Annotated in this window: 410 protein-coding genes, 9 tRNA genes, 2 other RNA genes, 1 pseudogene and 1 riboswitch (2 of these 423 only partly in view); of the genes and pseudogenes, 205 read left to right on the plus strand and 217 right to left on the minus strand. The window is 64.4% G+C overall.

The features are described 5' to 3' along the window. The 9 genes from AWB72_RS02725 to AWB72_RS02765 all read left to right on the plus strand — a co-directional run. Positions 1–247 carry the end of a DUF502 domain-containing protein gene (locus tag AWB72_RS02725; RefSeq protein ID WP_040052999.1) on the plus strand. 419 nt of this gene lie to the left of the window's left edge, so the window shows 247 of its 666 coding nt (coding positions 420–666); the start codon falls outside the window, past its left edge; its stop codon occupies positions 245–247. A gap of 89 nt (positions 248–336) precedes the next feature. Continuing rightward, the gene (gene aspS / locus AWB72_RS02730) at positions 337–2,139 is read left to right on the plus strand and encodes an aspartate--tRNA ligase (protein WP_040052998.1); all 1,803 of its coding nucleotides are present in this window, start codon (positions 337–339) and stop codon (positions 2,137–2,139) included. 126 nt (positions 2,140–2,265) lie between these two features. Further along, complete coding sequence (gene nudB / locus AWB72_RS02735) at positions 2,266–2,742, plus strand: dihydroneopterin triphosphate diphosphatase (RefSeq protein ID WP_040052997.1); 477 nt, start codon at positions 2,266–2,268, stop codon at positions 2,740–2,742. Continuing rightward, positions 2,742–4,019 carry a phospholipase D-like domain-containing protein gene (locus AWB72_RS02740; RefSeq protein ID WP_374728854.1) on the plus strand — a complete coding sequence of 426 codons (1,278 nt, stop codon included), beginning with the start codon at positions 2,742–2,744 and terminating at the stop codon, positions 4,017–4,019. The genes nudB and AWB72_RS02740 overlap by 1 nt, the downstream gene beginning before the upstream one ends. A 258-nt stretch (positions 4,020–4,277) precedes the next feature. Continuing rightward, on the plus strand, positions 4,278–4,973 hold the full coding sequence (locus tag AWB72_RS02745) for a TetR/AcrR family transcriptional regulator (RefSeq protein WP_040052995.1): 696 nt from the start codon (positions 4,278–4,280) through the stop codon (positions 4,971–4,973). Between the two features lie 70 nt (positions 4,974–5,043). After that, entirely contained in the window at positions 5,044–6,831 is a 1,788-nt protein-coding gene (locus AWB72_RS02750) for an acyl-CoA dehydrogenase C-terminal domain-containing protein (RefSeq protein WP_040052994.1), read from the plus strand. 613 nt (positions 6,832–7,444) lie between these two features. Continuing rightward, positions 7,445–9,874 (plus strand): 3-hydroxyacyl-CoA dehydrogenase/enoyl-CoA hydratase family protein, encoded by a 2,430-nt coding sequence (locus AWB72_RS02755; protein ID WP_040052993.1) that lies wholly within the window; start codon positions 7,445–7,447, stop codon positions 9,872–9,874. Between the two features lie 14 nt (positions 9,875–9,888). Then, a complete protein-coding gene (locus AWB72_RS02760) occupies positions 9,889–11,088 on the plus strand; it encodes an acetyl-CoA C-acyltransferase (protein WP_040052992.1) in 1,200 nt (399 codons plus the stop codon). Between the two features lie 55 nt (positions 11,089–11,143). Then, entirely contained in the window at positions 11,144–11,908 is a 765-nt protein-coding gene (locus AWB72_RS02765) for an enoyl-CoA hydratase (RefSeq protein ID WP_040052991.1), read from the plus strand. Positions 11,909–11,914: 6 nt separating this feature from the next. Here the strand turns inward: AWB72_RS02765 and fdhD are convergent, their stop codons facing one another. Beyond that, a complete protein-coding gene (gene fdhD, locus AWB72_RS02770; RefSeq protein ID WP_040052990.1) occupies positions 11,915–12,742 on the minus strand; it encodes a formate dehydrogenase accessory sulfurtransferase FdhD in 828 nt (275 codons plus the stop codon). Between the two features lie 204 nt (positions 12,743–12,946). Between fdhD and AWB72_RS02775 the strand changes: the two genes are divergently transcribed. Both AWB72_RS02775 and AWB72_RS02780 read left to right on the plus strand, forming a co-directional pair. After that, positions 12,947–13,426 carry a nitrate reductase associated protein gene (locus tag AWB72_RS02775; protein ID WP_040052989.1) on the plus strand — a complete coding sequence of 160 codons (480 nt, stop codon included), beginning with the start codon at positions 12,947–12,949 and terminating at the stop codon, positions 13,424–13,426. 179 nt (positions 13,427–13,605) lie between these two features. Beyond that, on the plus strand, positions 13,606–16,743 hold the full coding sequence (locus AWB72_RS02780; protein ID WP_040052988.1) for a sensor domain-containing protein: 3,138 nt from the start codon (positions 13,606–13,608) through the stop codon (positions 16,741–16,743). 14 nt (positions 16,744–16,757) lie between these two features. Here AWB72_RS02780 and AWB72_RS02785 read toward each other — a convergent pair whose 3' ends face one another. Beyond that, positions 16,758–17,153 carry an acyl-CoA thioesterase gene (locus tag AWB72_RS02785; protein ID WP_040052987.1) on the minus strand — a complete coding sequence of 132 codons (396 nt, stop codon included), beginning with the start codon at positions 17,151–17,153 and terminating at the stop codon, positions 16,758–16,760. A gap of 238 nt (positions 17,154–17,391) precedes the next feature. On the opposite strand from AWB72_RS02785, the gene AWB72_RS02790 reads away from it, so the two are divergent. Continuing rightward, entirely contained in the window at positions 17,392–19,269 is a 1,878-nt protein-coding gene (locus tag AWB72_RS02790) for an ABCB family ABC transporter ATP-binding protein/permease (RefSeq protein ID WP_040052986.1), read from the plus strand. An 18-nt stretch (positions 19,270–19,287) separates the two neighbouring features. Here AWB72_RS02790 and AWB72_RS02795 read toward each other — a convergent pair whose 3' ends face one another. Then, complete coding sequence (locus tag AWB72_RS02795; RefSeq protein ID WP_040052985.1) at positions 19,288–20,676, minus strand: MFS transporter; 1,389 nt, start codon at positions 20,674–20,676, stop codon at positions 19,288–19,290. Between the two features lie 261 nt (positions 20,677–20,937). On the opposite strand from AWB72_RS02795, the gene AWB72_RS02800 reads away from it, so the two are divergent. The 6 genes from AWB72_RS02800 (at position 20,938) to AWB72_RS02825 (ending at position 26,687) form a co-directional block, all read left to right on the plus strand. Next, positions 20,938–21,909 (plus strand): LysR substrate-binding domain-containing protein, encoded by a 972-nt coding sequence (locus AWB72_RS02800; RefSeq protein WP_040052984.1) that lies wholly within the window; start codon positions 20,938–20,940, stop codon positions 21,907–21,909. Between the two features lie 108 nt (positions 21,910–22,017). Beyond that, positions 22,018–23,310 carry a Glu/Leu/Phe/Val family dehydrogenase gene (locus AWB72_RS02805; protein WP_040052983.1) on the plus strand — a complete coding sequence of 431 codons (1,293 nt, stop codon included), beginning with the start codon at positions 22,018–22,020 and terminating at the stop codon, positions 23,308–23,310. A 275-nt stretch (positions 23,311–23,585) separates the two neighbouring features. Beyond that, positions 23,586–24,479: a glutamate/aspartate ABC transporter substrate-binding protein gene (locus tag AWB72_RS02810; protein WP_040052982.1), complete on the plus strand. Its 894-nt coding sequence runs from the start codon at positions 23,586–23,588 to the stop codon at positions 24,477–24,479. Between the two features lie 68 nt (positions 24,480–24,547). Further along, positions 24,548–25,288 carry an amino acid ABC transporter permease gene (locus AWB72_RS02815; RefSeq protein WP_040052981.1) on the plus strand — a complete coding sequence of 247 codons (741 nt, stop codon included), beginning with the start codon at positions 24,548–24,550 and terminating at the stop codon, positions 25,286–25,288. Then, on the plus strand, positions 25,288–25,965 hold the full coding sequence (gltK, locus tag AWB72_RS02820; RefSeq protein ID WP_040052980.1) for a glutamate/aspartate ABC transporter permease GltK: 678 nt from the start codon (positions 25,288–25,290) through the stop codon (positions 25,963–25,965). Before AWB72_RS02815 ends, gltK begins: the two co-directional genes overlap by 1 nt. Continuing rightward, on the plus strand, positions 25,962–26,687 hold the full coding sequence (locus tag AWB72_RS02825; protein WP_040052979.1) for an amino acid ABC transporter ATP-binding protein: 726 nt from the start codon (positions 25,962–25,964) through the stop codon (positions 26,685–26,687). Before gltK ends, AWB72_RS02825 begins: the two co-directional genes overlap by 4 nt. Before the next feature lie 63 nt (positions 26,688–26,750). On the opposite strand, the gene AWB72_RS02830 is transcribed toward AWB72_RS02825, so the two are convergent. After that, positions 26,751–27,653 (minus strand): class II glutamine amidotransferase, encoded by a 903-nt coding sequence (locus AWB72_RS02830; RefSeq protein WP_084593118.1) that lies wholly within the window; start codon positions 27,651–27,653, stop codon positions 26,751–26,753. A gap of 227 nt (positions 27,654–27,880) precedes the next feature. On the opposite strand from AWB72_RS02830, the gene pyrC reads away from it, so the two are divergent. The 3 genes from pyrC (at position 27,881) to rnpB (ending at position 30,226) form a co-directional block, all read left to right on the plus strand. Further along, the gene (gene pyrC, locus AWB72_RS02835; RefSeq protein WP_040052977.1) at positions 27,881–28,951 is read left to right on the plus strand and encodes a dihydroorotase; all 1,071 of its coding nucleotides are present in this window, start codon (positions 27,881–27,883) and stop codon (positions 28,949–28,951) included. 10 nt (positions 28,952–28,961) lie between these two features. Continuing rightward, complete coding sequence (locus AWB72_RS02840; protein WP_040053253.1) at positions 28,962–29,801, plus strand: DUF3025 domain-containing protein; 840 nt, start codon at positions 28,962–28,964, stop codon at positions 29,799–29,801. Positions 29,802–29,813: 12 nt separating this feature from the next. Further along, an RNA gene (rnpB, locus tag AWB72_RS02845) (RNase P RNA component class A) lies at positions 29,814–30,226 on the plus strand. A 65-nt stretch (positions 30,227–30,291) separates the two neighbouring features. Here rnpB and AWB72_RS02850 read toward each other — a convergent pair. Continuing rightward, positions 30,292–30,714, minus strand: coding sequence for an OsmC family protein (locus tag AWB72_RS02850; RefSeq protein ID WP_040052976.1), 423 nt, complete (start codon positions 30,712–30,714; stop codon positions 30,292–30,294). Between the two features lie 621 nt (positions 30,715–31,335). On the opposite strand from AWB72_RS02850, the gene rplM reads away from it, so the two are divergent. From rplM to erpA, 3 genes are all read left to right on the plus strand, one after another. Next, positions 31,336–31,764, plus strand: a complete 429-nt coding sequence (gene rplM / locus AWB72_RS02855) for a 50S ribosomal protein L13 (RefSeq protein ID WP_040052975.1) — start codon at positions 31,336–31,338, stop codon at positions 31,762–31,764. 11 nt (positions 31,765–31,775) lie between these two features. Continuing rightward, positions 31,776–32,168 carry a 30S ribosomal protein S9 gene (gene rpsI, locus AWB72_RS02860; protein ID WP_008351569.1) on the plus strand — a complete coding sequence of 131 codons (393 nt, stop codon included), beginning with the start codon at positions 31,776–31,778 and terminating at the stop codon, positions 32,166–32,168. A gap of 212 nt (positions 32,169–32,380) precedes the next feature. Continuing rightward, complete coding sequence (gene erpA, locus AWB72_RS02865; protein ID WP_040052974.1) at positions 32,381–32,746, plus strand: iron-sulfur cluster insertion protein ErpA; 366 nt, start codon at positions 32,381–32,383, stop codon at positions 32,744–32,746. Positions 32,747–32,817: 71 nt separating this feature from the next. Here erpA and AWB72_RS02870 read toward each other — a convergent pair whose 3' ends face one another. Next, positions 32,818–33,948 carry an anhydro-N-acetylmuramic acid kinase gene (locus AWB72_RS02870; protein WP_040053252.1) on the minus strand — a complete coding sequence of 377 codons (1,131 nt, stop codon included), beginning with the start codon at positions 33,946–33,948 and terminating at the stop codon, positions 32,818–32,820. Between the two features lie 245 nt (positions 33,949–34,193). Here AWB72_RS02870 and tyrS point away from each other — a divergent pair, with 245 nt between their 5' ends. Genes tyrS through AWB72_RS02885 form a run of 3 tightly spaced genes read left to right on the plus strand, consistent with a single transcriptional unit; the run spans position 34,194 to position 36,534 of the window. Beyond that, on the plus strand, positions 34,194–35,450 hold the full coding sequence (tyrS, locus tag AWB72_RS02875) for a tyrosine--tRNA ligase (protein WP_040052973.1): 1,257 nt from the start codon (positions 34,194–34,196) through the stop codon (positions 35,448–35,450). Continuing rightward, positions 35,447–35,890 carry a D-aminoacyl-tRNA deacylase gene (gene dtd / locus AWB72_RS02880; protein WP_040052972.1) on the plus strand — a complete coding sequence of 148 codons (444 nt, stop codon included), beginning with the start codon at positions 35,447–35,449 and terminating at the stop codon, positions 35,888–35,890. The genes tyrS and dtd overlap by 4 nt, the downstream gene beginning before the upstream one ends. Then, positions 35,887–36,534 (plus strand): histidine phosphatase family protein, encoded by a 648-nt coding sequence (locus AWB72_RS02885; protein ID WP_040052971.1) that lies wholly within the window; start codon positions 35,887–35,889, stop codon positions 36,532–36,534. The genes dtd and AWB72_RS02885 overlap by 4 nt, the downstream gene beginning before the upstream one ends. A gap of 6 nt (positions 36,535–36,540) precedes the next feature. On the opposite strand, the gene AWB72_RS02890 is transcribed toward AWB72_RS02885, so the two are convergent. From AWB72_RS02890 to AWB72_RS02935, 10 genes are all read right to left on the minus strand, one after another. Then, complete coding sequence (locus AWB72_RS02890; protein ID WP_087127860.1) at positions 36,541–37,455, minus strand: oxygenase MpaB family protein; 915 nt, start codon at positions 37,453–37,455, stop codon at positions 36,541–36,543. Positions 37,456–37,458: 3 nt separating this feature from the next. Further along, positions 37,459–38,520 carry a Holliday junction branch migration DNA helicase RuvB gene (ruvB, locus tag AWB72_RS02895; protein ID WP_040052969.1) on the minus strand — a complete coding sequence of 354 codons (1,062 nt, stop codon included), beginning with the start codon at positions 38,518–38,520 and terminating at the stop codon, positions 37,459–37,461. Between the two features lie 55 nt (positions 38,521–38,575). Beyond that, entirely contained in the window at positions 38,576–39,157 is a 582-nt protein-coding gene (gene ruvA / locus AWB72_RS02900) for a Holliday junction branch migration protein RuvA (protein WP_040052968.1), read from the minus strand. A 24-nt stretch (positions 39,158–39,181) separates the two neighbouring features. Further along, on the minus strand, positions 39,182–39,724 hold the full coding sequence (gene ruvC / locus AWB72_RS02905; RefSeq protein WP_040053251.1) for a crossover junction endodeoxyribonuclease RuvC: 543 nt from the start codon (positions 39,722–39,724) through the stop codon (positions 39,182–39,184). A gap of 89 nt (positions 39,725–39,813) precedes the next feature. Next, positions 39,814–41,379, minus strand: coding sequence for a bifunctional phosphoribosylaminoimidazolecarboxamide formyltransferase/IMP cyclohydrolase (gene purH, locus AWB72_RS02910; RefSeq protein ID WP_040052967.1), 1,566 nt, complete (start codon positions 41,377–41,379; stop codon positions 39,814–39,816). A 64-nt stretch (positions 41,380–41,443) separates the two neighbouring features. Then, the gene (locus AWB72_RS02915) at positions 41,444–41,677 is read right to left on the minus strand and encodes a Fis family transcriptional regulator (protein ID WP_040052966.1); all 234 of its coding nucleotides are present in this window, start codon (positions 41,675–41,677) and stop codon (positions 41,444–41,446) included. Beyond that, entirely contained in the window at positions 41,674–42,765 is a 1,092-nt protein-coding gene (gene dusB, locus AWB72_RS02920) for a tRNA dihydrouridine synthase DusB (protein ID WP_040053250.1), read from the minus strand. The genes AWB72_RS02915 and dusB overlap by 4 nt, the downstream gene beginning before the upstream one ends. 257 nt (positions 42,766–43,022) lie before the next feature. Further along, complete coding sequence (locus AWB72_RS02925; protein ID WP_052450106.1) at positions 43,023–44,222, minus strand: UbiH/UbiF/VisC/COQ6 family ubiquinone biosynthesis hydroxylase; 1,200 nt, start codon at positions 44,220–44,222, stop codon at positions 43,023–43,025. Between the two features lie 10 nt (positions 44,223–44,232). After that, positions 44,233–45,630 carry an aminopeptidase P N-terminal domain-containing protein gene (locus AWB72_RS02930; protein WP_040052964.1) on the minus strand — a complete coding sequence of 466 codons (1,398 nt, stop codon included), beginning with the start codon at positions 45,628–45,630 and terminating at the stop codon, positions 44,233–44,235. Between the two features lie 101 nt (positions 45,631–45,731). Next, on the minus strand, positions 45,732–47,033 hold the full coding sequence (locus AWB72_RS02935; protein ID WP_040052963.1) for a THUMP domain-containing class I SAM-dependent RNA methyltransferase: 1,302 nt from the start codon (positions 47,031–47,033) through the stop codon (positions 45,732–45,734). Positions 47,034–47,214: 181 nt separating this feature from the next. Between AWB72_RS02935 and AWB72_RS02940 the strand changes: the two genes are divergently transcribed. Further along, positions 47,215–47,772 carry a hypothetical protein gene (locus tag AWB72_RS02940; RefSeq protein WP_208863102.1) on the plus strand — a complete coding sequence of 186 codons (558 nt, stop codon included), beginning with the start codon at positions 47,215–47,217 and terminating at the stop codon, positions 47,770–47,772. A gap of 64 nt (positions 47,773–47,836) precedes the next feature. Here the strand turns inward: AWB72_RS02940 and AWB72_RS02945 are convergent, their stop codons facing one another. The 3 genes from AWB72_RS02945 to AWB72_RS02955 are packed head-to-tail and all read right to left on the minus strand — an operon-like array spanning position 47,837 to position 50,763. Then, positions 47,837–49,279, minus strand: a complete 1,443-nt coding sequence (locus AWB72_RS02945) for an NAD(P)(+) transhydrogenase (Re/Si-specific) subunit beta (RefSeq protein WP_040052961.1) — start codon at positions 49,277–49,279, stop codon at positions 47,837–47,839. After that, a complete protein-coding gene (locus AWB72_RS02950; protein ID WP_040053249.1) occupies positions 49,280–49,600 on the minus strand; it encodes an NAD(P) transhydrogenase subunit alpha part 2 in 321 nt (106 codons plus the stop codon). Positions 49,601–49,614: 14 nt separating this feature from the next. Then, the gene (locus tag AWB72_RS02955) at positions 49,615–50,763 is read right to left on the minus strand and encodes a Re/Si-specific NAD(P)(+) transhydrogenase subunit alpha (protein ID WP_040052960.1); all 1,149 of its coding nucleotides are present in this window, start codon (positions 50,761–50,763) and stop codon (positions 49,615–49,617) included. Positions 50,764–50,968: 205 nt separating this feature from the next. Between AWB72_RS02955 and AWB72_RS02960 the strand changes: the two genes are divergently transcribed. The 4 genes from AWB72_RS02960 (at position 50,969) to AWB72_RS02975 (ending at position 54,545) form a co-directional block, all read left to right on the plus strand. Continuing rightward, positions 50,969–51,451, plus strand: coding sequence for an NUDIX hydrolase (locus tag AWB72_RS02960; protein WP_040053248.1), 483 nt, complete (start codon positions 50,969–50,971; stop codon positions 51,449–51,451). 7 nt (positions 51,452–51,458) lie between these two features. Further along, positions 51,459–52,595, plus strand: coding sequence for a tRNA 2-thiouridine(34) synthase MnmA (mnmA, locus tag AWB72_RS02965; protein ID WP_040052959.1), 1,137 nt, complete (start codon positions 51,459–51,461; stop codon positions 52,593–52,595). A 136-nt stretch (positions 52,596–52,731) separates the two neighbouring features. Then, entirely contained in the window at positions 52,732–53,289 is a 558-nt protein-coding gene (locus AWB72_RS02970; protein ID WP_040052958.1) for a TetR/AcrR family transcriptional regulator, read from the plus strand. 230 nt (positions 53,290–53,519) lie between these two features. Then, positions 53,520–54,545 carry an alpha/beta hydrolase gene (locus AWB72_RS02975; protein WP_040053247.1) on the plus strand — a complete coding sequence of 342 codons (1,026 nt, stop codon included), beginning with the start codon at positions 53,520–53,522 and terminating at the stop codon, positions 54,543–54,545. A 39-nt stretch (positions 54,546–54,584) separates the two neighbouring features. Here the strand turns inward: AWB72_RS02975 and AWB72_RS02980 are convergent, their stop codons facing one another. The 5 genes from AWB72_RS02980 to AWB72_RS03000 all read right to left on the minus strand — a co-directional run bounded on the left by AWB72_RS02980 (position 54,585) and on the right by AWB72_RS03000 (position 59,133). Further along, positions 54,585–55,196 (minus strand): glutathione S-transferase, encoded by a 612-nt coding sequence (locus AWB72_RS02980; protein ID WP_208863103.1) that lies wholly within the window; start codon positions 55,194–55,196, stop codon positions 54,585–54,587. A 215-nt stretch (positions 55,197–55,411) separates the two neighbouring features. Continuing rightward, positions 55,412–56,089, minus strand: a complete 678-nt coding sequence (locus AWB72_RS02985) for a PqiC family protein (protein WP_040052957.1) — start codon at positions 56,087–56,089, stop codon at positions 55,412–55,414. Beyond that, positions 56,086–57,792, minus strand: a complete 1,707-nt coding sequence (locus tag AWB72_RS02990; protein ID WP_040052956.1) for a PqiB family protein — start codon at positions 57,790–57,792, stop codon at positions 56,086–56,088. The genes AWB72_RS02985 and AWB72_RS02990 overlap by 4 nt, the downstream gene beginning before the upstream one ends. Further along, positions 57,785–58,474, minus strand: coding sequence for a paraquat-inducible protein A (locus tag AWB72_RS02995; protein WP_374728849.1), 690 nt, complete (start codon positions 58,472–58,474; stop codon positions 57,785–57,787). The genes AWB72_RS02990 and AWB72_RS02995 overlap by 8 nt, the downstream gene beginning before the upstream one ends. After that, positions 58,471–59,133, minus strand: coding sequence for a paraquat-inducible protein A (locus AWB72_RS03000; RefSeq protein ID WP_040052955.1), 663 nt, complete (start codon positions 59,131–59,133; stop codon positions 58,471–58,473). The genes AWB72_RS02995 and AWB72_RS03000 overlap by 4 nt, the downstream gene beginning before the upstream one ends. Before the next feature lie 415 nt (positions 59,134–59,548). On the opposite strand from AWB72_RS03000, the gene AWB72_RS03005 reads away from it, so the two are divergent. The 3 genes from AWB72_RS03005 (at position 59,549) to AWB72_RS03015 (ending at position 61,438) form a co-directional block, all read left to right on the plus strand. Then, a complete protein-coding gene (locus AWB72_RS03005) occupies positions 59,549–60,118 on the plus strand; it encodes a cytochrome b (protein WP_040053244.1) in 570 nt (189 codons plus the stop codon). A 121-nt stretch (positions 60,119–60,239) separates the two neighbouring features. After that, positions 60,240–60,803, plus strand: a complete 564-nt coding sequence (locus tag AWB72_RS03010) for a YceI family protein (protein WP_040053243.1) — start codon at positions 60,240–60,242, stop codon at positions 60,801–60,803. A 71-nt stretch (positions 60,804–60,874) separates the two neighbouring features. Further along, complete coding sequence (locus tag AWB72_RS03015) at positions 60,875–61,438, plus strand: YceI family protein (RefSeq protein WP_374728855.1); 564 nt, start codon at positions 60,875–60,877, stop codon at positions 61,436–61,438. 78 nt (positions 61,439–61,516) lie between these two features. On the opposite strand, the gene secF is transcribed toward AWB72_RS03015, so the two are convergent. From secF to queA, 5 genes are all read right to left on the minus strand, one after another. Next, positions 61,517–62,467: a protein translocase subunit SecF gene (gene secF, locus AWB72_RS03020; protein WP_040052954.1), complete on the minus strand. Its 951-nt coding sequence runs from the start codon at positions 62,465–62,467 to the stop codon at positions 61,517–61,519. 18 nt (positions 62,468–62,485) lie between these two features. Beyond that, positions 62,486–64,552: a protein translocase subunit SecD gene (secD, locus tag AWB72_RS03025; protein ID WP_040052953.1), complete on the minus strand. Its 2,067-nt coding sequence runs from the start codon at positions 64,550–64,552 to the stop codon at positions 62,486–62,488. Positions 64,553–64,682: 130 nt separating this feature from the next. Beyond that, on the minus strand, positions 64,683–65,012 hold the full coding sequence (gene yajC / locus AWB72_RS03030; protein WP_040052952.1) for a preprotein translocase subunit YajC: 330 nt from the start codon (positions 65,010–65,012) through the stop codon (positions 64,683–64,685). A gap of 203 nt (positions 65,013–65,215) precedes the next feature. After that, positions 65,216–66,376 carry a tRNA guanosine(34) transglycosylase Tgt gene (gene tgt, locus AWB72_RS03035; protein ID WP_040052951.1) on the minus strand — a complete coding sequence of 387 codons (1,161 nt, stop codon included), beginning with the start codon at positions 66,374–66,376 and terminating at the stop codon, positions 65,216–65,218. Positions 66,377–66,426: 50 nt separating this feature from the next. Beyond that, complete coding sequence (gene queA, locus AWB72_RS03040; protein WP_040052950.1) at positions 66,427–67,470, minus strand: tRNA preQ1(34) S-adenosylmethionine ribosyltransferase-isomerase QueA; 1,044 nt, start codon at positions 67,468–67,470, stop codon at positions 66,427–66,429. A gap of 90 nt (positions 67,471–67,560) precedes the next feature. Between queA and recG the strand changes: the two genes are divergently transcribed. The 7 genes from recG (at position 67,561) to ubiA (ending at position 75,160) form a co-directional block, all read left to right on the plus strand. Continuing rightward, positions 67,561–69,765 carry an ATP-dependent DNA helicase RecG gene (gene recG / locus AWB72_RS03045; protein ID WP_040052949.1) on the plus strand — a complete coding sequence of 735 codons (2,205 nt, stop codon included), beginning with the start codon at positions 67,561–67,563 and terminating at the stop codon, positions 69,763–69,765. Between the two features lie 160 nt (positions 69,766–69,925). Continuing rightward, entirely contained in the window at positions 69,926–70,885 is a 960-nt protein-coding gene (locus AWB72_RS03050; RefSeq protein ID WP_087127862.1) for a hydrogen peroxide-inducible genes activator, read from the plus strand. A gap of 212 nt (positions 70,886–71,097) precedes the next feature. Then, positions 71,098–71,469: a DUF805 domain-containing protein gene (locus AWB72_RS03055; protein ID WP_040052947.1), complete on the plus strand. Its 372-nt coding sequence runs from the start codon at positions 71,098–71,100 to the stop codon at positions 71,467–71,469. A 313-nt stretch (positions 71,470–71,782) separates the two neighbouring features. Continuing rightward, positions 71,783–73,270 carry a catalase gene (locus AWB72_RS03060; protein WP_040052946.1) on the plus strand — a complete coding sequence of 496 codons (1,488 nt, stop codon included), beginning with the start codon at positions 71,783–71,785 and terminating at the stop codon, positions 73,268–73,270. 50 nt (positions 73,271–73,320) lie between these two features. Next, positions 73,321–73,473 (plus strand): hypothetical protein, encoded by a 153-nt coding sequence (locus AWB72_RS28805; protein WP_159459336.1) that lies wholly within the window; start codon positions 73,321–73,323, stop codon positions 73,471–73,473. Between the two features lie 198 nt (positions 73,474–73,671). Next, complete coding sequence (locus AWB72_RS03065) at positions 73,672–74,160, plus strand: Dps family protein (RefSeq protein ID WP_040052945.1); 489 nt, start codon at positions 73,672–73,674, stop codon at positions 74,158–74,160. A 139-nt stretch (positions 74,161–74,299) separates the two neighbouring features. Then, positions 74,300–75,160, plus strand: a complete 861-nt coding sequence (ubiA, locus tag AWB72_RS03070; protein ID WP_040052944.1) for a 4-hydroxybenzoate octaprenyltransferase — start codon at positions 74,300–74,302, stop codon at positions 75,158–75,160. 53 nt (positions 75,161–75,213) lie between these two features. Here the strand turns inward: ubiA and proC are convergent, their stop codons facing one another. From proC to AWB72_RS03100, 6 genes are all read right to left on the minus strand, one after another. Continuing rightward, positions 75,214–76,026 (minus strand): pyrroline-5-carboxylate reductase, encoded by an 813-nt coding sequence (gene proC / locus AWB72_RS03075; protein WP_040052943.1) that lies wholly within the window; start codon positions 76,024–76,026, stop codon positions 75,214–75,216. Between the two features lie 22 nt (positions 76,027–76,048). Beyond that, positions 76,049–76,744: a YggS family pyridoxal phosphate-dependent enzyme gene (locus tag AWB72_RS03080; protein ID WP_040052942.1), complete on the minus strand. Its 696-nt coding sequence runs from the start codon at positions 76,742–76,744 to the stop codon at positions 76,049–76,051. A gap of 44 nt (positions 76,745–76,788) precedes the next feature. Next, entirely contained in the window at positions 76,789–78,015 is a 1,227-nt protein-coding gene (glcF, locus tag AWB72_RS03085) for a glycolate oxidase subunit GlcF (protein ID WP_040052941.1), read from the minus strand. An 8-nt stretch (positions 78,016–78,023) separates the two neighbouring features. Next, on the minus strand, positions 78,024–79,112 hold the full coding sequence (glcE, locus tag AWB72_RS03090; protein WP_040052940.1) for a glycolate oxidase subunit GlcE: 1,089 nt from the start codon (positions 79,110–79,112) through the stop codon (positions 78,024–78,026). 119 nt (positions 79,113–79,231) lie between these two features. Next, positions 79,232–80,785, minus strand: a complete 1,554-nt coding sequence (locus tag AWB72_RS03095) for an FAD-linked oxidase C-terminal domain-containing protein (protein ID WP_052450105.1) — start codon at positions 80,783–80,785, stop codon at positions 79,232–79,234. Between the two features lie 95 nt (positions 80,786–80,880). After that, a complete protein-coding gene (locus AWB72_RS03100) occupies positions 80,881–82,305 on the minus strand; it encodes an FAD-binding oxidoreductase (protein ID WP_040052939.1) in 1,425 nt (474 codons plus the stop codon). A 199-nt stretch (positions 82,306–82,504) separates the two neighbouring features. Between AWB72_RS03100 and AWB72_RS03105 the strand changes: the two genes are divergently transcribed. Next, positions 82,505–83,056: a cob(I)yrinic acid a,c-diamide adenosyltransferase gene (locus AWB72_RS03105; protein ID WP_040052938.1), complete on the plus strand. Its 552-nt coding sequence runs from the start codon at positions 82,505–82,507 to the stop codon at positions 83,054–83,056. A gap of 58 nt (positions 83,057–83,114) precedes the next feature. Next, positions 83,115–84,191 (plus strand): hypothetical protein, encoded by a 1,077-nt coding sequence (locus tag AWB72_RS03110; protein ID WP_143754570.1) that lies wholly within the window; start codon positions 83,115–83,117, stop codon positions 84,189–84,191. Between the two features lie 65 nt (positions 84,192–84,256). Here AWB72_RS03110 and aroG read toward each other — a convergent pair whose 3' ends face one another. From aroG to AWB72_RS03135, 4 genes are all read right to left on the minus strand, one after another. Further along, positions 84,257–85,330, minus strand: coding sequence for a 3-deoxy-7-phosphoheptulonate synthase AroG (gene aroG / locus AWB72_RS03115; protein ID WP_040052936.1), 1,074 nt, complete (start codon positions 85,328–85,330; stop codon positions 84,257–84,259). Between the two features lie 331 nt (positions 85,331–85,661). Next, positions 85,662–87,128, minus strand: coding sequence for a metalloprotease TldD (tldD, locus tag AWB72_RS03125; protein WP_040052935.1), 1,467 nt, complete (start codon positions 87,126–87,128; stop codon positions 85,662–85,664). A 180-nt stretch (positions 87,129–87,308) separates the two neighbouring features. Then, a complete protein-coding gene (locus AWB72_RS03130; RefSeq protein WP_040052934.1) occupies positions 87,309–88,142 on the minus strand; it encodes a carbon-nitrogen hydrolase family protein in 834 nt (277 codons plus the stop codon). Positions 88,143–88,209: 67 nt separating this feature from the next. Further along, positions 88,210–92,493, minus strand: a complete 4,284-nt coding sequence (locus AWB72_RS03135; protein WP_040052933.1) for a YhdP family phospholipid transporter — start codon at positions 92,491–92,493, stop codon at positions 88,210–88,212. A 214-nt stretch (positions 92,494–92,707) separates the two neighbouring features. Here AWB72_RS03135 and glnE point away from each other — a divergent pair, with 214 nt between their 5' ends. Continuing rightward, positions 92,708–95,500, plus strand: coding sequence for a bifunctional [glutamate--ammonia ligase]-adenylyl-L-tyrosine phosphorylase/[glutamate--ammonia-ligase] adenylyltransferase (gene glnE, locus AWB72_RS03140; RefSeq protein ID WP_040052932.1), 2,793 nt, complete (start codon positions 92,708–92,710; stop codon positions 95,498–95,500). Positions 95,501–95,531: 31 nt separating this feature from the next. On the opposite strand, the gene recN is transcribed toward glnE, so the two are convergent. After that, positions 95,532–97,184: a DNA repair protein RecN gene (gene recN, locus AWB72_RS03145; RefSeq protein WP_040052931.1), complete on the minus strand. Its 1,653-nt coding sequence runs from the start codon at positions 97,182–97,184 to the stop codon at positions 95,532–95,534. Positions 97,185–97,216: 32 nt separating this feature from the next. Further along, a complete protein-coding gene (locus tag AWB72_RS03150) occupies positions 97,217–98,110 on the minus strand; it encodes an NAD kinase (protein ID WP_040052930.1) in 894 nt (297 codons plus the stop codon). A gap of 198 nt (positions 98,111–98,308) precedes the next feature. Here AWB72_RS03150 and hrcA point away from each other — a divergent pair, with 198 nt between their 5' ends. The 3 genes from hrcA (at position 98,309) to AWB72_RS03165 (ending at position 100,967) form a co-directional block, all read left to right on the plus strand. Further along, on the plus strand, positions 98,309–99,325 hold the full coding sequence (gene hrcA / locus AWB72_RS03155; protein ID WP_040052929.1) for a heat-inducible transcriptional repressor HrcA: 1,017 nt from the start codon (positions 98,309–98,311) through the stop codon (positions 99,323–99,325). Between the two features lie 139 nt (positions 99,326–99,464). Next, a complete protein-coding gene (gene hemH, locus AWB72_RS03160) occupies positions 99,465–100,532 on the plus strand; it encodes a ferrochelatase (RefSeq protein WP_040052928.1) in 1,068 nt (355 codons plus the stop codon). A 27-nt stretch (positions 100,533–100,559) separates the two neighbouring features. Continuing rightward, complete coding sequence (locus tag AWB72_RS03165) at positions 100,560–100,967, plus strand: Hsp15 family ribosome-associated heat shock protein (RefSeq protein WP_040052927.1); 408 nt, start codon at positions 100,560–100,562, stop codon at positions 100,965–100,967. Here the strand turns inward: AWB72_RS03165 and AWB72_RS29065 are convergent. After that, a complete protein-coding gene (locus AWB72_RS29065) occupies positions 100,939–101,100 on the minus strand; it encodes a hypothetical protein (RefSeq protein ID WP_167550938.1) in 162 nt (53 codons plus the stop codon). The two genes, AWB72_RS03165 and AWB72_RS29065, sit on opposite strands and share 29 nt — an antisense overlap. A 350-nt stretch (positions 101,101–101,450) precedes the next feature. Here AWB72_RS29065 and grpE point away from each other — a divergent pair, with 350 nt between their 5' ends. The 5 genes from grpE (at position 101,451) to pabB (ending at position 107,803) form a co-directional block, all read left to right on the plus strand. Beyond that, entirely contained in the window at positions 101,451–102,053 is a 603-nt protein-coding gene (grpE, locus tag AWB72_RS03170; protein WP_040052926.1) for a nucleotide exchange factor GrpE, read from the plus strand. 7 nt (positions 102,054–102,060) lie between these two features. After that, the gene (locus tag AWB72_RS03175; protein WP_040052925.1) at positions 102,061–102,462 is read left to right on the plus strand and encodes a thioredoxin family protein; all 402 of its coding nucleotides are present in this window, start codon (positions 102,061–102,063) and stop codon (positions 102,460–102,462) included. A gap of 153 nt (positions 102,463–102,615) precedes the next feature. Continuing rightward, complete coding sequence (gene dnaK, locus AWB72_RS03180) at positions 102,616–104,568, plus strand: molecular chaperone DnaK (protein ID WP_040052924.1); 1,953 nt, start codon at positions 102,616–102,618, stop codon at positions 104,566–104,568. A gap of 263 nt (positions 104,569–104,831) precedes the next feature. Then, complete coding sequence (gene dnaJ, locus AWB72_RS03185; protein WP_040052923.1) at positions 104,832–105,968, plus strand: molecular chaperone DnaJ; 1,137 nt, start codon at positions 104,832–104,834, stop codon at positions 105,966–105,968. A 44-nt stretch (positions 105,969–106,012) separates the two neighbouring features. Next, a complete protein-coding gene (pabB, locus tag AWB72_RS03190) occupies positions 106,013–107,803 on the plus strand; it encodes an aminodeoxychorismate synthase component I (protein WP_040053240.1) in 1,791 nt (596 codons plus the stop codon). A gap of 10 nt (positions 107,804–107,813) precedes the next feature. On the opposite strand, the gene dgoD is transcribed toward pabB, so the two are convergent. Beyond that, complete coding sequence (dgoD, locus tag AWB72_RS03195; protein WP_040052922.1) at positions 107,814–108,962, minus strand: galactonate dehydratase; 1,149 nt, start codon at positions 108,960–108,962, stop codon at positions 107,814–107,816. A gap of 191 nt (positions 108,963–109,153) precedes the next feature. Between dgoD and AWB72_RS03200 the strand changes: the two genes are divergently transcribed. Then, a complete protein-coding gene (locus AWB72_RS03200) occupies positions 109,154–109,789 on the plus strand; it encodes a FadR/GntR family transcriptional regulator (protein WP_084593126.1) in 636 nt (211 codons plus the stop codon). Between the two features lie 69 nt (positions 109,790–109,858). On the opposite strand, the gene gloA is transcribed toward AWB72_RS03200, so the two are convergent. From gloA to glpK, 13 genes are all read right to left on the minus strand, one after another. Further along, positions 109,859–110,245, minus strand: a complete 387-nt coding sequence (gloA, locus tag AWB72_RS03205) for a lactoylglutathione lyase (RefSeq protein ID WP_040052920.1) — start codon at positions 110,243–110,245, stop codon at positions 109,859–109,861. A 120-nt stretch (positions 110,246–110,365) separates the two neighbouring features. Further along, complete coding sequence (locus AWB72_RS03210) at positions 110,366–111,256, minus strand: M48 family metallopeptidase (protein WP_040053239.1); 891 nt, start codon at positions 111,254–111,256, stop codon at positions 110,366–110,368. A gap of 93 nt (positions 111,257–111,349) precedes the next feature. Continuing rightward, positions 111,350–112,123 (minus strand): lysophospholipid acyltransferase family protein, encoded by a 774-nt coding sequence (locus AWB72_RS03215; protein ID WP_040052919.1) that lies wholly within the window; start codon positions 112,121–112,123, stop codon positions 111,350–111,352. Positions 112,124–112,155: 32 nt separating this feature from the next. After that, the gene (gene gmhB / locus AWB72_RS03220) at positions 112,156–112,707 is read right to left on the minus strand and encodes a D-glycero-beta-D-manno-heptose 1,7-bisphosphate 7-phosphatase (protein ID WP_040052918.1); all 552 of its coding nucleotides are present in this window, start codon (positions 112,705–112,707) and stop codon (positions 112,156–112,158) included. Between the two features lie 3 nt (positions 112,708–112,710). Further along, a complete protein-coding gene (gene glyS, locus AWB72_RS03225) occupies positions 112,711–114,810 on the minus strand; it encodes a glycine--tRNA ligase subunit beta (protein WP_040052917.1) in 2,100 nt (699 codons plus the stop codon). Between the two features lie 17 nt (positions 114,811–114,827). Further along, positions 114,828–115,844, minus strand: coding sequence for a glycine--tRNA ligase subunit alpha (glyQ, locus tag AWB72_RS03230; protein ID WP_084593115.1), 1,017 nt, complete (start codon positions 115,842–115,844; stop codon positions 114,828–114,830). Positions 115,845–116,016: 172 nt separating this feature from the next. Further along, a complete protein-coding gene (lnt, locus tag AWB72_RS03235) occupies positions 116,017–117,696 on the minus strand; it encodes an apolipoprotein N-acyltransferase (protein WP_084593114.1) in 1,680 nt (559 codons plus the stop codon). Between the two features lie 79 nt (positions 117,697–117,775). Continuing rightward, a complete protein-coding gene (locus tag AWB72_RS03240) occupies positions 117,776–118,678 on the minus strand; it encodes a CorC family transporter (protein ID WP_040052915.1) in 903 nt (300 codons plus the stop codon). A 189-nt stretch (positions 118,679–118,867) separates the two neighbouring features. Next, complete coding sequence (locus AWB72_RS03245; protein ID WP_040052914.1) at positions 118,868–119,566, minus strand: gamma-glutamylcyclotransferase; 699 nt, start codon at positions 119,564–119,566, stop codon at positions 118,868–118,870. Between the two features lie 47 nt (positions 119,567–119,613). Beyond that, entirely contained in the window at positions 119,614–120,078 is a 465-nt protein-coding gene (gene ybeY / locus AWB72_RS03250; protein ID WP_040052913.1) for an rRNA maturation RNase YbeY, read from the minus strand. Then, on the minus strand, positions 120,075–121,190 hold the full coding sequence (locus tag AWB72_RS03255) for a PhoH family protein (protein ID WP_040052912.1): 1,116 nt from the start codon (positions 121,188–121,190) through the stop codon (positions 120,075–120,077). The genes ybeY and AWB72_RS03255 overlap by 4 nt, the downstream gene beginning before the upstream one ends. A 33-nt stretch (positions 121,191–121,223) precedes the next feature. Then, the gene (gene miaB, locus AWB72_RS03260) at positions 121,224–122,600 is read right to left on the minus strand and encodes a tRNA (N6-isopentenyl adenosine(37)-C2)-methylthiotransferase MiaB (RefSeq protein ID WP_040052911.1); all 1,377 of its coding nucleotides are present in this window, start codon (positions 122,598–122,600) and stop codon (positions 121,224–121,226) included. A gap of 193 nt (positions 122,601–122,793) precedes the next feature. Further along, the gene (gene glpK / locus AWB72_RS03265) at positions 122,794–124,290 is read right to left on the minus strand and encodes a glycerol kinase GlpK (protein ID WP_040053237.1); all 1,497 of its coding nucleotides are present in this window, start codon (positions 124,288–124,290) and stop codon (positions 122,794–122,796) included. A 225-nt stretch (positions 124,291–124,515) separates the two neighbouring features. Here glpK and AWB72_RS03270 point away from each other — a divergent pair, with 225 nt between their 5' ends. Then, positions 124,516–124,905, plus strand: a complete 390-nt coding sequence (locus AWB72_RS03270) for a hypothetical protein (protein WP_040052910.1) — start codon at positions 124,516–124,518, stop codon at positions 124,903–124,905. 49 nt (positions 124,906–124,954) lie between these two features. On the opposite strand, the gene AWB72_RS03275 is transcribed toward AWB72_RS03270, so the two are convergent. Beyond that, a complete protein-coding gene (locus AWB72_RS03275; protein WP_040053236.1) occupies positions 124,955–125,152 on the minus strand; it encodes a hypothetical protein in 198 nt (65 codons plus the stop codon). Between the two features lie 284 nt (positions 125,153–125,436). Next, the gene (locus AWB72_RS28810; RefSeq protein ID WP_159459337.1) at positions 125,437–125,586 is read right to left on the minus strand and encodes a hypothetical protein; all 150 of its coding nucleotides are present in this window, start codon (positions 125,584–125,586) and stop codon (positions 125,437–125,439) included. A 2-nt stretch (positions 125,587–125,588) separates the two neighbouring features. Between AWB72_RS28810 and ggt the strand changes: the two genes are divergently transcribed. The 4 genes from ggt (at position 125,589) to AWB72_RS03295 (ending at position 130,429) form a co-directional block, all read left to right on the plus strand. Then, on the plus strand, positions 125,589–127,226 hold the full coding sequence (gene ggt, locus AWB72_RS03280) for a gamma-glutamyltransferase (RefSeq protein WP_040052909.1): 1,638 nt from the start codon (positions 125,589–125,591) through the stop codon (positions 127,224–127,226). 128 nt (positions 127,227–127,354) lie between these two features. Next, entirely contained in the window at positions 127,355–128,722 is a 1,368-nt protein-coding gene (locus tag AWB72_RS03285; protein ID WP_040053235.1) for an MFS transporter, read from the plus strand. A gap of 345 nt (positions 128,723–129,067) precedes the next feature. Next, positions 129,068–129,892 (plus strand): ferritin-like domain-containing protein, encoded by an 825-nt coding sequence (locus AWB72_RS03290; RefSeq protein ID WP_040052908.1) that lies wholly within the window; start codon positions 129,068–129,070, stop codon positions 129,890–129,892. A 42-nt stretch (positions 129,893–129,934) separates the two neighbouring features. Beyond that, on the plus strand, positions 129,935–130,429 hold the full coding sequence (locus AWB72_RS03295; RefSeq protein WP_040052907.1) for a hypothetical protein: 495 nt from the start codon (positions 129,935–129,937) through the stop codon (positions 130,427–130,429). Between the two features lie 92 nt (positions 130,430–130,521). Here the strand turns inward: AWB72_RS03295 and AWB72_RS03300 are convergent, their stop codons facing one another. The 4 genes from AWB72_RS03300 to AWB72_RS03315 all read right to left on the minus strand — a co-directional run bounded on the left by AWB72_RS03300 (position 130,522) and on the right by AWB72_RS03315 (position 135,069). Then, the gene (locus AWB72_RS03300) at positions 130,522–132,066 is read right to left on the minus strand and encodes a DEAD/DEAH box helicase (protein WP_040052906.1); all 1,545 of its coding nucleotides are present in this window, start codon (positions 132,064–132,066) and stop codon (positions 130,522–130,524) included. Between the two features lie 236 nt (positions 132,067–132,302). Then, complete coding sequence (gene trhA, locus AWB72_RS03305; protein ID WP_040052905.1) at positions 132,303–132,923, minus strand: PAQR family membrane homeostasis protein TrhA; 621 nt, start codon at positions 132,921–132,923, stop codon at positions 132,303–132,305. Positions 132,924–133,005: 82 nt separating this feature from the next. Beyond that, positions 133,006–134,304 (minus strand): c-type cytochrome, encoded by a 1,299-nt coding sequence (locus tag AWB72_RS03310; RefSeq protein ID WP_040052904.1) that lies wholly within the window; start codon positions 134,302–134,304, stop codon positions 133,006–133,008. 21 nt (positions 134,305–134,325) lie between these two features. Continuing rightward, complete coding sequence (locus AWB72_RS03315; RefSeq protein WP_040052903.1) at positions 134,326–135,069, minus strand: c-type cytochrome; 744 nt, start codon at positions 135,067–135,069, stop codon at positions 134,326–134,328. A 479-nt stretch (positions 135,070–135,548) separates the two neighbouring features. Between AWB72_RS03315 and AWB72_RS03320 the strand changes: the two genes are divergently transcribed. After that, on the plus strand, positions 135,549–136,484 hold the full coding sequence (locus tag AWB72_RS03320) for a CopD family protein (protein ID WP_040052902.1): 936 nt from the start codon (positions 135,549–135,551) through the stop codon (positions 136,482–136,484). 21 nt (positions 136,485–136,505) lie between these two features. On the opposite strand, the gene AWB72_RS03325 is transcribed toward AWB72_RS03320, so the two are convergent. The 7 genes from AWB72_RS03325 to hda all read right to left on the minus strand — a co-directional run bounded on the left by AWB72_RS03325 (position 136,506) and on the right by hda (position 142,216). Continuing rightward, complete coding sequence (locus AWB72_RS03325) at positions 136,506–136,805, minus strand: hypothetical protein (RefSeq protein ID WP_040052901.1); 300 nt, start codon at positions 136,803–136,805, stop codon at positions 136,506–136,508. A 110-nt stretch (positions 136,806–136,915) separates the two neighbouring features. Further along, the gene (gene panB, locus AWB72_RS03330) at positions 136,916–137,731 is read right to left on the minus strand and encodes a 3-methyl-2-oxobutanoate hydroxymethyltransferase (protein ID WP_040052900.1); all 816 of its coding nucleotides are present in this window, start codon (positions 137,729–137,731) and stop codon (positions 136,916–136,918) included. Between the two features lie 39 nt (positions 137,732–137,770). Then, positions 137,771–138,451 carry a deoxynucleoside kinase gene (locus AWB72_RS03335; protein ID WP_040052899.1) on the minus strand — a complete coding sequence of 227 codons (681 nt, stop codon included), beginning with the start codon at positions 138,449–138,451 and terminating at the stop codon, positions 137,771–137,773. Further along, positions 138,448–139,020 carry a 2-amino-4-hydroxy-6-hydroxymethyldihydropteridine diphosphokinase gene (gene folK, locus AWB72_RS03340; protein ID WP_040052898.1) on the minus strand — a complete coding sequence of 191 codons (573 nt, stop codon included), beginning with the start codon at positions 139,018–139,020 and terminating at the stop codon, positions 138,448–138,450. The genes AWB72_RS03335 and folK overlap by 4 nt, the downstream gene beginning before the upstream one ends. Positions 139,021–139,117: 97 nt before the next feature. Beyond that, on the minus strand, positions 139,118–140,710 hold the full coding sequence (pcnB, locus tag AWB72_RS03345; RefSeq protein WP_040052897.1) for a polynucleotide adenylyltransferase PcnB: 1,593 nt from the start codon (positions 140,708–140,710) through the stop codon (positions 139,118–139,120). Next, positions 140,703–141,389, minus strand: coding sequence for a histidinol-phosphatase (locus tag AWB72_RS03350; RefSeq protein WP_040052896.1), 687 nt, complete (start codon positions 141,387–141,389; stop codon positions 140,703–140,705). Before AWB72_RS03350 ends, pcnB begins: the two co-directional genes overlap by 8 nt. 11 nt (positions 141,390–141,400) lie before the next feature. Beyond that, entirely contained in the window at positions 141,401–142,216 is an 816-nt protein-coding gene (hda, locus tag AWB72_RS03355; RefSeq protein ID WP_040052895.1) for a DnaA regulatory inactivator Hda, read from the minus strand. Positions 142,217–142,462: 246 nt separating this feature from the next. Between hda and purM the strand changes: the two genes are divergently transcribed. Continuing rightward, positions 142,463–143,518, plus strand: coding sequence for a phosphoribosylformylglycinamidine cyclo-ligase (gene purM, locus AWB72_RS03360; RefSeq protein ID WP_087127864.1), 1,056 nt, complete (start codon positions 142,463–142,465; stop codon positions 143,516–143,518). Positions 143,519–144,169: 651 nt separating this feature from the next. On the opposite strand, the gene miaA is transcribed toward purM, so the two are convergent. Together miaA and mutL are read right to left on the minus strand one after the other, a co-directional pair. After that, complete coding sequence (gene miaA, locus AWB72_RS03365) at positions 144,170–145,126, minus strand: tRNA (adenosine(37)-N6)-dimethylallyltransferase MiaA (protein WP_040051641.1); 957 nt, start codon at positions 145,124–145,126, stop codon at positions 144,170–144,172. After that, positions 145,123–147,063, minus strand: coding sequence for a DNA mismatch repair endonuclease MutL (gene mutL, locus AWB72_RS03370; protein ID WP_040051642.1), 1,941 nt, complete (start codon positions 147,061–147,063; stop codon positions 145,123–145,125). The genes miaA and mutL overlap by 4 nt, the downstream gene beginning before the upstream one ends. Before the next feature lie 188 nt (positions 147,064–147,251). Between mutL and AWB72_RS03375 the strand changes: the two genes are divergently transcribed. Further along, on the plus strand, positions 147,252–147,911 hold the full coding sequence (locus AWB72_RS03375; protein ID WP_040051643.1) for a VTT domain-containing protein: 660 nt from the start codon (positions 147,252–147,254) through the stop codon (positions 147,909–147,911). A 57-nt stretch (positions 147,912–147,968) separates the two neighbouring features. Here AWB72_RS03375 and AWB72_RS03380 read toward each other — a convergent pair whose 3' ends face one another. Next, a complete protein-coding gene (locus AWB72_RS03380; RefSeq protein WP_040051929.1) occupies positions 147,969–148,220 on the minus strand; it encodes a GlsB/YeaQ/YmgE family stress response membrane protein in 252 nt (83 codons plus the stop codon). Between the two features lie 472 nt (positions 148,221–148,692). Between AWB72_RS03380 and AWB72_RS03385 the strand changes: the two genes are divergently transcribed. The 3 genes from AWB72_RS03385 to AWB72_RS03395 are packed head-to-tail and all read left to right on the plus strand — an operon-like array spanning position 148,693 to position 150,590. Beyond that, positions 148,693–149,604 (plus strand): peptidoglycan DD-metalloendopeptidase family protein, encoded by a 912-nt coding sequence (locus tag AWB72_RS03385; RefSeq protein ID WP_040051644.1) that lies wholly within the window; start codon positions 148,693–148,695, stop codon positions 149,602–149,604. An 18-nt stretch (positions 149,605–149,622) separates the two neighbouring features. After that, the gene (bamE, locus tag AWB72_RS03390; protein WP_052450000.1) at positions 149,623–150,174 is read left to right on the plus strand and encodes an outer membrane protein assembly factor BamE domain-containing protein; all 552 of its coding nucleotides are present in this window, start codon (positions 149,623–149,625) and stop codon (positions 150,172–150,174) included. A gap of 29 nt (positions 150,175–150,203) precedes the next feature. Beyond that, entirely contained in the window at positions 150,204–150,590 is a 387-nt protein-coding gene (locus AWB72_RS03395) for a hypothetical protein (protein WP_040051645.1), read from the plus strand. A 370-nt stretch (positions 150,591–150,960) separates the two neighbouring features. Here the strand turns inward: AWB72_RS03395 and AWB72_RS03400 are convergent. The 4 genes from AWB72_RS03400 to AWB72_RS03415 form a co-directional block, all read right to left on the minus strand. Further along, positions 150,961–151,037, minus strand: a tRNA-Met gene (locus AWB72_RS03400). Positions 151,038–151,133: 96 nt separating this feature from the next. Further along, positions 151,134–152,792: an MFS transporter gene (locus AWB72_RS03405; protein WP_040051646.1), complete on the minus strand. Its 1,659-nt coding sequence runs from the start codon at positions 152,790–152,792 to the stop codon at positions 151,134–151,136. 237 nt (positions 152,793–153,029) lie between these two features. Further along, the gene (locus AWB72_RS03410; RefSeq protein WP_052450001.1) at positions 153,030–154,634 is read right to left on the minus strand and encodes a sensor histidine kinase; all 1,605 of its coding nucleotides are present in this window, start codon (positions 154,632–154,634) and stop codon (positions 153,030–153,032) included. A 13-nt stretch (positions 154,635–154,647) separates the two neighbouring features. Then, positions 154,648–155,379: a response regulator transcription factor gene (locus tag AWB72_RS03415; RefSeq protein ID WP_040051647.1), complete on the minus strand. Its 732-nt coding sequence runs from the start codon at positions 155,377–155,379 to the stop codon at positions 154,648–154,650. 255 nt (positions 155,380–155,634) lie between these two features. Here AWB72_RS03415 and recA point away from each other — a divergent pair, with 255 nt between their 5' ends. After that, complete coding sequence (gene recA, locus AWB72_RS03420) at positions 155,635–156,705, plus strand: recombinase RecA (protein ID WP_040051648.1); 1,071 nt, start codon at positions 155,635–155,637, stop codon at positions 156,703–156,705. 242 nt (positions 156,706–156,947) lie between these two features. Here the strand turns inward: recA and AWB72_RS28405 are convergent, their stop codons facing one another. Continuing rightward, positions 156,948–157,298, minus strand: a complete 351-nt coding sequence (locus AWB72_RS28405) for a hypothetical protein (protein WP_143754571.1) — start codon at positions 157,296–157,298, stop codon at positions 156,948–156,950. On the opposite strand from AWB72_RS28405, the gene recX reads away from it, so the two are divergent. The 7 genes from recX (at position 157,251) to AWB72_RS03455 (ending at position 164,606) form a co-directional block, all read left to right on the plus strand. Next, positions 157,251–158,009, plus strand: coding sequence for a recombination regulator RecX (gene recX, locus AWB72_RS03425; protein ID WP_087127923.1), 759 nt, complete (start codon positions 157,251–157,253; stop codon positions 158,007–158,009). The two genes, AWB72_RS28405 and recX, sit on opposite strands and share 48 nt — an antisense overlap. Before the next feature lie 133 nt (positions 158,010–158,142). Continuing rightward, positions 158,143–158,799 (plus strand): DUF2889 domain-containing protein, encoded by a 657-nt coding sequence (locus AWB72_RS03430; RefSeq protein WP_040051650.1) that lies wholly within the window; start codon positions 158,143–158,145, stop codon positions 158,797–158,799. A 102-nt stretch (positions 158,800–158,901) separates the two neighbouring features. Continuing rightward, positions 158,902–160,083 (plus strand): ADP-forming succinate--CoA ligase subunit beta, encoded by a 1,182-nt coding sequence (sucC, locus tag AWB72_RS03435; RefSeq protein ID WP_342065418.1) that lies wholly within the window; start codon positions 158,902–158,904, stop codon positions 160,081–160,083. Between the two features lie 98 nt (positions 160,084–160,181). Then, on the plus strand, positions 160,182–161,063 hold the full coding sequence (sucD, locus tag AWB72_RS03440; protein WP_040051652.1) for a succinate--CoA ligase subunit alpha: 882 nt from the start codon (positions 160,182–160,184) through the stop codon (positions 161,061–161,063). 123 nt (positions 161,064–161,186) lie between these two features. Next, complete coding sequence (locus tag AWB72_RS03445; RefSeq protein WP_040051653.1) at positions 161,187–161,903, plus strand: TerC family protein; 717 nt, start codon at positions 161,187–161,189, stop codon at positions 161,901–161,903. A 134-nt stretch (positions 161,904–162,037) separates the two neighbouring features. Then, a complete protein-coding gene (locus AWB72_RS03450) occupies positions 162,038–162,607 on the plus strand; it encodes a pilin (protein ID WP_374728857.1) in 570 nt (189 codons plus the stop codon). 169 nt (positions 162,608–162,776) lie between these two features. After that, entirely contained in the window at positions 162,777–164,606 is a 1,830-nt protein-coding gene (locus AWB72_RS03455) for a PglL family O-oligosaccharyltransferase (RefSeq protein WP_040051654.1), read from the plus strand. A 19-nt stretch (positions 164,607–164,625) separates the two neighbouring features. Here the strand turns inward: AWB72_RS03455 and moaC are convergent, their stop codons facing one another. Beyond that, the gene (gene moaC, locus AWB72_RS03460) at positions 164,626–165,105 is read right to left on the minus strand and encodes a cyclic pyranopterin monophosphate synthase MoaC (protein ID WP_040051933.1); all 480 of its coding nucleotides are present in this window, start codon (positions 165,103–165,105) and stop codon (positions 164,626–164,628) included. A gap of 160 nt (positions 165,106–165,265) precedes the next feature. On the opposite strand from moaC, the gene AWB72_RS03465 reads away from it, so the two are divergent. After that, positions 165,266–167,491: a M48 family metalloprotease gene (locus AWB72_RS03465; RefSeq protein ID WP_040051655.1), complete on the plus strand. Its 2,226-nt coding sequence runs from the start codon at positions 165,266–165,268 to the stop codon at positions 167,489–167,491. Positions 167,492–167,495: 4 nt separating this feature from the next. On the opposite strand, the gene AWB72_RS03470 is transcribed toward AWB72_RS03465, so the two are convergent. From AWB72_RS03470 to AWB72_RS03495, 6 genes are all read right to left on the minus strand, one after another. Beyond that, positions 167,496–168,077 carry a DUF2946 family protein gene (locus tag AWB72_RS03470; protein ID WP_040051656.1) on the minus strand — a complete coding sequence of 194 codons (582 nt, stop codon included), beginning with the start codon at positions 168,075–168,077 and terminating at the stop codon, positions 167,496–167,498. 3 nt (positions 168,078–168,080) lie between these two features. After that, positions 168,081–169,154: a YheT family hydrolase gene (locus AWB72_RS03475; RefSeq protein WP_087127866.1), complete on the minus strand. Its 1,074-nt coding sequence runs from the start codon at positions 169,152–169,154 to the stop codon at positions 168,081–168,083. A gap of 39 nt (positions 169,155–169,193) precedes the next feature. Next, positions 169,194–169,637 (minus strand): nuclear transport factor 2 family protein, encoded by a 444-nt coding sequence (locus AWB72_RS03480; RefSeq protein ID WP_040051658.1) that lies wholly within the window; start codon positions 169,635–169,637, stop codon positions 169,194–169,196. Positions 169,638–169,792: 155 nt separating this feature from the next. Next, the gene (gene waaF / locus AWB72_RS03485) at positions 169,793–170,866 is read right to left on the minus strand and encodes a lipopolysaccharide heptosyltransferase II (protein WP_040051659.1); all 1,074 of its coding nucleotides are present in this window, start codon (positions 170,864–170,866) and stop codon (positions 169,793–169,795) included. A gap of 191 nt (positions 170,867–171,057) precedes the next feature. Continuing rightward, complete coding sequence (locus tag AWB72_RS03490) at positions 171,058–171,252, minus strand: zinc-finger domain-containing protein (protein ID WP_035961321.1); 195 nt, start codon at positions 171,250–171,252, stop codon at positions 171,058–171,060. 63 nt (positions 171,253–171,315) lie between these two features. Further along, positions 171,316–172,236: a branched-chain amino acid transaminase gene (locus tag AWB72_RS03495; protein WP_084592997.1), complete on the minus strand. Its 921-nt coding sequence runs from the start codon at positions 172,234–172,236 to the stop codon at positions 171,316–171,318. Positions 172,237–172,595: 359 nt separating this feature from the next. Between AWB72_RS03495 and AWB72_RS03500 the strand changes: the two genes are divergently transcribed. The 9 genes from AWB72_RS03500 to AWB72_RS03540 all read left to right on the plus strand — a co-directional run bounded on the left by AWB72_RS03500 (position 172,596) and on the right by AWB72_RS03540 (position 182,316). Next, positions 172,596–173,378 (plus strand): AzlC family ABC transporter permease, encoded by a 783-nt coding sequence (locus tag AWB72_RS03500; protein WP_052450002.1) that lies wholly within the window; start codon positions 172,596–172,598, stop codon positions 173,376–173,378. Further along, the gene (locus AWB72_RS03505; protein ID WP_040051661.1) at positions 173,375–173,698 is read left to right on the plus strand and encodes a branched-chain amino acid transport AzlD family protein; all 324 of its coding nucleotides are present in this window, start codon (positions 173,375–173,377) and stop codon (positions 173,696–173,698) included. The genes AWB72_RS03500 and AWB72_RS03505 overlap by 4 nt, the downstream gene beginning before the upstream one ends. Before the next feature lie 404 nt (positions 173,699–174,102). Next, entirely contained in the window at positions 174,103–175,299 is a 1,197-nt protein-coding gene (locus AWB72_RS03510; protein ID WP_040051662.1) for a phosphoglycerate kinase, read from the plus strand. Between the two features lie 385 nt (positions 175,300–175,684). Then, a complete protein-coding gene (gene pyk, locus AWB72_RS03515; protein WP_040051935.1) occupies positions 175,685–177,121 on the plus strand; it encodes a pyruvate kinase in 1,437 nt (478 codons plus the stop codon). Positions 177,122–177,339: 218 nt separating this feature from the next. Then, positions 177,340–178,404, plus strand: a complete 1,065-nt coding sequence (gene fba, locus AWB72_RS03520; RefSeq protein ID WP_040051663.1) for a class II fructose-bisphosphate aldolase — start codon at positions 177,340–177,342, stop codon at positions 178,402–178,404. A 149-nt stretch (positions 178,405–178,553) separates the two neighbouring features. Beyond that, positions 178,554–179,444, plus strand: a complete 891-nt coding sequence (locus AWB72_RS03525) for a phosphoribosylaminoimidazolesuccinocarboxamide synthase (protein WP_040051936.1) — start codon at positions 178,554–178,556, stop codon at positions 179,442–179,444. A gap of 71 nt (positions 179,445–179,515) precedes the next feature. Beyond that, the gene (purE, locus tag AWB72_RS03530; RefSeq protein ID WP_040051937.1) at positions 179,516–180,037 is read left to right on the plus strand and encodes a 5-(carboxyamino)imidazole ribonucleotide mutase; all 522 of its coding nucleotides are present in this window, start codon (positions 179,516–179,518) and stop codon (positions 180,035–180,037) included. Positions 180,038–180,067: 30 nt separating this feature from the next. Then, the gene (locus tag AWB72_RS03535) at positions 180,068–181,264 is read left to right on the plus strand and encodes a 5-(carboxyamino)imidazole ribonucleotide synthase (protein WP_040051664.1); all 1,197 of its coding nucleotides are present in this window, start codon (positions 180,068–180,070) and stop codon (positions 181,262–181,264) included. Between the two features lie 20 nt (positions 181,265–181,284). After that, positions 181,285–182,316: an L-threonylcarbamoyladenylate synthase gene (locus AWB72_RS03540; RefSeq protein ID WP_040051665.1), complete on the plus strand. Its 1,032-nt coding sequence runs from the start codon at positions 181,285–181,287 to the stop codon at positions 182,314–182,316. A gap of 94 nt (positions 182,317–182,410) precedes the next feature. On the opposite strand, the gene AWB72_RS03545 is transcribed toward AWB72_RS03540, so the two are convergent. Further along, positions 182,411–183,517, minus strand: a complete 1,107-nt coding sequence (locus tag AWB72_RS03545) for an SGNH/GDSL hydrolase family protein (RefSeq protein WP_040051666.1) — start codon at positions 183,515–183,517, stop codon at positions 182,411–182,413. A gap of 309 nt (positions 183,518–183,826) precedes the next feature. Continuing rightward, positions 183,827–185,425, minus strand: coding sequence for a D-alanyl-D-alanine carboxypeptidase/D-alanyl-D-alanine endopeptidase (dacB, locus tag AWB72_RS03555; RefSeq protein ID WP_040051668.1), 1,599 nt, complete (start codon positions 185,423–185,425; stop codon positions 183,827–183,829). 221 nt (positions 185,426–185,646) lie between these two features. Between dacB and AWB72_RS03560 the strand changes: the two genes are divergently transcribed. Continuing rightward, positions 185,647–186,309, plus strand: a complete 663-nt coding sequence (locus tag AWB72_RS03560) for a response regulator (RefSeq protein WP_040051669.1) — start codon at positions 185,647–185,649, stop codon at positions 186,307–186,309. Beyond that, positions 186,309–187,610 carry an ATP-binding protein gene (locus AWB72_RS03565; RefSeq protein ID WP_040051670.1) on the plus strand — a complete coding sequence of 434 codons (1,302 nt, stop codon included), beginning with the start codon at positions 186,309–186,311 and terminating at the stop codon, positions 187,608–187,610. The genes AWB72_RS03560 and AWB72_RS03565 overlap by 1 nt, the downstream gene beginning before the upstream one ends. A 280-nt stretch (positions 187,611–187,890) precedes the next feature. Here the strand turns inward: AWB72_RS03565 and AWB72_RS28815 are convergent, their stop codons facing one another. Next, entirely contained in the window at positions 187,891–188,112 is a 222-nt protein-coding gene (locus tag AWB72_RS28815) for a hypothetical protein (RefSeq protein ID WP_159459338.1), read from the minus strand. A gap of 49 nt (positions 188,113–188,161) precedes the next feature. Between AWB72_RS28815 and AWB72_RS03570 the strand changes: the two genes are divergently transcribed. The 6 genes from AWB72_RS03570 (at position 188,162) to AWB72_RS03595 (ending at position 193,923) form a co-directional block, all read left to right on the plus strand. Continuing rightward, a complete protein-coding gene (locus AWB72_RS03570) occupies positions 188,162–189,508 on the plus strand; it encodes a YadA family autotransporter adhesin (RefSeq protein ID WP_159459339.1) in 1,347 nt (448 codons plus the stop codon). A gap of 169 nt (positions 189,509–189,677) precedes the next feature. After that, positions 189,678–191,186 (plus strand): DegQ family serine endoprotease, encoded by a 1,509-nt coding sequence (locus AWB72_RS03575; protein WP_040051671.1) that lies wholly within the window; start codon positions 189,678–189,680, stop codon positions 191,184–191,186. Between the two features lie 138 nt (positions 191,187–191,324). Further along, the gene (locus tag AWB72_RS03580; RefSeq protein WP_084593016.1) at positions 191,325–191,831 is read left to right on the plus strand and encodes a hypothetical protein; all 507 of its coding nucleotides are present in this window, start codon (positions 191,325–191,327) and stop codon (positions 191,829–191,831) included. 158 nt (positions 191,832–191,989) lie between these two features. Then, a complete protein-coding gene (locus tag AWB72_RS03585; RefSeq protein ID WP_040051939.1) occupies positions 191,990–192,364 on the plus strand; it encodes a DUF427 domain-containing protein in 375 nt (124 codons plus the stop codon). 86 nt (positions 192,365–192,450) lie between these two features. Next, positions 192,451–193,254: an SRPBCC family protein gene (locus tag AWB72_RS03590; RefSeq protein ID WP_040051673.1), complete on the plus strand. Its 804-nt coding sequence runs from the start codon at positions 192,451–192,453 to the stop codon at positions 193,252–193,254. Positions 193,255–193,302: 48 nt separating this feature from the next. Further along, complete coding sequence (locus tag AWB72_RS03595) at positions 193,303–193,923, plus strand: cysteine hydrolase family protein (RefSeq protein ID WP_040051674.1); 621 nt, start codon at positions 193,303–193,305, stop codon at positions 193,921–193,923. Positions 193,924–193,948: 25 nt separating this feature from the next. Here the strand turns inward: AWB72_RS03595 and AWB72_RS03600 are convergent, their stop codons facing one another. Next, a complete protein-coding gene (locus AWB72_RS03600; RefSeq protein WP_087127867.1) occupies positions 193,949–194,590 on the minus strand; it encodes a TetR family transcriptional regulator in 642 nt (213 codons plus the stop codon). Positions 194,591–194,970: 380 nt separating this feature from the next. On the opposite strand from AWB72_RS03600, the gene AWB72_RS03605 reads away from it, so the two are divergent. The 6 genes from AWB72_RS03605 to AWB72_RS03630 all read left to right on the plus strand — a co-directional run bounded on the left by AWB72_RS03605 (position 194,971) and on the right by AWB72_RS03630 (position 207,189). After that, a complete protein-coding gene (locus AWB72_RS03605; protein ID WP_040051676.1) occupies positions 194,971–196,200 on the plus strand; it encodes an efflux RND transporter periplasmic adaptor subunit in 1,230 nt (409 codons plus the stop codon). Positions 196,201–196,217: 17 nt separating this feature from the next. Next, on the plus strand, positions 196,218–199,409 hold the full coding sequence (locus AWB72_RS03610) for an efflux RND transporter permease subunit (protein WP_040051677.1): 3,192 nt from the start codon (positions 196,218–196,220) through the stop codon (positions 199,407–199,409). A gap of 1 nt (position 199,410) precedes the next feature. Then, complete coding sequence (locus tag AWB72_RS03615) at positions 199,411–200,934, plus strand: efflux transporter outer membrane subunit (protein WP_040051940.1); 1,524 nt, start codon at positions 199,411–199,413, stop codon at positions 200,932–200,934. Positions 200,935–201,330: 396 nt separating this feature from the next. Beyond that, positions 201,331–202,533, plus strand: a complete 1,203-nt coding sequence (locus tag AWB72_RS03620; RefSeq protein WP_040051678.1) for an efflux RND transporter periplasmic adaptor subunit — start codon at positions 201,331–201,333, stop codon at positions 202,531–202,533. A 17-nt stretch (positions 202,534–202,550) separates the two neighbouring features. Continuing rightward, positions 202,551–205,739 (plus strand): efflux RND transporter permease subunit, encoded by a 3,189-nt coding sequence (locus AWB72_RS03625; protein WP_040051679.1) that lies wholly within the window; start codon positions 202,551–202,553, stop codon positions 205,737–205,739. A 1-nt stretch (position 205,740) separates the two neighbouring features. Further along, on the plus strand, positions 205,741–207,189 hold the full coding sequence (locus tag AWB72_RS03630; RefSeq protein WP_040051680.1) for an efflux transporter outer membrane subunit: 1,449 nt from the start codon (positions 205,741–205,743) through the stop codon (positions 207,187–207,189). Positions 207,190–207,255: 66 nt separating this feature from the next. Here AWB72_RS03630 and AWB72_RS03635 read toward each other — a convergent pair whose 3' ends face one another. Further along, the gene (locus AWB72_RS03635; RefSeq protein ID WP_040051681.1) at positions 207,256–208,659 is read right to left on the minus strand and encodes a nucleobase:cation symporter-2 family protein; all 1,404 of its coding nucleotides are present in this window, start codon (positions 208,657–208,659) and stop codon (positions 207,256–207,258) included. 345 nt (positions 208,660–209,004) lie between these two features. Between AWB72_RS03635 and AWB72_RS03640 the strand changes: the two genes are divergently transcribed. The 4 genes from AWB72_RS03640 to fghA all read left to right on the plus strand — a co-directional run bounded on the left by AWB72_RS03640 (position 209,005) and on the right by fghA (position 213,734). Continuing rightward, on the plus strand, positions 209,005–210,417 hold the full coding sequence (locus AWB72_RS03640; protein WP_040051682.1) for a xylulokinase: 1,413 nt from the start codon (positions 209,005–209,007) through the stop codon (positions 210,415–210,417). 103 nt (positions 210,418–210,520) lie between these two features. Next, positions 210,521–211,735, plus strand: a complete 1,215-nt coding sequence (locus tag AWB72_RS03645) for an AGE family epimerase/isomerase (RefSeq protein ID WP_040051683.1) — start codon at positions 210,521–210,523, stop codon at positions 211,733–211,735. A gap of 34 nt (positions 211,736–211,769) precedes the next feature. Next, positions 211,770–212,876, plus strand: a complete 1,107-nt coding sequence (locus AWB72_RS03650) for an S-(hydroxymethyl)glutathione dehydrogenase/class III alcohol dehydrogenase (RefSeq protein WP_035961252.1) — start codon at positions 211,770–211,772, stop codon at positions 212,874–212,876. Positions 212,877–212,891: 15 nt separating this feature from the next. Next, the gene (fghA, locus tag AWB72_RS03655; RefSeq protein WP_040051684.1) at positions 212,892–213,734 is read left to right on the plus strand and encodes an S-formylglutathione hydrolase; all 843 of its coding nucleotides are present in this window, start codon (positions 212,892–212,894) and stop codon (positions 213,732–213,734) included. Between the two features lie 49 nt (positions 213,735–213,783). Here the strand turns inward: fghA and AWB72_RS03660 are convergent, their stop codons facing one another. From AWB72_RS03660 to AWB72_RS03680, 5 genes are all read right to left on the minus strand, one after another. Continuing rightward, positions 213,784–214,572 carry a metal ABC transporter permease gene (locus AWB72_RS03660; RefSeq protein WP_040051685.1) on the minus strand — a complete coding sequence of 263 codons (789 nt, stop codon included), beginning with the start codon at positions 214,570–214,572 and terminating at the stop codon, positions 213,784–213,786. 8 nt (positions 214,573–214,580) lie between these two features. After that, entirely contained in the window at positions 214,581–215,468 is an 888-nt protein-coding gene (locus AWB72_RS03665; RefSeq protein WP_040051941.1) for a metal ABC transporter ATP-binding protein, read from the minus strand. Then, on the minus strand, positions 215,465–216,370 hold the full coding sequence (locus AWB72_RS03670; protein WP_040051686.1) for a metal ABC transporter solute-binding protein: 906 nt from the start codon (positions 216,368–216,370) through the stop codon (positions 215,465–215,467). Before AWB72_RS03670 ends, AWB72_RS03665 begins: the two co-directional genes overlap by 4 nt. 26 nt (positions 216,371–216,396) lie before the next feature. Next, entirely contained in the window at positions 216,397–216,861 is a 465-nt protein-coding gene (locus tag AWB72_RS03675; RefSeq protein ID WP_040051687.1) for a Fur family transcriptional regulator, read from the minus strand. 188 nt (positions 216,862–217,049) lie between these two features. Next, on the minus strand, positions 217,050–217,880 hold the full coding sequence (locus tag AWB72_RS03680) for a hypothetical protein (RefSeq protein ID WP_143754572.1): 831 nt from the start codon (positions 217,878–217,880) through the stop codon (positions 217,050–217,052). A 261-nt stretch (positions 217,881–218,141) separates the two neighbouring features. Between AWB72_RS03680 and AWB72_RS03685 the strand changes: the two genes are divergently transcribed. The 7 genes from AWB72_RS03685 (at position 218,142) to AWB72_RS03715 (ending at position 225,244) form a co-directional block, all read left to right on the plus strand. Further along, complete coding sequence (locus AWB72_RS03685; RefSeq protein ID WP_040051689.1) at positions 218,142–218,924, plus strand: L-iditol 2-dehydrogenase; 783 nt, start codon at positions 218,142–218,144, stop codon at positions 218,922–218,924. Between the two features lie 238 nt (positions 218,925–219,162). Next, positions 219,163–220,461: an ABC transporter substrate-binding protein gene (locus AWB72_RS03690; protein ID WP_040051942.1), complete on the plus strand. Its 1,299-nt coding sequence runs from the start codon at positions 219,163–219,165 to the stop codon at positions 220,459–220,461. Between the two features lie 104 nt (positions 220,462–220,565). Continuing rightward, positions 220,566–221,468, plus strand: a complete 903-nt coding sequence (locus AWB72_RS03695) for a carbohydrate ABC transporter permease (protein WP_244285534.1) — start codon at positions 220,566–220,568, stop codon at positions 221,466–221,468. Next, positions 221,465–222,316, plus strand: coding sequence for a carbohydrate ABC transporter permease (locus AWB72_RS03700; RefSeq protein ID WP_040051691.1), 852 nt, complete (start codon positions 221,465–221,467; stop codon positions 222,314–222,316). The genes AWB72_RS03695 and AWB72_RS03700 overlap by 4 nt, the downstream gene beginning before the upstream one ends. 55 nt (positions 222,317–222,371) lie before the next feature. Continuing rightward, complete coding sequence (locus tag AWB72_RS03705) at positions 222,372–223,040, plus strand: HAD family hydrolase (protein ID WP_052450004.1); 669 nt, start codon at positions 222,372–222,374, stop codon at positions 223,038–223,040. A gap of 46 nt (positions 223,041–223,086) precedes the next feature. Then, positions 223,087–224,238: an ABC transporter ATP-binding protein gene (locus AWB72_RS03710; RefSeq protein WP_040051693.1), complete on the plus strand. Its 1,152-nt coding sequence runs from the start codon at positions 223,087–223,089 to the stop codon at positions 224,236–224,238. Positions 224,239–224,380: 142 nt separating this feature from the next. Then, a complete protein-coding gene (locus AWB72_RS03715; RefSeq protein ID WP_040051694.1) occupies positions 224,381–225,244 on the plus strand; it encodes an MOSC domain-containing protein in 864 nt (287 codons plus the stop codon). A gap of 21 nt (positions 225,245–225,265) precedes the next feature. Here AWB72_RS03715 and AWB72_RS03720 read toward each other — a convergent pair whose 3' ends face one another. The 3 genes from AWB72_RS03720 to dalD form a co-directional block, all read right to left on the minus strand. Beyond that, entirely contained in the window at positions 225,266–226,213 is a 948-nt protein-coding gene (locus AWB72_RS03720) for a sugar-binding transcriptional regulator (protein WP_040051695.1), read from the minus strand. 707 nt (positions 226,214–226,920) lie between these two features. Continuing rightward, positions 226,921–228,402 (minus strand): xylulokinase, encoded by a 1,482-nt coding sequence (gene xylB / locus AWB72_RS03725; RefSeq protein WP_040051696.1) that lies wholly within the window; start codon positions 228,400–228,402, stop codon positions 226,921–226,923. A gap of 114 nt (positions 228,403–228,516) precedes the next feature. Then, entirely contained in the window at positions 228,517–229,917 is a 1,401-nt protein-coding gene (gene dalD, locus AWB72_RS03730) for a D-arabinitol 4-dehydrogenase (protein ID WP_040051697.1), read from the minus strand. Between the two features lie 344 nt (positions 229,918–230,261). Here dalD and AWB72_RS03735 point away from each other — a divergent pair, with 344 nt between their 5' ends. Next, positions 230,262–231,806 (plus strand): FGGY-family carbohydrate kinase, encoded by a 1,545-nt coding sequence (locus AWB72_RS03735; RefSeq protein ID WP_040051698.1) that lies wholly within the window; start codon positions 230,262–230,264, stop codon positions 231,804–231,806. 3 nt (positions 231,807–231,809) lie between these two features. On the opposite strand, the gene AWB72_RS03740 is transcribed toward AWB72_RS03735, so the two are convergent. After that, entirely contained in the window at positions 231,810–232,631 is an 822-nt protein-coding gene (locus AWB72_RS03740; protein ID WP_040051699.1) for an EAL domain-containing protein, read from the minus strand. A 191-nt stretch (positions 232,632–232,822) separates the two neighbouring features. Between AWB72_RS03740 and hmgA the strand changes: the two genes are divergently transcribed. Then, positions 232,823–234,160, plus strand: coding sequence for a homogentisate 1,2-dioxygenase (hmgA, locus tag AWB72_RS03745; protein WP_040051700.1), 1,338 nt, complete (start codon positions 232,823–232,825; stop codon positions 234,158–234,160). After that, positions 234,157–235,443: a fumarylacetoacetase gene (gene fahA, locus AWB72_RS03750; RefSeq protein ID WP_040051701.1), complete on the plus strand. Its 1,287-nt coding sequence runs from the start codon at positions 234,157–234,159 to the stop codon at positions 235,441–235,443. Before hmgA ends, fahA begins: the two co-directional genes overlap by 4 nt. A 16-nt stretch (positions 235,444–235,459) precedes the next feature. Here the strand turns inward: fahA and AWB72_RS03755 are convergent, their stop codons facing one another. Further along, complete coding sequence (locus AWB72_RS03755) at positions 235,460–236,644, minus strand: MFS transporter (RefSeq protein WP_040051702.1); 1,185 nt, start codon at positions 236,642–236,644, stop codon at positions 235,460–235,462. Between the two features lie 28 nt (positions 236,645–236,672). Beyond that, positions 236,673–237,842 (minus strand): MFS transporter, encoded by a 1,170-nt coding sequence (locus AWB72_RS03760; RefSeq protein ID WP_087127870.1) that lies wholly within the window; start codon positions 237,840–237,842, stop codon positions 236,673–236,675. A 277-nt stretch (positions 237,843–238,119) separates the two neighbouring features. On the opposite strand from AWB72_RS03760, the gene AWB72_RS03765 reads away from it, so the two are divergent. Beyond that, positions 238,120–238,569 carry a hypothetical protein gene (locus AWB72_RS03765; RefSeq protein ID WP_052450005.1) on the plus strand — a complete coding sequence of 150 codons (450 nt, stop codon included), beginning with the start codon at positions 238,120–238,122 and terminating at the stop codon, positions 238,567–238,569. A 15-nt stretch (positions 238,570–238,584) separates the two neighbouring features. On the opposite strand, the gene pdeM is transcribed toward AWB72_RS03765, so the two are convergent. From pdeM to AWB72_RS03790, 5 genes are all read right to left on the minus strand, one after another. Continuing rightward, the gene (pdeM, locus tag AWB72_RS03770) at positions 238,585–239,253 is read right to left on the minus strand and encodes a ligase-associated DNA damage response endonuclease PdeM (protein ID WP_040051704.1); all 669 of its coding nucleotides are present in this window, start codon (positions 239,251–239,253) and stop codon (positions 238,585–238,587) included. Between the two features lie 2 nt (positions 239,254–239,255). Then, entirely contained in the window at positions 239,256–239,855 is a 600-nt protein-coding gene (locus tag AWB72_RS03775; RefSeq protein WP_087127872.1) for a hypothetical protein, read from the minus strand. A 113-nt stretch (positions 239,856–239,968) separates the two neighbouring features. Beyond that, positions 239,969–242,647 (minus strand): ligase-associated DNA damage response DEXH box helicase, encoded by a 2,679-nt coding sequence (locus AWB72_RS03780; protein ID WP_040051706.1) that lies wholly within the window; start codon positions 242,645–242,647, stop codon positions 239,969–239,971. After that, entirely contained in the window at positions 242,644–244,299 is a 1,656-nt protein-coding gene (locus AWB72_RS03785; RefSeq protein ID WP_040051707.1) for an ATP-dependent DNA ligase, read from the minus strand. The genes AWB72_RS03780 and AWB72_RS03785 overlap by 4 nt, the downstream gene beginning before the upstream one ends. Next, on the minus strand, positions 244,296–245,360 hold the full coding sequence (locus tag AWB72_RS03790) for a ligase-associated DNA damage response exonuclease (RefSeq protein ID WP_040051708.1): 1,065 nt from the start codon (positions 245,358–245,360) through the stop codon (positions 244,296–244,298). The genes AWB72_RS03785 and AWB72_RS03790 overlap by 4 nt, the downstream gene beginning before the upstream one ends. 210 nt (positions 245,361–245,570) lie before the next feature. Here AWB72_RS03790 and AWB72_RS03795 point away from each other — a divergent pair, with 210 nt between their 5' ends. Beyond that, on the plus strand, positions 245,571–246,068 hold the full coding sequence (locus tag AWB72_RS03795; protein WP_040051709.1) for a plasmid fertility inhibition factor family protein: 498 nt from the start codon (positions 245,571–245,573) through the stop codon (positions 246,066–246,068). 60 nt (positions 246,069–246,128) lie between these two features. On the opposite strand, the gene AWB72_RS03800 is transcribed toward AWB72_RS03795, so the two are convergent. Beyond that, positions 246,129–247,136, minus strand: a complete 1,008-nt coding sequence (locus AWB72_RS03800; RefSeq protein WP_084593004.1) for a LysR family transcriptional regulator — start codon at positions 247,134–247,136, stop codon at positions 246,129–246,131. A gap of 495 nt (positions 247,137–247,631) precedes the next feature. Here AWB72_RS03800 and AWB72_RS03805 point away from each other — a divergent pair. Together AWB72_RS03805 and AWB72_RS03810 are read left to right on the plus strand one after the other, a co-directional pair. Continuing rightward, a pseudogene (locus AWB72_RS03805) lies at positions 247,632–247,874 on the plus strand (aspartate-alanine antiporter-like transporter); the annotation flags it as partial. 104 nt (positions 247,875–247,978) lie between these two features. After that, on the plus strand, positions 247,979–248,824 hold the full coding sequence (locus tag AWB72_RS03810; protein ID WP_040051711.1) for an aldo/keto reductase: 846 nt from the start codon (positions 247,979–247,981) through the stop codon (positions 248,822–248,824). Positions 248,825–248,837: 13 nt separating this feature from the next. Here AWB72_RS03810 and AWB72_RS03815 read toward each other — a convergent pair whose 3' ends face one another. The 10 genes from AWB72_RS03815 to AWB72_RS03860 all read right to left on the minus strand — a co-directional run bounded on the left by AWB72_RS03815 (position 248,838) and on the right by AWB72_RS03860 (position 259,880). Next, positions 248,838–249,263 carry a hypothetical protein gene (locus AWB72_RS03815; protein ID WP_040051712.1) on the minus strand — a complete coding sequence of 142 codons (426 nt, stop codon included), beginning with the start codon at positions 249,261–249,263 and terminating at the stop codon, positions 248,838–248,840. 79 nt (positions 249,264–249,342) lie between these two features. Next, positions 249,343–251,427, minus strand: a complete 2,085-nt coding sequence (locus AWB72_RS03820; RefSeq protein ID WP_040051713.1) for an ABC transporter ATP-binding protein — start codon at positions 251,425–251,427, stop codon at positions 249,343–249,345. After that, entirely contained in the window at positions 251,424–252,281 is an 858-nt protein-coding gene (locus AWB72_RS03825) for an ABC transporter permease (RefSeq protein WP_040051714.1), read from the minus strand. The genes AWB72_RS03820 and AWB72_RS03825 overlap by 4 nt, the downstream gene beginning before the upstream one ends. Beyond that, positions 252,278–253,285: an ABC transporter permease gene (locus tag AWB72_RS03830; RefSeq protein WP_040051715.1), complete on the minus strand. Its 1,008-nt coding sequence runs from the start codon at positions 253,283–253,285 to the stop codon at positions 252,278–252,280. The genes AWB72_RS03825 and AWB72_RS03830 overlap by 4 nt, the downstream gene beginning before the upstream one ends. A gap of 12 nt (positions 253,286–253,297) precedes the next feature. Continuing rightward, the gene (locus tag AWB72_RS03835) at positions 253,298–254,959 is read right to left on the minus strand and encodes an ABC transporter substrate-binding protein (protein WP_040051716.1); all 1,662 of its coding nucleotides are present in this window, start codon (positions 254,957–254,959) and stop codon (positions 253,298–253,300) included. A 113-nt stretch (positions 254,960–255,072) separates the two neighbouring features. After that, complete coding sequence (locus AWB72_RS03840) at positions 255,073–255,564, minus strand: cupin domain-containing protein (RefSeq protein WP_040051717.1); 492 nt, start codon at positions 255,562–255,564, stop codon at positions 255,073–255,075. A gap of 99 nt (positions 255,565–255,663) precedes the next feature. Continuing rightward, positions 255,664–257,769 (minus strand): elongation factor G, encoded by a 2,106-nt coding sequence (gene fusA / locus AWB72_RS03845; RefSeq protein ID WP_040051718.1) that lies wholly within the window; start codon positions 257,767–257,769, stop codon positions 255,664–255,666. Between the two features lie 250 nt (positions 257,770–258,019). Next, positions 258,020–258,460, minus strand: coding sequence for a DUF192 domain-containing protein (locus AWB72_RS03850; RefSeq protein WP_244285535.1), 441 nt, complete (start codon positions 258,458–258,460; stop codon positions 258,020–258,022). A 261-nt stretch (positions 258,461–258,721) separates the two neighbouring features. Then, entirely contained in the window at positions 258,722–258,937 is a 216-nt protein-coding gene (locus AWB72_RS03855) for a hypothetical protein (RefSeq protein WP_084593006.1), read from the minus strand. A gap of 367 nt (positions 258,938–259,304) precedes the next feature. After that, positions 259,305–259,880, minus strand: coding sequence for a pseudouridine synthase (locus tag AWB72_RS03860; RefSeq protein ID WP_040051719.1), 576 nt, complete (start codon positions 259,878–259,880; stop codon positions 259,305–259,307). Between the two features lie 219 nt (positions 259,881–260,099). Here AWB72_RS03860 and icd point away from each other — a divergent pair, with 219 nt between their 5' ends. After that, positions 260,100–261,356, plus strand: a complete 1,257-nt coding sequence (gene icd, locus AWB72_RS03865) for an NADP-dependent isocitrate dehydrogenase (RefSeq protein ID WP_040051720.1) — start codon at positions 260,100–260,102, stop codon at positions 261,354–261,356. A gap of 188 nt (positions 261,357–261,544) precedes the next feature. Here the strand turns inward: icd and cspD are convergent, their stop codons facing one another. Beyond that, complete coding sequence (gene cspD / locus AWB72_RS03870) at positions 261,545–261,751, minus strand: cold shock domain-containing protein CspD (RefSeq protein WP_008351201.1); 207 nt, start codon at positions 261,749–261,751, stop codon at positions 261,545–261,547. Between the two features lie 515 nt (positions 261,752–262,266). On the opposite strand from cspD, the gene clpS reads away from it, so the two are divergent. Next, the gene (gene clpS / locus AWB72_RS03875; protein ID WP_040051721.1) at positions 262,267–262,581 is read left to right on the plus strand and encodes an ATP-dependent Clp protease adapter ClpS; all 315 of its coding nucleotides are present in this window, start codon (positions 262,267–262,269) and stop codon (positions 262,579–262,581) included. Beyond that, positions 262,578–264,881 carry an ATP-dependent Clp protease ATP-binding subunit ClpA gene (gene clpA / locus AWB72_RS03880; RefSeq protein ID WP_040051722.1) on the plus strand — a complete coding sequence of 768 codons (2,304 nt, stop codon included), beginning with the start codon at positions 262,578–262,580 and terminating at the stop codon, positions 264,879–264,881. Before clpS ends, clpA begins: the two co-directional genes overlap by 4 nt. 69 nt (positions 264,882–264,950) lie before the next feature. Here clpA and dut read toward each other — a convergent pair whose 3' ends face one another. The 6 genes from dut to AWB72_RS03910 all read right to left on the minus strand — a co-directional run bounded on the left by dut (position 264,951) and on the right by AWB72_RS03910 (position 272,119). Further along, positions 264,951–265,397, minus strand: coding sequence for a dUTP diphosphatase (dut, locus tag AWB72_RS03885; RefSeq protein ID WP_040051723.1), 447 nt, complete (start codon positions 265,395–265,397; stop codon positions 264,951–264,953). 3 nt (positions 265,398–265,400) lie between these two features. Continuing rightward, the gene (locus tag AWB72_RS03890) at positions 265,401–266,408 is read right to left on the minus strand and encodes an LLM class flavin-dependent oxidoreductase (RefSeq protein WP_040051724.1); all 1,008 of its coding nucleotides are present in this window, start codon (positions 266,406–266,408) and stop codon (positions 265,401–265,403) included. A 4-nt stretch (positions 266,409–266,412) separates the two neighbouring features. Beyond that, the gene (gene coaBC / locus AWB72_RS03895) at positions 266,413–267,624 is read right to left on the minus strand and encodes a bifunctional phosphopantothenoylcysteine decarboxylase/phosphopantothenate--cysteine ligase CoaBC (RefSeq protein ID WP_040051725.1); all 1,212 of its coding nucleotides are present in this window, start codon (positions 267,622–267,624) and stop codon (positions 266,413–266,415) included. A gap of 55 nt (positions 267,625–267,679) precedes the next feature. Then, a complete protein-coding gene (gene lspA / locus AWB72_RS03900) occupies positions 267,680–268,174 on the minus strand; it encodes a signal peptidase II (RefSeq protein ID WP_374728850.1) in 495 nt (164 codons plus the stop codon). A gap of 14 nt (positions 268,175–268,188) precedes the next feature. Then, entirely contained in the window at positions 268,189–271,020 is a 2,832-nt protein-coding gene (ileS, locus tag AWB72_RS03905) for an isoleucine--tRNA ligase (RefSeq protein ID WP_040051727.1), read from the minus strand. A 103-nt stretch (positions 271,021–271,123) separates the two neighbouring features. Then, the gene (locus AWB72_RS03910) at positions 271,124–272,119 is read right to left on the minus strand and encodes a bifunctional riboflavin kinase/FAD synthetase (protein ID WP_040051728.1); all 996 of its coding nucleotides are present in this window, start codon (positions 272,117–272,119) and stop codon (positions 271,124–271,126) included. A gap of 177 nt (positions 272,120–272,296) precedes the next feature. Here AWB72_RS03910 and purN point away from each other — a divergent pair, with 177 nt between their 5' ends. The 6 genes from purN (at position 272,297) to nadC (ending at position 279,180) form a co-directional block, all read left to right on the plus strand. Continuing rightward, on the plus strand, positions 272,297–272,947 hold the full coding sequence (purN, locus tag AWB72_RS03915; protein ID WP_040051729.1) for a phosphoribosylglycinamide formyltransferase: 651 nt from the start codon (positions 272,297–272,299) through the stop codon (positions 272,945–272,947). Beyond that, positions 272,944–274,239 carry an RsmB/NOP family class I SAM-dependent RNA methyltransferase gene (locus AWB72_RS03920; RefSeq protein WP_040051730.1) on the plus strand — a complete coding sequence of 432 codons (1,296 nt, stop codon included), beginning with the start codon at positions 272,944–272,946 and terminating at the stop codon, positions 274,237–274,239. The genes purN and AWB72_RS03920 overlap by 4 nt, the downstream gene beginning before the upstream one ends. A gap of 12 nt (positions 274,240–274,251) precedes the next feature. Beyond that, positions 274,252–275,628, plus strand: coding sequence for a mechanosensitive ion channel family protein (locus AWB72_RS03925; protein WP_040051731.1), 1,377 nt, complete (start codon positions 274,252–274,254; stop codon positions 275,626–275,628). 250 nt (positions 275,629–275,878) lie between these two features. Then, positions 275,879–277,078: a DesA family fatty acid desaturase gene (locus tag AWB72_RS03930; RefSeq protein WP_040051732.1), complete on the plus strand. Its 1,200-nt coding sequence runs from the start codon at positions 275,879–275,881 to the stop codon at positions 277,076–277,078. A 111-nt stretch (positions 277,079–277,189) separates the two neighbouring features. Next, the gene (nadA, locus tag AWB72_RS03935) at positions 277,190–278,317 is read left to right on the plus strand and encodes a quinolinate synthase NadA (protein WP_040051733.1); all 1,128 of its coding nucleotides are present in this window, start codon (positions 277,190–277,192) and stop codon (positions 278,315–278,317) included. Beyond that, the gene (gene nadC / locus AWB72_RS03940) at positions 278,317–279,180 is read left to right on the plus strand and encodes a carboxylating nicotinate-nucleotide diphosphorylase (protein WP_040051734.1); all 864 of its coding nucleotides are present in this window, start codon (positions 278,317–278,319) and stop codon (positions 279,178–279,180) included. Before nadA ends, nadC begins: the two co-directional genes overlap by 1 nt. A gap of 9 nt (positions 279,181–279,189) precedes the next feature. Here the strand turns inward: nadC and nadB are convergent, their stop codons facing one another. The 4 genes from nadB to radC all read right to left on the minus strand — a co-directional run bounded on the left by nadB (position 279,190) and on the right by radC (position 282,404). Next, on the minus strand, positions 279,190–280,788 hold the full coding sequence (gene nadB, locus AWB72_RS03945) for an L-aspartate oxidase (protein ID WP_040051946.1): 1,599 nt from the start codon (positions 280,786–280,788) through the stop codon (positions 279,190–279,192). Positions 280,789–281,028: 240 nt separating this feature from the next. Continuing rightward, entirely contained in the window at positions 281,029–281,196 is a 168-nt protein-coding gene (gene rpmG / locus AWB72_RS03950; protein WP_007180630.1) for a 50S ribosomal protein L33, read from the minus strand. 11 nt (positions 281,197–281,207) lie between these two features. Continuing rightward, a complete protein-coding gene (gene rpmB / locus AWB72_RS03955) occupies positions 281,208–281,441 on the minus strand; it encodes a 50S ribosomal protein L28 (RefSeq protein ID WP_008351171.1) in 234 nt (77 codons plus the stop codon). Between the two features lie 234 nt (positions 281,442–281,675). After that, on the minus strand, positions 281,676–282,404 hold the full coding sequence (radC, locus tag AWB72_RS03960) for a RadC family protein (RefSeq protein ID WP_052450013.1): 729 nt from the start codon (positions 282,402–282,404) through the stop codon (positions 281,676–281,678). A gap of 204 nt (positions 282,405–282,608) precedes the next feature. On the opposite strand from radC, the gene AWB72_RS03965 reads away from it, so the two are divergent. The 7 genes from AWB72_RS03965 (at position 282,609) to AWB72_RS03995 (ending at position 289,494) form a co-directional block, all read left to right on the plus strand. Beyond that, positions 282,609–283,064: an FKBP-type peptidyl-prolyl cis-trans isomerase gene (locus AWB72_RS03965; RefSeq protein WP_040051736.1), complete on the plus strand. Its 456-nt coding sequence runs from the start codon at positions 282,609–282,611 to the stop codon at positions 283,062–283,064. Between the two features lie 2 nt (positions 283,065–283,066). Beyond that, positions 283,067–284,035: a 4-hydroxy-3-methylbut-2-enyl diphosphate reductase gene (gene ispH, locus AWB72_RS03970; RefSeq protein ID WP_040051737.1), complete on the plus strand. Its 969-nt coding sequence runs from the start codon at positions 283,067–283,069 to the stop codon at positions 284,033–284,035. 346 nt (positions 284,036–284,381) lie between these two features. Beyond that, entirely contained in the window at positions 284,382–285,611 is a 1,230-nt protein-coding gene (locus AWB72_RS03975) for a branched-chain amino acid ABC transporter substrate-binding protein (protein WP_040051738.1), read from the plus strand. Positions 285,612–285,833: 222 nt separating this feature from the next. Then, positions 285,834–286,784: a branched-chain amino acid ABC transporter permease gene (locus tag AWB72_RS03980; RefSeq protein WP_040051739.1), complete on the plus strand. Its 951-nt coding sequence runs from the start codon at positions 285,834–285,836 to the stop codon at positions 286,782–286,784. A 25-nt stretch (positions 286,785–286,809) separates the two neighbouring features. Further along, a complete protein-coding gene (locus AWB72_RS03985) occupies positions 286,810–287,979 on the plus strand; it encodes an ABC transporter permease subunit (RefSeq protein WP_040051740.1) in 1,170 nt (389 codons plus the stop codon). Positions 287,980–287,994: 15 nt separating this feature from the next. Then, positions 287,995–288,771, plus strand: coding sequence for an ABC transporter ATP-binding protein (locus AWB72_RS03990; protein ID WP_040051741.1), 777 nt, complete (start codon positions 287,995–287,997; stop codon positions 288,769–288,771). Beyond that, positions 288,772–289,494, plus strand: coding sequence for an ABC transporter ATP-binding protein (locus AWB72_RS03995; RefSeq protein WP_040051742.1), 723 nt, complete (start codon positions 288,772–288,774; stop codon positions 289,492–289,494). A 626-nt stretch (positions 289,495–290,120) separates the two neighbouring features. Here AWB72_RS03995 and AWB72_RS04000 read toward each other — a convergent pair. The 3 genes from AWB72_RS04000 to AWB72_RS04010 form a co-directional block, all read right to left on the minus strand. Beyond that, on the minus strand, positions 290,121–290,543 hold the full coding sequence (locus AWB72_RS04000) for a GNAT family acetyltransferase (protein ID WP_040051743.1): 423 nt from the start codon (positions 290,541–290,543) through the stop codon (positions 290,121–290,123). After that, positions 290,540–291,724 (minus strand): acetylornithine transaminase, encoded by a 1,185-nt coding sequence (locus tag AWB72_RS04005; protein ID WP_040051744.1) that lies wholly within the window; start codon positions 291,722–291,724, stop codon positions 290,540–290,542. The genes AWB72_RS04000 and AWB72_RS04005 overlap by 4 nt, the downstream gene beginning before the upstream one ends. Before the next feature lie 280 nt (positions 291,725–292,004). Beyond that, positions 292,005–293,036 (minus strand): CDP-6-deoxy-delta-3,4-glucoseen reductase, encoded by a 1,032-nt coding sequence (locus tag AWB72_RS04010; protein WP_040051745.1) that lies wholly within the window; start codon positions 293,034–293,036, stop codon positions 292,005–292,007. 92 nt (positions 293,037–293,128) lie between these two features. On the opposite strand from AWB72_RS04010, the gene AWB72_RS04015 reads away from it, so the two are divergent. Continuing rightward, positions 293,129–294,136 carry an NAD-dependent epimerase/dehydratase family protein gene (locus tag AWB72_RS04015; RefSeq protein WP_040051947.1) on the plus strand — a complete coding sequence of 336 codons (1,008 nt, stop codon included), beginning with the start codon at positions 293,129–293,131 and terminating at the stop codon, positions 294,134–294,136. Positions 294,137–294,145: 9 nt separating this feature from the next. Here AWB72_RS04015 and AWB72_RS29070 read toward each other — a convergent pair whose 3' ends face one another. From AWB72_RS29070 to AWB72_RS04025, 3 genes are all read right to left on the minus strand, one after another. After that, entirely contained in the window at positions 294,146–294,322 is a 177-nt protein-coding gene (locus AWB72_RS29070) for a hypothetical protein (RefSeq protein ID WP_040051746.1), read from the minus strand. 150 nt (positions 294,323–294,472) lie between these two features. Continuing rightward, on the minus strand, positions 294,473–295,195 hold the full coding sequence (locus AWB72_RS04020) for a pseudouridine synthase (protein WP_040051747.1): 723 nt from the start codon (positions 295,193–295,195) through the stop codon (positions 294,473–294,475). Between the two features lie 81 nt (positions 295,196–295,276). Further along, positions 295,277–297,166 (minus strand): hypothetical protein, encoded by a 1,890-nt coding sequence (locus tag AWB72_RS04025; RefSeq protein WP_040051748.1) that lies wholly within the window; start codon positions 297,164–297,166, stop codon positions 295,277–295,279. Positions 297,167–297,508: 342 nt separating this feature from the next. Between AWB72_RS04025 and AWB72_RS04030 the strand changes: the two genes are divergently transcribed. Beyond that, positions 297,509–297,904 carry a hypothetical protein gene (locus tag AWB72_RS04030; protein WP_244285511.1) on the plus strand — a complete coding sequence of 132 codons (396 nt, stop codon included), beginning with the start codon at positions 297,509–297,511 and terminating at the stop codon, positions 297,902–297,904. A gap of 223 nt (positions 297,905–298,127) precedes the next feature. Here the strand turns inward: AWB72_RS04030 and AWB72_RS04035 are convergent. The 3 genes from AWB72_RS04035 to AWB72_RS04045 form a co-directional block, all read right to left on the minus strand. Further along, positions 298,128–298,212, minus strand: a tRNA-Leu gene (locus AWB72_RS04035). A gap of 110 nt (positions 298,213–298,322) precedes the next feature. Next, positions 298,323–299,483: an ABC transporter substrate-binding protein gene (locus tag AWB72_RS04040; RefSeq protein WP_040051749.1), complete on the minus strand. Its 1,161-nt coding sequence runs from the start codon at positions 299,481–299,483 to the stop codon at positions 298,323–298,325. Positions 299,484–299,546: 63 nt separating this feature from the next. Then, positions 299,547–300,488, minus strand: coding sequence for a CysB family HTH-type transcriptional regulator (locus tag AWB72_RS04045; protein ID WP_040051750.1), 942 nt, complete (start codon positions 300,486–300,488; stop codon positions 299,547–299,549). A gap of 227 nt (positions 300,489–300,715) precedes the next feature. On the opposite strand from AWB72_RS04045, the gene AWB72_RS04050 reads away from it, so the two are divergent. The 7 genes from AWB72_RS04050 to AWB72_RS04080 all read left to right on the plus strand — a co-directional run bounded on the left by AWB72_RS04050 (position 300,716) and on the right by AWB72_RS04080 (position 307,715). Continuing rightward, the gene (locus AWB72_RS04050) at positions 300,716–302,392 is read left to right on the plus strand and encodes a nitrite/sulfite reductase (RefSeq protein ID WP_040051751.1); all 1,677 of its coding nucleotides are present in this window, start codon (positions 300,716–300,718) and stop codon (positions 302,390–302,392) included. Between the two features lie 10 nt (positions 302,393–302,402). Then, positions 302,403–302,942 carry a DUF934 domain-containing protein gene (locus AWB72_RS04055; protein WP_040051752.1) on the plus strand — a complete coding sequence of 180 codons (540 nt, stop codon included), beginning with the start codon at positions 302,403–302,405 and terminating at the stop codon, positions 302,940–302,942. Between the two features lie 4 nt (positions 302,943–302,946). Next, on the plus strand, positions 302,947–303,678 hold the full coding sequence (locus AWB72_RS04060; protein WP_040051753.1) for a phosphoadenylyl-sulfate reductase: 732 nt from the start codon (positions 302,947–302,949) through the stop codon (positions 303,676–303,678). Between the two features lie 86 nt (positions 303,679–303,764). Further along, positions 303,765–304,727 (plus strand): sulfate adenylyltransferase subunit CysD, encoded by a 963-nt coding sequence (gene cysD / locus AWB72_RS04065; protein WP_040051754.1) that lies wholly within the window; start codon positions 303,765–303,767, stop codon positions 304,725–304,727. Between the two features lie 25 nt (positions 304,728–304,752). Then, a complete protein-coding gene (locus AWB72_RS04070) occupies positions 304,753–306,066 on the plus strand; it encodes a sulfate adenylyltransferase subunit 1 (RefSeq protein WP_040051755.1) in 1,314 nt (437 codons plus the stop codon). Between the two features lie 25 nt (positions 306,067–306,091). After that, positions 306,092–306,850, plus strand: a complete 759-nt coding sequence (gene cobA, locus AWB72_RS04075) for a uroporphyrinogen-III C-methyltransferase (RefSeq protein ID WP_040051949.1) — start codon at positions 306,092–306,094, stop codon at positions 306,848–306,850. 154 nt (positions 306,851–307,004) lie between these two features. Continuing rightward, on the plus strand, positions 307,005–307,715 hold the full coding sequence (locus AWB72_RS04080; RefSeq protein WP_159459340.1) for a TIGR02117 family protein: 711 nt from the start codon (positions 307,005–307,007) through the stop codon (positions 307,713–307,715). A gap of 25 nt (positions 307,716–307,740) precedes the next feature. On the opposite strand, the gene AWB72_RS04085 is transcribed toward AWB72_RS04080, so the two are convergent. From AWB72_RS04085 to lptF, 5 genes are all read right to left on the minus strand, one after another. Then, on the minus strand, positions 307,741–308,169 hold the full coding sequence (locus AWB72_RS04085) for a type II toxin-antitoxin system VapC family toxin (RefSeq protein WP_040051756.1): 429 nt from the start codon (positions 308,167–308,169) through the stop codon (positions 307,741–307,743). Continuing rightward, positions 308,169–308,414, minus strand: a complete 246-nt coding sequence (locus tag AWB72_RS04090; RefSeq protein ID WP_040051757.1) for an AbrB/MazE/SpoVT family DNA-binding domain-containing protein — start codon at positions 308,412–308,414, stop codon at positions 308,169–308,171. Before AWB72_RS04090 ends, AWB72_RS04085 begins: the two co-directional genes overlap by 1 nt. A 90-nt stretch (positions 308,415–308,504) precedes the next feature. Further along, positions 308,505–308,870 (minus strand): sirohydrochlorin chelatase, encoded by a 366-nt coding sequence (locus tag AWB72_RS04095; protein WP_040051758.1) that lies wholly within the window; start codon positions 308,868–308,870, stop codon positions 308,505–308,507. An 18-nt stretch (positions 308,871–308,888) separates the two neighbouring features. Beyond that, complete coding sequence (lptG, locus tag AWB72_RS04100) at positions 308,889–310,037, minus strand: LPS export ABC transporter permease LptG (RefSeq protein ID WP_040051759.1); 1,149 nt, start codon at positions 310,035–310,037, stop codon at positions 308,889–308,891. A gap of 4 nt (positions 310,038–310,041) precedes the next feature. Then, on the minus strand, positions 310,042–311,139 hold the full coding sequence (gene lptF, locus AWB72_RS04105; protein WP_040051760.1) for an LPS export ABC transporter permease LptF: 1,098 nt from the start codon (positions 311,137–311,139) through the stop codon (positions 310,042–310,044). Positions 311,140–311,303: 164 nt separating this feature from the next. Here lptF and AWB72_RS04110 point away from each other — a divergent pair, with 164 nt between their 5' ends. Genes AWB72_RS04110 through AWB72_RS04120 form a run of 3 tightly spaced genes read left to right on the plus strand, consistent with a single transcriptional unit; the run spans position 311,304 to position 313,681 of the window. Next, complete coding sequence (locus AWB72_RS04110; RefSeq protein ID WP_040051761.1) at positions 311,304–312,851, plus strand: leucyl aminopeptidase; 1,548 nt, start codon at positions 311,304–311,306, stop codon at positions 312,849–312,851. 7 nt (positions 312,852–312,858) lie between these two features. Then, on the plus strand, positions 312,859–313,275 hold the full coding sequence (locus AWB72_RS04115; RefSeq protein WP_040051762.1) for a DNA polymerase III subunit chi: 417 nt from the start codon (positions 312,859–312,861) through the stop codon (positions 313,273–313,275). A 40-nt stretch (positions 313,276–313,315) separates the two neighbouring features. Next, positions 313,316–313,681: a DUF2486 family protein gene (locus tag AWB72_RS04120; protein WP_244285512.1), complete on the plus strand. Its 366-nt coding sequence runs from the start codon at positions 313,316–313,318 to the stop codon at positions 313,679–313,681. 108 nt (positions 313,682–313,789) lie between these two features. Here the strand turns inward: AWB72_RS04120 and ilvD are convergent, their stop codons facing one another. Next, positions 313,790–315,463 carry a dihydroxy-acid dehydratase gene (ilvD, locus tag AWB72_RS04125; RefSeq protein ID WP_040051763.1) on the minus strand — a complete coding sequence of 558 codons (1,674 nt, stop codon included), beginning with the start codon at positions 315,461–315,463 and terminating at the stop codon, positions 313,790–313,792. 106 nt (positions 315,464–315,569) lie between these two features. On the opposite strand from ilvD, the gene AWB72_RS04130 reads away from it, so the two are divergent. Together AWB72_RS04130 and lgt are read left to right on the plus strand one after the other, a co-directional pair. Beyond that, positions 315,570–316,526 carry a LysR family transcriptional regulator gene (locus AWB72_RS04130; protein WP_087127875.1) on the plus strand — a complete coding sequence of 319 codons (957 nt, stop codon included), beginning with the start codon at positions 315,570–315,572 and terminating at the stop codon, positions 316,524–316,526. A 34-nt stretch (positions 316,527–316,560) separates the two neighbouring features. Continuing rightward, entirely contained in the window at positions 316,561–317,457 is an 897-nt protein-coding gene (gene lgt, locus AWB72_RS04135) for a prolipoprotein diacylglyceryl transferase (RefSeq protein ID WP_040051765.1), read from the plus strand. An 18-nt stretch (positions 317,458–317,475) separates the two neighbouring features. On the opposite strand, the gene AWB72_RS04140 is transcribed toward lgt, so the two are convergent. The 5 genes from AWB72_RS04140 to AWB72_RS04160 form a co-directional block, all read right to left on the minus strand. Then, complete coding sequence (locus AWB72_RS04140; RefSeq protein ID WP_374728859.1) at positions 317,476–318,165, minus strand: SIMPL domain-containing protein; 690 nt, start codon at positions 318,163–318,165, stop codon at positions 317,476–317,478. A 111-nt stretch (positions 318,166–318,276) separates the two neighbouring features. Further along, positions 318,277–318,741, minus strand: coding sequence for an EVE domain-containing protein (locus AWB72_RS04145; protein ID WP_040051767.1), 465 nt, complete (start codon positions 318,739–318,741; stop codon positions 318,277–318,279). A 132-nt stretch (positions 318,742–318,873) separates the two neighbouring features. After that, positions 318,874–319,056, minus strand: a non-coding RNA gene (gene ssrS / locus AWB72_RS04150) — 6S RNA. A 142-nt stretch (positions 319,057–319,198) separates the two neighbouring features. Continuing rightward, positions 319,199–319,513: a cell division protein ZapA gene (locus AWB72_RS04155; RefSeq protein WP_040051768.1), complete on the minus strand. Its 315-nt coding sequence runs from the start codon at positions 319,511–319,513 to the stop codon at positions 319,199–319,201. Beyond that, a complete protein-coding gene (locus AWB72_RS04160; protein WP_040051769.1) occupies positions 319,510–319,899 on the minus strand; it encodes a hypothetical protein in 390 nt (129 codons plus the stop codon). Before AWB72_RS04160 ends, AWB72_RS04155 begins: the two co-directional genes overlap by 4 nt. Before the next feature lie 194 nt (positions 319,900–320,093). Next, a riboswitch (cobalamin riboswitch) is annotated at positions 320,094–320,392 on the plus strand. Between the two features lie 104 nt (positions 320,393–320,496). On the opposite strand from AWB72_RS04160, the gene AWB72_RS04165 reads away from it, so the two are divergent. From AWB72_RS04165 to AWB72_RS04190, 6 genes are read left to right on the plus strand one after another with little or no spacing between them, the layout of a single operon-like run. Then, positions 320,497–322,359: a TonB-dependent receptor domain-containing protein gene (locus AWB72_RS04165; protein ID WP_040051770.1), complete on the plus strand. Its 1,863-nt coding sequence runs from the start codon at positions 320,497–320,499 to the stop codon at positions 322,357–322,359. 32 nt (positions 322,360–322,391) lie between these two features. Then, entirely contained in the window at positions 322,392–323,390 is a 999-nt protein-coding gene (locus tag AWB72_RS04170) for a FecCD family ABC transporter permease (RefSeq protein ID WP_052450015.1), read from the plus strand. Further along, on the plus strand, positions 323,387–324,166 hold the full coding sequence (locus AWB72_RS04175) for an ABC transporter ATP-binding protein (protein WP_040051772.1): 780 nt from the start codon (positions 323,387–323,389) through the stop codon (positions 324,164–324,166). The genes AWB72_RS04170 and AWB72_RS04175 overlap by 4 nt, the downstream gene beginning before the upstream one ends. 13 nt (positions 324,167–324,179) lie before the next feature. Then, complete coding sequence (gene cobT, locus AWB72_RS04180) at positions 324,180–325,235, plus strand: nicotinate-nucleotide--dimethylbenzimidazole phosphoribosyltransferase (RefSeq protein ID WP_040051773.1); 1,056 nt, start codon at positions 324,180–324,182, stop codon at positions 325,233–325,235. Next, positions 325,232–325,993 carry an adenosylcobinamide-GDP ribazoletransferase gene (locus AWB72_RS04185; RefSeq protein WP_040051774.1) on the plus strand — a complete coding sequence of 254 codons (762 nt, stop codon included), beginning with the start codon at positions 325,232–325,234 and terminating at the stop codon, positions 325,991–325,993. The genes cobT and AWB72_RS04185 overlap by 4 nt, the downstream gene beginning before the upstream one ends. Beyond that, complete coding sequence (locus AWB72_RS04190) at positions 325,978–326,547, plus strand: histidine phosphatase family protein (RefSeq protein WP_040051775.1); 570 nt, start codon at positions 325,978–325,980, stop codon at positions 326,545–326,547. The genes AWB72_RS04185 and AWB72_RS04190 overlap by 16 nt, the downstream gene beginning before the upstream one ends. 17 nt (positions 326,548–326,564) lie before the next feature. On the opposite strand, the gene AWB72_RS04195 is transcribed toward AWB72_RS04190, so the two are convergent. The 4 genes from AWB72_RS04195 to cobU all read right to left on the minus strand — a co-directional run bounded on the left by AWB72_RS04195 (position 326,565) and on the right by cobU (position 330,018). Continuing rightward, positions 326,565–327,452: a cobalamin-binding protein gene (locus tag AWB72_RS04195; RefSeq protein ID WP_208863110.1), complete on the minus strand. Its 888-nt coding sequence runs from the start codon at positions 327,450–327,452 to the stop codon at positions 326,565–326,567. Positions 327,453–327,454: 2 nt separating this feature from the next. Next, positions 327,455–328,450, minus strand: coding sequence for a threonine-phosphate decarboxylase CobD (gene cobD, locus AWB72_RS04200; protein ID WP_040051776.1), 996 nt, complete (start codon positions 328,448–328,450; stop codon positions 327,455–327,457). Positions 328,451–328,517: 67 nt separating this feature from the next. Continuing rightward, complete coding sequence (gene cbiB, locus AWB72_RS04205) at positions 328,518–329,459, minus strand: adenosylcobinamide-phosphate synthase CbiB (RefSeq protein ID WP_040051777.1); 942 nt, start codon at positions 329,457–329,459, stop codon at positions 328,518–328,520. A 4-nt stretch (positions 329,460–329,463) separates the two neighbouring features. After that, on the minus strand, positions 329,464–330,018 hold the full coding sequence (gene cobU / locus AWB72_RS04210) for a bifunctional adenosylcobinamide kinase/adenosylcobinamide-phosphate guanylyltransferase (RefSeq protein WP_040051778.1): 555 nt from the start codon (positions 330,016–330,018) through the stop codon (positions 329,464–329,466). Positions 330,019–330,074: 56 nt separating this feature from the next. Here cobU and AWB72_RS04215 point away from each other — a divergent pair, with 56 nt between their 5' ends. Next, a complete protein-coding gene (locus tag AWB72_RS04215) occupies positions 330,075–331,547 on the plus strand; it encodes a cobyric acid synthase (protein WP_040051779.1) in 1,473 nt (490 codons plus the stop codon). A gap of 81 nt (positions 331,548–331,628) precedes the next feature. Here AWB72_RS04215 and AWB72_RS04220 read toward each other — a convergent pair whose 3' ends face one another. Both AWB72_RS04220 and AWB72_RS04225 read right to left on the minus strand, forming a co-directional pair. After that, positions 331,629–336,200 carry an NACHT domain-containing protein gene (locus AWB72_RS04220; RefSeq protein WP_087127877.1) on the minus strand — a complete coding sequence of 1,524 codons (4,572 nt, stop codon included), beginning with the start codon at positions 336,198–336,200 and terminating at the stop codon, positions 331,629–331,631. A 203-nt stretch (positions 336,201–336,403) separates the two neighbouring features. Further along, positions 336,404–336,820, minus strand: coding sequence for a PaaI family thioesterase (locus AWB72_RS04225; protein WP_040051781.1), 417 nt, complete (start codon positions 336,818–336,820; stop codon positions 336,404–336,406). 180 nt (positions 336,821–337,000) lie between these two features. Between AWB72_RS04225 and AWB72_RS04230 the strand changes: the two genes are divergently transcribed. Beyond that, positions 337,001–337,627 carry a ParA family protein gene (locus AWB72_RS04230; RefSeq protein ID WP_040051782.1) on the plus strand — a complete coding sequence of 209 codons (627 nt, stop codon included), beginning with the start codon at positions 337,001–337,003 and terminating at the stop codon, positions 337,625–337,627. A gap of 69 nt (positions 337,628–337,696) precedes the next feature. On the opposite strand, the gene panD is transcribed toward AWB72_RS04230, so the two are convergent. From panD to AWB72_RS04250, 4 genes are all read right to left on the minus strand, one after another. Next, complete coding sequence (panD, locus tag AWB72_RS04235; protein WP_040051783.1) at positions 337,697–338,083, minus strand: aspartate 1-decarboxylase; 387 nt, start codon at positions 338,081–338,083, stop codon at positions 337,697–337,699. 14 nt (positions 338,084–338,097) lie between these two features. Next, the gene (gene panC / locus AWB72_RS04240) at positions 338,098–338,931 is read right to left on the minus strand and encodes a pantoate--beta-alanine ligase (RefSeq protein ID WP_040051784.1); all 834 of its coding nucleotides are present in this window, start codon (positions 338,929–338,931) and stop codon (positions 338,098–338,100) included. A gap of 70 nt (positions 338,932–339,001) precedes the next feature. Further along, positions 339,002–339,787, minus strand: a complete 786-nt coding sequence (locus AWB72_RS04245; protein ID WP_052450016.1) for a segregation and condensation protein A — start codon at positions 339,785–339,787, stop codon at positions 339,002–339,004. Positions 339,788–339,900: 113 nt separating this feature from the next. Then, positions 339,901–340,089, minus strand: a complete 189-nt coding sequence (locus tag AWB72_RS04250) for a DUF3460 family protein (protein ID WP_208863111.1) — start codon at positions 340,087–340,089, stop codon at positions 339,901–339,903. Positions 340,090–340,477: 388 nt separating this feature from the next. Here AWB72_RS04250 and AWB72_RS04260 point away from each other — a divergent pair, with 388 nt between their 5' ends. Both AWB72_RS04260 and AWB72_RS04265 read left to right on the plus strand, forming a co-directional pair. After that, positions 340,478–342,316, plus strand: coding sequence for an autotransporter assembly complex protein TamA (locus tag AWB72_RS04260; RefSeq protein WP_040051788.1), 1,839 nt, complete (start codon positions 340,478–340,480; stop codon positions 342,314–342,316). Between the two features lie 32 nt (positions 342,317–342,348). Continuing rightward, a complete protein-coding gene (locus tag AWB72_RS04265; protein WP_040051789.1) occupies positions 342,349–346,482 on the plus strand; it encodes a translocation/assembly module TamB domain-containing protein in 4,134 nt (1,377 codons plus the stop codon). A gap of 67 nt (positions 346,483–346,549) precedes the next feature. Here the strand turns inward: AWB72_RS04265 and metG are convergent, their stop codons facing one another. Then, the gene (gene metG / locus AWB72_RS04270; RefSeq protein WP_040051790.1) at positions 346,550–348,676 is read right to left on the minus strand and encodes a methionine--tRNA ligase; all 2,127 of its coding nucleotides are present in this window, start codon (positions 348,674–348,676) and stop codon (positions 346,550–346,552) included. A gap of 215 nt (positions 348,677–348,891) precedes the next feature. On the opposite strand from metG, the gene AWB72_RS04275 reads away from it, so the two are divergent. Together AWB72_RS04275 and AWB72_RS04280 are read left to right on the plus strand one after the other, a co-directional pair. Continuing rightward, on the plus strand, positions 348,892–349,071 hold the full coding sequence (locus AWB72_RS04275; protein WP_040051953.1) for a type II toxin-antitoxin system HicA family toxin: 180 nt from the start codon (positions 348,892–348,894) through the stop codon (positions 349,069–349,071). Continuing rightward, positions 349,068–349,526 carry a type II toxin-antitoxin system HicB family antitoxin gene (locus AWB72_RS04280; protein WP_342065416.1) on the plus strand — a complete coding sequence of 153 codons (459 nt, stop codon included), beginning with the start codon at positions 349,068–349,070 and terminating at the stop codon, positions 349,524–349,526. The genes AWB72_RS04275 and AWB72_RS04280 overlap by 4 nt, the downstream gene beginning before the upstream one ends. Before the next feature lie 217 nt (positions 349,527–349,743). On the opposite strand, the gene AWB72_RS04285 is transcribed toward AWB72_RS04280, so the two are convergent. Continuing rightward, the gene (locus AWB72_RS04285) at positions 349,744–350,400 is read right to left on the minus strand and encodes a YiaD family glycine zipper/OmpA-like lipoprotein (protein ID WP_040051791.1); all 657 of its coding nucleotides are present in this window, start codon (positions 350,398–350,400) and stop codon (positions 349,744–349,746) included. A gap of 270 nt (positions 350,401–350,670) precedes the next feature. Between AWB72_RS04285 and apbC the strand changes: the two genes are divergently transcribed. From apbC to AWB72_RS04305, 4 genes are all read left to right on the plus strand, one after another. Further along, the gene (gene apbC / locus AWB72_RS04290; RefSeq protein ID WP_040051792.1) at positions 350,671–351,759 is read left to right on the plus strand and encodes an iron-sulfur cluster carrier protein ApbC; all 1,089 of its coding nucleotides are present in this window, start codon (positions 350,671–350,673) and stop codon (positions 351,757–351,759) included. 133 nt (positions 351,760–351,892) lie between these two features. After that, positions 351,893–352,426 carry a superoxide dismutase family protein gene (locus tag AWB72_RS04295; protein WP_040051955.1) on the plus strand — a complete coding sequence of 178 codons (534 nt, stop codon included), beginning with the start codon at positions 351,893–351,895 and terminating at the stop codon, positions 352,424–352,426. A gap of 158 nt (positions 352,427–352,584) precedes the next feature. Beyond that, a complete protein-coding gene (dcd, locus tag AWB72_RS04300; protein ID WP_008351052.1) occupies positions 352,585–353,154 on the plus strand; it encodes a dCTP deaminase in 570 nt (189 codons plus the stop codon). 98 nt (positions 353,155–353,252) lie between these two features. After that, positions 353,253–355,538, plus strand: a complete 2,286-nt coding sequence (locus AWB72_RS04305) for an arginine/lysine/ornithine decarboxylase (RefSeq protein ID WP_040051793.1) — start codon at positions 353,253–353,255, stop codon at positions 355,536–355,538. A gap of 81 nt (positions 355,539–355,619) precedes the next feature. Here AWB72_RS04305 and gstA read toward each other — a convergent pair whose 3' ends face one another. The 4 genes from gstA to AWB72_RS04325 all read right to left on the minus strand — a co-directional run bounded on the left by gstA (position 355,620) and on the right by AWB72_RS04325 (position 360,179). Further along, positions 355,620–356,225 (minus strand): glutathione transferase GstA, encoded by a 606-nt coding sequence (gene gstA / locus AWB72_RS04310; protein WP_087127880.1) that lies wholly within the window; start codon positions 356,223–356,225, stop codon positions 355,620–355,622. A gap of 142 nt (positions 356,226–356,367) precedes the next feature. Next, positions 356,368–357,297 (minus strand): bestrophin family protein, encoded by a 930-nt coding sequence (locus AWB72_RS04315; protein WP_040051795.1) that lies wholly within the window; start codon positions 357,295–357,297, stop codon positions 356,368–356,370. A 597-nt stretch (positions 357,298–357,894) separates the two neighbouring features. Continuing rightward, positions 357,895–359,301 (minus strand): argininosuccinate lyase, encoded by a 1,407-nt coding sequence (argH, locus tag AWB72_RS04320; RefSeq protein WP_040051796.1) that lies wholly within the window; start codon positions 359,299–359,301, stop codon positions 357,895–357,897. 68 nt (positions 359,302–359,369) lie between these two features. Beyond that, entirely contained in the window at positions 359,370–360,179 is an 810-nt protein-coding gene (locus AWB72_RS04325) for a helix-turn-helix transcriptional regulator (protein WP_040051797.1), read from the minus strand. 115 nt (positions 360,180–360,294) lie between these two features. On the opposite strand from AWB72_RS04325, the gene AWB72_RS04330 reads away from it, so the two are divergent. Further along, entirely contained in the window at positions 360,295–361,059 is a 765-nt protein-coding gene (locus AWB72_RS04330; protein WP_040051798.1) for a class I SAM-dependent methyltransferase, read from the plus strand. Between the two features lie 21 nt (positions 361,060–361,080). Here the strand turns inward: AWB72_RS04330 and ppc are convergent, their stop codons facing one another. Beyond that, a complete protein-coding gene (gene ppc / locus AWB72_RS04335; RefSeq protein ID WP_040051799.1) occupies positions 361,081–364,131 on the minus strand; it encodes a phosphoenolpyruvate carboxylase in 3,051 nt (1,016 codons plus the stop codon). A 275-nt stretch (positions 364,132–364,406) separates the two neighbouring features. Between ppc and hemC the strand changes: the two genes are divergently transcribed. From hemC to AWB72_RS04355, 4 genes are all read left to right on the plus strand, one after another. Beyond that, positions 364,407–365,441 carry a hydroxymethylbilane synthase gene (hemC, locus tag AWB72_RS04340; RefSeq protein ID WP_040051800.1) on the plus strand — a complete coding sequence of 345 codons (1,035 nt, stop codon included), beginning with the start codon at positions 364,407–364,409 and terminating at the stop codon, positions 365,439–365,441. Then, on the plus strand, positions 365,441–367,468 hold the full coding sequence (hemDX, locus tag AWB72_RS04345) for a fused uroporphyrinogen-III synthase HemD/membrane protein HemX (RefSeq protein WP_040051801.1): 2,028 nt from the start codon (positions 365,441–365,443) through the stop codon (positions 367,466–367,468). The genes hemC and hemDX overlap by 1 nt, the downstream gene beginning before the upstream one ends. Beyond that, positions 367,468–368,661: a heme biosynthesis protein HemY gene (locus AWB72_RS04350; protein WP_040051956.1), complete on the plus strand. Its 1,194-nt coding sequence runs from the start codon at positions 367,468–367,470 to the stop codon at positions 368,659–368,661. The genes hemDX and AWB72_RS04350 overlap by 1 nt, the downstream gene beginning before the upstream one ends. 158 nt (positions 368,662–368,819) lie before the next feature. Further along, positions 368,820–370,409 carry a GDSL-type esterase/lipase family protein gene (locus AWB72_RS04355; protein WP_244285514.1) on the plus strand — a complete coding sequence of 530 codons (1,590 nt, stop codon included), beginning with the start codon at positions 368,820–368,822 and terminating at the stop codon, positions 370,407–370,409. Here the strand turns inward: AWB72_RS04355 and AWB72_RS04360 are convergent. The 5 genes from AWB72_RS04360 to trxB all read right to left on the minus strand — a co-directional run bounded on the left by AWB72_RS04360 (position 370,399) and on the right by trxB (position 374,237). After that, positions 370,399–370,722 (minus strand): rhodanese-like domain-containing protein, encoded by a 324-nt coding sequence (locus AWB72_RS04360; protein ID WP_040051803.1) that lies wholly within the window; start codon positions 370,720–370,722, stop codon positions 370,399–370,401. The two genes, AWB72_RS04355 and AWB72_RS04360, sit on opposite strands and share 11 nt — an antisense overlap. 69 nt (positions 370,723–370,791) lie before the next feature. Further along, positions 370,792–371,445 (minus strand): protein-L-isoaspartate O-methyltransferase family protein, encoded by a 654-nt coding sequence (locus tag AWB72_RS04365; protein WP_040051804.1) that lies wholly within the window; start codon positions 371,443–371,445, stop codon positions 370,792–370,794. Between the two features lie 123 nt (positions 371,446–371,568). Beyond that, positions 371,569–372,189, minus strand: a complete 621-nt coding sequence (locus AWB72_RS04370) for a trimeric intracellular cation channel family protein (protein ID WP_040051805.1) — start codon at positions 372,187–372,189, stop codon at positions 371,569–371,571. A 14-nt stretch (positions 372,190–372,203) separates the two neighbouring features. Continuing rightward, a complete protein-coding gene (locus AWB72_RS04375) occupies positions 372,204–372,992 on the minus strand; it encodes a Smr/MutS family protein (RefSeq protein ID WP_040051806.1) in 789 nt (262 codons plus the stop codon). Between the two features lie 237 nt (positions 372,993–373,229). Further along, complete coding sequence (gene trxB / locus AWB72_RS04380) at positions 373,230–374,237, minus strand: thioredoxin-disulfide reductase (protein WP_040051807.1); 1,008 nt, start codon at positions 374,235–374,237, stop codon at positions 373,230–373,232. 359 nt (positions 374,238–374,596) lie between these two features. Between trxB and AWB72_RS04385 the strand changes: the two genes are divergently transcribed. Next, entirely contained in the window at positions 374,597–376,921 is a 2,325-nt protein-coding gene (locus AWB72_RS04385) for a DNA translocase FtsK (protein ID WP_040051808.1), read from the plus strand. A gap of 42 nt (positions 376,922–376,963) precedes the next feature. Beyond that, positions 376,964–377,632 (plus strand): outer membrane lipoprotein chaperone LolA, encoded by a 669-nt coding sequence (gene lolA / locus AWB72_RS04390; protein ID WP_084593018.1) that lies wholly within the window; start codon positions 376,964–376,966, stop codon positions 377,630–377,632. Positions 377,633–377,680: 48 nt separating this feature from the next. Here the strand turns inward: lolA and AWB72_RS04395 are convergent, their stop codons facing one another. Together AWB72_RS04395 and AWB72_RS04400 are read right to left on the minus strand one after the other, a co-directional pair. Beyond that, positions 377,681–378,139 carry a hypothetical protein gene (locus tag AWB72_RS04395; protein ID WP_052450009.1) on the minus strand — a complete coding sequence of 153 codons (459 nt, stop codon included), beginning with the start codon at positions 378,137–378,139 and terminating at the stop codon, positions 377,681–377,683. A 191-nt stretch (positions 378,140–378,330) separates the two neighbouring features. Continuing rightward, positions 378,331–379,272: a LysR family transcriptional regulator gene (locus AWB72_RS04400; RefSeq protein WP_040051810.1), complete on the minus strand. Its 942-nt coding sequence runs from the start codon at positions 379,270–379,272 to the stop codon at positions 378,331–378,333. Between the two features lie 125 nt (positions 379,273–379,397). On the opposite strand from AWB72_RS04400, the gene speB reads away from it, so the two are divergent. Further along, positions 379,398–380,408, plus strand: coding sequence for an agmatinase (gene speB, locus AWB72_RS04405; protein WP_040051811.1), 1,011 nt, complete (start codon positions 379,398–379,400; stop codon positions 380,406–380,408). A 4-nt stretch (positions 380,409–380,412) separates the two neighbouring features. On the opposite strand, the gene cytX is transcribed toward speB, so the two are convergent. Further along, positions 380,413–381,747, minus strand: coding sequence for a putative hydroxymethylpyrimidine transporter CytX (gene cytX / locus AWB72_RS04410; RefSeq protein WP_087127931.1), 1,335 nt, complete (start codon positions 381,745–381,747; stop codon positions 380,413–380,415). A gap of 202 nt (positions 381,748–381,949) precedes the next feature. Here cytX and AWB72_RS04415 point away from each other — a divergent pair, with 202 nt between their 5' ends. The 3 genes from AWB72_RS04415 to AWB72_RS04425 all read left to right on the plus strand — a co-directional run bounded on the left by AWB72_RS04415 (position 381,950) and on the right by AWB72_RS04425 (position 384,885). Continuing rightward, positions 381,950–383,266, plus strand: coding sequence for a replication-associated recombination protein A (locus AWB72_RS04415; RefSeq protein WP_040051812.1), 1,317 nt, complete (start codon positions 381,950–381,952; stop codon positions 383,264–383,266). A 120-nt stretch (positions 383,267–383,386) separates the two neighbouring features. Next, a complete protein-coding gene (gene serS / locus AWB72_RS04420) occupies positions 383,387–384,685 on the plus strand; it encodes a serine--tRNA ligase (protein ID WP_040051813.1) in 1,299 nt (432 codons plus the stop codon). A 109-nt stretch (positions 384,686–384,794) separates the two neighbouring features. Continuing rightward, positions 384,795–384,885: transfer RNA gene (locus AWB72_RS04425), tRNA-Ser, on the plus strand. A 104-nt stretch (positions 384,886–384,989) separates the two neighbouring features. On the opposite strand, the gene AWB72_RS04430 is transcribed toward AWB72_RS04425, so the two are convergent. After that, complete coding sequence (locus AWB72_RS04430) at positions 384,990–385,340, minus strand: hypothetical protein (RefSeq protein ID WP_040051814.1); 351 nt, start codon at positions 385,338–385,340, stop codon at positions 384,990–384,992. 236 nt (positions 385,341–385,576) lie between these two features. On the opposite strand from AWB72_RS04430, the gene map reads away from it, so the two are divergent. From map to minE, 5 genes are all read left to right on the plus strand, one after another. Next, positions 385,577–386,359 carry a type I methionyl aminopeptidase gene (gene map, locus AWB72_RS04435; RefSeq protein ID WP_040051815.1) on the plus strand — a complete coding sequence of 261 codons (783 nt, stop codon included), beginning with the start codon at positions 385,577–385,579 and terminating at the stop codon, positions 386,357–386,359. Positions 386,360–386,548: 189 nt separating this feature from the next. Further along, a complete protein-coding gene (locus AWB72_RS04440; protein WP_040051816.1) occupies positions 386,549–387,073 on the plus strand; it encodes a GNAT family N-acetyltransferase in 525 nt (174 codons plus the stop codon). A gap of 116 nt (positions 387,074–387,189) precedes the next feature. Beyond that, positions 387,190–387,969, plus strand: a complete 780-nt coding sequence (gene minC / locus AWB72_RS04445; RefSeq protein WP_040051817.1) for a septum site-determining protein MinC — start codon at positions 387,190–387,192, stop codon at positions 387,967–387,969. A gap of 78 nt (positions 387,970–388,047) precedes the next feature. Continuing rightward, positions 388,048–388,863, plus strand: coding sequence for a septum site-determining protein MinD (gene minD / locus AWB72_RS04450; RefSeq protein WP_040051818.1), 816 nt, complete (start codon positions 388,048–388,050; stop codon positions 388,861–388,863). Between the two features lie 9 nt (positions 388,864–388,872). After that, entirely contained in the window at positions 388,873–389,127 is a 255-nt protein-coding gene (minE, locus tag AWB72_RS04455; protein WP_008350955.1) for a cell division topological specificity factor MinE, read from the plus strand. A 134-nt stretch (positions 389,128–389,261) separates the two neighbouring features. Here the strand turns inward: minE and AWB72_RS04460 are convergent, their stop codons facing one another. Together AWB72_RS04460 and AWB72_RS04465 are read right to left on the minus strand one after the other, a co-directional pair. After that, positions 389,262–390,635 carry a chloride channel protein gene (locus AWB72_RS04460; protein ID WP_040051819.1) on the minus strand — a complete coding sequence of 458 codons (1,374 nt, stop codon included), beginning with the start codon at positions 390,633–390,635 and terminating at the stop codon, positions 389,262–389,264. Positions 390,636–390,904: 269 nt separating this feature from the next. Continuing rightward, entirely contained in the window at positions 390,905–391,084 is a 180-nt protein-coding gene (locus AWB72_RS04465) for a hypothetical protein (protein ID WP_040051820.1), read from the minus strand. Positions 391,085–391,308: 224 nt separating this feature from the next. On the opposite strand from AWB72_RS04465, the gene AWB72_RS04470 reads away from it, so the two are divergent. After that, positions 391,309–392,511: an OpgC domain-containing protein gene (locus AWB72_RS04470; protein WP_040051821.1), complete on the plus strand. Its 1,203-nt coding sequence runs from the start codon at positions 391,309–391,311 to the stop codon at positions 392,509–392,511. 24 nt (positions 392,512–392,535) lie between these two features. Here the strand turns inward: AWB72_RS04470 and AWB72_RS04475 are convergent, their stop codons facing one another. Together AWB72_RS04475 and AWB72_RS04480 are read right to left on the minus strand one after the other, a co-directional pair. Beyond that, positions 392,536–393,840 (minus strand): MFS transporter, encoded by a 1,305-nt coding sequence (locus AWB72_RS04475; protein WP_040051822.1) that lies wholly within the window; start codon positions 393,838–393,840, stop codon positions 392,536–392,538. 283 nt (positions 393,841–394,123) lie between these two features. Continuing rightward, positions 394,124–394,615, minus strand: a complete 492-nt coding sequence (locus AWB72_RS04480) for a TonB family protein (protein ID WP_040051823.1) — start codon at positions 394,613–394,615, stop codon at positions 394,124–394,126. Positions 394,616–394,735: 120 nt separating this feature from the next. On the opposite strand from AWB72_RS04480, the gene AWB72_RS29075 reads away from it, so the two are divergent. Together AWB72_RS29075 and AWB72_RS28820 are read left to right on the plus strand one after the other, a co-directional pair. Further along, a complete protein-coding gene (locus AWB72_RS29075; RefSeq protein ID WP_167550939.1) occupies positions 394,736–394,894 on the plus strand; it encodes a hypothetical protein in 159 nt (52 codons plus the stop codon). A 61-nt stretch (positions 394,895–394,955) separates the two neighbouring features. Continuing rightward, positions 394,956–395,099 carry a hypothetical protein gene (locus AWB72_RS28820; RefSeq protein WP_159459341.1) on the plus strand — a complete coding sequence of 48 codons (144 nt, stop codon included), beginning with the start codon at positions 394,956–394,958 and terminating at the stop codon, positions 395,097–395,099. Positions 395,100–395,117: 18 nt separating this feature from the next. Here AWB72_RS28820 and AWB72_RS04485 read toward each other — a convergent pair whose 3' ends face one another. The 6 genes from AWB72_RS04485 to rph all read right to left on the minus strand — a co-directional run bounded on the left by AWB72_RS04485 (position 395,118) and on the right by rph (position 399,581). Continuing rightward, entirely contained in the window at positions 395,118–395,441 is a 324-nt protein-coding gene (locus AWB72_RS04485) for a hypothetical protein (RefSeq protein WP_040051824.1), read from the minus strand. A 196-nt stretch (positions 395,442–395,637) separates the two neighbouring features. Next, positions 395,638–395,727: transfer RNA gene (locus AWB72_RS04490), tRNA-Ser, on the minus strand. A gap of 45 nt (positions 395,728–395,772) precedes the next feature. Next, positions 395,773–396,981 carry an MFS transporter gene (locus tag AWB72_RS04495; RefSeq protein ID WP_208863113.1) on the minus strand — a complete coding sequence of 403 codons (1,209 nt, stop codon included), beginning with the start codon at positions 396,979–396,981 and terminating at the stop codon, positions 395,773–395,775. Between the two features lie 11 nt (positions 396,982–396,992). After that, positions 396,993–398,216, minus strand: a complete 1,224-nt coding sequence (hemW, locus tag AWB72_RS04500; RefSeq protein ID WP_040051826.1) for a radical SAM family heme chaperone HemW — start codon at positions 398,214–398,216, stop codon at positions 396,993–396,995. Next, entirely contained in the window at positions 398,213–398,812 is a 600-nt protein-coding gene (rdgB, locus tag AWB72_RS04505; RefSeq protein WP_040051827.1) for an RdgB/HAM1 family non-canonical purine NTP pyrophosphatase, read from the minus strand. Before rdgB ends, hemW begins: the two co-directional genes overlap by 4 nt. Before the next feature lie 10 nt (positions 398,813–398,822). Beyond that, positions 398,823–399,581: a ribonuclease PH gene (gene rph, locus AWB72_RS04510; RefSeq protein WP_040051828.1), complete on the minus strand. Its 759-nt coding sequence runs from the start codon at positions 399,579–399,581 to the stop codon at positions 398,823–398,825. A gap of 269 nt (positions 399,582–399,850) precedes the next feature. Between rph and AWB72_RS04515 the strand changes: the two genes are divergently transcribed. The 5 genes from AWB72_RS04515 to AWB72_RS04535 all read left to right on the plus strand — a co-directional run bounded on the left by AWB72_RS04515 (position 399,851) and on the right by AWB72_RS04535 (position 404,782). Then, entirely contained in the window at positions 399,851–400,795 is a 945-nt protein-coding gene (locus AWB72_RS04515) for a YicC/YloC family endoribonuclease (RefSeq protein WP_040051829.1), read from the plus strand. Positions 400,796–400,804: 9 nt separating this feature from the next. Further along, entirely contained in the window at positions 400,805–401,479 is a 675-nt protein-coding gene (gene gmk, locus AWB72_RS04520; RefSeq protein WP_040051830.1) for a guanylate kinase, read from the plus strand. A gap of 69 nt (positions 401,480–401,548) precedes the next feature. Further along, positions 401,549–401,752: a DNA-directed RNA polymerase subunit omega gene (gene rpoZ / locus AWB72_RS04525; protein WP_006025620.1), complete on the plus strand. Its 204-nt coding sequence runs from the start codon at positions 401,549–401,551 to the stop codon at positions 401,750–401,752. A gap of 77 nt (positions 401,753–401,829) precedes the next feature. Next, positions 401,830–404,226, plus strand: coding sequence for a RelA/SpoT family protein (locus tag AWB72_RS04530; RefSeq protein ID WP_040051831.1), 2,397 nt, complete (start codon positions 401,830–401,832; stop codon positions 404,224–404,226). 64 nt (positions 404,227–404,290) lie between these two features. Next, positions 404,291–404,782, plus strand: coding sequence for a phage protein NinX family protein (locus tag AWB72_RS04535; protein WP_040051832.1), 492 nt, complete (start codon positions 404,291–404,293; stop codon positions 404,780–404,782). Between the two features lie 68 nt (positions 404,783–404,850). On the opposite strand, the gene AWB72_RS04540 is transcribed toward AWB72_RS04535, so the two are convergent. The 3 genes from AWB72_RS04540 to AWB72_RS04550 all read right to left on the minus strand — a co-directional run bounded on the left by AWB72_RS04540 (position 404,851) and on the right by AWB72_RS04550 (position 405,255). Then, positions 404,851–404,927: transfer RNA gene (locus AWB72_RS04540), tRNA-Arg, on the minus strand. An 87-nt stretch (positions 404,928–405,014) separates the two neighbouring features. After that, positions 405,015–405,091: transfer RNA gene (locus AWB72_RS04545), tRNA-Arg, on the minus strand. An 87-nt stretch (positions 405,092–405,178) separates the two neighbouring features. After that, a tRNA-Arg gene (locus AWB72_RS04550) sits at positions 405,179–405,255 on the minus strand. A 161-nt stretch (positions 405,256–405,416) separates the two neighbouring features. Between AWB72_RS04550 and greB the strand changes: the two genes are divergently transcribed. After that, a complete protein-coding gene (gene greB, locus AWB72_RS04555) occupies positions 405,417–405,968 on the plus strand; it encodes a transcription elongation factor GreB (protein ID WP_040051833.1) in 552 nt (183 codons plus the stop codon). Between the two features lie 75 nt (positions 405,969–406,043). Here the strand turns inward: greB and AWB72_RS04560 are convergent, their stop codons facing one another. Together AWB72_RS04560 and AWB72_RS04565 are read right to left on the minus strand one after the other, a co-directional pair. Continuing rightward, positions 406,044–407,195, minus strand: a complete 1,152-nt coding sequence (locus AWB72_RS04560; RefSeq protein WP_040051834.1) for a porin — start codon at positions 407,193–407,195, stop codon at positions 406,044–406,046. A gap of 527 nt (positions 407,196–407,722) precedes the next feature. Beyond that, positions 407,723–407,923 (minus strand): hypothetical protein, encoded by a 201-nt coding sequence (locus AWB72_RS04565; RefSeq protein ID WP_052450019.1) that lies wholly within the window; start codon positions 407,921–407,923, stop codon positions 407,723–407,725. A gap of 684 nt (positions 407,924–408,607) precedes the next feature. Here AWB72_RS04565 and AWB72_RS04570 point away from each other — a divergent pair. Continuing rightward, a complete protein-coding gene (locus AWB72_RS04570) occupies positions 408,608–409,762 on the plus strand; it encodes an exonuclease domain-containing protein (protein ID WP_040051835.1) in 1,155 nt (384 codons plus the stop codon). 10 nt (positions 409,763–409,772) lie between these two features. Here AWB72_RS04570 and AWB72_RS04575 read toward each other — a convergent pair whose 3' ends face one another. From AWB72_RS04575 to pepN, 5 genes are all read right to left on the minus strand, one after another. Further along, complete coding sequence (locus AWB72_RS04575; RefSeq protein WP_040051836.1) at positions 409,773–410,381, minus strand: chorismate mutase; 609 nt, start codon at positions 410,379–410,381, stop codon at positions 409,773–409,775. A 205-nt stretch (positions 410,382–410,586) separates the two neighbouring features. Further along, positions 410,587–410,736, minus strand: a complete 150-nt coding sequence (locus AWB72_RS29080; RefSeq protein WP_040051837.1) for a hypothetical protein — start codon at positions 410,734–410,736, stop codon at positions 410,587–410,589. Between the two features lie 616 nt (positions 410,737–411,352). Continuing rightward, positions 411,353–411,428 (minus strand) — tRNA-Thr (locus AWB72_RS04580). A gap of 53 nt (positions 411,429–411,481) precedes the next feature. Then, positions 411,482–412,501 carry a class 1 fructose-bisphosphatase gene (locus AWB72_RS04585; protein ID WP_040051838.1) on the minus strand — a complete coding sequence of 340 codons (1,020 nt, stop codon included), beginning with the start codon at positions 412,499–412,501 and terminating at the stop codon, positions 411,482–411,484. 165 nt (positions 412,502–412,666) lie between these two features. Continuing rightward, positions 412,667–415,390, minus strand: a complete 2,724-nt coding sequence (gene pepN / locus AWB72_RS04590; RefSeq protein WP_040051839.1) for an aminopeptidase N — start codon at positions 415,388–415,390, stop codon at positions 412,667–412,669. Between the two features lie 204 nt (positions 415,391–415,594). On the opposite strand from pepN, the gene AWB72_RS04595 reads away from it, so the two are divergent. The 8 genes from AWB72_RS04595 to AWB72_RS04630 all read left to right on the plus strand — a co-directional run bounded on the left by AWB72_RS04595 (position 415,595) and on the right by AWB72_RS04630 (position 423,736). After that, complete coding sequence (locus AWB72_RS04595) at positions 415,595–416,299, plus strand: DUF4136 domain-containing protein (protein WP_040051840.1); 705 nt, start codon at positions 415,595–415,597, stop codon at positions 416,297–416,299. A 146-nt stretch (positions 416,300–416,445) separates the two neighbouring features. Continuing rightward, positions 416,446–417,168: a CDP-alcohol phosphatidyltransferase family protein gene (locus AWB72_RS04600; RefSeq protein WP_040051960.1), complete on the plus strand. Its 723-nt coding sequence runs from the start codon at positions 416,446–416,448 to the stop codon at positions 417,166–417,168. Next, positions 417,165–417,977 (plus strand): HalD/BesD family halogenase, encoded by an 813-nt coding sequence (locus AWB72_RS04605; RefSeq protein ID WP_040051841.1) that lies wholly within the window; start codon positions 417,165–417,167, stop codon positions 417,975–417,977. Before AWB72_RS04600 ends, AWB72_RS04605 begins: the two co-directional genes overlap by 4 nt. Continuing rightward, complete coding sequence (locus AWB72_RS04610; protein WP_040051842.1) at positions 417,974–418,990, plus strand: flippase-like domain-containing protein; 1,017 nt, start codon at positions 417,974–417,976, stop codon at positions 418,988–418,990. Before AWB72_RS04605 ends, AWB72_RS04610 begins: the two co-directional genes overlap by 4 nt. 23 nt (positions 418,991–419,013) lie before the next feature. After that, entirely contained in the window at positions 419,014–419,802 is a 789-nt protein-coding gene (locus AWB72_RS04615) for a phosphocholine cytidylyltransferase family protein (RefSeq protein ID WP_040051843.1), read from the plus strand. Between the two features lie 22 nt (positions 419,803–419,824). Further along, a complete protein-coding gene (aepX, locus tag AWB72_RS04620; protein WP_040051844.1) occupies positions 419,825–421,522 on the plus strand; it encodes a phosphoenolpyruvate mutase in 1,698 nt (565 codons plus the stop codon). Beyond that, positions 421,515–422,672: a phosphonopyruvate decarboxylase gene (gene aepY / locus AWB72_RS04625; RefSeq protein ID WP_040051845.1), complete on the plus strand. Its 1,158-nt coding sequence runs from the start codon at positions 421,515–421,517 to the stop codon at positions 422,670–422,672. Before aepX ends, aepY begins: the two co-directional genes overlap by 8 nt. Further along, on the plus strand, positions 422,672–423,736 hold the full coding sequence (locus AWB72_RS04630; RefSeq protein ID WP_040051846.1) for a 2-aminoethylphosphonate aminotransferase: 1,065 nt from the start codon (positions 422,672–422,674) through the stop codon (positions 423,734–423,736). The genes aepY and AWB72_RS04630 overlap by 1 nt, the downstream gene beginning before the upstream one ends. Here the strand turns inward: AWB72_RS04630 and AWB72_RS04635 are convergent, their stop codons facing one another. From AWB72_RS04635 to hemN, 10 genes are all read right to left on the minus strand, one after another. Then, positions 423,737–424,180 carry a hypothetical protein gene (locus AWB72_RS04635; RefSeq protein WP_040051847.1) on the minus strand — a complete coding sequence of 148 codons (444 nt, stop codon included), beginning with the start codon at positions 424,178–424,180 and terminating at the stop codon, positions 423,737–423,739. It lies immediately after the preceding gene. A 93-nt stretch (positions 424,181–424,273) separates the two neighbouring features. Further along, on the minus strand, positions 424,274–425,602 hold the full coding sequence (gene guaD, locus AWB72_RS04640; RefSeq protein ID WP_040051848.1) for a guanine deaminase: 1,329 nt from the start codon (positions 425,600–425,602) through the stop codon (positions 424,274–424,276). Positions 425,603–425,631: 29 nt separating this feature from the next. After that, positions 425,632–427,002, minus strand: a complete 1,371-nt coding sequence (locus AWB72_RS04645; RefSeq protein ID WP_040051849.1) for an NCS2 family permease — start codon at positions 427,000–427,002, stop codon at positions 425,632–425,634. 57 nt (positions 427,003–427,059) lie between these two features. After that, complete coding sequence (locus tag AWB72_RS04650) at positions 427,060–428,082, minus strand: adenosine deaminase (RefSeq protein ID WP_040051850.1); 1,023 nt, start codon at positions 428,080–428,082, stop codon at positions 427,060–427,062. An 18-nt stretch (positions 428,083–428,100) separates the two neighbouring features. After that, a complete protein-coding gene (gene xdhC, locus AWB72_RS04655; RefSeq protein WP_040051851.1) occupies positions 428,101–429,114 on the minus strand; it encodes a xanthine dehydrogenase accessory protein XdhC in 1,014 nt (337 codons plus the stop codon). Between the two features lie 44 nt (positions 429,115–429,158). Next, positions 429,159–431,525 (minus strand): xanthine dehydrogenase molybdopterin binding subunit, encoded by a 2,367-nt coding sequence (gene xdhB, locus AWB72_RS04660; protein ID WP_040051852.1) that lies wholly within the window; start codon positions 431,523–431,525, stop codon positions 429,159–429,161. After that, the gene (xdhA, locus tag AWB72_RS04665) at positions 431,522–433,039 is read right to left on the minus strand and encodes a xanthine dehydrogenase small subunit (protein ID WP_040051853.1); all 1,518 of its coding nucleotides are present in this window, start codon (positions 433,037–433,039) and stop codon (positions 431,522–431,524) included. Before xdhA ends, xdhB begins: the two co-directional genes overlap by 4 nt. Positions 433,040–433,291: 252 nt before the next feature. Continuing rightward, entirely contained in the window at positions 433,292–433,810 is a 519-nt protein-coding gene (locus tag AWB72_RS04670; RefSeq protein WP_040051961.1) for a disulfide bond formation protein B, read from the minus strand. Between the two features lie 126 nt (positions 433,811–433,936). Continuing rightward, positions 433,937–435,316: an amidase gene (locus AWB72_RS04675; RefSeq protein ID WP_040051962.1), complete on the minus strand. Its 1,380-nt coding sequence runs from the start codon at positions 435,314–435,316 to the stop codon at positions 433,937–433,939. Between the two features lie 220 nt (positions 435,317–435,536). Beyond that, the gene (gene hemN / locus AWB72_RS04680) at positions 435,537–436,919 is read right to left on the minus strand and encodes an oxygen-independent coproporphyrinogen III oxidase (protein ID WP_040051963.1); all 1,383 of its coding nucleotides are present in this window, start codon (positions 436,917–436,919) and stop codon (positions 435,537–435,539) included. Positions 436,920–437,039: 120 nt separating this feature from the next. On the opposite strand from hemN, the gene AWB72_RS04685 reads away from it, so the two are divergent. The 3 genes from AWB72_RS04685 to AWB72_RS04695 are packed head-to-tail and all read left to right on the plus strand — an operon-like array spanning position 437,040 to position 438,843. After that, a complete protein-coding gene (locus AWB72_RS04685; protein ID WP_342065417.1) occupies positions 437,040–437,312 on the plus strand; it encodes a YkgJ family cysteine cluster protein in 273 nt (90 codons plus the stop codon). A gap of 49 nt (positions 437,313–437,361) precedes the next feature. Next, the gene (locus tag AWB72_RS04690; protein WP_040051855.1) at positions 437,362–437,949 is read left to right on the plus strand and encodes a DUF1439 domain-containing protein; all 588 of its coding nucleotides are present in this window, start codon (positions 437,362–437,364) and stop codon (positions 437,947–437,949) included. A gap of 60 nt (positions 437,950–438,009) precedes the next feature. Continuing rightward, positions 438,010–438,843: an undecaprenyl-diphosphate phosphatase gene (locus tag AWB72_RS04695; protein WP_040051856.1), complete on the plus strand. Its 834-nt coding sequence runs from the start codon at positions 438,010–438,012 to the stop codon at positions 438,841–438,843. 79 nt (positions 438,844–438,922) lie between these two features. On the opposite strand, the gene trmB is transcribed toward AWB72_RS04695, so the two are convergent. The 3 genes from trmB to AWB72_RS04710 all read right to left on the minus strand — a co-directional run bounded on the left by trmB (position 438,923) and on the right by AWB72_RS04710 (position 440,469). Next, positions 438,923–439,657 (minus strand): tRNA (guanosine(46)-N7)-methyltransferase TrmB, encoded by a 735-nt coding sequence (gene trmB / locus AWB72_RS04700; protein WP_087127934.1) that lies wholly within the window; start codon positions 439,655–439,657, stop codon positions 438,923–438,925. 106 nt (positions 439,658–439,763) lie between these two features. Next, positions 439,764–439,838, minus strand: a tRNA-Gly gene (locus AWB72_RS04705). A 70-nt stretch (positions 439,839–439,908) separates the two neighbouring features. After that, positions 439,909–440,469, minus strand: coding sequence for a YggT family protein (locus AWB72_RS04710; RefSeq protein ID WP_040051857.1), 561 nt, complete (start codon positions 440,467–440,469; stop codon positions 439,909–439,911). Positions 440,470–441,108: 639 nt separating this feature from the next. On the opposite strand from AWB72_RS04710, the gene AWB72_RS28425 reads away from it, so the two are divergent. From AWB72_RS28425 to AWB72_RS04720, 3 genes are all read left to right on the plus strand, one after another. Beyond that, positions 441,109–441,384 (plus strand): hypothetical protein, encoded by a 276-nt coding sequence (locus AWB72_RS28425; protein ID WP_143754576.1) that lies wholly within the window; start codon positions 441,109–441,111, stop codon positions 441,382–441,384. Between the two features lie 314 nt (positions 441,385–441,698). Further along, positions 441,699–442,028, plus strand: a complete 330-nt coding sequence (locus AWB72_RS04715; RefSeq protein ID WP_040051965.1) for a hypothetical protein — start codon at positions 441,699–441,701, stop codon at positions 442,026–442,028. A gap of 132 nt (positions 442,029–442,160) precedes the next feature. Next, a complete protein-coding gene (locus tag AWB72_RS04720; protein ID WP_040051858.1) occupies positions 442,161–443,126 on the plus strand; it encodes a threo-3-hydroxy-L-aspartate ammonia-lyase in 966 nt (321 codons plus the stop codon). A gap of 12 nt (positions 443,127–443,138) precedes the next feature. Here the strand turns inward: AWB72_RS04720 and AWB72_RS04725 are convergent, their stop codons facing one another. The 3 genes from AWB72_RS04725 to AWB72_RS04735 are packed head-to-tail and all read right to left on the minus strand — an operon-like array spanning position 443,139 to position 446,406. Next, on the minus strand, positions 443,139–443,807 hold the full coding sequence (locus AWB72_RS04725; RefSeq protein ID WP_040051859.1) for a LysE family translocator: 669 nt from the start codon (positions 443,805–443,807) through the stop codon (positions 443,139–443,141). Next, on the minus strand, positions 443,807–444,802 hold the full coding sequence (locus tag AWB72_RS04730; RefSeq protein ID WP_040051860.1) for an asparaginase: 996 nt from the start codon (positions 444,800–444,802) through the stop codon (positions 443,807–443,809). Before AWB72_RS04730 ends, AWB72_RS04725 begins: the two co-directional genes overlap by 1 nt. Next, a complete protein-coding gene (locus AWB72_RS04735; protein ID WP_040051861.1) occupies positions 444,799–446,406 on the minus strand; it encodes a UbiD family decarboxylase in 1,608 nt (535 codons plus the stop codon). Before AWB72_RS04735 ends, AWB72_RS04730 begins: the two co-directional genes overlap by 4 nt. 589 nt (positions 446,407–446,995) lie before the next feature. Here AWB72_RS04735 and AWB72_RS04740 point away from each other — a divergent pair. Beyond that, positions 446,996–448,150, plus strand: coding sequence for a lytic transglycosylase domain-containing protein (locus AWB72_RS04740; protein ID WP_040051862.1), 1,155 nt, complete (start codon positions 446,996–446,998; stop codon positions 448,148–448,150). Between the two features lie 80 nt (positions 448,151–448,230). Here the strand turns inward: AWB72_RS04740 and AWB72_RS04745 are convergent, their stop codons facing one another. From AWB72_RS04745 to ribBA, 4 genes are read right to left on the minus strand one after another with little or no spacing between them, the layout of a single operon-like run. Further along, complete coding sequence (locus tag AWB72_RS04745) at positions 448,231–449,424, minus strand: pyridoxal phosphate-dependent aminotransferase (protein WP_040051863.1); 1,194 nt, start codon at positions 449,422–449,424, stop codon at positions 448,231–448,233. Further along, entirely contained in the window at positions 449,421–449,849 is a 429-nt protein-coding gene (gene nusB, locus AWB72_RS04750) for a transcription antitermination factor NusB (protein WP_040051864.1), read from the minus strand. The genes AWB72_RS04745 and nusB overlap by 4 nt, the downstream gene beginning before the upstream one ends. After that, a complete protein-coding gene (ribH, locus tag AWB72_RS04755) occupies positions 449,846–450,352 on the minus strand; it encodes a 6,7-dimethyl-8-ribityllumazine synthase (RefSeq protein WP_040051865.1) in 507 nt (168 codons plus the stop codon). Before ribH ends, nusB begins: the two co-directional genes overlap by 4 nt. A gap of 46 nt (positions 450,353–450,398) precedes the next feature. Further along, positions 450,399–451,574 carry a bifunctional 3,4-dihydroxy-2-butanone-4-phosphate synthase/GTP cyclohydrolase II gene (gene ribBA, locus AWB72_RS04760; RefSeq protein ID WP_040051866.1) on the minus strand — a complete coding sequence of 392 codons (1,176 nt, stop codon included), beginning with the start codon at positions 451,572–451,574 and terminating at the stop codon, positions 450,399–450,401. Between the two features lie 217 nt (positions 451,575–451,791). Between ribBA and AWB72_RS04765 the strand changes: the two genes are divergently transcribed. Next, positions 451,792–452,139: a type II toxin-antitoxin system Phd/YefM family antitoxin gene (locus tag AWB72_RS04765; RefSeq protein ID WP_052450020.1), complete on the plus strand. Its 348-nt coding sequence runs from the start codon at positions 451,792–451,794 to the stop codon at positions 452,137–452,139. Next, the gene (locus AWB72_RS04770) at positions 452,129–452,533 is read left to right on the plus strand and encodes a type II toxin-antitoxin system RelE/ParE family toxin (RefSeq protein ID WP_040051867.1); all 405 of its coding nucleotides are present in this window, start codon (positions 452,129–452,131) and stop codon (positions 452,531–452,533) included. The genes AWB72_RS04765 and AWB72_RS04770 overlap by 11 nt, the downstream gene beginning before the upstream one ends. Positions 452,534–452,566: 33 nt before the next feature. On the opposite strand, the gene AWB72_RS04775 is transcribed toward AWB72_RS04770, so the two are convergent. The 4 genes from AWB72_RS04775 to AWB72_RS04790 all read right to left on the minus strand — a co-directional run bounded on the left by AWB72_RS04775 (position 452,567) and on the right by AWB72_RS04790 (position 456,276). Next, positions 452,567–453,181 carry a riboflavin synthase gene (locus tag AWB72_RS04775; protein ID WP_040051868.1) on the minus strand — a complete coding sequence of 205 codons (615 nt, stop codon included), beginning with the start codon at positions 453,179–453,181 and terminating at the stop codon, positions 452,567–452,569. Between the two features lie 21 nt (positions 453,182–453,202). Next, positions 453,203–454,324 carry a bifunctional diaminohydroxyphosphoribosylaminopyrimidine deaminase/5-amino-6-(5-phosphoribosylamino)uracil reductase RibD gene (gene ribD, locus AWB72_RS04780; RefSeq protein ID WP_040051869.1) on the minus strand — a complete coding sequence of 374 codons (1,122 nt, stop codon included), beginning with the start codon at positions 454,322–454,324 and terminating at the stop codon, positions 453,203–453,205. Between the two features lie 24 nt (positions 454,325–454,348). Next, positions 454,349–455,632: a glutamate-1-semialdehyde 2,1-aminomutase gene (gene hemL, locus AWB72_RS04785; RefSeq protein WP_040051870.1), complete on the minus strand. Its 1,284-nt coding sequence runs from the start codon at positions 455,630–455,632 to the stop codon at positions 454,349–454,351. Positions 455,633–455,811: 179 nt separating this feature from the next. After that, a complete protein-coding gene (locus AWB72_RS04790) occupies positions 455,812–456,276 on the minus strand; it encodes a hypothetical protein (protein ID WP_040051871.1) in 465 nt (154 codons plus the stop codon). A 133-nt stretch (positions 456,277–456,409) separates the two neighbouring features. Here AWB72_RS04790 and AWB72_RS04795 point away from each other — a divergent pair, with 133 nt between their 5' ends. After that, positions 456,410–457,283, plus strand: partial view of a Bcr/CflA family multidrug efflux MFS transporter gene (locus AWB72_RS04795; protein WP_040051872.1) — the 5' portion only. The gene runs 338 nt beyond the window's last position; the window shows 874 of its 1,212 coding nt (coding positions 1–874); the start codon lies at positions 456,410–456,412; its stop codon lies off the right edge, out of view.

Below are 457,283 nucleotides of genomic sequence, written 5' to 3' on the forward strand. Positions count from 1 at the left end.
CGGCATTCCCGGCGGCGACGTGCTCAACCATCTGAAGGAAGACCACGTGAGCGTCTATGTGCCGACGACGCCGAACCCCACGTCCGGCTTCTTTCTAATGATGCCGAAAAGCGAAGTCGTCGAACTGGATATGACCGTCGACGCCGCACTGAAGTACATCGTCTCGATGGGCGTGGTCGCCCCCGCCCCGAGCGCGCCGCTCACGCCGGTCGCGCCCGCCCGCCGCCCCACCGAGCCGCCGATGTAATGCCGGCGCGCGCGCCGCGAATCACGCCGACCAAGAGCACGATCCGCGCGCGAGCCGTTGATTAACGAACAACGAAAGACACACACATCATGTCGATGCGATCTGAATACTGCGGTCTGGTGACCGAAGCCCTCCTGGGCCAAACCGTCTCGCTGTGCGGCTGGGTGCATCGCCGCCGCGATCACGGGGGCGTTATCTTCATCGACTTGCGCGATCGCGAAGGGCTCGTTCAGGTCGTCTGCGATCCGGACCGCGCCGAGATGTTCGGCGTGGCCGAAGGCGTGCGCAACGAGTTCTGCGTCCAGGTGAAGGGCGTGGTGCGCAACCGTCCCGAAGGCACGGCCAACGCCAATCTCACGAGCGGCAAGATTGAAGTGCTGTGCCATGAGCTGACGGTGCTGAACGCATCGGTGACGCCGCCGTTCCAGCTCGACGACGACAACCTCTCCGAAACCACGCGCCTCACGCATCGCGTGCTGGACCTGCGCCGTCCGCAGATGCAGAAGAACCTGCGCCTGCGCTATCGCGTGGCGATGGAAGTGCGCAAGTATCTGGACGCGCAAGGTTTCATCGACATCGAAACGCCGATGCTGACCAAGAGCACGCCGGAAGGCGCGCGCGACTACCTCGTGCCGTCGCGCGTCAACGCGGGTCAGTTCTTCGCGCTGCCGCAATCGCCGCAATTGTTCAAGCAATTGCTGATGGTCGCGAACTTCGACCGTTACTATCAGATCACCAAGTGCTTCCGCGACGAAGACCTGCGCGCCGACCGTCAGCCGGAATTCACGCAGATCGACTGCGAAACCTCGTTCCTGAACGAGCAGGAAATCCGCGATCTGTTCGAAGAGATGATCCGCCACGTCTTCAAGGAGACGATGGACGTCGCGCTGCCGGAACAATTCCCGGTCATGCTGTACTCGGAAGCGATGCGCCGCTTCGGTTCGGACAAGCCCGACCTGCGCGTGAAGCTGGAATTCGCCGACCTGACCGACGCCGTGCGCGACGTCGACTTCAAGGTGTTCAGCATGCCGGCGAACTCGAAGGACGGCCGCGTCGCAGCGTTGCGCGTGCCGAAGGGCGGCGAGCTGTCGCGTGGCGACATCGACGGTTACACGGAATTCGTGCGCATCTACGGCGCGAAGGGCCTGGCGTGGATCAAGGTCAACGACAAGACGAAGGGCCGCGACGGTCTGCAAAGCCCGATCGTCAAGAATCTGCATGATGCCGCGCTCGCCGCGATCATGGAGCGCACGGCGGCGCAAGACGGCGACATCATCTTCTTCGCGGCGGATCGCGCGAAGGTCGTGAACGACAGCCTGGGCGCGCTGCGCCTGAAGATCGGTCATTCGGAATTCGGCAAGGCGAACGGCCTGCTCGAGACCGGCTGGAAGCCGCTGTGGGTCATCGACTTCCCGATGTTCGAGTTCGACGAGGAAGAGAACCGCTACGTGGCCGCGCATCACCCGTTCACGAGCCCGAAGGACGAGCACCTCGAATATCTCGAAACGGATCCGGGCCGCTGTCTCGCGAAGGCGTACGACATGGTGCTGAACGGCTGGGAAATCGGCGGCGGTTCCGTGCGTATCTTCCAGGAAGACGTGCAGAGCAAGGTGTTCCGCGCACTGAAGATCGGCGCGGAAGAAGCGCGCCTCAAATTCGGCTTCCTGCTCGACGCGCTGCAGTACGGCGCGCCGCCGCACGGCGGTATCGCGTTTGGTCTGGACCGCATCGTCACGCTGATGTCGGGCGCCGACTCGATCCGCGACACCATCGCGTTCCCGAAGACGCAGCGCGCGCAGGATCTGCTCACGCAAGCGCCGAGCGAAGTGGACGAGCGCCAGTTGCGCGAATTGCATATTCGTCTGCGTCAGCCGGAGCAGAAGGCGAGCTGAGCGTCGCAGTAAGCGTCGCAATGTTGCGATGAAAAAAGGCGCGGGCTGTCATGGCCCGCGCCTTTTTCGCTTTTTGCGTTACAGTCTCCGGGACCAAGACAGATAAAGAAGCGTGTTCCTTACGCCATGCAGAAGCCGCCCAAAATCCCCGAATCCGTACTGGTCGTCATTCATACGCCGGACCTCGATGTGCTCATCATCGAGCGCGCGGACCACAAAGGTTTCTGGCAGTCGGTGACAGGCTCGAAAGATCACATCGACGAGCCGTTCGCGGAAACCGCCGCGCGCGAAGTGCAGGAAGAGACGGGCATCGTCGTCGGCAGTCCGCTCGTGCCCGAGGCCGCGCTGCTCGACTGGCATCACAGCATTCAGTACGAGATCTATCCGCAGTGGCGGCATCGCTATGCCGAAGGCGTCACGCACAATACCGAACACCAGTTCAGCCTCTGTGTGCCGCACTGTCTGGAAGTGACACTCGCGCCGCGCGAACACACGTCGCATCTGTGGCTGCCGCTTCGCGAGGCCGCCGACCGCTGTTTCTCGTGGTCGAACCGCGAAGCGATCCTTCAATTGCCCGAGCGCCTGGCGGCGCATAACCGATGATCGGTGTGCGTCCGCGGCGCAATTTCAAGCGGTTGCGTCAGGCGCTGTTTTCCGGACGGCGTCCGCCGCGGCTTTGTTTCACCGTCGGCAATCACGTTCGCATCTTTCAGAGCGGCGTGGAGTTTTTCCCCGCGCTGATCGAGCGCATCGACAACGCGAAGACGTCGGTGTCGCTCGAAACCTACATTTTCGCCAACGACGACATCGGCCGCGCCGTGTCCGATGCGCTCGTGCGCGCGGCGGCGCGCGGCGTGGTGGTGCGTGTGATCACCGATGGCGTCGGCACGCAAAGCAATCTTCCGATGTTTGCGCAGTGGAAGGAAGGCGGCGTCGAGCATCGCGTCTACAACCCGCATCTGCTGTTCGGGCCGCTCGGTTTTTCGCGGACGCATCGCAAGCTCGCGCTGATCGACAACGTCCATGCGTTCTGCGGCGGCATCAATATCGTCGATGACTTCGACCAGAACGGCACGCGACTCGACGTGCCGCGCTGGGACTTCGCGATGGAAGCGCAAGGTCCCGTTGTCAAAGACGTGCGCGATGCGTTCGACCTCCAGTGGCAGCGCATTCGCCTGGGCGTGAAGCCGCGCGAGCCGCGTTCGCCGAACTGCGATCCCGAGCCGCCGCAAAGCCGATGGAGTTCGCGTCGCGCATTGCGCGCACGCCAGCGCGCGCGCTTGGGCGAGATTCACGCGGTGGACCGTCCGTGCGTGGCGTTCGTCGCGCGCGACAATCTGCTGAACCGACGCGCCATCGAGAAGGCCTATCTGCGCGCCATCGCCCATGCGGAGCGCGAAGTGCTGCTGGCCAATCCCTACTTCATGCCGGGCCGCAAGCTGCGGCGCGCGCTGGTGCACGCGGCGCAACGCGGCGTGCGCGTCTCGCTCGTGATCGGGCGTAAGGAGTTCGTCGCGCTCGACTACGCGACGCCTTTCCTCTATGGCAACTTGCTGAAGCACGGCGTGCGCATCGCCGAATATGAGAAAACGATGCTTCACGGCAAGGTCGCTGTCGTGGACGCCGACTGGGCGACGATCGGTTCATCGAACCTCGACGCACTCTCGCTCGTCCTGAACAACGAAGCCAACATGGTGCTCGTCAATCACCCGGAAATCGCCGGTTTGCACGACGCCATTCTTCAGGCTTTTGACGAAGCCAGTCCCATCGACGAAAAGCGTTACGCGTCGCGTCCGCTCTTTGAGCGCGTGCTCAGTTGGCTCGCCTACAACACCTATCGCGCGATGATGAAGATGATCACCATCGGCCAATACGATTGAAGCCAAAAACTGCGTCCCGACAGGCAGAATAGATGCCGAGTGGCAAACATCTCCCACAGAATGGGAACTCGGGCAGTCACTTACATGCAGTCCGTGCATAAAAAGGGACAATCAACGCGCCAAGTTAAGACTTATCGTATTGACGCTGGCAGCGTTTTAGAAACTGGTTTCTAAAAATTTGCTTGTTACACCGGCGTTCGGCCACAATAATAGAACGGCCGTTCGTTTCTAATCGGGACTGAGAGGACGGTAGGGATCATGCGAAAAGGCGAACAGACGCGGGCCGCGATTCTCGACGCAGCGTTGGATCTGGCAAGCAGGGACGGGCTTGAAGGGCTGACGATCGGCCTGCTGGCCGAACGGATGCAGATGAGCAAGAGCGGCGTCTTTGCACACTTTGGTTCACGCGAAGATTTGCAGGTGGAAGTGGTGCGCGAGTACCACCGCCGTTTCGAAGACGAAGTGTTCTTCCCGAGCCTGCGCGAGCCGCGCGGCTTGCCGCGATTGCGCGGGATGATGAGCCGATGGATGGAGCGGCGAATCGAGGAAGTGACGACGGGCTGCATCTACATCAGTGGCGCGGTCGAGTACGACGACCGGGCGGCGAGCGCGGTGCGCGAGCAACTCGTCAGCAGTGTGACGACCTGGCGGGAAGCGCTGTTGCGGGCGATTCGTCAGGCGAAGGAAGAGGGGCATCTGAAACCGGAGACGGACCCGAAGCTGATGCTCTTCGAGTTGTACAGCTTCACGCTCGGCCTGCATCACGACGCGCGCTTCCTGCATCTGCCCGAAGCCGTGCAACTGACGCGGGACGCGCTGGAAAAGACGTTCCTTTCGTATCAGACGTCGAACTTGTCCGCCGATGGCGGCGCGCGGCAGGCGGTCGAGCCGGGCGCACTCGGGGCTGCCAGTTCGCCGACGACATTTACAACGCATCAAACCGGCAGTCGTTAGCGGTGCCGATCGAATCGGCCTGAAGGGTTCGGCGGCGCGCGACGACAAGCACGAGAAACTGGAGAGACTCATGGGACAGTACGCCGCCCCCCTTCGCGACATGCAGTTCGTGCTGCACGAACTGCTGAACGTCGAAGCCGAACTGAAGCGCATGCCGAAGCACGCCGAGCTGGATGCGGACACCATCAATCAGGTGCTCGAGGAAGCCGGCAAGTTCTGCTCCGAGGTCGTGTTTCCGCTGAATCAGGTCGGCGACCGCGAGGGCTGCACGTATGAGGGCGATGGCGTCGTGAAGACGCCGGCTGGCTTCAGGGAGGCGTATCGACAGTACGTCGAGGCGGGCTGGCCCGCGCTCGGCTGCGATCCCGAATTCGGCGGCCAAGGGCTGCCTGCGTTCGTCAACAATGCGTTGTACGAAATGTTGAACTCCGCGAATCAGGCCTGGACGATGTACCCCGGCCTGTCGCACGGCGCTTACGAGTGCCTGCACGCGCATGGCACGCCGGAGCAGAAGTCGGTTTATCTGCCGAAGCTCGTCGAAGGCGTGTGGACCGGCACGATGTGCCTGACCGAACCGCATTGCGGCACGGACCTGGGCATTCTGCGCACGAAGGCCGAGCCGAACGGCGACGGTTCTTATGCCCTCACCGGCACGAAGATTTTCATTTCGAGCGGCGAGCACGACATGGCGGAGAACATCGTGCATCTGGTGCTCGCGCGTTTGCCGGGCGCGCCGATGGGCACGAAGGGCATTTCGCTGTTCATCGTGCCGAAGTTCGTGCCGGACGCGAATGGCGCGGTCGGTGCGCGCAACGGCGTCAAGTGCGGATCGATCGAGCACAAGATGGGCATCCACGGCAACGCGACGTGCGTGATGAATCTGGATGGCGCGAAGGGCTGGCTCGTCGGCGAGGCGAACAAGGGCTTGAACGCCATGTTCGTGATGATGAACGCGGCGCGCCTTGGCGTCGGCATGCAGGGTCTCGGCCTCACCGAAGTGGCCTATCAGAACTCGCTCGTGTATGCGAAGGAGCGTCTGCAGATGCGCGCGCTCACCGGGCCGAAAGCGCCGGAGAAGCCGGCTGATCCGATCATCGTGCATCCGGATGTGCGTCGCATGTTGCTGACGCAGCGGGCGTATGCCGAGGCGGGCCGCGCGTTCGCGTATTGGGCGGCGCTCAATATCGACAAGGAGTTGTCGCACGAGGACGAAGCGGCGCGCCGTGAAGCGGCTGATTTTGTCGCGCTGCTGACGCCCGTGATCAAGGCGTTTCTGACCGATAACGCGTTCGAAGGCACGAACCTCGCAATGCAGATTTACGGCGGGCACGGCTTCATTTCCGAATGGGGCATGGAGCAGTATGTTCGCGATGCACGCATCAACATGATTTACGAGGGCACGAATTCGATTCAGGCGCTCGATCTGCTCGGACGCAAGATTCTCGGCGACATGGGCGCGAAGATGAAGCGCTTTGGCAAGCTCGTGGCGGCGTTCATCGAGGAAGAGGGCGTGAAGCCCGAGATGCAGGAGTTCATCAATCCGCTGGCGGACATTGGCGAGAAGGTGCAGAAGCTCACGATGGAGATCGGCATGAAGGCCATGCAGAATCCCGATGAGGTGGGCGCTGCCGCCGTGCCGTATTTGCGGACTGTCGGGCACCTCGTGTTTTCTTATTTCTGGGCTCGGATGGCACGGGTGGCGCTCGATCGCGCTTCTTCCGGCGATGCTTTCTATGCTGCGAAGCTCGCTACCGCGCGGTTTTATTTCGCCAAGCTGCTGCCTGAGACCGCTTCTTCTATTCGCGCTGCGCGTTCGGGGTCCAAGTCGTTGATGGAATTCGATGAAGCGTGGTTTTGATTCGTTGTCGTTGAACTTGTAGGCGCGTCGGTCTGTTTGCGCGCCCCTCCCCGGGGCGGGGGTCACTTTCTTTGCTGCTGCAAAGAAAGTAACCAAAGAAAGCAGCTTTTCCGGCCCGATGCACCTAACCATGTGGACACTCCGTAGAAACACGGTGGCAATCGAATTAATTAGCAGCCTTGAATGACCTTCCACGCCCGCTGAGCACCACCCCATCCGAGCCCCCGGGCTCGTTAACACCATCGGGGCGCGGCGGCTTAAGTTTGACGCTGACTTCGTGTGCGACGGCGCGGAGAACGAGTGCGAAGCACTAGCAAACGTTCGGTGTTGTCGAGCCGTGGGGCTCGGAGGACGTGGCGCTCAGCGGGCGCGGAAGGTGATTCAAGGCTGTTTCAAGCTGAGTGCCACCGATGTTCTGCGGAGTGACCACTTGATGGTTGCTTCGAGCGGGTCGAAAAAAAGCTGCTTTCTTTGGTTACTTTCTTTGCAGCAGCAAAGAAAGTGACCCCTCCGCCGGGGAGGCGGCTACTGAATAGAACTGCAAGACAAGGCATCAACGAACCCCAAACACGCCGCACAAAGCACAAAACCCCAAACCGGAGGTAAAACCCAAGTGAGCACCTTGAACATTCGCAAAGTCGCCGTGCTCGGCGCCGGCGTGATGGGCGCGCAGATCGCTGCGCATCTGATCAACGCCCGCGTGCCCGTGCTGCTGTTCGACCTTCCCGCGAAGGAAGGCGCGAAGAACGCCATCGCGCTGAAGGCAATCGAGAACCTCAAGAAGCTCTCGCCCGCCCCGCTAGGGATAAAAGACGATGCGCAATACATCGAACCGGCCAACTACGACGACGACATTGCTAAGCTGAAAGACTGCGATCTCGTCATCGAAGCCATCGCCGAGCGCATGGACTGGAAGCACGACCTCTACAAAAAGGTCTCGCCGCACCTCGCGCCGCACGCCATCTTCGCGAGCAACACGTCGGGCCTCTCGATCACCGAACTGTCGAACGGCTTCAGCGACGACCTCAAGCAACGCTTCTGCGGCGTGCACTTCTTCAATCCGCCGCGATACATGCATCTGGTCGAACTGATCCCGACCGCATCGACGAATCCGGAAATCCTCGATCAACTCGAAACGTTCCTCACGAGCGTCATCGGCAAAGGCGTCGTGCGCGCGAAGGACACGCCGAACTTCATCGCGAACCGCGTCGGCGTGTTCTCGATCCTCGCCGTGATCGCCGAAGCCGAAAAGTTCGGCCTGCGCTTCGACGAAGTCGACGATCTCACCGGCTCGCGCCTCGGCCGCGCGAAATCCGCGACCTTCCGCACCGCCGATGTCGTCGGCCTCGACACGATGGCTCACGTCATCAAGACGATGCAGGACAACCTCGCCGACGATCCGTTCTTCTCCGTCTACACCACGCCGCCCGTGCTCGCCGAACTCGTGAAGAACGGCGCGCTCGGCCAGAAGACCGGCGCGGGCTTCTATCGCAAGGAAGGCAAGGCGATCAAGGTGCTCGACCCGAAGACCGCGCAATACGTCGATGGCGGCGCGAAAGCGGACGAAATCATCGGCCGCATTTTGAAGCGCCCGCCCGCCGAGCGCTTCAAGCTGCTGCGCGAAACCGACAACAAGCAGGCGCAATTCCTGTGGGCGATCTTCCGCGACGTGTTCCATTACATCGCGGTGCATCTCGAATCCATTGCCGATAACGCGCGCGATGTCGATCTCGCCATTCGCTGGGGCTTCGGCTGGAATCAGGGGCCGTTCGAAAGCTGGCAAGCGGCCGGCTGGCAGCAGATCGCGAAGTGGGTGCAGGAAGACATCGATGCCGGCAAGGCGCTCTCGAGCGCGCCGCTGCCCGCGTGGGTGCTCGACGGCCCCGTCGCGGAGAAGGGCGGCGTTCACGGCGACGAAGGATCGTGGTCGCCCGCCGCGCGAAAGTTCATGCCGCGTTCGACGCTGCCGGTCTACGGCAAGCAAGTATTCCGCGCGCCGCTCGTCGGTGAAAGCGGCGCCGATCCGAAGACCTTCGGCAAGACGCTCTTCGAAACCGAGAACGTGCGCGCCTGGCTCGACGACGATCAGGGCGATGTCGTCATCGTCTCGTTCAAGACGAAGCTGAATACCATCGGCGCGGGCGTGATCGACGGCCTCACGCAAGCCATCGAACTCGCGGAGAAGGAGTATCGCGGCGTCGTGATCTGGCAGCCGACGTCGCTGCAACTCGGCGCGCCGGGCGGTCCGTTCTCGGCGGGCGCCAATCTCGAAGAAGCCATGCCCGCGTTCATGATGGGCGGCGCGAAGGGCATCGAACCGTTCGTGAAGAAGTTCCAGCAAGGCATGCTGCGCGTGAAGTACGCGAACGTGCCGGTGGTCGCGGCGGTGTCGGGCATCGCGCTCGGCGGCGGCTGCGAATTGCTGCTGCATTCGGCGAAGCGCGTCGCGCACATCGAAAGCTATATCGGGCTCGTTGAAGTGGGCGTCGGTCTCGTGCCGGCGGGCGGCGGGCTGAAGGAAGCCGCGTTGCGCGCAGCCGAAGCCGCGAGCGCCGTCAACGCGACGAGCGACCTGCTCAAGTTCCTGCAGAAGCCGTTCGAGAACGCGGCGATGGCGAAGGTCTCGGCCTCCGCGCTCGAAGCCCGCGCGATGGGCTATCTGAAGCCGTCGGACACCATCGTGTTCAACGTACACGAGCTGCTCGACATCGCGAAGAAAGAAGCGCGCGCGTTGTCGGATGCCGGTTATCGCGCGCCGCTGCGCGTGAAGCAGGTGCCGGTCGCGGGCCGCTCGGCGATCTCGACGATCAAGGCGTCGCTCGTCAACATGCGCGACGGGCGCTTCATCAGCGCGCACGACTATCTGATCGCGAGCCGCATCGCGGAAGCGGTGTGCGGCGGCGACGTCGAAGCGGGCAGTCTGGTCGATGAAGAATGGCTGCTCGCGCTCGAGCGCCGCGCGTTCGTCGAACTGCTCGGCACGCAAAAGACGCAGGAACGGATCATGGGCATGTTGCAGACCGGCAAGCCGGTGCGCAACTAATCGCGGAGCAAGCAATGAGCAAACAACTTCAAGACGCATATATCGTCGCCGCGAGCCGCACGCCGATCGGCAAGGCGCCGCGCGGCGTGTTCAGAAACACGCGCCCGGACGAACTGCTCGTCCACGCGATCAAATCGGCCGTGGCCCAAGTGCCGGGACTCGATACCAGCGTGATCGAAGACGCGATCGTCGGCTGCGCGATTCCCGAAGCCGAGCAAGGGCTGAACGTCGCGCGCATGGGCGCACTGCTCGCCGGGCTGCCGCAGTCGGTCGGCGGCGTGACGGTGAACCGCTTCTGCGCATCCGGGCTGACGGCGCTCGCGATGGCGGCGGACCGCATCCGCGTCGGGGAAGCCGATGCGATGATCGCGGGCGGCTGCGAATCCATGAGCATGGTGCCGATGATGGGCAACAAGCCGTCGCTGTCGCCGCATATCTTCGATCGCAACGAAGATGTCGGCATCGCATACGGCATGGGGCTGACGGCGGAACAAGTGGCCGAACGCTGGAAGGTGAGCCGCGAGGCGCAGGACGCGTTCGCCGTGGAGTCGCATCGCCGTGCGCTGGCGGCGCAGCAATCGGGCGAATTCGCCGATGAAATCGCCGCCTACACGCTGAACGAGCGCTTCCCGGATATCGCGTCCGGCGAAGTGCGCGTGAATGCGCGCGAGATCGCGTTCGACGAAGGCCCGCGCGCCGACACGACGCTCGAAGGTCTCGCGAAGCTGCGCCCCGTTTTCGCGAACAAGGGCTCGGTGACGGCGGGCAATAGCTCGCAGACGTCGGATGGCGCGGGCGCGCTGATCGTCGTGTCGGAAAAGATCCTGAAGCAGTTCAACCTGACGCCGCTCGCGCGCTTCGTGAGCTTCGCGGTGCGCGGCGTGCCGCCGGAGATCATGGGCATCGGGCCGAAGGAAGCGATTCCAGCGGCGCTCAAGGCGGCGGGTTTGAAGCAGGACGACCTCGACTGGATCGAGCTGAACGAGGCGTTCGCGGCGCAATCGCTCGCGGTCATCAACGATCTCAGCCTCGATGCATCGAAGGTCAATCCGCTCGGCGGCGCGATCGCGCTCGGGCATCCGCTCGGCGCGACGGGCGCGATCCGCTCGGCGACGGTCGTGCACGGCCTGCGCCGCCGCAACCTGAAGTACGGCATGGTGACGATGTGCGTCGGCACCGGCATGGGCGCGGCGGGCATCATCGAACGCGTTTGATCTCGAATGGTCCGCGAGTGCGGTCGCTCGCGGGCCGACATGAAGGAGACAGCGGATGGACATTCAGATCGAACGCGCGGAAGGCGTGCTGAGCATCGTGCTCAATCGGCCGGACAAGAAGAACGCGATCACCGCGGCGATGTATCAGGAAATGGCCGACGGCCTTTACGAAGCGGAGAAGGACCCGGCGGTGCGCGCCGTGCTGCTGCGCGGCAACGGCGGCGCGTTCAGCGCGGGCAACGACCTCGAAGACTTTCTCAACGATCCGCCTAAGGACCAGGACGGGCCCGTGTTCCAGTTCCTGCGTCGTTTAAGCGCGATGCCGAAGCCCGTGGTCGCGGCGGTATCGGGCGTGGCGGTGGGTATCGGCACGACGATGCTTCTGCACTGCGACATCGTCTATGCCGCGAAGCACGCGAAGTTTTCGCTGCCGTTCGTGCAACTGGGGCTGTGTCCGGAGGCGGCGTCGAGCTTGCTGCTGCCGGGCATCGCGGGATATCAGCGCGCGGCGGAGAAGCTGCTTCTGGGCGAAGCGTTCGATGTCGATGAAGCGATCAGCATGGGCTTCGTCAACGGCGCGATGGAAGCCGCCGAGTTGGACGCCTATGCGTTCGAGCGTGCGAGACGGCTCGCGGCGCTGCCGGCCGGATCGCTGCGCACGACGAAGGCGCTGATGAAAGGCGCGCAGTCGATGGACGTGGCCGCGCGCATGGAAGAAGAGGCGGCGCATTTCGCGCGGATGCTCGTCGCGCCGGAAGCGCGCGAAGCGTTCGCGGCGTTCTTCGGGAAGCGGAAGGCGGATTTCAAGCAGTTCGAGTGAAGCCGCTCACTCCACGTCGTATTCGACGAAACTGCTTTCCCGCGCAAAGCTCACGAGCCGCAAGCCCGCCTGCTTCGCGATAGAGATGGCAAGCGACGTCGGCGCAGAAATGGTCACGACCATCGGCACGCCGACGCGCGCCGACTTGCGCACCAGCTCGTAACTCGCGCGGCTCGACAGGAAGACGAAGCCTTGCGTCGTATCCACGCGCTGCAGCACGAGCTGACCGATGAGCTTGTCTAGCGCGTTATGCCGGCCGACATCCTCGAACGCGAATCGCACGGCGCCGCTTTCGTCGCACCACGCGGCCGCGTGCAGGCCGCCGGTGAGCTTCGTCAATCGCTGATGCTCGGGCAATTCGCGCGCCGCGCGCTCGATCGCATCGGGCGCGAGCCTCGCGAGAAAGCCCGTGTCCGGCACGCGCTCCGGCTGAAGATCCAGCAAGTCGATGCTCTCGATCCCGCACACGCCGCAACCCGTGCGCCCCGCGAGCGCCCGCCGCTTGTCCTTCAGCGATGCGAACGCCTGCTGCACGACTTGCAGATGCACTTCGGCGTGCGGCAGCGCGTGACCGTCGTCGCGGTAATAGACCTCGATATCGTGGATATCGCTTCCGCGCTCGACGATGCCTTCGGTCAGCGAGAAGCCCACCGCGAACGCTTCGAGATCGCGCGGCGTGCACATCATCACCGCGTGCGAGATGCCGTTGTACACCAGCGCGACGGGCCATTCCTGACCGACGTTATCACTCGCCGCGGCGATCTCCCCGCGCCGGTTTCTTCGCACTTGCCGTTCGACGTAGCCCGGCTGATCTTCGGTTTCGATTTGATTCACTTGACTGCACTCCGTTGCCGCACGAACGATGACCGGACGACGTCCGGGTATGCGGCTTGCTAAAGGAACGTGCTGTTCGCGCTGGTTCACAGGCGCACGCAGCGGCACAGATTTGCACGGTTCCAGCTCAATACCAGGCCCTACAATAACTTAAGCGGGCGATGCGCGCCGGCGCGCGCCCCTCAAACCAATGAGGCTATCGCCATGGGACTTTACGACGCCGCCCGTCTCTTTCAGTTCGAGATCGAATCCTCGGACAACCTGCGCTTCATTCCGCTCGCGGTCCGCTTCAATCTCGACCGCTTCGGCATGCGCATCTCGCTCGATCAATGGCAGATGCTTCCTTATGACGATCGCGTGCTGCTCGCGCGCTTTCCGATAGAAGACGAAGCGGAACTGGAGAAGAACTTCGACCTCGCGCTCGAAGAGATGCTGAAAACGCACGCGAACGCCGCGCCGGAAAAGATTCCGCGCGATACCGAGCCGGTCTGGGCGCATACCGACGCCGTGCCCGAGACCGTCATCCGCCAGAGCAGTCTCGCGGGCGTGAGCGCGCCGAGCCTCTCGCGCTGGGCCCAACTCGACCGCTTCCAGCGCTATGCGCTCGCCAAGCTGTCGCGCAACACGGACAAGGCCAATCACGACTTCCTGCCCGCGATGCGCGAGTTCGGGCTGGCCGAGTAGGCCGCCGAATAGGGCGAGCGAAAGTTTTTTCCACGCGGCACTAAAGCCCGCGTGAACGCTGCCGTTATCCACGTTATCCATTAATCGCGGTGTGAATCTCGTGTTCGCACCGCGCTTTTGCGTGGGCGCGCGCGGCATGGGCGCATCCATCGCGGAACAACAGGATCGGCCCGTCGCTCATGACTCGTTTCCTCTCCAGGCGTTTGCTGGTCAACACCGCCGTGGTCCTCGCCGCGCTCGGCGCGAATGCGTTCGTCGCGTGCGAGCGGATCGCGGATCTGCGCGACAGCAACGCCCGCACGCTGCGCTCGATGAGTCTTCTCCGCGATATCTCGGCGTATCGCGGCGCGCTCGGCGAGGCGCTCACGCAACTGAGCCGTTTCGAGGCGACGGGCGTGGCCGAGTCGGCGGCGCGGCACGAAGCGCGCGAAGCGCATCTCGACGCGCTCGAAAGCGGCCTGCGCGCCCAGACCGCGATGGAGCCGGGACTCGGCGGCGCATTCGAAGCGCTCGCCGCGCGCGCCGCGATCATGCGCGACGACGCGAATCTCGCCGACGAACGCGCTCGCAACGCCCCCGCCGACGACTCGCGCGCCTGGGCCGACGCCGCGTTCGTCAAGCTCGGCGAAGATCAGCAGGCGGTCGATGAAGAACTCGCGGCCGTCCGTTCACGAATCGACATGGCGACGATCGCCGCGCTCGACCGCTCGGCGACCGGCTCCAGCGGCGCGATGCTGCTGCTCGCGTTCACCATGCTCGCGGGCAGCGGCGTGCTCATCTATCTCTTCGCGAGCCACGAGCGTTCGTCGCGCGAAAAGCTCGGCGTCGCGCGGGCGAAGCATCGCAGCAACGAGCGATTCCGCAGCATGTTCGAGGCGCATCCGGTGCCGATGTGGATCGTCGACCGGGAAACGATGCGCTTCATTGCCGTGAATCCGGCTGCTATCGAGCATTACGGCTATTCTGAAGCCGAGTTCATGGAGATGACGTTGCGCGATCTTCACGTCGCCGACGACTTCGACCGTTTCACGGCGCGGCTCGCGCGCGGCGGCGCGGAAAGCGGCGAGCGGGCAAACGAGCGTACCGGTGAACGCGCGACGCGCGGCCAGCGATCGAGCGGCGTGTGGCGCTATCGGCATCGCGATGGCTCGACGATCAGCGCGGACGTGTCGCATCACGCGCTCACGTATTCGAACCGGCCGGGGCTTTTCATGCTCGCGAACGACGTGACCGACCGCATCAACGCGGAAGCGGAAGCGCGCCGTTCGAACGAAATGCTCGAAGCGGTCATCGACAACATTCCGCAGCGCGTGTTCTGGAAGGACCGCGAATCGCGCTATCTCGGCTGCAACAACGCGTTCGCCCGCGATGCGGGGCTCGCGTACAACGAGCAGGTCATCGGCAAGACGGACTACGAGCTGCCGTGGTCCTCCGCCTCCGACGTGGTGCGCGCCGACGATCAGGAAGTCATCCAGACGACCGTGCCGAAGATGCATTTCGAGCGCGACGTGCTCGTCGGCGACACGCTGCACACGGTCGTCACGAGCTTGCTGCCGCTGCTCGACGGCGAGGGCAATTCCATCGGCGTGCTCGGTTCGTATCAGGACGTGACCGAGCGCAAGCGCGCCGAACTCGCGCTGCGTCTGCAAAGCCGCGCGCTCGACGCGAGCGTGAACGCCATTCTTATCACCGGCGTGGTGAACGGCGCGAACGTGATCGAGTATGCGAACCCGGCGTTCAAGCGCATCACGGGTTACGAGCCGAGCGAAGTCATCGGGCGCGACTGCCGGTTCCTGCACGGCAAGGACAGCGAACAGGACGGCCTCGCGTCGATCCGCCGCGCGCTCACCGCGAACGCCGAAACGAGCGTCGTGGTGCGGAACTATCGCAAGGACGGGGCGCTGTTCTGGAATCAGCTGTTCGTCGCGCCGGTGCCGAATGCGCAGGGCATGACGACGCATCACATCGGCATCATCAACGACGTGACCGACCTGATGGACTATCAGGAGCAACTCGAATATCAGGCGAATTACGACACGCTCACGCGCCTGCCGAACCGCAATCTGCTGCGCGATCGCTTGCAACAAGCGATCGAACATGCGCGGCGGCGCGAATCGAAGATCGCGGTCGTGTTCATGGACCTCGACGGTTTCAAGAACGTGAACGATAGCCTCGGCCACAGCGTCGGCGACAGGCTGCTCGCGGTGATCGGCGAGCGGCTCGCGCGTTCTGCACGCACGAGCGATACGGTCGCGCGCCACGGCGGCGACGAGTTCGTGATCGTGCTGACGGATGTAACCGACGAAGCCGATCTCATTGCATGGATGGAGCGCACGCGCGCGGCGATTTCTGAACCGGTATGGCTCGACGAAACGGAGCTTTACGTCGGCTGCAGCATGGGCGCGAGTCTTTTCCCGCAGGACGGCGACGACGCCGAGACCGTGCTCCAGAAAGCCGACTTGGCGATGTATCGCGCGAAGGATCTCGGGCGCAACACGTATCAGTTCTACGAGCCCGAGATGAACGCGAGCGCCGGCGCACGCATGAATCTGGAGCGGCGGCTGCGGCGCGCGCTGCGCGACGGCGAATTCCTGCTGCACTATCAGCCGCAGGTGGATATGGCGACGCGTGCGATCGTCGGCATCGAGGCGCTCGTGCGCTGGCACGATCCGGAGCAGGGGCTCGTGTCGCCGGCGGCGTTCATTCCGGTCGCGGAGGAAAGCGGGCTGATCGGGCCGCTGTCCGAATGGGTACTGCGCGAGGCGTGCCGGCAGAACAAGGCGTGGCAGGACGCCGGGCTGCCGCCCGCGCGCATGTCGGTGAATCTGTCGGCGCGGCATTTCCAGCAGCGCGATATCGCGGCACTCGTCACGTCCGTGCTCGAAGAAACCGGCCTCGAGCCGCGCTATCTCGAACTCGAACTGACCGAAAGCGCGATCATGCGCAACGCCGACAACGCTGCGGCCATGCTCTCAGAGCTATCGGCGCTCGGCATCGGCATTGCCATCGACGACTTCGGGACCGGCTATTCAAGCCTGTCGTATCTGAAGCGCTTCCCGGTGCATCGGCTGAAGATCGATCGCTCGTTCGTGGCGGACATCGGCTCGTCGGGCGACGACGAAACCATCACGTCCGCGATCATCGCGCTCGCGCATTCGCTGGAATTGCAGGTGATCGCGGAAGGCGTCGAAACGGACGCGCAGCACGAATTCCTGCGCAAGCGCGATTGCGACGAAATGCAGGGCTTCCTTTTCTCACGCCCGATGCCGCACGACGCCATTCCGGGCTTGTTGAAGCAGGGCGTGCTGTTGAACTGACGAAGACGCCGCCTTTAATCCAGCGGCGGAAGCGCGCGCGGGCGGCGGTCGTTGTCGGTGGCGACGTAGGTGAGCGTCGCTTCCGTCACCTTGACGACTTCCTCGGCGAGGCTTAGGCGCTGCGCATAGACTTCGACGTAGACGGTGATCGACGTATTGCCCGTCTTCACGATGTCGGTATAGAAGCTCAGCAGGTCGCCGACGAATACCGGATTCTTGAACAGGAACGAATTCACCGCGATGGTCGCGACGCGGCCGTTCGCGCGACGGCTCGCCGGGATGGAACCGGCAATGTCCACTTGCGCCATGATCCATCCGCCGAAGACGTCGCCGTGCATGTTGGAATCGGCGGGTTGCGGCACGACGCGCAGCGTGACGGGCTTCTGAGGCAGTTTCGATTCTTCAGGCATGAAAGGTAGTCCGGTCCGCATGCCGCTCGACTGAAGGCAGGCGCGAGCGTGGCCTTGAACCTTCTGCGACAATGCTCATGTATAGGGAAAGGCCGCGCGCCGAAGCGCCGCAGCCTCCGATAAATTGTACGGGATGCACGCACGGCGTGTCCCCGCTTTCCCGGTCAGGCGTCCCCACGCCGCGCGTCGCCAGGCAACGTCCGCCACGTGCTTTTGAAGCGCCTCACAACTCGAACTCATGCGCCGCTATTCGAACACCGAGCCGGGCCCGGTCGCGCAAGGTCCGCGCAACGACTGGCAGACCATCCGCTCGCTGCTGCCTTATCTGACCACGTATAAGTGGCGCGTCGCCTTCGCGCTGACGTGCCTCATCGGCGCGAAAGTCGCCAACCTCGGCGTGCCGATCGTGATGAAGCGCATCGTGGACGGCCTCGCGTCCGTGCAGCATCTGACCGCGCTCGGCCGCGCGAACGATGCGCCGGGCATCGTGCTGATCGGCGGCATCGGGCTGCTCGTGGTCGCGTATGCGGGCGTGCGGCTTTCGACGTCGCTATTCACGGAACTGCGCGAACTGCTCTTCGCGAAAGTGACGGAAAGCGCGGTGCGGCAACTCGCGCTCAAGGTGTTTCGTCATCTGCATTCGCTGTCGCTGCGGTTTCATCTCGAGCGGCAAACGGGCGGCATGTCGCGCGATATCGAGCGCGGCACGCGCGGCATTCAGCAACTCGTGTCGTATTCGCTGTACAGCATCTTGCCGACGCTCGTCGAAGTCGGGCTCGTGCTCACGTTCTTCGTGACGAAATACGAGGCGTATTACGCGATCGTCACGCTCATCGCGCTGTGCCTGTATATCGGCTTCACGGTGAAGGTGACGGAGTGGCGCACGCATTATCGGCGCACGATGAACGAGCTGGATTCGAAGGCGAACTCGCGCGCCATCGATTCATTGCTCAACTACGAGACCGTGAAATACTTCGGCAACGAAGAGTGGGAAACGCGCCGATACGACGAGAATCTGCAACGGTATCGCGCGGCCGCGATCAAGTCGCAGCGTTCGCTTTCGATGCTCAACTTCGGGCAGCAGACGATCATCGGACTGGGACTCGTGTTCATTCTCTGGCGCGCGACGCAGGGCGTGATGGCGGGGCGGCTCACGCTCGGCGATCTCGTGCTCATCAACACGTTCATGCTGCAGCTTTATATTCCGCTGAATTTTCTGGGCGTGGTGTATCGCGAACTGAAGCAGGCGCTCACCGACATGGACCGCATGTTCACGCTGCTCGGCGCGGGCCGCGAAGTGCCGGACGCGCCGAACGCAGCGCCGCTTCGGGTGGCGGGCGGCGAAGTGCGATTCGAGCGCATGAGCTTCGCGTATGAAGCGGCGCGGTCCATCCTGCACGATGTCGACTTCACCATCGCCGCGGGCACGACGACCGCCGTGGTCGGACATAGCGGCTCGGGCAAATCGACGCTCGGGCGGCTCCTGTTCCGCTTCTACGATCTGGATCGCGCGGCGGGCGGGCGCATCGTGATCGACGGGCAGGACATTCGCGACGTCACGCAGGATTCGCTGCGCGCGTCGATCGGCATCGTGCCGCAGGACACCGTGCTCTTCAACGATTCGATCTATTACAACATCGCGTACGGTCGGCCATCGGCGACGCGCGACGAAGTGATCGCGGCGGCGCGGGCGGCGCACATTCATGACTTCATCGAAGGGCTGCCGGCGGGTTATGAAACGACGGTCGGCGAGCGCGGGCTGAAGCTGTCGGGCGGCGAAAAGCAGCGCGTGGCGATCGCGCGGACGCTGCTCAAGAATCCGCCGATCCTGATCTTCGACGAAGCCACGTCCGCGCTCGATTCGAAGTCCGAACGCGCGATCCAGCGCGAACTCGATTCGATCGCGCGCGAGCGGACGACGCTGATCATCGCGCATCGGTTATCGACGGTCGTGCATGCGCAGCAGATCATCGTGATGGATCATGGGCGCGTGGTCGAGCGCGGCACGCACGCGGAGTTGCTGCGCGCTGGCGGGCTGTTCGCGCAGATGTGGGCGTTGCAGCAGCAGCGGGCGGCGGAGCCCGCCGTCGAGCAGGGGGATGCGGCGAGGGTTTGAGGCCCAAGGTACGGCGCATCACTCCATCGCGTGTGCGCCGTTGATCGCGACGGCATCGCGCTCGTGCGCCGACAGCGCCGACCACCGCAGCCACTGTCCGCGCAGCACGAACAACGCGCCGAACGCGCACGTCGCGAGCACGCCGAACGTGGCGAAGCCCATCTGATAGCTGCCGGTGCTTTCCTTTGCAATCCCCATGATCACCGGCAGATAGAATCCGCCGATACCGCCCGCCGCGCCGACGATCCCTGACAGCAATCCCGTCTTGCCCTTCCAGCGATGCGGCACGAGCTGAAACGTCGAGCCGTTGCCGAGCCCGAACGCAAGATACAGACACACGAGCAGCGCGAGGCCGCCGGTCACGGGCGGCATCCAGATCGCGAAGGCGAAGTCCGCGGCGGCGATCAGCGCGAGCAGCACGAGCAGCGCGCGCACGCCGGTCACGCGATCGGCGACATAGCCGCCGAACGGCCGGACGATCGCGCCGAGAAACGCGAGCAGCGACATGAAGAGGCCGGCTTCGAGCTTCGGCATCTGATAAAGCGACGTCAGCAGCAGCGTCACATACGACGACATGCCGACGAAGCCGCCGAACGTGATGCTGTAGATGAGCATGACGACCCACGTATCGCGCTCGGCCAGAACCGAACGATAGCGGCGCGGCAACACGGCGATCGCGATGAGCGCGCCGATCACCGGCAGCAGCAGCACGCCCGCGCGCCCCGCGCCGAAAACGCCGCTGTGCACCGCGAGCACGAGCACGATGAGGCTCGCGAGCGTCACGCCGAAGCTGGCGAGCGCGCGCATCGTGCTGCCGGTTTTCTCGCCGGCATCCGACGCCCACGCGTACAGCGCGGCCGCCGTGATCGCGAGCAGCGGCAGCGCGGCGGCGGTCGATACTTTCCAGCCGAAGGCATCCGCGAGATGGGGAAACAGGAAGCCGTCGAGCACCGCGCCGATGTTGCCCGCCGCCGCGAGCCCGAGCACGAGGCCCTGCACCTTCGGCGGATAGTTGCTGCCGGCCATCGGCAACGCAACGGCGAAGCTCGCGCCGCCCATGCCGAGGAAGACGCCCAGCACGAGCAGCAGCGCATGCGACGGCACGCCCGGCACGAGCGGCAGCACGATCGACGGAATCGACGAAAGCAGCACGCCCATCAGCGCGATACGGCGGCCATCGGTCGATTGATAGAGGTTGCCGAGCGTCACGCGCAGGATCGCGGCGGCGAGCACCGGCACCGCGACGAGAAAGCCTTGCTGCGCGGCGGACATCGTCACGTCGCGGCCGATGAACGGCGCAAGCGGGCCGTACAGCACCCAGACGGTGAAGCCCGTATCGAAATAAAGGAAGCAGGCGAGCAGTGAGCGCCAGTTGCCGCTCTTGAGCGATACGACGAGATTCGACATTGCATGTCCCGGTGGATGCGAAGCGTTCGAGCGACGGCTTCGCGGCGGCCCGGACTTTTGCAACCATCATGCCAATCGCATGCATGTTTTCGCGAAGCGCGGCGCACGCACGCCGGAGCGCGTTCTGAGCGATAACGGGGACGACACTTCGAATAGAGGACACCGCACCGCTTCCGTGCGACGCGTCCGCCGATGGTGCGCTGCGCCACGCGCGTGCCCCGCTAAAATGCCGCATCCCGCATATCAAGGCGCGAATCCAGCATGGAACTGAAATGGCTCGAAGACTTCGTCTCGCTCGCGGAGACGCGCAGCTTTAGCCGATCCGCCGAGCTTCGGCACATCACGCAGCCCGCGTTCTCGCGGCGCATCCAGGCGCTCGAAGCGTGGCTGGGAACCGAACTCATCGACCGTTCTGTCTATCCGACGCGCCTCACGCAAGCCGGCAACGTGTTCTACGAACAGGCGCTCGCGATGCTCTCGCAGTTCCACGAAGCGCGCACGCTATTGCGCGGGCAGGGCGGCGTGCCGGCGGCGACCATCGAGTTCGCGGTGCCGCATACGCTCTCGCTCACGTACTTCCCGCGCTGGCTGCAGCATATCGAGGCGCGGCTCGGGCGTATCCGCACGCGGCTGCGCGCGCTCAACGTGCACGACGCGGTGCTGTCGCTCGTCGAAGGCGGCTGCGATCTCGTGATGGGCTATCACCATCCGAGCCATCCGGTCGCGCTCGATCCCGCCCGCTACGACATGCTCACGCTCGGCGCCGAACCGATCAGCCCGTTCTCCGCCGCGAACAAGGCGGGCCGCGCGCGCTACACGCTGCCCGCCACCGCCGATGCGCCCGTGCCGTATCTGTCGTACACGCCTAATGCGTACCTCGGCCGCATGACGGAAGTGATCATCGCCACTGCGCCGACGCGCCTTCATCTCGACAAGGTCTATGAAACCGACATGGCCGAAGGTCTGAAGGCGATGGCGCTCGCCGGCCACGGCATCGCGTTCCTGCCGCACAGCGCGGTGGAAGACGCGATCGACGAAGGACGCCTCATCCGGCTCGATCGCGGAACGCGCGGCACGCCCGCCGGTCAGTTCACGTTGACGATGGAAATCCGCCTCTATCGCGACAAGCTCGCATCGCAAGGCGACGAACCGCGTCAAGCACTGATGCGCGCGTTATGGGATGCTGTCGGTGAAGAATTGTTGAAGGCATCGGCGGAAACGCCCGCCGCGTAAGGCTTTCGGACGTTATGCAAGAAACGCATGATGGGATAAGGAAACGGCATTGGATTTGGAATCGCCGTTTTTCGACAATGCATGCATTCCACAACCGCTGGAGCATCAATGTCCTCCCCGAAGCTTGACCATGCCATCCCCTCGTATCTTCATGCCGACGATCTCGGCCCCTGGGGCAACTATCTGCGGCAGGTCGATCGCGTCGCGCCGTATCTCGGCTCCCTTTCCCGCTGGCTCGAAACCCTCAAGCGTCCGAAGCGCATTCTGATCGTCGATTGCCCGATCGAACTCGATAACGGCACGGTCGCGCACTTCGAAGGCTATCGCGTGCAGCACAACACGTCGCGCGGTCCGGGCAAGGGCGGCGTGCGTTATCACCAGGACGTGACGCTTTCCGAAGTCATGGCGCTGTCCGCGTGGATGTCGGTGAAGAACGCAGCGGTGAACGTGCCGTACGGCGGCGCGAAAGGCGGTATCCGCGTCGATCCGCGCACGTTGTCGCGCGGCGAACTCGAACGCGTGACGCGTCGTTATACGAGCGAGATCGGCATCATCATCGGGCCGAACACGGACATTCCCGCGCCGGACGTGAACACGAACGAGCAGATCATGGCGTGGATGATGGACACGTACTCCATGAACCAAGGCCAGACGGCGACGGGCGTCGTGACCGGCAAGCCCATTTCGCTCGGCGGCTCGCTCGGCCGCAAGGAAGCGACGGGACGCGGCGTGTTCGTCGTCGGCACTGAAGCGGCTCGCCGCGTCGGGCTCGACATCGAAGGCGCGCGCATCGCGGTGCAAGGCTTCGGCAACGTCGGCGGCATCGCGGCGCGTCTGTTCCAGGAAGCGGGCGCACGCGTGATCGCGGTGCAGGATCACACGGGCACCGTGTTCAACTCGAAGGGCCTCGATACGGTCGCGCTCGCCGAGCACGTTGCAAAGAACGGCGGCGTCGGCGGCTTCGCGGGCGGCGATCCGGTTTCGCGCGACGAGTTCTGGACCATCGAAAGCGACATCCTGATTCCGGCCGCGCTCGAAGGGCAGATCACCGAAGAGAACGCGCCGAAGATCAAGACGAAGATCATCGTCGAAGGCGCGAACGGCCCGACGACCACCGCCGCGGACGACATCCTGCACGACAAGGGCGTGCTCGTGATTCCGGACGTGGTCGCGAACGCGGGCGGCGTGACCGTCTCGTACTTCGAATGGGTGCAGGACTTCTCCAGCTTCTTCTGGACGGAAGACGAGATCAACCTGCGTCTCGAGCGCGTGATGCGCGAAGCGTTCGCCGCCGTGTGGCAGGTTGCAAGCGAACAACAGGTTTCGGTGCGTACGGCGGCGTTTATCGTGGCGTGTACGCGCATTCTGATGGCGCGTGAAATGCGCGGCCTGTACCCCTGATCGGCGCTGATCGTGCACGACGCAGGCGTTCGTTGCAACCGGTCGATGACGCGGCGCGCAGGTCGCGTCAGCGTCGTCTCGAAACAGGCGGACGGCATTCATCTGAATGCCGTCCGCTTTTTCTTTTTTTTCGCGTAATATGCGCGCCTACGCAGAGTTGCACCGGGTTGCACCGACCGTCTCATAAATGTCACGGACCTGCGGTTAACAATCATTCTTTCAGAATAATTACCCTGCTAAACTTGGCCCGGTTTTTCGCCATAGGAGATCGAACGATGAAGGTTAAAAAGGCTGCGCTGCTCGTCGCTGCGCTCGGAATTTTTGCTACGGGCGCTTACGCGCAGGACGCCGGCACGCTCAAGAAAATCAAGGACACGGGCGTGATCTCGCTGGGGCATCGCGAGTCGTCCATCCCGTTCTCGTACTATGACGACAAGCAAAACGTCGTGGGCTATTCGCACGAATTCGCGCTGAAGGTCGTGGACGCGGTCAAGCAGAAGCTCAACATGCCGAACCTGAAGGTGAAGCTCACGCCGATCACCTCGCAGAACCGCATTCCGCTCGTGCAGAACGGCACCGTCGACCTCGAATGCGGCTCGACCACGAACAACGCCGAGCGTCAGCAGCAAGTCGCCTTCTCGAACACGATCTTCGTGATCGGCACGCGCCTCATGACCAAGAAGGATTCCGGCGTGAAGGACTGGGCGGACCTGAAGGGCAAGACGGTCGTGACGACCGCCGGCACCACGTCCGAGCGCCTGCTTCGCAAGATGAATCAGGACAAGAGCATGGGCATGAACATCATCAGCGCGAAGGATCACGGCGAGTCGTTCCTGACGCTCTCGACCGGCCGCGCGGTTGCGTTCATGATGGACGACGCACTGCTCGCAGGCGAGCGCGCGAAGTCGAACAATCCGGGCGACTTCGTGATCGTCGGCGCGCCGCAATCGCATGAAGCGTACGGCTGCATGCTGCGCAAGAACGATCCCGAATTCAAGAAGGTCGTCGACGACGCGATCGCCAAGGTCGAAACGTCGGGCGAAGCGGACAAGATCTACAAGAAGTGGTTCGAAAGCCCGATTCCGCCGAAGGGCCTCAACCTCAACTTCCCGGAAAGTGACGACATGAAGGCTCTCTTCAAGAGCCCGAATGACAAGGCAATCGACTAACCGGTTCGAGCATCGAACGAACGAAACGGAAGGAGCTTGCTTCTTCCGTTTCTTTTTGGAGTGAGTCCATGTCTTATCACTGGAACTGGGGCATCCTGCTGAGTCCGGTTTCCACCGGCGAACCCACCACGTATCTGGGCTGGCTGATATCCGGCTTCTGGGTGACGATCACCGTGTCGCTCGCGGCCTGGGTGATCGCGCTCGTGGTCGGCTCGTTGTTCGGCATCTTGCGCACGGTCCCGAATCGCACGCTGGCGGGCATCGGCACCGTCTATGTCGCGATCTTCCGCAACATTCCGCTGATCGTGCAGTTCTTCGTCTGGTATCTCGTGATACCGGAATTGCTGCCGCCTTCCATCGGCAACTGGTTCAAGCAACTGCCGCCTTCGGCGCAGTTCTTTTCGTCGTCGATCATCTGTCTCGGGCTTTTCACCGGCGCGCGCGTGTGCGAACAGGTGCGCTCGGGCATCAACGCGCTGCCGCGCGGACAGCGCAACGCGGGCCTCGCGATGGGCTTCACGCAATGGCAGACGTATCGCTACGTGCTGATGCCGGTGGCTTACCGCATCATCGTGCCGCCGCTCACGTCGGAATTCCTCAACGTGTTCAAGAACTCGGCGGTGGCGTCGACCATCGGTCTGCTCGATCTGTCCGCGCAGGCGCGTCAGCTCGTCGACTATACGGCACAGACGTATGAATCGTTCATCGCGGTGACGCTCGCTTACATGCTCATCAACCTCGTCGTCATGCTGTTGATGCGCTGGATCGAAGCGAAGACGCGGCTGCCTGGCTACATCGGAGGCAAGTAATGCATCAGTTCAACTGGAGTGGCGTCATCGGGGCGCTGCCTACGCTGTGGACGGGCGCGATCATCACGCTGCAGATCACGGTGCTCGCCATCGTCATCGGCATCATCTGGGGAACGGTGCTGGCGCTGTTCCGCCTTTCGGGCATCAAGCCGCTGCAATGGTTCGCGGGCGCGTATGTCACGCTGTTCCGCTCCATCCCGCTCGTGATGGTGTTGCTGTGGTTCTTCCTGATCGTGCCGCAATTGCTGCAGAACGTGCTCGGGCTGTCGGCGGATATCGACATTCGCCTGGCATCGGCGATGGTCGCGTTCTCGCTCTTCGAAGCCGCGTACTATTCGGAAATCATCCGCGCCGGCATTCAGGCAGTGCCGCGCGGTCAGGTGAATGCGGCGTTCGCGCTCGGCATGACCTACGGCCAGGCGATGAAGCTCGTCGTGCTGCCGCAGGCGTTTCGCGCGATGGTGCCGCTTTTGCTCACGCAGGCGATCGTGCTGTTCCAGGATACGTCGCTCGTCTACGTCATCAGTCTCGCGGACTTCTTCCGCACGGCGACGAATATCGGTGACCGCGACGGCACGACCGTCGAAATGGTCCTGTTCGCTGGGGCATGTTATTTCGTGATTTGCGTGGTGGCGTCGGCCCTCGTCAAAAGTCTTCAGAAAAAGGTCGCAAGATGATCTCTATCAAGAATGTTTCCAAGTGGTACGGGCAGTTTCAGGTGTTGACCGACTGCACGACCGAAGTGAAGAAGGGCGAGGTCGTCGTGGTGTGCGGCCCGTCGGGTTCGGGCAAGTCGACGTTGATCAAGACCGTGAACGGTCTCGAGCCGTTCCAGAAGGGCGAGATCACGATCAACGGTCAGTCGCTGACGGACAAGAAGACGAATCTGTCGAAGCTGCGTTCGAAGGTCGGCATGGTGTTCCAGCACTTCGAACTGTTCCCGCATCTGTCGATCGTGCAGAACCTGACGCTCGCGCAGATCAAGGTGCTCGGCCGTTCGAACGACGAAGCGACGCAGAAGGGCCTGAAGCTGCTCGATCGCGTGGGCCTGCGCGCGCACGCGGACAAATATCCGGGGCAATTGTCGGGCGGTCAGCAGCAGCGCGTGGCGATTGCGCGCGCATTGTCGATGGACCCGATCGCGATGCTGTTCGACGAGCCGACATCCGCGCTCGATCCGGAGATGATCAACGAAGTGCTCGACGTGATGGTCGAACTCGCGCAGGAAGGCATGACCATGATGTGCGTGACGCACGAAATGGGCTTCGCCAAGAAGGTCGCGCATCGCGTGATCTTCATGGACAAGGGCTTGATCGTGGAAGACGACCAGAAGGATGCGTTCTTCGCGAATCCGAAGTCGGATCGCGCGAAGGACTTTCTGGCGAAAATCCTGCACTGAGCGCTTTTGGGTTTTCCCAGGGCAGCAAGAGACGCGGCGCTTCGAGAGAAGCGCCGCGTTTTTTTATTCGATGCCCAGTTCCGATTCCACCGCCGCCGTCGTCCTTATCTCGTCGATCTTCAGCGCCGAGCCGACGCAAGCCTTCGCGAGCGGCTCCGCCGCTTTCTTCGCCACCGCCTCCGGCACCGGAATGTTCACCGTCCGCGCGAGCGCGCCTTGCTGGAACATCGCGAGATCGCCGGGCGCGAAGCGCGTCCAGATTTCGTTGTCCGTGAGCGGCGACGTGGCGATCACCGCGACGCGATCTTCCGGCGTCGTGTACTTCGCGAAGTCGATGGACATGTCCGCGTCGATCAGATGCGCCGTCGAGAACGGCCAGCTTCTAACCAGATAGTACAAATGCGTCGAGCAGTGGGAGAAGAGCGCCTGTCCGTTCGACATCAGGAAATTGAAGACGCCGTACTGCGTGATGTCGCGCGTGAGCGTGGCGAGGGCATCGAAGAGTTCGTCGAGCGGCGGCTGCGATTGCGGAAACGCGCTGCGCAAGCCTTGCAGCAGCGCGCAAAAGGCGAGTTCGCTGTCCGTCGTGCCGACCGGCTGATACACGCCCGTCAGTTCGGGCGCGTGGCCGTTCAGGTCGCCGTTATGCGCGAAAATCCAGTGCCGTCCCCACAATTCGCGCATGAACGGATGGCAATTCTCGAGCAGGATATGCCCCTGCGTCGCCTTGCGAATATGCGCGATGGTGTTCTTCGACTTGATCGGATAGCGCTTCACCATCTCCGCGAGCGGCGAACTGGCGGACGACTGATGATCGATGAAAAGCCTGCACGCCTTGTCCTCGAAGAACGCGATCCCCCAGCCGTCCGCGTGGTGATCCGTCATTCCGCCGCGCGCCGCGAAGCCGGTGAACGAGAAGGTCACGTCGGTCGGTTCGGCGCAATTCATTCCGAGAAGTTGGCACATTTGCTTCAGGCAGACGGGCTAAGGCCGTGGGGCCGGGTTGATACAATACGTCCGACAAGCATATCACCCGGGCCTCTTCGAAAAAATCGAACGACGCCCGCGCCAGCCGCGCGTTGTGCGATTTCCACGGCGATTTTTTCCGGTGCGCGCGGCCTTCGAAGCGCAGTTTCGGCGCATCCTGCTTGCGGTTTGCTTACCTCTTCCAACGTCTTCGCCGTCACCACGCCATGTCCGCCCATTCCGCTTCGAACTCGACCCTGACATTCGCCCGTCCCGACGACTGGCACCTTCACGTGCGCGACGGCGCGACGCTCGCCGCCGTCCTGCCGCACACCGCGCGCCAGTTCGGTCGCGCGATCATCATGCCGAACCTTAAGCCGCCCGTGACGACCACGGAGATGGCCGCGGCGTACCGCGAGCGCATTCTCGCGGCGCTGCCGAAGGACGGCGCGGCGGCGCGTTTCGAGCCGCTGATGACGCTCTATCTGACCGACAACACGCCGCCCGAAGAGATCCATCGCGCGCGTGAAAGCGGCTTCGTGCATGGCGTGAAGCTGTATCCGGCGGGCGCGACGACCAATTCCGACGCGGGCGTGACGGACCTCGCGAAGTGCGCGAAAACGCTCGAAGCGATGCAGGCAAGTGGCGTGCCGCTGCTCATCCACGGCGAAGTGACCGACGGCGATATCGACGTGTTCGACCGCGAAAAGGTGTTCATCGACCGCGTGATGACGCCGCTGCGCCGCGATTTTCCGGAACTGAAGGTCGTGTTCGAGCACATCACGACGAAGGACGCCGCCGAGTACGTGCGCGACGCGGAAGGTCCCATCGGCGCGACGATCACCGCGCATCACTTGCTGTTCAACCGTAACGCGATGCTCGTCGGTGGCATCCGCCCGCACTATTTCTGCCTGCCGGTGATCAAGCGCGAGACGCATCGCGTGGCGCTGGTCGAGGCGGCGACGTCGGGCAATCCGCGCTTTTTCCTCGGCACGGACAGCGCGCCGCATCCGAAGGGCCTGAAGGAGCACGCGTGCGGTTGCGCCGGATGCTACACGGCGCTGCACGCGCTCGAGCTTTACGCCGAAGCATTCGACAAGGCCGGCGCGATCGACAAGCTGGAAGGTTTCGCGAGCTTCCACGGCGCCGATTTCTACGGCCTGCCGCGCAGCACGGACACGGTGACGCTTGAGCGCGCATCGTGGACGCTGCCTGCGGAATTCGCAGCCGGCGACACGCAGATCGTTCCGCTGCGCGGCGGCGAATCGATCGGCTGGCGTTTCGTCGACGGGAATTGAGTTGTCGCAGGTGGCGGATGATCGGCACTCGGACGCGCTCGCGCCTTTCCGCGCAATCGACTGGACGCGTCCGTGGCTCGCGCCGCTCGAATCGCGCGGCAGGCGCTGGCAGGCCGCCGCGCTCGACGGCCACGCGCGCTACCTCGCGCAACTGAACGACGACGCGTCGAAGGCGGCGCTCGTCACCGGACGCGGCCAGCCGCTCGCCTTCATCGCGCAGGAAGATTTGCCGGCGGACGCATCGTACGAAGCTCATATCGCGCAAACGGGCTCTGTGCCGACGCGCCACAATCTCCACGATTTCTTCAACGCGCTGATGTGGTTCGAGTTTCCGCGCACGAAGGCGGCGCTGAACGCGCGTCAGGCCGATCAGATCGATGCGCTCGGCATCGGTCCGACACGCGGCGGCGTGCGCGACGCGCTCACGCTGTTCGACGAAAACGCGGTGCTCTTCGCCTGCGCCGAGGCCTCGCTCGCCGATGCGCTGCGCCGCTTCGACTGGCGTGCATTGTTCATCGACGGCCGCGCGTCGTGGGGCGCGCAATGCGAGGCGCGCATCTTCGGACATGCGCTGCTGGAAAAGCTCGTCGCGCCGTACAAGGCATGCACGGGGCACGCGTGGATCGTCGACGTTCCCGCCGATTATTTCCTCGCCGACGAACCCACGCGCCGCGCGATGCTCGACGAACGCGTGTCGCGCAGCCTCGACGCCGCGCCGATCCGAAGCCGCGCCTTCGCGCCGCTGCCGGTTCTGGGCGTGCCAGGCTGGTGGGCGGCGAACGCGTCGCCCGCGTTCTACGACGACACGAGCGTATTCCGTCCGGGCCGCCGCCTGCATCGTCAATGCTAGAATCGATGCTGCAAAGCAGGCCAGGCAGCCGCGGCCTTGGCGCTTACGGGCGTCGAGGGCGAGGAAAGTCCGGACTCCACAGGGCAGGGTGATGGCTAACGGCCATCCGTGGCAACACGCGGAACAGGGCAACAGAAAGCAAACCGCCGATGGCTTCGGGCGCAAGTCCGAAGATCAGGTAAGGGTGAAACGGTGCGGTAAGAGCGCACCGCGGACGTCGCGAGACGCTCCGGCACGGTAACCTCCACCCGGAGCAATTCCAAATAGGCAGGCGCGCATCTTCGGATGCAGGACGGGGCCCCCGTTTCGTCTGCGGGTAGGAAGCTTGAGCGCGTCAGCAATGGCGCGCCTAGAGGAATGGCTGCCACGCGCGTCGCTTTCGGGCGACGCGTGCACAGAATCCGGCTTATCGGCCCGCTTTGTCGTCATTCAAAAAGAAAGAGCCGGCGTCTTCCCGACGCCGGCTCTTTTTTCTTCCCGTGCGGTTTGCTCAGCGCTCGACGATATCGAACGAATGCGTCAGCTCCGCCGTTTTCGCGAGCATGATCGACGCCGAGCAGTATTTGTCGTGCGACAGGTTGATCGCGCGCTCGACCGTCGCCGGATTCAGATTCTTGCCGGTGACCGTGAAATGGAAGTGGATCTTGGTGAACACCTTCGGGTCTTCGCTCGCGCGTTCAGCCTTGAGTGTCACCGAGCAGCCCTCGATCTCCTGACGGCTCTTTTTCAGGATCATCACGACGTCGTAGGCGGTACAGCCGCCCGTGCCGAGCAAGACCATTTCCATCGGGCGGGGCGCGAGATTGCGTCCGCCGCCTTCCGGCGCGCCGTCCATCGCGACGAGGTGACCGCTTCCGGTTTCGGCGGCGAAAGCCATGCCGTCTTGTCCCATCCAGCTAACTTTACATTCCATGCTTGGACTCCAGCCGCTTGACACGTGTTTCAGAGGTTTCATTGTAGCGGGTCATGCGTCCGCCGACCGCGCGCGGGTGCGCGCATTCACCGGTTGACTGCTGCTATGGCGTGGCAGGCGCAGAGGAGCGGCGGGCTATTCCCATGATTCGAGAAAGGCTTCTAGTCGGCGATTAGCGGCACGGCGCATCGTAGGTTATTGTTTTTATTGCATTTATGAAGCAGAAGCGCATCTCGTAATGTGGGATAACATTTCACGATGCAAATCTCCTTGCCTCGGCGCACGAGCGTGCCTATACTCGGCTCATTGGTTGTCGCAGTCCGACAAATCTACCGTGTCTCCTCCACCTCCTCCTTTGGTGGATTAAACCCGAGCCTCAAGGCGCTCGGGTTTTTTTTCGTCTGCGCCGTCTGCAAGGGGCGAAGCTGCGAGAACAAGCATCGCAACCCTTTGACGCGCCGGGCAATTTCCCGCTATACTTCAAAGTTCTCTTTGCCACAAGCCCGCGAAGAGAAGCCTGTGAGAGCCTGCACGCGCCGTCGAGCGCAGCTCGTCGAGTGCACCTATAAGCAGGACCGAACACGGTAAAAGCAAAAGGGCGAATCAATTTTTGGATCGATCATGAAGACGTTTTCCGCAAAAGCCGAAGAGGTGACGCGCGAATGGTACGTGATTGACGCGACGGATAAGGTTCTCGGCCGTGTCGCCAGCGAAGTGGCACGCCGTCTTCGCGGCAAGCATAAGCCTGAGTTTACTCCGCACGTCGACACTGGTGATTACATCATCATCATCAACGCCGGCAAGCTGAAGGTCACGGGCAACAAGACCACGGACAAGAAGTACTATCGTCACTCGGGCTACCCGGGCGGCATTTATGAAACGACGTTCGGCAAGATGCAAGAGCGCTTCCCGGGCCGCGCGCTCGAGAAGGCAGTGAAGGGCATGCTGCCGAAGGGTCCGCTCGGCTACGCGATGATCAAGAAGCTGAAGGTCTACGCCGAAGCAACGCATCCGCATACGGCTCAACAGCCTAAAGCGCTCGAGATCTAAGGGGAGCCCACATGATCGGTAACTGGAACTACGGTACGGGCCGCCGCAAGAGCGCCGTCGCTCGTGTCTTCATCAAGTCGGGCAAGGGCGAGATCATCGTCAACGGCAAGCCCATCGCCGACTATTTCTCGCGTGAAACGTCGCTGATGATCGTGCGTCAGCCGCTGGAACTCACGAACCACGCCACCACGTTCGACATCAAAGTCAACGTGAACGGCGGCGGCGAAACGGGTCAGGCAGGCGCGGTTCGCCACGGCATCACCCGCGCGCTGATGGACTACGACGCAACGCTCAAGTCGCAACTGTCGAACGCAGGCTTCGTCACCCGCGACGCGCGTGAAGTGGAACGTAAGAAGGTCGGTTTCCACAAGGCACGCCGCAGGAAGCAATTCTCGAAGCGTTAAGCGCTTCGGCATCGCGTGGAGCCGGAAACTCCGGCTTCGAAGCGAAGCTGCCGCAAAAGCCGCCCGCACTGCACGTGCCGGCGGCTTTTGTTTTTGTGCCGGCGTTGGCGCGCTGTGTCGAAATTGCATATAGCCTCTTGATTACATGGGCATTCGGCACGATTTTGAGATCAGCCCTACAATGGTGGCTAGAAGCCAATTGGAGAATTCGCATGAGCGCTGTCAGCGACACCCCCACGACCGAAATGCCGATGCCCTTCGTCTTCACCGACGCGGCTGCGGAGAAGGTCAAGCAATTGATCGACGAAGAAGGCAATCCGGATCTGAAGCTGCGCGTGTTCGTGCAAGGCGGCGGATGCTCGGGTTTCCAGTACGGTTTCACGTTTGACGAAGCGGTCAACGAGGACGACACCGTGATGGACAAGAGCGGCGTGCAATTGCTCGTCGATTCGATGAGCTATCAGTACCTCGTCGGCGCGGAGATCGACTATAAGGACGACCTCAACGGCGCCCAGTTCGTGATCAAGAATCCGAACGCGACGACGACTTGCGGCTGCGGTTCGTCGTTTTCGGTCTGAGCGGGAACCGAAGCATCAAAGAAAAACGGAGCCTTCGGGCTCCGTTTTTCGTTTTCGGACGCAAAAACGCGTCAATGCGGATAGATGGCGCCGAGCACGCGCTCCCCAGCCGCACCCGTCACCGCCGCCAGGTTGCCCGGCTCGCGGGCGACGCAACGCATCGCCAGCCACGCGAACGCGAACGCTTCGACTTGCTGCGGCGGCACGCCGAGCGCTTCGGTCGTCATGACGGGCACGCCCGACACGCCGCTTTCGTTCAGCGCCTGCTCGAGCATCTTCAGCAGCACGGGATTGCGCGCGCCGCCGCCGCACACGTAGACCGCGCGCGCGTCGGAGGCGTGGCGCTCGATTTCCCGCGCGACCGTCGTGGCCGTGAGCGCGGTGAGCGTCGCCTGGACATCGGCGGGAGCGAGATTCGTGAACGCCGCGAGTTTCGCATCGAGCCACGCCGGGTTGAACAGGTCGCGCCCGGTGCTCTTCGGCGGCGCTTCTTCGAAAAACGGCTCGTCCAGCAGCGCATTCAATAGCGGACGATTCACCTCGCCACTCGCCGCGAACTTCCCGCCGTCGTCATAAGGCCGTTGCAAATGCCGATGCGCCCACTCGTCGAGCAGCGCGTTCGCCGGGCCGCAGTCGAAGCCGCGCACCGCGCCGCTCGCCGCGAGAATCGTGATATTGCTGATGCCGCCCAGATTGCAGACGACGCGCGTTTCATTCTTCGCACCGAAAATCGTCGCATGAAACGCCGGCACGAGCGGCGCGCCCTGACCGCCGGCGGCGACGTCGCGGCTGCGGAAATCCGCGATCACGTCGATGTTCGTCATTTCCGCGAGCAGCGCCGGATTGTTGATCTGCCGCGTGTAACCCTTCTCCGGCCGATGCCGCACCGTCTGCCCGTGCACGCCGATCGCGCGCACTTTCGACGCCGAATACCCGCTCATGCTCTGCAGTTCGTGGCAGCAGACGGCATAGCGCGTGGCGAGGGCGTTGGCGGCGAGCGCCTCGCGTTCAAGTTCGTTGTCGCCCGAGGCTTGCAGCGCGAAGAGGGCGTCGCGCAGGCCTTGGGAAAACGAAACGTGCGCCTCGCCGAGCACGACGGGCGGCTTGCCGGTGGCGAACTGCACCGCGACGCCGTCGACGCCGTCCATGCTCGTGCCGGACATCAGACCGAAGTAGACGCCGTCCGCCTTGCCGGTTTCGATTGCTTCGGCTTTCTTCCCCACGTTGCTCTCCTCGTCGATGCGCGTCCGTCAAGCCGCGATTATCCGCGCAACCGGGGCGCGCGTTAAGACACGTCTGCACGTTTCGCGGACGACTGCCGCGCTCGGGAACGGCACGGAAGGGCACGTCATCGCGTAAAATCCTGTGCCTGAACAAGCCTTTGCGCGCGATCCGTACATCCCGCGCCGCGAGGCATTGCATCCATTACACATCACAAGCCGCAAGCATGACCACAGACTCCAACGCTTCATCCGCGTCCGCCGAGAAGGCCTTTCCGATCACCGACGACGTGCGCGCCGCGCTCGCCATCGCCAAGCGCGGCTGCGACGAACTGCTGATCGAAGAGGAATTCGCGCAGAAGCTCGCGAGGAGCGCCGCGACGGGCAAGCCGCTGCGCATCAAGCTCGGCCTCGATCCGACCGCGCCGGACATCCACATCGGCCATACGGTCGTGCTGAACAAGATGCGCCAGTTGCAGGATCTCGGCCATCAGGTGATCTTTCTGATCGGCGATTTCACGTCCCTGATCGGCGATCCGTCCGGCCGCAACGCCACGCGCCCGCCGCTCACGCGCGAACAGATCGAAACGAACGCGAAGACGTATTTCGAGCAGGCCGCGCTCGTGCTCGACCGCGAAAAGACCGAAATCCGCTACAACAGCGAATGGTCGATGCCGCTCGGCGCCGACGGCATGATCAAGCTCGCATCGCGCTACACGGTCGCGCGCATTCTGGAACGCGAGGATTTCACCAAGCGCTTCCAGAGCGGCGTGCCCATTTCGATCCACGAATTCCTGTATCCGCTGATGCAGGGTTACGACTCGGTCGCGCTCAACGCCGATCTCGAACTCGGCGGCACGGACCAGAAGTTCAACTTGCTCGTCGGCCGCGAATTGCAGAAGCAATACGGCCAGGAACAGCAATGCATCTTGACGATGCCGCTGCTCGAAGGTCTCGATGGCGTCGAGAAGATGTCGAAGTCGAAGAACAACTACATCGGCATCAGCGAGAAACCGACGGACATGTTCGGCAAGCTCATGAGCATCTCCGACGTGCTGATGTGGCGTTACTTCGAACTGCTGTCGTTCCGCAGCATCGAGGAGATCGCGCGTTTCAGGCAGGAAGCGGAAGGCGGCCGCAATCCGCGCGACTTCAAGGTGATGCTCGCGCAGGAAATCGTCGCGCGCTTTCACTCTCAGGCGGACGCGGAACGCGCGCTCGAGGACTTCAACCATCGCGCGAAGGGCGGCGTGCCGGACGATATCGCGTCGGTCACGCTGGCGGGCGCGCCGCTCGCCATCGGCCAGTTGCTGAAGCAGGCGGGCCTCGTGCCGTCGACGAGCGAAGCGCTGCGCAACATCGAGCAGGGCGGCGTGAAGATCGACGGCGCGACCGTCTCCGACAAGAGCCTCAAGGTCGACGCGGGCGAGTTCGTCGTGCAGGTCGGCAAGCGCCGCTTCGCGCGCGTCACGCTGACCGCATGATCGCGCTCATTCAGCGCGTGCGGCGCGCGGACGTGCGCGTCGGCGACCGTGTGACCGGCGCGATCGATGCGGGCCTGCTCGCGCTGGTCTGCGCCGAACGCGGCGACAACGAAGCTGCCGCCGACAAGCTGCTCGCCAAAATGCTCGCGTATCGCGTGTTCAGCGACGCCGCGGGCAAGATGAATCTGTCGGTGCAGAACGTCGAAGGCGGCCTGCTGCTGGTGTCGCAATTCACGCTTGCCGCCGATACGTCGAGCGGCTTGCGCCCGAGCTTCACGCCCGCTGCGCCGCCCGACGAAGGCAAGCGGCTCTTCGATTACTTCGTGCGCGAGGCGCGGGCGAAGCATCCCATTGTCGAGACGGGAGAATTCGGCGCCGACATGCAGGTGTCGCTCGTCAACGACGGCCCCGTTACTTTCTGGCTTCAGGTACGTCCATGACGACTCAGGTGCTTTTTATCCGCCACGGCGAAACCGACTGGAACCGCATCAAGCGCATTCAGGGGCATATCGACATTCCGTTATCCGGGCACGGTTTCCTGCAAGCGGAACAGTTGGGCGCGCGGCTCGCGCGCGAGGGCGGGCTCGATGCGGTGTATTCGAGCGATCTGCTTCGCGCGCAGCAGACGGCGCGTCCTTTCGCCGATGCGCTCGGGCTCGATCTGCGGTTGTCGGAAGGCTTGCGCGAGCGTCAGTACGGCGCGTTCCAGGGCCACGACAGCGACGAGATCAACGTGAAGTTCCCGGCGGAATATGTCGAATGGCAGACGCGCGATCCGGGTTTCGCGCCGCCGGAAGGCGAATCGCAGCGCGTGTTTTATCACCGCGTGATTCATGCGATGGAGCCGATCGTCGCGGCGCATCCGGGCGGCCGAATTGCGTGCGTCGCGCATGGCGGCGTGCTGGATTGCATCTATCGGTTCGCGATGAAGCTGCCGCTCACGGACCCGCGCAATTGGCCGCTTCTGAACTGCAGCGTGAATATCGTCGATTACGATGAAGGCGGCGCGAAAGTCGTATCGTGGGGCGATGTCAGTCACCTCGCGACGGACACGGAAGACGACAACCTGCGCAAGCGCGCCTGATTGCACTTAATCGGGCTTGCTCGCCGCTCTCGCCCGCGCGCGCTTCGAGATTCCATTCACGAGCGCCCAGCGCATGACGGGCGCCATCGCGCGCACGCCGGGACGCGCGATCACCCGCCGCACCGGCGCGAGCGCGGACAGCCCGAGCATCTCCTGCGCCCAGTCCGGCAGCAAATCGACGCCCGCGCTGAACACGAGCTTGCTCGCCGGCTTCATCGCGATGCGCGGCGTCGGCGCATTCTTCAGCACGCGAATCACTTCCCGCGTGCGTTCGCTTGACTGCAATCGCGGACGCATGGCCGCGAGATACGCGTCGATCTGTGCGCGCGTGACCGGCACGTCGAGCGCGCCGAGCATCCGCGCGATGGTCGCGGTTTCATCGAAATAGCGGTCTTGATCGGCAATCGACAACGCGGGATCTACATAGCGCAGATAGCCGTTCAGAAAGCTCGACACTTCCGCGACATGCACCCACGTCAACAAGTCAGGGTCGCTCGCGCGATACGGCCGGCCATCGGTCGCAACGCCGGTCACGCCGAGATGGATGTTCTTCACGCGCTCGATGAGCGCGAGCGCGTCGCTGCGATTGCCGAACGTCGTGCCCGCGATGAAGGTTGCCGTGCGGCGCAGGCGGCCGAGAATGTCGGTGCGAAACGTGGAGTGATCCCACACGCCCGCGAGCGCCAGGGGATGCAGCGTCTGCAACAGGAGCGCGCTGATGCCGCCCGTCATCATCGACGTGAAATCGGCGTGGACTTTCCAGCAAACGGAATCGGGACCGAAGAGGCCGGGATCGCCGGGCGGCGACGAGTAATCGAGCCCCGGACCGCCGCCGCCGCTCGTCAGGCTGGTGATGCCGCGCGCGATCGATGAGCGCACGGATGACCGCACGCGCGTAACGAACGTCGCCTGATCCGACATGCGTTAGCTGTTGCCCGCGTCCCAGAGGTCGCGGATAGGGCCGGCGTCCGGCGCGGCGAGGCCGAAGTGCCGGTAGGTGAGCAGCGTGGCGACGCGTCCGCGCGGCGTGCGCTGCAAATAACCTTGCTGGATCAGATACGGCTCGAGCACGTCCTCGATGGTGTCGCGCTCTTCGCCGATCGCCGCCGCGAGATTGTCGACGCCGACCGGGCCGCCATCGAACTTGTGCAGGATGGCTTCGAGCAGCTTGCGGTCCATCAGGTCGAAGCCGACGGGATCGACATCGAGCATTTTCAGCGCGGCATCCGCAACGTCGCCGGTAATGCTGCCGTTCGCCTTCACTTCCGCGTAGTCGCGCACGCGGCGCAGCAGCCGGTTGGCGATACGCGGCGTGCCGCGCGAGCGCCGCGCGATCTCCAGCGCGCCTTCGGGCACGATGTCCGCCTTCAGCAGCGACGCCGAGCGCGACACGATGCGCGCCAGCTCGTTCGCGTTGTAGAACTCGAGCCGCGACACGATGCCGAAGCGATCGCGCAGCGGATTGGTCAGCATGCCCGCGCGCGTGGTCGCGCCGACGAGCGTGAACGGCTGAAGATCCAGCTTCACGCTGCGCGCGGCCGGTCCTTCGCCGATCATGATGTCGATCTGATAATCCTCGAGCGCCGGGTAAAGAATTTCCTCGACGACCGGCGAGAGGCGGTGAATCTCGTCGATGAACAGCACGTCGTTCGCTTCGAGATTGGTGAGCAGCGCGGCCAGGTCGCCTGCGCGCTCCAGCACCGGTCCCGACGTCTGCCGCAGATTCACGCCCATTTCGCGCGCGATGATATGCGCAAGCGTCGTCTTGCCGAGGCCCGGCGGACCGAAGAGCAGCACGTGATCGAGCGCTTCGGAGCGGCGCTTGGCGGCTTCGATGAAGATTTCGAGCTGGCCGCGGACCTTTTCCTGGCCGACGTATTCGTCGAGCTGACGCGGACGCAGCGCGCGTTCGAACGCTTCTTCGTTCGGCGAGACGGGCGTGGCCGAGATGATGCGTTCGGCGGCGAGTTTGTCGGTTTCGATCATGGGTCGATTGTACAGCGAGGTTTTAGGCGGCGAAGCTGGCCGAATGGCCCACTCCTCACCCCTTCGACAACGCCTTCAACGCCAGCTTGATGCCCTCCGACACGCCCGTTCCCGCCGGCACGTTCTTGATCGCCGCGAGCGCTTCCTTCTCCGAGTACCCGAGCGCGAGCAGCGCGTTGAGAATGTCCGACGCGTGATCCGACTGCGAAGCCGCACTCGCCATCGCGCCGAGATCCGCGCCGAGCTTGCCCTTCAGTTCGAGCAGCAGCCGCTCGGCCGTCTTCTTGCCGATGCCCGGCACGCGCGTCAAACGCGCCGTGTCCTGCGTCGTCACCGTCTGCGCGAGTTCATGCACGCTCATGCCGGAGAGCACGGCCAGCGCCATGCGCGCGCCGATGCCGCTGATCTTCAACAGCTCGCGAAACGTCGCGCGTTCCTGCGATGTCAGAAAGCCGTAAAGCAGGTGCGCGTCCTCGCGCACGATCATCTGCGTGAGCAGCACGACCTTTTCGCCGGCATGCGGCAGGTTGTAGAACGTGCTCATCGGCACGTCGACTTCATAGCCGACGCCGTTGCAATCGACGAGCAAGTGCGGCGGATTTTTTTCCAGCAGAACGCCGGCGATGCGACCGATCATGTTTTCTTGCTAAAGGTAAAAGTGTTAGCCGATAAGCCTGCCGCGCCGCACGCGCAGGCCCTTCTTCGCGAGCGACGGCGCAATGCCGCCCAGCGTCGCGAGCCCCGTGCCGCCGTGCGCGTGACAGATCGCCATGCCGAGCGCATCGGCGGCGTCGGTGCTCGGCACGCCGGACAGATTGAGCAGCCGCACGACCATCTGCTGCATCTGCTCCTTCGTCGCGCGGCCATAACCGACGACAGCCTGCTTCAGCTGCAGCGCCGTGTATTCGGCAACCGGCATGCCGCTCGCGACGAGTCCGCAGATCGCGGCGCCGCGCGCCTGGCCGAGCAGCAGCGTCGATTGCGGATTGACGTTCACGAAGACTTTTTCGATCGCGGCCTGATCCGGATTGTGCTGCCGAATGAGCGTGGAAATGCCGTTGAAGATGGTGTTCAGACGCGAAGGCAGGTCGGCGTCGGCGGTCTTGATGACGCCGCTCGTCACATAGGTGAGCGAATGCCCGGCCACGTCGATGATGCCGAAGCCCGTCACGCGCAGGCCGGGGTCGATGCCTAGAATTCTCATTCGTTCGCGATGCGGCTCGTTGAAATCAAAATGGCCTGCTTGCGCCATCAATAGCGCAAACAGGCCAATAGTAAATGAAGCGAGCCGGATTAATGGCGGAAGTGACGCGTGCCGGTGACGATCATCGCGACATTGTGCTCGTCGGCGGCGGCGATCACTTCGTCATCCCGCATGGAGCCGCCCGGCTGGATCACGCACGTCGCGCCCGCGTTCACCACGACATCGAGGCCGTCACGAAACGGGAAGAACGCATCCGATGCCACCGCCGAGCCGTTCAGCGACAGCCCCGCGTTCTGCGCCTTGATGCCCGCGATGCGCGCCGAATCCACGCGGCTCATCTGGCCCGCGCCGACGCCGAGCGTCATGCCGCCGCCGCAGAACACGATGGCGTTCGACTTCACGTACTTCGCCACGCGCCACGCGAACATCAGGTCGTCCATTTCCTTCGGCGTCGGATGGCGCTTCGTCACGACGCGCAGTTCGTGCGGCTGCACGTTCTTCGCATCGAGCGATTGCACGAGCAGGCCGCCGCCGACGCGCTTCAGATCGAACGTGTTGTGACCGTCGCCGAGCGCGATCTGCAACAGACGCACGTTCTGCTTCGCCGCGAACACGGCGCGCGCCGCCTCGCTGAACGAAGGCGCGATCAGGACTTCGACGAACTGCTTCGCCACCGCTTGCGCCGCCGCTTCGTCCACTTCGCGATTGAACGCGATGATGCCGCCGAACGCCGACGTCGGGTCCGTCTGGAACGCCTTCGAGTACGCCTCGTGCGCGTTCGCGCCGACCGCCACGCCGCACGGATTCGCGTGCTTGATGATGACGCACGCGGGCGCATCGAACGTCTTCACGCATTCCCACGCGGCGTCCGAATCCGCGATGTTGTTGTACGACAGTTCCTTGCCCTGCAACTGCTCGTAATTGGCGAGCGCGCCGGCGGGCACCGAAAGATCGCGATAGAACGCCGCGCTCTGATGGGGGTTTTCTCCATAACGCAGGTCCTGCACCTTCCCGAACGCCATGTTGAAGGTCGCCGGATACGTGTTGCGCTCGCTGTGCTGCAGTTCTTCGGTGAGACTCGTCAGATAGTTCGTGATCGCGCCGTCGTACTGCGCGGTGTGCGCGAACACCTTCGTCGCGAGACGGAAGTTCGTCTTGTAGCCGACGCTGTTGCCGTTCGCGCGCATTTCGTCGAGCACGGCGGCGTAGTCGGCCGGATCGACGACGACCGTCACGTCGCGATGATTCTTTGCCGCCGAGCGCAGCATGGTCGGCCCGCCGATGTCGATGTTCTCGATCGCGTCTTCGAGCGAGCACTCTTCCTTCGAGACCGTCTGCACGAACGGATACAGGTTCACGACGAGCAGGTCGATAGTCGGAATGTCGTGCTTTTCCAGCGCGGCCATGTGCTCGGGCAGGTCGCGGCGGGCGAGAATGCCGCCGTGCACCTTCGGATGCAGCGTCTTCACGCGCCCATCGAGCATTTCCGGAAAGCCGGTGTAGTCGGCGACCTCGGTCACGGGCAGGCCCGCGTCGGCGAGCAGTTTGGCCGTGCCGCCGGTCGAGAGAATCTTGACGCCGAGTTCCGACAGCGATTTCGCGAAATCGACGATACCGGACTTGTCGGAAACGGAGATGAGCGCTTGCTTGATCATGATGAACACTGAAACCGAAAAGGATAACCAGGCCGGACCAAGGCAAGCGCCTCAGTCCGATGAATCAAATCAATCCGTGCTGCTGCAGCTTCTTGCGTAGCGTGTTGCGGTTGATGCCGAGATATTCGGCCGCGAGCGACTGGTTGCCGCCCGCCTGCTCGAGCACCACTTCGAGCAGCGGCTTTTCAACACACGAAATCACCATGTCGTAGACGTCGTGCGGGTTGGAGCCGTCCAGATCCTGAAAGTAGTTGTCCAGGCTCTGGCGGACGCATTGTTCGATGTTATGTCTGCTCATGCGGCTATTAGTCGGTCGGTGTTGTCTTGCCCGCCGCACGATTCTTCCCCCGCCGCGTCTTCGGCGTCCTGCGCCTCGTCCACGTAGATGAGACGGTCCGACAGCGCCTTCTGCGCGTCGAAGAATTCGTTCACGGCGAGCAATTGTTCTTTGGTCGTGTCGAGCGTATTCATCCGGTGGCGGAAGGTGCCCGCGCCGGAAAGGCCGCGAGTGTACCAGCCGATGTGCTTGCGCGCAGTCCGAACGCCGGTGAATTCCCCATAGAAAGCATAGTGGTCTTCGAGGTGCTCGTTCATGACCTGCTGAATCTCGTCGATGCGAGGCGCCGGCATGCGCTCGCCCGTCTTCAGGAAGTGCTCGATCTCACGGAACAGCCACGGACGCCCCTGCGCCGCGCGGCCGATCATGATGGCGTCCGCGCCCGTCGCGGCGAGCACGTCGCGCGCTTTCTCGGGCGTGGCGATGTCGCCGTTCGCGACGACCGGAATCTTCACCGACGCCTTCACGGCCGCGATGGTTTCGTACTCGGCGTCGCCCTTGTAGAGATCGGCGCGCGTGCGGCCATGCACGGTCAGCATGGAGATGCCGGCCTCTTGCGCGATCCGCGCGATGGTCAGCGCGTTCTTGTTCTCGCGATTCCACCCCGTGCGAATCTTGAGCGTGACCGGCACCGCGTCCGGCCCCACGCCGACCGCCTGCACCACCGCCTCGACAATGCGCGCCACGAGCGGCTCGTTCTGCAGCAGCGCCGAACCCGCGGCGACGTTGCAGACCTTCTTGGCGGGACATCCCATATTGATGTCGATGATCTGCGCGCCGTTCGCGACGTTGTGGCGAGCGGCTTCGGCGAGCATCTGCGGGTCCGCGCCCGCGATCTGCACCGAGATCGGCTCGACCTCGCCGGCGTGATTCGCGCGGCGCATGGTCTTCTCGCTCTTCCACAACTGCGCGTTCGACGCGACCATCTCCGACACCGCGTAGCCCGCGCCCATGCGCTTGCAGAGCTGGCGGAACGGGCGATCGGTGACGCCTGCCATCGGAGCGACGAACAGGTTATTGCGCAGAACGTGTGAACCGATGGTGGGCATGAAGGCTTGGGCCTCCGCGCGGGCGTCGAGCGGCGAGCGTGCCGGTTTCGCGTCAGGCGGATGCAAGGATGCGGAAGGGAAACGCGTATTTTAACGCTAAGCGGCTGCTGAAATTAAGTGCAATCGCGTGCAAGTCTTTAAATCTTCGACGAAAGCGCGAGGCGCGGCAGAGGATAAGTGGGCGCGGCGCGTGATGCGGCCGACTGGCGCCGGCTTTCGCGGCGGCGTGAGCTAGAGCGGGCCTGCGCCCGATCCCTCTATCGCCGCTGTCCGAACATCATTTGTCGCGCCAGCGCCGTCTTCACCGGCGGCAAGAACTCCAACGCGGTGAGCGCGAGCCCGCGCATCGCGGCGAGCGGCGGGAAATCGACGGTGAAAATGCGTGCGAGCGTGTCCGTCGCGCCGATCGTCAGACGCCGGTCCAGCGCCCGCCGCTGTGCGAAATGCGCGAGCGCGAGCGGTCTAGGTCCGTCGGTGGACAGCGCATCGCAGAGCGCCTGGGCGTCGCGCAGGCCGAGATTCAGCCCTTGGCCCGCCACCGGGTGCAGCGTTTGCGCCGCATTGCCGATGGCCACCGCGCGCCGTTCGACGAGCGCGTGCAGCGCCGTCAGTCCGAGCGGAAACGCCGCGCGCCCGACGATGCGCGTGAACCGTCCCATGCGCGCGCCGAACGCGGCGCCGAGTTCCGCAAGGAACGCGTCGTCGTCGAGCTGCATGCGGCGCGCGGCTTCATCAGGCGAGCCGCACCAGACGAGCGAGTAGTCCGCGTGACGCTGCCCGCCGCACGGCAGGAGCGCAATCGGCCCTTCGTTCGTGAAACGCTCCCACGCGACATTCGCTTGCGGCTCCGACACGCTCACCGTGCCGACGATGGCCGTCTGCCCGTAATCGCGCGCGCGCCGGTCGTTGGCTACGGCAGTTTCGCGCGGCGCTTGCTGATACAGGCCGCCCTCGGCATTGACGAGCACCCGCACGCGGATCGTGCGTTCGCCGCTCGCGGACTGCAGCGGCACCGTGACGCTTTCGTCGTCTTGCAGCGGCGGCAGCGCGGAAGTATCGGTGACCCAGTCGACGTGCGTCTTGCGCACCGCGTCCGCGAGCGCCGCGACGAGCGAGCCGTAACGCACGACATAGCCTAGTTCCGGCAACTCGTGCTCGTCGTGCTCGATCAACGTGCGCCCGAAGTGGCCGCGCTGCGAGACGTGGATTCGGCGAATGGGCGTGGCGTCGGCGGGAAAGCCGAGCGGCTGCAGCATCACGCGGCTGCCGTGCGACAGCGCGAGCGAGCGCGGGTCGGTCGCGGCGGCTTCGGGCGTGCGCGCGTCGATCAGCGCGATGGACAGCCGCGATGTCGCGCTGCGCCGCGCGAGCCAGCCGGCGAGCGCGAGCCCGACCGGCCCCGCGCCGACGATGGCGATGTCGTAGTCGAAATGCGGTTCTGTGGTCGCGTCGCTCATGTTCTGCTCTTCAATTGCCGATGGATTCGCGCATCAGCGCTTCGATTTCGTCCGCCGCGACGGGCACTTCGCGCGTCAGCAGCTCGCAGCCGCCGGCCGTGACGAGCGCGTCGTCCTCGATGCGGATGCCCGTGTTCCAGTAACGCTCGGGCACGTTCTCGGCGGCGTGCACGTAGAGGCCCGGCTCGACCGTCAGCACGTTGCCCGCCGCGAGCGTGCGCCAGGGCCGCGCACCTTGCTCGTCGCGCGGGCCGTCGGCGTCGCGGTATTCGCCCGCGTCGTGCACGTCCATGCCGATCCAGTGCCCCGTGCGATGCATATAGAAAGGCAAGTACGCGCGCTCGGCGATGACGTCATCGGCGCTGCCGAACTTCGTCTTGTCCACGATGCCCGTGTCGAGCAGTCCTTGCGACAGCACTTTCAATGCCGCCTGATGCGGCGCGTCGAAGCTCACGCCGGCACGCGTTGCCTCGATCGCGGCGGCTTGCGCGGCGAGCACGATGTCGTACAGCTCGCGTTGCGCGGGCGTGAACCGGCCGTTCGCCGGGAAGGTGCGCGTGATGTCGGACGCGTAGCCTTCGAGTTCGCACGCGGCGTCGATGAGGATGAGGTCGCCGTCGCGCGCCGCCGCGTTGCCCGCCGGATAGTGCAGCACGCACGCGTTCGCGCCCGCCGCGACGATCGAGCCGTACGCGGGCGCCTGAGCGCCGTGGCGGCGGAACGTGTAGAGCAGTTCGGCTTCGATCTCGTACTCGCGCATGCCTGGACGGCACGTTTGCATCGCCCGGCGATGCGCTTGTGCCGAGATGGACCCGGCGCGGCGCATGATGCCGATTTCGTGCGCATCTTTCAAAAGCCGCATCTCATCGATGATCGGCAGCACGTGCTGCGCCTTCGCCGGCGCGCGCACGCCGCTGCGGCTCTGCGCGCGCACGGCGGCGAGCCAGCCGCGCACTTGCGCGTCGAGTTCAGCCGACGTGCCGAGCGCGTAGAAGAGCGCGGGCTTGTCGGCGATTAGCCGCGGCAGTTGTTCGTCCAGTGTGGCGATGGGAAATGCCGCGTCGAGACCGAACGCATCGCGGGCGGCTTCCGGCCCGTAGCGAAAGCCTTCCCATGTTTCGCGCTCGGCGTTCTTTTCGCGGCAAAAAAGAATGGACGCCGGCTCGCCGTTCTGAGCGCTCGCGTCCAGCACGAGCGTCGCCTCGGGTTCGGTGAAGCCCGTCAGGTAGTAGAAATAGCTGTCGTGACGGAAGGGAAAGTCCGTGTCCCGATTGCGCATGACTTCCGGCGCAGTCGACAGGATGGCGACACCGCCGCCCTGCGCGCGCAACGCCGCGAGCAGACGTTCGCGGCGGCCACGGTAGACATCCACGGCGATCGGATTGGCATGTTCGGTCTGTGAGTTCATGCGCCCGATTGTATCGCCGGGTCTGACGTGGCGCGACTAGGCCATTCGGCCTAGTGTTCGAGCGAATGTGCGCGTTGGATACTTGTCGCGAAGCGGTGAGGCTAGTCTTCCGCGCGATGACGCACGCTGCCCGCAACGAGGTCGAAGCGGAACAGCCGGCATTCCAGCGCGCCGTTGAAGAGCGGCGTTTTCGTCGATTCGCGCAGTCGCAACATGCCAGGCAGCTTGCGGTCGGACGTGAGCACGTATGCGCGCCAGCCGGGAAAGCGCTGCTTCAGCGCGTTGCCGAACGAGACGAAGAACTCCGTATCGGCGGGATCGGGTTGCGCGCGGGCGAAGGCGTCGTCGTCTTCGCGGCGCGAGCGGGCCGTGTCGCGGATCTCGCCGCGCGGGCCGCGTCCGCGCACTTCAATGCGCTCGCCATACGGCGGATTCGCGACGAGGATGCCGGGTGCGTCCGTCGGCGGCGTCATGTTGCGGGCGTCGAGTTGCTTGAGCGCCAGATCGGGAATGCCCGCGCGGCTCAGGTTCGCGCGCGCTTTCTCGAGCATGTCGCCGGAGATGTCGCTGCCGAAGATGTTCAGTTGCGATTGCGTCGCGCGCGTGGCGCGTCGCGCTTCCGTCGCGGCGGTCTTGAGCTTTTGCCACATGCCCGGATGAAACGGCTTGAGCTTCTCGAAGCCGAAGCGCCGCTCGCTGCCCGGCGCGATATTGAGGGCGGTCTGCGCGGCTTCGGCGAGGAAGGTTCCGCTGCCGCACATCGGATCGAAAAGGGGCGTGCCGGGCGTCCAGCCGGTGAGGCGAAGAATGCCTGCCGCGAGGTTTTCGCGCAGCGGCGCCGCGCCCTTGTCGAGCCGCCAGCCGCGCTTGAAGAGCGGTTCGCCGGAGGTGTCGAGATAGAGCGTGCATTCGTTCATCGTGAGGAACGCGAACACGCGGACGTCCGGCTGCGCGGTGTCGATGCTCGGGCGCGCGCCGCTGATGTCGCGCAGCCGGTCGCAGACGGCGTCTTTCACGCGCAGCGTCGTGAATTCGAGGCTCTTGAGCGGCGATTTGATCGCGGTGAGGTCCACGCGCATCGTCTGGCTCGGCGTGAACCACTGTTCCCAGCGCTGGCGATGCGTGAGGTCGTAGATGTCGTTTTCATTGCGATACGGGCCGTGCGCGATTTTCAGCAGCACACGGCTCCCGATGCGCGAATGCAGATTCGCCGCCATGCCCGCGACCCAGCTACCCCGGAAGTGCACGCCGCCGGGCACTTGCGCGCCGACGTTCAGCGGACCGCCGCCGGACAGCGGCGCGCTGTTGACGTGACGTTCCCCGATCTCCGCAAGCTCGGCGGCGAGCGGCGCTTCGAGACCGCGCGGGCAGGGGACAAACCAGTCGAAGAGGGGGGAGGACATGTGGGGAGAGTGCGGGGTTCAAAGGCGGTATTGTACGCGGCCGAACTTGTGCCGGCTGTGAGCTAGAATCTGCCGCACTGCTGGTTCGACTTGCCATCTCTGTTATTCCGTAGTTATCGATTCAATCGACTTAAGCATCCGGAGCTTTGGTCATTCGGTGGTTTGACGGAACCGGTCCGTAGTGAAACGCGAACAACGCATTTGCAACGAAGATTCAATGATGGTCAATTGGGCATACTTTCCGAGGTCAGACAAGGCCACTCCTCTCGCCACCGACGTTGTCCAGGCATTCAAAGACGTTCATTCCCTGATATCTTCGGATTTGCATGCGCTCCCAAGCAACGGCGTTTTGGCTCATGTCGCTGCGCACCTCCAAGAAATGGGATTCGCGGTGGAGGCCGGAAAGAAGCACATAGACAAGATTCGAGTCCCGGTGTTGTACGGAAACAATGGGCGCATTGCAAAGGCATTCGAAGCCGATGCATATCATGCAGAGCAGAAGTTCGTGGTCGAAGTGGAAGCTGGACGAGCCGTGGCTAACAACCAGTTCCTCAAGGACTTGTTTCAGGCGTGCATGATGGACGACGTCGACTATTTGGCGATCGCCGTTCGGAATGTCTACGTGGCTGCGGGTGTCACTAATCCGGACTTCGAACGTGTCGTTACCTTCTTTGACACGCTGTTCGCAAGCAATCGAATGCGACTTCCGCTCAAGGGCATTCTGATCGTGGGCTACTGACTAACGCGTTGACGCTCATTCAGCCCTTTACGGGGAATGAGCGCCTTGTTGCCGTAGATGGCCCTCACTCCACCGCCTTCATCATCTCCTCCACCACCTTCTTCGCATCCCCGAACACCATCATCGTCTTGTCCATATAGAACAGTTCGTTATCCAGCCCGGCATAACCCGCTGCCATCGACCGTTTATTCACGATGATCGTCCGCGCCTTGTAAGCCTCGAGAATCGGCATTCCCGCGATCGGCGATTTCGGGTCCGTCTTCGCCGCAGGATTCACCACATCGTTCGCGCCGAGCACGAGCACCACATCCGTCTGCCCGAACTCGCTGTTGATGTCCTCCATCTCCTGCACCATCTCGTACGGCACTTCCGCCTCGGCAAGCAGCACGTTCATGTGCCCCGGCATCCGCCCGGCGACGGGGTGAATCGCGTATCGCACGTCGATTCCCTTCTCCACGAGCTTGTCCGTCAGCTCCTTCAGCGCATGCTGCGCGCGCGCGACCGCGAGCCCGTATCCCGGCACGATCACCACGCTCTCCGCATTGCCGAGCATGAAGGCGGCGTCGTCGGCGGAACCGGATTTCACCGGGCGCTGTTCCTGCGCGCCGCCCGCCACCGCACCGCCCGCTTCGCCGCCGAAGCCGCCGAGAATCACGTTGAAGAACGAGCGGTTCATCGCGCGGCACATGATGTAGGACAGGATCGCGCCCGACGAGCCGACCAGCGATCCCGCGATGATCAGCATCGGATTGTTCAGCGAGAAGCCGATGCCCGCCGCCGCCCAGCCCGAGTACGAGTTGAGCATCGAGACGACCACCGGCATGTCCGCGCCGCCGATCGGAATGATGATGAGCACGCCCAGCGCGAACGCGATCAGCGTCATGATGACGAACGGCAGCCACGACTGCGTCAACATGAAGATGATGCCGAAGCCGACCATCGCGACCGCGAGCAGCAGGTTGATCAGATGCTGCCCCGAGTACACGACCGGCGCGCCCTGAAACAGCCGGAACTTGTACTTGCCCGAGAGCTTGCCGAACGCGATCACCGAGCCGGAAAACGTGATCGCGCCGACGAACGTGCCGATGAACAACTCGACGCGATTGCCGTACGGAATCGGATCGCCGGGCGCGGCGAGACCGAACGCCGAAGGCTCCGACACCACGCCGTACGCAATGCAGACCGCCGCGAGACCGATCAGCGAGTGCATCGCCGCGACGAGTTCGGGCATCTTCGTCATCTCGACTTTCGCCGCGATATACGCGCCCGCGCCGCCGCCGACGATCAACGCCACGAACAGCAGCGACAGCCCGAGCGCGAGATTCGCTTCGAGATAAGCGCCCTGTTTCACGATGAGCGCGAGCGTCGTGAGAATGGCGATCGCCATCCCGGCCATGCCGAACGTATTGCCGATGCGCGCGGTCTTCGGATTCGACAGGCCCTTCAGCGCCTGAATGAAGCACACCGACGCGACCAGATACAGGAGAGTGACGACGTTCATGCTCATTTACGCGCCCTCCTTGCTGGTCAGTTTTTTCGGCTCTTTCTTCTTGAACATCTCCAGCATTCGCCGCGTGACGAGAAAGCCGCCGAACACGTTCACCGCCGCGAGCAGCACCGCGAGCGTGCCGAAGAACTTGCCCGCGCCGCCGATCGTCAAGCCGACCGCGAGCATCGCGCCGACGATGACGATCGCCGAGATCGCGTTCGTCACCGCCATCAGCGGCGTATGCAGCGCGGGCGTGACGTTCCAGACCACGTGATAGCCGACGTAGATCGCCAGCACGAAGATGATCAGGTTGATCACCGTGTGATTGATGACATCCATGTTCGTCTCCGTGTTCAGGCGGTGGCGGCGCGCGCCGGCTGACCGTCGCGGCACTGGAGCGTGGCCGCGACGATGTCGTCCGCGAGGTCGATGTTGAGCGTGCCTTCCTTCGTGATGATCAGCTTGAGGAAGTCGAGCAGATTGCGCGCGTAGAGCGCGGACGCATCGGCGGCGACCATCGACGCCAGATTCGTATGGCCCACGATATGCACGTCATGCTTCGTCACGACCTGATCCACTTCGGTCAGCGGACAGTTGCCGCCTTTTCTGCCCTCGAACTCGGGGCCGCGTCCGGCGGCGAGATCGACGATGACCGAGCCCGGCTTCATGTGCTTCACCGTTTCCACCGAAAGCAGCGTCGGCGCGGGACGGCCGGGGATCAGCGCCGTCGAAATGACGATGTCCGCCGCCTTCGCGCGTTCGTGAACCTGCGCCGATTGCCGCGCGAGCCAGCTTGCCGGCATCGGCCGCGCGTAACCGCCGACGCCGACCGCCGCCTCGCGTTCCTCGTCGGTTTCGAACGGGACGTCGACGAACTTCGCGCCGAGCGACTCGATTTGCTCCTTCACTGCCGGCCGCACATCCGATGCTTCCACGACCGCGCCGAGGCGCTTCGCCGTGGCGATCGCCTGCAGGCCTGCGACGCCCGCGCCCAGCACCAGCACGCGCGCCGCCTTGACGGTGCCCGCGGCGGTCATCAGCATCGGCATGAAGCGCTGATAGTAGTGGCACGCGATCAACACGGCCTTGTACCCGGCGATGTTCGCCTGCGACGACAGCACGTCGAGGCTTTGCGCGCGCGTGGTGCGCGGCGCGGCTTCGAGCGCGAACGCGGTGACGCCCGCCGACGCGAGCCGTGCGGTGTTTTCGGTGTTGAAGGGATCGAGCATGCCGATGAGCACGGTGCCCGGCTTCTGCATCGCCAGTTCGCTTTCGCTCGGCGACTGAACCTTGAGAACGATTTCGGCGGAAAAGGCGGTGGCGGCATCGACGATATCCGCGCCTGCGGAGGCGAACGCGTCGTCGATATAGCTGGCTTTGATGCCCGCGCCGCTCTGCACCGAGACGCGATGCCCCTGTGCGACGAGCTTCTTCACTGTCTCCGGCGTGGCGGCGATGCGCGCCTCGTTCGCCCGCGTTTCAGCAGGCACTCCGATGTGCATTTTTGAATCCTCCGGTTTTATTTTTTCTTCCCGCGCCCTGGGGCCCGGCGGCGGGAAGAATCGAGGCTGGCTTTCGTTTCAAATGCTGGATCAACGGCTACTGCAACTTTAACCGAAGAATGCGCGTAAAAAATACGTTCCGGCACCGCGCTAACCCTTAGGGCATCGCGGGCGTGTTCGGGGCCGGGACGGTAAAATGTCGGCCATGAAATCAGATACTTGGGCACCACACGTTACGGTTGCAGCCGTCGTCGAGCGGGACGGGCGGTTCCTCGTCATCGAGGAACACACTTCCGCAGGGCTGCGAATCAACCAACCGGCCGGTCATCTCGAAGCCGGCGAAACGCTCGTCGAAGCGGTCGTTCGCGAGACGCTCGAGGAAACGGCGCATCGCTTCGAGCCCGAGGCGCTCGTCGGCGCGTATATGACGCACTTCGCGCGGCCGGGACGCGACGTCACTTATCTGCGCTTCACGTTCTGCGGCAAGTCCGCGGGCGAGGTCGCGGGAAGGGCGCTGGACAAGGGCATCGTCCGCGCGATGTGGCTCACGGCCGACGAACTGCGCGCGACGGCGGCGCAACATCGGACGCCGCTCGTCATGAAGTGCGTCGACGATTACTTGTCCGGGCGGCGCGTGCCGCTCGATTTCATCCATACGCATTCGGTCGCGCCGGTGGTGCGGGCGTGATATCCCTATGAGCAAGCAAAGAGTGGTGGTGGGCATGTCGGGCGGCGTGGATTCGTCGGTGACGGCATGGCTTTTGAAAGAGCAGGGCTACGACGTCGTCGGCCTCTTCATGAAGAACTGGGAAGACGACGACGACAGCGAATACTGCTCGACGCGTCAGGACTGGATCGACGTGGTGTCGGTGGCGGATCTGATCGGCATCGACGTGGAAGCCGTCAACTTCGCCGCCGAATACAAGGACCGCGTGTTCGCCGAATTCCTGCGCGAATACTCGGCTGGGCGCACGCCGAATCCGGACGTGCTCTGCAACGCCGAGATCAAGTTCAAGGCGTTTCTCGACCACGCGATGTCGCTCGGCGCGGAAACCATCGCGACCGGCCACTACGCGCGCGTGCGCGAACGCGATGGCCTTTTCCAGTTGATGAAGGCCGCCGATTCGACCAAGGATCAGTCGTACTTCCTGCATCGGCTGAACCAGCAGCAGCTATCGAAGACGCTCTTTCCGCTCGGCGAAATTCCGAAAACGAAGGTGCGCGAGATCGCGGCACAGATCGGCCTGCCGAACGCGAAGAAGAAGGATTCGACCGGCATCTGCTTCATCGGCGAACGGCCGTTCCGCGACTTTCTGAACCGCTATCTGCCGACCAAGCCCGGCCCGATGAAGACGGCGGAAGGGAAGATCGTCGGCGAGCATATCGGGCTGGCGTTCTATACGTTCGGGCAGCGCAAGGGCATCGGCATCGGGGGCGCGAAGGACGGCAGCGGCGAGCCGTGGTTTGTCGCGGGCAAGGACATGGCGAGCAACACGCTGTATGTCGTGCAGGGGCATGACCATCCGTGGCTGCTGTCGCATACGCTCCTTGCGGGCAACACGAGCTGGGTCGCGGGTTTCGCGCCGGACGACGGCGCGGCGTGCGCGGCCAAGACGCGGTATCGGCAGCAAGACGCGGCGTGCACATTCGCGCTCACCGGCAACGATGCGCACTTCGAGCTGCGTTTCGACGATGCGCAATGGGCGGTGACGCCGGGCCAGTCCGCCGTGCTGTATCAAGGCGATGTGTGTCTGGGCGGCGGGATCATCGAGCGCGCGGCGGCTGGCGTCGCTTCGGATACGGCGGCAGTCGCGGTTTCGAGCGCAAGTTGACGCGAAGCCCCGGCCGACGAGCCGGGGCTTTTTTACCATTACCTATCGCGCCGATAAAAAGTTATTCGATACAAGCGCTTGACTATCTACCTATCAGTAGATAAATTTCACCCATCGAACGCAGGGGAAAGAGGTCATGGACAAGAACACGGTACGCGAGTCTTTGCTGGACCACGCGCAGACCATCATGATGATGCGCGGGTACAACGGCTTCAGCTACCGCGACTTGTCCGAACTGGTCGGCGTGAAGACGTCGAGCATTCACTACTACTTTCCGACGAAGGAAGATCTCGCGCTCGAAGCGGTGAACGCGTATAGCGCGGACGTGATGTCGTCGATTTACGCAATCGACAGTTCCGCACCCGCCGAAAAGAAGCTCGATCGCTACACGCGGCTCTTCGGGCGGATCATCGGCGACGGCCGGCAGGTCTGCCTGTGCGGCATGCTCGCGGCCGATATCGAATCGTTGCCGGAGAAGGTGCGTCACGCGGTGCAGTCGTTCTTCAAGGCGAACGAGAACTGGCTCGCGAAAGTGCTCGCCGAAGGCGAAGCGCAAGACACGCTCGATGCCGGCGGCAAGCCGGACGCGGCCGCGCGTGCTCTCTACGCGGCGTTCCAGGGCAGCTTGCTGGCTTGCCGGCTCTTTCAAACCCGCGCCCGTCTGGACGAAGTCGCCGACACCGTGCGTCGGTAGATAAGCCTGTGGATAACTCTGTGAAAAAGCGGTTTCTTCACCTTGGATAATCTATCTGTTGATAGATAGATTTTGTTTCAATCGGCTTGTCCGGCATGAGTGCGACGGCGTGGCCGACTGGCTCGGCCGGAACCACGATGCAGCGTAAAAGGTTCGACTCAACCTGTTGTCTATCTAGCAGTAGATTCAAATTGAACTGTTATTTCCAAATCAACGAAATGGAGTCCGCCATGAAAAAGGTGAAAACCGCGCTCGTCGCCAGTGCAATTGCCACCGCCGTCTTTTCCCACGCCGCAGCGCATGCCGCGCCGGTGCTCGAACCCGCGACGCAACAGTTCATCGACGCCCTCGCCGCGAAGAACGGCCCGCCGATCTACACGCTGTCCCCCGCCGATGCACGCAACGTGCTGGCCGGCGCTCAATCGCAGCCGGTGAGCAAGCTGCCCGCGAAGATCGAAGACCGCGTGATCGAAGCCGGCCCGACCGGCAAGATTTCGCTGCGCATCGTGCGGCCCGAGCATGCGAAGGGCGCGCTGCCGGTCATCATGTATTTCCACGGCGGCGGCTGGGTGCTCGGCGACAAGAACACGCACGATCGCCTCGTGCGCGAGATCGCGAACGGCGCGCAGGCGGAAGTCGTGTTCGTCGACTATGACCGCTCGCCGGAAACGAAATATCCGGTTCCGATCGAACAGGCCTACGCGGCGACGCGCTACGTCGCGGAGCATGCCCGCGAGTTCAATGTCGACGCGTCGCGCATGGCGGTCGCGGGCGACAGCGTCGGCGGCAACATGGCGGCGGCCGTCACGCTGCTCGCGAAGGAACGCGGCGGCCCGGGGCTGCGCGCGCAAGTGCTGTTCTATCCGGTAACGGACGCGAATTTCGACGACGGTTCCTACAACGAATTCGCCAACGGTCCGTGGCTCACCCGCGAGGCGATGAAGTGGTTCTGGGACGCCTACGCGCCGAACGCGTCGGATCGCGCGAAGATCACGGCGTCGCCGCTGCGCGCGAGCATCGACGAATTGAAGGGATTGCCGGCGGCGCTCGTCATCACCGATGAAAACGACGTGCTGCGCGACGAAGGCGAGGCTTACGCGCGCAAGCTGAGCCAGGCGGGCGTGCCGGTAACATCGGCGCGATACAACGGCACGATCCACGACTTCGTGATGCTCAACGCCCTCGCGCAGACGCCGGCGACGCGCGCCGCCATCGCACAGGCCAACGCGTCGCTCAAGGCCGCGCTCACAAAGTAACGCACGGAAACGCTCCTGCCTCGCGCGGGAGCGTCGAGTTCAGACGGGCTGGGTATCGATGAACGATTGCCGCTGCGCGAGACGCGCGTAGAGCTTGTCGAGCGTCGGATGCGCTTCGCGCCAGTTCAGCTCGGGCATGCGGAAATCGAGATAGGCGAGCGCGCAGCCGCACGCGATATCGGCGAGCGTGAAGCGATTCGCCGAGCACCACTGATTCGAGCCGAGACCTTCGGCCATCGCGCGCAGGCCGTCCTCGATCTTGTGACGCTGCCGCGCGATCCACTTCTCGCTGCGATGCGCCTCTTCCCGCAGCACGCCTTCGAGGCGAATGAGCACGGCGGCGTCGAGCATGCCGTCCGCGAGCGCTTCCCAGCAGCGCACCGCGGTGCGTTCGCGGCGTTCCTGCGGCAGCAGCTTGCCGACGGGCGTGAGCGTGTCCACGTACTCGCAGATGACACGCGAATCGAACACCGCTTCGCCGTCGTCGAGAATGAGGCACGGCACCTTACCGAGCGGGTTGTAATCGTGGATTTTCGAATCGGATGCCCACACGTCTTCGAGCACGAGTTCGCAGTCGATCTTCTTTTCCGCCATCACGATCCGCACCTTGCGGACGAATGGACTGGTGTGCGAACCGATCAGTTTCATCATCTATTTTTCTCGTTTGTTTCAGAAGCAGCCGACCGACGATCTTAACCGGGGGCACGCGCGCCAACCGCAATTTCGAGATGGTGCGAAAGGCGATTGTCGTCTGCCGACAACATCGCGCGGATTCGCGAACAGGAAAAGCGTAGGAACCCGATGTTTCGGTGGCCAAAGGCAAGCAGTCCGGATCGGTCGATTGCTTCCGAGCACGCCCAGCGATATCACTGCGCGCTGGCCGTCGTTCCGACGCCCGGCGCCGGGCAAGGCAAAACCGGCGTCGGGACGTGCTTCGATGACGACGGCGATCCCGCCTTCACCGTCCCGAGACTGCGCACGCCCGCCGAAATCGCCGACGCGATTTCGTTCACCGCCTTGCGATGCCCGTCGACGAGCGCGTCGTAACCGTCGCCCACGCGCTCGTCGGCGACGGTGCGGCACGTCATCACCGCTTGCGACGCGCCGCCGCGCACGCTCCACACCGCATCGATCACGGCCTGCGATCCCGGCCACGATTCGAAGCGCTGCACCTTCACCTTCACGCGATACACCTGCGCCGATTCCGGGTACGGCGTGCCGTAGACATCAATCGCGTTCAACTGCTGCGCGAGATCGCCGGAGAGGGCGCGGCGCACTTCATCGGCGGGAAGCGAGGCCCAGCGTTCCTGCTCGAGCACGCTCACCTGCGCCGCACTCGACTGCACGACGAGCTGATTGCGCGATACCTGCTGCGGCATGTCGACGGGCGCAAGCTCGAAAAAGAACGACGCCGGCGCCGACGATACCGCCGTCTGTCCCTGTGCCGCCCCGCCCAGCGTGTAGAACCGGCTCGACGGCGACGATGCGCACGCGGCCAGCACGCCGGCCGCGCCCAGAGTCAATAACAACACGCCGAACCTCATGGTTTGTCTCCCGGTTTGCCTCGCAGCAGCGATTCCGGATGACGCTCCAGATAATCGGCGAGCGAATTGAGCGATTGAAGCGTCCGCGTGAGTTCCTGCATCGCCTGATGCACGTCGGACTGAAGCGGCGAATCCTGCTGAAGCGTCGATTGCGCCTCGCCGAAGGTTTTCTTCGCCTGCGTAAGCGTGTCGCGCACTTCCGGCATCACTTCCTTGCCGAGCTGATCGAAAAGCGCGTTCGCGTTCTTGAGCGAGCCGTTCAGATTCGTGCCGATCTCGTCGAACGGAATCTTGTCCAGCTTGCGCGCGATGTCGGCAATCTGAAGCTGCAGTTCGTCGAGCGTGTTCGGCACGGTCGGCAGTTCGAGCGGATCGTTGCTCGCGCTCACCTTCGCGGGCGGCGCCTTCGGGAAGAAGTCGAGCGCGACGTAAAGCTGGCTCGTCAGCAGGTTGCCGGTGCGCAACTGTCCGCGCAGCCCGCGCTTGACGAGCAGCTCCAGCATGTCGTGACTCGCGGCCGAGCCTTGTTCCGGCAACGCCGCCTTCGCGCGCCGGCCGAGGCGATCCGGATAGAGATCGATCGTCACCGGCATCATGAAGGCGTGCGTTTTCTGGTCGTATTGCACGCCGATGCCCGTCACCTGGCCCAGCACGATGCCGCGGAAATCGACCGGCGCGCCCACCGACAAGCCGCGCAACGACTGATTGAAGTTCATCACGACATGCACGGCGTCGCCGTCGGGGTCTCGCATCGCGTCGGCCTGATCGGAGGCGAGCCGGAACGTCGCGTTCTCCTTGGCCTGCGGGCCGGGCTGCTGATTCGGCGGCGTCTGGAACGCGATGCCGCCCAGCACGACCGTCGCGAGCGACTGCGTGTTCAGCGTGAAGCCGCTTGAATCGAGCCGCAGATCGACGCCGCTCGCGTGCCACCAGCGCGAATTGCTGCCGACGTACTGATCGTACGGCGCGTTGACGAACACCTGCATGGTCACGCCGGTGCCGTCCTTGTCGAGCGAGAACGCCGTCACCTGGCCGACCTGCACGCGGCGATAGTAGACCGGCGAGCCGATATCCAGCGATCCGAGCGATTCGCCGTGCAGCGTGAACGTGTGGCCGCGCTGATCGCCGGTGACGGCAGGCGGCGTTTCGAGGCCAACGAAGTATGTCTGGTCCTCCGTCGATCTGCCCGCATCCACGCCGATGTACGAGCCGGACAGGAGCGTCGACAGCCCGGTGACGCCGCTCGCGGCCACGCGCGGGCGCACGACCCAGAAGCGCGTGTCCTTCACGGCGAAATCGGTGGCTTCCTTCGTGAGCTGAACGTCGACGAGCACGCGCGAATGGTCCTTCGACAACGTGATGGTCTTCACCGTGCCGATGTCCACGTCCTTGTACTTGACCTTGGTCTTGCCCGGCTCCAGCCCTTCGGCGTTCACGAAGCTGATCGTGACGGTCGGGCCGCGGCTCGATACCGTCTTCACGACGAGAAACACGCCGATCAGCGCCGCGACGATCGGGATCACCCACACGAGCGACGGCAGCCAGCGGCTGCGCGGCTCGATCACCGGTTCGGGCAGATTCGGGGGCAGGCCGCCGCCGCTTCCCTGCCCGGACGCGGCGGGCGGCTTGGGTGAAGCGGGCGTGGTGTCCGGCGTGGAAGTGTCGCTGGTTTCCGGTCCTTCCGGACCTTGGCCACTAGTCATATTTCTTTCCTGACGGTTCTATGTTGTCCCAGATCAGACGCGGATCGAACTGCATGGACGCGAGCATCGTCAACACGACGACCGACGCGAACGCGAGCGCCGCCGGCCCCGCCGTGATGACCGCCACCGACTTGAAGCGCACCAGCGCGACGGTGAGCGTGACGACGAAGATATCGAGCATCGACCATCGGCCGATGCCTTCCACCACGCGATACAGCTTCGTGCGCTGCCGCGGACGCCACACGGAGCGTCGCTGCACGCTGACGAGCAGGAACGCGAGCGAAAGGAGCTTCAGCATCGGCACCAGAATGCTCGCGACGAAGATGACGACCGCGAGCGGATAGTCGCCGTCGTTCCAGAAGAGCGCGACGCCGCTCATGATCGTGTCGTCCTCGGCGCCGAGAATCGACGACGTATGCAGCATCGGAAAGACATTCGCGGGAATATAGAGGATCGCCGCGCTGATGAGCAGCGCCCACGTCCGCGCGATGCTGTCCGGATTGCGCCGATGCACGACCGCGTCGCACCGCGTGCAGCGCTGCTTTTCGATGGTGCGCGCAAGCGGCTGCACGAGCCCGCACGCGTGACACGACACGAGCTTCGAGCGCGATGCCGTGGTGAAGAGCGTGGGCGACGGTGCATCGGGTTCGTCGATGGCCGCGTCGAGCGGTTTGTCGTTCACGATTTCTGCCTCACGGATGTGGCGACCGGCCGGCGCGCGCGCCGCTTCGGCAGTTGGGCCGCGATATCCCATAGCGAGCGCGGATCGAAGCTCACGACGACAGCGACCATCAGCGTCAGCGCGCCGAAAGCGAAAAGCGCGGCTTCGGGAATCACGCGCGCGACGCTCAGCATCTTCACGAGCGTGACGAGCACGCCGAGCATGAACACTTCGATCATTCCCCACGGGCGCACGAACTGGATGGCGCGCAACGTGAGATGAAAGCCGGGCGGCACGTAGCCGGCGCGCACGGGCATCAGCACGTAGAGCAGCGCGACGAGTTCGCACAGCGGAAACAGGATGGTCGCGCAAAAGACCAGCACGGCGACAATCTCCATCTGCTCGCTCCACAACGCGACGATCGCGCCGATGAGCGTCGTTTGCGAGGTGATGCCGTTTGCATCGAGTTCGACGATGGGGAACGCCTGCGCGATCACGAAGGTGATGAGCGCGGCGAGCGTCGTCGCGCAGATGCGGTCGAGGTTGCGCGGGATGCTTCTGTAAAGCAGCGCGCCGCAACGCGGGCAATTCGCCGAGCTGTGCTCGGGAAGCGCGCGCTTCTTGAAGAGCGCGTCGCATTCGTGACACGCGATCAGTTCTTCCGATTCGTTCACGTTCATAGTCGGAGGGCGAGCCTTCTCATGCGTGTTCGTCTGGTGGCGGAGATGGGCCCGCAGCGTTGGCAGCAAATAGCGGGCCAGCGGCGATGGTAGCAGCATCGTAACAAAGTTCGCCAAGACGCCTGAGCGCTGGAATATAAGCGATGCCTGCATCGTTCTCTTCTGGTCGCGGCGCGGACTTGATCGACCGTTGCATGGGCAGAATAGTTCGTTGCATAAACGGCGCGCATTGCGGGGAAGCGGGCGGAAAGCCCCGCCCAGCATGGCTTTGGGCGCGTGCCGCAGGCTTTTGCACGCACGATGGCATTTCACGGACGTTGCGGTAGCATGGCGGCGCGTGCATCGGCGAGTCATTCGAGACAGCGCGAGACAGCGCCGCACGCGCGACATAACGATTACCCAGGACATGCGCATCATGGAAAGCAGTGTTGGCAGCACGCCGGCGACGTCCGGCGAACGATACGGCATCACGGCGATCAGCCTGCACTGGCTGATCGCGTTGCTGATCGTCGGCGGCTTTTATCTCGGCTGGATCATGACCGATATCCCCGGCTTCACGCCGACGAAGCTCAAGTACTTCTCGTGGCACAAGTGGATCGGCGTGACCGTGTTCGTGCTCGCGGCGCTGCGCCTTGTGTGGCGCGTCACGCATCGCGCGCCCGAGTTGCCTGTCGGCATGGCGCGCTGGCAGCAGAGCGCGGCGCACGTCACGCATATTCTGCTTTACGTGCTGATGCTCGTGATTCCCGCGTCGGGCTATCTGTACAGCTCGGCGGCAGGCTTGCAGGTCGTGTACCTCGGCGTGCTGCCGTTGCCGACGATCATCGGGCCGGACAAGGCGCTGAAGGCGACGCTGCGCATCGTGCATGTCGTGCTGAACTACGGGCTGCTCGTGCTCGTCGTCATGCACGTGCTCGCGGCGCTCAAGCATCATTTCGTCGATCGCGACGGCTTGCTCGGTCGCATGCTTCCCTTCGTCAAGTAAGCGGCGCCGATTGTCGATTGTTTCCTCGCAGTTGGCAGGGCGTTTCCGGCCGGCTGTTGGCACCCGCGTGCTTTTCAGATTCAATACCCGCTGTTTGTTCGAACCGTTCAAAAAGGCACACATGAAAGTGAAACTCAACCGTTGGATGCTGGCTGCGGCGGCCGCGACGTCGTTCGCGCTGGCAGCGGGCGCACAGGCGCAGGTGGATATGGCGAAGAGTTCGGTTGTCGCCACGTCGAAGCAGATGAACGTGCCCACGGACGGCAAGTTCAACAAGTTCAGCGCGCAGATCGCATTCGATCCGGCGAAGCCGCAGGCGGGCAGCGCGAACATCACCATCGATACGGGCAGCTACGACCTGGGCGACGACGACTACAACAAGCAGGTGTGCGGCGCGGAATGGTTCGACGCGGCGAAGTATCCGACCGCGACGTTCGTCTCGAGCGCGATCGCGCCGGCGGGCGGCAATCAGTACAAGGTGACGGGCAAGATCACGATCAAGGGCAAGTCGCAGACGGTGACGGTGCCCGTCACGGTCACGCAGCAGGGCGCGACCGAAACCTTCGACGGCTCCTTGCCGATCAAGCGCAGCCAGTTCGATATCGGCACCGGCGAATGGAAGGACACGTCCGTCGTCGCGGACGATGTCGTCATCAAGTTTCATATCGTCGCCGCAAAGAAGTGAGCGGCGGATCATTCACGCGAGTTCAACGCACAATCACATTCAGTCAGGAGAACAACTTGAATAAACTTTCGATGATCGCAGCGGGCATGCTGGCCGCTGGCCTGTCGTTCAGCGCGATGGCCGCTGACACGTATCAGCTCGACCCGAACCACACGTACCCGAGCTTCGAGGCGGATCACTTCGGCGGCGTTTCGACGTGGCGCGGCAAGTTCAACAAGAGCAGCGGCACCGTGGTGCTCGACCGCGCGGCGAAGACCGGCACGGTGGAAGTGAACATCGACATTGCGTCGGTGAACACGGGCAACGCGAAGCTCGACGAGCATCTGCAAAAGGCCGAGTTCTTCGATGTCGCCAAGTATCCGACCGCGGTCTACAAGGGCACGTCGATTCGCTTCGACGGCGACAAGCCCGCGGAAGTCATCGGCACGCTGACGATGCACGGCGTCACGAAGCCGCTCAACCTGAAGATCGAGAGCTTCAAGTGCTTCGTCAATCCGATGATGAAGAAGGAAGTCTGCGGCACGGAAGCGACGGCGACGTTCGATCGCGGCGACTTCGGCATGGATTACGGCAAGTCGTATGGCTTCAGCCTGAAGACGGTGCTGCATATCCAGGCGGAAGGCGTGAAGCAGTAAGCATCGCGCATCAAAGTAAAAAAGCGGCCGGTCTGTGAAAGACCGGCCGCTTTTTTCATGCTTGCGTCGCGCGTGGATTCAGACCTGCGCGCCCGCGTTCGGATCGTTCGGATCGAACTTGTCTTTCTTGTCCTTGATCAGATCCTCGCGCTTCACGCCGAACCACATGGCGAGCGCGGCGGCCACGAACACCGACGAATAGATACCGAACAGAATACCGACGGTGAGCGCGAGCGCGAAGTAATGCAGCGTCGGACCGCCGAAGAAGAACATCGACAGCACCATCATTTCCGTACAGCCGTGGGTGATGATGGTTCGCGACATCGTGCTCGTGATCGCGTGGTTGATGACTTCGATCACCGTCATCTTGCGCTGCTTGCGGAAGGTTTCGCGAATCCGGTCGAAGATAACCACCGACTCGTTCACCGAATAGCCGAGCACCGCGAGAATCGCCGCCAGCACCGAAAGCGAGAACTCCCACTGGAAGTAGGCGAAGAAGCCGAGAATGATCACCACGTCGTGCAGGTTGGCGATGATGCCCGCCACCGCGTACTTCCACTCGAAGCGAAACGACAGATAGATCACGATGCCGATCACCACGCACGCGAGCGCCGCGAGCCCGTTGGTGACCAGTTCCTTGCCCACCTGCGGACCGACGAACTCCACGCGCTGCAAGCTCACCTGCGGGTCGTTGGCCTTGAGCGCGCCCATGACCTGTTCGCTTTGCTGCGCGGACGTCAGCCCTTGCTTGAGCGGCAGGCGGATGAGCACGTCGCGCGAGGTGCCGAAGTTCTGCACTTGCGCGTCGGCGTAGCCTAAGCGGGCCATCGTGCCGCGCACGGGTTCGAGCGGCACGGCTTGCGGATACTGCACCTCGACGACCGTCCCGCCGGTGAACTCCACCGACAGATGCAGCCCGCGATGCACGAGGAAGAACACGGCCGCGAGAAACGTGATGAGCGAGATCGCGTTGAAAATCAACGCGCGCTCCATCAGCGGCAAGTCACGGCGAATGCGGAAGAATTCCATGTTTCGTTGCTCCGGGGCTCAGTGGGACGAACCCGGTTTCTGTTGATCGACGCCCGGACCCGAGCGGCGTCGCACCGTCGGCTTGCCGGCGCGCGCGGGCTTCTGGGCCGCCGCGCGCGGCGCGACCGGCGCGGTCTTCGTCTTGCCTTGCGCAGTGGTCACGATCTCGTCGACGGGGGAATCGTCGCCGCGCTGCGCCGCCAGATAAGCCGCTGCGGCCGCTTCGCCGCTCGCGCCTTCCGGACGCCACACCTGGCCGATCGCCAGCGACTTCAGCTTCTTCTTGCCGCCGTACCACAGGTTCACGAGGCCGCGCGAGAAGAACACGGCCGAGAACATCGACGTCAGAATGCCGATGCAGTGCACGACCGCGAAGCCGCGCACCGGACCGGAGCCGAACGCGAGCAGCGCGAGACCGGCGATCAGCGTGGTGACGTTCGAATCGAGAATGGTCGCCCACGCGTGCTTGAAGCCTTCCTGAATCGCGGTCTGCGGCGGCGCGCCGTTGCGCAGTTCTTCGCGGATGCGCTCGTTGATCAGCACGTTCGCGTCGATCGCCATACCGAGCGCGAGCGCGATAGCCGCGATGCCCGGCAGCGTCAGCGTGGCCTGCAGCATCGAGAGAATCGCGACGAGCAGCAGCAGGTTGACCGACAGCGAGAGCATCGAGATCAGGCCGAACAGCAGGTAGTACACGACCATGAAGACGGCGATCGCGGCGAAGCCGTACGTGACCGAATCGAAGCCCTTCTTGATGTTGTCGGCGCCGAGGCTCGGTCCGACCGTGCGTTCCTCGATGATGTCCATCGGCGCGGCGAGCGAACCGGCGCGCAGCAGCAGCGCGAGATCGGTTGCGGCTTGCGGCGTCGGCTGACCGGTGATCTGGAAGCGGTCGCCCAGTTCGGACTGGATGGTCGCCACCGTCAGCACTTCGCCCTTGCCCTTTTCGAAGAGCACCATCGCCATCGGCTTGCCGATGTTCTCGCGCGACACCGCCGCCACCGCGCGGCCGCCGGCCGAGTCGAGGCGGATGTTCACGGACGGGCGCTGATGATCGTCGAAGCCCGCCGACGCGTCGATGATGCGGTCGCCGGTGAAGATCACTTGCTTCCTCAGCAGCACGTTGCGGTCGCCCTGCTTGAACGCTTCGTCGCCGGGCGGCACGGGATCGTTCGCGCCGATGTACGTGTTGACCGGATCGGCCAGGCGCGCTTCGAGCGTCGCCGTGCGGCCGATGATGTCCTTCGCCTTCGCCGTGTCCTGCACGCCCGGCAGCTCGACCACGATGCGGTCCGCGCCCTGTTGCTGGATCACCGGCTCCGCGACGCCGAGTTCGTTCACGCGATTATGCAGCGTCGTGATGTTCTGCTTGAGCGCGCCGTCTTCGACGGTCCGCTGCGTCGCCGCCGAGAACGTGCCGACGACCTGATAGCCGTCGCCGCCCTGACGCGTCGTCCATTGCAGTTCGGAAACGCCGGTGGTCAGCAGCGTGCGCGCGTTGCCGGCCACGGCCTGATCCGAAAAATTCACGACGACCGATTGCCCGACGCGGCTCACGCCGCCATCGCGGACGTTGCGGTCGCGCAAGTAAGTGCGCGCGTCCGCTGCGTCGGAGTCGAGCTTCTTGTTCAGCGCGCCGGCCATGTCCACTTGCAAGAGGAAGTGGACGCCGCCGCGCAGGTCGAGGCCGAGGTACATCGGCAGCGCGTGCAGCGCCGTCAGCCAGCGCGGCGAGGCGCTTTGCAGATTCAGCGCGACGATGAATTGCGGATCGGTCGGGTCGCTGTTCAGCGTTTTCGTCAGCAGGTCCTTCACGCGCAACTGCGTGTCGGTGTCCTTCAGGCGCACGCGAATATTGGCGTTCGTCTGCGAGTTGTCGAACGTGACTTCGTCCGCGGCGATCTTGCTGGCAGCGAGCGCGCCTTCGACATTGGCGAGCGTCGACGAATCGAGCTTGACCGTTGCCTTGCCGCTCGACACCTGCACTGCGGGCGCTTCGCCGAAGAAGTTGGGGAGCGTGTACACGAGGCCGATGACGAGCGCCACCAGCATCACGACATACTTCCAGAGGGGATAACGATTCATGGGGATGGCCGAACGGAAAGTTGGCTTCGGAGGAGAGGGCGTCCGGCGTTATGCGCGACGAGCCGGCTGAACTGGCTCGGGGACTCGGAGGGCTCGGAGCGAGGCCGCGCCGGACGCGGAAATACGGGCCTTACAGCGATTTGATCGTGCCCTTCGGGAGAATGGTCGTGACGGCCGCCTTCTGCACGGTGATCTCCGTGCCCTCGGCGATTTCGACGCCCACATACGCTTCCGACACCTTCGTGACCTTGCCGACGATGCCGCCGTTCGTCACCACTTCATCGCCCTTGGCCATGGCCGCGAGCATGTTGCGATGTTCCTTCTGACGCTTCATCTGCGGACGGATCATGATGAAGTACAGCACCGCGAACATCAGGATCAGCGGCAGGAAGCTCATCAGGCTCGATTCCGCGCTGCCCGCGGTGGCGCCTTGTGCAAAGGCATTGGAAATGAACGACACGTTGGTCTCTCCGTTATACGTCGAAAATACGTTCAAAAACTAGGTCAGAAATTAGCCGGGTATTCTACCACCCGCCCATGCCGCAAAGCCTCCGGAATGCGCTTTGGCATCAAGCCGTTACCGCATGTCGAGGGCGTTCGCGAGCGACGGAAAGGCAATTGTAATCTGTCGCCGCATCGCGACGGCGGATTGTGGATGATTCGTTAATCGACGCCCCGCGCGCGGTTCTCCGCGAACGTCTTGCGAAACGCTTCGAACGTGTGATTTTCGATCGATTCGCGCACTTCGCCGATGAGCTGCAGGTAGTAATGCAGATTGTGGATGGTGTTGAGCTGCGCGCCGAGAATTTCGCCCACGCGATGCAAATGGTGCAGGTACGCGCGCGTGAAATTCCGGCACGTGTAACAGCCGCAGCTTTCGTCGAGCGGTTTCATCGAATTCTTGTGGCTCGCGTTCTTGATCTTCAGGTCGCCGAAGCGCGTGAAGAGCCAGCCGTTGCGCGCGTTACGCGTCGGCATCACGCAATCGAACATGTCGACGCCCGCCGCCACGCCATTGACGAGATCTTCCGGCGTGCCGACGCCCATCAGGTAATGCGGCTTGTCGGCAGGCAGTTTCGGGCCGATGTGATTCAGCACGCGCATCATGTCTTCCTTCGGCTCGCCGACGGACAGCCCGCCGATGGCGAACCCGTGGAAATCGATCTCCGACAGCCCCGCCAGCGACTCGTCGCGCAGGTCTTCGAACATGCCGCCCTGCACGATGCCGAAGAGCGCGTTCGGATTGCCGAGCCGCTCGAATTCGTCGATGGAGCGCTTCGCCCAGCGCATCGACATGCGCATGGAATCGGCGGCGTCCTTGTGCGACGTCGGCACGCCGTTGGTCGCGTAGGGCGTGCATTCGTCGAACTGCATGACGATGTCGGAGTTCAGCACCTTCTGAATCTGCATCGACACTTCGGGCGACAGGAACAGCCGGTCGCCGTTGATCGGCGACGCGAACGTGACGCCTTCTTCGGTGATCTTGCGCAGATCGCCGAGCGAAAATACCTGGAAGCCGCCGGAGTCGGTGAGAATCGGCTTGTTCCATCCCATGAAGCGATGCAGCCCGCCGTGCGCGCCGATGGCTTCGAGTCCAGGCCGCAGCCACAGGTGGAACGTGTTGCCGAGGATGATCTGCGCGCGGATTTCTTCGAGTTCGCGCGGCTGAATGGCCTTGACGGTGCCGTACGTGCCGACCGGCATGAAAATTGGCGTTTCGATGACGCCGTGATTGAGCGTGAGGCGGCCGCGGCGCGCCTGGCCGTCGGTCGTGAGCAGTTCGAACTTGAGGCCGTTGTCGGGCGGAGTGTGATTCTCGGTCATGTAGAGTCCTGTGCTACCGGAGAACAGTCCGGCGCGTCGGGTTGAAAGAACTATGCGCGCGTGAGGAGCATCGCGTCGCCGTAGCTGAAAAAGCGATAACGCTGTTCGATTGCGTGCCGGTACGCCTCGCGGATGGTGTCGATTCCGGCGAACGCGGAGACGAGCATCATCAGCGTCGATTTGGGCAGATGGAAGTTCGTCACGAGCCGGTCCACCACGCGGAATTCGTAGCCCGGTGTGATGAAGATGTCGGTCTCGGCACTCGTCGCGGAAAGCGGACGGCCGGCGGCGGCGGCGTCGCGGGCGGCGGCTTCGAGCGCGCGCATCGACGTGGTGCCGACCGCGATCACGCGATTGCCGCGCGCCTTCACCGCCGCGATGCGGTCCACGAGCGTCTGCGGCAGCGCGTACCACTCGCTGTGCATCTTGTGCTCCGCGATGTTTTCGACGCGCACCGGCTGGAACGTGCCCGCGCCGACGTGCAGCGTGAGCGTCGCGCGTTCGACGCCGCGCGCATCGAGCCGGGCGAAGAGGGCGTCGTCGAAATGCAGGCCCGCGGTCGGTGCGGCCACCGCGCCGGGATTCGCTGCGTAGACCGTCTGATAGCGCGTTTCGTCGTAGGCGTCGGCATCGTGCTCGATGTACGGCGGCAGCGGCAAGCGCCCGAATTGTTCGATGAGCGTCAGGCAATCGGCCGGAAAATGCAGCGTGTAGAACGGTTCGACGCGCTCGCCGACGGTCACGTCGAACGCATCGGCGAGGCGGATGGTGCTGCCCGGCGCCGGACTCTTGCTCGCGCGAATCTGCGCGAGCGCGGTCGTCGCGCCGGTCAGACGCTCCACCAGAATTTCGACGCGCCCGCCACTGGCCTTTTGGCCGAAGAACCGCGCCTTCAGGACTTTGGTATCGTTGAAGACCAAGAGATCGCCGGGTTCGACGAGATCGGGCAATTCGGAAAAGCGCCGGTCGACGAGCCTGGCCGGCATGCTGCGGGTGTCGACTTCGAGCAGACGGCTCGCGCTGCGCTCGGCGAGCGCGCTCTGCGCGATCAGCTCGGGCGGCAGATTAAAATCGAAATCAGAAAGCGTGAACATGGCTGGAAGTCGCACGAACGAAGGCGCAAACAGGCTAAAACAGCATGAAACGCGCCGACAAACCTCATATTGTACTTGCGAAGAGATTAGATGCCCTTGTCCGACCGCCGCGTGGCCGCCTCGACCGATCCGCTGACCGCCGAGCCGAGCGCCGCAAGCGACGCGCCGCGCGCCGCCGCCGCCGCCGCGCCCGCGCGCAAGAAGGCGAAAGCGGAGGAAAAGCCGAAGCCCGTCGTCAAGACGGCGGACAAGCTCGCGAGGCTCGGGCTCAAGTCGGACATCGACCTCGTGCTGCATTTGCCGATGCGCTACGAGGACGAAACCTCGCTCACGCCGATCGCCGAACTCATTCCCGGCGACAACGGGCAGACCGAAGGCATCGTTTTCGACAACGAGATTGCCTACCGTCCGCGCCGCCAGTTGCTCGTCAAGATTCACGACGACGCCGGCGACGAACTCACGCTGCGCTTTCTCAACTTCTACGGGTCGCAGGTCAAGCAAATGGCCATCGGCACGCGGCTGCGCGTGCGCGGCGACGTGCGCGGCGGATTTTTCGGACTGGAGATGGTGCATCCGGCCGTGCGTCCCGTCGATGAAGACACGCCGCTGCCGCAAGCGCTCACGCCCGTTTATCCGGCGACGGCGGGCATCTCGCAGGCGTATTTGCGCAAGGCGATCGACAACGCGCTCGCCCGCGTGTCGTTGCCGGAACTGCTTCCGGAGCCGATCGCGCGGGCGCATCTCGCGCCGCTCAACGTGCCGGGCCTCTTCGACGCCGTGAAGACGCTGCATCATCCGCGCGCGGATTCGGACGAGACCGCGCTCATCGACGGCACGCATCCCGCGTGGACGCGCATCAAGTTCGAGGAACTGCTCGCGCAGCAGTTGTCGCTCAAGCGCGCGCATGCCGAGCGACGCACGCGCGCCGCGCCCGCGATGCCGCGCCGTTCCGCCGACGACGCCGATTCGCTCGTCGTGCGCCTGCTGCGCGCGCTGCCGTTTCGGCTGACTGGCGCGCAGGAGCGCGTGTGCGCGGAAATCGCGGGCGAAATGACGCTCGCGCATCCGATGCAGCGTCTGTTGCAAGGCGATGTCGGCAGCGGCAAGACCATCGTCGCTGCGCTGGCGGCGGCGCAGGCCATCGACGCGGGTTATCAGGCCGCGCTCATGGCGCCGACCGAGATTCTCGCGGAGCAGCACGCGCGCAAGCTGCGCGGGTGGCTGGAGCCGCTCGGTGTTACCGTCGCGTGGCTCGCGGGCAGTCTGAAGGCGAAGGAAAAGCGCGCGGCCAACGAAGCGGCGGCGCTCGGCACCGCGCAACTCGTGATCGGCACGCACGCGATCATTCAGGACGCGGTGGAGTTCGCGCGCCTCGGGCTCGTGATCGTGGACGAGCAGCATCGCTTCGGCGTCGCGCAGCGGCTGGCGTTGCGCGCGAAGGCGCAGAACGCGGCGGACGGCCGGCACGACTTCCAGCCGCATCAACTGATGATGTCCGCCACGCCGATTCCCCGCACGCTCGCCATGACCTACTACGCCGATCTCGACGTATCGACCATCGACGAACTGCCGCCGGGCCGCACGCCGATTCTCACGAAGGTCGTGTCGGATGGCCGGCGCGACGAGATCATCGGCCGCGTGCGCGAGGCGGCGCTGACGGGGCGCCAGGTCTATTGGGTCTGTCCGCTCATCGAAGAGAGCGAAACGCTGCAACTTCAAACGGCCGTCGAGACTTACGAGACGCTCGTCGCGGCGCTGCCCGAGTTGCGCGTCGGGCTGGTTCATGGCCGGCTCGCGCCCGCCGAAAAAGCCGCGGTGATGGACGCCTTCGCGCGCAACGAAGTGCAATTGCTCGTCGCCACGACGGTGATCGAAGTCGGCGTCGATGTGCCGAACGCGTCGCTGATGGTGATCGAGCACGCGGAGCGCTTCGGGCTCGCGCAGTTGCATCAGCTGCGCGGGCGCGTGGGGCGGGGCAGCGCGGCTTCCGTGTGCGTGCTGATGTACTCGAATCCGCTTTCGCAGACGGCGCGCGCACGCCTCCAAACGATGCGCGAAACCACGGACGGCTTCGAAATCGCCCGGCGCGATCTCGAAATTCGCGGTCCCGGCGAGTTTCTCGGCGCGCGGCAATCGGGCGAAGCGATGCTGCGCTTCGCCAGTCTCGAAAACGACGGCTGGCTCATTGAACCCGCGCGTGAGGCGGCGGAGCAGATGCTGAACGCGTTTCCGGATGCGGTCACGCGGCATCTCGCGCGCTGGCTCGGCGCGCGCGAGCATTATCTGAAGGCTTAGGTGAAGAACTAGATTCGTTCTTGTCTGTCCCTATTGATTACCGCAACGTGCAGCGGGTACGACAAGACGCCGCGCGCGCCGCTACAACTCTGGTTGTCGAACCGGCGTGCACGGGTGTATAACTTCAACCTATTGAATCCAAGTCTTTCATTGGCCCCCAATGACGCTTACTGAATTGAAGTACATCGTCGCGGTTGCGCGCGAGCGGCACTTCGGCCGCGCCGCCGAGGCGTGCTTCGTCAGCCAGCCGACGCTGTCGGTGGCAATCAAGAAACTCGAAGACGAGCTCAACGTGCAGATCTTCGAGCGCGGCACGAGCGAAGTCAGCGTCACGCCGATCGGCGAGCAGATCGTCACGCAGGCGCAGCGCGTGCTCGAACAGACGCTCGCCATCAAGGAAATCGCGAAGCAGGGCAAGGACCCGCTGGTCGGCCCGCTGCGGCTGGGCGTCATCTACACGATCGGGCCGTATCTGCTGCCGACGCTCGTCAAGCAGATGATCAAATCGGTCCCGCAGATGCCGCTGATGCTTCAGGAAAACTACACGCTCAAGCTGATCGAGCTTCTGAAGCAAGGCGAAATCGATGTCGCGATCATGGCGCTGCCGTTCCCCGAAACCGGGCTGATGGTGCGCGCCCTGTACGACGAGCCGTTCGTCGTCGCGATGCCTTCGGGTCACGCCTGGGAAAACCGCAGCAAAATCGACGCGGACGATCTCAAGCAGGAAACCATGCTGCTGCTCGGCAGCGGCCATTGCTTCCGCGATCACGTTTTAGGCGTGTGTCCGGAATTGATGCGCTTTTCGCAGAATGCGGACGGCATTCAAAAGACGTTCGAAGGATCGTCGCTGGAAACGATCCGGCATATGGTGGCGAGCGGCGTCGGAATTACGGTGCTGCCGCGCATGTCGGTGATGGAAGTGAAGCCGAAAGCGGCGGGCATCGATGCCGGATTGCTCAGCTACGTTCCGTTCGACGATCCCGTGCCGGACCGGCGCGTGGTGCTCGCGTGGCGCAAGAGCTTCACGCGGATGCCCGCCATCGACGCAATCAGCGATGCCATCGCCGCTTGCGATTTGCCGGGCGTGAAGAAACTGGATATTCCGGTGGCGGTGAATTAGTCGAATTCTTGCTTTTTCGGACAAAAGCCGCGTTTCTGGACGCGGCTTTTTTTATTCTTCCGGTTTCTAATGAAGCACGGCGAGCGAATTTGTACTTTTTGGTGAACCAAGGCTTTTGTGTTCCCGCCGCCCGCGAACCCCATTTTAAAATCATTTCCCGCTGACGCGGCGCCCGGCCGCGCGGCATATATCAAAATAAAAGGAAAAGCCAAATGGGGTTTTTTGAGGCAATTCGCATATCCATGTTCCAGAAATACGCGACCTTTGAGGGACGGGCGCGTCGCGCCGAATACTGGTACTTCTACCTTTTCATGATCATCGCCTCGACGGCGCTAATAGTACTTGCCGGCATGGAACGAGATTCGCTGCTCGCGTTGTCGATTATCTTCATCGCATCTCTCGCTTTCATCCTGCCGAGCTTGGCGGTAACGGTTCGTCGGTTGCACGATACCGACCGCTCCGGCTGGGCGCTGCTCATCGGCTGCATTCCAGTAATCGGCGGAATTCTCATGCTGGTCTGGTCTTGCTCGCGCGGTACGCCCGGCGTGAATCGCTTTGGATCCGATCCGCTCAACGAAGTCTGACGCACGACCGCGCGCAGCAGCACAGGAACGGCCCGCCTTCGCGCGGGCCGTTTTCGTTGGTGCCGTACGAAACGCTGTGCTTGCCTATCAAATAGATAAAATTAATCAAATTAAAATGATCGATAGATTTCGATATGCTTCCTTCTCCAGTCAGCCAGGAGAGAAGCGATGACCCCGCACCCGTCACAACCGCGCGTCATGACCATGTGGTCCGAACTGCGCGGCGTCGCGCTTCACGTTCTGGCCGACTTCGCCCGCACCGCGTGAGCGACGCATCCCTCATCCCAAGCGAACACAAACCAGGAGTATCACGATGACGACCCAACGACTCACGACTGCTGCCGGCGCACCCGTCGGAGACAACCAGAACTCGCAGACCGCCGGTCCGCGCGGCCCCGTCACGCTGCAGGACTTCTGGCTCGTCGAGAAGCTCGCGCATTTCGACCGCGAAGTGATTCCCGAGCGCCGCGTCCACGCGAAAGGATCGGGCGCGTTCGGCACGTTTCGCGTGACGCACGACATCTCGCGCTACACGAAGGCGAAGCTCTTCTCGGCGATCGGAAAGGAGACGCCCATCTTCATGCGCTTTTCGACGGTCGCGGGCGAGCGCGGCGCCGCCGACGCCGAACGCGACGTGCGCGGCTTTTCCATCAAGTTCTACACGGAAGAGGGCAACTGGGATGTCGTCGGCAACAACACGCCGGTGTTCTTCATCCGCGATCCGCTGAAGTTTCCCGATTTCATCCACACGCAAAAGCGCGATCCGTACACGAACCTGCGCAGCAACGTCGCGGCGTGGGATTTCTGGTCGCGTCATCCGGAATCGCTGCATCAGGTGACCATTTTGATGAGCGATCGCGGCATTCCGAAGAATTATCGGCAGATGCATGGCTTCGGTTCGCACACGTTCTCGTTCATCAACGCGGACAACGAGCGCTCCTACGTGAAGTTCCATTTCAAGTCGCAGCAGCCGCTCGAAAATTACACGGATGCGCAAGCCGCCGCCGTCATCGCAAATGACCGCGAAAGCGCGCAGCGCGATCTCGTCGAGAATATCGATCGCGGCAACTTTCCGCGCTGGAATTTCCGCATCCAGGTGATGACGGAAACGCAAGCCGCGCAGTACCGCATCAATCCGTTCGACATCACGAAGGTGTGGCCGCATGGCGACTTTCCGCTGATCGATGTCGGCGTGATCGAACTGAACCGCAACGCGCAGAACTATTTCGCCGAAGTGGAGCAGGCGGCGTTCACGCCGGCGAACGTGGTGCCGGGCATCGGCTTCTCGCCGGACCGGCTGTTGCAGGGGCGCTTGTTCTCGTATGGCGACACGCAGCGTTATCGGCTCGGCATCAATCACCATCAGACGCCGGTGAACGCGTCGCGCGCGCCGATGGCGAATCCGTTTCATCGCGATGGCGCGATGCGCGTCGACGGCAATCTCGGCGGCACCGTGAACTACGAGCCGAACCGCTTCGGCCAATTCGCGCAGGACGCGAGCGTCAACGAGCCGCCGCTCGAGGCGGGCGCGGTGTATCGCTACGATCACCGCGAGGACGGCGACTACTACAGCCAGCCGGGCGCGCTCTTCCGCCTGTTCGACGATGCGCAGCGCGAGCGGCTCTACGGCAACATCGCGCGGCATATTCACGGCGTGCCCGATGAAATCGTCGCGCGTCAATTGCAGCACTTCCGTCGCGCCGATCCGGCGTATGCGCAAGGCGTCGCCGATGCGCTCGCCGCACTCGGGCAGCGCGTCGAGATCGACGAGATCGACGAGAACGATACGGCAGCCGTCTGACGCAAACCTCACCGCGAGGCGGCTGCGACGAATCAACGAAGGAGAAGATCATGGCTCAGGCATTGAACATCATCTGCGAGGCGGTGGATCACATCGAAACGACGAGCCGTCACGCATCGCGCGGCGCGCGCGTGGCGCTCGCGTTCGGCATCGTCGCGGCGGGCTATGGACTCGTCGTCGCGAGCGCGGGCGTCTTCGCATGAAATGACGGATGCGCGCGTGCGTGCGTTCGCGAGACGCGCGGAGCAACGCTTTCGCGCCTTGCCGGACAAAGAAGCACGCACGTTTCTAGGCTACACTGTCGGACGCTCGAAACGCCGCGCGACGGAACGATCGCAGCCTGCAATGGAAGTCCGGCGCGGCGCGCATCAGGTTCATATCACTCTTCTCACGGAGTCATCATGGCGAAAAAAGGCATCGCACCTGCCGTCAACATCGGCATCAACGACAAAGATCGCAAACGCATCGCCGAAGGCCTGTCGCGGCTGCTGGCGGACACGTACACGCTGTATCTTAAGACTCACAACTTCCACTGGAACGTCACCGGTCCGATGTTCAATACGCTGCATCTGATGTTCGAGACGCAGTACACCGAACTCGCGACGGCTGTCGACTCCATCGCGGAACGTATCCGCGCGTTGGGCGTGCACGCGCCGGGCAGCTACCGTGAATTCGCGAAGCTGTCGTCGATTCCCGAAGCGGAAGGCGTGCCGGACGCCGAAGACATGATCCGTCAACTGGTCGAAGGCCAGGAAGCGGTGGTGCGCACCGCGCGCGAAATCTTCCCGTCGACGGAAGCCGCGAACGACGAACCCACCGCCGACCTGCTCACGCAGCGCATGCAGACGCACGAAAAGACCGCGTGGATGCTGCGTTCGATGCTCGCGTAAAAGCAGCGTTCGCTTCGTTTCGACAAGAACCCGTGCCATTCACCGCACGGGTTTTTTGCTTTTGGGCGAAGCGCGACGCGCAAAGGCGTGCGTTCGCGAGGCTGGTCTAAAATAGCCCATCGCCTTTTCGCCGCCGTCCATGCTCGCCCGTCTTCCGCTCTATATGCGCCTCGTGCGCCTCGACAAGCCCATCGGCAGCCTGCTGCTTTTGTGGCCGACGCTCAACGCGCTGTGGATTGCCTCCGATGGCCGTCCGCCGATCATGCTGCTCGTGATCTTCGCGATCGGCACGATACTCATGCGCTCGGCGGGCTGCGCGATCAACGACTACGCCGACCGCGACTTCGACCGCTACGTGAAACGCACCGCCGAGCGGCCGATCACCTCGGGCAAGATCAAGGCGTGGGAAGCGGTCGCGCTCGCGGCGGCGCTCTCGCTCGTGGCGTTCCTGCTCATCCTGCCGCTCAACACGCTGACGAAGGAGCTTTCGGTGTTCGCGCTCTTCGTCGCGGGCACGTATCCGTTCACGAAGCGATTCTTCGCGATTCCGCAGGCATATCTCGGCATCGCGTTCGGCTTTGGCATTCCGATGGCATTCGCCGCCGTGCAGAACCATGTGCCGATGCTCGCGTGGATCATGCTCGCTGCGAACGTCTGCTGGTCTGTCGCCTACGACACCGAATACGCAATGGTGGATCGCGACGACGACATCAAGATCGGCATTCGCACATCGGCGCTCACCTTCGGCCGATACGACGTGCTGGCCGTCATGCTCTGCTACGCCGCGACGCTCGCGGTGTACGCGGGTATCGGCATCGCGCTTCGGTTCGGCTGGCCGTACTGGCTCGGCTGGCTCGCGGCGGCGGGCTGCGCGGCGTATCACTACGTGCTGATTCGCGGCCGCGAGCGCATGGCGTGTTTCGCCGCGTTCAAGCACAACAACTGGCTCGGCGGCGTGTTGTTCGCGGGAATCGCGCTGCACTACGCGCTCGCCGCGTAATCGCGGCGTGCGCGGACGCTAGCCGCCGCGCACGCAGCCGCGCATCAAACGCATCACGCGCCGCCCAGCTCGTCGCCCATTTCCTTCGCGCGCGCTTCGGCCGCGAGCGCGCCGCGCACGATCGCGTCCTTCACGCCGCTTGCTTCGAACGACGACAACGCCGCCGCCGTCGTGCCGCCCTTCGACGTCACGCGCTCGCGCAGCACGCTCGCCGGCTCGCCCGATTGCGCCGCGAGCTGCGCCGCGCCGGTGAACGTCGCCACGGCGAGCGCGCGTCCTTGTTCCTCGTCCATGCCGAGCGCGCGCGCCGCTTCCTGCATCGCTTCGATGAAATAGAACACGTACGCCGGGCCGCTGCCGGAAATGGCGGTGACGGCGTCGAGTTTCGCTTCGTCGTCGAACCAGACGGTCGTGCCGACCGCTTCCAACACTTGCGATGCCAGCGCCTTGGCGGCATCGCTCACGCCGGGCAGCGCGGCCAGTCCCGTCACGCCCATGCCGATGAGCGCGGGCGTGTTCGGCATCGTCCGCACGATCTGCGCGTAGCCGTTCAGCCAGCGCGACAGGTCCGTTGCGCGAATGCCCGCCGCGATGCTGATGATGGTCTGCCGCGACAGATGCGGCGCGAGCGCCTCGGCGACGCTCTTCAGCACTTGCGGCTTCACCGCGAGCACGATGGCGTCGAAGCTGGCGAGCGTCGCGTCGATGGCCGCGCCCGTCGCCACGCCGAATTCCTTCGCGGTGCGCGCGCGCGCTTCGTCGTTGATGTCGATGGCATGGATGTCTGCCGGCGCGACGCCGCGTTTGACGAGACCGCCGATGAGCGCCGCGGCCATGTTGCCGCCGCCGATGAATGCGATTTTCATGATTGAGCCAGAAGGTGAGTGTTCAGTTCGTGTAGTCGCGCGCGCCGAAGATGGCGGTGCCGATGCGCACCATCGTCGCGCCTTCGAGCACGGCGGCTTCGAGGTCGGCGGACATGCCCATCGAGAGCGTGTCGAGGTCGAGGCCGTCGGAGCGCAATGTGTTCATCAGGTCGCGCAGGCGGGCGTGCGGCACGCGCTGGGCGTCGAGGGTGGCGGCGGGTTCGGGAATCGCCATCAGGCCGCGCAGGCGCAAGCCCGGCAGCGCGGCGATGGCATGCGCGAGCGCGGCGGCATCGGCCGGTTCCACGCCGCTCTTCGATGCCTCGCCGCTCACGTTCACCTGCACGCAGACATTGAGCGCCGCCGCGCCTTCGGGACGCTGCGCCGACAGCCGCTCGGCGATCTTCAGCCGGTCGATGGAATGCACCCAGTCGAACTGCTCGGCGACGAGCTTCGTCTTGTTCGATTGCAGCGGCCCGATGAAATGCCATTCGATCTCGCCGCGCAAATCCGCGAGCGCCGCGATCTTCGCCACGCCTTCCTGCACGTAGTTCTCGCCGAACGCGCGCTGGCCGGCGTCGAAGGCGGCGCGGACATCGTCGGCGGGGAAGGTTTTGGACACGGCGAGCAGCCTGACCGACGCCGGATCGCGCGATGCGCTTTTCGCTGCCTCCGCGATACGTTGCCGGACTTCTTCGAGATGTTGAGCGATGGACATGCTTGAGGCTTAGGGCGGTCGAGCACTCATTATACGAAGCGGCGTCAACCGTACAGCAGATGCTCCAGCAGTTGAATCCAGTGCGTGACGGGCGTGGACGTGCCGCTTTGCAGATGCGCGATGCAGCCCACGTTCGCCGACACGATCATCTGCGGCTCGGTCTTCTCTAGCCGGTCGAGCTTCTGGTTGCGCAACGCGTAGGAGAGCTTCGGCTGGAGGACCGAATACGTTCCCGCCGATCCACAGCACAGATGGCTGTCCGCTGGCAGGCGCACTTCGATGCCGAGCGAGGTCAGCAAATGCTCGACGCGCCCGCGAATCTGCTGCCCGTGCTGAAGCGTGCACGGCGGATGAAACGCCACCGTATGCACGCCGCGCCGCCGCGCGATCGCGACCAGTTCTTCCTCGAAGACCGGCAGGATTTCAGCGAGATCGCGCGTCAGATCGACGATGCGCCGCGCTTTTTCCGCGTACATCGGATCGTCGCGCAACAGGTGCGCGTATTCCTTCACGGTCGCCCCGCAGCCGGACGCGTTCATCACGATCGCCTCGACGCCGCTCTCGACATACGGCCACCACGCGTCGATGTTGTTGCGCATGTCGTCGAGCGCGTCGTCGTTGTAGCCGAGATGCAGACGGATCGCGCCGCAGCAGCCTGCGTCCGGCGCGGTCACGATCTCGATGCCGAGCGCGTCGAACACACGCGCCGTCGCGATGTTCACGTTCGGCATCATCGCGGGCTGCACGCAGCCGGCGAGCATCAGCATCTTGCGCGCGTGCTTGCGCGTCGGCGGGGCGAGCGGCTTCTCGGCGACCGGAATCTTCGCGCGCAGCTTGCGCGGCAGGACGCCGCGAAACTGCTGCCCGAGTTTCATCGCGGGCGTGAAGAGCGTGCTGTTCGGCAGGAAGCTCGCGAGCAGGCGCCGTTGCAGGCGCTGGCGCATCGGGCGCTCGACTTTCTGTTCGACGTGCTTGCGCCCGATCTCGACGAGCTTGCCGTACTGCACGCCCGACGGACACGTGCTCTCGCAATTGCGGCACGTGAGGCAGCGATCCAGATGCGTTTGCGTGCTGCGCGTCACCGGCGCGCCTTCGAACATCTGCTTCATCAGATAGATGCGCCCGCGCGGTCCGTCGAGTTCGTCGCCGAGCAGTTGATACGTCGGGCACGTCGCCGTGCAGAAACCGCAGTGCACGCATTTGCGCAGGATGGCGTCGGCTTCGTCGCCATCGGCCGTGCCGCGGATGAAATCGGCGAGATTGGTTTGCATCGATGCGCCTAGAAGTCGGGATACAAACGTGCGCGATTGAACACGCGCGCCGGATCGAACACCGCCTTCAGCCCGCGATGAATCTTCATCAGCGGCGCCGGCAGCGGCGTGAACACGCCCGCGTTGCGATCGTAGGCGGAGCCCGCGCGGAAAATCGTCGCGTGGCCGCCCGCCTGTTTCGCGCTGATGCGAACGGTCTGCGGATCGGTGTCGGTGATCCACCAGCGTTGCGCGCCGCCCCATTCCATCAGTTGCGCGCCCGGCAGATGCAGCGGTTCCGCAATCGACGGCAGCGCGAGCCGCCACAGCGCCGAGCGCGGCTCGATGACCGCGAAGAACGGGTCCGTCTGCTCGCGCATGGCGATCCAGAAGCGATCGGCTTCGACGGCATCGACCACTTCGCCGCCGAGCGTGTTGCGCGCGGTCTTCACGGCGGCTTCCGCGCCCGCGAGACGCAGCGCGAGCGTGCCGTCGCGCCACGCGCTGCCGGTGATCGGCAACGGATGGCCGCCCCATTCGTTGAGCTTGCGCACGCCGTCGGTGGCGTGCATGTCGAACTTGAGCGTCGCTTCGGCGACCGGGCGCGGCAGCACCTTGATCGACAATTCGAGGATCAGGCCGAGCGTGCCGAGCGATCCCGCGAGCAGCCGCGATACGTCGTAGCCCGCGACGTTCTTCACCACTTGCCCGCCAAAGTGCAGCACCTGGCCGCGTCCGTTCATGATGACCGCGCCGAGCACGAAATCGCGCGGCGCGCCGGTCCACGCGCGGCGCGGTCCCGCGATGCCCGCCGCGATGCAGCCGCCGAGCGTCGCGTTGCGGCCGAAGTGCGGCGGCTCGAAGGGCAGCATCTGCCCGTGCGCACGCAATGCGGCTTCGATTTCGGCGAGCGGTGTCCCGCTTTTCGCGGTGATGACGAGTTCCGCCGGGTCGTACGCGACGATGCCGCGATGCACGCGCGTGTCGAGAATCTCACCCTGGAGCGTCTGGCCGTACCAGTCCTTCGTCCCGCCGCCGCGGATGCGCAGCGGCGTGCCGGCCTCGGTGGCCCGGGCGATCCGCTCCGACCAGCCGGCGACGATGTCGTCCTGTTCCATGGATGTCCCGCTCTTCGTTTCGACTGCTGTAGTGGCGGTGCCGCCTGTCCAGTCGATTGTACCGGCCGCTTAACGCATCCATACCCGGAGAAACGTGGATAGCGGAGCGCGCCGCGCCGTCAGAAACGCGGCAGTTCCGGATGCGGCAACAGCCCGCCGCGAATGTGCATCTTTCCGTACTCCGCACAGCGCGCGCGCGTCGGAATGCCCTTGTCCGGATTCAGCAGCCCGGGCGGATCGAACGCGCGCTTGACGGCGTGAAACGCATCGCGCTCTTCGGGCGAGAATTGCACGCACATCGAATTGATTTTTTCGATGCCGACGCCATGCTCGCCCGTCACCGTGCCGCCCAGCTCCACGCAGCATTCGAGAATGTCCGAGCCGAACGCTTCCGCGCGATGCCATTCGTCGAGATCGTTGCCGTTGAACAGGATCAGCGGATGCATGTTGCCGTCGCCCGCATGGAACACGTTGATGCAGCGCAGCGCGTACTTCTTCTCCATCTCTTCGATACGCGCGAGCAGCGGCCCGATGGCGCGTCGCGGCACGGTGCCGTCCATGCAGTAGTAGTCCGGCGAGATGCGGCCGGCGGCGGGGAACGCGTTCTTGCGCCCGGACCAGAACTTGAGGCGCTCCGTTTCCGAACGCGAAATCTGGATGCGCGTCGCGCCGTATTCGCGCAGCACGGCGGTCATGCGGACGATTTCCTCGGTGACTTCGTCGTAGGTGCCGTCGGATTCGCAGAGCAGGATGGCGGCGGCGTCCAGATCGTAGCCGGCGTTGACGAATTCTTCGACGGCGCGCGTCGCGGGCTTGTCCATCATTTCGAGACCGGCCGGGATGATGCCCGCCGCGATGATCGCCGCGACCGCGTTGCCGCCTTTCACCACGTCGTCGAAGCTCGCCATGATCACTTGCGCGGTCTGCGGCTTCGGGATCAGCTTGACCGTGACTTCGGTGACGATGGCGAACATGCCTTCGCTGCCGATGAGCACCGCGAGCAGATCGAGCCCCGGCGCGTCCGGTCCGAGCGAGCCGAATTCGACGATGTCGCCTTCCATCGTCACCGCGCGCACGCGCAGCACGTTGTGAACCGTGAGGCCGTACTTCAGACAGTGGACGCCGCCCGAATTCTCGGAGACGTTGCCGCCGATCGTGCATGCGATCTGCGACGACGGATCGGGCGCGTAGTAAAGGCCGTAGGGCGCGGCGGCTTCGGAGATGGCGAGATTGCGCACGCCGGGCTGCACGGTGGCCGTGCGCGCGTAGGGATCGACCTCGACGATTTTCCGGAAGCGCGCGAGCGACAGCACGATGCCGTGACGGATGGGCATGGCGCCGCCCGACAGCCCGGTGCCCGCGCCGCGCGGAACGATGGGCACCGCGAGCCGCGCGCAAATCTGCACCACGCGCTGAACCTGCGCCTCCGTTTCCGGCAGGGCGACCGCGAGCGGCAGACGTCGGTAAGCGGCGAGGCCGTCGCATTCGTAGACGGACGTGTCTTCGTCGCGGAACAAGAGGCAATGCGTGGGCAGCACGGCCATCAGCGCCTGAACGACTTCGCGCTGACGCTCGGCCAGTTGCTCCCCGGTCAGCGCGGGGGAAATCTCGTGCGGCAGATTCGGCGATACCGCCGGCGAGAGCGGCGGCTTGAGTTCGTCCGGTGCGTTCATGTCTCCTCCCGGCGCCTGTCCTGATGCTGGCGCTTGTTCAATGACGATGTTGCGCGCTCGTGGCTTCTGCGTCCATCCGGCGCGCTTCCGATGCGCTAGTGCGTGAAGCTGAAAATCTTGCCCGGATTCATCATGTTCTTCGGATCGAGCGCCTGTTTGATCGAGCGCATGACGCCGATGGCGTCCTCGCCGTGCTCGTCGATCATGAAGCCCATCTTGTGCAGCCCGACGCCGTGCTCGCCGGTGCAGGTGCCGCCGGCCTTCAGCGCGCGCTCGACGATGCGCCGGTTCAGACGCTCGGCTTCCTCCAGTTCCTCGGGTTTCGCGGGATCGAGCAGCATGGCGACGTGGAAGTTTCCGTCGCCGACATGACCGACGATCGGACACGGCAGCCACGAGCCGAGCAGATCCTTTTCCGTCTCGACGACACATTCCGCGAGCCGCGAGATCGGCACGCAGACGTCAGTGGTGACGGCGCGGCAGCCGGGCTTCAGTTGCAGCATCGCGAAATAGGCGTTGTGGCGCGCGTTCCAGAGGCGGCTGCGGTCTTCGGGGCGCGTCGCCCAGTCGAAGTCGGTGCCGCCGTTCTGCGCGGTGATGTCCTGCACGGTCTGCGCCTGTTCCTTGACGCCCGCTTCGGTGCCGTGGAATTCGAAGAACAGCATCGGCGATTCGCGCAGCGTGAGGTTCGAATGGCGATTGATCGCGCGCACGGCGAGCGTATCGACGAATTCGACGCGCGCGATCGGCACGCCCATCTGAATGGTTTCAATGACGGCGCGCACGGCGTCGCCCATCGACGGGAACGCGCAGACGGCCGCCGAAATGGCTTCGGGCTGCGGATAGAGCCGCACGGTCACTTCGGTGATCACGCCGAGCGTGCCTTCGGAGCCGACGAAGAGCCGCGTGAGGTCGTATCCCGCCGACGATTTGCGCGCGCGCGTGCCGGTCTTGATGACGCGGCCGTCGGCGAGCACGACGGTCAGCGCGAGCACGTTTTCGCGCATCGAGCCGTAGCGCACGGCGTTGGTGCCGGAGGCGCGCGTCGCGGACATGCCGCCGATGCTGGCGTCCGCGCCGGGATCGATCGGGAAGAAGAGGCCGGTGTCTTTCAGCGCTTCGTTCAGTTGCTTGCGCGAGATGCCGGGTTCGACGGTGGCGGTGAGGTCTTCGGCGTTGATCGAGATGACCTTGTTCATTTCCGACAGGTCGATCGAGACGCCGCCTTGCACCGCGAGCAGATGCCCTTCTAGCGACGATCCGTTGCCGTAGGGGATGATCGGCACGTCGTGCTGCGCGCACAGGCGCACGATGGCTTGGACGTCCTCGGTGCTGCGCGCGAAGACGACGGCGTCGGGCAGTTGCGGATCGAACGGCGATTCGTCGCGGCCGTGATGCTCGCGGACGGCTTGCGCGGTCGAAACGCGATCGCCGAATTGTTCTTTCAGCGATTCGAGAAGCGCGGCGGGAAACGGGCGGCGCGCTTGCTGGATGGCGGTGTGTTCGGCGGGATGGTTCACGGCATGTCTCCGGGCTTTTCTTGCGGCTTATTGTGTGGTTTCGGCCGATTTCGCGCGAGCGCTTGCGCGGATACTTTCGCGGATACCTGCGCGCGGCTGCGAAGGGTTGCCTCATTCTACGCGCTGGAAGAATCGGCCGGAGGGGCGTGCCTATAATGGAGCGGCTGATTTTGACGCTTAGATAAATCGAGGAGCAGTGATGGGACACCGCCTGAGCAAGATCGCCACGCGCACCGGCGACGATGGCACCACCGGTCTCGGCGATGGCCGCCGCGTTTTGAAAGACGATGCGCGCGTCGCGGCGATCGGGGATGTGGACGAATTAAATTCGTCGCTGGGCGTTTTATTGTGCGAGCCATTGGCGCCCGAAATTCGCGACGCGCTGACGCAAATTCAGAATGATTTATTCGATTTGGGCGGGGAATTGTCGATTCCGGGATATTCGATGATTTCGGATGCGCATCTGGAACGGCTGGATGGGTGGCTGGCGGAGTACAACGCTAATTTGCCGCCGCTGAAGGAGTTTATTTTGCCGGGCGGGTCGAGGGCGGCGGCTTTGGCGCATGTCTCGCGGACGGTCTGTCGGAGAGCGGAGCGGGCGATTGTGGCGTTAGGGCGTATCGAATCCGATGCGGTTAATGATGCGCCCAGGCGGTATGTGAATCGGTTGTCGGATTTGCTGTTTGTTGTGGCGAGGGTGGTTAATCGGGCGGACGGGGGGAGTGATGTGTTGTGGAAACGTATATCGTAATTCATAATGTTAGCTTCCAACAGTAACGGATACGTTTAGTTTTAGCGCATTATAAGCAATGAAAGAAAGAAACCGCTTAAGAGAGATACTCGAGAAAAAATCGCGCTCTTTGGGTAGGTACCTGCCAGGCAGAAGTGAATTGCAGGACCTCGACCGGATGCTGGAATGCCATGGCGATAGTTCGATTGTTAACTCACTGACAATGGTCGGGCTAGCGGGTTGCATCGAAGTTTCGGTGCGTAATGCGATTGAAAGATTAATCGACCACGGCGCCCCTTATGTTGATAGATTAGACCAGTTCAAAAAGTGCTTAGAGTTTGATCTTCAACTGACGAAGGCGCTAAGTGATGGTGAGATAACGTTTGGTAATCTAGTGGCGCATCTCTTGCCAGTTAGCAACCTGTCTCATATAGCGTCGCATCTTGAGAAACTGCTGAATGGCGATGGGCATTCGAAATCTCTGGCAAGGTGGCTGTCTGACATCCAGCCGTTCGTTGAACCCGATGACGATTACCTATCCAGCGAAGACCTCCAAGACGAGTGCGGTCGCCGTGGAATGAGCTTTGGGTCGTTTGCTATGCGCCCCGTGCGTTTTCCGATCTCGAACGTTCCGACGGTGCTCGCTGATATTGAGAAGATTTTTGTCGTCCGCCATATCGTTGCTCACGAGGCGGATTTCAGTAACGTAACGCTGCAGCAGATCGACGTGCTGCTTGGTAGCGCGACAGTGTTTGCAACTGCCCTTCACGAACTCGTCGAGCAGGTATTGCATCCGGGCGAGCCGCGATCGGTGGTCCGCACCACCGTTCGCGACGCACGCCAGATTCAACGATTCTACGCAACGATTCTCGACCGGGAGAACGAGGCGATGCGCGCGTTGGCTGCGCGCGGACAATCAGCGTTCTCGGCTATTGGTCATTTCCAGAAGGCTAGTCGAGCATTCTTAGATCACGTTGAGGCGGAAGTACGGTTCACGATGCAGGCCAACCCGATTCAGGACCGTTGCAACTGTCGCAGCCTCGAAACGAGTGTCAGAAAGAGCTTTTATGACCATCGCTACACTTATCTAGGCAGTGAAATCGACGCTTTGACGTCCATGAACGATTTTCTCTTTGATTGCTCCAAGTGGCGTTAAGTGAACGGTAAGCAGGCTTGGCTGGGGAACTCGATAAGTGGAATAGAAATTCCACCTATCGAGAATCAATTCCCCCCACCCCTCACAACGCGCCGCTGCTTCACCGCAGCCGCGAGTCCTTCGAGAACGCCGACGCTCTCATCCCATCCGATACAAGCATCCGTAACGCTTTGCCCGTAGGTAAGTTCGCCGCCTTCCTTCAAATCCTGCCGCCCCGCGACCAAATGCGACTCCACCATGACGCCGACGATCCGCTCATCGCCCGCCGCCAATTGCCGTCCGATATCCGCACAAACCGGAATCTGATTCTCATGCTTCTTCGAGCTATTAGCATGACTCGCATCGATCATTAAGCGCGCGGCCAACCCGGCCTTCCCAATATCGCTACAAGCTGCATCGACCGAAGCGGCATCGTAATTCGGCGCTTTGCCGCCGCGCAGAATGATATGGCAGTCCTCATTCCCCGCAGTAGAAACAATCGCCGAATGACCGCCCTTGGTCACGGACAAGAAGTGATGCGGCTGCGAAGCCGCTTTAATCGCATCGACGGCGATTTTGACATTCCCATCCGTGCCGTTCTTGAAGCCGACGGGACAGGAAAGACCTGACGCAAGCTCGCGATGAACCTGCGACTCAGTCGTCCGCGCGCCAATCGCGCCCCACGAAATCAGATCGGCGATATATTGCGGACTGATCATATCCAGGTACTCAGTCCCAGCGGGAAGACCAAGCTCATTGATATGCATGAGCAATTCCCGCGCGCCGCGCAATCCATCGTTGATCTTGAAGCTGTTATCCATATACGGATCGTTGATCAGCCCCTTCCAGCCCACCGTCGTGCGCGGCTTTTCGAAATAAACCCGCATCACGATTTCCAGTTCCCCCGCGAACCGCTTGCGCTGCTCGATCAACCGCCCGGCATATTCCATCGCCGCCTTGGGATCGTGAATCGAGCACGGCCCGATGATCACGATCAGCCGGTCATCCATGCCGTGCAGAATGCGATGCATCGACTGCCGCGCGTTGAAAATGAGATCGGACACCGGCTCCGTGCATGGGAATTCGCGAATCAGATGCGCGGGCGGCACGAGCTCTTTCAACTCACGGATACGAACGTCATCGGTATTGTGCGGGGGCATTTCGGTTCTCCAACAGCAGTGTTCTAAGCAAAGAATGAAGCGCGAAAAAAAACCGCCAGACTCGCTGGCGGTTTCTCGGGATTCGGTTTTTTCAACCTGCGTACGACTTACCCTCTCGATCCGCCAGCGGCCTGAGATGCCAAAAGAAATAAAAATAAAACTTGGCGGACATGATGAGTCGGATCGGACGTCGAAAAAAGTTGTGACTGACTTTATAACCTCAAACACGCGGCGCTGACAACCCGTCGCGCTGCAAACGCGGGCATTCCGCATCGACCGACGCGGCCAAGCCGCAAACAAACCCGTTCGATGCGGAAAAGCCGCATAAAAATCAAACCGTGCCGCCCACCGTCATCTTCTCGATGCGCAACGTCGGCTGACCGACGCCCACCGGCACGCTCTGGCCTTCCTTGCCGCACACGCCGACGCCGCTATCCAGCGACATATCGTTGCCGATCATCGTCACGTATTTGAGCGATTCCGGCCCGCTGCCGATCAGCGTCGCGCCCTTCACCGGATACGTGATCTTGCCGTTCTCGATCATGTACGCCTCGGACGCCGAGAACACGAACTTGCCGTTGGTGATGTCCACCTGTCCGCCGCCGAAATTCACCGCGTACAGCCCGTTTTTCACCGACGCGAGAATCTCCTGCGGGTCCTTGTCGCCGTTGAGCATGTACGTGTTCGTCATGCGCGGCATCGGCAGCGCGGCGTAGGATTCGCGGCGCGCGTTGCCCGTCACCGGCATCTTCATCAGGCGCGCGTTCAGGGAATCCTGAATGTAGCCCTTCAGAATGCCGTCCTCGATCAGCGTCGTGCACTGCGTCGGGTTGCCTTCATCGTCGATATTGAGCGAGCCGCGCCGATTCGGCAGCGTGCCGTCATCGACGACCGTGACGCCCTTCGCCGCCACCTGCTCGCCGATGCGTCCCGCGAACGCCGACGATCCCTTGCGGTTGAAATCGCCCTCAAGGCCGTGCCCGACCGCCTCGTGCAGCAGCACGCCCGGCCAGCCCGGCCCGAGCACGACGGTCATCGCGCCGGCCGGAGCAGGGCGCGCTTCGAGATTGACGAGCGCCGCGTGGACGGCGTCGTCGCAATACTTGTTCAGCACGTCGTCGGTGAAATAGCCATAGTCGAAGCGTCCGCCGCCGCCGCCCGTGCCGATCTCGCGCCGGCCGTTCTGCTCGGCGATCACCGTCACCGAGACGCGCACGAGCGGGCGCACGTCCGCGGCGAGCGCGCCGTCGCTGCGCGCGACGAGCACCACGTCGTATTCGCCCGCGAGGCCCGCCATCACCTGCACGATGCGCGGATCGCGGCTGCGCGCCATCTGTTCGACGCGCTCGAGCAGCTTCACCTTCGCGTTCGCATCGAGCGAATGCAGCGGATCGGCGGGCAGGTAGAGGTCGCGGCCCGACACGCCCGTGAGCGTGCTGGCCGGCTTGACCTTGTGCTTGCCGCCGCCCGCCTTGGCGATCGCGCGCGTGGCGAGCGCGGCCTGACGGATGGAGTCGGGCGAAAGATCGTCGGAATAGGCGAAAGCCGTGCGCTCGCCCGAGACGGCGCGCACGCCGACGCCCTGATCGATGCTGAAGCTGCCCGATTTGACGATGCCTTCTTCGAGACTCCACGCTTCGCTGCGCGTGGACTGGAAATAGAGATCGGCGTAATCGACGCGGTGCGTGAAGATTTCCGCGAGCGTACGCGTGATGAGCCCTTCGTCGAGGCCGTAGGGCGTCAGCAAGACGTCCTTCGCCGTGACGAGGTTGCGAATGCCGGGTTCGATGATGTTCATGCGGTGCCTATTGCGTGATTGGCGTGATTGCGCGTGTTCGTTAGGGAGTCCGCTTCGGACTCGGAGTGCTGTCGGACTATTCTACTGTCCGGCGTCAGTGAAGCCATGTGCAGGGGAAAACGCGCGTCTTCAAGTCGGTCGAAATGCTGATTATCGGGATGGCCGGCGCCGTGTCGGAATTCAGCCGATCACGCGATGCCGGTACGCCGGCAAGCTCTGCCGCACCTCGGCGATGCGCGCCGGATCGACCGTTCCCGCGACGACGCCCGCGCCTTCCTCGCGCACGGCGACGACTTCGCCCCACGGATCGATCAGCACGCTATGTCCCCACGTGCGCCGGCCGTTCTCGTGCTTTCCGCCCTGCGCGGCGGCGAGCACGTAGCACTGGTTTTCGATCGCGCGCGCCTTGAGCAGCGTTTCCCAATGCGCCTTGCCGGTCGTGTACGTGAACGCGGACGGCACGACGATCAGCGCGCAATCGCCCATCTTCCGATACAGCTCCGGAAAGCGCAGGTCGTAGCAGACGGACAGCCCGACGCGCCCGAACGGTGCATCGAACGTCCGCACTTCGCTGCCCGGGCAGATGGTGCGCGCTTCGTCGAACGATTCCTCGCCCTTTTCGTAATTGAACAGATGAATCTTGTCGTAGCGCGCCGCCTGGCTACCGGTAGGATCGAAAACGAGCGTCGTATTGAGCACGCGCGACGCTTCCGGCGACTTGAGCGGCAGCGTCCCGCCGATCACCCACACGCGATGCTCGCGCGCGGCATCGGAGAGAAATTGCTGGATCGGACCATCGCCGGGCGTTTCGCGGATGCCGAGCTTGTCCGTGTCCTTGAAGCCCATGAAGCAGAAATATTCGGGCAGCAGCACGAGTTGCGCGCCGCCTCGCGCGGCCTCGCCGATGAGCCGTCCGGCTTCGGCGAGATTGCGATCGCGATCGGGCGTGCTGACCATTTGCAGCGCGGCGACGTGAAACGGCTGCGCCGCGCTTTCGCTCGATTGTTCGTTCATGTTCGGGTGCCGGTTGGGAAGCGGAACAAGGCCGGAACGTTGAACTGCTCCGCAATGATTGAGCGGCTTACGGAGTCGCCACGGCCGCGGGTGATTCGATCTTACCCTGATCGCCATGCAGACGCTGGACGACGGGTTTCGTCCACGATCCGGTGATGGAATAGTCCATCGCGAACGCTTTCTGGATCGACTTCGACAGCGCGAGATCGGCGGCGAGCGCACCCAAGCCGAGCAGCGGATTGATTACCGCCGCGCCGATCGCCACCGCGCCCGCGCCGACGGTCGGGATCACTTTCACGCGCAGATCCTGCGTCTCCTTCGGCAGATCGACGCTGCCCTGCATCTGCACGCGCGCCGGCGATGTGACCATGACCAGATCGTCGGTCCGGCTGATGCCGCTGTCGATGCGCGCGTTGCCCGTGATCTTCTCGAACGGCAATCCCTTGCCGACGACATCCTCGAAATGCAGCGTCAGCAGATTGGCGAGACTGCGCAAGCTGAAAATGCCGAGCCACTTCGCCGCGCCGGGCGCGCGCAGAATCTGCCCGTGACGCAGATCGACGGCAACCTTGCCGTCGAGTGTCTTCACATCGACCGCGGCCGGGCTGCCGTTCCAGGCGGCGTGGCCGGAGATCGTGCCCGCGCCGCCGTTCACGGTGTGCGGCAGGCCGAAGCGGTCGAGGAACTGTCCGCCGTTGACGACATCGAGCGCGAAACCGAGCGACGTGCGGCGCGGCGCGCGGTCGTCGTCGGTGACGTTCGTGGCGGAGGGCAGCGTGCGCCACGTCGCGTTCGCGGTGAGCTTGGCGTCGGGATTGGCGAGTTCGAGCTTGTCGAGCGTCCAGATCGGCTCGTCGGCGATGACTTCGTTGTGCGCGTCGACTTCGAGCCTGCCCAGGCCGTGTCCGCGAAAGACCAGTTCGTTCACGATCAAGTCGATCGACGGCATGTTGCGCGGCGGCCGGCTCGCGATCTTTTCGGCGGGCGCGTTCGTCGCCTTGTCGGGAATCACGACCTTGTCGAGCCTCGCCTGCAACGCGCCGGGGGCGCCCTTCACCGCGCCGGGGGCGCCCTTCACCGCGCCGGGCGTGAACGCGACGCTGCCCGTCACCTGATCCGACGCGATGTTCGCCTGCCACTTGTTCGACGCCTGTGCCGCGTTCACGGCGATGTTGTCCCAGCGGCGATCGAGCAGCGTGAGCGTGCCGATGTGCACGTCGGCGCGCGTCGGGATGAACTGGCGGACGCTTTCGCTCATCGGCGGGCGGGCGACGTCGGCGGCCGGTTCGGGCGGCGCGGCGCTCGCGTTGAGTTCGGCGACGACCTTGCGCCACGCATCGGCGTCGAGCGTGGCGATATCCGCCGTGGCGGCGACGCCTTCGGCCGGCAGATCGGCGGGCTTGTTCAGCGCGATCGCGCCGCGCACGGCCCGCAGCTGCGCGCGCATGTTCATCGGCTCGGCGGCGTTCTGCGGATCGACCTTGACCTGCGCGCGCCCGATCTGCTGCAACACGTAATGCGCCGCGAGCGGGCCGAAGACGAGCTGCGCGTCGTGCAGATTCGACGCGCCGGGCGCGGGCTGGAAGCTGAGCGAGAAGGGCATCGGCGCGCCCTTCGCCTTGCCGAACGGCGCGGGCAGATCGATGCCGACGCCGCTCAAGTCCGCGCTTGCCTGCACGTTCGGCAGCGCGTTCTTCGCGCCGCGCACGCGCAGTTCGTAGGGCGCCGCGCCATCGATGCGCTTCAGGAGCGCCGCCACTTGGGGCGTGATGCGTCCGTCGAAACGCTGCGCCGCATCCGTGCCGATGCGCCCGTTCACATCGAACGCGTAGTTGCCGCCCGGCTGCACGCCGCCGGTCGCGCGCACGTCGCCGCCGAGCAGTTGCGCGGTGAGCGAATCGACCTTGACGGTATTCGCCGCGAAGCTCGCGCGGCCACGGACATGCGAGAGCGGCGGCAGATTCGCGTACGCGACTTCGTTGTCGAGGAAAGTCAGCGATCCCTTGTAGTCCGTGCGCAGCGGCAACTCGGGCGGCGGCGGGCGATAGCGCGGAATGCCGAGTGTGAGCGCGAGCGCCGCGTTGCCCTTGGCGTCGAGCTTGCGCGTGCCGTGCTTCGCCATCAGGCCGAGCGAACTGTTGTCGACGTAATCGAGCATGTCGGCGAGCGGCCCGCGCGCATCGCCGTCGATCCACAGTTTCGATTCGCGATTGCCCGTATCGTCGATCCGCCCCGTCACGCGCGATACCGCGACGCCCTTGTAATGCCCGCGATGAATATCGAAGCCGAGCTTGTTCTGCGCGAGCCTGAACGTGCCGTCGATGCCCTCGAACGCCGGCCAGAAATTCGGCAGGCCGTTGCGCATCGTGCGCGGCGGGAAGGGCGTCGGGTCGAACTTGCCGCCGGTGAACGGCGCCTCGATGCGGAAGATCCCCGCGTCGGGCGCTTTCGCGTACGGGAAGCGCGTGAGGTCGCCGTGAACCTCCAGCGTGCCGTTTCGCGCGATGCCCGCCTGCAGCGCGTGCCCGAGATACACGCGCACGCGCTCGTTGAGGCTCGTCGGCAGATAGCGCACGAGGCGCGTCGCCTTCAGATAATCGACCTTCGCCTTGAGATCGAGATTGCCGCGCCCGTGGCCCTGATTCCAGTACGCGGCGGTGACTTCGCCTTCGGCGTCGGCGTTCTTGACGCGCAGCGTATCGAGATGAATGGTGAACGCGCGGCGCAGTTCGCCCGGCGCGACCGCGTCCGCGACGGTCCACGTCGCGCGGCCTTGCAGCGAATCGAAGGTGAGGCGCGGGTCGTCGAATGCGCCGGGAATCGTCACGGCCGCGTTTTTCGTGTCGATGTCGATGCGGCCCTGCGCCTCGTTCGCATCCACGACGCCCCACAGGTTCTCGATGCCCGGCACGCCCGCGCGCGGATGGTTGTTGATCGTGAGCCCGGGCGGCGGCTCCTGCGCCTGCACGCTGATGCCCTGCAGCTCGGCCTTGAACACGTAATGCTCGATCTTCGCGTCGCCTTTCTCGCGCTGGCGCTTCACTTCTTCCTCGTTCTTCGGCGCGGCGCGTTCGGTGTAGATCGTGTAGTTCGCGATCTGCCCGCGCGGATTGAAGCGCACGAGTTCGTTCAGCACGCGCGACGGCAGCGGCAGCGTGCGCGCGAATTCGGCGAGGATGCCGAGGTCGACCTGATCGCCCGCGAGACGAAACAAGAGCCCCTTGTTCACCGAGGGCGGCCGATACGTGCCCGTCAGGGTCTGCGTGGTCAGGAGACGCGCGACCGGCGTGCCGTCGTCGAGCGCGGGCTGGCCCAGTTCGGCGCGCACGTCGGAAAGATTCAGCGTGTACGTGCTGTCCTTCTTGTCGACGGTCCACGCGAAGCGCGCCACCGGCAAGTCGAGACGCGGCTGCGTCGCACGCACGCGCAGCGCGATGTTGCCGCCCGTCAGATCGCCGTTCGCGGTCTGCAACTGGCCGCGCGCGAAGTTCAGCCAGATGCGGTTCTCGATGCGGCCATCGTAGGCGGCGAACGGCATCTTCACGTAGCGCGCGAGCATCGGCAGATCGACGGGACCGGTCGACAAGTACAGGCGGCCGGTCCAGTTCGCGGGCGCGCCCATCGTGGTGAACGGCTCATGACGAAAGTCCGCGCGAAGATCGAGCGGGCCGTGGAGCACGTCGCCATCGGCGGGGGCGTTCAGCGCGAGCCGGTGACGCACGCCGTCGTTGATGATGGCGAGCCGCAGCCGCTTGAACGCGATCTCCGGCGCGTCGCGTTCGGCGTCGCGCCAGCGCAGCGTGCCTCCGCGCAGCACGATGCGTTGCTGGCCGAGCAGCCACGTCGTGAACGCGTTCGATCCCGTGCGATGCGTCGGGATCGGCACGCCCGCGACCGTCACTTCGCCTTTCGCATTGCGCGCGACGATGACATCGGGCCCATCGACGGTGAGATCCGCGAGCTTCGGCTTCAACTCCAGCAGCGAGCGCCACGCAATGCTCGCGCTTGCATGCGGAACCGCGAGTCCCGGCGAGCCGTCGGCGGCGTCGATGCGCAAATTGTCGATGTCGATGGTCGGCTGCATGCCGGACCATCGCGCGGACAATCTGCCTATACGAAGCTGCGCGTGAATGCGCGACGAAACGGCCTGTTCAATCCTGGGCCTGAACGAATCGATCTGCGGGAGCACCGCATAGCGCAAGCCGAGATAGATGCCCGCGACCGCGAAATACAGCACCGCGGCAACCACGAGCATGACTTTGAGGACGCGCGACAGTACGCGCTCGGCGTTGCCGCTGGGCTTTGCTTGTCCAACTTCGGTCGGGTCGACGGATCGTCTGCTGTCGGACATGCTGCGGCTGATCGGCGATATGGTAGTTTTGCGTGTTTGACGCTGCAATGTAACACAGGGTATGTCGTGGACGGCTTCTCGCGCGCACTCGAAAAAGCCCGCAAAGCCGCGTCCGGCAAGCCTCGCGGACGGTGCGGCCCGGTGCGCCGGGAAGACGCATCGGCGCGGGCCAGGCCCGAAGCAACCCAAAAGCAACGAGCGAGCCTAAGCATTCATGACCGACGTGATCCTGCGCAGTTCCGGCTATTCCAACTATGCGTCGCGCGCGTACGCGGCGCGTCCCGAGCTTGCATCGAAGGTCGCGCAATGGGCACAAACGCCCGTCACGCGCGAATGGATCGAAGCGCGTCTCGACGAACTCTGCGCGAGTTGCGGCGAAAGCGGCGCGCTCGACGAAGCCGCGCTGAAAACCGCGCTGCGCCGCTTGCGAACGGAAGTGTTCTGCACGGTGATGGAGCGCGATCTGTCCGCCGCCGCCGATGTCGCCGAAGTCACCGGCGCGATGACCGATCTCGCCGAAGTCACCATTCAGCGCGCGCTCGCGGTGCTTTCGGCGGATCTGGAAACACTCTTCGGCGAGCCGCGCGGACCGGACGGCGAGCGGCTCACGCTCGGCGTCGTCGGCATGGGGAAGCTCGGCGGGCGCGAACTCAATGCGTCGTCGGATATCGATCTGATCTTCGTCTATGAAGAAGACGGCGAAACGGCGGGCGGCAAGCGCTCGCCGCTCACCACGCAGGAATTCTTCACACGGCTCGGGCGGCGGCTGATCGGCGCGCTCGCGGAAATGACGCAGGACGGCTACGTGTTTCGCGTCGACATGCGGCTGCGCCCGAACGGCGATTCCGGTCCGCTCGTGTGCAGCCTCGGCATGCTCGAAGAATATTTCTACGTGCAGGGCCGCGAGTGGGAGCGCTATGCGTGGATTAAGGCGCGGCTCGTGTCCGAGCGCGAGAGCGATTCCGCGCAACGGCTCGCGAAGCAGCTCGACGCCATCGCGACGCCGTTCATCTATCGCCGCTATCTCGATTACGGCGTGATCGCAGCCATTCGCTCGCTGCATCAGCAGATTCGGCAGGAAGCGCGGCGACGCGCGTCCATGCGCCCCGACAAGGCCGACGACATCAAGCTCGGGCGCGGCGGCATCCGCGAAATCGAATTCAGCGCGCAAGTGTTTCAGTTGATTCGCGGCGGACAGGCGGCGGATTTCCGCATTCGCCCGACGCTCGCCGTGCTGAAACGCGCGGCGGCGCACGGGCTCATTTCGGCGGCCGTGTGCGATGCGCTCACCGACGCGTATCGGTTTCTGCGGACGGTGGAGCATCGGCTGCAATATCGCAACGACGCGCAGACGCACGCGATGCCCGTCGCCGACGACGAGCGCGCGCTGCTCGCGTCGTCGCTCGGCTTCGCGGACTACGCGGCGCTGATGACGAAGCTGGACGCGCATCGCGAATTCGTCGAGCAGCAGTTCGACGCGATCTTCGCCGACAAGGTGAGCGGCGAAAAAGGCTGCGGCGTGGCCGACGATTCCGCCGCGTCGTGGATCTGGAGCAGCGCGCTCGCCGACGATTCCGCGCAGGACGAACTCGCCGCGCGCCTCACCGAACTCGGCTTCGCGGACCCGTCGCCGGTGCTCGCGCGGCTGACGGGCGTGTGGAACTCGTCGCGTTATGCGGGCTTGCCCGAACGAAGCCGCGAGCGTTTCGACATCGTCGCGCAACGGGCGCTCGAAGCCGTGCAGTCGATCGATGCCGCGCGCCGTGGCGACACTATCGCGCGCGTCTTCGATCTGCTCGAAGCCACGGCGAAGCGCGGCGCGTATCTCGCGCTGCTGACGGAGTATCCGGCGGCGCTCGACCGCGTGCTGTCGGTGCTGTCGGGCTCGCGCTGGGCGGCGGGCTATCTCATTCGCCATCCGCAATTGCTCGACGAATTGCTCGACGACGAAGCCATCGCGAGTCCGTTCGACTGGGCCGAATTCAAGCGTTCGCTGCTCGCGCGCCTCGTCGCCGCCGAGGATGCCGAGCATCAGATGGATTTGCTGCGGCACGCGCATCAGGCCGAAGTGTTCCGTATTCTGCTGATCGATCTGGCCGGGCGCCTGAGCGTCGAGCGCGTGAGCGATCTGTTGTCCGAGCTTGCGGACGCCGTGCTCGACGTCACCGTGCAGACCGTGTGGCAGCAGTTTCCGAAGCGGCATCGCGAGACGCCGCGCTTTTCGGTCATCGCGTACGGGAAGCTCGGCGGCAAGGAACTGGGCTACGCGTCGGACCTCGATCTGATCTTTCTCTACGAAGACCCCGATGACGCCGCCGCCGACATCTACGCGATGTTCGCGCGCCGTCTCATCACGTGGCTCACGGCGGCGACGGGCGCGGGCACGCTCTTCGACGTGGACTTGCGGCTGCGGCCGAACGGCGAGTCCGGCTTTCTCGTGACGAGCCTCGATTCGTTCCGCCGCTATCAGATGCGCGAGGGCGACGCGGCCAACACCGCGTGGGTCTGGGAACATCAGGCGTTGTCGCGGGCGCGTTACAGCGCGGGCGATGCCGAGATCGGCGCGCAGTTCGAAGCGATCCGCGCGGACGTGCTCGTGACCGAGCGCGATGCGGCGGCGCTCGCGCGCGAGATCGTCGCGATGCGGGAGCGCGTGCGGGCGGGGCATCCGAATCGCACGGAGCTGTTCGACCTGAAGCACGATCGCGGCGGCATGGTGGATATTGAATTCATCGTGCAGTACTGGGTGCTGCTGCACGCGCGGACGCATCGCGAGTTCCTGCGCAACGCGGGCAATATCACGCTGCTGAAGCTCGCCGCGAAGAGCGGGCTCATTTCCGACGATGACGCCGACGTGATCGGCGCGGCGTACCGGCATTACCGGAAGCTGCAGCACACGCTCAGGCTCGATGGAATGGAGAAGGCGCGTGTCGATCCGGATGTGGTTCGCGGCGAGCGCGAAGCGGTGACGGGGCTGTGGAGACGCGTGTTCGCGGACGGGGGTTGAGGGGCGGGAAGCGGCTACGCCAATCGCCGCCTCACGCCGCCAGCATTTCCTTCGCGTGCTTGCGCGTGGTCGCCGTGATCTCGATGCCGCCGAGCATCCGCGCGACTTCCTCGATGCGCCTTGCCTTGTCGAGCGGCGTGACCGTGCTGACGGTGCCGCCTGCATCGTCGGACGATTTCGCCACCTGAAAGTGCTGATCGCCGCGCGCGGCCACTTGCGGCAAGTGCGTGACGCACAACACCTGACGGTCGCGCCCGAGCTGATGCAAAAGCCGCCCGACGACTTCCGCCACGCCCCCGCCGATGCCCGTGTCCACTTCGTCGAAGATCAGCGTGGGCGTTGGGCTGGCCGTGCTCGCGATGACCGCGAGCGCCAGGCTGATACGCGCGAGTTCGCCGCCCGACGCGACCTTCGCGAGCGGCCGCAGCGCGATGCCCGCGTGACCGGCCACGCGGAATTCGATCTGCTCCAGCCCGTTCGCGCCGCCTTCCGCGAGCGGCACGAGCGCGACTTCGAAGCTGCCGCCCGCCATCGACAATTCCTGCATGCCTTCGGTGACCGCTTTCGACAGCGCCTTCGCGGCCTTCGCGCGCGCCTTCGAGAGCACTTTCGCTTCCGCGAGATACGCTTCCTTCGCGCGTTCGGCGGCGGCGTTGAGCGCGTCGAGATCGGCGGCGGCGTCGAGGTCCGCGAGCTGGCGGCGGCGCGTCTCGTGCTCTTCCGGCAGCGTTTCCGGCTGAAGGCGGAACTTGCGAGCGGTGGAATGCAACTGATCCATTCGCCGTTCGACTTGCGCGAGCCGGTCCGGATCGAGCTCCAAGCGCTGCGCGTAATGCGACAGCGAATACGCCGCTTCCTGCAACTGAATCTCGGCGGGTTCGAGCGATGCGAGCACGTCGTTCAGAGCGGGATCGATATCGGCGAGGCCGCGCAGCTTGGAAATGATTGCGCCGAGTTGCGAAATCATCGCTTCGTCGGATTCGGAAAGCGCACCGAGCGCGTTCTGCACGCCGTCGATCAGACTCGCCGAATGCGACAGCCGATGATGCTCCGCGCTCACTTCCTCCCATTCGCCCGGCTGCGGCGCGAGCTTGTCGAATTCGCTCAGTTGCCATGCAAGGCGCTCGCGTTCGAGTTGCAACTCGCGGTCGCGGCTCTGCGCGGCGTCGACGGCCTGCTGCGCCTCGCGATACGCGCGCCACGCACGATTCACGGCGCTGGCGGTATCGGTGAGGCCGGCGTGCGTGTCGAAGAGTTCGCGTTGCGCATCGGGTCGCATCAATAACTGATGCGCGTGCTGGCCGTGAATGTCGACGAGCATTTCGCCTACTTCGCGCAACTGCGCGAGCGTCGCCGGCGTGCCGTTGATGAACGCGCGCGAGCGTCCGCTCGAATCGATCACGCGGCGCAGCATGACCGTGTCGCCGTCCTGCGCGAGCGCATGTTCTTCGAGCCAGCGAAGCGCTTGTTCGTGCGTGCCGAATTCGGCGGTGATGTCCGCGCGCGCTTCGCCGGTTCGCACGACGCTCGCGTCGGCACGCGCGCCGAGCGTGAGCGCGAGGGCGTCGATGAGGATCGACTTGCCCGCGCCGGTTTCACCCGAAAAAACCGTGAAGCCCGAATCGAATTCAATGTCGAGCGCGGCAACGATAACGAAGTCTTGAATGGAGAGATGACGGAGCATGGATGCTTCGGGATGAGGTTCAGCGAGTTGCGTCAGAGGGACGAGTCCTGCGAGGGATGCTCGTTCCAGTGCAGTTTCTTGCGCAGCGTGGCGTAGCTGCTGTAGCCGACCGGATGAAGCACCGGCACGGTATGGCGCGAGCGCCGCACTTCGATGGCGTCGTTCAGTTCGACAGCGGTGAACGACTGCATGTCGAAATTCACGTTCACGTCGCGCCCGCCGATGATCTGGATGGTGACCTTCGAGTCGTCGGGCAGCACGATCGGCCGGTTCGACAGCGAATGCGGCGCGATCGGCACGAGGACGAAGCCTTGCAGTTGCGGATGCAGAATGGGCCCGGCGGACGACAGCGCATAAGCGGTCGAACCCGTCGGCGTGGCGACGATCAGCCCGTCCGAGCGCTGGTTGTACATGAAGTGCCCGTCCACGGAGACGCGCAATTCGGCCATGCCCGAGAAGCCGCTGCGATTCACCACCACGTCATTGAACGCGAGCGCGTGATAGATCGGCTTGTCGTTTCGCACGATGCGCGCTTCGAGCAGCGTGCGCTCCTCGCGTTCGAACTGGCCGGCGAGCATTTGCGGCACGCGCTCGCGCATCTCGCTGAGCGGGATGTCGGTGATGAAGCCGAGCCGCCCGTGATTCACGCCGATGAGCGGCGTCTTGTACGGCGCGAGCTGACGGCCCACGCCGAGCATGGTGCCGTCGCCGCCGAGCACGACCGCGACGTCCGCGCGCGCACCGATTGCCGCGATGGACAACGCCGGATACTGCGTCACGCCGACATCCTTCGCCGTCCCTTCTTCGAACACGACGTCGAAGCCCTGGTTCGCAATGTGCTCCGCGAGCGATGTCAGCGGCGCCTCGATGCCGGGCGTGTTGGTTCGCCCGACGAGGGCGACGGTCTTGAATTGGCCAATTTCCATGCCGGCATTACACCATAGGTGGAAGGCGAAAAGAACCGGGACGGCGCGCGGCGACAGGCGTCGTGTCGCGACGTCGGCGCCTCCTTCGTTTCTCGCTAGAATGGAGCAGACATTGAACAGCTCACGAGCGGTTCCGCCAGCGGTTTCACCACGGCGGCGCGGTCGCCGCGCCCCGATACGTTGCGCTAAAATTTGCCCATGCTAGACCCACGTGCACAAACCCTCCTCAAAACGTTGATCGAGCGCTACATCGCCGAAGGTCAGCCGGTCGGTTCGCGCACGTTATCACGGCATTCCGGCCTCGAACTCAGTCCGGCGACCATCCGCAACGTGATGTCGGACCTCGAGGACCTCGGCCTCGTCGTGAGTCCGCATACGTCGGCGGGCCGCATTCCCACGCCGCGCGGCTACCGGCTCTTCGTCGATACCATGCTGACGGTGGAAGCGCCGCAGGACGAAGCGATGACCACCGCGGTCAAGACGCGCCTTCAGGGCGAGGAGCCGCAGAAGATCGTCGCGGCGGCGGCGAGCGTGCTGTCCAGTCTGTCGTCGTTCGCGGGCGTGATCCTCACGCCGCGCCGCAGTCACATGTTCAAGCAGATCGAGTTCATGCGGCTGTCGGACAAGCGCATTCTGCTGATCATCGTGACGCCCGAGGGCGACGTGCAAAACCGCATGATGGCCACGCAGCGCGACTACTCGCCTTCGCAACTCACCGAGGCCTCCAATTACATTAATGCGCATTTTGCGGGCCTGTCGTTTGACGAAGTGCGCCGCCGTTTGCGCGAGGAAATCGACCAGTTGCGCGGCGACATGACCGCGCTGATGCAAGCGGCCGTCGTCGCGAGCACGGCCGAAGCCGACCCCGGCGAAACGGTGCTGATTTCCGGCGAGCGCAACCTGCTCGAAGTGGCGGACCTGTCCTCCGACATGGCGCGGCTGCGCAAACTCTTCGACTTGTTCGATCAAAAGACGAGCCTCCTGCAATTGCTGGATGTGTCGAGCCACGCACAGGGCGTGCAGATCTTCATCGGCGGCGAATCGAATCTCGTGCCGATAGAAGAGATGAGCGTGGTGACTGCGCCGTACGAAGTGAACGGCAAGATTGTCGGCACGCTCGGCGTGATCGGCCCGACGCGCATGGCGTACAACCGCGTGATTCCCATTGTGGATATCACGGCGCGGCTCTTGTCGATGTCGCTCAGCCACCAGTAACGCGGCTCTCTCAGGCATCTTGCCGCGCACCCGGGCGCGCCGCCACTAGGCCGTTCGGCCAATGATGCGCGCGCAAACGCGCCGCTATAATGGCCTTCACCTTTCGATACCTTTCGATGCCTTCTGGCCGTCCTGCCCTATGCGTTTCGACCTCGAGTTGCCTTCGCAGCCCAGCGCTTCACATCGCGTCGCGGTGCTGCTGATCAATCTCGGCACGCCGGACGCGCCCACGCCGCGAGCCGTGCGCAAGTATCTGGCGCAGTTTCTGTCGGACCCGCGCGTCGTCGAGATTCCGTCGTTCATCTGGCAGATCATTTTGCGCGGCGTCATCCTGCCGTTTCGCGGGCGGGCGTCGGCGAAAAAGTATGCGCAGGTCTGGCTGCCGGAAGGTTCGCCGCTGCGTGTCCATACGGAAAAGCAGGTCGAGGGATTGCGGCGGCTTTTCGCGGTAAACGACTATCAGGTGATCGTCGATTACGCGATGCGTTACGGCACGCCGGGCATCGGCGCAATGCTGAATAAACTGAAGCTCGAAGGCGCCGAACGCATTCTTCTGGTGCCGATGTATCCGCAGTATTCGTCGTCCACGACTGCAACCGCTTTCGACGACGCCTTCACCGCGCTCAAGCGCGTGCGCAACCAGCCGGAAATCCGCACGATTCGTCACTACGCGGATCATCCGGCGTATATCGCGGCGCTCGCCGAGCAGGTCCGCGAGTACTGGCGCGTGCACGGCCAGCCGGATTTCGCCGCCGGCGACAAACTCGTGCTCAGCTTCCACGGCGTGCCCAAGCGCACGATGGACCTGGGCGACCCGTATCACGATCAATGTCAGTTGACCGGCTCGCTGCTCGCGGCGGCGCTCGGGCTCACGCCGGTCGAATGCCGCGTGACGTTCCAGTCGCGCTTCGGCCGCGCCGAATGGCTGCAACCGTACACCGCGCCGACGCTTGCGGAACTGGGCGCGGGCGGCGTCGCGCGCGTGGACGTGTTTTGCCCCGGCTTCACGGCGGATTGCCTGGAGACGATCGAGGAAATCGGCATCGAAGTGCGCGACGAATTCCTGAAGGCGGGCGGCAAGCAGTTTCACCGTATTCCTTGCCTGAATGCATCGCCTGCGTGGATCAAGGCGCTCGGCGAAATCGCGGCACAACATCTGCAAGGGTGGCCCGTACAGGCCCCGCAACCCGCTACGGTTGCCGCCTGAACGCGGTCGAACGCAAGAGATTCACGCATGAACTACAAGATTTTGACGGAACCCGGCGCGCGTTTGCGCATCGATAAGTGGCTGTGGGCGGCGCGTTTCTTCAAAACGCGCTCGCTTGCCAGCGACGCGGTGGAGAAAGGCCGCGTGAAAATCGGCGGCGCGAACGTGAAGCCGTCGAAGGACGTGCGCGTGGGCGATATCGTCGAGATCGATATCGAGCGGCTCGTCTGGCAAGTGGAAGTGCTCGGCGTGTGCGACGTGCGCGGCCCCGCGCCGGTCGCGCAGACGCTTTACGCAGAGACGGAAGAAGGCCGCGCGAAGCGGCTCGCGGAAGCGGAGCGCCGCAAGACGTATCGGGAGCCGGCGGCCGGCATGCAGGGCAGGCCGACGAAGCGCGATCGCCGTGTCATCGATAAATTTTCAGGTTCGGATTGAAGAATTCTTCGACCGTCGCGTGGACGCCGCCGTACTCGGTGGTACGGGCGGTCAGCGCACCGGACATGCAGATGGTGGTCGTCCCCGCGACAAGTACCAGGGCGACCACCGCAATGGCAAAAGTCAGTTTCATGGTACCCCCGGCAAGCGGGCTGAGCGGTCGAACGACCGGACGAGGTCAGGAAACGGGCGAGGCGTAAGCGGTTTGAAGCATTCGTAGGATTAGGGTATACGTGCTTCCTGCGATGCCTGTTCGAAGTGTAGGCGACGCCGTTCATTCGCTCAAACTGTTTCTCATCGCCCTGCATTACGGCGTGTTTCGGCCGTGCGCGCTTTGATATCCGGCGCACAAAATTCGTCGGACAAAGGCTTGAAAATGTTGCCGGTGCCCCAAATTCAGCCGCTAATGCGACGAAGTGCGGACAGTCTTACGCCTGGCCGCGCTTCTCATCCGATTCACTCACAGCAATAACATTCAGCGACATGGAAAACACGCAAGAGAATTCAGCGAGCCAGAACCCGACGCCCGCCGACGAAACCGCGCGCCAGGCCGCCGACCCGACTCAGGCAACCACGCAAGCCGCGCCGGATGCGCAGGCAGTCGCGGACGCCGCACCGCAAGCCGCTTCGAACGAAACCGAAGCCGCGCTCGCCGAAGCGCAGGCCAAGGTGGTCGCGCTGCAGGAAGAGTTCCTGCGCGCGAAGGCGGAAACGGAAAACGTGCGCCGCCGCAGCCAGGAAGACGTGTCGAAAGCGCACAAGTTCGCCATCGAAAACTTCGCGGAAAACCTGCTGCCGGTGCTCGACAGCCTCGAAGCCGCGCTCGCCGACCAGTCGAGCGATATCGCCAAAGTGCGCGAGGGCGTCGAACTGACGCTGCGCCAGTTGACCGGCGCGCTGGAAAAGGGCCGCGTCACGGCGCTGAATCCGGTCGGCGAGAAGTTCGATCCGCATCGCCATCAGGCCATCTCGATGGTGCCGGCGGAGCAGGAGCCGAACACGGTCGTCGCCGTGCTGCAGAAGGGCTACATCATCGCCGACCGCGTGTTGCGCCCGGCGCTCGTCACCGTCGCCGCACCGAAGTAAGACGGCCATGGGCCAGATCCCGGTCGATTCCACCGCTTTTTCCGTCTTCGGAATGCAGGAACTCGACGCCGCCGGCTTCGACGCCGGCCTGGCTTCCGCCGGGGACGAACTGGCCGTGGTGTTCTTCTGGGGCCTCGACTGCTTCAACTGCGAAATCGCCAAGAAGGCGATGCTCGCGCAGCCCGACGCAATACGCGCGCTCGGGCTCAAGTGGTTCCACAGCAACGTGTACGAGCATCGCGAACTCGGCCGCCGTTTCATGCTGCACGGCGTGCCGACATGGTTCTTCTTTCACCGGGGCAAGCGGCTCGGACGCGCGACCGGGTGGCACGGCATCGCGCAGTTTGAGGCGGCGGTGAAGGCGGCGCGGGAGAAGATCGGCGAGTCGGGACAACCGAAAAAGTTATAGACCGCATCGCATTCAGGGTCTTGAAAACGAAATCGGCGCTCCTATCTTGCGTACAGGTATGAATTTTGGGCGTTCGGCCCGGTAAATCGGCCGCAAAAGCCGGCGTGTTCCGGCCGCAGCGCCAAAGCGATCAAAGCTAGGAGAGTATAAAAAATGGGCAAAATCATTGGCATCGACCTCGGCACCACGAATTCGTGCGTGGCGCTGATGGAAGGCAATCAGGTCAAGGTCATCGAGAACTCGGAAGGCGCGCGCACCACGCCGTCGATCATCGCGTATCTGGACGACAACGAAATTCTCGTCGGCGCGCCCGCGAAGCGTCAGTCGGTCACGAACCCGAAGAACACGCTGTACGCGGTGAAGCGCCTGATCGGCCGCCGTTTCGACGAAAAGGAAGTGCAGAAGGACATCAACCTGATGCCCTATAAGATCGTCCGCCACGACAACGGCGACGCCTGGGTCGAAGCGCATGGCAAGAACCTCGCGCCGTCGCAAGTGTCGGCCGAAGTCCTGCGCAAGATGAAGAAGACCGCTGAAGACTACCTCGGCGAGCCGGTGACGGAAGCCGTCATCACGGTTCCGGCGTACTTCAACGACAGCCAGCGTCAGGCAACCAAGGACGCGGGCCGCATCGCCGGTCTGGAAGTGAAGCGCATCATCAACGAGCCGACGGCAGCCGCGCTCGCGTTCGGTCTCGACAAGGCCGAAAAGGGCGACCGCAAGATCGCCGTGTTCGACCTGGGCGGCGGCACGTTCGACATCTCGATCATCGAAATCGCGGATGTGGACGGCGAAATGCAGTTCGAAGTGCTCTCGACGAACGGCGACACGTTCCTGGGCGGTGAAGACTTCGACCAGCGCATCATCGATTACATCATCGGCGAGTTCAAGAAGGAGCAGGGCGTCGATCTGTCGAAAGACGTGCTCGCGCTGCAACGCCTGAAGGAAGCCGCTGAAAAGGCGAAGATCGAACTGTCGTCCACGGCTCAGACCGACATCAACCTGCCGTACATCACGGCGGATGCGACCGGTCCGAAGCACTTGAACCTCAAGTTCACCCGCGCCAAGCTCGAAGCGCTCGTGGAAGAGCTGATCGAACGCACGATCGAACCGTGCCGCATCGCGATCAAGGACGCGGGCGTGAAGGTCGGCGAAATCGACGACGTGATTCTCGTCGGCGGCATGACGCGCATGCCGAAGGTGCAGGAAAAGGTGAAGGAGTTCTTCGGCAAGGAACCGCGCCGTGACGTGAACCCGGACGAAGCCGTGGCGGTTGGCGCTGCGATTCAGGGTCAGGTTCTGTCGGGCGACCGCAAGGACGTTCTGCTGCTCGACGTGACGCCTCTGTCGCTCGGCATCGAGACGCTCGGCGGCGTGATGACGAAGATGATCAACAAGAACACCACGATCCCGACGAAGCACTCGCAAGTGTATTCGACGGCGGACGACAACCAGGGCGCCGTGACGATCAAGGTGTTCCAGGGCGAGCGTGAAATGGCCGCGGGCAACAAGCTGCTCGGCGAATTCAACCTCGAAGGCATTCCGCCCGCACCGCGCGGCGTGCCGCAGATCGAAGTGACCTTCGACATCGACGCGAACGGCATTCTGCACGTCGGCGCGAAGGACAAGGCGACGGGCAAGGAAAACAAGATCACCATCAAGGCGAACTCGGGTCTGACGGACGCCGAAATCGACAAGATGGTGAAGGACGCCGAAGCCAACGCCGAGGAAGATCACAAGCTGCGCGAACTCGCGGATGCCCGCAACCAGGGCGACGCGCTGGTCCACAGCACGAAGAAGGCGGTCGCGGAGTACGGCGACAAGGTCGACGCTTCGGAAATGGAAAAGATCGAAGCCGCGCTGAAGGATCTCGAAGACGCGTTGAAGAACTCGTCGAGCGACAAGGCCACGATCGAAGCGAAGGTCGAGGCGCTGGCTCAGGCTTCGCAAAAGCTCGGCGAAAAGATGTACGCCGACATGCAGGCACAGCAAGGCGCGGCCGGTGCGGCAGCGGGTGCGGCCGGCGCGGAAGCGGCATCGGCTGGTGCGAGCCAGCAGCATGACGATGTCGTCGACGCCGACTTCAAGGAAGTGAAGAAGGACTAAGCCGCAGGGCGCGTGGATGGCAACGTTCACGCGCCCGCGGTCTTTCGCGCGGTACACGGCGCGAACAGGACCGGGACGCGTCGAGCGTCTAACGTGGAACGCGCCTGGCGAGCTTTTCGGCTCCCCGGGCACGTTGTTTTTTTGGGGCGTCTTGCTCTCAGCGGAAGTCGAGCCGGGCAGGGCGTCAGAGGTTACGCGCGGATCATTGATCCGAGGCATCTGACAGGAACCGTCGCGGCCAAGCGCGGCGGCATGGAACCGACATGGCGAAACGGGATTACTACGACGTTCTGGGCGTCGCAAAGAACGCGAGCGACGACGAGATCAAGAAGGCGTATCGCAAGCTCGCGATGAAGTATCACCCTGACCGCAATCCGGACAACAAGAAGGCGGAAGAGAATTTCAAGGAGGCCAAGGAAGCCTACGAAATGCTCTCCGACCAGCAGAAGCGCGCCGCGTACGACCAGTACGGTCACGCGGGCGTCGATCCGAACATGGCAGGGGCGGGCGCGCAAGGCTTCGGCGGATTCGCCGATGCTTTCGGCGACATCTTCGGCGACATCTTCGGACAGACGGCGGGCGCGGGTGCGCGCGGCGGACGCGGCGGCCCACAGGTGTATCGCGGCGCGGATCTTCGCTACAGCATGGAGATCACGCTCGAACAGGCCGCGCACGGCTACGACACGCAAATCCGCGTGCCGAGCTGGAGCAACTGCAATGTCTGTCACGGTTCGGGCGCGAAGCCGGGCACCAAGCCGGAAACCTGCCCGACGTGTCACGGCCAGGGCCAGGTGCGGATGTCGCAGGGCTTTTTCAGCATCCAGCAGACGTGTCCGAAGTGTCACGGCAGCGGCACGTATGTCCCCGAGCCCTGCACGAACTGCCACGGCGCGGGCAAGGTGAAGGAAACGAAGACGCTGGAAGTGAAGATTCCGGCGGGCATCGACGACGGCATGCGCATCCGCTCGGCCGGCAACGGCGAGCCGGGCATCAACGGCGGGCCGAACGGCGACTTGTATGTGGAGATCCACATCAAGCAGCACGCGGTGTTCGAGCGCGACGGCGACGACCTGCATTGCCAGATGCCGATTCCGTTCACGACGGCGGCGCTCGGCGGCGAGATCGAAGTGCCGACGCTCGCGGGCCGCGCGAGCTTCACGGTGCCAGAAGGCACGCAGTCGGGCAAGACGTTCCGTCTGCGCGGCAAGGGCATCAAGGGTTTGCGGTCGAGCATCGCGGGCGATCTCTACGTGCACGTGCAGGTGGAAACGCCGGTCAAGCTCACCGAGCAGCAGCGCGACTTGCTCAAGCAGTTCGAGAAGTCGCTGTCGGAAGGCGGCGCGCGGCATAGTCCGCAAAGCAAGAGCTGGTTCGATCGCGTGAAGAGTTTCTTCGACTGACGCGCCCTGTCGAACAGGCAGTGACGCATCATGCGAGCATGGCCATGAAGATCGAAGCACGCAGCGCGGTGTTCGCGCTGCTCGACGATTGCGACGCGACCGCCGAAAGGCGGTCGAGTCGTTTGTACGCGGACTTCTCGCACGAGCACGTCTGCGAGGACGGGCGCGCGCTCGATGCGGTGTGCGCCGCGATCGAACGCGATTTGCGCGACGGAATGCATGCGGTCGTCGTCGCGGATTACGAGTTCGGGCGCAATCTCCAGTTCGGCGAAATCGGGCGCGGCGGCGATCATGCGTTGCGCGTGCTGATGTTCCGCTCGTGCTCGGTGATGTCCCGCGACGAAGCGACCGCCTGGCTCGCGTCGTCGCCCGGTTCGGACGAGGTCGCGGGCGTGGCGGGCATCGAGCCGAGCATCACGCGCGACGAGTTCGACGCGGCCATCGCCGCCGTGCACGAAGCGCTGATCGAAGGCGAGTCGTATCAGATCAACTTCACGTACCGGCTCGCGTTCGATGTCTTCGGCACGCCGCTCGCGCTGTATCGGCGGTTGCGCGAGCGTCAGCCGGTGCGGTATGGCGCGTTGATCGCGTTGCCGGACGGGCGGGCGGTGGTCTCGTGCTCGCCGGAGCTTTTCATCGAAAAGCATGGCGACGTGTTGCGCGCCCGGCCGATGAAAGGCACCGCGCCGCGCGACACCGATCCCGCCGCGCTCCACGACGATCCCAAGAATCGCGCGGAAAACGTGATGATCGTCGACCTGCTGCGCAACGACATTTCGCGCGTCGCGGTCACGGGATCGGTGCACGTGCCGGCGCTCTTTTCCGTCGAGCCGTATGCGTCCGTGTGGCAGATGACATCGACGGTGGAGGCGCGCGTCGTGCCGGGCACGCCGTTCGCCGCGATCATGCGCGCGCTGTTTCCATGCGGGTCGATTACCGGCGCGCCGAAGTACCGCACGATGCAGCTCATCGACGAGATCGAAAGCACGCCGCGCGGACTCTATACCGGCGCGATCGGCTGGCTCGATGCAAGCGGCGACTTTTGCCTCTCGGTCGCGATTCGCACGCTGGTCATCGACGCGGCGGGCGAGCGCGGCGTGCTCGGCATTGGCGCGGGCATCGTGCTGGATAGCATCGCCGAAAGCGAGTACGAAGAGTGTCTGCTGAAAGCGCGCTTCCTGACCGGCGCGGATCCCGGCTTCGAACTGTTCGAGACAACCTACGCCACGCGCGACGAACACGTGCGCCACTACGCGCGGCATATCGCGCGGCTCGCGCAAAGCGCGGCGTATCTCGGTTTCGCGTTCGACGAGCGCGAACTCGATGCCGAAGTCGCGCGGCATTGCGCGGCCTTCGAGGCGGGGAAGGCGTATCGCTTGCGCATTGCGCTCGACAAGCGCGGACGCATCGCGATGACGAGCGCGCCACTGGCGCCGTTGTCATCGGATACGGTCGATGTGATGCTCGCGTCGGATCACGGCTTTACGGCGCAGTCGTCGCGCGACGTGCTGCTTCGTCACAAGACGACGCGCCGCGCCGACTACGATCGCGCGTGGAAGGCTGCCGAAGCGGCAGGCGCGTTCGACATGCTCTTCACCAACGAGCGCGGCGAACTCACCGAAGGCGGCCGTTCGAGCGTGTTCGCCAAGCTCGACGGCGCGTGGTGGACGCCGCCCATCGACGCCGGCGTGCTGCCGGGCGTGATGCGCGCGGTGCTGATCGAAGAGCTTGGCGCGCAGGAACGCGCGCTGATGCCCGCCGATCTGGACCGCGCCGAAGACCTGCTCATCAGCAATGCGCTGCGCGGCGCGGTCAAAGCCCGTCTCAGGCGCTAGATCGAGCGCATCACCACTCCGCCACGCTTCCGTCCGCGTGACGCCACACCGGATTGCGCCAGCGGTGCCCGATCTTCGCCATCTCGCGCACCTTCTCCTCGTTCACTTCGATGCCGAGCCCCGGCCCCTGCGGAATCGACACCATGCCGTCGTCGTACTTGAAGACCTCCGGATTCTTGATGTAGTCGAGCAGATCGTTGCCCGTGTTGTAGTGGATGCCTAAGCTCTGTTCCTGGATGAACGCGTTGTAGCTGACGGCATCGATCTGCAGGCACGTGGCGAGCGCGATCGGGCCGAGCGGGCAATGCAGCGCGAGCGCGACGTCATACGCTTCGGCCATCGACGCGATCTTGCGGCATTCGGTCAGCCCGCCCGCATGGGATGCGTCCGGCTGAATGATATCGACGTACCCGCCCGCCAGAATGTGCTTGAAGTCCCAGCGCGAATAGAGCCGCTCGCCGAGCGCGATCGGCGTGCTCGTCTGATTGACGATATCGCGCAACGCCTCGACGTTCTCCGAGAGCACCGGCTCTTCGATGAACATGAGCTTGTACGGATCGAGTTCACGCGCGAGGACCTTCGCCATCGGCTTGTGCACGCGGCCATGAAAGTCCACGCCGATGCCCACGTTCGGCCCAACGGCCTCGCGCACCGCGCGCACGTTGTCGATCACGCCCTGCACCTTGTCGAACGTGTCGATCATCTGCAGCTCTTCGGAGCCGTTCATCTTCACGGCCTTGAAGCCGCGTTCGACGACGGCGCGCGCGTTGTTCGCGACATCGCTCGGACGGTCGCCGCCGATCCACGAATATACCTTGATCTTGTCGCGCACCTGGCCGCCGAGCAGCGCGTGGATCGGCACGCCATGATGCTTGCCGAGGATGTCCCACAGCGCCTGATCCACGCCCGCGATCGCGCTCATGCCGATAGGCCCGCCGCGATAAAAGCCCGAGCGATACATCACTTGCCACAGGTCTTCGATATGGCGCGGATCTTTTCCGACCAGATAGTCGGCAAGCTCGTCGACGGCGGCGGCCACCGTATGCGCGCGTCCTTCGACGACAGGCTCGCCCCAGCCCGTGATGCCTTCGTCCGTTTCGATCTTGAGGAAGCACCAGCGTGGCGGAACGATGAACGTTTCGAGTTTCGTGATTTTCATTGCGTGTCTCCTACCGAGGGGCTCTCATGGTAGCAAAAAGCCGGGCTTCCGTCCTATTAATAGTATTATTGGGCTAGGAGCAGCGTTCGGCCGGCCAATCAGATATCCGATAATCGCGCCCGTCCCTTTAGCACGACGAGGAGTTCACCATTTATCGCGATCTACATAGCCGCGTGGCGCACGAACTGGGCATGGCCATATTGCGCGGCGACTTTCCACCGGGCTCGCCGCTGCCGCGCGAAGCGGAACTGATGACGCACTTCGGCGTGAGCCGCACCGTGCTGCGTGAGGCGCTGCGCACGCTGACATCGAAGGGGCTGATCGAATCGCGTCCGAAAGTCGGCACGCGCGTGCGGGCCAGGAACGCATGGAATCTGCTCGACGCCGACATGCTCCTCTGGTATTCGCGCGTCGCCCCGCCGATGCAGTTCGCGCTCAAGCTCCAGGAAATGCGCGAGATGATCGAGCCGTATGCCGCGGCCCTCGCGGCGGAGAATCACGAAGCGGCCACGCTCGATTTGCTGACGCAGGCGCATTGCTCGATGGTGAGGGCGCAGAACGTCGAGGAATGGGTGCGCGCCGACCTTCAGTTCCATCTGTGCGTGCTCGGCGCATGCAGCAACGAGTTGCTCGTGCCGCTGGGTGCGCTGATCGGGCAGACGCTGGAAGGGCAGTTGCAATTGAACGCGAAGCGCGCCGACGTGTTCAACGCGTCGCAGGCGGAACACACGGCGGTGTTCGAAGCGATCGTCGCGCGCGATGCCGACGCCGCACGCCGCGCGATGTCGGTTCTGCTCGGCGTGACGCGCGCGCGCATCGAAGGCTGACGCCGCAGGCGAAAAAAAGCGCGCGGCGATTGAATCGCCTGCGCGCCTTTCCGGTGTATCGGCGATCGATCAGGAATGCTTTTCGATCAGCTCCACCTTGTAGCCGTCCGGATCTTCGACGAACGCAATCACCGTCTTGCCGCCCTTCACCGGGCCGGCTTCGCGCGTGACTTTGCCGCCCGCCTGGCGGATGCGCTCGCATGCGTCGGCGGCGCTGTCCACTTCCAGCGCGATATGGCCATACGCCGTGCCCATCTCGTACTTCTCGACGCCCCAGTTGTAGGTGAGTTCGAGCACGCTGTTCTCGCTCTCGTCGCCGTAACCGACGAACGCCAGCGTGTACTTGTACTCGGGGTTCTCGCTCTGGCGCAGCACTTTCATGCCGAGGATGCGCGTGTAGAAGTCGATGGAACGCTGCAGGTCGCCGACGCGCAGCATCGTGTGGAGGAGTCGCATGATGGGTTTCCTGTGGGTTGACGGCGGCGCGGTTTCTCGACGGATCGCGCTCGGCCGGAATTGCGGGTTGTGCGAAATTGTACCGTTCGATGAAATCGCGCGCTCGTCGCCCGGCCGCGCTCACAGGGCAGGCAGCAGGTCCGGCGGATGGTGCTTCAACGTATGCCGCGCCTCGCGAAACTCCGGGAAGATGGATTCGACCGTCTTCCAGAAGCGCGGGCTGTGATTCATCTCACGAAGATGCGCGAGTTCGTGCGCGACGACGTAATCGATGATCGACAGCGGAAAGTGAATCAGCCGCCAGTTGAGGCGAATCTTGCCGTCGCTCGAACAACTGCCCCAGCGCGTCGCCGCCGACGAAAGCGCGTACGCGCGATACTCCGCGCCCAGCTTGAGCGCATACACCGCGAGCCGCTCGCCGAAGATGCGCTTGGCCTCGCTCTGCAGCCAGCCTTGCACGCGATCCTTGATCTGCTGCGCATCCGCGAGCGCGGGCAGCGCGAGCGCGAGCACGCCGGTTTCGGCATCGAAGGAAAGCGTGCTCGCGGACGGATTCAGCGACACGCGGATGGTTTTGCCGAGAAACGGAAACTGTGCGCCGTCCTGCCACTCGATACGCGGCAGCGCGCGCTGCTCGACGCGCGTCTGCCATTCGGCGAGCTTGCGGAAGATCCAGCTTTGCTTGTCGCCGATGGCGTTTTCGATATCCGCGATCGTCACCCAGCGGGGCGCGGTGATCGTGAGTCCGGTTGCGTCGATGCAAAAGCCGATGGTGCGCCGCGCCGAGCGCTTCAGCCGATAGTCGAGCGCCCGCGCGCCGAGCAGCATGCGGCGTTGGCGCACGCCGTCGGGAAGCGGCGCGGGCTTCGGAACGTCGACGGGCGGGACATCGCCGCGTAGCGAAGCCGGCGCGGGAGCGGGCGCGGTGGCGGGCGCATGCTCGAAGGGCAGATCGAGCTGCAGGGAATCGAGCGCGACGGCGGGGCGCTGTCGCGAGGGAGGCTTCTGCATCGGCTCGGCTTTGCGCTCACGGCGCAGAAATGACGAGAGGAACGAGTAAGGCACGCGGCTCGACCGGCGTGAAGCGTCGGAGGCGAGGCCGCGTCAGCGGCTCGCGCCCGCAGCGCCCGCCCGTTCCGGCTGCGCATTCGGCGTGGCGTAAGCGAGCGGATCGATCCGGCGCATCTCCGTTTCGATCCAGCTTTCGACGCGCACATTCACTTCTTCGGGCGAGAGTCCGGCGGTATCGATAGGCTTGCCGATCGACACCGTGACTATACCCGGATACTTGATGAACGAATTGCGCGGCCACACGTGCCCGGCGTTATGCGCGATGGGCACGACCGGCGCGCCCGTCGCGACCGCGAAGCGCGCGCCGCCCGTCTTGTACTTGCCCTGCGCGCCGACGCGCGTGCGCGTGCCTTCGGGGAACATGATGACCCACGCGCCTTCGTCCATGCGCGCGCGGCCCTGGCGCGTGACCGACACGAACGCGTCACGGCCTTGCTTGCGGTCGATATGAACCATCTTCAACAGCCCGAGCGCCCAGCCGAAGAACGGCACATAGAGCAGTTCGCGCTTGAAGACATAGCAGAGCGGGCGCGGCATCAGCGCGGGAAAGGCCAGCGTTTCCCATGCGGACTGATGCTTCGAGAGCAGCACGGCGGGGCCGTCGGGCAGGTTTTCCATGCCCTCGATCGTGTAGCGGATGCCCACGAGATGCCGCAGCACGACGATCGTCGACTTGCACCAGCCGGCGGCCATCCAGTAGCGCTTGTCGGCGCGCATGAACGGGAACGCGATGAAGCAGGCGGTCGCGTACGGCACCGTGTACACGACGAAGTACAGCATCAACAGCAACGAACGGATGAAGCGCATGAAGTCTCGGCGATACGTGGCGGGGCCGGCGATCAGTCGTGATGCCGTGCGAGAAAGTCGAGCGCGAACGCGCGCAGATCCTTGTGAACCAGCGTGCCTTCGGGCAGATTGCCTTCCGCGAGCGTCTTTTCGCCCTTGCCGGTCAGCACGAGATGGACCGGAAAGCCGAGCGCCGCGCCGGACTGAAGATCGCGCAAGGAATCGCCGACGACGGGCGTATCTTCCGGATCGATCTCGAAACGGTCGATGATCTGCTGCAGCATGCCCGGCTTCGGCTTGCGGCAATCGCATTGATCTTCCGCCGTGTGCGGGCAAAAGAAGATCGCGTCGATGCGCCCGCCGACGGCCGCCGCCGCGCGATTCATCTTCTGATGCATCGCGTTGAGCGCGGCCATGTCGAAGAGGCCGCGCCCAATGCCCGACTGGTTCGACGCGATCGCCACGCGATATCCCGCCTGGTTCAGCCGCGCGATGGCTTCGAGACTGCCGGGAATGGCGACCCATTCTTCCGGCGACTTGATGAACGCGTCCGAATCGACGTTGATGACGCCGTCGCGATCGAGGATGACCAGTCGTCTGTTCATGTCTTACGCCGCCAGCTTGGAGATGTCGGCCACGCAGTTCATCTGCTGATGCAGCGCGTTCAGCAGCGCGAGACGGTTGTTGCGCAACGCCGGATCTTCGGCATTCACCATCACGTCGTTGAAGAACGTGTCCACGCTTTCACGCAACTCGGCGAGCGCGGTCAGCGCTTCCGTGTAATTGCGCGCGGCGAGCTGGCTTTGCACGCGCGGCGTCACGCTCTGAATCTGCGCATACAGATTCTTCTCGGCCGCTTCGACGAGCAATTCCGGATTCACCGACGACGGCGCGCCTTGCTCCGACTTCTTCAGGATGTTCGAGATGCGCTTGTTCGCCGCCGCCAGCGATGCCGCCTCGGGCAGCGACGCGAATTCGCGCACGGCGTCGAGGCGCGCGACGATGTCGTCGAGGCGCGTGGGGTTCAGGCTCAACACGGCTTCGATGTCGTTCGCTTCGAAACCGCGCTCGCGCAGCAGGCCGCGCAGACGATCGAGGAAGAACGCGTAGACGGCTTCGGTCGAATCCGCGACTTGCGGCATGCCGGCGAACTGACGCTGAGCGGCGGCGACGAGATCGCGCAGATCCACCGGCAGCTTCTTTTCGAGCAGGATGCGCAACACGCCTAGCGCGTGACGGCGCAGCGCGAACGGATCTTTCTCGCCGGTCGGCGCGAGGCCGATGCCCCAGATGCCGACGATCGTTTCCAGCTTGTCGGCCAGCGCCACCGCGCAGCCGACGCCCGTGGACGGCGTTTCATCGCCCGAGAAACGCGGCTGATAGTGCTCCGAGCACGCGAGCGCGACTTCTTCCGGCTCGCCGTCGTGGCGCGCGTAATACGTGCCCATCGTGCCCTGCAGTTCGGGGAATTCGCCGACCATGTCGGTGAGCAAGTCGGCCTTCGCGAGACGCGCGGCGCGGCGCGTGAGCGCGGCATCGACGCCGACCATCGGCGCGATCTCGCCCGCGAGCGCTTCAAGACGCTCGACGCGCTGCAACGTCGAACCCAGCTTGTTGTGATACACGACGTTCGCGAGCAGCGGCACGCGCTCCTCCAGCCGCTTCTTCTTGTCCTGCGTGAAGAAGAACTTGGCATCCGCGAGGCGCGGGCGCACCACGCGCTCGTTGCCTTCGACGATCTCGGCGGGCGTCCGCGTATCGATGTTCGACACGATCAGAAAGCGCGAGCGCAGCTTGCCGTTCTGGTCGGTGAGCGCGAAATACTTCTGGTTCGTCTGCATCGTGAGGATCAGGCATTCCTGCGGCACCTGCAGGAATTCCTCGTCGAAGCGGCACTGATACACGACCGGCCATTCGACGAGCGCGTTCACTTCATCGAGCAGCGCTTCCGGCATCACGACGCGATCCTCGCCCGCGAACGCCTGCAACTGCGTGCGGATGGACTCGCGGCGATCGTCGAAATTCGCGACGACGTGCGCCTTCGTGCGCAGCGTTTCCGCGTAGTCGTCGGCGTGCGCGATCGGCACGAAGCCTTCCGACATGAATCGATGGCCGATGGTCGTATCGCCCGCATCGACGCCGAGCGCGCTCACCGGCACGACCTTGCCGCCATGCAGCGCGACGAGGCGCTGCACCGGGCGCACGAACTGCACGTTGGTGCCGTCCGGACGCTGATAGGTCATGACCTTCGGAATCGGCAGCTTGCCGAGCGTTTCGTCGAGCGCGGCTTGCAGGCCGTCCGCGAGCGTCGCACCGGGCGCGGCATAGCGCAGGAAGAACGCTTCGGCCTTGCCGTCCTGCGCGCGTTCGAGTTCGTCGAGCGGGAAGTCGGGGAAGCCGAGCGCCGCGAGCTTCTTGGCGAGCGGCGGCGTGGGATTGCCTTCTTTATCGAGCGCGACGGAAACCGGCAGCACTTTTTCGCGCACCTGCTTTTCCGGCGCGACATCGCGCACATTGCGGATGAGCACGGCGAGGCGGCGGGGCGTCGCATATTTTTCGAACGATGCCGCGCCGTCGATCAGATCGCGCGCAGCCAGGCGCTCGACGATGCCTTCGGCGAATGCAGTGCCGAGACGCGCGAGCGCTTTCGGCGGCAGTTCTTCGGTGAGCAGCTCGACGAGCAGAGAAGCGTGATTGGATTGCGTCATTGTTCTGTCTTGCCTCGTCAAGCCTGATCGATGTTGCCGGGAGTGCTTTCGACCTTCAGCGGCGGCGCCCACGCGGGACGCGCGGCTTCCTGCTGGTCGGTGATGAGTTCGGCCGCGCCGCGCACGGGATTGCCGAGCATCGGGAAACCGAGGGCTTCGCGGGAATCGTAATAGGCCTGCGCGACGAGACGCGACAGCGCCCGGATGCGCCCGATATACGCCGCGCGCTCCGTCACGGAAATCGCGCCGCGTGCGTCGAGCAGATTGAACGTGTGGCCGGCCTTCAGCACGAGTTCGTAGGCAGGCAGCGCGAGCTTCGCGTCGATCATCTTCTTGGCTTCGGCTTCGTAGCTGTTGAAGAACGTGAACAGGAGATCGACGTTCGCGTGCTCGAAGTTATACGTGGACTGCTCGACCTCGTTCTGGTGATAGACGTCGCCATACGTGAGGCGGCGCAGTTCACGGCCGTTCGGGCCGTCTTCTTCCCACTCGGTCCAGATGAGGTCGTAGACGTTCTCGACCTTTTGCAGATACATCGCGAGGCGTTCGAGACCGTAGGTAATTTCGCCGAGCACCGGCTTGCAGTCGATGCCGCCCACTTGCTGGAAGTACGTGAACTGCGTCACTTCCATGCCGTTCAGCCACACTTCCCAGCCGAGGCCCCACGCGCCGAGCGTCGGATTTTCCCAGTCGTCCTCGACGAAGCGTACGTCGTTTTGCTTCAGATCGAAGCCGAGCGCTTCGAGCGAGCCAAGGTACAGATCGAGGATGTTTTCAGGCGCGGGTTTCAGCACGACCTGATACTGGTAGTAATGCTGCAGCCGGTTCGGATTCTCGCCGTAGCGGCCGTCTTTCGGGCGGCGCGACGGCTGGACGTAAGCGGCGCGCCACGGCTCGGGGCCGATTGCGCGCAGGAACGTGTGGACGTGCGAGGTGCCCGCGCCGACTTCCATGTCGATCGGCTGGAGAAGCGCGCAGCCCTTGTCGTTCCAGTAGGACTGCAGCGTCAGGATGATTTGCTGAAAGGTGAGCATGATTGCCTTGGATGCGGACCGGGCGGCGGCGCCGATGGTGTGTCGGCGGCGCGGCTCCGAGGCTCGGCTGAAGTGCTAAAACCTTGAATTTTAGCTGGAACGCGGGATGGGCGGGACTTTTTGGGACGTGCGGGGCGCGCCGTTGCATCGCGCGATGCGCGCTCGCATTCCGTTACGTGCGTTCGACGCGCTTGCGTTTTCCCGCCGGCGCGAACGCAAATCCGAACGCCAGCAACAGCAGCGACACGGCAATCACCGTGGCATTCCCGCTCGTCACATAAGGCGTGCGCCCCGACGTGCCTTGCACGCGCGCTTCGAGCACGCCGGTCGTGAAAGTCGGCAGCTTCGAGACGACATCGCCGTTGGCCGCGATCACCGCCGTCATGCCGGTGTTCGTCGCGCGCAGCATCGGCCGGCCGGTTTCGATCGAACGCATGCGCGCAATCTGCAAATGCTGATCGAGCGCGATGGTATTGCCGAACCACGCGAGGTTCGTCGAATTGACGAGCACGCCTGCGGGCGCTTGCTGCTCGCGGATGGTGCGTGCAATTTCTTCGCCGAAAATGTCCTCGTAGCAGATATCGACGGCGATCGGCTGGTTGTGCACGAAGAACGCCTTCTGCGCGATCGGGCCGCGCGCGAGATCGCCGAGCGGAATGCCCATCAGGTTCACGAACCAGTGAAAGCCGAGCGGCACGAATTCACCGAACGGCACGAGATGATGCTTGTCGTAGCGATAAACGTCGTTCACGCCCGGCGTGATGCCGAAGAGACTGTTGGTGAAATCGGTCACGCGCCCGTCGGGAAGCACGGTCACGCCGATCGCGCCGAAGAGGATCGACGAGTTCGTATGGTCCGCGAAGCCGCGCATCGCAGCCGCGAAATCCGGCGGCACTTGCGCCGCGAGCACCGGCAGCGCAGTCTCCGGCGTGACGATGAGATCGGCCGGCTTCTCGGTGATGAGCCGCTTGTACAGCGCGAGCGATTCATCCACGCCTGCCTGCTCGAACTTCATCTCCTGTTTGACGTTGCCTTGCAGAAGGCGCACGTCGAGCGGCGCGTTGGCGGGCGTCGTCCATCGGATGAGCGACAGCAGCGTGCCCGCGACGATCAGCACGAGCGCAATCGCCGCCGGCATCAGCGCACGCGCGCCACGCCCCGTTCGCCGCAGATGGAAGACCGCCTGCACGACGAGCGCCGCGACCAGCGCCAGCACCCAGCCGACGCCGTACACACCCGCGATCGCGCCGTATCCGGCGAGCGGTCCATCGACTTGCGCATAGCCGCTCGCGAGCCACGGAAAGCCGGTGAACACGAGTCCGCGCAGCCATTCGCCGAGCGCCCACGCGCTCGCGAACGCGAATGCGCCGTGCCAAGTCGGGGCGTAGCGCGGGGACGCGTCGATGTCGCGGGCGGTGAGCGCGTCTTCATCACCGAAGCGCGCGCGTCCGGCGACCAGCGACCAGATCACGCTCGATGCCGCCGGATACACGGCGAGATAGAGCGAGAACAGCGCGACCGCGGCGGCGGCGAGCGGCGCGGCCATGCCGCCATAGAAGTGCATGCTGACGTAGAGCCACCAGACGCCCGTCACGAAGTTGCCGAAGCCGAACGCCCAGCCCGTCAGCGCCGCGCTTTTCCAGCCGCTCGTGCGCGAGAGCCACGCGAAGAACAACGCGAAGATGACGAGTTCGAGCCATCCGCCGTGCGGCATCGGCGCGAACGAAAGCGTGTTCGCCGCGCCGAGCACGGCGGCGACGAGGTAATGCCAGAAGGGAAGCGCGCGGGGCGTGATCGACGCGGTCTCGGCGTTGCGTCGCCACGGGAACATGCGAAACGATGAATCGGCCATTGAATGCGGGGAGGGCTTGTCGAGAGGGGGCAGTGCGTTGACGCTGTGCGTGGCGACGAACCTGCGCCACGCCGCGCGGTCAGTCGCGCAGTTCGCCCTCGTCGTCGCCGGTGTGAGGCTGTTGCGCGAGATTCGGCACGCGCCGAACCAGAAGAACGTGAATCTGCCGGGCATCGCCGCGCAGAATTTCGAAGGCGAAATCGTCGATGCGGACCTTCTCGCCACGATGCGGCACGCGTCCGAAGCGATGCGTGACCAGCCCGCCGATGGTATCGACTTCCTCGTCCGAGAAATCGGTGCCGAACTGCTCGTTGAACTGTTCGATGCCCGTCAACGCGCGCACGCGAAACCTTCCGTCCGGCGATGCGATGATGTTGCCGGCTTCCTCGTCGAAGTCGTATTCGTCCTCGATGTCGCCGACGATCTGTTCCAGCACGTCTTCGATGGTGATGAGGCCCGCGACGCCGCCGTATTCGTCGACGACGATGGCAATGTGATTGCGATTCACGCGGAAGTCGTGCAGCAGCACGTTCAGGCGCTTGGACTCGGGAATGAACACGGCGGGGCGCAGCATGCCGCGCACGTCGAACTCTTCTTCGGCGTAATAGCGCAGCAGGTCCTTGGCGAGCAGCACGCCGATGATGTTGTCGCGATTGCCTTCGTACACCGGATAGCGTGAGTGCGCTTTTTCGAGCACGAAGGGAATGAATTCGGCGGGCGTTTCCGCGATATTGATGGCGTCCATCTGGGCGCGCGGAATCATGATGTCGCGGGCGCAGAGATCGGACACCTGAAAGACGCCTTCGATCATGGAGAGCGAATCGGCGTCGAGCAGGTTGCGCTCGTGGGCGTCCTGAAGCACTTCGAGAAGCTCGTCGCGCGACTCGGGTTCGTGCGAGATGAAGTCGGTCAGGCGTTCGAGCAGCGAGCGCTTTTCGGCTGGTTTGTCGGAATGTCGTCGACTGGGATAAGGTTCGTTCATAGCGGAGCGCCCGGGACGTCCCGGGCGCGAATTAACGGAAAGTTAAGCATACACCAAGGCAAATTGCGGCCTGCGTGGTGCGGCGCGCGCATCGGATGGTTCGAACATCCTAGCCGAAAAATGTGCGAAAACCGTGTCCACGGCGCAGCGTTAGCCATTCGGATAAGGGCCGGCGCCGTCCGGGGCCGGCTACTCGCGCTCGCCTGCATTTTTATGGCACCGCCGCAGCAGCGCCTCCAGCGCGCGGTCCGGCATGCCGCTTTCGCGCAGCGCTTCCACCGTGCGGCTGACGTAATCGAGCGTGGTGCCGTACCGGCCGCTCGCGCAGCCGAACACCGTGCGGATGACCGGATCGGCGAGCTTGCCGGTGTACGACGTCGCATCGCGGCGCATGACGAAAGCGAGCGCCTCGACGCGCCGTCCGTCGGCCAGCGTGCAAGGCAGCCACGCCGGCCGATACGACGCCATCGACATTTCGCGCCGCCACAGCACGTCGAGATGCTCCGTCGCGTCCGCGCCGCCGAGCCGGAACGCCATGCCGGTGCAGGAGCCGCCGCGATCGAGCGCAAGCACGAGGCCCGGCTGTTCGGGCGTTCCGCGATTCACCCGCGACCAGAGATAGAGCCCGCGATGATAGCCGTGAACCTTGCCGCGCACGGCTTCGAGCGTCGGCAATCCGGGGTTCCAGATGAGCGACCCATAGCCGAAAAGCCACAAGTCCGACCGCCCGTCCCAGTGGGCGAGGGCGGCCTCTCGCGACGCTGCGAGCTCTTCGTCGGTCAAAAGCGCCGTTTCTTCGAGCGCGGGCGGATAGTCCGGGCACGGCGGCGCCGGATCGTGCGGGGTGATGTCGGGATCGGATGTAGGCTCGGGCGTTTTGTCGTTCACGGCGCGTCGGAAGCAGCGGATCGGCTGGCTGAGAACTCAGGTCAAGTTCAGGTCAGCGGGACGTAAGGATCGGAGAAACCCAGAGCCTTCATGATATCCGTCTCGATCGATTCCATCTCTTCCGCCTCGCTTTCAATCTCGTGATCGTAGCCCTGCGCGTGCAGCGTGCCGTGGACGATCAGATGCGCGTAATGCGCGGCGAGCGGCTTGCCCTGTTCGGTGGCTTCGCGCTCGACCACGGGACAGCAAAGAATCAGATCGCCCGCGACAGGATCCTCCTCCGATTCGGCGTATGCGAAAGTCAGCACGTTCGTCGCGTAATCCTTCTGACGATACGTGCGATTCAGCATGCGGCCTTCTTCCTCGTCGACGAAGCGCACGGTCAATTCGGCGTCCGCGAACAGCGACGCCTTGATCCAGCGCGCGACCGTCGCACGCGGCAGCATGGCCTTGTGCGACGGAAACGCTTTTGCTGCGGGAAACTGCAGGGTGAGCGTGAGGCGAGGCATCATTCCGCTTTCTGTGACTGCTGCGCGGCGCGCGCCGCTTCGGCGATGGCGGCGTCTTTCTGCGACTGCGCGTCGTAAGCCTCGACGATGCGCGCCACGAGCGGATGCCGCACCACGTCGGCCGACGAAAAGCGCGTCATCGCGATGCCGCGCACTTCCGACAGCACATGCTGCGCTTCGATCAAACCGCTCTTGTGGCCGCGCGGCAGGTCGACCTGGGTGGTGTCGCCCGTCACGACCGCCTTCGAACCGAAGCCGATGCGCGTCAGGAACATCTTCATCTGTTCGGGCGTGGTGTTCTGCGCCTCGTCCAAGATGATGAACGCGTGATTGAGCGTGCGGCCGCGCATGTACGCGAGCGGCGCGATCTCGATCATCTGGCGCTCGAACATCTTCGCGGTCTTGTCGAAACCGAGGAGATCGTAGAGCGCGTCGTACAGCGGACGCAGGTACGGATCGACTTTTTGCGCCAGATCGCCCGGCAGAAAACCGAGCCGCTCGCCCGCTTCGACGGCCGGACGCGTCAGCACGATGCGCTTGACCTGATCGCGTTCGAGCGCATCGACCGCGCACGCGACCGCCAGATACGTCTTGCCCGTGCCCGCCGGCCCGATGCCGAACGTCACGTCATGCGCCACGATCTGCCGCAGATATTCGCGCTGCGCAGGCGTTCTGCCGCGCAGATCGGCACGGCGCGTGTACAGCTTCGGGCCGTGGTCCTCGTCTTCGCCGAGGTCCATCGTGGCGCTCGGCTCGTCGAACGGATGATCCGGGTCGCCGCGAAAACGCGGATCGACCTGGACATCGTCTTCGCCGTTTTGCTGCGCTTCCTTTGCAAGACGCGTGGCGTGGCGCGCTTCGACCAGCGCGAGCTGGATGTCGTCGACGGAAATGGGATCGCGTGCGCGGTTGTAGAAGTTCTCGAGCGCGGCGAGCGCCACTTTTGCGCCACGGCCGCGAATCGAAATCTTGTGACCGCGCCGCGACAAGGTCACATCGAGCGCCTGTTCGATCTGGCGCAGGTTTTCGTCGAGCGGGCCGCAGAGGTTGGCGAGCCGCGCGTTGTCCTCGCGCGGGGCGGTGAATTCGAGATGCTGCTGAGGAGCGTTCTTCAAGGCGGGGTGGGAGTCCTTTCCGGTCACGTTCGATTAATTGGCCAGCTCCGGCGCGGCCGTTTCCGGTGCGAGCACCAGCGCTCCGCGCAGCGAATGCGGATACGCGTGATTGATCTCGACATCGATCATCTGGCCGATCAGCCGCACATGCGACGCGAGCGGCGCCGGGAAATTCACGACGCGATTGTTCGCGGTGCGCCCGGCGAGTTCGCTCGGGTCCTTGCGCGACGGCCCTTCGACGAGAATGCGCTGCACCGAGCCGACCATCGAATTGCTGATTCTCACGACGTTTTCCTCGATCGTCGCCTGCAGATGCTGCAGGCGCTTGAGCTTGACTTCGCGCGGCGTGTCGTCGTGCAGATTCGCAGCGGGCGTGCCCGGACGCGGGCTGTAGATGAACGAGAAACTCGTGTCGTAACTCATCTCGTCGACGAGCGCCATCATCTTTGCGAAATCTTCCTCGGTTTCGCCCGGGAAGCCGACGATGAAGTCCGTTGACAGGGACAAATCCGGGCGAATGGCACGCAGACGGCGAATGACCGACTTGTATTCCAGCACGGTGTAGCCGCGCTTCATCGCCATCAGGATGCGGTCCGAGCCGTGCTGCACCGGCAAATGCAGATGCGAGACGAGCTTCGGTACCTTCGCGTAGGTGTCGATGAGGCGCTGCGTGAATTCCTTCGGGTGCGAAGTCGTATAACGAATGCGTTCGATGCCCGGCACGTCCGCCACGTACTCGATCAGCGTCGCGAAATCCGCGATCTCGTGCGACCCGGCAGTGAGCGCGCCGCGATAGGCGTTGACATTCTGGCCGAGCAGCGTGACTTCGCGCACGCCCTGATCGGCGAGGCCGGCGACTTCAGTGAGCACGTCGTCGAGCGGGCGCGACACTTCCTCGCCGCGCGTATAAGGCACGACGCAATAGCTGCAGTACTTGCTGCAACCTTCCATGATCGAAACGAACGCACTCGGGCCTTCGACGCGCGCCGGCGGCAAGTGATCGAACTTCTCAATTTCCGGGAACGTGATGTCCACTTGCGCGCGGCCGGTGGAACGCCGCTTGTCGATCATGTCCGGCAGCCGATGCAGGGTCTGCGGCCCGAACACGAGGTCGACGTAAGGTGCGCGGGAGACGATCGACGCGCCTTCCTGGCTTGCGACGCAGCCGCCGACGCCAATCAGCAGGTTCGGATTCGCTTCTTTCAGTTCGCGCACGCGGCCGAGGTCCGAGAACACTTTCTCCTGCGCTTTTTCGCGCACGGAACAGGTGTTGAACAGAATGACGTCCGCGTCTTCGGGGGTATCGGTCTTGACGAGTCCTTCCGCCGCGCCGAGTACGTCGACCATCTTGTCGGAGTCGTACTCGTTCATCTGGCAGCCGAAGGTCTTTACATATACTTTCTTGGTCATGAATGGGTCGCCGGTCGCAGTGGTTAACCTGGGGGCGTAAAAAGAGAATTGAAGAGGATGCGCGGTTTTTTGCAGCAAACTGCACCGCTTTTGCTTGTAATTTAGCCCGACATTATAGCCCTGCTTGCAAATCATGACGTTGGGGCCGGGCGGCGCGTGGCGCGCCGTGACGGCTCCGTTCGGAAGCATGCGATTACGCATCGGCCCAGGCCTTCGCCGCATTGACCGCACGCCGCCACCCGGCGAGATTCGCTTTCACTTCCGATGCCGGCATGGACGGCGCAAATTGCCGATCCAGTTGCCACTGTGCCTTCAGTTCGCCGACATCCTTCCAGTACCCGACTGCCAGGCCCGCGAGGTAAGCGGCACCGAGCGCCGTGGTCTCGGCGACGCGCGGACGCACCACATCCACGCCGAGCACGTCGGCCTGAAACTGCATCAGCAGGTCGTTCGCGCAGGCGCCGCCATCCACGCGCAATTGCGCGATGAGCATGCCCGAGTCCGCTTCCATTGCCCGGAGCACATCCAAAGATTGATACGCGATCGAATCGAGCGCCGCCCGCGCGATATGGCTCGACGTGGTCCCGCGCGTGACGCCGAACAGCGTGCCGCGTGCGCGCGCGTTCCAGTGCGGCGCGCCGAGACCGGCGAAGGCGGGCACGAGATATACGCCGTCGGAATGCGGGACGCCGCGCGCGAGCGTTTCGATTTCACTCGCGTGGCGGATCAGCCCGAGCCCGTCGCGCAGCCATTGCACGACCGCGCCGGCGATGAAGATGCTGCCCTCCAGCGCATAGTTCACGCTGTCGCCGATCTGCCATGCGATCGTCGTCACGAGATTGTTGCGTGACTCGATCGGCTTCTCGCCCGTGTTCATGACAAGGAAGCAGCCTGTCCCGTAGGTGTTCTTGACCATGCCGCTTTCGGTGCACATTTGCCCGAACAGCGCGGCGTGCTGGTCTCCGGCGATCGACGCGATCGGCACTTCCGCGGCGAGCACGCTGCCGTGCGTCGTGCCATAGATCTCCGATGAAGCCCGCACCTCGGGCAACATGCTGCGAGGAATGTCGAACGCGTCGAGCAGCTCGTCGTCCCAGCGCCGCGCGTGGATGTCGAAGAGCATCGTGCGCGACGCGTTGGTGATGTCGGTGATATGCATGCCGCGCCGCGTGAAGTTCCACACGAGCCAGCTGTCGACCGTGCCGAAAGCGAGCCGCCCCTGCTTCGCCTTCTCGCGCGCGCCTTCAACGTTGTCCAGAATCCAGCGGATCTTGGTCGCGGAGAAATAGGCGTCGATCGGCAAACCGGTTTTGGCACGCACCATCGGTTCAAGGCCGCGCGCCTTCAGTTCGTCGCATAGGCCCGCCGTGCGCCGGTCCTGCCAGACGATCGCGTTGTACACCGGCCTGCCGGTTTCGCGATCCCACACGATGGTCGTCTCGCGCTGATTCGTGATACCTACCGCCGCAATGGACGACGCGCTCAAGCCCGCCCGCGTGACCGCTTCGGCCGCAACGCCCGCTTGCGTCGACCATATTTCCTGCGGATCGTGCTCGACCCAGCCCGGCTGCGGATAGATCTGCTGAAACTCCTTTTGCGCAACGGACACGACGTTACCGTTCCTGTCGAACAGCATGGCGCGCGAACTGGTCGTGCCCTGATCGAGCGCAAGGACGATTTGATCCTGCATGGTCATCTCCGAGGTTGAACGGACACCGGCACCGGGGGCGATGGCCGTGCGAAGTCCGCATGCGCAATCTATCGGACACACGGGGCGCGGACAACCTGGCCGGATGGCATAAGCCGAATCCCGGTTTTTGCCGGTATGGAAATTTGCCTATGCCATCCGGCCGAGTGGCAGCGTCGCGACGATCGTCCGATACTGGCGGCTCGAATCAAGCCAGAGGTGAATGCAATGCGAAAGTGGATCGCGCAGGGTGCGTTGGCCGTGTTGAGCGCGGCGGCGCTGGCAGGCTGCGTCTCGACGCCGGGTCTAGAAGGATCTTTCGGCGCACCGTCGTTCATCGCCCTGCAGGAGATGTGTGGAACGGCTCAGACGGACTACGGCGCGGACGCGCAGTCTGTTTATTCGGCCTTTCTCGATGCTTATGTGGCTCAGCGGCGGGGCGGCTTGTCGAGAGAGCAGTTCTGCGCGTTTCAGGCCGGTATCGCGGAGCGGCATCGCGCGTATGCGGCGAATCCGGGGCCGGAATCGCAGCGCGTGTGGGCGACGTTCATTCTGAATGAACGTGCGCGGGCGCTGAGTTGGCGTGCTGCGGTCGACCCGACTTTGCGGGCGTGGTGAGGCGCGAAGGAAACCAGGGCGCGGCATGTGAACCGCGCCCGGCTCACTGCTACGAGAACCGCTTGAATGCCTTGATGGTGGAGTCGCCGGTTGCGGTGAGGCGCCATTGTTGTCGTCCGGACGCGAGATTCTCGAGCTGGACGAGTTGGCGTTCGAGCAGTGCGTCGAGTTCTTCGCGTTCCATGTCGACCTGATTGGGCGCTTCCTGAACCAATAGCAGCGTGGCAAATTCATGCGGACTCAGCATTGTGTTCTCCATGACGACCGACAGCCTGGCCACCGGCCTTGAGGCCGGATCTTCTTGCATCGAAGCCTGGTACGGGAAACTGCAATTGCCGGGCAGACTCGCTTGTTCGTGCGTCGCGAGTGCCGGGAATTGGGATTGTAGGCAAGCGTCTGAGGAGTGCCAAACGTCCAGACCAAAATTTTGGCTTTGACTTTTTGGACGTGCGAAAGCGGTTCGGCGCATCGGGCGATTCGAAGAATTGACTTGAAGTTCATGCCGCACTGCACATAAACCTTGAGGGCGAGTCATTCATGCTGCCGTTTCATTAATTTATACGATAAATGAATTTGTTCAAGGCTGTGCAGACGTTGCAAGATGCTTCTTTTGCGCGACCAACTAATTGCATTGCCTGGCGGTTCGATGACCGGCCAGCCGGCTAGTAATTCGGAATTCATTCATGACTCGGTTCAACTGGCAAAACCCCTATCCCACGCCGCGCCTGCCGGTGTTCGCCCGCAATATCGTTTCGACGTCGCATCCGCTTGCCGCGCAAGCCGGTCTGCGTATGCTCTGGAAAGGCGGGAATGCCGTCGATGCGGCCATCGCGGCAGCGGCGGCCATTACCGTCGTCGAACCGGTGTCGTGCGGGCTTGGCGGCGACGCCTTCGCGCTCGTCTGGGACGGCAGCAAGCTGCATGGGCTGAATGCATCGGGTGTGTCGCCGACGGCGTGGAACGTCGACTATTTCCGTCGCAAGTACGGGGAAGAAAACGGTCTTGCACGCCAGCCGAAGCGCGGCTGGGACACCGTGACCGTGCCGGGCGTCATCGCGGGCTGGGAGGCGTTGCATGCGAAGTTCGGCTCGCTGCCGTTCGCCGATCTGATGGAGCCTGCCATCGAGATCGCGGAGCGCGGGCACGCGGTGGCCAGCATCGTCGCTTACAAGTGGGCAGCGGCTGTGCCGGAACTGAAAGATTTCCCGGGCTTCGCGGATGTCTTCATGCCGCGCGGGCGCGCGCCCGAAGTCAGTGAACTCGTGCGCATGCCGGGCCACGCGAAGACCTTGCGCAAGCTGGCCGAGCAGGGTCCGCGCGCGTTCTATGAAGGCGAGATCGCCGAGCGCATCGCAGCTTTCGCGCGCGAAGGCGGCGCGGCCATGACGCTCGACGATCTGCGCAATTACCGCGCGGACTGGGTCGAGCCGATCAGCAAGGATTATCGCGGCTACACAGTGCACGAGATTCCGCCGAACGGGCAGGGCATCGCGGCGCTGATCGCGCTCGGCATTCTCGACAAGTTCGATGTGAGCGCGCTCACCGTCGATCGCATCGAATCGCAGCATCTGCAGATCGAAGCGATGAAGCTCGCGTTCGCGGATGTTTATCGCTATGTCGCGGATCCGCGTTCCATGGACGTGACGCCGGAGCAAATGCTCGACGACGCGTACCTTGCGGAGCGCGCCAAGCTCATCGATCCGGCGAAGGCCACGCAGTTCGACTTCGGCATGCCGAAGGCGGGCGGCACCATCTACATGTCGGTTGCGGACGAGCGCGGCATGATGGTGAGCTTCATTCAGTCGAATTACATGGGCTTCGGTTCCGGCGTCGTCGTGCCGGACAGCGGCATTTCGCTGCAGAACCGCGGCTGCGGTTTCTCGATGGATCCGAAATCGGCGAACGTGGTCGAGGGCGGCAAGCGCCCGTTCCACACCATCATTCCCGCGTTCGTCACCCAGGAAGTGGATGGCCGCCGCGACGCGGTCATGAGTTTTGGCGTGATGGGCGGCGACATGCAGCCGCAAGGGCATCTGCAATCCATCGTGCGCATGATGGACTACGGCCAGCAGCCGCAGGCCGCCTGCGATGCGCCGCGCTGGAAGGTGAATCGCGACTTCACCATCGACATTGAGGCGACGCTCGACCTCGAGACGGCACGCGCGCTCGAAGGCCTCGGTCATACGATCAAGTCCATCGACGATCCGTACATGGATTTCGGCTCCGGCCAGTACATCTGGAAACTGGATCGCAACGACCCCGAGCGCGGTTACGTCGCCGCGAGCGATAGTCGGCGCGACGGTCTGGCCGCCGGCTTCTAAGCGTTCCGGTGCACCGCGCCCTCGCGCGGTTCGCCATCTCATTTCATCAACATTCGCCTTCGACTGCTCCGACGCAGTTGAACGGCGGCGCACGCCCGTGCCTCACAGAAACGGGCCGAGAGCACGACATGAAGCACGGAGACACCCTCAATCAACCGGCGTATCGGCCGACAGTCTCAGGCGACGCGCCAGCGGCGGCGACTACGACCACGCCGTCCGCGCCGCTTTCGAAGGCGATGGTCCGCCGCATCGTTTTTTCGTCGTCCGTCGGCAATGCGCTCGAGTGGTTCGATTTCCTCGTCTATGGCTACTTCGCGGCGACCATCGCGAAGGCTTTCTTCCCTTCGCACGACGAGTGGCTTTCGACGATGCTCGCCATCGGCACGTTCGGCATCTCGTTCCTCATGCGTCCGCTCGGCGCGATCGTGCTCGGTATCTACGGCGATCGAAAGGGACGCAAGGCCGCGCTGACGCTCGCCATTCTCATGATGATGATCGGCACGCTCACGATGGCGGTGATGCCGTCGTATCAGCACATCGGCGTTGCCGCGCCGCTCCTGATCCTGCTCGCGCGGTTGATTCAGGGTTTCGCGGTCGGCGGAGAATTCGGCAGCGCGACCGCCTTCATGGTCGAGCACAGCGACGCGCGACGCGGCTATTACGCGAGCTGGCAGTTCGCGAGCCAGGGTCTCGCCGCGATCATGGCGGCGGCATTCGGTTCGATTCTCACCGCCTGGTTGCCGCCGCCGCAACTGGAAAGCTGGGGCTGGCGCATTCCGTTCGTATTCGGGCTGCTGATCGGACCGGTCGGCTATTACATCCGCTCGCATCTGGATGAAACGCCCGAGTTTCTCGCCACTCGCCCCGCGAAGAGCACGGCGGCGCCTGGCGTTTCGTTCTCGAATCAGTGGATCAACCTGTTGCTGGCCGTCGGCATCGTGGCGCAGTCGACGGTCGGCGTGTATGTCCTGCAGCTCTACATGCCGATGTATGCCGTGAAGCAGTTGCATCTGCCCGCGACGGCGTCGTTTGCTGTCGTCGTGCTGAACGGCACCTTGCAGTTCATCTTCTCGCCGATCATGGGCGCGCTGTCGGACAAACTCGGACGCATCCGCATCATGCTCGGTACGTCCATCGTGATGGGCCTGGCCATCTATCCGATGTTCGCGTGGCTGCAGGCGTCGCCCACGGTGATGTCGCTGGTCGTGCTGCAGGCGGCGGCGGGTATCCTGAAGGCGGGGTACTCCGGACCAATGCCCGCGCTGATGTCCGAAATCTTCCCGACGCGCGTGCGGTCCACCGGCTTGTCGATCGGCTATGCGCTCGGCGTCACGCTCTTCGGCGGATTCGCGCCGACGATCGTCGAAGCCTTCATCCACGTGACCGGCGACAAGCTCGCGCCGAGCTACTACGTGCTGCTCGCGGCAGTGTTGTCGGGCGTGTCGCTCGCGATCGTCGCGTGGCGCATGCGTGGCGGCGCGGGGCGTGCGGCCTGACGCTGCAGACAGCCAGCGGTTCTTCGGCAAAGGCGGCTTCGGCCGCCTTTTCGTTTTGTGGTGATCGAACTCGTCGGCACGGTTCCTGCGGTGGTTCGCCGATCTCGCCGCCGTCCGAACAGTCGTGGAAATTTGATGCATAGCAACGCGCACGCGGAACCGTGCCGCGCGGCGTGAGTCTGTCCCCATGTCTGCAAGTTGATTGCAGGACGGCTAAGATGCAAAAGCATAAGCCGCTAATTTTTGATTCCAGGACGCCCGGACGAATTGTCCGCGACGTCGCCTGAACCTCGGCCGTCTTTCCATGGCCGGTGGCGCGTTCAGTCCAGCCAGGGAGCGCGATATATGCACACCGTCAGCACTCACGTCATGCCGTGGCGCATCGAAGACATCGATCTACGTCGAATCGATCGTCAGAAGGCGGCATCCAACGAACATCTACTTTTGTTGCTCTGCGCCTGCTCGTTTATCGAGAGCGGGACGGATCTTTACACGAGCAATCTCAGCACCTATTTCCGCGACGACCCCGAAGTCTCCGCCTGGCTCAACAACGAATGGGAGCCCGAGGAGATGCAGCACGGCCGGGCGCTGAAGACGTACATCAATCACGTCTGGCCGGAATTCGACTGGGACACGGCCTTCAAGAACTTCTTCGCTGAATATTCGCTGACTTGTTCTTACGAACAGTTCGAAAAGAAGCGCGCGCTGGAAATGGTGGCGCGCTGCGTTATCGAGACTGGAACGGCCACGCTCTATCGCGCAATCAACGAATGTTCCGACGAGCCGGTGTTGAAGGAAATCACCGATCACATCCGCACGGACGAAGTGCGGCACTACAAGCATTTTTTCCGCTTCTTCAAGAAGTGGAACAAGATTGAAGGCAATGGACGCGTCGCGGTGCTGGGCGCGCTCATTCGCCGCGTGATGGAACTCAAGAGCGAGGACTCGGAAATTGCGCTGCGGCATGTGTTCGCGGTGCGTTACCCCGAGCGCGTGACGGATTCGAACTACAACCGAGAACTGTTTGCGAGCGTGAATGCGCTCGTGCGGCGCAATCTGTCGGCGGATCAGTGCATCAAGATGCTGCTCAAACCGCTCGATTTGCCGGCGCGCATCCAGCCGGGCGTGCATTATCCGCTCGCCAAGATCACGCAGTTGTTCTTCCGCTGAGCTGATTCAATGTCGGACGATGCATCGCCAAATTCCGAGGGCATGGGCGACTCCCGCGCATCGCAGGCCGTCTTCGACGAATGGCCGCCGAACCTGCGCGCGCTGTTCGACGGCACGCTCACCGGTGCGCCGCACGGTTTCACTGCGTCGCTCTGTGCTGTCGACAGCGCCGGGCGCATCCGCACCGCACTGCTGAGCGCGGGCGAATTGCTCGCGCCGGACGCGCGGACGCTGTGCTTCGCGTTGTGGCCGTCGTCGCGTACCGTGCAGGCGATTGTTTCGAGTGGACGCGCGACGCTCGCCTTCGTTTTCGACGAAGCGTTCCATCAAGTGCAACTGGACGTGCGGCGCGTGACGCTGGACGGCGTGCCGCTCGCGTGTTTCGTCGGCTCGATCGAAAGCGGGGAGATCCAGCGCGTGGCCTACGCGCGGTTGACTGGCGGCATCGCGTTCGAACTGACTGACGCCGAGAACGTGCTTGCGCGCTGGCGCCAGCAAATCGACTGGTTGACGCGGGCGGCGAGCGCAGCCGCTTGATGCGCGGGGGCGTTCGCCGAAGCGAACGTCATCGCGCGAATTCAAACCGCGACGAGCCGCCGCGACAGCGGCTCGCCGACAACCGGCATTGATTAGCGACCACGATCTCCGGAGCGCATGCCGTCGCGCCGGCCGCCGCCATTGTCGCTACGCGGCTTTCCGCCGAGCAGCGCGCCGGGATTGCCCGCCTTCGCGCGCGGATTCGGCGCGTGGCTGGCGTTCGTCGTCTCGGCACGGCGAGGCGCCGGCTTCGCGCTGACGCCATTGTTCGGCTTCGCCGCATTTGCCGGCTTGCTCGCGCTGCGTCCATCGCGCGGCGCGCGGTTTTCACGCTGTCCTTGGCCGCTGTTGCCGCCGCCGTTGGCCGGCTTCGCGCCGCGCCCTTGCCCTTGTCCCTGCGATGCCCCGTTCCCACGACCGCCTTCGCGCCGCTCGCCGTCACGCGGTGCGCCGCGTCCTTGACTGCGGCGCTGGATCGGCTCGGGTTTCGCGTTCGGATCGGGTTCGAAACCGGGAATCACTTCCTGCGGAATCGGGCGCTTGATGAGCCGCTCGATGTCCTTCAGCAATTGCAGTTCGTCGACGCAAACGAGCGACACCGCTTCGCCTTCCGCGCCCGCGCGCCCCGTGCGGCCGATGCGATGCACGTAGTCTTCCGGCACGTTCGGCAGATCGAAGTTGACGACGTGCGGCAACTGGTCGATATCGATGCCGCGCGCCGCGATATCCGTCGCCACCAGCACCTGCAAGGTCTGATCCTTGAACTCGGCGAGCGCACGCGTGCGCGCCGACTGGCTCTTGTTGCCGTGAATCGCGAGCGCGCTGATGCCGTCCTTCGTCAACTGCTCCGCAAGACGATTCGCGCCGTGCTTGGTGCGCGTGAACACGAGCACTTGAAACCAGTTGTGCTGGCGAATGAGGTGCGTGAGCATTTCACGCTTGCGGTCGCGATCGACCGGATGAATCTTCTGCTCGATGCGCTCGGCCGTCGTGTTGCGGCGCGCGACTTCGATCAGCGCGGGCGAATCGAGCAGGCTGTCGGCGAGCGCCTTGATTTCATCGGAGAACGTGGCCGAGAACAGCAGGTTCTGGCGCTTCTCCGGCAGACGCGCGAGCACGCGCTTGATGTCGTGGATGAAGCCCATGTCGAGCATGCGGTCGGCTTCGTCGAGCACGAGAATTTCGAGTTGCGAAACGTCGATGGTCTTCTGCTGCATATGATCGAGCAGACGGCCGGGCGTTGCCACGACGATATCCACGCCACGGCGCAACGCATCGATTTGCGGATTGATGCCGACGCCGCCGAACATCACCGTCGAGCGCAGCTTCAGATACTTGCCGTACGCGCGCACGCTTTCTTCGACCTGCGCGGCGAGCTCGCGCGTCGGCGTGAGGATCAGCGCGCGCACCGGACGCTTCGCGCCGCCCGAAGCGGGCGCGAGCTGCGAGAGACGTTGCAGGATCGGCAAGGTGAAGCCGGCGGTCTTGCCCGTGCCGGTCTGCGCGCCGGCCAGCAGGTCGCCGCCCTTGAGGACGGCCGGAATCGCCTGAAGCTGAATCGGAGTCGGGTTGGTATAGCCTAGTTCGTTGACGGCGCGAAGGAGGGGTTCAGACAGTCCAAGTGAATCAAAAGACATATAGGAATATTCAAATCGTTATGGCGAACGGCGCGCACGCGATCCAATGCAGCGGCGAACCGGGTTCAGCCGGCTGAGCGCGTGTGCGACGCTCGGAAAAAGTCGGGCGGCAGGCCATGACCCCGGTCATCGACCGCTGGCAGTGCCGCATGCTTCGACCCGTAATCAAGACACGTTAGCTGGGTGTAAGTTGCATCGCAATCGTCACGATGCTTGATATGCGCCGGGTTCACGGCTCACGCGACGTAGCGCGCGACGCTCACGAACTGGCACAGACTGCCCGCCAGCACGAACAGATGCCAGATGCCGTGGCCGTGCCGGATGCGCTCGTCGTTGATGAAAAACCAGATGCCGGCGGTATAAATGACGCCGCCCGCCAGAAGCCATGCGGTGCCGGCGACCGGCAGCGTCGTCACGAGCGGATGAACGGCTACGAGCGCGAGCCAGCCCATCAACACGTAGAGCACCATCGAAACGCTGCGGGTTCTTCGCCCGAGCGTCAGTTCCTGCGTGATGCCAAGAACGGCGAGTCCCCAGCTTACGCCGAAGAGGGACCAGCCCCACGGGCCGCGCAAGGTCACCAGTGTAAACGGTGTGTAGCTGCCCGCTATCAGCAGATAAATGGCCGAGTGATCGCACTTCTGGAGGATCGCCTTCAGCCGCGGGCTGCGCGCGCAGTGATAGAACGTCGAGATGAGGTAGAGCGCGCAAAGCATCGCGCCGTACACGGCGAAGCTGACGACCTTGTACGCGTCGCGTTCCAGCGCGCCCATCGTGACGAGGGCCGCGAGTCCCGCTATCGACAAAATCGCGCCGATCAAATGGCTGATGCTGTTGAAACGTTCCCCTGCATGCATGACCGATCCACCAAAAGACAAAGGGCGCAGCCCCAACATAAGGCTGCGCCCTGTGCGTATTGTACGCTGTCTGGCGAAGACGTCAGTCGAGCGGCGCCGAACGCAGGTTGCTCACCTGTTGCGGCGACACCGGCGTGCCGTGGTTACCCCAGGACATACGGATGTACGTCACGACCGCCGCCACTTCCGTATCCGACAGCGACTGCGCGAACGGCGGCATGCCGTGCGGCATCGGATTGCCTTCCGTGCTCGGCGGATAGCCGCCGTTGAGCGTCATGCGGATCGGGTTGACGGCCGACGGCATCTGGATCGACTGGTTGTTCGCGAGCGGCGGGTAAGCCGGCGGCTTGCCGAGACCGTTCTCCGCGTGGCACTTCGCGCAGTTCTCGGTGTAGACCTTCTTGCCCATCGTCAGCAGCTCGCCGCCGAACTTCTCGGACGTTTCCAGTTGCAGCGACTCCGGCGCTTCCTTCTTCTGCGGGATCGACTTGAGATACGTCGACATCGCGTTGATGTCCGCGTCGGTCATGTACTGCAGGCTGTTGTGCACCACTTCCGCCATCGGGCCGAACACCGCGCCGCGCTGCGACACGCCGGTCTTCAGCAGGTCGTTGATGTCCTTGATGTCCCAGTCGCCGAGGCCGGCTTCCTTGTTCGACGTGAGCGACGGCGCATACCAGTTCTGCAGCGGGATCAGGCCGCCGGCGAACGCCGCCGAGTTGACCGGGCCGCCCATCGCGTTGATCGACGTGTGGCACATGCCGCAGTGGCCGAGGCCTTCGACCAGATACGCGCCGCGGTTCCATTCCACCGACTTGGTCGGATCCGGCTTGTACTCGCCTTCCGAGAAGAACAGCGTGCGCCAGCCGATCAGCAGGTTGCGGTTGTTGAACGGGAAGCGCAGTTCATGCGGACGGCTCGGTTCCGAGACCGGCGTGACCGAGCGCAGATACGCGTAGATCGCGTCCGAGTCGGCGCGCGTGACCTTCGTGTAGCTCGTGAACGGGAAGCCGGGATACAGCAGGCTGCCGTCCTTCGAGCGGCCGGTGTGCATCGCGCGATAGAAGTCGTCAGACGTCCATTTGCCGATGCCGTACTTGTCGTCCGGCGTGATGTTCGGCGTGAACATGGTGCCGAAGGGCGTGGCCATTGGCAGGCCGCCCGCGAACTGCTTGCCGCCGCGCACCGTGTGGCAAGCGATACAGTCGCCGGCGCGGGCCAGATACTCGCCTTGCTTGACGAGCGCGGCCTTGTCGGCAGGCGTCGCGGCGACGGCGCCGCCCGAATGGAGATTGTCGCCGCCCGACCAGAGGACGGCGCCGGCTGCGACGGCTGCCACCACGACAGCCGAGGAAAGTGCGAACAGGGACTTGCGTTTCATTGTGTTGTCGCTCCAGACGCCTTATTGCGGTTCGCTGCCGCACGTGAGCGGCATCTTCGACGAGCCAGCGGGCGCGGGCACCGGGTTGGCGGGTGCGGTTTGCGTGGAGAGCCATGCGGCGACGGCGGTCACGTCGTCGTCGGACAGGCGCGTGGCGATTTGCTGCATGCAGTCAGGCGCCTTGGCGTGACGCGTGCCCGACTTCCATGCGCCGAGTTGCGCGCTGATGTAGTCGGAATGCAGGCCGACGAGACCGGGGATAGCCGGCTGCATGCCGGTCAGGCCCTTGCCGTGGCACGCGGCACAGGCGGGAATGTTCTTCGACGCATCGCCGTTCAGCACGATCTGCGAGCCGCGCGAGAGCGTGGTTGCCGAGACGTTCGTCTTGACCGGCGCCGGATACGGAGGACGCTGCTGCGAGAAGTAACCCGCGATCTGATGAAGGTAGTCGTCCGAGAGATACGTGACGAGGTAGTTCATCGGCGGATACTTGCGCCGGCCTTCGCGGAAATTCTGAAGCTGGTTGTAGAGGTAATCGGCGGGCTTGCCGGCAAGACGCGGGAAATAGTCGTTGTCCGTGCCTTCGCCGTGAACACCGTGACATGCGGTGCAGCCTTGCACGCGCGCTGCCATCGAGTCGGGAGCGATCGGCTGATTTTGCGCCTGGGCTTGCGCTTGACCCGCGCTGAGAACGCCAGCGCTGCCGATCATTGCCAGGGCGAGCAGCGGACGAAAAATGCGTCTTGAAAACACGCGACACTCCATGAAATTCGGGGACCTGCCGAGCTTCGTGCGGCTCGGTGCGAAGGTGGCGAACCACGGCCACGCGTACGGTGGCGGAGGGTGGCGGACCACGGCCACAGTGGCTCGACGAGCCTCTGATGCGACGCGGAATTCTATCATCGATGCCTGATGGTGACTATTTGACACAACTTTTCGGGCCCGCTGCGGCGGAATCGCGACAAAATGCCGCGCGACAGACAAGAACTTTGACATTGCGTTGAATTCATCAGTATCGACAACAGTTGGACTGCGTGGCGTCGGCGGTCGGCCTTTTTGCCTTCGTGGTTGCTTGCGAAGCTTAGGAAGTGGCGCGGCGACGTTCAAGGCGCATTCGTCGCGAGCGGGCATCCCTGGCGAATGGGTTCGTTTAGACTGCTCGGGCCCGACTTCACACATTCCTCCATGATTCCCTCGCAGCCAGCTTCAGCAATTCCCGTTCACGCCGCGCCGGACGCCGCTTCATGAGCGACGATCCGCTTTGGCTGCTTCAAGTCTTCTTCGCCGCGCTCGCCGATGTTTCGTTCGCCTGCGCGCTCGGCGCGTTGCTCCTCAATGCGTGGCTCGGCCGCGAACAGGCGTTCGCGCCGGTGTCGCCCGCGCGCGGCGGATTCAGGCGCGCGGCGCGGTTCGGCATGGCGTCGGCGGTGGTGTTCGTCGCGTGCAACTTCGCGTCGCTCTGGCTCGAGTCGGCGGCGATGAGCGGCTCGCCCATTGCCGATGCGGGCGCGTCGCTATGGCTCGTCGCGACGGCCACGCATGCGGGCATCGGCTGGGCGGTGGCGCTTGCGGGCGGCGTCGTGATCGCGATTGCCGCCGCGACGAGCGGACGCTTAAGCGCCGGACGCATGGCGATGGCCGCGCTCGGCGCGCTGATCGCATCGGCGGGAAAGGCGGCGATCGGCCATGCCGCCGATGCCGGCGCGTTCTCGCTGGCCGAAGTCGTCCAGACGCTGCATCTGCTCGCGACGGGCGTGTGGGGCGGCGTGGTCATCGCGGGCGCGGCGGCGGTGTTGCCGGCGCTCGAATCGTCGGTGGCGCGGGCTTCGTTGATGCGCGTCGTCGGGCGCATGTCGCATGCGGCGACGATCGCGGTGGCGTTCGTCATCGCGACGGGCGCGTTCAACGCGTGGCGCGGGACGGGCGGATCGGCTGTCGTGCTGACGGGAAGCGGCTGGGGCAGGGCGTTGCTGGTGAAGAGCGCGCTGATCGCGGCGGCGCTCGCGTTGGGCGCGCTCAATCGCTGGTCGGCGTTACCGCGCCTGCAACGCACGGCATCGACGACGGACGCGCACACGGTCATCAACGTGATGCGTATCGAAGCCGTGCTGATGGTGGCGGTGTTCGTGGCGGCGTCGGTGCTGTCGCATAGCGTGCCGGGATTTGCTGCGGGCGGTTGAAGCGGAGTTTTTGCGCGGCGGCTACTCGTAGCCCAGCCGATGACTCACGATCGGCGCGCAGAATAACGCCAGCGCGCACCCGGCCGCCTTTCCCTGCAACTCGACGAACGCGCAGTACGAATCCGCGGCGACCAGGACATCGAGCAACTGCGGCAAGCAGAACACCGCCGACAGCACGATGAACGCGCGTGTCACGGCCGATATGCGCCATCCGTGCTGCGCCCCGAGCACCGCAGCCACCACTCGCGCCACGCCGAACGCGACGAACGCGCCGACGGCAAGCTGCGCGCGGACATATTCATCGGGAAGGCTGTGCCACATGGTCGGTCTCGCTCGGGATACGTTCGACGCCTAGTGTGCAAGAACCTCGCCAGTCCGGTCTGTACGAGAAAACGCAGACCGGCTGCACCGCGCGCCGGCCTGAGAAGCGATCAGAACGTGTGCTCGGGACCGGGAAAACTGCCGTCCTTCACCGCGCGCACATACGCTTCCACGGCCGCGAAAATGCTCGGTTGGCCCTGCATGAAATCCTTCACGAAGCGCGGACGCTTGCCGGGGAAAATACCCAGCATGTCGTGCAAGACGAGCACCTGTCCCGAACAGTCGATCCCCGCGCCGATGCCGATGGTCGGAATCGCGAGCTTCGCGGTGACATCGCGTGCGAGCAGCGTCGGCACCGCTTCGATCACGAGCAGTTGCGCGCCCGCTTCCTGAAGCGCGAGCGCGTCGCGGCGCATCTGCTCGGCTGCGGCATCGGTCTTGCCTTGCACCTTGAAGCCGCCGAACGCATGCACCGACTGCGGCGTGAGCCCGACATGCCCGCACACCGGAATGGAACGCTCGACGAGAAAGCGCACCGTTTCCGCGAGCCACTCGCCGCCTTCGATCTTGACCATCTGCGCGCCGGCGCGCATCAGCTTGACCGCGTTCGCATACGCTTCTTCGCGCGACCCGATCGTGCCGAACGGCATGTCCGCGACGATCAGCGCGCTCTTGCTGCCGCGCGCGACCGACGCCGTGTGATACGCGATGTCTTCGAGCGTGACGGGCAGCGTCGTGCCGTGCCCTTGCAGCACGTTGCCGAGCGAATCGCCGATCAGCATCACGTCGACGCCCGCGCGCTCCAGCAGCGCCGCGAAGCTGGCGTCGTAGCACGTGAGCATCGCGATGCGCTCGCCCGCCTCGCGCATGGCCTGCAGCTTGGGTACGGTGATCGTCGAACGGCTCGTTTCCTGCAAATACGTCATGATGATTTCACTGGAGATGGCGCGGGCATCGAGCGAAGCTCAGACCGACACGCCTTTGACAAAGAATTCCTTGCGCCCGCGCATGGTCTCGATGCGATCGATGAGCAGCGCCAGATCTTCTTCCGATGTCACCGGATTCAAATGCTCCGCGTTCACCGTGAGCAGCGGCGTCGCGTCATAGTGATAGAAGAAGTCGTTATAAGCATCGGTCAGCGCGCGCAGATACGAATCGGAGATTTGCAGCTCCATCGGCAGCGCGCGTTTCTGGATGCGCGAAAACAGCACTTCCGGGCTCGCCTGCAGATACACGACGAGATCGGGCGCGGGCGCGCTCACATCGATGCGCGAGGCGATGTCGCGGTAAAGCTGGAACTCGTCGTCGGGCAGCGTGAGGCGCGCGAAGAGATCGCTCTTCTGCGTGATGAAGTCCGCGATGAGCGGCGTATTCGACGTGAGCATGTCCGCGACTTCCCGCGTCTGCGCGACGCGCTGCAACGCGAAGCTCAGTTGCGTGGGCAGCGCATGCCGCGTGGTATCGCGATAAAAGCGCTCGAGAAACGGATTCTCCTGCGGGCGCTCGAACAGCGTGCGCATCGACCAGCGTTCCGCGAGCAGCGTCGCGAGCGTGGTCTTGCCGACGCCGATCGGTCCTTCGATCGCGATATAGCGGTGCGGCGGCCGCAATTGCGGCGCGGTGACGGTGAGTGGCGGAACGCTCATCGGCAAGTAGGTGAGTTGGGAGCAGGGGAAGCGCCGGCGGCATCGGATGCGTCGGCGTCGCGCGGCTGGCCGCCGAGCATGAGGCACTGGCAAGTCGCGACACGTTCGATGCGCTGATCGGCGACCGCCGCGACGAACGCATCGGCGCGGCCGCGTTGCGGAATGATGAGATCGGGTTCGAGTTCGACGAGCGGCACCAGCACGAACGCGCGCTCCGTCATGCGCGGATGCGGCACGACGAGATCCATTTCATCGACGCTCGATGCGCCGTACAGCAGGATATCGAGGTCGAGCGTGCGCGGCGCGTTTCGATACGGCCGCTCGCGCCCGAATTGTTCTTCGATCAGATGACACAGGCGCAAGAGCGCGCGTGCGGGAAGCGTCGTTTCGAGCTTGACGACGCAATTGAAGTAATCGTCGCCGGAAGAATCGATCGGCGCGGTGCGATACAGGCTCGATTTCGCGAGCACGGTGATCGTGTGCTGCTGCGCGAGACACACGACTGCGTCTTTCAAGGTCTGGCGCGCATCGCCGAGATTCGCTCCGAGGCCCAGATATGCAATCGTCATGGCAGTAGTCCTACGGGTAGGTCTTGGGCGACAAGCGGGTGAGACCCGGACACGTCCGGGTGCAAACCTTTATCCGCTACTGTAGCGAAAACCGGCTTTACTCGTTGTCCGCGCCTTCGCCCTGTCCGCTGGTTCGTTCGACACTGCTTTCGTCCGATTCCCGCGATTCGCTCACGAAGCCTTGTTCGCCTGTCTCGGTGGCCTTGCGTTTCGCATTGCTGCGACGGCGGCGCTTCTTCGGTGCGCTGCGCTCCTTGCCGCCTTGCGTGAGCAGCGCTTCGCGCTCGGCGTGGTCGCCGTTCACGAAGTCGGTCCACCATTGTCCGACTTCCGCGTCGAGTTCGCCCGATTCGCAACGCAGCAGCAGGAAATCATAACCCGCACGGAATCTTTGGTGTTCCAGGAGCTTCAGCGCGCTGCGGCCGCGCTTTTCCAGCCGATGCTGCAAGCCCCAGATTTCACGCATGTCCGCCGAATAGCGCTTGTGAATGGCGAGCTTCTCGGTCTGCATCTCGAGGACATCGTCCATCGCGCGATGCAGCGCCGGCACCGGATAGTCGCCCGCCGCCGTGTATTTCTGCCAGCGCGTCTGCACGTCGTGCCAAAGCAGCGTCGCGAAGAGAAAGCTCGGCGAAACAGGCTTGCCCGCGCGCACGCGTTCATCGGTGCTCGTGAGCGCGAGCGTGACGAATTTCTCGCCGTGCGGTTGTTCGAGCACGACATCGAGCAACGGCAGCACGCCGTGATGCAGCCCTTCCTGACGCAGCCGCGTGAGGCACGCGAGCGCATGACCCGACAGCAGCAGCTTCAGCATCTCGTCGAAGAGACGCGCGGCCGGCACGTTGTTCATGAGGTCCGCGAGTTCCTTGATCGGCGCGCGCGTGGCTTCGTCGATCTCGAAGCCGAGCTTCGCCGCGAACCGCACGACGCGCAGCATCCGCACCGGATCTTCGCGATAACGCGTGGCCGGATCGCCGATCATGCGCAACAGGCGCGCGCGGATGTCGGCCATGCCGTCGTGATAGTCCAGCACCGTTTGCGTGGCCGGATCGTAGTACATCGCGTTGATGGTGAAATCGCGCCGCGTGGCGTCTTCGTGCTGCTCGCCCCAGACGTTGTCGCGCAGCACGCGGCCGGATGCATCGACGGCGTGCGTGCGGCCTTCGAGCTCGCCGCGTCGATAGCGGCGTGGCGGCTCGGCGGCCGGCGCGGGCGCCGGGGTATCGACGAGCGCGCGGAACGTCGATGTCTCGATGATCTCTTGCCCGAACTGCACGTGCACGATCTGAAAGCGCCGCCCGATGATGCGCGCGCGCCGGAAGAGGCGCTGTACTTCGTCGGGCGTGGCGTCGGTGGCGACGTCGAAATCCTTCGGCGCGACGCCGAGCAAAAGGTCGCGCACCGCGCCGCCGACGATGAACGCGCGATGCCCGGCCTGCTGCAGGCCTTCGGTGACGCGCACCGCGTTCTTCGAGATGAGCGACGGATCGATGCCGTGAATGTCCGACGACAGGATCACCGGCACGCTCGGGTCGCGCCTGACGGGCGCTGCGGCCTTCTTGCGCGGGACGCGAACGGTTTTGCGGGCGGGTTTCGCTTCTGCCGATGCGGTTGCCGTGTCGTTCGAAGCGCTTTCCTGGGATTCGGCGCTCTCTTGTCCGAACAGCTTGCGGATGAGTTTTTTAATCACGTGTATCGAAGAGGTTCAGGATGCGCCAGCCTTTGGCTTGCGCGTGCGCGCGCAGGGTGTCGTCGGGATTCGTCGCGACCGGGTCGGTGACGCGCTCGAGCAGCGGAATGTCGTTGTGGGAATCGCTATAGAAATAGCTGTGCTTGAAGTCGCCGATCTTCTTGCCGAGCGACGCGAGCCATTCCTCGACCCGCACGATCTTGCCTTCGCGATAACTCGGCGTGCCGCGCGGGCGGCCGGTGAACGCGCCGTGCGGATGATCGTCGACGGTTTCGACTTCGCACGCGATCAGCGTTTCGATGCCGAAGGCTTCCGCGATCGGCGCGGTGATGAACGCGTTCGTCGCGGTGACGAGGCAGCAGAGATCGCCATTGTCCTGATGCTCGCGCACCAGCGTGACCGCGGCCGGCACGATATGCGGATTGATGATCTCGTGCATGAACTGCGCGTGCCAGTCGGCGAGTTGCTCGCGGGAGTATTTCGAAAGCGGCGCGAGCATGGCGTGCAGGTACGCGTTGATGTCGAGCACGCCGGCTTTGTAATCGGCGTAGAAGGCGTCGTTCTGACGCGCGAATTCGGTCGGATCGACGATGCCGAGCTTCACCATGAAGCGGCCCCATTCGTGGTCGCTGTCGGTGGGGAGAAGCGTGTGATCGAGATCAAAAAGGGCGAGGTTCATGGGGACGCATTCTACTTGAAGCGGCTGGGGTCGTTGTCCGGCGCGGCGGGCGTGGCGTCGGTGTCGTCCGGCGACGCGTTCGGGCCGTCATCCGGCGATGCCTGCGGCGATTCCGGCGCAACCGCGACGAGCGGCGGCACGCGCCCGGTTTGCGCGAGCATCGTGCGAAGAAGGGAGCGCGTGACCGCGCGTTTCTGTTCGAGCGAGAAGCGGTCGAGGTCGTCGAAAAGCGCCATCAGGCTCGGCATGTCGCGTCGGAAATGCGTGAGCAGATAAGCCGGAACGTCTTCCGCCAGCACGATGCCGCGCTCGCGCGCCGCGTGCTTCAGCACCGATGCCTTCGCTTCGTCGGAGAGCGGCAGCAGATGGAACACGAGGCCCCAGCCGAGCCGCGTGCGCAGGTCTTCGCGCACGGCGAGCGTCATCGGCGCGGCGTTGCCGGTGGCGACGAGCGCGCTCGTCGGATGCGCGCGCACTTCGTTGAAGAGATTGAAGAGCGCGATCTGCTGCGGGGCGGAAAGGCGGTCGCAGTCGTCGACGGCGTACAGCGCGACTTCCGGATCGAAGCCGAACGCGTTCAGCGCGCTTTGCGGGCTGAGATAGCGCGCGCGGCCGCTCGCTTCGTAGACGAGCGCGTGCAGCAGATGACTGCGTCCGCTGCCCGGCTCCCCCCAGACGTAGAACGAGCGGTCCGCGACCGGGCCGGCCGCGAGCGCGCCTTCGAGTTCGCGCAGCCGCGTGACCAGTTCGTCGTTGCTGGCGGCGTAAAAATTGTCGAAGGTGGCGGGCGGCGGCGTGCCGAGGTCGAGCGTCAGTTGGCGTTGCACGGGGAATGGATGTCGTCGGGCGGGATCGAATGAGCTGGGCGTTTTCTCGAAATAGCGGTGGCGCGCGGCGCCGATGCGTGCGCGGCCGTTCGCCGTGTTCGTTCGCGGATTTCGGCGTGGCGCGTCGCGCGACGGGCGCGATCTCGAAAAGGGCGCCGCCGCGGTGCCGGAAAACCAGCCGGCCGATCGTCGCCGGGTCATCATCGGGTAAAATCGCATTTTACCGACCTTCTTGCTCTCCCCCCCATGAGTCAACCGAAATCCGCCTCTGACGCCCAAGGTCTGTCCTATCGCGATGCGGGCGTGGACATCGACGCGGGCGATGCGCTCGTCGACCGCATCAAGCCGTTTGCCAAGAAGACCATGCGCGACGGCGTGCTGGGCGGTATCGGCGGATTCGGCGCGCTTTTCGAAGTGCCGAAGAAGTATAAGGAGCCGGTGCTCGTGTCGGGCACGGACGGCGTCGGCACCAAGCTGCGTCTCGCTTTCACGCTGAACCGGCATGACACGGTCGGCCAGGATCTCGTCGCGATGAGCGTGAACGACATTCTCGTGCAGGGTGCCGAGCCGCTCTTCTTCCTGGATTATTTCGCGTGCGGCAAGCTGGATGTCGATACGGCGGCGGACGTCGTGAAGGGCATCGCGCAGGGCTGCGAGTATGCGGGCTGCGCGCTGATCGGCGGCGAGACGGCGGAAATGCCGGGCATGTATCCGGACGGCGAATACGACCTCGCGGGCTTCGCGGTGGGCGCGGTGGAGAAGAGCAAGATCATCGACGGCAGCACGATCGCTCCGGGCGATGTGGTGTTGGGCTTGGCGTCGAGCGGCATTCATTCGAATGGTTATTCGCTGGTGCGCAAGATCATCGAGCGTGCGAATCCGGATCTGGACGCGGACTTCGACGGCCGTTCGCTTGCCGACGCGCTGATGGCGCCGACGCGCATTTACGTGAAGCCGCTGCTTTCCGCGATGCAGAGCGTCACGGTGAAGGGCATGGCGCATATCACGGGCGGCGGGCTTGTCGAGAACATTCCGCGCGTGCTGCGCGATGGGCTGACGGCGGAGCTGGATCATCGCGCGTGGCCGCTGCCGCCGCTGTTCGCGTGGCTGCAGAAGCACGGCGGCGTGGCGGATGCGGAGATGCATCGCGTGTTCAATTGCGGGATCGGGATGGCGGTGATCGTCGCGGCAGAGGACGCCGATGCGGCCATCGGACTGTTGTCTGCTGCTGGCGAGCAGGTTTGGAAGATTGGCGTCGTGAGGGAGAGCCGCCAGGGCGAGGCGCAAACGGTCGTGGTTTGAGGGCCCTTTTTGCATCGGGCCTGCGAAGGCTTCTTTTTCGGTTGTTGACGTCGGTCTATTAGCACGCCCCTCCCCGGGGCGGGGGTCACTTTCTTTGCTGCTGCAAAGAAAGTAACCAAAGAAAGCAGCTTTTCGGGCCCGAAGCATCGAAAGCGTGAGCACTCCATAGAACCACGTTGGCACTCAGCTTGACACAGCCTTGAATCACCCTCCGCGCCCGCTGAGCGCCACTCCATGCGAGCCCTCGGGCTCGACAAAACCATCGGTGCGCAACGCATCACGCAATGCCACGAGTCTCGATGAAATCTAGTCGTCGCGTGGCTATGGTTTATGGCTTTCGGTTGCTGGTTGGAGTCTTTCGTTATTGCGTGGGCGGTGGTTTTGTCGAGCCCGAGGGCTCGCGTGGGATGGCGCTCAGCGGGCGTGGAAGGTGATTCAAGGTTGATTCAAGCTGAGTGCCAACGTGGGTCTACGGAGTGGGCACGCCTTCGATGCATCGGGCCCGAAAAGCTGCTTTCTTTGGTTACTTTCTTTGCAGCAGCAAAGAAAGTGACCCCCGCCCCGGGGAGGGGCATGCTAATAGACCGACGCGAAAACAAGTTCACCGAGAACCCGAGCCAGAACCAGAACCGAAACCCGAGCGCGAGCTCATCAAAAGCCCGAGCCCCGTGCGGCTCCAAGCACCAAATCGACCACCCGCCGGGTCGCATCCGGCGCACAACAATCGACGATAACCCGCTCCGGCATCCCCCGCAGCCACGTCAACTGTCGCTTACACAACTGCCGCGTCGCGAAAATGCCCTTGTCGCGCATTTCGCCGTAGCCCGTCGCGCCATCCAGATACTCCCACGCCTGCCGATAGCCCACGCAACGCATCGACGGCATCGACAAATCGAGATCGCCGCGCGCACGCAGGCGCTTCACTTCGTCGATGAATCCGCTCGCCAGCATCGCATCGAAGCGCGCGGCGATGCGCGCGTGCAACACCGCACGATCCGACGGCTCCAGCGCAATCGGCACGAAACGATACGGCGCCTCATCGCCCGACGCGCGCGGCGCGGCAAGCAGCGCGGACATCGGCTGGCCGCTCAGCATGAAAATCTCGAGCGCCCGCTGAATCCGCTGCGAATCGTTCGGCGCAAGGCGCGCCGCCGTTTCGGGATCGACCGATGCAAGCCGCGCATGTAGCGCCGACCAGCCTTCGCGCGCGGCGTCGGCATCGAGCGCGGCGCGGATGTCGGCGTCGGCGGTCGGCAAATCGTTCAGGCCCTGCGTGAGCGCCTTGTAATAGAGCATCGTCCCGCCGACCAGGAGCGGCACGTGCCCCCGCGCGATGATCTCGCCCGCAAGCCGCAGCGCGTCCGCGCGAAACTGCGCGGCGGAATACGACTCGGCGGGATCGATGATATCGATCAGATGGTGCGGCACCGCCGCACGTTCCTCCGCGCTGGGCTTCGCCGTGCCGATGTCCATCTCGCGATAGACGAGCGCCGAATCCACGCTGATGATCTCGACCGGCCGGCTCGACGCCGCCGCGAACGCAAGCGCGGCAGCGGTTTTCCCGGACGCCGTCGGGCCGAGCAGACAGACTATCGACTGGGCACTCATTGTCCGCGCATGAAAAGGCGGTCGAGGTCCGCGAGCGTGAGCTGATACCACGTCGGGCGGCCGTGATTGCACTGATCGGCGCGCTCGGTGGCTTCCATCTGGCGCAAAAGCGCGTTCATTTCATCGAGCGTGAGCCGCCGATTCGCGCGCACCGCGTGATGACACGCCAGCGTGCCGAGCAATTCGTGCTGACGCTCGGTGAGCACGCGCGATCCGCCATACGCGTGGAGATCGGCGAGCACGGCGCGCGCAAGCGCTTGCAAATCCGCGTCCTTCAAAAGCGCAGGCACCGCGCGGATCGCGATCGACGTCGGCGACAGCACCGCCAGATCGAAGCCGAGCGCATCGAGCGTCTCGCGCTCTTCATCGACAATGCCGATTTCCACCGGATCCGCCGTCATTGCCACCGGAATCAAGAGCGGCTGCACCGCGATCTCGCGATCGGTCAGCGCGTGCTTGAACTGCTCGTAGAGAATGCGCTCGTGCGCCGCGTGCATGTCGACGATCACAAGCCCGCGCGCGTTCTGCGCGAGCACGTAAATGCCGTGAATCTGACCGACGGCGAAGCCGAGCGGCTGATCGTCCGAAGCCGGCGGGGCGGCGTACGTGGGCGCGACGTCGCTGGCCCAGGCTTCGGAAGAAACGGTCGAAGCGGACGGCGCCGCGCCCGCGTCCTTGCGGCCGAACAGCGCGTCATAAAGCGCCAGCGGCTGCGCGACCGGCAACGTGCCCTGCGTCATGCGCGACTGGCGCATCCATGTCGTGCCGTTCTCGCTCTTCAATTGCAGCGCGTCCGGCGCGCTCGCGAACGGCTTCGCGCTGAACGACGACTCGCCGGTCGGCGTGAGTTGCGCCGCGTGCCCGCCCGACGTCGTTTCCGGCGATGCGCCCGCATGCCGCGCCAGCGCACGCTGAACGGCATGGAACACGTATTGATGGATCGACCGGGAATCGCGGAAACGCACTTCGATCTTCGACGGATGCACGTTTACATCCACCGATTCCGGCGGCAAGTCGAGGAACAGCACGTAAGCGGGATAGCGATTGCCGTGCAGCACGTCTTCATACGCGGCGCGCACGGCGTGCGTGAGCAGCTTGTCGCGCACGAAGCGGCCGTTCACGAAGAAATATTGCTGATCGGCGCGGCCGCGGCTTGCGGTCGGCAGGCCCGCGCATCCGTAGACGGCGAGGGGCCCGGCGCGTTCATCGAGCGGCAGATGCGACGTCTCGAAAACTTCGCCCAGAATTTTTGCGACGCGCGTCTGCGGATCGCTCGCGTTCCAGTGCTCGATGGCCTTGCCGTTGTGCATCACCGAAATCGCGACGTCCGGCCGCGCGAGCGCCATGCGTCGAATCACGTCGAGGCAATGGCCGAGTTCCGTCTGCTCGCTCTTCAGAAACTTGCGGCGTGCCGGCGTGCTGAAATACAGTTCGCGGACTTCCATCGTCGTGCCGACCGTGCCCGCAGCGGGCGTGATGGCGCCCGTCTGCGCGTCGATGCGCGTGGCGTGCGGGCAGCTTTCCGTGCGGCTCGTGATGAACAACTCGGCCACCGAGGCAATCGACGCGATCGCCTCGCCGCGAAACCCGAGCGTGGCGACGGCTTCGAGGTCGGCGAGCGAGCGGATCTTGCTCGTCGCGTGACGCATCAGCGCGAGCGGGAGTTCTTTCGGCGGAATGCCGCAGCCGTCGTCGGCGATCACGATGCGTTTCACGCCGCCTTCATCGAGCGTGATGCGCAGCGTGCGCGCGCCGGCATCGAGCGCATTCTCCAGCAGTTCCTTGACCACCGATGCAGGCCGCTCGACCACTTCGCCAGCGGCGATCTGGCTGATGAGCTGGTCGGGCAGAGGCGCGATTGCGCGCGAACGGGGCGCGCGATCCACGGTCAAAGCGGCTGCCGAAGCGCCGTCGGAAGGTTCGTTGAAGTCGGCCATGGGCAGATTATAACGATTCGCAACTGGCTGACCGGGCGCGCTCCGGTGCGCTGGCGAGCCGTCAGATGGCGCTGGATGCTCGCTTTTTAACGGACGCGGCCAGCCACTTCGGTATCATGGCGCGACCCATCGCTCGCTGCCGGCAGACTTTGTCATCTGCCGGCAGCCAATTAATTCGAGGAACGCTTTTGGACACGCTGCTGCATTTCCTGGGACTCATCCTTCACATCGACAAGTCGCTCGGCGACTTCATCAGCGTCTACGGCGCGTGGGTGTATGCGGTGCTGTTTCTTATCGTGTTTTGCGAAACCGGGCTGGTCGTTTTCCCGTTTCTGCCGGGCGATTCGCTGCTGTTCATCGGCGGCGCGTTTGCCGCCACGCACGAAATGGATCTGGGCGCGCTGATCGTGCTCCTGCTGATCGCGGCTGTCGCGGGCAACACGGTGAATTATTGGATCGGGCGGGCCATCGGTCCGAAAGTGTTCGACACCAATATTCCGGTGCTGGAGCGTTTTCTCGATCGCGCCGCGCTTCAAAAGACGCACAACTTCTATGAGCGCCACGGCGGCAAGACCATCGTGATCGCGCGTTTCGTGCCGGTGGTGCGTACATTCGCGCCGTTCGTCGCGGGCGCATCGGCGATGAACGCGACGCGCTTCCAGCTCTTCAACGTGCTCGGCGCGGCAGTCTGGGTACTGTTGCTCGTGCTGCTCGGCTACTTCTTCGGCAACATCCCGTTCATCCGGCAATATCTGAACGTGATCGTGCTGGTGGGTATCGGCGCGGCGATCGTGCCCATTGCATTGGGCGCGCTGTGGAAAATGAGCCGCGGCCGCTCGAAGGTCTGAGGCTTCCGATTCAACGGGCCGGTTCGATGAAGCGGCCCGTTGCAGAGTCGGTGCGCTCTATCCGCGCTTGAAGAGGCGAATGATGAAGAGCAGCACGACTGCGCCGATCACTGCCGTCAGCAGGGTGCCGAGCAGGCCGCCGCCGAGCGAGATGCCGATCTTCGTGAACAGCCAGTTGCCCACCACGCCGCCGACGATGCCGACGAGAATATCGACGATAACGCCGAAGCCCGTGCCGTTCATGATGAGGCCGGCGAGCCATCCGGCGACGCCGCCGATGATCAGACCGAGAATGATGCCGTGATGCATGAGTTCCATGCGCTAACTCCAGGAAGTGAGGGGTGAGCAGGACGGCAGGAAGGTCCTGCTTTCGAGTGGGATGAATTTAGCCGAAAGTGCGGTGCGAAAGATGCGCAAAGTGTCAAGGATTGTCGATGCCGCGCGGCATTGGCCGATCGGCCTATATACAGCTTTCGCGGCGCTTCGGCGCATCGCTAAGACGGAAGCCCGGCGTAAGCCAAATGGCCGCACTCGGCGCAGGGTGGATCGGTTCGTCGGAAATTTAGAATTCCGAATGAGGCGCGCGTCTTGCTGAAAAGTGTCTCGTTTGGTGTCCGTTGGCGAATTGGCGTCGCAATGTTTTATGCTGGCGGGTATTTGTTCTAAAGAAGTGGGGAGTGGCTGAAGGCGCGTCATTCGCGCGTCGCAGGCCTTGACCGTGTGCTCGCCGAACGGCGCACGCGGGTTGATTGAAGAGCGTTGCAAGACATCAAGACAAAGCATGGGAAAGTTGAAGTCGATGCACAAAGGACTTTTTGGGCCGCACGGTCGAGCGGTCGTCGCGGGCTTGGGCCTCGCGGCAGGCGTGGCAACGGTGGCGGGGCTGACGGGATGTACGTCGACACCGAGAACGCCCGCGCCGATCGTCGAGAACTCGGCGCTGGGCACGCCGCCGGTTGTGTCGAGCACGCCGGGCGGCGCCCCCGTTGCGACGGCACCGCTCGCACCGCCGGTGTCGACGCCGGTCGCGGCGGGTTTTTATCGCGTGAAGCCGGGCGACACCCTCTACGGCATCGCGCGGCTCTACAAGCAGAAGCCCGCCGATCTCGCTGCGTGGAACACGCTGCCGGAGAGCAAGCAGGTCAACGTCGGGCAAGTGCTGCGAGTCGTGCCGCCGGGGGCGTCGACGTCCGGGTCGGCTCCTGCTTCGACTGCGGCTTCCGGCGGCGGGAAGGAATTGCCGCCGTTGCTACCGGCCGCGCCGGGCAAGCAGGCCGCCGACGCGCCGGCTGAGAAGCGCGCCGAGGAGCCGGCGCACGTCGCGAAGGGCACGTTCGCGTGGCCCGCGAAGGGCGAGGTCGTGCGCAAGTTCGGCGCGAGCGGGAGCAAAGGCATCGACATCGCCGGGAAAGTCGGCGAGCCGGTGAAAGCGGCGGCGTCGGGAAAGGTGGTCTATGCGGGCAGCGGCTTGCGGTCGTACGGGCGCATGATCATCGTGCGGCATAGCAACGATTATCTGACCGCGTACGCGTACAACGAGAAGCTGCTCGTCCGCGAAGGCGACAGCGTCAAGCAAGGCGCGACCATCGCGGATATGGGCACGGGACCGGGCGGATCGCCGGTGCTGCATTTCGAAGTGAGAAAGGCCGGCGCCGCCGTCGATCCAGTGCCGCTGCTCGGCGCGGGCGGTTGAGTCGGCGAAGGAAGTCAAATGAAGAAGATCATGTTTGCCGCGGTCGCGGCGATGTCGATGCTTGCCGGTTGCGATCAGCAGCAGAGCGGGGAAGCGATGAACAAGCTCAGTTCGTTCTTCAACTCGGTGAAGCCGGACACGCTGTTGCTGAAGGATCTGAAGCCGGGCGTCACGACCGAGGCGCAGATTCGCAGCCAGATGGGCGAGCCGGAGCGCGAGCGCACGTTCACCGATGGATCGAAGCGGCTCGAATATCCGCGCGGGCCGGCGGGCACGAATACCTACATGGTGGACCTCGATCCGGACGGACTCTTCGTCTCGGTCACGCAAGTGCTGACGGCGGAGAATTTCGCGAAGGTGCGGCCGGGCATGACCGAGGACGAAGTGCGCAGGCTGCTCGGGAAGCCGACGACGGTGGCGGCGTATCGGTTGAAGCAGGAGCACGTGTGGAGCTGGCACTGGCTCGAGGACGGCGTCAATCGCGACGCCATGTTCAATGCGCACTTCGGGCCGGACGGCATTGTGGTGACGACGTCGCGTTCGGAGGCGGAAGGCGGCGGGCGGCACTGAGCGCATGCGAGGTTTGAGGCGTTGATGCAATGAGCGACAAACACGACTGCAAGAGACACCTCGCACTGATGGACGAGGCCTGGCGATTTCGCGAGCGGGCGTCGCGGGAAGCGAATGACGCATCGTCCGCGCGATGGGAATGCGCGGGCGGTCATAGCTGGGACGCATCGCTGGATCTTGCTCAGAACATCCGTTGCATGAACTGCGCGGGGCATCGGCGTGAGCTCGAGACGAGCCGGGCGCGCGCGTTGGCCGAAGTGCGCGGGGGCACGTTGCTATCGCAGGGTTATCTGAATGCAACGACGCCGCTTAGCTGGCAATGCGCGTACGGACATGTGTGGAACGCGCGGCTGGATGCGGCGCAGCGTCGATGGTGCGCGGAGTGCGCCCGGACCGTGTTTGCGCGATATCGTTGATCGAGGCGCAAGCCACGCGTGCAAAAGAAAAAGCCGGCGAATGCCGGCTTTTAAGCTTCGTTGTCGGGGCGATGGCTTGATTCGCCTTGCTACTCGCCGGGACGTTGGCAAAGACCTGCGCTGAATCGCGCCCATTCTTTACCCACGGCTCGGTCGAGCGCCGCCCTTCGTCTTGTGGTCTCTCCTTGCGCTACTGCTGATTCCCCGGTGCGCAGGCGTAGTATCGGTTGAGAGCAATGGTATGAATGTACGGTGACCAACGCTGAGTGCCGGATCGTTATTTCTCCATCTCGACGACACGTTGCGTCACGCTCGGCGCAAATACAAAAAAGCCGCTGTCCTTTTTGGAACAGCGGCTTTTTCTTGAAGCTGGTGGCGAATCAGGGACTCGAACCCCGGACCTGCGGATTATGATTCCGTCGCTCTAACCGACTGAGCTAATTCGCCGAAAGAAGACGAGATTATGGTGGGGCCGGAAACGTCTGTCAACCCCTTGCACGTAATTTGTTAACAACACGCGCAAGGGGCGCGAGATGTGAACGCTCAATCCTCGTGATACACGTTCGACTTGCGCGTGTCCTTCACGAACAGCATGCCGATCACGAACGTCGCGAGCGCAATCACGATCGGATACCACAGCCCCGAGTAGATATCGCCCCTGGCCGCGACGATCGCGAACGCGGTGGCCGGCAGGAAGCCGCCGAACCAGCCATTGCCGATGTGATACGGCAGCGACATCGACGTATAGCGGATACGCGCGGGGAACATCTCCACCAGCATCGCGGCGATCGGGCCGTACACCATCGTCACGAAGATCACGAGGATCGTCAGAATCACGATCGCCATCGGCCAGTTGATGAGCGCCGGATCCGCCTTCGCCGGATAGCCCGCGCTCTTCAGCGTGCCCGCGAGCGTCTTGTCGAACGCGGCGCCCTGCGCCTTGGCGTCGGCGGCCTTGCCGTCGTACGTGTTGACCACGGTCTCGCCAACCTTGATCTGCGCAAGCGTGCCCGCCGGCGCGGCGACGTTTTCATAGTTGAGACCGGCCTTCGACAGCGCGCCCTTCGCGATATCGCACGACGTCGTGAACTTCGACGTGCCCACCGGATTGAACTGGAACGAGCACTCGTCCGGATTCGCGATGACGACGATCGGCGACTTCTGCGTCGCGGTTTCGAGCGTCGGATTCGTGTAGTGCGCGAGCGCCTTGAACAGCGGGAAGAAGGAGAGCGCGGCGATCAGGCAGCCCGCCATGATGATCGGCTTGCGCCCGATGCGATCCGACAGCGAACCGAAGAACACGAAGAACGGCGTGCCGATGAGCAGCGCCACGGCGACCATGATGTTCGCGCTGGTGCCGTCGACCTTGAGCGTCTGCGTGAGGAAGAAGAGCGAGTAGAACTGGCCCGTGTACCACACGACCGCCTGGCCCGCCGTCAGACCGAAGAGCGCGAGCAGCACGATCTTCAGGTTCTTCCATTCGCCGAACGCTTCCTTGAGCGGCGCCTTGGACGTCTTGCCCTCGGCCTTGATGCGCTCGAACACCGGCGATTCATGCAGCTTCATGCGAATCCACACGGAAACGGCGAGCAGCAGAATCGAGACGAGGAACGGAATGCGCCACGCCCACGCGCCGAATTGTTCTTCGCCGGTGATCGTGCGGACCGCGAGGATCACGATCAGCGAGATGAAGAGGCCGAGCGTCGCGGTGGTCTGAATCCACGCGGTCCACGCGCCGCGCTTGTTCGATGGCGCGTGCTCCGCGACGTACGTTGCCGCGCCGCCATACTCGCCGCCGAGCGCCAAGCCTTGCAGCAGCCGCATCGCGATGAAGATGATCGGCGCCGCGATGCCTATCGTCGCGTAACCGGGCAGGAAGCCGATCAGGAACGTGGACAGGCCCATGATGACGATCGTCACGAGGAACGTGTACTTGCGCCCGACCATGTCGCCGAGCCGTCCGAACACGATCGCGCCGAACGGGCGCACCGCGAAGCCCGCCGCGAAGCCGAGCAGCGTGAAGATGAAGCCGGCCGTCGGATTGACGCCCGAGAAGAACGTCTTGCTGATGTAGATCGCCAGCGACCCGGCGAGATAGAAGTCGTACCACTCGAACACCGTCCCGAGCGACGAAGCGAAGATGACTTTCTTCTCCTCCGCCGTCATCGGCGCGTGCGAAACGCGCCCTTCGATCGTAGCCATGAATCGTCTCCTGTTGATTGCGTGTGATGTTCGATTCCATCCGCAGCGCGCGGGCGCGCCGGTGCAAAGATTATTGGAACGAAAACTTACGGCGTTCTGACGCGGAGAAGCATCGGCTAAAAGCGTGGCCAAACAGTGAAATCGAGCGAATGTGCGTGCAATCGCGGAGAACGCGTGTCGATTAGCGCACATCCTCGCGCTTCTGGTGAAGTAGCGTTTCACGCGCGGCGCGAGCGCTCAGGGTTTGTCCTTGGGAGGAAAAACCCGCTGAAGGCTGACACGCACGAGTGTCCCGGCAAGGCGCGGCGATTCCTGATACACGTGATCCTCGATGGAAAGCGTGCCGCCGTGCATCGCCGCGATCTCCTTGACGATGGCGAGACCCAGCCCGCTGCCGTCGCCCTCGCGCCCGAGAATGCGATAGAACCGCTCGACCACGCGTTCCCGTTCGGCAGGCGGAATGCCGAGGCCGGTGTCTTCGACTTCGAGATGCACGAGATCGAGGTCGTGCTCGTCGGTCCGGACGCGCACGGTGATGCGTCCGCCCGGCGGCGTGTAGCGGATCGCGTTGTCGATCAGATTCGACAGCATCTCGCGCAGCATCACCACATTGCCTTCCACTTCGACCGGAAACGGCGGCTCTTCATAGCCGATATCCATGCGCTTCGCGAGCGCCGCCTGCACCCAGTCGCGCACGGCGAGCCGCGCGAGCGCCGTCAGTTCGACGCACGAGAAAATCTGCCCCGTCGCGCGATTCTCCGCACGCGCCAGCGCGAGCAGTTGCGTGACGAGCCGCGCCGCGTGCTCCGAACTCGTCGCGATCTGTTCGAGCGAGCGCTGCACTTCCGTCGATACGTCCTGACGCAGCGCGAACTCCGCCTGCATGCGCAGCCCGGCGAGCGGCGTTTTCATCTGATGCGCGGCATCGGCGATAAAGCGCTTCTGGAACTCCATGTTTTGTTCGAGCCGCGTGAGCAGATCGTTGAACGACGTGACGAGCGGCGCGATTTCCGGCGGCGCGTGGCCCGCTTCGAGCGGCGAGAGATCGTCGGGGCGGCGCGTGCGCATGTTCGACTGCAACGCATGCAGCGGCGCGAGCCCGCGCGAAAGCCCGAACCACACGAGCACGATCGCGAGCGGCAGGATCACGAACTGCGGCAGGATCACGCCCTTGATGATGTCGTTGGCGAGCTGGCTGCGCTTGTCGAGCGTCTCGGCGACCTGCACGAGCACCGGTTGCGTGCTTCCGGGATCGCGTCCCGGCGCGAGTCCCGGCAGATCGACGGTCGTGTACGCCACGCGAATATCGTTGCCGCGCAGCACATCGTCCCGGAATTCGACGATGCCCGGCTGCGGCCGGTCGTCCTCGTGCGGCAGCGGCATGTCGCGGTCGCCGCCGACGAGTTCGCCGCGCGTGCCGAGCACCTGGAAGAACACGCTGTCGACGTTGTCGGCGCGCAGGAAATCGCGCGTGGCGTCGGGCAGCCGCAACTCGGCGACGCCGTTGACCGGCTGAATCTGGCGCGCGAGCACGTAGGCGTCGGCTTCGAGCGCGCGGTCGAACGGCCCGTTGGCGATCGACTTCGCGACGAGATATGTCACCGCAATGCTCATCGGCCAGAGCAATAGAAGCGGCGCCAGCATCCAGTCGAGAATCTCGCCGAAAAGCGAGCGCGGGTGCGCCTGCGTGTCCGGCTCCAGCTCCTCGGGCGGCGCGAACGGATTCGCGTAGCGGGCGTCGCGCTGGGCGTCGGAGTCGGCGGCCGGGTTCGTTGCCGACGCTGCCGCCGTTTCAGACAATGACGGCGCGCCGGAGCGCTCGGTGGAAACGGGCGACGCCATGCGCGGATTGGCTTTAGTGATGACTGGCGGACGCGGGATCGCCAGTCGACGCGGCCGATGCCTTCGCGTCCGGCGCGCTGGCGACTTTCTCGAGCGTATAGCCGAGTCCGCGCACGGTGATGATCCGCGCGCCGCTCGGCTCGATCTTCTTGCGCAGCCGATGCACGTAAACTTCGATCGCGTTGTTGCTGACCTCTTCGCCCCATTCGCAAAGGTGATTGACGAGCTGCTCCTTCGACACGAGCCGTCCGATGCGCTGCAGCAGCACTTCGAGCACGCCTAGTTCGCGCGCCGACAGATCGATGACCTGATCCGCGATATGCGCGATGCGCCCGACCTGATCGAACGACAGCGATCCGTGCCGGACAACCGTCGGTCCGCCGCCTGCGCCGCGCCGGGTCAGCGCCCGCACGCGCGCTTCGAGTTCGTTGAGCGCGAAGGGCTTCGCCATATAGTCGTCCGCGCCGAGATCGAGGCCCTTCACGCGCTCGTCGACGCTGTCGGCGGCGGTCAGGATCAGCACGGGCATCTGCGAATTGCGTGCGCGCAGGCGGCGCAGCACTTCGAGACCGGGCATCAGCGGCAGGCCGAGATCGAGTATGAGCAGGTCGAAGGATTGCAGCGAGAGGGCGGTGTCGGCCTCGACGCCATGCTTGACATGGTCAACGGCGTATCCCGATTGGCGGAGTGATCGAACGAGACCGTCCGCGAGTATGCTGTCGTCTTCGGCAATGAGGATTCGCATCGTCGTGTGCCTGATGCGCGGGGCGCATCGCATTGCCGGCACCGCATTTCGCCCGGCGCGGCGGTCTCCAGGGTGTTTTGCGGTTTTTGCACGGTTCGCGCGAAGTGGAAAAATACCACGCCGCGACGATCGGGCTTGCAAAAACTACTGTTTTTTTATACAGTGTCTGCGTTAGTGCGAAAAGCGGAGCGGAGTGAAACTTCGAGCCTGCGCGCACGCGTCTCAGACGCCGTTCATCATAGCAAAGGACGATTCATGGAAGAAAGCAAGAAAGGCCCGGCTGGAATGACTGCGGAGAAGAGCAAGGCGTTGGCCGCCGCGCTTTCGCAGATCGAAAAGCAATTCGGCAAAGGGTCGATCATGCGGCTCGGCGCAGGTGAGGCGGTTGAAGACATTCAGGTGGTCTCCACCGGCTCGCTCGGACTGGACATCGCGCTCGGCGTAGGCGGTTTGCCGCGCGGCCGAGTGGTGGAAATCTACGGTCCGGAATCGTCGGGCAAGACCACGCTCACGCTGCAAGTGATCGCCGAGATGCAGAAGCTCGGCGGCACGGCGGCGTTCATCGACGCGGAACACGCGCTCGACGTCCAGTACGCGGGCAAGCTCGGTGTGAACGTGCCGGAACTGCTGATCTCGCAGCCGGACACGGGCGAACAGGCGCTGGAAATCGCGGATGCGCTGGTGCGCTCCGGTTCCATCGACATGATCGTCATCGACTCGGTCGCGGCGCTCGTGCCGAAGGCGGAAATCGAAGGCGAAATGGGCGACTCGCTGCCCGGCCTGCAAGCGCGTCTGATGTCGCAGGCGCTGCGCAAGCTCACCGGCACGATCAAGCGCACGAACTGCCTCGTGATCTTCATCAACCAGATCCGCATGAAGATCGGCGTGATGTTCGGCAACCCCGAAACCACCACGGGCGGTAACGCGCTGAAGTTCTATTCGTCGGTGCGACTGGACATTCGCCGTATCGGTTCGATCAAGAAGAACGACGAAGTGATCGGCAATGAAACGCGCGTGAAGGTGGTGAAGAACAAGGTGTCGCCGCCGTTCCGCGAAGCCATCTTCGACATTCTGTACGGCGAAGGCATTTCGCGTCAGGGCGAGATCATCGACCTCGGCGTGCAAGCGAAGCTGGTGGACAAGGCAGGTGCCTGGTACAGCTACAAGGGCGATCGCATCGGTCAGGGCAAGGACAACGCGCGCGAATTCTTGCGCGAAAATCCTGACATTGCGCGCGAGATCGAAAACAAGATCCGCGAATCGCTGGGTGTGGCTGCGCTGGCTGATGCCGTGGCCACGGGCGCAGCCGTGTCGGACGACGAATAAGCGTCTGACAACCGTCGATGCTCAAGCGCCGGTTCGGATCCAAGGCGGGCAACGCAGATTTCGGGCGGAGCCGCGCGGACGATTCGAACCGTTCGCGCGAGGGCGATGCCTCGCGCGAAGTCGGTCAGCCGGAGCAAGGCACTGAGGCTATCGATCGCTACGAGCGGAGCAGCGAGCGTCGGGAAACATCGTCCCGGCGCGGCGGATTTCGCCAAAGCGGTCAATCACGCGCCGACGCGAAGTCATTCGCGCCGGCGCGTCGTGTTTTCAAGGCGGCGGACGAGGGCAGCGCGCTTTCGGACGCCGAGCAAATCGGTGACGTCGCGCCGTCGCCGCTGCCGCAGCAGTCGCCGGCCCGCAAACAGCGTCGCGTGCAGGGCGCTCAACCGACCGCGCGTCGACAAGACGATTACGCTGCGACGCAAGCCGTCGAACCGGATCGCGCTGCACGTCTCGATCGGGCGCGTGCGCTCTTGCAGCAAACTACCGCGCGGATCGCCACCCAGCCGCTTTCGGAAACGCCGTCGACGCCCGGCACCGCTCGCATCGACGATCCATTTCAGGAAGCCGATCCCTTCGAGCCTTTCGAACAATGCGCGCCATCCAGCTCGCCTGAAGCGCAGGGTGATGTGGTCCGCAGCCGTCCGGCTCGGCGTCAACGCAAAGCACCGAGCAATCGACAACAGCCGCAACGCTCCTCGGGCGACGCCTCATTCGAAGACGCCGATCCTTTCGAGCAGTGCGTTCCACTCGACGCGCCGGAAGGAGACCCGGACTGCGTCTACAGCCGCTCCAGCCAGCGCCAGCGCAAGACCGCCGACGCCAACAATCCGCGACGCCCGCAGCGCTCGCTCAAAGGCCGCGCGTTAGGCTACCTCTCGCGTCGCGAATATAGTCGCGCGGAGTTGTCGCGCAAGCTGCGGCCTTATGTCGAAGAAGCCGATTCGCTCGAAACCCTGCTCGACGGTCTCGAACGCGACGGCTGGCTGTCTAACGAGCGCTTCGTCGAAAGCGTGGTGCATCGGCGGGCGGCGCTCATGGGCGGCAGCCGCATCATCAGCGAACTGAAACGGCATGCGGTCGGCGACGCGCTCATCGGCGAAACAGCCGGGAAGCTCGCGCAGACGGAAACCGCGCGCGCCCAAGCGGTCTGGCAGAAGAAATACGGCGTTCTGCCCGAGACGCCCGCTGAGCGCGCGAAGCAGGCGCGCTTCCTCGCCGCGCGTGGTTTTTCCGGCAGCACCATCGGGAAGATTCTCAAAGGCGGCGACGAAGACTGCGCGGACGAATTCATCGACGACTGAGCCGCTCCACGGCACGCCCCGCGCCATGCGTGAACGCGTCAAATCGGTCAGCGGCGAATCATCAGTCGCATGCGCGGCCCGAAATACCCGCTATGCTAAAATTCAACGGTTTTCCCGTTCCGGTTTCGCCTCCATGCCTCTTTCTCCGCCCGTTTCCCGACAGTTGCGCCATCGTCGCGCGATTCGCCTGGAAGCGTTCGAACGGGAAGACGGCCTGTGGGACATCGAAGCCTGTCTAACCGATGAGAAGCCCCGCGACCTTCCGCTCGCGGCGGGCGTCCGGCCGAAAGGCCTGCCGATCCATGAACTCTGGCTGCGCATCACCATCGACCGCAAGCTCAACATCGTCGAAGCCGAGGCTTCGTCGGACTGGGCGCCCTATGGCGGTCTCTGCGCCGAATCCAATTCAGCTTATCGCGGGCTCATCGGGCTCAATCTGTTGCGCAATTTCCGCCGCGAAGTCCGCGCCCGCCTGCGCGGCACGGCCGGCTGCACGCATCTCACCGAGTTGTGCGCGGTTTTGCCGACCGCAGCCATGCAGGCCTTTTTCGGCGATGTCTGGTCCGACGACATGTCCGACCTCTTCGCGCAGGAAGACGTCAATCCGGCCGCGCACCCCAACCGGCCGCCATTCGAACTCGGCGGCTGTCACGCATTGCGTTTCGACGGCCCGGCCGTGCGCGAGTACTATCCGCGCTGGTTCGGCTACGAGCCGTCCCGCCGCGCCGAAGTACACGACAACGCACACGCCGACGCACACGCCGCGGAACGGGAAACCCCGGACACATAACACGCTCGTCACACGCGTGCGCGAGCGGCCGGCAATCAAACAAGAATCCAAGGCAATTGCGGTTCAGGCAATTCGAAATCGAAGTTCACTCCAACTCTCAGACTGAAGGAATCACGCATGAAGATTCACGAGTACCAGGGTAAGGAAATCCTGCGGAAGTTCGGCGTCGCGGTCCCGCGCGGCAAGCCCGTGTTCTCGGTGGAAGATGCGGTCAAGGCCGCGGAAGAGCTGGGCGGCCCGGTATGGGTCGTCAAGGCGCAGATCCACGCCGGCGGCCGCGGTAAGGGCGGCGGCGTGAAGGTCGCGAAGTCGATCGACCAGGTCCGCGAATACGCGAACCAGATCCTCGGCATGCAGCTCGTCACGCACCAGACCGGCCCTGAAGGCCAGAAGGTCAACCGCCTGCTGATCGAAGAAGGCGCGGACATCAAGAAGGAACTGTACGTCGGCCTCGTGCTGGATCGCGTTTCGCAGAAGATCGTCGTGATGGCGTCGAGCGAAGGCGGCATGGACATCGAAGAAGTCGCGGAAAAGACGCCGGAACTGCTGCACAAGTTCGCCGTCGAGCCGTCGACCGGCCTGCAAGACGCAGACGCCGATGACCTCGCACGCAAGATCGGCATTCCCGACGCATCGATCCCGCAAGCGCGCGCGATCCTGCAAGGTCTCTACAAGGCGTTCTTCGAAACCGACGCATCGCTCGCGGAAATCAACCCGCTGATCGTGACCGGCGACGGCAAGGTGATCGCGCTCGACGCCAAGTTCAACTTCGATTCGAACGCGCTTTTCCGTCACCCGGAAATCGTCGCGTATCGCGATCTGGACGAAGAAGATCCGGCTGAAGTCGAAGCGTCGAAGTTCGACCTCGCGTACATCTCGCTCGACGGCAACATCGGCTGTCTCGTGAACGGCGCAGGCCTCGCGATGGCGACGATGGACACCATCAAGCTGTTCGGCGGCGAGCCGGCCAACTTCCTGGACGTGGGCGGCGGCGCGACGACCGAGAAGGTCACCGAAGCGTTCAAGCTGATGCTGAAGAACCCGAATCTGAAGGCGATTCTCGTCAACATCTTCGGCGGCATCATGCGTTGCGACGTGATCGCGGAAGGCGTGATCGCGGCGTCGAAGGCCGTGGACCTGAAGGTGCCGCTCGTCGTGCGCATGAAGGGCACGAACGAAGACCTCGGCAAGAAGATGCTGGCCGACTCGGGTCTGCCGATCATCTCGGCCGACAGCATGGAAGAAGCCGCGCAGAAGGTCGTCGCGGCAGCCGAAGGCAAGTAAGCGCGTTCGCTTACCGAGCCTAAGAGAGCGTTCCACCAGATACGAATGGCGGCGCAAAGCATCTGCTTGAGCGACGCCAAACGAACAGAGGTCACTACATGTCGATTCTGATCAACAAAGACACGAAGGTCATCACGCAGGGCATCACCGGCAAGACCGGCCAGTTCCACACGCGCGCCTGCCGCGAATACGCGAACGGCCGCGAAGCGTACGTCGCGGGCGTGAACCCGAAGCGCGCCGGCGAAGACTTCGAAGGCATCCCCATCTACGCGTCCGTCAAGGAAGCGAAGGCTGAAACCGGCGCGACCGTTTCGGTCATCTACGTGCCGCCGGCAGGCGCTGCCGCCGCGATCTGGGAAGCCGTCGAAGCCGATCTCGATCTCGCGATCTGCATCACGGAAGGCATTCCGGTTCGCGACATGCTCGAAATCAAGGACCGCATGCGCCGCGAAAATCGCAAGACGCTGCTGCTCGGACCGAACTGCCCCGGCACGATCACGCCGGATGAGCTGAAGATCGGCATCATGCCGGGTCACATCCATCGCAAGGGTCGCATCGGCGTGGTGTCGCGCTCGGGCACGCTGACGTACGAAGCGGTCGGCCAACTGACGGCGCTGGGCCTCGGCCAGTCGTCGGCGGTCGGTATCGGCGGCGATCCGATCAACGGTCTCAAGCACATCGACGTGATGAAGATGTTCAACGACGATCCGGAAACGGACGCCGTCATCATGATCGGCGAGATCGGCGGTCCGGACGAAGCGAACGCCGCTTACTGGATCAAGGACAACATGAAGAAGCCGGTCGTCGGCTTCATCGCGGGCGTGACGGCGCCTCCGGGCAAGCGCATGGGCCACGCAGGCGCGCTGATCTCCGGCGGTGCGGACACGGCTGACGCGAAGCTCGAAATCATGGACGCGTGCGGCATCAAGGTCACGAAGAACCCGTCGGAAATGGGACGTCTTCTGAAGTCGGTGATCTAAGGGAAGTTCGGCAGAAGCCGTCAGGGTTTGGTACTCTTACTGAATCCTTTCGTCATAGCCGGAAAATGAAAGCGGGGGAGCGTTGGCTTCCCCGCTTTTTTTATTCCGGCCACGGTTTTTGCCATGCTCGAGTTCTTCTTCACGCTCCATTGGGGCGCCGTCGTCCAGATCATCGTCATCGACATCTTGCTCGGCGGCGATAACGCCGTCGTGATCGCGCTCGCGTGCCGCGATCTGCCGGTCACGCAAAGAAAGCGCGGCATCGTGCTCGGCACGCTCGGCGCGATCCTCTTGCGCGTCGCGCTGATCGCGTTCGCCGTCGTCCTGCTGGATGTGCCGTTTCTGAAGTTCGTCGGCGGACTGCTGCTCTTGTGGATCGGCGTGAAGCTGATGCAGCCGGGCCACGACGCACACAACATCAGCTCGTCCGACAAGCTGTGGGCGGCGGTGAAGACGATCATCGTCGCCGATGCGGTCATGAGTCTCGATAACGTGATCGCCATTGCGGGCGCGGCCGAAGCCGCCGATCCGCGGCATCGCCTGACGCTCGTGATCTTCGGGCTCGTGGTGAGCATTCCGCTCATCGTGTGGGGCAGCACGCTGGTGCTCAAGCTGCTGGACCGCTTTCCCGTCGTGGTGTTGCTGGGCGCGGCGCTGCTCGGGTGGATCGCGGGCGGGCTCATCATCGACGACCCGTTCATCGACCGCTGGCCCGCGCTCAACACGGATGTCGCCGGTTACGCGGCGCGCGTCGGCGGCGCGCTGCTCGTGATCGCTGCTGGCATGTTGATGAAACGCCACACGCTAACGCACGGAAAGGGCGCCACGGCCGACACGTAATGCGCAGCGTTGGCCGAATGGCCGACTGCCGCCGCGCCCGCTCCCTGAATACGATCGAAGCGTCCGGTCTGCACACGCAGCCGGCGCTTTTTGTCTTCCTGGGAGCAGCAATGTCGAGCATGGTTACGAACTTCATGGTCCCGCGCGAACGGCGCGGGTGGCAAACGTGGATGAAGCGCGCGCACGCGGCGGCGCACGGCTTCACGCTGATCGAATTGATGATCGTGCTGGCGATCGTCGGCGTGGTCGCGGCGTACGCGATTCCCGCGTATCAGGACTATCTGGCGCGCAGCCGCGTGGGCGAGGGCATGTCGCTCGCGGCGTCGGCGCGGCTCGCGGTGGCGGAGAACGCGGCAAGCGGCGGGGATCTGTCGAGCGGGTATGCATCGCCGCCGGGCACGCGCAATGTCGACTCGATCCACGTCGACAGCGACACCGGCCAGATCACGATCGCCTATTCGACGCGCGTTGCACCGGCGGGATCGAACACGCTCGTGCTCGTGCCTTCCGCGCCCGATAACGCCGATACGCCGACGGCGCGCATCGCGCTCGCGCGAGGCACGGTGCAGGCGGGCACGATCACGTGGGAATGCTTCGCGGGCGGCAAGGCGGCGTCGTCGCTGCCGGCGCCGGGCGCGGGACCGTCGCCTGTGGACGCGCCGACGCTATCGGCCAAGCTCGCGCCGCCCGAGTGCCGCGTCTGAGCATCGGTTCGCGCCGTTGAGGTGACGAGCGCGGCGGCGGATCACGAATCGCCGCCGCGTCGCATTCAAGGCGAAGAAACGAGTGATTTCGTGGCATTTCCGGCCGTGCGGCGCACAGGGGAGGCAAAGTTTTGTATAGTGCGCCGGTTAACGACGTTCCCAGCCCCTCATGCCTTCGCCCACCACCCAGTACGCGCGCTATCTCTGTTTTGCCTTTCTGTGTGCCGCGTTGACGATCCCGTTCGGCGTCGTCAACCACACGTATCCGATACCGACCTTTTACGCCGAGTACACCGCGCTCGCGCTTTATCTGGCGCTCGGCGCGACCGTTGCGCTGCTCGTGCCCTTGTCCGAGCCGCGCGTGCCGTTCGCGTCGCCGGTCGTCGCGCTGATGCCGCTGCTGTTCGGCCTCGTGCTCGTCGCGCAGACGGTGTTGCTGCCGGTCGCGCAGCCGTCGATGAACTGGCTCGGCGGCGCGTATCTGCTCGCGTCGTTCGTCGCGGTGCATACGGGGTTCGGACTCGCGCGGGCGGGGTTGTCGGAGAAGGCGTTGCGCATCGGCGCGGCGGCGCTGATCGCGGGCGGGCTGTTCGCGGTGTTCTGTCAGACGGTGCAGATGTTCCATGCCGAAGTGAAGTTCGCGCCCTTCGTCGTGGCGTACAACGTCGCGACCGAGCGTCGGATGTTCGGCAACATGGCGCAGGCGAATCACCTCGCGACGGTCATCGCGTTCGCGCTGGCGGGTGCGCTGTATCTGGTGCAGACGCGTCGCTTGCCGGTCGTCGTGTGGGTCGCGGTGTCGGCGGTGCTTTCGTTCGGGCTGGCGCTCACGGTATCGCGCGGGCCCTGGTTGCAGACGGCGGTGATCGTCGTCGCGGGATGGTGGATGGCGTTCGCGCAAGGACGCCCGAACGCCGCCGACGACCTCGACGCGCCAGCGCGTAACGGCCGACGCGACATGCGCGCGTGGCTCATTCCGGTCGCGCTCGGCGTGCTGTTCGTCGCGGTGAACGCGGGCGTGCGCTGGGCCAACGTGCGCTTTCAGCTCGACCTGGCGCAATCGGCTGCGGAGCGCATGCAGGACGCGAACCAGATCGCGCCGCGTCTCGCGCTCTGGAAATACGGCTGGACGATGTTCAAGACGCATCCGATCCTGGGCGTCGGCTGGGGCGAGTTTCCGCGCTATCAGTTCGATCTCGTGCGTGAGCTGGGCGGCGTCGAGATTGCGAACAACGCGCATGACATCTTCATCGATCTGCTGGCGAAGACGGGTCTGCTGGGCATGGGCGTGCTCGTCGTCGGCATCGTGCTGTGGCTCATTCGCGTGCTGCGCGCGCCGCATACGCCCGCGCGTATTTTCGGGCTCTCGCTGTTGGGCGTGCTGGTGATGCACGCGCTCGTCGAGTATCCGCAGCAGTACATGTTCTTTCTGATGCCGGCGATGCTCGTCATCGGCCTGCTCGAAACGCGTCCGATGCGGCTCGTCGCGCGGCCGCTGTCGTATGGCGTGTATGTCGTGCTCGTCGCGGGCGGCCTGATCGCGCTCTATCCGACGATGCGCGACTACAACCGCGCCGAAGTGCTGTATTACGGATCGCGGCCGGCGGAACAGTATCGCAACGATCCGTCGTTCCTGTTTGGCGCGTGGGGCGAATATGGCGCGGCCACGTTGCTGCCGATGAACGCGCAGAACCTCGAGGCGAAGCTGGCGGCGCATCGGCAGGCCATCGCGCTCTTGCCCGGCGAGACGGTGCTGCGGCGTTACGCGGTGCTGCAGGCTCTGGCGGGGCAGCGGAAGGAAGCGCTGGATACGATCGCGCGCCTCAAGATTTTCTCGACGCAGCTCAAGGACTGGCCGGCGCAGCTGGAGTCGGTGTATCGCTCGATCGATGAAATCGGCGCGCCGCTGGCTTCGTTCAAGGCGGACTTGGTGAAGCTGTATGGGGCGTCCGCTGGCGCAGAGCCGCAGTCCGACGACGACAGCGACAGCGACGAGTGATGCGTGCGAGGGCGTTGCGCTAGGCCCCCGCCACCCAATCCCCCGACTTCCCGCCATGCTTTTCCATCACCCGCACGTTGGTGATGGTCATGCCGCGATCCACCGCCTTGCACATGTCGTAGATCGTCAGCAGCCCGACCTGCACGGCGGTCAGCGCTTCCATCTCCACGCCCGTGCGCCCGACCGTTTCCACGCGCACTTCGCAATGCACGCCGGGCAGGGTGTCGTCGATCGAAAAGTCCACCGCGACGCGCGTCAACGCAAGCGGATGGCACAGCGGAATGAGATCGGCGGTGCGCTTCGCACCCTGAATCGCGGCGATGCGCGCCACGCCGAGCACGTCGCCTTTCTTGGCGCGGCCATCGCGGATCAGCGCGAGCGTGCCTTCGAGCATCGCGATCGAGCCGCGCGCCACTGCGATGCGCCGCGTCTCGCCCTTGTCGCCGACGTCGACCATATGCGCCTCGCCGGCGGCATCGAAATGTGTGAGTCCGGACATCACGTCCTCCTTTGAGCGGGCGCCTATCATACCAGCGTGATCCGGCGCGGTTTTCCACGAATCCGACGCGGCGCGCCGCGTCGCCGGGCATCGAACACTTGGTACGATAAGCGCGTTTTCTTCACCGAGCCGGCGGGCCGCATCCAGCCGGCTGTGCGCCATGCATCTGAATCGTCCGAGCCGTGCGCTCGTCCTCGCGTTGTGTCTGAGTCAGGCCGTGCCGTCCGTCGCACTCGCGCAGACTGGCGCGGCGGCTGTCGGCGCGGGGGCGAGCGCGGCCACGATGACGCCTGGCCCGACACCGACACCGACGACACCGCAAGCCGACGCCAGCGCAGGCAACGTCGCGGACGGCGTTTTCGGCGTCTACGGCGGCGCGGAGAGCCGCTTCGCCAATCGGCCGGGCGCGATGGCCAACCTGCGCGCGCCGCTTTCATCGGTGCAACTTCCGGACCTCGGCGACGGCTCCGGCGGCACGCTCTCGCCGCAGGCCGAGCGCAAGGTCGGCGCGCGAATGATGCGCGAAGTCCGCGCCGATCCCGACTATCTCGACGACTGGCTCATGCGCGACTACCTCGATTCCGTCGCGTCGAGACTGTCCGCCGCCGCGGCCACGCAATATCTCGGCGGCTATCGCCCGGACTTCGAACTGTTCGCCGTCCGCGATCCGCAGATCAACGCGTTTTCGATGCCCGGCGGTTTCATCGGCGTGAACACGGGGCTGATTTCCGCGACGCAGACGGAGTCCGAACTCGCGTCGGTCGTCGGGCACGAGATGGGGCACGTGCTGCAGCGGCACATCGCGCGGATGCTCGGCACGCAGGAAAAGAGCAGCTACGCGGCGCTGGCGGCGATGCTCGCCGGTCTGCTCGCCGGCGTGATGACGCGCAGCGGCGATCTCGGCATGGGCATCGCGATGGGCGGGCAGGCGTTCGCCGTCGACAATCAGTTGCGCTTTTCGCGGGCGGCGGAACACGAGGCCGACCGCGTCGGCTTCCAGATGCTCGCCGCGGCCGGCTACGATCCGTACGCGATGACGGCGTTCTTCGCGCGGCTCGATCGCGCGTCGATGGCCGATAACGGCGTGCCGGCCTACGTGCGCACGCATCCGCTGACGACCGAGCGCATCGCCGACATGGAGGACCGCGCGCGGCGCGTGCCGTATCGGCAGCCACGGCAGTCGGCGGAATATGCGTTCGTGCGCGCCCGCGCCCGCGTGCTGCAGGTGAACTACGCGAGCGATTATCGCGAAGTGGCGAGCCGCCTGAAATCCGAAATCGACGATCAGACGGCGGTCAATCCGGCGGCGAACTGGTATGGCATAGCGCTCGCGCGATCGCTGATGGGCGATTACGATGCCGCCAACGATGCGCTCGCGAAGGCGCGACGGCTTTTCGAGGGCGAGCAGGCGAGTGAGGCCACGGCGGCGATCGAGGCGCGGCGCGAAGCGGGGGTTGGGGTCGCGGCGAAAGGCTCGGGCGCCAATCCCGTTCAGGCAGGTTCGCAAGGGACGACGACTGCAACCGTTGCACCGGCTCGCGCGCTCGGGCTCGGCGGTTCGGCGTCCAGCCTGGCAATGGCATCGTCAAAGGGCGCGAAAACTGCAGCCGACGCCCCGAACGCCAATCGCTTGAATCGGCAGCCCGGCCTCGCGATGTCATCCTCAATCGGCGCGAAAACTACAGCCGACGCACCGAACACCATGCCATCCGCCGACACCGCAACGCGCGCCGCCAATGCCATCGACAGCCCGGCGCAAGCCCCGCTACAAACCAGCGCTCTTTTCAGCAGCAGCGCCCACGACGCACTGAACGCGGCCAACGCCACCGCCACGCCGACGCCCTCATCGCCAAGCACCGAAATCACCCTTCCGCCGGTCCGCGTCAACGCCCACACGACGCAGCCGACGCAGCCCACACCGACAGCCGCCGCTCGCAGCACCCCGAGCCTCGACGTCCTCGCCGCCGACATCGCCCGTCGCGCGGGCCGCTACGACGACGCAATACGCCTCGCCGACATCGCGCAAACGCGCTGGCCGGATTCGCACGCGGCCATCGACACGCATCTTCAGGCGCTGATCGGCGCACATCGCTACGCCGACGCCCAGACGCTCGCGCGCCGCGAAACGCGCGCCGAGCCCGCGCGCCCCGACTGGTGGCTCTATCTCGCGCAGGCGAGCGCGGGCCTGAACGATCCGTTGCGTCAGCATCAGGCGATGGCCGAGAAATTCGCGCTCGACGGCGCGTGGCCGTCCGCGATCCGCCAGCTGAAGGAAGCGCGCGATGTGAAGAGCGCGAGCTTCTACGATCTCTCGACCATTTCGGCGCGTCTGCGCGACTTCGAGACGCGCTACAAGGAAGAGCGCGATCAGGACCAGAAGGGCTGACGCGTCAGCCCTTCGCCGCCGCCCGCGCAACCGGGCTCGCGACGAATCCGAAGCGTTGCTCGACGTCCGCGCGCGCGATCGGCTGCACCGGCAAATCGACGGAATCGCGCCAGTGAAAAACGCCGCCTTGCGCGGGGTGATCGAAGTTCGCGTGATTCGAAAATAAATCGATGTCGTGATCGTGCAGCGCGGCGATGCGCGCGGGCGATGCATCGTCGGAAAAGAGCAGGCCGCCTTCGTCGTCGAGCCACGCGTGCGCCGGCTCGAACGCCGCGCCGGTCTGGTCCGTCAGGCGCAGCGCGCCGTCCGCGAACGAAAGCCGCACGATCCACGGCGTATAAGCCAGTTCCACATACACGCGCTGCGGCCCGTTCTGAAAGAACCACTGACCGTCGGCGTCACGCTCGTAATTGCGGTTGATGAAGCCGATCAGCGCCTCATGCCGGATCGCGTCGCCGAGCGCGCCGGCCGCTTGCGCCGCTTCATCGCGCATGCGCCACTGGCCGCGCCGGTCGAGCAGCAGCCAGCCCGTGCAGTGCGGAACGTTGGGCCATTTGGCGAGCGCCTGCTTGACGATTTCATCCATGATTCATCCGCGAGGAAGGAAATGCTCCAGATAGCCGACGACGCGCTGCGACAGCCAGTCGATACGCCCCGGAAACGGCCCCGTCATGAAGCCGACGTGTCCGCCGTGGTTCGGCTGATCGAGCGTCACGCACGTCGACACTTCCGCCTGCGACGGCAGCGCGGACTCGGGCAGGAACGGATCGTTGCGCGCGTTCAGGACGAGCGCCGGCACTTCGATGCTTTTCAACTGCGCGCGCGTCGTCGCAGCCGACCAGTAGTGGTCCGTATCGCGAAAACCGTGCAGCGGCGCGGTGACGACGTTGTCGAATTCGTACAGCGTGCGCGCTGCGAGCACGCCGTGGCGATCATAGAGGCCGGGATACTGGGCGAGCTTCGCGAGCGCCTTCTTCTTCAGCGACTTGAGGAAGCTGCGCGTGTAGACCATGCCGAAGCCTTGCGAGATCGCATGGCCGCCCGCGTGAACGTCGAGCGGCGCGGAAATCGCGGTGGCCCCGCTGATGATCGATGCATCCGTGCCGCGCTCGCACAGCCAGCGCAAGAGCACGTTGCCGCCGAGCGAGACGCCTGCCGCCACGATCGGCCCCGCGTGCCTTTCGCGCAGACGGCGCAGGATCCAGTCGACTTCCGCGCTGTCCGCGAGGTGATAGAAGCGCGGCAGCAGATTCAGCGGCCCGCTGCAACTGCGAAAGTGCGGCACGACGCCGTGCCAGCCGCGCGCTTCGGCGGCGGCCATCATCGCGCGGGCGTAGTGTGAGTCGGAACTGCCTTCGAGGCCGTGAAAGAGAACGAGGAGCGGGGCGGTCGGGGCGACATCGGTTGAATCGTGCGCGACCCAGTCGAGTTCGATGAAATCGCCGTCCGGCGTGTCCCATCGCTCGCGGCGATAGCGCACCGCGGGCTTGCGCCCGAAAAGCGCGGGAACGATGGTCTGCGCGTGAGCCGTCGGCAGCCAGCGCGGCGCGTTGTAGAGCCAGCGCGAAACGGAAGCGTCGAGCGCGTGTTCGAGCGCATGCGCCACGGCCGGCGTTTCATCCACGAACGACGAATCGTGTTGCAACAACGGATCGCGCTTCATGGTCCTCTCCCGCAAACGCCTTCTTCGATGCTTCGACTTTCAGTGCAGCGGTCCCTGCCCGTGACGCAGCTTCGCCGCGAACTGGCCGGCGGCTTCGGTCGGCATTTCGCTCGCGTGAATATGCGCGATGCGCCATTCGCCGCGCTCGTGGACCATCACGTAAGTGGTGAAAATCATGCGCGACGCGACCGTGCCCGCCGGCTGATGCGCCTCCGCGATGGCATACACCACCGTGCCCAGGCTGTCGTACACGCGGATATCGAGCGGCTCGATGGTCACCGCCTCCGCTTCGAGCTGCCTCGCGAGTCCCGAGCGGATGTCCTCGAGTCCATGCAGATGCGTGCCGTTCGCGCAGATGCACGTGGCGAATTCCTCGTCGATCCAAAGCGACATCACGGCATCGATGCTGTTGTCCGCGACGGCCTGGTAGTAGGCGTTGAGCGTGTCGGCGGCGGCTTCGAATAGGCGGGCGAAACGTGGCATGGCGCGTGGGTCTCTGGCATTCGTTGCGGCACGCCGGGTGACGGTGACGTGCCGCATCGGTCATGGTTCAAGGCATGCCCCCGATCAGACACGATTCGGGAGACATTCGCGTGTCCGCGCCCGCAACAAGACGGTCGTTCCAGCGGCGTGACGCCTCAACGATGCGCGAGCAGCATGCCGCGCAAATCGGCAAAGACCTGTTCGGCGGAAAGCTCGCGAAGGCAATTCAGATGGCCGAGCGGACACTCGCGGGCAAAGCACGGACTGCATTCAAGATGAAGCCATTGTACCTTTGCGAGATCGGACAAGGGCGGCGTATGGCGCGGATCGGTCGAGCCGTAGACCGCGACGAGCGGGCGTTTGAGCGCCGCGGCGACGTGCATCAGCCCTGAGTCGTTGGTCACGACGGCGCTTGCCCGCGCGATCAGCGCGCAAGCTTCCCCGAGCGATGTCTGTCCGCACAGATTGCGCACGTTCGGCGCGCGCTCCGCGATGGCTTGGGCTGCGGCCGAATCCTTGTTCGATCCCAATGCGACGATGCGCGCGTAAGGAAACGACTGCGCGACGAACTGCGCGAGCGACGCGAAGTGCTCCGGCGGCCAGCGCTTGGCGGGGCCGTACTCCGCACCGGGACAGAACACGACGAGCGGCGCGCGCGTGTCGAGATTGAAGCGCGCCGAGACGCGCGCGGCTTCGTTGGGATCGGATTCGAGGCGCGGCACGGGCAGGAGCGGCGCGTCGGTCGTCTGGGCGTCGTGGGCCTGCGCGAATTTGTCGATGAACGGCAGCTTCGCGCCCGGCGCATACGCGAGCGCAGCGTAGTGCGCGGTCATCGGCGGGCGATCCGTCTTCGGCGGATTCGCATGACGCACGTTCAACAGACCGTAGCGGCTCTCGCCCTTATAGCCGATGCGCAGCCGGATGCCCGCCATCCACGGCAGCAGCGCGGATTTCATCGAGTTCGGCAGCACGTAGGCGGCGTCGTAGCCGACATCGCGCAAGTCGCTCGCGAGCTGCCAGCGGCGCAGTAACTGCAGCTTGCCGTGGGCGAGGTCGGTGGCGTAGACGTCGTGGATTTCCGGCATGCGTTCGAGCACGGGCGCGACCCACGAGGGCGCGACGGCATCGATCGTGATGCGCGGATGCAGCTTCTTCAGAAGCGTAAAGAGCGGCTGCGCCATCAATGCGTCACCGATCCAGTTCGGTGCTATAACCAGCGCACGGCGCATCGTTCGTTATCCGATCTCAAAATAGTCGCGGCTCTCCGCAATCAGGCGGCGAGGCGCAGGTGTCTTGTTGGTATGTGGGGCGGCCGGCATCTTCCGGCCGTGCCATGTCGTGCCGTCTCAGGCAGCCGAGCCGAACGAAGACCCGCGCGCTTCGGTCAGCGAAGACGCGCGGTCGTTCGGTCCGGCTCGGGTCAATGGCCCTTGATGACTTCGCCGTCCTTCAGCTTGTAGCGCGTGCCGCAGTACGGGCAACGCGCTTCGCCGTGCGACACGTCCAGAAACACGCGCGGGTGCGTGCTCCAGCGTTGCATCTTCGGGTTCGGGCAGAACGCGGGGATGTCCTTTGCCGACAATTCAACCAGCGGCATTTCCTTCAGGTCGCTCATTGCACTCTCTTTTCAATGTCGTTCATTGCATGCGGCAAGCGGGCCGCGCGGCCCGCCGCTGCATCACACTTTCGCGAGCCAGCTCGCGTACTTCTCGTTCTTGCCGCCGACCACGTCGAAGAATGCGCTTTGCAGCTTCTCCGTGATGGGGCCGCGCTTGCCCGAGCCGATGGTGCGGTTGTCCAGCTCGCGGATGGGCGTGACTTCGGCGGCGGTGCCGGTGAAGAACGCTTCGTCGCAGGTATAGACCTCGTCGCGCGTGATGCGTTTCTCGATCACGGGGATGCCGAAGTCGCGCGCCAGCGTGAGGACCGTGTCGCGCGTGATGCCGTCGAGGCACGACGACAGGTCCGGCGTGTACAGCTTGCCGTTGTTCACGAGGAAGAAGTTCTCGCCGGAGCCTTCGGACACGTAGCCGTCGACGTCGAGCAGCAGGGCTTCGTCGTAGCCGTCGGTCACGGCTTCCTGATTCGCGAGGATGGAGTTCACGTACCAGCCCGACGCCTTCGCGCGGACCATCGATACGTTCACGTGATGGCGCGTGAACGACGACGTCTTCACGCGGATGCCCTTCGCGAGGCCGTCTTCACCGAGATACGCGCCCCACGGCCACGCGGCGATGGCCACGTGGATGGTGTTGCCCTTCGCGGACACGCCGAGCTTTTCGGAGCCGACCCAGATGATCGGACGGATGTAGCAGGATTCCAGCTTGTTCGCGCGCACGACTTCGAGTTGCGCGGCTTCGAGCGTGGCGTGGTCGAACGGAACGTCCATCTGGAAGATCTTGGCCGAATTCAGCAGACGCTTGGTGTGCTCCTTCAGGCGGAAGATGGCCGTGCCGCTCGCGGTCTTGTATGCGCGCACGCCCTCGAATACGCCCATGCCGTAATGCAGCGTGTGCGTCAGGACGTGGATGTTCGCGTCTCGCCAGTCGATCAGCTTGCCATCCATCCAGATCTTGCCGTCGCGGTCGGCCATTGACATACGCTTCTCCTAGCTTTCTCGTTCAGTGATTTCGATGAATCCGTGCCCGCCGATAACGGAAAGCGCGGAAAAAGCGCGATCGCGCGGAAGGCGGTGAAAGACCGCCATTTTAGCTTCTTTTCACAATTGAACCGAGCTAAAAGCGCTTTTCGCGACGCTATAATTTGCCTTTCACCGCGATTCTGAATGACGTGTCGGTTTCTTTGGCCAGCGCGTCGTTCAGCAGGGACGGGCGGTGGCTCGCTGTATTTCGCTGCATCACGTTTCATTCACGCTTCTCTCGTGCTTTTGCTTCGGCCGCATCGGGCGGCTTTCCGCAATGGCATCGGCATCGCACCTCATTGGCCTCGCATCCGTCCATGCTCGACCGGCTGTCCGACACGAATCGCCGCGCTTTTCTCGAAGGTGTCCGCACCTTCTCTCCCGCCATTCTCGCGACGTTCTCCTGGGGCCTCGTCACCGGCATCGCCATGAGCAAGTCCGTGCTCACGCTGCCGCAGGCGCTCGGCATGTCGTTCGCGGTCTACGCGGGGTCGTCGCAACTCGCGGTGCTGCCGCTTTTCGCCGCGAAACTGCCGCTCTGGACCGTGCTCCTGACAGCCGCGATGGTCAATCTGCGTTTCGTGGTCTTCAGCGCCGGACTCGCGCCGCATTTCGCCTATTTGCCGATGTGGCGGCGCGTGCTCATCGGCTACTTCAACGGCGACATCATCTATCTGATGTTTTCGAAGCGAAATTTCGCGCCCGGCGAACGCGACGGCAAGGAGGCGTACTTCTGGGGGCTCGCGCTCGTTTGCTGGTTCTGGTGGCAGATTTCGTCGGTGGCGGGGATTCTGCTCGCGAGCCTGATTCCGGCGAACTGGGGGCTGGAACTCGCGGGCACGCTCGCGCTGATCCCGATCATCGTGTCGGCCATCGCGACGCGCTCGACGCTTGCCGCCGTCGCCGTCGCGAGCGTGGTGGCGCTCCTGACCTTCGATCTGCCGTATCGCCTCGGCCTGCCGCTCGCGGTCCTGGCGGCGCTGCTGGCCGGCATGCTGGCGGACGTGATCGCCGATCGCGCGCGGCCCGTGGCGTCGCCATCGCCATCGCCATCGACGGACGCCGACGCCGAATCCGACACCGTCAAGCCCGCCCGATGACCACACTTCAGACCTGGCTCGCCATTCTCGGCATGGGCGTCGTGACGGCGCTGACGCGCGCTTTCTTCCTGATCGGCGGCGAGCGGGCGGTGTTGCCGCCGCGCATCCAGCGCGTGTTGCGCTACGCGCCCGCGGCGGCGCTCGCGGCCGTCGTCGTGCCGGACGTGCTGGAAACGTCAGCGGGCTTCTCGGTCGCGCTGTCGAATCACGCGATGTGGGCATCGCTCGCCGGGCTCGCGTATTACCTGTGGCGGCGCGGCATGATGGGCACCATCGCCGTCGGCATGATCGCGTTCACGCTGCTCAGGCTCGTCGCGTGAGAAATCGGCGGATGCGCCAAATACGCATCATCAAGCATTCGACGCTAAAAGCGGGCGGGGCTATCGGTTAAAATGACGGTCTTTCCTGTCGCAGAGCGAGGTCGAAAGTGAGTCCGGCAGTCACCGCGCATCGGTTCCGCAGCTCGCCGCCTCCGGCAAGACCGCCGGTCCCGCGCGCTCATGCGATCCGCGCCCACGCGCTCGTGCGCCGCCTGCCGTCCCGCTTCTCCCTCCAGCATTTCCGCCGCGCGCCCGTTCCTCGCGCGCGGCCTTCGCCTCCAGATTGATGCACGCGCGGGTCCCGGATTCAGATTCTGTCGTCCGGTCCCGCCGACAATCCAACGAAGCAGCCGGCCGCAGCCGCTTCTTCGCCCGAACCGCTTTTCTGACTAACGTTGACTCCCATGACGAAAGTACTGCGTTTCACTGATCTGATATCCGAAGGCAAAGTCTCTGGCAAGCGCGTGTTCATCCGCGCGGACCTCAACGTGCCGCAGGACGACGCCGGCAACATCACCGAGGACACGCGCGTGCGCGCCTCCGTCCCGGCGATCAAGGCCGCGCTCGACGCCGGCGCCGCCGTGATGGTCACGTCCCACCTGGGCCGCCCGACCGAAGGCCAGTTCAAGCCGGAAGACTCGCTCGCGCCCGTCGCGGCGCGCCTGTCGGAACTGCTGGGCCGCGACGTGCCGCTCGTCGCCGACTGGGTCGATGGCGTTCAGGTCCAGCCGGGCAACGTCGTGCTGCTCGAAAACTGCCGCTGCAACAAGGGCGAAAAGAAGAACGACGACGCGCTCGCGCAGAAAATGGCGAAGCTCTGCGACATCTACGTGAACGACGCGTTCGGCACCGCGCATCGCGCGGAAGCGACCACGCACGGCATCGCGAAATACGCGCCCGTCGCGTGCGCGGGCCCGCTGCTCGCCGCCGAACTCGATGCGCTCGGCAAGGCGCTCGGCAACCCGAAGCGCCCGCTCGTGGCCATCGTCGCCGGATCGAAGGTGTCGACCAAGCTGACCATTCTGAAGTCGCTCGCGGAGAAGGTGGATCAGCTGATCGTCGGCGGCGGCATCGCGAATACGTTCATGCTCGCGTCCGGCTTGAAGATCGGCAAGTCGCTGGCGGAAGCGGATCTCGTCGGCGAGGCGAAGGAAATCATCGAGGCGGCGCGCGCACGCGGCGCATCGGTGCCGATTCCGAGCGATGTCGTGACCGCGAAGGAATTCGCCGCGACCGCGAAGGCGGAAACGAAGCCCGTCGCCGATATCGCCGACGACGACATGATCCTCGACATCGGCCCGGACACCGCGAAGGCGCTCGCCGCGCAACTCGCGACGGCCGGCACCATCGTGTGGAACGGCCCGGTCGGCGTGTTCGAGTTCGACCAGTTCGGCAACGGCACGAAGACGCTCGCGCAGGCCATCGCCAATTCGTCGGCGTTTTCGATCGCAGGCGGCGGCGACACGCTCGCGGCCATCGCGAAATACAACATCCACGACAAGGTCAGCTACATCTCGACCGGCGGCGGCGCGTTCCTCGAATTCCTGGAAGGCAAGACGCTGCCCGCGGTGGAAGTGCTCGAATCCCGCGCCGGGGCTTAAGGCGTTGGCCGCCCGAAACCAACCGGCGAAAGCAGGAAAGCAGGGCGCGCAAGCAGCCGGCGGCGCGCAAACCGATGTGAACGACGAACGCGGCGAACTCGACGCCGCCGCCGAAGCGGTCCGCGTGATCGCGGAGGCGGCGCGGCCGGACGAGCCGTCGTCGCCGGAAAAAGAAGCGAAAGCGGAAGAAGCGGAGGACGAAGCGGCGCTGCCGCCGACGCCGCCGGTCATCATCGGCGGCGTGGCCGCCCTTGCCACACAAGAAATCGATAAAGCGACGCCGGCACGAACCGGCGCGCGCGCGCAAGCGGTCAGCAATACATCGCCGTTGGCGCAACGTGCTCGCAGCGCTGTTACGGGCGGTCCCACTGAGACGAGGAATTCCATGCATCGCGCCACCAAGATTGTCGCCACCATCGGCCCGGCTTCGAGCAATCCCGACATCCTGCTTCAGATGATGCAGGCCGGGCTCGACGTCGTTCGCTTCAACTTCTCGCACGGCACCGCCGACGACCATCGCCAGCGCGCCGAATGGGTGCGCGAGGCGGCGCGTCAGGTGGGCCGCGAGGTCGCGATCATGGCGGACCTGCAAGGCCCGAAAATCCGCGTCGGCAAGTTCGAGAACAACAAGACGATGCTCGTCGCGGGCAACACGTTCGTCCTCGACGCGAATTGCGAACTCGGGAACAACGACCGCGTCGGTCTCGACTACAAGGATCTGCCGCGTGACCTGCGCGCGGGCGACACGCTGTTGCTCAACGACGGCCTGATCGTGCTCGACGTGACGCGCGTGATCGGCGAGGAAATTCACACGGTCGTGAAGGTCGGCGGCGAGCTGTCGAACAACAAGGGCATCAACCGGCAGGGCGGCGGACTCACGGCACCCGCGCTGACCGAGAAGGACATGGAGGACATCAAGACGGCGATGTCGCTCGGCGCGGATTTCGTCGCGGTGTCGTTCCCGAAGAACGCGACCGACATGGAAATGGCGCGTCAACTCGCGAACATCGCGGGCGCGCCGTACGGCATCAAGCCGAAGATGATCGCGAAGATCGAGCGCGCTGAAGCCATTCCCGCGCTGCAAGGCATTCTCGACGCGTCCGACGGCATCATGGTCGCGCGCGGCGATCTCGCGGTGGAAGTGGGCAACGCGGCGGTGCCGGCGCTGCAAAAGCGCATGATCCGCATGGCGCGCGAGTCGAACAAGCTCGTGATCACCGCCACGCAGATGATGGAATCCATGATCCACGCGCCCGTGCCGACGCGCGCGGAAGTGTCGGACGTGGCGAACGCCGTGCTCGACGGCACCGACGCCGTCATGCTCTCCGCCGAAACGGCCGCGGGCAAGTATCCGGTCACGACGATCGAGACGATGGCGGCCGTGTGCGTCGAAGCGGAGAAGTCCGAAGAGTCGCAGCTGGACCGCGATTTCCTGGACCGCACGTTCACGCGCATCGACCAGTCCATCGCGATGGGCGCGCTCTTCACGGCGTTCCATCTCGGCGCGAAGGCCGTGGTCGCGTTGACGGAATCCGGCTCCACGGCGCTGTGGATGTCGCGCCACTGGTCGCATGTGCCGATCTTCGCGCTGACGCCGCGCGTCGGCAGCGAACGCACGATGTCGCTGTATCGCAACGTCACGCCGCTGCATCTCGACACCAACATGGACCGCGACACCGCGCTCAATCAGGCGCTGGAAGTGGTCGTCTCGAAGGGCTACGCGGCGCGCGGCGACATGGTCGTGCTCACCGTCGGCGAGCCGATGGGCCAGGCAGGCGGCACCAACACGCTGAAGATCGTGCGCGTCGGCGACCATTTCTGACGCAGTCCGCCGTATTTTCGAGATGGATGCGCGGTCAAGCGCCGCGCAAGTGTTCACCGTATCGCAGGGCGTTCGCGGCTTGGGACAGCGCGAATTGCCCGAAGACGCGCAAGACGAAGCATCGTCATTGCCAGTCATAGGCCGAAAAACCGCCGGTGCACAACCAAGAGCGGAATCGTGCGCGTGAAGATTTTCGTTTCACATCATGGAGTTCCACAATGCCTCTCGTATCAATGCGTCAATTGCTGGATCACGCAGCCGAACACGGCTACGGCCTCCCGGCATTCAACGTGAACAATCTGGAACAAGTGCAGGCGATCATGGCGGCCGCGCACGAAGTCAACGCGCCCGTCATCATGCAGGCGTCGGCGGGCGCGCGTAAGTACGCGGGCGAAGCGTTCCTGCGACATCTGATCGAAGCGGCGGTCGAGTCGTATCCGCATATTCCGGTCGTGATGCATCAGGATCACGGCCAGTCGCCGGCGGTGTGCATGGCCGCGATCCGCTCGGGCTTCACCAGCGTGATGATGGACGGCTCGCTGGAAGCCGACGGCAAGACCGTCGCGTCGTACGAGTACAACGTCGACGTGTCGCGCAAGGTCGTCGAGTTCTCGCATTCGATCGGCGTCACCGTCGAAGCCGAACTGGGCGTGCTGGGCTCGCTCGAAACGATGAAGGGCGACAAGGAAGACGGCCACGGCGCCGAAGGCACGATGACGCGCGAGCAATTGCTGACGGATGTCGAGCAGGCCGCCGACTTCGTGAAGCAAACGCAATGCGATGCGCTGGCGATCGCCATCGGCACGTCGCACGGTGCGTACAAGTTCTCGAAGAAGCCGACGGGCGATATCCTCGCGATCGATCGCATCAAGGAAATCCACCAGCGCATTCCGAACACGCACCTCGTGATGCACGGTTCGTCGTCGGTGCCGCAGGAATTGCTCGCGGAAATCCGCGAATTCGGCGGCGACATGAAGGAAACCTACGGCGTGCCGGTCGAAGAGATTCAGGAAGGCATCAGGCACGGCGTGCGCAAGGTGAACATCGATACCGATTTGCGTCTCGCGATTACCGGCGCGATCCGCCGCTATCTGTTCGAAAATCCGTCGAAGTTCGATCCGCGCGATTACCTGAAGCCCGCGCGCGAGGCCGCGAAGGAAATCTGCCGCCAGCGCTACATGCAGTTCGGCTGCGAGGGCATGGCCGGCAAGATCAAGCCGATTCCGCTCGACAAGATCGCCGAGAAGTACAAGTCCGGCGAGCTTGCGCAGATCGTGAAGTGAGCGGCGATTCAAGCCTCACGCTGTTTGTAAAGTAAAATCAACGGGTTCCGGCGACGGGACCCGTTCGCATTTCCCGCTTCGCCCCATCAGTCGCCGCTTCGCGCGAGAAGCGGCGATTCACTTTTTTTCGCACCTTTCGGTACATGACGATGTCCACGCTCTACGAATCCACGATCAAATCGCTGCCGCTCCTGGGCCGTGGCAAGGTCCGCGACAACTACGCCGTCGGTCAGGACAAGCTCCTCATCGTGACCACCGACCGCCTTTCCGCATTCGATGTCGTCATGGGCGAGCCGATCCCGAACAAGGGCCGCGTGCTGAACCAGATGGCCGACTTCTGGTTCGAAAAACTAGGCCATATCGTGCCGAATCACAACACGGGCATCGATCCGGCGAGCGTCGTCGCGCCGGACGAAGTCGAGCAGGTGAAAGGCCGCGCGGTCGTCGTGAAGCGCCTGGAGCCGATTCTGGTCGAAGCCGTGGTGCGCGGTTATCTCGCGGGCAGCGGCTGGAAGGACTATCAGGCGACGGGCGCGGTCTGCGGCGTGGAACTGCCGGCGGGCCTGCAAAACGCGCAAAAGCTGCCCGAGCCGATCTTCACGCCGGCAGCGAAGGCCGAAATGGGCCATCACGACGAAAACATCACTTACGATGACATGGAGCGCCGCATCGGCACGGAGCTGTCGGCCACCATCCGCCGCATCTCCATCCAGCTCTACAAGGAAGCCGCCGAGTACGCGGCGACGCGCGGCATCATCATCGCGGATACGAAGTTCGAATTCGGCCTCGACAACAAGGGCGAGCTGTATCTGATGGACGAAGTGCTCACCGCCGATTCGTCGCGCTTCTGGCCCGCGGATGGCTATCAGGTCGGCACGAATCCGCCGTCGTTCGACAAGCAGTTCGTGCGTGACTGGCTCGAAACGCAGCCGTGGAAGAAGGAGCCGCCCGCGCCGAAGCTGCCGGACGACGTGATCGCGAAGACATCGGAAAAGTATCAGGAAGCGCTGCAACGCCTGACGGGGCAGACGCTCGCGTAAGTTGGCATCGCGCGCTTCGTCCATTGCGGCCGATGCGCGCGTTCGATAGAAAGCACAAGGAAAGCAGCGAAATGAGCGAAGTACAGACCGGAGCGCACGCGCACGACGCGCCGCTCGTCGGCGTGCTGATGGGTTCCAGTTCCGACTGGGACGTGATGAAGAACGCGGTCGCGATCCTGCAGGAATTCGGCGTGCCGTACGAGGCGAAGGTCGTGTCCGCGCACCGCATGCCCGACGAGATGTTCGACTACGCCGAGCGCGCGCGCGAGCGCGGCTTGCGGGCGATCATCGCGGGGGCGGGCGGCGCGGCGCATCTGCCGGGCATGCTGGCGGCCAAGACCACGGTGCCGGTGCTCGGCGTGCCGGTGGCGAGCAAGTATCTGAAGGGCGTCGATTCGCTGCATTCGATCGTGCAGATGCCGAAGGGCGTGCCCGTCGCGACATTTGCGATCGGCGAGGCGGGCGCGGCGAACGCGGCGCTGTTCGCGGTATCCATTCTGAGCGTGACCGATGCGCGCTTCGCCGACGCGCTCGCCGCCTTCCGCGTGAAGCAGAACCAGGCCGCACGCGACATGGCGCTGCCGCCGCTTTGATCCGGCTTTCTCCGACACACGCACGCATCGATGAACCCACAATCTTCCCCAATCTCTCCCATCTTGCCGGGCGCGTGGCTCGGCATGGTCGGCGGTGGCCAGCTCGGCCGCATGTTCTGCTTCGCCGCCCAGTCGATGGGCTATCGCGTCGCCGTCCTCGATCCCGATGACACGAGCCCGGCGGGCGCCGTCGCGGATCGCCATATCCGCGCCGCCTACGACGACAAATCCGCGCTCACCGAACTCGGCCGGCTGTGCGCGGCGGTATCGACGGAATTCGAGAACGTGCCCGCCGCGAGCCTTGAATTGCTCGCCGGCTGCACGTTCGTCAGCCCCGCCGCGAGTTGCGTGGCGATTGCGCAGGATCGCGTCGCGGAGAAGCGCTTCATCGCGCAGGCGGGCGTGCCGGTCGCGCCGCACGTGGTGATCGAATCGCCCGAGGCGCTCGCTGCGCTTCCCGACGACGAGATCGCCGCCGTGCTGCCGGGCATCCTCAAGACAGCGCGCCTGGGCTACGACGGCAAGGGTCAGATGAGCGTGCGCAACGTGCAGGAAGTGCGGACCGCGTATGCGTCGCTGTCGGGCGTGCCGTGCGTGCTGGAAAAGCGCATGCCGCTGAAGTACGAAGTCTCGGTACTGATCGCGCGCGGCGGCGACGGCAAGTCGGCCGTCTTCCCGCTCGCGCAGAACACGCACGTCAACGGCATTCTCGCGAAGACCATCGTTCCCGCGCCGGATGCGTCCGCGGCGCTCGTCGCGCAGGCGCAGGACGCTGCGCTGACCATCGCGGCGAAGCTCGGCTACGTGGGCGTGCTGTGCGTCGAATTTTTCGTGCTGGAAGACGGCTCGCTCATCGCGAATGAAATGGCGCCGCGCCCGCACAATTCCGGTCACTATACGGTCGATGCCTGCGCCACCAGCCAGTTCGAGCAGCAAGTGCGCACGATGACCGGCATGCCGCTCGGCGACACGCGCCAGCATTCGCCGGCTGCGATGCTGAATCTGCTCGGCGATATCTGGTTCGACGGCCCGCAAAAGGACAAGGCGCGCGCGCCCGCGTGGATCGAGGTCGCGGCGATGCCCTCGGCGCGGCTGCATCTGTATGGCAAGGAAGAAGCGCGTCCGGGCCGCAAGATGGGCCACATCAATTTCACGGCGGCGACGCTCGAGGAAGCGCGCACGGCGGCGCGCGACTGTGCGCGCATGCTGCACATTTCGCTGGATTGAGTTTTCAAGCAGTAGAAGCGATGACCATCATTTATCCGAGCGCCGCGCAGATCGACGAGGCCGCGGCCCTGCTCGACGCGGGCGAACTCGTCGCTTTTCCGACCGAAACGGTCTATGGCCTGGGCGGCGATGCCGAGAATCCCGAGGCGATCGCGCGCATTTACGCGGCGAAGGGACGGCCGGCGAATCATCCGGTGATCGTGCATCTCGCGCCGGAGGCCGATCCCGGCTACTGGGTGCGCGAGATGCCCGCCGATGCGCAGAAGCTCATCGATGCGTTCTGGCCCGGGCCGCTCACGCTCATTCTCAAGCGCGCATCGCATATTCCGGCGGCGGTGAGCGGCGGGCAGGATTCGGTGGGCATTCGTTGTCCTTCGCATCCGGTCGCGCAGCAGCTGCTGTCGGCGTTTCATGCGCGTCGGCTGGGCACTGGCAGGCAGGGCGGCGTGGCGGGGCCGTCGGCGAACCGGTTCGGTCATGTGAGCCCAACCACGGCGCAGCATGTCCGCGATGAATTCGGCGGCGCGGTGCATGTGCTCGATGGCGGCGCGGCGGACGTGGGCATCGAATCGACGATTCTGGATTTGTCGCGCGGCTTTCCGGCGTTGCTGCGTCCGGGGCATGTGAGTCCGCAGGAGATCGCGGATGTGATCGGGCAAGCGCCGCGTCTGCCCGATGGCAGCGATGCCACCGCGCCGCGCGCATCGGGCACGCTGAAGGCGCATTACGCGCCGCGCACGCCGCTGGCGTTGCTGCCGTTCGCATCGATCGAGCCGATGCTTGCCGCGCGTCATGCCGCCGGCGGCAAGAAGATCGCGCTGGTGGCGCGGGCGTCGAGCGCGGGCGAATGGGCGCACGCGCCGCATGTGCATTTCATCGCCGCGCCGGAAGATCCGCAGGGTTACGCGCGGGCGCTTTATGGATTGCTGCGGGCGCTGGATCGCGCGGATGTCGAGCGGATTCTCGTCGAGAAGTTGCCGGAATCGGTGGAGTGGATTGCGGTGAACGATCGGCTGGGGCGGGCGGCGGCGGCGTTCGAGGGCGAGGGCTGATCGGCGCGCTGATCCATTCGGCGCTCTCACGCCACCGACGCAAAAAAGCCCCGCAGAAGCGAGGCTTTTTCGATTCCAGCCATTACGGTCAGCTTTATTTGCCCAACCCCGTCTTCGCAATCGCCTGCTCCGCCGTCTGCGCCCAGACCGCGTGCAGATGCGTCGTCGGATGCACGGTGTCCGCGTACATATACGTCTGATCCGCGCCGGCGACCGTCAACGTCTGCGGCGAGCAGAACAGCGACGTGGCGAACGCGCTCGGATTCGGCTCGCCGAACTTCGCGGCCGCCGTCGCCATCGCCTGGAGATTGCACGCCGTCCCGGTGTTCGACACCGCAAAGCCGTACTGCCCGTAATTCGCGGTCACGTTGGCCAGGAGCGGCACCACGTCGAAATAGATGACTTTCGACATCAATCCCGCCTGCGTCAGCGCGCCTGCGAGCACCTGATTGAAGCCCGTCGATGCCTGAGTCAGCAGCGCGCGATTCGCAGCCGAACTCATCAAACCCTGCGGCGTCGTTCCGATGTCCGGCACGTTCGACACCAGCACGTGCGTCGCGCCATGCTGCACGATCGTGCCGATGATGCCCGCGAGATCGATGGCCGCCTTGCCGATCGCCGCGCTCGCCTGCGCGGGCGTGATCGCGCCGGCCACCGCCTGCTGGAAGTTGTACAGGATGTCGTTCGCGCCGCCGCTGACGATGACCAGCTGGTTCGAATTGAAGCTGCCGTGCGCGCTCATGTAGTTCTGCAACTGCGTGACGACGGGCACCGTCAGCGGGCCCGCGTAATTCGCCGGATCGTTCGAAACATGGTTGATGCCGATCGGATTCGTCACCAGTGCGCCGCCCTGCGCGTAGCCGAGACCGGATTGTGCGACGGGCGGCGAGCCGAAGCCGCCGGTCATCGCCGGGGTGAGCGTGTCGCCGTAATACTGCGCGATGTTCTGCACCCACACTTGTCCGGGGTTCGTCGTGAAGCGTCCGCCGCCGAAGTTGGCCGCGGCCACGGGCGAATACGTGCCGACATCCGAAAGACTGTCGCCGAAGGAAACGACCTGCAGCTTGATGCCGCCGGCCGGCGTCGAATTGTTGTTGTCTGAACCGCCGCCGCATGCGGCGAGCAGGGCGAACGCCGCGCTGGCAGTGGCGATGCGGGCGTAGCGCGCCAGGGCGGCGCGCGTCGAGCGATGCTTCTTCATGGACCTCGTCTCCGTTCTTCGGTGTTTTCTATTTGTCTCGCGGCGCGTCGGGGCGTCGCGTCTGCTGCTGCATCGAATTGTGCCGCAAGCGGTGCGAATGTCGAGCGATGCGATGCATCCGCGACCGCCGCGTACGACAGCGTACACGGCGCGCGCGCCTGATCGGGCGCGGCGCGGTAGAAGAAATCTTCGGTCGCGGGCACGCGGATCACGCGCGCAACGCGGGTTTTGCTCGATTGCCGCCCGCTCGCCACCGTGCTCGGCGGCACGCGCTCAGGCACCAGCTCAGGCACCCACACACGCTCGCGCTTACTGTTCCCGTGCCGCCGTCCCCGCGCCTTCGTAGACCCATTCGAGCAGCGCATCGTGGGCGGCGCGGGCCGCTTCGGCGCGCGGATCGTTGATGAAGCTCACGACGATATAGCTCTGCCCGTCCGCCGCGCCGACATAGCCCGCGATCGCGCGCACGTCGCGCAGCGTGCCGGTCTTGATGTGCGCGTTGCCGCCCGCGCCCGCGTTGGCGAGGCGGTTGCGCATCGTTCCGTCGACGCCCGCGATCGGCAGCGATTCGACGAACACCTGCGCGACCGGACTCGCGTTCGCCGCCTGCAGAAGATCGGCGAGCGATGCCGCCGCGATGGTTTCGTCGCGCGAAAGCCCCGAGCCGTTGTCGAGCGAGAGGCCGTTCATCGGCAAGGCGCTGCGGCGCAGGAACGTCTGGATGGCCTGCGCGGATTTCGCGGTCGTCGCGGGCGGTTTCAGCTGGGCCGCGCCGATGGTCAGGAACAGATTGCGCGCCATCACGTTGTTGCTGTACTTGTTGATGTCGCGCACGATGTCCGACAGCACCGGGCTGCGATGCGTGCCGACGAGCCGCGCGCCGGAAGGCGTCGGGCCTTCACGCGTCGCGCCCTGGAACGTGCCGCCCGCCTGCTTCCACAACGCGAGGAAGCCGCCGGCGAAGAACGTCGAGTGATCGAGCGCGGCGACGTTGATCGTGCGCGCGCCGCAGCGCAGCGGATAGTCGCCGATGAACGACGCCTGCACGAAGCCGCCCTGCGTCTGCGCCACGCTCGGCGATGCAGCCGGCAGCGTGCCCGCGCATGCGCCGCGCGTCACGCGTAGTTCGTTGTCGATCTGCAGTTGCGCGAGCTGCGGCAACACGTCGATGGACACCTGCCCGTCGGGGTTCGGCGTCAGCGTGAACGAGAGCGACTTGAACGCGTACAGCAGCGGATCGGGACCGACGTTGTAGGGTGCGGCGTCATCGTTGTCGAAGGCGGGGAGATCACGCGTGGAGGCGTCGAAATAGCGCTTGTCGAGCACGAGCGCGCCGTCGATGCCGGTGATGCCGCTCTTGCGGATCTGGTCGACGAGGTCGATCAATTCCTCGGGCACGAGCTTCGGGTCGCCGGTGCCCTGAATGTAGAGATTGCCGTGCAGCGTGCCTTGCGTATCGACGTCGCCGTCGGCGTAAGCGGTGGTCTTCCAGCGATAGTCCGGCCCGAGCATCGAGAGCGCGGAGTACGTGGTGACGAGCTTCATCGTCGAGGCGGGGAGCATCGGGCGTTCGGCGTTGATCGACACGAGCGGCGTCGGCGCGCCGATGCGCTGCACGACCACGCTCATCGACGAAAGCGGCACGTGCGCGCGCGCGAGCGCCGTCATGACCGATGCCGGCAGCGGCCCGGCCGGCGCCACGACGCGCGCGGCTTTCGCGGCCTTCTTCGACTTCGCGCCGCCGAACGCGGCGCGCTCCGGTGCGTGCTTCTGCGACTCGGAGCGCGTGCCGCCGCGCGCTTGCGCATCCGGTGCGTGGGAGAGTGCGGCGCAGGCGAGCGCCGTGGCGAGCGCGAACGTCGAAAGACGCGCGGAAACGGAACGGAACAGCGGAGAAAAAACCAGCATACGAGCTTGCGTTCTTGGAATGAGTTCTGGACTGCACCGCGATGCCGGGCCGGGGCCGCCGCGGGCGAAGCGGCTATTGTAGACAAGCCGGCTTGCGGGAATCGTACGGATCGCCGGATCGCCGGAACGCGCCGCGCGGTTAAGTCCGGTTTAAGCCTGCCGCGTGGTCGCGCGGCTAAAATGGACCGGATCCCATGTCCTGACCATTCATACACGATGCCATGCGTATCCTGCTAGTCGAAGATGACCGGATGATCGCCGAAGGCGTGCGCAAGGCGCTGCGCGCGGACGGCTTCGCGGTCGATTGGGTGCAGGACGGCGAGGCCGCGCTCACGGCGGTGTCCGGCGAAGCATACGACCTCATGCTGCTCGATCTCGGCCTGCCCAAGCGCGACGGCCTCGACGTGCTGAAGACGCTGCGCGCCCGCGCAAACGCGCTGCCGGTGCTGATCGTGACCGCGCGCGATGCCATCGCGGATCGCGTGAAGGGCCTCGACGCCGGCGCGGACGATTATCTCGTCAAGCCCTTCGATCTCGACGAGCTCGGCGCCCGCATGCGCGCGCTGATCCGCCGTCACGCGGGACGCGGCGAATCGCTCGTGCGCCACGGCAACCTGACGCTCGATCCCGTCGGGCATCAGGTGACGCTTGCGGGTGCGCCCGTCGCGTTGTCGGCGCGCGAATTCGCGCTGCTCGAAGCGCTGATGGCGCGGCCCGGCGCGGTGCTGTCGAAAAGCCAGCTCGAAGAGAAGATCTACGGCTGGGGCGAGGAAATCGGCAGCAACACCGTCGAGGTGTACATCCATTCGCTGAGAAAGAAGCTCGGCGCCGACCTCATCCGCAACGTGCGCGGCCTCGGCTACATGGTCGCGAAGGACGCCTGATGCGGTCGATTCGCCGCCAACTGCTGATCTGGCTGCTCGCGCTCGTGATCGTCGGCGTGGGCTTCGCCGGATGGCTCATCTACCGGCAGGCGCTCGCCGAAGCCAATGAACTCTTCGATTACCAGCTTCAACAGATTGCGGCGGCGCTGCCGTCGGAACCGTTTTCGTCGGTGCTGACCTCGCGCAGCGAGAGCGACGAAGGCGTCGTCATCCAGATATGGAATCGCAACGGCGTGCTGATGTACTACTCGCATCCGCGCGTGCCGCTCGCGCCGCATGCCGAACTCGGCTTCTCCACCGAAATGACGGCGCGCGGCGAATGGCGCGTGTACAGCGCGATCGTCGGCGACAACGTCGTGCAACTCGCGCAGCCGCTGTCGATCCGCAATCGCGTGGCCGCGGGCGTCGCGTGGCGCACGCTGTGGCCGCTCGTGCTGCTCTTGCCGCTGCTCGGTCTCGCCATCTGGATGATCGTCGGGCAAGGGCTCGCGCCGTTGCAGCGCGTGGCGCGCGCGCTCGACACGCGGCATCCCGAGGCGCTCGATCCGCTGTCCGACCAGCGTTTGCCGCAGGAAGTGCGGCCGCTCGTGCGCGCGCTGAACGCGCTGCTTTCGCGGCTTTCCGCGGCGCTCGATACGCAAAAAGCCTTCGTTGCCGATGCCGCGCACGAATTGCGCACGCCGCTCGCCGCCGTGAAGATCCAGGCGCAGCTCGTCGGGCGCGCACAGGACGACGCGACGCGGCGCGAGGCGCTTTCCGATCTGAACGAGGGCATCGCGCGGGCCACGCGGCTCGCGGAGCAATTGCTCGCGCTCGCGCGGTCGGAGCCGGATGGCAAGGCGGTCGCGAAGGCCGTCGATCTGCGCGCGTTGCTCGACGACTGCGTGCGCGCCTACGTGCTCGTGGCCGAGGAGCGCGGCGTCGATCTGGGCATCGAGGCGAGCGAACCCGCGACGGTCATCGGCGATCCGGATTCGTTGCGCGTGATGTTCAACAATCTCATCGACAACGCGACGAAATACACGCCGAAGGGCGGACGGGTGGATGTCTGCCTGAAGCTGCACGACGGGCATCCGGTCGTGGAAATCGCGGATACGGGGCCGGGCATTCCGGCGGAAGAGCGCGAGCGCGTGTTCGACCGGTTTTATCGCGTGGGCGAAGGCGCGAATCGCGCGCGCACCGATGTCGCGGGGAGCGGGCTGGGGCTTGCTATCGTAAAGCGCATCGCGGATCAGCATGGGGCGAGCGTCGAACTGGCGGAATCGGCGGCGGGCGGATTGAAGGTGACCGTTCGGCTTTGAGTCCGCGATTCGCTTGAAACCGGTCGGTAAGGAATAAGAAAGTAAGGTTTTCTCTGCGCGATGCAGGGATTAACTGCGTCCGCTCGAATTAAAGCTTGTCGAATCGAATATAAGGAATGCGATTCGATGGCGTCAGACAATTTAAATGCGAGTCAAAAGCCGCTGTTTCGTCGAACCGATTGCCGCATGTCTATTGGTATTGGGGTAAAAATCCGAGAAGTTACTGTTGCCCATGAGTTTCGGATTAATCGCGTACATTTGATTTGGACCGCTGAATAACCTACGCCGTTTCACGTTTTCCAAAAGGAGATGGCGCAATGAACAACGCGAGGCGTGTGCTCGGAAAATATGGCCGTATTGATTTGCAATCGATGATCGCAAGCCGCTCAAAAATGATCGTCGCGGCAGTCGCCGTGATGATGGGAAGTACGGCGGCGATGGCTGGGTCTCCGCAGACGGTAATGTGCGATACGACGGGCACGAGCACCACGTTCAGCAACATGGGGATGAATATGGGGAACCCCGCATGCACCGCTGGCACAACAAACTTCGTGCAAATCACGAGCGATAGCACGAACCTGGCCGAACAAATCCGCCTCAGCAACGGCTCGGTCACCATTCAGGCCACCAACGGCATCCAGATGAACGGCGCCGTGGATATGGCCAATAACACGATCGATGGCCTCGCTGCTGGCCAGCTATCGGGGAACAGCAAGCAAGCAGTCAACGGCTCCCAGCTCTACGCGACTAACGAGCAAGTCACGAACAACACGAACGCCATCAACGCGCTGACCGGCGCGATCGGCCTCGTCAAGCAAGACCCGACGACGCGCAACATCAACGTCGGCCCGGACACCGACGGCACCGTCGTCGACTTCAAGGGCACGCAGGGCGCGCGGGTTCTCGAAAGCGTCGCCAATGGCGCGGTCAACGCAACCAGCCAGCAAGCCGTCAACGGATCGCAGCTCTACGCCGTGTCGAGTTCGACGGCGCAGGCGCTTGGCGGCGGCTCGGCCGTGAATCCCGACGGAACCATTTCCGCGCCGACCTACACGGTCAACGGCCAGGCCGTGAACAACGTCGGCGATGCGATCACGAATCTCGATGGCCGCGTCGCGCAGGCCGGAGCGGGCGTCACCAACCTGACCAACGCGATCAACAACGGCACCATCGGCCTGGTTCAGCAGGACCAGACGACGCGCACCATCACGGTAGCGAAGGACACCGACGGCACCGTCGTCGACATCACCGGCACGAGCGGCGCGCGCCAGTTGACGGGCGTAGCGGCGGGTTCGCTCAGTGCGACCAGCACCGACGCGGTCAACGGTTCGCAGCTCTACGCAACCAACATCCAGGTCGATGCCCTGAACCAGCGCGTGCAGAACATTTCGATCGGCGGCAACTCGGTCGTCGCGTCGCAGGCCAACGATACGCCCGCCACCGCGACGGGCGCGAACTCGACGGCCATCGGCAACGGCGCGCAGGCGACGGCGGCGAACTCCGTTGCGCTCGGCGATCACTCGGTGGCGTCGCAGGACAACACGGTGTCGGTCGGCTCCGCGGGCAACGAACGCCGCGTGACGAACGTCGCGGCGGGCGTCGCCGGAACGGACGCGGCCAACATGAACCAGTTGAACGCAGTGCAGAACAACGTCAACACGGTTGCGCGCGAGGCGTTCTCGGGCGTCGCCGCCGCGATGGCCATGCCGAACCTCACGCCGATGCAGCCGGGCCGCACGGTCGTCGCGGCGGGCGTGGCGAACTATCGCGGCTATACCGCGATCGGTCTGGGCGGCACGTATCGCTCGGAAGACAGCCACTGGCTCGTGAACGCGGCGGCATCGGTCACGCCGCACGGCGATGCAGGCGTGCGCGGTCAGGTCGGCTACGAGTTCTGAGCCTGTCGTCAGGAAGGCAGTAAAGCGAAGGGCGGCTATCCGAAAGGGCAGCCGCCCTTTTCCTATCGCTTTCGCGCGGCTTTTAAGAAAGTTTTAAGCGACGCCCCGTAATCTTGCTTCATCCGTAGAGCCTGCTCTACTCAAGCGCACACGTTATCTGGAGCACACGATGAAAGCGAAGATCCTCACCCGCAGCGCCGTCGCAGCCGCCGTTGCCGTGGCCTTGTCGGCGGGCTATGTCGCCGGTCATAACAACGTTGCCGCGCCGCAGGTCATCGCGCCCGCGCAAGCCGCGATGATGCCTGCCGAAGCCGCCGCCAAGACGGGCATTCCGGACTTCTCCGGTCTCGTCGAAACGTACGGCCCGGCCGTGGTGAACATCAGCGCGAAGCATGTCGTGAAGCAGACGTCCGCGCGGCGCGGCGGCGCCAACCAGTTGCCGATGGACCCTGACGATCCTTTCTACCAGTTCTTCAAGCGCTTCTACGGCAACGTCCCCGGCTTAGGCGGCGGCGATGGCGGCCCGGGCGCGGATCGGCCGAGCGAAGGGCTGGGTTCGGGCTTCATCGTGAGCAGCGACGGCTACATTCTGACGAACGCGCATGTCGTCGACAACGCGAACGTCGTCACCGTCAAGCTGACGGACAAGCGCGAGTACCGCGCGAAAGTGATTGGCGCCGACAAGCAGTCGGATGTCGCCGTGCTGAAGATCGACGCGAAGAATCTGCCGACCGTGAAGATCGGCGATCCGAACGGCAGCAAGGTCGGCCAGTGGGTCGTGGCGATCGGCTCGCCGTACGGCTTCGACAACACGGTGACCTCGGGCATCATCAGCGCGAAATCGCGCGCGCTGCCGAACGAGAACTACACGCCGTTCATCCAGACCGACGTGCCGGTGAATCCGGGCAACTCGGGCGGGCCGCTCTTCAATCTGCAGGGCGAAGTCATCGGCATCAACTCGATGATCTACTCGCAGACGGGCGGCTTCCAGGGGCTGTCGTTCGCGATCCCGATCAACGAGGCGATCAAGGTCAAGGACGCGCTCATCAAGACGGGCCATGTGGATCGCGGGCGCATCGGCGTGACGGTCCAGGCGATGAACCAGACGCTCGCCAATTCCTTCGGCATGACTTCGCCGCAGGGCGCGCTCGTGAGTTCGGTCGAGCCGGGCGGACCCGCTGCGAAGGCCGGTCTCCAGCCGGGCGATGTGATCGTCGCGCTCAACGGCGTGCCGGTGACGGATTCGACTTCGCTGCCGTCGCAGGTCGCGGGACTCGCGCCGGGCAGCTCGGCGAAGGTGCAGGTCTGGCGCGACAAGAGCACGAAGGACATCAACGTGACGATCGGCGCGCTCAAGGACACCAAGACCGCGAGCGCCAACGTGAACGGCGATGCCGGCGGCGCGGCGCAGGATGCGCGGCTCGGCGTCGCGGTGCGGCCGCTCACGCCTGAGGAGAAGCAGTCGGGATCGTTGTCGCGCGGACTCGTCGTTCAGCAGTCGAACGGCGCGGCGGCGAGCGCGGGCATCCAGGCGGGCGATGTGATCCTCGCGGTCAACGGCCAGCCAGTGACGTCGGTGCAGCAACTGAAGACGATGGTCTCGCACGCCGGCGACAGCATCGCGCTTTTGATCCAGCGTGACGACGCGCAGATCTTCGTGCCGGTGGATCTCGGCTAAAGCGCGTGCGTTCGCTTCGGGCACGGGGGATGCTCGCACGCATGACGGTGCCCAATCGCGCGAACGCTGCGCATCGGGCGTGACGCCGCTGGCGCTCGGCGCACGGCGGCATCGAAAAAGGAGCGAACAACGATGACGATGACGAGCACAACGGGAAAGCTGGCGGCGACGCTGCTGGCAACGGCGCTCTCGGCGGGTCTGGCGAGCGGCGCATGGGCACAGGCGGCAGGCGGCGCGAGCGGAGCGAACCCCGCGAGCGCCGGCACGAGCGACACGGGCAGCGCGGGCAACAGCAACGGCGGCGGCCTGCCGCAGGTCCAGCAGCAAGGCGACGTGTCGTACACGTCGGGCGGCGTCGGCCTCGACGAATCGCACGCATTGCAGCGCGAACAGGCGCACTGGCCGCTGTCGCTGCGCTTCACCGGACCGACCGCCGATTATCTGTCGGGCGTGCGCGTGCGCATCGTCGGCGGAAAGGGCGGCGAAGTGCTGAACACGGAATCGATGGGTCCGTACATGCTCGTCAAGCTGCCGCCGGGCAGCTATACGGTCTACGCCAAGTACAAGGACCAGGAGAAGAAGCAGGCCGTGAGCGTGTCCGGTCCCGGCAACGCGAAGGCGGCGTTCCACTGGAACATTCAATGACGCGGTGATCCGCGCATCAGAACTGCCGCCCCTCGCGACGGGCGTTTTGTCTCATAATCAAGCCACGAGCCGACGTCAGCCAGCTCGTGGCTTTTTTGTGGACGGGGCGCGCGGCCGCGCCTCGCGATTCTCTGAACCGCAGCGCGGAGGACAGCACGATGAGCACGGATCTGAACGACGGGCACGCGACGCACCGCATCGAGATTGCGCCGAACGCCCGGCGCTGCCGCGTGATCCACCAGGGCGTCACTTACGCCGACACGCACGCGTCGCTGACGCTCACCGAAACGGGGCACGAGAACGTTCACTATTTTCCGCGCGCCGACGTCAACATGGCGCGGCTCGAACGCTCGATCCACACGTCGCATTGCCCGTTCAAGGGCGACGCCACCTACTACCATCTGCTGACCGAGGACGGCGCGGTCGAAAATGCCGTCTGGAGTTATGAAAGCCCGTTCGATGCCGTGATGCAGATCAAGGGCTATCTGGCGTTCTACCCGTCGCGGGTGGATCGCATCGACGAGACTTCTTAGCGAGGCGCCGCACAGACGCGCGTCGCCCGGCGTGCCAAAAACAAGCAAAAGGACAAGCGAAAGGCGTTCTCGTCCCGGAGGCCTGGATGGAAGTCACGGAAGCGTTGCGCGTGCCGCTCGACCCGGCGCATGTCCGGGAGGCGCTCGGCGATCTCGCGCTGTTGCGGGCGAGCCTCGACAATTGCGAATCGTTCACGCGCACGCCGGCGGGCGAATACGCGCTGACGCTCGTCGTGCCGCTCGGCGCGCTCAGGGCGCGCTATGACGTGCGGGCGCATCCGGCGGGGCAGACGCGGCAGGGCGCGAGCGCGGGCGCGCCGTCGCACGATCACCCTGAACCCGCCGCCTACGCGGCCACGCTGAGCTTCAAGGCGCGCGGCGAGGGCGTCGGCTCGTTGCGCGGGCAGATTGCGGTCGCGCTCAATCCCGACGACGACGGCGACGCCACGTGGATCGACTACACCGTCTGGGCGACGGTCACCGGCCCGCTCGCCGGCTTGCCGCCGCGCCAGATCGAGAACGCGCTGCGCGAAGGCGCCGACGACTTTTTCGCGGAACTCTGCGAAGTCGTGCGCGCGAAGCACGGCTTGCCGTCGATGCGCGCGGCGGGCGAGCGCACGCGACGCCACGTATTTCTGCGGCCCGGCGCGATGTCGGCGGCGTTTTCGCGTCGCACGGGATCGACGGCGCGCGCGATGCACCACGCATCCGGCGACGCCGCCGCGAGCGGCGTGCTGCGGCATCGGCTGGGCGGGCACGTGTTCGGGGATCGCGAGCGGGATCATCGGCACGATTCGCATCCGTTCGGATTGCCCGGCTGGGCGTGGGCGGCGATGCTCGTCTGCATCGCGATATTCGTGTTCGTGGCGCAGCGCTCGGGACTGCAATAGCCGGCGATCGGCGCTACAGTGTCCCGTTCCACCTTCCCGAGGACCGCCATGCCGCGCCGCGCCCTGATCGTCATCGACGTGCAGAACGAGTACGTCACCGGCAATCTGCCGATCGAATATCCCGATGTGAACGTGTCGCTCGCCAATATCGGCCGCGCGATGGACGCCGCCGATGCACACGGCGTGCCGATTATCGTCGTGCAGAACTTCGCGCCCGCCACCGCGCCGATCTTCGCGCGCGGCTCCGCGATGGCGGAACTGCACGAATCCGTCGCGTCGCGCGAGCGGGCTCATTACGTGGAAAAGGCGCTGCCGAGCGCGTTCGCCGGAACGGATCTCGGCGAATGGCTTGCCGCGCATGACATCGACACGATCGTGATCGCCGGCTACATGACCCACAATTGCGACGATTCCACCGTGCGTCACGCGGTCCACGCGGGTTTGTCGGTGGAATTTCTCGTCGATGCGACCGGCTCCGTGCCCTACGAAAACCGCGCGGGCCGCGCGAGCGCGGAGGAGATTCATCGCGTGTTCACGGTCGTCATGCAGTCGCGCTTCGCGGCCGTGCTCACCACGGACGAATGGATCGCCGCGCTCGAAACCGGCGAGCCGCCCGCGCGCGACAACATCTACGCATCGAATCAGCGGGCGCGCTCCGGCGGGCGTTGAAGGCGCACAGTGGAGCGGTCGGAGATCAGCCCGCCGTTGTGAGCAGCGCGGGGCTGGTGCGCAGCGCATCGAAGCAGGCGTCGATCAGCGCTTCGGAATCGTGCGCCGGATCGACGCTATCGGGCAGCATCAGCGAGTCGTGCAGGATGCCGGTGAAAAGTGCGTGCAGCAGCGTGGTGGCGCGGCGCGTATCGAGCGCGGCCGGCAGTTGATGTTTCTCGATGGCGTTGCGCAGCGCCCGCTCGATGCGTTCCCTGCCGTCGCGCATGTTGTTCTGATGACGCTCGCGCACCGGCCCCATCTCCTCGACGAATTCGCACTTGAGAAACAGGATGTCGAACACGCGGCGGCGCTGCTCGTCGGCGGTGATGTTGCGCATGCACCAGACGAAGATTTCGCGGATATGCGCGAGCGGGTCCGGCTCCTTGCCGTCGAGCGTCGCCTCGACGAGTTCGTCGAGCGGCAGCAGGCTGCGGTCGAACATCGCGTTGAAGAGATCGCCCTTGTTGGCGAAATGCCAGTAGATCGCGCCGCGCGTCACGCCCGCCGCCTGCGCGATATCGACCAGCGACGTCCGCGATACGCCTTTTTCATAAAAAACGCGCTCGGCGGCGTCGAGAATGCGGTTGCGCGTCTCCTGCGCTTCTTCCTTGGTTCGTCTGACCATGTTCGTGATGACGGCGTGCCGCGAGCGGCGGGGTCGCCGCGGGTAGTGCGAAAGGGGATTGATGAGAAGCGATCGGGCTTGTCAAGCCCAGCGCGAGGAACGTTTGTTACGCCCGTAATCTGCGCTGTAGCAGATTTTTACATTCATTCGTGAATGTATTTATAATACCACCCCACACGACGTCAAGGCCCTGCAAGTCGCATACGGGCCGAATTTCGTCACCATCGATGTTCAGATTCGCTCGCGGCGCGAGTGTCCATTCGCAATCCGGACGCGCACCGCGGCTCACAGATGCGCACGTCGGCATTCAGGCGACGAGTGGCATCTCACTTGAGATGCACGCGTTTTTTTCGCTACCAGTCACGAACAGAGGTCGCTCCATGCGCTTCGAAAGGGTTCCCTATCAACTCGTCAGTGCCGCAACGGCTGCCATGTTGCTCGCGGCATGCGGACAAAAACAATCGGCACCGCCGCCGCAGACGCCCGAAGTCGGCGTCGTGACGGTCCAGCCGACCGCCGTGCCGGTCACGACCGAACTGCCGGGCCGCACGAGCGCGTACCTCGTCGCGCAGGTGCGCGCGCGCGTCGACGGCGTCGTGCTGCGCCGTGAATTCACCGAAGGCAGCATCGTCAAGGCGGGGCAGCGGCTCTACAAGATCGATCCGGCGCCGTACATCGCGCAGTTGAACAACGCGAAGGCGTCGCTGGCGAAGGCGCAGGCGAATCTCGCATCGACGACCGCGCAGGCGAACCGCTACAAGGTGCTGGTCGCCGCGAACGCCGTCAGCAAGCAGGACTACGACAACGCCGTCGCCTCGCAAGGCCAGGCCGCGGCGGACGTCGCGGCAGGCAAGGCCGCCGTCGATACCGCGCAGATCAACCTCGGCTATACCGATGTCGTGTCGCCGGTGACGGGCCAGGTCGGCATCTCGCAAGTCACGCCGGGCGCGTACGTGCAGGCGAGCCAGGCGACGTTGATGGTCACCGTGCAGCAGCTCGATCCCACTTACGTCGATCTCACGCAGTCGAGCCTCGACGGCCTCAAGCTGCGTCGCCAGATACAGGAAGGCCGGCTCCAGACGAGCGGCCCGAACGCCGCGAAGGTGTCGCTGGTGCTGGAAGACGGCCGCGTCTATTCGGAGAAGGGCAAGCTGCAGTTCACGGACGTCACCGTCGATCCGACCACCGGTTCCGTCACCGTGCGCGCGATTTTCCAGAACAAGGACCGCGTGCTGCTGCCGGGCATGTTCGTGCGCGCGCGCATCGACGAAGGCGTGAATCCGAGCGCGCTCGTCGTGCCGCAGATCGGCATCACGCACGACCAGAAGGGCACGCCGACGGCGCTCGTCGTCGGTCCGGACAACAAGGTGGCGCTGCGCCAGCTCGTGACCTCCGGCACCTACGGCCAGTACTGGGTCGTCGATAGCGGCCTCAAGGCGGGCGACCGCGTGATCGTGCAAGGCGTCGACAAGGTTCGTCCGGGCGCCGAAGTCAAGGCAGTGCCCGCGCAACTGCCGGCCGCAGCCGGGGGAGCCTCGCAGGCGAGCGACGCGCAAGCCGCGCAATCCGCATCGAGCGCGCAACCCGCATCTGCTGCCTCGGGCGCGTAAAACCAGGAGCCCGCCTCATGGCAAAGTTCTTTATCGATCGCCCGATTTTCGCGTGGGTGATCGCCATCGTCCTGATGCTCGCGGGTATCGCGGCCATCTTCACGCTGCCGGTCGCGCAGTATCCGACCATCGCGCCGCCGGGCGTCCAGATCAGCGCGACGTACCCGGGCGCATCGGCGAAAACGGTCGAAAACACCGTGACGCAGGTGATCGAGCAGCAGATGAGCGGTCTCGACCACCTGCTGTATCTGTCGTCCACGTCCGATGACTCCGGCACCGCGACCATCACGCTGACGTTCGCGCCGGGCACGAATCCGGACATCGCGCAGGTGCAGGTGCAGAACAAGCTGCAGCTCGCGACGCCGCTTCTGCCGCAGGTCGTGCAGCAGCTCGGCACCAAGGTCACGAAGTCGAGCAACAGCTTCCTGCTCGTGCTCGCGTTCGTGTCGCAGGACGGCAGCATGAGCAAGTACGACCTCGCGAACTACGTGGCGTCGCACATTCAGGATCCGGTCAGCCGTCTCGACGGCGTAGGCACGGTCACGCTGTTCGGCTCGCAATACGCGATGCGCATCTGGCTCGACGCGAACAAGCTGACCAACTTCGGCCTCACGCCGGTCGATGTGCAGGCGGCGCTGCAAACGCAGAACGTGCAGGTCGCGGGCGGCTCGCTCGGCGGCACGCCTTCGGTGCCGGGGCAGATGCTGCAGGCGACCATCACCGAGGCGACGCTGCTGTCCACGCCCGAGCAGTTCGGCAACATCCTGCTGAAGGTGAATCAGGATGGCTCGCAGGTGCGGCTGAAGGACGTGGCGCGCATCGAGCTGGGCGGCGAAAACTACAACTTCGACACGAAGTACAGCGGCCAGCCGGCGGCGGGCTTCGGTATTCAGCTCGCGACGGGCGCGAACGCGCTCGCCACCGCGAAGGCCGTGCGCCAGAAGATCGACGAATTGTCGAAGTACTTCCCGAACGGGCTCGTCGTGAAGTATCCGTACGACACGACGCCGTTCGTGCGCCTGTCGATCGAGGACGTGGTCAAGACGCTGATCGAAGGCATCGTGCTCGTGTTCCTCGTGATGTATCTGTTCCTGCAGAACCTGCGGGCCACGCTGATTCCGACCATCGCGGTGCCGGTCGTGCTGCTCGGCACGTTCGCGATCATGGCGGCGGTCGGCTTCTCGATCAACACGCTATCGATGTTCGGTCTCGTGCTCGCCATCGGCTTGCTGGTGGACGATGCGATCGTGGTCGTGGAGAACGTCGAGCGGGTGATGGCGGAGGAGGGCTTGCCGCCACGCGAGGCGACCCGCAAGGCGATGGGCCAGATCACCGGCGCGCTGGTGGGCGTGGCGCTCGTGCTCTCGGCGGTGTTCGTGCCGGTGGCGATGTCGGGCGGATCGGTCGGCGCGATCTATCGACAGTTCTCGCTGACGATCGTTTCCGCGATGGTGCTGTCCGTGCTGACCGCGCTCATCCTGACCCCGGCGTTGTGCGCGACCATCCTGAAGCCGATTCCGCAGGGCCATCACGAAGCGAAGAAGGGCTTCTTCGGCTGGTTCAACCGCACCTTCGACAAGAGCCGCGACAAGTATCACTCGGGCGTCTATCACGTGATCAAGCGTTCGGGACGCTGGCTTTTGATCTATCTCGTGGTGATCGTCGCGGTCGGCTTGCTGTTCGTGAAGCTGCCGAAGTCGTTCCTGCCGGATGAAGACCAGGGCACGATGTTCGTGCTCGTGCAGACCCCGGCCGGCTCGACGCAGGAAACCACGGCGCGCGCGCTGAAGGACGTGTCCGACTATCTGCTGAACGACGAGAAGTCGATCGTTGAATCCACGTTCACGGTCAACGGCTTCAGCTTCGCGGGCCGCGGCCAGAACGCGGGTCTCGTGTTCGTGCGGATGAAGGACTACGCGCAGCGCCAGAAGGGCGACCAGAAGGTGCAGGCGCTCGTCGGCCGGCTGTTCGGGCGCTTCTCGGGCTACAAGAACGCGGTGGTGTTCCCGGTCAATCCGCCGTCGATTCCGGAACTCGGCACGGCAGCGGGCTTCGACTTCGAGCTGCAGGATCGCGCGGGCGTGGGCCACGAAGCGCTGATGAACGCGCGCAACCAGTTGCTCGGCATGGCCGCGAAGGACCCGTCGCTCGCACAGGTGCGTCCGAACGGCCTCAACGACACGCCGCAGTTCAAGGTCAACATCGACCGCGAAAAGGCGCTGGCGCTGGGCGTGACGGCATCGGCGGTGGATCAGACGTTCTCGATCGCGTGGGCATCGGCGTATGTGAACAACTTCCTCGATACCGACAGCCGGATCAAGAAGGTGTACCTGCAAGCCGACGCGCCGTTCCGCATGACGCCCGAGAACCTGAGCGACTGGTACGTGCGCAATACGTCGGGCGGGATGGTGCCGTTCTCGTCGTTCGCGACCGGCCACTGGACCTACGGTTCGCCGAAGCTCGAACGCTACAACGGTATCTCGTCGGTCGAAATCCAGGGCGCGGCGGCTCCCGGCAAATCCACCGGCCAGGCGATGCAGGCGATGGAAGCGCTCGCGGCGAAGCTGCCGGCGGGGATCGGCTACGAATGGACGGGCTTGTCGTATCAGGAAATCCAGTCCGGTTCGCAGGCGCCGATTCTCTACGGCATCTCGATCCTCGTCGTGTTCCTGTGTCTCGCGGCGCTGTATGAAAGCTGGTCGATTCCGTTCTCGGTCATCATGGTGGTGCCGCTCGGCGTGATCGGCGCGCTGCTCGCCGTGACCTTGCGCGGACTGGAGAACGACGTGTTCTTCCAGGTCGGTCTTCTGACGACCGTCGGCTTGTCGGCGAAGAACGCGATTCTGATCGTCGAGTTTGCGCGGGAGCTGCAGATATCGGAGAAGATGGGACCGATCGAAGCGGCGATGGAAGCGGCGCGCCTGCGCTTGCGCCCGATTCTGATGACGTCGCTCGCGTTCGTGCTCGGCGTGATGCCGCTCGCGATCAGCAACGGCGCGGGATCGGCGAGCCAGCACGCGATCGGCACGGGCGTGATCGGCGGGATGCTGACCGCGACCTTCCTCGCGATCTTCATGGTGCCGATGTTCTTCGTCGTGATCCGCGCGCAGTTCAGCGGCGAGAAGGAAAATCCGGAAGTCGCGCTCGAGCACTACGAGCAGCATCATCCTGAACAGCAGAATCCGCGCGATGGCAACGAAGGACACTGAAATGCGTAGACTTTCTTTGATTGCGGCGGCCATCGCGGTTCTGGCCACAGGCTGCACGATGGAGCCGAAGTACGAGCGTCCGGCCGCGCCCGTGTCGCAGACGTTCCCGACCGGCGGCGTCTACGCGACGCAGCCGGGCGCGGCGGATGCCGGCGGGCGCAGCGCGAAGGACGTCGCGGGCGCGGATATCGGCTGGCGCGAGTTTTTCGTCGATGCGCGGCTGCAGCGGCTCATCGACATCGCGCTCGCGAACAATCGCGATCTGCGCACGTCGGTGCTGAACATTCAGGCCGCGCAGGCGCAGTATCGGATCGTGCGTTCCGAACTGTTCCCGACGATCTCGGCGCAAGCGGATCAGTCGAAGCAGCGCACGCCGCGAAACCTCTCGTTCTTCGACCGGACGATTTCGAACACGTATTCCGTGGGCCTGAATGCGTCGTGGGAAATCGATCTCTTCGGGCGCGTGCAGAGCCTGAAGGATCAGGCGCTCGCGCAGTATTTCTCGACGGCGTATGCACGCAAGGCGTTCGAGATTTCGCTGATTTCGCAAGTCGCGGCGCAATATCTGCAAGTGCTGCAGGCGGACGATCTGCTGACGGTCACCGAATCGACGCTGAAGACGGCGCGCGAATCGTACGACATCGTCAAGCTGCAGTTCGACAACGGCACGGCGTCCGAGCTGGATTTGAGCCAGTCGCAAACCGTGGTCGAAACCGCGACGGCGAACTATCAGGCGCAGCAGCGCGCGCGGGCGCAGGCGGTCAATGCGCTCGTGCTGTTGCTCGGCGAACCGATGCCCGACGATCTGCCGACCGGCATGCCGCTCAACGAACAGGACTTCCTTACGGACATTCCTGCGGGCTTGCCGTCGGACTTGCTGACGCGTCGTCCCGACATCATGGAAGCGGAGCAGAACCTGCTTGCCGCGAACGCCAACATCGGCGCGGCGCGCGCGGCGTTCTTCCCGCGCATTTCGCTGACGGGCAGTTTCGGTACGTTGAGTCCGACGCTCGGCGGCTTGTTCAAGCCGGGTTCGGCCGCGTGGAGCTTCGCGCCGACGATCACACTGCCGATCTTCGAAGGCGGGCAGAATCAGGCGAATCTGGATCTGGCGAACATCCAGAAGAACATCCAGATTTCGCAGTATGAGAAGGCGATTCAGTCGGCGTTCCGCGATGTCGCCGATGGCCTCGCCGCGCGCGGCACCTACGATCAGCAGATTCAAGCGCTCGAACGCGACACCGCCGCGCAGCAGCGTCGTCTGGATTTGTCGACGATGCGCTACCGGCAAGGCGTCGACAGCTATCTCGGCGTGCTGACCGCGCAGCAGGATCTGTATTCGGTGCAGCAGACGCTGATCACCGCGCGCACGCAGCGGCTCGCGAATCTGGTGACGCTGTATCAGGCGCTGGGCGGCGGATGGATCGAGCACACCGGCGACGCGCCGCGCCCCGCCGATGCGCCCGCCGATGTCGGACCGGCCAGCGCGCCGCGGGCGGCATCGTCGGCTGCGGCAGCGGGGTGATTGCCCGTCGTCGGTAAGTCAGTATCAGCATCACAGCCCGGCCATCGCGCCGGGCTTTTTTTCGCGCGTTCCGCTCAGGCTTCGACAAATTCGGTTTGACCTCGTCAAATTTCGTTGAATCCGACCCTCTCTTAGCGATCCTCATAAAATCCGCTACCTATAATCGCGTCGCCTGAGACGGGCGCACCGCCGCGCGTTCGGGCATTCAGGCATCCGGGCATCGGCATTTCAAGGCCGCGCCGCTTCGTCTGTCACCGCGGCAGACCGCCGCCACGCAACGCGCTTTCCGCATTCAGCACCCGGGTGCATCGATCGATGTCCGCGCACGCGGGCATTCGCGTTCCCAATGACGGGCGCGCGCATTCCTTTTTCCAGTCATCAAGAGGTCCTCGCTTCATGCGCTTCGAAAGGATTCCAAACCGATTCATCCGTGTCGCGACGGCCATGTCGGCCGCCATGCTCGTGGCCGCCTGCGGGGACAAGCATCCGCCGATGACCCCGCCCACGCCCGAAGTCGGCGTCGTCACGCTCGCGCCCGTCGCGGTGCCCGTGACCAGCGAATTGCCGGGGCGCACCAGCGCGTTCGTCGATGCCCAAGTGCGCGCACGCGTCGATGGCATCGTGCAGCGGCGCGATTTCACCGAAGGCGCGCTCGTGAAGGCCGGCCAGCGACTCTACAAGATCGATCACGCGCCGTATCTCGCGCAGCTCGACAGCGCGAAGGCGTCGCTTGCGAAGGCCGAGGCGAATCTCGTCTCGACATCGGCTCAGGCCGAGCGATACAAGGTGCTCGTCGCCGCGAACGCGGTCAGCAAGCAGGACTACGACAACGCGGTCGCCGCGCAAGGCCAGGCGGCGGCGGAAGTAGCGGCGGCGAAGGCTGCGCTGCGCACGGCGCAGATCAACGTCGGCTATACGGACGTCGCGTCGCCCGTCACGGGCCAGATCGGCATATCGCAAGTCACGCCGGGCGCGTACGTGCAGGCGAGCCAGGCCACGCTGATGGCGACCGTGCAGCAGCTCGACCCGATGTACGTCGATCTCACGCAATCGAGTCTCGACGGCCTCAAGCTGCGTCGCCAGATCCAGGAAGGGCGGCTCGTGAGCGCCGGTCCGAACGCCGCCGAAGTCACGCTGATTCTCGAAGACGGCCGCGTTTATCCCGAGAAAGGCAAGCTCCAGTTCAGCGACGTGACCGTGGACCGCTCGACCGGCTCCGTCACCGTGCGCGCGGTGTTCCCGAACCATGACCGCGTGCTGTTGCCGGGCATGTTCGTGCGCGCGCGCATCGCCGAGGGCGTCAATGAGCACGCGCTGCTCGTGCCGGTCGCGGGCGTCACGCACGACCAGAAAGGCACCCCCATCGCGATGATCGTCGACAAGGACGGCAAGGTCGCGCCGCGCCCGCTCGTGACATCGGGCACGGCGGGGCAGAACTGGATCGTCGAGAGCGGCGTGCAGGCGGGCGATCGCGTGATCGTCGAAGGCACCGACAAGGTTCGGCCGGGCATGGTCGTGAAGGCCGCGCCGGCTTCGGTGGCTTTTGCCGCTTCCGCAGCTTCGGCCGCTTCCGCAGCTTCGGCCGCGTCCGGCGCGTAAGGACGGAGGCACGCTCAATGGCCAGATTCTTCATCGATCGCCCGATCTTCGCGTGGGTGATCGCCATCATCCTCATGCTCGCGGGCCTCGCGTCGGTATCGACATTGCCGGTCGCGCAATATCCGACCGTCGCGCCGCCGTCCGTCCAGATCACCGCGATGTTCCCCGGCGCGTCCGCGCAAACCGTCGAAAACACCGTCACGCAGGTGATCGAGCAGCAGATGAGCGGGCTCGACCACTTGATGTATCTGTCGTCGAGTTCGGACGATTCGGGCACGGCGACCGTCACGCTGACGTTCGCGGCGGGCACGAACCCCGACATCGCGCAGGTTCAGGTGCAGAACAAGCTGCAGCTCGCCACGCCCAGCCTGCCGCAAGTGGTGCAGCAGCTCGGCCTGAGCGTGTCGAAGGCGAGCAACAGCTTCCTCGTCGTGCTCGCGTTCGTGTCCGAAGACGGCAGCATGAACCGCAACGACCTCGCGAACTACGTGGCGTCGCACGTGCAGGAACAGATCAGCCGTCTCGACGGCGTCGGCACGGTCAACCTGTTCGGCACGCAATACGCCATGCGCATCTGGCTCGATCCGAACAAGCTGATGAAGTACGGCCTCATGCCCGGCGACGTGCAACAGGCCTTGCAAGCGCAGAACGTGCAGGTCGCGGGCGGCCAGCTCGGCGGCACGCCCGCGACGCCCGGTCAGGCGATGCAGGCCACCATCACCGAAGCGACGCTGCTGCGCACGCCCGAGCAGTTCGGCGACGTGCTGCTGAAGGTCGACGCGGACGGTTCGCAGGTCCGCGTGAAGGACGTCGCGCGCGTGGAGCTGGGCGGCGAGAACTACAACTTCGAGACGCACTACAACGGGCATCCGGCCGCGGGCTTCGGCGTGAGTCTCGCGACCGGCGCGAATGCGCTCGCCACGGCCGAGCGCGTGCGCAAGAAGATCGACGAGTTGTCGAAGTACTTCCCGCACGGGCTCGTCGTGAAGTATCCGTACGACACCACGCCGTTCGTGCGCCAGTCCATTTCGGACGTGATCAAGACCTTGTGCGAAGCGATCGTGCTCGTGTTCCTCGTGATGTATCTGTTCCTGCAGAACATCCGCGCGACGCTGATTCCGACCATCGCGGTGCCGGTCGTGCTGCTCGGCACGTTCTCGATCATGTCCGCGCTCGGCTTTTCGATCAACACGCTGTCGATGTTCGGCATCGTGCTCGCCATCGGCCTCTTGGTGGACGATGCGATCGTCGTCGTCGAAAACGTCGAGCGCGTGATGAGCGAAGAAGGCTTGCCGCCGCGCGAAGCCACGCGCAAGGCGATGGGCCAGATCACCGGCGCGCTGATCGGCGTGGCGCTCGTGCTGTCGGCGGTGTTCGTGCCGGTGGCGTTCTCGGGCGGATCGGTCGGCGTGATCTATCGGCAGTTCTCGCTCACCATCGTTTCCGCGATGGTCCTCTCCGTGCTCACCGCGATGGTCCTCACGCCCGCCATGTGCGCGACCATCCTGAAGCCGCTGCCGAAGGGCCACGCGCAGAAGTCGACCGGCTTCTTCGGCTGGTTCAACCGCACGTTTGACAAGAGCCGCGACACGTATCATACGGGCGTCACGCACGTCATCCGCCGCTCGGGGCGCTGGCTCGTCATCTATCTCGCGATCATCGCGGTGGTCGGGCTGCTGTTCACGAAGCTGCCGAAGGCGTTTCTGCCCGACGAAGATCAGGGCACGATGTTCATCCTCGTCGCCGGTCCGGCCGGATCGACGCAGGAAACCACGCAACGCGCGCTCGACGATGTCGCCGGCTACTTGCTGAAGCAGGAAAGCGCGGTCGTTGAATCCGTGTTCACGGTGAACGGCTTCAGCTTCGCGGGACGCGGGCAGAACTCGGGCCTCGTGTTCGTGCGCCTGAAGGATTACGCGCAACGCCAGCGCGCCGACGCGAAGGTGCAGGCGCTCGTGGGCCGCACGTTCGGGCGCTTCGCGGGGTATCGCAACGCGATGGTCTTCCCGGTCAATCCGCCGTCCATCCCCGAACTCGGCACGGCGTCGGGCTTCGACTTCGAGCTGCAGGATCGCGCGGGCGTAGGTCACGACGCGCTGATGGCCGCGCGCAATCAGTTGCTCGGCATGGCGGCGAGCGATCCGTCGCTCGCGCAGGTGCGTCCGAACGGCCTCAACGATACGCCGCAGTTCAAGGTGAACATCGACCGCGAGAAGGCGCTGGCGCTGGGCGTGCCGGCATCCGCGATCGATCAGACGTTCTCGGCGGCGTGGGCGTCGATGTACGTGAACAACTTCCTCGATACCGACAACCGCATCAAGAAGGTCTACCTTCAGGGCGACGCGCCGTTCCGCATGTCGCCGGAAAACATCGACGGCTGGTTCGTGCGCAATGCGTCGGGCGGCATGGTGCCGTTCTCCGCGTTCGCGACGGGCGAGTGGCGCAACGGCTCGCCGAAGCTGGAGCGCTACAACGGCATGTCGTCGATCGAAATCCAGGGCGCGGCGGCTCCCGGCAAATCCACCGGCCAGGCGATGCAGGCCATCGAAGCGCTCGCCGCGAAGCTCCCGGCGGGCATCGGCTATGAATGGACGGGCTTGTCGCTTCAGCAGCTCCAGTCCGGCTCGCAAGCGCCGGTTCTGTACGGCATCTCGATTCTCGTCGTGTTCCTGTGCCTTGCCGCGCTGTACGAGAGCTGGTCGATTCCGTTCTCCGTGATCATGGTCGTGCCGCTCGGCGTGATCGGCGCGTTGCTCGCCGTGACCTTGCGTGGCCTCGAAAACGACGTGTTCTTCCAGGTCGGCTTGCTGACGACAGTCGGCTTGTCGGCGAAGAACGCCATTCTCATCGTCGAGTTCGCGCGCGAATTGCAGCTTGCGCAAGGCATGGGGCCGGTCGCGGCTGCGCTCGAAGCGGCGCGCCTGCGTCTGCGTCCGATTCTGATGACGTCGCTCGCGTTCATCCTCGGCACCTTGCCGCTCGCGATCAGCAACGGCGCGGGATCGGCGAGCCAGCATGCCATCGGGACGGGCGTGATCGGCGGGATGCTTTCCGCGACCTTCTTCGCCATCTTCATGGTGCCGATGTTCTTCGTCGTGGTCCGCGCGCGCTTCGGCGGCGACAAGGAAGACACGGAAGCCGCAATCGCGGATTACGAGCGGCAGCGTTCCGGCGCGCGCGACGGCTCAGGCAAGCAGGGACATTGACATGCTCAAACATTCTTTGATCGCGGCGGCGGTCGCGGTTCTGGCCGCAGGCTGCACGTTGGAACCGACGTACGAGCGGCCCGCCGCGCCCGTATCGGCGAACTTTCCGGCAGGCGGCGTGTATGCCGCGCAGCCCAACGTGGCGCAAGGCGTCGCGGCGGCGGATATCGGCTGGCGCGCGTTTTTCGTCGATGCGCGGCTGCAGCGGCTCATCGATATCGCGTTGAAAAACAATCGCGATTTGCGCGTGTCGGTGCTGAACATTCAGGCGGCGCAGGCGCAGTATCGGATCGTGCGTTCGGAGCTTTTCCCGGCGATCTCGGCGCAAGCGGATCAGTCGAAACAGCGCACGCCGCGAGACTTGTCGTTCTTCGACAAGACGATTTCGAACACGTATTCGGTCGGCCTCAATGCGTCGTGGGAAATCGACTTGTTCGGGCGCGTGCAGAGTCTCAAGGATCAGGCGCTCGCGCAGTATTTCTCGACGGCGTATGCGCGTAAAGCGTTCGAGGTTTCGCTGATCTCGCAAGTGGCGTCGCAGTATCTGCAAGTGCTTCAGGCCGATGATCTGTTGCGCGTCACCGAAGGCACGCTCAAGACGGCGCGCGCGTCGTATGACATCGTCAAGCTGCAGTTCGACAACGGCGCGGCGTCAGAACTCGACGTGAGTCAATCGCAGACGGTGGTCGAGAGCGCGAACGCGAACCTTCAGGCGCAGCAGCGCGCGCGGGCGCAGGCGGTCAATGCGCTCGTGCTGTTGCTCGGCGAGCCGATGCCCGACGATCTGCCCGCCGGCATGCCGCTCAACGACCAGCACTTCCTCACGGACATTCCTGCGGGCTTGCCATCGGACTTGCTGACGCGCCGTCCCGACATCATGGAAGCGGAGCAGAATCTGCTTGCCGCGAACGCGAATATCGGCGCGGCGCGGGCGGCGTTCTTCCCGCGCATTTCGCTGACGGGCAGCTTCGGCACGCTGAGTCCGACGCTCGGCGGTCTCTTCAAGGCGGGTTCGGCTGCATGGAGCTTCGCGCCGACGATCACGCTGCCGATCTTCGAAGGCGGCGAGAATCAGGCGAATCTCGATCTCGCGAACGTCCAGAAGAACATCCGGATCGCGCAGTACGAGAAGGCGATCCAGTCGGCGTTCCGCGATGTCGCCGATGGCCTCGCCGCGCGCGGCACCTACGATCAGCAAATTCAAGCGCTCGAACGCGACACCGCCGCGCAACAGCGTCGTCTGGATTTGTCGACGATGCGCTACCGGCAAGGCGTCGACAGCTATCTCGGCGTGCTGACCGCGCAGCAGGACTTGTACGCCGCGCAGCAATCGCTGATCGTCGCGCGCACGCAGCGGCTCGCCAATTTGGTGACGCTGTATCAGGCGCTCGGCGGCGGATGGATCGAGCGCACCGGCGATTCACCGCGCGCAGCCGACGCCGCATCCTGACGCCATGAAAAAAGCGCCGCGGCTCACACCGCGGCGCTCAAGGCAAGCACACCCGCCAACACGTCCTTATTGCGCTTCCGACGCCCGCGCGGTGCCATCGAACTCATGTCCGGCCTGGCGGATGTCGCATCGCGCCTCACGCTCCTTGCGCACGCCGTTGAACACGATATTCAACAGCACCGCCGACACCGACGCCAGCAGAATGCCGCTGTGAAGAATCGGCTCGAGCGCGTGCGGCAGTTGCGAGAAGAACTTCGGCGCGACCACCGGCACGAGCCCGAGTCCCACGCTCACCGCGACAATGAACAGGTTGTGGTGATTCTTCGCGAAGTCCACCTTCGACAGCACCTTGATGCCGTTCGCCGCGACCATCCCGAACATCACGATGCCCGCGCCGCCCAGCACGAACGGCGGCACCGACGCGACCACCTGCGCCATCTTAGGAAAGAGGCCGAGCAGCACGAGAATCACGCCGCCCGTCGCGCAGACGAAGCGGCTCTTCACGCCCGTCACGCCGATCAAGCCGACGTTCTGCGAAAACGACGTATGCGGGAACGAGTTGAACACGCCGCCGATCAGCGTGCCGAGACCATCCACGCGCAGGCCGCGCACGAGCGCTTTCTGATCGACCGGACGTTCGACGAGATCGCCGACCGCGAGGAACATGCCCGTCGATTCGATGAACGTCACGAACATGACGATCACCATCGTCGCGACGGAGAGCGCATCGAAATGCGGCAGGCCGAAGTGGAACGGCATCACGATGCCGACCCACGGCGCATGCGCCACGCCGTCCATGCTGACGCGGCCGAGCATCGCGGCAATGACGAAGCCCGCGACGATGCCGAGCAGCACCGATATATTCGCGATGAAGCCGCGCGCGAACTTGTTGATGAGCAGAATGAGCGACAGCACGACGAGCGACAGGAGCAGATAAACCGGGTTGCCGTAGTCCGGATTGCCGACGCCGCCCGCCGCCCAGTTGATGCCCACGCCCATCAGCGACAGGCCGATCACCGCGATCACCGTGCCGACCACGACCGGCGGGAAGAAGCGCAGCAGCTTGCCGATCATCGGCGCGAGAAAGATGCCGATGACGCCCGCCGCGATCGTGGCGCCGAAGACATCGAGAATGCCGAGCGACGGATTCGTGCCGATGGCGACCATCGGTCCGACAGCGGCGAACGTGCAGCCCATGATGACCGGCAGGCGAATGCCGAAGATCCACAGGCCGAGCGTCTGGATGAGCGTCGCGACGCCGCATGAAAACAGGTCGGCGCTGATGAGGAACGCGACCTGATCCTTGGTGAGATGCATCGCCGCGCCGAGAATCAGCGGCACCGCGACGGCGCCCGCGTACATCACGAGGACGTGCTGGATCCCCAGCGTCAGAAGTTGGCCGGTGGGCAGCCGCTCGTCGCACGGATGAACCTTTGCATGCGCGTTTGCGCTGCTCGTACTCGATGCCATGTCTCTCTCCTTGAAAAGCCTTTCCACTTGAATGGCCTCCAAGGTAAGTGCGTCAAAAAGCCCTAACAAGACCACGCGACGCTATACGACGCGTTCGCATGCCGATATGAAAAACCCGCGCGGCATGCGGCAAGATGGCGTCGAAGCCTTTGCAGCAAGGGGTTTGACGCACACGCGGCGATTCATGTCGTGTGAAGAAAGGCCGCTTGATTGCGGGCATCGTTATGATGTTCATCACGAGGCCCGTATAGTCCATTTTTTGCCTGTTGCGCGCGACGGCGGGGTTAACCCGCGAATCGAGCGTTTTCCCTGACGCGTTTTCACACGACACGGAGAAGTCATTTCATGCGTTTTCTTGGCATCGATCTCGGCACCGGTTCGATCAAACTCGCCATTGTCGATGAAGCGGCGCGCGAGGTCGCATCGTCGAGCGCGGCGTATGCGGTGACGAGCGCGCATCCCGGCTGGGCCGAAACGTCCGCCGATGCGTGGCATGCCGCGCTCGTCGATGCCGCCGCGCGTTTGCCATCGGACGAACGGCAAGCGGTGAGCGCGATCGGCTTTTCCGGGCAGATGCACGGCGTCGTCCCGACCGCTGCCGATGGCCGCGCGCTGCGCCCCGCGATGCTCTGGCCCGACACGCGCGCGAGCGCCTTGCTCGACGCATGGCCCGAGCCGCAGCCGAACCCGGTCGCGCCGGGCATGGCCGGACCGCTCTTGCGCTGGCTCTCGGTGAACGAGCGCGTGGTGGCCTGCGAAATGCGATGGGCGTTGCAGCCGAAGGACTGGCTGCGCGTGCGTCTGGGCGGCACGTTCGTCACCGATCCATCCGATGCCTGCGCGACGGCGCTCGCGCATCCTTCGGGCGCGTGGGACGACGCGCTCATCGACAGGCTCGGCTTGCCGCGCGAATGGTTCGCGCCGGTCGCGGTATCGCATGGAGAAGGCGGCGCGTTGTCGGCGCGGGCGGCGGCGGAACTCGGCTTGCGCGCCGGAATTCCGATGGCCGCCGGCGCGGGCGATACGCCTTGCGCCGCGCTCGGCAGCGGCCTGCACGCGGACGGCGACGCGCTGCTCACGACGGGCAGCGGCGGGCAGATCGTCGTCATGTGCGAGGACGCGCCGCCGTCCGTGCGCGGCCTGCATGCGTATCGCGCGGCGACGGACACGTGGTATCGCATGGCCGCGATGCAGAACGTCGGCGTGGCGTTGGAAGCGGTGCGCGGCTGGCTCGGCTATGCGACGTGGCCCGCCGCCTACGACGACGCCTTCGCCGCCGACGCCAGCGCATCCGTCACCTTTCTGCCGTACCTGAGCGGCGAACGCTCGCCGTGGATGAACCCGGCGGCGCGCGGCGGATGGCTCGGACTCGGCCTCGACGACACGCGCGGCTCGATGATGCGCGCCGCATTCGAAGGCGTGGCATTCGCATTGCGTGCGGGTCTCGATGCAATCCGGAACAGCGGCACGCCGTTGTCCGCGATGCGACTCGCGGGCGGCGGATCGATCGATGCGCGCTGGCGTCAGTTGCTCGCCGATGCGCTCGATGTCGAGCTGAACGCCGTCGATTGCCCGAACGCGGCGGCGCGCGGCGCGGCGATGCTCGGCGGCATCGCGGCGGGGCATTGGCGGACGAACGAACTCGCATCGCTCGCGCCGGCCGCGACGCGCGTGGCCGCACCGCGAGGCGACGCCGCGCTTCAACGAAGGCACGCGCGTTTCATCGACCTGTACGGACGCGTCGAAGGCTGGTTCTGACGGCAAGCGCGTTAGCCCTTACACTTTGGGCTCTGCAGCACGTCCCTCACGCTCAACCCGCACGGCAACGTCCTGCGCATCACAACAACATCGACATTCCGCTATGTCCGCTTCCGTCCCGACGCAACCCGACTTCCGCTCGCGCCAGTTTTTGCTGGACCACGCGCTGCGCACGATGATCTTCTATCACCCGCACTGCATGGACCCCGCAGGCGGCTTCTATCACTTCTACAAGAACGACGGCACGATCTACGACCGCAAGTCGCGTCATCTCGTGTCGAGCACGCGCTTCGTGTTCAACTACGCGATGGCCTACAAGCACTACGGTCTCGACGAGTATCGCGGCGGCGTGCGGCATGGCATCGATTATTTGCGGGAGGTTCATCGCAATCCGCAGACGGGCGGCTATGCGTGGACGCTCAACGGCCGCGACGTGACAGATGCCACCAACCATTGCTATGGCCTCGCGTTCGTCGTGCTCGCGTATGCGAAGGCCGTCGAAGCGGGCTTCGACGAAGCGCGCGCGTATCTCGACGAAACCTGGCACGTGATGGAAACGCACTTCTGGGACGCGGCGCACGGTCTGTATAAGGACGAAGCGAGCGCGGACTGGAACGTCTCCGACTATCGCGGGCAGAACGCGAACATGCACGCATGCGAAGCGTTTCTCGCCGCGTTCGAAGCGACCGGCGAAGCGCGCTATCTCGACCGCGCCGCGCTCCTCGCCGACAACATGGTGAACCGCCAGGCGTCGCTCGCGGGCGGCCTCGTGTGGGAGCATTACAAGCCGGACTGGTCCATCGACTGGGACTACAACAAGGGCGATCGCAGCAACATCTTCAGGCCCTGGGGCTTTCAGCCGGGGCATCAGACCGAATGGGCGAAGCTGCTGCTGATTCTCGACCGGCATCGGCCTGACGCATGGCATGTGCAACGCGCGCGCGAACTGTTCGACCGCGCGCTGGAACGCTCGTGGGACGACGAGCACGGCGGCATGGTCTACGGCTTCGACACGGAAGGCAAGTTCTACGACGAAGACAAGTACTTCTGGGTGCAGGCGGAATCGCTCGCGGCGGCGGCGTTGCTCGCGGATCGCATGCAGCGCGATGGCGACATAGAAGCCGCCGTGCGCTACTGGAACGACTACGACCGCCTGTGGACCTATAGCTGGGCGCATTTCGTCGATCACAAATACGGCGCGTGGTATCGCATCCTGACGCGCGACAACCGCCAGTACAGCGACGAGAAAAGCCCCGCCGGCAAGACCGACTATCACACGATGGGCGCTTGCTACGAAGTCCTGAATATCATTCGCTGAAACCATCAATCTCAAGAAACCGAGGAACTGGACGATGAAGACAAAAGCCGCAATCGCATGGAAAGCCGGTCAGCCGCTCACCATCGAGGAAGTCGATCTCGAAGGCCCGCGCGCCGGCGAAGTGCTGATCGAAGTGAAAGCGACGGGCATCTGCCACACCGACTACTACACGCTGTCGGGCGCGGACCCGGAAGGCATCTTCCCGGCGATTCTCGGCCACGAAGGCGCGGGGGTGATCGTCGATGTCGGTCCGGGCGTCGGCACGCTGAAGAAGGGCGATCACGTGATTCCGCTCTACACGCCGGAATGCCGCGAGTGCAAGTTCTGTCTGTCGCGCAAGACGAATCTTTGCCAGAAGATTCGCGCGACGCAAGGCAAGGGCCTCATGCCCGATGCCACCTCGCGCTTCTCGCTCGACGGCAAGCCGCTCTTTCACTACATGGGCACGTCGACGTTTTCGAACTACATCGTCGTGCCGGAGATCGCCGTCGCGAAGGTGCGTGAAGACGCGCCGTTCGACAAGATCTGCTACATCGGCTGCGGCGTGACGACGGGCGTCGGCGCGGTTGTGTATTCGGCGAAGGTGGAAGCGGGCGCGAACGTGGTCGTGTTCGGGCTGGGCGGCATCGGCCTGAACGTGATCCAGGGCGCGAAGATGGTCGGCGCGGACAAGATCATCGGTGTCGATATCAATCCGGGCCGCGTGGAACTCGCGAAGAAGTTCGGCATGACGCACTTCATCAACCCGAACGAAGTGGAGAACGTGGTCGATCACATCGTGCAATTGACCGATGGCGGCGCGGACTATTCGTTCGAATGCGTCGGCAATGTGAAGCTCATGCGTCAGGCGCTCGAATGCACGCACAAGGGCTGGGGGCAGTCGTTCATCATCGGCGTGGCGGCGGCGGGCGAAGAGATCAGCACGCGTCCGTTCCAGCTCGTCACGGGCCGCGAATGGAAGGGCTCGGCGTTCGGCGGCGCGCGCGGGCGCACGGATGTGCCGAAGATCGTCGACTGGTACATGGAAGGCAAGATCAATATCGACGATCTCATCACGCATCATCTGAAGCTCGACCAGATCAACGACGGCTTCGACCTGATGAAGAAGGGCGAGTCGATCCGTTCCGTCGTCATCTATTGAACGAAGGAGAACGCCATGCTCGAACTCATCGAGGAGCATCGCTGTTTCGATGGCGTGCAGCGCATTTATCGGCATGAGTCGAAGTCCATCGGCCTGCCCATGCGCTTCTCCGTCTTCCTGCCCGCGCAGGCGGCGTCGGGCAAGGTGCCGGCGCTGTTCTATCTCGCCGGCCTCACGTGCACCGAGGAGACGTTCCCGATCAAGGCGGGCGCGCAGCGCTACGCGGCGGAACAGGGCATTGCGCTGATCGCACCGGATACCAGTCCGCGCGGCGCCGATATTCCCGGCGAGAAAGACGCGTGGGATTTCGGCGTGGGCGCGGGCTTTTATGTCGATGCGACGCGCGAGCCGTGGAGCGAGCGGTATCGCATGTATTCGTACGTGACGCAGGATTTGCGCGAAGCGGTGCTGGCGGAATTGCCGGTGCGCGAGGACCGGCTCGGCATCTTCGGGCATTCGATGGGCGGCCACGGTGCGCTCGTGCTGGCGCTGCGCAATCCGGACGTGTATCGGAGCGTGTCGGCGTTCGCGCCGATCGCGGCGCCGTCGCTGTGTCCGTGGGGCGTGAAGGCGTTCACCGGCTATCTCGGCGACGATCGTTCGGCATGGGCTCGGTACGACGCCAGCGAACTCGTGAAGACCGCATCGCGCTTCGAGGGCGGGATTCTGATCGATCAGGGTCTGGCGGATCAGTTTCTTGCCGAGCAGCTTCATCCCGATGTATTCGAGCGCCACGCGCGCGAAGCGGGACATGACGTGACCGTGCGCCGGCATGAAGGCTACGACCACGGGTACTTCTTTATCTCGACGTTCGTCGGGGACCACATCGCGCATCACGCGCGCGTGTTGACGCGGTAAGTATCTGGCGATGCCGGTTGCGCCGCGCGCACGACCGGCATCGCAACGATCAATGCCCGCGCCTTCCCAGCAGGCTTCCTGCATATACCAGCGCCGCGAGCATCGTGATCCAGAAGCTCGTCGGCCAGTCGGTGTAATAGGCGAGCGTCAAGCCGATCCACGCCTGCGCGAGCGCGAACAGCGCCGCGAGCAGCAATCCCGCCGATAAGCGCGTCGTCACGTTCTGCGCCGCAGCAGCCGGACCGACCATCAGCGCGAACACGAGCAGCACGCCGACGATCTGCGTGCACGCCGCCACCGCGAGCGCGGTGATCGCGAGAAACAGCACCGACACGAGCCGCAGCGATACGCCTTTCGCCTCCGCCAGTTCCGGCTGCAGCGACGCGAACAGCAGCGGCCGCATGATGACGCCGAGCGCGACGAGGCTCACCGCAGCCAGCCCCGCGAGCAGAACGAGCGTCGCGTGATTCACGCCGAGCACGTTGCCGAAGAGCAGCGCGGTGGCCTGCGTCGCGTAGGCGGTGAAGAAGTGGAGAAACAGCAGGCCGAAGCCGAGCGATAGCGAAAGAATCACGCCGATGGCGACATCGCGGCCCGAGAGCTTTTCGCCGAGCGCGCCCATGCCGACGCCCGCCGCGAGCGTGAAGCCGACCATTCCCCAGATCGGCGGCATGCCGAGCAGCACCGCGCCCGTCGCGCCGGTGAAGCCGACGTGCGATAGCGCGTGGCCCGCGAACGTCTGTCCGCGCATCACGAGAAAGTAGCCGACGATCCCCGACAGCACCGCGACGATTCCCGACGCCGCGAATGCATTCACCATGAAGTCGTATTCAAACATTGTGCTTTCTACTTGACGTGGCTGTGGCCGTGACTGTGCGCATGGCCGTGATCGTGTTCATGCTCATGTTCGTGTTCGTGTTCGCCGCCTTCCTCGTGCGCGTGATCGAGCTTGTCGATCTCGACATCGCCCGACATCACGAAGATGCGGCCGTTCACGCGCATCACGTCGATGGGCGAGCCGTACAGACGCGAGAGCACGGGTTTCGTGATGACTTCATCGACGGTGCCGAGTGCGGCGCGCCCATTGCCGAGATACAGCACGCGATCGAGCGAATTCAAAAGCGGATTCAACTCGTGCGCGGAAAACAGCACGGTGATGTTGAGTTCGCGCTGCACGCGCCGCACGAGTTCGACCACGCCCGTCTGATGACGCGGATCGAGGCTGATGAGCGGTTCGTCCAGCAGCAACAGGCGCGGATTGCCGAGCAGACATTGCGCGAGCAAAAGCCGCTGACGCTCGCCGCCCGATAGCTCGGAGAGCGGCCGCGCCGCCAGTTGCCGTGCGCCGACGAGATCGAGCACGCGCTCGACATCGGCGCGAATGCGGGCATTGCGATGCGGCAGGCCCCAGCGATGTCCGTCCGCCGCCATCGCGACGAAATCGCGGCCCAGCACGCGCCGGCCCGCGAGTCCGCTGCGAATCTGCGGCATATAGCCGATGGATGCGTTGCCGCGCACCACCGCTTCGCCGTTCACGCGGATCGCGCCGGACGCGACGGGCACGAGGCCGAGCAGCGCGCGCATCAGCGTGGTCTTGCCCGCGCCGTTCGGCCCGAGCACGCCGATGAATTCGCCCGTGTTCACGGTGAAGCTCGCGTCGTTCAGGATCGCGCGGCCGCCGAGTTCCAGCGTCACGCGATCGACTTCCAGCGCGGGTTGCGGCGCTTGCGTCATCGTTGCCATCCTTGCAGCGCGCCCGCGAGCGCGTCGAGTTGCGACTGCATCCATTGCTGATACGTCTTGCCGGCGGGCAGCGTCTCCGTCACGCTGATGCTCGGCACATGCGCGTCCTTCGCGACATCGAGCAGACGCCGCGTGAGCGCGCCCGTCGCCTGGCTGTTGTAGATGAGCACATGCACGCGCCGCTCGCGCAGGTCTTTCTCGAAGGCGGCGATGTCGGCGGGGCTCGGCTCCGTCTCGTTCATCTGCGCGGTCTGGAAGCGCGTGTTGCGCATTTCGAAGCCGATGGCGTCGGACATATAGCCGAACACCGGCTCAGTCGCGGTCACGGGCACGCCCTTGTAGTGCGATTTCATCACCGCGATGCGCGCGTCGAGGGGTTTCAGCGCCTGAAGGAACGCGGCGAGGCGCGCGTCGTAATCGCTCTTGTGCGCCGGGTCCGCGCTCGACAAATAAGCGCTCACCGCTTTCGCGACGGCGGGCATCGTCGGCGGGTCGTACCAGAGATGCGGATTGTCGCCGGGCTTCTTGCCGGTCAGTTGCGCCGCGACGATCACGGTGCGCTTGCCGTCGCTCTTCGTCGCGCCGAGGAGCTTGTCCATCCACGGATCGTAGTTCGCGCCGTTATAGACGACGAGCGCCGCGTGCTGAAGCGCGCGCGCGGTCTTCGGGCTGGCTTCGAACAGATGCGGGTCTTCGTCCGGATTGTTGAGGATGCTCGTCACCGTCACGCGATCGCCGCCGAGCTGGCGGATCACATCGCCATAAAAATTCTCCGCCGCGACGACGGGCACGCGCGCGGTTTGCGCCGAAGTCTGCGCCGATGTTTGCGCGAGGGCAGGCGGGCAAAAGGCGAACGCAGCGGCGATGCACGTCAGGACATGCGCGAGTTTCATGGTTTTCCTTATGTCGATGCGGGATGTCATGCGCCGTGTTGCGCGCGATGCTTGTACTGGCAATCGCTGCAAAGCCCGCTGAGTTCGACGACCTGATGGCGCAGCTGAAAGCCGTGCGCGGGCGGGCTCGCGGAAAGCGACGAGGCGAGTTCGCGGCCCTGGATTTCGAGCGTTGCGCCGCATTCGTCGCAGATGAGGAACTGGCTTTCGTGCGGCTTGCCGGCGTCGCAGCACGCGACGAACGCGTTCTTCGACTCGATGCGATGCACGAGCCCGTTCTCGACCAGGAAATCGAGCGCGCGATAGACGGTGGTCGGCGGGACGCGCGCGCCGCGCTTCGGCTCCATCGCGTCGATGAGGTCGTACGCGCCGATGGGCTTGTGCGCCTTCAGCACGAGTTCGTAGACGTGCCGGCGCAGCGGCGTGAGGGCGAGGCCGCGCTCGTCGGCGAGCGCCTCGGCACGGGAAAGCATGATTTCGACGGATGGCATGTCGTCGTCGCTGCGGGTGCGCAGCGTCCTTCGATATGATGGTTTCGCGATGATATAACGTATCAATCGAAGTTGCATCAGCGAAGTTTGCTGAGAGGCGCACGGGCAGCGGCGTTAGCGTTTGAACAGATAGCCCGCGCGAGCGTCCTGCATGATCGCGAGAAAGCGCCGATCGGAAGCGCGCACGGTCAACGCACCGTGCGCGTGTCGGCGGTCGAAGCAGCATGCCCCGTGAGACTTGCCGCGTTGAGGTCGATGTGCTCGGCCTTGAGAAACGCTTCCTCCGTCGGCCATTTCGCGACACCGCTCGGCAATCCGAATACGAGGTCGCGTTCGTCCGGCGCATCGTATCGATCGGGCGCGGCGATGAAAGCCTTCTTGCGCCAGGCCAACGCGACGAGCGTTCTTTTCCCGGCAGTCGAGAGCTTGAACACGCGTATCCATGCCGGGTGCTCGCCGAGCGTTCCGGGGTCCGTCTTGTCATCGTCCTCGGTAGACGCTGCCGGCGCCCAGCCGACCACGATGACTTCCACCGCCTTTCCAGTTCGATCCAGCCGTTCCTGACGCTGCACCTCTTTGCCGAGCAATTGAAAGCGCGCGAGGGGCACGTGCGACCCGGCGCGGAAATATTCGGCGATAACCCAGTCGCCGCCCGAAGACACGATAGGCACGTCGCGCCGACGGTCGTAGCGGTAAATATCGGTCAGGCGCGTCAACACGGATTTCGGCACGCGGGCACCGGGAAATGCATAACGCGCGGGCTTGAAGTCGCCGGTTTCGGATCGAATGGAATTGGAGGGATTCATATCGCGCGGCAACGCCTGAGGCTGAAGCGCGACCGAAACGACTTGCCCGTCCGAGACCTTCGCGAAGTACGGCGGATGAGTCGATTCAATGGTCTCGACGATGCGTGCCGTGCCGGAGGCGGCGAAAGCGCATGCTGCGATCGACGAGAGAGCAACAGCGAATGCGCGCAACGTTGCGTTGGAACGAGTGGTCGTAATTGAGATTTCGGACATGGCCGGCAGCGTTTATGTCTGACGAGAGCGGTGGCTCAGGGCCGAGCAACTTAGCCACGCAGGAAGGGGCCGTCAACACGACGACTCCTAGAAAGACCGGCGTTCGTCGAGCGAAAACCTTCCGCGCCGCACCATCGAAACCGTACTTCCCCACCTTGACATCGCCCGTTCGAGCACCGATCATTCGATCACACAGAGAGCAATTGTTCGGCGGCAGAGCGTTCGCTCACATCGCCGGACGGCAAAAATTCGGAGACATCGGTGAGACTGAAAGACAAGGTCGCGGTCATCACAGGCGCCGCGAGCGGGATCGGTGAGGCGGTCGCGCGGCGCTATCTCGACGAAGGCGCGAAGCTCGTCATCGTCGACGTCAAGGACGAGCACGACATGGCCGGGCGCTACGCCGACACCGTCGACGCATCCGCCCGCGTGCTCGCGCTCAAAGCCGACGTCACGCGCCGCGAAGACATCGAGCGCATCGTGGCGCGCGCCGTCGAACGCTTTGGCGGAATCGATATCCTGTTCAATAACGCGGCGCTTTTCGACATGCGCCCGATCCTCGACGAATCCTGGGACGTCTACGACCGGCTGTTCGCGGTCAACGTCAAGGGCATGTTCTTCCTGATGCAGGCGGTCGCCAAGCGCATGGTGGAGCAGGGGCGCGGCGGCAAGATCATCAACATGTCGTCGCAGGCGGGGCGGCGCGGCGAGGCGCTCGTCTCGCACTACTGCGCCACCAAGGCGGCGGTCATCAGCTACACGCAATCGGCGGCGCTCGCGCTCGCGAAAGAGCGCATCAACGTGAACGGTATCGCGCCGGGCGTCGTCGATACGCCGATGTGGGAACAGGTCGATGCGCTCTTCGCGCGCTACGAAAACCGGCCGCTCGGCGAGAAGAAACGCCTCGTCGGCGAGGAAGTGCCGCTCGGCCGCATGGGCGTGCCGGCCGATCTGACCGGCGCGGCGCTCTTTCTGGCCTCCGCCGACTCCGATTACATCACCGCGCAGACGATCAACGTCGACGGCGGCAACTGGATGAGCTGACCGCGCGCGTGCGCCTTGCAGCATCGGGCGCACCGTCTATATTGAAACGGCGTCGCGGAACGATAACCCGCGCGATCCGATCGCGCATCGACACAAGCAGACAGGCGGTCCGAAAGGACCATCCGCTGCGCCCGTGCTAACGAAAAAGGAGACGAACCCAATGAAACGCACCCAACGCATCGTTCCCGCACAGCCGCGCGCGCGGCGCTCGAGCACCGCATTGCTGTCGCTATCGGCAATGTCCGCGGCCCTCGCGGCCTCGGTTTTCGTGCCGCTCTCGGCGCAGGCCGCGACGACCATCACCATCGCCACGCTGAACAATCCGGACATGATCGAGCTGAAAAAGCTCTCGCCGGCGTTCGAAAAAGCCAATCCCGACATCCAGCTGAAATGGGTGATCCTCGAAGAGAACGTGCTGCGCCAGCGCGCGACGACCGACATCACCACGAACAGCGGCCAGTTCGACGTGCTGACCATCGGCACGTATGAAGCGCCGCAGTGGGGCAAGCGCGGCTGGCTCTCGCCGATGGCGGGCCTGCCCGCGAACTACGATCTCGACGATGTCGTGAAGACCGCCCGCGACGGGCTCTCGTACAACGGTCAGCTTTACGCGCTGCCGTTCTACGTCGAAAGCTCGATGACTTACTACCGAAAGGATCTCTTCCAGGCCGCCGGCCTGAAGATGCCCGACCAGCCGACCTACGACCAGATCAAGCAGTTCGCCGACAAGCTCACCGACAAGTCGAAGGGCCAGTACGGCATCTGTCTGCGCGGCAAGGCGGGCTGGGGCGAGAACATGGCGTTCGTGTCGACGGTGGTGAACACGTTCGGCGGCGAATGGTTCAACGAGAAGTGGCAGGCGCAGCTCGATTCGCCCGAGTGGCACAAGGCGGTGTCGTTCTACGCCGATCTCCTGAAGAACGACGGCCCGCCGGGAGCAAGCTCGAACGGCTTCAACGAGAACCTCACGCTGATGTCCTCCGGCAAGTGCGCGATGTGGATCGACGCCACGGTCGCTGCCGGCATGCTCTACAACAAGGCGCAATCGCAGGTGGCCGACAAGATCGGCTTCGCGGCCGCGCCGGTCGCCGTCACGCCGAAGGGCTCGCACTGGCTGTGGTCGTGGTCGCTCGCGATCCCGAAGACGTCGAAGCAGCAGGACGCCGCGAAGAAGTTCGCCGCCTGGGCCACGTCGAAGGAATACATCGAGATGGTCGGCAAGGACGAAGGCTGGGCGTCGGTGCCGCCGGGCACGCGCAAGTCGACGTACGCGCGCCCCGAGTACAAGCAGGCCGCGCCGTTCGGCGACTTCGTGCTGAAGGCGATCGAAACGGCGGACCCGAACGACGCGACGCTGCACAAGGTGCCGTATAGCGGCATCCAGTTCGTCGGCATTCCGGAGTTCCAGTCGTTCGGCACGGTGGTCGGGCAGTCGATCGCGGGCGTCGTCGCGGGTCAGACGAGCGTCGACAACGCGCTGAAGGCAGCCAATGCCGCAGCGGATCGCGCGGTGAAGCAAGCCGGCTATCAGAAGTAAATCTTCCGCGGTACGCGGGCCGCGTCGCCTGATGCGGCCCGCCGGCATCATCATCGAGAGGTGACACGATGAGTCAACTGAATCCCCCCATCACCGATCATCACATGCAGGAGTCCGCCGCCGAGCGCGACAAGCGGCGCGCGAAGTCGGTGCGATGGCTGATTACGCCATCGAGCGGACTGCTCTTTCTGTGGATGGCTATTCCGCTCGCGATGACGATCTGGTTCTCGTTCTCGCGCTACAACCTGCTCAATCCCGATGTCAAAGGATTCGCGGGCTTCGACAACTTCCAGTTCCTCGTCACCGATCCCGCGTTCGGGCCGTCCATCGGCCATACGCTGACGCTCATCGGATCGGTGCTCGCGATCACCGTCATCGGCGGCGTGCTGCTCGCCGTGCTGTTCGACCGCAAGTTCATCGGTCAAGGCATCGCGCGTCTGCTCGTGATCGCCCCGTTCTTCGTGATGCCGACGGTCTCCGCGCTCATCTGGAAGAATATGATCCTGCATCCGGTGTACGGCCTCGTCGCTTCGCTGATGCGAACGCTCGGCATGCAGCCGATCGACTGGTTCGCGGAATTTCCGCTCTTCGCGGTCATCGTGATCGTCGCGTGGCAATGGCTGCCGTTCGCGTTCCTCATCCTCTTCACCGCGATCCAGTCGCTCGATCAGGAGCAGAAGGAAGCGGCGCGCATCGACGGCGCGGGTCCGTTCTCGATGTTCTTCTTCATCACGCTGCCGCACCTGAAGCGCGCGATTGCCGTCGTCGTGATGATGGAAACCATCTTCCTGCTCTCGATCTTCGCGGAAATCTATACGACGACCGGCGGCGGCCCCGGCACCGCGACCACGAACCTGTCGTACCTGATCTACGCGCTCGGCCTGCAGCAGTTCGACGTCGGTCTCGCATCGGCGGGCGGCATTCTCGCGGTCATTCTGGCGAACGTCGTTGCGTTCTTCCTCGTGAGAATGCTCGCGAAGAACCTCAAAGGGGAGTACGAGTCATGAGCACGCATCCCGTCACCACCACGACTTCCATGCCCGCGCTCGACCACGTCAAGCGCATCGTGCCCGGCATCGTCGCGTGGATCGTCTCGATCCTGCTGTTTTTCCCGATCTTCTGGATGACGATCACCGCGTTCAAGACCGAGCAGCAGGCGTATTCGTCGTCGCTCATCTTCACGCCGACGCTCGAAAGCTTTCGCGAAGTGTTCGCGCGCAGCAACTACTTCGGCTTCGCGTGGAATTCGGTGCTGATCTCCGTGGGCGTCACGGTCATCTGCCTGATTCTCGCGGTGCCGTGCGCCTACGCGATGGCCTTCTTCCCGACGCGAAAGACGCAAAAGCTGCTGCTCTGGATGCTGTCCACGAAGATGATGCCGTCGGTCGGCGTGCTGGTGCCGATCTATCTGCTGTGGAAGAACGCGGGCCTGCTCGATACGGTGAGCGGTCTCGTCATCGTGTACACGCTCATCAATCTGCCGATCGCCGTGTGGATGGCCTTCACGTACTTCAACGAAGTGCCGAAGGACATTCTGGAGGCGGGCCGCATCGACGGCGCGACGACGTGGCAGGAGATCGTCTATCTGCTGATGCCGATGGCGCTGCCCGGACTCGCATCGACGGGACTGCTGCTCATCATCCTTTCGTGGAACGAGGCGTTCTGGAGCATCAACCTGTCGAGTTCGAACGCGGCGCCGCTGACCGTGTTCATCGCGTCGTATTCGAGTCCGGAAGGCTTGTTCTGGGCCAAGCTGTCGGCGGCTTCGCTGCTGGCGGTCGCGCCGATCCTGATCGTCGGCTGGCTCTCGCAGAAGCAGCTGGTGCGCGGTCTCACGTTCGGCGCGGTCAAGTGAGGGCGGGCTCGTGACATCAAGTTCATTTCAAGCGGCCAATCTCGAAGATCGTCTGATGATCTGCGATTGCGACGGCGTGCTCATCGACAGCGAAGCGGTAGCAGCGCGGATGCTCGTCACCGAGTTGCAGGCGCTGTGGCCGGGCGTCGATGTCGAACCGGTCGTGATGCCGCTGCTCGGCTTGCGCATCGAAGCCGTGCTCGCGAGCGCGGCCGATACCGTGAACCGCACGCTCACGCCGGAGCAGGTCGGCGCAATCCGCACGTCCGTCGAAGCGGCGGCGGTGCAGGCGCAGCCGGTGGACGGCATCGAGGCGGCGCTGGCTGCCGTGCCGCTCACGAAGGCCTGCGCGAGCAACAGCTTTTCGTCGTACGTCGATACGGTGCTGCAGCGCACGGGCCTCGTGCGCTTCTTCGAAGACCGGCGTTTCTGCGCGGACATGGTGGCGAATCCGAAGCCCGCGCCCGACGTGTATCTGGCGGCGGCGCGCGCGATGCGCGTCGATCCGCTGCGTTGCCTCGTCGTGGAAGACAGCGTGACGGGCGTGACGGCGGCGAAGGCGGCGGGCATGCCGGTGCTCGGCTTCATCGGCGGCGGACACGCGACGGAAGGACAGATCGGCGCGCTCGAACGCGCGGGCGCCGAGATCGTGTTCGACGACATGGCGCGCCTGCCCGCGCTCGTCGATCACTGGCTGCAACACGCGACGTTCGAGGCGAAGTAGCGCGCGTGCGTGACCTAAAGAATGCATCGATGCATGGAGACACATCATGGCTAGCCTGACCCTACGCAACATCAACAAGCGATACGAAGACACCGAGGTGATGAAGAGCGTCAACCTCGATATCGACGACGGCGAGTTCGTCGTGTTCGTCGGACCGTCGGGCTGCGGCAAGTCCACGCTGATGCGCATGATCGCGGGTCTCGAAGACATCAGCGGCGGCGAGCTGATGATCGACGGCACGCGCGTGAACGAATTGCCGCCCGCCAAGCGCGGCATCGCGATGGTCTTTCAGTCGTATGCGCTCTATCCGCACATGACGCTCTACGACAACATGGCCTTCGGCCTCAAGCTCGCGGGCGAGAAGAAGCCCGCCATCGACGCCGCTGTGAAGAACGCCGCGAAGATCCTGCACATCGATCATTTGCTGGATCGCAAGCCGAAGCAGTTGTCGGGCGGGCAGCGTCAGCGCGTCGCGATCGGCCGCGCGATCACGCGCAAGCCGAAGGTCTTTCTCTTCGACGAACCGCTCTCCAATCTCGACGCCGCATTGCGCGTGAAGATGCGCCTCGAATTCGCGCGCCTTCACGACGACCTCAAGACGACGATGATCTACGTCACGCACGATCAGGTCGAAGCGATGACGCTCGCGGACAAGATCGTGGTGTTGTCGGCGGGCAATGTCGAGCAGGTCGGCACGCCGAACATGCTGTATCACGCGCCGGCGAACAAGTTCGTCGCGGGTTTCATCGGCTCGCCGAAGATGAACTTTTTGTCGGGCACGGTCGCGCAGATTCGCGACGGCGGCGTGCTCGTCAAGTACGCGACCGGCGAGACGCAGCTCGTCGGCGTGCTGCCGGGCAACGCGAAGCCGGGCGATGCGGTGACCGTCGGCATCCGGCCGGAGCATTTGCAGCCGGTGGAGGCATCGAGCGAGTATGGCGTTTCGGTATCGACGATGACGGTGGAAACGCTCGGCGACGCCGCCTATCTCTACGCGGAAACGCCCGTCGCGCCCGATGGCCTCATCTCGCGCATTCCGCCGCTGGAAAAGCACGCGCGCGGCCAGAAGCTTAAGCTCGGCAGCGAGCCGGATCACTGCCATATGTTCGATGCGGAAGGGCAGGCGTATCGGCGCAACGCGGTGCAGGCTTATCTGACGGAGCATCCCGAAGTGGTGACGCAGGCGGCGCGCGCCTGAGGTCGAAGGGCGGCACGGGCTACGCCCGACGTGCCGCTTCCCTTCTCACATCGTCGATGCCGCCGGGCGTGTCGCGCTCATACCGTGTCGTTTGGCGCGATAATCGCGCTTCGTCCGGCCCGCTGATCCATCGACACGCCCCATGCACGTCATCAACGAACTCTTCGTCTATCCCATCAAGTCTTGCGCGGGCATCGCCCTGCAACGCGCGATGCTGCTCGAAACCGGCCTCGAACACGATCGCAGCTGGATGGTCACCGACGCCACGGGCGGCATGATCACGCAGCGCACGCATCCGCGCATGGCGTTGATCGAGACCGCGTTCGACGGCGGCGATCTCGCGATCCGCGCGCCCGGCATGCCGGCGCTGCGCACGCCGCTCGACGCGCGCGCGTTGACGGGCGCGGAACGCATGCGCGCGACGGTATGGCGCGACACGGTGGATGCGCTCGACACGGGCCGCGAGACATCGCGATGGTTCAGCGACTTCTTGGGCGTGCCGGCGAAGCTCGCGCGTTTCGCGCCGGAAGTGCGCCGCAATGTCGACGAGAAATGGACCGCGCCGCTACGCACGCACACGCGCTTCGCCGATGGTTTCCCGCTGCTGGTGGTCGGCCAGGCATCGCTCGACGATCTCAACGCGCGGCTCGCGCAAAAGGGCGCGCCGGCAATAGCGGCGGACCGGTTTCGTCCGAATGTGGTGATCGGCGGGCTGGATGCGTTCGAGGAGGATTACGTCGGCGACATGCGGATTCGCGCGACGAGCGGCGATGTCGCGCTCAGGCTCGTCAAGCTCTGCACGCGCTGCCCGGTGCCGACGATCGATCAGCGCACCGGCGCGCCGAATCCCGCGTGGCCGCACGAGCCGCTCGACACGATGAGCACGTACCGCGCGAGCGAGCAGCATGGCGGCGCGCTGACGTTCGGCAAGAACGCGGTGGTCGTGAACGGCGAGGGCATCGCGCTGGAAGTGGGGCAGGCGGTCGAAGCGGAAATCGACTTCTGAGCGCCCGCCGCGTCGGGTGCGTCAGGCTTCGAGCGCGGCGCGCGCGCACAGTTCGTCGGTGACGAGGCCGGACAGCCATTGACCTTTGAGCGCGGCGATCAACGCGTCGCGCTTGCGTTGTCCGCCTGCGAAGCCGATGGTCGGCCGCTTCGGCGGCGAATCGAGCTTGAGGCTCGTGACGCGCGCGCCGGTTTTCGACACGACGCGTTTGCCTTGCGCGTCGATCGGCAGTCCGAGCCATTCGGCGACGGCGCCGCCGTGCATCATTTCTTCGACTTCGCTGCGCGTGATGAAGCCGTCTTCGTGCAGCGGACAGTTGATGCCCACGTTGCCGATGCCGACGAACGCGACATCGGCTTTCTGCGCGAGTTCATCGACGATGCGGTAGAGCCGGTGATTGACCCACTGCGCGCGTTCGGCTTCGCTGTCGGCCATGAGCGGCGCGGGCAGCATGAAGTGCTTGCCGCCGGTTTTTTCCGAGAGCTGCTGGGCGACGTCGTAGCGATTCGACGATCCGTCCTGCGCGATGGCGCCGACCATCGACACGAAGCGATGCTGCGGCCGGTCGATCTGTCCGATTTGCGCGACGACTGCCTTGAGGGTGCGCCCGCTGCCGATGGACACGACGATGGGCTTGTCGTTGGCGAGATAGCGTTCCATGACTTGCGCGCCGGCGACGGCGAGCTTGCGATCGACTTGCTCGGTGGTGTCGCCGTCGATGGGCACGACTTCGCACAGTGCGAGGCCGTAGCGTTCGCAGAGTTGTTGGGCGAGCGACAGGCAATCGGCGATGCGATGGTCGACCCGCACGCGGATCAGGTTCTTCTCCACGGCGAAGGCCACCAGCCGTTGCGCGACGGGACGCGAGATTTGCAGCTTCTCGGCGATCTCGTTTTGCGTATTGCCGGCGACGTAGTACAGCCACGCTGCGCGGGTTGCCAGGTCGAGCTTTTCGTTTGATTTCGGCACTTTTTTTCGTCGATTTTTTAGCGCTTGTTTCCTTCGTGGAGCGGACGGGTTTTTTTTTGCTGCGCGGTTTGGGGGTGCTTTATGTTCGTGTCGGTCTATTAGCACGCCCCTCCCCGGGGCGGGGGTCACTTTCTTTGCTGCTGCAAAGAAAGTAACCAAAGAAAGCAGCTTTTCTGGCCCGAAGCACTGACTGTGTCACCACTCCGTAGAACCAGATTGGCACTCAGTTTGACACAGCCCTGAATCACCTTCCGCGCCCACTGAGCGCCACCCCATGCGAGCCCCCGGGCTCGACAAAACCATCGGGGCACCACGCACCACGCAGCCATGACTCCCCAACAATGTACGCGGTCCTGAGCATGTTCGCACACCGTGTATCGTTAAATCGGCCGGTGGCGGTGGTGTTCCGCAGCAGGTTCCGTTTTCTAGTGTTGCGCCTTGTGCTCAGTGGGTTTTGTCGAGCCCGGGGGCTCGCGTGGGGTGGCGCACAGTGGGCGCGGAAGGTGATTCAAGGTTGATTCAAGCTGAGTGCCAACGTGGATCTACAGAGTGGTCACGCTTTCGATGCATCGGGCCCAGAAAGCTGCTTTCTTTGGTTACTTTCTTTGCAGCAGCAAAGAAAGTGACCCCCGCCCCGGGGAGGGGCAGCCTAATAGACCGACGCGAAAAAACCCAAACCGCAAACGAGCCCCATCGTGCAAACGATATCAAACCAGCCTTGGCCGCGAAACATCGAACAACGGCCGTACGTGCTGATACAACTCGCGAAACCCTTTGAGCCGCTGGCGCAGAACCCGATGCCTCTCGCCATCCGGCGAGAACTCCTGCTTGACAGCAGGCTTAGCTAGCACGACCGCCGGATCGCCCCCGGCCGCAAGCCATCCCAACCGTGCAGCCCCGAGCGCCGCTCCGGTCTCTCCACCGCCGTGCGTCCGCGTCGGCGTATCGAAAGCATCGGCGAACATCTGCCCCCAGTACGCGCTGCGAGCGCCGCCGCCCAGCATCGACAAAGCCCGCGTCTGCGTTCCCGCGGATTGCAGCGCATCGAAGCCATCCGTGAGCGCGAGCGTCACGCCCTCGAGCACCGAATAACCGAGCAAAGCACGATCGGTCGCATGCGTCATGCCGAAGAAGACGCCCTGCGCGTAAGGATCGTTATGCGGCGTGCGCTCGCCGCTCAGGTACGGCAAGAACAACGGCGCAGTCGATAAAGCCTCGCGCGGCAGCGCCTCGATCTCGGCGAGCAGCGTCGGCTCGTCCGTCGACGTCAGCTTGCACACCCAGCGCAGGCAACTCGCCGCCGACAACACCACGCTCATCTGATGCCATCTGTCCGGAATCGCATGACAGAACGCATGCACCGCCGACGCCGGATTCGGCCGGAAACGATCGCCGACCACGCACAGCACGCCCGATGTCCCGAGCGACAGGAAGCCGTCTCCCGGCTCCGTGGCGCCGATGCCCACGGCGCTCGCGGCATTGTCGCCGCCGCCCGCCGCGACGATCACGTCATCGCCCAAACCCAACTCGCGCGCAACCGACGGCAGCAACGTGCCCGAAGGCGCGCTGCCTTCGGCCAGCGCCGGCATCTGCTGACGCGTCATCCCGCACGCTTCGAGCAGCTCGTCCGACCAGTCGCGCCGCGCGACATCGAGCCAGAGCGTGCCTGCCGCATCCGATGGGTCCGACACCTTCGTGCCCGTCAGATGCATCCGCAAATAATCCTTCGGCAGCAGCACGCACGCCGTCTGCGCGAAGATGACCGGCTCGTTGTGCCGCACCCACAGCAGCTTCGGCGCGGTGAAGCCGGGCATCGCCAGATTGCCGGCGATCTCGTGCAAATGAGGCGCACGTTCGTATAGCTCGGCGCACTCCTTGTCGCTGCGCATGTCGTTCCAAAGGATCGCGGGACGCAGCACGCGATCCGTCGAATCGAGTAGCACCGCGCCGTGCATCTGCCCCGACAGGCCGATGCCGCGCACCTGCGCGAACTCCGACGGATATTGCTCGCGAAGCTTGAAAAGCGCGGCGCGCGTGCCTTCCCACCAGTCGAGCGGATTCTGCTCGGACCAGCGCGGCTTCGGACGAGAAACGGTGAACGGCGTGCCCGCCGTGCCGACGACGCTGCCGTCGCTCGCGAGCAGCAGCACTTTAACTTCGGAGGTGCCGAGGTCGATGCCTAAGTACATGAAGGGTGCCTTGGGTCATGGCCGGGACTCGTCCGGCGGAAACAGGGAATGTAACGCCGTGCGCGGCGCCGCGCCATGAGCACAACACCGGAGCGGCGCACAGCAACGTTCTGGCTACGGACGATTCGCGAGCCACGCATCCACACGCGCGATCGCCGTGCGCATCACGCGTTCGAGGTGCTCCGTCTGCGCCATGCTGCCCCACAGCAGCTTGTCGGCGACGAACGCCTTGATCGGATCGTCCGATGTGAAATAGCCATGCGCGACGGCCGGTTCCATCACGCCGTCCTGATACGCATACGGCAGCTTGTTCTCGTGCCAGCGCTCGAGAAAGCGGAAGAAGAGCGCGGGCAGAACGGCGGTCGCGTCCGGATCGACGTTGCGCGCGAAGCATTCCGACAGCGTCGGCGCGATGAACCCCGGCAGCTTCGAGAAACCGTCCGCCGCGACGCGCTGGTTCGTATCCTTGATGTACGGATTGCTGAAGCGGTCGAGCACCACGTCGCGGTATTTCGCGAGATCGATCGGGCTCGGCGTGAGGCACGGAATCACGTCCTCGGTGACATAGGCTTCCGCCAGCGCGCGGATTTCCATGTCCTGCGTGCCTTCGTGAATGTATTGCAGGCCGACGAGCGTTCCCGCCCACGCGATGCAGCTATGGCTCGCGTTCAGAATGCGGATCTTCGCTTCCTCGTACGGATGCACGGATTCGACCATCTCCGCGCCGACTTTCTCCCACGCCGGCCGCCCCGCGATGAAGTTGTCCTCGATCACCCACTGGATAAACTTTTCGCCCATCACCGGCGCCTTGTCGTCGAAGCCAGTCGCGGCCTTCACGCGCTCCGCGACATCCGGCGTCGGGCGCGGCGTGATGCGATCGACCATCGCGTTCGGGCACGACGTGTTCGCGATCATCCAGCCGCGCAGCGCCGTCTCGCCGCGCAGTTGCAGGAATTCGAGCATGCCCGCCTTGAAGCGGTCGCCGTTGCTGCGCAGGTTGTCGCAGTTTTGCAGCGACACCTTGCCCGCGCCGTTCTTCATGCGCGCATCGAGAATGGCCGCGAGCGCGCCGTAGATCGTGGTCTTCGCGCCCTTGAGATCGGCGGCGAGGTCGGCGTTGGAAGTATCGAGCTTGTCGTGCTCGTCGAGGTAATAGCCGCCTTCCGTGACGGTGAAGGAGACGATCTTCGTCTGCGGGTCCGCGCCCGTCGCGATCAGTTGGCTCAGATCGGCGGACCACGGTACGACCTTCTTGATCGACCGGACCGTTTCGTACTCGCGCTCGCCCTGCGGCGTGACGGTTTCGAGCGTGTAGGCGCCGCCCTGCGCCGCGAGCGCGTCGAGCACGGCGTTCATGTCGCCGCGAATATTGCCGACGGCCAGCGACCACGACGCATCGCCGGATTCGATCAGCCGGTGCAGATACCACGCCTGATGCGCGCGATGAAACGATCCCGCGCCGATGTGCAGGATCACGTTCGCGCTCGCCTTCTCAACGTTAGCTTGGGTGCTCATATCGTCTCTTCCCTTGATGGCTGTGGCGTCCGTTCTGCGCGGACGGCTAAGTGAACATTTGCTCTGTCGGTGGTCGAATGATCGTATCCGTTATCGCGAAAGTCAAGGTACGCGCAAGGCGCCCGGTCGTTGCGATGCGGTGCGATTCGCCCGCCTTTCGCCGCGCCTGGCTTGGCGGGCGGCGGCTCGCGACGCGCGCTGCATCGCACCATTCGCGGCGCGCGGGCTGATCGGGAAATACCCGGATAGCCAGCGCGGCGCGGATTGGCGGAAGGTGCATGCGGTTTCGCCATAACAAGATAGACCGCAAAACAACACGCCACGGACACGCAACGGAGACGCGAATGGATTACGTGATCGGCATCGACATCGGCACGCAAAGCACGAAGGCGCTCGTCGTCGATACGCGCGGCGCGATCGTCGCGCAGCATTCGAGCGCCTACCATCCGGATACGCCCAGGCCGCTCTGGGCCGAGCAATGGCCGCAGGTCTGGTTCGATGCGGTGACCGCGTGCATCGCGGCGTGCGTCGCGAAGGCGAAGGAGCAGGGCATCGGCGCGCAGCAGATCAAGTCGCTGTGCGTGAGCAGCCTGTATGGCGGCTCGGGCATTCCCGTCGACGAAAACTTCGAGCCGCTTCATCCGTGCCTCATCTGGATGGATCGACGCGCGACCGCCGAGGTCGACTGGGTGCGCGAGCACGTCGACGTGGCGCGCCTCGAAGCTATCACCGGCAACGGCGTCGACAGCTACTACGGTTTCACGAAGATGCTGTGGCTGCGCAATCATCGGCCCGCCGTGTGGAGCAAGACGCGCTGGCTCCTGCCGCCGAACGCGTTCGTGATCCAGCGGCTGACGGGCGCGCTCGCCGTCGATCACAGTTCGGCGGGCAATCTCGGCGGCGTGTACGACGTGCACGCGCGCGCGTGGTCTAACGAGGCGCTCGACATGCTCGGCATTCCCGCGTCCATGATGCCGGAGCGGCTCGTCGAATCGTCGGACGTGGTGGGCGGACTCTTGCCGCAGTGGGCCGGCAAGCTCGGACTCGCGGCGGATACGCCGGTCGTCGCGGGCGGCGTCGATGCGGCCGTCGCGACCTTCGCTGCCGGCGTGACGCAGGCGGGGCATCACGTCGCGATGATCGGCACGAGCATGTGCTGGGGCTACATCAACCAGAGCGTGGATGCGCGTCACGGACTCGTGTCGATGCCGCACGTCTACAACGGCAAGCGCGATCTCTACGTGTTCGGCGGCGCGAGCACGGCGGGCGCGTGCGTCGCGTGGTATCGCGATCAATTTTGTCAGGCGGAGATCGAAGCCGCGAAGCACGCGCCGCACGGCGACGCGCATCGGCTGCTGGAAGAGGCGGCGTCGAAGGTCGCGGCGGGATCGGACGGCGTCGTGTTCCTGCCGTATCTGATGGGCGAGCGCAGTCCGGTCTGGGACGCGCACGCGAGCGGCGCGTTCGTCGGCCTGAATCTGTTTCACACGCGCTCGACGCTGTATCGCGCGGTGCTGGAAGGCGTCGCGTTCGCGCTCAGGCACAACATGGAGGCGGGGCGGCGCGGGGCGCAATCGCTGGATGACCGGCTGATCGTCGTCGGCGGCGCGGCGCATTCGGACCTGTGGATGCAGATCATCGCCGATGTGACGGGCTATCCGGTGCTGTCGATCGAACAGGAAGTGGAAGCGGCGATGGGCGCGGCGCTGCTCGCGGCGCTCGGCGCGGGCCTCGTCTCACGCGAAACGGCCGAAGGCGGCTGGGTCACGCTCGTCGAACGCGCCACGCCGGATGCCGGGCGGCAGCGCGTGTATCAGGACCGCTTCGGCGTGTACGTCGATCTTTATCCGACGCTCAAGAACGCGATGCACCGGTTGCGCGCGGAGTAGCAATCAGCGGGCAGTGCCCGCGTGGGCATCGAAGACCGGGCCCTGGACGAAGTGCACGTCGAACTGTTGCAGCGCGTTGAACTGCGCTTCGTCCGACACATTGCAGAAGATCAGCGGAATCTTCAGCCGATGCGCGTAGCCGACGAGATGCTTCACCACGGAATCGCGCAGCGCGGCGGCGGCATCCATCTTGATGAAATCGAGCCGCGCCATCTCCGACACCGCCATGATCTGGCCCGCGTTGGGCAGATTTCCCGCCACCTTGAAGCCGTAGTGCTGATAGCTCTTCGTCAGATAGCCGAGAAACGTCTTGTGCGCGACGGCCGCCGCCGGCAGTTCGATCACCACGCGCGACGGATTGATCCCGAACTCCAGCAGCACCGACGAAAAGTGCAGCCCGTGATCGTACTTCACGCTTTTCAATAGCCGCTCGTGCACGCGCAGAAAGAGCAGGCCCGCGCGCTGGCGCCCGAAGAAATTGAACGCATGCAGCGCGCGCGATAGCCGGTCGAGCGCGACCAGCTCGCGATCGTCGTCGAGATGCGCGAAGGGATCGCGCGGAAGGTCGCCTTCGATCAGCGTCAGCGCCTGCAAACCCAGTTCGTCGCCGAAACGCTCGGCGCTTTCCGGCGATGCGGAGAGCGTTTGCGGAAAGCTGTGCGTGCCGACATCGAAGATAGGTTCATACGCGCTCGCCACGGTCAGATCGCGGTAATGCGCGATGGCCTGCTGCGCGTGCTCGCCTTCGCCCAGGACGATATGCGCGCCGAGGAACGGATGTTCCGCAGCCCGGGCGACGAGTTCTGGCAAGGACGGGGCGATCATGGAATGACGGGCGTAGGCGGGGATAGTTGAAGTTGTGATGTCGATGGTATCAGCGCGCGGCCGGACGCCTTCCACCAAATCGACATATTGATGTGCGCGGCGCGCGGCGTCGAATCAGGGTTTACGATCTATTTTCACTAAACGTAATCGGTTTAACATTCGTGAATCATGTCTTGTCGAGGACTCGAGCGATGGCCCTTTTCGAAACGCATACGGACGCGAGCCGCACGTACCAATCCGGCTTCGCCAACGATTTCGCCACCGAAGCGCTGCCGGGCGCGTTGCCGCTCGGTCGCAATTCGCCGCAGCGCGCGGCGTACGGCCTGTACGCCGAGCAGCTTTCCGGCACCGCGTTCACCGCGCCGCGCGCGCATAACCGTCGGTCGTGGCTGTATCGCATTCGGCCTTCGGCGGTGCACAAGCCGTTCACGCGCATGACCGGCGAGAAGCTGCGCGCAAAGCTAGTCGCGAATTTCGCCGATACGCCCGCGACGCCGCCGAACCAGTTGCGCTGGGACCCGCTGCCGATGCCCGCCGAGCCGGCCGATTTCATCGACGGCTGGGTGACGATGGCCGGCAACGGCGCGGCGGAATCGATGTCGGGCTGCGCGATTCATCTGTACGCCGCGAACCGATCGATGCAGGACCGCTTCTTCTACGATTCCGATGGCGAACTGCTGATCGTGCCGCAGCAAGGTCGGCTGTCGATTGCCACCGAGATGGGCAAGCTGGATGTCGCGCCGTTCGAGATCGCGGTCATTCCGCGCGGCGTGCGCTTTTCCGTGGCGCTGCCGGACGGCGAAGCGCGCGGCTATATCTGCGAGAACTTCGGCGCGCTGCTGCAACTGCCGGATCTCGGGCCGATCGGCTCGAACGGCCTGGCGAATCCGCGCGATTTCCTCACCCCGCACGCCGCTTATGAGGATCGCGAAGGCCGGTTCGAACTGGTGACGAAGCTGAACGGCGCGTTGTGGCGCGCGGATATCGGCCATTCGCCGCTCGATGTCGTCGCGTGGCACGGCAACTACGCGCCGTACAAGTACGATCTGCGCCACTTCAACACCATCGGTTCGATCAGCTACGACCATCCTGATCCGTCGATCTTTCTCGTGCTGCAATCCCCGAGCGATACGCCGGGCGTCGATTCGATCGACTTCGTGATCTTCCCGCCGCGCTGGCTCGCTGCCGAGGACACGTTCCGCCCGCCGTGGTTTCACCGGAACGTGGCGAGCGAGTTCATGGGCCTCGTGCACGGCGTGTACGACGCGAAGGCCGAAGGCTTCCTGCCCGGCGGCGCGAGCCTGCACAACTGCATGTCGGGCCACGGGCCGGACGCGGAGACGTTCGAGAAGGCATCGAAGAGCGATACGTCGAAGCCCGCGAAAGTCGGCGACACGCTCGCGTTCATGTTCGAAACGCGCACGCTCATCAAGCCGACGCAGTTCGCGCTCGAAACCGCGCAACTGCAGGCCAACTATTACGAATGCTGGCAAGGCCTCACGAAACACTTCAATCCGGAGCAACGATGAACGACGCGCTGAAGGCGACGCTCGCCCCCACGCTCAAGAGCTGGATCGATTCCGCGAACGATCCGGCGAGCGACTTTCCGATTCAGAACCTGCCGTTCGGCGTGTTCAGCGATGCCGTCGATGAACGTCCGCGCGCGGGCGTGGCGATCGGCGACTGGATCGCCGATCTGGCCGCGCTGGAAGACGCCGGCCTCATCGATGCGCACGGCACCTTCGCCGCGCCGCGCCTGAACGACTTCATCGCGCTCGGACGCGACGCGTGGCGCGCGGTGCGTATCGCGCTTTCCGGATTGCTCGCGAAAGACACGCCGACGTTGCGCGACGATGCCATTCTGCGCCGACGCGCGCTCGTGCCGCGCAAGGACGCGACGATGCACTTGCCCGTCGAGATTCCCGGCTACACGGACTTCTACTCGTCGAAGGAACATGCGACGAACGTCGGCTCCATGTTCCGCGATCCGAAGAACGCGCTGCTGCCGAACTGGTCGGAGCTGCCGGTCGGCTATAACGGACGCGCGTCGTCGGTGGTGGTGAGCGGCACGCCGGTGCGTCGTCCGAACGGACAGATCAAGCTGCCGAACGAGGATCGGCCGGTTTTCAGCGCGTGCCGCAAGCTGGATATCGAGCTGGAGACGGGCTTCATCGTCGGGCGCGGCAATGCGCTCGGCGAGCCGATTCCGTGCGAGGAAGCCGAGTCGCATATCTTCGGCATGGTGCTGCTGAACGACTGGAGCGCGCGCGACATCCAGCAATGGGAATACGTGCCGCTCGGCCCGTTCAATTCGAAGGGTTTCGCGACGACCATTTCGCCGTGGATCGTCACGCTCGATGCGCTCGAACCGTTCCGCACCGCGACGCCCGCGCAGGACCCGGAGCCCCTGCCGTATCTGCGTCATACGGGCGATCATGCGTTCGATATCGCGCTGCAAGTGGACTTGCGCGCGGAAGGCGCATCGAAACCGACGACGATTTCGCGCACCAACTTCAGCCTGATGTACTGGTCGATGGCGCAGCAGCTCGCGCATCACACGGTGGGCGGCTGCAACACGCGCGTCGGCGATCTGATGGGCTCCGGCACGATCAGCGGACCGACGCCGGATTCGTGCGGCAGTCTGCTGGAGAGCACGTGGAACGGGCAGCGTCCGATCAAGCTGGAAGAGGGCGGCGAGCGCGCGTTTCTTCAGGACGGCGATGAGATCACGCTGCGCGGTTGGTGCCAGGGGGAAGGGTATCGCGTGGGGTTCGGGGAGTGCGTCGGGCAGATCGTGCCGGCGCGGGGGTGAGGCGCAGCGTTAGCGTTCAGTCGTCGGCGGCATGTGTTCGACCGATGCCTCCGGCGACGCGCCGCTCGCACCAGACGGCCACGAGAAACAACGCCGCCGCTGCGGCCAGCACGCCGATCAACGCATCGGCTCCGATTCGCCGCATCAGCATCCCCGCGACGATAGGCCCGCCGAAGCTCGCCGCGCTCCACGATGCGCCGACGATCGCCGTCGCCGACACCAGCATCGCGCCGCGAAAGCGCTCGCCGCACGCGACGATCGACAGCGTATAGATGCTGCCCGCCGCCGCGCCGATCACGAAAAGAAGCGGCCAGCACAGCCACGGATACGCGACCGCCCACGGCAGCATTGGCAGCAGCGCGACCACCACCACGCCCGCGCCCGCATGCACCTTCGCGCGCCCGACGCGATCCGCGAGCCAGCCGATGGGAAACTGCATCGTCGTGTCGCCGAGCAGGATCGCCGATGCAAACAGCACGCCGACTTTCGCGCTCACGCCATGCGACATCGCGAAGAGCGGCATCAGTGAAAGCGCGAGCGTGTCGAAGAGCGCGAAGAATCCCGTGCCGACCACGAGCGCCGGCATGCGCGGCAGCACGCGCCGCCAGTCGCCATGCGCGCCGTCGCCATCGCCCGAGGATTCGAGCGCATGCGGCGACACGCGGATCGTCGCGAGCGCGGGCAGCGCCAGCAGAAAGATCGCGCCGCAGACGGCGAAGCGCATCGATTGCCAGCCGCCGATCACGCTCACGAGCACCGGCCCGGCCATCTGGAACAACGTGAAGTTGGTCGCGTAGATCGCGACGACGCGGCCGCGCGTCGAAGCGTCGGCGAGTTGCGTGACCCACGCTTCGCCGATGGTGAACAGCAGCATCAGCGCCGCGCCGCACAGGAAGCGCAGCACGGCCCACAGCCACAAGTCGATGGAAAACTGCATCGCGATGGTCGCGAGCGCGGCGACGATCACGGTGCCGACGATCGTCTCGCGTGCCCCGGCGCGCGCCGCGATCCGGCTCGCGAACGGCGCGATGACGAGCCCGCCGCCCGCCTGCATCGCCGTCATCAGGCCGACGATGTCGGTGCCGCGGCCCGCCTGCGTGAGCGCGAGCGCGGTGAGCGGCAGCGTCGCGCCCAATCCTAATCCGACGACCGCGACGCTCAGGATCAGCGCCAGAAAATCACGCGAGAGAACGGCCTTCATTCCCGAACGATGCCACGCGACGCGAAAATCAGGCCGCCTGCCCGATGGAAAGCCGGCGCGCGCGCTTGTCGAGCGTCGCCGAGAGCAGCGTGAGCGCGAGCGCGCCGCACGCCATCGACACGCCGACCCCCGGCAGCGACGTGAGCGGCGCACCGGCGCTGATCGCGCAGCCGCCGAGCCACGCGCCGGTCGCGTTGCCGAGGTTGAACGCGCCCTGATTGAGCGTCGAGGCGAGGTTCGGCGCATCGCTCGCGCGGTTCACGATCAGAATCTGCAGCGGCGGCACGATCGCGAACGCGAGCACGCCCCACAGGAAAATGGTGACCATCGCGGAAACGGGCTCGTGCATCGTCGCGGCGAAAATCGTGAGAATCACGACGATCGACGCCAGGAACGACAGCAGCGAGCGCAACAGCTTCCAGTCCGCGAGCTTGCCGCCGAGCGTGCTGCCGACCGTCAGCCCGAGGCCGAACAGCAGCACGTACGTGACCGCGTGCGGCGAAAAGCCCGTGACGTCCTCGAGAATCGGCGTGATATACGTGAACACCGAAAAGAGACTCGCCGACGCCAGCACGCTGATGCCGAGCACCATCAGCACTTGCGGGTTCTTGAGCACGTCGAATTCGCGCAGGATGCTGGTTTCTCGCATCTCGATATGCTTCGGCAGGCACACGGCGAGCGCGCCGGCCGCCGCAATGCCGATCAGCGTGACGACCCAGAAGGTCGCGCGCCATCCGGCCGCCTGGCCGAGCGCGGTGCCGAGCGGCACGCCGAGCACGTTCGCGAGCGTGAGACCGGTGAACATCAGCGCGATGGCCTGCGCGCGGCGGTTCGGCGCGACGAGATCGGCGGCGACCACCGAGCCGATGCCGAAGAACGCGCCGTGACAGAACGCCGTGACGATGCGCGCGCCCATCAGCACCCAGTAATTCGGCGCGAGCGCGCACAGCAGATTGCCGACGATGAACACGCCGATCAGCCCCATCAGCGCTTTCTTGCGCGGCATTTTCGCGGTGACGACGGCGAGAATCGGCGCGCCGACGGTCACGCCCAGCGCGTAGCCGGAGACGAGCATGCCGGCGGCGGGAATCGATACCGCGAGATCGCGCGCGACGTTGGGCAGAAGGCCCATGATGACGAATTCGGTCGTGCCGATGCCGAACGCGGCAATCGCAAGAGCTAGGAGAGGCAAGGGCATGGCGGGCGGCGGGCAGAGTGGCGCGTCGGCGAATTCGGACGCAACGAAGGCTCGAATTCTACCGAAAGGTCAATTTTGATGCTGGTAGAAACCCTGACGTCCGCCCGTCCGGACAATGCCGGATGATGAGCGGACTTTTTTGACTTCGACGCCCGCCGCGCATGATTTTCATTGCGCCGGAGCGCGCCATGCGGCGGGCGTTTCGCATCGGGCGCCCGCGCGCGCGGATCATTGCGCGGCGCGGGTGTTGGAAAAACACAGCAATCACTGAACAGACATGTCTTCAATCACAAGTCGTCTGCGCGCGGGAATCGCGTGCGCCGTGCTTTTCGCCAGTTGCCTGCACAACGCCCACGCGCAAAGCGACGCGTCCGGCCCCATCGCCACGAAAGCGGGGACGGTGTATTTCCTGCGCGACGAATCCGGCTTTGCCGCGATGCTCGGCACGCAGGCTTTCGACCGTTTCGATGCGCGCCGCCTCGCCCATTTCGACGAAGCCGACGCCAACGGCGCGCTCACGCGCTCGCTGATGCAAACCGATGTAGGCCCCGTGCTCTACGACTTCCGCCGCAATCCGCCGCTCGTGCAGCGGTCGGGCAAGCGCATGACGGTGCAGCGCGTGTTCTGGCAAGGCGATGAAGTCGTGATGCAGACAACGCTCGGCTGGTACAAGCTCGAACGCGGCGCGCTCTCGAAGCTGCAGGCATCGACGAAGACGTATCACTGAGCGAAGTTCGACCGCTCAAACGCGCACACCGAACACGCGTTCGCCCGCGACCACGTACACCGCTTCGCGCGCGCGGCGCACGTCCTCGTTGACTTCGAAGCCGCCGGTGAACGCGCCGAACGCCGGCAGCACGCCCGCGCGCGCGCCGAAGCGAAAGCACGGCAGCCGCACGCTCTCGATGCGCGTCGCGAGCCGATACACCGGATGCTCGTGGCCGGCGAGCGCGTAGGCGTCGTCGACGGTTTGCGGATGATGGCAAAGCGCCCACGGCCCCAGCCGATACGGCTCCTTCACCAGTTCTACGCCGAAGCGCGCCGGCAACTCGCCCGCGTGCCGGTCGTGATTGCCTTCCACGAGCACGAGCCGCAGCGCGGCGCGCCTGTCGCGCCAGGCATCGAGTGCGGCGAGGGTTTCATCGGCGTGGGATTCGCGCGCGTGCAGCAAGTCGCCGAGAAAGACGACCGACTCGGGCCGATGCGTCGCGATCAGCGCATCGAGGCGCGCGAGGTTTTCGCCGGTCGCGCCGGCCGGCACCGGAATGCCGCGCGCGCGAAACACGGCGTCCTTGCCGAAGTGGGCATCGGCGATGAAAAGCGCTTTTTCCAGCGGATCGAACGCCGCGCGTTCCGCCGAAAGCAGCAGCGCGCGGCCGTTCACGTCGATTGTCAGTGCTTCTACTGCCATCGTCAGGAGTTGGGTTGCAGATGCAGGCCCGGCGCCGCGCGCAGCGTTTCGCCGAGCACCTTGCCCATCGCCGCGCCGCATTCCTGCGCGTGCCGCACGGTGGAGAAGCACGCGTCGCCTTCGGCGCGGATTTCGTAGGTCGGGATGGTCTTGACGCTGGTGCCGGAGGGTCTTCCGTAGGCGGCCGGGAATCGGGTGATCGACACGTCGGCCAGTTCGAGCGTCCAAGTGTAGCTGACGGGCAGTCCGTTCACCGAGCCGGACCCTGCCGGCACGAGGCGGATGAGATGGCTCGGCCGCAATTCCAGCAGCTTGCCGCCAGCCGGACGGCTCGTTGCCGTCCCGGTGATATCGAGGAATTGCGCGGGAATCGGCGCGAGCGCGTCTTGCACGGCCGCGGCCATTCCCGTCGTGTACGCCTGAATTTCATCGTGCACGCGCGGGTCGGCCAGCGCTTTGCTATCCACGACGATGAGCATCTTGCCCGGCGGCGTCGCCGATGCTTCTTCGAACGGATGCTGATCCAGTACGCGCGGATCGCTGGCGCAGGCGGCGGATGCGGCGGCGAGGAACGCAAGTGCGAGGACGGTTCGTGTTTTCATGCTGGAGTGGGTTGGGTCGTGATGGATGCGCTCGCGCGTTGGCGCGCGAAACGCGCAGCAGCGTAGCCGCGCATTCGACCGGAAGTCTTTCGATGGAATGTGAAACTGGCCGCTTACATGCCCGCCGCTTTCTCCAGATCCGCGAGCATGCGCTCGACGCGGTCCGACAGCTTCTCCGTGCTCACCTTCTCCCGCAGCCGCGCGACGATCAGCGGAAACGCGAACGGCGTCGGCTTCTTCGGATGCGTGAACGCGAGCCGGCTTTCGCTCATGCGCACGAGGGCATCGCGCAGACGACGCATTTCCAACTCTTGCAGCATCACTTCCTGATCGGCCTGGGCGAGCAGCAGATTGTCTCGATCGTGCTTGCGGAACACTTCGTAGAAAAGCCCGCTCGACGCCTGCAACTGGCGCGCGCTTTTCTGCTGCCCCGGATGACCCTGATAGATGAGCCCCGACACGCGCGCGATCTCGCGAAAGCGCCGCGCCGACAATTCCGATGCGTTCAGGCTCGCGAGAATGTCGTGCTCCAGATTCTCGGGCGAGAAGAGGCCGTCGGCGATCAGCGTTTCCCAGTCGAACGGCTTGGCCGACAGCAGCTCGAAGCCGTAATCGTTCATCGAAATGGAAAACGTGCTCGGCTGATCGCGCGCCACGCGCCAGCCGATCAGCGATCCCAGCCCGATATGCGCCATGCGTCCCGCGAACGGATAGCAGAAAAAATGATGCCCTTCGCGCGAACGCACCGCCTCGACGACCAGCACGCCCGGCCCCGGCAGCGCGGACCACTTCGCCTGCAAATCGAGCAGCGGCCTGACGGCCTGCATTTCGGGCTCGTCGTAGATGCCGTCGTTCGCGCGCGCGAGCATCACGAGCGCCGCTTCCGCCAGTTCGGACGACAGCGGCATCTTGCTGCCCGCCCATTGCGGCATCGCGCCGCGCGATGAGGTCGCGCGCTTCACGTAAGCGGTCATGTCCCGCACGCGCACGAGTTCGAGCGCGCGGCCGCCGAACGTGAAGACATCGCCGGGCTTCAGGCGCGAGATGAACGATTCCTCCATCGCGCCGATGCGTCCGCCGGTCATGTATGAGACGTTGATGGTCGCATTGGCGACGATCGTCCCGACGTTGTTCCGATGCCGTCGCACGAGGTCTTCGCGCGGCACGCGATACACGCCGTCATCGCCCGCGACGACGCGGTGATAGTCCGGATACGCCGAAAGCGACGCGCCGCCGCGCTCCACGAACGCGAGCGCCCAGTCGAATTCCGCCTGCGTCAGATCGCGATACGCGTACGCCGTGCGCACTTCGCCGAGCATGTCGGAGGCCGTGAAGCCGCCGCCGATCGCCACCGTCACGAGATGCTGCACGAGCACGTCGAGCGGCTTGAGCGGCATGTCGCGCCCTTCGATGCGATGCTCTTCGATGGCCCAGCGCGCCGCTGCCGCTTCGACGAGTTCGAGCGCGTGCGTCGGCACGATCGTCACGCGCGACACGCGGCCCGGCGCGTGGCCGGATCGTCCGGCGCGCTGCATCAGACGCGCGACGCCCTTCGGCGAGCCGATCTGGAACACGCGGTCCACCGGCAGAAAATCGACGCCGAGATCGAGACTCGACGTACACACCACCGCCTTCAGTTGCCCGTTCTTCAGCCCGAGTTCGACCCAGTCGCGCACTTCCTTGTCGAGCGAGCCGTGATGCAGCGCGATCAATCCCGCCCATTCGGGACGCAGATCGAGCAGCGCGCGATACCAGATTTCCGACTGCGAGCGCGTGTTCGTGAAGACGAGCGAGCTTTGCGCGTGCTCGATCTCATCGGCGACCGGCCCGACCTGACGCACGCCGAGATGCCCGCCCCACGGAAAGCGCTCGATGGTGTCGGGAATCAGCGTATCGACGACGAGCGTCTTCGGCTGCGCGCCGCGCACGACGACACGCGGCGTCGCCACGGAATGCAAGAGCGCGTCGTGCGCGAGCGCGAGATTGCCGAGCGTCGCGGACAAGCCCCAGACCTGCAATTCGGGACGCCAGCGCGAAAGGCGTGCGAGCGCCAGTTGCGTCTGCGTGCCGCGCTTGTTGCCGAGCAGCTCGTGCCATTCGTCGATGACGACGAGCCGCACATGCGATAGCTCCTCGCGAGCGTTGGCGCGCGTGAGCATCAGCGTGAGGCTTTCGGGCGTCGTGACGAGCGCGGACGGCATGCGGCGGTTTTGCCGTGCGCGTTCCGTCGACGATGTATCGCCGGTGCGCAAGCCGACGGTCCACGGCACGGACAGCGCGGTGACGGCGGTTTGCAGCGCGCGGGCGGTATCGGCGGCGAGCGCGCGCATCGGCGTGATCCAGAGGACGGTCAGCGGCGCGGGGAGCGGGGCTTTGTCCGCGTTTGCTTCGGCTTCGGCGGTTCGCTTGCCGCGCTTCGGCTTCGGCGGTCCGGCGAATGCGGCCAGCGCGCCGAGCCAGATCGCCCACGTCTTGCCCGCGCCGGTCGTCGCGTGAAGGAGGCCGCTTGCGCCGCGTTCGACTTCGCGCCAGACATCGCGCTGAAACGGAAACGGCTGCCAGCCGCGTTCGCCGAACCATCGCGCGATGCGATCGGGCATCGGCTTCGCGGCTTCGATCGGGTCGTAGACGAAAGGCGCGGGCTTGAACAGCTCGGCGGCGGCATCGAGTTTCGCTTGCGCGGCCTGCGTGCGCGGGACGCGGCGCGGGCGGGGCGCGCGGCGTCGTGCGCGGTTCGCGATGTCGTGCGCGCTGGCTTCGTCGGCTTCGCTGGCTTCGTCCGAGGCGCTCATGCCGTCGCCTCGTTGAGAAATCCTTTGAGCAGATCGAGCGTGTCCGCATCTTCTATCGACTTGTCCGTGCGCCAGCGCAGCATGCGCGGAAAGCGCACCGCGATGCCCGACTTGTGCCGCGGACTCGCCTGAATGCCCTCGAACCCGATCTCGAAGACGAGCGTCGGCGTGAGGCTGCGCACCGGCCCGAACTTTTCGACGGTCGTCTTGCGCACGATGGCATCGACCTTGCGCATTTCTTCGTCGGTGAGCCCGGAGTAAGCCTTCGCGAACGGGACGAGCGTGCGTACGCCATCGGCTTCGTCCCAGACGGCGAACGTGAAATCCGTGTAGAGGCTCGCGCGCCGTCCGTGGCCGGGCTGCGCGTAGAGCAGGACGGCATCGACGGAATACGGATCGATCTTCCACTTCCACCACGTGCCCGACGCCTTCGTGCGGCCGACGCCGTACATCGACGCGCGCTCCTTCAGCATCAACCCTTCGACACCGCGCGCGCGGCTTTCCTCGCGCAACGCGGCGAGCACCGCCCAGTCCGATGCCTCGACCACCGGCGACACGCGCAGCAGATCGACGGCAAGATCGCTCGCGAGCGCATCGAGCATCGCGCGGCGCGCATGCAGCGGCTCGGTGCGCAGATCGCGGCCATCCGCTTCGAGCAGATCGTAGGCGAGCAGCGCGGCGGGGGAATCGGCGAGCACCTTCTTCGTCAGCGACTTGCGCGTGATGCGCGGCTGAAGGCGCGCGAACGGCAACGGCATGGTCGCGCCCGGTTCCCACGCGAGAATCTCGCCGTCGATCACGGTGCCGTCCGGCAGCGCCGCGCCCAGCGACGCGAGTTCCGGAAAGCGCTCCGTCAGCAGGTCCTCGCCGCGCGACCAGATCCACACGCGGCCGCCGCGCTTGACCAGTTGCGCGCGAATGCCGTCCCACTTCCATTCGGCGATCCAGTCGGAGGGCGCGCCGAGCGTCGCCGGATCGGCCTGCAACTGATGCGAGAGAAAGAACGGATACGGCAAGCCGATATCGCTTTCGTGCGGCGTGTCGACGTCATCGCCTTCGGCAGCGGGCGCGACGAGCCGCAGATAGCGCGCGGCGCTCGGCGCCTGCCGCGAATCGGTCCAGCCGACCATGCGTTGCGCGATGCGCTTGTGATCGACGCCCGCCACTTCCGCGAGCGCGCGCACCACCAGTTGCCGCGCGACGCCCACCCGAAAGCCGCCGCCGATCAGCTTCGTGAGCAGAAACCGCTCGCTCCAGTTCAGCTCGTTCCAGTAGCCGAGGAGCCGCTCGCGCAACTCGTCCGGATTTGCGCCGCGCAGTGTCAGCACGCGATCCTCGATCCATTGCGCGAGTCCCAGTTCCGACTCGCGTTCGGGCGGCGGCAGCACATGCGCGATGGTTTCGGCGAGATCGCCGACCGCCTGATACGACTCCTCGAAAAGCCACTCCGGCAAGCCCGCGCGCTCGCGGGCGAATTCGATCATGAGGCGCGTCGGCACCGACTGGCGCGGCTTGCCGCCCGCGAGGAAATACGACGCCCACGCCGCGTCTTCCGGTTCCGCGCCCGAAAAATACGTGATCAGCGCTTCGAGCTTTTCGTTGGTCGATGTCGTCGCGTCGAGCGCGGCATAGAGCGTCGCGAAGCGTCTCATGGCGATGGCGTCTCCACGGTCGGCTCGCTTGCAGCCGTGTCGGCTACGGCATCGGCTTCGATCGCGTCGTCGCCGTATTCGGTTTTGAACGCGCCCGCATCGAGGCCCTGTTCGCAGAGCCATCGCACCATCGAATCGATCTGGCCGTGCGTGACGATCACGCGTTCCGCGCCCGTCGCGCCGATCGCCAGTTGCAGGCCCGGCCAGTCCGCGTGATCCGACAGCACGAAGCCGCGATCCACACCCTTGCGGCGCCGCGTACCGCGCAGGCGCATCCAGCCGGAGGCGAAGGCGTCGCTGTAATCGCCGAAGCGGCGCATCCACGTGCTGCCTTGCGCCGAGGGCGGCGCGACGATCAGCGCGCCCTTGAACGCGGCCTTGTCGCGCGCGGCGATCTCGCTCACGAGACGCGTGTCCGGCAGCGCGACGCCCGCCTCGCGATACGCGCGATTGAGCGGTTCCACCGCGCCGTGGCAGAAGATCGGCCCGATGCCCGCGTCGATGCCCGCGAGCAGACGCTGCGCCTTGCCGAATGAATAGCAGAAGAGTACCGACGCGCGGCCCTGGCTCGCGTTGTGCCGCCACCACGAATCGATGCCGTCGAACACGGCGTGCGACGGCTCCCATCGATAGATCGGCAGGCCGAACGTCGATTCGGTGATGAAGGTATCGCAGCGCACGGGTTCGAACGGCGCGCAGGTCGGATCGGGCTCGACCTTGTAATCGCCCGATGCGACCCACACGCGCCCGCCGTGCTCCACGCGCACTTGCGCCGAGCCGAGCACATGCCCCGCCGGATGCAGCGAGACGCGCACGCCGTTCACGTCGATGGTTTCGCCGTAAGGCAAACCCTGCACGTCGATGCCCGGCAGCCGCGACAGCAGCACGCTCACGCCGGCTTCGGCCGCGAGATAGCGCGCATGACCGAAGCGCGCGTGATCCGCGTGCGCGTGCGTGATGACCGCGCGCTCGACGGGCCGCCACGGATCGATATAAAAGCCGCCCGGCGGGCAATACAAGCCTTCGGGACGCGCGACGATGAGATCGGAAGAAATGTCCACGGGTCGTCGTGCTCGCTGTGTTGCCTGCACGTTGCTCCTCGAAGTGTCCAATTGAGGCAACAAAGCACGTCACATGCCCGTCATGCCGCTTTCACGAAGAGCGGCTACGGTGTAAAAGTTTGTTTTATCGATGTGCTAATGGATGCGCATCGTGTCGCGCGGTTCAGTTGATCTGAAGCGCGCCGTTATACGGTATTTCTGGTGCTGAACATGGACACGATGGTTGCGCCGACCGCAGCGGAAGCGGTCTGGATCGTCAGGCTGAGAAGTCACCCGCAGTACGACTTCGTGCGTCTGAAGCGGGTATTCGCCAATGCCGGTTCGCGCCATCAGGTTGTGCTCGTCGACGTGAGGAAGCTGCTGCAATGCGCCGACCGCGACGACACCGATTACGTGCTCAAGGCCGTCGATGATTGGCACGCGGGCAAGGTCCGCGGCATCCGCGAGTTTCTCGATCCCGACAATCCGCGCGTGCCGGAGATGCCGTACGTGACCATTACCGCGCGGCGCTCGGGCGGGCTGCTGGGACTATTGGGCGTGCATCGGGAGGGGGTCGTCGCGTTTCGCAACGGGCAGCATCGCGCGCGATATCTGGCGCACGCGGGCGCGCTGTGCATGCCGGTGGAAGTGCACGAGCGCGAAGCCGATCTGCTGCGCGCGATGTGCGCCGCGCCCGGCGAGTCGAGCGCGGAATACGGCGAAATCTGACGCGGCTCGTGCGGCTCGTGCGGGTCACGAGTGCGGCCCGAAGCGAGCCGCACGCGCGCGTCAGTGCGTCCTCACCGCGCCGGCAACGGCGCCGCCATTGGCAGCGGCGGGCTGAAAGCCGGTCGGCGGCTGGCGGAAGATCTCGTCCGGCTTGCTCGTGCCGGTGTTGATCTCCTTGGTGAGCTTTTCCAGCGCATAGTCGATGAAAAAGCGCGTCTTCGCGGGCAAATACTGGCGCCCCGGATAGACGATCGACAGCTTCATCTCCGGATCGTCGACGGAATACTCGGGCAAAAGACGCACGAGGGTGCCGTCGTTGAGATCGTTCGCCACGATGCCTTCGGGCAACACCGAAAAGCCCATGCCGCGCAGGGTCGCGAGCCGGACCATCAGCGCGCTGTTGACCGAGTAGACCGGTGTCAGCGTCACCTGTTCCGATGGTCCGTGTCGATGTCGGAAGTGCCACGATGAACTGCGTATGTCGTTCGGCAGCCCGACGGACGGCATGGTTTGCAAGTCGGACGGCGCGGCGGGCATGCCGTATTCGGCCACGAACTCGGGCGTCGCGACCGGTATCAGCGGATTCACGCCGATGGGCCGCTCGACGAGCGCCGTGCTCGTCACCATGAACGCGGCGACGATGCCGACGTCGTAACCGTCTTCGACAAGATCGACGTGACGTTCGGCCAGGGTTAGACGCACGTTCACCTTCGGATACAGCTTGCGGAAACCGTCGATGAGCGGCGTCAGCGTGAGCAGCGACAATGCGCTCGACGCCACCACGCGCAGCGTGCCGCTCGGTTCCCCTTCAGTATGCGTGACTGCCGATTCGAGGTGATCCAGTTCTTCGAGTAAAGCGCGGCAGCCTTCCAAATAACGCGTGCCGGCTTCAGTCAAAGAGAGATTGCGAGTCGTCCTGTTAATCAACCGGGTTCTAAGGTGCGCTTCGAGCATCGCAATTGCGCGCGTGACAAGCGCATTTGAAACGTCGAGTTGCTGTGCGGCACGCCGAAAACTCTCCGTGTCCGCGACGCGAACAAAGACGCGCATTGCATGAATTTGATTCATTGTGTTGCCCTCTCAGGTTGTGCCGCGTTGAAGTGGGTGCTGCACGGCCCCGGGTGGAACGCCCACTTTTTGAGATGCTTACACGCATAATATTGACGCCTTGAAGATTTTGCAATATCAGAATAACAAATCATCAACGTGTGGGAATAGTTGCCGAATGGGGTTGGTGTATCACCTTAAACGGCTCTTATAAGTGTCTTGTTCTCGTGAGAGGTAGAGATGTAGTTAAATTTTCCGCCTTGACGCAGCAAATTGCATGACTGAGAGCGTTTTCTCAATGCTTAACGTCAGATCAAAGCGCTCGTTCGATTAATGGTTAATCCGCTTAATTAGACGCCCCTGGTTCTTCGAATTAGTGGCGTAAAATGCTATTGCTTTACCACGGACGATAAGTGCTATATCGGCGGTGAACAAAAATGATTCCAAGGTGCTGAGTAGGAGGTGGCTCACTAGCATTTCAGCGCGACCGTTAATGCGCGCCATAATGGGGAATCGATAGGGTTTTCACGATGCTTTGGCATCTGGCTCGCGGCACAGCCAGAAATAGCACTATTTGACAGCCTGGCATTAGGCTTCTTTATCGGACCGCTGAAGTTCGGGCCAATTCAACTCGGCGGTGTTTGCGGCACGCTCATCGTCGCGCCGCTTCTCGGGCAAAGCGGCGCGCGCGTATCGCCGGATCTGAAAAACATCGCGCTCGCGCTTTTCATTTTCGCCCTCGGCTTCACCGGCGAACCGCTCCCGGCTCGCGCAGCGCGAATCCGGCGTTCGGCGGCGGGCTGGTATGAAGGTTCGATCCTGCTCCTTGCGCCATAATCGGCGGGCGAACAAGGAGGCTCTTCATGGCGAACACCGTATCCACCGTTCATCTGCCGGACGGCGAAGCGATTCCGAAGCTAGGTCAAGGCACATGGGAAATGGGCGAGCGCCCGAGCGCGCGAAAGGCGGAGATCGCCGCGCTGCGTGAAGGCGTCGAGCTGGGGATGACGCTCATCGATACCGCCGAGATGTACGGCGACGGCAAGAGCGAGCAGCTCATCGCGGAGGCGCTCGGCGATGTGCGCGACGACATTTTCATCGTCAGCAAGGTGTATCCGCACAACGGCAGCGAGCGCGGCGTGCAGGCCGCATGCGAGCGCAGCCTGAAGCGGCTGGCGACCGATCGCATCGATCTGTATCTGTTGCACTGGCGCGGCGGCGAGGACTTGCAGGGCGTGGTCGCGGGCTTCGAAAAGCTGAAACGCGACGGCAAGATTCGCCATTGGGGCGTCAGCAATTTCGATACGGACGACATGGAAGAACTCTTCGCGCTCGATGGCGGCGATGCCTGCGCGACCGACCAGATTCTGTACAACGTCGCGCGGCGCGGCTCCGAGTTCGATTTGCTGCCGTGGCTGCGCGAACATCGGCTGCCCGCGATGGCGTACAGCCCCGTCGATCACGCGCGTCTGCCGCGCGGCGGCGCGCTGGAAGCAATCGCGTCGGCGCGCGGCGTGTCGGCGTTTCAGGTGGCGCTCGCGTGGGTGCTCCAGCAGCCCGGCGTCTTCGCGATACCGAAGGCCGCGGACGTCGCCCACGTGCGGGAGAATCGCGCGGCGCTGGACATCCGATTGTCGGCGGAAGAACTGGCCGATATCGATCAGCAGTTCAAGCCGCCGACCAGAAAGCGCGGGCTGGAGATGCTCTAAGCGCCGGCGCCGCTCACGAGCACGCGTGATGCGCGTGCACGGAGCCGAGCACCGCGACTTCCGCCGGCGTGCGGCGCAGATCGGCTTCGTTGACCTGCTTGGCGTCGGCCAGGAAGTCATCGACGATGGACGATACCTGCGTGTTCGTCAGGCACAGCGAAACGCGCTTCGTGTCGGCATCCGCCAGCGACGCGCGCTGCGACAGGAACAGCACCCCGTATTGATATCCGCGCACGATGCCGCGCACCGCGCCCACGCATTGGCCCTGCGCGGCGTTGTCGCTCTTCTGGCCGCATTGCTGCGCGAGCGACCACGCGGAGAAGGACGGATCGGATGCGCCGGGCGCGGGCTTCGGCGTCGACTGTGCGTGGGCAGCGACGGCGGCGCAAAGCGTGAGCGAAGCGGCAAGTGAAGCGGCGAGCGAGAGAGCGAGTTTCATCGGGTGCGTCCTCATTGTTGTGGTTCCGATGAGAGGCGCGCGCGCTTCTTTGGTTCCGGCATGCGTCGTTTCAGGCAAGCTAAGCCGCCGTTTCCTGCGATTGCAGCGCGCGCAGTTCATCGACGGGAATGTGGCAATGAATCGCGTGGCCGTTGCCTGCGTCGCGGCAGGGCGGCGCTTCCCGCTCGCAGATGTCGCCGATCTTGCGCGGGCATCGCGTATGGAACACGCAGCCCGAAGGCGGATTCGCCGCGCTCGGCAAGTCGCCCGACAGGCGGATGCGCGCGCTCGCCGCGTGCGCTTCGTCGAGCGACGGCGCCGACGAGAGCAACGCTTCGGTGTACGGATGCTGCGGGCCGTCGAAGACATCGGCGGCGCGGCCGATCTCCATGATGCGCCCGAGATACAGCACCGCGATGCGATCCGACAGATAGCGCACCACGTTCAGGTCGTGCGAGATGAACACGTAGCTCACGCATCGCTCGCGCTGGAGATCGGCGAGCAGATTGAGGATCGCGGCCTGCACGGACACATCGAGCGCGGACGTCGGTTCGTCGCAGACGACGACGCGCGGATCGCCCGCGAACGCCCGGGCAATCGCCACGCGCTGCTTCAGTCCGCCCGACAGCTGCCGCGTGCGCGAGCCGAGATAGCGCTCCGGCAAGCGCACGGCTTCGGTCAGCGCATGCAGGCGCGCTTCCTTCGCCTCACCGCGCAGCGCCGCGAGCTTCGAGAGCGACCGCGCGATCAGCCGCCGCACCGAATGCGCGCGGTTCAGCGCCGAATCGGGATTCTGAAACACGATCTGCAGCGACTTCACCTGCTCGCCGCTGCGCCGTGTGACGCGCTCGGGCAGATTCTTGCCGTCGAGTTCGAGCGTCGCGCCCTTGTCCGGCTCGACGAGGCCGAGCAGCAGCTTCGCGAGCGTGGTCTTGCCGCTGCCCGATTCGCCGACCAGCCCGAGCGTTTCGCCCTGCACGAGATCGAGCGAGACATCGTGCACGGCGCGCACGTCTTCGTCGCCGACCCGGAACGTTTTCGAGAGATTGCGCGCGGACAACGCGAACGCCGGATCGTCGCCGCCGCATTCGACGGGCGCGGGCGCTTCGGCCGTCGATCGCGGCAAGCTGTGCGCGCGCTCGTGATAATGGCAGCGCGCCATCTGGTCGCCATTGAGCGACGCCACGCGATACGGCGGCGGCGCGTCCTTCACGCATCGCTCGTCGGCGAGCTTGCAGCGCGGCGCGAAGATGCAGCCCTGCGCCACCGATCCCGGCAGCGGCAGCGAACCCGGAATCGTGTCGAGACGGCCGTGCGCCTTGCTGCGGCCGCGCGTCGGCAGGCAGCGCAGCAGGCCGACCGTGTACGGATGACGCGGCTTCGCGAAGACATCGGCGGTCGCGCCTTCTTCCACGAGCTTGCCCGCGTACAGCACGCCGACGCGGTCGCACATGCGCCCGATCACCGCGAGGTTGTGGCTGATGAAGAGCACCGCCGTGCCCGTCTCCGCGCGCAACTGCGCGATCAGATCGAGCACTTCGGCTTCGACGGTGGCGTCGAGGCCGGTCGTCGGTTCGTCGAGAATCAGCAATTCGGGATTGCACGCGAGCGCCATCGCGATGACCACGCGCTGCTGCATGCCGCCCGACAACTGATGCGGATAGCTGTCCATCACCCGTTCCGGCGACGCGATCCGCACGCGGCGCAGCATGTCGGCGGTGCGGGAGAGCGCTTCGTCCGCCGATACGCCCGCCGCTTCGAACGCTTCGGACACCTGCCGCGCGATGGTCAGCGACGGATTCAGCGCGCGGCCGGGGTCCTGATAGACCATCGATACGGCGTTCGCGCGCAGGTCGCGCAGCGCGTCGGCGGGAAGCGCGGCGACATCGCGGCCGCCGATCGTGATGCGGCCCGCCTTCACGCGTCCGTTGCGCGGCAGGTAGCGCAGCATCGCGAGCGCCGCCGTCGATTTGCCGCAGCCCGATTCGCCGACGAGCCCGTACGTTTCGCCGCGCCGCACGCGCAACGTGACGTCCTGCAGCACTTCGCGCTCGGACCCGCGCGAGCGGTACGCGACGGTCAGGCCGACGACCGCGAGCGCGTCGGCCTGATCGCCCTTGGCCGCGCCGAACGCGGGAAATGCGGATGGCGGCGGTCCGTTCATCGGTCGAGCACTCCCTGAACGGCATCCGCGACGAGATTGACGGCGACCACCAGCGACGCGATCGCGGCGGCGTCGAACACGACGGTCCACCACGCGCCGCCCGCCATCAGCGTATAGCTTTCGGACAACGCGAGGCCCCAGTCGGCGGACGGCGGCTGGATGCCGAAGCCCAGAAAGGAGAGCGTCGCGACCGCGAAGATCGCGTAGCCGAGCCGCACCGTCGCCTCGACGACGATCGGCGGCAGCACGTTCGGCAAGATCTCCGCGAACATGATGTAGAACGCGTTCTCGCCGCGAAGCTGCGCCGCGAGCACGTAATCGAGATGGCGCTCGCCGAGCACGGCAGCGCGCACGGTGCGCGCGGTGATCGGCGCGAAGGTCAGGCCGATCACGAGAATCACGGTCGCGTTGCTCGCGCCGACCGCCGCGAGCGCGAGCAGCGCGACGATCACGAGCGGCAGCGCGAGCAGCGCATCGGTGATCCGGCCGATGACCGCATCGACCCAGCCGCCGAAATAGCCGACGATCAAGCCGATCGCCGTGCCCGACGCCGTGCCGATGAGCGTCGCGAGCGGCGCGATGGTGAGAATGTCGCGCGAGCCGACGATCACGCGCGCGAAGACATCGCGGCCGAGCTGGTCCGTGCCGAACCAGTGATCGGCGGAAGGCGGCGAGAGCGAGTTGAGCGGGTCGGACGCGTACGGATCGACCGGCACGAGCCAGTGGCCGAAGAGCGCGCACGCCACCCAGAACAGCAGGATCAGCACGCCGAAGTCGAACGTGCCGGATCGCAGGAGCGCGCCGAGCGCTTCGAAGCGGCGCGGTTTCGGGGCGGAAGCGGTCGCGGTGCTCATCGCGAACCTCCGGTTCGGAGCCGCGGATTGAGCACGACATAGAGCGCATCGGCAATCAGGTTCGCCGCCGTGTAGATCACGCCGATGGTCAGCACGCCCGCTTCGAGCATCGGAAAATCCTTGGCCTTCGCGGCGTTGTAGATGAGCGAGCCGATGCCCTGATAGTGGAACAGCGTCTCCACGACGACGAGCCCGCCGATCATGTAGCCGAGCTGCGTCGCGGCGACGGTCACCGTCGGCAGGAGCGCGTTGCGCAGCACATGACGGAAGATCACGACGCGGCGCGGCAAGCCCTTGAGGATGGCGGTGCGCGTGTAGTCGGCGTCGAGCGCTTCGACGGTGCCGGCGCGCGCCATTCGCGCGATATAGCCGAAGAACACGAAGACGAGCGGCAGCACCGGCAGGATCAGATGTTCGAACTGCACGAGCACGCTGGCGTTCGCGGGCGCGGTGGCTTCGATCGGCAGCCATTGCAGCCACACGCCGAAGATCAGGATCAGCACGATCGACGACACGAATTCCGGCACGACCGTCGCCGTCAGTCCGCCGATGCTGATGACGCGATCGACGAAGCGCCCCGCGTGCAGCGCCGCATACACGCCGCCCGCGATGCCGAGCGGCACGACCACCACGAACGCGAGCGCGCCGAGCTTCGCCGAATTCCATAGCGCGCCGCCGATGAACGGCGCGACCGGCGCGCGGAATGCGTAGGACTCGCCCATGTCGCCGCGCACGAAATGCGTGATCCAGCCGATGTATTGCGTGAAAAGCGGCCTGTCCACGCCGAGCTGATGATTGAGCGCCGCGACGGCGCGCGCATCCGCGAGCGGGCCGAGGATCGCGCGGCCGACATCGCCGGGAAGCAGCTGGCCGCCCGCGAAGACGATCATCGAAAGAAGCCACAGCGTGACGAGCGCGAGCAGCACCCGCACGCCGACAAAGCGCGCGATGCGTTTGAGTTTGGCGAAGTCGGCGACGTGCGCCGTCGGCGTGATCGTGCTCATTTACGCCCTCATTTATGCCGATACCGTCGCGCGGTCGAACCACATCTGCGAGATCGCGTTGAAGCGCACGCCGGAGACGTTCGAGCGCGTGACGATCAACTGGTCGTAGAAGTACGGAATGACGACGGGCGTTTCATCGAGCAGAAGGCGCTGGATTTGCCCGGAGAGTTTCTTTTGCGAAGCGACATCGAGCGCCGCGACGAAGTCCGCGACGAGCTTGTCGTACTGCGGATTCTTGAAGTGCGCCGCGTTCCACGTGCCGCTGCTCGTGAGCGGCGCGTTGAGGAACACGTTCGGCACGCCGCGATGCCCGTAATCCGTGATGCCGAGCGGCGAATCCAGCCAGTCCGACTTGCCGAACGTGCCCGAGCCGTAATACAGGTCCTGGCTTTCCACCTTCAGCGTGATGCGAATGCCGATCGCCTTCGCCGCGTTCTGCACGACGACCGCGAGATCGGGAATCTCCATGTACTTTTCGGTGGTGAGCGTGACATCGAACCCGTTCGCGACGCCCGCTTCGCTCATCAACTGCTTGGCCTTCGCGATGTCGATTTTCCGCTGCGGCACGGAGAGATCGCTCGACGGAAACACGGGCGCGAACGGACTGTCGTTGCCGACGACCGCGCGCCCGCGAAACAGCCCCTTCACGATGACTTCGCGATTGATCGAGAGCGCGAGCGCCTGACGCACGCGCTTGTCCTTGAACGCGCCGGTGTCGCATCGCATGTGAATCTGCCGATGCGAACTCGACTTCGCGCCCAGCACCTTGAACTGCGGATTCGACAGCAGCGAGACGCCGCCCTGCACGGTGAAGTCGCCCATCACGTCGGCCTGGCGGCCCTGCATCGCGAGAAGCTGCGCCTGATGGTCCGCGTAGAACGAAAAGTTGACGCGATCGGGCAGCGCCTTGTCGCCCCAGTAGTCCGGATTGCGCACGAACGACGCGCCAACCTTCGGCGTGTACTTTTCGAGCTTGAACGCGCCCGTGCCCATGAACGACTTCTCGTACGAGCCGCTGAAGGTCGCGGGCAGGATCACCGCGTTGTAGTTGTCGGACGAAACGTAGTAGGGGAAATTGCCGTTCGGCGCATCCAGATGGAATTCGACGGTGTGATCGTCGGTGGCTTTCGCCGAATCTTTCGACAGCACGCCCTTCAGCACCGAGAGCGCCGCCGATCCCGCGCCCGGATCGGCGAGGCGGTTGAAGGTCGCGGCGACGTCTTTGGCGGTCATCGGCTGGCCGTCGTGGAATTTCACGTTCGGGCGCAGCTTGAACGTCCAGACATCGCCCTTTGCATTCGACGACCACGACAGCGCGAGCGCCGGCCGCAGCGTGAGCGTTTCGCTGTCGTCGTCGATCAGAAATTCGCCGGTCTGGTTGATGAGCACGAGCCCGGCGGCGTCCGTGACGGTGAGCGGATCGACCGCACCGGCCGGCGTCATGTGAGCGACGCGGATGGTGCCGCCCGGCTTGCCCGCGCCTTGTGCGCGCGCCGCCGGCATGCCGAAGAGGCCGCCCGCCGAAAGCGCGATGCCGAGCACGCCCGCATGCCGCAGCAGTTCGCGGCGTGTGAGCCGGCCGGCCTTGAATTCGTCGATCGCGTGATTGCCGAGTTCGCCCGCGTGCGTGCGCGCGAGGTCGATGTGATGCGCGTCGGTCGATTTCTTTGTCATCGTTGTCGTTCCGTGTAGTAGTTGTCCGGCGTTGTCGTCAGGCAAGGCCCCGCGTCGCGCGTCAGGGCGCGGGAGCAAGGAACGCGCCGCATGCGGTTTTTCCGCTGCGGCTTTTAATGATCGTGTGGGTCTTTGTGCGGGTCCTTGTGAATAGGATCGACCCAATACACTTCCTCGGGTTCTTCGACTGCGTCGATATTCAGATTCACGACGACCGCTTCGTTGTCGCTGCGCACGAGCACGCATTGCAGCGGTTCGTCCGTGCTCGCGTTGATTTCCTGATGCGGCACGTAAGGCGGCACGAAGATGAAATCGCCCGGACCGGCCTCGGCGGTGAATTCCAGATGCTCGCCCCAGCGCATGCGCGCCTGGCCGCGCACGATGTAAATCACGCTTTCGAGCGCGCCGTGATGGTGCGCGCCGGTCTTCGCGTTCGGATGAATGGTGACCGTGCCCGCCCAGATTTTCTGCGCGCCGACGCGCGCCGCGTTGATGGCCGCCGCGCGGTGCATGCCCGGCGTCTGCGGCGTGTTGGTGTCGAGCTGATCGCCCTTGATGACCTTGACGCCGTTCTCGCGCCAGTCGATGTGATGTGCGTCGCTCATGGTTCGGCCCGTGGACGAAAAAAGTCCGTTGCCGCCACCAGCACGGGCGGGCAACGGACTTCCGATATTACACGCGTATCCGGCAACGGTAAGCGCGCGTCATTTCCCTTTCGAGTTGATGATCGCTTCCGACACGTTGTTCGGCGTTTCCGCGTAGTGCTTGAACTCCATCGTGTAGGTCGCGCGGCCCTGCGTCAGCGAGCGAAGCGACGTCGAGTAGCCGAACATTTCGGCAAGCGGCACCTCGGCGCGCACGATCTTCCCGCCGCCGCCCGCGATGTCCTCCATGCCCTGCACGATGCCGCGCCGGCTCGAGAGATCGCCCATCACGTTGCCCATGAATTCCTCGGGCGTTTCGACTTCCACGGCCATCGTCGGTTCGAGCAGCACGGGCTTCGCGCGGCGCATCGCTTCCTTGAAGGCCATCGATCCGGCCATGCGGAACGCGTTTTCGTTCGAATCGACATCGTGATAGGAGCCGAAGGTCAGCGTCACTTTCGTATCGACGACCGGATAGCCCGCCAGCACGCCCGCTTTCAGCGTTTCCTGAATACCCTTGTCGACCGCCGGAATGAACTCGCGCGGAATCACGCCGCCCTTGATGGCATCGACGAATTCGTAGCCCTTGCCCGGATCCGGCTCAAGCGTGATGACCGCGTGACCGTACTGGCCGCGCCCGCCCGACTGCTTGACGAACTTGCCCTCGACGCCTTCGACCTTGTTGCGCACCGTCTCGCGATACGCGACCTGCGGCTTGCCGACCGTCGCTTCCACGCCGAACTCGCGCTTCATCCGGTCGACGAGAATTTCCAGATGCAGCTCGCCCATGCCGGAGATGATCGTCTGGCCGGATTCCTCGTCGGTCGCGACGCGGAACGACGGATCTTCCTGCGCGAGACGGTTGAGCGCGATGCCCATCTTCTCCTGGTCCGCCTTCGTCTTCGGCTCGACGGCCTGCGAAATGACCGGCTCCGGGAAGATCATGCGTTCGAGAATGATGATCTTGTCGGGATCGCAGAGCGTGTCGCCGGTCGTCGCTTCCTTCAGGCCGACCGCCGCCGCGATATCGCCCGCGCGCACTTCCTTGATTTCCTTGCGCTCGTTCGCGTGCATCTGCAGGATTCGGCCGAGCCGTTCCTTCTTGCTCTTCACCGGGTTGTAGACGGTATCGCCCGAATTCACGACGCCCGAGTACACGCGGAAGAAGATCAACTGGCCGACGAACGGATCGGTCATGATCTTGAAGGCGAGCGCGGAGAACGGCTCGTCGTCGCTCGGATGACGCTCGGCTTCCTGATCGTCCTCGGTGTGGCCGAGAATCGCGGGGACATCGACGGGCGAGGGCAGATAGTCGATCACCGCGTCGAGCATCGCCTGAACGCCCTTGTTCTTGAACGCGCTGCCGCAGAGCATCGGCACGATTTCGTTCGCGATGGTGCGCTTGCGGATCGCCGCCTTGATTTCGTCTTCGGTCAGGCTTTCGTGATCTTCGAGATACTTTTCGAGCAACTCCTCGCTCGCCTCGGCGGCGGCCTCGACCATCTTCTCGCGCCATTCGTGCGCGACGTCCTTCAGATTGTCGGGAATGTCCTCGTACGTGAACTTGATGCCCTGGCTTTCGTCGTCCCAGACGATCGCCTTCATCTTCACGAGATCGACCACGCCCTGAAAATGATCCTCCGCGCCGATCGGAATCTGGATCGGCACCGCGACGCCCTTCAGACGCTCGCCGATCTGCCGCTGCACGCGGAAGAAGTCCGCGCCGACGCGGTCCATCTTGTTGACGAACGCGATGCGCGGCACCTTGTACTTGTTCGCCTGGCGCCACACGGTTTCTGACTGCGGCTGCACGCCGCCGACGGAGTCGTAGACCATGCACGCGCCGTCGAGCACGCGCATGGAGCGCTCGACTTCGATCGTGAAATCGACGTGTCCCGGCGTATCGATGATGTTGATCCGGTGCTCCGGATAATTGCCGGCCATGCCTTTCCAGAACGCGGTCGTGGCGGCCGACGTGATCGTGATGCCGCGTTCCTGCTCCTGCTCCATCCAGTCCATCGTGGCCGCGCCGTCGTGGACCTCGCCGATCTTGTGGGTCACGCCGGTGTAGAAAAGGATGCGCTCGGTCGTCGTCGTTTTGCCGGCATCGATGTGAGCGCTGATCCCGATATTCCGATAGCGCTCGATGGGGGTCTTGCGGGGCACGTGAACCTCCTGTGGAAGATGTCATGGCGGCGCGGCGCAGGTCGTGCGCGTCGCCACGCGGCCGCCGCCGAACGTCGCGGCGGCATCGCGCCAACCTTTTCAGGATAGCGCGTCGGCAGTCTCTTTGCAGGAATCTTGCCAGGTCGCGTCGACGCGCTGAAATCGGCATCGCACGGCGTTCGCGGACGAAAAAAAGGCGCGTCGGAGGACGCGCCTTTGTCGATTGCACCGGCAACGGTTCAATGACGGTTCACTGAACGCCCGGCAATCCCTTGATCTTCACGCCCGGCTTGATGCCCTTCGCCGCGAACCAGCCCTTGCTCATCTCCAGCGCATAGACGCCGTTGTTGCGCGGGCAGTGGTTGTTCTCCGTCTCGGCCTGCATCTCGTCGATATCGGTGATCGTGCCGTCCGCGCGGATGAACGCGATCGACAGCGGGATCAGCGTGTTTTTCATCCAGAAGCAGTGCACGGCGTTCTCGTTGAACACGAAGAGCATGCCTTCGTTCGCGCCGAGCTGCGTGCGATACATGAGACCTTGTTCGCGATCCGCGTCGCTTGCGGCGACGGCGGCATCGATCACGTACATGCCGGCGGTGAGCTTCGCGCGCGGGAATTCGGACGGTTGTTTCGCGCCGGGCGGCATGGTCTGCGCCTCGGCAAGCGGAATCGATGCGAGCGGCAGCAGCATCGCGATGAACAAGGCGCGCGCCGCGCCGGTCATGCGCGAACGCAAGGCGCGAAGAGAAAGCAACAGCGGATTCACACGATGCTCCTTTGAAAACGGGATTGCGGTGGTGCCGGATAACCAGCAGGCCCGCGCATGTTACTCGAAGCGCGAAGCGCAATACAAAAACAAAAAGGCAGATGCCTTACGGCGATCTGCCTTTTAACGCCGCAAGCGGCGGTAATGCTCGTTATTGACTTCGCTTTACCGCCTCTTACAACGAACTTACTGAGCTGCGGAAGCAGCTTCCGGTGCCGAAGCGGCAGCCTTGTGCGACTTCTTGTGCGAAGCCTTGTGTGCGTGCTTCTTCGACGACTTGTGTGCCTTCGCCGGAGCAGCAGCCGAAGCAGCGGCCGGAGCAGCAGCTTCCGGAGCCGAAGCTTGTGCGAATGCAGCCGTTGCGAACAGGCCAGCGACGAGAGCAGCGATCAGTTTGTTCATTTGTGAATCCTCAGCTTGAGTTGATTAACCAACGACCCGGTCAATGAGTCATGTCGGTAAACGAGCCATCCACCTTTCGGTTGACAGTCTTATCGACAAAAGAAGTCGATACGGCTGTGAACGCTTTTCCTTTCAAATAGCCTGGAGCACACAGGTTATCGAAAGGCTAATTCGCTCATGCCGGATAGCTTTTGCACGGCATCTGTGGCGCTTAACGCATCGTGCAAACGGTCGGTTGACGCGTTTTTTCAGAGAATCGCGCGGCGAATGAAAAAAACGTTCGCAGTGCAAGCGGCCTTGCATATTTCGATGTCGTCGACATGAAATGGCATCGCGAAGACCGCATGGGCGAATGCGATGCAATGGTTCATCGGGCACGCTGCCACGGCGAACGGTCCGGCACTTCGACCGTCTCGCCGGGCGCGAGACCGAGCGCGAAGATATCGAGCGCGCCGATCGCGACACGCACGAGCCGCAGCGTCGGAAAACCCACGGCGGCGGTCATCCGCCTGACCTGCCGGTTCTTGCCCTCGGTGATCGCGAGTTCGATCCACGTCGTCGGAATCGCGGCGCGATAGCGGATCGGCGGATTGCGCGGCCATAGCGCCTCGATCTGTTCATCGGCGATGAACAGCGTGCTGCACGGACGCGTCACGAAGTCGCCGAGATCGACGCCTTTCGCGAGACGCGCGAGCGTTTCTTCGCCGGGTGCGCCTTCGACTTGCGCCCAATAGCGCTTGACGAGCTTGTGACGCGGCTCGGCAATGCGCGCCTGCAGCGCGCCGTCGTCGGTGAGGAGCAGGAGCCCTTCGCTGTCGGCGTCGAGACGACCCGCGGGATAGACGCCTGGCGTCTTCACCCAGTCGCCGAGCGAGGCACGCGTCTCATGCGCCGAGAACTGGCAGATCGTGCCGAAGGGTTTATTGAGAGCGATGAGCGTCATCGGGAGGCGGGGAAGGTTGGAGCGGCATCATAATGCATAATGATTCGCAAACTGTTTTCGCTGGATCGAGGGCTCCGGCCGGCACGCGGGGCATGGTTAGAATGATGTCCTGGCCATCCCCACGGACGACGCCTGGCCGTCCCCGCGCGATCCGGTCAGCTTTCGTTATTCGTCAGTGTCATTAGAGCCATTAGAGCCCGACCTTCTCTGGAGTCGACCATGCCGTATCAGCACATCAAGGTACCGGCGGACGGTGAAAAAATCACCGTCAACGCGGATTTCTCGCTCAACGTCCCGGATCAGCCGATCATCCCGTATATCGAGGGCGACGGCACGGGCGTCGACATCACGCCCGTCATGATCAAGGTGGTCGATGCGGCGGTGGAGAAGGCCTACGGCGGCAAGCGCAAGATCCACTGGATGGAAACCTACGCGGGCGAGAAGGCCACGCGCGTCTACGGTCCGGACGTCTGGCTGCCGGACGAAACGCTGGATGTGGTGAAGGAATACATCGTGTCGATCAAGGGGCCGCTGACCACGCCGGTCGGCGGCGGCATCCGGTCGCTGAACGTCGCGCTTCGCCAGCAGCTCGATCTTTACGTGTGCCTGCGCCCGGTGCAGTACTTCAAGGGCGTCCCGTCGCCGGTGCGCGAGCCGGAGAAGATCGACATGGTCATCTTCCGCGAGAACTCGGAGGACATCTACGCGGGCATCGAGTGGCCCGCCGGTTCACCCGAAGCGAAGAAGGTGATCGCGTTCCTGCGCGATGAAATGGGCGTGAAGAAGATCCGCTTTCCGGAGTCGTCGGGCCTGGGCATCAAGCCGGTGTCGCGCGAAGGCACGGAGCGGCTCGTGCGCAAGGCGATTCAATACGCGCTCGACAACAATCGCCGCTCGGTGACGCTCGTGCACAAGGGCAACATCATGAAGTTCACGGAAGGCGCGTTCCGCGATTACGGCTACGCGCTCGCGCAGAAGGAGTTCGGCGCGGAACTGATCGACGGCGGTCCGTGGATGAAGGTGAAGCATCCGAAGACGGGCGCGGAAGTCGTCGTGAAAGACGTGATCGCCGACGCCTTCCTGCAGCAAATCCTGCTGCGCCCCGCCGAATACGACGTGATCGCCACGCTGAACCTGAACGGCGACTACATTTCGGATGCGCTCGCGGCGCAGGTGGGCGGAATCGGCATTGCGCCGGGCGCGAACATGTCGGATTCCGTTGCAATGTTCGAAGCGACGCACGGCACGGCGCCGAAATACGCCGGCAAGGATTATGTGAATCCGGGCTCCGAAATTCTGTCCGCCGAAATGATGCTGCGCCATCTCGGCTGGACCGAAGCGGCGGATCGCATCATCGCGTCGATGGAGCGGTCGATTCTGTCGAAACGCGTCACCTACGACTTCGCCCGGCTCATGGAAGGCGCGACGCAGGTGTCGTGTTCGGCGTTCGGCGACGTGATGATCGAGAATATGTGAGCGCTCGCGCCTCGCTTGCCATCGCCCATATTTCCCGATATTGAATAACCCCGATGGACTCCGGTCTTTCGGGGTTTTTTAATTTTGTCGACGGGGGTCGCAGCGTTGCGGCTCATGCGTGAAAACGGGGGACGAAAAAAAACCCGGCACGACGGCCGGGTTTCACGAGGCAAAATGCAACCGACCGGTCAGGCAGCGTCCTGGATGTTCGATGCCTGTTTGCCCTTCGGTCCCTGGACGATCTCGAAAGAAACCTTCTGGCCTTCCTTGAGCGTCTTGAAACCGTTCATTTGAATCGCCGAGAAATGTGCGAACAGATCCTCGCCGCCTTCATCGGGCGTGATGAATCCGTAGCCTTTCGCGTCGTTGAACCACTTGACCGTACCAGTAGACATTCGTACTTCCCCTCTAACTCTCGTCGCAACCCGAGCACGTTCGAAAAGCTCGACGGCTCACCCCTCAAGCCAACCGCTCCTCCTCACTAGCTCACCTCGGCCATTTTTGCCCGGAGGCCCCCGGAAAAAAGTGCCAGTTTGATTGTTGAATCTCTTAAATCGAGTGTCAAGATTTTTTTAGGATAGAGCTTATGCTCGTTGCAGAGATCACATTCGTAGGGTAATTCCTGCTTTGCGTGTGCGCCTCCGTCCAAGCAAGTCATCTTGAAAAGTCGCATAATCGACTCACTTGTGTGATACGCCCGGCAGCCCGCCACGGTGTTGCGGTTTGTTTTTTTTGAAGCTGTGCGATACTGGATTCGACGAGAAGCAAGCGGGCCGCGCCGAACCGTTGGGCGCCGGCAGGATTCGATGGACGGTAGCTGCGTAACGCGCGTTTCAGTAACCCTTTCCGGTCGTTTGGCCGGTGCTGGAGCGGCAATTGCGACAGCGCCCGTGTTGTTTAGAATGGGTGTATGGCGATTAATCCCAACAAGCAGGATGGCACGGTACTCGAGCGGCAGGAGCAGAAGCTCAAGAAGCCGTCGATGTACAAGGTGGTGCTGCTGAATGACGACTTCACGCCGATGGAATTCGTCGTGATGATCGTGCAGGAATACTTCAATAAGGATCGTGAGACTGCGACGCAGATCATGCTGAAGGTTCATCGCGAGGGCAGGGGAGTTTGTGGGGTCTACACGCGGGACATTGCGTCGACCAAAGTTGAGCAAGTCGTTAGCCATGCACGGCAGGCGGGGCATCCGCTGCAGTGCGTGATGGAGGAAGCATGATTGCCCAGGAACTGGAAGTCAGTCTGCACATGGCGTTTATGGAAGCACGTCAGGCGCGGCACGAGTTCATTACGGTCGAGCATCTTTTACTGGCCTTGTTGGACAATCCGACCGCCGCTGAGGTGTTGCGCGCCTGCGCAGCAAACATCGAAGATTTGCGTCAGAACCTGCGCAATTTCATTCATGACAACACGCCGACCGTGCCCGGCACGGACGACGTCGATACTCAGCCGACGCTTGGTTTCCAGCGTGTGATTCAGCGCGCGATCATGCATGTGCAATCGACGTCGAACGGCAAGAAGGAAGTGACGGGCGCGAACGTGCTCGTCGCGATCTTCGGCGAGAAGGACTCGCACGCGGTCTACTACCTGCAACAGCAGGGCGTGACGCGGCTGGATGTCGTGAATTTCATTTCGCATGGCATCGCGAAGACGAACAGCGGCGATGCCGCGAAGGCCAACAGCGAAGCGAATCCGGAATCGGAAGACGCCGCCGCTCAGAAGGAAACGCCGCTCGCGCAGTTCACGCAGAACCTGAATCAGCAAGCGAAGGACGGCAAGATCGATCCGCTGATCGGCCGCGAGCTCGAAGTCGAGCGCGTGGTGCAGGTGCTCTGCCGCCGCCGCAAGAACAATCCGCTGCTCGTGGGCGAAGCAGGCGTGGGCAAGACGGCGATCGCCGAAGGTCTCGCCTGGCGCATCACGCGTGGCGAAGTGCCGGACATCCTCGCGGATGCGCAGGTCTACTCGCTCGACATGGGCGCGTTGCTCGCGGGCACGAAGTATCGCGGCGACTTCGAGCAGCGTCTCAAGACGGTGCTGAAGGAACTGAAGGAGCGTCCGCATGCCATTCTGTTCATCGACGAAATCCACACGCTGATCGGCGCGGGCGCGGCATCGGGCGGCACGCTCGACGCGTCGAACCTGCTCAAGCCGGCGCTGTCGTCGGGGCAACTGAAGTGCATCGGCGCGACGACGTTCACCGAATATCGCGGCATCTTCGAGAAGGACGCGGCGCTCTCGCGGCGCTTCCAGAAGGTCGATGTCACCGAGCCGTCCGTCGAGCAGACGGTCGCCATTCTGCGTGGCCTCAAGTCGCGCTTCGAAGAGCATCACGGCGTGAAGTACTCGTCGGGTGCGCTGTCGGCGGCGGCTGAACTGTCGGCGCGCTTCATCACGGATCGTCATTTGCCGGACAAGGCCATCGACGTGATCGACGAAGCGGGCGCGGCGCAGCGCATTCTGCCGAAGTCGAAGCAGAAGAAGACTATCGGCAAGAGCGAGATCGAAGAGATCATCTCGAAGATCGCGCGTGTGCCGGCGCAGAGCGTGTCGCAGGACGACCGCAGCAAGCTCCAGACTTTGGATCGCGATCTGAAGGCCGTCGTGTTCGGGCAAGACCCGGCGATCGATGCGCTGTCGGCATCGATCAAGATGGCGCGCGCGGGCCTCGGCAAGACGGACAAGCCGATCGGCGCGTTCCTGTTCTCGGGTCCGACGGGCGTCGGCAAGACCGAAGTGGCGAAGCAGCTCGCGTTCACGCTGGGCATCGAACTGCTGCGCTTCGACATGTCCGAGTACATGGAGCGTCATGCGGTGAGCCGGCTGATCGGCGCGCCGCCGGGCTATGTCGGATTCGATCAGGGCGGTTTGCTGACCGAGGCCGTCACGAAGAAGCCGCATTGCGTGCTGCTTCTGGACGAAATCGAGAAGGCGCATCCGGACATCTACAACGTGCTGCTGCAGGTGATGGACCACGGCACGCTGACGGACAACAACGGCCGCAAGGCGGATTTCCGCAACGTCATCATCATCATGACGACGAACGCGGGCGCCGAGGCGATGGGCAAGGCGGTGATCGGCTTCACGTCGCGCCGCGAGTCGGGCGACGAAATGGCCGACATCAAGCGCATGTTCACGCCGGAGTTCCGCAACCGTCTGGACGCGATCATCAGCTTCCGCTCGCTGGACGAGGAAATCATCCTGCGCGTGGTCGACAAGTTCCTCATGCAACTGGAAGATCAGCTGCACGAGAAGAAGGTCGATGCCGTCTTCACCGACGCGCTGCGCAAGCATCTCGCGAAGCACGGTTTCGATCCGCTGATGGGCGCGCGTCCGATGCAGCGTCTGATTCAGGACACGATTCGCCGCGCACTCGCCGACGAGCTTCTCTTCGGCAAGCTGCTCAACGGCGGCCGCGTGACCGTGGACGTCGATGCGGACGACAAGGTGCAGCTCACGTTCGACGAGAACTCGGCTCCGCCGCGCAATCCGAATCCGGAAGCGATCGAAGTGGATTGATGTTTCGGCAGCACGAGTGAAAAACGGCGCGGTTTCGACCGCGCCGTTTTTTTTTCGCCTCGAAGAAGCTCAGTGCTTGCCCGTGCTGCCGAAGCCGCCCGCGCCGCGCTCGCTCGCTTCGAAGTCGTCGACGATATTGAACTGCGCCTGCACGACCGGCACGATCACGAGTTGCGCGAGCCGTTCCATCGGATTGAGCGTAAACGCGGTATCGCCGCGATTCCACGTCGAGACCATCAGTTGGCCTTGATAATCCGAATCGATCAGCCCGACGAGATTGCCGAGCACGATGCCGTGCTTATGGCCGAGACCCGAGCGCGGCAGGATGAGCGCGGCATAGCCGGGATCGGCGAGGTGAATGGCGAGGCCGGTCGGCACGAGCACCGTCTGATGCGGCTCGATGACGAGCGGCGCATCCAGACACGCACGCAGGTCGAGGCCCGCGCTGCCGGGCGTCGCGTAGGCGGGCATGAAGTCGCGCATGCGCGCGTCGAGAATCTTGACGTCGAGTTTCATGGTTCAGGCTTGAGCGCCGAGCGCGAACGCGTCGGCGAGAAGTTGATAGGACCGCGTGCGTGCGGCGTAGCTGCCGGCGACTGTCAGCACGATCAGTTCGTCGGCGTTGGATCGTTCCTGCAACGCGTGCAGTTCCTCGGTCACGCGTTCCGGCGTGCCGATGATGCTGCGCGCTTTCTCATGCGCGATGACCGCGCGTTCGCGCTCGCCGTATTGCTGCGCGGCGCCTTGCGCGATGGACGGAATCGGCTGATTGAGGCCGTAGGCCATCTGCACGCGGCGCAGATCGACGGCCTTCTCCAGTGCTTCGGCTTCTTCGTCGGTATCGGCGCAGATCACGAACACGGCTGCCGCGAGATACGGCTTCGCTTCATGTCCGGCGGTGAAGCGCTCGCGATACGCCTCGGCCACGCGATGCCCATACTGCGCGTTGATGAAGTGCGCGAACGCATAGCGGATGCCGAGCTGCGCCGCGAGCAGGCCGCCGAAGTCGCTCGATCCGAGCATCCACAGTTCGGGACGCGTATCGATCTGCGGTTGCAGCAGCACGCCTTTGGCGAGCGAATCGTCGGGGACGTTGCCCTCGAAGAGCGCGATCAGTTCGGCGACTTGCTCCGGAAAAATATCGCCACGATTGTACGAACCCGCCGCGACCGCCTGCGCGGTGCGCATGTCGCCACCCGGCGCGCGTCCCACGCCCAGATCGACGCGATTCGGAAACAGCGCTTCGAGCATCAGGAATTGCTCGGCGACCTTGAACGGCGAATAGTACGGCAGCATGACGCCGCCCGAGCCGATGCGAATGCGCTTCGTCAGGCTGCCGATGCGCGCCAGCATCACTTCCGGACACGGATTCGACACGCCATGCAAGCCGTGATGCTCCGCGCACCAGTAGCGCGTGTAGCCGAGATCGTCGGCGAGTTGCGCGAGGTCGAGCGTGGCCGCGATGGCATCCGCGACCGTGTGGCCGTGGATGACCGGCGTTTGATCGAGAACGGATAGCTTCGTCATGGATTCAGGAGAAGAGCATGCCGCCGCCGCGCGGCGCGCGTTTGGCGATTTCCGCGATCAGCGTGCGCGCGAGGCTCTGCTTGTCGGCGCGCGGCAACGGCGTCGTGCCCGATGCTTCGAACAGCACGACTTCGTTGTCGTCGCGGCCGAAGGTGAGCGGACCGAGATTGCCGATGAGCAGCGGCACGTTCTTGCGCTTGCGCTTTTCTTCGCCGTGCAATTCGAGGTCGCCGCTTTCGGCCGCGAAGCCCACGCAGTAAGGCGGATTCGGCAGCTTCGCCACCGACGCGAGAATGTCCGGATTCTCGACGAAATCGAACGTCGGCAGCGGCTGGCCCGGCGTCTTCTTGATCTTCTGCGCGCTCGCGTGATCCACGCGCCAGTCCGCCACCGCCGCCACCGCGATGAAGATGTCCGCGTCGGACGTGGCTTCCATGACGGCGTCGTGCATCTGCTGCGCCGTCTGCACGTCTTCGCGATACACGCCCCACGGCGTCGGCAGCGAGACCGGCCCGGCGACGAGATGCACGTCCGCGCCCGCCTGCGCCGCCGCGCGCGCGAGCGCGAAACCCATCTTGCCCGACGAGCGATTCGTGATGCCGCGCACCGGATCGAGCGGTTCGAACGTGGGACCGGCGGTGATCAGCACGCGCTGGCCGCGCAGGATCTTCGGCTGGAAGAACGCGCAAATGGCTTCGAACGTGACCGACGGCTCCAGCATGCGACCGTCGCCAACTTCGCCGCACGCCTGCGAGCCGGAATCCGGCCCGAGCACTTCGATGCCGTCATCGCGTACTTGCGCGACGTTGCGCTGCGTCGCCGCGTTTTGCCACATCTGGCGATTCATCGCCGGGACGACGAGGAGCGGGCAATCGCGCGCGACGCATAGCGTGGAGAGCAGGTCGTCGCACATGCCGTGCGCGAGCTTCGCGATGAAGTCGGTGGACGCGGGCGCGATGACGATGGCATCCGCCTCGCGCGACAAATCGATGTGCGCCATGTTGTTCGGCATGCGCGCATCCCATTGCGAGACGTACACCGGCCGGCCCGACAGCGCCTGCATGGTGACGGGCGTGATGAACTGCGTGGCCGCTTCCGTCATCACGATCTGCACGGTCGCGCCGGCCTTCACGAGCAGACGCGTCAGCTCCGCGATCTTGTAGCACGCGATGCCGCCCGTCAGCCCCAATACGAGATGTTTGCCTGCGAGTTCCAACTTGCCTCCGTCGCAAAAAAAGCGCGGCTCCCGAAAAGGAGCCGCGCCGTGTACGTCATCGCGATCCGCGCACGCGCCGCAGTTCGTCGAAGATCAAGAGCACAGCGCCGATGGTGATCGCGGTATCGGCGAGGTTGAACGCGGGCCAGTGCCACGCGTTCACGTGAAAGTCGAGGAAGTCGATCACGTGGCCGTAGGCGAGCCGGTCGATCACGTTGCCGATCGCGCCGCCCATGATGAGCGCGAGCGCCGTGCAGAAGAGCCGCTGCGTCGAATTCTTCTTGAGCAGATAGCAGATGACGGCCGCCGCCACGACGCCGAGCCCCGTGAACGCCCAGCGCTGCCAGCCGCCCGCCGCCGCGAGGAAGCTGAACGCCGCGCCGCGGTTATAGACGAGCAGCAGGTTGAAGAACGGCGCGAGTGCATGCGGCTCGCCATACGCGAATACCTTTTGCACTGCGATCTTCGTCAACTGGTCGAACAGAATCACGATCAGCGCGACGCCGAGCCACGGCGCGAGCGATCCACTCGAGGAAGTTTGTTTCGCCATCGTCCTTGTTGCCATTATGCTGCGCCTCGCGTTTCACCAGCGCCGAAGAGATTGGAGAAGCAGCGGCCGCACAGGCCCGGATGCTCCGGGTGCGAGCCGACGTCCGCGCAGTAGTGCCAGCAGCGCTCGCACTTCAGATAGCTCGATGCCGTCACGTCGACGCCTTCTTCCGCTTCGCTCGCCACTTGCTCTACTTTCGCCGATGACGTGATCAGCACGAAGCGCAGCGCATCGCCGAGACTGGACAACGCTTCATAACGCGCGCCGCTCGCCCGCACGACGACTTCGGCCTGCAGCGACGAGCCGATCTCGTTCGCCGTGCGCGCTTCTTCCAGCGCCTTCGTCACGTCGCCGCGCGCGTTGCGGATGAGCGTCCACTTGTCGAGCAGTTCGCCGCCGTTGGCGATGTCCGGATACGTCGCGAAGACTTCGGTGAAGATGGTGTCCTGACCCGGCTTCAGCACCTTGTACGCCTCTTCCGCCGTGAACGAGAGATACGGCGCGACGAGACGCAGCAGGCCGTGCGCGATGTAATACAGCGCGGTCTGCGCGCTGCGGCGCTCGCGCGAATCGGGCTTCATCGTGTAGAGACGGTCCTTCAGCACGTCGAGATAGAAGCCGCCCAGATCTTCCGAACAGAACGTGGCGAGCTTCGCGACGACCGGATGGAACTCGTACTTCTCGTAATGCGCGAGTGCGTCGTCCTGCAGGTTGCGCGTGAGCGCGATCGCGTAGCGGTCGATTTCGAGCCAGTCCTGAACCGGCACGGCGTTCTTGTCGAAGTCGAAATCCGACAGGTTCGCGAGCAGGAAGCGCAGCGTGTTGCGAATCCGGCGATACGTCTCCGTCACGCGCTTCAGGATTTCCTCGGAGATGGCGAGCTCGCCGGAATAATCCGTCGATGCGATCCACAAGCGGATGATCTCCGCGCCGAGGCGGTTCGCCACTTCGTGCGGATCGACGCCATTGCCGAGCGACTTCGACATCTTGCGGCCTTCGCCATCGACGGTGAAGCCGTGCGTGAGCAGCGCGTCGTAGGGCGGGCGGCCGTCGAGCATCGAAGCCGTCAGCAGCGACGAATGGAACCACCCGCGATGCTGGTCCGAACCTTCGAGATACAGATCGGCCGGGAACTGCAGCTCATCCTTGTGCGAGCCGCGCAGCACGTGCCAGTGCGTCGTGCCGGAATCGAACCACACGTCGAGCGTGTCGCGGTTCTTTTCGTACATGTTGGCGTCGTCGCCGAGCAATTCGCGCGGATCGAGCGATTGCCACGTCTCGATGCCGCCTTGCTCCACGCGTTTCGCGACTTCTTCCAGCAATTCCAGCGTGCGCGGATGCAGCTCGCCGGTTTCCTTGTGGACGAAGAACGCCATCGGCACGCCCCATTGGCGCTGACGCGAGAGCGTCCAGTCCGGGCGATTCGCGATCATGCTGTAAAGACGCTGCTTGCCCCACGACGGATAGAACGCCGTGTTCTCGATGCCTTCGAGCGCCGTTTCGCGCAGCGTCTTGGCGCCGTCCGCCGGCTTCACGTCCATGCCCGCGAACCATTGCGACGTCGCGCGATAGATGATCGGCGACTTGTGGCGCCAGCAGTGCATGTAGCTGTGCGTGTACTTTTCGGTCTTGAGCAGCGATCCGGCGCTGCCGAGCGCCTCGACGATCTGCGGATTCGCCTTCCAGATCGACAGCCCGCCGAAGAGCGGCAGCGATTCGATGTAGCGGCCATCGCCCATCACCGGGTTGATGATGTCCGAATCCGCCATGCCGTGCGCCTTGCACGAAACGAAGTCTTCCACGCCGTACGCCGGCGACGAGTGCACGACGCCCGTGCCGCTTTCGGTCGTCACGTACTCGCCGAGATAGACCGGCGACGTGCGCTTGTAGCCCGGATGCGCCGCCGCGAGCGGATGATGGAAGCGCAGGTTGGCGAGCTTCTCGCCGGTCGCCGTCGCGATGATCTCGCCCGGCAGGCCATAGTTCTGCAGGCACGCTTCCACGCGCTCCTGCGCGAGGATCAGCAAGCCGCGCGGGGTATCGACGAGCGCGTACACGATCTCCGGATGCACGTTGAGCGCCTGGTTCGCGGGAATCGTCCAGGGCGTCGTCGTCCAGATGACGATGCCGCCTTCGGTCTTCGGCAGCGCGGGCAAACCGAACGCCTGCGCGGTCTTTTCCGGTTCGGCGAACGCGAACATCACGTCGATGGTCGGATCGGTCTTGTCCTTGTACTCGACTTCCGCCTCGGCCAGCGCCGAGCCGCAATCGAAGCACCAGTTCACCGGCTTCAGGCCACGGAACACGTAGCCCTTTTCCATGATCTTGCCGAGCGCGCGGATTTCACCGGCCTCGTTGACGAAGTTCATCGTCTTGTACGGATTGTCCCAGTCGCCGAGCACGCCGAGCCGGCGAAAGCCGACCTTCTGCTTCTCGATCTGCTCGCTCGCGTACGCGCGCGCCTTCTGCATCACTTCGGTGGCGGGCAGCGACTTGCCGAACTGCTTTTCGATCTGGATTTCGATCGGCATGCCGTGGCAGTCCCAGCCCGGCACGTAGACGGCGTCGAAGCCCGCGAGATTGCGCGCCTTGACGATCATGTCCTTCAGGATCTTGTTGACGGCGTGGCCCAGGTGGATGTCGCCGTTCGCGTACGGCGGGCCGTCGTGCAGGATGAATTTCTTGCGGCCTTTCGAGGCGGCGCGGATCTTCTCGTAGATCTTCTTGTCCTGCCATTCCTTGACCCACGACGGCTCGCGCTTCGGCAAGTCGCCGCGCATGGGGAAGGGCGTATCGAGCAGGTTGACCGGATACTTCGAGGAGGCTTTCTCTTTCTTGTCGCTCATGAGTGACTCAGTGAATTCGGTGAGACGGCGCTTGCAAACTACGCGCGATGATTCGAAGGCGGGGCAGCGGGCGATGCGCTTTTCTCAAAGCGGCACCGCGCGCTCACCTAATTCGGTCAGTGGCCGAAATGGCGAAGCCCGTGGCGCGGCTGCCGGCGTTGCTCGCGGGCGGCAGGCCGAAATAGGCGCGCGTGTTGTCGACATCCTTCGCGATGGCGGCGGACAGCGTTTCGAGGTCCACGTACTTTTCCTCGTCGCGCAGCTTCTTCAGGAATTCGACGCGCACGAGCTTGCCGTACGCGTCGCCGTGCCAGTCGAGCACGAAGACTTCGAGGAGCACGCGGCCGGAATCGTCGACGGTCGGACGCAGCCCGAGACTCGCGACGGCAGGAAGCGGTTCCTCGGCGAGACCGTGCACGCGCACGACGAAGATGCCCGACGCCGCCGGCCGCTTGTGCGCGATCGGCAGGTTGAGCGTGGGAAAGCCGAGATCGCGGCCGAGCTTCGCGCCGTGCACGACATGACCGCTGATCACGTACGGACGCCCGAGCGCGACATGCGCGGCGTCCAAATCGCCCGCGACGAGCGACGCCCGCACCGACGACGACGAAATGCGCGCGCCGTTCGGATGCGCGACCGTGGCCATCTGCTCCACTTCGAAGCCGTATTTCTCGCCGGCGGCTTTCAGTGAATCGAAGTTGCCGGCGCGCTTCGCGCCGTAGCAGAAGTCGTCGCCGACCATGACCCAGCGCGCGTGCAGGCCGTCGACGATGACGTTCTTGACGAACGTATCCGGCGACTGGCTCGCGAACGTGTGATTGAAATGCTCGACCACCACGCGATCCACGCCGTTCGTGCGCAGCGCTTCGAGCTTGTCGCGCAACATCGCGATGCGCGGCGGCGCGCCCGCCGGATTGAAGAACTCGCGCGGATGCGGCTCGAAAGTCATGACGCAGACCGGCAGCCCGCGCGCGTCAGCAGCGGCGCGCACGCGCGCGAGCAGCGCCTGGTGGCCGCGATGGACACCATCGAAATTGCCGATGGTCAGTGCGCAGGGCGCGCGGCTTTCGGCATTGGGGAGGCCGCGAAAGACTCTCACGATAGGCGTTGGTCGGTGGGAGGGCTGATGCTGCAAAGCGTTCGATTATAAACGCTCGCACGCGGCGACGGGCGCGCCCGGCCGGGCGCGCGTCCGGATGCGCGCGGCGGCGGCCTTCGCGGGCGCTTGCTGCCCTTTGGCACGATTTTCGCCGCCGCCGAATGATAAAATCGGCGGATGAAAAAAATCGTCATTCTGATCTCCGGACGCGGGAGCAACATGGAGGCCGTCGTGCGCGCGTGTGCGCGTGACGGCTGGCCGGCGCGCGTCGCGGCAGTCATTTCCAATCGGCCCGATGCCGCCGGACTCGGCTTCGCGGCCGCGAACGGCATCGAAACCGCGGTGGTCGATCATCGCGCGTTCGACGGCCGCGAAGCATTCGACGCGGCGCTTGCCCGCGAAATCGATCGCTTCGAACCTGATGTCGTCGTGCTGGCAGGCTTCATGCGCGTGCTCACCGACGCGTTCGTCGAACGTTACGCGGGCCGCATGCTGAATGTGCATCCGTCGCTGCTGCCGTGTTTTCCGGGCTTGCGCACGCATCAGCAGGCGCTCGACGCCGGCGTGCGCGTGCATGGCGCGAGCGTCCATTTCGTGACGCCCACGCTCGATCACGGGCCGATCGTCGCGCAGGGCGCGGTGCCGGTCATCGCCGGCGACGATGCCGCCGCGCTCGCGGCGCGCGTGCTCGCCGTCGAACACATCATTTACCCGCGCGCGGTGCGCTGGTTTATCGAAGGGCGTTTAACTATCGAGGGCGAACGTGTCGCCCTTACGCCGTCTGAGCCGCAATGGCTCTTTGCCGACATTGCCGGGGAGGGCGCATGAGGCTTCATGGATTTCTGATTGGTCAAACCGAAACGCTGCTGGCGGACGTGCTGCGCTTCGCCGGTCCCGCCGATGCCGCGACGAGCCGCTTCTTCCGCGCGCATCCGAAGCTCGGCCACGGCGAGCGCGGCGTGATCGCCGAGGCGGTGTTCGCCGTGCTGCGCCGGAAGATGGAGTTCTCGCATCTCGCGGAAAGCGGCAGCGGCAACCAGGCGCGCCGTCTCGCGCTGCTCGGGCTGATGCAGACCGCCGGTCTCTCGGCGCTCAAGCCGCACGTGTCCGCGGACGAATATCAATGGCTCGCGCAAGTGTCGAAGATCGATCCGGCGAGCCTGCCGGTGCGCGTGCGCACGAACCTGCCGCAGTGGATCTACGAGGCGATGGGCAAGCGCTTCCCGCCCGAGGAACTTGCGCAACTCGCGGCCGCGCTGAACTATCCGGCGCCGCTCGATCTGCGCGCGAATCCGATCAAGGCGACGCGCGAAGCGGCGCTGAAGGCGCTCGTGGAAGCGGGCATCGACGCGGGTGAAATGCCGTTCGCGCCGTTCGGCATCCGCGTGGAAGGCAAGCCCGCGCTCACGCGCCTCGCGCCGTTTCAGGAAGGCTGGATCGAAGTGCAGGACGAGGGTAGCCAGCTGCTCTGCTCGCTGATGGCGCCGCGCCGTGGCGAGATGATCGTCGACTTCTGCGCGGGCGCGGGCGGCAAGACGCTGGCGCTCGGCGCGATGATGCGCTCCACCGGCCGTCTCTATGCCTTCGACGTGTCGGATCGCCGGCTCGCGAAGCTGAAGCCGCGCCTCGCGCGCAGCGGTTTGTCGAACGTGAATCCCGTGCTGATCGACAGCGAGCACGACGCGAAGATCAAGCGCCTCGCGGGCAAGATCGACCGCGTGCTCGTCGATGCTCCGTGCTCCGGCCTCGGCACGCTGCGTCGCAATCCTGATCTCAAGTGGCGGCAATCGCCCGCGACGGTCGCCGAACTCACGCCCAAGCAGCTGTCGATTCTCACGAGCGCCGCGCGTCTCGTGAAAAGCGGCGGCCGTCTCGTCTACGCGACGTGCAGCATGCTTCAGGCGGAAAACGAAGACGTCGTCGCGCAGTTCCTGGAGACGCATCCGAACTTCCGCGTCGTGCCCGCGCGCGATGTGCTCGCCGAGCAGCGTATCGATCTCGATACCGGCGATTATCTGTCGCTGTGGCCGCACAAGCACGGCACCGACGGCTTTTTCGCCGCCGTGCTCGAACGCGTGCCGGAAGCGAAGGGCGAAAAGCCGGCGGACGAGAACGCGTAACCGCGCACGCCGATGCAGAATCGCTTTCTGACGCATCTGTCGGAGCGTCTTTTCCGCGATTTCGGCGAACCCGAAGTGCTCTGGCAGGTCGGCGCGCTCCTCGGGCTGCTCGCCGTCGCCTGGTGGTGCGCGCGCGTGCTGCGCAAGAAGCTCGACGCGCGCCGCCAGTCCCGCTTCGAAGCCGTGCGCTTCGGCGCGGAAAGTCTCAACAAGGCGCTGTTTCCGCTGCTCGGCATGGTGTTCGTGGCCGTCGCGCAACTGGCGCTGGCGCCGTTCATCCACACGGCGCTGCTGCGGCTCGCGCTGGTGCCGCTGTGCGGCATCACCGTGATCTACATGATGTTCTACGCGGTGCGCCGCGTGTTCCGCACGAGCGCCAGCGGCGGCGCGGAACACGAAGCGCATGCGCTGCTGTTTCTCTTCGAAAAGCTCGTCACGGTGATCGTCTGGCTCGCGATGCTTCTCACCGTCATGGGCATTCAGGACGACGTCGTGCGCTGGATGGCGAGCGTGCGTTTCAACATCGCCAACGCGCACATGACGCTTCTGTCGCTCGCCTCGGGCGTGCTGTGGGTGTGCGTGACGCTGATCGTGGCGATGTGGGCCGGCGCGCTCATCGACGACCGCCTGATGCGCGCCCGCTCGCTCGACGCGAATCTCAAGGTCGTGCTCGCGCGCGTCTCGCGGGCGCTGATGATTCTCGCGGCGATTCTCGTGAGCCTGTCGATCGTCGGCATCGACATCACGGTGCTCGGCGTATTCGGCGGCGCGCTCGGCGTGGGGCTCGGCTTCGGCCTGCAGAAGATCGCGAGCAATTACGTGTCGGGCTTCATCATTCTGCTCGACCGGTCGCTGCGCCTCGGCGACATGATCAACGTCGCCGGATCGCAGGGCACCGTCACGCAGATTCGAACGCGCTATACGGTGGTGCGCGGGCTCGACGGCATCGAAACGCTGATTCCGAACGAAAAGCTCATCACCGATGTCGTACAGAATCATTCGTCGTACCTGACGCGCGGGAACGCGAAGGTCGCCGTGCAGGTCAGCTATAAGTGCGACGTGGAACAAGCGATGCAATTGCTCGTCGAAGCAACACAGGGCGTCGAGCGCGTGCTGCAGGATCCCGCGCCCGCCGCGCTTCTGGCGAGCTTCGGCGCGGACGGCATCAATCTCGAACTGAGCTTCTGGATCGAGGACGCGGCGAAGGGAACCGGCGGCGTTAAGTCGCAAGTCAACCGGCGCATCTGGCGACTATTCTCGGAGAACGGAATCGAGATTCCGTACGCGCAGCGCGAAGTCACAATCCTTCACGGCAAGTCGCCCGATTCGGTACGAAATGCCGACTCGCTGGGCGACGAAGCCGCAGGAGCCGCGCGCAACGCCTCTTGAGCCGTCGCGCGTGCGTCATTCCTTCCGTTTTGAAAGGAATACCGGGAAACACGATGCGTGAGATTTTTCTCGTTTAGGAATGATCCAAAAAAATTCACCTTTACGACAAAGACTTGGAACGACTGCAGTAGAATGCGATCGAACCCGCGCGCACACCTTTCACGTGCCCGACAAGCTGGCCGCAACGTATTTCGAATCAGTTTTGACCGGCCATTTTTTCCGAATTTCACAGCTACACAGGTAAATCGCCTTGCTGAATTCTTCCCTTGAATTTCTCGCCAACGGATTGCTCGACTTTTCTTGGTGGCAGATTCTGCTGTTCACGCTGGCAGTGACGCACGTCACCATCGCCGGCGTCACCATCTATCTGCATCGCTGCCAGGCGCATCGCGCGCTGGACCTGCATCCCATCGCGAGCCATTTCTTCCGCTTCTGGCTGTGGATGACCACGGGCATGCTGACCGGCCAGTGGGCGGCGATCCATCGCAAACACCACGCAAAGTGTGAGACCGAAGAAGATCCGCATAGCCCGCAGACGCGCGGCATCTGGAAGGTGCTGCTCGAAGGCGCGGAACTCTATCGCGCGGAAGCGAAGAACGAAGAAACGCTGCGCCGCTTCAGTCACGGCACGCCGAACGACTGGATGGAGCGCAACGTCTACACGCGCTATCCGATTCTCGGCATCAGCATCATGATGGTGATCGACGTCGCGCTGTTCGGCATCGTCGGCCTGTCGGTGTGGGCCGTGCAGATGATCTGGATTCCGTTCTGGGCGGCGGGCGTCGTCAACGGTCTCGCGCACTTCTGGGGCTACCGCAACTTCAATTCCGCCGATGCGAGCACGAACATCTTTCCGCTCGGCATTCTGATCGGCGGCGAAGAACTGCATAACAATCACCACACGTACGCTACGTCGGCGAAGCTGTCGAGCAAGTGGTACGAGTTCGACATCGGCTGGCTGTATATCCGCATCCTGTCGGCAATCGGCCTCGCGAAGGTGAAGAAGCTCGCGCCCACGCCGCGTCTGTCGGAAAGCAAGGCAGTCGTCGATCACGACACGCTGCAGGCCGTGCTGGCGAACCGCTACGAAGTGATGGCGCGCTACGGCAAGGCGCTCAAGCACGCCTACGCGCAGGAACTGGCGAAGCTGAAGGAAGCCGGCGCGCGCGAGAAATATCAGCTGATGCGTGGCGCACGCAAGTGGTTCCACAAGGAGGAAGACGGCCTGAACGAACCGCAGCGCAAGCAGTTGCCGGAACTGTTCTCGGACAATCAGAAGCTGCGCACGTATATCGAGCTGCGCAAGGATCTGTCGGCAATGTGGGATCGTTCCAATGCGTCGCGCGAGCAGTTGCTGGCGCAGTTGCAGGACTGGTGCCATCGCGCGGAGCAGAGCGGCATCAAGGCGCTGCAGGACTTCGCGCTGCGTCTGCGCCGCTACGCTTTGTAAGCGATATCCGCTAAGATTCAAAGACGTCACAAGACCCCGCTCTGGCGGGGTCTTTGTTTTTTGGCGACGAATTTCCGCGTTGGTTTTGTTCGAAGGGCAGGGACAGGAGACATGGAAGCGATCAAAAGCGTCGAATACGACCGGCCGCATGGCCTGACGTGTGGAGTGGGCGAGGCGTGGGCGAGAGTGCCGAACGCGCCGTCGCCGGAAGAGAAGCGCGCATTGAAGGAGCGCATCCGCGCACTCTTGCGGCGCGAAGAGGCGGTGCTGGTAGCGCACTATTACGTCGATGCCGAATTGCAGGAACTCGCCGACGAAACCGGCGGCTGCGTGGCCGATTCGCTCGAAATGGCGCGCTTCGGGCGCGACCACGCCGCGAAGACGCTGGTCGTGGCGGGCGTGCGCTTCATGGGCGAGACGTCCAAGATTCTGAGCCCGGGCAAGCGCGTGCTGATGCCCGACCTCGACGCCACGTGCTCGCTCGATCTCGGCTGCCCCGCCGACGAATTCTCCGCTTTCTGCGACGCGCATCCCGACCGCACCGTCGTCGTGTACGCGAACACGAGCGCCGCGGTGAAGGCGCGCGCCGACTGGATGGTGACGTCGTCGATCGGGCTGGAAATCGTCGCGGATCTGCATGCGCGCGGCGAAAAGATTTTGTGGGCGCCGGACCGGCATCTCGGCGGCTATATCCAGAAGAAGACCGGCGCGGACATGCTGCTGTGGCAGGGTTCGTGTCTCGTGCACGACGAGTTCAAGGGCATCGAACTGGACCTGCTGCGCGCGGAGTACCCGGACGCGAAGATTCTCGTCCATCCGGAATCGCCGGAAGCGGTCGTGCGGCTCGCGGATGTCGTCGGTTCCACGACGCAGCTCATCGACGCCGCCGTGCGGCTCGATGCGCAGCGCTTCATCGTCGCGACCGACCTCGGCATTCTGCACAAGATGCGGCTCGCCGCGCCCGGCAAGACGTTCATCGAGGCGCCGACGGCCGGCAACAGCGCGACGTGCAAGAGTTGCGCGCATTGTCCGTGGATGGCGATGAACGGCCTCGCGAATCTCGCCGACGTGCTCGAACGCGGCCACAACGAAATTCACGTCGATGCGGCCATCGGCGAGCGGGCGCGCGTGCCCATCGACCGGATGCTCGATTTCGCCGCGCGCCACAAGAAGCGCGTGCAGACGAGCGGCGATCTCGCCCGCGACGCCGCGCTGTTTTCGAATGTCGGAGCCGCCTGATGTCGATTTTTGAAGAAGTCCGCGCCCAGTACGGCGAAGCCTTCGACGCGGCGCTCGCTCGCAATGTCGCCGATGCGCTCGCCGAAGACATCGGCAGCGGCGATGTCACCGGCCGCCTCGTTCCCGCCGATTCGCGGCGCACCGCGCGCATTCTCGTGCGCGAGGAAGCGGTGCTGTGCGGCGTGCCGTGGTTCGTCGAAGTGATGCGGCGCGTCGATCCGTCCATCGAGATCGAATGGCAGTATCGCGAAGGGCAGCGGATGGCGGCGGATACGCCCGTCGTGCTGCTGCACGGTCCGGCGCGCGCGCTGCTGACCGCCGAGCGCAACGGCCTCAATTTTCTGCAACTGCTGTCGGGGGTAGCGACCGCGACGCGTCGTTATGTCGATGCCATCGAAGGCACGCGCGCGCGCATCCTCGATACGCGCAAGACGCTTCCGGGCCTGCGGCTCGCGCAGAAGTACGCGGTGCGCGTGGGTGGCGGCGCGAATCAGCGGCTCGCGCTGTACGACGGCATTCTGATCAAGGAAAACCACATCGCGGCGGCGGGCGGCGTGGGCGCGGCGATGGATGCGGCGCTCGCCCTGAATGCCGGCGTGCCGATTCAGATCGAAGTGGAAACGCTCGCGCAGCTCGAGACGGCGCTGGCGCATCGCGCGGAATCGATCCTGCTCGACAACTTCGCGCTCGACACGATGCGCGACGCCGTGCGCATCGCCGCGGGCCGCGCGTTGCTCGAAGTGTCGGGCGGCGTGAATTTCGAGACGGTGCGGGCGATCGCGGAAACGGGCGTGGACCGCATCTCGATCGGCGCGCTCACGAAGGACGTGCGCGCCACCGATTTTTCGATGCGTATCCTGTAAGCCCGGCCGTCAGACGCCGCGCCGCCGCTTGGCGGGCGGCATCAGCACGGTCGGCAGCGCCTTCGGCAAAGTCTGCGGCCAGTCGCGGCTGAAGTGGAGGCCGCGGCTTTCGCGCCGCGTACACGCGCTTTCGACGATCAGCGAAGCCACATCGACGAGATTGCGCAGTTCCAGGAGATCGCGGCTCACCTTGAAGTTCGCGTAGTACTCGTGGATTTCGTCGCGCAAGAGCGCGATGCGATGTTGCGCGCGCGCGAGCCGCTTGTCCGTTCGCACGATGCCGACGTAGTTCCACATGAGCCGCCGCAACTCGTCCCAGTTGTGGGCGACGACGACTTCCTCGTCCGGATCGGAGACGCGGCTCTCGTCCCAGTCGGGCAACTCGGCGTGGCAGCCCGAGGAAAAGCCCTCGGCTTCGATCGCGTCCGCTGCCGCGCGGCCGACCACGATGCATTCCAGCAGCGAATTGCTCGCGAGCCGGTTCGCGCCGTGCAAGCCGGTGCACGCGGTTTCGCCGACCGCGTACAGTCCCGGCCGATCCGTGCGCCCCGCGAGATCGGTGACGACGCCGCCGCAGGTGTAATGCGCGGCGGGCACGACGGGAATCGGCTCCTTCGCGATATCGATGCCGAATTCGCGGCAACGCGCGAGGATCGTCGGGAAATGCTCTTCGAGGAACGCGCGCGGCTGGTGGCTAATATCGAGATAGACGCAGTCGATGCCGCGCTTCTTGATCTCGAAATCGATCGCCCGCGCGACGATATCGCGGGGCGCAAGCTCGGCGCGTTCGTCGTGCTCCGGCATGAAGCGCGTGCCGTCCGGCAGACGCAGGACGCCGCCTTCGCCGCGCACCGCTTCCGAAATGAGGAACGACTTCGCGTACGGGTGAAAGAGGCACGTCGGATGGAACTGGATGAACTCCATGTTCGACACGCGGCAGCCCGCGCGCCACGCCATCGCGATGCCGTCGCCGGTCGCGGTGTCGGGATTCGTCGTGTAGAGATACACCTTGCCCGCGCCGCCCGTCGCGAGGACCGTGTGCGGCGCCTGGATCGTCACGGTGCGGCCGCTTTCCAGATCGAGCGCATACAGCCCGTGACACCGATGACCGGGCAGGCCGAGCCGGTCGGACGTGATCAGATCGATCGCGTAGTGATCTTCGAGAACGGTGATGTTCGGGTGATTGCGCACGCGTTCGTTGAGCGTGGTGACGACGGCGTGGCCGGTCGCGTCCGCCGCGTGAATGATCCGGCGATGACTGTGGCCGCCTTCGCGCGTCAAATGGAAGCCGAGTTCGGCGGAGACGTCGCGCGTGAAGGGCACGCCTGCCTGGATCAGCCATTCGATCGCCGCGCGCCCGTTTTCGACGATGAAGCGCGTCGCGGCTTCGTCGCACAGTCCGCCGCCGGCGACGAGCGTATCGGCAACGTGATTGTCGATGCTGTCGGCCGAATCCAGCACCGCCGCGATGCCGCCCTGCGCCCAGTCGCTCGCGCCTTCGCTGACCGCGCGCTTCGCGATGATCGCGACACGCCGCGTCTCGGCCAGATTCAGCGCCACGCTCAGTCCCGCGAGGCCGCTTCCCACGATTGCTACGTCGAAATTCATGCTGCCGTGTCTCCGTTTCGGTCCTGCGTAGCCGGCAAGCATAACGCGCGGGACGCAGCGGAAACAACGAAAACCGGCGCACGGGCACGTGACACGGCTGTGAATCCGAACAATTTTCGGCCGGAAAAACAAAAAGCCCCGCGTTGGCGGGGCTTTCTGCTGTCTTCGTTCAGGCACTCAATATCAAGCGCGGTTTTGGTTCCATCTTCGCCTCAAGCGGAGGACAGAACCGACCGGAATTTACTTGATCTTGGTTTCCTTGTACTCAACATGCTTGCGGACGACGGGATCGAACTTCTTGATCAGCATCTTTTCCGGCATGTTGCGCTTGTTCTTGGTCGTCGTGTAGAAGTGACCCGTGCCTGCGGTCGATTCCAGCTTGATCTTGTCGCGTGCGCCTTTGGCCATGTGCGTGCTCCTTAGATTTCACCGCGTGCGCGCAGGTCTGCGAGCACGGCGTCAATACCGTTCTTGTCGATCAGGCGCAGACCGGCGTTCGAGACGCGCAGACGGACCCAGCGGTTTTCGCTTTCAACGAAGAAACGGCGGTTCTGCAGGTTCGGCAGGAAACGACGCTTGGTCTTGTTGTTTGCGTGGGAAACGTTGTTGCCCGACATCGGGCCTTTCCCAGTTACTTGGCATACGCGTGCCATGGTGACACTCCTAATACACGTTGAGTCTGAGTCGAACGCTCGAATGAAGGGGCTTCCTTCATGCGATGCCTCTAATCGCCCAATTTGCCGATCGGGGACTTGGCAGCACGGTTATGCCAATGAGGACTACGTTGGTCAGATTAGGCGGGTTGAAAAAACGAAACGAGGATTCTAGCAGGAAAAACAGTGTGTTATCAAGTTTTCCGACGCCGTGTTGTCCGCGCGTCGAACGTTTCAAAGCCAGCCTTCGCGGGCGAACGAAAAAATGTCATTTGACGCGACGACCATATGATCGAGCAGTTTCACGTCGATCAGACCGAGCGCGTCCTGCAGCGTGCGCGTGAGCTTGCGGTCGCTGGCGCTCGGATCGACGCCGCCGGAAGGGTGATTATGCGCGACGATCAGCCCCGCCGCGTTGACCGCGAGCGCCCGCTTCACGATCTCGCGCGGGTACACGGCCACGCGCGTGAGCGACCCGTGCGCCTCCTCGCAGATATCCAGCAACTGATGACGCGCGTCCAGATAGATGCAGACGAACACCTCGTTCGGCCGCGTGCCGATCTTCAGGCGCAGAAAATCTTCGACCGCGCCCGGCGAATTCAGCAGCATCCGGTCGCGCGCCTTTTCCGCGAGCGCGCGCCGGCACAGCTCCGATACCGCGAGCAGCGTCGCCGCGCGCGCCTCGCCGACGCCGCGCTCGTCCTGCAATTCCGATGCGGACGCGTCCAGCACCGCGCGCAGCGAGCCGAATCGCCGCAGCAGCGCGCGGGCGACATCCACGGCGGTCCGGCCTGTCACGCCGGTGCGAAGGAACAGCGCGAGCAATTCGGCGTCGGAAAGCGTGGCCGGTCCGGCCTTGAGCAGGCGCTCGCGCGGGCGGTCGGCTTCGTCCCACTGCGGGATCGACAGGAGCGGCGCGTGGTCTTCCACGACGGGCGCGAGCAGGGGCAAGCAGGTTGTCATCGCGTGCTCCATGCGACTGCCGGAGCGAGACGCGCCGCACGAACGACGCACTCGCCCGACGCGGCGCTCTGCAACTCTGTCTTACAATAGCGGTTTTGGCGCACGCTCTCACGCTGCGCCACGCGGTTCGCAGCTTCGTGCCGACGAGCCGCCGCTGGCCCGGCGCCCGCCGCGCTCGTTACTGAATCGCCACATCCAATACTCATGAGCATCATCGATATTTCCGAGGTGAAACCCGGTTCCCATGTCACGCTTCATTACCGGCTTGCACTGGCCGATGGTGCCGACATCGTCAACACGTTCACCGACAAGCCCGCCACGCTTCTGCTCGGCGCGGGCCAGCTTGCGCCGCCGCTCGAAGACATTCTGCTCGGGCTGAAGGTCGGCCACCATTCGACCTTTCAGCTAACGCCCGACCAGGCGTTCGGGCCGCGCAATCCGGAACTGGTGCAGCGCGTGTCGCTCGCGACGCTGCGCGAAAACAGCATGATCGGCGAGGATTTTTCTCCGGGTGATCTCGTCGAATTCAACGCGCCCAACGGCGGGCGCTATGCGGGCGTGCTCAAGGAAGTGGGTGAGACGTCCGCGCTCTTCGACTTCAATCACCCGCTCGCCGGCCAGGCGCTGGCCTTCGAAGTGAAAATCATCGGAATTCTGTAGCCATGAGCCTGACTGAAAGCCTCACCGATATCGACACCGACCTCGAAATCCTGCTCGCGCAGCCGCGCGGGTTCTGCGCGGGCGTCGATCGCGCGATCGAGATCGTCGAGCGGGCCATCAAACTGTTCGGCGCGCCCATCTACGTGCGGCACGAGATCGTCCATAACGCGTATGTCGTCGCGGATCTGCGCAAGAAAGGCGCGATTTTCATTGAAGAACTCTCGGACGTGCCCGAAGGCAGCACGCTGATCTTCAGCGCGCACGGCGTCTCGAAGGCGGTGCGCGCCGAAGCCGAAACGCGCGGGCTGCGCGTGTTCGACGCCACGTGCCCGCTCGTCACGAAGGTGCATATGGAAGTCGCGAAGATGCGCCAGGAAGGCTTCGATATCGTGATGATCGGACACAAGGGCCATCCGGAAGTGGAAGGCACGATGGGGCAGTCGGGCGAGGGCATGCATCTGGTCGAAGACATCGAGGACGTGCAGAAGCTCGATCTGCGCGATCCGAACCGCATCGCCTATGTCACGCAGACGACGCTTTCCGTCGACGACGCCTCCGCCATCATCGATGCGCTGAAGGCGAAGTATCCCGGCGTGAAGGAGCCGAAGAAGCAGGACATCTGCTATGCGACGCAGAATCGCCAGGACGCGGTCAAGTTCCTCGCGCCGCAGTGCGATGTCGTGATCGTGGTCGGCAGCCCGAACAGCTCGAATTCGAGCCGGCTGCGCGAAGTGGCCGAGCGCAGCGGCATTCCCGCCTATATGGTGGATTCGCCGTCGCAGATCGATCCGGCGTGGGTCGCGGGCAAGAAGCGCATCGGCGTGACGGCGGGCGCGTCGGCGCCGGAAGTGCTGGCGCAGGCGGTCATCGAACGATTGCGCGAGCTGGGCGTGCGCAGCGTGCGTTCGCTGGAAGGCATCGAAGAGACGATCTCGTTTCCGCTTCCGCGCGGATTGTCCTTGCCGCAGTGATTTAGACGAACTCCTCGAAAAGCGCCTCCGGGCGCTTTTTTTTCGTCCGCCGATATGGAACAGTTCGCCGCCCGAATCGTCGAATGCACCGAAGCGGGGCATCGAAATGACGTGCGATGTTCGGCTCGTTTTAGGCCCACTCCCGAAGTGGTGCAACTGCTGCACAACGAAGGATCGCAACCCGGTTGCGCTATTGCGGGAAAATCGCCTGAAAATGAGGGTTGCAATGCTGGAAAACCCCGCCACGCAAGAATATTGCTCGTCTCATATTTGGCGTTACAATTCGCGCGTCTTCAGTCCCCAGGGGCTTTGGTAACGGTTTTGAAAGGCGCAGGAGACCTATCTGATGCGATTCAAGTTTGCTCACGCCGTGTCCATCGCGGCTGCGGTTGCAATGGCAACGGCATGCGGCAAGAAGGACGAGGGCGGAGCGAGCGGGGCAGCGTCGGCGACGAGCGCCGCGGTCGCGTCGGCTGCAACGCCCGCGCCTGCGCCTGCGCCCGCGAGCGAGGCAACGGTCGTCAGGATCGGTCACGTCGCGCCGCTCACCGGCACGCAGGCGCATCTCGGAAAAGATAACGAGAATGGCGCCCGCCTCGCGCTGGAAGAGATCAGCAGCCAGGGACTGACGATCGATGGCCGCTCCATTCGCCTCGAACTCGACAGCCAGGACGATGCAGCCGATCCGCGCACCGGCGAAGAAGCCGCGCAGCGTCTCGTCGACCATCATGTGGTCGCGGTGATCGGCCATATGAACTCGGGCGTGTCGATACCGGCGTCGAAGATTTATAGCGATGCGGGCATCGCCGAGATTTCGCCCTCGACGACGAACCCGCAATACACGAAGCAAGGTTACAAGACGACGTTCCGCGTCGTGGCCACCGACGCGCAGCAAGGCCCCGTGCTGGCCGGCTACGCGATGAAGACGCTGCATGCGCGCAAGGTCGTGATCGTCGATGACGCCAGCGCCTACGGTCGCGGCCTCGCTGACGAATTCGCGAAGACGATACAGGCGGGCGGGGTAAAGATCGCCGCGCGCGAGTCGACAACCGAGAAGGCGCGCAATTTCAAGGCGATCCTCACGAAGATCAAGCGCATGCAGCCCGATGTCGTCATGTACGGCGGCATGGACGTGACGGGCGGCCCGTTCGCGAAGGAAGCGACGGCGCTCGGCGTCAAGGCGAAGATCCTGGCGGGCGACGGCGTCTGCACGCAGGAGCTGCCGCAGCTTGCGGGCGACGCGGTGCAGAACATCGTCTGCTCCGAAGCGGGTCCCGCGCTTTCGAAGATGGACAAGGGCGCGGACTTCGCGCAGAAGTACGAGGCTCGTTTCCACACGCCGGTGCAGATTTACGCGCCGTTCACGTACGACGCGATGTACGTGATCGTCGATGCAATGAAGCGCGCCAATTCCATCGAAGCGGGCAAGGTGCTCGCGGCGATGGCCACGACGGACTTCAATGGTCTGACGGGGCATATCGCGTTTGACGATAAAGGCGATTTGAAGGCAGGCACCATCACGCTTTACGACTTCAAGGACAACAAGAAGGACGTGCTCGACGTCGTCAAGCAGTAGCAGCAGGCGTTTGCAGGTCTTGCGGCGTCTAACCGACAGCGCCGTTTCGTATCCGTCTGGCGGATGCCCGCACCTATCCGGCGGCGGGCGGCACGGCAGGCGTTTAACCCTTACCGGTTTTTTTCAAAAGTACGCGCAGTGCTGCTCCAGATTTCGCTTCACACCGGTTTATCGGCCGGTGATAAAGGCGTCATCCGGTCGCACGGGGCTAAGGAGCTTTAAATGGATATTTTCATCCAGCAGATCATCAACGGTCTGGTGCTTGGCAGCGTCTACGCCATCATCGCGCTGGGGTACACGATGGTGTACGGCATTCTCGGCATCATCAACTTCGCGCACGGCGACGTGCTGATGGTGGGCGCGATGGTCGCGCTTTCCGCAATCGGCGTCATGCAAAACCACTTTCCTTCGATGCCCGGGCCGATCATGCTGACGATCGCCCTCGTCGTCGCGGCGGTCGTCTGCGCGGTCGTCGGCTACACCATCGAAAAGGTCGCTTACCGGCCACTGCGTAAAGCACCGCGTCTCGCGCCGCTCATTACCGCCATCGGCGTGTCGATTCTGCTGCAGACCATCGCGATGATGATCTGGGGCCGCAATCCGCTCGCGTTCCCGCAGCTTCTGCCGACCGATCCGATCAATGTGATCACCGCCGGCGAGAACAATCCGGGCGCGGTCATCTCCATGACGGAAATCGTGATCATCGTGGTCGCGTTCCTCGTGATGGCGGGACTTCTGCTGCTGGTGCACAAGACCAAGCTCGGCCGCGCGATGCGTGCGATCGCGGAAAACCCCGGCGTCGCGTCGCTGATGGGCGTGAACCCGAACTTCGTGATCTCCGCGACCTTCATGATCGGCTCGGCGCTCGCGGCGCTCGCCGGCGTGATGATCGCGTCGGAATACGGCAACGCGCACTTCTACATGGGCTTCATCCCCGGCCTGAAGGCATTCACGGCCGCGGTGCTGGGCGGTATCGGCAACCTGGGCGGCGCGATGGTCGGCGGCGTGCTTCTCGGGCTGATCGAGCAGTTGGGCGCCGGTTATATCGGCAACCTGACGGGCGGCGTCTTCGGCAGTAACTACCAGGACGTGTTCGCCTTCATCGTGCTGATCATCGTGCTCGTGTTCCGTCCGTCGGGTCTGCTCGGCGAACGTGTCGCGGACCGCGCTTAAAGACTCGTGTGAGGAGCTCAGAAAAATGACTTCGATTCAACCGATTGAGCCGTCCACGACGCTCATCCCCGAAAAGAACATGACGAAGACGCTCGTCGTCGGCGTCATCACCGCGATCTTCGTGATCGCCGCACCGATGGTCATCGGCGCGGCGGGCGGCAACTACTGGGTGCGCGTGCTCGACTTCGCGATGCTCTATGTGATGCTGGCGCTGGGCCTCAACGTCGTGGTCGGCTTCGCCGGCCTGCTCGACCTGGGCTACATCGCGTTCTACGCGGTCGGCGCGTACACGGCGGCGCTGCTGTCGTCGCCGCAACTGACGTCGCAGTTCGAGTGGATCGCGCACCTTGCGCCCGCCGGATTGCACGTGCCGTTTCTCATCATCGTGCCGATCGCGATGGCGCTCGCCGCCACGTTCGGCGTGCTGCTCGGTGCGCCGACACTGCGTCTGCGCGGCGACTATCTCGCGATCGTGACGCTCGGCTTCGGGGAAATCGTCCGGATCTTCATGAACAACCTCGATCGTCCGGTCAACATCACGAACGGTCCGAAGGGCATCACGGGCATCGATCCGGTGACGGTGGCGGGCTTCAACCTGTCGCAGACGCACGAGTTCTTCGGCATGAAGTTCCCGTCCGTGTACATGTACTACTACCTGTTCGTGCTGGGCGCGCTGCTCGTGATCTGGGTGTGCACGCGTCTGCAGCATTCGCGCATCGGCCGTGCATGGGCCGCGATCCGCGAAGACGAAATCGCCGCGAAGGCAATGGGCATCAACACGCGCAACGTGAAGCTGCTCGCGTTCGCGATGGGCGCGTCGTTCGGCGGCTTGTCCGGCGCGATGTTCGGCGCGTTCCAGGGCTTCGTGTCGCCGGAATCGTTCACATTCTGGGAATCGATCGTCGTGCTGGCGTGCGTGGTGCTGGGCGGCATGGGTCACATTCCCGGCGTGATTCTCGGCGCGGTGCTGCTCGCCGTGTTCCCCGAGTTCCTGCGCTCGACGATGGGTCCGCTGCAGAACGCCATCTTCGGCCATCAGATCGTGGATACCGAAGTCATCCGCCAGTTGCTGTACGGTCTGGCGATGGTGCTGATCATGCTGTATCGCTCGGAAGGCCTGTGGCCCGCCGCGAAACACGAAGACAAGATCGCGAAGATCGCGAAGCGCGGCGGCAAGAAGCCGGTGCGCGCCTAAGCGGGGGATAAGGAAATGAGCGAAAAACGTACTCGATTGTCCGTGCAGGGCGTGAACAAGCGTTTCGGCGGCTTGCAGGCGCTCTCGGATGTGCGCCTCGAAATCAAGGAAGGCGAGATTTACGGTCTGATCGGCCCGAACGGCGCCGGCAAGACCACATTCTTCAACGTGATCACGGGCCTGTACACGCCGGATTCGGGCGTATTCAAGCTCGACGGCGAAGCCTATACGCCGACCGCCGTGTATCAGGTGGCGAAGGCGGGCATCGCGCGCACGTTCCAGAACATTCGTCTCTTCGGCGGCATGACCGCGCTGGAGAACGTGATGGTCGGACGTCACGTGCGCACGAAGCACGGGCTGATCGGCGCGGTGTTGCAGACGCCGGCGGAACGCCGCGAAGAGCGCGAGATCAAGGAGCGCGCGCTGGAGCTGCTGGAGTATGTCGGCGTGCTGCAGTACGCGGACTACACGTCGCGCAATCTGTCGTACGGGCATCAGCGTCGGCTGGAGATTGCGCGTGCATTGGCGACGGATCCGAAGCTGCTCGCGCTCGACGAACCCGCGGCCGGCATGAACGCGACGGAGAAGGTCGAACTGACGCGTCTTTTGGACAAGATTCGCGCGGACGGCAGGACGATTCTGTTGATCGAACACGACGTGAAACTCGTGATGGGATTGTGCAACCGCATGACGGTGCTCGATTACGGCAAGGTGATCGCCGAGGGTCTGCCGCAGGACGTGCAGAAGGATCCGAAGGTGATCGAGGCATATCTGGGTGCGGGGGTGCACTAAATGGCGACCACGAACGCGATGTTGAAGGTCAAGGGTCTGCAGGTAAATTACGGCGGCATCCAGGCGGTGAAGGGTGTCGATCTGGAAGTCGGGCAGGGTGAACTGGTCACGCTGATCGGCGCGAACGGCGCGGGCAAGACCACGACGATGAAGGCCATTACCGGTCTCAAGCCGTTTTCGGGCGGCGATATCGAGTACATGGGGCAATCGATCAAGGGCGTGCCGACGCACGAGCTTTTGAAGCGCGGTCTGGCGATGGTGCCGGAAGGGCGCGGCATCTTCGCGCGCATGTCGATTCTCGAGAATATGCAGATGGGCGCGTATCTGCGTAACGATAACGACGGCATTCAGAAGGACACCGAGCGCATGTTCGGCTTCTTTCCGCGTCTGAAGGAGCGTGCGTCGCAGTATGCCGGGACGCTCTCCGGCGGCGAGCAGCAGATGCTCGCGATGGCGCGTGCCTTGTTGTCGCGTCCGAAGCTGCTGTTGCTCGATGAGCCATCGATGGGGCTTTCGCCGATCATGGTCGAGAAGATCTTCGAAGTGGTTCGCGAGATTTCCAAGGAAGGGCTGACGGTGCTGCTCGTCGAGCAGAACGCGCGGCTCGCGCTTCAGGCCGCTAATCGCGGGTATGTCATGGACTCGGGGACTGTCACTATGTCCGGCGACGCCAAGATCATGCTCGATGATCCTAAGGTTCGGGCTGCTTATCTCGGGGAGTGATATCCGCTGGCGCCCGGGGTTTGGGCGTTGCTTCGTTTTTTCGTGTCGGTCTATTAGCACGCCCCTCCCCGGGGCGGGGGTCACTTTCTTTGCTGCTGCAAAGAAAGTAACCAAAGAAAGCAGCTTTTCTGGCCCGAAGCACCGACTGCGTGATCACTCCGTAGAACCAGATTGGCACTCAGTTTGACACAGCCCTGAATCACCTTCCGCGCCCACTGCGCGCCACCCCATGCGAGCCCCCGGCTCGTTAACACCATCGCGCACTATGCGCGCCACGTGATTCAACTCCCGATTCAAGACGCAAGTCGGACCGACGCGTCGCGTCGTTGCTCGCCATTGTTCTTCGTTTGCGTTGTTTAGTGCGTGCTGCGATGTGCGCGATGGTTTTGTCGAGCCAGGGGGCTCGGAGGACGTGGCGCTCAGCGGGCGTGGAAGGTGCTCCAAGGTTGATTCAAGCTGAGTGCCAACGTGGCACTACGCAGTGACCAGACGGTAAGTGCTTCGGGCCTAGAAAGCTGCTTTCTTTGGTCACTTTCTTTGCAGCAGCAAAGAAAGTGACCCCCGCCCCGGGGAGGGGCAACGCAAATAGACCGACACGAATACAAGTTCAACGACAAGAAAGAAGCCTAAAGCCGCTTCCCAAGACTAACGACATCATCAACCCGATACCCCAACCGTTCGTAGAACGAAACCAGCTCGTGACGAACGGAAAGCACCTGCAAATTAACTTTAGGGCATCCAAGCCGAGCAAGCGCCGCTTCAGCATGAAGCATCAACCTGCGCCCAAAGCCCAATCGGCGAAGCGAAGCCCTGACGGCAAGTGAATAAACCCATCCACGATGCCCGTCATACCCACACATGACGGTCCCGACGACGACATCGTCGATCACCCCGACGAAGAACAACTCAGGCTGAGTAGCCAGCTTATTGGCGATCGACAGCGCCGGATCGCGCTGCGGCCTCGACGCATCCGCATACTCGGGAAACACGTCGCGCCACAACGCGATCACGGCATCGCGATCGCGTAGCTCGAAAGTCCGAACGATCACAGCGTATCGAGCACCGAACGCAGCATCGAAAGCATCTGATCGATCTCGTCCTTCGTGACATTGAGCGCCGGCATGAAGCGCAGCAGATTCGGCCGCGCCGCGTTCAACAGCAAACCGTCCGGCTGCATCAACCGCGCCTTCTCGACGATCTGCGGTCCCTTGTCGCTATCGAGCAGCAACGCGCGCAGCAAGCCTTCGCCACGCTCGCCCTTGAACCCGCGCTCATCCGACAGCTTCAGCAATTCGCTACGCAAATACTCGCCGCGCTCGCGCACGCCTTCGAGAAAGCCCGGCGCGGTCAGTTGCGAAATCACCGAATAACCCACCGCCGTCATCAACGGATTGCCGTTGTACGTGCCGCCCTGATCGCCCGCCTCGAAGCACGCGACATCCGCCGTCGACAGCAGCGCAGCCAGCGGCACGCCACCACCGATGCCCTTGCCGAGCGTCATGATGTCCGGCTCGATGCCCGACAGCTCATACGCGAACAACGTCCCCGCGCGGCCGCAACCGCTCTGCACTTCATCGACGATCAAGAGCAGATTGTGCTGCTTCGTCAGCGCGCGCAATTGCTGCATGAACTCGCGCGTCGCGGGAATCACACCGCCTTCGCCCTGAATCGGCTCCAGCATCACCGCGACGGTCTTTTCGTTGATGAGCTTCTCGACGGACGCGATATCGTTCAGGTCCGCCTTCGGAAAACCCGGCACTTGCGGCGCGTAGATCGTGTCCCAGCCCGCCTTGCCGCTCGCGGACATCGTCGCGAGCGTGCGGCCGTGGAAGCTGTGATCGAACGTGATGATCTCGTACGCGCCATTGCGGAACTTGCGGCCCCACTTGCGCGCGAGCTTGATCGCGCCTTCGTTTGCCTCCGCGCCGCTGTTCGCGAAGAACACCTTGTCGAAGCAGCTATGCTGCGTGAGCAGGCCGGCGAGCTGCGCCATCGGACCGTTGTAGAACGCCGGCGACGGATTGATCAGCGTGCGCGCCTGCTTTTCCATCGCTTCGATCATGCCGTCGTTGCAATGACCGAGCGAATTGACCGCCCATCCCTGAATGAAGTCGAGATAGCGTTTGCCGGTATTGTCGTAGAGCCACGATCCCTTGCCGTGCGTGAACACGATCTCGGGACGGTTCGTGATGTACATCAGCGAATCGACAGGGTACTCATTGAAATTCATGACAGCGGGCTCCACGAGGCGATGACGAAAAGAAAAAGCGGCGCGCAAAAAACAAAAGCCACGGTGTTTCCGTGGCTTCATTCTCTGCGCTTCAATGTGACCGAACCATGACGAGCGCGAATGCTTGACGAGCCAGCGGCATCCCTAGGGAAGCGGCGAGCGGCGGCGTCGAAGTGCGTTCAGGATCGAGTTCATTCGCGAAGGATACGTTATGAAGTTCGTGCATGTAAACCGCCCGCGCGAATTTCCCACGCGCGGACGGCTTGCCTGCATCGAGCGATCAGACCGGATGCGCGAGATCGGCTGCGCTCGTGAACGAGTCCGCGTAGAACTCGTCCTCCGGCAGACGATGATGCAGCGTGAAATCGCGTTGCGCCGATTCCACCATCACCGGCGCGCCGCATGCATAGACCTGATACGCGCTCAAGTCCGGCAAATCTTCGATGACCGCGCGATGAACGAAACCCGTGCGGCCATGCCAGTTGTCGCTTGCATCGGGTTCGGAGAGCACCGGCACGAACTTGAAGTTCGGCACTTCCTTCGCCCATTGCTCGGCGAGCTCCATCATGTACAGGTCCTTCTTGCGGCGGCCGCCCCAGTAGAGCGTCATCGGGCGATTCAGGTTCTTGAACACCGCATGCTCGATGATCGCCTTGATCGGCGCGAAGCCCGTGCCCGAGGCGAGCAGCACGATAGGCTTGTCGGATTCGTCCCGCAAAAAGAACGTGCCGAGCGGGCCTTCGAAGCGCAGGATGTCGCGCTCCTTCATCGCGCCGAACACGTGGTCCGTGAACGTGCCGCCCGGCATGTGGCGGATATGCAGTTCGAGCGGGCCTTCGTGATGCGGCGGGCTCGCCATCGAATAGCTGCGGCGCTTGCCGTCCTTCAGAATGAATTCGATGTACTGCCCCGCGAGATACTGCAGGCGCTCGTTGGCGGGCAACTGCAGCTTCAGTTCGATGACATCGTCCGCGCGGCGCTCGAGCGCATTGACGCGGCAAGGCAGCTTCTTCACCTGCACGTCGCCGACGCCCGCCACTTCGCGCACGTCGATGGTCAGATCGCTCTGCGCGGTCGCGCAGCAGAAGAGCGCCATGCCGCGCGTTTTTTCATCGTTCGAGAGCGCCGACGATGAATGCGGCGCCTGCTCGATTTCCCCTTCGACGACCGAGCCCTTGCAGGAACCGCAAGCGCCGTTCTTGCAGCCGTAGGGCAGGCCGATGCCCTGGCGCAGCGCCGCGGTCAGGACCGGTTCGTCGGGTTCCACCTGAAACTGCCGGCCGCTTTGCCGGAGCGTTACGTTGAATGCCATAGAAAAATTTCGTGCGATGGTGTGAATGTGTCTGTCGATGCCGCGTGTTCGCGGCCAAACGCGTGGAACGGGCGGCGGCTACAATGCCTCGCATGATCGCCACTCGAAAACTGCGCCGCGCGCGCGTGCTGATCGTCGGATGCGGCGATGTCGGGCTGCGCACGCTGCCGCTCTTTCAGGCGCGCGCCGCGGCGCCGCGCGTGATCGCGCTCACGCATCAACCCGAACGCGCGGCCGAACTGCGCGCGGCGGGCGCGTTGCCGATTCCCGGCGATCTCGATGCACGCAAGCGTCTCGCGAGGCTCGCGGGCATCGCGCGGCACGTGCTGCATCTTGCACCGCCAGCGCGCGACGGCGACATCGACCGCCGCACGCGCGCCTTGCTTGCAGCATTGCGCGCGCCTCGTCGTTCTGTCGCGCGTGGCGCGCATCCGGTGCGCCGTGGTCCGTCGTTCATTGTACCCGAGGGGCCTTTTAGAGCCGCATCGAAAGCCGCATCGCGCCGCGCGCCTTTGCGCTTCGTTTATGCAAGCACGACGGGCGTTTATGGCGATTGCGGCGGCGCGATCATCGACGAAACGCGGCCCGCGCGGCCCGGGAACGATCGCGCGCTGCGGCGCGTATCGGCGGAGAAGCAGTTGCGCGCGGCGGGCGTGGAAAGCGGATGGCGCGTGTCGATCGTGCGCATTCCCGGCATTTACGCGGAGAACCGTCTGCCGCTCGCGCGCATCGAACGGGCAATGCCCGCGCTCGTCGAACGCGACGACGTCTACACGAATCACATTCACGCCGACGATCTCGCCGCGATCATCGTGCGCGCGCTCGCGCGGGGACGGCCGCAGCGGGTGATCAACGCATCGGACGATACGGACCTGCGCATGGCCGATTATTTCGACCGCGTGGCCGATGCTTATCGGTTGCCCCGCGTGCCGCGCATCACGCGCGAGGAAGCAGACACGCGGCTCGAACCGATCACGCTGTCGTTCATGCGCGAATCGCGAAGGCTTCGCAACGCGCGTCTCAAGCGCGAACTGGGATACGCGCTGCGCTATCCGACCGTCGACGATTTCCTGCGCGCACACGCCGCGCGAGCGACGTAGTGCGCGGGACTAGATCAGCGCCGGGATCGTTTCGAGCAGCACGAAGCACATCAACGCGCCGATCAGTGCGCCGATCAGATTCGGCGAGTACTTGTGGCGCGCGTGCATGACGACGCCCAATACCCCGATCAGAACCGCGCACAACGCGACGAAAGCAACCAGTGCGACGCTCATGTGGGAAGCCATGATTCCTCCTGCCTTTGTTCTAGTCATTCTGGTTCCGTAATACGAGTATATGAGCGGCGGAACCGGAAGGCATGCTGCGGCGCAACGGGCGAGCGTCGGGAGTTCTACGGATTTGCAAATGGATGCGCGCGTGGCTTCTTCGCTCAGGCGTTAGGCGTTGCTTTCGTCCTTGGCGCGGAGTGCGGCGAGATCGTCTGCATCGAGCCAGCGCCATTCGCCTTCCTCGAGCGATGCCGGCAGCGCATAGCCGCCCATGCGCTCCCGATGCAACTGCTCCACGCGATTGCCCGCCGCCGCGACCATCCGCTTGACCTGGTGATACTTGCCTTCGAGCACGGTGAGTTCGAGCAGCCGTTCATCGCGCCGATGAGCGGCGAGCGCGGCCGTCGGCTTCGATTCGCCGTGAAGAAGGACGCCTTCGCGGAGGCTCGCGAGCTGCGCATCGTCGATCGGATGCCGCACCGTCGCCAGATAGACCTTCGGCACCTTGCGCTTCGGCGATGTGAAGGCGTGGACGAACGCGCCGTCGTCGGAGAAGAGAAGCAGGCCGGTCGTATCCTGATCGAGCCGTCCGACAGGCTGCACGCCGCGCTCGACGAGCTGCGGCGGAAGCAGATGAAACACGCTCAGGTGATGCTGCGGATCGCGCGAGCATTCGTAGCCCGCGGGCTTGTTGAGCGCGATGTACGCCTTTTCGCGATACGTCCACCTGCGGCCGTCGACGTCGAAATCGGGCGATGTCGCGATGGGAACGTCGGCGCGCGGATCGGTGCATACGTCGTCGCCGACGCGCACGCGCCCTTCGGCGATGATCCCGCGGCACTGGCGGCGCGACCCGAAGCCTTGGGAGAAGAGGAGGGTTTCGAGGTCCATCGGAGAGGAGGGAGTTGGAGCCGCATTCTAGCAAGGCCGGATGCGTGGCTTGCGGCTTTCAACCGGTGGCGCGCCGTCGCGTCAATGCGCGTCGCCGCGTCCCTTCGTTACCGCCGGCACGCCCCAGCCGAAGAGCGTGTACGCGCCTGACGCGTCGCTCCGGCCGCCTGACGCCGACGCGCTCTTGCTGCCGACGCTCCAGCGACCGTCGAAGGTCATCGACGGGACCGCCGGCGCGGGCAGCGCGCTCGCCTGACGGAAATAGGCGGTGTTGGCGTCGGCCTGGACGGTCATCGCGTGCTTGAGGACCGCCTGCGCTTGCGCGTTGCGCGGATCGAGCGCGACCGCGCGGCGCGCGTTGCGTACCGCGCACGCCGGCTCGTGGCTCGCCGCGCACGAGCGGGCGTTGGCCATTGCGCTGTCGCGCGCGCGTTCCTGGCGGGAGACGTCGGCGGCAAGCTGCTGGATTTGCGGGCTGCGCGATTGCGTCGCCGTCAGGCCGCGTAGGTGGCGGCGGGCCGCGGCGAGATCGCGGCTCGCGAGCGCTTGCCGGACTGCCGCGATGGTGCGCGCCTCTGCCGGCGAGGGCGCTTCCTGCGTGGGGGCGGCGGTGGTGGACTTGTCCGTGTCCGGCTTGCGAGGGCGTTCTTGCGTGATCGCCTGATTTGCGCCGGCGACGGTTTGCGGGGCGGCGGTCGGCGTGGGCTTCGGCGCAATTTTCGGCGCGGCGGGCGATGAATCCACGGTCGCGGCGGCTGCAGCACGCGGTGCGGTTTGCGTGGGACGGCTCGCTTGCGCTGTCGTCGTCGCGGATTGCGATGCGACGACCGTGCTTCGATTCGCCAGAATCGGCACGGTTGCCGGAGTGGCGGCGAGCGGCGTCGATGCGACATGCGCAGCGGGCTTCGCGCTCGCCGTTATCGATGGCGACGCGGCCGCAGTCGCAGCCACGGTGGCGGAAGACGCGCTGCCCGCGAGCGCCGATGTTGCTGGCGTCGCGGGCGCGACGCGTGCCTTGGTCGCATCGATGCGCGCGGCAGGCGTGGCGTCCGCCATGGCGCGCGGGGCTTCGCTCGCTGAAAGTGAGGATGCGACCGACGCCGCCGACTGCGCGCTTTGCGGCGCGCCGCCGCTTGCCGATCGCGAAGCGGCGGTAGTCACCGCGTGCGACGGTATCTGCGAGACGACCGCGCCCGTTGCGGTATTCGGCGGCGCGGCGTCGCGCTTCGCAGCGAGATCGATCGCGTCGGCGACGGCTTGTCTGGATGCGTCTCGGGATTTGGGTGATTCGTTCGCCGTCGCCGGAACGCGAATTTCCGCGACGGGCTTGGACGACGACGCGGCCGGCGCGGATGGCGCGACCGCGACAACCGCCGCCGTCGCGGGCATGCTTGCCGCGCGTCCGGCCGCCGTGCCGGCCGAAGCCGAAGCGGACGCAATCCGTGGTTCATCCCGATGATCCGCCTGCGCAGCCGTGTCGTCAGTGCGATTGCGGTCCAGCGCGGGCCTGTCCGCATCGCCGTGATCTCGCGGCATCGACGCGCCTTTGCCGATTGAGCCCGCCACGCTGACGGACGGTGGCGAAGCGGACCGATCATCCATCCGCGCATAGTAATAGCCGCCCGCCGCGATTGCCGCGACCACGCCGCCCACGAGCACAGCGAGGCCCTTGCGCGCGGGCTTGCGTTCCGGTGACGGGGGCGCATCCCCGGGTTCCACGAGACTCGGATACGACGTCACCATCTTCCGGCGAGCGAGTCGCGTGAGCCAGCCGGTGTCGCGCAAGTCGACGAAATCGCGCGAATCCTCGACCGGCGCGGCGGCGGCGTCCTGGTCGGTGACACTCGTGAAAATCGCGCCCTGGCGATCGGCTCCGCAAGACGGACAGGTATCGTTGACGGCGGGCGACACCGCGTTGCAACGGCGGCAGATGACCGCATCGAGCGACAGCGAATATTCGGATTGCATCATCGGTGCCTCTTGAGTCAGGTTGCGCGGCGCTCCAACCGAAGTCACGGAACCGAGAAATCCGCCAGCAAAGTGGACGAGCGTGCGTGCAACTGCGCCGGGACGGAGACTCTCTTACGCGGATCGACCCATTCTCTCGACGAAAACCGGACCGGCTCTACGCGATTGCGCACATTTCGGGCAATGATCGTGTAAGGAAAGCGCGGGGCGGGGCCTATGCCGACGGCATTAGCCGAACGGACGACTTCACGATACGCGGCCTGCGCGCGACAGTTGCGCTGATCAAAGTACAGCAGGGACATATCGATGACCGCAATTCGGCTTCGGCCAACGAGTCAGCACCTCGTGTTCTCGCTTCCCTTGTTCATGGGCATGATCGAATACATCGTGCGGGTTGCGCTCAAGCAGCCCGGAGCGAACGAGTTCTTTCCGATTTCGTTGGTGGCTTCTGGCATCAGCATCAATATGGCGCTCGCCGCGCTTCCAATGGAACTGCTCCAAGGCCCTGTACGCTGGCAATTGGGACAGCGTCTCGAGCGCGCAATATTTATCGCGAATATGGGAATATTCGCCTCGCTGGGCGGGGTGCTCCTATGGTTATATCTGTTTATCGCCTCCTTCAATGAGGACGTCAGAGCTTTGCTGCCTTTGCATCCCCTGATTGAAGCTTCGGCGTACTACGGACTCTCCGTTTATTTGACTTTCAGCAAGGATAAGGAGGTGACATGCTGGAGTTTGTGATGGGATTTTTTCGCGAATACTGGCCGCTTGTCGTGATGTGCGTCTTCGGCCAGTTTTGCACGCCCAGAATCGTCGACTGGCAATTCCGGCGAAGGATCGAAAAAGAGAAACAGCACGCCGCGAAACACTGAAACGACTGCGCTTTCCAACGCCGCCGCCAACCCCACGCCCCAAAACGCAAAAAGCCGCTCCCTTATGGGAGCGGCTTTTTGCCTTGAATCCTTGGTGCCCAGGGCCGGAATCGAACCGGCACGCCTTGCGGCGGGGGATTTTGAGTCCCCTGCGTCTACCAATTTCACCACCTGGGCACGCTGTCTTGCTCGAAGAGGCGAAGCGGGAAGAAACGCAACGTCCAATCGAGTCGGCGATTATGACCGAAAACCCCGCGCTGAGCAAGCAGTCAGGACTGAATCCGGGATCACTGGCTGAGATACGTGAACGCGCCGTTTTTGACGACGCCCATCACGCTCGCGCGCTGATCGAGCCCGACGTGATCGCTTGCGCTCGTGTTCACCACGCCGTTCGGCACCACCAGCTCATGCGCGTGCTCCAGTTCCGAGCGCAGCGCGACGCGAAATTCCTTCGTCCCCGGCTTGCCCGCCTTGAGCGCGCGCGATACGGCATCCTGCAGGCGCGGATACACGCCCGCCGCATCGCCGGCGAACTGCGTGACCGAGCCTTTGCCGTATTTATCCTCATAGGCGTTCACGAACGCGAGCGCCGCCTTCTTCGACGGATGATCCGCCGGCAGCGTGCGCGCGACGACCACCGGCTGCGTCGGGAAGAGCGTGCCTTCCACATCCTTGCCGCCGAGCTTGATGAACTCCGGCGTCGCGATGCCGTGCGTCTGATAGATCGCGCCCTTGAAACCGCGCTCGACGAGCGTGCGCTGCGGCAGCACCGTCGGCGTGCCCGCGCCCGCGATCAGCACCGCGTCGGGCTTCGCCGCCATCAGCTTGAGAATCTGCCCGGTGACGCTCGCGTCGGTCCGGTTGAAGCGCTCGCTCGCGACAATCTTGATATGCCGCAAATCCGCGAACTTCGTGAATTCGCTGAGCCAGCTATCGCCGTAGCTGTCCGCGAAACCGATGAAACCCACGGTCTTCACACCGTGATTGGCCATGTAACGCGTCATCACGTCGGCCATCGCGCGGTCGGTCTGCGCCATCTTGAACGCCCAGACCTTCTTGCCTTCCTGCGGCTCGACGACGGACGCCGATCCGATCAGCGTGATCATCGGCGTCTGATATTCGGCGACCGGATCGAGCGCCGCGAGCGCCGCCGGCGTGATGTTCGGGCCGACGATCACATCGACCTTGTCCTCGGTGATCAGCTTGCGGATATTGCGCACGGCCGCGCCGGGGTCCGAGCCGTCGTCGAGAATGATGTACTGCGCGTCCTGCCCGGCGATGGTTTTCGGCCACATCAGCATCGCGTTCTTGCTCGTGATGCCGATCGCGGCGGCGGGGCCCGTGCTCGACAGGTCCACGCCCACCTTGATTTGCGCGTGCGCGGCGGCGGCCAGCAAAGTCAGGGCGGCGCCGGCGGCGAACCGGCGCGTGATCTTCGACAACGTCATGGGAAAGGTCTCCAGGGAGGTTCGTATTCTTGTAGGCGGCGTGACGGCGTGACGGCGTCGCCGTTACAGCTCGTAGCTCTCGTGCTCGCCGGAAAGCGCCTGTTCGATCAGCTTGCGGTTCATCGACGGCGACAGCAGCTCGACGAGCGTATACACATAGCTGCGCAGATAGGCGCCTTGCTTGAGCGCGAGCCGCGTGACGTTGCTGCCGAACAGATGGCCGACGGGCATCGCGCGCAGATGACGGTCGCGCTCCGGATTGAACGCGATATCCGCCATGATCCCGACGCCCAGCCCGAGTTCGACATACGTCTTGATGACGTCCGCGTCGATGGCTTCGAGCACGATATCCGGCGTCAGCGACCGCAGCGCGAACGCCTGATTGATCTTGGTGCGGCCGGCGAACGCGGCATCGTAGGTGATGAGCGGGTACTGCACGAGATCGTCCAACGTGAGAAGCTTGCGCTCCAGCAGCGGATGATCGGGCAGCATGACCGCGAGGTGCTGCCACTGGAAGCAGGGCAGCGACACGAGTTCCTTGTAATTGGCGATGGCTTCCGTCGCGATGGCGATGTCCGCCTGATCGTGGATGACCATTTCCGCGACCTGCGTCGGGCTGCCTTGCAGGATCGAAAGGTGCACCTTCGGAAAGCGCTTCTTGAACTCGGCGATGGCCGCCGGCAGCGAGTAGCGCGCCTGCGTATGCGTGGCCGCGATGACGAGATTGCCCTGATCCTGCGCCGCGTAGTCCTTGCCGACGCGTTTCAGGCTTTCCACTTCCTGCAGGATCTTCTCGACCGAGGCGAGAATGATGCGCCCCGGCTCGGTGAGCGAGCGCACGCGCTTGCCGTGACGCGTGAAGATCTCGACGCCGAGCTCGTCCTCCAGTTCGATGATCGCCTTGGACACGCCCGGCTGCGATGTATACAGTGCCTTCGCTGCTTCCGTCAGGTTGAAGTTCTGCCGCACGGCCTCGCGCACGAAGCGGAACTGATGCAAATTCATTTAGAACCCTTCGTTATTACCTGATTGCATATCAAAGTAATTTTTCAGTCGTTTGCAATATATAGCAGGTTTATTACTATCAGTCCAATTTTTCCAATATGCATAGCTGTTTTCGTCATTAGCAAATGATCGTTCGATCTGAACGGTATGCGCTGCGACGAATCAATGATTATCTGCGCCGCGCAATCTGGGACGCCGGCGCTCAAACAAAAATTTGGGGCCCCCGAATGTACCAATACGATCAGGTCGACCAGCGAATCGTCGACGAGCGAGTCGCACAGTACGCCGATCAGGTTCGCCGGCGTCTGTCGGGCGAGTTGAGCGAAGAGGAGTTTCGTCCGTTGCGGCTGCAGAACGGCCTGTACATGCAGCGCCACGCGTACATGCATCGCATCGCGATTCCTTACGGCAACCTGCGCAGCGACCAGCTCCGCATGCTGGCGACGATTGCGCGCGAGCACGATCGCGGCTACGGCCACTTCTCGACGCGCACGAACATCCAGTTCAACTGGGTCGAGCTCGAGGAAACACCGGAAATCCTGCGCAAGCTGGCTTCGGTGCAGATGCACGCCATCCAGACGTCGGGCAACTGCATCCGCAACATCACGGCGGACCAGTTCGCGGGCGTCGCGCCCGACGAGGAAGTCGATCCGCGTCCGTGGGCCGAAATCCTGCGTCAATGGTCGACGTTCCACCCCGAGTTCGCCTGGCTGCCGCGCAAGTTCAAGATCGCGGTGTGCGGATCGGCGGAAGATCGCGCGGCGGTGCAGATTCACGACCTGGGCGTCTATCTGAAGAAGAACGCGCAGGGCGAAGTCGTCGCGAGCATTCTCGCGGGCGGCGGGCTGGGGCGCACGCCGATCATCGGCGCGATCATCAAGGAAGACTTGCCTTGGCAACATCTGCTGACGTACTGCGAAGCCGTGCTGCGCGTGTACAACCGCTACGGCCGCCGCGACAACATGTACAAGGCGCGCATCAAGATTCTGGTGAAGGCGCTGTCGGCGGAGAAATTCTCGAAGCAGGTCGAGGAAGAATGGCTGCATCTGAAGGACGGCCCGTCGACGCTCACGCAGGAAGAAGTCGAGCGCGTGTCGAAGTTCTTCGCACCGCCCGCCTACGAGAAGCTGCCGGACACCGACGCTTCGTATGAAAAGCATCTGATCGAGAACAAGGCGTTCGCGCGCTGGGTCGAGCGCAACGTGCGTCCGCACAAGGTTGCGGGCTATGCAGCGGTGACGCTCTCGCTCAAGCCGACGGGCATCGCGCCCGGCGACGCCACCGACAAGCAGATGGACGACGTCGCCGATCTCGCCGATGCGTTCTCCTTCGGCGAAATCCGCGTGTCGCACGAGCAGAACCTGATTCTCGCGAACGTGAAGAAGCGCGATCTCTTCAACGTGTGGGAACGCGCGAAGGCGGTCGGTTTCGCGACGGCGAACATCGGCTTGCTGACGGACATCATTTCGTGCCCCGGCGGCGATTTCTGCTCGCTCGCGAACGCGAAGTCGATTCCGATCGCGCAAGCCATCCAGCAGCGCTTCGACGACGCCGACTACGTCTACGACCTGGGCGACCTGTCGATCAACATCTCGGGCTGCATGAACGCGTGCGGTCATCACCACGTCGGCAATATCGGCGTGCTGGGCGTCGATAAGGACGGCTCGGAGTGGTATCAGGTGACGCTCGGCGGCGAACAAAGCTCGGGCGCGACCGGCGCGCATCTCGGCAAGGTCATCGGCCCGTCGTTCTCGGCCCATGAAATGCCGGACGTCGTGACGAGCGTGATCGACACCTTCGTCGAGAACCGCATCGAAGGCGAGCGCTTCATCGAGACGTTCAACCGCCTCGGCATCGCGCCGTTCAAGGAGCGCGTGTACGCATCGCGCCAGGCACACGCTTGAGGATTTGAAGATGACGTTGATTATCAAGAACCGCGCGATCGTGGAAGACGATTTCACCGTGGTCCGCGCAGCCGAAGACGGCGCGCTTCCGGCAGTCGATGCGTTGCCCGCCGGCAAGGTGATCGTGCCGTTCGCGCTGTGGAAGGAACACAAGGATGCGCTCGCCGCATCGCGCTCGAAGGACGAACTCGGCGTGTGGCTCGCGCCCGACGACGAACCCGCCGATCTCGCGCCGGACTTCAGCAAGATCGCGGTGATCGCGGTCGATTTCCCGGTGTTCCGCGATGGCCGCGGCTTCTCCATCGGCCGTCTGCTGCGCGAGCGTTATCAGTGGACGGGCGAACTGCGCGCCATCGGCGACGTGCTGCGCGATCAGGTGTTCTTCCATTACCGCTGCGGCTTCGACGCGTTCGCCGTGCGCGCGGACAAGGACATCAACGACGCGCTCAACGCGTTCAACGAGTTCACGGAGTTGTATCAGGGCGCGAACGACAACCCCGAACCGCTGTTCCGCCGCCGCGCCGCGGTGCTCGCCACGCTCGGAGCCTGAAGGCATGACGCCAGAACTGCAAGCCAAGGTTGAACGTCTCGATGCGCTGCTCGATTCGATCGCAGCGCGCCACGAGCGCGTCAAGCTAGCCAGCAGCCTCGCCGCGGAAGACATGGTGCTCACGCACGCCATTCTTTCGCGCGGGGTCAAGATCGGCATCTTCTCGCTGAACACGGGTCGCCTGCACGCGGAAACGCTCGGCATGCTCGACACCGTGAAGGCGCGTTATGGCTACGACATCGAGCAGTTTCATCCGCAAGCCGATGCCGTCGATGCCTACGTCCGCGATCACGGCGCGAATGCGTTCTACGAGAGCATTGATTTGCGCAAGAGCTGCTGCCATATCCGCAAGGTCGAGCCGCTGAATCGCGCATTGTCGGATGTCTCCGCGTGGGTCACGGGCCAGCGCCGCGAGCAGTCCGTGACGCGCGCCGAGCTGCACGAGGAAGAGCACGACGCGCCGCGCGGCATCGCGAAGTTCAATCCGCTCGCGGACTGGACCGAAGCCGATGTCTGGGATTACCTGAAGGCGTTCGACGTGCCCGTGAATCCGCTGCACGCGCGCGGTTATCCGAGCATCGGCTGCGAGCCGTGCACGCGCGCCGTGCGCCCCGGCGAGGACAGCCGCGCGGGCCGCTGGTGGTGGGAATCGCGCGATACGAAGGAATGCGGCCTGCACATCACGAACATCAGCAGCATCAAGATCGTGGAAGAAGCGCCAAGCTCGGCGATCTGAAAGACACAAAGGCGCAGAGACGCCGCAGCAAACCCTGTTACCGAACGCGGTGTCCGAAAGACGCCGCCATAAAAGGATCGACGAATATGAGCACGACGCTCGACCCCAACGTCACGACCCCGATCGTCAACCGGGCAACGCGGATGGACCATCTCGACTGGCTCGAAGCCGAGTCGATCCACATCCTGCGTGAGCTCGTCGCGGAATGCAGCAAGCCTGCGCTGCTGTTCTCGGGCGGCAAGGATTCGGTCGTCGTGCTGCATCTCGCGCTCAAGGCCTTCGGTCTCGGCGCGGGCCGCAAGACGCAGTTGCCGTTTCCGCTGGTTCACATCGATACCGGCCACAACTTCGACGAAGTGATCGACTTCCGCGATCGCCGCGCGGCGGAAATCGGCGCGGAACTGGTCGTCGGTCACGTGGAAGATTCGATCAAAAAGGGCACCGTGCGCCTGCGTCGCGAGACGGATTCGCGCAACGCCGCACAAGCGGTGACGCTGCTCGAAACCATCGAGGAATACGGCTACACGGCGATGATCGGCGGTGCGCGCCGCGACGAAGAGAAGGCGCGCGCGAAGGAGCGCATCTTCTCGTTCCGCGACGAATTCGGCCAGTGGGACCCGAAGGCGCAGCGCCCGGAACTGTGGAGCATCTACAACGCGCGTCTGCACAACGGCGAGCATCTGCGCGTGTTCCCGATCTCGAACTGGACCGAACTCGACGTGTGGCAATACATCGCGCGCGAGAAGCTCGAACTGCCGTCGATCTATTACGCGCATGACCGCGAGATCGTGCGCCGCAACGGGCTGCTCGTGCCCGTCACGCCGCTCACGCCCGTGCGCGAAGGCGAAACGCCGGAGATTGCGCAAGTCCGCTTCCGCACGGTCGGCGACATCAGTTGCACGTGCCCGGTCGCGAGCGATGCCGACGACGTCGAGAAGATCATCGCGGAAACGGCCGTGACGGAAATCACGGAACGCGGCGCGACGCGCATGGACGATCAGGCGTCCGAAGCCGCGATGGAGCAGCGCAAGAAGCAAGGCTATTTCTAAGCAACGCCCAAGGAACCAACGAATCATGAGCATCTATCAAGCTGAAGACCTGGGCGTGCTGCGCTTCATCACGGCGGGCTCCGTCGACGACGGCAAGAGCACGCTGATCGGCCGCCTGCTGTACGACAGCAAGGCCGTGTTGTCGGATCAACTCTCGGCGATCTCGCGTGCGAAGAACAAGCGCACCGTCGGCGATGAAATCGATCTGTCGCTGCTCACCGACGGCCTCGAAGCCGAGCGCGAACAGGGCATCACCATCGATGTCGCGTATCGCTATTTCGCGACGGCCAAGCGCAAGTTCATCATCGCCGATACGCCGGGCCACGAGCAGTACACGCGCAACATGGTGACGGGCGCATCGACGGCGCATGCCGCGATCATTCTCGTCGACGCGACGCGCGTCACGTTCGAGAACGGCGTCGCGCAATTGCTGCCGCAGACGAAGCGCCATAGCGCGATCGTGAAGCTGCTCGGCTTGCAGCATGCGATCGTCGCCATCAACAAGATGGATCTCGTCGAGTACAGCGAGTCGCGCTTCAACGAAATCCGCGATGCGTACGTCGCGCTCGCGCGTCAGCTCGGCCTCGACAACGTGCGCTTCGTGCCGGTGTCGGCGTTGAAGGGCGACAACATCGTGACCGCGAGCGAGCGCATGCCGTGGTACGCGGGCGAACCGCTGCTTGATCTGCTCGAATCCCTGCCGGTCGCGCAGCCGAACGATCAGGCGCTGCGCTTCCCGGTGCAATGGGTCGCGCGTCAGGACGGCTCGCAGGCCGACGACTTCCGCGGCTACATGGGCCGCGTCGAGGCGGGCGAAGTGCGCGTCGGCGATGCGATCACCGTGCTGCCGGCGAATCGGCAGGCGACGGTCGCGGAAATCATCGCGCCGGTGCCGGGCGGCGTGAGCCCGGTGGATCGCGCGTTCGCGGGCCAGACGGTGACGATTCGTCTGACCGAAGACGTCGACGTGTCGCGCGGCGATACGTTCGTGCCGGCCGCCGCGACCGTCGATCCGGCGAAAAAGCTCGAAGCGGATCTGTGCTGGTTCGACGAAGAGCCGCTGTCGCCGCAGCGCAAGTATCTGCTGAAGCAGACGACGAACACGGTGTTCGCGCGCATCGGCGCGGTGAAAGAGGTGCTCGACGTGCATACGCTGTCGCATTCGGTGGATCGCACGACGCTCGCGATGAACGACATTGGCCGCGTGGCGCTGACGCTGCAAAAGCCGATCGTCGCCGATGCATACGACACGCATCAGGGCACCGGCGCGTTCGTGCTGATCGACGAGGCGACGCATCACACGGTCGCGGCCGGCATGATCCGCGCCGTTTCTGCCTGAACGTCAACGTGAGTGGATGCAAATGATGGGTAAGGTCTATCTGATCGGAGCGGGGCCGGGCGCGGCGGATCTCATCACCGTGCGCGGCATGCGCCTGCTCGAATCGGCGGATGTCGTGCTGCACGACGCGCTGATCGAACCGGCGATGCTCGACTACGCGCCCAACGCGAAGAAGATCGCGGTCGGCAAGCGTTGCGGGCAGCGATCGACGGCCCAGCATTTCATCAACAAGCAGATCGTCGATGCGGCGCGCGAGCATGGCGTCGTCGTGCGTCTGAAGGGCGGCGATCCGATGCTCTTCGGCCGCGCCGACGAGGAAATGCGCGCGCTGGAAGCGGCGGGCATCGAGTATGACGTGGTGCCGGGCATCACGGCGGCGCTCGCGAGCGCGGCGACCCTCAGGCGTTCGCTGACGCTGCGCGGCGTGTCGCGCAGCGTGGCGCTGGCGACGCACAGCCGCGCCGCCGACAGCGACGCCATCCGCGAGCAGGCGAAGGCGGATTCGCTCGTGTTCTACATGGGCCGCGACAGTGCGCCGGATATCGCGCACCAGCTCATCGACGCGGGCCGTCCCGGTTCCACGCCGGTGGCGATCGTCGAGGCATGCAGCACGCCGCGCGAACGCACGCTGACGCTGACGCTCGCGCAGATGGCGCTCGGCTGTGCGCAGGAATGGCTCGATCCGTCGCAGCCGAGTTTGCTGATGATCGGAGAGGCGTTTCGGGAACGCGCGTCGGCGGTGAAGCCGCGGGTGCATCTGAAGGGGATGCAGGCGGCGGCCTGATCCGAGCGGAAGTTGTGATAAATGAAAGCGCGTCCTGTGATGACGCGCTTTTTTCTTGCGTGCCGATCTTGCGCGGCAGTATGCTCCCGCGTCTTTTTAGCGGGAAGGTAGCAGTCGAATGCGCATGGTGTCGAGCCGCATATTCCGGAGTGCGATGCAATGGGCGGCGCGCGCGCTGGCCGTTCTTCTTTGCTCGCTGCTGGCTTACGCGCTGGCCGCGCTCGTGGCGGCCGTGCTGCCCGTCAATCGGAATTGGCAGGCGGTCGCGCCCGATCACGGCGTGACCGTCTGGCTGACCACCAACGGCGTCCATACCGCGCTTCTGATGCCGCGCAATGCGGCGGGCGTCGACTGGGCCCGATACTTTTCGCCAGCCGATACGCGCGCGCCCGCGGCGTCGGATCGCTACGAGATGGTTGAAGTCGGCTGGGGCGATCGCGAGTTCTTTCTGAATACGCCGGAATGGAAGGATCTGCGCGCGTCGACGGCGTTTCACGCGCTCGTGGGGCTCGACGGCACGGTGCTGCACGTGGAGTTCACGACGGCGCCGCGTAGCGCGTCGGAAGATGCGCTGCCGGTGACGATTTCTCACGCCGCGTACGGGCGTCTGGCGGCGCATGTGATGCAAAGTCTGCGGCTCGATGCCAGCGGGAATTCCACGAGTGTGCCGGCCCATCACTACAACGACCACGACGCCTTTTACGAATCGCACGGCAGCTACTCCGTGTTCCTGACGTGCAACCAATGGACGCGCAATGCGCTCGACGTTGCAGGCGTGCGCGTGCCGGCGTGGACGCCGTTCGACAGGCCGTTGTTCTGGCAGTTGCGGGGGAGGGAGGCTTCGCGCGCGTCGGGAACTGACTGAGGGTTCGCCGCGAAACCCCGAAGGTTCAGCTCTTGAAGGTAACGGCCCTTAATCGCTGCTGCTTCGAATTCCGCGCCAGCACGGCGTCGAGTGTCGCCATCGCCTTGGCCTTGCAATCGAGAGCGGTCGCAAGATGAAGCGCGTCGCCAGCGCGGAGCCCGGTCGACGCATCGAGCGCGAGCAGCGCGCCCTGATGGAAAACGGGCGGCTCGATAGGCGTGAGCTGGATGTCGCCCTGGCACATCCGTTCGAATGTACGCCAGGCGAAAGCCGAATCCTCTTCGGATATCTGGCCCGTCCGCTGTTTGATACTGAGCGCACTGGCGAATTCGGTAATGCACCAGGTGCCTGCAATCAGTTCGCCGCCGAAATCCGCGTACCAGGCCGCGACGGCAGCGGTCATCGGCTCCCGGACACAAAGCGCGACGAGCACGCTGGTATCGACATACACCATCAGTAGCGCGCTCCGCGCCGGAGTTCGTCGATGACCGATTCGCCCATCGGCATTGCGTCGCGCGTAGTGGCGATTTCCTGAGCGAACGCCCGGCGATCCCACTTCGCCGCGCGAAGGTAAATGCCGCCGTCGACCGTCAGACTGGCCTGGACCTGATCGCCCTCGGAAAGGCCGATGTGCCGCAGATATTCGGCCGGGATGCGCACGGCCAGGCTATTGCCCCACTTTGAAATGAGCAGGTTCATGGGTCACTCGGATGGATATACAGGAACGTATAGCCATTGTAGTCCCCGTTTCGCGGCCCCGAAAGTCGGCCGAACGGCTAACGTCAGCCCCTAACCCTGCCTCAAACAATACCCCGCGACCGCATCGAGGACGGCTTCGTCCTCGCCGACCGCCGTCGCGCAATGAATCGCGACGTTAGGATTCGCCACCCGACACTGCTCGACGATCTGCGGCAGATCCCGCCGCACATGCCCGCCCTGCCCGAAGAACACCGGCACGACAGTAATCGCCTTGCACCCATCGGCCGCTTGCGCAGCGATCGCGCCCGGCAGATCCGGCGTCATTAATTCGAGAAACGCGAGCGAAACCGGATCGCCGCGCATGGCGCGCAGCTTCGCCGCCAGCCGCTCGAACGGCTCGGCCCAGCGCGGATCGCGCGCGCCATGACCGAAGAGGATGATGCCGTGCTTGCCCATCGCGTGCTCCGGAAAGACTCAGTGCCGCTCCACCCACTTCAGGCCCAGCAAGCCGATTGCCAGATAGGCGAGGGCGGGCGCCGCCGCCGTGATCGGCGCGGGCCACGTATTCAGCGTGCCGATGTGCGAGAACAGCGTGTTGAACAACTGGAAGCTCATGCCGATCATGATGCCGCCGAACACCTTCACGCCGACGACGCCCGCGCGCGTATGCAGATACGCGAACGGCAGCGACAGCACCAGCATCACGAGCACCGCGAACGGATACAGAATCTTGCGCCAGAACGCGATCTGATACCGCTGCGTGTCCTGATGATTCTCAGTCAAGTGCTGAATATAGCGGAACAGGTTGAACATCGACATCCGGTCCGGCGACACCAGCAGCACCGACAGGATCTGCGGCGTCAGCTCCGAGCGCAGCGAATATTCGGGCAGCGCCGTTTCCTTCGCGCGATACACCGGATTGAGCGCATCGCCGGGATTGGCGGCTTGCGGCGCGGCGTCGATCAATTGCGTTTCGGTCACGCCCGTCAGCTTCCAGTGACCCGGCGGCTGAAACACGCCGCTCTGCGCGATGCGCACGTTCGACAGCCGGAACTTCGAATCGAATTCGTAGATGCGCACGTTGGCGATCGTCGTGTCCGGATTGAGCGTTCCCACGTTGACGAAGCGCGTCACCTGTTCGCCGTTTTCCTTCGCATTGAGCGTGTCCTTCACCCACACGCCCGACTGAAAATTCGACGACACCGACGATCCCAGCGCCTCCAGCCGCACGCGCTCGGACAACTGGTCCGAATACGGTCCGACCACTTCGCCGATGATGTACGTCACCAGAACGATCGGCACGCCGATCTTCAGCAGCGAGCGCAGCGCGGTGCCGGTGGACAGGCCCGACACGCGGAAGATGGTGAACTCCGACGCCGCCGCCATCTGCGCGAACACGTAGATCGCGGAAATGAGCGCGGCGACCGGAATGATCTCGTAGAAGCGCGAGGGCGTCTGCAGCGCGACGCGCAGCACCGCGAGCGTGAACTTGTAGTTGCCGTGCCCGACCGTGTTCAGCTCGTTGATCAGGTCGAAGAAGAAGAACAGGCCCGAGAACGCGAACAGGATGAAGATGAACGCGAGATAGATCTGGCGCGCGAAGTATCGTTCGTAGATGCGCATCGCGTCACGCTCCCTTCGTGCGCGTGAACGTCGCGCGCGTGAAGAGCGGCCGGTTGCGCACGCGCAGCCAGAAGATGAACGCGACGAGCGCGCTCACCAGAATATGCAGCCCCGCGATGCCGACGCCGAACGAGAGCTTGCCCTGCTCGATCCACGACTGCACCACGTTCAGCAGGTTCGAGTACGTGAGATAGATCAGCACGGCCATCACGAGATTGATGGTCCGGCTGCGGCGCGGATTCTGGTACGAAAGCGGAATGGCGAGCAGCATCAGGTTGATGGCGATGAGCGGCAGCCCCATGCGCCAGGCGAATTCGGCGAGGTTCTGCTTGGTCGGATCGGCGAGGAGATCCGGCGTGGAGATGCCCGTCGTCGATGGCGTGTTGACCACCTGGTGACTCAGAATCTTCACGCCGTAACGCTCGAATTCCATGATCCGGAAGTTGGGCTGGCCGGGCTCACCGTCGTAACGGCGGCCGTTTTCCAGCACGATGAAGCGGTCGCCGTCCGCGCGCGTTTCGGTGTGGCCGTTCTTCGAGACGATCACGTTGACCTTGCCGCCTTCCGTGCTCGTGACGAACACGTTTTCCACGTGTCCCTGATCCGGCGACATCTTCTCGATGAAGAACACGCGATGGCTCGACGGCGATTCGCGGAACTGCCCCGGCGCCAGCAGCGACACTTCATCGCGCTGCTGAAACCGCGCCTTGATGAGCTTGCTTTGCTGATTCGACCACGGCCAGCCGACGAACGCGAAGAAGACGATGAGAATGATGATCGGCGTGGCGAACACGGCGACCGGCTTGATCAGCTGCGTCTGGCTGACGCCCGAGGCGAGCCATACCACCATCTCCGAATCCCGATACCAGCGCGTGAGCACGAAGAGGATGGAAACGAAGAGCGTGACGATCAGCATGACGGCCAGATAGCCGATGACGGTGAGCCCGATCAGCACGACGACATCGCGCGGGTCGACCTGGCCCGACGCCGCGAAGCCGACGATGCGGATCATCATCGTCGTCAGCATGATCGTGAGCAGCACCATGAACACGGCGCCGGCCGTGTACGCGAGTTCGCGCTGCAGGGAGCGTTCGAAGATCATTGATTTTTGCTTGAGGCCGGCGGCGGCTATGCGGACTAACGTATGAGAGACGCTGAGGGCAGAGCTTCGTTCCCTTGCGCCGCGAGCCTGTGACCGCCGCGGTAAAAATAGCGGATAATTGCGGCTTTCATCCTTCAGCCCAGATTTTACCGAGGATAAGCGCGATGGACTTTAGCATAAAAGCCTGTGATTGGAGCAAAGGCGAGGCAAATGGTTTCCTCACCGGGAAAGCCGATGTCGTCGTGCTCGGCGTGTTCGAGGCACAGACACTCACAGGCGCCGCACGCGTCATGGATATCGCGACGAAAGGGCTCATTTCGCGCATCGTGAAGGCGGGCGACATGAGCGGTCGCGCAGGCACCACGCTGATGGTTCCCGAAGTGACCGGCATCGGCGCGGCGCGCGTGCTGCTCGTCGGGCTCGGCAAGCAGGACGCCTTCAATCAGAAAGCTTATGGCGAAGCCGTGCGCGCGGCATGGCGCGTGATTCTCGGCACGAAGATCGCGCAAGTGACCTTCACGCTCGCGCAATTGCCCATTCTCGAACGCACCGGCGACTGGGCCGTGCGCGCCGCCGTTCTCGCGCTGCGCGAACTCACGTACAAGTTCACGCAGATGAAGAGCAAGCCGGACAATGGCGCGGCATCGCTCAAGAAGATCGTCTTCAGCATCGATACCGCCGACGAGAAGACCGCGCGCGTCGCCGTGAAGCAGGCTGTCGCGATCGCGAACGGCATGGACCTCACGCGCGATCTCGGCAATCTGCCGCCGAACGTCTGCACGCCGACCTACCTCGGCCAGACCGCGAAGAAGCTCGGCCGCGACTGGAAGCTTAAGGTCGAAGTGCTCGGACAGAAGCAAATCGAAGCGTTGAACATGGGTTCGTTCCTGTCGGTCGCGAAGGGATCGGTGCAGCCGCCGCAGTTCATCGTCATGCATTATCAGGGCGCGGGCGAAGCGGTGAAGACGCGCGGTAAGAGCGCGTCGAATGCGTCGAATGCACCGATCGTGCTCGTCGGCAAGGGCATCACGTTCGATTCGGGCGGCATCTCCATCAAGCCCGGCGAGTCGATGGACGAGATGAAGTACGACATGTGCGGCGCGGGTTCCGTGTTCGGCACCATGCGCGCGGTGGCGGAAATGGGCCTCAAGCTGAACGTGATCGGCGTCGTGCCGACCTGCGAGAACATGCCCGCGGGCAACGCGGTGAAGCCGGGCGACATCATCACGGCGATGAACGGCACGACCATCGAAGTGCTCAACACCGATGCCGAAGGCCGCCTCATTCTCTGCGACGCGCTGACCTACGCCGAACGTTTCAAGCCGGCCGCCGTCGTCGATATCGCGACGCTCACGGGCGCGTGCATCATCGCGCTCGGTCATCACAACACCGGCCTCTTCTCGAAGGACGACGCGCTCGCGGGCGAATTGCTCGACGCGTCGCGTGAAGCGGTCGATCCGGCCTGGCGTCTGCCGCTCGACGAAGAGTATCAGGATCAGCTCAAGTCGAACTTCGCGGATGTCGCGAACATCGGCGGGCGGCCGGCGGGCAGCGTGACGGCGGCGTGCTTCCTCTCGCGTTTCGCGCAGAACTATCCGTGGGCGCACCTCGACATCGCCGGGACCGCGTGGAAGAGCGGCGCGGCGAAGGGCGCGACCGGGCGGCCGGTGCCGCTGCTGTCGCAGTTCCTGATCGATCGCGCGGGGCAGTGAGACGGCCGTGACGCGCATCGACTTCCATACGAATGTCGGCGATCCGCTCGCCTACGCCTGCCGCCTCGCGCGCAAGGCTTATGCGAGCGGGCGGGCGCTCGTCGTGCTCGCGGAGCCCGCGCGCCTCGCCGCCTTCGACGAGCAGTTGTGGACCTTCGCGCCGCTCGAATTCGTGCCGCACTGCATGGCGAAAAGCCCGCTCGCGCAGGACACGCCGGTGGTGCTCGCATCGGATCTCGACGGCGTGCCGCATCATCAGGTGCTCGTGAATCTGGGCGCGCCGGTGCCCGCGCAGTTCGCGCGCTTCGAGCGGCTGATCGAGATCGTCGGCAACGAGGGCGACGAACTCGCCGCCGGGCGCGAGCGCTTCCGCTTCTATCGCGATCGCGGCTACGCCATCGAAACGCACAAGCAAGGCGGCTGAACGAACAGTGCGTGGCCGTGCGCGCGGGTAGCATCGGCGCATGGCGACCACTCACGAGCAGCCGGACATCATGACCGATACCCCGAACCCGCCCGAATCCTTCGATCCTTCCATTCCCGTTCTGACCGATGTCGTCGTGCCCGGCAAGCCGGAGTACGCGCGCGCGGCGGCGGTCGCGTACGAGGCGCAGCTCATCGCGGAACGCATGCAGGGGCGCGTCACGCAGTTTCTGAGCGGTGACGCGCGCGCGCTGATCGAGGCGCGGTGTCAGGACGTGCTGCGCGCGCATTCGGCGAAGCTCGTGCAGGACATCACGCGCGAAGTGTCGCTCGCGCTCGAAGCGCACATGCGCGAATGGGTGAGCGTGGCGGTGGAGGAGGAGTTGCGCCGGCAGCGGGAGGGTTGAGCGCGACGTGTTTCGGAACTGGCGATAGCAAGCGGAAAACGACAAAGGGGCGCATTGAGCGCCCCTTTGTTTTTACCTGCGACTACGCGTTGCCACGCGCGACGCCGCTCAGCCCGTCACCGCCCCGCGATTCGCCGGCAGCGCGAGCGTCGCGTACTTCGCCAGCACGCCGCGCGTGTATCGCGGAGCCGGCTTCTTCCACGCGGCGCGACGGCGCGCGATCTCGGCATCGTCCACGTTCAGTTGCAGCAGCAGCTTGTGCGCGTCGATGGTGATCGAATCGCCTTCCTGCACGAGGCCGATGGTCCCGCCCGCGAACGCTTCCGGCGCGACGTGACCGACCACCATGCCCCACGTGCCGCCCGAGAAACGCCCGTCGGTGATGAGACCGACCGATTCGCCCAGGCCCTTGCCGATGATCGCCGACGTCGGCGCGAGCATCTCCGGCATGCCGGGGCCGCCTTGCGGGCCGAGGTAACGCAGCACGACGACATCGCCCGCCTTGATCTTGTCGGCGAGGATGGCTTCCATCGCGCTTTGCTCGTCGTCGAACACGCGCGCCGGGCCGGTGATGACCGGATTCTTCAGGCCCGTGATCTTCGCGACCGCGCCGTCTTCCGCGAGATTGCCGCGCAGGATCGCGAGGTGGCCTTGCTTGTAGAGCGCCTGCTCGATCGGGAAGATCACCTTCTGATCCGCGCGCGGCTTGCTCGGCACGTCCTTCAGTTCTTCTGCGAGCGTGCGACCGGTGATCGTCATGCAATCGCCGTGCAAAAGGCCCGCGTCGAGGAGAATCTTCATCACTTGCGGAATGCCGCCGGCCTTGTGCAGATCGGTGGCGACGTACTGGCCCGACGGCTTCAGGTCGCAAATCACCGGCACTTTCTTGCGCATGCGCTCGAAGTCGTCGATGCTCCATTCCACTTCCGCCGCGTGCGCGATCGCCAGATAGTGCAGCACCGCGTTGGTCGAGCCGCCCGTCGCCATGATCAGCGCGACTGCGTTTTCAATCGACTTCTTCGTGATGATGTCGCGCGGTTTCAGGTCCTTCTTGACCGCTTCGACCAGCACGCGCGCCGATTCGGCGGCGGAGTCGACCTTCTCGTCGTCCGGGTTCGCCATCGTCGAGGAATACATCAGCGACATGCCGAGCGCCTCGAACGACGAGCTCATCGTGTTGGCCGTGTACATGCCGCCGCACGAGCCGGTGGACGGGCACGCGTTCTTCTCGACGCCCTTGAAGTCCTCTTCCGACATGCGGCCCGCCGTGAATTCGCCGACCGCCTCGAACGACGACACGATGGTCAGGTCCTTGCCCTTCCAGTTGCCCGGACGGATGGTGCCGCCGTACACGTAGATGCCCGGCACGTTCATGCGCGCGAGGCCGATCATGCCGCCCGGCATGTTCTTGTCGCAGCCGCCGATCACGACGACGCCGTCCATCCACTGGCCCTGCACGGCGGTCTCGATGCAGTCCGCGATCACTTCGCGCGACACGAGCGAGTACTTCATGCCTTCGGTGCCCATCGACATGCCGTCGGAGATGGTCGGCGTGCCGAAGATCTGCGGGTTCGCGTCGGACTGCCTGATCGCGGCGATGGCGGCATCGGCGAGGCGCTGAAGGCCCGCGTTGCACGGCGTGATGGTCGAATGCCCGTTCGCGATGCCGATCATCGGCTTGTCGAAGTCTTCCTCCTTGTAGCCGAGGGCGTAGTACATCGAACGGTTGGGCGAGCGAGCAACGCCCTGCGTAATGTTTTTCGAGCGGCGATTGAAGGCCATTTGGGGGCTCCTTGAAGATTTTTTTGTCTAGTGGCGGAAGAATGCAGCGTCGGCTTGTGTCTGTCCAATATATTATTCAAGGCTTATTAGGTCGCGGAATATATCAATGGATGAACGGAATCCGGCCATCGAGCTGCGTCTGTTGCGTTATTTCGTGACGGTCGCCGAAGAGATGCACTTCGGCCGCGCCGCCGCGCGTCTCGCGATGACGCAGCCGCCTCTCTCGCAAGCAATCCGCGCGCTGGAAGACGCGCTCGGCGTCGCGCTGTTCGCGCGGACGAAGCGCACGGTCGAGCTGACGCCCGTCGGCAAGGACTTGCTGCCGGAAGTGCGCCGCCTGCTCGCGTCCGCCGATGCCCTGCGTCCGCTCGCGCAGTCGCTCGCGCGCGGGGAGGCGGGCGTGCTGTCGCTCGCGTTCGTGTCCACGGCGGACTACGGCCTCTTGCCCGCGCTGCTGCGCGATTTCGGCGCGCGCTATCCCGGCGTGCGGCTGCAACTGACCGAGGCGACGAGCGACGTGCAGATCGAGGAACTCGTCGCCGGACGCATCGACGCGGGCCTCGTCATTCCGCCGCTGCCGCCGCGCCACGCGATGTCGCTGTCATATCTCGCGATCGCGCGCGAACCGCTCGTCGTCGCGATGTCGGCGGAAGCGGCGGAACAATTGCAGCAGGGCACGGCCGAATGGGCAGACACGCCCGTCGATCTGCGCGAACTGGCCGCCGCGCCGCTCGTCGTGTTTCCGAGGCGTCTCGCGCCGGGCTTATATGACATCATTATGGGCTGCTATGGCGCGGCGGGCCTGACGCCGCGCATCGGACAGGAGGCGATCCAGATGCAGACCATCGTGAGCCTCGTGTCCGCGGGCATGGGCGTCGCGCTCGTGCCGCAGTCGCTGCGTCATCTGCGGCGCACGGGCGTGGTGTATCGTCCGTTGCGCCCGGTCGCGGATGCGCCCGTCGTCGAAACGGGGCTCGTGTGGCGCGCGGCGGAGGTGAGCCCGGTGCTCGCCGGGTTCATCGACATCGTGCGCGCGCGGGCCGCGGCCGTCTCTGCTTTATGATTCGTGCCTGACTTCGCTTTTCGAACATTCAACGATGCTCATCCACCCCAATTTCGATCCCGTCGCCATTCATCTCGGACCGCTCGCCGTGCGGTGGTACGGGCTCATGTATCTGGTCGCGTTCATCTCGGCCATCGTCATCGGCAGGTTGCGGCTGCGGCTGCCGTATGTCGCCGCGCAGGGCTGGAACGCCAAGGACATCGACGACATGCTGTTCTACGGCGTGCTCGGCACCATTCTCGGCGGACGTATCGGCTATGTGGTCTTCTACAAGGCGAGCTATTACGCGACGCATCCGCTCGACATCTTCAAGGTGTGGGAAGGCGGGATGTCGTTTCACGGCGGCTTTCTCGGCGTGACGCTTGCGATGGTGCTGTTCGCGTATCAGCGCAGGCGCACGTGGCTGCAAGTGACGGATTTCGTCGCGCCGATGGTGCCGCTCGGGCTCGCGGCGGGGCGGCTCGGCAACTTCATCAACGGTGAACTATGGGGCCGCGTGACGGACCCGAGCGCGCCGTGGGCCATGCTCTTTCAACATTCGACGAACGACGACGCCGTGTGGCTCGCGAAGAATCCGCAGCTCGACGCGAAGTGGCACCTGACGGAGATTTTCCAGCGCTATCAGATGCTGCCGCGCCATCCGTCGCAGTTGTACGAGATCGCGCTGGAAGGCATCGTGCTGTTCATCGTGATCTGGACGTTCTCGCGCAAGCCGCGTCCGATGGGCGCTGTCTCCGCGCTGTTTCTGATCGGCTATGGACTCGCGCGCTTCACGGTGGAATTCGCGCGCGAGCCGGACGATTATCTCGGCCTGCTCGCGCTCGGCCTTTCGATGGGCCAATGGCTTTCGCTGCCGATGATCATCGCGGGCATCGTCATGATGGTGTGGGCGTACAAGCGGCATCGGCGCGTGCCGGCCAACGCCGCCTGATACCACGCTCGCGCGGTATCAACGCCCCATCTGCACCGAACCGGACACGTCGACGGTCACCGTCGTCGTGCCGGCTTCGAGCGCCATCGGCGCGGCCATCTTCGCATCGGCGGACATGCCGCGCGCCTGCATCATCATCACCGGACGCGGCGCCGCGCCGCTCTGTCCGACGTTCACTTCACGGATCGTGAAGCTGCCATAGCCGAATGCCTGCGATGCCGCCTGCGCCTGCTTGCGGAACGAATCGATGGCCTGCGTCGAGAGCTTCTGCGCGGCGGCGCGCTGCGCTTCGGGCGACAGCGAGAACGTGACGTTGCCGACCTGCATCGACGAACTCATCTTGCCCGCGAGCTTGGACGCCGCCGCGAAGTCATGCGATTCGAGCACGACTTCCGTGCGTCCGCGCCACGCCGATATCTTGCCGTCGCGATCCGTCGACGGATACACGCTGAACGCGCCGCTCTTCGCGGTCACGCCATCGACGCCCTTCGCTTCGCGCAACGCGGCTTCGGCGCGCTGATTGAGCGTCGTGGTGAGCGATGAGGGATCGGCGGCTTCCTGCTCGTAGAAGAGCGTGATGGTGACGACATCCTGCGGCACTTGCGCGCTCGCTTGCGCCGACAGCGAGAGCACGCCCGAAGGCTGCGGACTGGCGATGACCGTCTGCGCGACGGCCGTGGCCGAAAAGGTAAGCGCGGCGCTCGACATCGCGAGCGCGAGGGCGGCGGCGGTTTTCTTGTTCATCATCGAAGGACTCCAACGCTTGAGCGTCGCGCGTTTCGCGACGGCGTTTAGGCGGTCCAACCGCGCGCTAAGTTCCTATTTCCCGGCGAGATGCTCGGTAATAAAGCGCCACTGCGATTCCGTGACGGGCGTGATCGAGAGCCGGTTGCCGCGCGCGAGCACTTGCATGTCGGCAAGCTCTTCGTGCGCGCGCAGTTCGGCCAGCGAAATGAGCGGCGTTTTCTTGACGAAGCTCACATCGACGAGCAGCCAGCGCGGGGTTTCCTGCGTGGACTTCGGATCGAAGTAGGGACTCTTCGCGTCGAACTGAGTGGGATCGGGATAAGCCGCCGATGCGACCTTCGCGATGCCCGCGATACCCGGCTCGGGACAACTCGAGTGATAGAACAGCACGCCGTCGCCGACCTGCATGGCGTCGCGCATGAAGTTGCGCGCCTGATAGTTGCGCACGCCGGTCCACGGCAGCGTTTTCTTCGGCGCGTGCGCGAGATGATCGATGCTCGCTTCGTCCGGTTCGGACTTCATCAGCCAGTAGCGCATGAGGGGAGCGAAGAATATCGACGATGAGATTGACGATGCAAATGAAAACGGCATCGGATAAACCGATGCCGTTTGTGCCGTTTGTGCCGCTTGTGCCGCTTGTGCCGTTTGTGCCGTTTGTGCCGTTTGAATAAGGTCCCCGCCTCAGCCGCTAGGCCGGCATCCTGAACCTGGGTTCAAGATTGGTCGCGGTAAGCAACACTTCGGGTACATCAGACAGAGTGACGCGCGCGCCCGTGTTACAAGGTTCCGCAACCGTGCCAATGTGACATTGGTTCAAGGAATATATGACCTTGGCGCACTAGGCAGGGAAACATCACTCTACACCAATCATTTGTCTTATGCAGCCCCTCGCGGGCCTCGCGCCGGTATCTTTTTTTGATTGACACCCACATGCCGATTAGGCCGGCGCATCGGTGCTTATTGCACGTCGTTTTGGAGGCCGTTTCGCACGTCGTTATTGCACTTCGTATTGCGCGATCACCGCGCCGAGCTGCTGGTTCATCGAATGAACCGTGCGGCGGATTTCTTCGGCGGGGAACGCTTCGCCGTGACGCACGCTGTCCTGCAGCTTGAGCAATTCGGACGCCAGCGAAAGGGCGGCCATGACCGCGATGCGGTCCGTGCCGCGTACGCTGCTCGCATTGCGAATCTTGTTCATTTCGGCATCGACGCGGGCCACGGCTTCGCGCAACGCGGCTTCCGTTTCAGGCGAGCACGCAAGGCGATACGGCTGTCCGAGAATGGATACTTCGATCTGCTTGGTCGTCACGCCTTCTCTCCCTGATGATGTTCGCCGTGCATTTCTTCCGCGTGCGCATGTTCATGCTGCGCTTCGCCCGAAGCTTGCGATTCGGCATTGAGAAGGTCGAGCTGATTGTCGCTTTCGGCATGATGCGCTTTCGCGCGCGGCAGCTTTTCGAGGATCGCGTTCAAGCGCACTTGCGCGTCGTCGATCTTCGCGGAGAGCGAGTCGCGCTCGGCTTGCAGCGCGTCGCGTTCGCCTCGCACCTGCGCGAGTTCGGCCTGGACGCCGGCGAAGTCTGCGCGCAATGCTTCGATTTGCGCTTCGAGCGCGAGACGCGCCTGATTATGGCGCTCGCTGATCTGGATCAGCCGGCCGATGTTTCCTGACAGTGATTCGAGTTCGTTGAGCATGTGCTGCGTCCTCTAAAGACCTGGCATTTTAGCGCGGTTCAATGCAGCTTCCGATAATTGTCTCGTTTCGAGACGTAACATCCCCGGATCATGCGTGCATCGCGATGCATTTGTGTGTGGAATGAGCGAGCGAGGCGCGGCGATCGTGGTCGCGATGCCCGGCGCGCGTTCTTGACGGCCCCGATCCCCGCTCCTACACTTGCGGCACTTTTGGTGCTCGCGTCCGCTTCTCTCGCGGATGCAGTCAAACGGGAAACAGGGAGCGAAGTTCCGGCGCATGACCGGAGCGCGCCAACCTGTGCTGCCCCCGCAACGGTAAGCGACCGCAACGCAAGTTGCAAGTCGTCCCTCGCGCGTTTTTCGCGGCGTATCGCGTGATTTTTTATCGCGGATGCCGTCTGCAAGAAACGTGTCGACGCCACTGCGCGCCATGCGCGGGAAGGCGGGACGAAGCGTCGCCAGCCCGGATACCGGCCAATCGTCCAGCACGCCGTTATCGTCGAACGAGTCAGTAATCGTACGATGCGGCGCGCGCGTCGCGCACAGACCTCGCGGGGAGCGGGGCACGCGCCAGCCCTGAACCGGAATTCTTCACGCATGGTCCTGCCTTCGTCCGGCATCGAACGTCGCGCCGTCTGCGCCGCCGTTTGCGCCGCCCTCAATGTGCTCGCGCTGCCTGCACGCGCCGATACCACCGAACAGGTCCTCACGCCCGTCGTCGTGACCGCGACACGCAGCGCGCAGCCGCTCGCCGATTCTCTTCCGCAGACCTCGCTCTTCGACGAGCAGGACATCGCCGACTCCAACGCCGACGACGTGCTCGGTCTCATCGCGCTCGCGCCCGGCGTGCAGATCACGCGCAACGGCGGGCCGGGCGCGAACTCGGGCGTGTACATACGCGGCGCGGCGTCGTCGCAATCGCTCGTTCTGATCGATGGCGTGCGTGTCGAATCGGTGTCGCTCGGTGCGGCGCAGTTGTCGCAACTGATGCTCGATCAGACCGATCACGTCGAGGTCGTGAACGGCAACGTGTCGGCGCTGTACGGGTCGAATGCGATCGGCGGCGTCGTGCAGATTTTCACGAAAGAGGGCGACGCGCATCCGCCGCGCTTTCACTTCGAAGCGGAATACGGCAGCTATCACACGCAGCGGCAATCGGCGGGCGTGGACGGCGCGCTCGATGCCGATGGCCGCACCACGTTCAGCCTGAACGTGTCGCGCGAAAAGACCGATGGCTTCTCGTCGATCGATCCGGCGCTCGCGCCCGGCGCGAATCCGAACGCAAACGGCTATCTGAACGAAAGCGTCGCCGCGACGCTGCGCCACAAGTTCACCGACAAGTGGGACGCGGGCGTGCGCTTCCTGCAATCGAACGGTGTCGACAGTTTCGACGATGCCTACGGTTCCCCGACCGACATCAACAAGACGCACGACCGCGTGCGCTCGGCGTCGGTGTTCGCGAACGGCAAGCTGACGGACCGCTGGACTACGCACTTCACGGTCGCGCAGGGACAGGACCGCGCGAACATCGAGCAGAACGGCGTCTATACGAGCCGCTTCAACTCGGAGAATCATCAGTATCTCTGGCAGAACGACTTCAAGCTCGCCGATGCGCACAAGCTGCTGTTCGGCTACGAACATCTGGATCAATCGCTCGATTCGGATCAACTCAGCGCGCCGGATCGTCACGTGAACTCGGTGTTCGCGGGCTATGTGGGACGCTTCGGCGCGAGCGACGTGCAGGCGAACGTGCGTCACGACCAGTACTCGGATTTCGGCGGCGCGAACAGCTACTATCTCGGCTACGCCTACAACTTCGATGCGCACTGGCGCGCGAGCGCGAGCTACGCGGCGTCGTTCCGCGCGCCGAGCTTCGACGACCTCTACTATCCGTTCAGCGGCAATCCGTCGATTCAGCCGGAGCGCAGCCATTCGGTCGAGGCCGCGCTGCAATACGCATCGGGCAAAGTGGGCGTGCTGCGCGTGACCGCGTTCCAGACGCGCTATTCGAATCTGATCGATTACGTGTCGGACGGCAGCGGCTTCTATATCGCGCAGAACGTGGGGCGCGCGAAGGTGCAGGGCGTCGAGGGATCATGGGCGGGGCATGTGGGCGCCACGGACATCCGCGCGGGCGTGACGTTCCAGAATCCCGTCGACGAAACGAATCACGAAGACCTGACGCGCCGCGCGCGGCGCTTCGCCACGCTGTCGGCGCATCGTTCTTTCGGACGATGGCGCGTGGGCGGCGAGTGGATCGTGAGCGGCGCGCGCAGCGACTACGATTCGACGCTCGCGGGCTACGGCGTGGTGAACCTGTCCGCGCGCTACGACATCACGAAGTCGTGGTGGCTGAGCGCGCGCATCGACAATCTGTTCGACCGGAACTATGAACTTGCGTACTCGTACAACACGCCCCGGCGCGGCGCGTACATCACGCTGGGCTTCAATCCGTCGTGAGCGTGGCGTCTGACGCGCGGCGTCCCAAGGCGATGACCGCCAGCCGCGCCGCGCTCGTCTGGCTCGCGCTCGGCGCGGCGGCGTTCGCCGTGCTCGCGGCGTCGCTCGCGCTCGGCAGCGTGAATTTGCCGATGCCGCGCGCAATCGCCGCGCTGCTGCACGCGCGCGCGGCCACGCCCGATATCGCCGATGAAATCGTGCTCACGCTGCGACTGCCGCGCGCGCTGGCGGGCTTTGCATCTGGTGCGCTGCTCGCGCTCGCAGGCGCGCTGCTGCAAGTGCTGCTGCGCAATCCGCTGGCCGAGCCGTACGTGCTCGGCGTATCCGGCGGAGCGGCCACGTTCGCGCTCACCGCGATGCTCGCGTCGATGCCCTGGTGGGGCGTGAATATCGCCGCGTGCGCGGGCGCGTTCTTGTCGATCGTGCTGGTGCTCGGACTCGCGCGCACGCATCTTTGGCACGGCGAACAGGACGCATCGCCACGGCTTTTGCTCACGGGCGTCGTGATCGCGGCGGGGTGGGGCGCGCTCATCACGCTGATACTCAGCGTCGCGCCGGAGAACCGGCTGCGCGGCATGCTCTTCTGGCTCACCGGCGACCTCAACGGCGCAGCGACGCCGTGGCCCGCGATGATCGCGCTCGTCGTCGCGCTTGCCGTCATTGCGCCCGTCGCGCCGCAATTGAACGTGCTGCTGCGCGGCGATGCCACCGCGCGTGCGCTCGGCGTGTCCGTCGAGCGGCTGCGGCTGCGCGTGTATCTCGTGGCGTCGATCGCGGCGGCGGCCGCGGTGACGACGGCGGGGACCATCGGCTTCGTCGGGCTCGTCGTGCCGCATCTCTTGCGGCTCGCGTTCGGCAACGATCAGCGCATGCTCGTGCCCGCCGCGCCGCTCGCGGGCGGCCTCGCCGTGATGAGCGCCGATCTCGCCGCGCGCACGGTCATCGCGCCGGGTCAGTTGCCGGTGGGCGTCGTGACGGCGCTCGTCGGCGTGCCGATGTTCCTCTGGATGCTGCTGCGCCGGCCGCGATGAACACGCTTCATATCGACAATCTCTCGTTGCGCGCCGGCGATCGCATTTTGGTGCGGGCCTTGAGCGCGACCATCGCGGCGGGCGACGTGTGGTGCATCGCCGGGCCGAACGGCGCGGGCAAGACGACGCTCATCGGCGTGCTCGCGGGCCTTGCGAAACCTGCGTCGGGTTCCGTATCGCTCGATGGCCGCGCGCTTTCCGCATGGCACGCCGCCGATCTCGCACGAAGGCGCGCGCTGATGCCGCAAAGCACGCACGACGCCTTCAGCGCGACCGTGCTCGACACCGTCCTGCTCAACCGCTTTCCGTATCTCACCGGCTGGGGCTGGGAAAGCGACGACGACCGCGCCGCTGCGCACGCCGCGCTCGATGCGCTCGGTTTCACCGCTTTCGCATCGCGCGACGTGCTGACGCTCTCGGGCGGCGAACGGCAACGCGTCGCGCTCGCGGCGGTGCTGTGTCAAAACGCGCCGCTGCTGCTGCTCGACGAACCGCTCGCGCATCTGGACCTGCATCATCAGATCGATTGCCTGGACGCGCTCGTGAAAACCGCGCGCGATGAACGGCGCGCCGTCGTGCTCTCGTGTCACGATCTGAATCTCGCGCGCCGCTTCGCCACGCATGCGCTTTTGCTGGACGGCCAGGGCGGCGCGCATGCCGGTCCCGTCGCGGATGTGCTCACGCCCGAACGTGCGAGCGCCGCGTTCGGCTATCCGCTCGTATTGATTCGCGATGGCGCGCATGAAGCGCTCGTGCCGTCGATCCACCGTCACTGACCAAGGAACGCCGATGTCCCACGCCATTCCGATGCCCCGCGCGCTCGACCGCACGCTCGAAGCGGAGCTGCGCCGCATCATCGACATGAAGACGAAGCCGCCCGGCAGCCTCGGGCGGCTCGAATCGCTCGCGCTGCAAATGGGCCTGATTCAACGCACGACGAAGCCGCGCATCGAGCGTCCCGCGATGATCGTGTTCGCGGGCGATCACGGCATCGCGGCGGAAGGCGTGAGTCCGTATCCGCAGGAAGTGACCGCGCAGATGGTCGCGAATTTTCTGGCGGGCGGCGCGGCGATCAACGCGCTCTCGCGTTCGGTCGGCATGACGCTCGAAGTCGTGGATGCGGGCGTCGCATCGCCCATTCCGATTGATAAGGGATACGAACGATTGTCGCTCGGCCTCGGCACGCGCAACTTCGCGCATGAACCGGCGATGTCGCGCGACACGGCGCACGAAGGCATCGCGCGTGGCGCGGCGCGCGTGCGGCATCATGCGTCGCTCGGCACGAACGTGATCGGCTTCGGCGAAATGGGGATTGCGAATACGTCGGCGGCGGCGTGCCTGATGAGCCGGCTGTGCGCGTTGCCTATAGACGATTGCGTCGGACGCGGCACCGGTCTCGACGATCGCGGTCTCGCGCATAAACGCGACGTGCTGCGCCGCGCGCTGGCCGCGCATCCATCGGGCGGCGATGCGATCGACACGCTCGCCACGTTCGGCGGCTTCGAGATCGCGATGATGACGGGCGCGTATCTCGCGGCGGCCGAGGCGCGCATGACGATTCTCGTCGATGGCTTCATCGCGACATCGGCGTTGCTCGTGGCATCCAAAATTGCGCCCGAAGTGCTGGATTACTGCGTGTTCGCGCATGCATCGAACGAAGCGGGGCACGCGCGCATGCTCGCGCATTTCAATGCCGCGCCGCTTCTGCAACTCGACTTGCGGCTCGGCGAAGGCACGGGCGCGGCGCTCGCGTTGCCGATTCTGCGCGCGGCCGTCGCGTTCGTCGACGAGATGGCGAGCTTCGATTCGGCTGGCGTCTCGAACAAGAACGACGCACGAGCATGAGCCGTCCGCTCGACGAGCTGCGTTACTTCTTCACGGCGCTCGGCTACTTCACGCGCGTGCCGGTGCCGCGCTGGGTCGGCTTCGAGCGTGAATATCTGAACGCGGCGGCGCGCTATTTTCCGCTCGTCGGCGCGATGGTCGGCGGCGTCGCGGCGCTCGTCTATCTCGCGGCGTTGCGCGTGTTTCCTGCGGGCGTGGCCGTGCTGCTCTCGATGACCGCGACGCTCGTGCTCACGGGCGCGTTCCACGAAGACGGCCTCGCCGATTGCGCCGATGCCTTCGGCGGCGGCTACACGCGCGACGACGTGCTGCGCATCATGCACGATTCGCGCATCGGTGCATTCGGGGCGATCGCAATCGTGATCGCGCTGGCGCTCAAGTGGCAGGCGCTCGCCGCGCTGCCGCCGATGCGCGCCGGATCGCTCATGATCGCCGCTCACGCCGCGAGCCGCGCGTGCGCGATCAGCTATCTCGTGACGCTCGATTACGTGCGCGCCGAAGGCAAGGCGAAGCCGGTCGCGCAGCGCATGAGCATGATGTCGTTCGCGCTCGCGATGGTCTTCGGCTTGCCGTGGCTGTGGTGGTTCGGCTGGAAGTTTGCCTGCGTGACGATCGTCGTTCTCGCGGTCGTGCGCTTCATCGCCGGCCGATACTTCGTGCGGCGCATCGGCGGTTATACGGGCGATTGCCTCGGCTGCGCGCAGCAAGTGTTCGAACTTGCGATCTACCTCGTGGGACTCGCATGGATCTCGTACTGATACGGCATCCGGCTGTCGCGATCGATGCCGGCATCTGCTACGGCCAGACCGATGCGCCTCTGTTGCGTGATGCGCACGAATCGGCGAGTGAGCTGACAGAACGGATGCGTGCGCTGAACGTGCCCGTTTGCGTCGATGGATGGCATGCGAGTCCCTTGCGTCGATGCGCGTCGCTTGCGCAGGCGTTGGGCTCTGCTCGCATCGATGCGCGGCTGTCCGAGATGCACTTCGGCGCGTGGGAAGGCTGCGCGTGGGACGGCATCGATCGCGCGCTCATCGATGCGTGGGCCGCGGATATCGAACATGCGCGTCCGCATGGCGGCGAAAGTCTCGCGCAGTTCGGCGAGCGCGTGATTGCATGGTTCGACGATGCGTCCGCCGATGCTTCAGACGCGATGCACGTCATCGCGCATGCAGGCGTGATGCGTGTGCTCGCGGCGCATGTGCTGCGGATCGATCGCGCGAGCGTGCTGCAATGGGCGCTGGATTTCAGCGGGATCGTGTGGCTTCGTCGATCGTCTTCAGCATGGACGATCGTGCGATGGAATGTTTAGACATCCTGATAATTGATTCACCGCCGCCCCCGCGCAATATCCAGATCTCGACACAACTCCGCGGCTCCGATCGCGATACGCGGCGTCGGACGATTGATGACATCGCCATCGATGCCGAACAGGTTTCCGCGCGCCACCGCCGTGATCGATGTCCATTGCTTCCAGCGGTCCAGCGCCGGCAACGCGCGATCCGGCTTCGTCGCGCCGGGCGTCGCGGTGACGATCGCTTCCGGGTTCGCGGCGAGCACGGCTTCCGTCGATATCGTCGGCACGCGCGGCGTTTGCGCCGCGAACACGTTCACGCCGCCGCACACGCCGATGACTTCGCTGAACACGTTGTCGCGATTGAGCGTCATGAGCGGATCGTCCCAAACCTGATAGAACACGCGCACCGGAGCGAGGCGCGCGTACTTCGCACGCAGTTGCGCGATATCGCGCGTGAACGCCGTCGATGCCGCGCGCGCCGTGTCCTCGGTGCCGAGCAGCACGCCGAGCTTGTCGATGCTCGCGGCGATATCGTCGAGATGCGTCGGCTCGCTGTAGTAGAGCGGAATGCCGAGCGCGGCGAGCCGGTCCATCTGACGCGCGGCATTGCCATGCCGCCACACGACGATCAGATCCGGATGCAGCGCGACGATGCGTTCGAGATCGAGCGCCTTGTTGTCGCCGACGCGGGGTATCGATTGCGCCGCTTTCGGATAATCGCTGTAACTCACCGTGCCGACGATGCGCGCACCGCCGCCCGCCGCGAATAGCAACTCCGTGACGTGCGGCGCGAGGCTCACGACGCGCCTGGCCGGGCCGGGAAGCGTGACTTGCGCGCCGGTGTCGTCGGTGACGGTGAGGGCGGCGTGGGCGTGCGTCGCAATGAGCATGGCGATGAACGCGACGAGGATCGAGCGCATCGTCATGCGCAAATCTCCGCGATCGCGCGTTCGAGCCGCGCCCATTCGCCTTCGCTTCCCGGCAGGCCGATGCGCAGGCTGGCCGTCATTCCCGGTTTATCGAAGAGACGCGTCCAGATGCCGCGCGTCGCGAATTCATGTTGCAAGGAAGGCGCGCGCGGCGTGGGCGTCCATGCGAAGAGCGGCGTCGCGCGGACGTCGAAGCCATGACGCGCGATGAGTTCGGCCAGGCGCGCGCCGTCTCGCTGCAGACGATCGCGCGTTTCGTGCTGCCACGCGTGATCGGCGAACGCGGACATCACCGCGTGCCGCGCCGGGCCGCCGACGGTCCATGCGCCGAGCGCATCGCGCAAGGCATCGGTGAGCGCGGGCGCGGCGAGCACGAAGCCCGCGCGAATGCCCGCCAGCCCGAAGAATTTGCCGACCGAGCGCAGCACGACGAGGCCGTCGCGCGCCGTATCGGCTGCGAGCGATGCGGCGGGATCGGTGTCGGCGAAGGCTTCATCGACGATCAGCGTTCCGCCTCGCGATGCGAGTTGCGCGTGCCAGCGCAGCAAGGTGTCGCGCGAAAGACGATCGGCGGTCGGATTGTTCAGGTTCGCGACGATCACGTGATTCAGCGCGGCGGGCAAGTCGGCGCTGGCGATGTCGAGCGTTTCGATGGAATGCCCGGCGCGCGCGAACGCCGGCGCGTATTCGCCGTACGTCAACGGCGCGATGCCCGCGATGCCGCGCGTCAGCAGCAACGGCAACGCGCGGATCGCCGCTTGCGAACCGGCTACCGGCAGCGCATGCGGCGCGCCGTAATGGCGGGCGGCGCAATCGGCGAGGCCGTCGCCGTCTTCGGGCAGGCGGCGCCAGGCGTCGGGCGGAACCGGCGGCACCGGATAGCCGCGCGGATTGATGCCTGTCGAGAGGTCGAGCCAGTCGTCGAGTGGGATCGCGTAGCGGCGCGCGGCTTCGCGGAGGTTGCCGCCGTGAGGGATCGAGTCAGCCATTCCTGATTGCACGAAAGGTTATGGGAAGCGATAGCGTTGCGATGACCCGGCGGCGCGCCAGAGCGATTCACCCATTCGTCGTCACGCTGAAAACCGCCAGCACGAGCAGCACCGCGAGCCACAGCATCATCGACCGGTCGACGAGCCGCAGCGCCGCCACCACATCGCGCGGCGACGCATCGTGCCCCGCGCCGAGCGTGGGCCGCGCTTCGAGCACGCCGTGATACACCGCCGCGCCGCCGATCAGCACGTTCAGACTGCCCGCGCCCGAGGCCATCACCGGGCCCGCGTTCGGGCTGTCCCACGAGCGCGCCTGCGTGCGCCAGCAGTGCCACGCCATGCGCGTGTCGCCCGTGAGCGCGTAGGTCGCCGCCGTCAGCCGCGCGGGAACGAAGTTGAGCACGTCGTCGAAGCGCGCCGCCGCCCAGCCGAAGCGCAGATAGCGCGGCGTGCGATAACCCCACATCGCGTCGAGCGTGTTGGCCAGGCGAAACGCGAGCGCGCCCGGACCGCCCGCGACCGCGAACCAGAAGAGCGCGCCGAAGATCGCATCGTTGCCGTTCTCCAGCGCCGATTCGACCGCCGCACGCGAGAGCGCGTTTTCATCCGCATGCGACGTATCGCGCGACACGATGCGCGAGGTCAGCACGCGCGCGCCGTCGATATCGCCGAAACTGAGCGCGCGCGCGATCGGCGCGATGTGCTCGCGCAAGCTCTTCGCGCCGAGCGCGAACCACAGCAGCAGCACGTGCACGAGGCACGCATACGTGAACGGCAGCACGCTGACGAGCATCCACGCGATGACAACGGGCGGCGCGACCGCGACGAACCACGCGGCGATTCCCGCCGGCCGCGCGCGATGCCCGGTGTTCATGCGCGACTCGATCTTCGCCGCGAGCTTGCCGAAGCCGACGAGCGGATGCCGCGTGCGCGGCTCGCCGAACACGCGATCGACGATCACGCCGAGCACCGCGAGCAAGGCCATCGCGTAGACGGAGAGCAGGAGCATCGCGTCAGCCCTTGAGCGCGAGCGGCAGGCCGGCGGCCATTAGCACCGCGCGCGTGCTCGCGGCCGCGACGCGCTGATTCAGGCGGCCGAGGTCATCGACATAGAGGCGCGTGACCGAGCCGAGCGGCACCACGCCCAGACCGATCTCGTTGCTCACGACGATGACCTTGCCGCGCACATCGGCCAATGCGCGGTCGAAGGCATCGAAAGCGGCGTGGGTAAGCGGCGGCGCTGCGTCGGGCGTCGCATCGGGCGGGCAGAGCAGATTGGCGAGCCACAGCGTGAGGCAATCGATCAGCACGCAGTGTCCTTGGGCGTCGGCGTTGCGCAGCGCGAGCGCGAGATCGAGCGGCGCTTCGACGAGCGTCCAGTGCGCGGGCCGCCGTTCGCGATGATGCTTCACGCGCTCGGCGAATTCGCTATCGCCGATGCGCGCGGTCGCGATGTACGTGACGGGCAGGCCGCTCTCGCCGGCAAGGCGCTCGGCGTAGGCGCTCTTGCCCGAGCGGGCGCCGCCGAGGATGAAAGTGAGGTCGCGCGAAAGGGCGTTCGAGGTCATCGCAATATTGTAGCGGCGGGATAAGATAGCGGGCTGCGCTTCCGAGGAACTTCCCGATGCAATTCAAGCCTCGCGGCACGTTGATGATTCAGGGCGCCACGTCCGATGCCGGCAAGAGCACGCTCGTCGCGGGCCTGTGCCGTCTCGCGCGGCGAAGCGGCGTGAAGGTCGCGCCGTTCAAGCCGCAGAACATGGCGCTGAACAGCGCGGTGACGATCGACGGCGGCGAGATCGGCCGCGCGCAGGCGCTTCAGGCGATCGCGGCGGGCGTGCCGGCGCGCATCGACTTCAATCCGGTCCTGCTCAAGCCGACGACCGATCGCGGCGCGCAAGTCATCATCCACGGCCACGCGCACGCGAATCTCGACGCGCGCGCCTATCACGCGTACAAGCGCACCGCGTTCGACGCCGTGCTCGCGTCCTATGCGCGGTTGCGCGCCGAGTTCGATGCGGTCATCGTCGAAGGCGCGGGCAGTCCCGCCGAAATCAATCTGCGCGACGGCGATATCGCCAACATGGGCTTCGCGGAACATGTCGATTGTCCGGTCGTGCTCGTCGCGGACATCGATCGCGGCGGCGTGTTCGCGCATCTCGTCGGCACGCTTGCGTGTCTTTCGGAGAGCGAGCGGGCGCGCGTGAAGGGCTTCGTCATCAATCGCTTTCGCGGCGATATTTCGCTGCTGAAGCCGGGCCTCGACTGGCTCGAAGCGCAGACGGGCAAGCCGGTGTTCGGCGTGCTGCCGTACTTGCATGGCTTGACGCTGGACGCCGAGGACATGCTGCCGGGCATCGCGCATTCGCGCAGCGAGCGGGCGGCGCTGAAGGTGATCGTGCCGGCGCTGCCGCGCATCAGCAATCACACGGACTTCGATCCGCTGCGGGCGCATCCGCAAGTCGAGTTCGACTACGTGCGCGCGGGCGTCGCGCCGCCGCCGGCGGATCTGATCGTGCTGCCGGGATCGAAGAGCGTGCAGCGCGACCTCGCGTGGCTGCGCGAAAACGGCTGGGATCGCGCGATAGAACGGCATCTGCGATACGGCGGCAAGGTGCTCGGCATCTGCGGCGGCATGCAGATGCTGGGACGCGAGATCGACGATCCGGATGGCGTCGAAGGCGCGGCGGGACGTGTCGATGGGCTTGGCTTGCTCGATCTTTACACCGTGCTCACGCAGAGCAAGCAGCTGGAGAACGTGAGCGGGCGCTTGATGATCGACGGGACATCGGCGCCCGTGCGCGGCTACGAGATTCACATGGGACGCACGAGCGGCGCGGCGCTGGATCGGCCTTTTGTCGCGCTCGATACCGGGCGCGTGGACGGAGCGATATCGGACGACGGGCAAATCGCCGCGACGTATCTGCACGGCGTCTTCGATACGCCCGAAGCGTGCGCCGCGCTGCTCGCGTGGGCGGGCGTGCAGGATGCCGCGCCGCTCGATTATTCGGCGCTGCGGGAGGCGTCGCTGGATCGGCTGGCGGATGTGTTCGCGGGTGCGCTGGATCTCGATGCGGTGATGGCGGCGTTCGGTTGAGCGCGGGCTGCGATATCACATGCAACTCCACCTCTATGAGCGTGTTTAGCTGCTGCATTCGACGCGTTTCGGTGGGTGCAGTCATAACCGCTCGGCAGCCTTGAGCCAGTCACTTACGCCATTCACATTGAGACTCAGTAGAGCATCTTGAAGATCGACTACGCGGGCGAGCATTGCACCGCCATCTGCTTGTTCTTGTTCTTCGGCCTGTGCGAATAGCCGGGTGAGCAACTGCGTTAGATTGTTCTCATAGTTGTAGATGAAGATATTCTTGCGCTTAATGAACCGAATGTAGATTTCCGCAATGTCCAGCGCATGCGTCGGATTAAGCAACGACATCGTGTTGAGCCAAACGTCGAGGCCAAAAACATCGCTTCTAGACGCGGCTGCTTTATTCTCCTGCAGATCGAAGTAGCGTCTGAGCAGCTCGATCGGTATTTCGATCATCGGCGCTCCTCTTGCGAAGATGTCGATGAAGCATTCGGCCACGACAGCAGCGATGGCTTCGGATCCGAACAATCCCGCGAAAAGGCCGGTGAGACAAATCTGCTGGTGCTGCTTCAAATTTCCTGCGTTCGTCCAAACGTTTGCGGCGCCTCGCCAAGCTTCCTTCGACCCGAGAGCGTCGAGATCATTGAGAAAAGCAGAGACCGTTATGTGTTGCGAAAGAACGGCGAGAGCGGATATGCGTCCCCATGTCTCCAGAGCTTCGTTGTCACGGCTGCGGAAGATGCGCGCGAGCCAAAGGCGAACCATGCCGAACCTTCGGTGGTAAGCGTGGTAAAGGCACGGCTCTGCTATTCCCCAAAGCCCAGAGGCATCGCGCATTGCTACCCGGAATAGTTGCCAACCTAATCGTTCACGGCGGCTTTGGAGATACGGCAGATGTCGGAGCATGAGCGCGCGGACAGCTGGATCGTGGTCGTTGGCGAACAGTCGCAGGGCCGGTGCCAACGTCGCCGGCGAGGGGTCGTCATTTTCCGCGAATTTGCTTGCCAATCTCATTAAGGCTTCCACCGCCCTGCCACGCGACATGTTCAGGCCCTTGGTCAGGAGGTTGACCGAATCCCCCGAGATGGAGCTTTGTTCTCGAAGAGTTGAGAAGTCCGCCGCCCATTCGATTACCTTCGCGATTTCTTTTGCACGCGAGACTACGCTCGCGCAACCTTCTATTGCCTCTGAAGCTATTTGGGTGTGGCGCCATTTGATCGGATGCGCTTCCAGTTCGGCAAGTATCAAGTTTGCCACCGTCTCGGGGGCCGGTTCATCCTGCGGTGACCATTCGCCGTTCGGTCGCAAATTGCCGTGACGATGCGCGAGATATCGACTAGCTCCGGAAAGTATGTTCTCACGGGTCGAATCGGATAAACGCGTCCATCCGATTGAAAGGAGATTCATGAACCGGGTCGGGTGGCGTGAGGCTGCCTCGTCAAGCTGCCGCCCAACTTCCCGCTCTCCTGCGACCAAGGTGTCTTGAATCCAGTTTTCGTCGTGTCCGTCGTAATGAGCTAGCAGTTTGAACACGACCTCATCACTGGCATCCAGGAATACTTGAAAAGAGAACGGGGGGTTAACGAAGCCACCACTCATATAGATAACCGGGTTTCGAATGAGCGGCCAAACGTCTCTCTCGCATTCATCCAGTATGCGCTGCGCATCCCCTAACCGAAGATGTCGTGGTATCGCCAAGATAAGCTGCGCTTGACGGCGACGTATCCAGTTCAGGCGAATCGGATCCTCGGCATCGTCATCCGATATTGTCAAGATGGTTGCTTGCACAGCGTCTTGAGTATCAGCTGGAAGTTGCCAAAACGCGGCATGGATCAGTGTGCCCAACTCATGAGCCAGATCGGAATCAAGCAGTGCTTTTTCGCACAGCAACTGACCAATTATGTCGAGGTTCGAACTTGGCGCTGCGGTACATGCCAAGACAGCAAAATAACGCAATGCTCCTTCGGAGCTGAAGGACAGACGGCGGCGGTTGCTTGACCACCACGGCGAGGCAACGGACGCATGACTTACTACGGCGCTTTCGATTGCATCTAACAATAGACGCTCGCTATCCAAATGCCGCTTATCCGTCTGTGAATGTGCATCTTCGTAAGACGTGCTACGCAGAAAGCCTCGCCAATAGCTGGTCGGCGTGTCTTCCCGGTCTGCTCTTCTGATCGCACTCCAACGTTCGATCGTTGCTACCGCCATGTCGAGAAGGTCCGTCGACTGTTTCATTCGGGCAGCAATAAAGGTCCCGCCACTCTTCCCAAACTCGTGCGGTTGACAATGCAACTTGTTTCCGAGTTTGAAGGCAAGCAAATCTGCGTCGCAAATCTCGCCGGTTACATAGTGCCAAAGCAGCTCGTCGTTCGCGGCACCTGCTCTGATGCAAGCCGCCAATACCTCGCCAAGGAAGTCGTGTTCAGGGCGTGGCGCGTTCAACAACTTGACGACGAGGGGGCCGAAGAGCGGCAAGAACTCATTGTCTACCCGGGTGATGCCGTATGTGATCGCAACCGCGAGCTGCGGCTTATCCAGATAGTCGAATTCCAGCACGTCATGCCAAAAAGAACTGACGCCTGCAGCATCCACGTTTGCCCACTGGCACACTCGTTGCGCATGCATCGTGAGCGCTTCTCGGTCACGCGTGTTAGTCAAGACCGGCAGGAGGTGTTTCATCCAAAAATAATGCCATTCGACGCGACTCGCTTGCGCATAGATGACTTGAAAGATCTCCCGGTGTTGCGCCCACAAGTCCCGCACCAAGGGCCAGTCATTGTCATGCGGGACTTGCTCTGCGAATGATTCGGCCACGAGCCGGCGGACGTGGAATGCGTGACTGCCCGTGAGAACCATACGCAACTGCAGCCGAAGTTGGCGTCGGTCGCCTGCGGCTAAGTGAGCAACGAAGCTTCGGATTGTCGGTCGAACGAAAGGCACCGGAGGCAATTGCCGAATGAACGCGTCCAGGGATAGATTGGCGCGAGTTGCACCGCTTATCACCAACACGTCCAGCAGTGTCTGATGTCCAAAACTTAGCTGCCCATGCCGTGTTTCAACCAAGACGTTGTTGCTGAGCAGTACCCGTTCGATGGCCGTTGATGCCTTGAATCGCTGGCGAGGGATTGAAAGACTGCGGGCTGTGAGCATCTCGGTGGCGAGCGCTTCGACAGCGGTCATCGCGATGTCGCCAAGTTCGCTGTTGGCTAGGACGGTTTCTTCTAGGTAGCGTTCGGCCAGCGCCTGACTGGTTACAACGTTGAAGGTCTCGCCTTGCTGTGCCAATTCGACATACAGCGCCAATTCGCGCGGATTACACAGAAGTTGACGAGTGTTGATATCAATGCCCGATGCGTCGATATGGAGCCGCCCCAGCAATGGCGCGATGTCGCGTTCCCAATCGAATGGCTCACAAGTTATCTTCTTATCCCAAATCCTTTGGGCAATGCTTCGGTCGTAAGAGCAGTCGAACTCGCGACATGCTGTGACGACCGTGACATTGGGATTTGTCAACAGACGGTCGATCTGAGCAAGGAAATACTTTAGAGCCGTGTGCTCGCGGGCGATAGACAGCACATCCAGCGAATCGATCAACACAACCACATGGGCACGTTCCGCCATACGTGCCGCTTGCTGCACCCACTGATTAGCAAGCCCAATGTCACTGCGCTCTTGGGCGCTGATGGCGTCGGAGAACTCGCGCGACTGGATGAATAGCGGTACCAGTGGCTGGCCAGCGTGGAAAATTCGTTCCAACTCGTCCTGCACTGCCAGCATCACGCACGTCTTGCCCGAGCCGGGCGCACCGGTAAGTAAGATAGAGCGGTGCTTTGCTTCGATTGCCTGCATCACTTCGCGGACTGAAGGACTGTCGAGGCGCTGATCGCGGACGGCCCTTTGCCATGATCGGCCGATGGCAGAAATGCTGTGAAAAGACGCCTGGATTGCACTAACGTCCATTGGCGGCGCTATCATCGCACCGGCTTCGTTCAGCAAGCTGGCCAAGTCTTCCTTGCTCAAACGATGCCGGACGGCGGTGTTCGCTTCGTGGCCTTCAAGGCGCATGCCTAACTGATCGAGATGTGCCCATAGCGTGTTGAATGCGGCTGACGCGTTAGACGACAAGTTGGCCAACCGCTCGAACAGTCTTCTCCGTAGGTCGCCGAGTCCTGGCGTCCCTTCAAAGCTCGTGCGCTGCAGAAATTCGTAAGTCGAGACACTCGGCGTGTTTTTTTCGAGCAGCGCCCGAAGCTGGCTTTCCGTATCTCGATGTGCCTTGCCGAGATGCGCATGAAACAAGGATTCGTCAGGATAGCTTGCGCCGAACTCCTTCAATGCCGCGAGCTCTCCAAACGGGCTGCGCGAATAGAAGCGTACCGACGCTTTTGGATCAGCGGCTAACAACTTGCCCGCTTTCTCGACTTCTTGGCCGAGGTCGGAAACAGACCATGCCTTATACGATGACTGGTTTTTCTTACATTGGCAGCAAATTCTGACTCCGTCGGCCCTGCCGATGACGACGTCATCCACCGGCGAGGTGACCGAGTCAATTTCGAGCCATTCGTAGTCGGCGCTAGAAAGAATCGTCAGAGCCCAATCAAACGCTATCAACGTTTGATATCCATCACCGCGATTCGACTGAATTCCCGCTTTGCTCATTTCTTGACGGTCCTTTGTGACCTGACCGTCCTGACTTGTTGGCTGCCATGATGTATTGCGAAGGCCAATCGTGCTGTAGACTCGGCAGGTCGGGCGAACGATAAAGAGTCGATTTTGCAGAAGTCAGTCTCGATTGCCAAGATACCGTGCTGGTACCCAGGCATGGCGCTGGCCAATTGACTTCGGTCGAGGCATTGCGCTCGTCAATACAGAATCATCTGCGTACACCGAAACATCGCGATCAGCTTGCCGTCGCCGTTGGTGACGGTCGCGTCCCATACATGCGTGCTGCGCCCGAGATGCACGGCGCTCGCCTTCGCGACGATCTTCCCGTCGCGCGCCGTTGAAACGTGATTGCTCTTGAGTTCGAGCGTCGTGAAGTTCTGCGCCTTGTCCGGCAGATGCGCGATACACGCATACCCGCAGCACGTATCCGCGAGTCCGACGACGGTCGCCGCGTGCAGAAAGCCGTTCGGCGCGAGCAGTTCCGGCCGGATCACGAGTTCGCCGGTGAGCGTGCCTTCACCGAGCGATACGACCTGGATGCCCAGCAAATCGGGCAAGCGGCCTTTCTGACGGTTGCGCAAATAGTCGAGCGTGACATCGGGGCGAAGCGGCATGAGCGTGATTCCTCGAAGGGTGAGCGGCACCGCGCGAGCGTTAGCCATTCGGCCAATCTGCCGCGCGCGCGACTTTTGCCGATAATATCAACGGCTCGAATCATGCATCCGTTCTATAACGACGAAACCGTGCGCGCCGTTCCGGGATAAATGCGCGCCGGACTAACGACAGGACCTTTCATGACCGTGATCGTGGTGGCAAATCCGAAGGGCGGCGTCGGCAAGAGTACGCTCGCAACCAATCTCGCAGGCTATTTCGCGGCGAACGGCGAGTGGGTCGCGCTCGCCGATCTCGACAAGCAGCGCTCCGCGCACGCGTGGCTCGCGCTGCGCGTCGATACGCTGCCGAAAATCGAGGAGTGGAGCGTCGATGTCGATGCCCCCGCAAAGCCGCCCAAAGGTCTGGAAAAAGCCATCGTCGATACCCCGGCCGGCGTTCACGGCAACCGGCTCGCGCTCGCGCTGCAACTTGCCGACAAGGTCATCGTGCCGCTGCAGCCGTCCATGTTCGACATCCTCGCAACGCAAGATTTCCTCGCGAAGCTCGCGAAGGAAAAGGCGGTGCGCAAGGGCGCGGTCCAGATCGGCGTCGTCGGCATGCGGGTGGACGCGCGCACGCGATCGGCGGACCAGTTGCATCGTTTCGTCGAAGGGCTCGATCTGCCGGTGCTCGGCTTTCTGCGCGACACGCAGAACTACGTGCAGCTCGCCGCGCACGGGCTCACGTTGTGGGATGTCGCCAAGAGCCGCGTCGAAAAGGATCTGGAGCAGTGGCAGCCGATCATCGACTGGGCGGAGAAAAAGTAACAAGGCCGGCGGTCCATGACGGATGCGCCGGCCTCGTGAAGAGCAAAATCCAAGGCAAAGCTCAGGAGATTACGTCCAATTCTGCGTCGGCACGTGATCGCGGCTGCCCTTGATGCGGTTCTCGCCGTCGACGAACACGAGGTTCGGCTTCCAGCCGGCCTTGATCTCGTTTTCGTCGACCTGCGCAAATGCCGCAATGATCACGAGATCGCCCAGTTGCGCGCGGCGCGCCGCCGATCCGTTCAGCGAGATCATGCCGCTGCCGCGCTCGCCCTTGATCGCGTACGTCGTCAGGCGCTCGCCGTTGTTCACGTTCCAGATGTCGATCTGCTCGTTTTCCAGCAGATTCGCCGCTTCGAGCAGATCCTCGTCGATGGCGCACGAGCCTTCGTAATGCAGCTCGCAGTGCGTGACCGTCGCGCGATGAATCTTCGATTTGAGCATGGTGCGTTGCATGGTGCCGGCTTCCTTCAGATTTCCAGATTGTCGATGAGGCGCGTCGCGCCGAGCTTCGCCGCGGCGAGCACGACGAGCGGCGCGTTCGCATCCGCCTCGCCCGGCGCGAGCAGGTCGACGCGTTTGCGCACGCTGATGTAGTCGGGTTTCCAGCCGCGTTCGGCAAGCGCGTTCATGGCGTCGCGCTCCAGCGCGGCGATATCGCGATTGCCCGACAAGACGCCCTCGCGCACGCGATTCAGTTGCAGCGCGAGCTGCGGCGCTTCCGCGCGCTCGTCCGCCGACAAGAAGCGATTGCGCGACGACAGCGCGAGCCCGTCGTCGTCGCGGACGGTTTCGGCGGCGACGATTTCCGTCGGCAGCGCGAACTGATGGCACATCTGGCGCACGATCATCAACTGCTGGTAATCCTTCTTGCCGAACACCGCGACGCGCGGCTGCACGCACGACATCAGCTTCATCACGACCGTGCACACGCCCTGAAAGAAGCCGGGGCGGAATTCGCCTTCGAGAATGTCGCCGAGATTGTGCGGCGGATGCACGCGATACTGCTGCGGCTCCGGATACATGTCGCTTTCGGTCGGCGCGAAGAGCACGTAGACGTTCTCTTTCTGCAGCTTTTCGATGTCGTCCAGCAGCGTGCGCGGGTATTTGTCGAAGTCTTCGTTCGGGCCGAATTGCAGCCGGTTGACAAAGATGCTCGCGACGACGGGATCGCCGTGCTGGCGCGCGAGGCGCATCAGCGAGAGATGGCCTTCGTGCAGGTTGCCCATCGTCGGAACGAAGGCGGTGCGGTTCTGACCGCGCAACTGATCGCGCAGTTCGTGAATGGAGCTGATGACTTTCATCGAGCGGGTGTCTCCTGGCGGGCGGCGGCAGACCGGCCGCTCCAAGGGAAAGGTAAGGAAAGGGCGGCTTCTAGGCGGGAGAGTACGCCAGTCTCACGTAGATGGGCGCATAAGGCTCCGCCTGCGTGATTTCGATCAGCGATTCGCGCGACAGCTCGAGCATGGCGATGAAGTTCACCACGACGACCGGCACGCCGCGCGAGGTATCGAAGAGTTCGGTGAATTCCATGAAGCGCGCGTTCTGCAGGCGGCGCAGGATCACGCTCATGTGCTCGCGCACGGAAAGCTCCTCGCGCGAAATCTTGTGATGCTGCACGAGCTTCGCGCGCTTGATGACGTCGGCCCAGGCGGCGCGCAGGTCGTTCATGTCGACGTCGGGGAAGCGCTGTTCCGTCGACTGTTCGATATAGACATCCGCGCGCAGGAAGTCGCGGCCGAGCTGCGGCAACTGGTCGATGCGCTGCGCCGCGAGCTTCATCTGCTCGTATTCGAGCAGGCGCCGCACGAGTTCGGCGCGCGGATCTTCGGCGTCCTCGCCGGTGTCGGCCTTCTTGACCGGCAGCAGCATGCGCGACTTGATCTCGATCAGCATGGCCGCCATCAGCAGATATTCCGACGCGAGTTCCAGATTCGACTGGCGAATCTGATCGACATAGCCGAGATATTGCGCGGTGACATCCGCCATCGGAATGTCGAGCACGTTGAAATTCTGCTTGCGGATGAGATACAGCAAGAGGTCGAGCGGGCCTTCGAACGCTTCGAGAAAGACTTCGAGCGCGTCGGGCGGAATGTACAGATCGGTCGGCAGCTTCCAGAGCGGCTCGCCGTAGAGATGCGCGAACGCGACGCCGTCGATGGTGTCGGGCGTCGAATCGGTCGCGGGCGCGGCGAGCGCCGCGTCGCGCGTGTCCCGTGCTTCATCGCGGGAATCGGCGCGGGACGGTTGCGGCTCGTGGCCGGCGCTCACGTTCAGAAGTTCTGGTAGTAGACGTAAGGCGTCTGCTTCACGCGCGAAGTCTGCTGACGGTCGCGCTCGTCGAGGTCGATCGGCTGCTTGTCCCACAGGAGCGCGCGTCCGCGGCGCTGTTCGTCTTCCAGCGACGGCTTTTGCGCTTTCAACTGATTGATGAACTGGGTGATGTCCGACTGATACATGATCCGGCTTCCGTGGGTTCGATGCGGTTCGTTGGATGGCGGCGCGTCCGGCGTGCCGTGATGCAGTGCGCTTCGGCAGGGCCATTTCGGCGACGCGGCCGCAGGTTCGCCGGAATTTTACCGCAAGCATCGGCGGCGTCGGGCATATCGGACGCCTCGCGCGGTGGCTGATTCGCGCATGCGCGTGCGAAAACGCGGGGAACCGGGCGCGGCGCGAGCCGTCCAACGGCGCACGGCGAAAGGCGCCTATGCCGGATTTTTACGTCGCCCGGACGTAGCGGTGTGGTGAAATAGCGCTCGCGCGCCGTGCTGCGCTCATCGCACGAAAAACGTCGCATGGCGGACCCGCTTCGCCTTTCAATCCATTTTTTTCCGATGCCGGAGGTCGCGTTTGGCGGGGCGTTCGTTTGATTTGCTGTGTGCGGTCCGCGGCCTCGCCGCCAAACGGCGCACGATGAAGCCGCTCGCGCCGGCCGCCGGTCATCGCCCGCATTCGGCGTTGAGCGCGCTCATTGCGTTCACCGCGCTCACGACGCTCACGATGGCGACGCCCGCCTTCGCGAAATACGACGTGGACATCGACGCGCCGCGCAGCATCAAGAAGCTGCTGAAAGATCACCTCGAGCTTTCCCGTTTCGCCAAGCGCGACGACGTCAGCGACGACCAGTTCCAGTTTCTCGTCACGGCCGCGCCGAAAGACGTGCGCGATCTCGTCGCGACCGAGGGATTTTTCACGCCGGTCGTGCGCACGGACGTCACGACCGTCGACGACAAGCGCTCCGTCAAGGTGAGCGTCGATCCCGGACCGCAGACGACAATCGCGTCCGTCAACCTCAAATTCACGGGCGCGGTGACGACGGAAGACCGCACGCAGGAAAACGCCGCGCGTTTCGCTTTCTCGATTCATGAGGGCGATCCCTTCACGCAGGACGCATGGGACAGCGCGAAGAGCGCCGCGCTGAAGGCGCTGCAGGCGCGCCGCTATCTCGGCGCGCGCATCGTGCGTTCGCAGGCGCGCGTCAATCCGCGCACGCATATCGCGGATTTGTCCGTCACGTTCGACAGCGGCCCGACCTTCACCTTCGGCAAGCTCGATATCAGCGGCACGAAGCGGTATCCGCAGAAGATCATCGAGAACGTGAATCCGATCAACGAAGGCGAAATCTACGACGTCGCGCGCGTGAACGAACTCCAGCGGCAAGTGCAGAACACGCCGTATTACGCGAGCGTCGCGATCGACGTGGCCAACGACGTCGAGAAGCCGAACGAGACGCCGCTGCACATCAAGGTCAGCGAGTATCCGTATCACAGCGTGCGCTATGGCGTCGGCTATGCGACGGACACGGGCTTCCACGTGCAAGGCGCCTACAGTTATCTGAACACCTTCGGCGCGGCATATCCGTTCACCATCTCGGGCCGGCTCGACCAGACGCAGCAGTACGGCCGCGTGCAGCTCGCCATGCCGCCGGATTCGCGCGGCTGGGTCAACGCGGTCTTCGGTTCCTACACGATCACCGACGTTTCCGACACGAACATCTACAGCGCGCGCGTCGGCGTGCAGCGTTCGCGTTCGACGCAGAACATCGACACGACGTATTCGCTGACGTTCTACGACGACCGCCTGACGCAGAACGAGCCGAATCCGTCGACGGCGCGCGCGCTCGTGCCGGCGTGGACGTGGATTCGCCGCGATGTCGACGATCCGCTGTTCCCGCGCCGCGGCAACGTGATTCGCGCCGAGGCAAGTTTCGCGGTGAAGAACGTGCTGACCGACCAGACTTTCGCGCGTCTGTACACCAACATGCAGCAATACCTGTCGCTCGGCAGGAGCGATCTCCTCGTGTTTCGCGCGGAGTTCGGCGGCGTGTTCACGAGCGGGCCGTCGAGCGGCGTGCCGGCGTCGCTGCTGTTCCGCGCGGGCGGCGCGAATTCGGTGCGCGGCTACAGCTATCTGGGCATCGGCCACAACGTTTCCGGCTCCATTCTGCCGACGAAGTACATGGTGACGGGCAGCACCGAGTATCAGCACTGGTTCACGCACGATTGGGGCGGCGCGGTGTTCTTCGACATCGGCACCGCGACGGATACCTGGGGCGAGCGCGTATTCCAGCCGGGCGTGGGCGTCGGCGCGCGGTGGCGCAGCCCGGTCGGGCCGGTCAACGTGGATGTCGCGTATGGACTCAAGAACAAGAGCATCAAGCCGTATCTGACGCTCGGCATCGCATTCTGAGCGATGCATCGACGAATTTCGACTAACGAAGCATGACGGATCCAGTCAATCAGGCGAACGACGGCAACGAAAACAACGACGCCGCGCCGAAGACGCCGCCACAGACGCCGCCACGCAAGCGGGGCGGGCGGCGCTTTTTGCGCTGGATCGGCGCGCTCGTGCTCGTCGTCGTGCTGATCGTGGCGCTGGCGCTCGGGACGGTTTTCTTCGCGCTGACGACGGATCGCGGTACACGCGTCGCCTGGAACGCGGCGACGTCGCTGCTCGACGGAAAGCTTTCGGGCAAGCTCGACGGCGGCGCGATCGCCACCGGCCTGCAACTGCGCGACGTCCACTGGAAGGACGGCAAGGGCACGGACGTCGGGGTGGACAGCGTCTCGGGCCGCTGGGCGCTCACGCGCGATCCGCTGCGCTTCACCATCGACTATCTGCATGTCGGGACGATCGACGCGCACATCGCGCCATCGAACGAGCCGAGCAAGAAAACCGGGTTGCCGAACGATTTGCGGCTGCCGATCCAGCTCGCCGTGCGCGATCTGCGCGTCGCGAAGCTGCGGCTGCACGAAGGCGCGACGACGACCGAATTCTCCGGCCTCGTCTTTAACGGACGCAGCGACGGCCAGCTCCACGAAGCCACTGTCGAGCGGCTCACGACGCCGTTCGGCTCCGTGACGGCCGCCGCGAAACTCGACGGCGGCGCGCGCCCGTTCCCGCTTTCCGGCGACGCGACCTACGCCGGCAAGGTCAAGGACGAGACGGTGCAGGTGAGCGCGCGCTTGTCGGGATCGCTGGAAGATCTCGTCGCGGACGTCGATGCCAGCGGCCTGAAGCTCGCCGGCCAGGCGCACGTCGAAGCCACGCCGTTCGCCGACGTGCCGCTCAAGCGCGCCATCGTGACCGCGGACCACATCAACCCGCAGGCGTTCAGCGCGGGCGCGCCCGCCGCCGACCTCGCCGTGCGCGCCGAAGTGAAGCCGGTTGCGGGCGAGAAGACGTTCGTCGTGAGCGGGCCGGTGTCGATTGTCAACGCGAAGCCCGGTTCCATCGACAAGAAACTGCTGCCGCTCATCGACGCCCGCGCGAACGTGCGGCTCGACGCGTCCGCGCAAAGCATCGCGGACCTGAACGTGCGGCTCCTGAAGAACGCGACGATCACGGGTGGCGGTTCGCTCGCGGGCGGCAAGGGGCGCTTCGACCTGAAGGTGGCGAAGCTCGATCTCAACGCGATCGAACCGAGCGTGCGCGCGACGGACTTCGCGGGGCCGGTGAGCGTCGTGCTCGCGGGCGATTCGCAGGCCGTGACCGTCGATCTGAACGATCACAAAGCGGCCATCCGCGCGCAGGCGAAGGTGAGGCTGGACGCGAAGCAGACCACGCTCGACGAGGTGAAGCTGACCGTCGGCAAGGGGCGCGTGGAAGCGAGCGGCGCGCTGAAGAAAGACGTCCATTCGAGCTACGACGTCAAAGCGAAGTTCGTCGAATTCAATCCGCTGCTGCTGCAGCAGCAATTGATCGCGCCGAAGGTCACGCAAAAGCCTGCCGCCAAAAAGACGGCCGCGCCGCCGCGCGTGATCGAGGCGCGCGTGAACGGCACGCTCGCCGCGTCGGGCATGCTCGCGCCGACGCTCACGACCAAGGCCACGTTCAAGCTCGACGACAGCACGTACGACAACCTGCCGCTCACCGGCGCGGGCACCGTGCAGATCGCGGGCACGCGCATTTTGCCGAGCACGGCGAAGCTCTCGGTGGCGGGCAACGATGTCGATCTGAACGGCAGTTTCGGCGCGCCCGGCGACCGGCTGCGCTTCCGGATCGACGCACCGCAACTGGAGCGCCTCGGTTTCGGACTGGCCGGCACGGTGAAGGCGGACGGCGATCTGACCGGCTCGATCGCGCATCCGAACGTCGCGGCGAATTATCAGGCCGATGGCGTCGTGTTCGGCGCGAACCGGCTCGGTCACGCCGAAGGCCACGCCGATATCCGCGACGGCGCGAACGGCGCGCTCGTGTTCACACTGAAGGCACGCGATGCGCGTGCATCGGGCGTCGAAATCGCCAAGCTCGACGCCAACCTGAACGGCACGCGCATGCAGCACACGCTCGCGTTGACCACGACGGGCAAGGTGCAGGGCCAGCCGGTGAATCTCACGCTCGGCGCGAACGGCAAGTTCACCGACGCCGTCGACGGCCCGCACTGGGACGGCGTCATCACGAAGCTCACGAACAAGGGCACGCCGTCGGTGAATCTGGAGTCGCCGCTCGCGGTGAGTTACGGGCCGAAGCGCATCGTGCTCGGCGCGACGCGGCTCGTCGCGGAAGGCGCGGCGCTCGATCTCAAGTCGTTCGCGCTCGAAGGCGGGCGCATTCAGTCGGCGGGGACGCTCACGAATCTCTCGGTGCCGCGCCTCCTGGAAGTGCGGCGCGCGATGACGGGCGAGGAATCGTCGATACGCACGGACCTGATCTTCGACGGCGACTGGAATTTCTCGCTCGGCGCGACGGCCACGGGCTACGCGCAGATCAAGCGGCGCGGCGGCGACGTGACCATCGACGGCACGCGCGGCGTCGCGGCGCTCGGCATCTCGGAAATCGTCGCGCGCGCGGATTTCACGGGCGGCGACCGGCTCAACGCGACGCTGCACGCGAAAGCGAGCCGCATCGGCGTGATCGACGCGAACGTGCACACGACGCTCGTCCCGCGCGACGGCATGCTCACCGTGGCCGACGAAGCGCCGCTTTCGGGCGCCATCGACGCGAACGTGCCGGAATTGCGCACCACCGGCGGCCTGCTCGGCGCGAACTATCTGCTCGGCGGCAAGATCGCGCTGAAGCTGACGATCGCGGGCATCGTCGCGAAGCCGAGCCTGTCCGGATCGCTGACGGGCGACAACATATCCGCGACGGTCGTCGACCAGGGCGTGCAGTTGAAGGACGGCATCATTCGCATTGCGCTGTCGGAGAATCTCGTCGATTTCCGGCAAGTGGAGTTTCACGGCGCGAGCGGCACGCTGCGCGCGACGGGCAAGGTGCGGCTCGATCAGCAGGAGCCGGATCTGACGGCGAGCATCATCGCGGACAAGCTCGAACTCTTCGCTTCGCCGGACCGGCAACTGATGCTGTCGGGCAGCGCGAGCATCGCGAACGCGGGCTTGCAGGGCGGCATGGCGATCAACGGCAAGTTCACCGTCGATCACGGGCTCTTCGACCTGCCCGAAAGCTCCGCGCCCGCGCTCGGCGACGACGTCGTGATCGTGCGCCCGGACGGCACCGTGAAGGGCGAGAACGGCAAGCAGATGGTCGCCGCAACCGAGAAGCCGGTCGGGCCGTTCACGCCGCGCGCGAACATCGACATCGATCTGGGGCAGCGCTTCCGCTTCAAGGGCGCGGGCGCGGACCTCGGGCTCGCGGGCACCATCACCGCGACGAGCGCGCCGAACATGCCGCTGCGCGCGGTCGGCAACGTGCGCGTGACGCCGGGTTCTACATATACGGCGTTCGGGCGCAAGCTCGGCATCGAGAACGGCTTTTTCACGTTCAACGGGCCGGTGGCGAATCCCGGCATCAATATTCTCGCGATGCGGCGCAATCAGGAAATCGAAGCCGGCGTGCAGGTGACGGGCACGGTGCAGTCGCCGGTCGCGAAGCTGATTTCCGAGCCGAACGTGCCGGACAACGAAAAGCTCTCGTGGCTGCTCTTCGGCCACGGCACCGATCAGGGCAACAACGTCGGCCAGCAAAGCGCGATGACGAGCGCGCTCGCGCTGCTCGGCAGCCGTGGCGGCGCGAAGATCGCGCAGACGGTGGGGCTCGATGAACTGACGGTCGGATCGAGCGAAGTCGGGCTGACCGATCCGCAAGTGGTGCTGCTGTCGAAGGCGATCAACGAACGTCTCGTGCTCGGCTACGAGCAGGGCTTGCAGTCGGCGCAGAACGCCGTGAAGGCCACGCTCGCGCTGTCGCGATTCTGGTCGGTGACGGCGTATGGCGGCACGTATCAGGGCCTCGACCTCTCGTACACGCGGCGCTTCAATTCGTGGGCGCGCCTGTTGTCGATGTCGTCGTCGCCGCGATCGGCGGAGCAGCCGTCGGCGGCATCGGGCGCGTCGGGCGTCTCGGCGCCGCTCGGGGCTTCGTCGGCGCTGGAATCGGATTCATCGGGGGAGTAAGGACGCTTAGGCAAAGCAAAAGGGCACGCAAACTTCGCGTGCCCTTTTGCTTTTTAGCCGATGCGCCTTACTTCACGCGCATGCCCGGCTTCGCGCCGCTATGCGGCTCGAGGATGTAGAGGCCCGGTTCGGCTTTCTCGTCGGCGGCGGAAGCGGCCAGCACCATGCCTTCCGACATGCCGAACTTCATCTTGCGCGGCGCGAGGTTCGCGACCATCACCGTCAGCTTGCCGATCAGATCCTGCGGCTGATACGCCGACTTGATGCCCGAGAAGACGTTGCGCGTCTTTTCCTCGCCGACATCGAGCGTCAGTTGCAGGAGCTTGTCCGAGCCTTCGACCGCCTTGCAATCGACGATCTTCGCGATGCGCAGATCGACCTTCGCGAAGTCGTCGATGGAAACGACTCCGGATTCTTCCTGCTTCGGCTCTTTCTTCGCGGCAACCTTCGGCGCGGCAGCGACGGCTTCCGTCGCCGGTTGCAGCGATTCGCGATTCGCGGCCAGCAACGCATCGATCTGCTTCGGATCGACGCGCGTCGTCAGATGCTTGTACGCGTTGATCGCGTTCGCCGACGACAGCGGCTTGTCCGCATCGGCCCAGGCGAGCGGCGCGATACCCAGGAACGCCTCGACTGACTCGATCAATTTCGGCAGCACGGGCTTGAGCGCGAGCGACAACAGGCGGAACGCTTCCAGACTCACGCTGCAGGTTTCGTGCAGCGCGGCCGCGTTCGCCGGGTCCTTAGCCTGTTCCCACGGCTTCGCGGAATCGACGTAGTGGTTGACGGCATCGGCGAGTTCCATCGTCGTGCGCAGCGCGCGGCCGTATTCGCGCGATTCGTAGAAGCCCGCGATTTGCGGAATCGCCGAGCGCAGTTGCGCGATCAGCGGATGCTGCATCGCGCTATCCAGCACACGGCCGTCGAATCGCTTGATGAGAAAGCCCGCAGCGCGGCTCGCGATATTCACGTACTTGCCGACGAGATCGCTGTTCACGCGCGCCTGGAAGTCCTCGAGGTTGAGGTCGATGTCTTCCATCGTGCTGTTGAGCTTGGCCGCGAAGTAGTAGCGCAGCCACTCCGGGTTGAGCCCGGTGTCGATCACGCTTTGCGCGGTGATGAACGTGCCGCGCGACTTCGACATCTTCGCGCCGTCGACGGTCAGGAAGCCGTGCGCGAACACGTTGGTCGGCGTGCGATGGCCGGAGAACTGGAGCATCGCGGGCCAGAACAGCGTGTGGAAATACAGGATGTCCTTGCCGATGAAGTGATACTGCTCGGCGGTCGAACCGGGCTTGACCCACGCATCGAAATCGATGCCGGCGCGATCGGCCAGATTGCGGAAGCTCGCGTAATAGCCGACCGGGGCATCGACCCAGACGTAGAAGTACTTGCCCGGCGCGCCGGGAATTTCGAAGCCGAAGTAGGGCGCGTCGCGGGAAATGTCCCAGTCGGCGAGTTTGGCGTCGCCCTTGTCGCCGAGCCATTCGCGCATCTTGTTCGTCGCTTCCGGCTGCGCGAGCCCGCCGACCCAGCCGCGCAGGAAGTCTTCGCAGCGCGGATCGGAGAGGCGGAAGAAGTAGTGCGTCGAGGTCTTGCGGATGGGCGTCGCGCCCGAGACGACCGAATACGGGTTGACGAGTTCGGTCGGCTGATAGGTCGAGCCGCAGACTTCGCAGTTGTCGCCGTACTGGTCCTTCGCGCCGCATTTCGGGCATTCGCCCTTGATGAAGCGGTCCGGCAGGAACATTTCCTTGACCGGATCGTAGGCTTGTTCGATGTCGCGCGCCTCGATCAGGCCGGCTTGCTGAAGCGCGGTGTAGATCGAATTGCACAGGACGCGGTTTTCGTCGGCATCGGTCGAATAGTAGTTGTCGAAGGAAACCCCGAAGCTGTCGAAATCGCGCTTGTGTTCTTTCCAGACGCGCTCGATCAGCTGCTTCGGCGTGATGCCTTCCTTTTCAGCGCGCAGCATGATGGGCGTGCCGTGGGTGTCGTCGGCGCCGACGTAGTAGACCTCGTGGCCATGCATTCGCAGCGTCCGAACCCAGATATCCGTCTGAATGTACTCGACCATATGGCCGATGTGAATCTGACCGTTCGCATAAGGCAGCGCGGACGTGACGAGGATCTGGCGACGGCCGCTGGAAGCGGCGGACGCGGCGGGTGCAGTGGCGGAAATCGGTGCTGACATAAAGGCGCGGCCCGGAGGGAATTGCTTCAGGTTGTGAAAAAAGCTGATTTTCGATTTTAGCAGGGCGGGGGATGGGGGCGCGGCGACGGCTCGTGCTGGCGGGGAGAGGCTGCTTGTTCGCAACTATAAAATACAACAAAAAAGTTGCATTTTTCGCTTGGCGCGATATAACATGTATGTTGTATTTTGACCTCTCCGCAATGGTGGGAGAGGTTATGAAATTCAGTGAGTTCAAGAGGTGGCTTCGCGAGCAGGGCGTGTGTATCGCGCCGGGCAAAGGAAGCCATCTGCGCGCGTCGCTCAATGGCAAGAGGTCCACGATCCCGGATCACGGCAGTAAGGAAATTGGTAAGGGAATCGCGGAGAAGATTAAGAAACAACTCGGATTGAAATGAGCGAGGTCGCAATGTTCCTTGGAGAAACCAATACCATGCTGTCCTATCCAGTCAACCTGGAACTCGACACGAACAACACCTTTCTTGTCACCTTCCCGGACATTCCGGAAGCGATCACCGCTGGTGACGACGAAGGCGAAGCGCTGCTTAACGGACTCGAGGCGCTTGAAACGGCCATCGAAATGTATTTCGACGACAAGCGCGAAGTACCCATGCCCTCCAAGCCCAAAAAAGGCCAACTGGTCGTCAATCTCCCTGCGCTGGTGGTGACAAAAGTGCTGCTTGCCAATGAAATGATCCGCCAAGGCGTGCGCAAGTCGGACCTTGCCCGACGGCTCAACGTCCATATGCCACAAGTAGACCGTTTGCTCGACCCGCGCCATTCATCGAAGTTTGAAGCGATGGAAGCAGCTTTCCGGTCGCTCGGCAGACGCCTTAATATTTCCATCGCCTGAGCAAGACCCGCGAATCGAAAGCACAAAAAAAACCGGGGTCCAATCGGGCCCCGGAGCAACAACGACAAGAGGAGAATGGCAGGCGATGGCCCAGCCATCCACCTACCGTAACAAGAGACACGCGCCGTGCCGGCAAGTTTCAAAATTTTTTCGGCCGCCTTTCCCGAGGCGTCGCCAGCACGCATCCGCTCGTTGCTTCTCCAATCAAATCAGACGCTTACTGCACCTGACCCGGCTGCGCCGTCGCGCGCAGATAGATTTCCACGCGACGATTCTGCGCGCGGCCAGCTTCCGTCGAATTGTCGGCGATCGGCTGGTTCTGACCCATGCCCTGCGCCGACAGGCGCTGCGCCGGCACGCCGTGCGTCGAGATGTACGACGCCACGCTCTGCGCGCGATTCTGCGACAGCGTCTGGTTGTAAGCCGCCGTGCCGGTGTTATCCGTGTGGCCGACGACGCTTGCGATCAGCTCCGGATGCTGTTGCAACGTTTGCGTGACCGAATTCAGAACCGGATCGAACGACGGCTTGATCGAGTAGCTGTTGGTATCGAACGAGATGGAGTTCGGGATGTTGACCTTGAGCGAGCCGTCCTGCTGCTCGGTCACCTGCGTGCCGGTGCCTTTCGAATCGCCGGAAATCTTGTTGCGGATGGCCTGCCAGTTGTAACCGGTGATGCCGCCGACCGCCGCGCCCGTCGCCGCGCCGATGGCCGCGCCCTTGCCGCCGCCGAAAATCGCGCCGATGCCGGCGCCCGTGGCCGCGCCCACGCCCGTGCCGACGGCAGTGTTGGTGCCCTGCTGCGATGCGCAGCCGGTAACGAGCGCGCCAACGAGGGCAAATGCGGACAGGCGGGTCAACAACTTCGTATTCATCTTGATCTCCTTGATTCAACTAGCGATTCGGCGACACGCGCCGACAGTGCGAAAGGGTCTTCGGACGGGCTTTCGGGCAAGCCTCTACAATATCGGGAATATTGAGAAACACGCCCGTCCGCCCGGTGCGATGCGTCCCCGGAAAGCCACAGCAGCGGGATAGTGCAGCGCGAAGCGACTCGCGCGCAACGGCGCTAACAAATACTTTCAATTTCCTCAGTTTGTTGCAACGCGACGCAGCCTGAGCAACAAGCGTTCCCTGGAGTTTCAATGAGCATTGATCGCGCGCGGATCGACACCGCACTCGCCACCCTGACCGATCCGAACACCCACCGCAAGTTCGTCGATACCAAGAGCATTCGCAACGTCTCGATAGAGGGCGGCAAGGTTTCCGTGGCCGTCGTGCTGGGCTATCCGGCGAAGACGCAATTCGAATCCATCGGCAAGCTGGTCGCCGATGCGCTGCGCCAGGTGCCCGGCGTCACCGACGTCTCGGTCGCCGTTTCGTCGCAAGTGGTCGCCCACGCGGTGCAACGCGGCGTGAAGCTGCTGCCGAACGTCAAGAACATCATCGCGGTGGCATCGGGCAAGGGCGGCGTCGGCAAGAGCACGACGGCGACGAACCTCGCGCTCGCGCTCGCGCAGGAAGGCGCGTCGGTCGGCATGCTCGACGCGGACATCTACGGCCCTTCGCTGCCGATGATGCTCGGCATTTCGGGCCGCCCGGAATCGCCCGACAATCAGTCGATGAACCCGCTCACGGGCCACGGCATTCAGGCGAATTCCATCGGTTTTCTGATCGAGCAGGACAACCCGATGGTCTGGCGCGGTCCGATGGTCACGTCCGCGCTCGAACAGCTTCTGCGCCAGACGAACTGGAAGGATCTCGATTACCTCGTCGTCGACATGCCGCCGGGCACGGGCGACATCCAGCTCACGCTGTCGCAGAAAGTGCCGGTGACGGGCGCGGTGATCGTCACGACGCCGCAGGACATCGCGCTGCTCGACGCGAAGAAGGGCCTCAAGATGTTCGAGAAGGTCGGCATTCCGATTTTGGGCATCGTCGAGAACATGAGCACGCACGTCTGCTCGAACTGCGGCCACGAAGAGCACATCTTCGGCGCGGGCGGCGGCGAGCGCATGGCGAAGGAATACGGCGTGGAGATTCTCGGGCAATTGCCGCTCGATATTTCGATCCGCGAGCGCACCGATGCCGGACAGCCGACGGTCGTGTCGCAGCCGGAAAGCCGCATCGCGGAGACGTATCGCGCGATCGCCCGCCGCGTCGCGATCTCGATCGCCGAACGCCAGCGCGACATGACGTCGAAGTTCCCGAGCATCGTCGTCCAGAACACGTGATCTAGACGCGCGGCCGGGCGCGCTTCGTCGCGTCTTTCGCGAGCCTTGTGCGGCGCGGCTCGCGGTATCATGTCGCCTTCTACGCGGGGCAGCGTCGGCGCACGGGGTGCCGGCGGGCCGCCAAGAGGATCGCATGAGAGACAGATTCGACGGGAGGGCGCTTCTCGCCTTGTTCGCGACGGCCGCGTGCAGCGTTGCGCTGAGCGGCTGCGGCATCATCTTCCAGAATCACGAAAAAGTCGCCGACGCCACGCTGAAGCCCACTCCGGGCAACACGGCGCGCGGCACCATCACGCTGACCGAGCGCTCGGACGGCGTCCAGGTCACCTACAGCCTCACCGACATGCCGCCCAACAGCGATCACGCGCTGCAGGTTCACGAGCGCGGCGACTGCATCGCGGTGAATGGCGCCGACACGAGCCCCGTGTTCGCGCTGCCGTCCGAACGCGGGCGCGCGGGCGGCCGGCTCGAGGGCGAACTCGGCAACATCCACGCGGACGCGAACGGATCGGCCACGGGCTTCATCGTCGCGACGGACGTTTCGCTCGACGGCGTGCGCTCGGTCATCGCGCGCGCGATCATGCTGCATCGCGAAGCCACCGACCCCTACGCGATGAGCCCGCACAACGTGGGTCCGGCGCTTGCGTGCGGCGTGATTCGCCGTTGAGCGCATCGGCTGAACGGCCGGCTTCGCCCTTAAGATCATTCGCGTAAAATACGCGCTCGTTTTTCGTCTTTCGTCTGGCCGCACGGGCCATGCGCCGTTTCACCGAAGGCCTGCGGTCACATTGTCGATTGCAGGCTGCAACGCTGGGTAGCGTTCCTATGAGCATCAAGTCCGACAAGTGGATTCGGCGCATGGCCGAAGAGCACAAGATGATCGAGCCGTTCGTGCGCGATCAGGTGCGCGTGGCCGAGGACGGCCGCAAGATCGTGAGCTACGGCACGTCGAGCTACGGCTACGACATCCGCGTGGCCGACGAATTCAAGATCTTCACTAACATCAATTCCACCATCGTCGATCCGAAAGCCTTCGACGAGAAATCGTTCGTGGACTTCAAGGGCGATGTCTGCATCATCCCGCCGAACTCGTTCGCGCTCGCGCGCACCGTCGAATATTTCCGCATTCCGCGCTCGTGCCTGACCGTGTGCCTCGGCAAGTCCACTTACGCGCGTTGCGGGATCATCGTGAACGTGACCCCGTTCGAGCCGGAATGGGAAGGCTACGTCACGCTCGAATTCTCGAATACGACACCTTTGCCTGCGAAGATCTACGCGAACGAGGGCGTGGCCCAGGTTCTGTTCTTCGAAAGCGACGAAATGTGCGAGACGTCCTATGCGGATCGGGGCGGCAAATACCAGGGGCAGCACGGCGTCACGCTGCCGAAGACCTGATCGCCGCCGCGCCGCCAGCACCGCACGCGCTTGTCGAAAGACCGCTGACACGAGCTTAGAGTCTCGGGCAGCGGTCGTTCCATTTGGAGATTCGCCTCATGAAGTTTCGCTTTCCCGTCGTTATCATCGACGAAGACTTTCGCTCCGAGAACATCTCGGGTTCCGGCATCCGCGCGCTCGCCGAGGCGATCGAGAAAGAAGGCGCCGAAGTGCTCGGCCTGACGAGCTATGGCGATCTCGCCGCGTTCGCGCAGCAGTCGAGCCGCGCGTCGTGCTTCATTCTTTCGATCGACGACGACGAGCTTTTGCCTTACGCCGATAACGTCGTCGTCGAAGGCGATACGCCCGAACTCGCGTCGGCCATCGTCGCGCTGCGTGCGTTCATCGACGCCGTGCGCCGCCGCAACGCCGACATCCCCATCTTCCTGTACGGCGAAACGCGCACATCGCGCCATCTGCCGAACGACATCCTGCGCGAACTGCACGGCTTCATCCACATGTTCGAGGACACGCCGGAGTTCGTCGCGCGGCACGTCATTCGCGAGGCGAAGGTGTATCTCGACTCGCTCGCGCCGCCGTTCTTCAAGGAACTCGTGCAGTACGCGGAAGAGGGTTCGTATTCGTGGCACTGTCCCGGTCACTCGGGCGGCGTCGCGTTCCTGAAGAATCCGCTCGGGCAGATGTTCCACCAGTTCTTCGGCGAGAACATGCTGCGCGCGGACGTGTGCAACGCGGTCGAGGAACTCGGTCAACTGCTCGATCACACCGGCCCGGTCGCGGCCTCGGAGCGCAACGCGGCGCGCATTTTCAGCGCGGACCATCTGTTCTTCGTGACGAACGGCACGTCCACGTCGAACAAGATTGTGTGGCACGCAACGGTCGCGCCGGGGGATATCGTCGTGGTGGACCGCAACTGCCACAAGTCGATCCTGCACGCGATCACGATGACGGGCGCGATCCCCGTGTTCCTCACGCCGACGCGCAATCACTTCGGCATCATCGGTCCGATTTCGCGCGACGAGTTCAAGCCCGAAGTCATCCGCAGGAAGATCGAGGAGAATCCGTTCGCGCGCGAGGCGCTGGCGAAGAATCCGAAGGTCAAGCCGCGCATTCTCACGATCACGCAGAGCACGTACGACGGCGTGGTCTACAACGTCGAGATGATCAAGGATCTGCTCGGCGACACGGTCGACACGCTGCACTTCGACGAAGCATGGCTGCCGCACGCCGAGTTCCATTCGTTCTATCAGGACATGCACGCGATCGGCGCGGGCCGGCCGCGCACGGGCGCGCTCGTGTTCGCGACGCACTCCACGCACAAGCTGCTCGCCGGCATTTCGCAGGCGTCGCAGATTCTCGTGCAGGACAGCGAGAACAGCACGTTCGACCGTCATCGCTTCAACGAGGCGTATCTGATGCATACGTCGACGTCGCCGCAATACGCGATCATCGCGTCGTGCGATGTCGCAGCGGCGATGATGGAAGCGCCGGGCGGCCCGGCGCTCGTGGAGGAATCGATTGCTGAAGCGCTCGATTTCCGCCGCGCGATGCGCAAGGTCGATGCCGAATACGGCGACGACTGGTTCTTCAAGGTCTGGGGCCCGGACGCGTTGGCCGAGGAAGGCATCGGCGACCGCGAGGACTGGATGCTGAAGCCGAACGACCGCTGGCACGGCTTCGGGCCGCTCGCGGAAGGCTTCAACATGCTCGATCCGATCAAGGCGACGATCATCACGCCGGGACTCGACGTGGACGGCGAATTCGGCGAGACGGGCATTCCGGCGGGCATCGTGACGCGCTATCTGGCCGAGCACGGCATCATCGTGGAGAAGACGGGGCTTTACTCGTTCTTCATCATGTTCACGATCGGCATCACGAAAGGCCGCTGGAACTCGATGGTCACCGAGCTTCAGCAGTTCAAGGACGACTACGACAACAACCAGCCGCTGTGGCGCGTGCTGCCGGAGTTCGTCGCGCAGCATCCGTCGTATGAGCGGATCGGCTTGCGCGATCTGTGCCAGCAGATTCACAGCGTCTACCGTGCGAATGACATCGCGCGTCTCACGACCGAGATGTATCTGTCGAGCATGGAGCCGGCGATGAAGCCGTCCGAAGCCTACGCGAAGCTCGTGCACCGCGAGATCGACCGCGTGCCTATCGACGAACTCGAAGGCCGCGTGACGAGCATTCTGCTCACGCCGTATCCGCCGGGCATTCCGCTTCTGATTCCGGGCGAGCGCTTCAATCGCACGATCGTCGATTATCTGCGCTTCGCGCGCGAGTTCAACGAGCGCTTCCCGGGCTTCCACACGGATATTCACGGGCTCGTCGGCGAGATGATCAACGGACGCATCGAGTATTTCGTCGATTGCGTGCGCGACTGACGTTCGCGTATTCGATGCTGTAACGAGAAACGGCCCGCGAGGGCCGTTTTCTTTTTGATGCCGTGGATAACGCAACTGGCGTCAGATGAGGCCTTCGGCCTTCATCGCCGCCTGCACGCCCGCCCGTGCGCCGACGCGCGCCTGATACGCGGTCAGTGCCGGCCACTTGCCGAGATCGAGATCGATGTGCTGCGCCCAGCCGAGCACGGTGAAGAGATACGCATCGCCGATGCTGAATTCATCGCCGACCAGATACTGCTTGTCGTCGATATGCTTCGCGACGTAAGCGAGACGGCGTTCGAGATTGCCCATCGCGACCGCTTTCCATTCACTCGTGCCGGCCGGATTGAAGAACGGCGAGAAGTTCTTGTGCAGCTCGGTGCCGATGAACGTGAGCCAGCCTTGCAGGCGATAACGCGCCATGCCGTCGGCGAGCGGTGCGAGGTGCTTGGCCGGCACCTGATCCGCGATGTATTGCATGATCGCGGGGCCTTCGGTCAGCACTTCACCGCTGTCCAGTTGCAGCGCGGGCACGTAGCCCTTTTCGTTGATTGCCGTGAAATCGGCGCCGCTTGCGGTGCGCTTCGTTTTCAGATCGACTGCTTCGATTTCGAAGGGCAGACCGGATTCCTGCAGAACGATATGCGATGCGAGCGAGCAAGCGCCCGCTTTGTAGAACAGTTTCAAAACAATTTCTCCAGAAAAAGTCCGCACGATTATGAATGAAGTCGTGCGCGGGCAGTACCCGCCATGCGGAAACTATCTGTGTCGTTTGGTGAAAGACCGCTTTCAAGCAAACTACAGTTGCCTGAAGGCAATCCATCCGGTATCAGTCGAGGATGAAATCGCGAGAAGGCGAGTAGGGCTTCGGCGCGAGAGGAAACTCCGGATCGGCCGCCATGTCATGCAGCGCGAGTTCGATGCCCTCGCACATCGCGTTCAGCGCGAGGTCGTTCTCTTCGACGCCGAACGGATCTTCGATCTGCGCGGCGATCGCTTCCAGCGCCATGAACGCATAGGCGACGAGCAGCGCGAAGAGGGGCGTGAGCAGACCGGCGCCATCGACGAGACCGAACGGCAGCATCGCGCAGAAGAGATAGACGGTGCGATGGATCATCACCGAGTACGAAAAGGGCAATGGCGTGGCCGAGAGCCGTTCGCATCCGCCGATCACATCGGAAAGCATGTTCAGATTGTGCTGGATCGCGAGCGCCGAGTAGCCGTCCAGCGTGCCTTCGCGCCTGCGCTCGGCCACCCATTCTCCGAGCCAGAGCATGATTAGCGCGGGCCGGTATTTCGCGGCTGCGACGCGCGCGTGCAAGTCGGCCGGCAATCGGGGAGCAAGATCGGCGAGCGCATCGGTGCCGCGCAGCTGATGCCGAAGCGCATGCGCCAATGCGCCGAGCGCCGCGAGAAAACGGCGCGACTGACTGCGATCCCGCGGCTCCGGCGACGACAACACTTGCTGCGCCAGTGCGCGCGACGTGTTGAGCAACGCTCCCCACAGCTTTCGGCCTTCCCACCAGCGCTCGTAACTTGCGCTGTTGCGAAAGCCGAGAAACACGGCTAGCGCGATGCCCACGAGCGCGAACGGCGGCGTGCCGAGCCCGATCGGATAGTGGCGCATGTGGTCGTGCATGAAGATCGCCGCGATGGACAGCGCGAAGATCAGCGCGAGTCTCGGCAGCAACTGCGGCAGCACGGAGCCGCGCCAAACGAAAAGGAGCCGGAACCAGTTCAGCTTCGGGCGAATGATCATCTTTCGGGTCTGTCTCCGGATTGAACGGCGATGCGTCGCGATACGGCAGGCTCGGGCGTTGCCCGCCATGCATTCTAAGTCAGCGCGGCGCTTGACTGCCTGCGGGTTATTCATCGTCCGCGGCGGACACGACTGATTCGCCGCGCGCGTTTCCTCGTCGTGCAGTCACGAGAATGGGAGGCCATTCAACCGAGCTTCATCCACATCATTTAGATGCGAAATAAGTGCGCCGTTGGTCACGGTGCCGGTGCCGTGAACCGGTATAAAATTCGGAATGCTTATTAACGCGATGCATGGGAGTGGCCGCCATCGTTTCGTTATGGGTTGTTTCGTTTCGAGGCCTGGAACTGTTGCGGCTTTCGACGCGTTATGCGGTTGGCTGAACGCGCCGTGCGGAAACACTGGTAACCGAACGATCCACGCGAAGAAAGCTCTTAGTAAGGAAGCGGCTTCCCTGAAGCGCGAATGCCTGAATGACGCGATGCGTTCGCGTCGTTTCCGGAATCGAATCGCACGGGGCCATCATTCGATTCGATGTCTACGCGCAAAAAAAGACCCGCATTGCGCGGGTCTTTTCCGATGCCTCGACGACGCGTCTCAGGCAAGTGATTCGCGCGCCGCCTTCGCTGCCGCGCGCACCTGATCCGGCGCGGTGCCGCCCGCGTGATTGCGGCTCGCCACCGAACCTTCGAGCGTCAGATAGTCGAACACGTCTTCACCGATCAGATGCGCGACGTTCGGCAATTCGAGGCGCATCGCGTCCAGCGACAGGTCCGCGATATCGCAGCCGCGATCGTCGCAAATTCGCACTGCATGCGCGACGGCTTCGTGCGCATCGCGGAAGGGCAGGCCGCGCTTCACGAGATAGTCGGCGAGATCGGTGGCCGTCGAAAAGCCTTGCAGCGCCGCCGCGCGCATCGCCTGCGGCTTGACCGTGATGCCCGCCGCCATTTCCGCGAAGATGCGCAGCGTGTCCGCGACGGTATCGACCGTATCGAACAGCGGTTCCTTGTCTTCCTGATTGTCCTTGTTGTACGCGAGCGGCTGGCCTTTCATCAGCGTGAGCAGCGCCATCAGATGCCCGTTCACGCGTCCCGTCTTGCCGCGCGCGAGTTCGGGCACGTCGGGATTCTTCTTCTGCGGCATGATCGACGAACCCGTGCAGAAGCGGTCCGCCAGATCGATGAAACCGACGCGCGGGCTCATCCACAGCACGAGTTCTTCCGAGAAGCGCGACACGTGCGTCATCACGAGCGCGGCCGCCGCCGTGAATTCGATCGCGAAGTCGCGGTCGGACACGGCATCGAGCGAATTCGCGCAGATGCCGTCGAAGCCGAGCGTGGCGGCCACCGCGTGACGATCGATCGGATAGCTCGTGCCCGCGAGCGCCGCCGCGCCGAGCGGCAGGCGATTCACGCGCTTGCGGCAATCGCGCATGCGCTCGGCATCGCGCGAGAACATCTCGACGTACGCGAGAAGGTGATGCCCGAACGTCACCGGCTGCGCGACCTGCAAGTGCGTGAAGCCGGGCATGATCGTGTCGGCGTGCTTCTCGGCCATGTCGATGAGCGCGACGCGCAAGTCCTTCAGCAACTCGCCGATGCGGTCGATTTCGCCGCGCAGCCACAGGCGGATGTCGGTCGCGACCTGATCGTTGCGCGAGCGGCCGGTGTGCAGGCGCTTGCCGGCATCGCCGATCAACGCCGTCAGCCGCGCTTCGATATTCAGATGCACGTCTTCGAGATCGAGCTTCCATTCGAACTCGCCGCGCTCGATTTCACCCCTGATCTGCGCCATGCCGCGCTCGATGGCCGCGAGGTCGTCGGCGCCGATGATCTTCTGCGCCGCGAGCATCGATGCATGCGCGAGCGAGCCTTGAATGTCGACGAGCGCGAGCCGCTTGTCGAAAAACACCGACGACGTATAGCGCTTGACGAGCTCCGACATCGGCTCGGAGAAGCGAGCCGACCAGGCTTCGCCTTTTTTGTGAAGTTGGGACGTCATGGTGTTTTCTCAGCGGGAGGGTTTGGCTTGATTCTGCTTCGGAAAGACGAAAATTTTAACATTCGACACTATTCGGACCCGACCAGGATCACGAGCTTCAAGTCTTCGCGATGCGCGGGCTTGAACGTGATCTGATTGAACACGACGCGCCCGCGCGACGGATGCTCGAACGCGCGCTCGCCGCCTTCGCGTTCGAACACGTCCTGCGAGGCCCAGAAGCGCGCGAAGGCATCGCTCGCGGCGGAAAGCGAATCGATCAGCGCGCGCGTGGGCGCATCGTTCAGATGGCGGATGGAATCGGCGCGAAACTCGGCGGCGAGACGCCGCGCGCGCGTTTCCCAATCGACGATCAGCGAGCGCGCCGCCGGCGACGTGAACGTGTACGTCAGCAGATTGCGGTCGTGCGCGCCGTCGAGCCAGCCGACGAAAAGATCGGCGGCGGGCGCATTCCAGCGCAGTGCGTTCCACTGCCGGTCGAGCACGTACGCGGGCGCGTCGATCAGCCCGACCGTTTGCAGCAGCGCGGCGGGAACGTCCTGCGCGGCGGGATCGGGCTCGGCGGGATCGCGCTGGGCGGCGAGTTCGAACAGATACGCGCGTTCGGCGCGCGAGAGTTGCAGCGCGACGGCGATGCGCGCGAGGGCATCGGCGGAAGCGGACACCGGGCGGCCTTGCTCGATCCACGTGTACCAGGTCGGACTGACGCCGCAGAGTTGCGCGACTTCCTCGCGCCGCAAGCCGGGCGTGCGGCGGCGCGGTCCGGGCGGCAGGCCGACGGCGAGCGGCGACAGCCGTTCACGATGCGTGCGGATGAATTCGCCGAGCGCGCGCGCGGGCGTTTCCGCCAATGGCTCGGAAGAAGTTTTCTCAGGATGCATTCGGACTTCGACGGGTGGTTCAGATACCAGAATAATTGCTCAACTTGTACTGGTACCGGGCGGGCTCTATTGTAGCGGGCAGGCGCTTTGGCCCATAACGAAACCGGAGAGCAGGATGAAACATCACGATCAGGTCGCCGACGCGTTCGGCTCGACCGCCGCCGCGTATCTCACGAGCCAGGTTCACGCGACCGGCGCGGACCTGCAGAATCTCGCGGCGACGTTCGCGGCTACGTGCGGCAACGCGCGCGTGCTGGACATGGGCTGCGGCGCGGGGCACGCGAGTTTCGCGATCGCGCCGCACGTGCGCGAAGTGGTGGCGTACGACATCGCGCCGCAGATGCTCGCAACAGTCGATGCCGCCGCGAAGGAACGCGGCCTGACCACAATCCGCACGCAGCAGGGCGCGGCCGAAACGCTGCCGTTCGACGACGCATCGTTCGACTGGGCCGTGAGCCGCATGAGCGCGCATCACTGGCGCGACGTGCCGCGCGCGCTGGCGGAAGTGCATCGCGTGCTGAAGCCGGGCGGGCGGCTGAAGTTCATCGACATCGCGGGCATCGACGATCCGCTCTACGACACGCATATCCAGGCGATCGAAGTGCTGCGCGATGCGTCGCACATTCGCGACTATCGCGCGGACGAATGGATCGCGATGCTCGACGCCGCCGGCTTCGACGCGCACGTGACCGAGCGGTGGCGCCTTCCGCTGGAGTTCGAAGCGTGGGTATCGCGGATGCGCACGCCGCCCGAGCGCGTGACGGCCATCCGCTCGATGTGGACGAGCGCGCCCGACGAAGTGCGCCAGTACTTCGCCGTGAAGGACGACTGCTCCTTCGAACTCGACGCGCTGATGATCGAGGCGAAGCGCCGGGACTGAAGCTTGCCCCAAGCGGGATCGTCAGCCGGTGTTGCGCAAGCCCGCCGCGATCCCGTTGATCGTCAGGTGAATGCCGCGCCGCAGCCGCACGTTCTGATCTCCCGCGCGATGGCGCTTGAGCAACTCCACTTGCAGGTGGTTCAGCGGATCGAGATACGGGAAGCGGTTCTTGATCGAACGCGCGAGCAGCGGGTTGTCGGACAGGCGCTCGTGCCGGCCGGTGATCTCGCCGAGCACGCGGCACGTGCGCTCGTGCTCCGCGACGATGCGGTCGAACACGAGCTTGCGCAGCTTCTTGTCGCTGACGAGCTGCGCATAGCGCGACGCCACCGCGAGATCGGTCTTGGCGAGCACCATGTCCATGTTCGACAGCAGATTCTGGAAGAACGGCCAGGTCTTGTGCATCTTGCGCAGCGTGTTGAGGCGCTTGGCGCGATCGGCGTCGGAGCCGCCCGCCTCGAGAAACGCCGTGACCGCGCTGCCGAAGCCGTACCAGCCCGTGAGCAGCAGGCGGCATTGGCCCCACGAGAAGCCCCACGGAATCGCGCGCAAGTCTTCAATCTTCCGATGCTTCGGGTCTTGCAGCTTGCGCGACGCTGGCCGGCTGCCGATGTTCAGCTCCGCGATTTCCGCGATCGGCGTCGACGAGAAGAAGTAGTCGGTGAAGCCGGGCGTCTCGTAGACGAGCGCGCGATACGCGGCCATCGCGGCGTCCGAAAGCGTCTGCATCGTCGCTTCGAATTGCGGCAGTTGCGCGGGCGCGTTCTCGTGCGGCAGCAGCGATGCCTCCAGCGTCGCGGCCACGACCGTTTCCAGATTGCGCCGCCCGATCTCGGGATTGCCGAACTTGCTCGCGATGACTTCCCCTTGCTCGGTCAGGCGGATTTGACCGTCGACGGTGCCGGGCGGCTGCGAAAGAATGGCCTGATACGTCGGGCCGCCGCCGCGTCCGACCGTGCCGCCGCGCCCGTGGAAAAGCCTGAGCGTCGTGCCGCGTTCCTTGAAGAGCGCGACGAGCGCCAGTTCCGCGCGATACAGCTCCCAGTTCGACGTGAGGAAACCGCCGTCCTTGTTGCTGTCCGAATAGCCGAGCATGACTTCCTGCTCGCCGCCCTGATTGGCGATGAGCGCATCGACGCCCGGCAGCGCGAACAGATCGCCCATGATGACGGGCGCATTGCGCAAGTCCGCGATCGTCTCGAAGAGCGGAATGACCATCAGGCCGTCGCGCGCGGGATCGTTCTTCGCGCCAAGACAGCCTTGCAGCACGCCGGTTTCCTTCTGCAGCAGCATGACTTCCAGCAGATCGCTGACGGTCTCCGTGTGCGAAATGATGTAGTTGCGCACCGCGCGCGCGCCGAAGTTCTCGCGGATCACGCGCGCCGCTTCGAGCACGCCGAGTTCGCTTCTCGCGAGATCGGAATACTCGGCGTAAGGCAGGCGCAGCGGGCGCGGCTGTCCGAGTTCCTTCAGCAGCACGCGTTGCTTCTCTTCCTCGGAAAGCGCCGCGTAATCCTGCTCGACGCCGCCGCGCGCCAGCAATTCGGCGATGACCGCTTCGTGGATGTCCGAGCTTTGCCGCAAATCGATGCTCGCCAGATGGAAGCCGAAGACTTCCGATGCCCGCGCGAGCGGCGACAGGCGCGCGGCCGACAGCGACGCGCCGTGATGCTCGGCGAGCGAATCGATCAGCACGTGCAGATCGCGCGTGAACTCGGCGGCGTCGGCGTAGGGCGTCGCGCGGATCGGGGCCGCGCCGCGTCCGGCGCTGCGCACCGCCACGACGCCTTCGCCGAGCCGCACGCGCGCGCTCGCGGCAAGCCGCGTGTAGATGCCGATCAGCGCGCGCCGATACGGCTCGTCCGTGCGATGCGGCGAGCGGTCCGGCGAGGCTTCCGCCAGCGCCTGCAACGCTTCGCTCGATCCCGAGAGCAGCTCCGACACCGACAGCTCCGCGCCGAGCTTGTGCACCTCTTCGAGATAGTGCTCGAAGATGACCGTCGCTTGCCGCGTGATGGCGTTTTCGAGCGTCGCGGCGGTGACGTTCGGATTGCCGTCGCGGTCGCCGCCGATCCAGCTTCCCATCTGGAAGAACGGCGGAAGCCGCGCGGGCAGGCCGTGCTCGGCGAGCGCGGCTTCGATATCGGCGTACAGCGCGGGAATTTCATCGAGGAAAGTCGCGCGATAGTAGGACAGCGCGTTCTCGATTTCGTCGGCGACGGTGAGGCGCGAGTCGCGCAGCATCCGCGTCTGCCACAGCGACGTGACGCGGGCGCGCAGCACCGCTTCGTTCTGCGCGCGCTCGCGGGCGGTCAATTCCTGATCGCGCTCGGCGAGCAGGCGCGCGATGTCGTGCTGCGCATCGAGAATGCTCTTGCGCTGCACTTCGGTCGGATGCGCGGTGAGGACGGGCACGATCAGCGCGTCGTCGAAGAATTTCTGCAGCATCTTGCGCGTGGCGCTGACGTTCTTCTGCTCGCGCATGCGCTCGATCGCATACGCGATGGTGCCGGGCCTCGGCGCGCTGCCCGCGAGCGCGTGAATGCGCCGCCGGCGGTTGTGATGCCGGTCTTCCGCGATATTCGCCAGATGCGAGAAATAGCTGAACGCGCGCACGACGCTCACCGTCTGCTCCGGCGACAGCGCGCGCAGGCGTTTTTCGAGCGCCTGTGAGGCGTCGACATCGTCCTCGCGGCGGAATTTCACGGCGGTCTGACGAATGGTCTCGACCATGTCGAACACGGCGTCGCCTTCCTGCTCGCGCAGCACTTCGCCGAGCAGCCGGCCGAGAAAGCGGATGTCCTCGAAAAGCGGGCGATCCTTGTCGTCGCGGGCGCGGCCTGCTGTCGCGGGCTTCGCGCGTTCGGCGGATGCGTCGCCGATGACGGCATCGGCCTTCGCCTTCTTGCGCGGCTTGGCCATGTCCGCTTTCTTCGAAGGCTTCGCCTTCAGCGCGACGGCGGAAGGCGGCGGCGTCACGTGCGGCATGGGCGACGTGGCGGACGCGATGGAGGATGAGTCGGGCGATGCGCCGTTACTGCGAGCCTGGCGGGCCGATGCGGAAGACGTCACGTTGAATTCCTCTCTGATGCAAGCCAAAGACCATCGACAGGCGCTTAAGGCGAGAGCCGGCGCCCGGGTGTCATGCGGACCATCGAAAGCGAACGCGCGTAAAGCGCCGAGTGCGCGCACGTGTCTCCCCGTGCTGCGCCCACGCACGTCGCCGCCCTCGCGGACGCCCGGAAGGCGCGCCGGACAAGGCTCCGGCGTGCCGCCCGCGCCAAATGGACCCTGGCGTGCGTGCTACCATTGTTCGTTATTTCATCCCGTCATCCGATCGAGCATCAATGAATTCCGAGACGCATTCAACGACACCGCCCGCAAGCCTCGTCATCGCTTCGCGGGAAAGCCGGCTCGCGATGTGGCAAGCCGAGCACGTGCGGTGTGCGCTGCACAAATTATATCCATCTTGCGACGTCAAAATTCTCGGAATGACGACGCGCGGCGATCAGATTCTGGATCGCACGCTTTCCAAAGTCGGCGGCAAGGGACTCTTCGTCAAGGAACTCGAAGCAGCGCTCGCCGAAGGCCGCGCCGATCTCGCCGTCCATTCGCTCAAGGACGTGCCGATGCAGCTTCCCGAAGGCTTCACGCTCGGCGCGATTCTCGAACGCGAAGATCCGCGCGATGCCTTCGTGTCGCCGCATTACGCGTCGCTGGCGGAATTGCCGGCGGGAAGCGTCGTCGGTACGTCGAGCCTGCGCCGCGAATCCATGATCCGCGCACGCTTTCCGCATCTCGATGTCCGGCCGTTGCGCGGCAATCTCGATACGCGCCTCGCCAAGCTGGATCGCGGCGACTACGCGGCCATCATTCTCGCGGCCGCCGGACTGAAGCGCCTCGGCATGGAAGCGCGCATCCGCGCCTTGCTCGACGCCTCCGACAGCCTGCCCGCGGCGGGCCAGGGCGCGCTCGGCATCGAGATTCGCGCGGATCGCGCCGATCTTGCCGCGTGGCTCGCGCCGCTGCACGACGAGGCGACCGCGCTCGCCGTCGAAGCGGAACGCGCGGTGTCGCGCGCGCTCGGCGGAAGCTGCGAAGTGCCGCTCGCCGCGTACGCGCAGTGGCAGGGCGACGCGCTGCATTTGCGCGGCGCCGTATCGATGCCGGACGGCAAGCGCGTGCTGCGCGCCGAGGAACACGTGCGCGCGCCCGATCTCGCGGCGGCGCTCGCGCTCGGCCAGCGCGTGTCGGCGGATTTGGAAGCGCAAGGCGCGATGGACATCGTCAACGCGCTTTCCACGATGAGCCGCGCCGACGCGCCCAATGCCGCGCCCGCGAAGCAGGACGAACTTCCGCCGTCCGCGGCGAATCCGTCCTGATGGCGAGCGCGCGCCGCGCCACCGTCGTCATCACGCGGCCGGGCGGCCAGTCGTCCGGGCTGATCGCGCGGCTTACCCGCGCCGGTTTCGACGCGTTCGAATTCCCGCTCATCGACATCGCCCCCGTTTCCGACGATGCCCTGCTGCGCGCCGCCCTCGACGAGCTGTACGGGCCCGAGCGTTACGCGCTCGTCGTGTTCGTCTCGCCGAATGCGGTCGATCACGCGTTCGGCCGCCTTTTCGCGCCGTGGCCTGCCGACGTGCCGGTGGCGGCGGTCGGGCCGGGCAGCGTCGCGGCGCTGGCGCGGCAAGGCGTGAGCGCGCCGGGGCATCGCGTGATCAGTCCGTCGGCGGAACATGCCGATCCGCGCTTCGACTCCGAGGCGCTGTACACGGCGATCGAATCGCACTTCGGCGCGAACGGGCTGGAAGGCAAGCGCGTGCTGATCGTGCGCGGCGACGGCGGGCGCGAATGGCTCGCCGAACGTCTCGCGGAAGCGGGCGCGCGCGTCGAAAAGGCGGCGGCGTACCGGCGTCTGTTGCCCGAACCGTCGATGCAAAAGTGGGAGCGCATCCACACGCTGCTCGCGGGCGCGCCGCATGCGTGGCTGCTGACGAGTTCCGAAGGCGTGCGCAATCTCGACGAACTCGCGCGCGAGCATCTCACCGCCGACGAAATCGTGCGCATCAAGCGGGCGCCGGTGGTCTGCCCGCACCCGCGCATCGCTGAAGCCGCGCGCCAGGCGGGTTTTGATAGGATTACGGTGTCCGGCGCCGGCGATGAGCGCATCGTGCAGTCGCTCGAAACGCTGTTTCCAGGCGATGAATCATCGGCGGCCGTATCGACGGACCACTCACCGGCCAGTTCGGCGGACAACTCACCGGCTCATCAACCGGCTCAATCACGCATGACTGATTCGAACGATTCCAAGAAAGCTTCACCTCAGCCGAACGTGACACCGCCCCTGCCGCCCAACACGCCGTATGCGCCCTACGAGCAGCAGAAGCGGCGCGGCGGCGCGGGCAACGTATTGCTGTGGTTCGTCATCGCCATTCTGGCCATCGCGGCGGGTGCGGGCGGCTATGCGCTGAACCGCAAGCTCGACCGCAAGGAACAGGAACTGACGCAGCGCGTCGCGCAGGCCGATGCGCAAAACGCCGAACTGCGCGCGAAGGCCGATCAGGCCGCGAGCGCGACCGGCGCGCTCAACACGCAGATCATCCAGTTGCAAGGCAAGCTCGCCGATGCCGAAGCGCACAGCCAGGCGTTGCAGCAGCAGTATCAGGATCTCGCGAGCAATCGCGACGACTGGACCATCGCGGAAGTCGAGCAAATTCTCTCGAGCGCGAGCCAGCAACTGCAATTGACCGGCAACGTGCAACTGGCGCTCTTCGCGCTCGAAAGCGCCGACACGCGCTTGGCCGCGACGACCGGCCCGCAGGTCGTGACCATCCGCAAGGCCATCGCGCAGGACATGGACAAGCTGAAGGCCGCGCCGACCACGGACCTGACCGGCCTCGCCATCAAGCTCGATACCGCCATCGAACAGATCGACACGTTGCCGCTCGCGGGCGAAGCGCCGATCGAGCGCGCGCGCGCGCAAGCCGCCGCGCCGGCCGATAGCGCGTCGATCGCGGCGGCGACCGGCGAGCCGCGCTGGAAGGTGCTGTGGCGGCAGATCACGACGGGCATCGGCCAGCAACTGGCGAGTCTCGTGTCCGTGCGGCGCATCGACAACGCGGACGCCATGCTCACGGCGCCCGATCAGGGCTACTTCGTGCGCGAGAACGTGAAGCTGCGGCTGTTGTCCGCGCGTCTGTCGCTGCTCTCGCGCAGCGAAGCCACGCTCAAGTCCGATCTTCAGGCCGCCGACGCATCGCTGGGCCGCTACTTCGATCCGTCGTCGAAGAAAGTGGAGGCCGTGCGCGGTCTCGTGAAGCAGGTCGATCAGGCATCGGTCGCGGTCGCCGTGCCGAACCTGAACGCGAGCCTCGCCGCCGTGCATCAGTTCAAGCGAGGCGGATGATGACGATTCGTGGACTCATCTGGCTCGCGCTGCTGTTCGCGGTCGCGGTGATCGTCGCGACGGTCGGCGGCTTCGACGGCGGGCAGGTTCTGATCGTGGTGCCGCCGTATCGCGTGGACGTGTCGCTGAATCTGTTCGTGGTGGCGCTCGTCGTGCTCTTCATCGTGCTCTATGCGCTGATTCGCGCGGCGCGCGGCGTGTGGAAGATGCCCGAGCGCGTGGCCGCGTATCGCGCGCGCAGCCGGCTCGCGAAGGCGAACGCGGCGTTGCGCGACGCCATCGGCCATTTGTATGCGGGCCGCTTCTCGAAGGCGGAGAAGGCTTCGCGCGATGCGCTTTCCGTCGATGCGAACAAGGGCGCGGCCAGCCTGATCGGCGCGCAGGCGGCGCATCGGCTGCACGAGTACGCGCGCCGCGACGAATGGCTCGCGCAGATCAGCGGCGCGGACTGGCAGGACGCGCGTCTCATGGCCACCGCCGACATGCGCGCCGATGGCCGCGACGCGGACGGCGCACTCATCGCGCTGACGGAAATGCAGGCGCAGGGCGGACGGCGCATCCACGCGCAGCAGATCGCGCTGCGCGCCCAGCAGCAATTGAAGAACTGGGGCGAAGTGCTGAAGCTCGTGCGGATGCTGGAAAAGCGCGAGGCGCTGCATCCGGCGGTCGCGGTGCGTTTGCGTCAGGTCGCGGCGGAAAACTTGCTGCGCGATCGCCGGCATAATCCCGACGCGTTGCTCGAGCTCTGGCAATCGCTCTCGGTGACGGAGCGCCAGTCGCCGCGTCTCGCCGATCTCGCGGCGGAACTGCTGATCGCGCTCGATCGTCGCGCGGAAGCGAGGAAGATCGTCGAGGATGCGCTCGCGCATAACTGGGACGCGCGGCTGTTGCGGCGCTATCCGGATTGCGTCGTCGGCGGCGACGCGTTCCCGCTTATCCAGCGCGCCGAAGCGTGGCAGAAGGAGCGCACCGAAGACGCGGACCTTCTCTTCACGCTCGGGCGGCTCTGCCTGCATCAGCAGTTGTGGGGCAAGGCGCAGGCGTTCCTCGAATCGGCGCTGAAGCTCGCCGACAACGAGCCGCTGAAGATTCGCACGCATCGCGCGCTGGCGCGTCTGCACGAACAGCTCGGCGATGCCGACAAAGCCGCCGAGCACTATCGCGCGAGCGCGCTGGCGATGAACGTCGTTTAAGCCGGTTCATCGTCCGATTCATTCGAAGCCGCATGCCTGCAAAGGCGTGCGGCTTTTTCATTTCTTCGTCCGCGTCTGTTCGTTAGCGCACGGCCACGAACCGGCGTAGCGTGATCTATTCTCGTTCAGCCATCGCGCGAGCCATGAAAGGAGACGAAGTGGACACTGCGAACCGACTTCGGAGGCTCGTCGCGCCGGCATTTTGCGCGCTGCTTTCTTGCGTGGAAGCGTCGCCGGCACACGCGCAGACCGGCGCGCCGCTGTGGACGGGCACGTGGTCCGCCGCGCCCGCCATCACGAGCGATCCCGGTTTCGACAACCAGACGATTCGCCAGATCGTGCATACGAGCATCGGCGGGACGGCCGTGCGGCTGCGCTTCTCCAATCTCTTCGGCAGCCAGCCCGTCACGCTCGGCAACGTGCATGTCGCACAGCGGGCGAGCGGCGCGCAGACCGTCGCCGCGACGGATCGCGCCGCCACGTTCAACGGGCAAGCGTACGTGACGATTCCGGCAGGCGGCTCCGTCGTCAGCGATACCGTCGCGTTCCAGGCGCCCGTGCTCGGCGACGTGGCGGTGAGCTTCCACGTGCCGTCGAAGACGCCGCCGAATTCGACCGGCCATCCCGCCGGCTTGCAGGACGTCTATATCGCGCCCGGCGATGTGAGCGGCGATGCGTCGTTCGCGGGCGGCGTCGCCAACGCGGCGGGCGGGCCGTCGTACTATTTCCTCGCCAATCTCGATGTCGTCAACGCGGGCGCGACGGGCGCGGTCGTCGCGTTCGGGGCATCGATCACGGACGGCCTCGCGTCCACGCCGAACATGAACCGGCGATGGCCGAACCGGCTGGCCGAGCGGCTGATCGCCGCGGGCATGAACGTCGGCGTGCTGAATCAGGGCATCAGCGGCAACAACTTCTTTTCCGACGGCGATTCGTCCGGGCAGGCGGGCCTCACGCGCTTTCAGCGCGACGTGCTGCAACAGGCCAACGTGAAGTGGGTGATCGTGTCCGACGACGCCGTGAACAATCTCATCGGCGGCAATCCGCCGACCGCGCAGCGGCTGTCCGGCGCGTTCGAACAGCTGATTTCGCAGGCGCATGCGGCGCACGTCAAGGTGATCTGCTCGACGCTCACGCCGTTCGAAGGCATTGCGCGATGGACGCCCGCCATCGAGGACACGCGGCAGGCGGTGAACGCGTTTCTGCGCGATCCATCGAACGGATGCGACGGCGTGCTCGATCAGGCCGCCGCGCTCGGCGGTCCCGGCGACGCGTCCATCGCGTACGCGAGCGCGTTCAATAGCGGCGACGACCTGCATCCGAACGATGCGGGCCTGCTGGCCATCGCCGATGCGGCCAATCTCGACTGGTTCGCCGGGCTGCCCGCCGTACGCGCGCCGTCGGGCTGCGGACGGCTCGCGCAGGGCGAGGGCTTGTCGATCGGGCAGACGCTCGCGTCCTGCGACGGGCGTTTCACGCTGACGCTGGGCCGCGACGGATTTCTCGCGATCGTGTACGAAGGCGCGGCAATCTGGTCGACGAGCGATGCGGGCGCGCCGGGCGTGGAGATGCGTTTCGAGGAAGACGGCACGCTCTCACTATTCGATTCGAACGGCGCGCGCGTGTGGCAAAGCGGGAAGACGGACATGGCGGTCGGCTACGCCTACATGCAGCGCGACGGCAACCTCGTCGTCTATTCGACGGCCGGCAAGCCGGTCTGGGCGACCGGCACGGTAGTCAATAAGTAGGAACGGACGGATCGACCTGACGCGACCACGCGTCGATGCCGCCGTACAGATTGAAGATGTTCGTGAAGCCGCGCGATTCCAGGAACATGCCGACCGAGGCGCTGCGCGCGCCGTGATGGCAGATGCAGACGATCTGCGCGTCGTCGTCGAGTTCCTCGCTGCGCGCGGGAATGTCGCGCATCGGGATCGACACGACGTTGTCCATCTTCGCCGTCTGAAGCTCCCACGGTTCGCGCACGTCGAGCAGCACGGGGGCAGGGCGGGACGAATCGGCGAGCCACGCGGCGAGTTCGGGTGCGGTGAGATTCTGCATGGGATCGAAATCGGAACGGACGATGAGGGCCCGCGGCGGCGTTAAGTCCGCGCCGCGGTGCGATTGAGTTCAGAACCTGAACGGCGAAGGATGCAGCGCGTTCTTCAGCGGCGCGACGAGCGTTTCGAAGATATCCGACACGCGGAACTGCTTTTCGTCGACGCGCGTGATGATCTGCGCCTTCATGACGGGCGCCGCGCCGACGAACGCCGCAATGCGCCCGCCGATGCTGAGCTGCTCCAGAAACTCCTGCGGCATGATCGGCAGGCCGCCGGACACGCAGATGACGTCGTACGGTGCGCCCTGGTCCCAGCCGCGCGCGCCGTCGCCCTGCGCGACTTGCGCGTTCGTCACGCCGTTCGCGGCGAGATTCTGCTTCGCGAAATCGGCGAGTTCCGGCGAGATTTCGACGGTCGTCACGCTGCGGCCGCGATGCGCGAGCAGCGCCGCCATGTAGCCCGAGCCCGCGCCGATTTCCAGCACCGTTTCGGTCTTCTTCACCGCGAGTTCCTGCAGGATGCGCGCTTCGATCTTCGGCGCGAGCATGCGTTCGCCGCCGGGCAGCGGAATTTCGAGGTCCGCGAAAGCGATGTTGCGATAGGCGGCGGGAACGAAGTTCTCACGCTTGACGATCGACAGCAGGTTCAGTACGTCCTGGTCCAGCACATCCCACGGACGAATCTGTTGCTCGATCATGTTGAAACGCGCTTGCTCGATGTTCATTTTCTGTGTGCGTGTTGACGACCGGAGACTGACGCCCCGATGCCCCGGCGCGTGCGCCGGAGGAGGGCGGATTGACTTCGCGATTGTAGCAAACGGGGGCGTTTTTCCGTCTGTATCGCGGGTTCAGCGCGGCAGGCGGATATCGAATTTGAAGGTGATGAGCCGCGCGACGAGGATGAACGCCGTCGACATCAGCACATTGTAGATCGGCTCGACGGCGAACTGCTCCAGCCCGATGTACATCCAGCAGCCCGCGAACGCGCACACCGCGTAAGGCCGCGAATCGCGCAGGATCAGCGGGACTTCGTTGCACAGCACGTCGCGGATGATGCCGCCGAACACGCCGGTGGTGACGCCCATCATCGTCGCGGTGAAGATGGGCATTTGCGCGTCGAGCGCGATGGAGGTGCCCGACACGCTGAAGAGGCCCAGCCCGATGGCGTCGGTGACGAGCAGCGCGCGCTGGTCGAAGAGGCGCGTCGTGAGGCGAAGAAAGAGCGGCGCGAAGATCGACATCGCGAAGATCGCGAGCACGTATTCCTGATGCTCCACCCAGTAAAACGGGCGGCGCGAGAGCAGCACGTCGCGCACGGTGCCGCCGCCGAACGCGGTCGCGAGCGCGACGAGAAACGCGCCGACCGCGTCGAGCCGGCGCTTCCTCGCTTCGATGAGGCCGGAGAGCGCATACGCGAAGATCGCGAACGCCTCCATGATGGAAATGGCGAGGGTGAGTCTGGGATGCACGTGCGTTCCGTCGTTCAGCGGGTCTTGTCTTGAGGATGATTGTGGTGACGCGGCGTCCCGCCCGGCTGCAGCAGCACGAGCACGGCGCCCGCGCCGCCGTCGTGCGGACGCGCCTGACAGAACGCGATCACTTCCGCCTTCTGCACGAGCCACGCGCGCACCTTGCCCTTGAGCACCGGATGCTTGCCGATGGAGCCGAGCCCCTTGCCGTGAATCACGCGCAGGCAGCGCAGCCCGCGCTTCACCGATTCGCGGATGAATTCGGCGAGCGCCTCGCGCGCTTCCTCGCGCCGCATGCCGTGCAGATCGAGCTGCGCCTGCACGATCCACGCGCCGCGCCGCAGCTTCTTCACCACTTCCTGGCTGACGCCGGGCCGGAGATACGAAAGCGTCTCGTCGATGTCGAGCAGGCTTTCGGGATCGTATTCGTCGGAAAGCGCTTCCTGGAGCACCGCTTCTTCGTCGCGCAGGCTTTGCAGCGGCAGCGGGGAAGGCGGCACGCGCACGACGGTCGTGCGCGGCGGCGTCTTGAGCGGCTCGATCTCGCCGATCGCGCGGCGAAACTCGTCGGCATCCGCGACGGCTTCACGCTCGGCCCGCGCCGCCGCGACGCGTTCGGCTTGCCGCTTGTCGGCGTCGGCCTTGAGCGCGGTCTTGAGCGACGCGAGACCCGAGAGCCCGTCGCGCTTGACCGCCGCCGATACGTCGCGCGGATCCGCAGGCTTTTCGGCGGGCGCAGCCGGGCGCGGCGCTTGTGGCCGGCGGGCTTTCGGTTCGTTCGGGTGAGGATGATTTTTCGGCATCGTTCGGCCAGAAGAGTCGGCTGCAAGTCAGCGACGCGCGGCGCGCCGATTTTGCCATGCGCGCGGCGGCTGTCGAATGGGCGAAGGTGAAATGCGCGTACCGACGGAAAGAAACAAAAAAACGGGCCGTGGCCCGTTTCGTTCCGCCTACGCGCCACGACGCGCCCGAGCGCCCACACGCCGAAACCGCGCGCCGGCCTTCATTCTAATGGCCGGGCGCGCGGCATCGCTTGCCGCTCAACGATCCTTTTCGTGGCTCATCGAGTGCGGCGTCGGCGTTTCGTCGATGGTTTCGAGATAACGCTGCGCATCGAGCGCGGCCATGCAGCCGGTGCCGGCGCTCGTGATCGCCTGGCGGTAGATGTGATCCTGCACGTCGCCCGCCGCGAACACGCCGGGGATGCTCGTCGCGGTCGCGTTGCCGCTCGTGCCGCCCTGCGTGATGATGTAGCCGTTCTTCATCTCCACCTGGCCGGCGAAGAGGTCCGTGTTCGGCTTGTGACCGATCGCGACGAACACGCCCTGCAGCGCGACGTCGGTGGTTTCGCCCGTGCTCGTGTGCTTCACGCGCAGGCCGGTGACGCCGGAATCGTCGCCCAGCACCTCGTCGAGCACGTGGTTCCACTTGATCTCGACGACGCCTTCCTGCTCTTTCGCGAGCAGGCGGTCGATCAGGATCGGCTCGGCGCGGAACTTGTCGCGGCGGTGAATGACCGTCACTTTCTTCGCGATGCCCGACAGATACAGCGCTTCTTCGACCGCCGTGTTGCCGCCGCCGATGACCGCGACTTCGCCGTTGCGATAGAAGAAGCCGTCGCACGTGGCGCACGCGGACACGCCCTTGCCCATGAACGCCTGCTCGGACGGATCGCCGAGATATTGCGCCGATGCGCCCGTCGCGATGATGAGCGAATCGCACGTGTACTCGCCCGAATCGCCGATCAGACGGAACGGCCGCTCATTCAGCTTCGCGGTATGGATGTGATCGAACACGATCTCGGTGTTGAAGCGGCGCGCGTGTTCTTCCATGCGCTGCATCAGCTCCGGACCTTGCACGCCCGAGGGATCGCCCGGCCAGTTTTCGACGTCGGTGGTGGTCATCAGCTGGCCGCCTTGCGCGAGGCCGGTGACGAGCAGCGGCGACAGGTTCGCGCGCGCCGCATAGACGGCGGCGGAGTAGCCGGCGGGGCCGGAACCGAGAATCAGCACTTTGGCGTGCTTGGGCGCGCTTTGGGATGAAGACATGGCGATGGTCCGTTATTGATGGTCTGACCGGAAGCGGAAGGAATGACTTTCGCGCAGCAAGTTCGACTCCCGCGCGCGTCGCTTCCCGGTGACTCGTAGTTGGATGCAAGTCCTCGATTATAAAGGGCCGTGCAAAACCCTTCCGAGTGAACCTTTCAATCGCGTTGATAGGGTAGCGTCGCAGAAATGGCGCGAAAAACGCACGCTCGCGGCATGTGAGGAGTGTTACAGGATGCAAGTGCCGGCCGGTTTTTGCGCCTGTCCCCGCAATGCAGCGTTTACAATAGGCCACCGTTCATGCAGCCCGGATCGCCACCGGCGCGAAATCTCCGAGGGCTGCGAAAAGCGACACCGAATCAATGGCAAAAGCATCCTATTCCGCGAGCCCGCAGGCGTTGCCGCACCGCATGTCGCGGCTCTTCACCGAGATTCGCTGGATTCTCCAGGTCGCGCTCGGACTTTTCCTCGTGATGGCGCTGATTTCCTACAGCCGCAAGGATCCGAGCTGGACGCACGCGGTGAGCGTCGATCACATTTCGAACTGGGCGGGACGCGTCGGCGCGTACGCGTCGGACATCCTGCTGCTCGTGTTCGGGCTGTCGTCGTACTGGCTCGTCGTGCTGCTCGGGCGGCGCATCGTCGCGAATTACCGGCGCATCAGCGAACCGGCCGCGCAGTCGTCCGCCAGCGATGAAAACGCCCCGCGCGACCGCACCTGGCTCGCCGAAGCATTCGCGTTCGTGCTCGTGCTGCTCGCGAGCGACGGCATCGAGGCGCTGCGCATGTGGTCGCTCAAGGTGCCGCTGCCGCGCGCGCCGGGCGGCGTCGTCGGCGATATCGTGGCGCGGCATGTGTCGCATGCGCTCGGCTTCACGGGCGCGACGCTCTTTCTGCTGATCGCGCTCGCGATCGGGCTGTCGCTCTATTTCCGCTTCTCCTGGCTTTCCGTCTGCGAGAAAGCCGGCGAAGGCATTCTCAACGCGATCACCGGCGCGCAACTGCGGCGCGAAGCGGGGCGCGATCGCAAGCTGGGCGAGGAAGCCGCGTCGAAGCGCGAAGGCAAGGTCGTGCGCTCGCGCGTGAAGCATGAAGATCACGAGCCCGTGGTGATCGTGCCGCCGGTCGCGACGCCGCCGCGCTCCGAACGCGTCGAGAAGGAAAAACAGGTGCCGCTCTTCACGGACCTGCCGGGCGATTCCACTTTGCCGCCCATCTCGCTGCTCGATCCGCCGCCGAAGACGCAGGAGACCATCGCCGCCGATACGCTCGAGTACACGTCGCGTCTCATCGAGAAGAAGCTGAAGGATTTCGGCGTCGAGGTGAGCGTGGTCGCGGCGTATCCGGGGCCGGTCGTCACGCGCTATGAAATCGAGCCGGCGACGGGCGTGAAGGGCAGCCAGATCGTCGGGCTGGCGAAGGATCTGGCGCGGTCGCTGTCGCTCGTGTCGATTCGCGTCGTCGAGACGATTCCGGGCAAGAACTACATGGCGCTCGAATTGCCGAACCAGCGCCGGCAGACCGTCAAGCTCTCCGAGATTCTCGGCTCCGAGGTCTATGCGAACGGCGCGTCGCCGCTCACGATGGGTCTCGGCAAGGACATCGGCGGCAATCCGGTCTGCGCCGATCTCGCCAAGATGCCGCACTTGCTGGTCGCGGGCACGACGGGTTCGGGCAAGTCCGTCGGCATCAACGCGATGATCCTTTCGCTGCTCTACAAGGCGAGCGCGGATCAGGTGCGGCTCATTCTGATCGACCCGAAGATGCTCGAAATGAGCGTCTACGAAGGCATCCCGCATCTCTTGTGTCCGGTCGTGACCGACATGCGGCAGGCGGGGCACGCGCTCAACTGGGCGGTCGCGGAGATGGAGCGCCGCTACAAGCTGATGAGCAAGATGGGCGTGCGCAATCTCGCGAGCTTCAATACGAAGATCGACGAAGCGAAGAAGCGCGACGAGAAGATTCCGAATCCGTTCAGCCTCACGCCCGACGATCCCGAGCCGCTCACGCGCCTGCCGAACATCGTCGTGGTGATCGACGAACTCGCCGACCTGATGATGGTCGTCGGCAAGAAGGTCGAAGAGCTGATCGCGCGGATCGCGCAGAAGGCGCGCGCGGCGGGCATTCACCTGATTCTCGCGACGCAGCGGCCTTCGGTCGACGTCATCACCGGTCTCATCAAGGCGAACGTGCCGACGCGCATGGCGTTCCAGGTGTCGTCGAAGATCGATTCGCGCACGATTCTCGACCAGCAAGGCGCCGAGTCGCTGCTCGGCATGGGCGACATGCTTTATCTGCCGCCGGGCAGCGGATTGCCGGTGCGGGTGCACGGCGCGTTCGTGTCGGACGAAGAAGTGCATCGCGTCGTCGACAAGCTGAAGGAGCACGGCGAGCCGAATTACATCGAAGGCATTCTGGAAGGCGGCCTCGCGGGCGATGGCGACGAGGGCGCGGCCGGTGCGGGCGCGGGATCGACCGACGGCGAAGCCGATCCTCTGTACGACCAGGCGGTCGAAGTCGTCATCAAGAACCGGCGGGCGTCGATTTCGCTGGTGCAGCGGCACTTGCGCATCGGCTATAACCGGGCGGCGCGGCTTCTGGAACAAATGGAGAACTCGGGCCTCGTTTCGGCGATGTCGTCGAACGGCAACCGCGAGATTCTCGCGCCGGCGCGTGAAGCGGAATAACGTCGCGCGCTGGACGGCACTATCTGGATGGAGAACGAGACTATGAAGCAACGAACGGGGAAGATTTTCGGCGCGGCGATTCTGTCGGCTTCGATGCTCTTCGCAACGCAGGCATTCGCGAGCGGCACCGAGCAACTGAAGCTCTTCGTGTCGCAGGTGCACGCGGCGCGCGGCGACTTCACGCAGCAGGAAGTCAAGGCGCCGGGCAAGGCGAACAACGGCGCGACGGCCACGCCGACGGCATCGAAGGGCGCGAACTCCAGCGGCACGTTCATGTTCGCGCGACCGGGCAAGTTCATCTGGTCCTACGAGAAGCCGTATTCGCAGGTCCTGCAGGCGGACGGCGACAAGCTGTACGTCTATGACAAAGACCTGAATCAAGTGACGGTGCGCAGCCTTGGTGGCGCGCTCGGCGCAAGTCCGGCAGCGATTCTTTTCGGCAGCAACGATCTCGACAAGAACTTCACGTTGCGCGATGCGGGCGTGAAGGGCGGCATCGACTGGCTGGAACTCACGCCGAAGGCGAAGGACACGCAGTTCGAGACGGTGGGCATCGGCTTCAAGGACGGCAATCTTCAGGCGATGGAGTTGCACGACGTCTTCGGCAACGTCACGCTGCTGACGTTCTCGAACATCCAGAAGAACCCGCCGATCAAGGGCGATACCTTCAAGTTCAACGTGCCGAAGGGCGCGGACGTGATCAACGGGTAATAAAAAACGCGGCTCCCCGGAGCCGCGTTTCGTTTGTGACGTCTACTTTTAGTGATAGTTCGTGACGAGCGTCACGCGTTTCGCGGACGCGTCCTTGCCCTGCATCGACAGCACGCCGCCCGATGCGCCCACATGAAATGCACCGCCGCTGTTCGGCGCGATACGCCGGCCTTTGCCGTCCGCGAAGCTCGCGTTCAGCGCGCCGGGCGTCGCGCGATGATTGTCGATAGACAACGAAACATCCGCGCTCGGCGCACTGTTCGGCTCGGGCGTGAACGTCACCGATGCCGCGTTCCCGCTTTGGTCTCCTCGCGCGGAAAATCCGGGGCCGTCCGCTGACGTTCGCGCATTGGTCGAGAGTCCGAACGGCGGCGCGACCAGTGCTCCCAGGAAGGTGATCGTGCCTCCCGGAACAGTCACCGCGCCGGCGGAAACGGCGAAGCAGGCGGCCGCGCCTGCAATGGCGATTCGTCCGAGCCGGATGGCGTGCATCGTCGTGTTGCGCATCTCGTTCTCCTTTCTTAGTCGTTTTGTTTCGCCCGCTTAAGCGGATCGTTCTGATCCGATTCGTCGAAGCGTAAGACGATAATAAGAGGAGTCCGATTCGATTGCCAAGAGGAATCGCGCGGTCATCTCAAAATAAATGCGATGCGCGTAGAGAAGGCATCGATTGGTTCGTTTTGACTGCTTACTAGCCGCTAAACTCGTTTCGTCATTTCGATGCGATGCGCCCGCGCCATGTCCTCGATAAAGGCATCGACGATATCGTTTTTCGCGCTGTGCGCGCCGCGTCCGCCGCCTCTGCGATCGGCGCGCGTGACCATGTGGAACGCGACGCGATAACGCATCGTCGATTCGTTGAGCGGCGCGAGCAGGCCGTCGTTCACGTAGGACGCCGCGAAGTGCTCCGGCAGATAGCCGAGGTGTCGCCCGGAGAGGACGAGCATCGCGACCGCTTCCATGTTGTCCGCGACGGCGCTGATGGAGCGCGGCGCGAGCGCGCCCGCCTCGGGCAGCGGATAACTGCGCCACGCCCAGTCGTGCTCGGCCGCTTCGACGAGCGTCACGTGGCCCGCACGGTCGAAAAGCGGATGCGTCCGCGTGCAATACGCAAGCTGGTCCTCCGCGAAGATCTCCGTGTAGTCGAGCGACGGCACGCGATGCCAGAAATAGCCGATCGCCACGTGAATGCGGCCGGCAAGCAGCATTTCTTCGAGTTCGCCCGGCGAGCGCACGAGCACCGAAAAGCGCACGGATTCGTCGCGTTCCCGGAAGCGCGCGATGGCTTCGCTGATCCGCGCGTTCGCGCTGACCGGTGTGTTGCCGATCATCCCGAGCGTCAGCGTGCCGACGAGCTTCCTGCCGACGTTGCGCGCCGTCGAATCGAACGTTTCGACGGCGGCAAAGAGCGCGCGGCAGGCATCGACGAACTGTTCGCCGCGCGGCGTCAGCGCGAAACCGCCGCGCCCGCGCTCGCAAAGCCGATAGCCGAGCCGCGTTTCGAGCGTCGCGAGCTGCGTGCTGATGGTCGACTGGCCGACGTTGAGCGTCGCTTGCGCGGACGAAACGCCGCCCGCATCGACGATGGCGAGGAACACGCGGATGAGCCGCAGATCCAGATCGGAAAGGTGAGTGAACATTGGCGCCGCCGTTTGTACGGATACATCGATCGGAATCGATGTGAAGTTGATTTCGGCTGCATTTTAACTCGGCGCGAAAGGCGGTATTTCTAGCGAATGCCAGTCACTCGCTCACATTCGACATCATGAATACGTCCTCGCTATTCGCGCCCGCCGAACACTTCGATTCCCATTTCCGCGATCATCGCGCCGAGCGGCCGCAGCCGTTGTCGGGCAACCAGATGCCGCGCTGCGGCGGCATCACGACGATGATGCGTCTGCCGCATGTTCCGTCCGCCGCCGGGCTGGACGCGTGTTTCGTCGGCGTGCCGTTCGATCTCGGCACGTCGAACCGCACCGGCGCGCGTTTCGGCCCGCGTCAGGTGCGCAGCGAATCGGTGCTGCTGCGCCCGTACAACATGGCGACGCGCGCCGCGCCGTTCGATTCGTTGCGCGTCGCGGATATCGGCGACGTGGCGATCAATCCGTACAACCTGCTCGATTCCATCGACCGGATCGAGCGCGCGTACCGCGAAATCCTCGAGCACGACTGCAAGCCGATCACGCTCGGCGGCGATCACACCATCGCGCTGCCGATCCTGCGCGCCATTCACGCGAAGCACGGCAAGGTCGGGCTGATTCACGTCGATGCCCACGCCGACGTCAACGACTCGATGTTCGGCGAGAAGATCGCGCACGGCACGCCGTTTCGCCGCGCGGTGGAGGAGGGCTTGCTGGATTGCGAGCGCGTGGTGCAGATCGGTCTGCGCGGAACCGGCTACGAAGCGGGCGACTTCGACTGGTGCCGCGAGCAAGGCTTTCGCGTCGTGCAGACGGAAGAGTGCTGGAACAAGTCGCTCGCGCCGTTGATGGAGGAAGTCCGCGCGCAGATGGGCGACGGGCCGGTGTACATCACGTTCGATATCGACGGCATCGATCCGGCGTTCGCGCCCGGCACCGGCACGCCGGAGATTGCCGGGCTGACAGTGCCGCAGGCGCTGGAGATCGTGCGGGGCGCGTGGGGGCTGAATATCGTCGGCGCGGATCTCGTGGAGGTCGCGCCGCCCTACGATCCGTTCGGAACGACGGCGCTGCTCGCCGCGAACATCGCGTTCGAGTTGTTGTGCGTGCTGCCGGGCGTGCAGCGGCGGGTGTGACGAGTTACGAAGCCAACGCCGCGCGCCGCGTCGAAACCAGCAGCAGATAACACACGGCGCCGAGCGCGAGCGAGGGCAGCGTCGCGCCCAAATCCGGCAGCCATTGATTGATGGCGTGATAAGCCGCAATGCCGATCGCCCACGCGATGAACGCGCTCACGTGCCAGCCGCCCGAGTAACCGTAGCGGCCGTCGGTGCGGCCGAGCGCGGCCGTATCGATCCGGCGTTTCCTCACGATGAAGTGATCCGCCAGCACCACGCCGAAGAGCGGCGCGAAGACCGAGCCGATCAGCAGCAGGAAGTTCTGATACTTGCCCATCGCGACGACGAGCGCGACCAGCGTACACAACGCGCCGTAGCCGGCCGACAGCATCGGCACGCTCGTGCGCGCCCAGAACGTGCCGGTGGAAACGGCCGCCGAGTGGATGTCGGCGAAGGCGTTGTCGATTTCATCGATCAGAATGAGGAGCAGCGCAATGCCGCCGCCCGCTTGCGCGAACGCGACCGTGAGCAGCGCATCGCCGCCGCCCGCCGCGAGTCCGTACACCGCGCCGAGCGCATAGAACCAGAGATTCGCGATGCCATAGCCGAGCAGCGTGCCGCGGAACGTGCCGCCCGCGCTGCGCCCGAAGCGCGTGTAATCGGCGATGAGCGGCAGCCACGAAAGCGGCATTGCCACGACGAGATCGATGCCCGCGCCGAACGCCATCTCGCCGGTGCCGGGACGCGCCATCAGCGAGGCGAGATCGTGCTTCGAGAGCAGATTCCACGTGAGCCAGCCCGCGCCGCCCAGCAGCAGCCAGATGCCCCACGTGCGCAGAAAGCGCCGCACGAAAGACAGCGGACCGCTGATGGCGAGCAGCGTTGCAAGCGCGCCGAACGCGAGCGTCCAGACGAGCGGCATCGACAAATGGAAGGATTGCTTCGCGAGCGCGTCGGCGGAATCGCGCATGACGATGATCTCGAACGAGCCCCAGCCGACCAGTTGCACCGCGTTCAGCACGGCCGGCACCGATGCGCCGCGCACGCCGAGCGTCGGACGCAGCGACGACATGGCCGCGAGCCCCGTGTCCGTGCCGATCACGCCCGCGAGCGCGAGCAGCACGACGCCGATCACGGTGCCGATGACGATGGCCACCAGCGCGTGCGGCAGCGACAGTCCCGGCACCAGCAGCGCGCCCGCCTGCGCGACCAGAAGGCCGATGCCGAGCGAAAACCACAGCGCGAAGGCGTCGCTGATGCCGAAGGCGCGCCGCTCGGCGGGTACGGGCACGAGCGGCGCGTAAGTGGACGTGTTCTCTTGCTGCATCGGATTCGATCCCCAAATAGTGTCGGTCATGAATGACGCCGCGCTTCCGTCTGCGCGAATCGTCTTCGGCGCGCGGCTGTCATAATCACCCGATTCGCGACCTATTTTGCGCCGCGCCACGCCGCGCGGAAACCTGGCCGAATGGCCGATGCACCGCGCTCCAGGAAAAGCGCAAGATTATCGCCGCGTGCGACAACCGCGCCAACCCGCATTCACTCGCGTTCACAGCACCATGTTCGAAGAAAACCGTGGCAACGTTCCGCTCGCGGAGCGCCTGCGCCCCCGCACCATCGACGATGTGATCGGCCAGAAGCATCTGCTCGGGCCCAACAAGCCGTTGCGCGTCGCGTTCGAGTCGGGCGAGGCGCATTCGATGATTCTCTGGGGGCCGCCGGGCGTCGGCAAGACGACGCTCGCGCGCCTCATGGCCGCCGCCTTCCACGCGGAGTTCATCTCGCTGTCGGCGGTGCTCTCGGGTGTGAAGGATATCCGCGAGGCCGTCGAGACCGCGCAGATTCATCGCGCGAACGGGCGGCAGACGCTCGTGTTCGTCGACGAAGTGCATCGCTTCAACAAAAGCCAGCAGGACGCCTTCCTGCCGCACGTCGAATCCGGCTTGTTCGTGTTCGTCGGCGCGACCACCGAGAATCCGTCATTCGAAGTGAATAGCGCGCTGCTCTCGCGCGCGGCGGTGTACGTGCTGAAAAGCCTCGACGCCGACGAACTGAAGGAGCTGCTCGAACGCGCGACGGTGGAACTGGGCGGCCTCACGTTCACGGACGAGGCGCGCGACGCGCTCATCGGCTCGGCGGACGGCGACGGGCGCAAGCTCCTGAACAATCTGGAGATCGTCGCGCGGGCGGCCGCGCAGCAGAAGACAACCGAGGTGGATGGCGCATTGCTCGGCAGCGCGCTCGCCGAAAACCTGCGTCGTTTCGACAAGGGCGGCGACGCGTTCTACGATCAGATCAGCGCGCTGCACAAGTCGGTGCGCGGCAGCAATCCGGACGCGGCGCTGTACTGGTTCTGCCGCATGATCGACGGCGGCGCGGACGCGCGTTATCTGGCGCGGCGCATCGTGCGGATGGCGTGGGAAGACATCGGGCTGGCGGACCCGCGCGGCGCGCGCATCGCGCTCGACGCCGCCGAAACGTACGAGCGGCTCGGCTCGCCGGAAGGCGAACTCGCGCTCGCGCAGGCGCTTTTGTATCTCGCGGTCGCGCCGAAATCGAACGCGGGCTACAACGCGTACAACGAGGCGCGGCGGTTCGTCGGCAAGGACCAGTCGCGCGGCGTGCCGGTGCATCTGCGCAACGCGCCGACGAAGCTGATGAAAGAACTCGGCTACGGCCACGAGTACCGCTACGCGCACGACGAACCCGACGCCTACGCCGCCGGCGAAACCTATCTCCCCGACGGCATGCGCGACCCGCATTGGTATCAGCCGACGCCGCGCGGACTCGAAGGCAAGATCGGCGAGAAACTGTCGCGGCTCGCGGAACTGGACGATGCGTGGCGGCGCGAGCATCGCGAGGACAAGAAGCGGTAGCGCGATGGCGTCCCGCGCATGACCGTCGAACAGACTTCGGCGGTAATGCCGAACAGTCAGTGCAGACTGACCGGTGCGCTAAAATCGGCGTTTTCGAATACTCAACAAAAGCAGCCCGCCATGCTCGACATTCAACTTCTCCGCAAAGACCTGGACGGCGTCGCGAAGCGCCTCGCCGATCGAGGCTACACGCTCGACGTCGCCGCCTTCGCCGCGCTCGAAGCCGAGCGTCGCGAGATCCAGACGCGCACCGAGGAACTCCAGGCGCGCCGCAACAGCCTGTCGAAGCAGATCGGCGCGATGAAAGGCCGCGGCGAGGACACGTCGGCGGTGATGGCGGAAGTCGGCGGCATCGGCGACACCATGAAGGAATCGGCGGCGAAGCTGGAAGACATTCAGAAGCGCCTGTCGGACCTGATGCTGACCGTGCCGAACCTGCCGCATGAAAGCGTGCCGGTGGGCCGGGACGAGACGCAGAACGTCGAAGTGCGGCGCTGGGGCGCACCTCGCTCGTTTGACTTTGAAGTGAAGGATCACGTCGATGTCGGCGCGCCGCTCGGCCTCGACTTCGAAACCGGCGCGAAGCTCTCGGGCGCGCGCTTCACGCTCCTGCGCGGGCAGATCGCGCGGCTGCATCGCGCGCTCGCGCAGTTCATGATCGACACGCACACCGAGCAGCACGGCTACACCGAGGCTTATACGCCGTACATCGTGAATCCGGAGATTCTTTACGGCACCGGCCAGTTGCCGAAATTCGCCGACGACATGTTCCGCGTCGAAAAGGGCGGCGACGAGAACACGGTCACGCAGTACCTCATTTCCACGTCGGAGATTTCGCTGACGAATACCGTGCGCGACAGCATCCTCGAAGCGAACGCGCTGCCCGTGAAGCTGACGGCGCATTCGCCGTGCTTCCGTTCCGAGGCCGGATCGTACGGACGCGACACGCGCGGCCTGATTCGCCAGCATCAGTTCGACAAGGTCGAGATGGTGCAGGTCGTCGCGCCCGAACATTCGTACGCGGCGCTCGACGAGATGGTCGGCCAGGCCGAAGCCATCCTGCAGAAGCTCGAACTGCCGTATCGCGTGATCACGCTGTGCACCGGCGACATGGGCTTCTCGGCGGCGAAAACGTTCGATCTGGAAGTGTGGTTGCCGGCGCAGAACACGTATCGCGAGATCTCGAGCTGCTCGAACACCGAGGCGTTCCAGGCGCGGCGCATGCAGGCGCGCTTTCGCAACGCGCAGGGCAAGCCGGAGTTCGTGCATACGCTCAACGGCTCGGGGCTGGCGGTCGGTCGCACGCTCGTCGCGGTGCTGGAGAACTTCCAGAACGCGGACGGATCGGTGACGATTCCGGCGGCGCTGCGGCCGTATATGGGCGGCGTCGAGCGCATTGAAGTCCGCGCAACGGCATGATGTTTATTTGCAAAAAGGTGCTTGAAAAGTTTCGCGTCTCCGATATACTTTCATTCTTCGTTGAGCAACGACCCGTTTTGCGAAGGCCGGCGGAAGCAAGCTGGTAGACGGAAAGGTGGCAGAGTGGTCGAATGTACCTGACTCGAAATCAGGCGTACGGTTTCCCCGTACCGTGGGTTCGAATCCCACCCTTTCCGCCAAGACATATAAACCCCGCAAGTCGCAAGGCTTGCGGGGTTTTCGTTTTGGGCTCGGAATTTCGAGCGCTTCGCGTCCCCGCGCCGTCGCGGCGCGGTCGCTGAAATCAGACGGTGCACCGCGCCACGTCGAATCTCAGTTGCGGCTCGGGCACGCCGCCGTCATCGCTCGTAGACTGCTGCACCTTCACGATCGACCCATATCCCGACGGCGTCAGCGTGACGAGCCACGCATTCGATCCCAGCATCAGCTCTGTCGATCCCTGATCGCGCGTCACTTGCACCGAGGGCAACATGCGCTGCAAACACGTCGATATATCCGACGCAGCGCGCGCCGACGACACGTAAATCACCGGCTTCGACGCCCGCAGTTCGGGACCGCTGGTCGATCCGCACGCGGCGAGCGCGCCGGCCGCGCCTACACAAGCGACAACGAGAGAAAGGCGATGCAAGGTCATAACGCTCCTCGAGAAAACGCAATGCAGCCGACGGCCATGAGATTCACTCATGAGGCTGCCAAAAAGCAGCGCAACGGGCGGCAAGCACGCGTCCGTCGTCCGGCGGGAAGAGCGGCAATGCTATCATCGGCCCAATTGTCCTCGTGCGCGGTCCTCGTGCGCGGCGCACGTCCGGCACTCGCCGACGGCGGCCCGACGCCCGCGTCGAGGCGGCACGAATCCATCCGCATCGCTCAATGGCCATCACCCTCAAGACTCCCGCCGACATCGAGAAATTGCGCATCTCAGGCCGCATGGCCGCCGAAGTCCTCGCGATGATCGGCGAACACGTGCGCCCCGGCGTCACCACCGACGAACTCGACGCCATCTGCAATCGCTTCATCGTCGATGAACTGAAGGCCGTTCCGGCGAACGTCGGCTACATGGGCTTTCCGAAGACCGTCTGCACGTCGGTGAATCACGTGGTCTGCCACGGCATCCCCGGCCCGAAAGAACTGAAGGACGGCGACATCATCAACATCGACGTCGCGATCATCAAGGACGGCTACTTCGGCGACACGAGCCGCATGTACTACGCCGGCACGCCGGGCAAGGAAGCGCGGCGTCTCACCGAGACCACCTACGAAGCGATGGTCGCGGGCATCCGCGCGGTGCGTCCGGGCGCGACGCTCGGCGATATCGGCTTCGCGATTCAATCGATCGCGCATCGCGAAGGCTTCTCGGTGGTGCGCGAGTACTGCGGGCACGGCATCGGCCGGGTGTATCACGAAGATCCGCAAGTGCTGCATTACGGCCAGCGCGGCGCGGGCCTGCGCCTGAAGCCGGGCCTCGTCTTCACCATCGAGCCGATGATCAACGCGGGCCGCGCGGCCACGCAGCAATCGCGCGATGGCTGGACGGTCACGACCAAGGATCGCTCGCTGTCCGCGCAGTGGGAGCACATGGTCGCGGTCACCGAAGACGGCTTCGAACTGCTCACGCCCTGGCCGGACGGCACGGGCGACTATGCGCAACCGTGAGCGGCACAGCAGCCTGGAAAGTCGCGAAAAACCACAGAAAGCCACGAAAGGGTGCGCTGTGAAGCACTTTCCAGGATTTAGGAATTGACGGGTTCGCCCGTTCGGATGAAGCTACGCGAATGGGCCTGCGCCCGCGCCGTCGCGAGGCGCCTTTAGCAGAGCCAGAAAGCCAGAGAGATAATCGCCCGCATGAGTCCCTCACTGACCGTCAGCCGCATCGGCGCGCAACAAGGTTCGGTTTTGCGCGAGCTTCGCACGGCATCGCTGCGCGAAGCGCCGTACGCATTCGGCGAAACGCTGGAAGACGCGCTGCTCGTCGATCCCGCTTCGTTCGACGACACCGCCACGCTGCACGCGAACTCGCCCCGGCTCGCCACCTTTTTGCTGTACACCGAAGGTCATCCGGCCGGGCTCGTGCATGCGTATATCGAAGAAGCCGACGGCGCGCGCGCATTCGTCAGCGCGTTATGGGTCGCGCCCGCGGTGCGTCATCTGCGCGGCGGCGAGCTGCTCGTGAACTTCGCGTCGCAGTGGCTCGCGGAGCAGGGCGCATCGCAGGTGCATGCATGGATCGCCGATGAAAACCGCAACGCCATGCGCTTCTACGAACGTCTCGGCTTCGGCCCGACCGGCGATCGCCGCGCGATGCCGTCGCACGAGCAGGAAGCCGAATCGCTCTACGTGCGGCACATGCAGCCGGACCGCGACGTCTGAGACTTTCTCCGCGCACCCGCTGCGCACTCATGCTTTCATCGCCAGAAAATCGGCCTTAAAAACTATGGCCGCGAGCGTGTACGCCTGTAAAATACGCAAAATTTTTGGCCGTTCCTATGTCGCTCAACAAAACGCCCTTCTTCGAACTGCGCAGCGGCTCCGTCGACACGCTTCTCTTCGTCGTCAAGACTCCCGACCTCGATGCCCTGCGCACCGAACTCACGCGGCGCTTCGAAGCGACTCCCGAATTCTTCGCTAACGATGTCGTCGCCATCGACGTGCGGCGTCTCGCCGCTACGGACGGCGGCGAAGGCGAGCGCGTGTCGCTTGCGGTGCTGGAGACGCTCCTGAAGAGCGTGCGCATGCGTCCCGTGGGCATCGTGGCGCTGCCTTCGCAAGCGTGGGCGATTCAATGGGCGAACGCGGGCGGCTTGCCGATTCTCGAAGCGCGCGACCGGCGCGGCGCGCCGAAGCCTTCGGTCGACGAAGCGAAGCCGAACACCGAAGCCGCCGCCGTCATCGAAGCGGCCGTCGCGAAAGAGCCGCCGCCCGCGCTGCCGCAACCGGCGACGATCATCGACCGGCCGCTGCGCTCGGGGCAGCAGGTGTACGCGAAGGGCGATCTCATCGTGCTCGGGCTGGTGTCGTATGGCGCCGAGGTCATCGCGGAAGGCAACATCCACGTGTATGCCCCGTTGCGCGGCCGCGCGCTCGCGGGCGTGCACGGCAATCTCGACGCACGGATCTTCTGCACGTGTCTCGAACCGGAACTGATCTCGATCGCGGGAATCTACCGGACGACCGAGAACCCGCTTTCCGCCGACGTGCAGAGCAAGCCCGTGCAGATCTGGCTGGACGAAGAAAAACTCATGATCGAACCGCTGCGGCTGACCTGAAGCCGCGCGCCCGATGCGTTTGGCGCGCGCCGATGTGCCACGCGCGAGCGGACCTATTGACGAACACAAGGTACTTGTATGGCAAAAATCATTGTGGTGACTTCGGGGAAGGGCGGCGTCGGCAAGACGACCACGAGCGCGAGCTTCGCATCGGCGCTCGCGATTCGCGGCCACAAGACGGCCGTGATCGACTTCGACGTCGGTCTGCGCAACCTCGACCTCATCATGGGCTGCGAACGCCGCGTGGTGTACGACCTGATCAACGTCATTCAGGGCGAAGCGAACCTGCATCAGGCGCTCATCAAGGACAAGAAGTGCGAGAACCTTTATATCCTTCCGGCGTCTCAGACGCGTGACAAGGACGCATTGACGCTCGAAGGCGTCGAGAAGGTCATCGACGAGCTGATCAAGATGGACTTCGAGTACATCGTCTGCGATTCGCCCGCGGGCATCGAATCGGGCGCGCTCATGGCCATGCACTTCGCCGACGAAGCGCTCATCGTGACGAATCCGGAAGTGTCGTCGGTGCGGGACTCGGACCGCATTCTCGGCATCCTCGCATCGAAGACGAAGCGCGCGATGGAAGGCAAGGAGCCCGTCAAGGAGCACCTGCTGATCACGCGCTACAACCCGAAGCGCGTGTCCGAGGGCGAGATGCTGTCGCTCAACGACATCCAGGAGATCCTGCGCATCGACCTGATCGGCGTGATTCCGGAATCCGAAGCGGTGCTGCACGCGTCGAACCAGGGTTTGCCGGCCGTGCATCTGGACGGCACCGATGTCGCGGAATCCTACAAGGACGTGGTGTCGCGTTTCCTCGGCGAGGAAAAGACGCTGCGTTTCACCGACTACCAGAAGCCTGGCCTGCTGCAACGCATCTTCGGCACCAAGTAAGGGGACGCAATGTCGATTCTTTCGTTTTTGCTGGGCGAGAAAAAGAAGTCCGCTACGGTCGCGAAGGAACGCTTGCAGTTGATCATTGCGCACGAGCGCGCGGGTGGCAAAGCCGCCGCCGATTATCTGCCGGCGTTACAACGGGAACTCGTTGCCGTGATTTCGAAGTACGTGAAGATTTCCGACGACGATATTCGAGTGAGCCTCGAACGTCAGGACGATCTGGAAGTGCTGGAAGTGAAGATCGAAATTCCGCAGGCGTAAGTCGCAAGACGCCAGGCGTAGTGCATGGCGTCGTCCGCTTCGCGCGGCGGCGTCGAAACGAAAAAGCCAGGATCGCGTGTCCTGGCTTTTTGCTTTTGCGCGCTATCGTTTGCGCGGGGCTTGGGCGCGGCGTTTCACGCCTGTTTTTCGATGCGTTCTTCTTCCTCAGGGTTCGGCACTTCCGGCGACGGCGCCTCGGGCGCCACGGCCACCGGCGTCATATACCGCACCGCCAGCGCCTCGTACAGCGGCGGCGCGAACACGCGCGACACGCGGCTCGATATGAGCGCGGTGCCCATCAGCGAGATGACGAGCGCGTGCCCGTTGATCATCTCCATCACGATGACGAACGCCGTGATCGGCGATTGCGTCACGGCGGCGAGGTAGCCGACCATCGCGAGCGCGATGAGCATCGGCAACTGCATGTCGGAGAAGAGCATGTGGAGCACGTTGCCGAAGCCCGCGCCGATCGACAGCGACGGCGCGAAGATGCCGCCGGGAATGCCGGGCAGATACGAGCCGATCATCGACACCATCTTGAAGAGCGGATAGAGCACCGACAGTTGTTCACGTCCCTCGAGCAGGCCGCGCGCTTCGGCATAGCCGCTGCCGAACGTCGTGCCGCCCGACACGAACCCGACCGCCGCGATGATGAGCCCGCACAGCGCCGCGAACGCGACCGGCTGCGACGTATGCAGCGCGCGCAGCGGCGCGGGAATCCACTTCGCCGTGTTGAGCAGGAGCCAGCAGAAGAGGCCGCCCGCGATGCCCGTGACGACCGCCGTGACGACGACCGCCACCGCGAGCAGCTTCGGAAAATGCGCGCCGACGTCGATGGTGCCGAAGTACGTGTAGTTGCCGTTCAGCCCCAGCGCGACGATACCCGCGACGATGATCCCGGTGATCAGCACGCCGCTTGCGCGCGTCGAGAAGCTGCGCGTCAGCTCCTCGATGGCGAACACGATGCCCGCGAGCGGCGTGTTGAATGCGGCCGACAATCCCGCCGCCGCGCCCGCCAGCACGAGCTGCCGTTCGATCAGCGAATTCGAGCGCGGGTAAAAGCGCCGCATGTTGAACATGAGCGCCGCGCCGACCTGCACGGTCGGACCTTCGCGGCCGATGGTAAAGCCGCCGAGAATCGCGATGAACGAGACGGCGATCTTGCTCGCGAGAATCCTGAGCGTGAGGAGCCGCCCGCCTGACGCCGACGTCGGACCATGCAGCACCGCGATCACCTGCGGAATGCCGCTGCCTTCCGATCCGCGAAAAAAGCGTCGCGTGAGAAAGACGCACAGCGCCGCGACAGCCGGCGTCACGATGAGCGGCAGCCACGGATGCTCCGCGCGCTGATGCATGAAGAGGCCGTATCCCCAGTCGATGAGCCGGGCGTAATACACCGCGACGACACCGACGAGAATCGCACCCAGCCAGAAGATGCCGTAACGCCGCCAGAGGCTGCGCGTGCGGCGCGTGGTGATGGTCGAGAGGGAGCGGAGCGCTCGGAGCATGCTGTGGCCGTCGCTTTTGTCGAAGCGCCGATTATATCGGCCATCTCAAAAACGACGCGGCGCTTGTTTCGTTCAGAAACGGCGGCACAAAAAAGAACAGGCGCGAGGCTTTCGCCGGGCGCCCAGGAAACGCTCCCGTGAAGCAGGAGCGGAGAGGAGAAGAGCGCCGCGCGCGCCGGAGTCGTTCATTGGCATGCGCGGCATTACCCGTTCCGACTGTGCGGTCCGGCGGAAGTTCAATCGAATTGAAAGTCGTTTTGCGACGGCGCTCAGGCGGTAAGCACTTCGAAAGCAACGACGGCGGCGATTGCGCTCAAGTTCGCGATGATCGCTTCGCACACGACACCACGCCATGTCGCGGGCCGGAACCGGATGGCGAGCAGCAGGGCGACGGACAGCGCTATCGCGATCATCGCGACGAGATGTGAACCTTGCAGATACACGCGCATGACGTTCTCCGTTGGACGCCTGACTCCTTCGAGTATAAGCAGCCTGCCGCGCGCCGAAAACCGACAAAACCGCCATGCTCCCGCCACCTTGCGGACGGTGATCCGGTGTTACTTTTCATGCACGCATTTCAGGGAATCTTCTCGCCGGCCTGCATACCAACCCGTATGCGCGCCGCCTGTTTTCGAGAAGCGCGCCCGACCGCAGTCCGTGGAGCATTTGCCCGATGACTTCCCCGACGACACGTTCTCTCGAAGTCGATTTCTTTCGAGGAATCGTGCTGCTGATTATCGCGGTGGACCATATATCGGGAAGCGTGCTGTCGCACTTCACGCTGCATCAGTTCGCGTTCTGCGACTCCGCGGAAGTGTTCGTGTTTCTTGGCGGTTATGCGTCGGCGGCGGCTTATACGGCGCTCGCGACTCGCCGTAGTCATTCGGCCGCTCGCCGACGCTTTTTCAAGCGAAGCTGGGAGATTTACCGTGCGTATCTGCTGACGGCGGTGCTGATGCTCGTCTGCGGCGCGCTGCTGATGCTCCTCAAAATCGATTCCCCGATGCTGCAGTACACCGAATGGCCGGCGTTGCTCGCGCGTCCGTTCGGCCTCGTGTTCGATATCGCGACGTTCCGTCAGCAACCGTATCTGTCGTCCGTGCTGCCGATGTATTCGCTCTTCGCGCTCGCCGTGCCGATGGCCGCGCCGCTCGCGCAACGCAAGCCCGTCATCGTGATGTTCGGCAGCCTGCTCCTGTGGCTCGCCGCCGCGCCGATCGCGCACGCGCTGCCGTCGTCGTACGGACAGGCGTGGTCGTTCAATCCGTTCGCCTGGCAGCTCATGTTCGTGACGGGCGTGCTCGCGCGCGTGCAGCCGGTCAGCGACACGTTCCACGCGAGCCGGACCGCGCGCTGGCTCACGTGTGCCGCAATCGCGTTCGCGCTGACGTTCGCGTTCGCCAAGCTGTTTCTCGAAACGCAGGCGCCGCCGGGATACATGAAGCAGAATCTCGCGACGCTGCGCATCGTGAGCTTTGCCGCCGTTGCGTGGATCGTCGCGCGGGCGGTCTATGCGGGATGGATCGGCGATCTCGCGCGCAAGCTGCCGAGCGTGGTGACGGTCGGGCAGCAGGGGCTCGTGTGCTTCATCGCGGGAACGTGCGTGTCGCTCGTGCTGGATTCGGCGTTGCGTGCGATGGGCGTCGAGAACCTGGGGCGCTCGCCGTCGCACTGGCTCGCGGGCCTCGCCGCCGATGCCATCGCCATCGGCGCGCTGCTCGCGCTCGCGCGCTTCTGGGCGGATCGCAAGGCTAAGGCGGCCCGGGCGAAGGACGCGGCGCGCGTGACATCGTCCAAACCGACGCCGCGGCGCCTGCCTGTCATCGAGCGGCGGCCCGTGCCCGCGCACGCCGGCAACCGGCGGCGCGAGCGCTGAGCGGATCGCTCGAATCCGCTGCGATCAGTCGAGCGCGATATCGCGTGTCTCGCGCATCGCGAGCACCGCCAGAAGGCTCACCGCCGCCGCCACCGACACATATCCGCCGACCCACGCCAGCCCGCCGCGATTGGCGAGCAGCTGCGCGATATACGGCGCCACCGACGCGCCCAGAATCCCGCCCAGGTTGTACGCGACGCCCGCGCCCGTGTAGCGCACGTTCGTCGGGAAAAGCTCGGGCAGGAGCGCGCCCATCGGGGCGAAGGTGACGCCCATCAGGAACAGTTCGATGATCAGGAACAGCGCGACGTAAGCGGTGTTGCCGCTACCGAGCAACGGAGCCATCGCGAAGCCGGAAAGAATCGCCGCGATGCAGCCGACGATCAGCACCGGCTTGCGGCCGAAGCGGTCGCTGGCGATGGCGGAGATCGGCGTGGCGATCGCCATGAACACGACGGCGAGGCACAAGAGGCCGAGGAATTTTTCGCGCGAGAAGTGCAGCGTCGCGACGCCGTACGACAGCGAAAAGACCGTCGAGATATAGAACAGCGTGTAGCAGACGACCATCGCGAACGCGCCGAGCAGCGTCGGGCCGAGATAGCGGCTGAGCAATTCCGCGATAGGCACGCGCACGCGCTCGTGGCGTTCGAGCGCCGCGCGGAACGCGGGCGTTTCCGCGATTTTCAGGCGCACGTAGAGCCCGAGCGCGACCAGCACCGCGCTCACGATGAACGGCACGCGCCAGCCCCAACTGCGGAACTGCTCGTCGGAGAGCGAGAGCGCGAGACCGAAGAACAAGCCGTTCGACGCCAGGAAGCCGACCGACGGCCCGAGTTGCGGGAACATCCCGAAGAGACCGCGCTTGCCCTTCGGCGCGTATTCGGTCGCGAGCAGCGCCGCGCCGCCCCATTCCCCGCCGAGCCCGATGCCTTGCCCGAAGCGCAGCACGCACAGCAACACGGGCGCGAGACTGCCGATGGAATCGTAGCCTGGCACGAGGCCGATGAGCGTCGTGGAGACGCCCATCACGAGAAGCGAGGCGACGAGCGTCGATTTGCGGCCGACGCGATCGCCGAAATGTCCGAACAGGAACGAGCCGACCGGTCGCGCAAGAAACGCGATGCCGAACGTGACGAATGCGGAGAGCGCCTGCGCGGCCGGCGATCCGTGCGGAAAGAACACGGGGCCGATGACGAGCGCGGCGGCGGTCGCGTAGACGTAGAAGTCGTAGAACTCGATCGCGGTGCCGATGAAGCTCGCGAAGATCACGCGCGAGGTGCTTTGGGCTTTGTCGCCGGGATTGGCGGCGGAAAGCGAGGGTGAGGCCATGATGTCTCCGTCTGTCGTGCTTTGTGATGCTGTTATGTGGAGCAGTGCCGCGCGCATCGGCAACCGATGAGCGATGGCGCTGGTCATGCTTCTATGCTTCTTCGGGATCGCATGCCTCGAGCTGCGCGGGAGTGTGCGCGAGGCGAAGGCGGCGTGGCCGCCTGGGCGCTTCGCACGGCGCGCGGGGTGGGCGCGCGGCGAAGGCGTGCGCCGGGCGGAGCCGGCAGGGGTGCCAAAAATTATAGCGACGGGGCGCGGCGAGCGCCATTCGGATGCACGCCGGCTATTCGATGCTCGTTGCTTGCGGCGAGTGCGACGTCTGCAACTGGAACTGGCCGTTGTCGTTGAACATCCATCCTTCGAAGAGTTCGATCTGCCCACTGCCGTTTAGAAGCCGCGCGGGCGGCGCGGGCAGCGGCGCGGCGCGGCGCAACGAGGCGAGCGCGGTGGCTTCGGCTTCGTCGTCGCCGTTGGTGCGATACACCGACGATTGCACGAGCCGCCCGCCGCGATCGACGGTGAATGCGACGAGGACGAACGAGCGCAGCATCGCTTGCGGCGTGCCACGCAGCACGAGCGACGGATTGCGCTCGAAGATGCGCTGCGCGATGCGCGACTTGTAGTCGTCGAGCGTCGGGCTGGGCGCGGGCGTGGATGGCGCGGCGGCGCGCGCGCTGACGACGCTCGGCGGCGGCGTGATCGTGCAGGCCGTGGTTGCGAGAAGGATGATCGACGCCAGGAAGGTACCGGACCGTCGTATGAATAGAGTCGTCATGGAACCGGCACCGAGGAAACGATACTTCAATAGTAGTCCGTGATCGCGGCGGGTGCATAACTTGCTAACCATGCTCATACGTATCCGAACATCGAACATCGAACATGAACGGAGGAAGACATGAGCAGCGAACAGAATCGCCCTGAGGATGTGCAGCCGGCGGAACACAGCGACAACGAGAAGAGCAAGCTGCCGGAGCGTAACGATGAAGGCCGCAAGCAGGCGCCGCACGATCATCCCGGCAAGCAGCCGGGCGAGGGCGAAACGCCGGTGGGTTGAGCGCACGGACGGTGCGGTGCTAAGGTAGGAGAAGGCCGTTCCACGCCTTTGGGAGGATGTCATGTCGACCGCCAATGATCCCGCTTCCGCCGCCCCGTCCGAGCAACAGCCGCCATCCCCGAACGAAGCCGGCGCCGCCCCCGATGCCGACAAGGCGGAGCCCGCGCCGCACGAACGTCCGCCCGTCAGGACGGACGACAACTGACGGCGGCGTTCGCGTTGTTCAGTCGCGGTACGGCTGGACGAGTTCGGCGCAGCGCAGCGGCGTGCTGGACCGCGCCGCGGCGGATTCCGTCGCGCGCGTTTCGACGCAGCGGTACACGCTGTTCGTCTTCTGCAGCATGTAGACGTCGCCCGGCAGCCCGGAAGTGCGCGCGGCGACGCTCGTCGTGCCGACGATGGCGTAGCCGTTCTGGATCAGATCGAACATCGACATTTCTGCGGCGCGCCATTGCGCGTTGGGCAATGCGTCGGCGTGCGCAGATGCCACGGCACAGCCGGAAGCGAGCGCCACGAGGATCGTCAGGATGCCGCTTGGCGTTTTCATGCGGAGGTCTCCGTGTGAAGGCGGTGAGCGGGGTTAGATGGGGCGGGCGCGTTCATGATTCCATGCGAAGGCGCATGCGAGGAACGGCATCGGATATTGAATGTGAATGAACCGCCACGCGGAAAGAGCGAAGAACCGTACGGCGTTTCGGGAATACGATGTTTCCGGACGGAAACGAAGAGGCGGGGAAGGAAGCTGGCGGAGGCGGTGAGATTCGAACTCACGGAAGGATCGCTCCTTCGCCGGTTTTCAAGACCGGTGCCTTAAACCGCTCGGCCACACCTCCAGCAAGCCGCGTATTGTAGCGCAAGTCGTCGGCGGCGAGGAGCGCTCAGCCTTCCAGCGTGCGCGTCGCCTTCAGCGCGGGGAACAGCCGCATCCACAGAAACGCGACTGCGATCGTTCCGATGCCGCCGATCAGTACCGCCGGCACCGCGCCGAACAGTCCCGCCGTCATCCCCGATTCGAATTCGCCGAGCTGATTCGACGTCCCGATGAAAAGCGAATTGATCGCGCCGACGCGTCCGCGCATGTCATCGGGCGTCTGCAACTGCACGAGCGACATCCGCACGACGACGCTGATCACATCCGATGCGCCCAGCGCCGCCAGCGCGATCAGCGAGACATAGAGATTGCGCGACAGCCCGAACACGATCGTCGCGATGCCGAACGCAATCACGCCGCCGAAGAGCGCCGTGCCCGCGCGTCGGCGCAGCGGAAAATGCGCGAGCCAGATGGATCCGGCCAGCGCGCCCGCCGCCGGCGCCGCGCGCAACACGCCGAGGCCCCACGGACCCGTGTGCAAAATGTCCCGCGCGAACACGGGCAACAGCGCGGTCGCGCCGCCGAGCAGCACCGCGAAAAGATCGAGCGACAACGCGCCGAGAATCACCGGCTTGCTGCGAATGAAGCCGATGCCGCTGAACAGCGCCTCGAACGACAACGGCGCGCGCATGCGCACGGCTTCGTCGATATGGATCGCCGCCACCGCGCACGCCGCGACGAGAAACGCGGCCGTCACCGCGCCGTACACCGTCAACGCGCCGAGGCTGTAGAGCAGGCCGCCCATCGCGGGACCGAGAATCTGCGCGGTCTGATTGGCCGATGTCGACCACGCGCTCGCGTGCTGCAACTGATTGCGCGCGACGAGATTCGGCAAGAGCGCCGCCATCGACGGCGATTCGAACGCGCGCGCCGCACCCGTGATGGTCGCGATCGCGTAGATCGGGCCGACGTGATTCCAGCCGCGCCACGCGCCGAAGCACAGCATGAGCGCCGCGATGCCCTCGATTGTCTGACAGACGTACGCGATCGTGCGCCGGTCGTATCGATCCGCGACGTGACCGACGACCAGCGTCAGCACGAACATCGGCACGAACTGCGCGAGCCCGACGAGACCGAGCGCGAACGCGCTGTGCGTGATCGAATAGACCTGCCATCCGATCGCGACCGACATTATCTGAAACGCCACCGACGACATCACCCGCGCGCTCCAGAAAAGCGCGAACGGACGATGCCGCATCACCGAGCCGGGCGCCATCGTCGGCGCGCTCAACGTTGCGGATCCTTCAAGAACAATTCCTGCAGATCGTTCAGAAAGCGCTGACCGAGTTCCGTCGGCGCGATGCGTTCGAAGTTGCGCGTGATGAGTCCGCGCTTCTCGGCTTCGACGAGCGCGGGTTCGATCGCGGACATCGCGAGTCCCGTGCGCTCGATGAACGCGTGCACCGGAAAGCCCTCGACGAGCCGCAGTGTGTTCAGCATGAATTCGAACGGCAGATCGCGCGGGCCGACTTCGCGTTCTTCCTGGATCGCGCTTTCGGTCGGCGACAACGCCTGATCCATATACGTCGACGGATGCTTGAAGCGCGCCTGCCGCAGAATCTTCGACGGAAACGACAGCTTCGTATGCGCGCCCGCGCCGATGCCGAGATAGTCGCCGAAGCGCCAGTAGTTCAGGTTGTGCCGGCTCTGCCGATGCGGCTTCGCATACGCCGACACCTCATACCGCTCGTAGCCCGCATCGCGCGTGCGTTCGTGTATCCAGTCCTGCATGTCGGCGGAGGCGTCGTCGTCGGGGAGCACGGGCGGATACTTCGCGAAGAGCGTGTTCGGCTCCATCGTCAGGTGATACAGCGACAGATGCGGCGGCGCGAACGCAATCGCCGTCTCGATGTCCTGTCGGCATTCGTCGAGCGTCTGCTGCGGCAACGCGAACATCAGGTCTAGATTGAAGTTGTCGAAGTGCTTCGCGGCGATTTCGACGGCTTTCCTCGCTTGCGATGCATCGTGGATGCGCCCGAGCGCCTTCAGATGCGCCTCGTTGAAACTCTGAATGCCGATCGACAGTCGATTCACGCCGCTCGCGTGGAACGACGCGAACTTCGCGGCTTCGAACGTGCCGGGATTTGCTTCGAGCGTGATTTCGGCGTCGGCGTCGATCGGGAGCAGCGCGCGTGCATCGGAAAGCAGTCGGTCCAGCCCCTTCGCCGACAGCAACGAAGGCGTGCCGCCGCCGATGAAGATCGTATGCACCTGACGTCCCCACACGAGCGGCAATGCGCTTTCGAGATCGGCGCGCAATGCATCGAGATAACGCTCTTCGGGGAACGTATCGTCCTTCGATTCGTGCGAGTTGAAGTCGCAGTACGGGCACTTGCGCACGCACCACGGAAAATGCACGTACAGCGAAAGCGGCGGCAGCGACGTCAGCCGGATGCTTCCCGGCGACGTGAACGCCTGCACGACGTTGATGGTTTTCGGTCCGGCGCTCACGCGAGTTCCTTCAGCCGTTGCAGCAAGTCAGCGAGCGCGAGCGCGCGATGACTCAGCGCGTTCTTGCGCGCGGGATCGAGTTCGGCGGCGGTCGCGTTCAGCGCCGGCAGAAAGAAGTGTGGGTCGTAGCCGAAGCCGTTCGCGCCGTGCGGCGCGTCGATCACTTCGCCATGCCAGCGGCCTTCCGCGATGAGCGGTTCCGGATCGTTCGCATGCCGCACGAGCACGAGCACGCAGAAGTAATACGCGCGACGGTCCGCTTCGTTCGCGAGATCCGCGACGAGACGCGCGTTGTTGGCCGCATCGCTCTTTTCGCCGCCGTTCATCATCGCGTAGCGCGCCGAATAGACGCCGGGCGCGCCGTTCAGCGCGCGCACGCAGAGGCCGGAATCGTCGGCGATCGCGGGCAGGCCCGTCAGCGCCGACGCATGCCGCGCCTTTGCCAGCGCGTTTTCGACGAACGTCGCGTGCGGCTCCTCCGCTTCCGGCACGCCGAGTTCGCCCTGTGCGATCAATTCGATGCCCGCGGCTTCCAGCAGCGATGCGAATTCGCGCAGCTTGCCCGCGTTGTTCGACGCGAGCACCACGCGCTTCATGCCATTCAGGTCAGACACCTTCGATCTCCAGCGCCGCCTTTTGCTTCGCGATCAGCGCCTTGATGCCGCTGTCCGCAAGGGCCAGCAGCGCATTCATTTCCTCACGCGAAAACGGCGCGCCTTCCGCCGTGCCCTGCACTTCGACGAAACCGCCCGCGCCCGTCATCACGACGTTCATGTCGGTATCGCATTGCGAGTCTTCTTCGTAGTCGAGATCGAGCACCGGCGATCCATCGAAGATGCCGACCGAAATCGCCGCGACGAAGTCCTTCACCGGCGATTTCGCGATGCGTCCGGCAGCGAGCAGCTTGCCCACCGCGTCGTGCGCGGCGACGAACGCGCCGGTGATGCTCGCCGTGCGCGTGCCGCCGTCGGCCTGGATCACGTCGCAATCGATATGCAGCGTGCGCGGGCCGAGCGCGTTCAGGTCGAAGACCGAGCGCAGCGCGCGGCCGATCAGGCGCTGAATCTCCTGCGTGCGGCCCGTCTGCTTGCCGCGCGCGGCTTCGCGGTCGCTGCGCGTGTGCGTCGCGCGCGGCAGCATGCCGTATTCCGCGGTGAGCCAGCCTTGATCGCGCCCGGTGAGGAACGCGGGCACACGCTCGGCGATGCTCGCCGTGCAGATCACCTTGGTATCGCCGAACTCCACGAGCACCGATCCTTCCGCGTGCTTCGTGTAATGCCGCGTGATGCGGACATCGCGCAACTGATTGTCGCGGCGGCCGCTCGGACGCGGGATGGAAGGCTTGAGCAGGGGAGAGTCGGTCATGGCGAGGAAGAGTAGAGGAGGTCAGGCGCGCATTCGAATTGCCGATGATCGCGCCGCGTGCAGCGATTTTATCGTCAAACAACCGCCGGCGTTGCGCGCGCGGCGTGCGCCGGAACGCCCCGTGCGGGCGGGCTGCGCGGCAAAAATGGGATAATGCCGATTCATCGCCCGGCGGCACACATGCGTGCTCATCCCAATGCACCTTCCCACGCGCCGGGCGTTTCGTTGAACCGGCCTTCGCAACGAAGGCTCACATCGCGAGACGTACCATGATCTACAGCATGACAGGCTATGCCAGCGCGACGCGCGAAGTCGTCGCGGATGGCGCCGGACCCAATGGCGCGGGCGGTTCGGGCGTCGGTGTATCGGTGGAATTGCGCACGGTGAATTCGCGCTTTCTCGACCTGAATTTCCGCATGCCCGAAGACGTGCGCGCGACCGAACCGCAATTGCGCGAAATGCTGATGACGAAGCTCTCGCGCGGCAAGGTCGATATCCGCATCAACCTGAATCGCGTCGAGCAGACGGCCAACGCTGGCGCGCTGAACCGCGACGCGCTCACGCAGCTCGCCACGCTGGAGCGCGCCGTGCTGGACACTTTCCCCGACGCGGAACGCATGCGCACCGGTGAAATCCTGCGCTGGCCGGGCGTGCTCGCGGAAAGCTCGGTGTCGGCGGAAACGCTGCGCGAAGCCGTGCTCGCATGCGGCAAGCAGGCCATTGCCGATCTCATCGAAGTGCGCGCGCGTGAAGGCGCGGCGCTCGGCAACGTGCTCATCAACAACGTGACGGAGATGGAAGCGATCGTCGCGCGCATCACGCCGCTCGTGCCGGAGCTCATCGCGAAGCATCAGCAGAAGATCGTCGAGCGTTTGCAGGACGCGCTCGGCATCGCGACGGCCGACAACGCCGCGAGCACCAGCGTGCCGCGCGAGGAGATCGCCGAGCGCATCCGCCAGGAAGTGACGATGTACGGCATTCGCATCGACATCGCCGAGGAATTGCAGCGCCTGACCGCGCATCTCGCCGAAACGCGCCACGTCTTGCAGAAGGGCGGCAAGGTCGGCAAGCGGCTCGACTTCATGATGCAGGAGCTTAATCGCGAAGCGAACACGCTCGGCTCGAAGGCGGCGGCGAAGGAACTCGCGGATGCATCGATGACGCTGAAGCTGCTCATCGAACAGATGCGCGAACAAGTACAGAATCTGGAGTAACGCTCGATCATGCCGCATACCACGCATCGCTCGCATAGCAACTATACGGGCGTCTATCCCGGCAACCTGTTCATGGTGGTCGCGCCGTCGGGCGCGGGCAAGTCCACGCTCGTGAACGCGCTGCTCGCACAGGACCCGGCCATTCGCCTGTCCGTGTCGTACACGACGCGCGATCCGCGTCCGGCGGAAACCGACGGCGTGCAGTATCACTTCGTTTCCGTCGATGACTTCATGGAGCGCCACAGCAAGGGCGAATTCCTTGAAAGCGCCGAAGTGCACGGCAACTACTACGCGACGTCGCGCCTCTGGATTGAAGACCAGATGAAGATGGGCCACGACGTGCTGCTCGAAATCGACTGGCAGGGCGCGCAGCAGGTGAAGAAGCAATTCCGCAACGCGGTGGAGATTTTCATTCTGCCGCCGTCGCTGGATGCGCTCGAAGATCGGCTCAAGAAGCGCGGACAGGATTCCGAGAAAGTCATCGTGCGACGCCTGCTCGCGGCCGGCAGCGAGATGGCGCATGCATCGGAAGCGGAGTATGTGGTGATCAACGAGAACTTCGATCGCGCGCTCGCCGAACTGCAATGCCTCGTCATGGCGACGCGCCTGCGCTTCACGTCGCAATACGCGCGTCATACGCAGCTCTTCGTCGACCTCGGCATTCATCCGTCGCACCCGCAATGAGGCGAGGGGTGGCCGAGCCGTATCGGTCACATAAGGTAGAATAAAACCCATATTGAGAAGGAAACAAACATGGCCCGCATCACCGTTGAAGACTGCCTGAAACAAATTCCGAATCGCTTCGAGCTCGCGCTCGCAGCAACGTATCGCGCGCGTCAACTCGCGCAAGGTCACACGCCGAAAATCGAAAGCCGCGACAAGCCGACCGTCGTCGCACTGCGCGAAATCGCAGCGGGACAGGTGGGCGTCGAAATGCTGAAGAAGGTGCCCGTCTAAGGGCTTCACCCGTTTCATTTCCTGCAACCGGCGCAACCGATGCTCGAGCGGCGCGTCACACGAACACGGAGGCGAACATGAGTCAGACACCGTTGCCCGTCTCCGCGTCCGTGGAGCCCGACACCGAGATCGACCAGGACGCGCTTCTCGACGCCGACAAGCCGCACGCCGCGCGCAAGTACATCGATGCGGTCCTCGAACAGTCGTTCCGCCATCTGTTCGGACCGACCGCCACGCCGGAGCAGCCGCGCAAGCATGACGTCGTTTCCATTGCGAATCTGACGAACGCGCTCGCGAGCTACATCACTCCGGAAGAGATCAAGGAAGTCAAGGCGGCGTTCCACTTCAGCGACGAAGCGCATCTCGGGCAGTATCGCCAGAGCGGCGAGCCGTACATCACGCATCCGGTCGCCGTCGCGGAAATCTGCGCGGGATGGAAGCTGGACGCGCAGTCGATCATGGCGGCGCTCCTGCACGACGTGATCGAAGATCAGGGCGTGACCAAGACCGAGATCGCGGAGCGCTTCGGCGCGAAGGTCGCGGAACTGGTCGATGGCTTGTCGAAACTCGACAAGATGGAGTTTCGCAATCGCGAGGAAGCGCAGGCGGAAAACTTCCGCAAGATGCTGCTTGCAATGGCGCGCGACGTGCGCGTCATTCTCGTCAAGCTCGCGGACCGGCTGCACAACATGCGCACGCTCGGCGCGGTGCCGCCTGAAAAGCGGCGTCGCGTGGCGCGCGAAACGCTGGACATCTACGCGCCGATCGCGCATCGGCTCGGCCTGAACAACACGTATCGCGAGCTGCAAGATCTCTCCTTCGCGAACTTCAATCCGAACCGCTACGCCACGCTCGAAAAAGCGGTGAAGGCCGCGCGCGGCAACCGGCGGGAAGTCGTCGGCAAGATTCTGGAAGCGGTGCAGCGCACTATTGCAGATGCGAAGATTTGCGCCGAAGTCACCGGCCGCGAAAAGACCATCTACAGCATCTACAAGAAGATGCGCGACAAGCAGTTGTCGTTCTCGCAGGTGCTGGACGTGTACGGCTTTCGCGTGGTCGTCGAGAGCGCGCTGGAATGCTATACCTGCATCGGCGCGCTGCACGCGCTCTACAAGCCGGTGCCGGGCAAGTTCAAGGACTACATCGCGATTCCGAAGGTCAACGGCTATCAGTCGTTGCACACCACGCTCGTCGGCCCGTTCGGCGCGCCGATCGAGTTCCAGATTCGTACGCGCAAGATGCATGAGATCGCCGAGGCGGGCGTCGCCGCGCACTGGCTCTACAAGAACGGCGGCGCGGATCTCAACGATGTGCAGAAGCGCGCGCACCAGTGGTTGAAATCGCTGCTCGACATACAAAGCGAAGCCGGCGATTCGAGCGAATTCCTCGAGCACGTCAAGATCGATCTGTTCCCGGACGCGGTCTACGTGTTCACGCCGAAGTCGAAGATCATGCCGCTGCCGCGCGGCGCGACGGCGCTCGACTTCGCGTATTCGATCCACAGCGACCTCGGCAACCAGTGCGTCGCGGTGAAGATCAACAACGAGCTTCTGCCGCTGCGCACGGAGCTGAAGAGCGGCGATATCGTCGAAGTGATCACCGCGCCGTATTCGAAGCCGAATCCTGCGTGGCTCGGCTTCGTGCGCACCGGCAAGGCGCGCTCGGCCATCCGTCACTATCTGAAGACGATGCGCCTGAACGAATCCGTCCAGCTCGGCGAGCGGCTCGTCGATCAAAGTCTCAAGGGCTACGGCCTCGCGCTGTCCGAAGTCACGCCGGAAGTGTGGGAAAAGCTCGTGCAGTGGACGGGCAACAAGACGCGCCAGGAAATTTTCGCGGATATCGGCCTCGGCCGTCGCGTGGCGGCGGTCATGGCGAAGCGCATCGAAGTGTTGATGAACGGCATCGCCGATGACGAGGATCATCCGCATCGCGAGCATCACAGCACGAATACCGCGCCGCCGGTGGTCATCACGGGCACGGAAGGCATGTCGGTGCAACTGTCGCCGTGCTGCCGCCCGATTCCCGGCGACGACATCATGGGCTACATCGGCATCGGCCTCGGCATGGCGATTCACACCACCGAGTGCCGCGTCGCGCAACGCATTCATCGGCGCGATCCGGGCCGCTGGATCGACGTCGCGTGGGCGCCGCAGCCGGGCCGTCTCTTCGACGTCGCCGTGAAGGTGCTCGTGAGAAACACCAAGGGCGTGTTCGCGCGCGTCGCGGCGGACATCACGTCGGCGGACGCGAATATCGTGCATATCGCGATGGACGAGGACGTGTCGCAGGAAGCCAAGCTCCTGCGCTTCGTGATCCAGGTCAGCGACCGCGTGCATCTCGCCAACGTGATGCGCCGCGTGCGCACCAATCCGGACGTGATGCGCATCGCGCGCGAGCGTCCGAGCGACGAGCCGCATCATCGCAATCAGGACGGCGGCATGCGCATCGAACGGGAACGCGCCGACTACTGAGCGGCGCGGGAACGCGGCGTGCATGCTTTTCGTCAATAGACCGAAAGCATCGGAGAGCGCCGCAATGAACACATCGAATCTGGAAGGCGCCACGCTCGACTACTGGGTCGCGCGCGGGCTCCACGACTTCATCAGGGAAATCCACTTCACCGACAGCGGAGAGACGCTCTCCATTCGCGGCAACGACCGCGGCAAGGCCTGGGACGGGCGCTTTTTGCCGTCGACGTCATGGGAGGCGGCGTCCGTCGTGCTGGAACGCGCGTGCCGGCTGGAAATGACGGATCTTGGCCGTGGCGAAGTGCGATGCACGGCGGTCTTCGGCAAGGACGGACAAGCGGTGGAAGGGCGCGGGCCGTCGCTGCGGATCGCGTTGCTGCGCGCGTTCGTGCGGCATTCGTTCGGCGAGACGGTGGATGACGTCTATCTGCGGCATCCGCAGACGCTGCTCGGAACGCGATCTGAATCGATTTCGGAGCAAACCGCTGTTTCCGCGACGGGCGATGTTCCGGTACCGGAAGGGCGCATCGGCGATGTGAGGTCGCCGCCGCGTCCGTGATGCCGAATCGCACGCAATGCGTAGGTAGAAACAAAAAGGGCCTTCCGTATGGAAGGCCCTTCGAAAGATGGCGCGGCTGGCAGGATTCGAACCCACGACCCCTTGGTTCGTAGCCAAGTACTCTATCCAACTGAGCTACAGCCGCACGCAAAACGGTACTGCTATGTTACTTCAATGCGCTTTTGGTTAAGCGCTCGATGCTTTCGCTTGAAAGTGAAAACACCGGAATAAGTGGCGCGGCTGGCAGGATTCGAACCCACGACCCCTTGGTTCGTAGCCAAGTACTCTATCCAACTGAGCTACAGCCGCACGCAAAACGGTACTGCTATGTTACTTCAATGCGCTTTTGGTTAAGCGCTCGATGCTTTCGCTTGAAAGTGAAAACACCGGAATAAGTGGCGCGGCTGGCAGGATTCGAACCCACGACCCCTTGGTTCGTAGCCAAGTACTCTATCCAACTGAGCTACAGCCGCACGCAGAAGCGGAATTATAGCGAAGCTATTTTCAAAAAGGAAGGGTTTTTCGCCGAAAAATCGCTGACGCCCCCGAAGTAGCTGCGACGCCGCGGTTCGCGCGGCGTGGTAACTTGATGGTCTGAAACCAACAGCGGACACCGGAAAAAGCGGTTTGCACCATGAACAAGGCATTTGTCAAAGAATCCGACGAGAGCGACGACGACCTCGAACTGAGCCACCCGGACGTTCCGGCGGGCACGAAGAACTACATCACGCCTGCGGGCCATCAGAGGTTGCGGGACGAGTTGCTGCAACTCCTCGATACCGAGCGTCCCGAAGTGGTCAAGCTCGTCTCCTGGGCGGCGTCCAACGGCGATCGCTCCGAGAATGGCGACTACATTTACGGCAAGCGTCGTCTGCGCGAAATCGACCGGCGCATCCGCTTTCTGACCAAGCGGCTCGATCTGGCGGAGGTGGTGGACGCGAGGAAGCAGGAGAACGTCGATCAGGTGTTCTTCGGTGCGACCGTCGATTATTCCGGCGACGATGGCATCGTGCATACGGTGACCATCGTGGGCGTCGATGAAGTGGATCTCGATCGCGGCCACGTGAGCTGGATCTCGCCGGTCGCGCGTGCGCTCCTGAAGGCGCGCATCGGCGATACGGTGCCGCTGCACACGCCTGCCGGCATCCAGCAGATCGATATTCTCGACGTGCGCTATCCGCGCTGACCGAGAGAGAAGGGCGGAGACGAAAAAAAGCCGCTCCGAAGAGCGGCTTTTCTACAACTGTGCTGCAGCCAAGGCTTAGAAGCGGTGACGAACGCCAACCGTTGCCGAAACCTGGTTTTCCGTCGACGACACGCCAACGCCGTTGATCGTCGCGCCCAGGCCCGAATCGCCCGTGCCCGAAACGTGCTGGTACTCGCCTTGCAGGTACACGTCGGTACGCTTCGACAGCGCGTACGCCGTTTGCAGGTCGACCTGGTGGAACTTCGGCTTCTGGCCGAGGATGCGAGCATCCGTGAACGTATAGTTCGCAGCGAGCGACAGAGCCGGCGTGAGGTTGTAGCGGCCGTTCACTTCGTAGTTCTGGAAGCGCGCGCTGTTGCCGAGGCCGACCGCGCCCTGACCTTGCGTGCCGACGTTCGTCAGACCGACGCCGCTGTCGAGCATGGTCTGCGTGAACACGAAGCCAACCGTCGCCGGGCCGAACGCGTAGTTCAAGCCGCCGCCGAAGATACGCTGACGGCCCGATGCGAACGGCGTCTGGTCGTTCGTGATCGCGCCAGCGGTCTGGACGCCAGTAAGCGGGTTAACCGAGCCGGCGTTGTTCGATTGGAAGTACGCACCAGCGACGTTCAACGGACCGTAGTTATACGACACGCCTGCGCTGTACGCACGGTTGTTGGCGAAGCCGCCGGACTGGTTCGAGAAGCCGTACATGGCACCGAACTTCAGGCCAGCATAGTTCGCGCTCGTGTACTTGACCGAGTTGTCGACGCGGAACGTGTTGTCGAGGTTGTCGTTGTCGAACGGGTGGGCGAACTGCGTGCCGCCGTATTGCGTGCCCGTCAGAGCCAGAGGCCCGAGGAAGTCGACCACGGAGTCGTATTGACGGCCGAGGGTCACCGCGCCGAACTGGTTGCTCGACAGACCGACGAATGCCTGACGGCCGAACTCACGACCGCCTTGGCCGTTCGTGCCGTTCATGATGTTGAAGCCGTTCTCCAACGTGAAGATCGCCTTCAGGCCGCCGCCGAGGTCTTCAGCGCCGCGCAGGCCCCAACGGCTGCCGTTGACCGAGCCGCTCGTCGCCTTCCAGTTGCTGTGACCGTTCTGGTTGTTCGTGTAGGTGATGCCCGCGTCGATCAGGCCGTACAGCGTGACGCTGCTTTGTGCTTGAGCGGCGGTAGCGAAGACGCCCGTGAGGGCTGCGACGATGAGAGTCTTTTTCATCTTTGTAACTCCGAGAGCAGATTGGGCGTTAGGGACCCAGGCTTTGAGGAAACCTCCGTGCGACGCGCTGCGAGAGGCGCAGTCGAAGGGAGCAATGCGTCCGAAGGTGCGACACATTTGTTTCCGGACCAGACGAAGTGTAAAGACGGTGTTACAGACAGGGCATTCCACTTTCCGCAATAAATCATTCTCCGATCCGCAATGATCGGAAGACGGCTATTTTCCCTTTAAACACAATGATTTATCGGCGAATAAAGACGTAAGCGCGGGAGTGTCAACCAAGAGACGTTGCAGAAGTGCGACAGGAATTTCCGGCGTTTTTCAGTGGAGAAAGCTCGGAATCGATTGTTGAGATTATTGGAACAGCAGTTTGCGATATTTGAGAGTAATCGCGCTGGGCGGTGTCGCTATACTGTCGATTCTGCTTTCCGAAGCAGACTTTTTCGTTGACGGAAAAGATCTCCAAACTTTGTCAGCGCGACTTCCCGGTCGCGCTTTTTTTTCGCGCGTGCTCGTCGCGTGGCCTATTAGAGCGCCTCGGCCCTTGCTGGCTCTAGGTTTGCGGGGACCAGGTCGTCATCCAGCGGGCTTGCCCAGTCTTCCATTACATAATGGCGCGCATCCATCGGCGACGACAGCAAGTTCTGCCAGTGGCCACCGTGCCATGAGGAATCTATTTCCGCCGACTGACCGTCTTCGCTTGCACAGATAATCGATGTTGCGAACATCGACTTCAGCCACGAGGCGAGGCGTTGGATCGACTTCATCATCGGTCCTCCCGATTACATTCACGCACTAACGAAGCTCCATCTTGCTTAATGTTGGAGAATCGGGCAAGACGAGGAAAACACTTACGTTCGTTACTAAAATCGAATGCGTTTTTTTTGCGATCACGAATTGACTCGCAATATCCCGTATTAATGAGATACAGAAAAACCATAATCACGGGACAAAGCGAGTTAATGAAATGCACTGATTCGTTCGATAAGGCTCCAGTTGCGGCCATTGTCGATTGCTCCGAAGGCCTCAGCCGCTGTCCCTGCCGGCCGCGACGGGTGTAGCTGTCAGCCTTGCAAGCGGGCGAGCCGGAGCTGCTCGCGTCCTAGCATGCCGAAATCTGCGTCAATAAAGAATAGGGTATTGCCGTTGCATTCAAGACAATCGGGTTATCCGCAGTAGCCTGCCCGGTGCAAATACTGTTTGCAGGCAAAGGCGGTGGAAGTGTTGTAACTCCATTTTCCGTAAATCAGTGAAACTACTAACGCCGACTTTCCAAATTTGCGCGTCCGTAAGATTTGCCGCGCGAAAGCCATCCCATTCCGCTGACCAATGGGCAAACATGTCGTACGTTAGAATGGGCAATTCTGATCGCCTTTCGCGATGCTCAAAACCTCCGACCCCGCCGCTCAAAGATGCACCTCGATCCGCTCCCCGATTTCGCCCTGCCTTCCGAACCGCTCGTCTTCGTCGATCTTGAAACGACCGGCGGAACGCTGGGCGTCGATCGGATCACGGAGATCGGCATCGTGGAAGCGGGGCCGCAGGGCGTGTCGCAATGGACATCGCTCGTGAATCCTGGCAAGCCGATTCCGGCGTTCATCCAGCAGTTGACCGGCATCGACGATTCCATGGTCCGCCACGCGCCGACCTTCGAGGAACTTGCGTCCGGCCTGCTCGAGCGGATGAACGGACGCCTGTTCGTCGCGCATAACGCGCACTTCGACCACGGATTCCTGAAGGGCGAATTCAGGCGCATCGGCATGCGCTTTTCGCCGGACGTGCTTTGCACCGTTCAGCTTTCGCGCGCCATTTATCCATCGGAAACACGGCACGGCCTCGATGCGCTCGTCGGCCGTCATGCGCTCGTGCCATCGGCGCGGCATCGTGCGCTCGCGGATGCCGATCTGCTCTGGCAGTTCTGGCAGCACCTGCATCGCGCGCACGCGCCGGAGGTTCTGCGCGCGCACGTCGAACGCGTCACGCGCCGGTTTCAGCTTGCCGCTCAGATCGATGAAGACACAATCGAGCGCATCCCCGCCGGCTGCGGCGTCTATATGTTCTATGGCGATGACGACGCGCCGCTCTACGTCGGCCGCAGCGTGCGGCTGCGTCAGCGGGTGCGGTCGCATCTGACGGGGCCGCGCCGGTCGGCGAAGGATCTGCGGCTCGCCGCGCTCGTGCGGCGTGTCGAATGGAAGGCGACGGGCGGTGAAATCGGCGCGATGCTTGCCGAAGCGCAGCTGATCGCGACGCTGCGTCCGACGCTCAACCGCGCCCCGAAGTCGCGGCCCGGCGATGCGCGCGGTGCGCCGTGGCTGCACCCCGGCGCGATTGCGATCGAGGAGCGCGATTCGGCGACGGGCGAACGTGCGTGGCACGTCGTCGATAGGTGGCAGTATCTGGGCACGACGGGGTCGCTCGCCGAAGCGCGCGCGCTCCGAGCGCCTGGCAACGCGCAGGCATTCGACCTCGCGATCTATCGGATTCTCGGCGAGCGTCTCAAGCGTGGGTTGCCGATCACGCTGCTCACGCTCGATCCGCTCGATGCCCTCACGAACGCAATCTGACGCGCCCGTCTCAGCCCACGGCGCCCACGCCGCCCGCCGCGCAGACATGCGATAGCGCGCGCGAAAGCGGCGCGTTCATCGACGAGTTATAGCGCGTCAGATGTTTCCATCGCGCGACGCTGTCGGCGAGGCGAGAAGGGCAGTCGTCGGCATGGCGGATCGGCTCGACGCGCGCCAGTGCCGTCAACAGCGACCGCGTGAGCTGATCCAGTTTCGGACGCGTGTCGTTGGCGAGATCGGGCGGCGTGCCTTCCGGCGCGGCCCTCAACGCGCGCCAGTTCGCGAACAGCGCGTTTTGCACGTCCTTGCTCGCGTCGATCTGATCGCGGAAAAACTGTTGCGCGAAGTCCGGATCGACCTCCGCGGACCGCGCCCGCTCACCGACTTGCTTCAGGAGCGCGGCCTCGCGCGGTTCGTCGGTGATCGGCTCGTGATTCGCCCATTTCCAGCGGGCGACGGGTTCGGCCAGCGCGAGCCGTTGCGAAACGAGGGCGATGAGATTGGTGAACGCGGTGTCGTCGCCGTCCGCGTGCGCGGGGGCCGGAGTGGCGACGGCGAGAAAGAGCGCCGAAGCGGCGGCTATCGCGCGGAAGGAACGAAGAGTGGGGAATCGGCGCATCGGTCGGTTGGCGGAAAACTGGCGGAAGCGCCAGCATAGCGCAGCGACGTCAGCAGGCGAGGCGAAGCCCCGCCGGGCAAAACCGGTCGAGCATGTCGATGCGCGCGACTCGTCCTGGCGTGAGCCATACGCGGACCGTGCAGTCCGGGTGCGCCGCGCGCACGGGCGTCGCGATCACGACGGCGAAGTATGAAATCCGCCGACGTTACTTGGACGAAGCCATCCTGCGCTGTTCATCGAAGAACGCGCGCACGTGCTCGGGCAGTTCGGTCGCGAGAAATTCGACCGCCACCGGTTCCGGATCCGGGGAAAACACTTTGTCGGGCGTCGGGATCTTCGTCGGTTTCGCGTCCATGATTCTCTCCTCGGGTGACATCAACAATTTCGACTGCGTGCGGATGCGGCCCTTTTACGCCGACCGCATCCTTGCTAATCCAATACTGCTTACGCTGTTGATGCGTTATCGGATGCTCGCTGCTTCGACTTGAGCCGAAAGCGGCGCGCTAAATCCACGCATGATCGTTCGTGAGTCCTTCGGTAAATTTCGCTTAATGCATTCACGGCGACTGGCATTTATCAGCAATATCTTCGTGATCGCGCGCCGAAGGGCAACTGCCCGCAAAGCCGCGTGGCGCTTGGCTCCGCGCCTCTCCACAGCATCGACTCTAACGTCGTCTCTATAGGTATAACGATACCGGGAAACGATCGTTGACGCCTCATGCTGCGGGGCGGAAAATGGCTCGTTGTTGTATGAAAGCGCACATAACAAGCGAATTCGCGAAGCGGCCGGTGGGGAACGTGAAACGCATGGGCCGGAATTCGCCGAATTGCGCGCGAAGCTGAATCAATGCTGTGTGCGTTGCAGAAATGCAAACGCCGAAGCAGGGGCGGGCGGAGATCTCGGACAGCCCAAAAGCAAAAACCCGCGTCACTTGCGTGAACGCGGGTTTTTGTTTGCTGCTGAATCTTGATGGTGCCGGAAAGAGGAATCGAACCCCCGACCTTCGCATTACGAATGCGCTGCTCTACCGTCTGAGCTATTCCGGCATCAGAGAAACAAGATTATAGCGACCACATTCTCGTTTTGGCAATAGCCTGAATCAAATTTTCTTTTCGAGATGGTAGCGGGTCACGCGCTCGACCTCGTTCTTCGAGCCGAGGAACACCGGCACGCGCTGATGCAGGCTCGTCGGCACGATATCGAGGATACGTTGCTCGCCGTTCGTGGCCGCGCCGCCCGCTTGCTCGACGATGAACGCCATCGGGTTCGCTTCGTACATCAGGCGCAGCTTGCCGGGCTTCGACGGGTCGCGGCGATCGGCGGGGTACATGAAGATGCCGCCGCGGGTCAGGATGCGATGCACGTCCGCCACCATCGACGCGATCCATCGCATGTTGAAGTCTTCCCCGCGCGGGCCGTCCTTGCCCTCGTTCAGTTCGCCGATGTAGCGTTGCACCGGCTCGTACCAGTGGCGGCTGTTCGACGCGTTGATCGCGTATTCGTGCGTGTCGGCCGGCACTTGCATGTCGCGCTGCGTGAGCACCCACGATCCGAGTTCGCGGTCGAGCGTGAAGCAGTTCACGCCGTTGCCGGTGGTCAGCACGAGCACCGTCTGCGGGCCGTAGACCGCGTAGCCCGCGGCCACTTGCGCCGAGCCGGGCTGCATGAACGCTTCTTCGGAAGGCTCCGCGCCGTCGGGGCAGCGCAACACCGAGAAGATCGTGCCGATGGACACGTTGACGTCGATGTTCGACGAGCCATCGAGCGGATCGAACGTCAGCAGATAGTTGCCCTTCGGATAGCGATTCGGAATCGGGAAGATCTTTTCCATTTCTTCCGATGCCATCGCGGCCAGGTTGCCGCCCCATTCGTTGGCTTCGAGCAGGATTTCGTTCGACAGCACATCGAGTTTCTTCTGGACTTCGCCCTGGACGTTCTCGCTGCCGGCGGAGCCGAGCGCGTCGCCGAGCGCGCCCTTGCTCACCTGATAGCCGATTTGCTTGCAGGCGCGCGCGACGACTTCGATCAACAGGCGCAGGTCGGCCGGCAGGTTCTGATGCTGGCGCTGCTGCTCGATCAGGTACTTGGTGAGCGTGGTACGGCTGGAAATGGAGGACATGCTGGGCTCCGTGAGCGTTTAGACGAATGTTCACGATTCTAACCGCTCGATTCGGTCATTCCTTATGACAGCCTCCGGCATCGCCCGCCATAAGCGAGAACGGCCGCCGCACGAATCGTCGTGCGGCGGCCGTTCAAACTGCAAAATATCGTGACAAATCAGGCGTCAGCCGGCGAGCGCCTTTTCGACCACTTCACGCACATCGCGCGATTTCACCTTCGACGCAACCTCGGTCAGCGCGGCGTGCATCTTCTCGCGAAGCTGCGGGGTGAAGCGTCGCCACATTTCGAGGCCACGCGCGAGGCGGGCGGCGACTTGCGGATTGAGCGCGTCCAGCGCGATCACCTGTTCGGCCCAGAACGCGTAGCCCGAGCCGTCGACCGCGTGGAACTGCGCCGGATTGCCGCTGCAGAAGCTGAAAATGAGCGAGCGCGCGCGATTCGGGTTCTTGATGTTGAACGCCGGATGCTGCATCAGCTTGCGCACGATATCGATCACCTTGCGATCCGCGCCGCCGCGCTGCGTGGCCTGCAGCGCGAACCACTTGTCGATGACGAGCGGCTCGGTCTCGAACCGGCGATAGAAGTCCGCGAGCGCCGCGTCGGCGACGCTTGCATCCGCGCCCGCCGTCGAACTCGCGAGCAGCAGCGACGCGAGCGCAGCCGACCGGTCGGTCATGTTGTCGGCGGCGTCGTATTGCTTCTGCGCGAGCTGCACGGCTTCTCGCGCATCGTCGAGCTGGCTCAGATAGGCGAGCGCGAGATTCTTCAGACCGCGCTTGCCCGCATCTTCCGGCGTCGGCCGATATTCGCCCGGCGTGCGGTTCGCCTCGTAAAGCGCGAGCCACTTGTCGCGCAACTGCGAAGCCAGCCGCCGGCTCATGAACACGCGCGCCGCGTGAACGGCCGCCGGATCGGACACGCTCATCTGTTCGGCGAGATAGCTTTCGGACGGCAGCATCAGCGCGAGTTCGCGGAACGCGGGCGTGAGCGTCGTATCGTCGAGCACGCGGGCGAACGCGGCGATCGTTGCATCGTCGATGGAAAGCGCCTCGCCCTTCGACGCGCGGTCCGCGAGCGCGAGCAGTTCGCGCGTGGCAAGGCGCTGGCCCGCTTCCCAGCGGTTGAACGGATCGCTGTCGTGGGCGAGCAGGAACGCGAGCTGTTCGTTCGTATAGTCGAAATCGACGATGACCGGCGCCGAGAAATTGCGCAGCAGCGAGGGCAGCGGCGGCTCGTCGACATCGACGAACACGAACGACTGCTCGCGCTCCGTGAATTCGAGCACGCGCGTGGTGCCGCCCGGCTCCTGCTCGCCTTCGAGGCGCAGCGGCAAGTCCGCGCCGTTCGCGCCGATCAGGCCGACGGAGAACGGTATGAGCAGCGGCCCCTTCTGCGTGGCGCGCGAGGCCTCCGAGCCTTCGCCGTAGCCCTGCGTGAGCGTCAGCGTGTAGCGCTTCGCGGCGGCATTGTAGGAAGCACGCACCGTCACGCGCGGCGTGCCCGCCTGGCTGTACCAGCGCTCGTACTGCGTGAGATCGCGGTTGTTGGCGTCGGCCATGGCGCGACGGAAGTCGTCGCAGGTCACGGCCTGGCCGTCGTGGCGCTGGAAGTAGAGGTCCATGCCGCGCCGGAAGCCGTCGCGGCCGAAGAGCGTCTGATACATCCGCACGACTTCCGAGCCTTTCTCGTAGACGGTCATCGTGTAGAAATTGTTGATCTCGACGTAGCTTTCCGGGCGCACCGGATGCGCCATCGGGCCGGCGTCCTCGGCGAACTGCATCTGGCGCAGCACGCGCACGTCTTCGATGCGTTTCGTCGCCCGCGCGGCGGCGCTCGCCGCGCCTTCCACGTCGCCGGCGGCCATGTCGGCGGAGAACTCCTGATCGCGGAACACGGTCAGGCCTTCCTTCAGGCTCAACTGGAACCAGTCGCGGCACGTGACGCGATTGCCCGTCCAGTTATGGAAGTACTCGTGGCCGACCACCGCTTCGATATTCGAGAAATCGATGTCGGTCGCCGTCTCCGGATTCGCCAGCACGTACTTCGTGTTGAAGATATTGAGGCCCTTGTTCTCCATCGCGCCCATGTTGAAGTCGCTCACCGCGACGATCATGAAACGGTCCAGATCCAGTTCCAGCCCGAAGCGCTTTTCGTCCCAGCGGATGGAATGAATGAGCGAGTCCATCGCGTGACGCGTCTTGTCGAGATCCTGCGGCTCGACCCAGACTTGCAGCAGCTTTTCCTTGCCCGAACTCGACTGGATGCGCTCCTCGAGACACACGAGCTTGCCCGCGACGAGCGCGAACAGATAGCTCGGCTTCTTGAACGGGTCTTCCCATTTGGCGAAGTGACGGCCATCGGGCAAATCGCCTTCTTCGAGCAGATTGCCGTTCGACAGCAGCACCGGATACGCCGCCTTGTCGGCGCGCAGCGTGACCGTGTACGTCGACATCACGTCCGGCCGGTCCAGGAAATAGGTGATGCGCCGGAAGCCTTCCGCTTCGCATTGCGTGAAGAAGTTGCCGCTCGACACGTAAAGGCCGGAGAGCGTCGTGTTCTCGGCCGGATTGCAGACGCTTTCGATGACGAGTTCGAAGGCGTCGCCGGGAATATTGCCGATCGACAGTCCGTTCTCTTTCACCTGGACATCGGCGTGCGGCGCGCCGTCGATCATCGCGCTCACGAATTCGAGCTGCTCGCCCATTAGTTCGAGGCGGGGCGCAGGGCCGGCGGCGTCGGGATTGCGGCGCAGGCGCATGGTGTTCTTCACGACCGTGCGCGACGGCACGAGATCGAACTCGAGCGCGACCGAATCGATCAGGAACGCGGGCGGCGTGTAGTCCTCGCGGCGGATAACAGCGGATGCAGTCTGTTCGGTGTTGGACATGGCAGGATCGTGTAGGTGAGATGAGCGCGGCCGCATGGCGCATGCCGGATGCGGCGCCGCTACGGCACGAATGCACGCGCGGCAGGTCGAACCATTGTACAAAACGCCCGGCCGACGTGAGTCCACGGCGGATCGAGCACGTTCGGCAAGCCTGGTATCGGCTGTCTATAACTGAGAAAGGCAGTAGACGAAGTGAGGAAGACCATGAATCTCCCGATCCCGGCGACGCTCCTCCGCGCCGTCTGCGCGCTGGCCGCGCTGTGGCTCGCCGGCTGCACGAGCTACGTTCAGACGCGCGTGACCGCGTTCTCCGACTGGTCCGGCAGCGACGCCACCCGCACTTGCGCATTCACGCGCACGCCGGAGCAGCAGAACAGCATCGAACAGGCGACGTACGAGGTGCTCGTCGCGAACGAGTTGGCGCGGAATGCGTTCAAGCAGGCGCCGGAAGCGAGCGCGCATTACGAAGTGGCGCTCGCGTATTCCGTTCGCGGCGACATGATGACCGTGCGCCAGCCCGTCTATTACGATCCCTGGCCGATGTACGGCTACTACGGCCGCCCGTACTGGGGTCCGTGGGGCGGCTTCGGGCCGTATGGTCCGTGGGGTCCGACGGGTTACGTCGATCAGAGCTATCCGGTCTTCATCCATGCGCTGCAGATTCGCATGACGGACCGCGCGACGGGCCGCGAGGTCTACAAGGTGAGCGCGGTCAATTCGACCGGCGACGCATCGCTTTTCAACGCGATGCCGTACCTGGCCCGCAGCGCGCTCGCCGATTTCCCGCTCGGCAACGGCACGGTCCGCACGGTGACGCTGCCGTTGAACGCGAACGGCGGTGTCCCGAACGAGACGGCCGCATCGGTCGGTTCCGGGACCGGCGACCCGGCGGCGAAACACGTCGAATGAAGCGGGCGGCGCAATCCTTCCGCGCTTGTTCCGCGCGACGGATCGCCTCATGATCGCCCGCTAGCCTTGATGGAACGGGCGTTCGCCGGCGATGAACCGGGCGCCTGACCATGCAGTACGGCCCGATTAGCGATATATTCGCGGTCATGACAAAACCGTGTCCGCCCGATCCCACAGCCGTTCCGAAGCCCTCCACATGGGATGCGCGGCTCGCCCGCCGACTCGTCACTCCGCTCGTCGGCACCCCCGTCACGCCGAATCATTTGACGACATTGCGCCTGGCCATCGGCCTCGCGGGCGCTTACTACCTTTCGCTCGGCGATTTCTGGCTTTGCACGCTCGGCGCGCTGCTGATCGCGCTGTCGAATTTCGTCGATCATACCGATGGCGAACTGGCGCGCATCAGCGGTCAGTCGAGTAAAATCGGGCATTTTTACGACCTCGCGTCCGATGCGCTCATCACCGTGCTGCTGTTTCTCGGCATCGGTTTTTATGTGGCGGCGCATCATCCGTCCGTGGCGACGGCGGCGCAATGGCTCGGCGGCATCGCGGGCGTGGCGGTCGCGATCATTTTCTTCCTGCGCATGCGCATCGAGTCGATGGTCGGCAAGTCCGGCACGAAGCAGGCTTCGATGGGCGGTTTCGAAACCGAAGACGTGCTGTATCTGCTGCCCGTCGTCACGATTCTGAACGGCATGACGCCTTTTCTGATCGCCGCGTGCATCGGCGCGCCGCTGTTCGCAGTCTATGTCGCAGTGGATTATCGGCGAGTCGTGCGGCGCGTGCAGTCGGAAGCGGCGACGGGCGCGAACGTCACGACCAAAGCCACGCGCGGCAAGGACGGCAACGATTTTCAGGCGGTGAGATGAGCGATACGGTAATCCCGGTCAACAATGTCCAATACGAGCGCAAATCGACGCAGGCCGGGCGTCCGACGCCAGGCGAAATCGACGCAACGCTTTCCGCCCGTCTCGCGGCGCTGCCTGCGCCGAAGCTGCATTCGGACTACGAGAAACAGGGTTCCTTTCTTTATCTCGAAGATTTCCTGCCGCGCGAATACACCGAACGCCTGATCGCCGCCGTGCATGACGTGACGCCGGCCGTGAACCGCAACTATCTGCCGGGACACAAGGCGGGCGGCAGCGTGAGCCGCCATACGCTCGACAAGCTTGCGCCGTTCATCGCGGACCTGTACCGGTCCGAGGCGCTCATCAAGTGGCTCGAAGCGGTCAGCGGCGACAAGCTGCAACTGTCGCCGGAAGACGATCCGCACGCGTACGCGCTGTACTTCTATACGCGACCGGGCGACCACATCGGCTGGCACTACGACACGTCGTACTACAACGGCCGCCGCTACACGATGCTGCTCGGCGTCATCGATAATTCGTCCTGCCGGCTCGACTACGAGCTGCACACGCGCACGCCGAACGCGACGCCCGAGCCGGGCTCGGTGCAGTATCCGCCGGGCGCGTTCGTGTTTTTCGACGGCGACAAGCTGCGTCACCGCGTGACGCCGCTCGGCGAGAACGAAATGCGCGTGTCGCTCACCTTCGAATACGTGACGAACCCGCACATGCGGCCGTTCCAGCGCTTCATTTCGAACATGAAGGATTCGATCGCGTACTTCGGCTTCAAACAGGTCTTTCGCCGCAAAGGCGGCAAGAACGGACAGGCATGAGCCGCGCCGGAACATTCATGCTGTCGGTCGGCGTGGTGTTGTTCATCGCGCTGCTCGGCTGGCAGGGTTTCGGCTCCGTCGCCTCGACGCTGGCCGCTGCGGGCTGGGGGCTCGTCGCGGTCGCCGCGTTTCACTTCGCGCCGCTTCTGCTCGACGCCGGCGCAATCAGCGTGCTTTTTTCCCGCAGACAGCGCGACGTTTCCCTGCGCGATGCGCTGCTCGCGCGCTGGGCCGGCGAATCGGTCAACAGCCTGATGCCCGCGGGCCAGATCGGCGGGCCGATGCTGATGGTCCGCCATCTCTCGCAGCGCGGCATGCGCGCACGCGACGCCGCCGCCGTCATCACCATCAGCACGACGATGCAGACCGTCGGGCAATTGATCTTCGCGCTCGTCGGCGTCGTGCTGCTCACCGATTACGCGGCGGGCGGATCGTCGGGAGCCGTGTCGATTGCGGTGCTCGCGGTCGTCGGCGTGATCGGCGCGCTGATCTTCGGCTTCTATCTCGCGCAGCGGCGCGGTCTCTTCGGCCGCTCCATGCGCTTTGTCTCCGGCATCGCCACGCGGTTCTCGAAGAAGCGCGACTGGTCGTCGCTCGTCTCGCGCGCCGAAGCCGTCGATGTCGCCGTCCACGATCTCTATCGCGAACGGCGCAAGGTCGCGGCGAGCTTCGGCTTGAGCCTTGTCGGCTGGATTGTCGGCACCGGGGAAGTGTGGCTCGCGCTTAGCGTGCTGGGCCATCCGGTCGGCTGGACCGAAGCGCTGCTGCTCGAAAGCCTCGGCCAGGCGATTCGCGGTGCGGCGTTCATGATTCCCGGCTCGCTCGGCGTGCAGGAGGGCGGCTACCTGCTGCTCGCGCGCCTCGTCGGCCTGCCGCCGGAAGCGGCGCTCGCGCTGTCGCTCGCCAAGCGCGCGCGCGAACTGCTGCTCGGCGTGCCGGGCATCGTCTATCTGCATTTCGTTGAGAAAGGCTGGCAGCGCCGCCGTCTTGCGCGCGTGCCGGAAATCGACTGACTACCCTCGAAGGGAAAACAACCATGCGCGCAATCATTCTTGCGGCCGGGATGGGTTTGCGTCTCGTTCAGCCCGAAGGCCAGCAGAAACCGAAGTGCCTGCTGCGCTTCGGAGACACATCGGCGGGCTCGGCCGCCGATGCATCGCTCCTCGAACGCCATCTGCATTATCTGAAGACCGCGGGCGTCGATGAAATCGTCTTCGTGACGGGCTTCAAACACGAGCAGATCGAAGCGGAACTCGCGGCGATCGACTGGAAGCCGACGACCTCGACCGTCGTCAACGAAGAATTCACGCTCGGCAGCGTGCTGTCCGTGCACACCGCGCGCGAAGCGATGACGCGCGGCGGCGACGTGCTGCTGATGGACGCCGACGTGCTCTACGACGAGCGCATCATCGAACCGCTGGTGGCGGGCGGCTCCGTGAATCGCCTGCTGATCGACCGCGACTTCGAAGCCGGCGACGAGCCGGTGAAGCTGTGCATCGAAAACGGTGTGCCGGTCGAACTGCGCAAGCAGGTGGCGGCGGGACTGAAGTACGACACCATCGGCGAATCGGTCGGCTTCTTCCGTTTCGACGAAAAGACGGCTGCGCGTCTCGCCGATATCGTCGCGGATTACGTGAACACGGGCCGCGCGAAGATGCCGCACGAAGAAGCGGTGCGCGATCTTCTGCTGGAAAAGCGCCACGTGTTCGATATCGCCGATGTGACCGGCGCACCGTGGATCGAAATCGACTTTCCGAACGACGTGACGCGCGCCGCTGACGAAGTCTTGCCGCAACTGCGCCCGCTGCGTCAGTTCGCGGCGTAAGAGATAAGAGGACAATTCGACAATGAACGCACCCAGCAACATTCCGGTCGGCTATTCGCGCACGCTGCGCCTGCGCGAGATGCTGACGAGCAACCGCCTCGAATTCCTGATGGAAGCGCACAACGGCATTTCCGCGCGCATCGCGAAGGAAGCGGGCTTCAAGGCGATCTGGGGCTCGGGCCTCTCGATTTCCGCGCAGTTCGGCGTGCGCGACAACAACGAGGCGAGCTGGACGCAGGTCGTCGACAACCTCGAATTCATGGCCGACGCGAGCGATCTGCCCATTCTGCTCGACGGCGACACAGGCTACGGCAACTTCAACAACGTGCGCCGTCTCGTGAAGAAGCTGGAGCAGCGCGGCATCGCGGGCGTGTGCATCGAGGACAAGCAGTTCCCGAAGACCAACAGCTTCATCAATGGCGAAGCACAGCCGCTCGCCGACATCGACGAATTCTGCGGCAAGATCAAGGCCGGCAAGGATTCGCAGAGCGATCCGAATTTCTCGATCGTCGCGCGCGTGGAAGCGCTGATCGCCGGCTGGGGCATGGAAGAGGCGCTCAAGCGCGCCGAAGCGTATCGCCAGGCGGGCGCGGACGCCATTCTCATTCACAGCAAGCTCTCGAAGCCCGACGAGATTCTGACGTTCGCCCGCGAATGGGCGGGGCGCGGTCCGCTCGTGATCGTGCCGACGAAGTACTACAGCACGCCGACCGACGTGTTCCGTCAGGCGGGCATCAGCACGGTGATCTGGGCGAACCATCTGATTCGCGGCGCGGTTTCGGCGATGCAGGCGATCGCGAAGGAAATCCACGACAGCGAGACGCTCGTCAACGTGGAAGACCGCATCGCGTCGGTGAACGAAATTTTCCGCCTGCAGGACGCCGACGAATATTCCGCCGCCGAGAATCTCTATCTGACCGCCGCGAACGAGAAGCGCGGCGCGGTCGTGCTGGCGGCGAGCCGCGGCGCGGGCCTCGAAGCGGTCACGGCGGATCGTCCGAAGGTGATGCTGCCGGTCGCGGGCAAGCCGCTTTTGCGCCATCTGGCCGAAGCGTTCAAGAAGGAAGGCATCAACGACATCACCGTCGTCGGCGGTTATCGCGCGGACGCGATCGATGCGTCGGGCATCCGCCTGGTCGTCAACGCGAAGCATGAAACGACGGGCGAACTCGCGTCGCTCGCGTGCGCGGCGAAGCACATCACCGGCGATACTGTGATTTCCTACGGCGATCTGCTGTTCCGCAGCTATATCCTGCGCGATTTGGTGGAATCGGAAAGCGACTTCTGCGTCGTCGTGGATTCGTCGCAGACGCCGCAAGCGGGCGCATCCGCGACGGACTTCGCCTATTGCTCGACCGCCGACGATCGCGCGCTCTTCGGCCAGAAAGTGTGGCTGGAAAGCGTCGTCGGCGCGGGACAAAGCCTGACCGAAGGCCGCGCGCCGCAAGGCCGCTGGATGGGCCTCATCAACGTGCGCGGCGGCGCGCGCGAGCGTTTCATCGACACGCTGACGCAGCTTCAGCAGCGCGCGGACTTCGACACGCTCGACATGGCCGCGCTGCTCAACGCGCTGATCGCGGCGGGGCAAAAAATCGAAGTGCAATACGTGCACGGCCACTGGCGCGGCGTGAACGATCTCGACGACTTCCGGCGCGCGGGCGATTTCGCGCATGGTCAGACGCCTATCGGTTCGGAAGGCATGGAGAACGCGCGTGATTGAAGCCGCCGAGTTCGTCGAAGCGGCGCGCGCGCGCGGCTTCGACTGGTATGCGGGCGTGCCGTGCTCGTTTCTCACGCCGTTCATCAACTACGTGCTGCAGGACGAATCGCTGCATTACGTGTCGGCGGCGAATGAGGGCGATGCCGTCGCGTTGATCGCGGGCGTCGCGCTCGGAGGCGGGGCGAAGCGTCGCGGCATCGCGATGATGCAGAACTCCGGCCTCGGCAACGCAGTGAGTCCGCTGACGTCGCTCACGTGGACGTTTCGCCTGCCGCAGCTTTTGATCGTCACGTGGCGCGGGCAGCCGGGCGTCGCCGACGAGCCGCAGCACGCGCTGATGGGCCCCATCACGCCGCAGATGCTCGACACGATGGAAATTCCGTGGGAGCTGTTCCCGACGGAGAGCGATGCCATCGGCCCGGCGCTCGATCGCGCGACCGAGTACATGGATCGCACCGGCCGTCCGTATGCGCTCGTGATGCAGAAGGGCAGCGTCGCGCCGTATCAGCTCAAGAAGACCGGCTTGTCGGGCGTGCGCGTTGCCGCGCAACCGGCGGCGGTCGCGCGCTTCGAAGGCGAGCGCGTGTCGCGGCACGAAGCGCTCGAACGCGTGATCGCAGGAACGCCGAAGGATTCGACCGTCGTGCTCGCATCGACGGGCTTTTGCGGCCGCGAACTCTACGCAATCGACGATCGCGAGAACCAGCTCTATCTCGTCGGCTCCATGGGCTGCGTCACGCCGATGGCGCTCGGTCTCGCGCTGTCGCGCCCGGACCTGACGGTCGTCGCGCTCGACGGCGACGGCGCCGCGCTCATGCGCATGGGCGCGTTTGCGACGCTCGGCGCATACGGTCCGTCGAACCTGCTGCATTTGTTGCTCGACAACGGCGCGCACGAATCGACCGGCGGACAGGCGACCGTCTCGCGCGGCGTCGATTTCGCGTCGATCGCGTCGGCGTGCGGCTACGCGCTCGCGCTCGATGGCGACGACATCGGCGTGATCGATCGCCTGTTCGAAGCGAAAGCGCCCGAAGGCGCGCGCTTCGCGCGGCTGTCGATCAATACCGGCACGCCCGCCGACCTGCCGCGCCCGAAGATCACGCCCGAGGACGTGCGCGCGCGCCTGCAACGACACATCGGAGAACGCTGATGCTGCTGCTCAATCCTGGCCCCGTCACGCTGACCGAGCGCGTGCGCAACAGCCTTCTGCAAACGGACTTGTGCCATCGAGAGCCCGAGTTCTTCGATCTTCAGGATGAAGCGCGCAAACGTCTCGTCGCCGCTTACGAGCTGGATCCCGCCAAATGGACGGCGGTGCTGATGACCGGCTCCGGCACGGCGGCCGTCGAAAGCATGGTGGCGGGCATCGTGCCGGAAGGCGGGCGTCTGCTCGTCGTCGAGAACGGCGTGTACGGCGACCGTATCGCGCAGATCGCGAAACAGTACGGCATCGAGCATGAAGTCGTGAAGTACGAGTGGATGCAGGCGCCCGACATCGACGCGATCGTCGCCATGATCGACGCGAAGGCGTTCACGCATGTCGCGATCATCCATCACGAAACGACGACCGGCCGCCTGAACGCCATCGATGCGCTCTCGCGCGCGTGCGGCGAGCGCGGCGTGGGCTTGCTCGTCGATGGCGTCAGCAGCTTCGGCGCCGAAGCGATCGATTTCGACGGCGGCGGCATCGTCGCGGTCGCGGCGACGGCGAACAAGTGCCTGCACGGCGTGCCGGGCGCGGCGTTCGTGATCGTCCGGCGCGATGCGTTGACGAAGGCCGCGAGCCGCACGTATTACCTCGGCATCGCGCGGCTCGCGAAGCTGCAGGACGAGCGCAACACGCCGTTCACGCCGTCGGTGCATGCGTATTACGCGCTCGTCGAAGCGCTGCGCGAGTTCGAGGACGAAGGCGGCTGGCGCGCGCGCCACGCTCGCTATGCGGCGCTGGCCGAGCAGGTTCGCGCGGGGCTGGCTGCGCTGGGCATCGAGAGTGCGTTGCCGCCGGATGAATCGTCGGTGGTGTTGCGCGCGTATCGGCTGCCCGCGGGCGTCACGTACGAAACGCTGCACGACGCGCTGAAGGCCAAAGGCTTCGTGATCTATGCCGGGCAGGGCGGTTTGTCGAAGAGCCTGTTCCGCATCTCGACGATGGGCGCACTCGACGCAAGCGACATGGACCGGCTGATCGCATCGGTCGCCGAACTGGTGCGCTGATCAGGGCTTGCAGAAGATCGCGGTGACGAAGGGCGCGACGTGGTGCACCACCGCGTCGCTGCCCGCCGCGCGCACCCGCTGTTCCACTTCGTCGTCCCCGCCCCACACGACGGCGCCGTACGCCGCATCGCCGATCGGTTCGCCCTTGCCTTGCCTGAAGAGCGGATCGTCTTTCTGATACGCCACGAGCGCGTACACCTTGAAGCCATAAGCCGTCAGCGTCGATCCCTTCGTCGGCCTGAACGCATTGACCGAATTCGGTTCGACGCGCATCGGTTTCTTTTCGAGCAAGCCGTCGTCCTGCAATGGCGCGATGAAGTCGTGCGGCGTGGACTTGCAATCGAGTTGCGATTCGAGCGCCTTGGTGCCGGCGTGCGCGAACGTAGCCCACGCGGTCAGCGCGAACGGCAAGGCGAGGCGGATGATTGGGCGGGCGAGCGTCATGTCTAAGCGACGTAAATGGCATCGGGCATGCTAACCACAATGCAAAAAACATGCATGAGCCGCGCCGCGCAGATTCCCCCGCGCGAATCTCGCTCAGGCCGCCAGTTCCAGCTTCGCGGTCTTGCGGTTGTCGCGCGCATGCACGCGCTTGCCCGCCGCGTAAGTCTCGTACACCGCGCGATCGTCGCCGAGCAGCGCGAACGCAAAGAGCAATTCTTCGAGCGATTCCGTTCGCGCCGTGCGACGCGCAAGCAGCGGCGTCGCGGCCGGATCGAGCACGACGAAATCCGCTTCGCTGCCCGCCGCCAGCGTGCCGATCTTGTCGTCGAGATCGAGCACGCGCGCCGCGCCCGTCGTCGCGAGCCAGAACATGCGCGTCGCGGTCAGATGATGACCCGTCAGGCGCGCGACCTTGTGCGCTTCGTTCATCGTTTGCAGCATCGAGAACGACGTTCCGCCGCCCACGTCCGTCGCCAGCGCGACCGGCATGTTTGACGCGCCAGCTTTCTCAAAATCAAACAAACCGCTGCCGAGAAAAAGATTCGATGTCGGACAGTGCGAAGCCACCGCGCCGGTTTCGGCCATGCGCTGGCGGTCGGCATCGTCGAGATAGATGCAGTGGCCGTACACCGCGCGCCGCCGCAGCAGGTTGTAGTGATCGTAGATGTCGAGATAGCTGCGATGCCCCGGAAAGAGGCTTTCGACCCACTTGATCTCGTCGGTGTTCTCCGCGACGTGACTCTGGATGAACACATCGTGATGCTTCTGCGCGAGCGCGCCGCACGCTTCGAGCTGCGCTTCCGTCGATGTCGGCGCGAAGCGCGGCGTCAGCGCGTAATGCTGGCGGCCGCGTCCGTGCCAGCGCGCGATGAGTTCGGCGCTGTCGTCATAGCCGGATTGCGCCGTGTCGCGCAGGAACTCGGGGCAATTGCGATCCATCAGCACCTTGCCCGCGACCATGCGCAGATCGCGCGCATCGCTTTCGGCGAAGAAGGCATCGGCGGACTGCTTGTGGACCGTGCAGTAGACGAGCGCGGTCGTCGTGCCGCAGGCGAGCAGTTCGTCGAGGAAAAAGCTCGCCGTCTCGCGCGCGACGGCCGGATTCTCGAAGCCGCGCTCGACCGGAAACGTGTACGTGTTGAGCCACGGCAACAGGCCCGACGCGGGCGACGCGATCATGTCCGTCTGCGGATAGTGAATGTGCGAGTCGATGAAACCCGGCACGATCAGCTTGTCGCGCATGGTGTGGACGGTCGCGTCCGGGCCGAGCCTGTCGCGCAGCGACGCATACGCGCCTGCCGCGGCCACCTTGCCGTCCTCGACGATGAGCAGGCCATCGGCCTCGTACACGGCGCCATCGGCGGCATGCGCGGGGTCGTCGCGGAAGGTGAGCAACTGGGCGCGGTAGGCGGTCTGAGTCATGGTGCAACGTCTCCGGTTTCTAGGAATGTCTACAACTGCGAAAGCAGCACGATCGAGAAGGCCGCGATGACCCACATCGCCGGCTTGATTTCCTTCGCGCGTCCCGTCGCCGACTTCAGCACGACGAACGCGATGAAGCCGTACGCCACGCCGTCCGTGATGGAGTACGTGAGCGGGATCAGGATCATCGCGAGGAACGCGGGAATGGCTTCATCGAAGCGATGCCATTCGATCTTCGTGATCGCTTCCATCATGAACACGCCGACGAGCACGAGCGCGGGCGCGGTCGCGATCGCGGGAACGAGCGACAGAAGCGGCGAAAGAAACAGGAACGGCAGGAAGCACAGGCCCGCGACGACGGCGACCAGCCCCGTGCGCCCGCCCGCCGAGATGCCCGCCGCCGATTCGATATACGCGTTCGCCGGGCTCGTGCCGAGTGGCGCGGAGACGAGCGCGGAGAAGGCGTCGACCATCATCGACTGGCGGATGTTGCGCGGATCGCCCTTCGCGTCGTAGAGCTTGCCGGCTTCGGAGATCGCCATGAACGTGGAGAGCGCGTCGAAGAACGACGTGAACAGCATCACGAAGATGAACGGCCAGTAGACCACCTTCAGCGCGCCGACGAGATCCAGTTGTCCGATGCCCGAGAAGTCCGGCGCGGAAAAGAGACCGTTCCAGTTGACGAGCGTTTTCGTGGCGATGGCGGCGGGCCAGTACGCGGTGCCGTCGCCCCAGACGCGGCCGATCGGAATCGCGATGATCGTCGTGAACACGATGCCGAGCATCAGCGCGCCGGTCACTTTGCGCGCGACGAGAATCGTGGTGACGGCGAGGCCGATCAGGAACGTGATGACGACCGGATTGAGCGATGCCGAATGCACGATGGTCACCGGATCGCCGACGACGAACTTCGCGTTCACCAAGCCGATCAGGCTGATGAACAAGCCGATGCCGCATGACACCGCATGCCGCAGGTTCGCGGGAATCGCATCGACGACGAGCTTGCGCGCGTTGAAGACCGCGAGCACCGCGAAGATCACGCCGGCCCAGAACACGCAGCCGAGCGCGGTCTGCCACGGCATCTTGCCGCCATGAACCATCACGAAGGCGAAGAGCGCGTTCATGCCCATGCCGGGCGCGACGAGCACCGGATTGCGCGCATAGAGACCCATCGCGCAGCTGCCGAGAAAACTGACGATGACGGTGGCCGTCAGCGCCGCGGGAAACGGCACACCCGCTTGCGAAAGAATGCCGGGATTGACGACGATGATGTACATCGCCGTGAGAAACGTCGTGATGCCCGCGACGACTTCGGTCTTGGTGCGCGATCCCGCCGCGCGAATGCCGAAGAAGCGTTCGAGTGCGGTGGTGTCGCGTTGAGTGGTGACTGTGGTTTCCATCTTTATTGCTTGCAGTGCGTTATTGCGGGTTATTGCAGGTATTGCAGCGTCTTGCGGTTATTGCTTCCAGTACGCGTCGAGGCGCGCGATCATGCCGTCGCGTTCTTCATCGCTCACGAACGACGCTTCCAGGCTGTTGCGCAAGAGCGTGTAGACCTCCTTGTCCGAGAGCTTCAGCGCATCGACGATGGCGAAGTAATTCGCGTTGACGTAGCCGCCGAAGTACGCGGGATCGTCGGAGTTGATCATCACCGCGACGCCCTGATCGAGCAGGTCCTTCAGCGTGTGCTTCGTCATGTCGTCGAACACGCAGAGCTTGAGGTTCGACAGCGGGCAGACGGTCAGCGCGATGCGTTCATCCGCGAGACGCGCGACCAGCGCCGCGTCTTCGATGCTGCGCACGCCGTGATCGACGCGATCCACTTTCAGCAGATCGAGCGCTTCGTACACATACGACGGCGGACCTTCCTCGCCCGCGTGCGCGACGAGCTTCAGCCCGCGCTCGCGCGCCTTCGCGAACACGCGCTCGAACTTCGACGGCGGATGCCCGCGTTCCGACGAATCCAGCCCGACGCCGATCAGCCGATGCGGATACTTGTCGAAGAGCGGCAGCGCGGAATCGAACGTGGCGAGCGCGTCTTCTTCCGAAAGATGACGCAGGAAGCACAGGATCAGGCGCGAACTCAGGCCGCGCGCTTCGGCTTCGGCGAGCGCGCCTTCGATGCCCGCGACGACCGTTTCGATCGGCACGCCACGTTCGGTGTGCGTCTGCGGATCGAAGAAGATTTCGGCATGCGCGACGTGGTCTTCGAGCGCGCGCTCGACGTAGGCCATCGTCATGTCGTAGAAATCCTGCTCGGTGAGCAGCACGCTCGCGCCGGCGTAGTAGATGTCGAGAAACGATTGAAGGTCGCTGAACGCGTAGGCGGCGCGCAGGGCGTCGATGGAGCCGTACGCGAGCTTCACGTTGTTGCGTTTCGCCAGTTCGAAGATCAGCTCGGGTTCGAGCGATCCTTCGATGTGGATATGCAGCTCCGCCTTGGGGGCGTGCGCGATCTTGTCGGCGAGTGTGGGATTCATGGGCTTGTTGTTGGGCAGTTAAACGGTTTGCGACGACGAAGCATGCGCCATGTTGGCTTCGACCGCCTGCAGCAGCTGGGCTGCCGCTGCAACGGCGATCACTTCGGGCGCTTTATCGACGATGCCGTCGATGCCGATCGGACATACCATCCGTCGGATACGCGCGGGGTCGATGCCGCGCGCCGCCAGCCGATGCTCGAACTGCCGGCGCTTCGTGTGCGAGCCGATCATGCCGAAGAACGCGAAGTCGCCGCGCGCGAGAATGCGTTCGGCAAGCGCGAGATCGACGGCATGGTTGTGCGTCATCACGACGAAATACGTGCCGGGCGGCGCGTTGTCGACGGCTTCGTCCGGGGCGTCGTTCGGCTCGATCGTCACGTTGCCGGGGACGAATTGCGCGGCCGGAAAAGCGGCGTCGCGTTCATCGACCCAGGTGACGTGGCAAGGCAGCGTCGCGAGCACGCGCACGAGGGCCGCGCCCACGTGACCCGCGCCGAACAGCACCACCTTGAAGTCGCGCGGCGCGACGGTTTCGGTGAGCAGCGCGCCGCTTTCGTCGAAACCGGCGCCGTCCCACAACAGGCAGTCGGCGTCTTCCGCGCCCGGCTCGGGATCGGAGAGCATGACCGCGGCGGGCATCGGCGCGAAGGAAACGCTGCGCACGGTCGAAAGACCTTGCGCCGTGCGTTTCGCAAGCGACGTCACCCAGTTGAGGTCCGACACGTCGAGCCGCTCGAAAGCGAGCACGACCGCGCCGCCGCAGCACTGGCCGAGGCTCGGGCCGAGCGCGAAACGCTCGAGCCTTCGCATGCGCTGCATGTGCATGCCGTCCTTAAGCACTTGCCGCGCGGTTTCGATCGCCTTCCATTCGAGATGGCCGCCGCCGATGGTATAGCGGGCGTCCTCGCGCGTGACGATCATCTTCGTGCCCGGCTCGCGCGGCGCGGAGCCTTCGACACGCGCGACCGTCACGAGCACGACCGCGTCGCCGTGCGCGAGCAGGTGTTGCAGGTCGGTCAGCCAAACTTGCATCGATGGGGCTCCGGAAAATGATCGTGTTTGCGTCGTCGCAGGCGCTAGTTTACCGGCAGGGCTTCGTTCGCCTCGACCGTGAGCGCGTCGAGCGCATCGAGAATCGCTTCGGGCGTCGCGGGCGCGCGCAGCTTCGGCGCGTCGGGCGCATCGGGCGCAATCGCCGCGATTGCACGCCGGATCGCCAGCAGCACGGAGAACGCGAGCAACAGCGGCGGCTCGCCGACTGCCTTCGAGCGGAAGATCGTCGGCTCGGCGTTGCCGTTGTCGTACAGCGCGACGTTGAACGCGGCGGGCGTATCGTTGACGGCGGGAATCTTGTACGTGGAGGGCGCGTGCGTCATGAGCCGCCCGTCGCGGTTCCACCAGAGTTCCTCGGTCGTGAGCCATCCCATGCCCTGGATGAAGCCGCCTTCCACTTGCCCGATGTCGATGGCCGGATTGATCGAGCGCCCCGCGTCGTGCAAGAGATCGGCGCGCAGGAGCTTCCATTCGCCGGTGAGCGTATCGACGACGACTTCCGACACCGCCGCGCCGTACGCGAAGTAATAGAACGGATGGCCGGTCAGCGTCTTCGCGTCCCAGTGGACTTTCGGCGTCGCGTAGAAGCCGTCCGACCACAACTGCACGCGCGCGAGATAAGCGGCCGCGACGAGCTGATCGAACGGCATCTGCCCGCCGTTCGACGCCACGACGCCGCCGGAAAAGCGCACGTCCGCCGCCGCGCCGCCGAGCTGCTTCGCGGCGAGATCGGCGAGACGCGCGCGGATGGCGAGCGCGGCGTCTTCGGCAGCTTTGCCGTTGAGGTCGCTTCCGGTCGATGCCGCCGTCGCCGACGTATTCGCGACTTTCGACGTATCCGTGGCCGTCACCCGCACGCGCGCGAGGCCGATGCCGAACACGCTCGCCACGACCTGCGCGACCTTCGTGTTGAGCCCCTGCCCCATTTCCGTGCCGCCGTGATTGACGAGCACCGAGCCGTCCTTGTAGACGTGCACGAGCGCGCCCGCCTGGTTCAGGAACGGCACGTTGAACGAGATGCCGAACTTGACCGGCGTGAACGCGATGCCGCGCTTGAGCACCGCGCTCGCCGCATTGAACGCGGCGATGTCGGCGCGGCGCGCGGTGTAATCGCTCGATGCGACCAGCGCGTCGGTCAGCGGTGCGATCACGTTGTCCGCGACCGGCTGGCCATACGGCGTGACGTCGCGCTCGCCGATGCCGTAGAAATTCGCGCGCCGCACGTCGAGCGGATCGCGTTTCAGCCGATGCGCGATTTCATCGAGCATCACTTCCATCACGAGCGCGCCTTGCGGGCCGCCGAAGCCGCGAAACGCCGTGTTCGACTGCGTGTTCGTCTTGCAGCAGAACGCGCGGATATCGACATCGCTCAGGAAATACACGTTGTCGAAGTGGCAGACCGCGCGCGTCGCGACCGCGCCGGACAAATCCGCCGAATAGCCCGCCCGCAGCGCGATGTCGACGCGCGCGCCTTCGATGCGCCCGTCGTCGTCGAAGCCGACTTCGTATTCGTAGACCGCGTCGTGGCGCTTGCCGGTGATCATGAAGTCGTCGTCGCGGTCGGCGCGCAGCTTGACCGGCCGCTTCAACAGATGCGCCGCGAGCGACGCGACGCACGCGAACAGCGCCGATTGCGATTCCTTCCCGCCGAAGCCGCCGCCCATGCGCCGGCATTCGCACACCACCGCGTTCGACGGCCAGCCGAGCATATGCGCGACGACTTGCTGCATTTCGCTCGGATGCTGCGTCGAACTGTAGACGAGCATGCCGTCCGATTCCTTCGGCACGGCGTACGCGACTTGTCCTTCGAGATAGAACTGTTCCTGCCCGCCGACTTCGAATTCCCCAGCGATACGATGCTTCGCGCCCGCGATGCGCGCGTCCGGATCGCCACGCTTCAGATGCAGCGGCGGCAGCACGAACTGCTTGCGCGCTTTCGCTTCGCGCGGCGTCAGCACGGCTTCGAGCGGCTCGTAACGCACGACGTCTTCGGTGCGTGCGAGCGCGGCGGCGCGGCGCGCCAGATCGTGCGTCTCGGCGATGACCGCGAATACCGGCTGGCCGAGATACTGCACTTCGTCGGCGGCGAGGATCGGATCGTCGTGGAGCACGGGGCCGCAATTGTTCTCGCCGGGAATGTCGGCGGCGCTCAGCACGGCGATCACGCCCGGCGCGGCGCGCACGGCATCGAGATCGAGCGAAACGATGCGCGCGTGCGCATGCCGCGACAGCCCGAGCGCCGCGTGGAGCGTGCCGCGCAATTCGGCGATGTCGTCGGTGTAGATCGCCTCGCCGCTCACATGCAGCGCCGCCGATTCGTGCGGCAGCGGGGCGCCCGCTGCGTCGCGCACGGCGGCATCGAGTTCGACCGGTTCGCTGGCCTTGTTCATGGCTGCTCCTCGGAAACGGATGCGTGCGCGCCGTAGGCGAACGCGTTCACTTCGGCGAGCGCGAGCGGCGCGTCGGCACGCGTCTCCAGATAGAAGCGCAACAGCACGTTACGCGCCACCTTCGCGCGATACGCGCTCGATGCGCGCATGTCGGTGAGCGGCTGGAAATCGCTGTCGAGCGCGGCCATCGCGGCGCGCACGCTGGCTTCGGTCCAGTCGCATCCGGTGAGCGCCGCTTCCGCATTCGACGCGCGTTTCGGCGTCGCGGCCATGCCGCCGAACGCGATGCGCGCGTCCGTCACGCGATGCGCGCCGTCGAGCCTGATCGCGAACGCCGCGCAGACGGCGGAGATGTCCTGGTCGTAGCGCTTCGACACCTTGTAGGTGCGGAACCGCAAGTCGGCGCTTGGCCGTGGCACGCGAATCGCCGCGACGAATTCGCCCGCCGTGAGCGCGGTCTTCTGATACGCGAGGTAGAACGCATCGAGCGGCACGGTGCGCGTCTTGTCGCCGTGTTGCAGCACCAGTTCGGCGTTCAGCGCGATGAGCGCGGGCATGGAATCGCCGATCGGCGAGCCGTTCGCGACATTGCCGCCGATGGTGCCCGCATTGCGTATCGGCCGCGACGCGAAGCGCGTCCACAATTCCGCGAGTTCCGGGTAATCGGCGGTGAGCGCGGCGTAGGCATCTTCGAGCGATGCCGCCGCGCCGATCGTCAGATGCTGCGCGTCGCGCTCGATGCGCTTCAACTCGTCCACATTGCCGATGAACAGAATGTCGCCGAGATCGCGGAATTGTTTCGTGACCCACAGGCCGATGTCGGTGCTGCCCGCAAGCAGCCGCGCGTTCGGATTCGCTGCGCGCAGGCGGGCGAATTCGGCGCGCGTGACGGGCGCGCGATAGACGCTCGCGTCGCTGGCATCGGTGGCGCGGTATTCGAAGGTCTGCGTGCGGCGCAATTGCGCGAGCGACGCCTCGATCGCCGCGCGGTCGAACGACGGCTGCGGATAGTCGAACATGCGCTCGGCGGCATCGACGATCGGCCGATAGCCGGTGCATCGGCACAGATTGCCGGAAATGGCGGTGGCGATTTCGTCGCGCGAAGGCGGGCCGGCATCGTTCGGATGCGCGTGATACAGCGCCCACAGCGACATCACGAAGCCCGGCGTGCAGAAGCCGCATTGCGAGCCGTGGCAATCGACGAGCGCCTGCTGCACCGGATGCAGCGCGCCATCCGCGCCGCGCAGGTCTTCGACGGTGAACAGGGCGCGGGAGTCGAGCGTCGGCAGGAACTGGATGCACGCGTTGACGGCTTTAAGCGCGAGCTTGCCGGCTTCGTCGAGTTCCCCGACGACGACCGTGCACGCGCCGCAATCGCCTTCGGCGCAGCCTTCCTTCGTGCCGGTGCAAAGCTCGGTCTCACGCAGATGCTGGAGCACCGTGCGTGTGGCGGGCGCGTCGTCGATTTCGCGGACGGCGCCGCGCCAGAGAAAGCGGATGGTTTGCGTTGTCATGAGCGAGCAGGGACATTGCGGACCAGGCGCGCGTTACGCGGTTTGTCGCTTGTATCGCCGAAGGCGGCAAGCGGACTGCGCGCACGTAGATCGCCATCCAGCCTCGACCATAGCACCGCAATATCCCAAAAATATTTTCGGGACGGTATCAAGATTATGCGGAAGCGCTGATGCGGGGAAGCGAAAAGCGAAGGAGCGGTTAAGCGACGCGCGCGGGCGGGCGGCAGACTGCGCGCCCGCGCGGGAGAAGAATCAGCGGACAGCGGCGCGCAGCCGGCGCTTCGAGAACAGGCTCGCGAGCACGAGCACGAAGATGATGCCGAACGCAACGAGCGACCACTGCGGCAGCGACAGGCCGAGTATCGGCGGATACGGCGTTTCGCAAAGACCAGCCACCTTGAACACCTGCGGCAGCCAGCGCGCGGGCGGAAGGCTATCGACGACGGGCTGCAGCGTATCGAAGCCGCAACTGAAGCCGGGACGCGCCTGCACGTAGACGTGCCGCACGGCCGTCGCGATGCCGCCGAGCGCCGACAGCGCCACGAGCGTTTCGAGCACCGCAATGCCGCGCCAGCCGTTCAGGCCCGCGCCGAGAAACGCGAACACGGCGATCAGCACGAAGAAATAGCGCTGGATGATGCAGAGCGGGCACGGATCTTCATGCTGAAAGAACTGCAGATAGAGCGCGCCGCCGACGAGCGCGAGGCACACGAAGCCGAGCAGCGTAAGGAGCCGGCGCTCGCGTCGCACGACGCGGTCGTCCTCGTGCATCGTGAAGTGATGGAGATGGTTGTTCATTATTTCGCAACGATTCGGGAAAAGTGCGCCATTCGGCGGGGATCGCGCGGGAATTCTAGCGCGATCCCCCGATGGCTCGATCGGGACGCGATGCCGCTTTCAGCGCGTCGTTTCCAGGACGGCTTCGACGGCGCGTCCGATCGACAGCAGCGTGTCGTCGCTGTTCGGCGCGCCCGCGAGCATCAGGCCGACGGGCGCCCCGCCGCGCGGATGACACGGCAGCGACAGCGCGCAAGCATCGAGAAAATTGAAGGCGGTCGGATTGCGCAGAATCAGCGCGTTGGTGCGGTTGAACAACTCGTCGTCGCTTTCCAGTTCCGCGATGCGCGGCGGGAGCACCGGCACCGTCGGGCATAGGATGGCGTCGAAGCGCTGCCAGAGCGTCGTGCGGGCGGCTTCGATCATCGCGGCGCGCGCGTCGCATAGCTCGATGTAATCCGCGGCGCTCGCCGTTTCTGCGCGCATCAGGCGCGCGAGCACGCGCGGGTCGTACTCCGCCGCGTGCCCGGCAATCAGCTTGCGATGCCACGCATACGCTTCCATCGAAACGAGGCCGAAGCGGTTCAGTTCGGGCAGACGGTCGAGCGGAGCGAAACGCACGTCATCGACGAGCGCGCCCGCCGCCGACAGATGATTGACCGCCGCCTGCACCGCCTGCGCGACGGGCGCTTCCACGCCATCGGTCACGTAGTTCGTGAGCACGCCGAGGCGCACGCCGTCGAGCGGGCGCGTGGCGGGCACGTCCGGCTCGCGTCCCGCCAGAATGCGATCCACCAGCGCGCAGCACGCGACCGATACGCCGATCGGCCCGAACGAATCGAGCGTCTTCGAAAGTGGCACGCCGCCTTGCTTCGGGATGCGGCTCGCGGTCGGCTTGAAGCCGGTGAGGCCGCACATTGCGGCCGGAATGCGGACGGAGCCGCCGGTATCGGTGCCGAGCGCGACGGCCGCCATGCCATCGGCCACCGACGCCGCCGCGCCCGCCGACGATCCGCCCGCGATGCGCGCGTCGCCCGGCACGTCGGCGTGATACGGCGAGCGCGGCGTGCCGTAGTGCGGATTGAGCCCGAGTCCGGAGAACGCGAACTCGCTCATGTTCGTGCGCCCGACGATGACCGCGCCCGCCCGCCGCAGCCGCGCGACCGTGATGGCGTCGGCTTTCGCGGGTGCTTCGTTTGCGAGTACGCGCGATCCGGCGCGCGTCACCTGGCCTTCGATATCGAACAGGTCCTTCACGGAAACCGGAATGCCCGCGAGCGGCGACAGCACGATGCCCGCGCGGCGCAGCGCATCGTGGGCGTCGGCGGCGGCGCGGGCGTGCTCGGGATCGACGTGCGTGAAGACGGTCGCGCCCTGGCCGTTCGGATCGGCAATGCGTTCGAGCGCTTTTTCGACGAGCGCGCGGCTGGTGGTGCGGCCGCATTGGAGGTCGGCGGCGAGGAGGGCGAGCGGGGCGAACTGCGGCGAAGTGGTCGGCATGGCGTCGGGCAGTGGCTTGCCGGCGGCAGGCTTCACTTCACGCATGCCGGACGGCGGTCCGATGCGCCGCTTCGGGCGGGCGCATCGACGGTGTAAGGGCGGGCGCGGTCATCCGCGAGCGAAGACCGGGCGCCGAAGGTGGCTGTCATTCTAAGCCAGCGAAGTAAGAAATACTCGAAGAACGGCGCGTGCGCGGCGGAGTATTTCTGAGGCGGATGCTTCAGATGGTGCGCGAAAAGCGCTTGAGGCTCGCCTGGCCCAGATAGCGGTCGAACACCGATGCCACGTTGCGCACCAGCATGCGTCCGGCGGGGAGCACGCGGATCGCGTTGCCGGAAATGTCGATGAGACCGTCGTCGGCCATCGGCGCGAGGCGGGCGAGTTCATCGGCGAACGTGTCGGCGAACGCGATGCCGTGCGCGCGTTCCACGTCCGCGAAACGCAGCGTGCCGCCGCACATGAGCCGCATGATGACGTCGCGGCGCAAGATGTCGTCGGCGGTGAGACGCACGCCGCGTTTGATGGCGAACTGGCCGGCGTCGATGGCGGCGGCGTAGTCGGCGAGATCGCGGGCGTTCTGAGCGTAGACGTTGCCGACCTTGCCGATCGACGATGTGCCGATGCCGATCAGATCGCAGTCCGCGTGCGTGCTGTAGCCCTGGAAGTTGCGCTGGAGCGTGCCGGCTTCGTATGCGCGCGCGAGTTCGTCGCCGGGCAGCGCGAAGTGATCCATGCCGATATAGACGTAGCCCGCGTCGCTCATGCGCTCGATCACGCGGCGCAGAATGGCGAGCCGCACGGCGGACGACGGCAGCGCGCTTTCGTCGATCTGACGCTGCATCTTGAAGAGCGACGGCATGTGCGCGTAGCCGAACACGGAAATGCGGTCCGGCGCGAGCGCGATGATCGCGTCGAGCGTGCGCGTGAAGCTCTCGACGCTCTGATGCGGCAGGCCATAGATCAGATCAACGCTCACCGACTCGAAGCCGTGATCGCGCGCGGCGCGCATGACGTCCTCGGTCATCGCGCGGGGCTGGACGCGGTTGACGGCTTGCTGCACGCGCTCGTCGAAATCCTGCACGCCGAGGCTCAGCCGATTGAACCCGAGTTGGCGCAGCAACGCGATAGTTTCCGCCGACGCCTCGCGGGGATCGACTTCGATCGAATATTCGGCGCGCTCGTCGGCGACGAGATTGAAGTGCTCGGCGGTCGCGGCCATGAGTTCGGCCATCTCGCCGTGCGAAAGGAAGGTCGGCGTGCCGCCGCCCCAGTGAAGCTGCGTGACGGGCCGCGCCGTGTCGAAGGAGGCGGCTTGCATCGCCAGTTCGCGCTTCATGCGGTCGAGATACGGGCGGGCGTGCGCGCGATTCTTCGTCGCGACCTTGTTGCATCCGCAGTAGAAGCAGACCGTGTCGCAGAAAGGAATGTGAAAGTACAGCGACAAATCCGCCGATGCGCCGCCGCGTGCGGCTGCTTCAAAGTAATGCGCGGCATCGAACGATTCCGTGAACTGAACGGCGGTGGGATACGACGTGTAGCGCGGGCCGTGTGCGTCGTAGCGGGCGAGCAGGTCCGGGCGGAAGAGGGTGTCGACGAGATTCATGGGCTGGCCTTTGCGATCCGTCAAGTTTAGCCAGAGCGGGCTAACGCGCCTTGCGTGATAACGTCGCAGCCGCACAGGCGTGGGACAATGCCGGTTTCGTCGGCCTTCTCGCGTATCGCCATGTCTTCCTCCTCCCATGCTTGCCGCGAAGGATGCGGCGCGTGCTGCATCGCGCCCTCGATCACGAGCGCGATTCCCGGCATGCCTCACGGCAAGCGCGCGGGCGAATCTTGCGTTCAGCTCGACGCCGACCTGCGCTGCAAGATCTTCGGCGACCCGCGACGGCCCGCGTGCTGCGGCGGTCTGCAGCCGTCGGCCGACATGTGCGGCGACACGCGCGAATATGCAATCGCCTGGCTGACGCGGCTGGAGGTCGAAACGCAACCGCAGTGACGTTCGCCTGTCCAAGCTCCGTTCCAATATCGAATCGAGGAAACCCCGCATGACACACCCCGTCGCGCCGCGCCGGCGCCGGTTGATGCTGGCAGGGCTCGCCGCCTTGCCGGCGTTCGCGTTCGCATCGGCGGCGCGGGCCGCATCCATCTTTCCGTTTATTCCGGATCACTACACATTTTCACAAAAGCAGGTTCAGGAAGCCGTCGCGCGCAAGTTTCCGCTAGAGCGCACGGCGCGGCAGATCTTCGATGTCGTGCTGAGCAATCCGGTCGTCGGCATGGCGGCGGATCGCAATCGCGTGACGGTGAAAGTCGATGCACGGCTCGCCACGCCGTTCATGCCGAATCCGGTGAACGGCGCGTTCACGCTCTCGACGCAACTCGCCTACGACGCCCCGAGCCGCTCGGTCGTTTTGGTGTCGCCGACTGTTGACGATTCGCAGTTGACCGGTGATGCCGCGCAGTACAACCAACAAATCGCGGCCGCCGGCGCGATGCTCGCCGCCCAGCTGCTCGACCGCTATCCGATCTACACCTTCAAGCCCGAAGAATTGCAGTTTGCCGGCGTTTCTTACGAACCCGGTACAATCACAGTCCTTTCAAACGGCATACGCGTTCAGATCGTCGAGAAGTAAGTCGAAATCTTTGCGCGCAGTGCTCCGCCAACAGCGAAAACAGCAAACAAGGGCTGACGGATGGACTGGATTTTGATATTGAAGGCGCTCGTTCTGGGCGTCGTCGAAGGCTTGACCGAATTTCTGCCGGTTTCCAGCACGGGGCACCTGATCGTCGCGGGGAGTTTGCTCAATTTCACCGACGCGCAGGCGAAAACGTTCGATGTCGTCATCCAGTTCGGCGCGATTCTCGCGATCTGCTGGGAATATCGCGCGAAGATCGGCTCGGTGGTCGGCGGTTTGCCGAGCCGCCCGGACGCGCGGCGCTTCGCGACCAACGTGATCATCGCGACGATTCCGGCCGTCGTGCTCGGGCTGCTGCTCGAGAAGAAGATTAAAGCGGTGCTGTTTTCGCCGGTGCCGGTGTCGGTGGCGCTGATCGTGGGCGGCATCGTCATCTTGTGGGCGGAGGCGCGCCAGCGCGACCGCGCCGAGCCGCCGCGCGTGCATTCCGTCGACGATCTCACTTACGCCGACGCCTTCAAGGTCGGTCTCGCGCAATGCTTCGCGCTGATTCCGGGCACGTCGCGCTCGGGTGCGACGATCATCGGCGGCATGCTGTTCGGCCTCGACCGGCGCGCGGCCACCGAGTTTTCGTTCTTCCTCGCGATCCCGATCATCTTCGGCGCGACGCTCTACGAAATGGCGAAGTACTGGCGTTCGTTGTCCGTCAACGATCTCGGGCTGTTCGCGATCGGCCTCGTGGCCGCGTTCGTGAGCGCGTTCGTCTGCGTAAGATGGCTGCTGCGCTACGTCGCGTCGCACGATTTCACGGCGTTCGCGTGGTACCGCATCGGCTTCGGGCTGCTGATTCTGATCGTCGGTTATAGCGGCGGGTTGAGCTGGGCGGATTGAGCTTTTTCGGCGCGCGCATGTGAAAACGCCACGGCTTGCCGTGGCGTTTTGCTTTCTGCTTTCCGCTTAAGGCGCGGTGTTACTTGCGCCGGAACAGCAAATCCCAGACGCCGTGTCCGAGCCGCAAGCCACGGCGTTCGAACTTCGTCACCGGGCGATACTCCGGGCGCGGCGCGTAGCCGTCGGCGGCATTCTCGAGTTCGGCATCCGCCGACAGCACTTCCAGCATCTGCTCGGCGTAGTTCTGCCAGTCCGTCGCGAGATGCAGATAACCGCCCGGCTTCACGCGCGAAACGAGCAGCGACACGAACTTCGGCTGAATCAGCCGGCGCTTGTGATGCCGAGCCTTGTGCCAAGGATCGGGGAAATAGATGTGCACGCCGTCGAGGCTCGCGGGCGCGATCATGTGTTCGAGCACTTCCACGGCGTCGTGCTGGAGGATGCGGACGTTGCCGAGCTGCTGCTCGCCGATGAGCTTCAGCAGCGCGCCGACGCCCGGCTCGTGCACTTCGACGCCGATGAAGTCATCGCCCGGACGCGCGGCGGCGATCTCCGCGGTCGTCGCGCCCATGCCGAAGCCGATTTCAAGCACGCGCGGCGCGTTCCTGCCGAAGACGGCGTCCCAGTCGGCGAGTTCGGGCGAGTAGGGCACGACGAAGCGCGGACCGAGTTCGTCGATCGCGCGCTGCTGCCCCGGCGACACGCGGCCCGCGCGTGTGACGAAGCTGCGGATGCGGCGATGATGCAGCGTCGATGCTTCGCTGTCTGCGGGTTGCTCGGCGGCGTTGGCGTCGTCCTGGGGATCGTGATTCATGGCGAGATCGGAATGCGGATGCAAGAAGCGCTGCGCGGGATGAATGAAGCGCGCGCGGAAACTAAAAAGCCGCCTCGATGACAGAAGGCGGCTTTCGCTGTGATGCTGGAGCGGGCGATGGGAATCGAACCCACGTCAGTAGCTTGGGAAGCTACGGTAATAGCCATTATACGACGCCCGCGTGAGTCGGCTGTGAGTCGGCTATTGTAAGCGCAAGACGCGCCGCCGCGCAATTGCGGGCGGCGCCGCGCTCAGATGCCGAAGAGCGTCATGGAGACGGCGACGCGCGTGACCACCATCAGCAGCACCTGCACGATCACGAAAAGCAGGATCGGCGACAGGTCGATACCGCCGAGACGCGGCAGGATGCGCCGCAGCGGATCGAGGAACGGCGCGGTGATCTGATAGAGCAGCGGCATCGCGGGCGATTGCGGGTTGAGCCACGAGAGCAGCGCCATCAGGATCGTCATCCAGATGATGAGGTTCAGCGCCCATTTGACGACGGTCAGCACCGCGACCAGCAGAAGCATGGGCATCATGTAGGTCGGATCGACGCCGGCCAGCACGACCATCAGCGTGACATACACCGCCGCCGCGATGAATGCCGCGAGGATGCTCGCCCAGTCGATCTTGCCGCCCGGCAGGATCTTTCGCAGCGGCAGCACGATCCAGTTCGTCGCCTGCATCACGGCGTTCGATACCGGGTTGTACGGCGGCATGCGCACGACCTGCATCCAGGCGCGCAACAGAAGTGCGGCGCCGAAAAGGGTGAAAACGGTGTTGAGCAGAAAACGGGCGATATCGCCGAACATCTCGGGTCCTCTTGGAAACGTGCGCGGCGGTCAGCTGCGCCGGGGGTCGGAAAGCGACAACGAAAGCGAAAGCGTTGAGGCGACGCGCTTGTCAGCAGGCCGCGCCGGGCCGATGAGCGGGGGCATCGTCGTGAAAGAAACCGCGCGGGTCGGGCGAGTCGTACAGACTGAGCTTGGTCATTGTTCGTTCTCTGGGCTGAATCTCACGCCGAATGGGTCGCCGAAGTGCTCGCCGGAATACACCGATTGGCATCGCGGATGGCCGAGCGTCGCGCGTCTCTGTTTTGCAACGATGGCGACTTGCCTTCCCCGCCCACCGCCAATGCCGGTGGGGCGCCGGACGTCACCTTAACATGGCTTGCGTATCGCTTGGGCGCGTTGGCGAACAAGCGGCAGCGATTGTGCCACGAGCAAAATGAAAGCGTACTGCAAGCACGCGAATCGGGCGCTGGCAGCATCGGAAAACCCTGATGTTGTCAAAGCGATACTGTCCCGAAAAAGAGAAAAATGCCACGATACGATGACAGCATGTGGGAGAGAGCAGCGACGCCGGAAAATGAGCTGGATTTTCGGCATGGTGAGTGCTGAATGTGGCTTGGCACACGTCGAATGCGGTATTGGGTTTCCTTGCGAACATTATTGGACGAACAGGGCGCGGAATACTTAACAAAAGACGGACTTCAATGGAATGGCATCGCTTGTCACTGCATGCGTGCTTTTCTCAAAGGTTTAATCGCTACGTTCGGAGGTCGCATGAGCATTTTCTCTTATCGAAAACATCTGCGGTTCTTGAGCCAGGCGCAGCGGCGCCGCTGGTGGGATCAAAAGAAGCGGTTGACGCCGCGCGTCGTGATCGGAGCGGCATATGTGCCGCCGAACGTTTCGCGCGAATTCGCTTATGTGAAAGTCGGCTGATACCGACCGCCTTCAAGTTCGCGTAAAGCATTAAGTGCCCCGCTGGATGAACCGTCCAGCGGGGCTTTTCATTTCATTTGTAATCAGAAGTTACTCGCTTTAGCGCATGTCTAATTCACTTCGGCGACGTACATCGTTTCGAGCCCGCGCCGGACGGACTCACGGTTCGACGCAGCGCCTTTCGCTTGGCCGAACCGGGTCATAAAGCTTGCAATTTGCAACATATGACTTCTGCGCCCCCACGCTTTTTTCGCTAAATTCAGCTTATGGCGTTGCGCGCCGGACGCAGGCGATACGCAGCGAGGAGAAAGAAAGTGAAAAAGCTCAGTGGTTTGGTGATCGGTGGCGCGCTCGCGCTTAGCGCCGCAGGGGCGGCGCAGGCAGGCGGCGTATCGATCGGCGTCGGCATCGGGGTGCCGGCGTATCCCGTTTATCAGGCGCCGCCCGCGCCGGTCTACGTCGCGCCCGCCGCGCCGGTATATGTCGCGCCGCCGCCGCCCGTCGTTTATGGGCCGGCGCCAGCGGTCGTCGTCGGTGGATACAACTACGGTTACTATGGCCGGCCGTACGGTCGCCCGTATTGGCATCATCACGGTTATTACCGTGGCGGCTATGGTGGATATGGCGGCGGCTGGCACCGCTAATCGCCCGAACTCGATTCGATAAACGCAAGCCCCGCTCGGGCTTGCGTTTTTTTATGCGTGACGCGATGAGCCTATTCCGATTCGCGCCCGAACTGCGGAGAATGGTGGCTTCTTCACACCACGTTTCCTCCGATGCCCTCACTTCCCGCTCCGACTTTCGATGACGTCGCCGATGCCGCACGGCGCATCGACGGTTTCGCGCATCGCACGCCCGTCCTCACGTCCCGCACGGCGGACGAAATAGCGGGCGCGTCGCTGTTTTTCAAATGCGAGAACTTCCAGCGCATGGGCGCATTCAAGTTCCGCGGCGCGTATAACGCCATTTCGCATTTCAACGACGAACAGCGCGCTGCCGGCGTGATCACGTATTCGTCGGGGAATCACGCGCAGGCCATCGCGCTGTCGGCTAAGCTGGCCGGCATCCGCGCGACCATCGTCATGCCCGAAGACGCGCCCGCCGCGAAGATGGAAGCGACGCGCGGCTACGGCGGCGAAGTCATCACGTATGACCGGTACACGCAAAATCGCGAGGAAATCGGCCGCGCGCTCGCAGAAGAGCGCGGCATGACGCTGATCCCGCCGTACGACCATCCGCACGTGATCGCGGGCCAGGGCACGGCTGCGAAGGAACTGATCGAGGAAACCGGCCCGCTCGATTATCTCTTCGTGTGTCTCGGCGGCGGCGGGCTGATCGCGGGCTGCGCGCTCGCGGCGGCGGCGCTTTCACCGTCGTGCAAGGTGATCGGCGTGGAGCCGGAAGCGGGCAACGACGCGCAGCAGTCGCTCGCGCGCGGCGAGATCGTGCATATCGAGGTGCCGCGCACCATCGCCGATGGCGCGGCGTCCACGCACGTCGGCGAGTACAACTTCCCGATCATCCAGAAGCATGTGGACCGCATCGTCACCGTGAGCGATGCGCAGCTCATCGACACGCTGCGCTTCTTCGCCCAGCGCATGAAGATGGTCGTCGAGCCGACCGGCTGTCTCGCGGCCGCCGCCGTGCTTCAGAAGGTGGTGCCGGTGGAAGGCAAGCGCGTCGGCGTGATCGTGAGCGGCGGCAACGTCGATCTGCCGCGGCTCGCGCAGTTCATCGCGTGACGAAAACGGTCGTCACGACGCCGCGTGCACGATGAGATCGCGGTAGCCGTCGACGATCACGCTGTACGAGAAATAAGCGAAAAGCACGGCCGAGAGGACATGGCACACGCGCAACAGGCGCGTGCCGGCGCGCTTGCGGCCGTGGCTCGCGAGCGTGCAGATGAAGAGTGTCCAGCCGAGTCCGCCGCAGAAAAAGCCGAGCAGGAACACGGATGCGCTCACCGGGCTCGTCGCGCCGGCTTTCGCGATCAGCGCGCCGCCGACCGCCGCGAACCAAAGGATCGCACTCGGCGACGACACCGCGAGCAGGCATCCGCGCAAGAAACTCTTGAGATGGCTCTGACGCGGCATGTGTGGATCCGCTTCGCCCGCGACGGGCGGCGCGGTGGCGGGCTTGAGCGCCTCGCGCGCCATCTTCCAGGTGAGCACGAGCAGCACGATGCCGCCGCCGATCCACACGACCCATCGCACCGCGGAAAACTGCAGCAGCGCCGACATGCCCGCGAGTGCGAGCGCCGCATAGAACAGATCGCCGAAGCACGTGCCGAGGCCGAGCACGAGGCCCGGCTTGAAGCCGTGCGAGAGCGCGAGCGAGATGATCGCGACATTCGCGATGCCGATATCCAGACACAACGACAGCGACAGGAAGAACCCGTCGGACATCAACGACCACGAATGCATCATCGACGTCCGTTCAGCGTGAGGGTGACGTCCAGCCGTCCGGTATCGACGCCCACGGTGTTGCGCATCGCCGGATAACGGAAGTCGTCGAGCGCCGCGCGCTGCTGCGCCGTGCCGATGCCGAGCAGCGCCAGCACGTGCGCGACGATCGCGTGCATGACGACGAGATTGCCGTCCTCCACCTTCACCGCGATACCGAGCGCGCCTTCGTCACGCTTCACGCCGATCGCGTAGCTCGCATCCGCGCCCGTCTTGCCGACGACCGCGCCGCCGAACGCGCGCATGAGGCGCTCGCAGAAGCGGCCTTCGCCCGACACGAGTTCCGGATACGTCGTCATCGCGCGATGGATGCGCGCGAGCGGCGAGCCTTCCGGCGCCGCCGCGAGCTTCATGTACAAGCGCGCGAGACGGTCGAGCGGGAAGGCGGGCGTCGGCAGGTTGCATCCGTCGATGGCCCATTGCACGTCGTCGTACGGCAGATCGACGGCACGCGCCACCGTGCGCTTCACGTGCGCCTGGAGCGCATGGCCGGGCAGGTGATAACCGTCGATGGGCGCGTCCATCGCGCGCGCGGCGGCGAGCATGCCGGCGTGCTTGCCCGAGCAGTTGCTGCACGCGGGCGTCGGCGTGAAATCGCGCCTGATCCAGTCTTTATAGACCGCGTCGGAAATCGGCGGATGGCCGCCGCAGCGCAGATCGGCTTCGCTGGCGTCGGACTTGGCGAGCATCGCGCGGGCGCGCTCGATATGCCGCGCTTCGCTGCTATGCGATCCGCACATCAGCGCAAGGTCGGCATCGTCGAAACCAAAGCGTTCCAGCGCGCCCGTTTCGATGATCGCGAGCGCCTGCGCCGGCTTCGCGGCGGAACGCGGCAGCGTCACACGATGCGGATCGCCGAACGAATGCAGCAAGTTTCCGTTCGCATCGACGACGGCGACATGCGCGCGATGCGTGTTTTCAATGGCGTTCCCACGATAAAGCGTTGCCGCGATCATGCTTTCTTCCCCGCTTCGTCGAGACCGATTTCCGTCCACAGCGCATCGACGCGCCGCTTGACGGCCGCGTCCATCACGATCGGGCGGCCCCATTCGCGGCTCGTTTCGCCGGGCCACTTGTTGGTCGCGTCGAGGCCCATCTTCGAGCCGAGCCCCGCCACCGGCGATGCAAAGTCGAGATAGTCGATTGGAGTGTTGTCGACCATCACCGTATCGCGCGTGGGATCGACGCGCGTGGTGATTGCCCAGATGACTTCCTTCCAGTCGCGCACGTTGACGTCTTCATCCACGACGACGATGAACTTCGTATACATGAACTGGCGCAGGAAGCTCCAGACACCGAGCATCACGCGCTTCGCATGGCCGGCGTAGCTCTTGCGCATCTGCACGATCGCCATGCGGTAGCTGCAGCCTTCGGGCGGCAAATAGAAATCGGTGATCTCGGGAAACTGCTTCTGCAGAAGCGGCACGAAAACTTCGTTCAGCGCGACGCCGAGCACCGCCGGCTCGTCGGGCGGCTTGCCGGTGTAGGTGGAATGGAAGAGCGCGTCGCGGCGCATCGTGATCTTCTCGACGGTGAAGACCGGAAACCATTCCTGCTCGTTGTAGTAGCCGGTGTGATCGCCGTACGGCCCTTCGAGCGCGTGTTCGTAACGTGCGGCCGCGCCCGTCGACGGACGCGGCGGCGCGCCTTCCGGGGCCGGCGGCAACGCGCCTTCCTGCGGATGAATGAAGCCTTCGAGCACGATTTCCGCGCGCGCCGGCACTTGCAGATCGACGCCCGGCGTCAGGCACTTCGCGAGTTCGGTGCGCGACCCGCGCAAGAGTCCGGCGAACTGATATTCGGAGAGCGTATCGGGGACGGGCGTGACCGCGCCAAGGATCGTGGCGGGATCGGCGCCGAGCACGACCGCGACCGGATACGGCTTGCCCGGATTGGCGAGCGCGAACTCGCGGAAATCAAGTGCGCCGCCGCGATGCGCGAGCCATCGCATGATGAGCTTGTTGCGCCCGATCAGCTGTTGACGATAGATGCCGAGATTCTGGCGCGGCTTGTTCGGTCCGCGCGTGACGGTGAGGCCCCAGGTCAGGAGCGGTCCGGCGTCGCCGGGCCAGCAGGTCTGGATCGGTAGACGCGCGAGATCGACGTCATCGCCTTCCCACACGATTTCCTGGCAAGGCGGCGCGCTCACCGATTTCGGCGCCATGTCCCACACGGCTTTCGCGAGCGAGAGCAGCTTGCCGGCGTCCTTCAGGCCACGCGGCGGCTCCGGCTCTTTCAGCGCGGACAGCAGCCGGCCGACATCGCGCAGCGAACTTAGCGCGGCGGTGTCGCTGCCGAGGCTCGCGTCGGCGCTGGCCGGCGTCTGCGTTTCGATACCCATGCCGAGCGCCACGCGGCGCGTCGTGCCAAACAGGTTGGCTAGGACCGGCATCGTATGACCGGTGGGCGCTTCGAATAGCAGCGCGGGGCCGCCTGCGCGCAGGACACGATCGGAGAGTTCGGTGATTTCGAGGACGGGGGAAACAGGCTGCCGGACGCGGCGCAGTTCACCGAGCGCTTCGAGGCGGGCGGTGAAGTCGCGCAGATCTTTATATTTCATCGATGGTCGGAGAATGACTCGAGGCCGCTACCAAGATTGAAGCGGAGGAGCGGGACGGCTGCGCGCTTGGCGATTGTCGATTTTACCTGCGTGCGCGTCCGTGCGCTGGGAGACGTTCGGCGATTTCCCGTGGAAACTGCGCCGCGGATGTGCGTTGGCGCTCCTAAACGGTGTTCATCATTACTGTAAGTAATTGAAACACAAAGCTATAGCATTGACGGATCATTAAACCCTGCTAGAATCGCTTCGCATCAGTTGCAGGTTTTGAAATTTTTCACCGCTGCCTCAGGTTTTCTTCAGACGCTGTGCGTCGCCTGCGCCGTACCTGCCCGGCGATTCATGGCTGTTGGTTGTCACTGCCGGCGTTTCTCACGCCGGTTTTCGCGTGGAAAGCCATCTGCGCACGAAGGGCACGCTGTTCGTGCCGCGCATCCCGGCGTGTTTTGCCGGACCGGTTTTCCAGACGGCGCATGCCGTTTCCCCGATGCCGCTTACGCCTTGCCAAGAGCGAGCGGTGTCTGATTTACGCTTCGATTTCCTGGTTTAGCCGGTAATCATCAGCCTAAATCATGCAACATTGGGAGCATCGATGAACGCTTGGTTAACGTGGCGTGCCGATACGCGTGCCGCGCAGGTTCTGCGCGCAGCGCTGCGTCGTGGCAGCCGTATGAGTCACTATCTGTTCAGTCTGGTCGGCTGCGCGGCCGTCGTCACGGCGCTCGCGCTGTGGCTGTTGCCTTCCTGGCGCACCACTTTCGCCGCACGAATCATGCCTTTCGTGTCCGCGGCGGTTCAGGCCGGTCCCGCGCGTCTGCTCGCCGGCCAGCCGATTCCGCCGTTCTCGGCGGTGCATCGCCAGCCGGGCGATGCCGGTACGCCTGTCGCCCTCGCGGCGAACGCAGGCGCGCCTGTCGCACCGAAGCCGCTCGTCCCGTCGCTCGGCGCCGCCGCCAGTGACGACGAAAGCACGCGGCAACTGACCGGCGGCATCAGCCTCGCCGTGTCGCCCAACGGCCTCGATCCGCGTTCCATGCCATCCGTCGCCATGCTGGCGAAAGCGATTCCGACGCAGCGCGTCGTCGCTGATGCGCGCGACGACCGCATCCTCGTTTCGACGCGCGAGCAGAAGCTCGTCGCCAGTTTCATCGCGCGGCGATATCGCGTGGCCGAAGAGCCGGTGAGCGAGCTCGTGCGCGCCGCGTTCGATACGGGCCGCGAAGTCGGTCTCGATCCGCTGCTTCTGCTGTCGGTCATGGCCATCGAATCGGGCTTCAATCCATACGCCGAAAGCGGCGTGGGCGCGCAGGGCCTGATGCAGGTCATGTCGAAGGTGCATTCGGACAAGTTCCAGTACTTCGGCGGCTCGCACGCGGCGCTCGATCCGCTCGCGAACATCAAGGTCGGCGCGCTGGTGCTGAAGGACTGCATCGCGCGCGGCGGCTCGGTGGCGGGCGGTCTGCGCTATTACGTCGGCTCGACCACACAGGACGACGGCGGCTACGGCGCCAAGGTGCTGGCCGAGCGTTCGCGTCTGCGCGATATCGCGCGCGGCCGCAACGTGCCGATCAACGCGCCTCAGGCGCCGGTGCAGGCTGCGCCGAAGCAGGTGCTGGCGTCGGCAGCGACGAACGATGCGGCCAAGCGCGTCCACGTGACGATCGACACGCCGAAGAAAGCCGACGCGCAAGACGATGGCGATACCGGCGAATCGAAGCACGTGGCGTCGGCGGAATACGGCGCTTGATGCTTGTCTGACGTTTGCGGAACGTAAAAGGGCGCCTTGACGGCGCCCTTTTTCATTGCATCAAGCCAGCCGACGTAGGGTCAGCGCCGGAACAGACCGCCGAGCCGCCCGACCGCTTCTTCCAGCTTGGCATACGCCGTCGCGTACGAGAGCCGTATGTAGCGCTCCGGCGCGTGCACGCCGAAATCCGCGCCCGGCACGAGCACGACGCCCGCATCGTGCAGCATCGAGCGCGTGAGCGCTTCGCTGTCGCCCGCGGCGGGATGATGAACGCCCGTGGTATCGGCGTAGACGTAGAACGCGCCGTCCGGCACGACCGGCACGCCGAAGCCGAGCGAGCGCAGCGCCGGCACGATGTAGTCGCGCCGCCGCTTGAACTCGAGCCGCCGGGCTTCGTAAATGGCGATGGTTTCCGGCTCGAAGCACGCGAGCGCCGCGTGCTGCGCCAGCGCCGACGCGCAGATAAACAGGTTCTGCGACAGCTTTTCCAGCGGGCCGACCATTGCGTGCGGCACCACCAGCCAGCCGAGCCGCCAGCCCGTCATGCTGAAGTACTTCGAGAAGCTGTTGACGGTGACGACGTCATCGCCGAAGGAGAGCGCCGACACCGGCTTCGCGTCGTAGCTCAGGCCCTGATAGATCTCGTCGACGATCGTGAAGCCGCCGCGTTCGCGCACCGACTCGACGATCCGCGCGAGTTCGCCCGGTTCGATCGACGTGCCCGTCGGATTCGACGGCGACGCGAGCAGCACGCCGCGCGTCTTGTCGCTCCAATGTTCCGCGACCTGTTCGGCCGTCAACTGAAAGCGCTCCGCCGGGCCGCTTGGGATCAGCACCGGCTTGCCGTCCGCCGCCGACACGAAATGCCGGTTGCACGGATAGCACGGGTCGGGCATCAGCACTTCGTCGCCGTGATCGACGAGCGCCATGCATGCGAGCAACAGCGCCGCCGACGCGCCCGCCGTCACCACGATGCGCGACGGATCGATGTTCAGCCCGAACACATCGCGATAATGCGCGGCGATTGCCTCGCGCAACGCCGTCACGCCGAGCGCATTGGTGTATTGCGTGACGCCGCGGTGCAGCGCGTCCGCGGCGGCGCGCGTGACGGGCTCGGGCGCCGTGAAGTCCGGCTCGCCGATGCCCATGTGGATGATGTCGCGCCCGGCGCGTTCCAGCGCCTGCGCGTCCTTCATCAGCTCCATCACGTAGAACGGCTCGATCGCGTCGACGCGCGACGCAAGCCGCATCAACGGCTCGGAAACGGTGCTCATCTGCGTGCCTGCGCTTCGGTCGGGCGCATCGCGACGGCGAGCTTGTCCAGCACGCCGTTCACGTACTTGTAGCCGTCCGAGCCGCCGAACGTCTTCGTCAGTTCGACCGCCTCGTTGATGACCACGCGATACGGAATGTCGATGTGATGCTTGAACTCGAACGCGGCGACGAGCAGCACCGCGCGCTCGACCGGCGACAACTGTTCGATCGGCCGGTCGAGACAGGGCTGCAGTTGCGCGGACAGTGCGTCGGATTCCTTGATCACGCCGTGCAGGATGGCGTCGAGATGGGCGCGGTCCGCCTTGTCGAAACCTTGCGCGTTGCGCAACTGCGCGTCGATCTCGCCGCCGGGCGCGCCCGACAGCAGCCATTGGTAAAGCCCTTGCGTCGCGAGTTCACGCGAGCGGCGTCGAGCGCTCTTCATGCGCGGTCCTCGTCTTCATCTTCGTCGTCTTCGTCGCCGCCGAGCTGCTCCAGCGCAACCGACAGGTTCGCCATCTCGACCGCCACGCGCGCCGCGTCGCGGCCCTTTTCCGTCATGCGGGCGACGGCTTGTTCGTCGTCTTCGGTCGTGAGCACGGCGTTCGCCACCGGAATGCCGAAGTCGAGCGCGATGCGCGAAATGCCCGAGCCGCTTTCGTTCGATACGAGCTCGAAGTGATACGTCTCGCCGCGCACGACCGCGCCGAGCGCGATCAGGGCGTCGAACTGGCCGGATTCGGCGAGCTTTTGCAGCGCGAGCGGGATTTCGAGCGCGCCCGGCACGGTGACGAGCAGCACGTCCTGGCCGATCACGCCGAGGCGTTCGAGTTCTTCGATGCACGCATCGGCGAGGCCGTTGCACACCGGTTCATTGAAGCGCGACTGGACGATGCCGATGCGCAGGCCGTCGCCGTCGAGATTCGGCTGATATTGTCCGATTTCCATGTAGTGGTCCGTTGGTTTGGAATAGGGTGGGCGCCTAAGTGTTCGCTCAGGCCGAACGCAGATGCGGCACGGTCGAGTCCGGCACGCCGGCCGCGTTTGCCGCCGTGGCGGGCGAGCCGGGCATCGGAATGAAGCCGGTTACTTCGAGCCCGTAACCCGACATGCTGCCGAGCTTGCGCGGCGTGGCGAGCACCTGCATCTTGCCGACGCCCAGATCGCGCAGGATCTGTGCGCCGATGCCGTAAGTCTTGAAATCGATCGGACGGCGCGCCGGTTTGGCCGACGTGTCGTTCGGGTCGAGCGCGCGGAAAGCGTCCACGAGATGGTCTTTCGTGTCGCCGCAATTGAGCATGACGATCGCACCGAGATCGCGGGCGGCGATTTCGCGCAAGGCGGCGTCGATGGTCCAGGAGTGCGTGGACGCGTCGATGTCCAGCAGGTCGAGCACCGACAGCGGCTCGTGCACGCGCACGGGCGTTTCGGTGTCCGGCGACGGCGTGCCGCGCACCAGCGCGATATGCGGCGAGCCGCTCGGTTCGTCGCGATACAGCACCGCGCGGAACGGGCCGTGAGCGGTGTGCATGGTGCGCTCGCTGACCTTTTCGATGATCGATTCCGTGCGGCTGCGATAGTGGATCAGATCGGCGATGGTGCCGATCTTGATGCCGTGCTGCGCGCCGAATTCGATGAGATCGGGCAGGCGCGCCATTTCGCCGTCGTCGCGGATGACTTCGCAGATCACTGCCGCCGGCGACAGCCCGGCGAGCGCGGTCAGATCGCAGCCGGCTTCCGTGTGGCCGGCGCGCACGAGCACGCCGCCCGGCTGCGCCATGATCGGAAACACGTGGCCCGGCTGCACGATGTGCTCGGCGCGCGCATCGGGCGCACACGCCGCGGCGATGGTGCGCGCGCGATCGGCCGCCGAAATGCCCGTGGTCACGCCTTCCGCCGCTTCGATGCTGACCGTGAACGCGGTGCCGTATTGCGTGCCGTTGCGCTGCGTCATCAGCGGCAGGTTCAGCAGCTTGCAGCGTTCTTGCGTGAGCGTGAGGCAAATGAGGCCGCGGCCGTAGCGCGCCATGAAGTTGATGGCTTCGGGCGTGATGAAATCGGCGGCCACGATCAGATCGCCTTCGTTCTCGCGATCTTCTTCGTCGACGAGGATCACCATGCGGCCAGCTTGCAGCTCGGCGATGATTTCTGGGGTGGAGGCGATCGACATGGTGCGTCCCGATAGGTGCGTTTGGGAAAGGGCGTATTTTACGCCACGCCCGATGGACAGGCGGTGAAATCGCGGTGGGGCGGGTTTGGGGATTCGGCTTATGGCGTTTGGGGGAATGGTGGGGCGGCGGCGGGGGTGCGACGATACCAAAACATTACTCTTTCGGAAGCGAGAAAACCGTACCATGTTACGTACATTAAACCGTACGGAGCCGAGAATGGCTTTCACACCCAAGGATGTCGTTTCCCTTTCTCAGGCGCGCGCGAATCTGTCCGAGTTGATCGACGAAGTGCAGAAGGGCGCGGACAAGATCATCACGAAGAACGGCGAGGCGAGCGTCGCGCTCATCAGCACGGAGAAGCTGGAGAACTACTATCGGGCAGAGCGGGCCCGTATCCATCTCTTGCTGCTCCAGGACGCCAAGGAAGCCGTTACCGCGTTGAAGTCTGGTGAGCCGAGCGAAGACGCACGTGATTTCTTCGGGCGTCTGCGGGCGCGACTGCGCACGGAGCGGGAAGAACGGGAGCGAAACGGGCAGCAAGGAGGCGGTGCGGATGACAAGTGAGGCACCCAAGCGCGCGGTCATCCGAATCTCGAGGCAGTTCGAGGCCCGAATCGCGGATATCGAGCGTTACTGGCAGCGGCTGGATCAGCCGCGCAGCTTCGAACGGATGGTCGAAGCGTTTGAAACGAAAGCCGAGCCGTTGCTCGAACGATTTCCGGCTATCGGCCGCCTGTTTTTGAACACGGTCCCCGACACTTACGTCGCATTGCTGGACTGCGAGGAACTGATCCAGGAAACCGAGGGTGCGAAGGAGCGGGCCGAGTTGCGCGAGTTCGTGTTTGACGACTACGTGCTTCTGTACCTGCTCGTGGGCGACACGGTGCTGCTCGCGTCAATCCGCCACTGCAAAGAACTCTCCTTCGATTTCGACCAGATCTGGGGCCCGGAGCGCTGACGATGGCTGCGACTCAGCGCCCCAAGCGATGAATCACGCCCCGCTCATCATCCGCTCCACATACCGCGCGATCAGATCGATCTCCAGATTGACCTTGGCGCCGGCGTGCAGCGCCTTGAGCGTCGTGACTTCCACGGTGTGCGGAATCAGATTGATGGAGAACTCGCAGCCGTCGGCCCGATCGCTGACCGAGTTGACCGTCAGGCTCACGCCGTTCACCGTCACCGATCCCTTGTAGGCGAGATATTTGCCGATGTCCTTCGGCGCGACAACCCGCAATTCGTGCGATTCGCCGACGCGCTCGAACCGCGACACCACGCCGAGCCCATCGACGTGGCCGGACACGAGATGCCCGCCCAGCCGGTCATGCGCGCGCAGCGCTTTTTCCAGATTGACTTCCGCGCCAGCCTGCCCGAGTCCGACGGTCTTGTTCAGACTTTCCCGCGATACATCGACGTCGAACGAACCGGGCGACTTTTCGACCACCGTCATGCAAGCGCCCTGAATGGCGATGCTGTCGCCGAGTTCGACGTCCGCGAGGTCGAGCGCGCCCGCCGCGACGGTCAGACGCACGCCTGCTTCCGGCTCCGCGCCGAGCGGCGTGACTTTTTCGATGCGGCCCACCGCCGCGACGATTCCTGTGAACATGAAATGCCTTCCTCGGTTCTATTAACGCGTTTCGCTGGCGCCGTGCGTTCCGGCGAACCGCGCGAGTATGCGCAGATCGTCGCCGAGCCGGTCGATGCGATGAAATTTCAGATGCGGTCGCGCATCGAGCGTCGCGGGCGGCCCGAAGTCGAACATGCCCGGCGCGTTGCCGAGCAGGCTCGGCGCGAGATAGATCAGCAGCTCGTCGACGCAGCCCTCTCGCAACAGCGAGCCGTTCAGTTTGTGCCCCGCCTCGACATGCAACTCGTTGATGCCGCGATCGGCGAGCGCGGTGAGCATCGCGGGGAGATCGACCTTGCCGTGCTCGTTCGACAGTTCCACGAGCTCCGCGCCTTTGTCGCGCAGCGCGTCGGCGCGGGCGGGATCGGCATCGGCGGAATGGAAGATCCACGGCGGCGCGCCATCGAGAATGCGCGCGTCGAGCGGCACGTCGAGGCGGCTATCGATCAGCACGCGCTGCGGCTGGCGCGGCGTGTCGACCGCACGCACGGTGAGCTGCGGGTCGTCCTCGCGCACCGTGCCGATGCCCGTCAGGATCGCGCAGGCCCGCGCGCGCCAGGCGTGGCCGTCGGCGCGTGCGTCTTCGCCCGTGATCCACTGGCTTTCGCCCGATGGCAGGCCGGTGCGCCCGTCGAGCGTCGCCGCGACCTTCATGCGCACCCACGGACGCCGCCGCGTCATGCGCGACACGAAGCCGATGTTCATCTCGTGCGCCTCGTTCGCGAGCAACCCGCAGCGCACGTCGATGCCCGCGTCGCGCAGCATCGCGAGACCGCGTCCGGAGACGGTCGGGTTCGGATCTTCCATCGCCGCGATCACTTTCTCGACGCGCGCGTCGATGAGCGCATGCGCGCACGGCGGCGTGCGGCCGAAGTGGCTGCACGGTTCGAGCGTCACGTAGGCGGTCGCGCCGCGCGGGTCCTTGCCGCGCGAGCGGGCGTCCTTCAGCGCGCGCACTTCGGCGTGATCCTGGCCGGCCGGCTGCGTGAAGCCCATGCCGATCACTTCGCCGTTCTTGACGAGCACGCAGCCGACGCGCGGATTCGGCGTCGTCGTGTACATGCCGCGCGACGCGAGCGCGAGCGCGCGTTCCATGTAGGTGAAGTCGGATTGCGAGAACATCGTGGCGGCCCGTGCGACGCGCCGTTAAGCCGCGACCGACGCGAACGCGCCGCGCGCGGCGTCGAGCGTGGCGTCGATGACCGCGTCGTCGTGCGCGCTCGACACAAAGCCCGCTTCGAACGCGGACGGCGCGAAGTACACGCCGGCATCGAGCATCGCGTGGAAGAAGGCGTTGAAGCGCTTCGTGTCGCCCTGCGCGATCTCCGCGAAGCTGCCCGGCACCTTGTTCATGAAGTAAAGGCCGAACATGCCGCCGATGGAGTCGGCGGAGAAGGGCACGTTCGCCGCGCGCGCGGCGGCGCCGAGGCCATCGACGAGCTTGCGCGTCTGTTTCGCGAGGTCGTCGTAGAAGCCGGGGCGCTGGATCAGTTGCAGCGTCTTGAGCCCGGCGGCGACGGCGATCGGATTGCCCGACAGCGTGCCCGCCTGATAGACGCCGCCGAGCGGCGCGAGATGCGCCATGATGTCGCGCCGGCCGCCGAACGCCGCCGCCGGCATGCCGCCGCCGATGACCTTGCCGAGGCACGTGAGGTCCGGCTTGATGCCGTAGACCTGCTGCGCGCCGCCGAGCGCGACGCGAAAGCCGCACATCACTTCGTCGAAGATCAGCACCGCGCCGTACTCGTCGCAACGTGCGCGCAGCGCATTGAGGAACTCCGGCGTCGCGCGCACGAGGTTCATGTTGCCCGCGACCGGCTCGACGATCACCGACGCGATCTCCGCGCCGAACGCCGCGAACGCTTCGTTCAGCTGCTCGACGTTGTTGTACTCGAGCACGGTCGTGTGCTTGGCGATATCCGCCGGCACGCCCGCCGAAGTCGGATTGCCGAAGGTCAGCAGACCGGAACCCGCCTTCACGAGCAGGCTGTCCGCGTGTCCGTGATAGCAGCCCTCGAACTTGACGATGCGGCTGCGGTCCGTGAAGCCGCGCGCGAGACGCAGCGCGCTCATCGTCGCTTCGGTACCGGAGGACACCATCCGCACCTGTTCGATCGACGGCACCAGCTTGCAGATTTCTTCCGCGATCTCGATTTCCGCTTCGGTGGGCGCGCCGAACGAGAAGCCGTCGGTGAGCACGCGCTGCACCGCTTCGAGCACTTCGGGATGAACGTGGCCGAGGATCATCGGTCCCCACGAACCGATGTAGTCGATATAGCGCTTGCCGTCCGCGTCCCAGAAATACGGGCCTTGCGCGCGCTCGATGAAGCGCGGCGTGCCGCCGACCGAGCGGAATGCCCGCACCGGCGAATTCACGCCGCCGGGAATGGTCCGCTGGGCGCGTTCGAAGAGAGCTTGATTCTTGGACATGGATGAAGGCCTGCTGAAAGTGGATGCAAGACGCGCGCGGGACGTGCAATCGACCGCGGCGCAAGGCGCGGCGCCGAAAAGCGCGCTGCCGGCGCCCGGCGTCCGGCGCGACGATTGTTGCTGAAATTGTACCGGAGTCGTTGCAAGCGGGCGGGGTCGGGCGGACCCGCCGACGGCCTTCAGCGATGCAGCGCGCCGGGACGCCCGCGCCGGCCCGTGCGCTCGGTCCAGAGCTTCTCGAGCGCGCCTTCGGCCATCGGCTTGATGATCGTGCCGGAGCTTTGCGCGTCCCACGTCTGCACGGAAAACGGATGGGCGCGCAACTCGTCGCGCGTGACGACGACATGCTCGCGCGCATCGGCGAGCCAGTCGTACACGAAGTCGATGCACAGCCGATAGCCGCGCTTCGACTGCGCATCGGGCACTTCGTAGGGCGCGCGCGTGACGTAGCCCGAGGCGAAGATGCCCTTCGGCTCCTGCGACACGCGATGCACGAACACACGATCGCCCGGCAGCAGGCCGCGCGCCGTGCCGCAGCCCCAGACATCGGCGACGGCTTCGCCCGCTGCGACGCGGCGCGCGACATCGGGCAACTCGGGCCACGGCCATTTGCGCGGGCTCCAGATCAGCAGGAAGGCGGTCATCGTTCGAGATAGAGGAAAGCGGATCGAGCGCCGAGCTTAGCGCAACGCGAAAAAAGAGGGTCGCGTACAATGGCTCGCTCGCCTTCAACGCCGTCCGCGCCGCGAAGCGCCTCGTCTTTTTCCAGCGCACCCGATGTCAGACACCATCCGTCGCCGGCCCGATGGCCGGCTGATCCTGTTGCTCGGCGCGCTCGCCGCATGCGGCCCGCTGTCCATCGACATGTATCTGCCGAGCCTGCCGTCTCTCGCCGCCGCGTTCGGCACGAGCCCGGCCGCCGCGCAAAGCACGCTGACGAGCTTCATGTTCGGCTTTTCGTTCGGCATGCTGCTCTACGGTCCGCTTTCCGATGCCTATGGCCGCCGTCCGGTTCTGCTCGGCGGCATCGCGCTGTACGCGATTGCGAGTGTCGCGTGCGCGGCGGCGTTTTCCATCGATGCGCTCGTCATCGTGCGCTTCCTGCAGGCGCTCGGCGCAGGCGCGGCGTCGGTGCTGGCACGCGCGATCGCCCGCGACGCGCACGCGCCGACCGATGCCGCCCGCGTCCTGTCGATGCTTTCCATCGTCACGTCTATCGGCCCGTTGCTCGCGCCGCTGATCGGCGGACAACTGCTGCTGCTGGGCGGCTGGCGCGTGGTGTTCGTCGCGCTGACGCTCTTCGGCGCGGTCTGCGCCGTGACCGCATTCCTGCGCGTGCCCGAAACCTGGCCGAAGGAAAAGCGCGCGGGCGCGGCGCTCGGCAAGTCGTTCGCCGCTTACGGACATCTCCTGACCGATCCGGTCACGTGGGGTCACGTGGTGTGCGGCGGCATGGCGTTCGCGTCGATGTTCGCGTACATCACCGCGACGCCGTTCGTTTATATCGACTACTTCCACGTGAAGCCGCAGCATTACGGCCTGCTGTTCGGGCTGAATATCATCGGGATCATCGGCGGCAATGTGCTGAACACGAAGCTCGTCGGGCGCGTCGGCGCGTTGAAGATGATCTCGGGCGCGGCGTTCGTCAGCG

Origin of the sequence: Caballeronia concitans, from assembly GCF_001544615.1 — a bacterium.
GTDB lineage: Bacteria > Pseudomonadota > Gammaproteobacteria > Burkholderiales > Burkholderiaceae > Caballeronia > Caballeronia concitans.

What these genes read in the sequence shown, in the direction of transcription:
- aspS (WP_040052998.1), top strand. Translation starts at nt 337, where the DNA reads ATGTCGATGCGATCTGAATACTGCGGTCTGGTGACCGAAGCCCTCCTG.
- nudB (WP_040052997.1), top strand. Translation starts at nt 2,266, where the DNA reads ATGCAGAAGCCGCCCAAAATCCCCGAATCCGTACTGGTCGTCATTCAT.
- AWB72_RS02745 (WP_040052995.1), top strand. Translation starts at nt 4,278, where the DNA reads ATGCGAAAAGGCGAACAGACGCGGGCCGCGATTCTCGACGCAGCGTTG.
- AWB72_RS02750 (WP_040052994.1), top strand. Translation starts at nt 5,044, where the DNA reads ATGGGACAGTACGCCGCCCCCCTTCGCGACATGCAGTTCGTGCTGCAC.
- AWB72_RS02760 (WP_040052992.1), top strand. Translation starts at nt 9,889, where the DNA reads ATGAGCAAACAACTTCAAGACGCATATATCGTCGCCGCGAGCCGCACG.
- AWB72_RS02765 (WP_040052991.1), top strand. Translation starts at nt 11,144, where the DNA reads ATGGACATTCAGATCGAACGCGCGGAAGGCGTGCTGAGCATCGTGCTC.
- AWB72_RS02775 (WP_040052989.1), top strand. Translation starts at nt 12,947, where the DNA reads ATGGGACTTTACGACGCCGCCCGTCTCTTTCAGTTCGAGATCGAATCC.
- AWB72_RS02780 (WP_040052988.1), top strand. Translation starts at nt 13,606, where the DNA reads ATGACTCGTTTCCTCTCCAGGCGTTTGCTGGTCAACACCGCCGTGGTC.
- AWB72_RS02785 (WP_040052987.1), bottom strand. Translation starts at nt 17,153, where the DNA reads ATGCCTGAAGAATCGAAACTGCCTCAGAAGCCCGTCACGCTGCGCGTC.
- AWB72_RS02790 (WP_040052986.1), top strand. Translation starts at nt 17,392, where the DNA reads ATGCGCCGCTATTCGAACACCGAGCCGGGCCCGGTCGCGCAAGGTCCG.
- AWB72_RS02795 (WP_040052985.1), bottom strand. Translation starts at nt 20,676, where the DNA reads ATGTCGAATCTCGTCGTATCGCTCAAGAGCGGCAACTGGCGCTCACTG.
- AWB72_RS02800 (WP_040052984.1), top strand. Translation starts at nt 20,938, where the DNA reads ATGGAACTGAAATGGCTCGAAGACTTCGTCTCGCTCGCGGAGACGCGC.
- AWB72_RS02805 (WP_040052983.1), top strand. Translation starts at nt 22,018, where the DNA reads ATGTCCTCCCCGAAGCTTGACCATGCCATCCCCTCGTATCTTCATGCC.
- AWB72_RS02810 (WP_040052982.1), top strand. Translation starts at nt 23,586, where the DNA reads ATGAAGGTTAAAAAGGCTGCGCTGCTCGTCGCTGCGCTCGGAATTTTT.
- AWB72_RS02815 (WP_040052981.1), top strand. Translation starts at nt 24,548, where the DNA reads ATGTCTTATCACTGGAACTGGGGCATCCTGCTGAGTCCGGTTTCCACC.
- gltK (WP_040052980.1), top strand. Translation starts at nt 25,288, where the DNA reads ATGCATCAGTTCAACTGGAGTGGCGTCATCGGGGCGCTGCCTACGCTG.
- AWB72_RS02825 (WP_040052979.1), top strand. Translation starts at nt 25,962, where the DNA reads ATGATCTCTATCAAGAATGTTTCCAAGTGGTACGGGCAGTTTCAGGTG.
- AWB72_RS02830 (WP_084593118.1), bottom strand. Translation starts at nt 27,653, where the DNA reads ATGTGCCAACTTCTCGGAATGAATTGCGCCGAACCGACCGACGTGACC.
- pyrC (WP_040052977.1), top strand. Translation starts at nt 27,881, where the DNA reads ATGTCCGCCCATTCCGCTTCGAACTCGACCCTGACATTCGCCCGTCCC.
- AWB72_RS02850 (WP_040052976.1), bottom strand. Translation starts at nt 30,714, where the DNA reads ATGGAATGTAAAGTTAGCTGGATGGGACAAGACGGCATGGCTTTCGCC.
- rplM (WP_040052975.1), top strand. Translation starts at nt 31,336, where the DNA reads ATGAAGACGTTTTCCGCAAAAGCCGAAGAGGTGACGCGCGAATGGTAC.
- rpsI (WP_008351569.1), top strand. Translation starts at nt 31,776, where the DNA reads ATGATCGGTAACTGGAACTACGGTACGGGCCGCCGCAAGAGCGCCGTC.
- erpA (WP_040052974.1), top strand. Translation starts at nt 32,381, where the DNA reads ATGAGCGCTGTCAGCGACACCCCCACGACCGAAATGCCGATGCCCTTC.
- tyrS (WP_040052973.1), top strand. Translation starts at nt 34,194, where the DNA reads ATGACCACAGACTCCAACGCTTCATCCGCGTCCGCCGAGAAGGCCTTT.
- dtd (WP_040052972.1), top strand. Translation starts at nt 35,447, where the DNA reads ATGATCGCGCTCATTCAGCGCGTGCGGCGCGCGGACGTGCGCGTCGGC.
- AWB72_RS02885 (WP_040052971.1), top strand. Translation starts at nt 35,887, where the DNA reads ATGACGACTCAGGTGCTTTTTATCCGCCACGGCGAAACCGACTGGAAC.
- AWB72_RS02890 (WP_087127860.1), bottom strand. Translation starts at nt 37,455, where the DNA reads ATGTCGGATCAGGCGACGTTCGTTACGCGCGTGCGGTCATCCGTGCGC.
- ruvB (WP_040052969.1), bottom strand. Translation starts at nt 38,520, where the DNA reads ATGATCGAAACCGACAAACTCGCCGCCGAACGCATCATCTCGGCCACG.
- ruvA (WP_040052968.1), bottom strand. Translation starts at nt 39,157, where the DNA reads ATGATCGGTCGCATCGCCGGCGTTCTGCTGGAAAAAAATCCGCCGCAC.
- ruvC (WP_040053251.1), bottom strand. Translation starts at nt 39,724, where the DNA reads ATGAGAATTCTAGGCATCGACCCCGGCCTGCGCGTGACGGGCTTCGGC.
- purH (WP_040052967.1), bottom strand. Translation starts at nt 41,379, where the DNA reads ATGATCAAGCAAGCGCTCATCTCCGTTTCCGACAAGTCCGGTATCGTC.
- AWB72_RS02915 (WP_040052966.1), bottom strand. Translation starts at nt 41,677, where the DNA reads ATGAGCAGACATAACATCGAACAATGCGTCCGCCAGAGCCTGGACAAC.
- dusB (WP_040053250.1), bottom strand. Translation starts at nt 42,765, where the DNA reads ATGCCCACCATCGGTTCACACGTTCTGCGCAATAACCTGTTCGTCGCT.
- AWB72_RS02925 (WP_052450106.1), bottom strand. Translation starts at nt 44,222, where the DNA reads ATGAGCGACGCGACCACAGAACCGCATTTCGACTACGACATCGCCATC.
- AWB72_RS02930 (WP_040052964.1), bottom strand. Translation starts at nt 45,630, where the DNA reads ATGAACTCACAGACCGAACATGCCAATCCGATCGCCGTGGATGTCTAC.
- AWB72_RS02935 (WP_040052963.1), bottom strand. Translation starts at nt 47,033, where the DNA reads ATGTCCTCCCCCCTCTTCGACTGGTTTGTCCCCTGCCCGCGCGGTCTC.
- AWB72_RS02945 (WP_040052961.1), bottom strand. Translation starts at nt 49,279, where the DNA reads ATGAGCATGAACGTCGTCACTCTCCTGTATCTGGTCGCGTCGGTGTGC.
- AWB72_RS02950 (WP_040053249.1), bottom strand. Translation starts at nt 49,600, where the DNA reads ATGGATGTCATCAATCACACGGTGATCAACCTGATCATCTTCGTGCTG.
- AWB72_RS02955 (WP_040052960.1), bottom strand. Translation starts at nt 50,763, where the DNA reads ATGCACATCGGAGTGCCTGCTGAAACGCGGGCGAACGAGGCGCGCATC.
- AWB72_RS02960 (WP_040053248.1), top strand. Translation starts at nt 50,969, where the DNA reads ATGAAATCAGATACTTGGGCACCACACGTTACGGTTGCAGCCGTCGTC.
- mnmA (WP_040052959.1), top strand. Translation starts at nt 51,459, where the DNA reads ATGAGCAAGCAAAGAGTGGTGGTGGGCATGTCGGGCGGCGTGGATTCG.
- AWB72_RS02970 (WP_040052958.1), top strand. Translation starts at nt 52,732, where the DNA reads ATGGACAAGAACACGGTACGCGAGTCTTTGCTGGACCACGCGCAGACC.
- AWB72_RS02975 (WP_040053247.1), top strand. Translation starts at nt 53,520, where the DNA reads ATGAAAAAGGTGAAAACCGCGCTCGTCGCCAGTGCAATTGCCACCGCC.
- AWB72_RS02980 (WP_208863103.1), bottom strand. Translation starts at nt 55,196, where the DNA reads ATGATGAAACTGATCGGTTCGCACACCAGTCCATTCGTCCGCAAGGTG.
- AWB72_RS02985 (WP_040052957.1), bottom strand. Translation starts at nt 56,089, where the DNA reads ATGAGGTTCGGCGTGTTGTTATTGACTCTGGGCGCGGCCGGCGTGCTG.
- AWB72_RS02990 (WP_040052956.1), bottom strand. Translation starts at nt 57,792, where the DNA reads ATGACTAGTGGCCAAGGTCCGGAAGGACCGGAAACCAGCGACACTTCC.
- AWB72_RS03000 (WP_040052955.1), bottom strand. Translation starts at nt 59,133, where the DNA reads ATGAACGTGAACGAATCGGAAGAACTGATCGCGTGTCACGAATGCGAC.
- AWB72_RS03005 (WP_040053244.1), top strand. Translation starts at nt 59,549, where the DNA reads ATGGAAAGCAGTGTTGGCAGCACGCCGGCGACGTCCGGCGAACGATAC.
- AWB72_RS03010 (WP_040053243.1), top strand. Translation starts at nt 60,240, where the DNA reads ATGAAAGTGAAACTCAACCGTTGGATGCTGGCTGCGGCGGCCGCGACG.
- AWB72_RS03015 (WP_374728855.1), top strand. Translation starts at nt 60,875, where the DNA reads ATGATCGCAGCGGGCATGCTGGCCGCTGGCCTGTCGTTCAGCGCGATG.
- secF (WP_040052954.1), bottom strand. Translation starts at nt 62,467, where the DNA reads ATGGAATTCTTCCGCATTCGCCGTGACTTGCCGCTGATGGAGCGCGCG.
- secD (WP_040052953.1), bottom strand. Translation starts at nt 64,552, where the DNA reads ATGAATCGTTATCCCCTCTGGAAGTATGTCGTGATGCTGGTGGCGCTC.
- tgt (WP_040052951.1), bottom strand. Translation starts at nt 66,376, where the DNA reads ATGACCGAGAATCACACTCCGCCCGACAACGGCCTCAAGTTCGAACTG.
- queA (WP_040052950.1), bottom strand. Translation starts at nt 67,470, where the DNA reads ATGTTCACGCTTTCTGATTTCGATTTTAATCTGCCGCCCGAGCTGATC.
- recG (WP_040052949.1), top strand. Translation starts at nt 67,561, where the DNA reads ATGCCCTTGTCCGACCGCCGCGTGGCCGCCTCGACCGATCCGCTGACC.
- AWB72_RS03050 (WP_087127862.1), top strand. Translation starts at nt 69,926, where the DNA reads ATGACGCTTACTGAATTGAAGTACATCGTCGCGGTTGCGCGCGAGCGG.
- AWB72_RS03055 (WP_040052947.1), top strand. Translation starts at nt 71,098, where the DNA reads ATGGGGTTTTTTGAGGCAATTCGCATATCCATGTTCCAGAAATACGCG.
- AWB72_RS03060 (WP_040052946.1), top strand. Translation starts at nt 71,783, where the DNA reads ATGACGACCCAACGACTCACGACTGCTGCCGGCGCACCCGTCGGAGAC.
- AWB72_RS28805 (WP_159459336.1), top strand. Translation starts at nt 73,321, where the DNA reads ATGGCTCAGGCATTGAACATCATCTGCGAGGCGGTGGATCACATCGAA.
- AWB72_RS03065 (WP_040052945.1), top strand. Translation starts at nt 73,672, where the DNA reads ATGGCGAAAAAAGGCATCGCACCTGCCGTCAACATCGGCATCAACGAC.
- ubiA (WP_040052944.1), top strand. Translation starts at nt 74,300, where the DNA reads ATGCTCGCCCGTCTTCCGCTCTATATGCGCCTCGTGCGCCTCGACAAG.
- proC (WP_040052943.1), bottom strand. Translation starts at nt 76,026, where the DNA reads ATGAAAATCGCATTCATCGGCGGCGGCAACATGGCCGCGGCGCTCATC.
- AWB72_RS03080 (WP_040052942.1), bottom strand. Translation starts at nt 76,744, where the DNA reads ATGTCCATCGCTCAACATCTCGAAGAAGTCCGGCAACGTATCGCGGAG.
- glcF (WP_040052941.1), bottom strand. Translation starts at nt 78,015, where the DNA reads ATGCAAACCAATCTCGCCGATTTCATCCGCGGCACGGCCGATGGCGAC.
- glcE (WP_040052940.1), bottom strand. Translation starts at nt 79,112, where the DNA reads ATGGAACAGGACGACATCGTCGCCGGCTGGTCGGAGCGGATCGCCCGG.
- AWB72_RS03095 (WP_052450105.1), bottom strand. Translation starts at nt 80,785, where the DNA reads ATGAACGCACCGGACGAACTCAAGCCGCCGCTCTCGCCGGCGGTATCG.
- AWB72_RS03105 (WP_040052938.1), top strand. Translation starts at nt 82,505, where the DNA reads ATGGGACACCGCCTGAGCAAGATCGCCACGCGCACCGGCGACGATGGC.
- AWB72_RS03110 (WP_143754570.1), top strand. Translation starts at nt 83,115, where the DNA reads ATGAAAGAAAGAAACCGCTTAAGAGAGATACTCGAGAAAAAATCGCGC.
- aroG (WP_040052936.1), bottom strand. Translation starts at nt 85,330, where the DNA reads ATGCCCCCGCACAATACCGATGACGTTCGTATCCGTGAGTTGAAAGAG.
- tldD (WP_040052935.1), bottom strand. Translation starts at nt 87,128, where the DNA reads ATGAACATCATCGAACCCGGCATTCGCAACCTCGTCACGGCGAAGGAC.
- AWB72_RS03130 (WP_040052934.1), bottom strand. Translation starts at nt 88,142, where the DNA reads ATGAACGAACAATCGAGCGAAAGCGCGGCGCAGCCGTTTCACGTCGCC.
- AWB72_RS03135 (WP_040052933.1), bottom strand. Translation starts at nt 92,493, where the DNA reads ATGTCCGACAGCAGACGATCCGTCGACCCGACCGAAGTTGGACAAGCA.
- glnE (WP_040052932.1), top strand. Translation starts at nt 92,708, where the DNA reads ATGACCGACGTGATCCTGCGCAGTTCCGGCTATTCCAACTATGCGTCG.
- recN (WP_040052931.1), bottom strand. Translation starts at nt 97,184, where the DNA reads ATGCTCCGTCATCTCTCCATTCAAGACTTCGTTATCGTTGCCGCGCTC.
- AWB72_RS03150 (WP_040052930.1), bottom strand. Translation starts at nt 98,110, where the DNA reads ATGGAAATTGGCCAATTCAAGACCGTCGCCCTCGTCGGGCGAACCAAC.
- hrcA (WP_040052929.1), top strand. Translation starts at nt 98,309, where the DNA reads ATGCTAGACCCACGTGCACAAACCCTCCTCAAAACGTTGATCGAGCGC.
- hemH (WP_040052928.1), top strand. Translation starts at nt 99,465, where the DNA reads ATGCGTTTCGACCTCGAGTTGCCTTCGCAGCCCAGCGCTTCACATCGC.
- AWB72_RS03165 (WP_040052927.1), top strand. Translation starts at nt 100,560, where the DNA reads ATGAACTACAAGATTTTGACGGAACCCGGCGCGCGTTTGCGCATCGAT.
- AWB72_RS29065 (WP_167550938.1), bottom strand. Translation starts at nt 101,100, where the DNA reads ATGAAACTGACTTTTGCCATTGCGGTGGTCGCCCTGGTACTTGTCGCG.
- grpE (WP_040052926.1), top strand. Translation starts at nt 101,451, where the DNA reads ATGGAAAACACGCAAGAGAATTCAGCGAGCCAGAACCCGACGCCCGCC.
- AWB72_RS03175 (WP_040052925.1), top strand. Translation starts at nt 102,061, where the DNA reads ATGGGCCAGATCCCGGTCGATTCCACCGCTTTTTCCGTCTTCGGAATG.
- dnaK (WP_040052924.1), top strand. Translation starts at nt 102,616, where the DNA reads ATGGGCAAAATCATTGGCATCGACCTCGGCACCACGAATTCGTGCGTG.
- dnaJ (WP_040052923.1), top strand. Translation starts at nt 104,832, where the DNA reads ATGGCGAAACGGGATTACTACGACGTTCTGGGCGTCGCAAAGAACGCG.
- pabB (WP_040053240.1), top strand. Translation starts at nt 106,013, where the DNA reads ATGAAGATCGAAGCACGCAGCGCGGTGTTCGCGCTGCTCGACGATTGC.
- dgoD (WP_040052922.1), bottom strand. Translation starts at nt 108,962, where the DNA reads ATGAAAATCACGAAACTCGAAACGTTCATCGTTCCGCCACGCTGGTGC.
- AWB72_RS03200 (WP_084593126.1), top strand. Translation starts at nt 109,154, where the DNA reads ATGGCCATATTGCGCGGCGACTTTCCACCGGGCTCGCCGCTGCCGCGC.
- gloA (WP_040052920.1), bottom strand. Translation starts at nt 110,245, where the DNA reads ATGCGACTCCTCCACACGATGCTGCGCGTCGGCGACCTGCAGCGTTCC.
- AWB72_RS03210 (WP_040053239.1), bottom strand. Translation starts at nt 111,256, where the DNA reads ATGCAGAAGCCTCCCTCGCGACAGCGCCCCGCCGTCGCGCTCGATTCC.
- AWB72_RS03215 (WP_040052919.1), bottom strand. Translation starts at nt 112,123, where the DNA reads ATGCGCTTCATCCGTTCGTTGCTGTTGATGCTGTACTTCGTCGTGTAC.
- gmhB (WP_040052918.1), bottom strand. Translation starts at nt 112,707, where the DNA reads ATGAACAGACGACTGGTCATCCTCGATCGCGACGGCGTCATCAACGTC.
- glyS (WP_040052917.1), bottom strand. Translation starts at nt 114,810, where the DNA reads ATGACGCAATCCAATCACGCTTCTCTGCTCGTCGAGCTGCTCACCGAA.
- glyQ (WP_084593115.1), bottom strand. Translation starts at nt 115,844, where the DNA reads ATGCTCACCTTTCAGCAAATCATCCTGACGCTGCAGTCCTACTGGAAC.
- lnt (WP_084593114.1), bottom strand. Translation starts at nt 117,696, where the DNA reads ATGGCCGATTCATCGTTTCGCATGTTCCCGTGGCGACGCAACGCCGAG.
- AWB72_RS03240 (WP_040052915.1), bottom strand. Translation starts at nt 118,678, where the DNA reads ATGAACGAACCTTATCCCAGTCGACGACATTCCGACAAACCAGCCGAA.
- ybeY (WP_040052913.1), bottom strand. Translation starts at nt 120,078, where the DNA reads ATGATGCCTCGCCTCACGCTCACCCTGCAGTTTCCCGCAGCAAAAGCG.
- miaB (WP_040052911.1), bottom strand. Translation starts at nt 122,600, where the DNA reads ATGACCAAGAAAGTATATGTAAAGACCTTCGGCTGCCAGATGAACGAG.
- glpK (WP_040053237.1), bottom strand. Translation starts at nt 124,290, where the DNA reads ATGCAGGATCAAATCGTCCTTGCGCTCGATCAGGGCACGACCAGTTCG.
- AWB72_RS03270 (WP_040052910.1), top strand. Translation starts at nt 124,516, where the DNA reads ATGCGAAAGTGGATCGCGCAGGGTGCGTTGGCCGTGTTGAGCGCGGCG.
- AWB72_RS03275 (WP_040053236.1), bottom strand. Translation starts at nt 125,152, where the DNA reads ATGCTGAGTCCGCATGAATTTGCCACGCTGCTATTGGTTCAGGAAGCG.
- AWB72_RS28810 (WP_159459337.1), bottom strand. Translation starts at nt 125,586, where the DNA reads ATGAATTCCGAATTACTAGCCGGCTGGCCGGTCATCGAACCGCCAGGC.
- ggt (WP_040052909.1), top strand. Translation starts at nt 125,589, where the DNA reads ATGACTCGGTTCAACTGGCAAAACCCCTATCCCACGCCGCGCCTGCCG.
- AWB72_RS03285 (WP_040053235.1), top strand. Translation starts at nt 127,355, where the DNA reads ATGAAGCACGGAGACACCCTCAATCAACCGGCGTATCGGCCGACAGTC.
- AWB72_RS03290 (WP_040052908.1), top strand. Translation starts at nt 129,068, where the DNA reads ATGCACACCGTCAGCACTCACGTCATGCCGTGGCGCATCGAAGACATC.
- AWB72_RS03295 (WP_040052907.1), top strand. Translation starts at nt 129,935, where the DNA reads ATGGGCGACTCCCGCGCATCGCAGGCCGTCTTCGACGAATGGCCGCCG.
- AWB72_RS03300 (WP_040052906.1), bottom strand. Translation starts at nt 132,066, where the DNA reads ATGTCTTTTGATTCACTTGGACTGTCTGAACCCCTCCTTCGCGCCGTC.
- trhA (WP_040052905.1), bottom strand. Translation starts at nt 132,923, where the DNA reads ATGCATGCAGGGGAACGTTTCAACAGCATCAGCCATTTGATCGGCGCG.
- AWB72_RS03310 (WP_040052904.1), bottom strand. Translation starts at nt 134,304, where the DNA reads ATGAAACGCAAGTCCCTGTTCGCACTTTCCTCGGCTGTCGTGGTGGCA.
- AWB72_RS03315 (WP_040052903.1), bottom strand. Translation starts at nt 135,069, where the DNA reads ATGGAGTGTCGCGTGTTTTCAAGACGCATTTTTCGTCCGCTGCTCGCC.
- AWB72_RS03320 (WP_040052902.1), top strand. Translation starts at nt 135,549, where the DNA reads ATGAGCGACGATCCGCTTTGGCTGCTTCAAGTCTTCTTCGCCGCGCTC.
- AWB72_RS03325 (WP_040052901.1), bottom strand. Translation starts at nt 136,805, where the DNA reads ATGTGGCACAGCCTTCCCGATGAATATGTCCGCGCGCAGCTTGCCGTC.
- panB (WP_040052900.1), bottom strand. Translation starts at nt 137,731, where the DNA reads ATGACGTATTTGCAGGAAACGAGCCGTTCGACGATCACCGTACCCAAG.
- AWB72_RS03335 (WP_040052899.1), bottom strand. Translation starts at nt 138,451, where the DNA reads ATGAGCGTTCCGCCACTCACCGTCACCGCGCCGCAATTGCGGCCGCCG.
- folK (WP_040052898.1), bottom strand. Translation starts at nt 139,020, where the DNA reads ATGACGATTGCATATCTGGGCCTCGGAGCGAATCTCGGCGATGCGCGC.
- AWB72_RS03350 (WP_040052896.1), bottom strand. Translation starts at nt 141,389, where the DNA reads ATGAACCTCGCCCTTTTTGATCTCGATCACACGCTTCTCCCCACCGAC.
- purM (WP_087127864.1), top strand. Translation starts at nt 142,463, where the DNA reads ATGAGTCAACCGAAATCCGCCTCTGACGCCCAAGGTCTGTCCTATCGC.
- miaA (WP_040051641.1), bottom strand. Translation starts at nt 145,126, where the DNA reads ATGAGTGCCCAGTCGATAGTCTGTCTGCTCGGCCCGACGGCGTCCGGG.
- mutL (WP_040051642.1), bottom strand. Translation starts at nt 147,063, where the DNA reads ATGGCCGACTTCAACGAACCTTCCGACGGCGCTTCGGCAGCCGCTTTG.
- AWB72_RS03380 (WP_040051929.1), bottom strand. Translation starts at nt 148,220, where the DNA reads ATGCATCACGGCATCATTCTCGGTCTGATCATCGGCGGCGTCGCCGGA.
- AWB72_RS03385 (WP_040051644.1), top strand. Translation starts at nt 148,693, where the DNA reads ATGGGAAAGTTGAAGTCGATGCACAAAGGACTTTTTGGGCCGCACGGT.
- bamE (WP_052450000.1), top strand. Translation starts at nt 149,623, where the DNA reads ATGAAGAAGATCATGTTTGCCGCGGTCGCGGCGATGTCGATGCTTGCC.
- AWB72_RS03395 (WP_040051645.1), top strand. Translation starts at nt 150,204, where the DNA reads ATGAGCGACAAACACGACTGCAAGAGACACCTCGCACTGATGGACGAG.
- AWB72_RS03405 (WP_040051646.1), bottom strand. Translation starts at nt 152,792, where the DNA reads ATGGCTACGATCGAAGGGCGCGTTTCGCACGCGCCGATGACGGCGGAG.
- AWB72_RS03410 (WP_052450001.1), bottom strand. Translation starts at nt 154,634, where the DNA reads ATGGCGTCGCCCGTTTCCACCGAGCGCTCCGGCGCGCCGTCATTGTCT.
- AWB72_RS03415 (WP_040051647.1), bottom strand. Translation starts at nt 155,379, where the DNA reads ATGCGAATCCTCATTGCCGAAGACGACAGCATACTCGCGGACGGTCTC.
- recA (WP_040051648.1), top strand. Translation starts at nt 155,635, where the DNA reads ATGGAAGAAAGCAAGAAAGGCCCGGCTGGAATGACTGCGGAGAAGAGC.
- AWB72_RS03430 (WP_040051650.1), top strand. Translation starts at nt 158,143, where the DNA reads ATGCCTCTTTCTCCGCCCGTTTCCCGACAGTTGCGCCATCGTCGCGCG.
- sucD (WP_040051652.1), top strand. Translation starts at nt 160,182, where the DNA reads ATGTCGATTCTGATCAACAAAGACACGAAGGTCATCACGCAGGGCATC.
- AWB72_RS03445 (WP_040051653.1), top strand. Translation starts at nt 161,187, where the DNA reads ATGCTCGAGTTCTTCTTCACGCTCCATTGGGGCGCCGTCGTCCAGATC.
- AWB72_RS03450 (WP_374728857.1), top strand. Translation starts at nt 162,038, where the DNA reads ATGGTCCCGCGCGAACGGCGCGGGTGGCAAACGTGGATGAAGCGCGCG.
- AWB72_RS03455 (WP_040051654.1), top strand. Translation starts at nt 162,777, where the DNA reads ATGCCTTCGCCCACCACCCAGTACGCGCGCTATCTCTGTTTTGCCTTT.
- moaC (WP_040051933.1), bottom strand. Translation starts at nt 165,105, where the DNA reads ATGTCCGGACTCACACATTTCGATGCCGCCGGCGAGGCGCATATGGTC.
- AWB72_RS03465 (WP_040051655.1), top strand. Translation starts at nt 165,266, where the DNA reads ATGCATCTGAATCGTCCGAGCCGTGCGCTCGTCCTCGCGTTGTGTCTG.
- AWB72_RS03470 (WP_040051656.1), bottom strand. Translation starts at nt 168,077, where the DNA reads ATGGATGAAATCGTCAAGCAGGCGCTCGCCAAATGGCCCAACGTTCCG.
- AWB72_RS03475 (WP_087127866.1), bottom strand. Translation starts at nt 169,154, where the DNA reads ATGAAGCGCGATCCGTTGTTGCAACACGATTCGTCGTTCGTGGATGAA.
- AWB72_RS03480 (WP_040051658.1), bottom strand. Translation starts at nt 169,637, where the DNA reads ATGCCACGTTTCGCCCGCCTATTCGAAGCCGCCGCCGACACGCTCAAC.
- waaF (WP_040051659.1), bottom strand. Translation starts at nt 170,866, where the DNA reads ATGCGCCGTGCGCTGGTTATAGCACCGAACTGGATCGGTGACGCATTG.
- AWB72_RS03490 (WP_035961321.1), bottom strand. Translation starts at nt 171,252, where the DNA reads ATGAGCGACCTGAAGGAAATGCCGCTGGTTGAATTGTCGGCAAAGGAC.
- AWB72_RS03495 (WP_084592997.1), bottom strand. Translation starts at nt 172,236, where the DNA reads ATGTCAATGGCCGACCGCGACGGCAAGATCTGGATGGATGGCAAGCTG.
- AWB72_RS03500 (WP_052450002.1), top strand. Translation starts at nt 172,596, where the DNA reads ATGCTCGACCGGCTGTCCGACACGAATCGCCGCGCTTTTCTCGAAGGT.
- AWB72_RS03505 (WP_040051661.1), top strand. Translation starts at nt 173,375, where the DNA reads ATGACCACACTTCAGACCTGGCTCGCCATTCTCGGCATGGGCGTCGTG.
- AWB72_RS03510 (WP_040051662.1), top strand. Translation starts at nt 174,103, where the DNA reads ATGACGAAAGTACTGCGTTTCACTGATCTGATATCCGAAGGCAAAGTC.
- pyk (WP_040051935.1), top strand. Translation starts at nt 175,685, where the DNA reads ATGCATCGCGCCACCAAGATTGTCGCCACCATCGGCCCGGCTTCGAGC.
- fba (WP_040051663.1), top strand. Translation starts at nt 177,340, where the DNA reads ATGCCTCTCGTATCAATGCGTCAATTGCTGGATCACGCAGCCGAACAC.
- AWB72_RS03525 (WP_040051936.1), top strand. Translation starts at nt 178,554, where the DNA reads ATGTCCACGCTCTACGAATCCACGATCAAATCGCTGCCGCTCCTGGGC.
- purE (WP_040051937.1), top strand. Translation starts at nt 179,516, where the DNA reads ATGAGCGAAGTACAGACCGGAGCGCACGCGCACGACGCGCCGCTCGTC.
- AWB72_RS03535 (WP_040051664.1), top strand. Translation starts at nt 180,068, where the DNA reads ATGAACCCACAATCTTCCCCAATCTCTCCCATCTTGCCGGGCGCGTGG.
- AWB72_RS03540 (WP_040051665.1), top strand. Translation starts at nt 181,285, where the DNA reads ATGACCATCATTTATCCGAGCGCCGCGCAGATCGACGAGGCCGCGGCC.
- AWB72_RS03545 (WP_040051666.1), bottom strand. Translation starts at nt 183,517, where the DNA reads ATGAAGAAGCATCGCTCGACGCGCGCCGCCCTGGCGCGCTACGCCCGC.
- dacB (WP_040051668.1), bottom strand. Translation starts at nt 185,425, where the DNA reads ATGCTGGTTTTTTCTCCGCTGTTCCGTTCCGTTTCCGCGCGTCTTTCG.
- AWB72_RS03560 (WP_040051669.1), top strand. Translation starts at nt 185,647, where the DNA reads ATGCGTATCCTGCTAGTCGAAGATGACCGGATGATCGCCGAAGGCGTG.
- AWB72_RS03565 (WP_040051670.1), top strand. Translation starts at nt 186,309, where the DNA reads ATGCGGTCGATTCGCCGCCAACTGCTGATCTGGCTGCTCGCGCTCGTG.
- AWB72_RS28815 (WP_159459338.1), bottom strand. Translation starts at nt 188,112, where the DNA reads ATGTTGCTGAACGTGGTGCTCGTGCCCGTCGTATCGCACATTACCGTC.
- AWB72_RS03575 (WP_040051671.1), top strand. Translation starts at nt 189,678, where the DNA reads ATGAAAGCGAAGATCCTCACCCGCAGCGCCGTCGCAGCCGCCGTTGCC.
- AWB72_RS03580 (WP_084593016.1), top strand. Translation starts at nt 191,325, where the DNA reads ATGACGAGCACAACGGGAAAGCTGGCGGCGACGCTGCTGGCAACGGCG.
- AWB72_RS03585 (WP_040051939.1), top strand. Translation starts at nt 191,990, where the DNA reads ATGAGCACGGATCTGAACGACGGGCACGCGACGCACCGCATCGAGATT.
- AWB72_RS03590 (WP_040051673.1), top strand. Translation starts at nt 192,451, where the DNA reads ATGGAAGTCACGGAAGCGTTGCGCGTGCCGCTCGACCCGGCGCATGTC.
- AWB72_RS03595 (WP_040051674.1), top strand. Translation starts at nt 193,303, where the DNA reads ATGCCGCGCCGCGCCCTGATCGTCATCGACGTGCAGAACGAGTACGTC.
- AWB72_RS03600 (WP_087127867.1), bottom strand. Translation starts at nt 194,590, where the DNA reads ATGGTCAGACGAACCAAGGAAGAAGCGCAGGAGACGCGCAACCGCATT.
- AWB72_RS03605 (WP_040051676.1), top strand. Translation starts at nt 194,971, where the DNA reads ATGCGCTTCGAAAGGGTTCCCTATCAACTCGTCAGTGCCGCAACGGCT.
- AWB72_RS03610 (WP_040051677.1), top strand. Translation starts at nt 196,218, where the DNA reads ATGGCAAAGTTCTTTATCGATCGCCCGATTTTCGCGTGGGTGATCGCC.
- AWB72_RS03615 (WP_040051940.1), top strand. Translation starts at nt 199,411, where the DNA reads ATGCGTAGACTTTCTTTGATTGCGGCGGCCATCGCGGTTCTGGCCACA.
- AWB72_RS03620 (WP_040051678.1), top strand. Translation starts at nt 201,331, where the DNA reads ATGCGCTTCGAAAGGATTCCAAACCGATTCATCCGTGTCGCGACGGCC.
- AWB72_RS03625 (WP_040051679.1), top strand. Translation starts at nt 202,551, where the DNA reads ATGGCCAGATTCTTCATCGATCGCCCGATCTTCGCGTGGGTGATCGCC.
- AWB72_RS03630 (WP_040051680.1), top strand. Translation starts at nt 205,741, where the DNA reads ATGCTCAAACATTCTTTGATCGCGGCGGCGGTCGCGGTTCTGGCCGCA.
- AWB72_RS03635 (WP_040051681.1), bottom strand. Translation starts at nt 208,659, where the DNA reads ATGGCATCGAGTACGAGCAGCGCAAACGCGCATGCAAAGGTTCATCCG.
- AWB72_RS03640 (WP_040051682.1), top strand. Translation starts at nt 209,005, where the DNA reads ATGCGTTTTCTTGGCATCGATCTCGGCACCGGTTCGATCAAACTCGCC.
- AWB72_RS03645 (WP_040051683.1), top strand. Translation starts at nt 210,521, where the DNA reads ATGTCCGCTTCCGTCCCGACGCAACCCGACTTCCGCTCGCGCCAGTTT.
- AWB72_RS03650 (WP_035961252.1), top strand. Translation starts at nt 211,770, where the DNA reads ATGAAGACAAAAGCCGCAATCGCATGGAAAGCCGGTCAGCCGCTCACC.
- fghA (WP_040051684.1), top strand. Translation starts at nt 212,892, where the DNA reads ATGCTCGAACTCATCGAGGAGCATCGCTGTTTCGATGGCGTGCAGCGC.
- AWB72_RS03660 (WP_040051685.1), bottom strand. Translation starts at nt 214,572, where the DNA reads ATGTTTGAATACGACTTCATGGTGAATGCATTCGCGGCGTCGGGAATC.
- AWB72_RS03665 (WP_040051941.1), bottom strand. Translation starts at nt 215,468, where the DNA reads ATGACGCAAGCGCCGCAACCCGCGCTGGAAGTCGATCGCGTGACGCTG.
- AWB72_RS03670 (WP_040051686.1), bottom strand. Translation starts at nt 216,370, where the DNA reads ATGAAACTCGCGCATGTCCTGACGTGCATCGCCGCTGCGTTCGCCTTT.
- AWB72_RS03675 (WP_040051687.1), bottom strand. Translation starts at nt 216,861, where the DNA reads ATGCCATCCGTCGAAATCATGCTTTCCCGTGCCGAGGCGCTCGCCGAC.
- AWB72_RS03680 (WP_143754572.1), bottom strand. Translation starts at nt 217,880, where the DNA reads ATGTCCGAAATCTCAATTACGACCACTCGTTCCAACGCAACGTTGCGC.
- AWB72_RS03690 (WP_040051942.1), top strand. Translation starts at nt 219,163, where the DNA reads ATGTCCGCGGCCCTCGCGGCCTCGGTTTTCGTGCCGCTCTCGGCGCAG.
- AWB72_RS03695 (WP_244285534.1), top strand. Translation starts at nt 220,566, where the DNA reads ATGCAGGAGTCCGCCGCCGAGCGCGACAAGCGGCGCGCGAAGTCGGTG.
- AWB72_RS03700 (WP_040051691.1), top strand. Translation starts at nt 221,465, where the DNA reads ATGAGCACGCATCCCGTCACCACCACGACTTCCATGCCCGCGCTCGAC.
- AWB72_RS03705 (WP_052450004.1), top strand. Translation starts at nt 222,372, where the DNA reads ATGATCTGCGATTGCGACGGCGTGCTCATCGACAGCGAAGCGGTAGCA.
- AWB72_RS03710 (WP_040051693.1), top strand. Translation starts at nt 223,087, where the DNA reads ATGGCTAGCCTGACCCTACGCAACATCAACAAGCGATACGAAGACACC.
- AWB72_RS03715 (WP_040051694.1), top strand. Translation starts at nt 224,381, where the DNA reads ATGCACGTCATCAACGAACTCTTCGTCTATCCCATCAAGTCTTGCGCG.
- xylB (WP_040051696.1), bottom strand. Translation starts at nt 228,402, where the DNA reads ATGTACTTAGGCATCGACCTCGGCACCTCCGAAGTTAAAGTGCTGCTG.
- dalD (WP_040051697.1), bottom strand. Translation starts at nt 229,917, where the DNA reads ATGAGCACCCAAGCTAACGTTGAGAAGGCGAGCGCGAACGTGATCCTG.
- AWB72_RS03735 (WP_040051698.1), top strand. Translation starts at nt 230,262, where the DNA reads ATGGATTACGTGATCGGCATCGACATCGGCACGCAAAGCACGAAGGCG.
- AWB72_RS03740 (WP_040051699.1), bottom strand. Translation starts at nt 232,631, where the DNA reads ATGATCGCCCCGTCCTTGCCAGAACTCGTCGCCCGGGCTGCGGAACAT.
- hmgA (WP_040051700.1), top strand. Translation starts at nt 232,823, where the DNA reads ATGGCCCTTTTCGAAACGCATACGGACGCGAGCCGCACGTACCAATCC.
- fahA (WP_040051701.1), top strand. Translation starts at nt 234,157, where the DNA reads ATGAACGACGCGCTGAAGGCGACGCTCGCCCCCACGCTCAAGAGCTGG.
- AWB72_RS03755 (WP_040051702.1), bottom strand. Translation starts at nt 236,644, where the DNA reads ATGAAGGCCGTTCTCTCGCGTGATTTTCTGGCGCTGATCCTGAGCGTC.
- AWB72_RS03760 (WP_087127870.1), bottom strand. Translation starts at nt 237,842, where the DNA reads ATGCCCTTGCCTCTCCTAGCTCTTGCGATTGCCGCGTTCGGCATCGGC.
- AWB72_RS03765 (WP_052450005.1), top strand. Translation starts at nt 238,120, where the DNA reads ATGTCTTCAATCACAAGTCGTCTGCGCGCGGGAATCGCGTGCGCCGTG.
- pdeM (WP_040051704.1), bottom strand. Translation starts at nt 239,253, where the DNA reads ATGGCAGTAGAAGCACTGACAATCGACGTGAACGGCCGCGCGCTGCTG.
- AWB72_RS03775 (WP_087127872.1), bottom strand. Translation starts at nt 239,855, where the DNA reads ATGAAAACACGAACCGTCCTCGCACTTGCGTTCCTCGCCGCCGCATCC.
- AWB72_RS03780 (WP_040051706.1), bottom strand. Translation starts at nt 242,647, where the DNA reads ATGAGCGCCTCGGACGAAGCCAGCGAAGCCGACGAAGCCAGCGCGCAC.
- AWB72_RS03785 (WP_040051707.1), bottom strand. Translation starts at nt 244,299, where the DNA reads ATGAGACGCTTCGCGACGCTCTATGCCGCGCTCGACGCGACGACATCG.
- AWB72_RS03795 (WP_040051709.1), top strand. Translation starts at nt 245,571, where the DNA reads ATGGACACGATGGTTGCGCCGACCGCAGCGGAAGCGGTCTGGATCGTC.
- AWB72_RS03800 (WP_084593004.1), bottom strand. Translation starts at nt 247,136, where the DNA reads ATGAATCAAATTCATGCAATGCGCGTCTTTGTTCGCGTCGCGGACACG.
- AWB72_RS03810 (WP_040051711.1), top strand. Translation starts at nt 247,979, where the DNA reads ATGGCGAACACCGTATCCACCGTTCATCTGCCGGACGGCGAAGCGATT.
- AWB72_RS03815 (WP_040051712.1), bottom strand. Translation starts at nt 249,263, where the DNA reads ATGAAACTCGCTCTCTCGCTCGCCGCTTCACTTGCCGCTTCGCTCACG.
- AWB72_RS03820 (WP_040051713.1), bottom strand. Translation starts at nt 251,427, where the DNA reads ATGAACGGACCGCCGCCATCCGCATTTCCCGCGTTCGGCGCGGCCAAG.
- AWB72_RS03825 (WP_040051714.1), bottom strand. Translation starts at nt 252,281, where the DNA reads ATGAGCACCGCGACCGCTTCCGCCCCGAAACCGCGCCGCTTCGAAGCG.
- AWB72_RS03830 (WP_040051715.1), bottom strand. Translation starts at nt 253,285, where the DNA reads ATGAGCACGATCACGCCGACGGCGCACGTCGCCGACTTCGCCAAACTC.
- AWB72_RS03835 (WP_040051716.1), bottom strand. Translation starts at nt 254,959, where the DNA reads ATGACAAAGAAATCGACCGACGCGCATCACATCGACCTCGCGCGCACG.
- AWB72_RS03840 (WP_040051717.1), bottom strand. Translation starts at nt 255,564, where the DNA reads ATGAGCGACGCACATCACATCGACTGGCGCGAGAACGGCGTCAAGGTC.
- AWB72_RS03850 (WP_244285535.1), bottom strand. Translation starts at nt 258,460, where the DNA reads ATGCTGCTGCCGCTCGCATCGATTCCGCTTGCCGAGGCGCAGACCATG.
- AWB72_RS03855 (WP_084593006.1), bottom strand. Translation starts at nt 258,937, where the DNA reads ATGAACAAACTGATCGCTGCTCTCGTCGCTGGCCTGTTCGCAACGGCT.
- AWB72_RS03860 (WP_040051719.1), bottom strand. Translation starts at nt 259,880, where the DNA reads ATGACGCTCATCGCTCTCAATAAACCCTTCGGCACGATCTGCCAGTTC.
- icd (WP_040051720.1), top strand. Translation starts at nt 260,100, where the DNA reads ATGCCGTATCAGCACATCAAGGTACCGGCGGACGGTGAAAAAATCACC.
- cspD (WP_008351201.1), bottom strand. Translation starts at nt 261,751, where the DNA reads ATGTCTACTGGTACGGTCAAGTGGTTCAACGACGCGAAAGGCTACGGA.
- clpS (WP_040051721.1), top strand. Translation starts at nt 262,267, where the DNA reads ATGGCGATTAATCCCAACAAGCAGGATGGCACGGTACTCGAGCGGCAG.
- clpA (WP_040051722.1), top strand. Translation starts at nt 262,578, where the DNA reads ATGATTGCCCAGGAACTGGAAGTCAGTCTGCACATGGCGTTTATGGAA.
- dut (WP_040051723.1), bottom strand. Translation starts at nt 265,397, where the DNA reads ATGAAACTCGACGTCAAGATTCTCGACGCGCGCATGCGCGACTTCATG.
- AWB72_RS03890 (WP_040051724.1), bottom strand. Translation starts at nt 266,408, where the DNA reads ATGACGAAGCTATCCGTTCTCGATCAAACGCCGGTCATCCACGGCCAC.
- lspA (WP_374728850.1), bottom strand. Translation starts at nt 268,174, where the DNA reads ATGGCGAAACAAACTTCCTCGAGTGGATCGCTCGCGCCGTGGCTCGGC.
- ileS (WP_040051727.1), bottom strand. Translation starts at nt 271,020, where the DNA reads ATGAGCGACAAGAAAGAGAAAGCCTCCTCGAAGTATCCGGTCAACCTG.
- purN (WP_040051729.1), top strand. Translation starts at nt 272,297, where the DNA reads ATGAAAAAAATCGTCATTCTGATCTCCGGACGCGGGAGCAACATGGAG.
- AWB72_RS03920 (WP_040051730.1), top strand. Translation starts at nt 272,944, where the DNA reads ATGAGGCTTCATGGATTTCTGATTGGTCAAACCGAAACGCTGCTGGCG.
- AWB72_RS03925 (WP_040051731.1), top strand. Translation starts at nt 274,252, where the DNA reads ATGCAGAATCGCTTTCTGACGCATCTGTCGGAGCGTCTTTTCCGCGAT.
- nadA (WP_040051733.1), top strand. Translation starts at nt 277,190, where the DNA reads ATGGAAGCGATCAAAAGCGTCGAATACGACCGGCCGCATGGCCTGACG.
- nadC (WP_040051734.1), top strand. Translation starts at nt 278,317, where the DNA reads ATGTCGATTTTTGAAGAAGTCCGCGCCCAGTACGGCGAAGCCTTCGAC.
- nadB (WP_040051946.1), bottom strand. Translation starts at nt 280,788, where the DNA reads ATGAATTTCGACGTAGCAATCGTGGGAAGCGGCCTCGCGGGACTGAGC.
- rpmG (WP_007180630.1), bottom strand. Translation starts at nt 281,196, where the DNA reads ATGGCCAAAGGCGCACGCGACAAGATCAAGCTGGAATCGACCGCAGGC.
- rpmB (WP_008351171.1), bottom strand. Translation starts at nt 281,441, where the DNA reads ATGGCACGCGTATGCCAAGTAACTGGGAAAGGCCCGATGTCGGGCAAC.
- radC (WP_052450013.1), bottom strand. Translation starts at nt 282,404, where the DNA reads ATGACAACCTGCTTGCCCCTGCTCGCGCCCGTCGTGGAAGACCACGCG.
- AWB72_RS03965 (WP_040051736.1), top strand. Translation starts at nt 282,609, where the DNA reads ATGAGCATCATCGATATTTCCGAGGTGAAACCCGGTTCCCATGTCACG.
- ispH (WP_040051737.1), top strand. Translation starts at nt 283,067, where the DNA reads ATGAGCCTGACTGAAAGCCTCACCGATATCGACACCGACCTCGAAATC.
- AWB72_RS03975 (WP_040051738.1), top strand. Translation starts at nt 284,382, where the DNA reads ATGCGATTCAAGTTTGCTCACGCCGTGTCCATCGCGGCTGCGGTTGCA.
- AWB72_RS03980 (WP_040051739.1), top strand. Translation starts at nt 285,834, where the DNA reads ATGGATATTTTCATCCAGCAGATCATCAACGGTCTGGTGCTTGGCAGC.
- AWB72_RS03985 (WP_040051740.1), top strand. Translation starts at nt 286,810, where the DNA reads ATGACTTCGATTCAACCGATTGAGCCGTCCACGACGCTCATCCCCGAA.
- AWB72_RS03990 (WP_040051741.1), top strand. Translation starts at nt 287,995, where the DNA reads ATGAGCGAAAAACGTACTCGATTGTCCGTGCAGGGCGTGAACAAGCGT.
- AWB72_RS03995 (WP_040051742.1), top strand. Translation starts at nt 288,772, where the DNA reads ATGGCGACCACGAACGCGATGTTGAAGGTCAAGGGTCTGCAGGTAAAT.
- AWB72_RS04005 (WP_040051744.1), bottom strand. Translation starts at nt 291,724, where the DNA reads ATGAATTTCAATGAGTACCCTGTCGATTCGCTGATGTACATCACGAAC.
- AWB72_RS04010 (WP_040051745.1), bottom strand. Translation starts at nt 293,036, where the DNA reads ATGGCATTCAACGTAACGCTCCGGCAAAGCGGCCGGCAGTTTCAGGTG.
- AWB72_RS04015 (WP_040051947.1), top strand. Translation starts at nt 293,129, where the DNA reads ATGATCGCCACTCGAAAACTGCGCCGCGCGCGCGTGCTGATCGTCGGA.
- AWB72_RS29070 (WP_040051746.1), bottom strand. Translation starts at nt 294,322, where the DNA reads ATGGCTTCCCACATGAGCGTCGCACTGGTTGCTTTCGTCGCGTTGTGC.
- AWB72_RS04020 (WP_040051747.1), bottom strand. Translation starts at nt 295,195, where the DNA reads ATGGACCTCGAAACCCTCCTCTTCTCCCAAGGCTTCGGGTCGCGCCGC.
- AWB72_RS04025 (WP_040051748.1), bottom strand. Translation starts at nt 297,166, where the DNA reads ATGATGCAATCCGAATATTCGCTGTCGCTCGATGCGGTCATCTGCCGC.
- AWB72_RS04040 (WP_040051749.1), bottom strand. Translation starts at nt 299,483, where the DNA reads ATGACGTTGTCGAAGATCACGCGCCGGTTCGCCGCCGGCGCCGCCCTG.
- AWB72_RS04045 (WP_040051750.1), bottom strand. Translation starts at nt 300,488, where the DNA reads ATGAATTTGCATCAGTTCCGCTTCGTGCGCGAGGCCGTGCGGCAGAAC.
- AWB72_RS04050 (WP_040051751.1), top strand. Translation starts at nt 300,716, where the DNA reads ATGTACCAATACGATCAGGTCGACCAGCGAATCGTCGACGAGCGAGTC.
- AWB72_RS04055 (WP_040051752.1), top strand. Translation starts at nt 302,403, where the DNA reads ATGACGTTGATTATCAAGAACCGCGCGATCGTGGAAGACGATTTCACC.
- AWB72_RS04060 (WP_040051753.1), top strand. Translation starts at nt 302,947, where the DNA reads ATGACGCCAGAACTGCAAGCCAAGGTTGAACGTCTCGATGCGCTGCTC.
- cysD (WP_040051754.1), top strand. Translation starts at nt 303,765, where the DNA reads ATGAGCACGACGCTCGACCCCAACGTCACGACCCCGATCGTCAACCGG.
- AWB72_RS04070 (WP_040051755.1), top strand. Translation starts at nt 304,753, where the DNA reads ATGAGCATCTATCAAGCTGAAGACCTGGGCGTGCTGCGCTTCATCACG.
- cobA (WP_040051949.1), top strand. Translation starts at nt 306,092, where the DNA reads ATGGGTAAGGTCTATCTGATCGGAGCGGGGCCGGGCGCGGCGGATCTC.
- AWB72_RS04080 (WP_159459340.1), top strand. Translation starts at nt 307,005, where the DNA reads ATGCAATGGGCGGCGCGCGCGCTGGCCGTTCTTCTTTGCTCGCTGCTG.
- AWB72_RS04085 (WP_040051756.1), bottom strand. Translation starts at nt 308,169, where the DNA reads ATGGTGTATGTCGATACCAGCGTGCTCGTCGCGCTTTGTGTCCGGGAG.
- AWB72_RS04090 (WP_040051757.1), bottom strand. Translation starts at nt 308,414, where the DNA reads ATGAACCTGCTCATTTCAAAGTGGGGCAATAGCCTGGCCGTGCGCATC.
- AWB72_RS04095 (WP_040051758.1), bottom strand. Translation starts at nt 308,870, where the DNA reads ATGGGCAAGCACGGCATCATCCTCTTCGGTCATGGCGCGCGCGATCCG.
- lptG (WP_040051759.1), bottom strand. Translation starts at nt 310,037, where the DNA reads ATGCGCATCTACGAACGATACTTCGCGCGCCAGATCTATCTCGCGTTC.
- lptF (WP_040051760.1), bottom strand. Translation starts at nt 311,139, where the DNA reads ATGATCTTCGAACGCTCCCTGCAGCGCGAACTCGCGTACACGGCCGGC.
- AWB72_RS04110 (WP_040051761.1), top strand. Translation starts at nt 311,304, where the DNA reads ATGGACTTTAGCATAAAAGCCTGTGATTGGAGCAAAGGCGAGGCAAAT.
- AWB72_RS04120 (WP_244285512.1), top strand. Translation starts at nt 313,316, where the DNA reads ATGGCGACCACTCACGAGCAGCCGGACATCATGACCGATACCCCGAAC.
- ilvD (WP_040051763.1), bottom strand. Translation starts at nt 315,463, where the DNA reads ATGGCCTTCAATCGCCGCTCGAAAAACATTACGCAGGGCGTTGCTCGC.
- AWB72_RS04130 (WP_087127875.1), top strand. Translation starts at nt 315,570, where the DNA reads ATGGATGAACGGAATCCGGCCATCGAGCTGCGTCTGTTGCGTTATTTC.
- lgt (WP_040051765.1), top strand. Translation starts at nt 316,561, where the DNA reads ATGCTCATCCACCCCAATTTCGATCCCGTCGCCATTCATCTCGGACCG.
- AWB72_RS04140 (WP_374728859.1), bottom strand. Translation starts at nt 318,165, where the DNA reads ATGTCGAGCGCCGCGCTTACCTTTTCGGCCACGGCCGTCGCGCAGACG.
- AWB72_RS04145 (WP_040051767.1), bottom strand. Translation starts at nt 318,741, where the DNA reads ATGCGCTACTGGCTGATGAAGTCCGAACCGGACGAAGCGAGCATCGAT.
- AWB72_RS04160 (WP_040051769.1), bottom strand. Translation starts at nt 319,899, where the DNA reads ATGCTCAACGAACTCGAATCACTGTCAGGAAACATCGGCCGGCTGATC.
- AWB72_RS04165 (WP_040051770.1), top strand. Translation starts at nt 320,497, where the DNA reads ATGGTCCTGCCTTCGTCCGGCATCGAACGTCGCGCCGTCTGCGCCGCC.
- AWB72_RS04170 (WP_052450015.1), top strand. Translation starts at nt 322,392, where the DNA reads ATGACCGCCAGCCGCGCCGCGCTCGTCTGGCTCGCGCTCGGCGCGGCG.
- AWB72_RS04175 (WP_040051772.1), top strand. Translation starts at nt 323,387, where the DNA reads ATGAACACGCTTCATATCGACAATCTCTCGTTGCGCGCCGGCGATCGC.
- cobT (WP_040051773.1), top strand. Translation starts at nt 324,180, where the DNA reads ATGTCCCACGCCATTCCGATGCCCCGCGCGCTCGACCGCACGCTCGAA.
- AWB72_RS04185 (WP_040051774.1), top strand. Translation starts at nt 325,232, where the DNA reads ATGAGCCGTCCGCTCGACGAGCTGCGTTACTTCTTCACGGCGCTCGGC.
- AWB72_RS04190 (WP_040051775.1), top strand. Translation starts at nt 325,978, where the DNA reads ATGGATCTCGTACTGATACGGCATCCGGCTGTCGCGATCGATGCCGGC.
- AWB72_RS04195 (WP_208863110.1), bottom strand. Translation starts at nt 327,452, where the DNA reads ATGCGCTCGATCCTCGTCGCGTTCATCGCCATGCTCATTGCGACGCAC.
- cobD (WP_040051776.1), bottom strand. Translation starts at nt 328,450, where the DNA reads ATGGCTGACTCGATCCCTCACGGCGGCAACCTCCGCGAAGCCGCGCGC.
- cbiB (WP_040051777.1), bottom strand. Translation starts at nt 329,459, where the DNA reads ATGCTCCTGCTCTCCGTCTACGCGATGGCCTTGCTCGCGGTGCTCGGC.
- cobU (WP_040051778.1), bottom strand. Translation starts at nt 330,018, where the DNA reads ATGACCTCGAACGCCCTTTCGCGCGACCTCACTTTCATCCTCGGCGGC.
- AWB72_RS04215 (WP_040051779.1), top strand. Translation starts at nt 330,075, where the DNA reads ATGCAATTCAAGCCTCGCGGCACGTTGATGATTCAGGGCGCCACGTCC.
- AWB72_RS04220 (WP_087127877.1), bottom strand. Translation starts at nt 336,200, where the DNA reads ATGAGCAAAGCGGGAATTCAGTCGAATCGCGGTGATGGATATCAAACG.
- AWB72_RS04225 (WP_040051781.1), bottom strand. Translation starts at nt 336,820, where the DNA reads ATGCCGCTTCGCCCCGATGTCACGCTCGACTATTTGCGCAACCGTCAG.
- AWB72_RS04230 (WP_040051782.1), top strand. Translation starts at nt 337,001, where the DNA reads ATGACCGTGATCGTGGTGGCAAATCCGAAGGGCGGCGTCGGCAAGAGT.
- panD (WP_040051783.1), bottom strand. Translation starts at nt 338,083, where the DNA reads ATGCAACGCACCATGCTCAAATCGAAGATTCATCGCGCGACGGTCACG.
- panC (WP_040051784.1), bottom strand. Translation starts at nt 338,931, where the DNA reads ATGAAAGTCATCAGCTCCATTCACGAACTGCGCGATCAGTTGCGCGGT.
- AWB72_RS04265 (WP_040051789.1), top strand. Translation starts at nt 342,349, where the DNA reads ATGACGGATCCAGTCAATCAGGCGAACGACGGCAACGAAAACAACGAC.
- metG (WP_040051790.1), bottom strand. Translation starts at nt 348,676, where the DNA reads ATGTCAGCACCGATTTCCGCCACTGCACCCGCCGCGTCCGCCGCTTCC.
- AWB72_RS04275 (WP_040051953.1), top strand. Translation starts at nt 348,892, where the DNA reads ATGAAATTCAGTGAGTTCAAGAGGTGGCTTCGCGAGCAGGGCGTGTGT.
- AWB72_RS04280 (WP_342065416.1), top strand. Translation starts at nt 349,068, where the DNA reads ATGAGCGAGGTCGCAATGTTCCTTGGAGAAACCAATACCATGCTGTCC.
- AWB72_RS04285 (WP_040051791.1), bottom strand. Translation starts at nt 350,400, where the DNA reads ATGAATACGAAGTTGTTGACCCGCCTGTCCGCATTTGCCCTCGTTGGC.
- apbC (WP_040051792.1), top strand. Translation starts at nt 350,671, where the DNA reads ATGAGCATTGATCGCGCGCGGATCGACACCGCACTCGCCACCCTGACC.
- AWB72_RS04295 (WP_040051955.1), top strand. Translation starts at nt 351,893, where the DNA reads ATGAGAGACAGATTCGACGGGAGGGCGCTTCTCGCCTTGTTCGCGACG.
- dcd (WP_008351052.1), top strand. Translation starts at nt 352,585, where the DNA reads ATGAGCATCAAGTCCGACAAGTGGATTCGGCGCATGGCCGAAGAGCAC.
- AWB72_RS04305 (WP_040051793.1), top strand. Translation starts at nt 353,253, where the DNA reads ATGAAGTTTCGCTTTCCCGTCGTTATCATCGACGAAGACTTTCGCTCC.
- AWB72_RS04315 (WP_040051795.1), bottom strand. Translation starts at nt 357,297, where the DNA reads ATGATCATTCGCCCGAAGCTGAACTGGTTCCGGCTCCTTTTCGTTTGG.
- argH (WP_040051796.1), bottom strand. Translation starts at nt 359,301, where the DNA reads ATGACGTCCCAACTTCACAAAAAAGGCGAAGCCTGGTCGGCTCGCTTC.
- AWB72_RS04325 (WP_040051797.1), bottom strand. Translation starts at nt 360,179, where the DNA reads ATGCATCCTGAGAAAACTTCTTCCGAGCCATTGGCGGAAACGCCCGCG.
- AWB72_RS04330 (WP_040051798.1), top strand. Translation starts at nt 360,295, where the DNA reads ATGAAACATCACGATCAGGTCGCCGACGCGTTCGGCTCGACCGCCGCC.
- hemC (WP_040051800.1), top strand. Translation starts at nt 364,407, where the DNA reads ATGAATTCCGAGACGCATTCAACGACACCGCCCGCAAGCCTCGTCATC.
- hemDX (WP_040051801.1), top strand. Translation starts at nt 365,441, where the DNA reads ATGGCGAGCGCGCGCCGCGCCACCGTCGTCATCACGCGGCCGGGCGGC.
- AWB72_RS04350 (WP_040051956.1), top strand. Translation starts at nt 367,468, where the DNA reads ATGACGATTCGTGGACTCATCTGGCTCGCGCTGCTGTTCGCGGTCGCG.
- AWB72_RS04360 (WP_040051803.1), bottom strand. Translation starts at nt 370,722, where the DNA reads ATGCAGAATCTCACCGCACCCGAACTCGCCGCGTGGCTCGCCGATTCG.
- AWB72_RS04365 (WP_040051804.1), bottom strand. Translation starts at nt 371,445, where the DNA reads ATGAACATCGAGCAAGCGCGTTTCAACATGATCGAGCAACAGATTCGT.
- AWB72_RS04375 (WP_040051806.1), bottom strand. Translation starts at nt 372,992, where the DNA reads ATGCCGAAAAATCATCCTCACCCGAACGAACCGAAAGCCCGCCGGCCA.
- trxB (WP_040051807.1), bottom strand. Translation starts at nt 374,237, where the DNA reads ATGTCTTCATCCCAAAGCGCGCCCAAGCACGCCAAAGTGCTGATTCTC.
- AWB72_RS04385 (WP_040051808.1), top strand. Translation starts at nt 374,597, where the DNA reads ATGGCAAAAGCATCCTATTCCGCGAGCCCGCAGGCGTTGCCGCACCGC.
- lolA (WP_084593018.1), top strand. Translation starts at nt 376,964, where the DNA reads ATGAAGCAACGAACGGGGAAGATTTTCGGCGCGGCGATTCTGTCGGCT.
- AWB72_RS04395 (WP_052450009.1), bottom strand. Translation starts at nt 378,139, where the DNA reads ATGCGCAACACGACGATGCACGCCATCCGGCTCGGACGAATCGCCATT.
- AWB72_RS04400 (WP_040051810.1), bottom strand. Translation starts at nt 379,272, where the DNA reads ATGTTCACTCACCTTTCCGATCTGGATCTGCGGCTCATCCGCGTGTTC.
- speB (WP_040051811.1), top strand. Translation starts at nt 379,398, where the DNA reads ATGAATACGTCCTCGCTATTCGCGCCCGCCGAACACTTCGATTCCCAT.
- cytX (WP_087127931.1), bottom strand. Translation starts at nt 381,747, where the DNA reads ATGACCGACACTATTTGGGGATCGAATCCGATGCAGCAAGAGAACACG.
- AWB72_RS04415 (WP_040051812.1), top strand. Translation starts at nt 381,950, where the DNA reads ATGTTCGAAGAAAACCGTGGCAACGTTCCGCTCGCGGAGCGCCTGCGC.
- serS (WP_040051813.1), top strand. Translation starts at nt 383,387, where the DNA reads ATGCTCGACATTCAACTTCTCCGCAAAGACCTGGACGGCGTCGCGAAG.
- AWB72_RS04430 (WP_040051814.1), bottom strand. Translation starts at nt 385,340, where the DNA reads ATGACCTTGCATCGCCTTTCTCTCGTTGTCGCTTGTGTAGGCGCGGCC.
- map (WP_040051815.1), top strand. Translation starts at nt 385,577, where the DNA reads ATGGCCATCACCCTCAAGACTCCCGCCGACATCGAGAAATTGCGCATC.
- AWB72_RS04440 (WP_040051816.1), top strand. Translation starts at nt 386,549, where the DNA reads ATGAGTCCCTCACTGACCGTCAGCCGCATCGGCGCGCAACAAGGTTCG.
- minC (WP_040051817.1), top strand. Translation starts at nt 387,190, where the DNA reads ATGTCGCTCAACAAAACGCCCTTCTTCGAACTGCGCAGCGGCTCCGTC.
- minD (WP_040051818.1), top strand. Translation starts at nt 388,048, where the DNA reads ATGGCAAAAATCATTGTGGTGACTTCGGGGAAGGGCGGCGTCGGCAAG.
- minE (WP_008350955.1), top strand. Translation starts at nt 388,873, where the DNA reads ATGTCGATTCTTTCGTTTTTGCTGGGCGAGAAAAAGAAGTCCGCTACG.
- AWB72_RS04460 (WP_040051819.1), bottom strand. Translation starts at nt 390,635, where the DNA reads ATGCTCCGAGCGCTCCGCTCCCTCTCGACCATCACCACGCGCCGCACG.
- AWB72_RS04465 (WP_040051820.1), bottom strand. Translation starts at nt 391,084, where the DNA reads ATGCGCGTGTATCTGCAAGGTTCACATCTCGTCGCGATGATCGCGATA.
- AWB72_RS04470 (WP_040051821.1), top strand. Translation starts at nt 391,309, where the DNA reads ATGACTTCCCCGACGACACGTTCTCTCGAAGTCGATTTCTTTCGAGGA.
- AWB72_RS04475 (WP_040051822.1), bottom strand. Translation starts at nt 393,840, where the DNA reads ATGGCCTCACCCTCGCTTTCCGCCGCCAATCCCGGCGACAAAGCCCAA.
- AWB72_RS04480 (WP_040051823.1), bottom strand. Translation starts at nt 394,615, where the DNA reads ATGACGACTCTATTCATACGACGGTCCGGTACCTTCCTGGCGTCGATC.
- AWB72_RS29075 (WP_167550939.1), top strand. Translation starts at nt 394,736, where the DNA reads ATGAGCAGCGAACAGAATCGCCCTGAGGATGTGCAGCCGGCGGAACAC.
- AWB72_RS28820 (WP_159459341.1), top strand. Translation starts at nt 394,956, where the DNA reads ATGTCGACCGCCAATGATCCCGCTTCCGCCGCCCCGTCCGAGCAACAG.
- AWB72_RS04485 (WP_040051824.1), bottom strand. Translation starts at nt 395,441, where the DNA reads ATGAAAACGCCAAGCGGCATCCTGACGATCCTCGTGGCGCTCGCTTCC.
- AWB72_RS04495 (WP_208863113.1), bottom strand. Translation starts at nt 396,981, where the DNA reads ATGGCGCCCGGCTCGGTGATGCGGCATCGTCCGTTCGCGCTTTTCTGG.
- rdgB (WP_040051827.1), bottom strand. Translation starts at nt 398,812, where the DNA reads ATGAAGCGCGTGGTGCTCGCGTCGAACAACGCGGGCAAGCTGCGCGAA.
- rph (WP_040051828.1), bottom strand. Translation starts at nt 399,581, where the DNA reads ATGACCGACTCTCCCCTGCTCAAGCCTTCCATCCCGCGTCCGAGCGGC.
- AWB72_RS04515 (WP_040051829.1), top strand. Translation starts at nt 399,851, where the DNA reads ATGATCTACAGCATGACAGGCTATGCCAGCGCGACGCGCGAAGTCGTC.
- gmk (WP_040051830.1), top strand. Translation starts at nt 400,805, where the DNA reads ATGCCGCATACCACGCATCGCTCGCATAGCAACTATACGGGCGTCTAT.
- rpoZ (WP_006025620.1), top strand. Translation starts at nt 401,549, where the DNA reads ATGGCCCGCATCACCGTTGAAGACTGCCTGAAACAAATTCCGAATCGC.
- AWB72_RS04530 (WP_040051831.1), top strand. Translation starts at nt 401,830, where the DNA reads ATGAGTCAGACACCGTTGCCCGTCTCCGCGTCCGTGGAGCCCGACACC.
- AWB72_RS04535 (WP_040051832.1), top strand. Translation starts at nt 404,291, where the DNA reads ATGAACACATCGAATCTGGAAGGCGCCACGCTCGACTACTGGGTCGCG.
- greB (WP_040051833.1), top strand. Translation starts at nt 405,417, where the DNA reads ATGAACAAGGCATTTGTCAAAGAATCCGACGAGAGCGACGACGACCTC.
- AWB72_RS04560 (WP_040051834.1), bottom strand. Translation starts at nt 407,195, where the DNA reads ATGAAAAAGACTCTCATCGTCGCAGCCCTCACGGGCGTCTTCGCTACC.
- AWB72_RS04565 (WP_052450019.1), bottom strand. Translation starts at nt 407,923, where the DNA reads ATGTTCGCAACATCGATTATCTGTGCAAGCGAAGACGGTCAGTCGGCG.
- AWB72_RS04570 (WP_040051835.1), top strand. Translation starts at nt 408,608, where the DNA reads ATGCACCTCGATCCGCTCCCCGATTTCGCCCTGCCTTCCGAACCGCTC.
- AWB72_RS04575 (WP_040051836.1), bottom strand. Translation starts at nt 410,381, where the DNA reads ATGCGCCGATTCCCCACTCTTCGTTCCTTCCGCGCGATAGCCGCCGCT.
- AWB72_RS29080 (WP_040051837.1), bottom strand. Translation starts at nt 410,736, where the DNA reads ATGGACGCGAAACCGACGAAGATCCCGACGCCCGACAAAGTGTTTTCC.
- AWB72_RS04585 (WP_040051838.1), bottom strand. Translation starts at nt 412,501, where the DNA reads ATGTCCTCCATTTCCAGCCGTACCACGCTCACCAAGTACCTGATCGAG.
- pepN (WP_040051839.1), bottom strand. Translation starts at nt 415,390, where the DNA reads ATGTCCAACACCGAACAGACTGCATCCGCTGTTATCCGCCGCGAGGAC.
- AWB72_RS04595 (WP_040051840.1), top strand. Translation starts at nt 415,595, where the DNA reads ATGAATCTCCCGATCCCGGCGACGCTCCTCCGCGCCGTCTGCGCGCTG.
- AWB72_RS04600 (WP_040051960.1), top strand. Translation starts at nt 416,446, where the DNA reads ATGACAAAACCGTGTCCGCCCGATCCCACAGCCGTTCCGAAGCCCTCC.
- AWB72_RS04605 (WP_040051841.1), top strand. Translation starts at nt 417,165, where the DNA reads ATGAGCGATACGGTAATCCCGGTCAACAATGTCCAATACGAGCGCAAA.
- AWB72_RS04610 (WP_040051842.1), top strand. Translation starts at nt 417,974, where the DNA reads ATGAGCCGCGCCGGAACATTCATGCTGTCGGTCGGCGTGGTGTTGTTC.
- AWB72_RS04615 (WP_040051843.1), top strand. Translation starts at nt 419,014, where the DNA reads ATGCGCGCAATCATTCTTGCGGCCGGGATGGGTTTGCGTCTCGTTCAG.
- aepX (WP_040051844.1), top strand. Translation starts at nt 419,825, where the DNA reads ATGAACGCACCCAGCAACATTCCGGTCGGCTATTCGCGCACGCTGCGC.
- AWB72_RS04630 (WP_040051846.1), top strand. Translation starts at nt 422,672, where the DNA reads ATGCTGCTGCTCAATCCTGGCCCCGTCACGCTGACCGAGCGCGTGCGC.
- AWB72_RS04635 (WP_040051847.1), bottom strand. Translation starts at nt 424,180, where the DNA reads ATGACGCTCGCCCGCCCAATCATCCGCCTCGCCTTGCCGTTCGCGCTG.
- guaD (WP_040051848.1), bottom strand. Translation starts at nt 425,602, where the DNA reads ATGACTCAGACCGCCTACCGCGCCCAGTTGCTCACCTTCCGCGACGAC.
- AWB72_RS04645 (WP_040051849.1), bottom strand. Translation starts at nt 427,002, where the DNA reads ATGGAAACCACAGTCACCACTCAACGCGACACCACCGCACTCGAACGC.
- AWB72_RS04650 (WP_040051850.1), bottom strand. Translation starts at nt 428,082, where the DNA reads ATGAATCCCACACTCGCCGACAAGATCGCGCACGCCCCCAAGGCGGAG.
- xdhC (WP_040051851.1), bottom strand. Translation starts at nt 429,114, where the DNA reads ATGCAAGTTTGGCTGACCGACCTGCAACACCTGCTCGCGCACGGCGAC.
- xdhB (WP_040051852.1), bottom strand. Translation starts at nt 431,525, where the DNA reads ATGAACAAGGCCAGCGAACCGGTCGAACTCGATGCCGCCGTGCGCGAC.
- xdhA (WP_040051853.1), bottom strand. Translation starts at nt 433,039, where the DNA reads ATGACAACGCAAACCATCCGCTTTCTCTGGCGCGGCGCCGTCCGCGAA.
- AWB72_RS04670 (WP_040051961.1), bottom strand. Translation starts at nt 433,810, where the DNA reads ATGCACGAGGACGACCGCGTCGTGCGACGCGAGCGCCGGCTCCTTACG.
- AWB72_RS04675 (WP_040051962.1), bottom strand. Translation starts at nt 435,316, where the DNA reads ATGCCGACCACTTCGCCGCAGTTCGCCCCGCTCGCCCTCCTCGCCGCC.
- hemN (WP_040051963.1), bottom strand. Translation starts at nt 436,919, where the DNA reads ATGAATCTCGTCGACACCCTCTTCCGCCCGGACCTGCTCGCCCGCTAC.
- AWB72_RS04685 (WP_342065417.1), top strand. Translation starts at nt 437,040, where the DNA reads ATGTCTTCCTCCTCCCATGCTTGCCGCGAAGGATGCGGCGCGTGCTGC.
- AWB72_RS04690 (WP_040051855.1), top strand. Translation starts at nt 437,362, where the DNA reads ATGACACACCCCGTCGCGCCGCGCCGGCGCCGGTTGATGCTGGCAGGG.
- AWB72_RS04695 (WP_040051856.1), top strand. Translation starts at nt 438,010, where the DNA reads ATGGACTGGATTTTGATATTGAAGGCGCTCGTTCTGGGCGTCGTCGAA.
- trmB (WP_087127934.1), bottom strand. Translation starts at nt 439,657, where the DNA reads ATGAATCACGATCCCCAGGACGACGCCAACGCCGCCGAGCAACCCGCA.
- AWB72_RS04710 (WP_040051857.1), bottom strand. Translation starts at nt 440,469, where the DNA reads ATGTTCGGCGATATCGCCCGTTTTCTGCTCAACACCGTTTTCACCCTT.
- AWB72_RS04720 (WP_040051858.1), top strand. Translation starts at nt 442,161, where the DNA reads ATGCCCTCACTTCCCGCTCCGACTTTCGATGACGTCGCCGATGCCGCA.
- AWB72_RS04725 (WP_040051859.1), bottom strand. Translation starts at nt 443,807, where the DNA reads ATGCATTCGTGGTCGTTGATGTCCGACGGGTTCTTCCTGTCGCTGTCG.
- AWB72_RS04730 (WP_040051860.1), bottom strand. Translation starts at nt 444,802, where the DNA reads ATGATCGCGGCAACGCTTTATCGTGGGAACGCCATTGAAAACACGCAT.
- AWB72_RS04735 (WP_040051861.1), bottom strand. Translation starts at nt 446,406, where the DNA reads ATGAAATATAAAGATCTGCGCGACTTCACCGCCCGCCTCGAAGCGCTC.
- AWB72_RS04740 (WP_040051862.1), top strand. Translation starts at nt 446,996, where the DNA reads ATGAACGCTTGGTTAACGTGGCGTGCCGATACGCGTGCCGCGCAGGTT.
- AWB72_RS04745 (WP_040051863.1), bottom strand. Translation starts at nt 449,424, where the DNA reads ATGAGCACCGTTTCCGAGCCGTTGATGCGGCTTGCGTCGCGCGTCGAC.
- nusB (WP_040051864.1), bottom strand. Translation starts at nt 449,849, where the DNA reads ATGAAGAGCGCTCGACGCCGCTCGCGTGAACTCGCGACGCAAGGGCTT.
- ribH (WP_040051865.1), bottom strand. Translation starts at nt 450,352, where the DNA reads ATGGAAATCGGACAATATCAGCCGAATCTCGACGGCGACGGCCTGCGC.
- ribBA (WP_040051866.1), bottom strand. Translation starts at nt 451,574, where the DNA reads ATGTCGATCGCCTCCACCCCAGAAATCATCGCCGAGCTGCAAGCTGGC.
- AWB72_RS04765 (WP_052450020.1), top strand. Translation starts at nt 451,792, where the DNA reads ATGGCTTTCACACCCAAGGATGTCGTTTCCCTTTCTCAGGCGCGCGCG.
- AWB72_RS04770 (WP_040051867.1), top strand. Translation starts at nt 452,129, where the DNA reads ATGACAAGTGAGGCACCCAAGCGCGCGGTCATCCGAATCTCGAGGCAG.
- AWB72_RS04775 (WP_040051868.1), bottom strand. Translation starts at nt 453,181, where the DNA reads ATGTTCACAGGAATCGTCGCGGCGGTGGGCCGCATCGAAAAAGTCACG.
- ribD (WP_040051869.1), bottom strand. Translation starts at nt 454,324, where the DNA reads ATGTTCTCGCAATCCGACTTCACCTACATGGAACGCGCGCTCGCGCTC.
- hemL (WP_040051870.1), bottom strand. Translation starts at nt 455,632, where the DNA reads ATGTCCAAGAATCAAGCTCTCTTCGAACGCGCCCAGCGGACCATTCCC.
- AWB72_RS04790 (WP_040051871.1), bottom strand. Translation starts at nt 456,276, where the DNA reads ATGACCGCCTTCCTGCTGATCTGGAGCCCGCGCAAATGGCCGTGGCCC.